This is a genomic window from Cellulomonas endometrii (assembly GCF_949769265.1).
GTDB classification, from domain to species: domain Bacteria; phylum Actinomycetota; class Actinomycetes; order Actinomycetales; family Cellulomonadaceae; genus Cellulomonas; species Cellulomonas endometrii.
This window is the reverse complement of the sequence record NZ_CATKPC010000002.1, coordinates 56,702-454,876: the sequence shown is the minus strand read 5'-3', so window position 1 is coordinate 454,876 and position 398,175 is coordinate 56,702. Positions and strand designations below refer to the sequence as shown.

General features: G+C 73.8%; 349 protein-coding genes, 4 tRNA genes, 4 pseudogenes and 1 riboswitch (1 of these 358 running past the window's edge). Of the genes and pseudogenes, 162 read left to right on the top strand and 195 right to left on the bottom strand.

Annotation, left to right across the window (positions count from 1 at the left end):
• The 3 genes from QNH85_RS04510 to QNH85_RS04500 all read right to left on the bottom strand — a co-directional run.
• On the bottom strand, window positions 1-939 hold a 939-nt coding region (locus QNH85_RS04510; protein WP_282944941.1), incomplete at its 3' end, for an alpha/beta fold hydrolase.
• 285 nt (window positions 940-1,224) lie between these two features.
• The gene (locus QNH85_RS04505; RefSeq protein WP_282944939.1) at window positions 1,225-2,511 is read right to left on the bottom strand and encodes an adenylosuccinate synthase; all 1,287 of its coding nucleotides are present in this window, start codon (window positions 2,509-2,511) and stop codon (window positions 1,225-1,227) included.
• A 154-nt stretch (window positions 2,512-2,665) separates the two neighbouring features.
• Complete coding sequence (locus QNH85_RS04500; RefSeq protein WP_282944937.1) at window positions 2,666-3,088, bottom strand: DUF3151 domain-containing protein; 423 nt, start codon at window positions 3,086-3,088, stop codon at window positions 2,666-2,668.
• A 139-nt stretch (window positions 3,089-3,227) separates the two neighbouring features.
• Between QNH85_RS04500 and QNH85_RS04495 the strand changes: the two genes are divergently transcribed.
• Window positions 3,228-3,584, top strand: coding sequence for an STAS domain-containing protein (locus QNH85_RS04495; RefSeq protein ID WP_213283493.1), 357 nt, complete (start codon window positions 3,228-3,230; stop codon window positions 3,582-3,584).
• Between the two features lie 30 nt (window positions 3,585-3,614).
• On the opposite strand, the gene QNH85_RS04490 is transcribed toward QNH85_RS04495, so the two are convergent.
• The gene (locus QNH85_RS04490; RefSeq protein ID WP_282944936.1) at window positions 3,615-5,813 is read right to left on the bottom strand and encodes a SpoIIE family protein phosphatase; all 2,199 of its coding nucleotides are present in this window, start codon (window positions 5,811-5,813) and stop codon (window positions 3,615-3,617) included.
• Window positions 5,814-5,935: 122 nt separating this feature from the next.
• Between QNH85_RS04490 and QNH85_RS04485 the strand changes: the two genes are divergently transcribed.
• Window positions 5,936-6,355, top strand: a complete 420-nt coding sequence (locus tag QNH85_RS04485; RefSeq protein WP_282944935.1) for an STAS domain-containing protein — start codon at window positions 5,936-5,938, stop codon at window positions 6,353-6,355.
• Between the two features lie 86 nt (window positions 6,356-6,441).
• Here the strand turns inward: QNH85_RS04485 and fbaA are convergent, their stop codons facing one another.
• A complete protein-coding gene (gene fbaA / locus QNH85_RS04480) occupies window positions 6,442-7,464 on the bottom strand; it encodes a class II fructose-bisphosphate aldolase (RefSeq protein WP_213283495.1) in 1,023 nt (340 codons plus the stop codon).
• 148 nt (window positions 7,465-7,612) lie between these two features.
• Here fbaA and QNH85_RS04475 point away from each other — a divergent pair, with 148 nt between their 5' ends.
• Window positions 7,613-9,085, top strand: coding sequence for a M20/M25/M40 family metallo-hydrolase (locus tag QNH85_RS04475; protein WP_282944934.1), 1,473 nt, complete (start codon window positions 7,613-7,615; stop codon window positions 9,083-9,085).
• 3 nt (window positions 9,086-9,088) lie between these two features.
• On the opposite strand, the gene QNH85_RS04470 is transcribed toward QNH85_RS04475, so the two are convergent.
• A complete protein-coding gene (locus tag QNH85_RS04470) occupies window positions 9,089-9,781 on the bottom strand; it encodes a TrmH family RNA methyltransferase (protein ID WP_428830351.1) in 693 nt (230 codons plus the stop codon).
• A gap of 84 nt (window positions 9,782-9,865) precedes the next feature.
• Between QNH85_RS04470 and QNH85_RS04465 the strand changes: the two genes are divergently transcribed.
• From QNH85_RS04465 to QNH85_RS04455, 3 genes are read left to right on the top strand one after another with little or no spacing between them, the layout of a single operon-like run.
• A complete protein-coding gene (locus QNH85_RS04465) occupies window positions 9,866-10,648 on the top strand; it encodes a PIN domain-containing protein (RefSeq protein WP_282944930.1) in 783 nt (260 codons plus the stop codon).
• Between the two features lie 25 nt (window positions 10,649-10,673).
• Window positions 10,674-11,423, top strand: coding sequence for a VTT domain-containing protein (locus QNH85_RS04460; protein ID WP_282944929.1), 750 nt, complete (start codon window positions 10,674-10,676; stop codon window positions 11,421-11,423).
• 32 nt (window positions 11,424-11,455) lie between these two features.
• A complete protein-coding gene (locus QNH85_RS04455; RefSeq protein ID WP_282944981.1) occupies window positions 11,456-12,220 on the top strand; it encodes an HAD-IIA family hydrolase in 765 nt (254 codons plus the stop codon).
• An 18-nt stretch (window positions 12,221-12,238) separates the two neighbouring features.
• Here the strand turns inward: QNH85_RS04455 and pyrE are convergent, their stop codons facing one another.
• Complete coding sequence (gene pyrE, locus QNH85_RS04450; RefSeq protein WP_282944979.1) at window positions 12,239-12,814, bottom strand: orotate phosphoribosyltransferase; 576 nt, start codon at window positions 12,812-12,814, stop codon at window positions 12,239-12,241.
• A gap of 64 nt (window positions 12,815-12,878) precedes the next feature.
• Window positions 12,879-13,640 (bottom strand): SDR family NAD(P)-dependent oxidoreductase, encoded by a 762-nt coding sequence (locus QNH85_RS04445; protein WP_282944927.1) that lies wholly within the window; start codon window positions 13,638-13,640, stop codon window positions 12,879-12,881.
• Between the two features lie 88 nt (window positions 13,641-13,728).
• Between QNH85_RS04445 and QNH85_RS04440 the strand changes: the two genes are divergently transcribed.
• The 3 genes from QNH85_RS04440 to QNH85_RS04430 all read left to right on the top strand — a co-directional run bounded on the left by QNH85_RS04440 (window position 13,729) and on the right by QNH85_RS04430 (window position 16,139).
• Window positions 13,729-14,526: an exodeoxyribonuclease III gene (locus QNH85_RS04440; RefSeq protein ID WP_282944925.1), complete on the top strand. Its 798-nt coding sequence runs from the start codon at window positions 13,729-13,731 to the stop codon at window positions 14,524-14,526.
• Between the two features lie 67 nt (window positions 14,527-14,593).
• Window positions 14,594-15,481: a DUF4190 domain-containing protein gene (locus tag QNH85_RS04435; protein ID WP_282944923.1), complete on the top strand. Its 888-nt coding sequence runs from the start codon at window positions 14,594-14,596 to the stop codon at window positions 15,479-15,481.
• Between the two features lie 76 nt (window positions 15,482-15,557).
• Entirely contained in the window at window positions 15,558-16,139 is a 582-nt protein-coding gene (locus QNH85_RS04430; protein ID WP_282944921.1) for a DUF4190 domain-containing protein, read from the top strand.
• Window positions 16,140-16,141: 2 nt separating this feature from the next.
• Here QNH85_RS04430 and QNH85_RS04425 read toward each other — a convergent pair whose 3' ends face one another.
• Window positions 16,142-16,741, bottom strand: a complete 600-nt coding sequence (locus tag QNH85_RS04425) for a TetR/AcrR family transcriptional regulator (RefSeq protein ID WP_282944919.1) — start codon at window positions 16,739-16,741, stop codon at window positions 16,142-16,144.
• A 156-nt stretch (window positions 16,742-16,897) separates the two neighbouring features.
• Here QNH85_RS04425 and QNH85_RS04420 point away from each other — a divergent pair, with 156 nt between their 5' ends.
• Both QNH85_RS04420 and QNH85_RS04415 read left to right on the top strand, forming a co-directional pair.
• The gene (locus QNH85_RS04420; RefSeq protein ID WP_282944918.1) at window positions 16,898-19,171 is read left to right on the top strand and encodes an aryl-beta-d-glycosidase; all 2,274 of its coding nucleotides are present in this window, start codon (window positions 16,898-16,900) and stop codon (window positions 19,169-19,171) included.
• A 173-nt stretch (window positions 19,172-19,344) separates the two neighbouring features.
• Window positions 19,345-20,436, top strand: coding sequence for an FAD-dependent oxidoreductase (locus QNH85_RS04415; protein ID WP_282944917.1), 1,092 nt, complete (start codon window positions 19,345-19,347; stop codon window positions 20,434-20,436).
• 43 nt (window positions 20,437-20,479) lie between these two features.
• Here QNH85_RS04415 and QNH85_RS04410 read toward each other — a convergent pair whose 3' ends face one another.
• The 3 genes from QNH85_RS04410 to clpB are packed head-to-tail and all read right to left on the bottom strand — an operon-like array spanning window position 20,480 to window position 24,466.
• Entirely contained in the window at window positions 20,480-21,136 is a 657-nt protein-coding gene (locus QNH85_RS04410; protein WP_282944915.1) for a UdgX family uracil-DNA binding protein, read from the bottom strand.
• Window positions 21,129-21,827: a DedA family protein gene (locus QNH85_RS04405; protein ID WP_282944913.1), complete on the bottom strand. Its 699-nt coding sequence runs from the start codon at window positions 21,825-21,827 to the stop codon at window positions 21,129-21,131. The genes QNH85_RS04410 and QNH85_RS04405 overlap by 8 nt, the downstream gene beginning before the upstream one ends.
• Window positions 21,828-21,859: 32 nt before the next feature.
• Window positions 21,860-24,466 carry an ATP-dependent chaperone ClpB gene (gene clpB, locus QNH85_RS04400; RefSeq protein ID WP_282944977.1) on the bottom strand — a complete coding sequence of 869 codons (2,607 nt, stop codon included), beginning with the start codon at window positions 24,464-24,466 and terminating at the stop codon, window positions 21,860-21,862.
• A gap of 680 nt (window positions 24,467-25,146) precedes the next feature.
• On the opposite strand from clpB, the gene QNH85_RS04395 reads away from it, so the two are divergent.
• From QNH85_RS04395 to trmB, 5 genes and pseudogenes are all read left to right on the top strand, one after another.
• Window positions 25,147-26,799: a glycosyltransferase family 2 protein gene (locus QNH85_RS04395; RefSeq protein ID WP_282944911.1), complete on the top strand. Its 1,653-nt coding sequence runs from the start codon at window positions 25,147-25,149 to the stop codon at window positions 26,797-26,799.
• Window positions 26,792-27,988 (top strand): annotated as a pseudogene (locus tag QNH85_RS19920) (glycoside hydrolase family 26 protein); the annotation flags it as partial. The gene QNH85_RS04395 and the pseudogene QNH85_RS19920, both read left to right, overlap by 8 nt.
• Before the next feature lie 603 nt (window positions 27,989-28,591).
• Entirely contained in the window at window positions 28,592-29,974 is a 1,383-nt protein-coding gene (locus QNH85_RS04385; protein WP_428830354.1) for a UDP-glucose dehydrogenase family protein, read from the top strand.
• 166 nt (window positions 29,975-30,140) lie between these two features.
• Entirely contained in the window at window positions 30,141-30,923 is a 783-nt protein-coding gene (locus tag QNH85_RS04380; protein ID WP_282944909.1) for a VOC family protein, read from the top strand.
• 41 nt (window positions 30,924-30,964) lie between these two features.
• Window positions 30,965-31,732: a tRNA (guanosine(46)-N7)-methyltransferase TrmB gene (gene trmB, locus QNH85_RS04375; RefSeq protein ID WP_282944908.1), complete on the top strand. Its 768-nt coding sequence runs from the start codon at window positions 30,965-30,967 to the stop codon at window positions 31,730-31,732.
• Window positions 31,733-31,825: 93 nt separating this feature from the next.
• On the opposite strand, the gene cydC is transcribed toward trmB, so the two are convergent.
• The 9 genes from cydC to QNH85_RS04330 all read right to left on the bottom strand — a co-directional run bounded on the left by cydC (window position 31,826) and on the right by QNH85_RS04330 (window position 43,792).
• On the bottom strand, window positions 31,826-33,604 hold the full coding sequence (gene cydC, locus QNH85_RS04370; RefSeq protein ID WP_282944906.1) for a thiol reductant ABC exporter subunit CydC: 1,779 nt from the start codon (window positions 33,602-33,604) through the stop codon (window positions 31,826-31,828).
• Window positions 33,601-35,535 (bottom strand): ABC transporter ATP-binding protein/permease, encoded by a 1,935-nt coding sequence (locus tag QNH85_RS04365; RefSeq protein WP_282944904.1) that lies wholly within the window; start codon window positions 35,533-35,535, stop codon window positions 33,601-33,603. Before QNH85_RS04365 ends, cydC begins: the two co-directional genes overlap by 4 nt.
• Entirely contained in the window at window positions 35,532-36,680 is a 1,149-nt protein-coding gene (locus QNH85_RS04360; protein WP_282944903.1) for a WxL protein peptidoglycan domain-containing protein, read from the bottom strand. Before QNH85_RS04360 ends, QNH85_RS04365 begins: the two co-directional genes overlap by 4 nt.
• A 7-nt stretch (window positions 36,681-36,687) precedes the next feature.
• Window positions 36,688-38,094, bottom strand: a complete 1,407-nt coding sequence (locus tag QNH85_RS04355) for a hypothetical protein (protein ID WP_282944902.1) — start codon at window positions 38,092-38,094, stop codon at window positions 36,688-36,690.
• 101 nt (window positions 38,095-38,195) lie between these two features.
• Window positions 38,196-39,455 carry a hypothetical protein gene (locus QNH85_RS04350; protein WP_282944900.1) on the bottom strand — a complete coding sequence of 420 codons (1,260 nt, stop codon included), beginning with the start codon at window positions 39,453-39,455 and terminating at the stop codon, window positions 38,196-38,198.
• Window positions 39,452-40,678, bottom strand: coding sequence for a hypothetical protein (locus QNH85_RS04345; protein WP_282944899.1), 1,227 nt, complete (start codon window positions 40,676-40,678; stop codon window positions 39,452-39,454). The genes QNH85_RS04350 and QNH85_RS04345 overlap by 4 nt, the downstream gene beginning before the upstream one ends.
• Entirely contained in the window at window positions 40,675-41,553 is an 879-nt protein-coding gene (locus QNH85_RS04340) for a heme ABC transporter ATP-binding protein (RefSeq protein WP_428830353.1), read from the bottom strand. The genes QNH85_RS04345 and QNH85_RS04340 overlap by 4 nt, the downstream gene beginning before the upstream one ends.
• A complete protein-coding gene (locus QNH85_RS04335; RefSeq protein WP_282944973.1) occupies window positions 41,553-42,599 on the bottom strand; it encodes a FecCD family ABC transporter permease in 1,047 nt (348 codons plus the stop codon). Before QNH85_RS04335 ends, QNH85_RS04340 begins: the two co-directional genes overlap by 1 nt.
• 56 nt (window positions 42,600-42,655) lie before the next feature.
• Window positions 42,656-43,792 carry a heme/hemin ABC transporter substrate-binding protein gene (locus tag QNH85_RS04330; RefSeq protein ID WP_282944898.1) on the bottom strand — a complete coding sequence of 379 codons (1,137 nt, stop codon included), beginning with the start codon at window positions 43,790-43,792 and terminating at the stop codon, window positions 42,656-42,658.
• A gap of 110 nt (window positions 43,793-43,902) precedes the next feature.
• On the opposite strand from QNH85_RS04330, the gene QNH85_RS04325 reads away from it, so the two are divergent.
• Entirely contained in the window at window positions 43,903-44,415 is a 513-nt protein-coding gene (locus QNH85_RS04325) for a hypothetical protein (protein WP_282944897.1), read from the top strand.
• Between the two features lie 40 nt (window positions 44,416-44,455).
• Here the strand turns inward: QNH85_RS04325 and QNH85_RS04320 are convergent, their stop codons facing one another.
• Window positions 44,456-44,848, bottom strand: coding sequence for a DUF5997 family protein (locus tag QNH85_RS04320; RefSeq protein ID WP_282944971.1), 393 nt, complete (start codon window positions 44,846-44,848; stop codon window positions 44,456-44,458).
• Window positions 44,849-45,053: 205 nt separating this feature from the next.
• Between QNH85_RS04320 and QNH85_RS04315 the strand changes: the two genes are divergently transcribed.
• The 6 genes from QNH85_RS04315 to QNH85_RS04290 all read left to right on the top strand — a co-directional run bounded on the left by QNH85_RS04315 (window position 45,054) and on the right by QNH85_RS04290 (window position 51,874).
• On the top strand, window positions 45,054-45,878 hold the full coding sequence (locus tag QNH85_RS04315) for a LysR family substrate-binding domain-containing protein (RefSeq protein WP_282944896.1): 825 nt from the start codon (window positions 45,054-45,056) through the stop codon (window positions 45,876-45,878).
• Between the two features lie 9 nt (window positions 45,879-45,887).
• Window positions 45,888-46,622 (top strand): SIR2 family NAD-dependent protein deacylase, encoded by a 735-nt coding sequence (locus tag QNH85_RS04310; RefSeq protein ID WP_282944894.1) that lies wholly within the window; start codon window positions 45,888-45,890, stop codon window positions 46,620-46,622.
• A 107-nt stretch (window positions 46,623-46,729) separates the two neighbouring features.
• Window positions 46,730-47,299, top strand: coding sequence for a PadR family transcriptional regulator (locus tag QNH85_RS04305; protein ID WP_282944891.1), 570 nt, complete (start codon window positions 46,730-46,732; stop codon window positions 47,297-47,299).
• Between the two features lie 67 nt (window positions 47,300-47,366).
• Window positions 47,367-48,872 carry a DHA2 family efflux MFS transporter permease subunit gene (locus tag QNH85_RS04300; RefSeq protein WP_282944890.1) on the top strand — a complete coding sequence of 502 codons (1,506 nt, stop codon included), beginning with the start codon at window positions 47,367-47,369 and terminating at the stop codon, window positions 48,870-48,872.
• 54 nt (window positions 48,873-48,926) lie between these two features.
• Window positions 48,927-49,991: a LacI family DNA-binding transcriptional regulator gene (locus QNH85_RS04295; protein WP_282944888.1), complete on the top strand. Its 1,065-nt coding sequence runs from the start codon at window positions 48,927-48,929 to the stop codon at window positions 49,989-49,991.
• Window positions 49,992-50,068: 77 nt separating this feature from the next.
• Entirely contained in the window at window positions 50,069-51,874 is a 1,806-nt protein-coding gene (locus tag QNH85_RS04290; protein WP_282944887.1) for a glycoside hydrolase family 2 protein, read from the top strand.
• An 82-nt stretch (window positions 51,875-51,956) separates the two neighbouring features.
• Here the strand turns inward: QNH85_RS04290 and QNH85_RS04285 are convergent, their stop codons facing one another.
• On the bottom strand, window positions 51,957-52,259 hold the full coding sequence (locus QNH85_RS04285) for a DUF2249 domain-containing protein (protein ID WP_282944885.1): 303 nt from the start codon (window positions 52,257-52,259) through the stop codon (window positions 51,957-51,959).
• 94 nt (window positions 52,260-52,353) lie between these two features.
• Window positions 52,354-53,064, bottom strand: a complete 711-nt coding sequence (locus QNH85_RS04280) for a helix-turn-helix transcriptional regulator (protein WP_282944883.1) — start codon at window positions 53,062-53,064, stop codon at window positions 52,354-52,356.
• A gap of 79 nt (window positions 53,065-53,143) precedes the next feature.
• On the opposite strand from QNH85_RS04280, the gene QNH85_RS04275 reads away from it, so the two are divergent.
• Window positions 53,144-54,337 carry a hypothetical protein gene (locus QNH85_RS04275; RefSeq protein ID WP_282944881.1) on the top strand — a complete coding sequence of 398 codons (1,194 nt, stop codon included), beginning with the start codon at window positions 53,144-53,146 and terminating at the stop codon, window positions 54,335-54,337.
• Entirely contained in the window at window positions 54,334-56,943 is a 2,610-nt protein-coding gene (locus tag QNH85_RS04270; protein WP_282944880.1) for a multicopper oxidase domain-containing protein, read from the top strand. The genes QNH85_RS04275 and QNH85_RS04270 overlap by 4 nt, the downstream gene beginning before the upstream one ends.
• Here QNH85_RS04270 and QNH85_RS04265 read toward each other — a convergent pair.
• A complete protein-coding gene (locus tag QNH85_RS04265; protein ID WP_282944879.1) occupies window positions 56,888-57,532 on the bottom strand; it encodes a hypothetical protein in 645 nt (214 codons plus the stop codon). The two genes, QNH85_RS04270 and QNH85_RS04265, sit on opposite strands and share 56 nt — an antisense overlap.
• A gap of 118 nt (window positions 57,533-57,650) precedes the next feature.
• Between QNH85_RS04265 and QNH85_RS04260 the strand changes: the two genes are divergently transcribed.
• The 4 genes from QNH85_RS04260 (at window position 57,651) to QNH85_RS04245 (ending at window position 62,843) form a co-directional block, all read left to right on the top strand.
• Window positions 57,651-58,895 carry a sensor histidine kinase gene (locus QNH85_RS04260; RefSeq protein ID WP_282944877.1) on the top strand — a complete coding sequence of 415 codons (1,245 nt, stop codon included), beginning with the start codon at window positions 57,651-57,653 and terminating at the stop codon, window positions 58,893-58,895.
• Window positions 58,892-59,566 (top strand): response regulator, encoded by a 675-nt coding sequence (locus QNH85_RS04255; protein WP_282944876.1) that lies wholly within the window; start codon window positions 58,892-58,894, stop codon window positions 59,564-59,566. Before QNH85_RS04260 ends, QNH85_RS04255 begins: the two co-directional genes overlap by 4 nt.
• A 71-nt stretch (window positions 59,567-59,637) precedes the next feature.
• Window positions 59,638-60,285 (top strand): TetR/AcrR family transcriptional regulator, encoded by a 648-nt coding sequence (locus tag QNH85_RS04250; RefSeq protein ID WP_282944875.1) that lies wholly within the window; start codon window positions 59,638-59,640, stop codon window positions 60,283-60,285.
• A gap of 41 nt (window positions 60,286-60,326) precedes the next feature.
• Window positions 60,327-62,843: an MMPL family transporter gene (locus QNH85_RS04245; RefSeq protein ID WP_282944873.1), complete on the top strand. Its 2,517-nt coding sequence runs from the start codon at window positions 60,327-60,329 to the stop codon at window positions 62,841-62,843.
• A 74-nt stretch (window positions 62,844-62,917) separates the two neighbouring features.
• On the opposite strand, the gene QNH85_RS04240 is transcribed toward QNH85_RS04245, so the two are convergent.
• The 5 genes from QNH85_RS04240 to QNH85_RS04220 all read right to left on the bottom strand — a co-directional run bounded on the left by QNH85_RS04240 (window position 62,918) and on the right by QNH85_RS04220 (window position 69,318).
• Window positions 62,918-64,180, bottom strand: a complete 1,263-nt coding sequence (locus QNH85_RS04240) for a chloride channel protein (RefSeq protein WP_282944871.1) — start codon at window positions 64,178-64,180, stop codon at window positions 62,918-62,920.
• Window positions 64,181-64,288: 108 nt separating this feature from the next.
• The gene (locus tag QNH85_RS04235; RefSeq protein WP_282944869.1) at window positions 64,289-66,205 is read right to left on the bottom strand and encodes a glycoside hydrolase family 127 protein; all 1,917 of its coding nucleotides are present in this window, start codon (window positions 66,203-66,205) and stop codon (window positions 64,289-64,291) included.
• Window positions 66,202-67,026, bottom strand: a complete 825-nt coding sequence (locus QNH85_RS04230; RefSeq protein ID WP_282944868.1) for a carbohydrate ABC transporter permease — start codon at window positions 67,024-67,026, stop codon at window positions 66,202-66,204. Before QNH85_RS04230 ends, QNH85_RS04235 begins: the two co-directional genes overlap by 4 nt.
• A gap of 7 nt (window positions 67,027-67,033) precedes the next feature.
• Window positions 67,034-67,999 carry a carbohydrate ABC transporter permease gene (locus QNH85_RS04225; protein WP_282944866.1) on the bottom strand — a complete coding sequence of 322 codons (966 nt, stop codon included), beginning with the start codon at window positions 67,997-67,999 and terminating at the stop codon, window positions 67,034-67,036.
• A complete protein-coding gene (locus QNH85_RS04220; RefSeq protein ID WP_282944864.1) occupies window positions 67,996-69,318 on the bottom strand; it encodes an ABC transporter substrate-binding protein in 1,323 nt (440 codons plus the stop codon). The genes QNH85_RS04225 and QNH85_RS04220 overlap by 4 nt, the downstream gene beginning before the upstream one ends.
• Window positions 69,319-69,521: 203 nt before the next feature.
• Here QNH85_RS04220 and QNH85_RS04215 point away from each other — a divergent pair, with 203 nt between their 5' ends.
• Window positions 69,522-70,544, top strand: a complete 1,023-nt coding sequence (locus QNH85_RS04215) for a LacI family DNA-binding transcriptional regulator (RefSeq protein ID WP_282944862.1) — start codon at window positions 69,522-69,524, stop codon at window positions 70,542-70,544.
• A 61-nt stretch (window positions 70,545-70,605) separates the two neighbouring features.
• Complete coding sequence (locus QNH85_RS04210; protein WP_282944860.1) at window positions 70,606-71,064, top strand: GAF domain-containing protein; 459 nt, start codon at window positions 70,606-70,608, stop codon at window positions 71,062-71,064.
• A gap of 12 nt (window positions 71,065-71,076) precedes the next feature.
• Here the strand turns inward: QNH85_RS04210 and QNH85_RS04205 are convergent, their stop codons facing one another.
• Window positions 71,077-71,733: a ZIP family metal transporter gene (locus QNH85_RS04205; protein ID WP_428830350.1), complete on the bottom strand. Its 657-nt coding sequence runs from the start codon at window positions 71,731-71,733 to the stop codon at window positions 71,077-71,079.
• Between the two features lie 181 nt (window positions 71,734-71,914).
• Between QNH85_RS04205 and ulaA the strand changes: the two genes are divergently transcribed.
• The 5 genes from ulaA to QNH85_RS04180 all read left to right on the top strand — a co-directional run bounded on the left by ulaA (window position 71,915) and on the right by QNH85_RS04180 (window position 75,647).
• Window positions 71,915-73,345, top strand: a complete 1,431-nt coding sequence (ulaA, locus tag QNH85_RS04200; protein WP_282944858.1) for a PTS ascorbate transporter subunit IIC — start codon at window positions 71,915-71,917, stop codon at window positions 73,343-73,345.
• A 48-nt stretch (window positions 73,346-73,393) separates the two neighbouring features.
• The gene (locus tag QNH85_RS04195) at window positions 73,394-73,696 is read left to right on the top strand and encodes a PTS sugar transporter subunit IIB (RefSeq protein WP_282944856.1); all 303 of its coding nucleotides are present in this window, start codon (window positions 73,394-73,396) and stop codon (window positions 73,694-73,696) included.
• The gene (locus QNH85_RS04190) at window positions 73,693-74,136 is read left to right on the top strand and encodes a PTS sugar transporter subunit IIA (protein WP_282944854.1); all 444 of its coding nucleotides are present in this window, start codon (window positions 73,693-73,695) and stop codon (window positions 74,134-74,136) included. The genes QNH85_RS04195 and QNH85_RS04190 overlap by 4 nt, the downstream gene beginning before the upstream one ends.
• Window positions 74,129-74,845 carry a sugar isomerase domain-containing protein gene (locus QNH85_RS04185; protein ID WP_282944853.1) on the top strand — a complete coding sequence of 239 codons (717 nt, stop codon included), beginning with the start codon at window positions 74,129-74,131 and terminating at the stop codon, window positions 74,843-74,845. Before QNH85_RS04190 ends, QNH85_RS04185 begins: the two co-directional genes overlap by 8 nt.
• Window positions 74,846-74,915: 70 nt before the next feature.
• Window positions 74,916-75,647 carry a GntR family transcriptional regulator gene (locus QNH85_RS04180; RefSeq protein ID WP_282944852.1) on the top strand — a complete coding sequence of 244 codons (732 nt, stop codon included), beginning with the start codon at window positions 74,916-74,918 and terminating at the stop codon, window positions 75,645-75,647.
• Between the two features lie 13 nt (window positions 75,648-75,660).
• Here QNH85_RS04180 and QNH85_RS04175 read toward each other — a convergent pair whose 3' ends face one another.
• On the bottom strand, window positions 75,661-75,891 hold the full coding sequence (locus tag QNH85_RS04175; protein ID WP_282944850.1) for a hypothetical protein: 231 nt from the start codon (window positions 75,889-75,891) through the stop codon (window positions 75,661-75,663).
• Window positions 75,892-75,994: 103 nt separating this feature from the next.
• On the opposite strand from QNH85_RS04175, the gene QNH85_RS04170 reads away from it, so the two are divergent.
• Both QNH85_RS04170 and QNH85_RS04165 read left to right on the top strand, forming a co-directional pair.
• Window positions 75,995-76,225, top strand: coding sequence for a DUF6480 family protein (locus QNH85_RS04170; protein WP_213283393.1), 231 nt, complete (start codon window positions 75,995-75,997; stop codon window positions 76,223-76,225).
• A 109-nt stretch (window positions 76,226-76,334) separates the two neighbouring features.
• A complete protein-coding gene (locus QNH85_RS04165; protein ID WP_213283394.1) occupies window positions 76,335-76,478 on the top strand; it encodes an Rv0909 family putative TA system antitoxin in 144 nt (47 codons plus the stop codon).
• 70 nt (window positions 76,479-76,548) lie between these two features.
• On the opposite strand, the gene QNH85_RS04160 is transcribed toward QNH85_RS04165, so the two are convergent.
• On the bottom strand, window positions 76,549-76,839 hold the full coding sequence (locus QNH85_RS04160) for a hypothetical protein (RefSeq protein WP_282944844.1): 291 nt from the start codon (window positions 76,837-76,839) through the stop codon (window positions 76,549-76,551).
• A 622-nt stretch (window positions 76,840-77,461) separates the two neighbouring features.
• Here QNH85_RS04160 and QNH85_RS04155 point away from each other — a divergent pair.
• From QNH85_RS04155 to QNH85_RS04130, 6 genes are all read left to right on the top strand, one after another.
• Window positions 77,462-77,788: a histone-like nucleoid-structuring protein Lsr2 gene (locus QNH85_RS04155; RefSeq protein WP_282944843.1), complete on the top strand. Its 327-nt coding sequence runs from the start codon at window positions 77,462-77,464 to the stop codon at window positions 77,786-77,788.
• 106 nt (window positions 77,789-77,894) lie between these two features.
• The gene (glsA, locus tag QNH85_RS04150) at window positions 77,895-78,908 is read left to right on the top strand and encodes a glutaminase A (RefSeq protein WP_282944842.1); all 1,014 of its coding nucleotides are present in this window, start codon (window positions 77,895-77,897) and stop codon (window positions 78,906-78,908) included.
• A complete protein-coding gene (locus tag QNH85_RS04145) occupies window positions 78,905-80,545 on the top strand; it encodes an MFS transporter (RefSeq protein WP_282944840.1) in 1,641 nt (546 codons plus the stop codon). The genes glsA and QNH85_RS04145 overlap by 4 nt, the downstream gene beginning before the upstream one ends.
• 123 nt (window positions 80,546-80,668) lie before the next feature.
• Window positions 80,669-82,435: a threonine/serine exporter family protein gene (locus QNH85_RS04140; protein ID WP_282944839.1), complete on the top strand. Its 1,767-nt coding sequence runs from the start codon at window positions 80,669-80,671 to the stop codon at window positions 82,433-82,435.
• A gap of 151 nt (window positions 82,436-82,586) precedes the next feature.
• Window positions 82,587-82,760 (top strand): hypothetical protein, encoded by a 174-nt coding sequence (locus QNH85_RS04135; RefSeq protein ID WP_282944838.1) that lies wholly within the window; start codon window positions 82,587-82,589, stop codon window positions 82,758-82,760.
• Window positions 82,761-82,840: 80 nt separating this feature from the next.
• Window positions 82,841-84,064: a saccharopine dehydrogenase family protein gene (locus QNH85_RS04130; RefSeq protein WP_282944836.1), complete on the top strand. Its 1,224-nt coding sequence runs from the start codon at window positions 82,841-82,843 to the stop codon at window positions 84,062-84,064.
• A gap of 10 nt (window positions 84,065-84,074) precedes the next feature.
• Here QNH85_RS04130 and QNH85_RS04125 read toward each other — a convergent pair whose 3' ends face one another.
• Window positions 84,075-85,082 (bottom strand): LacI family DNA-binding transcriptional regulator, encoded by a 1,008-nt coding sequence (locus tag QNH85_RS04125; protein WP_282944834.1) that lies wholly within the window; start codon window positions 85,080-85,082, stop codon window positions 84,075-84,077.
• A 31-nt stretch (window positions 85,083-85,113) separates the two neighbouring features.
• Here QNH85_RS04125 and QNH85_RS04120 point away from each other — a divergent pair, with 31 nt between their 5' ends.
• Entirely contained in the window at window positions 85,114-86,319 is a 1,206-nt protein-coding gene (locus tag QNH85_RS04120) for an MFS transporter (RefSeq protein WP_282944833.1), read from the top strand.
• On the opposite strand, the gene QNH85_RS04115 is transcribed toward QNH85_RS04120, so the two are convergent.
• Window positions 86,253-86,555 carry a hypothetical protein gene (locus QNH85_RS04115; protein WP_282944832.1) on the bottom strand — a complete coding sequence of 101 codons (303 nt, stop codon included), beginning with the start codon at window positions 86,553-86,555 and terminating at the stop codon, window positions 86,253-86,255. The genes QNH85_RS04120 and QNH85_RS04115 overlap by 67 nt on opposite strands.
• 163 nt (window positions 86,556-86,718) lie before the next feature.
• Here QNH85_RS04115 and QNH85_RS04110 point away from each other — a divergent pair, with 163 nt between their 5' ends.
• The 4 genes from QNH85_RS04110 (at window position 86,719) to QNH85_RS04095 (ending at window position 89,559) form a co-directional block, all read left to right on the top strand.
• A complete protein-coding gene (locus QNH85_RS04110) occupies window positions 86,719-87,555 on the top strand; it encodes an HAD hydrolase family protein (RefSeq protein WP_282944831.1) in 837 nt (278 codons plus the stop codon).
• A gap of 47 nt (window positions 87,556-87,602) precedes the next feature.
• Window positions 87,603-88,592 (top strand): SDR family oxidoreductase, encoded by a 990-nt coding sequence (locus tag QNH85_RS04105; protein WP_282944830.1) that lies wholly within the window; start codon window positions 87,603-87,605, stop codon window positions 88,590-88,592.
• Window positions 88,593-88,702: 110 nt separating this feature from the next.
• The gene (locus QNH85_RS04100) at window positions 88,703-89,311 is read left to right on the top strand and encodes a hypothetical protein (RefSeq protein WP_282944829.1); all 609 of its coding nucleotides are present in this window, start codon (window positions 88,703-88,705) and stop codon (window positions 89,309-89,311) included.
• A complete protein-coding gene (locus QNH85_RS04095) occupies window positions 89,311-89,559 on the top strand; it encodes a helix-turn-helix domain-containing protein (RefSeq protein ID WP_282944828.1) in 249 nt (82 codons plus the stop codon). Before QNH85_RS04100 ends, QNH85_RS04095 begins: the two co-directional genes overlap by 1 nt.
• On the opposite strand, the gene gdhA is transcribed toward QNH85_RS04095, so the two are convergent.
• From gdhA to QNH85_RS04075, 4 genes are all read right to left on the bottom strand, one after another.
• Window positions 89,556-90,896 (bottom strand): NADP-specific glutamate dehydrogenase, encoded by a 1,341-nt coding sequence (gene gdhA / locus QNH85_RS04090; RefSeq protein WP_282944826.1) that lies wholly within the window; start codon window positions 90,894-90,896, stop codon window positions 89,556-89,558. The two genes, QNH85_RS04095 and gdhA, sit on opposite strands and share 4 nt — an antisense overlap.
• 106 nt (window positions 90,897-91,002) lie before the next feature.
• Window positions 91,003-91,797, bottom strand: coding sequence for an amino acid ABC transporter ATP-binding protein (locus tag QNH85_RS04085; RefSeq protein ID WP_282944824.1), 795 nt, complete (start codon window positions 91,795-91,797; stop codon window positions 91,003-91,005).
• Window positions 91,794-92,462 (bottom strand): amino acid ABC transporter permease, encoded by a 669-nt coding sequence (locus tag QNH85_RS04080; RefSeq protein WP_282944823.1) that lies wholly within the window; start codon window positions 92,460-92,462, stop codon window positions 91,794-91,796. The genes QNH85_RS04085 and QNH85_RS04080 overlap by 4 nt, the downstream gene beginning before the upstream one ends.
• A gap of 61 nt (window positions 92,463-92,523) precedes the next feature.
• A complete protein-coding gene (locus QNH85_RS04075; RefSeq protein ID WP_282944822.1) occupies window positions 92,524-93,375 on the bottom strand; it encodes an amino acid ABC transporter substrate-binding protein in 852 nt (283 codons plus the stop codon).
• A gap of 385 nt (window positions 93,376-93,760) precedes the next feature.
• Here QNH85_RS04075 and QNH85_RS04070 point away from each other — a divergent pair, with 385 nt between their 5' ends.
• Entirely contained in the window at window positions 93,761-94,270 is a 510-nt protein-coding gene (locus QNH85_RS04070; RefSeq protein WP_282944821.1) for a GNAT family N-acetyltransferase, read from the top strand.
• A 3-nt stretch (window positions 94,271-94,273) separates the two neighbouring features.
• Here the strand turns inward: QNH85_RS04070 and QNH85_RS04065 are convergent, their stop codons facing one another.
• Both QNH85_RS04065 and QNH85_RS04060 read right to left on the bottom strand, forming a co-directional pair.
• On the bottom strand, window positions 94,274-95,065 hold the full coding sequence (locus QNH85_RS04065; protein WP_282944820.1) for a phosphatase PAP2 family protein: 792 nt from the start codon (window positions 95,063-95,065) through the stop codon (window positions 94,274-94,276).
• Window positions 95,066-95,141: 76 nt separating this feature from the next.
• On the bottom strand, window positions 95,142-95,771 hold the full coding sequence (locus QNH85_RS04060; RefSeq protein WP_282944819.1) for a TetR/AcrR family transcriptional regulator: 630 nt from the start codon (window positions 95,769-95,771) through the stop codon (window positions 95,142-95,144).
• A gap of 45 nt (window positions 95,772-95,816) precedes the next feature.
• Between QNH85_RS04060 and QNH85_RS04055 the strand changes: the two genes are divergently transcribed.
• The 3 genes from QNH85_RS04055 (at window position 95,817) to QNH85_RS04045 (ending at window position 99,113) form a co-directional block, all read left to right on the top strand.
• Window positions 95,817-96,221, top strand: coding sequence for a DUF952 domain-containing protein (locus QNH85_RS04055; RefSeq protein WP_282944818.1), 405 nt, complete (start codon window positions 95,817-95,819; stop codon window positions 96,219-96,221).
• A 225-nt stretch (window positions 96,222-96,446) separates the two neighbouring features.
• Complete coding sequence (locus QNH85_RS04050) at window positions 96,447-97,328, top strand: aminoglycoside phosphotransferase family protein (protein ID WP_282944817.1); 882 nt, start codon at window positions 96,447-96,449, stop codon at window positions 97,326-97,328.
• Window positions 97,329-97,862: 534 nt separating this feature from the next.
• Window positions 97,863-99,113, top strand: coding sequence for an MFS transporter (locus QNH85_RS04045; RefSeq protein ID WP_282944816.1), 1,251 nt, complete (start codon window positions 97,863-97,865; stop codon window positions 99,111-99,113).
• A gap of 523 nt (window positions 99,114-99,636) precedes the next feature.
• Here the strand turns inward: QNH85_RS04045 and QNH85_RS04040 are convergent.
• Window positions 99,637-100,083 (bottom strand): hypothetical protein, encoded by a 447-nt coding sequence (locus QNH85_RS04040; protein WP_282944815.1) that lies wholly within the window; start codon window positions 100,081-100,083, stop codon window positions 99,637-99,639.
• 77 nt (window positions 100,084-100,160) lie between these two features.
• Window positions 100,161-102,365 (bottom strand): hypothetical protein, encoded by a 2,205-nt coding sequence (locus QNH85_RS04035; RefSeq protein ID WP_282944813.1) that lies wholly within the window; start codon window positions 102,363-102,365, stop codon window positions 100,161-100,163.
• Window positions 102,366-103,065: 700 nt separating this feature from the next.
• Here QNH85_RS04035 and QNH85_RS19995 point away from each other — a divergent pair.
• Window positions 103,066-103,395 carry a helix-turn-helix transcriptional regulator gene (locus QNH85_RS19995; protein WP_428830352.1) on the top strand — a complete coding sequence of 110 codons (330 nt, stop codon included), beginning with the start codon at window positions 103,066-103,068 and terminating at the stop codon, window positions 103,393-103,395.
• Here the strand turns inward: QNH85_RS19995 and QNH85_RS04030 are convergent.
• The 7 genes from QNH85_RS04030 to QNH85_RS04000 all read right to left on the bottom strand — a co-directional run bounded on the left by QNH85_RS04030 (window position 103,354) and on the right by QNH85_RS04000 (window position 110,607).
• Window positions 103,354-103,426: transfer RNA gene (locus QNH85_RS04030), tRNA-Arg, on the bottom strand. The genes QNH85_RS19995 and QNH85_RS04030 overlap by 42 nt on opposite strands.
• A 102-nt stretch (window positions 103,427-103,528) precedes the next feature.
• On the bottom strand, window positions 103,529-105,634 hold the full coding sequence (locus QNH85_RS04025; RefSeq protein ID WP_282944812.1) for a serine hydrolase domain-containing protein: 2,106 nt from the start codon (window positions 105,632-105,634) through the stop codon (window positions 103,529-103,531).
• Between the two features lie 177 nt (window positions 105,635-105,811).
• A complete protein-coding gene (locus QNH85_RS04020) occupies window positions 105,812-106,576 on the bottom strand; it encodes an anti-sigma factor (RefSeq protein WP_282944810.1) in 765 nt (254 codons plus the stop codon).
• On the bottom strand, window positions 106,557-107,201 hold the full coding sequence (locus tag QNH85_RS04015; protein WP_282944808.1) for an RNA polymerase sigma factor: 645 nt from the start codon (window positions 107,199-107,201) through the stop codon (window positions 106,557-106,559). Before QNH85_RS04015 ends, QNH85_RS04020 begins: the two co-directional genes overlap by 20 nt.
• Window positions 107,198-107,731 carry a class F sortase gene (locus tag QNH85_RS04010; RefSeq protein WP_282944806.1) on the bottom strand — a complete coding sequence of 178 codons (534 nt, stop codon included), beginning with the start codon at window positions 107,729-107,731 and terminating at the stop codon, window positions 107,198-107,200. Before QNH85_RS04010 ends, QNH85_RS04015 begins: the two co-directional genes overlap by 4 nt.
• Window positions 107,732-108,009: 278 nt before the next feature.
• A complete protein-coding gene (locus tag QNH85_RS04005) occupies window positions 108,010-108,834 on the bottom strand; it encodes a DUF4397 domain-containing protein (protein ID WP_282944805.1) in 825 nt (274 codons plus the stop codon).
• Between the two features lie 93 nt (window positions 108,835-108,927).
• Window positions 108,928-110,607, bottom strand: coding sequence for an FAD-binding dehydrogenase (locus tag QNH85_RS04000; protein WP_282944804.1), 1,680 nt, complete (start codon window positions 110,605-110,607; stop codon window positions 108,928-108,930).
• Between the two features lie 160 nt (window positions 110,608-110,767).
• On the opposite strand from QNH85_RS04000, the gene QNH85_RS03995 reads away from it, so the two are divergent.
• From QNH85_RS03995 to QNH85_RS03975, 5 genes are all read left to right on the top strand, one after another.
• Window positions 110,768-111,943, top strand: a complete 1,176-nt coding sequence (locus QNH85_RS03995) for an ROK family transcriptional regulator (RefSeq protein ID WP_282944803.1) — start codon at window positions 110,768-110,770, stop codon at window positions 111,941-111,943.
• A gap of 28 nt (window positions 111,944-111,971) precedes the next feature.
• A complete protein-coding gene (locus QNH85_RS03990) occupies window positions 111,972-112,757 on the top strand; it encodes an ATP-binding cassette domain-containing protein (protein WP_282944967.1) in 786 nt (261 codons plus the stop codon).
• Window positions 112,758-113,010: 253 nt separating this feature from the next.
• Window positions 113,011-114,558, top strand: a complete 1,548-nt coding sequence (gene mmsA, locus QNH85_RS03985) for a multiple monosaccharide ABC transporter ATP-binding protein (RefSeq protein WP_282944802.1) — start codon at window positions 113,011-113,013, stop codon at window positions 114,556-114,558.
• A gap of 22 nt (window positions 114,559-114,580) precedes the next feature.
• The gene (gene mmsB, locus QNH85_RS03980) at window positions 114,581-115,867 is read left to right on the top strand and encodes a multiple monosaccharide ABC transporter permease (RefSeq protein WP_282944801.1); all 1,287 of its coding nucleotides are present in this window, start codon (window positions 114,581-114,583) and stop codon (window positions 115,865-115,867) included.
• 82 nt (window positions 115,868-115,949) lie between these two features.
• On the top strand, window positions 115,950-117,059 hold the full coding sequence (locus QNH85_RS03975) for a substrate-binding domain-containing protein (RefSeq protein ID WP_282944800.1): 1,110 nt from the start codon (window positions 115,950-115,952) through the stop codon (window positions 117,057-117,059).
• Between the two features lie 55 nt (window positions 117,060-117,114).
• Here the strand turns inward: QNH85_RS03975 and QNH85_RS03970 are convergent, their stop codons facing one another.
• From QNH85_RS03970 to QNH85_RS03945, 6 genes are all read right to left on the bottom strand, one after another.
• Window positions 117,115-117,717: a hypothetical protein gene (locus QNH85_RS03970; RefSeq protein ID WP_282944799.1), complete on the bottom strand. Its 603-nt coding sequence runs from the start codon at window positions 117,715-117,717 to the stop codon at window positions 117,115-117,117.
• The gene (locus QNH85_RS03965) at window positions 117,710-118,264 is read right to left on the bottom strand and encodes a hypothetical protein (protein WP_282944798.1); all 555 of its coding nucleotides are present in this window, start codon (window positions 118,262-118,264) and stop codon (window positions 117,710-117,712) included. The genes QNH85_RS03970 and QNH85_RS03965 overlap by 8 nt, the downstream gene beginning before the upstream one ends.
• 5 nt (window positions 118,265-118,269) lie before the next feature.
• The gene (locus QNH85_RS03960; protein WP_282944797.1) at window positions 118,270-120,627 is read right to left on the bottom strand and encodes a hypothetical protein; all 2,358 of its coding nucleotides are present in this window, start codon (window positions 120,625-120,627) and stop codon (window positions 118,270-118,272) included.
• On the bottom strand, window positions 120,627-120,923 hold the full coding sequence (locus QNH85_RS03955; protein ID WP_282944795.1) for a hypothetical protein: 297 nt from the start codon (window positions 120,921-120,923) through the stop codon (window positions 120,627-120,629). The genes QNH85_RS03960 and QNH85_RS03955 overlap by 1 nt, the downstream gene beginning before the upstream one ends.
• A gap of 167 nt (window positions 120,924-121,090) precedes the next feature.
• Window positions 121,091-121,179, bottom strand: a tRNA-Ser gene (locus QNH85_RS03950).
• Window positions 121,180-121,230: 51 nt separating this feature from the next.
• Window positions 121,231-122,499, bottom strand: coding sequence for a threonine/serine exporter family protein (locus QNH85_RS03945; protein ID WP_282944794.1), 1,269 nt, complete (start codon window positions 122,497-122,499; stop codon window positions 121,231-121,233).
• 65 nt (window positions 122,500-122,564) lie between these two features.
• On the opposite strand from QNH85_RS03945, the gene QNH85_RS03940 reads away from it, so the two are divergent.
• On the top strand, window positions 122,565-122,957 hold the full coding sequence (locus QNH85_RS03940; RefSeq protein WP_282944792.1) for a YchJ family protein: 393 nt from the start codon (window positions 122,565-122,567) through the stop codon (window positions 122,955-122,957).
• 59 nt (window positions 122,958-123,016) lie between these two features.
• Entirely contained in the window at window positions 123,017-124,558 is a 1,542-nt protein-coding gene (locus QNH85_RS03935) for a SulP family inorganic anion transporter (RefSeq protein ID WP_282944790.1), read from the top strand.
• Between the two features lie 22 nt (window positions 124,559-124,580).
• Here QNH85_RS03935 and QNH85_RS03930 read toward each other — a convergent pair whose 3' ends face one another.
• The gene (locus tag QNH85_RS03930) at window positions 124,581-125,477 is read right to left on the bottom strand and encodes a LysR family transcriptional regulator (RefSeq protein ID WP_282944789.1); all 897 of its coding nucleotides are present in this window, start codon (window positions 125,475-125,477) and stop codon (window positions 124,581-124,583) included.
• Window positions 125,478-125,505: 28 nt separating this feature from the next.
• Between QNH85_RS03930 and QNH85_RS03925 the strand changes: the two genes are divergently transcribed.
• The 3 genes from QNH85_RS03925 to QNH85_RS03915 all read left to right on the top strand — a co-directional run bounded on the left by QNH85_RS03925 (window position 125,506) and on the right by QNH85_RS03915 (window position 128,756).
• The gene (locus tag QNH85_RS03925) at window positions 125,506-126,300 is read left to right on the top strand and encodes a type 1 glutamine amidotransferase domain-containing protein (RefSeq protein WP_282944788.1); all 795 of its coding nucleotides are present in this window, start codon (window positions 125,506-125,508) and stop codon (window positions 126,298-126,300) included.
• Window positions 126,301-126,366: 66 nt separating this feature from the next.
• Window positions 126,367-126,789, top strand: a complete 423-nt coding sequence (locus QNH85_RS03920; protein ID WP_213284457.1) for a PPOX class F420-dependent oxidoreductase — start codon at window positions 126,367-126,369, stop codon at window positions 126,787-126,789.
• Window positions 126,790-126,887: 98 nt separating this feature from the next.
• On the top strand, window positions 126,888-128,756 hold the full coding sequence (locus QNH85_RS03915; RefSeq protein ID WP_282944785.1) for a glycoside hydrolase family 6 protein: 1,869 nt from the start codon (window positions 126,888-126,890) through the stop codon (window positions 128,754-128,756).
• An 18-nt stretch (window positions 128,757-128,774) separates the two neighbouring features.
• On the opposite strand, the gene QNH85_RS03910 is transcribed toward QNH85_RS03915, so the two are convergent.
• The 9 genes from QNH85_RS03910 to QNH85_RS03870 form a co-directional block, all read right to left on the bottom strand.
• Window positions 128,775-129,977 carry an RNA polymerase sigma factor gene (locus QNH85_RS03910; protein ID WP_282944783.1) on the bottom strand — a complete coding sequence of 401 codons (1,203 nt, stop codon included), beginning with the start codon at window positions 129,975-129,977 and terminating at the stop codon, window positions 128,775-128,777.
• Between the two features lies 1 nt (window position 129,978).
• Window positions 129,979-130,389: a YciI family protein gene (locus tag QNH85_RS03905; protein ID WP_282944782.1), complete on the bottom strand. Its 411-nt coding sequence runs from the start codon at window positions 130,387-130,389 to the stop codon at window positions 129,979-129,981.
• A 172-nt stretch (window positions 130,390-130,561) separates the two neighbouring features.
• Window positions 130,562-130,912 carry a hypothetical protein gene (locus QNH85_RS03900; RefSeq protein ID WP_282944780.1) on the bottom strand — a complete coding sequence of 117 codons (351 nt, stop codon included), beginning with the start codon at window positions 130,910-130,912 and terminating at the stop codon, window positions 130,562-130,564.
• A 66-nt stretch (window positions 130,913-130,978) separates the two neighbouring features.
• Window positions 130,979-131,073 (bottom strand) — tRNA-Ser (locus QNH85_RS03895).
• A 65-nt stretch (window positions 131,074-131,138) separates the two neighbouring features.
• Window positions 131,139-131,555: a PIN domain-containing protein gene (locus QNH85_RS03890; protein ID WP_249669011.1), complete on the bottom strand. Its 417-nt coding sequence runs from the start codon at window positions 131,553-131,555 to the stop codon at window positions 131,139-131,141.
• Window positions 131,556-131,592: 37 nt separating this feature from the next.
• On the bottom strand, window positions 131,593-132,237 hold the full coding sequence (locus QNH85_RS03885) for a GTP-binding protein (protein ID WP_213281017.1): 645 nt from the start codon (window positions 132,235-132,237) through the stop codon (window positions 131,593-131,595).
• Window positions 132,218-132,592 (bottom strand): DUF742 domain-containing protein, encoded by a 375-nt coding sequence (locus QNH85_RS03880; protein ID WP_282944777.1) that lies wholly within the window; start codon window positions 132,590-132,592, stop codon window positions 132,218-132,220. The genes QNH85_RS03885 and QNH85_RS03880 overlap by 20 nt, the downstream gene beginning before the upstream one ends.
• A gap of 7 nt (window positions 132,593-132,599) precedes the next feature.
• Window positions 132,600-133,049, bottom strand: a complete 450-nt coding sequence (locus QNH85_RS03875; protein WP_213281015.1) for a roadblock/LC7 domain-containing protein — start codon at window positions 133,047-133,049, stop codon at window positions 132,600-132,602.
• Window positions 133,050-133,098: 49 nt separating this feature from the next.
• Window positions 133,099-137,649: a sensor histidine kinase gene (locus tag QNH85_RS03870; RefSeq protein ID WP_282944774.1), complete on the bottom strand. Its 4,551-nt coding sequence runs from the start codon at window positions 137,647-137,649 to the stop codon at window positions 133,099-133,101.
• Between the two features lie 178 nt (window positions 137,650-137,827).
• Here QNH85_RS03870 and QNH85_RS03865 point away from each other — a divergent pair, with 178 nt between their 5' ends.
• Window positions 137,828-138,811, top strand: a complete 984-nt coding sequence (locus tag QNH85_RS03865) for an NAD(P)H-quinone oxidoreductase (RefSeq protein WP_282944773.1) — start codon at window positions 137,828-137,830, stop codon at window positions 138,809-138,811.
• A gap of 49 nt (window positions 138,812-138,860) precedes the next feature.
• Entirely contained in the window at window positions 138,861-139,430 is a 570-nt protein-coding gene (locus QNH85_RS03860) for a bacterial proteasome activator family protein (protein WP_282944771.1), read from the top strand.
• Window positions 139,431-139,463: 33 nt separating this feature from the next.
• Here QNH85_RS03860 and QNH85_RS03855 read toward each other — a convergent pair whose 3' ends face one another.
• Together QNH85_RS03855 and QNH85_RS03850 are read right to left on the bottom strand one after the other, a co-directional pair.
• A complete protein-coding gene (locus tag QNH85_RS03855) occupies window positions 139,464-140,405 on the bottom strand; it encodes an EamA family transporter (RefSeq protein WP_282944965.1) in 942 nt (313 codons plus the stop codon).
• Between the two features lie 80 nt (window positions 140,406-140,485).
• Window positions 140,486-140,965, bottom strand: a complete 480-nt coding sequence (locus QNH85_RS03850; protein WP_282944769.1) for a MerR family transcriptional regulator — start codon at window positions 140,963-140,965, stop codon at window positions 140,486-140,488.
• A gap of 52 nt (window positions 140,966-141,017) precedes the next feature.
• On the opposite strand from QNH85_RS03850, the gene QNH85_RS03845 reads away from it, so the two are divergent.
• Window positions 141,018-142,265, top strand: a complete 1,248-nt coding sequence (locus QNH85_RS03845; RefSeq protein ID WP_282944768.1) for an MFS transporter — start codon at window positions 141,018-141,020, stop codon at window positions 142,263-142,265.
• Between the two features lie 102 nt (window positions 142,266-142,367).
• Here QNH85_RS03845 and QNH85_RS03840 read toward each other — a convergent pair whose 3' ends face one another.
• From QNH85_RS03840 to serS, 6 genes are all read right to left on the bottom strand, one after another.
• Window positions 142,368-143,330 (bottom strand): carbohydrate ABC transporter permease, encoded by a 963-nt coding sequence (locus QNH85_RS03840; RefSeq protein ID WP_428830349.1) that lies wholly within the window; start codon window positions 143,328-143,330, stop codon window positions 142,368-142,370.
• Window positions 143,327-144,316, bottom strand: a complete 990-nt coding sequence (locus QNH85_RS03835; protein WP_282944766.1) for a carbohydrate ABC transporter permease — start codon at window positions 144,314-144,316, stop codon at window positions 143,327-143,329. Before QNH85_RS03835 ends, QNH85_RS03840 begins: the two co-directional genes overlap by 4 nt.
• A 104-nt stretch (window positions 144,317-144,420) precedes the next feature.
• Window positions 144,421-145,815: an ABC transporter substrate-binding protein gene (locus tag QNH85_RS03830; RefSeq protein ID WP_282944765.1), complete on the bottom strand. Its 1,395-nt coding sequence runs from the start codon at window positions 145,813-145,815 to the stop codon at window positions 144,421-144,423.
• A 102-nt stretch (window positions 145,816-145,917) separates the two neighbouring features.
• A complete protein-coding gene (locus tag QNH85_RS03825; protein WP_282944764.1) occupies window positions 145,918-146,940 on the bottom strand; it encodes a LacI family DNA-binding transcriptional regulator in 1,023 nt (340 codons plus the stop codon).
• Between the two features lie 87 nt (window positions 146,941-147,027).
• A complete protein-coding gene (locus tag QNH85_RS03820) occupies window positions 147,028-147,849 on the bottom strand; it encodes an HAD family hydrolase (RefSeq protein ID WP_282944762.1) in 822 nt (273 codons plus the stop codon).
• Window positions 147,846-149,150, bottom strand: coding sequence for a serine--tRNA ligase (serS, locus tag QNH85_RS03815; RefSeq protein WP_282944760.1), 1,305 nt, complete (start codon window positions 149,148-149,150; stop codon window positions 147,846-147,848). Before serS ends, QNH85_RS03820 begins: the two co-directional genes overlap by 4 nt.
• A gap of 83 nt (window positions 149,151-149,233) precedes the next feature.
• On the opposite strand from serS, the gene QNH85_RS03810 reads away from it, so the two are divergent.
• On the top strand, window positions 149,234-150,409 hold the full coding sequence (locus QNH85_RS03810; RefSeq protein ID WP_282944759.1) for a diacylglycerol/lipid kinase family protein: 1,176 nt from the start codon (window positions 149,234-149,236) through the stop codon (window positions 150,407-150,409).
• A 39-nt stretch (window positions 150,410-150,448) separates the two neighbouring features.
• On the opposite strand, the gene pheA is transcribed toward QNH85_RS03810, so the two are convergent.
• Window positions 150,449-151,405, bottom strand: coding sequence for a prephenate dehydratase (gene pheA / locus QNH85_RS03805; RefSeq protein ID WP_282944757.1), 957 nt, complete (start codon window positions 151,403-151,405; stop codon window positions 150,449-150,451).
• A gap of 162 nt (window positions 151,406-151,567) precedes the next feature.
• On the opposite strand from pheA, the gene QNH85_RS03800 reads away from it, so the two are divergent.
• Window positions 151,568-154,081: a hypothetical protein gene (locus tag QNH85_RS03800; RefSeq protein ID WP_282944756.1), complete on the top strand. Its 2,514-nt coding sequence runs from the start codon at window positions 151,568-151,570 to the stop codon at window positions 154,079-154,081.
• Here the strand turns inward: QNH85_RS03800 and QNH85_RS03795 are convergent.
• A complete protein-coding gene (locus tag QNH85_RS03795) occupies window positions 153,973-156,804 on the bottom strand; it encodes a bifunctional diguanylate cyclase/phosphodiesterase (protein ID WP_282944754.1) in 2,832 nt (943 codons plus the stop codon). The genes QNH85_RS03800 and QNH85_RS03795 overlap by 109 nt on opposite strands.
• Before the next feature lie 181 nt (window positions 156,805-156,985).
• Between QNH85_RS03795 and QNH85_RS03790 the strand changes: the two genes are divergently transcribed.
• Window positions 156,986-157,294, top strand: a complete 309-nt coding sequence (locus tag QNH85_RS03790; RefSeq protein ID WP_147794834.1) for a type II toxin-antitoxin system VapB family antitoxin — start codon at window positions 156,986-156,988, stop codon at window positions 157,292-157,294.
• Window positions 157,284-157,946 (top strand): LytR C-terminal domain-containing protein, encoded by a 663-nt coding sequence (locus QNH85_RS03785; protein WP_282944750.1) that lies wholly within the window; start codon window positions 157,284-157,286, stop codon window positions 157,944-157,946. The genes QNH85_RS03790 and QNH85_RS03785 overlap by 11 nt, the downstream gene beginning before the upstream one ends.
• A gap of 21 nt (window positions 157,947-157,967) precedes the next feature.
• On the opposite strand, the gene QNH85_RS03780 is transcribed toward QNH85_RS03785, so the two are convergent.
• A complete protein-coding gene (locus QNH85_RS03780; RefSeq protein ID WP_282944749.1) occupies window positions 157,968-159,305 on the bottom strand; it encodes a uracil-xanthine permease family protein in 1,338 nt (445 codons plus the stop codon).
• 179 nt (window positions 159,306-159,484) lie between these two features.
• Between QNH85_RS03780 and QNH85_RS03775 the strand changes: the two genes are divergently transcribed.
• Window positions 159,485-160,756, top strand: a complete 1,272-nt coding sequence (locus QNH85_RS03775) for a glycosyltransferase 87 family protein (RefSeq protein ID WP_282944748.1) — start codon at window positions 159,485-159,487, stop codon at window positions 160,754-160,756.
• Here the strand turns inward: QNH85_RS03775 and QNH85_RS03770 are convergent.
• Window positions 160,737-161,681 (bottom strand): LLM class F420-dependent oxidoreductase, encoded by a 945-nt coding sequence (locus QNH85_RS03770; protein WP_282944747.1) that lies wholly within the window; start codon window positions 161,679-161,681, stop codon window positions 160,737-160,739. The two genes, QNH85_RS03775 and QNH85_RS03770, sit on opposite strands and share 20 nt — an antisense overlap.
• A 59-nt stretch (window positions 161,682-161,740) precedes the next feature.
• Here QNH85_RS03770 and QNH85_RS03765 point away from each other — a divergent pair, with 59 nt between their 5' ends.
• From QNH85_RS03765 to QNH85_RS03755, 3 genes are read left to right on the top strand one after another with little or no spacing between them, the layout of a single operon-like run.
• Complete coding sequence (locus QNH85_RS03765; RefSeq protein ID WP_282944746.1) at window positions 161,741-161,992, top strand: hypothetical protein; 252 nt, start codon at window positions 161,741-161,743, stop codon at window positions 161,990-161,992.
• Window positions 161,993-161,996: 4 nt separating this feature from the next.
• On the top strand, window positions 161,997-162,656 hold the full coding sequence (locus tag QNH85_RS03760) for a DUF1684 domain-containing protein (RefSeq protein WP_282944744.1): 660 nt from the start codon (window positions 161,997-161,999) through the stop codon (window positions 162,654-162,656).
• Between the two features lie 57 nt (window positions 162,657-162,713).
• Window positions 162,714-163,160, top strand: a complete 447-nt coding sequence (locus QNH85_RS03755; RefSeq protein WP_282944743.1) for a GNAT family N-acetyltransferase — start codon at window positions 162,714-162,716, stop codon at window positions 163,158-163,160.
• A 58-nt stretch (window positions 163,161-163,218) separates the two neighbouring features.
• Here QNH85_RS03755 and QNH85_RS03750 read toward each other — a convergent pair whose 3' ends face one another.
• Window positions 163,219-164,256, bottom strand: coding sequence for an Fpg/Nei family DNA glycosylase (locus tag QNH85_RS03750; RefSeq protein WP_282944742.1), 1,038 nt, complete (start codon window positions 164,254-164,256; stop codon window positions 163,219-163,221).
• Between the two features lie 107 nt (window positions 164,257-164,363).
• On the opposite strand from QNH85_RS03750, the gene QNH85_RS03745 reads away from it, so the two are divergent.
• The 3 genes from QNH85_RS03745 to QNH85_RS03735 are packed head-to-tail and all read left to right on the top strand — an operon-like array spanning window position 164,364 to window position 166,509.
• Window positions 164,364-165,650, top strand: coding sequence for a WXG100 family type VII secretion target (locus tag QNH85_RS03745; protein WP_282944740.1), 1,287 nt, complete (start codon window positions 164,364-164,366; stop codon window positions 165,648-165,650).
• The gene (locus QNH85_RS03740; protein ID WP_282944739.1) at window positions 165,647-166,060 is read left to right on the top strand and encodes a hypothetical protein; all 414 of its coding nucleotides are present in this window, start codon (window positions 165,647-165,649) and stop codon (window positions 166,058-166,060) included. The genes QNH85_RS03745 and QNH85_RS03740 overlap by 4 nt, the downstream gene beginning before the upstream one ends.
• Window positions 166,057-166,509 carry a hypothetical protein gene (locus QNH85_RS03735; protein ID WP_282944738.1) on the top strand — a complete coding sequence of 151 codons (453 nt, stop codon included), beginning with the start codon at window positions 166,057-166,059 and terminating at the stop codon, window positions 166,507-166,509. The genes QNH85_RS03740 and QNH85_RS03735 overlap by 4 nt, the downstream gene beginning before the upstream one ends.
• Before the next feature lie 6 nt (window positions 166,510-166,515).
• Here QNH85_RS03735 and QNH85_RS03730 read toward each other — a convergent pair whose 3' ends face one another.
• Window positions 166,516-166,716: a hypothetical protein gene (locus QNH85_RS03730; RefSeq protein WP_282944736.1), complete on the bottom strand. Its 201-nt coding sequence runs from the start codon at window positions 166,714-166,716 to the stop codon at window positions 166,516-166,518.
• A 201-nt stretch (window positions 166,717-166,917) separates the two neighbouring features.
• Between QNH85_RS03730 and QNH85_RS03725 the strand changes: the two genes are divergently transcribed.
• A complete protein-coding gene (locus QNH85_RS03725) occupies window positions 166,918-167,631 on the top strand; it encodes a hypothetical protein (protein WP_282944735.1) in 714 nt (237 codons plus the stop codon).
• Window positions 167,632-167,641: 10 nt separating this feature from the next.
• On the opposite strand, the gene QNH85_RS03720 is transcribed toward QNH85_RS03725, so the two are convergent.
• A complete protein-coding gene (locus tag QNH85_RS03720; RefSeq protein WP_282944733.1) occupies window positions 167,642-168,211 on the bottom strand; it encodes a dihydrofolate reductase family protein in 570 nt (189 codons plus the stop codon).
• Between the two features lie 130 nt (window positions 168,212-168,341).
• Here QNH85_RS03720 and QNH85_RS03715 point away from each other — a divergent pair, with 130 nt between their 5' ends.
• Window positions 168,342-171,392 (top strand): DEAD/DEAH box helicase, encoded by a 3,051-nt coding sequence (locus QNH85_RS03715; protein WP_282944731.1) that lies wholly within the window; start codon window positions 168,342-168,344, stop codon window positions 171,390-171,392.
• 47 nt (window positions 171,393-171,439) lie between these two features.
• Here QNH85_RS03715 and QNH85_RS03710 read toward each other — a convergent pair whose 3' ends face one another.
• Window positions 171,440-172,051 carry a TetR/AcrR family transcriptional regulator gene (locus tag QNH85_RS03710; RefSeq protein WP_282944729.1) on the bottom strand — a complete coding sequence of 204 codons (612 nt, stop codon included), beginning with the start codon at window positions 172,049-172,051 and terminating at the stop codon, window positions 171,440-171,442.
• Between the two features lie 141 nt (window positions 172,052-172,192).
• Here QNH85_RS03710 and QNH85_RS03705 point away from each other — a divergent pair, with 141 nt between their 5' ends.
• Window positions 172,193-172,906: an SDR family oxidoreductase gene (locus QNH85_RS03705; RefSeq protein WP_282944709.1), complete on the top strand. Its 714-nt coding sequence runs from the start codon at window positions 172,193-172,195 to the stop codon at window positions 172,904-172,906.
• A gap of 80 nt (window positions 172,907-172,986) precedes the next feature.
• On the opposite strand, the gene QNH85_RS03700 is transcribed toward QNH85_RS03705, so the two are convergent.
• The gene (locus QNH85_RS03700; RefSeq protein ID WP_282944707.1) at window positions 172,987-173,976 is read right to left on the bottom strand and encodes an NADP-dependent oxidoreductase; all 990 of its coding nucleotides are present in this window, start codon (window positions 173,974-173,976) and stop codon (window positions 172,987-172,989) included.
• Window positions 173,977-174,161: 185 nt separating this feature from the next.
• Between QNH85_RS03700 and QNH85_RS03695 the strand changes: the two genes are divergently transcribed.
• Window positions 174,162-175,415, top strand: coding sequence for an alanine racemase (locus tag QNH85_RS03695; RefSeq protein ID WP_282944705.1), 1,254 nt, complete (start codon window positions 174,162-174,164; stop codon window positions 175,413-175,415).
• A 48-nt stretch (window positions 175,416-175,463) separates the two neighbouring features.
• Here QNH85_RS03695 and QNH85_RS03690 read toward each other — a convergent pair whose 3' ends face one another.
• The 8 genes from QNH85_RS03690 to QNH85_RS03655 form a co-directional block, all read right to left on the bottom strand.
• Complete coding sequence (locus QNH85_RS03690) at window positions 175,464-175,841, bottom strand: RidA family protein (RefSeq protein WP_282944703.1); 378 nt, start codon at window positions 175,839-175,841, stop codon at window positions 175,464-175,466.
• Window positions 175,842-175,963: 122 nt separating this feature from the next.
• Window positions 175,964-177,583: an N-acyl-D-amino-acid deacylase family protein gene (locus QNH85_RS03685; RefSeq protein WP_282944702.1), complete on the bottom strand. Its 1,620-nt coding sequence runs from the start codon at window positions 177,581-177,583 to the stop codon at window positions 175,964-175,966.
• Window positions 177,580-179,262 carry a beta-N-acetylhexosaminidase gene (locus QNH85_RS03680; RefSeq protein WP_282944700.1) on the bottom strand — a complete coding sequence of 561 codons (1,683 nt, stop codon included), beginning with the start codon at window positions 179,260-179,262 and terminating at the stop codon, window positions 177,580-177,582. Before QNH85_RS03680 ends, QNH85_RS03685 begins: the two co-directional genes overlap by 4 nt.
• Window position 179,263: 1 nt before the next feature.
• Window positions 179,264-180,067, bottom strand: a complete 804-nt coding sequence (locus QNH85_RS03675; RefSeq protein ID WP_213282012.1) for an IclR family transcriptional regulator — start codon at window positions 180,065-180,067, stop codon at window positions 179,264-179,266.
• A gap of 2 nt (window positions 180,068-180,069) precedes the next feature.
• The gene (locus QNH85_RS03670) at window positions 180,070-180,942 is read right to left on the bottom strand and encodes a carbohydrate ABC transporter permease (protein WP_282944699.1); all 873 of its coding nucleotides are present in this window, start codon (window positions 180,940-180,942) and stop codon (window positions 180,070-180,072) included.
• The gene (locus tag QNH85_RS03665; RefSeq protein ID WP_282944697.1) at window positions 180,939-181,943 is read right to left on the bottom strand and encodes a carbohydrate ABC transporter permease; all 1,005 of its coding nucleotides are present in this window, start codon (window positions 181,941-181,943) and stop codon (window positions 180,939-180,941) included. Before QNH85_RS03665 ends, QNH85_RS03670 begins: the two co-directional genes overlap by 4 nt.
• Window positions 181,940-183,238 carry an extracellular solute-binding protein gene (locus QNH85_RS03660; protein ID WP_282944696.1) on the bottom strand — a complete coding sequence of 433 codons (1,299 nt, stop codon included), beginning with the start codon at window positions 183,236-183,238 and terminating at the stop codon, window positions 181,940-181,942. The genes QNH85_RS03665 and QNH85_RS03660 overlap by 4 nt, the downstream gene beginning before the upstream one ends.
• A 262-nt stretch (window positions 183,239-183,500) precedes the next feature.
• Window positions 183,501-184,316: an AraC family transcriptional regulator gene (locus QNH85_RS03655; protein ID WP_282944695.1), complete on the bottom strand. Its 816-nt coding sequence runs from the start codon at window positions 184,314-184,316 to the stop codon at window positions 183,501-183,503.
• Window positions 184,317-184,429: 113 nt separating this feature from the next.
• On the opposite strand from QNH85_RS03655, the gene QNH85_RS03650 reads away from it, so the two are divergent.
• On the top strand, window positions 184,430-184,870 hold the full coding sequence (locus QNH85_RS03650) for a universal stress protein (RefSeq protein ID WP_282944693.1): 441 nt from the start codon (window positions 184,430-184,432) through the stop codon (window positions 184,868-184,870).
• Between the two features lie 101 nt (window positions 184,871-184,971).
• On the opposite strand, the gene QNH85_RS03645 is transcribed toward QNH85_RS03650, so the two are convergent.
• The 6 genes from QNH85_RS03645 to QNH85_RS03620 form a co-directional block, all read right to left on the bottom strand.
• Window positions 184,972-189,435: a discoidin domain-containing protein gene (locus tag QNH85_RS03645; RefSeq protein WP_282944692.1), complete on the bottom strand. Its 4,464-nt coding sequence runs from the start codon at window positions 189,433-189,435 to the stop codon at window positions 184,972-184,974.
• Window positions 189,436-189,525: 90 nt separating this feature from the next.
• A complete protein-coding gene (gene manA / locus QNH85_RS03640; RefSeq protein ID WP_282944691.1) occupies window positions 189,526-190,701 on the bottom strand; it encodes a mannose-6-phosphate isomerase, class I in 1,176 nt (391 codons plus the stop codon).
• Between the two features lie 13 nt (window positions 190,702-190,714).
• Complete coding sequence (locus tag QNH85_RS03635) at window positions 190,715-191,803, bottom strand: glycoside hydrolase family 130 protein (protein WP_282944690.1); 1,089 nt, start codon at window positions 191,801-191,803, stop codon at window positions 190,715-190,717.
• Between the two features lie 91 nt (window positions 191,804-191,894).
• The gene (locus QNH85_RS03630) at window positions 191,895-192,806 is read right to left on the bottom strand and encodes a carbohydrate ABC transporter permease (protein ID WP_282944689.1); all 912 of its coding nucleotides are present in this window, start codon (window positions 192,804-192,806) and stop codon (window positions 191,895-191,897) included.
• The gene (locus QNH85_RS03625; protein ID WP_282944688.1) at window positions 192,806-193,774 is read right to left on the bottom strand and encodes a carbohydrate ABC transporter permease; all 969 of its coding nucleotides are present in this window, start codon (window positions 193,772-193,774) and stop codon (window positions 192,806-192,808) included. Before QNH85_RS03625 ends, QNH85_RS03630 begins: the two co-directional genes overlap by 1 nt.
• Window positions 193,775-193,802: 28 nt before the next feature.
• Window positions 193,803-195,095: an ABC transporter substrate-binding protein gene (locus QNH85_RS03620; protein ID WP_282944687.1), complete on the bottom strand. Its 1,293-nt coding sequence runs from the start codon at window positions 195,093-195,095 to the stop codon at window positions 193,803-193,805.
• Window positions 195,096-195,331: 236 nt separating this feature from the next.
• Between QNH85_RS03620 and QNH85_RS03615 the strand changes: the two genes are divergently transcribed.
• Entirely contained in the window at window positions 195,332-196,435 is a 1,104-nt protein-coding gene (locus QNH85_RS03615) for a LacI family DNA-binding transcriptional regulator (RefSeq protein WP_282944685.1), read from the top strand.
• Window positions 196,436-196,502: 67 nt separating this feature from the next.
• Here the strand turns inward: QNH85_RS03615 and QNH85_RS03610 are convergent, their stop codons facing one another.
• On the bottom strand, window positions 196,503-197,912 hold the full coding sequence (locus QNH85_RS03610; protein ID WP_282944682.1) for an MFS transporter: 1,410 nt from the start codon (window positions 197,910-197,912) through the stop codon (window positions 196,503-196,505).
• A gap of 75 nt (window positions 197,913-197,987) precedes the next feature.
• On the opposite strand from QNH85_RS03610, the gene QNH85_RS03605 reads away from it, so the two are divergent.
• From QNH85_RS03605 to QNH85_RS03595, 3 genes are all read left to right on the top strand, one after another.
• Window positions 197,988-198,668: a TetR/AcrR family transcriptional regulator gene (locus QNH85_RS03605; protein ID WP_282944680.1), complete on the top strand. Its 681-nt coding sequence runs from the start codon at window positions 197,988-197,990 to the stop codon at window positions 198,666-198,668.
• A 76-nt stretch (window positions 198,669-198,744) separates the two neighbouring features.
• A complete protein-coding gene (locus tag QNH85_RS03600) occupies window positions 198,745-199,095 on the top strand; it encodes an ArsR/SmtB family transcription factor (protein ID WP_282944678.1) in 351 nt (116 codons plus the stop codon).
• Complete coding sequence (locus QNH85_RS03595) at window positions 199,092-200,732, top strand: SulP family inorganic anion transporter (protein ID WP_282944676.1); 1,641 nt, start codon at window positions 199,092-199,094, stop codon at window positions 200,730-200,732. The genes QNH85_RS03600 and QNH85_RS03595 overlap by 4 nt, the downstream gene beginning before the upstream one ends.
• Window positions 200,733-200,977: 245 nt before the next feature.
• Here the strand turns inward: QNH85_RS03595 and QNH85_RS03590 are convergent.
• Window positions 200,978-201,064: transfer RNA gene (locus QNH85_RS03590), tRNA-Ser, on the bottom strand.
• Between the two features lie 64 nt (window positions 201,065-201,128).
• Here QNH85_RS03590 and QNH85_RS03585 point away from each other — a divergent pair.
• From QNH85_RS03585 to QNH85_RS03575, 3 genes are all read left to right on the top strand, one after another.
• Window positions 201,129-202,025, top strand: a complete 897-nt coding sequence (locus QNH85_RS03585; RefSeq protein ID WP_428830348.1) for a Sir2 family NAD-dependent protein deacetylase — start codon at window positions 201,129-201,131, stop codon at window positions 202,023-202,025.
• A 276-nt stretch (window positions 202,026-202,301) separates the two neighbouring features.
• The gene (locus QNH85_RS03580; protein ID WP_282944675.1) at window positions 202,302-203,276 is read left to right on the top strand and encodes a carbohydrate ABC transporter permease; all 975 of its coding nucleotides are present in this window, start codon (window positions 202,302-202,304) and stop codon (window positions 203,274-203,276) included.
• On the top strand, window positions 203,276-204,250 hold the full coding sequence (locus QNH85_RS03575) for a carbohydrate ABC transporter permease (RefSeq protein WP_282944674.1): 975 nt from the start codon (window positions 203,276-203,278) through the stop codon (window positions 204,248-204,250). Before QNH85_RS03580 ends, QNH85_RS03575 begins: the two co-directional genes overlap by 1 nt.
• A 68-nt stretch (window positions 204,251-204,318) precedes the next feature.
• On the opposite strand, the gene QNH85_RS03570 is transcribed toward QNH85_RS03575, so the two are convergent.
• The 5 genes from QNH85_RS03570 to QNH85_RS03550 form a co-directional block, all read right to left on the bottom strand.
• Window positions 204,319-206,340, bottom strand: coding sequence for a YyaL domain-containing protein (locus tag QNH85_RS03570; protein ID WP_282944672.1), 2,022 nt, complete (start codon window positions 206,338-206,340; stop codon window positions 204,319-204,321).
• Window positions 206,341-206,413: 73 nt separating this feature from the next.
• Window positions 206,414-206,998, bottom strand: coding sequence for a D-sedoheptulose-7-phosphate isomerase (locus QNH85_RS03565; protein ID WP_282944670.1), 585 nt, complete (start codon window positions 206,996-206,998; stop codon window positions 206,414-206,416).
• Window positions 206,991-208,109 (bottom strand): ROK family protein, encoded by a 1,119-nt coding sequence (locus tag QNH85_RS03560; RefSeq protein WP_282944668.1) that lies wholly within the window; start codon window positions 208,107-208,109, stop codon window positions 206,991-206,993. The genes QNH85_RS03565 and QNH85_RS03560 overlap by 8 nt, the downstream gene beginning before the upstream one ends.
• 356 nt (window positions 208,110-208,465) lie before the next feature.
• Complete coding sequence (locus tag QNH85_RS03555; RefSeq protein ID WP_282944666.1) at window positions 208,466-209,518, bottom strand: LacI family DNA-binding transcriptional regulator; 1,053 nt, start codon at window positions 209,516-209,518, stop codon at window positions 208,466-208,468.
• Window positions 209,519-209,531: 13 nt separating this feature from the next.
• On the bottom strand, window positions 209,532-211,385 hold the full coding sequence (locus QNH85_RS03550) for an MBL fold metallo-hydrolase (RefSeq protein WP_282944664.1): 1,854 nt from the start codon (window positions 211,383-211,385) through the stop codon (window positions 209,532-209,534).
• 460 nt (window positions 211,386-211,845) lie between these two features.
• Here QNH85_RS03550 and QNH85_RS03545 point away from each other — a divergent pair, with 460 nt between their 5' ends.
• Window positions 211,846-212,832 carry an MFS transporter gene (locus QNH85_RS03545; protein ID WP_282944663.1) on the top strand — a complete coding sequence of 329 codons (987 nt, stop codon included), beginning with the start codon at window positions 211,846-211,848 and terminating at the stop codon, window positions 212,830-212,832.
• Window positions 212,829-215,516, top strand: coding sequence for a helix-turn-helix transcriptional regulator (locus tag QNH85_RS03540; RefSeq protein ID WP_282944662.1), 2,688 nt, complete (start codon window positions 212,829-212,831; stop codon window positions 215,514-215,516). Before QNH85_RS03545 ends, QNH85_RS03540 begins: the two co-directional genes overlap by 4 nt.
• Before the next feature lie 7 nt (window positions 215,517-215,523).
• On the opposite strand, the gene QNH85_RS03535 is transcribed toward QNH85_RS03540, so the two are convergent.
• From QNH85_RS03535 to QNH85_RS03500, 8 genes and pseudogenes are all read right to left on the bottom strand, one after another.
• Complete coding sequence (locus QNH85_RS03535; protein ID WP_282944661.1) at window positions 215,524-217,059, bottom strand: FAD-dependent oxidoreductase; 1,536 nt, start codon at window positions 217,057-217,059, stop codon at window positions 215,524-215,526.
• Window positions 217,056-218,993: a hypothetical protein gene (locus QNH85_RS03530; protein ID WP_282944983.1), complete on the bottom strand. Its 1,938-nt coding sequence runs from the start codon at window positions 218,991-218,993 to the stop codon at window positions 217,056-217,058. Before QNH85_RS03530 ends, QNH85_RS03535 begins: the two co-directional genes overlap by 4 nt.
• Window positions 218,994-219,037: 44 nt before the next feature.
• Window positions 219,038-220,429, bottom strand: a complete 1,392-nt coding sequence (locus tag QNH85_RS03525; RefSeq protein WP_282944959.1) for a GH1 family beta-glucosidase — start codon at window positions 220,427-220,429, stop codon at window positions 219,038-219,040.
• A 1,759-nt stretch (window positions 220,430-222,188) separates the two neighbouring features.
• Window positions 222,189-223,103, bottom strand: a pseudogene (locus QNH85_RS19990) (glycosyl hydrolase 2 galactose-binding domain-containing protein); the annotation flags it as partial.
• A gap of 67 nt (window positions 223,104-223,170) precedes the next feature.
• The gene (locus tag QNH85_RS03515) at window positions 223,171-224,703 is read right to left on the bottom strand and encodes an alpha-amylase family glycosyl hydrolase (protein WP_282944659.1); all 1,533 of its coding nucleotides are present in this window, start codon (window positions 224,701-224,703) and stop codon (window positions 223,171-223,173) included.
• 10 nt (window positions 224,704-224,713) lie between these two features.
• A complete protein-coding gene (locus QNH85_RS03510) occupies window positions 224,714-225,472 on the bottom strand; it encodes an aspartate/glutamate racemase family protein (RefSeq protein WP_282944657.1) in 759 nt (252 codons plus the stop codon).
• Window positions 225,469-226,365, bottom strand: a complete 897-nt coding sequence (locus QNH85_RS03505) for a hypothetical protein (protein WP_282944655.1) — start codon at window positions 226,363-226,365, stop codon at window positions 225,469-225,471. The genes QNH85_RS03510 and QNH85_RS03505 overlap by 4 nt, the downstream gene beginning before the upstream one ends.
• A complete protein-coding gene (locus tag QNH85_RS03500; protein WP_282944654.1) occupies window positions 226,362-227,960 on the bottom strand; it encodes an FGGY-family carbohydrate kinase in 1,599 nt (532 codons plus the stop codon). Before QNH85_RS03500 ends, QNH85_RS03505 begins: the two co-directional genes overlap by 4 nt.
• Window positions 227,961-228,045: 85 nt before the next feature.
• Here QNH85_RS03500 and QNH85_RS03495 point away from each other — a divergent pair, with 85 nt between their 5' ends.
• The 3 genes from QNH85_RS03495 to QNH85_RS03485 are packed head-to-tail and all read left to right on the top strand — an operon-like array spanning window position 228,046 to window position 230,854.
• The gene (locus QNH85_RS03495; RefSeq protein WP_282944653.1) at window positions 228,046-228,864 is read left to right on the top strand and encodes a DeoR/GlpR family DNA-binding transcription regulator; all 819 of its coding nucleotides are present in this window, start codon (window positions 228,046-228,048) and stop codon (window positions 228,862-228,864) included.
• Window positions 228,861-230,159, top strand: coding sequence for a 3-oxo-tetronate kinase (otnK, locus tag QNH85_RS03490; protein WP_282944652.1), 1,299 nt, complete (start codon window positions 228,861-228,863; stop codon window positions 230,157-230,159). The genes QNH85_RS03495 and otnK overlap by 4 nt, the downstream gene beginning before the upstream one ends.
• A complete protein-coding gene (locus tag QNH85_RS03485; protein ID WP_282944651.1) occupies window positions 230,156-230,854 on the top strand; it encodes a class II aldolase/adducin family protein in 699 nt (232 codons plus the stop codon). Before otnK ends, QNH85_RS03485 begins: the two co-directional genes overlap by 4 nt.
• 64 nt (window positions 230,855-230,918) lie before the next feature.
• Here the strand turns inward: QNH85_RS03485 and QNH85_RS03480 are convergent, their stop codons facing one another.
• Window positions 230,919-231,173, bottom strand: coding sequence for an STAS domain-containing protein (locus QNH85_RS03480; RefSeq protein WP_282944650.1), 255 nt, complete (start codon window positions 231,171-231,173; stop codon window positions 230,919-230,921).
• A 227-nt stretch (window positions 231,174-231,400) separates the two neighbouring features.
• Here QNH85_RS03480 and QNH85_RS03475 point away from each other — a divergent pair, with 227 nt between their 5' ends.
• Window positions 231,401-234,442 (top strand): alpha-mannosidase, encoded by a 3,042-nt coding sequence (locus tag QNH85_RS03475; RefSeq protein WP_282944648.1) that lies wholly within the window; start codon window positions 231,401-231,403, stop codon window positions 234,440-234,442.
• An 18-nt stretch (window positions 234,443-234,460) separates the two neighbouring features.
• On the opposite strand, the gene QNH85_RS03470 is transcribed toward QNH85_RS03475, so the two are convergent.
• Window positions 234,461-236,410 carry a beta-N-acetylglucosaminidase domain-containing protein gene (locus QNH85_RS03470; protein ID WP_282944647.1) on the bottom strand — a complete coding sequence of 650 codons (1,950 nt, stop codon included), beginning with the start codon at window positions 236,408-236,410 and terminating at the stop codon, window positions 234,461-234,463.
• Between the two features lie 238 nt (window positions 236,411-236,648).
• On the opposite strand from QNH85_RS03470, the gene QNH85_RS03465 reads away from it, so the two are divergent.
• A complete protein-coding gene (locus QNH85_RS03465) occupies window positions 236,649-239,441 on the top strand; it encodes an alpha-mannosidase (RefSeq protein ID WP_282944645.1) in 2,793 nt (930 codons plus the stop codon).
• Between the two features lie 73 nt (window positions 239,442-239,514).
• Here QNH85_RS03465 and QNH85_RS03460 read toward each other — a convergent pair whose 3' ends face one another.
• Window positions 239,515-242,016 carry a glycoside hydrolase family 38 N-terminal domain-containing protein gene (locus QNH85_RS03460; protein ID WP_282944643.1) on the bottom strand — a complete coding sequence of 834 codons (2,502 nt, stop codon included), beginning with the start codon at window positions 242,014-242,016 and terminating at the stop codon, window positions 239,515-239,517.
• Between the two features lie 246 nt (window positions 242,017-242,262).
• On the opposite strand from QNH85_RS03460, the gene QNH85_RS03455 reads away from it, so the two are divergent.
• The gene (locus QNH85_RS03455) at window positions 242,263-243,630 is read left to right on the top strand and encodes an ABC transporter substrate-binding protein (RefSeq protein ID WP_282944642.1); all 1,368 of its coding nucleotides are present in this window, start codon (window positions 242,263-242,265) and stop codon (window positions 243,628-243,630) included.
• 98 nt (window positions 243,631-243,728) lie between these two features.
• On the opposite strand, the gene QNH85_RS03450 is transcribed toward QNH85_RS03455, so the two are convergent.
• Entirely contained in the window at window positions 243,729-244,196 is a 468-nt protein-coding gene (locus QNH85_RS03450) for a nucleoside deaminase (RefSeq protein WP_428830347.1), read from the bottom strand.
• A 217-nt stretch (window positions 244,197-244,413) separates the two neighbouring features.
• On the opposite strand from QNH85_RS03450, the gene upp reads away from it, so the two are divergent.
• The 3 genes from upp to QNH85_RS03435 all read left to right on the top strand — a co-directional run bounded on the left by upp (window position 244,414) and on the right by QNH85_RS03435 (window position 246,467).
• Entirely contained in the window at window positions 244,414-245,049 is a 636-nt protein-coding gene (upp, locus tag QNH85_RS03445) for a uracil phosphoribosyltransferase (protein WP_213282633.1), read from the top strand.
• A gap of 268 nt (window positions 245,050-245,317) precedes the next feature.
• Window positions 245,318-245,704, top strand: a complete 387-nt coding sequence (locus QNH85_RS03440; protein WP_282944641.1) for a hypothetical protein — start codon at window positions 245,318-245,320, stop codon at window positions 245,702-245,704.
• A gap of 97 nt (window positions 245,705-245,801) precedes the next feature.
• Window positions 245,802-246,467: an SDR family oxidoreductase gene (locus tag QNH85_RS03435; protein WP_282944639.1), complete on the top strand. Its 666-nt coding sequence runs from the start codon at window positions 245,802-245,804 to the stop codon at window positions 246,465-246,467.
• Window positions 246,468-246,604: 137 nt separating this feature from the next.
• Here QNH85_RS03435 and QNH85_RS03430 read toward each other — a convergent pair whose 3' ends face one another.
• Both QNH85_RS03430 and QNH85_RS03425 read right to left on the bottom strand, forming a co-directional pair.
• Window positions 246,605-246,901, bottom strand: coding sequence for a DUF1540 domain-containing protein (locus QNH85_RS03430; protein WP_282944638.1), 297 nt, complete (start codon window positions 246,899-246,901; stop codon window positions 246,605-246,607).
• 241 nt (window positions 246,902-247,142) lie between these two features.
• Window positions 247,143-247,691, bottom strand: coding sequence for a TM2 domain-containing protein (locus QNH85_RS03425; protein ID WP_282944637.1), 549 nt, complete (start codon window positions 247,689-247,691; stop codon window positions 247,143-247,145).
• Window positions 247,692-247,876: 185 nt separating this feature from the next.
• Here QNH85_RS03425 and QNH85_RS03420 point away from each other — a divergent pair, with 185 nt between their 5' ends.
• From QNH85_RS03420 to QNH85_RS03400, 5 genes are all read left to right on the top strand, one after another.
• Window positions 247,877-248,506, top strand: a complete 630-nt coding sequence (locus QNH85_RS03420) for a DedA family protein (RefSeq protein ID WP_282944636.1) — start codon at window positions 247,877-247,879, stop codon at window positions 248,504-248,506.
• Between the two features lie 127 nt (window positions 248,507-248,633).
• The gene (locus QNH85_RS03415; protein WP_282944635.1) at window positions 248,634-249,380 is read left to right on the top strand and encodes an SRPBCC family protein; all 747 of its coding nucleotides are present in this window, start codon (window positions 248,634-248,636) and stop codon (window positions 249,378-249,380) included.
• Between the two features lie 106 nt (window positions 249,381-249,486).
• Complete coding sequence (locus QNH85_RS03410) at window positions 249,487-251,073, top strand: Na+/H+ antiporter (RefSeq protein ID WP_282944634.1); 1,587 nt, start codon at window positions 249,487-249,489, stop codon at window positions 251,071-251,073.
• Window positions 251,074-251,231: 158 nt separating this feature from the next.
• On the top strand, window positions 251,232-251,657 hold the full coding sequence (locus tag QNH85_RS03405) for a (R)-mandelonitrile lyase (protein WP_282944632.1): 426 nt from the start codon (window positions 251,232-251,234) through the stop codon (window positions 251,655-251,657).
• The gene (locus QNH85_RS03400) at window positions 251,654-252,031 is read left to right on the top strand and encodes a DUF2255 family protein (RefSeq protein ID WP_282944630.1); all 378 of its coding nucleotides are present in this window, start codon (window positions 251,654-251,656) and stop codon (window positions 252,029-252,031) included. The genes QNH85_RS03405 and QNH85_RS03400 overlap by 4 nt, the downstream gene beginning before the upstream one ends.
• 69 nt (window positions 252,032-252,100) lie before the next feature.
• Here QNH85_RS03400 and QNH85_RS03395 read toward each other — a convergent pair whose 3' ends face one another.
• From QNH85_RS03395 to QNH85_RS03385, 3 genes are all read right to left on the bottom strand, one after another.
• On the bottom strand, window positions 252,101-253,117 hold the full coding sequence (locus QNH85_RS03395; RefSeq protein ID WP_282944956.1) for an aldo/keto reductase: 1,017 nt from the start codon (window positions 253,115-253,117) through the stop codon (window positions 252,101-252,103).
• A gap of 2 nt (window positions 253,118-253,119) precedes the next feature.
• Window positions 253,120-254,004, bottom strand: a complete 885-nt coding sequence (locus tag QNH85_RS03390; protein ID WP_282944628.1) for an aldo/keto reductase — start codon at window positions 254,002-254,004, stop codon at window positions 253,120-253,122.
• Window positions 254,005-254,124: 120 nt separating this feature from the next.
• Window positions 254,125-254,988 (bottom strand): SDR family oxidoreductase, encoded by an 864-nt coding sequence (locus tag QNH85_RS03385; RefSeq protein ID WP_282944626.1) that lies wholly within the window; start codon window positions 254,986-254,988, stop codon window positions 254,125-254,127.
• 260 nt (window positions 254,989-255,248) lie between these two features.
• Here QNH85_RS03385 and QNH85_RS03380 point away from each other — a divergent pair, with 260 nt between their 5' ends.
• Window positions 255,249-256,148: a helix-turn-helix transcriptional regulator gene (locus QNH85_RS03380; protein ID WP_282944625.1), complete on the top strand. Its 900-nt coding sequence runs from the start codon at window positions 255,249-255,251 to the stop codon at window positions 256,146-256,148.
• Between the two features lie 16 nt (window positions 256,149-256,164).
• Here the strand turns inward: QNH85_RS03380 and QNH85_RS03375 are convergent, their stop codons facing one another.
• The gene (locus tag QNH85_RS03375) at window positions 256,165-256,794 is read right to left on the bottom strand and encodes a Type 1 glutamine amidotransferase-like domain-containing protein (protein WP_282944624.1); all 630 of its coding nucleotides are present in this window, start codon (window positions 256,792-256,794) and stop codon (window positions 256,165-256,167) included.
• Window positions 256,795-256,957: 163 nt separating this feature from the next.
• Between QNH85_RS03375 and QNH85_RS03370 the strand changes: the two genes are divergently transcribed.
• Complete coding sequence (locus tag QNH85_RS03370) at window positions 256,958-257,686, top strand: YoaK family protein (RefSeq protein ID WP_282944623.1); 729 nt, start codon at window positions 256,958-256,960, stop codon at window positions 257,684-257,686.
• An 81-nt stretch (window positions 257,687-257,767) separates the two neighbouring features.
• Here QNH85_RS03370 and nrdF read toward each other — a convergent pair whose 3' ends face one another.
• The 4 genes from nrdF to nrdH form a co-directional block, all read right to left on the bottom strand.
• A complete protein-coding gene (gene nrdF / locus QNH85_RS03365) occupies window positions 257,768-258,742 on the bottom strand; it encodes a class 1b ribonucleoside-diphosphate reductase subunit beta (protein WP_213282651.1) in 975 nt (324 codons plus the stop codon).
• Between the two features lie 132 nt (window positions 258,743-258,874).
• A complete protein-coding gene (nrdE, locus tag QNH85_RS03360) occupies window positions 258,875-260,980 on the bottom strand; it encodes a class 1b ribonucleoside-diphosphate reductase subunit alpha (protein ID WP_282944954.1) in 2,106 nt (701 codons plus the stop codon).
• A 35-nt stretch (window positions 260,981-261,015) separates the two neighbouring features.
• Window positions 261,016-261,432: a class Ib ribonucleoside-diphosphate reductase assembly flavoprotein NrdI gene (gene nrdI, locus QNH85_RS03355; protein ID WP_213282652.1), complete on the bottom strand. Its 417-nt coding sequence runs from the start codon at window positions 261,430-261,432 to the stop codon at window positions 261,016-261,018.
• 80 nt (window positions 261,433-261,512) lie between these two features.
• The gene (gene nrdH, locus QNH85_RS03350; RefSeq protein WP_213282653.1) at window positions 261,513-261,758 is read right to left on the bottom strand and encodes a glutaredoxin-like protein NrdH; all 246 of its coding nucleotides are present in this window, start codon (window positions 261,756-261,758) and stop codon (window positions 261,513-261,515) included.
• A 615-nt stretch (window positions 261,759-262,373) separates the two neighbouring features.
• Here nrdH and QNH85_RS03345 point away from each other — a divergent pair.
• The 10 genes from QNH85_RS03345 to QNH85_RS03300 all read left to right on the top strand — a co-directional run bounded on the left by QNH85_RS03345 (window position 262,374) and on the right by QNH85_RS03300 (window position 274,887).
• Window positions 262,374-263,102, top strand: a complete 729-nt coding sequence (locus QNH85_RS03345) for a GntR family transcriptional regulator (protein ID WP_282944622.1) — start codon at window positions 262,374-262,376, stop codon at window positions 263,100-263,102.
• Window positions 263,099-264,880, top strand: a complete 1,782-nt coding sequence (gene atzF / locus QNH85_RS03340; protein ID WP_282944621.1) for an allophanate hydrolase — start codon at window positions 263,099-263,101, stop codon at window positions 264,878-264,880. Before QNH85_RS03345 ends, atzF begins: the two co-directional genes overlap by 4 nt.
• A gap of 41 nt (window positions 264,881-264,921) precedes the next feature.
• The gene (locus QNH85_RS03335; RefSeq protein WP_282944620.1) at window positions 264,922-265,905 is read left to right on the top strand and encodes an ABC transporter substrate-binding protein; all 984 of its coding nucleotides are present in this window, start codon (window positions 264,922-264,924) and stop codon (window positions 265,903-265,905) included.
• A gap of 71 nt (window positions 265,906-265,976) precedes the next feature.
• Window positions 265,977-266,879 carry an ABC transporter permease gene (locus QNH85_RS03330; RefSeq protein ID WP_282944619.1) on the top strand — a complete coding sequence of 301 codons (903 nt, stop codon included), beginning with the start codon at window positions 265,977-265,979 and terminating at the stop codon, window positions 266,877-266,879.
• 12 nt (window positions 266,880-266,891) lie between these two features.
• Window positions 266,892-267,707, top strand: a complete 816-nt coding sequence (locus QNH85_RS03325) for an ABC transporter ATP-binding protein (protein ID WP_282944617.1) — start codon at window positions 266,892-266,894, stop codon at window positions 267,705-267,707.
• A gap of 167 nt (window positions 267,708-267,874) precedes the next feature.
• Complete coding sequence (locus QNH85_RS03320; protein WP_282944616.1) at window positions 267,875-268,954, top strand: hypothetical protein; 1,080 nt, start codon at window positions 267,875-267,877, stop codon at window positions 268,952-268,954.
• Window position 268,955: 1 nt separating this feature from the next.
• On the top strand, window positions 268,956-270,674 hold the full coding sequence (locus QNH85_RS03315) for a permuted SH3 domain-containing protein (RefSeq protein ID WP_282944615.1): 1,719 nt from the start codon (window positions 268,956-268,958) through the stop codon (window positions 270,672-270,674).
• Window positions 270,671-271,399, top strand: coding sequence for an ABC transporter ATP-binding protein (locus QNH85_RS03310; RefSeq protein WP_282944614.1), 729 nt, complete (start codon window positions 270,671-270,673; stop codon window positions 271,397-271,399). Before QNH85_RS03315 ends, QNH85_RS03310 begins: the two co-directional genes overlap by 4 nt.
• The gene (locus QNH85_RS03305) at window positions 271,396-272,655 is read left to right on the top strand and encodes an ABC transporter permease (protein WP_282944612.1); all 1,260 of its coding nucleotides are present in this window, start codon (window positions 271,396-271,398) and stop codon (window positions 272,653-272,655) included. Before QNH85_RS03310 ends, QNH85_RS03305 begins: the two co-directional genes overlap by 4 nt.
• A gap of 228 nt (window positions 272,656-272,883) precedes the next feature.
• The gene (locus tag QNH85_RS03300; protein ID WP_282944610.1) at window positions 272,884-274,887 is read left to right on the top strand and encodes a PKD domain-containing protein; all 2,004 of its coding nucleotides are present in this window, start codon (window positions 272,884-272,886) and stop codon (window positions 274,885-274,887) included.
• 60 nt (window positions 274,888-274,947) lie between these two features.
• Here the strand turns inward: QNH85_RS03300 and QNH85_RS03295 are convergent, their stop codons facing one another.
• From QNH85_RS03295 to QNH85_RS03270, 6 genes are all read right to left on the bottom strand, one after another.
• Window positions 274,948-275,379, bottom strand: coding sequence for a heat shock protein transcriptional repressor HspR (locus QNH85_RS03295; protein ID WP_213282290.1), 432 nt, complete (start codon window positions 275,377-275,379; stop codon window positions 274,948-274,950).
• A 46-nt stretch (window positions 275,380-275,425) separates the two neighbouring features.
• On the bottom strand, window positions 275,426-276,430 hold the full coding sequence (locus QNH85_RS03290) for a DnaJ C-terminal domain-containing protein (RefSeq protein WP_282944607.1): 1,005 nt from the start codon (window positions 276,428-276,430) through the stop codon (window positions 275,426-275,428).
• Between the two features lie 145 nt (window positions 276,431-276,575).
• Complete coding sequence (locus tag QNH85_RS03285; protein WP_282944605.1) at window positions 276,576-277,211, bottom strand: nucleotide exchange factor GrpE; 636 nt, start codon at window positions 277,209-277,211, stop codon at window positions 276,576-276,578.
• Entirely contained in the window at window positions 277,208-279,070 is a 1,863-nt protein-coding gene (gene dnaK / locus QNH85_RS03280) for a molecular chaperone DnaK (protein WP_282944603.1), read from the bottom strand. Before dnaK ends, QNH85_RS03285 begins: the two co-directional genes overlap by 4 nt.
• Before the next feature lie 187 nt (window positions 279,071-279,257).
• Window positions 279,258-280,529, bottom strand: coding sequence for a DUF418 domain-containing protein (locus QNH85_RS03275; RefSeq protein ID WP_282944601.1), 1,272 nt, complete (start codon window positions 280,527-280,529; stop codon window positions 279,258-279,260).
• Window positions 280,530-280,638: 109 nt separating this feature from the next.
• A complete protein-coding gene (locus QNH85_RS03270; protein WP_282944599.1) occupies window positions 280,639-281,121 on the bottom strand; it encodes a MarR family winged helix-turn-helix transcriptional regulator in 483 nt (160 codons plus the stop codon).
• A gap of 89 nt (window positions 281,122-281,210) precedes the next feature.
• On the opposite strand from QNH85_RS03270, the gene QNH85_RS03265 reads away from it, so the two are divergent.
• On the top strand, window positions 281,211-282,089 hold the full coding sequence (locus QNH85_RS03265) for an alpha/beta fold hydrolase (protein ID WP_282944597.1): 879 nt from the start codon (window positions 281,211-281,213) through the stop codon (window positions 282,087-282,089).
• Window positions 282,090-282,119: 30 nt separating this feature from the next.
• On the opposite strand, the gene QNH85_RS03260 is transcribed toward QNH85_RS03265, so the two are convergent.
• Both QNH85_RS03260 and QNH85_RS03255 read right to left on the bottom strand, forming a co-directional pair.
• The gene (locus tag QNH85_RS03260; RefSeq protein ID WP_282944595.1) at window positions 282,120-283,049 is read right to left on the bottom strand and encodes a GyrI-like domain-containing protein; all 930 of its coding nucleotides are present in this window, start codon (window positions 283,047-283,049) and stop codon (window positions 282,120-282,122) included.
• Between the two features lie 99 nt (window positions 283,050-283,148).
• Window positions 283,149-283,562, bottom strand: a complete 414-nt coding sequence (locus QNH85_RS03255; protein ID WP_282944593.1) for a hypothetical protein — start codon at window positions 283,560-283,562, stop codon at window positions 283,149-283,151.
• Window positions 283,563-283,708: 146 nt separating this feature from the next.
• On the opposite strand from QNH85_RS03255, the gene QNH85_RS03250 reads away from it, so the two are divergent.
• Window positions 283,709-284,290 carry a dihydrofolate reductase family protein gene (locus QNH85_RS03250; protein ID WP_282944592.1) on the top strand — a complete coding sequence of 194 codons (582 nt, stop codon included), beginning with the start codon at window positions 283,709-283,711 and terminating at the stop codon, window positions 284,288-284,290.
• Window positions 284,291-284,307: 17 nt separating this feature from the next.
• Here QNH85_RS03250 and QNH85_RS03245 read toward each other — a convergent pair whose 3' ends face one another.
• Window positions 284,308-285,030 (bottom strand): dienelactone hydrolase family protein, encoded by a 723-nt coding sequence (locus QNH85_RS03245; protein ID WP_282944591.1) that lies wholly within the window; start codon window positions 285,028-285,030, stop codon window positions 284,308-284,310.
• Between the two features lie 194 nt (window positions 285,031-285,224).
• On the bottom strand, window positions 285,225-286,169 hold the full coding sequence (locus QNH85_RS03240) for a cold-shock protein (RefSeq protein ID WP_282944589.1): 945 nt from the start codon (window positions 286,167-286,169) through the stop codon (window positions 285,225-285,227).
• 118 nt (window positions 286,170-286,287) lie between these two features.
• Here QNH85_RS03240 and QNH85_RS03235 point away from each other — a divergent pair, with 118 nt between their 5' ends.
• Window positions 286,288-286,677 (top strand): HNH endonuclease, encoded by a 390-nt coding sequence (locus QNH85_RS03235; protein ID WP_282944587.1) that lies wholly within the window; start codon window positions 286,288-286,290, stop codon window positions 286,675-286,677.
• A gap of 115 nt (window positions 286,678-286,792) precedes the next feature.
• Window positions 286,793-288,355, top strand: coding sequence for an SDR family NAD(P)-dependent oxidoreductase (locus tag QNH85_RS03230; RefSeq protein ID WP_282944586.1), 1,563 nt, complete (start codon window positions 286,793-286,795; stop codon window positions 288,353-288,355).
• Between the two features lie 19 nt (window positions 288,356-288,374).
• Here the strand turns inward: QNH85_RS03230 and QNH85_RS03225 are convergent, their stop codons facing one another.
• From QNH85_RS03225 to QNH85_RS03210, 4 genes are all read right to left on the bottom strand, one after another.
• The gene (locus tag QNH85_RS03225) at window positions 288,375-289,214 is read right to left on the bottom strand and encodes a class II glutamine amidotransferase (protein WP_282944585.1); all 840 of its coding nucleotides are present in this window, start codon (window positions 289,212-289,214) and stop codon (window positions 288,375-288,377) included.
• Between the two features lie 74 nt (window positions 289,215-289,288).
• Window positions 289,289-289,954 (bottom strand): TetR/AcrR family transcriptional regulator, encoded by a 666-nt coding sequence (locus tag QNH85_RS03220; RefSeq protein ID WP_282944584.1) that lies wholly within the window; start codon window positions 289,952-289,954, stop codon window positions 289,289-289,291.
• Between the two features lie 166 nt (window positions 289,955-290,120).
• Entirely contained in the window at window positions 290,121-291,359 is a 1,239-nt protein-coding gene (locus QNH85_RS03215) for an Nramp family divalent metal transporter (protein WP_282944582.1), read from the bottom strand.
• A gap of 77 nt (window positions 291,360-291,436) precedes the next feature.
• Window positions 291,437-292,114: a hypothetical protein gene (locus QNH85_RS03210; RefSeq protein WP_282944580.1), complete on the bottom strand. Its 678-nt coding sequence runs from the start codon at window positions 292,112-292,114 to the stop codon at window positions 291,437-291,439.
• Window positions 292,115-292,239: 125 nt separating this feature from the next.
• Between QNH85_RS03210 and QNH85_RS03205 the strand changes: the two genes are divergently transcribed.
• Window positions 292,240-293,394, top strand: coding sequence for a GNAT family N-acetyltransferase (locus QNH85_RS03205; RefSeq protein ID WP_282944579.1), 1,155 nt, complete (start codon window positions 292,240-292,242; stop codon window positions 293,392-293,394).
• Window positions 293,395-293,399: 5 nt separating this feature from the next.
• Here the strand turns inward: QNH85_RS03205 and QNH85_RS03200 are convergent, their stop codons facing one another.
• The 3 genes from QNH85_RS03200 to QNH85_RS03190 are packed head-to-tail and all read right to left on the bottom strand — an operon-like array spanning window position 293,400 to window position 297,311.
• Window positions 293,400-294,440, bottom strand: coding sequence for an ABC transporter ATP-binding protein (locus QNH85_RS03200; protein WP_428830346.1), 1,041 nt, complete (start codon window positions 294,438-294,440; stop codon window positions 293,400-293,402).
• Window positions 294,437-296,191 carry an ABC transporter permease gene (locus QNH85_RS03195; RefSeq protein ID WP_282944577.1) on the bottom strand — a complete coding sequence of 585 codons (1,755 nt, stop codon included), beginning with the start codon at window positions 296,189-296,191 and terminating at the stop codon, window positions 294,437-294,439. The genes QNH85_RS03200 and QNH85_RS03195 overlap by 4 nt, the downstream gene beginning before the upstream one ends.
• Window positions 296,192-296,204: 13 nt before the next feature.
• A complete protein-coding gene (locus QNH85_RS03190) occupies window positions 296,205-297,311 on the bottom strand; it encodes a thiamine ABC transporter substrate-binding protein (protein ID WP_282944575.1) in 1,107 nt (368 codons plus the stop codon).
• A gap of 72 nt (window positions 297,312-297,383) precedes the next feature.
• Window positions 297,384-297,516: riboswitch (TPP riboswitch) on the bottom strand.
• A 155-nt stretch (window positions 297,517-297,671) separates the two neighbouring features.
• Here QNH85_RS03190 and QNH85_RS03185 point away from each other — a divergent pair.
• Entirely contained in the window at window positions 297,672-297,959 is a 288-nt protein-coding gene (locus QNH85_RS03185) for a DUF4235 domain-containing protein (protein WP_282944573.1), read from the top strand.
• A 36-nt stretch (window positions 297,960-297,995) separates the two neighbouring features.
• Here QNH85_RS03185 and mnhG read toward each other — a convergent pair whose 3' ends face one another.
• From mnhG to QNH85_RS03155, 6 genes are read right to left on the bottom strand one after another with little or no spacing between them, the layout of a single operon-like run.
• A complete protein-coding gene (mnhG, locus tag QNH85_RS03180) occupies window positions 297,996-298,403 on the bottom strand; it encodes a monovalent cation/H(+) antiporter subunit G (protein WP_282944571.1) in 408 nt (135 codons plus the stop codon).
• The gene (locus QNH85_RS03175) at window positions 298,400-299,023 is read right to left on the bottom strand and encodes an MrpF/PhaF family protein (RefSeq protein WP_282944569.1); all 624 of its coding nucleotides are present in this window, start codon (window positions 299,021-299,023) and stop codon (window positions 298,400-298,402) included. Before QNH85_RS03175 ends, mnhG begins: the two co-directional genes overlap by 4 nt.
• Entirely contained in the window at window positions 299,020-299,616 is a 597-nt protein-coding gene (locus QNH85_RS03170) for a Na+/H+ antiporter subunit E (RefSeq protein ID WP_282944568.1), read from the bottom strand. Before QNH85_RS03170 ends, QNH85_RS03175 begins: the two co-directional genes overlap by 4 nt.
• On the bottom strand, window positions 299,613-301,244 hold the full coding sequence (locus QNH85_RS03165) for a Na+/H+ antiporter subunit D (RefSeq protein WP_282944566.1): 1,632 nt from the start codon (window positions 301,242-301,244) through the stop codon (window positions 299,613-299,615). The genes QNH85_RS03170 and QNH85_RS03165 overlap by 4 nt, the downstream gene beginning before the upstream one ends.
• Window positions 301,241-301,756, bottom strand: a complete 516-nt coding sequence (locus QNH85_RS03160; RefSeq protein WP_249669217.1) for a Na(+)/H(+) antiporter subunit C — start codon at window positions 301,754-301,756, stop codon at window positions 301,241-301,243. Before QNH85_RS03160 ends, QNH85_RS03165 begins: the two co-directional genes overlap by 4 nt.
• On the bottom strand, window positions 301,753-304,890 hold the full coding sequence (locus tag QNH85_RS03155; RefSeq protein ID WP_282944564.1) for a Na+/H+ antiporter subunit A: 3,138 nt from the start codon (window positions 304,888-304,890) through the stop codon (window positions 301,753-301,755). Before QNH85_RS03155 ends, QNH85_RS03160 begins: the two co-directional genes overlap by 4 nt.
• 328 nt (window positions 304,891-305,218) lie before the next feature.
• Here QNH85_RS03155 and QNH85_RS03150 point away from each other — a divergent pair, with 328 nt between their 5' ends.
• Complete coding sequence (locus tag QNH85_RS03150; RefSeq protein WP_282944563.1) at window positions 305,219-307,480, top strand: (Fe-S)-binding protein; 2,262 nt, start codon at window positions 305,219-305,221, stop codon at window positions 307,478-307,480.
• A 547-nt stretch (window positions 307,481-308,027) separates the two neighbouring features.
• On the opposite strand, the gene QNH85_RS03145 is transcribed toward QNH85_RS03150, so the two are convergent.
• A complete protein-coding gene (locus QNH85_RS03145; protein WP_282944562.1) occupies window positions 308,028-309,584 on the bottom strand; it encodes an MFS transporter in 1,557 nt (518 codons plus the stop codon).
• Between the two features lie 84 nt (window positions 309,585-309,668).
• Between QNH85_RS03145 and QNH85_RS03140 the strand changes: the two genes are divergently transcribed.
• On the top strand, window positions 309,669-310,184 hold the full coding sequence (locus QNH85_RS03140; RefSeq protein WP_282944560.1) for a TetR/AcrR family transcriptional regulator: 516 nt from the start codon (window positions 309,669-309,671) through the stop codon (window positions 310,182-310,184).
• Between the two features lie 323 nt (window positions 310,185-310,507).
• Here QNH85_RS03140 and QNH85_RS03135 read toward each other — a convergent pair whose 3' ends face one another.
• On the bottom strand, window positions 310,508-310,963 hold the full coding sequence (locus tag QNH85_RS03135) for a MarR family winged helix-turn-helix transcriptional regulator (protein WP_282944558.1): 456 nt from the start codon (window positions 310,961-310,963) through the stop codon (window positions 310,508-310,510).
• A 131-nt stretch (window positions 310,964-311,094) separates the two neighbouring features.
• Between QNH85_RS03135 and QNH85_RS03130 the strand changes: the two genes are divergently transcribed.
• From QNH85_RS03130 to QNH85_RS03120, 3 genes and pseudogenes are all read left to right on the top strand, one after another.
• Window positions 311,095-312,300, top strand: coding sequence for an MFS transporter (locus QNH85_RS03130; protein WP_282944556.1), 1,206 nt, complete (start codon window positions 311,095-311,097; stop codon window positions 312,298-312,300).
• Between the two features lie 152 nt (window positions 312,301-312,452).
• Window positions 312,453-315,182, top strand: a pseudogene (locus tag QNH85_RS03125) (cation-translocating P-type ATPase); the annotation flags it as partial.
• A 51-nt stretch (window positions 315,183-315,233) separates the two neighbouring features.
• Window positions 315,234-315,791, top strand: a pseudogene (locus QNH85_RS03120) (type II toxin-antitoxin system Phd/YefM family antitoxin); the annotation flags it as partial.
• A 7-nt stretch (window positions 315,792-315,798) separates the two neighbouring features.
• Here the strand turns inward: QNH85_RS03120 and QNH85_RS03115 are convergent.
• The 4 genes from QNH85_RS03115 to QNH85_RS03100 form a co-directional block, all read right to left on the bottom strand.
• On the bottom strand, window positions 315,799-316,131 hold the full coding sequence (locus QNH85_RS03115; RefSeq protein WP_346016288.1) for a hypothetical protein: 333 nt from the start codon (window positions 316,129-316,131) through the stop codon (window positions 315,799-315,801).
• 202 nt (window positions 316,132-316,333) lie between these two features.
• Window positions 316,334-318,076 (bottom strand): hypothetical protein, encoded by a 1,743-nt coding sequence (locus QNH85_RS03110; protein ID WP_282944555.1) that lies wholly within the window; start codon window positions 318,074-318,076, stop codon window positions 316,334-316,336.
• Window positions 318,076-319,143 (bottom strand): hypothetical protein, encoded by a 1,068-nt coding sequence (locus QNH85_RS03105; protein ID WP_282944553.1) that lies wholly within the window; start codon window positions 319,141-319,143, stop codon window positions 318,076-318,078. Before QNH85_RS03105 ends, QNH85_RS03110 begins: the two co-directional genes overlap by 1 nt.
• Before the next feature lie 109 nt (window positions 319,144-319,252).
• On the bottom strand, window positions 319,253-319,702 hold the full coding sequence (locus QNH85_RS03100; protein ID WP_282944551.1) for a hypothetical protein: 450 nt from the start codon (window positions 319,700-319,702) through the stop codon (window positions 319,253-319,255).
• A 679-nt stretch (window positions 319,703-320,381) separates the two neighbouring features.
• Here QNH85_RS03100 and QNH85_RS03095 point away from each other — a divergent pair.
• The 4 genes from QNH85_RS03095 to QNH85_RS03080 all read left to right on the top strand — a co-directional run bounded on the left by QNH85_RS03095 (window position 320,382) and on the right by QNH85_RS03080 (window position 325,008).
• Window positions 320,382-320,807, top strand: coding sequence for a hypothetical protein (locus tag QNH85_RS03095; RefSeq protein ID WP_282944549.1), 426 nt, complete (start codon window positions 320,382-320,384; stop codon window positions 320,805-320,807).
• A 135-nt stretch (window positions 320,808-320,942) separates the two neighbouring features.
• Window positions 320,943-322,355: a HEPN domain-containing protein gene (locus QNH85_RS03090; RefSeq protein ID WP_282944547.1), complete on the top strand. Its 1,413-nt coding sequence runs from the start codon at window positions 320,943-320,945 to the stop codon at window positions 322,353-322,355.
• Window positions 322,356-322,604: 249 nt separating this feature from the next.
• Window positions 322,605-323,009: a hypothetical protein gene (locus QNH85_RS03085; protein ID WP_282944545.1), complete on the top strand. Its 405-nt coding sequence runs from the start codon at window positions 322,605-322,607 to the stop codon at window positions 323,007-323,009.
• Window positions 323,010-323,757: 748 nt separating this feature from the next.
• Window positions 323,758-325,008, top strand: a complete 1,251-nt coding sequence (locus tag QNH85_RS03080; RefSeq protein ID WP_282944544.1) for a hypothetical protein — start codon at window positions 323,758-323,760, stop codon at window positions 325,006-325,008.
• Window positions 325,009-325,337: 329 nt separating this feature from the next.
• On the opposite strand, the gene QNH85_RS03075 is transcribed toward QNH85_RS03080, so the two are convergent.
• Genes QNH85_RS03075 through QNH85_RS03050 form a run of 6 tightly spaced genes read right to left on the bottom strand, consistent with a single transcriptional unit; the run spans window position 325,338 to window position 329,352 of the window.
• The gene (locus QNH85_RS03075; protein ID WP_282944542.1) at window positions 325,338-326,465 is read right to left on the bottom strand and encodes a hypothetical protein; all 1,128 of its coding nucleotides are present in this window, start codon (window positions 326,463-326,465) and stop codon (window positions 325,338-325,340) included.
• Window positions 326,462-327,040, bottom strand: coding sequence for an ABC transporter ATP-binding protein (locus QNH85_RS03070; protein ID WP_282944540.1), 579 nt, complete (start codon window positions 327,038-327,040; stop codon window positions 326,462-326,464). The genes QNH85_RS03075 and QNH85_RS03070 overlap by 4 nt, the downstream gene beginning before the upstream one ends.
• Before the next feature lie 38 nt (window positions 327,041-327,078).
• Complete coding sequence (locus QNH85_RS03065) at window positions 327,079-328,110, bottom strand: peptidoglycan-binding domain-containing protein (protein WP_282944539.1); 1,032 nt, start codon at window positions 328,108-328,110, stop codon at window positions 327,079-327,081.
• Window positions 328,110-328,418 (bottom strand): hypothetical protein, encoded by a 309-nt coding sequence (locus QNH85_RS03060; protein WP_282944537.1) that lies wholly within the window; start codon window positions 328,416-328,418, stop codon window positions 328,110-328,112. The genes QNH85_RS03065 and QNH85_RS03060 overlap by 1 nt, the downstream gene beginning before the upstream one ends.
• Window positions 328,419-328,432: 14 nt before the next feature.
• Window positions 328,433-329,050: a hypothetical protein gene (locus QNH85_RS03055; RefSeq protein ID WP_282944535.1), complete on the bottom strand. Its 618-nt coding sequence runs from the start codon at window positions 329,048-329,050 to the stop codon at window positions 328,433-328,435.
• Window positions 329,047-329,352, bottom strand: a complete 306-nt coding sequence (locus tag QNH85_RS03050) for a hypothetical protein (RefSeq protein ID WP_282944534.1) — start codon at window positions 329,350-329,352, stop codon at window positions 329,047-329,049. Before QNH85_RS03050 ends, QNH85_RS03055 begins: the two co-directional genes overlap by 4 nt.
• 460 nt (window positions 329,353-329,812) lie before the next feature.
• Between QNH85_RS03050 and QNH85_RS03045 the strand changes: the two genes are divergently transcribed.
• The gene (locus QNH85_RS03045; RefSeq protein WP_282944533.1) at window positions 329,813-330,187 is read left to right on the top strand and encodes a hypothetical protein; all 375 of its coding nucleotides are present in this window, start codon (window positions 329,813-329,815) and stop codon (window positions 330,185-330,187) included.
• A 79-nt stretch (window positions 330,188-330,266) separates the two neighbouring features.
• On the top strand, window positions 330,267-331,988 hold the full coding sequence (locus tag QNH85_RS03040) for a restriction endonuclease (RefSeq protein WP_282944531.1): 1,722 nt from the start codon (window positions 330,267-330,269) through the stop codon (window positions 331,986-331,988).
• A 218-nt stretch (window positions 331,989-332,206) separates the two neighbouring features.
• Here the strand turns inward: QNH85_RS03040 and QNH85_RS03035 are convergent, their stop codons facing one another.
• Window positions 332,207-332,539, bottom strand: a complete 333-nt coding sequence (locus tag QNH85_RS03035) for a histone-like nucleoid-structuring protein Lsr2 (protein ID WP_282944529.1) — start codon at window positions 332,537-332,539, stop codon at window positions 332,207-332,209.
• Between the two features lie 217 nt (window positions 332,540-332,756).
• Window positions 332,757-333,434, bottom strand: coding sequence for a restriction endonuclease (locus tag QNH85_RS03030; RefSeq protein WP_282944527.1), 678 nt, complete (start codon window positions 333,432-333,434; stop codon window positions 332,757-332,759).
• A gap of 139 nt (window positions 333,435-333,573) precedes the next feature.
• Here QNH85_RS03030 and QNH85_RS03025 point away from each other — a divergent pair, with 139 nt between their 5' ends.
• Complete coding sequence (locus tag QNH85_RS03025) at window positions 333,574-333,951, top strand: hypothetical protein (protein WP_282944525.1); 378 nt, start codon at window positions 333,574-333,576, stop codon at window positions 333,949-333,951.
• Between the two features lie 59 nt (window positions 333,952-334,010).
• Here the strand turns inward: QNH85_RS03025 and QNH85_RS03020 are convergent, their stop codons facing one another.
• Together QNH85_RS03020 and QNH85_RS03015 are read right to left on the bottom strand one after the other, a co-directional pair.
• Window positions 334,011-334,295 carry a hypothetical protein gene (locus tag QNH85_RS03020; protein WP_282944523.1) on the bottom strand — a complete coding sequence of 95 codons (285 nt, stop codon included), beginning with the start codon at window positions 334,293-334,295 and terminating at the stop codon, window positions 334,011-334,013.
• A gap of 86 nt (window positions 334,296-334,381) precedes the next feature.
• Window positions 334,382-335,416, bottom strand: coding sequence for a hypothetical protein (locus QNH85_RS03015; RefSeq protein ID WP_282944521.1), 1,035 nt, complete (start codon window positions 335,414-335,416; stop codon window positions 334,382-334,384).
• 114 nt (window positions 335,417-335,530) lie between these two features.
• Here QNH85_RS03015 and QNH85_RS03010 point away from each other — a divergent pair, with 114 nt between their 5' ends.
• The 4 genes from QNH85_RS03010 (at window position 335,531) to QNH85_RS02995 (ending at window position 340,470) form a co-directional block, all read left to right on the top strand.
• Entirely contained in the window at window positions 335,531-336,463 is a 933-nt protein-coding gene (locus tag QNH85_RS03010) for a hypothetical protein (protein ID WP_282944520.1), read from the top strand.
• Between the two features lie 422 nt (window positions 336,464-336,885).
• Entirely contained in the window at window positions 336,886-337,809 is a 924-nt protein-coding gene (locus QNH85_RS03005) for a UPF0158 family protein (RefSeq protein ID WP_282944518.1), read from the top strand.
• Window positions 337,799-338,971: a hypothetical protein gene (locus QNH85_RS03000; protein WP_282944517.1), complete on the top strand. Its 1,173-nt coding sequence runs from the start codon at window positions 337,799-337,801 to the stop codon at window positions 338,969-338,971. Before QNH85_RS03005 ends, QNH85_RS03000 begins: the two co-directional genes overlap by 11 nt.
• 425 nt (window positions 338,972-339,396) lie before the next feature.
• Window positions 339,397-340,470, top strand: a complete 1,074-nt coding sequence (locus QNH85_RS02995) for a TerC family protein (protein WP_282944515.1) — start codon at window positions 339,397-339,399, stop codon at window positions 340,468-340,470.
• Window positions 340,471-341,044: 574 nt separating this feature from the next.
• Here the strand turns inward: QNH85_RS02995 and QNH85_RS02990 are convergent.
• Window positions 341,045-342,610 (bottom strand): methyl-accepting chemotaxis protein, encoded by a 1,566-nt coding sequence (locus tag QNH85_RS02990; protein WP_282944513.1) that lies wholly within the window; start codon window positions 342,608-342,610, stop codon window positions 341,045-341,047.
• A gap of 275 nt (window positions 342,611-342,885) precedes the next feature.
• Here QNH85_RS02990 and QNH85_RS02985 point away from each other — a divergent pair, with 275 nt between their 5' ends.
• Both QNH85_RS02985 and QNH85_RS02980 read left to right on the top strand, forming a co-directional pair.
• The gene (locus QNH85_RS02985) at window positions 342,886-343,833 is read left to right on the top strand and encodes an exonuclease domain-containing protein (RefSeq protein WP_282944511.1); all 948 of its coding nucleotides are present in this window, start codon (window positions 342,886-342,888) and stop codon (window positions 343,831-343,833) included.
• An 833-nt stretch (window positions 343,834-344,666) separates the two neighbouring features.
• Window positions 344,667-345,893: an ATP-binding protein gene (locus QNH85_RS02980; protein WP_282944509.1), complete on the top strand. Its 1,227-nt coding sequence runs from the start codon at window positions 344,667-344,669 to the stop codon at window positions 345,891-345,893.
• Window positions 345,894-346,144: 251 nt separating this feature from the next.
• Here QNH85_RS02980 and QNH85_RS02975 read toward each other — a convergent pair whose 3' ends face one another.
• The 9 genes from QNH85_RS02975 to QNH85_RS02935 all read right to left on the bottom strand — a co-directional run bounded on the left by QNH85_RS02975 (window position 346,145) and on the right by QNH85_RS02935 (window position 352,789).
• Entirely contained in the window at window positions 346,145-347,329 is a 1,185-nt protein-coding gene (locus tag QNH85_RS02975) for a helix-turn-helix domain-containing protein (RefSeq protein WP_282944508.1), read from the bottom strand.
• A gap of 80 nt (window positions 347,330-347,409) precedes the next feature.
• A complete protein-coding gene (locus QNH85_RS02970) occupies window positions 347,410-348,144 on the bottom strand; it encodes a hypothetical protein (protein ID WP_282944507.1) in 735 nt (244 codons plus the stop codon).
• 29 nt (window positions 348,145-348,173) lie between these two features.
• A complete protein-coding gene (locus QNH85_RS02965; protein ID WP_282944506.1) occupies window positions 348,174-348,911 on the bottom strand; it encodes a hypothetical protein in 738 nt (245 codons plus the stop codon).
• 782 nt (window positions 348,912-349,693) lie between these two features.
• Window positions 349,694-350,230: a hypothetical protein gene (locus QNH85_RS02960; RefSeq protein ID WP_282944504.1), complete on the bottom strand. Its 537-nt coding sequence runs from the start codon at window positions 350,228-350,230 to the stop codon at window positions 349,694-349,696.
• A gap of 408 nt (window positions 350,231-350,638) precedes the next feature.
• Entirely contained in the window at window positions 350,639-350,995 is a 357-nt protein-coding gene (locus QNH85_RS02955) for a hypothetical protein (RefSeq protein ID WP_282944503.1), read from the bottom strand.
• Window positions 350,979-351,353: a hypothetical protein gene (locus tag QNH85_RS02950; protein WP_282944501.1), complete on the bottom strand. Its 375-nt coding sequence runs from the start codon at window positions 351,351-351,353 to the stop codon at window positions 350,979-350,981. Before QNH85_RS02950 ends, QNH85_RS02955 begins: the two co-directional genes overlap by 17 nt.
• A complete protein-coding gene (locus tag QNH85_RS02945) occupies window positions 351,328-352,044 on the bottom strand; it encodes a hypothetical protein (RefSeq protein ID WP_282944500.1) in 717 nt (238 codons plus the stop codon). The genes QNH85_RS02950 and QNH85_RS02945 overlap by 26 nt, the downstream gene beginning before the upstream one ends.
• Window positions 352,041-352,391 carry a hypothetical protein gene (locus QNH85_RS02940; protein ID WP_282944498.1) on the bottom strand — a complete coding sequence of 117 codons (351 nt, stop codon included), beginning with the start codon at window positions 352,389-352,391 and terminating at the stop codon, window positions 352,041-352,043. The genes QNH85_RS02945 and QNH85_RS02940 overlap by 4 nt, the downstream gene beginning before the upstream one ends.
• Window positions 352,392-352,402: 11 nt before the next feature.
• A complete protein-coding gene (locus tag QNH85_RS02935; RefSeq protein ID WP_282944496.1) occupies window positions 352,403-352,789 on the bottom strand; it encodes a hypothetical protein in 387 nt (128 codons plus the stop codon).
• A 632-nt stretch (window positions 352,790-353,421) separates the two neighbouring features.
• On the opposite strand from QNH85_RS02935, the gene QNH85_RS02930 reads away from it, so the two are divergent.
• Both QNH85_RS02930 and QNH85_RS02925 read left to right on the top strand, forming a co-directional pair.
• On the top strand, window positions 353,422-355,377 hold the full coding sequence (locus QNH85_RS02930; protein WP_282944495.1) for a putative bifunctional diguanylate cyclase/phosphodiesterase: 1,956 nt from the start codon (window positions 353,422-353,424) through the stop codon (window positions 355,375-355,377).
• 107 nt (window positions 355,378-355,484) lie between these two features.
• Entirely contained in the window at window positions 355,485-356,108 is a 624-nt protein-coding gene (locus QNH85_RS02925) for a response regulator transcription factor (RefSeq protein WP_282944949.1), read from the top strand.
• Window positions 356,109-356,145: 37 nt separating this feature from the next.
• On the opposite strand, the gene QNH85_RS02920 is transcribed toward QNH85_RS02925, so the two are convergent.
• The 3 genes from QNH85_RS02920 to QNH85_RS02910 form a co-directional block, all read right to left on the bottom strand.
• The gene (locus QNH85_RS02920) at window positions 356,146-356,742 is read right to left on the bottom strand and encodes a hypothetical protein (protein ID WP_282944494.1); all 597 of its coding nucleotides are present in this window, start codon (window positions 356,740-356,742) and stop codon (window positions 356,146-356,148) included.
• Between the two features lie 181 nt (window positions 356,743-356,923).
• Window positions 356,924-357,130, bottom strand: coding sequence for a hypothetical protein (locus tag QNH85_RS02915; protein WP_282944492.1), 207 nt, complete (start codon window positions 357,128-357,130; stop codon window positions 356,924-356,926).
• A 702-nt stretch (window positions 357,131-357,832) separates the two neighbouring features.
• Window positions 357,833-357,985, bottom strand: a complete 153-nt coding sequence (locus tag QNH85_RS02910) for a hypothetical protein (RefSeq protein ID WP_282944490.1) — start codon at window positions 357,983-357,985, stop codon at window positions 357,833-357,835.
• A 61-nt stretch (window positions 357,986-358,046) separates the two neighbouring features.
• Here QNH85_RS02910 and QNH85_RS02905 point away from each other — a divergent pair, with 61 nt between their 5' ends.
• On the top strand, window positions 358,047-358,706 hold the full coding sequence (locus tag QNH85_RS02905) for a Type 1 glutamine amidotransferase-like domain-containing protein (RefSeq protein ID WP_282944489.1): 660 nt from the start codon (window positions 358,047-358,049) through the stop codon (window positions 358,704-358,706).
• A gap of 440 nt (window positions 358,707-359,146) precedes the next feature.
• On the opposite strand, the gene QNH85_RS02900 is transcribed toward QNH85_RS02905, so the two are convergent.
• Window positions 359,147-359,446, bottom strand: coding sequence for an ANTAR domain-containing protein (locus QNH85_RS02900; protein ID WP_282944487.1), 300 nt, complete (start codon window positions 359,444-359,446; stop codon window positions 359,147-359,149).
• A gap of 347 nt (window positions 359,447-359,793) precedes the next feature.
• The gene (locus tag QNH85_RS02895) at window positions 359,794-360,546 is read right to left on the bottom strand and encodes a YsnF/AvaK domain-containing protein (RefSeq protein WP_282944486.1); all 753 of its coding nucleotides are present in this window, start codon (window positions 360,544-360,546) and stop codon (window positions 359,794-359,796) included.
• A 271-nt stretch (window positions 360,547-360,817) separates the two neighbouring features.
• Here QNH85_RS02895 and QNH85_RS02890 point away from each other — a divergent pair, with 271 nt between their 5' ends.
• The gene (locus tag QNH85_RS02890; RefSeq protein WP_282944484.1) at window positions 360,818-361,087 is read left to right on the top strand and encodes a response regulator transcription factor; all 270 of its coding nucleotides are present in this window, start codon (window positions 360,818-360,820) and stop codon (window positions 361,085-361,087) included.
• A 339-nt stretch (window positions 361,088-361,426) separates the two neighbouring features.
• Here QNH85_RS02890 and QNH85_RS02885 read toward each other — a convergent pair whose 3' ends face one another.
• Window positions 361,427-362,512 carry a GGDEF domain-containing protein gene (locus tag QNH85_RS02885; RefSeq protein ID WP_282944483.1) on the bottom strand — a complete coding sequence of 362 codons (1,086 nt, stop codon included), beginning with the start codon at window positions 362,510-362,512 and terminating at the stop codon, window positions 361,427-361,429.
• A 97-nt stretch (window positions 362,513-362,609) separates the two neighbouring features.
• Window positions 362,610-363,446, bottom strand: a complete 837-nt coding sequence (locus tag QNH85_RS02880) for a TetR/AcrR family transcriptional regulator (RefSeq protein ID WP_282944482.1) — start codon at window positions 363,444-363,446, stop codon at window positions 362,610-362,612.
• 46 nt (window positions 363,447-363,492) lie between these two features.
• On the opposite strand from QNH85_RS02880, the gene QNH85_RS02875 reads away from it, so the two are divergent.
• Both QNH85_RS02875 and QNH85_RS02870 read left to right on the top strand, forming a co-directional pair.
• A complete protein-coding gene (locus QNH85_RS02875; RefSeq protein ID WP_282944481.1) occupies window positions 363,493-363,960 on the top strand; it encodes a hypothetical protein in 468 nt (155 codons plus the stop codon).
• Window positions 363,961-363,967: 7 nt separating this feature from the next.
• On the top strand, window positions 363,968-364,435 hold the full coding sequence (locus QNH85_RS02870) for a flavodoxin family protein (protein ID WP_282944479.1): 468 nt from the start codon (window positions 363,968-363,970) through the stop codon (window positions 364,433-364,435).
• Window positions 364,436-364,952: 517 nt separating this feature from the next.
• On the opposite strand, the gene QNH85_RS02865 is transcribed toward QNH85_RS02870, so the two are convergent.
• Window positions 364,953-365,483, bottom strand: a complete 531-nt coding sequence (locus QNH85_RS02865) for a hypothetical protein (protein WP_282944478.1) — start codon at window positions 365,481-365,483, stop codon at window positions 364,953-364,955.
• A gap of 184 nt (window positions 365,484-365,667) precedes the next feature.
• Window positions 365,668-366,723 carry a PIG-L family deacetylase gene (locus tag QNH85_RS02860; RefSeq protein ID WP_282944476.1) on the bottom strand — a complete coding sequence of 352 codons (1,056 nt, stop codon included), beginning with the start codon at window positions 366,721-366,723 and terminating at the stop codon, window positions 365,668-365,670.
• 234 nt (window positions 366,724-366,957) lie between these two features.
• Here QNH85_RS02860 and QNH85_RS02855 point away from each other — a divergent pair, with 234 nt between their 5' ends.
• From QNH85_RS02855 to QNH85_RS02845, 3 genes are all read left to right on the top strand, one after another.
• The gene (locus QNH85_RS02855) at window positions 366,958-367,464 is read left to right on the top strand and encodes a MarR family winged helix-turn-helix transcriptional regulator (protein WP_282944474.1); all 507 of its coding nucleotides are present in this window, start codon (window positions 366,958-366,960) and stop codon (window positions 367,462-367,464) included.
• A 435-nt stretch (window positions 367,465-367,899) separates the two neighbouring features.
• Window positions 367,900-368,217: a hypothetical protein gene (locus QNH85_RS02850; protein ID WP_282944473.1), complete on the top strand. Its 318-nt coding sequence runs from the start codon at window positions 367,900-367,902 to the stop codon at window positions 368,215-368,217.
• Window positions 368,218-368,289: 72 nt separating this feature from the next.
• A complete protein-coding gene (locus tag QNH85_RS02845; protein WP_282944472.1) occupies window positions 368,290-370,833 on the top strand; it encodes a SpoIIE family protein phosphatase in 2,544 nt (847 codons plus the stop codon).
• A gap of 79 nt (window positions 370,834-370,912) precedes the next feature.
• Here the strand turns inward: QNH85_RS02845 and QNH85_RS02840 are convergent, their stop codons facing one another.
• Both QNH85_RS02840 and QNH85_RS02835 read right to left on the bottom strand, forming a co-directional pair.
• Window positions 370,913-379,396: an SdrD B-like domain-containing protein gene (locus QNH85_RS02840; protein WP_282944470.1), complete on the bottom strand. Its 8,484-nt coding sequence runs from the start codon at window positions 379,394-379,396 to the stop codon at window positions 370,913-370,915.
• 253 nt (window positions 379,397-379,649) lie between these two features.
• Complete coding sequence (locus tag QNH85_RS02835; protein WP_282944469.1) at window positions 379,650-379,853, bottom strand: hypothetical protein; 204 nt, start codon at window positions 379,851-379,853, stop codon at window positions 379,650-379,652.
• A 172-nt stretch (window positions 379,854-380,025) separates the two neighbouring features.
• Between QNH85_RS02835 and QNH85_RS02830 the strand changes: the two genes are divergently transcribed.
• Genes QNH85_RS02830 through QNH85_RS02820 form a run of 3 tightly spaced genes read left to right on the top strand, consistent with a single transcriptional unit; the run spans window position 380,026 to window position 382,000 of the window.
• Window positions 380,026-380,526, top strand: coding sequence for a nitroreductase/quinone reductase family protein (locus QNH85_RS02830; protein WP_282944467.1), 501 nt, complete (start codon window positions 380,026-380,028; stop codon window positions 380,524-380,526).
• A complete protein-coding gene (locus QNH85_RS02825; protein WP_282944465.1) occupies window positions 380,523-381,389 on the top strand; it encodes an NmrA family NAD(P)-binding protein in 867 nt (288 codons plus the stop codon). The genes QNH85_RS02830 and QNH85_RS02825 overlap by 4 nt, the downstream gene beginning before the upstream one ends.
• Window positions 381,386-382,000 (top strand): TetR/AcrR family transcriptional regulator, encoded by a 615-nt coding sequence (locus QNH85_RS02820; RefSeq protein WP_282944463.1) that lies wholly within the window; start codon window positions 381,386-381,388, stop codon window positions 381,998-382,000. The genes QNH85_RS02825 and QNH85_RS02820 overlap by 4 nt, the downstream gene beginning before the upstream one ends.
• Window positions 382,001-382,080: 80 nt before the next feature.
• Here QNH85_RS02820 and QNH85_RS02815 read toward each other — a convergent pair whose 3' ends face one another.
• Both QNH85_RS02815 and QNH85_RS02810 read right to left on the bottom strand, forming a co-directional pair.
• Window positions 382,081-382,740 (bottom strand): ANTAR domain-containing protein, encoded by a 660-nt coding sequence (locus tag QNH85_RS02815; protein WP_282944461.1) that lies wholly within the window; start codon window positions 382,738-382,740, stop codon window positions 382,081-382,083.
• A gap of 155 nt (window positions 382,741-382,895) precedes the next feature.
• Window positions 382,896-383,318, bottom strand: coding sequence for a response regulator (locus QNH85_RS02810; RefSeq protein WP_282944459.1), 423 nt, complete (start codon window positions 383,316-383,318; stop codon window positions 382,896-382,898).
• Window positions 383,319-383,556: 238 nt separating this feature from the next.
• On the opposite strand from QNH85_RS02810, the gene QNH85_RS02805 reads away from it, so the two are divergent.
• Both QNH85_RS02805 and QNH85_RS02800 read left to right on the top strand, forming a co-directional pair.
• Window positions 383,557-384,948: a DUF1254 domain-containing protein gene (locus QNH85_RS02805; RefSeq protein ID WP_282944458.1), complete on the top strand. Its 1,392-nt coding sequence runs from the start codon at window positions 383,557-383,559 to the stop codon at window positions 384,946-384,948.
• A gap of 73 nt (window positions 384,949-385,021) precedes the next feature.
• Entirely contained in the window at window positions 385,022-385,723 is a 702-nt protein-coding gene (locus QNH85_RS02800; protein ID WP_282944456.1) for a GAF and ANTAR domain-containing protein, read from the top strand.
• Window positions 385,724-385,869: 146 nt separating this feature from the next.
• On the opposite strand, the gene QNH85_RS02795 is transcribed toward QNH85_RS02800, so the two are convergent.
• Both QNH85_RS02795 and QNH85_RS02790 read right to left on the bottom strand, forming a co-directional pair.
• Entirely contained in the window at window positions 385,870-387,009 is a 1,140-nt protein-coding gene (locus tag QNH85_RS02795; protein WP_282944454.1) for a family 1 glycosylhydrolase, read from the bottom strand.
• 138 nt (window positions 387,010-387,147) lie between these two features.
• Window positions 387,148-388,470 (bottom strand): MFS transporter, encoded by a 1,323-nt coding sequence (locus QNH85_RS02790; RefSeq protein ID WP_282944452.1) that lies wholly within the window; start codon window positions 388,468-388,470, stop codon window positions 387,148-387,150.
• A gap of 214 nt (window positions 388,471-388,684) precedes the next feature.
• Here QNH85_RS02790 and QNH85_RS02785 point away from each other — a divergent pair, with 214 nt between their 5' ends.
• A complete protein-coding gene (locus QNH85_RS02785) occupies window positions 388,685-389,446 on the top strand; it encodes an IclR family transcriptional regulator (RefSeq protein WP_282944450.1) in 762 nt (253 codons plus the stop codon).
• Between the two features lie 116 nt (window positions 389,447-389,562).
• On the opposite strand, the gene QNH85_RS02780 is transcribed toward QNH85_RS02785, so the two are convergent.
• Complete coding sequence (locus QNH85_RS02780; protein ID WP_282944449.1) at window positions 389,563-389,802, bottom strand: DUF2188 domain-containing protein; 240 nt, start codon at window positions 389,800-389,802, stop codon at window positions 389,563-389,565.
• Window positions 389,803-390,110: 308 nt separating this feature from the next.
• A complete protein-coding gene (locus tag QNH85_RS02775) occupies window positions 390,111-390,641 on the bottom strand; it encodes a flavodoxin family protein (RefSeq protein ID WP_282944447.1) in 531 nt (176 codons plus the stop codon).
• Between the two features lie 336 nt (window positions 390,642-390,977).
• Here QNH85_RS02775 and QNH85_RS02770 point away from each other — a divergent pair, with 336 nt between their 5' ends.
• A complete protein-coding gene (locus tag QNH85_RS02770; RefSeq protein WP_282944445.1) occupies window positions 390,978-391,460 on the top strand; it encodes an ImmA/IrrE family metallo-endopeptidase in 483 nt (160 codons plus the stop codon).
• A complete protein-coding gene (locus QNH85_RS02765) occupies window positions 391,457-391,825 on the top strand; it encodes a hypothetical protein (RefSeq protein WP_282944443.1) in 369 nt (122 codons plus the stop codon). Before QNH85_RS02770 ends, QNH85_RS02765 begins: the two co-directional genes overlap by 4 nt.
• Window positions 391,826-391,879: 54 nt before the next feature.
• Here QNH85_RS02765 and QNH85_RS02760 read toward each other — a convergent pair whose 3' ends face one another.
• Both QNH85_RS02760 and QNH85_RS02755 read right to left on the bottom strand, forming a co-directional pair.
• A complete protein-coding gene (locus QNH85_RS02760; protein WP_282944441.1) occupies window positions 391,880-392,224 on the bottom strand; it encodes an STAS domain-containing protein in 345 nt (114 codons plus the stop codon).
• Between the two features lie 120 nt (window positions 392,225-392,344).
• On the bottom strand, window positions 392,345-392,734 hold the full coding sequence (locus QNH85_RS02755) for an ATP-binding protein (RefSeq protein WP_282944440.1): 390 nt from the start codon (window positions 392,732-392,734) through the stop codon (window positions 392,345-392,347).
• A 447-nt stretch (window positions 392,735-393,181) separates the two neighbouring features.
• Here QNH85_RS02755 and QNH85_RS02750 point away from each other — a divergent pair, with 447 nt between their 5' ends.
• From QNH85_RS02750 to QNH85_RS02740, 3 genes are all read left to right on the top strand, one after another.
• On the top strand, window positions 393,182-393,460 hold the full coding sequence (locus tag QNH85_RS02750) for a helix-turn-helix domain-containing protein (RefSeq protein WP_282944439.1): 279 nt from the start codon (window positions 393,182-393,184) through the stop codon (window positions 393,458-393,460).
• A 186-nt stretch (window positions 393,461-393,646) separates the two neighbouring features.
• Window positions 393,647-394,636 carry a DUF2971 domain-containing protein gene (locus tag QNH85_RS02745; protein WP_282944437.1) on the top strand — a complete coding sequence of 330 codons (990 nt, stop codon included), beginning with the start codon at window positions 393,647-393,649 and terminating at the stop codon, window positions 394,634-394,636.
• Between the two features lie 759 nt (window positions 394,637-395,395).
• On the top strand, window positions 395,396-397,327 hold the full coding sequence (locus tag QNH85_RS02740) for an oxidoreductase (protein WP_282944435.1): 1,932 nt from the start codon (window positions 395,396-395,398) through the stop codon (window positions 397,325-397,327).
• 67 nt (window positions 397,328-397,394) lie between these two features.
• Here QNH85_RS02740 and QNH85_RS02735 read toward each other — a convergent pair whose 3' ends face one another.
• A protein-coding gene (locus QNH85_RS02735) for an Ltp family lipoprotein (RefSeq protein ID WP_282944433.1) crosses the window boundary here: on the bottom strand, window positions 397,395-398,175 show its 3' portion. Its footprint extends 20 nt past the window's final position; only the last 781 of its 801 coding nucleotides appear in the window; the start codon falls outside the window, past its right edge; the stop codon is at window positions 397,395-397,397.

Genomic DNA, 398,175 nt, shown 5'->3' with positions numbered 1-398,175 from the left:
GCCCCGCACCTCCCCCACCACGCCGAGCACCTCCGTGACGACGACGTCCGGCCGGTCCCGCGGGACGAGGTGCCCGCTGCCCTCGGCGACGACGAGCCGCGCCCGCGTGGACAGGGCCAGCATCCCGCGCTGCCCCTCCTGCCAGATGCGCTCCAGCTCGGCCCCGCCGGCCTCGGAGATCCCGGCGGCGGCGTAGTCCTGCGGCTCGCCGCGGGCGATCACGCGGACGGGGAGGTCGCCGAGGTCCTGCCCGCGGACGGCGTCCTCCGTGGAGCCGATGAGGTCGGCCTCCTGCTGCCGTGCGGCGAAGAACGCGGGGGTGGCGACGACGTCGAGGAACCGGTCGCGCTCGGCGGGCTCGACCACGCCGTTGAGCAGCTGGTCGCCGAGCAGCCGGAGCGCACCGGTCCGCTGCAGGGTGCTGAGCAGCCACGGCGGCGGGTCGGCGGGCCGCCCCTCGCCGGCGAGCACGGCGGCGGTCCGGTCGGCGTCGTCCTCCGGGCGCGCGTCGACGAGCACCAACCCGGCGACGTCCTCCGGGTGCCGCTCGGCGAGCAGCCGGGCGAACAGGCCGCCCATCGAGTGCCCGACGAGGACGTACGGGCCGTCGAGCCCGACGGCGTGGAGCGCGGCGCGCAGGTCCCGCACGACGGCGTCGCCGGTCCGGGGCTCGTCCGACGGCTCGCTCCACGCGTAGCCGGCGCGGTCGTACGACACGACGGTGACGTGCGGGGCGAGGGCGTCGGCGACGGCCCGCCACCCGAGGGACGTCTCGCCGCTGCCGGCCTCCAGCACGACGACCGGCGAGCCGGATCCCCGGACGTCCAGGTGCAGGGCGTGTCCGCCGACGTCGACGAGCCGCCCGGGGGGCGGGTACCGGGTGCCGGCGTCGCGGGACGCCCAGGCCTCGTAGCCCGCCCCGGCGAGCGGTGCGAGCACGAGCAGCAGCAGGCCCGTCAGCGCGACCCGCAGCAGCGGGCGGCGGCGCCGGGGCCGTGGCCGGCGTCGCGGCGGGGCGGGGCGGGCGGGGGGCGGGGGTCAGAAGGAGTCGCTGGTGAACGCACCCCCGCACGCTCCCGCCCGCCGGCGCCCCGCCGCGTCGTCAGGACGACGGAACCGCGGGCGGGGGCCTCCTCCGTCCGGCGGACCCGGCCGGCGCCCGTCCGCCGGACCCGGCAGGGGCCCGTCCGGCGGACCGGGCCCCGGCCGCCGGCCGGACCGCCCTCAGCCCAGCAGGTCGTGGATCGCGACGGTCGCCTCACGCCCGGGGCCGACGCCGACGGCCGAGATCCGGCAGCCGGAGATCTCCTCGAGGTGGGCGAGGTACTTCTGCGCGTTCGCCGGCAGGTCGGACAGCTCCCGGGCCCCGCTGATGTCCTCGGTCCAGCCGTCGAGGTACTCGTAGACCGGCGTGGCGTGGTGGTAGTCGCTCTGGTCGTCGGGCATCTCGTCGAAGCGCCACCCGTCGACGTCGTACGCGACGGCCACGGGGATCTTGTCGCGACCGGTCAGCACGTCGAGCTTGGTGACGACGAGGTCGGTCAGCCCGTTGATGCGCGAGGAGTACCGCGCGACGACGGCGTCGTACCACCCGGTGCGGCGGGGCCGCCCGGTGGTGGTGCCGAACTCGCCGCCGGTCTGGCGCAGCCACTCGCCGTCCTCGTCGAACAGCTCGGTCGGGTACGGCCCCTCGCCGACGCGGGTGGTGTACGCCTTGGCGACGCCGACGACGCGGTCGATGCGGGTGGGGCCGATGCCGGAGCCGGTGCACGCGCCGCCCGCGGTGGCCGACGACGACGTGACGAACGGGTAGGTGCCGTGGTCGATGTCGAGCATCGTGGCCTGCCCGGCCTCGAAGACCAGGGTCTTGCCGGCGTCGAGCGCCTGGTTCAGCACGAGCGGGGTGTCGGCGACGTAGGGCCGCAGGCGCTCGGCGTACCGGAGCAGGTCCTCGACGGTCTCGTCGACGGTGATCGCGCGCCGGTTGTAGACCTTCACCAGCAGGTGGTTCTTCTGGTCGAGGGCGCCCTCGACCTTCTGCCGCAGGATGTTCTCGTCGAAGAGGTCCTGGATGCGGATGCCGACGCGGTTGATCTTGTCGGCGTACGCGGGGCCGATGCCGCGGCCGGTGGTGCCGATCTTCCGCTTGCCCAGGAACCGCTCGGTGACCTTGTCGACCGTCCGGTGGTACGGGGCGATGACGTGGGCGGCGGACGACACGAGCAGCCGCTCGGCGGAGACGCCGCGGGCCTCGAGCGCGTCGATCTCCTCGAACAGCACCTCGATGTCGATGACGACGCCGTTGCCGATCACCGGGACGACGCCGGGCGACAGGATGCCGGACGGCAGCAGGTGCAGGGCGTACTTCTCGCCGCCCACGACGACGGTGTGCCCGGCGTTGTTGCCGCCGTTGAACTTCACGACGTAGTCGATGCGCGACCCGAGCTGGTCGGTCGCCTTGCCCTTGCCCTCGTCGCCCCACTGGGTCCCGAGCACCACGACGGCCGGCATGTGATCACCACTCCCACCCTGCCCGGCGGCGGCTCCCACCGCGCGGGTCCGAGCGCCGAGGCGCTGTCGCGGGGGTGCCGGGCACCGGACGGCAGGCGTCCCCGGTACCTCCGAAAGGCTACCGGAGCCGCGCGATCACCGTCCGGAGGCCCGGTCAGCGCAGCGCGGAGACCTCTTCCGGCGACGTGCCGGAGTCGACGAGGAACTGGGCGCAGCGCGCGGCCTCGTCGTCCTCCTCGATGGCCTCGGCGGCCTCGGACAGCGCGAGGAGCGCGCGCAGGAAGCCCTGGTTCGGCTCGTGGTCGGCGGGGATCGGGCCGCGGCCGCGCCAGCCGGCCCGGCGCAGCGCGTCCAGCCCGCGGTGGTAGCCGGTGCGGGCGTAGGCGTAGGCGGCGACGGGGTCGCCCTCGTCGCGCAGCGCGCGCTCGGCCAGCAGCGCCCAGGCGAGGGACGACGCGGGCACCTCGCGGGCGGCGTCGCGGGGGTCCCCGCCGCCCAGCAGGACGGCGCGGGCGTCGGCGTCGGCGCCGTCGGGCCGCCGGGTGGGCTCGGGCTCCAGCAGGTTCGGTCCGGTCATGCGCCCCAGTCTCGCAGGCCACGCTCCCGGCGGGCCCGGGCGCGTGGCGCGGGCGCGGGTGGTGCGCTCGGCATGCGCCGCCCGGAGGGACGTGGTTACAGTCGTGCAGCGTCTGCCCGCCCCCACGGAGGAAACCCCCATGATCGAGATCGCCACCTCGGCCGCGACGACCACGCTCGTCATCGCCGGCGACCTCGACCTGGCGGAGCGGGACCAGTTCCCCGAGATCGCCGCCCGCGTGGTCGGGCTGCGGCGCCAGCTGCTCGTCATCGACATGTGCGACGTGACGTTCATGGACTCGACGGGTGCGGCGTTCCTCATCTCCCTGGCCGACGCCAGCCGCAAGCGCGGCGGGGCGACGGTGCTGCGCGGGGCGGACCCGCGGGACCTGTTCGTCCTGGAGATCTGCGGGGCGCTCGAGCTGTTCCGCATCGACGCGGACCACAAGTGCGCGCACGAGGGAGCCGGCACCGTGCCGCAGGACGCCCCGGCCTGACCACGCACCCGACGGCGGGCGCGACCGCCGTCAGCGGATGGACGCCTCCGTGGGGCGCACGCGCGCCCACACGACCTTGCCGCCGCGCGAGGGACGCCAGCCCCAGTCGGCCAGCCGCTCGACGATCCGCATCCCGAACCCGCCGATCCGCCCCGGGTGGCCCTCGGTGGCGACGGGCGGGGTCGGGTTGGAGTCCTCGACCTCGATCCGCAGGCCCTCGCCGGTGTCGTGCAGCCGCAGCGTGACGCGGCCCCAGCCGTGCAGCACGGCGTTCGCGACGAGCTCGGAGACGACGAGCTCGGCGTTCGCGGCGTCGCCGAGGTCCCACGCGTGCGAGGTCCGGACGACGGCGTGCCGGGCCCGGGCGATGGACGCGGGCTCGCTGGGCAGCTGCCACCGCCGGCTGCGGACGTTGCCGCCGTGCCCGGAGGTGTCGGTGAGGTCGGGGATGCGGACGACGACCACGGCGATGTCGTCCTCGGGGCTGTCGGCCAGGCGGGACAGCAGCTCCTCGCCGATGCCCGCCGCGTCGACGGCCGACGCGCCGGCGGCCACCTCGCGCAGGGCGTTCAGCCCGTCCAGCAGCGCCCGGTCACGGCGCTCGATGAGCCCGTCGGTGTAGAAGACCAGCACGTCGCCGGGGCGCAGGTCGTGCCGCGCTGTGCGCCGGGCCCCCTCGCCGAACCCGATGAGGGCGCCGCCGGCCTCGTCGAGCAGCACGACCTCGCCGCCCCGCACCAGGAGCGGGGGCAGGTGCCCGGCCCGGGAGTACTCGAGGTGCCACGTCGGGCAGCCGTCGGCGTCCTGGGGCGGCCGCCGGGTGAGCGTCGTCAGCACCAGGCCCGCCGATCGGGGGATGCGCATGCCGCCGACGAGCTGGTCCACGCGCTCCAGGACGGGCCCGGGCTCCGTGACCTCGAACGCGTAGGCGCGGACGACGGACCGCAGCTGACCCATGGCGGCGGCGGCCTCGACGTCGTGGCCGACGACGTCGCCGATCACGACGCCCACGACGTCGGAGGCGACCTGGACGACGTCGTACCAGTCACCGCCGACCTGCGCGTAGACGACGTTCGGCGCGTAGTACGACCACACGTCGAGCCCCTCGACCTCCGCCTGCTCGGGCAGCATCGCGCGCTGCAGCGTCTCGGCGACCCGGTGCTCGCGGGCGTACAGCCGCACGTTCTCCATCGCGAGGCCGACGCGGCGCGCGGTCAGGGACAGGATGGTGCGGGTCCGCTCGTCGAGCCCCGCGCGCGCCGGTGCGGGCCCCGCGTCGTCGGGGCGCACCCCGGGCCGGGCGACGACCGCGAGCAGGCCGAGGACCCGGTGCCGCCCGGGCAGCGGCAGCACCGCGACGTGGCCGGCCTCGGCGCCGCCGGGCACGCGGCCGCGCAGGTCGGCGGCCAGCCAGGCGGAGGCGGACCCCGTCTCGTGCTCGGCGCCGAGGTCCAGGTCGAAGGGGACGGACGCGCCCTCGCCCTCGCCGTCGAGCAGGCGCTGGACGGCGTCCGGACCGCTCGGGCCCGCGGGGCGCCCGCCGCGGCGCGGCACGAAGGCGAGCGCGCCGCCGTTCCCGCCGGCGCGCCGGCCGGAGGACCGGGACGCCCGGCTGGTGTCGACGCCCTCGGCGGCCTGGAGGCCGTCGTCGTCCACGTAGAACTGGGCCCAGGCGACGACGTTGCGGGACAGCAGCTCGGCGATCGCGCGCAGCCCGAACGGGTCGTCGAGGTCCATGACGAGGTCCGACACGGCGCCGATCAGGGCGAGGTCCTCGCTCTCGCGCCGCACGACCTCGACCTCCGCGGCGACGGCGGCGTCCCGGTCGACCTCGGCGGTGACGTCCACCAGCGCGGCCACCCAGTGCGTCGGGGTGGTGCCGCCGGCCCCCGCGACGGGGGTGACGACGGTGCGCGCCCAGAACCAGTCCCCGCCGGACCGGCGCAGCCGCAGCAGCGCGGACGTCGCACGGTCGGCGCGCACGGCGTCCTGGAGGTGGCGCAGGCCGGACCCGTCCTCCGCCGCGAGCGCGATGAGGTCCGCCGCGGGCCCGCGCACGTCCGCGAGCGTGAGCCCGGTCGCCTCGGTGAAGGCGTGGTTGACCCACACCACCGGCCAGCCCTCCTCGGCGGCGGCGACCAGGACGGGCATGCCGACGACCTGTCCGACCGCGCGGCCGATGGAGTCGAGGGTCTCCTCGGCGCCGCCATCGGGCGTGGAGTTGACCACCACCGCCTCCGATCGTCTAGCGTTCCCACAAGTTCCGGCGAAGCCACCCACCGGGACGAGCCGACTACCCGGGGGCGGCTGCGGACGCAGGACCCGCCACCATCCGGACCGAAGGGAGCATCGTGCGCGACGGTAACAGCACACCGCCGGGCGGGCTCGCCGGGGACCAGAGCGCGGAAGGCGCCTCCGCGGCGACCGTGCCGGCACCCCGGGACGCTGCCGGAGAGCCCGGGTCGGTGCACGTCATCCTCTCGCCGGACCGCACCACGATCGTCCTGTCCGGCGAGGTCGACGCGGATCTCGGTCCGGACCTGACGCAGGCGACGACCGACGCCGAGCAGGCGGGCGTGCCGATCGAGGTCGACGCCCACCACGTCACGTTCATGGACTCGTCGGGCGTGGCGTTCCTCGCCCGCCTCGCGATGCGCACCCCGCACCGCGTGCGGCTGCTGCACGTCCCGCCGACGGTGCAGTTCCTGCTGGAGGTCACGCGCATCGGCGAGCTGCTGGACGTCGTCGAGGACGTCCCGCCCGCCGGCTGACCCGCTGCACGACGGACGAGGGCCCGGTCACCACGTGGTGACCGGGCCCTCGTGCCGTCAGACGCGGTGCGTCAGGCGTGGTGCGCTCAGGCGAGCTTGTTGCCCGCCGACCGCAGCTGCTGCGCGGCCTCGACGATGCGCTGGGCCATGCCGGCCTCGGCGAGCTTGCCCCAGGCGCGCGGGTCGTACGCCTTCTTGTTGCCGACCTCGCCGTCGATCTTCAGGACGCCGTCGTAGTTGCTGAACATGTGGCCGACCACGGGGCGCGTGAACGCGTACTGGGTGTCGGTGTCGATGTTCATCTTGATGACGCCGTTGTCGACCGCCTCGGCGATCTCCTCGGCCGTGGAGCCCGAGCCGCCGTGGAACACGAGGTCGAACGGGTTCTCCTTGCCGATCTCGGCGCCGACGGCCTTCTGGATGTCGGCGAGGATCGACGGGCGCAGCTTGACGGCACCGGGCTTGTACACGCCGTGCACGTTGCCGAAGGTCAGGGCCGTCAGATAGCGGCCCTTCTCGCCGGCGCCGAGGGCGCGGACGGTCGCGAGGCCGTCCTCGGCCGTCGTGTACAGCTTGTCGTTGATGGCGGCCTCGTGGCCGTCCTCCTCGCCGCCGACGACGCCGACCTCGATCTCGAGGATGGTGCGCGCGGCCTGCGACAGCTCCAGCAGCTCCGCCGCGATGACGAGGTTCTCGTCCAGCGGGATGTCCGAGCCGTCGAACATGTGCGACTGGAAGGTCGGGTTCTTGCCGGCCTTCACCTCCTCGGCCTCGAGGGCCAGGAGCGGGCGGACCCAGGAGTCGAGGTTCTTCTTGACGCAGTGGTCGGTGTGCAGCGCGACGGTGATGCCGTAGCCCTTGGCGACCTCGGTCGCGTAGGCGGCGAGCGCCCGGGTGCCCGAGACGCGGTCCTTGATCGTCGAGCCCGACGCGTACTCGGCGCCACCGACGGACACCTGCAGGATGCCGTCCGACTCCGCCTCGGCGAAGCCCTGCAGCGCAGCGGTGATGGTCTGGGAGGAGGTGATGTTCACGGCCGGGTAGGCGAACTTGCCCGCCTTCGCCCGGTCGATCATCTCGGCGTACACCTCGGGGGTGGCGATGGGCATCGCAGCGGCTCCAAAGAGAGTGGGGTTTTCGCTATCGCACCAAGTCTGGCACGTCCACGGCGCAGCCCGTCCGGGACGTCCTGCCCACGGACGCCCGCCGGCCGCCGGGTGCGCGCCCGGCCGCCGGGTGCGAGCCTGGGGCGGACGGTTGCAGCAGCGGCGATCTCACGGCAGCGGCCACCGCCGCGCGCACGGCTGGAGCACCGCCATCACCACGCACTCCCCCGAGGACGTCGACCGGATCCACGCGTACGCCGCGGAGCACCTCGACGAGCTCGTCCGGCAGCTGGCGGACTGGGTCCGCATCCCGGGCGTCGCGGGCGTCGCCGGCAACCAGATGACCCTGCAGCGCTCCGCGAACTGGCTGGCGAGCGTGCTGCGGCAGACCGGGTTCCCGCGCGTCGAGCTGTGGGAGGTCGAGGGCGGCGCCCCGGCCGTCTACGCGGAGTGGCTCGCCGCCCCGGGGGCACCCACCGTGCTGGTCTACAGCCACCACGACGTCCGCAGCGTGAAGCCGGAGAACTGGGGCCAGGTCGACCCGTTCGAGCCGGCGGTCCGCGACGGGCGTCTCTACGGCCGTGGGACGTCGGACGCCAAGGGCCAGGTGCTGTGCCACGTCTGGGGGCTGCGCGCGCACCTCGCGGCGACCGGCCGGAGCGCGCCGGCCGTGAACGTCAAGCTGCTCGTCGAGGGCGAGGAGGAGGCGCTGTCCGAGCACCTCGCGCAGCTCCTGGAGGACCACCCGGAGGCGACGGAGGCCGACGTCGTCGTGCTGAGCGACACCGTCATGTGGCGCGCGGACGCCCCCGCGGTCTGCGTGGGGCTGCGCGGCTCGCTCAACGCCTCGCTCGAGGTGGTCGGCCCCGGCCGCGACGTGCACAGCGGCGCGGTCTCCGGCCCGGCCCCTAACCCCGTGGTGCCGCTGGCGCAGCTGGTCGCCGACCTGTTCGACGAGGACGGCCGGGTCACGCTCCCCGGCTTCTACGACGACGTCCTGCCGGTGAGCGACGAGGAGCGGGCCGCGATCGCCGCGCTGCCGTACACCGACGAGGACTGGCTGGAGCGCTCCGAGACGCACGCGATCGTCGGCGAGCGCGGCTGGTCCACCCTCGAGCGGCTCTGGCTGCGGCCGGCCGTCGAGGTGCTCAGCGTCGTCGCGGGCGACGTCGAGGCGCCCACCCGCGGCGCCGTGCCGTCGGTCGCCCACCTCGACCTCAGCATCCGGACGGTGCCCGGCCAGACCATCCCGCGCGTGGCCGACCAGCTCCGGTCGTGGGTCAAGGAGCGGATGCCGGACCACGTCGACTGGGAGCTCACCATCCCGATGGAGCCGACGCAGGAGCCGTACCGCACGCCCGACGACCTCCCCGCGCTGCAGGTGCTGCGCGACGCGATGGCCGACGGGTGGCGCGTGGAGTCCGTGGGGCAGATGCGCAACGCGGGCGGCTCCCCCGCCTCCCTGCTGCACGACGCCACGGACGCGCCCGTCTTGTTCTTCGGGACCGGGCTGCCCGAGGACCACTGGCACGACAGCGACGAGAGCGTGCTGATCGACATGCTCCGGATGGGCACCGCGACGCTCGGCTCGTTCTGGGGCCGGCTCGCGGCGTCGGCCGGCTAGCCCCTACGACTCCGGCGGCGGGCCCGCGTGCCGGACGGCCCACGCGTGCATCGCGATCGCGGCGGCGGCGCCCGCGTTGATCGACCGGGTCGACCCGTACTGGTCGATGTGCAGCACCGCCTCCGCCCCGTCCCGGGCGGCGTCCGACAGGCCCGCGGACTCCTGCCCGAACAGCAGCACGCACTCCCGCGGCAGGTCGTACCCGTCGAGCGGCACGGACCCCGGCACGTTGTCGACCCCCAGCACGGGGAGCGCGACACCCCCGGGGCCGGCCGTCGCCGCCCACGCGAGCAGGTCCTCGACGGCGGCGTGGTGGTGCACGTGCAGGTACCGGTCGGTGACCATCGCACCGCGGCGGTTCCACCGGCGCCGGCCGACCACGTGGACGCCGGCGGCGTTGAACGCGTTCGCGGTCCGGACCACCGAGCCGATGTTCAGGTCGTGCGCCCAGTTCTCGATCGCGACGTGGAACGGGTGCCGCCGCGTGTCCAGGTCGGCGACGACCGCCTCCACCGTCCAGTACCGGTACCGGTCGGCGACGTTGCGCCGGTCGCCGTGCGCGAGCAGCTCCGGGTCGTAGCGGGGGTCGTCGGGCCACGCGTCCGGCCCGCCGGGCCAGGGTCCGACGCCGACCTCGGCGGGGTCGCGGTCGGCTGCGGGGCGGTCGTCGGGGTCGGGGCCGGTCACGCGCGCCATCCTCGCGCACCGGCAGGGCCGGGACGCGACCGTGCGGGGCGAAGGGCCCGCAGATCCGCGCGGAGCCGCCGATAGCGTCGGCCGATGCGGGTGGGCATCTACGTCGACGGATTCAACCTCTACTACGGCGCTCGGGGCCTGTGCGGCCGCGGCACCCCGGGCTGGCGGTGGCTGGACCTGCGCGCGCTCGGCCGGCGCCTCGTGGAGGCACGGTCCGGGTGGCAGGCAGCCCGCGTCACGCGCGTGGTCCACTGCACGGCCCGTATCAGCGGGGCGGACAACCCCGGTGGGCAGCGCGACCAGGACGTCTACCTGCGCGCGCTGCGGGCGAGCGGATCCGTCGACGAGCTGTCGATGGGCACCTACGTCACGCGCGTGGCCACGGCACCGCTCGCGGTGGAGGGCCGCCGCGGGCGGCCGGAGCTCACCCGTCCGCAGTGGCCGCTGATGGTGCGGGACGGCACCGGCACCCCTGTGCCGGACGCGGTCTTCATGGCTTCGATCGCGCGCCGGGAGGAGAAGGGCTCCGACGTCAACGTCGCCTCGCACCTGCTGATCGACGTCCTCAGCGGGGCAGTCGACGCCGCCGTCGTCGTGAGCAACGACTCGGCGCGGGTTCCCACTGGTGGTACCAGCTGGCTCCGGAGGACCTGTTCGCCACCCAGCTCCCGGGCACCATCGGGCGGATCTCGCGGCCGGCCTCGTGGTGACGTGCGCGGTGGCCGCTGCGCGGCTTGTGCGCACGGAGTGCCGGCTGACAGACTGACGGCATACCGCCCGCCCCCTCTGGGGGCGGGTTTTCTCGTCCCAGGCGTCACGTCGTCCACCCCCGCACAGGAACTGCACACGGGGGCCCAGAGGTCCTGACACCCGCGCCCGTACCCTGGTGCCCATGTCTGCCTCGACCGCGCTCGCGGCCATGCTCCCCGCCGTCGGCCCCCAGCCCGCGCTCCTGCCCGACTGGCTCGACGCGGAGCACCTGATCTCGTCGTTCGGCACCTACGCCCTCATCGGCATCGTGCTCGTCGTCTTCATCGAGACCGGCCTGCTGTTCCCGCTGCTGCCCGGCGACTCGCTGCTGTTCACGGCGGGCGCGCTGGTGGCGCAGGACGCGCTCGACTTCCCGCTGTGGCTGCTGTGCGCGCTGCTGTTCCTGGCGGCGTTCGCCGGGGACCAGGTGGCGTACCTCATCGGGCACAAGGCCGGGCCGCGGCTGTTCCGGCGCCCGGACTCGAGGATCTTCAAGCAGCAGTACATCGACCAGACGTACGCGTACTTCGACAAGTACGGCGGCCGGACGGTGATCCTGGCCCGGTTCGTCCCGATCGTGCGCACGTACGCCCCGGTCGCCGCGGGCGTCGGCCGGATGCGCTACCGGACGTTCGTGTCGTACAACGTGGTCGGCGCGCTGCTGTGGGGCGTCGGGGTGACGGTGCTCGGGTACCTGCTCGGCACGATCACGTTCGTCCGCGAGAACATCGAGGCGCTGGCGGTCCTCATCGTGCTGATCTCGGTGATCCCCGTGGCCTTCGAGGTGTGGCGGGGCCGCCGGGCGGCGAAGCGGGCGGACGGCGGGCGCGACGAGCGCTACGACGAGCCGGCCGAGCGCGCCGAGGTCGAGCGCAAGGCGTTCGAGCAGTGACCGCCCGTCCCGTCACCTCCTGGCTGTCGGACATGGACGGCGTCCTCGTGCACGAGGGCGTGGCGCTCCCGGGGGCGCCCGAGTTCGTCCGGGCGCTGCGCGACGGCGGGCACCCGTTCCTCGTGCTGACCAACAACTCGATCTTCACGCCGCGCGACCTGCGCGCCCGGCTGGTCGCCTCCGGCATCGACGTCGCCGAGGAGTCGCTGTGGACGTCGGCGCTGGCGACGGCGCAGTTCCTCACCGACCAGGAGCCGTCGGGCTCGGCGTACGTGATCGGCGAGGCGGGGCTGACGACGGCCCTGTACGAGGCCGGGTACACGCTGACGGCCGCCGACCCGGACTTCGTGGTGCTCGGCGAGACGCGCACGTACTCGTTCGAGGCGATCACCCGGGCGATCCGGCTGATCCAGGGCGGCGCGCGGTTCATCGCGACCAACCCGGACGTCACCGGCCCCAGCCGGGAGGGCGACCTCCCCGCGACGGGCGCGGTCGCCGCGATGATCACCGCGGCGACCGGCCGCAAGCCGTACTTCGTCGGCAAGCCGAACCCGATGATGATCCGCTCGGCCCTCAACCGGATCGACGCGCACTCGGAGACCACCGCGATGGTCGGCGACCGGATGGACACCGACGTCGTCGCGGGCATCGAGGCCGGGCTGCGCACGTTCCTGGTGCTGACGGGGTCGACGCGGGCCGAGGACGTCGCGCGCTACCCGTTCCGCCCGACGCGGGTGCTCGACTCGGTCGCCGACCTGGTCGAGCGGGTCCCGGAGTGGGCGACGTCGGCCCCCTGAGCACCCGGGCCGGCCTGCTCAGGCCAGGCCGAGGTCCGACAGGTCGTACAGGTAGTGGTAGGGGACGCCGAGCGCCTCGATCTTCTCCCGCGCGCCGGTCGCCCGGTCGACGATGACGGCCACGCCGCGGACGTCGGCGCCGGCCTCGCGGGCGGCCTCGACCGCGGCGATCGGGGACGCGCCGGTGGTGGAGGTGTCCTCCAGCACGACGACGGGCCGCCCGGCGATGTCCGGTCCCTCGATCCGGCGCTGCATCCCGTGGGCCTTGGCCTCCTTGCGGACCACGAACGCGTCGAGGTCCTGGCCGCGCGACGCCGCGGCGTGCAGCAGCGACGTGGCGACGGGGTCGGCGCCGAGCGTCAGCCCGCCCACGGCCTCGACCTCCGCGGTGCCCAGCCCGACCTCCTCGAGCCGGTCGAGCAGCACGTGCCCGACGAGCGGCGCGGCGCGGTGGTGCAGCGTGATGCGGCGCAGGTCGACGTAGTAGTCGGCCTCGCGGCCGGAGGACAGGGTGACCCTGCCGCGCACCACGGCGAGCTCGACGATCAGGTCGCGCAGCTGCTCGCGGGGAGTCGGGGACATCGGGGAGCTCATCACGCCCGCCAGCGTAGCGACGCGTCGCCCGAGGGACCGACCCGGCGGGCGCGGCCCACGCCCGTCAGTCGACCCGGAGCTCGCCGATCCGCCGCACCGCGGTGCGGGGCAGGGCCCGCAGCACCCCGGACGCGACGCGGTAGCGCAGGCTCGGCGTCGAGATGACGGCGCCCCGGCGGACGTCCGCGAGCGCGGTGGCCACGACGCGGTCGGCGCCCAGCCACGCCAGCTCGGGGTAGCTGTCGGAGCCGCGCAGCCCGGCGCGCTCGTGGAACTCGGTGTGCGTGAGGCCGGGGCACAGCGCGGTCGCCGTGACGCCCGTCCCCGCGAGCTCGACCGCGAGGCCCTCCGTGAACGTGCGCACCCACGCCTTGTGCGCCGAGTAGGTGCCGGACGCCATGAGGGCGGCCACGCTCGCGACGTTGAGGACCGCCCCGCGCCCGCGCTCGGTCATCGCCCCCGCGGCGGCGTGCGACAGCACCAGGACGGCCTTGACCATGAGGTCGAGCGCCGACTCCTCGCGGGCCAGGTCGCCGCCGACGAAGCGCTGCCCGAGCCCGAGACCCGCGTTGTTCACGAGCAGGCCGACCGGGCGCTCCGTGGCCCGCAGCCGGTCCGCCACCCGCTCGAGGTCCGCGCGGTCGGTGAGGTCGGCCGTCAGCACCTCGGCGTGGATGCCCGCGGCGGCCCGGAGCTGGGCGGCGAGCCGCTCGAGGCGCTCGGTGTCCCGGGCGACCAGGACGACGTCGTGCCGGGCGGTGGCGAGCTGCCAGGCGAACTCGAGCCCGAGGCCGGCGCTGGCACCGGTGATGAGTGCGGTTCCCATGGCGCCACCCTACGGAGCGTCGCGAGCGGTTGTCGCCGCGACGCGAGGTGCGTCGCCGGTGTCGGGGGCGGCCGGTAGCGTGCGGCTCATGCGCCTCGCCACCTGGAACGTGAACTCCGTCCGCACCCGCGTCGACCGCGTCATCGCCTTCCTGGAGCGCAGCGGCACCGACGTGCTGGCCATGCAGGAGACGAAGTGCAAGGACGAGCAGTTCCCGCGCGAGGCGTTCGAGGCCGCGGGGTACGAGGTCGTCACGAGCGGGTTCAGCCAGTGGAACGGCGTCGCGATCGCCTCCCGGGTCGGGATCACCGACGTGGAGCACGCCTTCGCGGGCCAGCCGGGGTGGGGCGAGGACCCGGTGACCGAGGCCCGCGCGCTCGGCGCGAGCTGCGGCGGCGTGCGCGTCTGGAGCCTCTACGTCCCGAACGGCCGCGAGGTCGGGGACCCGCACTTCGACTACAAGCTCCGCTGGCTGGAGGCCCTGCAGAAGGAGGCCGGCCGGTGGATCGAGGAGAACCCGGCGCTGCCGGTCGCCCTGGTCGGCGACTGGAACGTCGCCCCGCTCGACACCGACGTGTGGGACATCGCGAAGTTCGCGGGGAGCACCCACGTGACCCCGGCGGAGCGCGAGGCGTTCGCCGCGATCGGCGCCGCCGGGTACACCGAGGTGTCGCGCGAGCACATCCCGGCCGAGCACACCTACACGTACTGGGACTACCAGCAGCTGCGGTTCCCCCGGAACGAGGGCATGCGGATCGACTTCACGTGGGCGTCGCCCGCGCTGGCCGTCCGGGTGACCGGCGCGGCCATCGAGCGGAACGAGCGCAAGGGCAAGGCGCCGTCCGACCACGTCCCGGTGGTGCTGGACATCGCCGACGCCGCCTGACGCGCCCGTCCGGGGGAACCGTGCCGGGCGGCGGCGGGCGGGCCGCGCGCTCCGCTAGGTTCTGCGCATGACAGCGGACGGCGGCCCCGGACCTGACGGCGCGGGCGAGCCCTACGGTGCGGTCGTCCCCCACGGCGCGAGCACCCCCTACGGTCCGGGCACCCCCTACGGCGCGGGCACGCCCTACGGCGCGGGCACCGCCTACGGCGCAGCCCCCTCCTGGGCACCGCCCCCGCCCGCGTCGACGGACTCCCTCGCGATCGCCTCGCTCGTCGTGAGCTGCGTGGGGCTGTTCGTCGGCTTCCTCACCGGCCCCGTGGGCGTCGGGCTCGGTGTCGCCTCCCTCCGCCGGATCCGCCGCACGGGCGCGCAGGGGCGCGGGCTGGCGATCGCGGGCATCGTGGTCGGCGGCGTCATGACGGCGCTGCTGCTGGCGGGCGTGGTGCTCCTGGTGGTGCTCGTCGCGACCGTGAGCTCGAGCGGCAGCGACGAGTCGTGGAGCGCGACCGCCGACGACGCGTCCGGCACGATGCCGCCCTTCGAGCTGACGGTGCTCCTGCAGGCCGGCGACTGCCTGGACGTCGCGCCGCAGACCTACGACATGTCCGACGCCGCGGTGGTCGGCTGCGACGAGGCCCACGCGGCGGAGGTGCTGAGCGTCCTGCCCGTGGCCGCGCCGCTGCAGGAGAACCTGACGGCGGACGACCCGGTGTGGGCCGACCTGATCGACTGGTGCTCCGCGGACGCCGCCACGGTGCTCGACGGCGTGCCGCCGGTGCCGTCGCTCAGCACCGACGTCTACTACCCGCACCCCGACCAGTGGGACCAGCCGGACGTCATCGGCCGCTCGGCGTACTGCGTGCTCGTGGTGGAGGAGCCCGTCACCGGGTCGGCGGTCGCCGGCACGCTCGCCGGCCCGGCGGACCCGGCCCGGCTCAGCGGCTCGGAGGTGTGACCTGACCGGCTCGTCCGCCTACCCGGACCCGTACTACACCCCCGGCTGGGGCGCGCCGCGGCCGCGCACGGACCGCGTGAGCGTCGCGGCCCTGGTCACGGGCGTCCTCGGGCTCGGGCCGGTGGCGGTGGTGCTCGGCCTGGTCGGGGTGCGCCGCACGCGGGCCGGTGCGCTGCGCGGCCGGGGCCTCGCGGTCGCCGGGCTGGTGCTCGGCGGGCTCGGCACGCTCGCGTGGGCGGCGCTCGCGGCAGCCGGCATCGGGACCGCGCTCGCGTCCCGCCCGCTGCCGCCGGACGTCGCCGCACCCGTCGACGCGCGGGCGGTCCAGCTCGTCACGGGGAACTGCCTGGCGGAGCTCCCCGAGGACGGGCCGGTCGACCGGCTGCGCGTGGTGCCCTGCGCCGACGAGCACGCCGCGCAGGTCGTCAGCGCGTACGAGTTCGGCGCGGACGCCGCCTGGCCGGGCGCGGCGGAGGCGGCCGCGCGAGTGGCCGCGGGGTGCGACCTCACCGCCGCGGAGCAGGAGCGGGGCCTGACGATGGTCGCGTGGTCGCCGACGGAGCGGTCCTGGGCCGCGGGCGACCGCACGGGCCTCTGCGTCGCGGTGACGGCGGAGCCGGGCACGGGCTCGCTGCTGGGCGGGACCGCCGGCCCCTGACGTCAGAGCCGGGCGGTCAGCTGGTCCTGCACGACGGCCCGCACGACGCCGGCCATGTCGGTCGCCCCGTCGTCGAGCAGCCACTGCACCTGCAGGCCGTCCATCAGGGCGATGAGCTGCCTGCCGGCGGCCTCCGGGTCGATGCCCTCACGCAGCAGGCCCGCCTCCCGGGCGCGCGCGTACGCCGTCACGCCGGTGTCCACCGCGCGGCGGTAGCGCTGCTGGAAGTACGCGTGCGCCGGGTGGTCGGCGGACGTCGCCTCGGCGGACAGCACCGCGTAGAGCTCGACGATGCCGCGCCGGGTGGTGTTCAGCGCGGTGAGCTCCACCAGGTGCCGCAGCGTCGTGACGCCGTCGGCGCTGTCGGTCTCCAGCCACTCGATGTCGGCCTCGTCCCGGTGGTCGAGGACGGCCAGCAGCAGCGACTCCTTGGTCGGGAAGTGGTGCAGCAGCCCCGGGTGCGAGATGCCGCACCGCGCGGCGATCTCGCGCAGGGAGGCGCCGCGGTAGCCGACCTCCCCGAACATCGCCATCGCCTGGTCGATGATCTCGCGCCGTTTCGCGCGGCCCTTCGCGTACCCCCGCTGCACCTCGACCGTCATCGTCGCGCTCCCCCTGCACCGTGCCCGCGGGCACCGACCGGCGCCCGGGCGACAGCGTCTCACAGCCCTCCGTCACGACGCCGCGAAAACCTGACCGCACGGTAGGGATCAGGCTAGAGTGGGCCGCCTCAGACCCACCGCACGAGGAGGTGCCGCATGACCGACGCACTCGACGTCGAGCGTGTCCTGGCCGCGCTGACCCTGGAGGAGAAGGCCGCCCTGACGTCCGGCTCCGACTTCTGGCACACCGAGGGCGTCGAGCGCCTCGGCGTCCCGGAGGTGATGGTCACGGACGGCCCGCACGGGCTGCGCAAGCAGGCCGAGAGCGCCGACCACCTGGGCATCGGGAGCTCCGTGCCCGCGACGTGCTTCCCGCCCGCCGCCGCGCTGGCCTCGACGTGGGACCCGGAGCTGCTGACGCGCGTCGGCCGCGCGCTGGGCCGCGAGACCCGCGCGAACGAGGTCGCGGTGCTGCTCGGCCCCGGCGTGAACATGAAGCGGTCGCCGCTGTGCGGGCGCAACTTCGAGTACTTCTCCGAGGACCCCGCGCTGGCGGGCGACCTCGGCGCCGCGCTCGTCACCGGCATCCAGGCCGAGGGCGTCGGCACGTCGCTCAAGCACTTCGCCGCGAACAACCAGGAGACCGACCGCATGCGCGTCTCCGCGGACGTCGACGAGCGCACCCTGCGGGAGATCTACCTCCCGGCGTTCGAGCGCGTCGTCACGCGGGCGCAGCCGTGGACGGTCATGTGCTCGTACAACCGGGTCAACGGCACCTACGCGTCGCAGGACCACTGGCTGCTCACCGAGGTGCTGCGCGACGAGTGGGGCTTCGAGGGCCTGGTCGTCTCCGACTGGGGCGCCGTGGTCGACCGCGTCGCCGCCGTCGCCGCGGGGCTGGACCTGGAGATGCCCGCCACCGGCGGCCGCACCGACGCGCTCGTGGTCGAGGCGGTGCGCAGCGGCGCCCTGGACGAGGGCGTGCTCGACGTGGCCGTGCGCCGCGTCCTGACCCTCATCGCGAAGGCGCAGCCGGCGCTCGCCGAGCCCGGGACGATCGACGTCGACGCGCACCACGCCCTGGCCCGCGAGGCCGCCGCGGACGGGTCGGTGCTGCTGAAGAACGACGTGGTCGACGGCGCGCCCGTGCTGCCGCTGACGCCCGAGGCCGCCGCGTCCGCCGTGGTCATCGGGGAGTTCGCCCGGACGCCGCGCTACCAGGGCGCCGGCTCCTCGCAGGTCAACCCGACCCGCCTGGACGACGCCCTCACCGCGCTGCGCGAGGCCACCGGGACGCCGCTGCCGTTCGCGGCCGGGTTCTCCGTGGCCGGGGTCGAGGGGTCGCAGGACGCGGACGACGCCGCGCTGCTCGCCGAGGCGGTCGACGCGGCCCGGGGCGCCGGCACGGTGCTGCTGTTCCTGGGCCTGCCCGCACCCGACGAGTCCGAGGGCTACGACCGCACGCACCTGGGGCTGCCCGCGAACCAGCTCGCCGTGCTGCGCGCCGTCGCCGAGGTCAGCCCCCGGGTCGTCGTGGTCCTCGCGAACGGCTCCGCCGTCACCGTGGAGTGGCAGGACGACGCCGCCGCGGTGCTCGAGACCTGGCTCGGCGGCCAGGCCGGCGGCTCGGCCGTGGCGGACCTGCTGCTCGGCGTCCGGAACCCGTCCGGCAGGCTCGCGGAGACCATCCCGCACCGCGTCGAGGACACCCCGGCGTTCGGGAACTTCCCCGGGGACAACGGGCACGTCCGGTACGGCGAGGGCGTGCTGATCGGCTACCGCTGGTACGACACCCGGCTGGTCGACGTCGCGTACCCCTTCGGCCACGGCCTGTCGTACACGACGTTCGACCACACCGACGTCACGGCCACCGTGTCCGGCGAGGGCGCGGCGTCGTCCGTCGAGGTCGGCGTCACGGTCACGAACACCGGTGCCGTGGCCGGCGCCGAGACCGTCCAGGTCTACGTGGGCGACCCGGAGGCCGCCGTGCTCCGGCCCACCCGCGAGCTCAAGGCGTTCGGCAAGGTCACGCTCGAGCCCGGCGAGTCCCGGACGCTGACCTTCACGCTCGGCGCCCGCGACCTGTCCTACTGGCACCCTGCGCTGCGCCGGTGGGTCGTGGGCGGCGGCCGCACCGTCGTCGAGGTCGGGGCGTCGTCCCGCGACATCCGCGGCACCGTGGAGGTCGCCGTCACCGGTGAGCCCCTGTGGGGCGAGCTGTCCGCGGACTCGACGGTCCACGAGTGGCTCGCGCACCCGCGGGGCCGCGAGGTGCTGGGCACGGGCTTCAGCGACGCGACGGCGCAGCTCGACCCCACGATGCTCGCGATGATGGGCGACATGCCGATGCGCGTCGTCGCCGGCTTCGGCATGGCGGGCTTCGACCTCACGACGCTCGACGACCTCGTGGCGCAGACCCGCACGGCCTGACGCCCACCCGGCAGCACCCCGCAGGCCCGTCGCGCACCCCGCGCGGCGGGCCTGCGGGGTGCCGGGCGTCACCCCCGGCGCGGGCCCGACGTCCCACGGGGGTGGACGCGCGCGGTGACACCCTGGTCACGGGCGCGCGGCAGGCGGGCCCGCACGGGCGAGAGGGGTTCGACATGGCAGCGGCACGGGTGGTCGTGGTCGGGGGCGGGTACGGCGGGACGCGGGTGGCGGCGCTGCTCGACGACGTCGCGGACGTGGTGCTGGTCGAGCCGAAGGACGCCTTCGTGCACGCCTCGGCCGCGCTGCGGGCCGCGGTGGACCCGGAGTGGGAGGAGCGGGTGTTCTTCCCGTACGGGAACCTGCTGGAGCGGGGCAGCATCGTGCCGCAGCGCGTGGAGCGGGCGACGTCGAGCGGTGTGCGGCTCGCGGACGGCACCGCCCTGGACGCGGACTTCCTCGTGCTGGCGACGGGCACCTCGTACCCGTTCCCGTCCAAGTTCATCGAGTCGGAGACGGCGGTCGCCCGCGCGCGGCTCGCGCGGATGCGCGACGGCCTGGACCGGGCGCAGCGGGTGCTCGTCGTCGGGGCCGGCGCGGTGGGGCTCGAGCTCGTGGGCGAGCTGCTCGACCGGTACCCGCACCTCGCGATCACCGTGGTGGACCAGGCCCGGGACGCGCTGACCACCGGGGACTACCTGCCGGAGCTGCGCGCGGCGGTGCACGAGCAGCTCGACGGGCGGGTGGACTTCGTCCTGGGCTCCCGGCTCGGCTACCTGCCCCCGTCGGACGTCGGCACGTTCGAGCCGTTCGCCGTGGAGACCGAGGCCGGCGTGCGCGTCGAGGCGCAGATGTGGTTCCGCTGCTACGGGAACCTCCCCGCGAGCGACTACCTGGCCGGCGACCTGGCCGGGGCGCGGAACGGGCTCGGGGAGGTCCGGGTCGACGCGACGCTCGCGCTCGCCGGGCACCCCACGGTGTTCGCCGTCGGGGACATCACGGACGTGCCGGAGTCGAAGCGGGCGTCCGCCGCGCGGGCGCACGCCGAGGTCGTCGCGGCGAACATCCGGGCCCTCGTGGCCGGGGACGAGCCGGCGGCGACCTACGCCCCGGCGCCGGAGCGGATCGTGCTGCCGCTCGGCCGGACGGGCGGGGCGTCGCAGGTGGTCGGCGAGGACGGCGTGCGGCGGGTCCTCGGCGCGGAGGAGACGAGCCGGATCAAGGGCGCGGACCTGTACGCGGGCGCGGTCGCGGAGATGTTCGCCTGACCCGCGACCCCGCGCCGCCCCCGCGACCCGCGGGACGTCCCGGTCACCCCGCCGCGGCGGCCGCGGTCCGCAGGTCCGCGACGAGCGCCGCGTAGGCCTCGTCCCAGCCGTCCCGCCCGCGCAGCCGCAGCAGGGCGGACGGGTGCGCGATCACCAGCACGGCGGCGTCCGGGGCGTCCGCCGGGTGCTCGTCGAGCACCCGGCCCCGGACCTCGCCGATCGTGACGTCCCGGTCGAGGACCGACCGGGCGGCCGTCGCGCCGAGGCAGACCACCACCCGCGGGCGGACGGCGGCGAGCTCGGCCGACAGCCACGGGTGGCAGGCGCGGATGTGCGCGACCGCGGGGCTCTTGTGCAGCCGCTTCGTGCCGCGCTCCGTGAACCGGAAGTGCTTGACCGCGTTGGTGACGTAGACGGCGTCCGGGTCGATCCCGGCGTCGTGCAGCGCGTCGTGCAGCACCCGACCGGCGGGGCCGACGAACGGCTCGCCCTCCCGGTCCTCGCGGTCGCCCGGCTGCTCGCCGACCAGGACGAGCGCGGCACGCGAGGGCCCGGCGGAGAACACGACCTGCGTGGCCGGCCCCCACAGCTCGCAGCCCCGGCACGCGGGCGCGGCGGCCGCGAGCGCATCGACGTCGGCGTCCGGCGGCACCCACTCCTGGGCCCCCGGGCGCTCCGGCGCCGCGCCGCGGTCAGGCACCGCCCACGACCCCGCGACGGCGCAGGCGCGTCACCACGAACCGGACCACGACGAACGCGATCGCCGCGTACACGGCGTAGTTGATCCAGTCGGAGTACCGGCCGACGTCCTCCCACTGGGAGCCCAGCGCGTACCCCGCGACGACGAGCCCGGTGTTCCAGACGGCGCTGCCGATCGCCGTGTACAGCAGGAACCTCGGCACCGGCATCCGCTCCAGGCCCGCGGGGATCGACACCAGCGACCGCACCACCGGCACGCACCGGCCGATCAGGACCGCGGCGCCGCCGTGCCGGTCGAACCAGGACTCGGCGCGGTCCAGGTCCTCGACCTCCATCAGCGGGATCCGCTCCAGCCACCGCCTCAGCCGGTCGCGGCCGAGCCAGACGCCCAGCCCGTAGAGCAGCAGGGCGCCCGCGACGGCGCCCGCCGTCGCCCCGACGAGGGCCCACAGGAGCGACATCCGCCCCTGGCTGGCGACGTACCCGGCGACGGGCAGCACCACCTCGGACGGGATGGGCGGGAACACGTTCTCGAGCGCGACGAGCAGGCCCACTCCCGCGGGACCGAGCGCGTCGACGACGCTCACCACCCAGCCGGCGAGGCCGGTGAGCTCGGTGGGGTCGGAGGTCTGGGCGGGCACGCGGCCGCCGGCCAGGGCGAGCATCCGGATCATCCCGGTCGATGCTGCCACGGCCGGCGGTCGGTGGCCTGCTCAGGCACCCGTCAGGCCCGGGCGAGCTCCAGCCCCGCGGCGTCGTCCGCGGTCCGGGTGACCCGCACGGTGTCCCCGTCCTTGACCTCGCCGGCGAGCAGGAGCCGCGCGAGGCGGTCGCCGATCTCGCGCTGGACCAGCCGGCGCAGCGGCCGGGCGCCGTACGCCGGGTCGAACCCCTCGATCGCCAGCCACTCCCGGGCGGCCGGGTCGACCTCGAGGGTCAGCCGCCGGTCGCGGAGCCGCGCCGCCAGGGACTCGACCTGGAGGTCGACGATCCGGGTGAGCTCGTCCAGCGACAGCGCGTCGAACAGGACGATGTCGTCGAGCCGGTTGAGGAACTCCGGCTTGAACGCCTCCCGCACCGCCCCCATCACGGCGTCCCGGCGCGACGCGGGGTCGAGCACCGGGTCGACCAGGAACTGCGAGCCGAGGTTCGACGTCAGCACGAGGATCACGTTCCGGAAGTCGACCGTGCGGCCCTGGCCGTCGGTGAGCCGGCCGTCGTCGAGCACCTGCAGCAGGATGTCGAACACCTCGGGGTGCGCCTTCTCGACCTCGTCGAGCAGCAGCACCGAGTACGGGCGGCGCCGGACGGCCTCGGTGAGCTGGCCGCCCTCCTCGTAGCCGACGTACCCGGGGGGCGCCCCGATGAGGCGCGCGACGGAGTGCCGCTCGGCGTACTCCGACATGTCGATCCGCACCATGGCGCGCTCGTCGTCGAACAGGAAGTCAGCGAGCGCCTTGGCGAGCTCGGTCTTGCCGACGCCGGTGGGCCCGAGGAACAGGAACGAGCCGGTGGGCCGGTCGGGGTCGGAGATGCCGGCGCGGGAGCGCCGGACGGCGTCGGACACGGCGGCGACCGCGGCCTTCTGCCCGATCAGGCGCGCGCCGATGACCTCCTCCATGCGCAGCAGCTTCGCGGTCTCCCCCTCCAGCAGGCGCCCGGCGGGGATGCCGGTCCACATGGCGACGACCTCGGCGATCTCGTCGGGGCCGACCTTGTCCGCGATCATCGGCGCCTGGTCCGACGGGACGGCGCCGGAGCCGGCGCGCTCGCGCTCCTCGGCGGCGGCGATCTCCTGCTCGACGGCCGGGATCTCGCCGTACTGGATGCGCGCGGCCGCGGCGAGGTCGCCCTCGCGGAGCAGCCGGTCCGCGGTCGACCGCAGGTCGTCCAGCCGGGCCTTGAGGTCGCCCACCAGGTTGTGGCCGGCCTTCTCCTTCTCCCAGCGCGCGGTGAGCCCGGCGAGCTCCTCGCGGCGGTCCGCCAGGTCGGCGCGCAGCTTCTCGAGCCGCTCGCGGGAGGCGGGGTCGTCGGCCTCGGACAGCACGACCTCCTCCATCTCGAGGCGGGTCACGGCGCGCTGCAGCTCGTCGATCTCGACCGGCGAGGAGTCGAGCTCCATGCGCAGCCGGGACGCGGCCTCGTCGACCAGGTCGATCGCCTTGTCGGGGAGCTGCCGCCCGGTGATGTACCGGTCGGAGAGCGTCGCGGCGGCGACGAGGGCGGCGTCGGCGATCGTCACCTTGTGGTGCGCCTCGTACCGCTCCTTGAGGCCGCGCAGGATCGCGACGGTGTCCTCGACGGAGGGCTCGCCCACGAACACCTGCTGGAACCGGCGCTCCAGGGCGGGGTCCTTCTCGATGCGCTCGCGGTACTCGTCCAGGGTGGTGGCGCCGACCAGGCGCAGCTCGCCGCGGGCCAGCATCGGCTTGAGCATGTTGCCGGCGTCCATCGCACCCTCGCCCCCGGCGCCCGCGCCGACGACCGTGTGCAGCTCGTCGATGAAGGTGACGACCTCGCCCTCGGAGGACGTGATCTCCTCCAGGACGGCCTTGAGGCGCTCCTCGAACTCGCCGCGGTACTTGGCGCCCGCGACCATCGCCGCGAGGTCCAGGGACACGAGGCGCTTGCCGCGCAGGGACTCCGGGACGTCGCCGGCGACGATGCGCTGCGCGAGCCCCTCGACGACGGCGGTCTTGCCGACGCCGGGCTCGCCGATCAGCACGGGGTTGTTCTTGGTCCGGCGGGACAGGACCTGGATGACGCGGCGGATCTCGGAGTCGCGCCCGATGACCGGGTCGAGCTTCCCGTCGCGCGCCCGCTGCGTCAGGTCGACGCCGTACTGCTCGAGCGCCTTGTAGGTGCCCTCCGGGTTGGGGCTGGTCACGCGCGCGGACCCGCGCACGGACGGCAGGGCGGCGGCGAGCGCGTCGCGGGAGGCGCCCTGGGCACGCAGGGCGTCGGCGACGCCGCTCTGACCCGCGGCCAGGCCGAGCAGCAGGTGCTCGGTGGACACGTAGTCGTCCCCGAGCGTGCGCGCCTCCGCGGAGGCGGCGTCGATCGCCGTGGCGGTGGCCCGCGAGGCCGTCGGCTGGGCGACGCTCGACCCGCTCGCGGCGGGCAGGTTCACCAGGATGGCGCGCACGGCGCGGCCCAGCGCCCCGCGGTCCGCCCCGACGGCGTCGAGCAGGCCGTTCGCCACGCCGCCCTCCTGGGCGAGCAGCGCGTTCAGCAGGTGCGCCGGCTCCAGCTGCGGGTTCCCGGCGGCCGACGCCTGCTGGATGGCATCGCCGATCGCCTCCTGCGACTTGGTGGTGAGCTTCGCGTCCAACATCCCCTCCGTGCATCGGTCCGGGCCGGCGGGTGACCGCACGGCGCGCTGAGTCTCGCGTGTCCCGTGGCACGGGACACCCGGTGCAACTGCTGCGAAGTTGAGCCTATTCCGCTCAACTCTGCGCGTCGACCGCAGGTCAGTGCGGAGCGCCGTCGACGCCCGAGCCGATGACGCCGTGTCATGTCCAGTCCTGACTCTGACGTCTCGTCATCACAGGTTGTGACCATGTTCACGGAGCCGCCCCACGCCGCGCGGGACGCCCGAGGGGCTGGTAGGGGCGCTGAGCAGGGGCGCGACCCCCGTGCCGGGAACGTCCCACGATGTCGGACTTGCACGACTGTGATCTGCGCAAATGCGGACATTACGGACGATGTCTGAGTGATCAATCTCACAATGAGCGACGTATTCACCTGGAGGGAGTTGCGTCGCCGTACCCCGCCCCAACACTCTTGGACCACTCGACCCGAGGGCATGACCGCTCCACCCGACCGACCCCAGACGCCACGTCGCCGCCCGTCCCAACGGGTGACAGCACCGCCCCCCGTCCACCGTCTCAGTCACAGCGATCGCGCCGCCCGGCCGCCGGGCACGGCCCCGGCCCACCCGCGATCCCCCCGTCCTTGCCGCGTCACCGTCGCCGCTGGCTCCACCCGTTCCATCCAGCGCCGAGGTGAGCGATGTTCATCTTCATCCTGCAGATCCGGCACATGTTCGACGACAACGCCGAGCTGTACCTGTTCACGATCTTCTCCGGGCTCGTCTGGGCCCTCTGGCTCCTCAAGGTCGGCCTGTCCCGCCGGTACCGGCCGTGGACCGCCGAGCACCACGAGACCACCAGCGTGGTCGTCCCCGTCGTCGACGAGCCCCTGGACCTGTTCCGGGACGTCCTCACGCGGGTGACCGAGCAGCGACCCGACGAGGTCATCGTCGTCATCAACGGCGCGCGCAACCCCGGCCTGGAGGCGGTCTGCGAGGAGTTCGCCCCCCTGGTGCGGTGGGTGCACACCCCGATCCCCGGCAAGCGCAACGCCGTGAAGATCGGCACGGAGATGTCGAAGTACGACATCACGGTGCTGCTCGACTCCGACACGGTCTGGACCCCCGGCACGCTCCCCGAGCTCATCAAGCCGTTCAAGGACGCGAACGTCGGCGGCGTCACCACCCGCCAGCGCATCCTCGAGCCGTCGCGCTCCTGGATCACCCGCTGGGCGGACTGGCTGGAGAACTCGCGGTCCCTGTACTCGATGCCCGCCCAGTCGGTGCTCGGCCAGGTCGGCTGCCTCCCGGGGCGCACCATCGCGTTCCGCCGGCACATCCTCATCAAGGTCATGGACGACTTCATGAACCAGCGGTTCATGGGCGTGTTCCTCGAGGTCTCCGACGACCGCACCCTGACGAACCTCACCCTCAAGCAGGGCTACCGGACCGTCTACCAGCACACGAGCCTGGTCTACACCGACGCCCCGCTGCAGGTGAAGAAGCTGTTCAAGCAGCAGCTGCGCTGGGCCCGCGGGAGCCAGTACAACACCCTGCGGATGCTGCCCTGGATGCTCGGGCACGCGCCGATCCTGTCGATCTTCTTCCTGACCGACATCCTGCTGCCGTTCCTGCTGTTCGGGACGATCGCCGGCTGGGTCTACCGCTCCGTGAGCGGCACGGGCGTCAACCTCTACGAGGCGATGCTCGAGACCTACGGCGCGCAGGCCGGCTGGTTCTGGGTGATCGCGCTCATGGTCGTCTCCTCCGTGCTGTCCATGGCGATCCGCCAGATCCGGCACCTGCAGGAGGTCCCCGGCGACTTCTTCCGGCTCCCGGTGTTCATCATCGTCTCGACGTTCTTCCTCATGCCGATCCGGCTGCTCGGCTTCCTGCGGATGGCCCACGCGTCCGGCTGGGGCACCCGCGCCGGCGCCTACGCCGGTGGCGACCCGGGCCAGTCGGCGGACACGGACCAGGAGCAGGACGCCCGCTCGCTGGAGGCCGAGCTGGACCTCATGTCCCGCGCCGCGCCGGTCGACGTGGTCGACCGCGGCACCTCCCCCGTGAACCCGTTCCCGTCGCAGCGCGACCACGGCGGCGAGCCGGGCACCCCGGTCCCGCTCGTCACCGGCCACACCGTGCTGGCCGCGGACGGCACCGAGGCCGCGGGCTCCCAGGTGCTCACCGAGACCGCGCCGGCCCCGGCCGCCACGACCCTCGCGGACATCTCGCGGCGGCAGAACCGCACCGCCGCCCCCGCCCCGACCCGCCGACGGCTCAACCCGCTCGCGGCCATCCCCTACGGGATCGCCGTGGTCCTGTTCGCCCTGGAGGCCCTGCTCTATGTCTGAGACCCCGACCACGCACACCGGCAAGCACTGGTGGGCCCCGACCATGGGGCGGATGAGCGCGCGAGCCCGCATCGGCACCGCGGCCGTCATCGTGGCCCTGCTGGCCGTGACCCTCGTCGTGTGGAACACGCCCGCCGTGTCCTCCATCGTCAACGCCGAGGCGGACGAGCCCACCGCGGCGGAGCTCGCGCTCCAGCGGCGCAACGACGAGCTCGAGGGCCAGCTGCAGGCCAGCCGGTCCCAGGCCGAGGCCCTGCGCGACGTCCTGGCCGACGAGCAGGCGGCCCGCAAGAAGGGCGAGGCGGACGGCGCCGCGGCCCAGGCGCAGCGCGAGGCCGAGGCCGCCGCTGCGGCCGCCGCCGAGGCGGAGGAGGACGCGAAGGGCTCCTCCTCCGGCTCCAAGAAGTCGTCCTCGTCCTCCTCGCGGCGGACCACGAACGCCTCGACCGGCGGCGGCAGGCCGAACAACCCCGGCAAGCCGGTCGTGTCGAACCCCTCGACCCCGCCGTCCAGCCCGGCCAAGCCGTCCGCGCCGTCCAAGGCGTCGCTCGTCGACCCGGCCTCCCGGTACTTCGGGATGTACACGGAGCAGGCGCCGTTCAGCTGGTCGACGTTCGACGCGGCCGCGACCGACGTCGGCCGCAGCCAGAGCATGGTCGGCTACTTCGGCGGCTGGGACGAGAGCTTCCGCGCCAACGCCGTCACCCGGGCCTGGGAGCGCGGCATGCTGCCGATGCTCACGTGGGAGTCCCGCCCGATCGCCTCGAAGAACGACGTGGTCGACGAGCCGGCGTACAGCCTGCCGAAGATCATCGCCGGCGACTTCGACGCCTACCTGACCCAGTACGCCCAGGACGTCGCCGCGACCGGCCTGCCGCTCGCGATCCGCCTGGACCACGAGATGAACTCCACCTGGTACCCGTGGTCGGAGCAGACGTCGTCCGGCGCGCCGATCAACGGCAACAACGTCGGCGACTACGTGAAGATGTGGCAGCACGTCCACGACATCTTCGAGGCCAACGGCGCCAACCAGTACGTCATCTGGGTCTGGTCGCCGAACATCGTCAACAACCTGCCGGCCGCGTTCCAGGACCCGGCGTTCCTCCAGGCCCTCTACCCCGGCGACGCGTACGTCGACTGGGTGGGCGTCTCCGGCTACCAGCGCCCGCCGTACAAGGCCGACAACACCTCGACCTTCGACTACACCTACGGCCGCACGCTGGACCAGCTCCGGGCGATCACGGACAAGAAGATCCTGCTGGCCGAGGTCGGCGCCTCCGAGATCGGCGGCACCAAGCCGGCCTGGGTGACGTCCTTCTTCCAGGGCTTCGACCCCGGCGCGAACGACGACGTGATCGGCTTCGCGTGGTTCAACCTCGCGGTGACCACGTACGTCGACGGCCAGCTCGCCACCAACGACTGGCGGGTCGACTCGCGGGCGAACACCCTCGAGGCGTTCCGCGCCGGCATCGCCGACCCCGCGCGCCGGTTCGGCGGCACGGTCCTGGCCTCCGCGGCCGGCCCGACGCCGCCGCCGTCGCCCGAGGGCGCGGTCGACGCCCAGGCACCCGCCGCCACGCCGGAGCCGGCCGTCGCACCGCAGACGGCGACCGCCCCGGCACCCACCCCGGCCCCGGCGCCCACCGGCGAGCTCACCGACAGGTACGCGGCCACCCGCCGCGCCGCCCGGCCCACCACCCGGGGGCCACGCACTCCCCGCCACCCGCGCCCCACCGTGAGGAGCACTCCCATGAACGACGCGTCACTCTCCGCCGCCGCCCTCTCGTCCGAGCTGGCCGCCGCCGAGCAGGCTGCCGAGCAGCCCGCCGCGCAGCCCAGCACCGCCGCCGCCCCGCTGCGGATCAGCGTCTTCGGCACCGGCTACCTCGGCGCCACCCACGCGGTCGCGATGGCCGAGCTCGGCTTCGAGGTCATGGGCGCCGACACCGACCAGGGCAAGGTCGACGCCCTGGCCGCCGGCAAGGTGCCGTTCTTCGAGCCCGGGCTGGACCCGCTGCTCGAGAAGCACCTGGACACCGGCCGCCTGACGTTCACCACCGACCTGGCCGCCGCGGCGGCGTGGGGCGACGTGCACTTCATCTGCGTCGGCACCCCGCAGATGAAGACCAGCCACGCGGCGAACCTGGCCTACGTGGAGTCGGCGGCGACCACCATCGCGCAGCACATCACCAAGGACGCGCTCATCGTCGGCAAGTCCACGGTCCCGGTCGGCACCGCCGCGCGGCTCCGCGAGCTCGTGGCCGAGCACACCCCCGCCGGCCTCGAGGTCGAGCTCGTGTGGAACCCCGAGTTCCTCCGCGAGGGCAAGGCCGTCGAGGACACGCTGCACCCCGACCGCATCGTCATGGGCGGCACCAGCGCCCGCGCCGAGGCCACCCTGCGCGAGGTCTACGCCGGCCCGATCGCCGAGGGCACCCCGGTGGTCGTCACCGACCTGCCGACCGCCGAGCTGGTCAAGGTCAGCGCCAACGCGTTCCTCGCCACGAAGATCTCGTTCATCAACGCGATCTCCACGGTCTGCGACGCCGCCGGCGCCGACGTCACGGTGCTCGCCGACGCCCTCGGGCACGACGTCCGCATCGGCCGGCAGTTCCTCAACGCCGGCCTCGGCTTCGGCGGCGGCTGCCTGCCCAAGGACATCCGCGCCCTCATGCACCGCGCGAACGAGCTCGGTGCCTACCGGGCGTCCGCGCTGCTGCAGCAGGTCGACGAGATCAACATGGGCCAGCGCGAGCGCGTGCTGGACATGGCGGTCGAGGCCTGCGGCGGCTCCGTCCTCAACCGCCGGATCGGCGTGCTCGGCGCGGCCTTCAAGCCCGACACCGACGACGTCCGCGACTCGCCGGCGCTGAACGTCGCGGCGGCCCTGCACCTGCGCGGCGCCCAGGTCACGGTGTTCGACCCGGAGGCCGGCGACACCGCCCGCCGCTCCTTCCCGACGCTGTCGTACGCCACGTCGATGGAGGAGGCCGTCGAGGGCACCGACGTCGTCCTGGTCCTCACCGAGTGGGACCAGTTCGCGACCGCCGACGCCGACAAGCTGGCCGGCCTCGCCGCGACCCCGCGGGTCGTCGACGCGCGCGGCAAGCTGGACCCGACGCGCTGGCGTGCGGCCGGCTGGCAGTTCGCCGGCCTGGGGCGCACCGCCGCCTGAGGCGCAGCACCGACGACGAGGGGCGTCCCGGCGGGACGGCGTGCGCAGGCACGCCGGACCGCGGGGGCGCCCCTCTCGCGTGCGGTCTGGCGCGCTGTCGGAGGCGGGTGGTCGGATGGGTCCGCACCGCTCGCCGGCCGGCGGGCCCGCGTCGAGGAGGACGAGCATGAGCGTGCACGACAAGCCCTGGCCCGACGGCACCCCCTGCTGGGCGGAACTCGCCGTCCCCGACCTCGAGGCCGGCCGGCGGTTCTACGGCGACCTGCTGGGGTGGGAGTTCGAGGTCGGCCCGGAGGAGACCGGGTTCTACAGCGAGGCCCTGGTCGGCGGGCGGCGGGCGGCGGCGCTGAGCGGCGTCATGCCGGGCGGCGGCGCGGACGGTCCGGCGGCGTGGCTGACGTTCCTCGCCGCCTCCGACGTCCGGGCGGCGGTCGAGCGGGCCGTGGCCGCCGGGGCGGAGGTGCTCGCCGGGCCCGTGGACGTCATGGACTTCGGTGCGATGGCGGTGCTCCGCGACCCCACCGGGGCGACGTTCGCGCTGTGGCAGGCCGGGATCTCCGTGGGGGCGCAGGTCGTGAACGAGCCCGGCGCGATGATCTGGAACGAGCACCTGTCCCCGCGCTTCGAGGACGCGAAGGAGTTCTACCGCGCCGCGTTCGGGTACGCGCTCGACGACATCAGCGCGCCCGGGTTCGACTACGTGACGCTGCTGGTCGAGGGACGCGCGGTCGGGGGCGTCGGCGGTGGCGGGGAGCCGCCCGAGTGGGCCGTGTACGTCGCGGTCCCCGACACCGACGCGACGGCGGCCGCCGCGGTGCGGCTCGGCGGCGCGGTGTTCGCGCAGCCGGAGGACACGCCCTACGGGCGGCTCGCCGGGATCACCGGGCCGTTCGGGGAGCGGTTCTGGCTGATGTCGACGGACGAGCCGAGCGGCCCGCCCGCCGGGTGACGCACGGGGTGCGGCGGCCGGCGACGACTACCCTCGACGCCGTGCCCGCTCCCGACGCCCCCGACGACGCCCGGCCCGGCGACGCCTTCCGGCACGCCAAGAAGACCGCCGGCGAGCCGGTCCGGACCTACCACCCCCGGCGGGCCGGGCTCGGCGAGCGCCGCGCCGAGGCGCTGGAGCGGCTGTGGCCGCGGCTCGGGTTCTCCGTGCACGACGAGACGCTGGGCCTCGCGCCGTCCCTGCCCGACGGCACGCTCGACACGCTGCGGCTGTTCGGGCGCACGGCCCCGGTCGTGCTCGAGATCGGCTCCGGCATGGGCGAGGCGACCGCGGCGATGGCGGAGGCCGACCCCGCCCGCGACTACCTCGCCGTCGAGGCGCACCTGCCGGGCATCGCGAACCTGCTGGTGCTGCTCGACCGGCGCGGCCTGACGAACGTGCGGGTCGCGCACGGCGACGCGCTGGACCTCGTGCGCCGGGTCGTCGCCCCGGGCTCCCTCGACGCCGTGCACGTGTTCTTCCCGGACCCGTGGCCGAAGGCGCGGCACCACAAGCGGCGGATCATCGCGCCGGAGCACGTCGCGCTGCTCCGCAGCCGTCTGGCCGTGGGCGGCACCCTGCACTGCGCGACGGACTGGGAGCCGTACGCCGAGCAGATGCTCGAGGTCGTCGACGCGGACCCGGGCCTGACCAACCCGTACCGCGGGTTCGCGCCGCGCCCGGCGCACCGCCCGGAGACCCGCTTCGAGCGCCGCGGCCTGGACGCGGGCCGCGCGTCCCGGGACGTGATCGCGACCCGGACGGCCTGAGCCGACGGGGCGGACGGGCACCGACGGGCACCGACGGGCCCGACGGCCCGACGGGTCCGGTGGCTCCCACGCGCCCGGTCGGGCGGACGTCGCCTACCCGCGGCTCAGGTCGTCGATGCGCAGGACGCGGTCGGCCGTGCGGACGGCGCCGGGGCGGTGCGCGATGACCAGCACCGTGCGGCCCCGGCACACCTCGACCAGGGCGTCCTGGATCTCGGCCTCCGTGGCGACGTCGAGCTGGCTGGTCGCCTCGTCCAGGACCAGCACCGGCGCGTCCAGCAGGAGCGCCCGGGCGATCGCGACCCGCTGCCGCTGCCCGCCCGACAGCCGCTCCCCCATCTCCCCGACCCGGGTGTCGTACCCGTCGGGCATGGCGAGGACCGCGTCGTGCAGCGCCGCCCGGCGGCAGGCCTCGACGAGCTGCTCGTCGGTCGCGTCCGGCGCGGCGAGGCGCAGGTTCGCGGCGAGGGTGTCGTTGAACAGGTAGGTGCTCTGGCCGACGACCGCGACGTGCCGCCGCAGGTCCTCCAGGGCGACGTCGCGGACGTCCACCCCGCCCAGCAGCACCCGCCCGGTGTCCGGGTCCCAGGCGCGGGTCAGCAGGTTCACCAGCGTCGACTTGCCCGAGCCCGACGAGCCGACGACCGCCGTGGTGCTGCTCGCGGGCACGTGCAGGTCGAGGCCGTCCAGGACGGGACGGCGGTCGCGGGGCGGGGCCGCCGACGCGGGGTCGTCCGGGTCGACCTCCGGCGCCGGGTAGGTGAACGACACGCCCTCGAACCGGAGGTCGAGCGGCCCGGCGGGCACGGGGACGGGGTGCGCGGGCGACGTGGTGGCGGGCGCGGCGTCGGTGATCCGCCAGAGCCGGCGCGCGGCGGCGAACGCCTGCTCCAGGTCCGGGGCGACGTCCTCGACGGCGAGCACCGGCGTGAACACCGCGAGCGCGAGCACCACCGCCACGGCGTACGTGGGCCAGCCGAGCGCGCCGGACGACACGCGCGCGGCGCCGACCAGCGCGACGGTCACGACCGCGCCGACCATGAGCACCGAGTTGGCGGCCCGGCGGCGGGCGGTCCAGGTGGCGAGCGTGCCGAGCCCGGCGTGCACCTCGGCGGCGACGGCGCGGGCCTCGGCGCGGCGGCGGCCCGCGGCCCCGAACGCGAGCACCTCCCGGACGCCCTGCAGCGACTCGGTGACGAGCTGCGCGAGGCGGCCCCGCGCGGCCCGGACCTGCGTGGCGGCGGCGGCGCTCGGCGTCCGGCCCCAGCCGGGGACGACCGCCCCGACGAGCACGAGGAACGGCAGCAGCACCAGCGCCAGCACCGGGTCGTACCCGGCGGCGAGCACGACCAGCACGACAGCGGGCACCACGACGGCGCTGACGGCCGGCACCAGCGTATGGGCGAAGAACACCTCGACCCGGTCGACGTCCTTGGTCGCGCGGTTCACCAGGTCGCCGGTGCGCCGGGACAGCACCCCGGCGGGCGACTGCGGCGCGAGCCGGTCGTAGAAGTCGACGCGCAGCATCGCCAGGGCCTTGAACGCGACGGCGTGGCCGGTGAACTGCTCCAGGTACCGCAGCACGCCCTTGACCAGCGACAGCACGACGAGCGTCCACACCACCGGGGCGACCGGCGCGGCCGGGTCCTGCGCGACCCGGGCCACGCCCCAGGCCGACACGCCCAGCAGCGCGATCCCGAGCAGCTGACCCGCCACCCGGCAGACCAGCGAGGCGGCGAGCGGCGCGAGCACGGGCCGGCCGAACCGGACCAGGCGGCGCGACACGGCGGCGCGGGACAGGGGCGCCGGCGGGGTCCCGGGTGCGGCCTGGGCGGCGGGAGCGAGGGGTGCGGCGGGTGCGGCGGCGCTCACGGGGTGGCCTCCTGCGCGGCGAGCGGTCCGCCGGCGACGCCGGACAGGTCGAGGGCGCGGGCGTAGTACGAGTCGATGCTGCCGAGCCGGTCGGGCGGGCCCTGCTCGACGATGCGGCCCTCCGCGAGGACCAGCACCTCGTCGGCGCCGCGGACCGTGCTGAGCCGGTGCGCGACGAGGACGACGGTCCGCCCCTCGCCGGCCCGGTCCAGCGCCTCGACCAGGGCGGTCTCCGAGGCCGCGTCGACCTGGCTGGTCGGCTCGTCGAGCAGCAGCACGGGCGCGTCCTTCAGCAGCGCCCGCGCCACGGCGAGCCGCTGGGCCTGGCCGCCGGACAGGGACAGCCCGCGCTCGCCGACGCGGGTGGCGAGCCGGTCCGGGAAGGACCGGACGTCGTCCGCGAGGTTCGCCTGCGCGAGGGCGTCCCACAGGCGCTCGTCGTCGGCCTCGGGGGCGGCGAGCCGCAGGTTGTCGGCGAGCGTGCCGGTGAACAGGTACGTGCTCTGCGCGACGACCGCGGTCTGGGCGCGGACCCAGTCGACCGGCACCGTGGTCGCGTCGTGCCCGCCGACCCGCACCTGTCCGGCGGCCGGGCGCAGGTGCGCCTGGAGCAGCGCGGCGACGGTGCTCTTGCCGGACCCCGACGGGCCGATGAGCGCGACGCGGCCCCCGCGCGGGACGGTGAAGGACACGTCGTCGAGGACCGGCCGGCCGCCCGGGTAGGCGAAGGAGACGTGGTCGAGCGCGACCGCCTCGGGCGCGGGGGCGCCGGAGCGGTCCGGGGCACCGGCGGCGTCGGGCACCAGCAGCGTCGTCGTGGCCGGTGCGCGCACCCCCGGTGCGTCGGCGGCGACGGCGCGCTGCGCGAGCACCGTGTCGATCTCCCGCACCGCGGCCCGTCCGCCCATGCCGACGTAGAAGAACTGGCCCACCCGGTCGAGCGGCTCCAGCAGCACGGTCGAGACGAGGACCACGGCGACCGCCTGGCCCGGGGTGATCGCCCCGTCCCGCAGCCGCACCATCGCCAGCCCGGCCGCCGCGGTGACCATCGCGAGCGAGAAGGACGAGTCGATGACCAGGAGCACCAGCTGGTTGCGCGCGAGCAGGCTCATGACCATCCGCCGGAGCTGCTCCGCGCCGCGCGCCAGCTCGGCGCCCTTGGCGGCCGCCCGGTTGAACGCCGTGGCGGTGGGCAGGCCCTGGATCGCGTCGAGGAACTGCGCCGCGAACCGCCGCGCGGTCATCCGGTACTGCACGGACACGCCGCGGAAGGCCCGCTGGAAGCCGCCGACGAGCAGCGGGATCGCGGGCAGCGCGAGGGCGAGCCAGCCGGCCACCACCCAGTCCACGGCCGCACCCAGCGCCACGAGGGCGATCACGGGGACGGTCATCGAGGCGATGATCGGGAACCGGAACGTCGCCTCGTAGGACGCGGCGCGCTCGACCCCGTCGGTGGCGGTCGAGACGAAGCGGCCCGAGCGCTCCTGCGTCCGGAACGCCACGCCCAGGCGGAACACCTGGTCCAGCAGGACGTCACGCCGCTCGGTCTCCCGCGGGCCGACGGCGCCGAGGCTCAGCCGGGGACCGGCGAACGCGGCGGCGGCCATGACGACCACGCCCAGGACGATCGCCACGAGCGCCCCGCCGGGGACGCCGGCGCCCGTGCGCGCGCCGTCGAGCACCGAGCCGAGCGCGAGGTACACGGCGGTGGTGCCCGCGGCGACCACCCAGGTCAGCACGGCGGGGACGACGCCCACGCGCCGGGGCAGCGGCGGGGTCGGGACGACGGGCGGGCCGACGGGCCCCGCGCCGGGCCGCCCGGGGTGACCGCCGCCCGTGCGCCCGGGGTGACCGCCGCCGGCGCGCCCGGGGTGCCCGCCGCCCGGGCGAGCGGGGTGACCACCGGGGCTCACGGCGTGCGGGGCGGTCATGCGGGCTGTCCTCCGTCGTGCGGGCGCGGGCTGTCGGGAAGCACCCTGCCACCTGCCCCCGACGTCCCGCTCTCCGGGGAGCCCGGTGCGACGGGACTCACACCGGCGCGTGTCCGGCGCCGCCGGAGCAGCAGCGCGACGCCCGCGGCGACGACCAGCACCAGGAGCGCGACGAGCGCCCACGGGACCGCGACGACCGAGGCCTCGGCCGCGGCGCGCGCCGTCGCCCCGCCGCCCAGCCCGACGGCGGTCGCGACGGCCTGCACCTGCACGTCGACGGGCCCGAGGCTCCGCACGCCGTCCAGGACGACCTCCCGCTCCAGGCTCGACCCCGGCAGGACCTCGAGCGGCTCGGCGTCGGCGGCGGCGGACGGCACGGTGCGCCGGGTGCCCGCGAGGCCGGCGACGGTGACCGCCTCCGTGGGCAGGACCCGGGCGTTGCCGGTGTTCGTGACCCGGTACCGGACGACGACGGTCCCGGCGGCGAGCGGGTTCGCCGTGCCGCGGTGCTCGACCGCGAGGCCCTCGACGGCGACCGCGGGGGCGACCGCGCCGTCGACGCGCAGGTGCATCCGCAGGGCGAGCCGGCGGTCCAGGCGCACCGTGGAGCCGTCGTCGGCGCTCACGGCCGCGGTGACGACGCCGCCGCTGTGGTCGCCGGGCGTCGCGTCGGCGGGGACGCGCACGGTGAACGGCACCTCGACGGACGCACCGGGGGCGAGGGAGACCGCGGGCAGGTCGAGCTGCACCCACGTGCCGACGCCGGTGGACGGCTCGTCGGCGGGGAGCAGGTCGAGCTGGCCGCTGGTGGTGGTGCGGGCGTCGGCCGCGTAGACGTCGAGGTCGAGCGCGGTCTGCCCGTGGTTGGTGACGACGACGGCGTCCCGGACCTCCTGGCCCGGCCGGACGTCGTAGGCGAAGTTCGCGCGGCCGGCGCCCTGGTCGTTCTCCGCTGGCACCACGCCCCACGACAGGGCGGTCGGGTCGGCCGCGGCCGGGCCGACCACCGCGCCGGCGCCCGCCGGGGCGAGCAGCAGCGCGGCCGCCACGAGGACCCCGGCGACGGACGCCCGCAGGCGCGCGGGCGTCCGGGTGGTCGTGCGGGAGGTGGCGCGGTGGGGGGTGGGGACGGGGGCGTCGGTCACGGCGTGCTCAGCCGACCACGGTCAGGGTGAGGACCCCGGAGTAGTCGCCCGCGGGGGTGTCGAGCGGCAGGCGCAGCGCGAGCGCCGCGTCGACCGCCACGGCGCCGGCCGCGTGCCCGGCGGGGGCGGAGACCAGCGTGGAGGCGGCGGACAGGCCGCTGCCGGCGCCCGCGGCAACGGGCGCACCGGCGACCGCGCCGACGGTGTTGCTGCTCAGTGCGGGCGTCCAGCCGAGGGCGGAGCCGTCGAACGACCCGGCCGTGCCGGTGAAGTCCGACACCGCGCCGTTGACCGTCCAGGCGCTCCCGGACGTGCGGGTGTCGGAGACCGTCACCTGCTTGAGCTGCCCCGCCGCGGTGAACGCGCTGGCGTCCGCCTGCGCCGTGCCGAGGCTGACCGCGCCGGCGCCGCCGCCGACCGACCACGTGAGCTCACCGGTCGGCTCGGGTGCCGCGGGGACGGTCACCTCGAGGTCCACGTCCTCCTCGCCGCCCGTGCCCGGGTCGGTGCCGGGGTCGGTGCCCGGGTCGGTCGCGTCGACGGTCCAGCCCACGCTGAGCGGCTGCGTGACCTTCTTCGGGTCGGCCGAGCCGCCCGAGGAGTACCAGTACGAGGTCTGGCCCGTCTTGCCCTGGAACGTCACGAACGACTGCGGGAACGAGCCCCACGACGCGCCGGTCCGGGTCTGGGTCCCGGTGCCCGGGGTGACCTCGACGCCCAGGTAGTCCGGGGTGACGGTGAAGCCGTCCTCGTCGACGCTCACGCCGGTCAGGTCGGCGAGCACGATCTGCTCGGGGGCGACCTCGACCCACTGCGACTGGTCCTCCATGGACGTGCCGTAGCCGGACGCGGTGCCCGTGAGCTGCCCGGTGCCGTCCGCGGCGACCGTGAGGACCGGGTCGCTGAACGTCCAGTACGTCATGCCGCCGTAGAACGCCACGGTGACGTCGCCGTCCCAGGACACCGACGCCGTGCCGGCCGCGACGTCCACGGTGCCGGTGCCGCCGGAGAACACGGCCTGGTTCAGCGTGCTGCTGCCCGGGGCCGGCGACACCGCCGACCCGTTCGGGCCCACGCACCTCGTCGCCCAGGTCGGCTGCTCGAAGCCGCCCGCGGCGGTCGGCTTCTGGATCGTGACGGCGCCGGCGGACGACGCGTAGAAGCCGTCGGCCTCCGTCCACACCCGCGACGACCCGGTGCTGCCGGCCTTGCCGGCGCTGAGGAAGTTGCAGCCGCCGAAGTACGCGCCGCCGCCCGTCTCCTGGTTGAGGGTCCAGCGCAGCTGCACGTCGTCGACGCTCGCGGGCGCCGCGGCGGCCGGCAGCGCGGTCACCAGAGCGGCGGCGGCCCCGAGGGCCAGCACCCCCAGGCCGGCGACGGCGCGCCGCGCTCGGTGACGGTTCGCATCCACCATCGTGAGTTCCTCTCGGTCGGTGCCGGTCGGGGGACCGGCGGGGGTCCGCGCACCGTGCGGCGCGCGGGGGTCCGGGCGGCGCGCTCGCGCCCGCCCGGGTCTCATCGCCACGGCAGCACGAGCCAGCCGCGGCGGAATCCGATGACGGTGCCGGAGCCCGCGAGCAGCAGACCGGTCATGCCCCACGCCGCGCGCTCCCCCGCGGCGCCCGCGGTCGCGGCGGCGGGCACCAGGCCGGGGGCGGCGCGGCCGACGGTCAGCGCGGTCACCCCGGGGACGGCGGGCAGCGCGGGCGCGGCGAGGACGTCCCCGGCGGAGGCGGCCGCCGTGCCACGCCCGCCGCCGCTGCCGCCGCTCCTGCCGAGCAGGGACGACCCGGACGCCGGTGCCGCGGTCGCCGCGGGCCGCTCGTCGACCGGGGTCAGCGGCCGGTCCGCGTCGTAGGACACGTACATCGCGGTCGCGGGCTTGCGGGCGTCCGCCTGCCCGCCCGAGGAGTACCAGTACGCCGCCTGGCCGGTGCGCTGCTGGAAGTCGACGAAGCTCTGCGGGAACGCGCCCCAGTCGGCGCCCTCGCGCAGCTGCGGCGTCGCCCCGGCCGGCACCTCGACCGCCACGCCCCGGTACGCAGGGACCGCCCGGAAGCCCTGGAGGTCGCCGCCGACGTCGACCCCCGACAGGTCCGCCAGCACGACGGTCGTGGCCGGCAGCGCCTCCCACCGCGACTGGTCGTCCATCGCGGTGCCGAAGCCCCCGGCGGTCGCGGTCAGCTGCGCGCGGCCGTCGGCCGCCACGGTCAGCACCGGGTCGCTCGCCCACCAGTACGTCAGGCCGCCGTAGAGCACGACGGTGAACGTGCCGGTCCAGCGGACCTGCGCGGTGCCGGTGGCCGGGTCGACCGTGCCGCGGCCGCCCTCGAGGACGACCTGGGTCTCGGTGGTCAGGCCGTTGGCGGTGGTGACGGTGCTCCCGTCGCGGGCCGTGCAGCGCGTGTCCCAGGACGCCGGCGCGTAGGCGCCGTCGGGCCCCGGCTTCTCGACCCGGACGTCGTCGGCCACGGCCCGGTAGAACCCGTCCGTCGCGGTCCAGACCCTGCCGCCGTGGGTGTCGCCGTCCGCGCCGGGGACGCCCGCCATGAGGAAGTGGCAGCCCCCGAAGTACGCGCCCGACCCGGCCTCCGTGCTGAGCGACCAGCGCAGCTGCGCGTCGGAGACGGTGAAGGCCTGCGCGCCGCGGTCGGGCACGGTGACCGTGACGGCGATCCGGCCCGGGTCGTCCCCGGCCGGGTCGGCGAGGGCGGCCGGCGCCGTCCCGAGCAGCAGCGCGACCCCGAGGCCGGCGGCGGCCAGCAGGCGCCTCATCGGGTCGCCCCCGCGGTCGTGGCGGTCGTCGCGGCGACCGGTGGGCGCGCGGGCGGCGGCGTGGCGGGCGTGCCACGAGGACCCGCCGCCCGGCGCGCGGCCCGGCGGCGGCGCTGCGCGGTCACGAACGACGCCAGCACCACGAGCAGCAGCAGGGCGCCGGCCGCGGCGACCGCCGTCTCCGCCGCGTCGAGCCCGAGCAGCACCGCGTCGTCGTCGGGCGTCGCGGCCGCCACCAGGTCCGCGGCGGTCGCCTCGGCCGGGTCGCGGGTGACGGTGACCTCGACCTGCGGCACCTGGCCGGACTGCGCGCCGGTGAGCGTGAGCACGTGCGTGCCGACCCGCAGGTCCGCGGGCAGCTGGAGGATGCCGGCGACCTCGCCGTGCGCCCCGGCGGTGAGCGGGCCGACGGACACCACGCCGGAGTCCAGGGTGGCGACGACCTGCTCCCCCGGCTCGAAGCCCTGAGCCGCGAAGGTCATCGCCCGGCCCTGCACCGCGGTCGCCTGGTCGACGCCGAGCGTCGCGGGCGCGCGCTCGGTCACCGCCGCCTCGGGCGTCCCGGCCGCGGCCCCCGCGGTGCCGGCCGCCGCCGGCGCGCCGGCCCCCGCGCCCGGACCCGCGCCGAAGGACACGGGCGTGAACGTCTCGTTCGTCGCGTTCTTCACCCCGTGCGCGCCGATGGTGATGACGCCGCACTGCACCTGCGTGCAGTCGACCTGCGTCGTGGCGCCGGAGCGGTCCTGCGCCGTGAACCGCGGCCCGGGGATCGACAGCTCGGTGGCCCACGTCCCGTCGGCGGCCAGCACCCCGCCGTTGGCCGCGCCCTCGGTGTCGGACCCCGGGAACGCGACGAACTTCTGGTGCCCCTCGTTCGACGCCGACTCGCTGTCCGGGACGTACCGGTAGTCCTCGCCGGTCAGCCCGCCGCTGCTCGGCCGCCACGAGCCGCCCGCCGGGTCGTCGACCCAGCCGAACATGACGTAGATCCCGCCGAGCCCGCCCGGCACCGACTGGAACCCGGACCCGCTCACCCGCAGGGTCGACGGCCCGTCGGCGGGCGTCGAGGCCCCGCCGGAGGGGCCGGTGACCGTGACGGACGCCGCGGCGGACGCGGCCGGGGCCACGGTCACGAGGCCCGCGAGCGCCAGCGCGGCGACGAGGACGCCGGTCGCGAGGACGCGCAGCGGCGGGCGCGCAGCGGCGGGGGTCGGGGCGGTCATCGGGCGGCCTCCGTGGGGGGGGCGGTGGGGTGCGCGGCGGGCGCGGCAGGCAGCGGCACCGGAGCGCCGGCGGCCCGGTCGGGCAGGACCAGCAGGGCGCCGGTGCGCGGGTGCGGCACGACCTCCACCGGGTACCGGTAGACGTCCGTGAGCAGCGACGCGGTGAGCACGTCCTCGGGGGCCCCGAGCGCGCGCAGCCGGCCCCCCGCGAGCACCGCGACGCGGTCGGCGTGCGCGGCGGCGAGCGTGAGGTCGTGCAGGACGGCCACGACGGCGTCCCCGGCGTGGGCGCGGTCGCCGGCGCGGTCGAGCAGCAGCTCCTGGTGCCGGACGTCGAGCGCGGCGGTCGGCTCGTCGAGCAGCAGCACCGGCGTCGCCTGCGCCCGGACCCGCGCGAAGGCGACGCGCGCCTTCTCGCCGCCGGACAGCGACGGGAACCGGCGCTCGGCCAGGTGCCCGACCTCGGCCTCGGCCAGCGCCCCGGCGACCGCCCGCTCGTCGTCGTCCTCCTGGGCGGTCCCCCGCCAGGGCGCCCGGCCCATCCGCACCACGTCGGCGACGGCGAACGGGAAGCTCAGCCGGTGCTCCTGCAGCAGCACCGCCCGGCGGCGCGCGAGGTCCCCGGCGCGCAGCCGGCGGACGTCCGCGTCGTCGTACCGGACCTCGCCGCGCGTGGGCTCGAGGTCGCCTGCGAGCACGCCGAGCAGCGTCGACTTGCCCGCGCCGTTCGGCCCGACGACCGCGAGCACCTCCCCGGCGCGCACGTCGAGGTCGACGCCGTCCAGCAGCACCGCCCCGTCGACGGCGTACGCCACGTCGCGCGCCACGACCGGCACGGCGGCGGGCGCGGCCGCCGGCACACGCGCCCCGGCGATCACGCCCAGCCCCCCGCCTGGCGCCGGGTGCGCCGGATGAGCCAGAAGAAGAACGGCCCGCCCACGAGCGCGGTCAGCATCCCGATCGGCAGGTCCGCGTAGGCCACGGCGGTCCGCGCGACCAGGTCCGCGGCCAGCAGCAGCACCCCGCCGCCGAGCGCGCTCAGCGGCACGAGCACCCGGTGCCCCGGCCCGACCGCCATCCGCACCAGGTGCGGGACCACGAGCCCGACGAACGAGACGATCCCGCAGAACGCGACCGCCGCGGCGGTGAGCAGCGCGACCGCGACGATGCTGACGAGCCGCAGGCGCTCGACGTCGACGCCCACGTGCCGGGCGGCGCGCTCCCCGAGGGACAGCAGGTCCAGCCGGCGCGCGACCAGCACCGCGACGATGAGCCCGACCGCGACGAACGGCGCCACGACGGCGACGTACTCCCACCGGGTGCCGTTGAGGCTGCCGAGCTGCCAGAACACGATCTGCTCCCGGGCCTGCGTGTCGCCCAGGAAGGTGAGGAAGGCGATGCCCGCCCCGCAGACCGCGTTCACCGCGACCCCGGTCAGCACGAGCGTCACGACCTCGGTCCGGCCGCCGGAGCGCGCCAGCAGGTACACCGCGAGCGTCGTCACGAGCCCGCCGCCGAACGCCAGCGCCGCCGAGGTGAACGGCCCGAGGAAGCCCAGCCCGAAGACGATGCCCGTGCACGCCGCGAGCGCCGCGCCGGAGGACACCCCGACCACGCCGGGCTCGGCGAGCGGGTTGCCGAACACGCCCTGCATGACGGCGCCGGCGGTGGCGAGCGCGGCGCCCACCAGGACGGCCATCACGACGCGCGGGAACCGGATCGTCCACAGGGCGGCGTCGCCGTTCGGGTGCGCCGGCAGCGGACCCGCGTCGATGCCGAGCCGGTGCAGCACCGAGCCCAGGACCTCCGCGGGCGGCACCCGCAGCTGCCCGCTCCCGGCGGACACGACCGCCAGCACGAGCAGCCCGAGGGCGAGCGCGACGGCGAGCGGCACGACCCGGCGGGACCGCGCACGCGGCACCGGCGGCGGTGCGGGAGCGGCGGGGGCCTCGGCGACCACCTCCGGGCGCAGCGCGGTCACGACGCGTCGGGCGCGTAGAACGCGCGCGCCAGGGCGTCGAGCGTCTGCGCGGACGTCGGCCCGAACGACAGGATCTGGCTGTCGGCCATGTCCACCACCCGGCGGTGCTCGCCCGCCGGTGTCTGCGCGACGGCCGGCAGCTGCTCGAGGAGCCCGTCGACGCCGCCGACCGACTCCAGGCCCTTCGTCATCACCAGGACCAGGTCGGGCTGGGCGGCGACCAGCCCCTCGTCGGTGATCGGGCGCATGCCCTCCCAGCCGATCTCGGTCGCGACGTCCACCCCGCCGAGCGCGCTGATCAGGGAGTCGGCGCCGGACCCCGCGCCGAACATGTAGTAGACGCCGGACTGCCCGCGCAGGTAGAGGAACACCACCCGCAGGCGGTCGGCGGGGTCGTGCGGGGCGAGCGCGGCGATGTCGGTGGTGACCGCGTCGATCTCCGCCTGGGTGCGGGCGGCCAGGGCCGCGCCCGCCTCCGGGAGGCCGACCGCGGTGGCGACCGCCGTGACGAGGTCGCCGACCGTGTCGAGGCTGCGGTGCGCGTCCACGACGACCACCGGGATCCCGGCGTCCCGCATCTGCAGCACGGTGTCCCACGGCCCGAGCGAGGTGTCCGTGATGATGAGCGTCGGGGCGAGCTCGAGGATCGCCTCGCCGCTCAGCTCGTGGCCGTTCGTCGTCACCAGCGGCTCGTCCGCGATCTCCGGGAAGTCCGAGGACACGTCGCGCCCGACCACGTTGTCCCCGAGCCCCAGCTCGTGGACCACCCGCGAGGTGGAGCCGTACAGGTCGAGCGCGAGGATCCGGCTCACGTCGGTCACCGTCACGGACGTCCCCTGCGCGTCGGTCACCGTCACGGGGAGCGCCGGCTCGGGGTCCTCGGCGACCGGCTCGACGGGGGTCACGGCGGACAGCGCGGTGGACTCCCCGACCCACGCCCGCGGGTCGTCGAGCGGCGTCAGCTCGCTCAGCGGCGGCCGGTCCCCCGCCGCCGCGGCGGTCCCGCCGACCGTGCCCGCGGCGGCGGTGCAGCCGGCGAGCAGGGCGGCGATCAGCGCCGCGACCAGCACCGGGACCGTCCGGCGGGTGGTGCGACGGCGCGCGGCCGGTCCGGACGGGTGGTGCTGGGACATGACGCACGGCTCCTGTGTTCTTAGGTGAGCCGACCCTAAGTTAGGACAACCTCAGAAGACAAGCACCTCTCCTCCGTCGCCCGCCCGTCCCGGTTCCGTAGCCTGGGGTGATGGACACGGCGGCGCGCGAGCAACCCACCCCGCAGGAGCGCGCCGAGCGGCTCAAGGAGCGGGTCTACGTGACGTTCGCGGCGCTCGCCGTCGTGCTCACGCTGCGCTCCCACGGGGAGGACGTCTCCGCGCGCGTGGCGGCGACGACGCTGCTCATCACCGTCGGCGGCACGCTGCTGGCCGTGCTGCTCGCGGACGTCGTGTCGCACCTCGCCGTGCACGGCGCCGTCCCCACCCCGGCGGAGGCGCGGCACATGGTGGCGGTGTGCACCGGCGCGCTGGGCGTCCTGGTGCTGCCGATGGTGTTCCTGGGGGTGGCCGGCGCCGGCGGGTGGCAGGTCGACGCGGCGCTGCGGGCGTCGACGATCGCCCTCCTGGCCAGCCTCGGGGTCGTCGGCTGGATCGCGGTGCGCCGCATCCCCCTGCCGGGGTGGCAGCGCCTCGCGGTGCTCGTCGGCGTGGTCGCGGTGGGGACGGCCGTCGTCGGGCTCGAGCTCCTCGCCCACGGCTGACCGGCGCCGGCACGGGGGCCGGCCCGCCGGACCGGGGGCGTCAGGCGCGCGGGCGGTCGCCCTGCTGCCCGGAACGCTCGGCGGCCCGGGCGGCGTCGCGCTCGCGCAGCCGCTGCTCCTCGCGCTTCACCTCGGCGTGGGTGGCGCGCTCCCGGTGCAGCCACTCGGGGCTCTCGTCGATGATCGCGTCGATCTGCTCGGTGGTCAGCGGGTCCGTGAGGCCGGCGCGGGCGAGGCCGGAGGTCGAGATCCGCAGCCGCGCGGCGACGACCGCGCGGGGGTGCGGCCCGGTGCGGCGCAGGTCCACCAGCCACTGCGGGGGCGTGCGCTGCAGGGCGTCGAGCTCCTCGCGGGACACGGGGCCCGCCTGGAACTCCTCCGGCGTCGCGGGCAGGTACACGCCGAGCTTCGCCGCCGCGGTGGCGGGCTTCATCGTCTGCGGCGTGCGGGCGCGGCGCGCGGGGGCCGCCGGGGCGTCGGCCGGGGCGCTGTCGCTGCCGGCCGGGGCGTCCGGGGTCACCGGGGAGTCGGAGGTCACCGCACCAGGATACGGACGCCGGGCCGCCGGGGGCCCGGGGGGGGCCCGGGGGGGGCCCCGGGGGCGCCCGGGGGGGGGCCGCGCGCCTCCGCTGGCCGCGATGCCCGAGCCCCCGGTGCCCCCCGGCCCCGCCGCCCCCGCCGACGACCTCGTCGCTCCGGGCGCACCCGCCGACGGCCCGCGGTTCCGCCTGCTGCTGGTGCCCGGCGTCGTCCCGGCGTCCTGGGTGCGGACGTGGCGCGAGCGGGTCACCGACGTCCCGCTGGAGCTGGTGCACGCCACCGCCGCCGACGCCGGGCGGGTCCTGGCCGACGGGGGCGCGGACGCCGCGCTGCTCCGGCTGCCGGTGGACCGCGACGTGCTGTCCGCGATCCCGCTGTACGTCGAGCAGACCGTGGTCCTCCTGCCGAAGGACCACCTGCTCACCGCGCTCGACGAGGTGACCCCGGCCGACCTGGCCGAGGAGACGCTGCTGACCCCCGCGGACGACGTCGTGCGCTGGGCGGACCCGCCCGGGGAACCGTCCGCGCTGCCCACCCCCGAGACCACCGAGGACGCGGTCGCCCTGGTCGCGTCCGGGGTCGGGCTGCTGGTGCTGCCGCAGTCGCTCGCACGACTGCACCACCGCAAGGACCTCACCTACCGCCCCCTGGCGGACGCGCCCGCGTCGCAGACCGCGCTCGCGTGGCCGGCCGCCCGAGACGGCGACCCGCTGATCGAGGAGCTCATCGGCATCGTCCGGGGACGCACGGTGAACAGCTCCCGCGGGCGCGGCTCGACCCCGCCGGCGCCCGTGCAGCCCGCCGCGAAGGAGCAGCGGCCGCAGCGCGGAGCAGCGCGCGGCCGCGGCCCGCGGACGTCCGACCGCGGCCGGGGCGGACGTCCGTCCGGCAAGGCGAGCGGGCGCGGCCGGCGGGGGCGGTAGGCCGTGCACATGCCCGCCCCCGGGCTCCGCGTGACCGTGCTCACGGGCGCGGGGATCTCCACCGCGTCGGGCATCCCGGACTTCCGCGGCCCGGAGGGGGCGTGGACGCGGCACCCCGAGCAGGTGGACCTGCTCGAGATCGGCCGCTACGTCGCGGACCCCGAGGCGCGCCGCACCGGCTGGCGGTGGTGGCGCGCGAACCCGGCGTGGGGCGCGCTGCCGTCCGCCGGGCACCGGGCGATCACCGACCTGGAGCGCGCCGGACGGCTGCAGGCGGTGCTCACCCAGAACTTCGACGGGCTGCACCAGGCGGCGGGCTCCGAACCGGGGCAGGTGGTCGAGCTGCACGGGACCATGCGGACCACGTCGTGCCTGGCGTGCGGCGCGCGGCAGCCCACCGCGGACGTGCTGGCCCGGCTCGACGCCGAGCCCGACCCGCCGTGCACCGTGTGCGGGGGGATCCTCAAGCCGGACGTCGTCTACTTCGGCGAGATGCTGCCCGACCGGGCGCTGGAGCGCGCGATCGCGGCGGCCCAGGACGGCGACGTGTTCCTCGCAGTCGGCACGACCCTGAGCGTGCAGCCGGTCGCGAGCCTCACCGGGCTGGCGGCCGACAGCGGCGCCGAGGTGGTCATCGTCAACGCGGAGCCCACCCCCTACGACCTGGTGGCGGACCGCGTGGTCCGCGAGCCGATCGAGGACGCCCTGCCCGCGCTGGTCGCGGAGCTGCTCGCGCGCGACTGACCGGCGCGGCACGAGCGGGCGCCGAGCGGCGCACGTCACTCCCCGCCCACTTCCGTGCATGGCACAGGAGTCGTATGCTCCACGTGGAGTATTCGGAGAGGAGCATCGTGCCCGGCACCCCCAGCAGCGCGCTCACCCCGCTCGCGGTCGCGATCCTCGCGCTGCTGGCGGAGCGCGAGATGCACCCCTACGAGATCCACCAGGTGCTGCTCCAGCGGGCGACGGACCGGCTCGTGAAGGTCCGCCCCGGCTCGCTCTACCACGCGGTCGACCGGCTGCACCGCGACGGGCTGGTGCAGGCCGTCGGCACCGAGCGCGCCGGGAACCGGCCGGAGCGCACCACGTACGCCCTCACCCCGGCGGGGAGCGAGGCCCTCGCCGAGCAGCTCGCCGCCATGCTCTCCGCCCCCGTCAACGAGTACCCGCGACTGCCGCTGGCGCTCGCCGAGGCGCACCACCTGCCCCGGGACACCGTCCTCGCCCTGCTGCGGGACCGCGTGTCGCGCCTGTCCGAGGAGCTCGACCAGCTGCGCGACGGGGTCGCCCGCGTCACCGCGAAGCAGCTGCCGGCCCGCTACTGGGTCGACCTGACCTACCAGATCGCCGTGTTCGAGACCGAGTCGCGCTGGATCGCGACGTTCATCGACGACATCGAGTCCGGCGACATCCCCTGGTGACCCCCGCCGCGCGTCCCCCGGCGCGCGGACCTGCCCTGACTCCTCCGCACCCCTGAACGAGGCACGCATGTCCACCACCGTCCGACCCTGGCCCGCCCTCTGGGCGCTGGTCGTGGGCTTCTTCATGATCCTGGTCGACACCACGATCGTCTCGGTCGCGAACCCCGCCATCATGGCCGGGCTCGGGACCGACATCGACGCGGTGATCTGGGTGACCAGCGCCTACCTGCTGACCTACGCCGCGCCGCTGCTCGTCACCGGGCGGCTCGGCGACAGGTTCGGGCCCAAGCCCGTGTACCTGGTCGGCCTGACCGTGTTCACGCTGGCGTCCGCCGCCTGCGGCCTCGCCGGCTCGATCAGCGCGCTGATCGTCGCCCGCGCGTTCCAGGGCCTCGGCGCCGCGCTGATGACGCCGCAGACGATGGCCGTCATCACCCGGCTGTTCCCGCCGGACAGCCGCGGCAAGGCCATGAGCCTGTGGGGCGCCGTCGCCGGCGTCGCCACCCTCGTCGGGCCGATCCTCGGCGGCGTGCTCGTCGACGGCCTCGGCTGGGAGTGGATCTTCTTCGTCAACGTGCCCGTCGGCGTCGTGGCGTTCGTGCTCGCCTGGCGGCTGGTGCCGCGCCTCGACACGCACCCGCACCGGTTCGACGTCGTGGGCGTGCTGCTCAGCGCGCTCGGCATGTTCCTGCTGGTGTTCGGCATCCAGGAGGGCCAGTCCTACGACTGGGGCCTGATCGGCGGCTGGCTGCCGGTGTGGGGCGTCGTCGGCGCCGGGGTGCTGGTCCTCGCCGCGTTCGTGGTGCACCAGGCCCGCACGACGGTCGAGCCGCTGCTGCCGCTCGGCCTGTTCAAGGACCGCAACTTCGCGCTCGCGAACGGCGCGATCAGCGCGCTGGGCTTCACGGTGACCGCGATGTCGCTCCCGCTGGTCTTCTACTACCAGCTGGTCCTCGGGTTCTCCCCCACCCGGTCCGCGCTCATGCTCGCGCCGATGGCCGTCATGACCCTGGTGCTGTCCCCGGTGATCGGACCCCGCGTCGACACCACGAACCCGCGCACGATCGCGCTCACCGGCATGGTGCTGCAGGCGATCGCCCTCGTGTGGTTCACGCTCTGGCTGACCCCGGACCCCGACCAGTGGGCGCGCCTGCTGCTCCCGAGCGCGCTGCTCGGCATCGCCAACGCCTGCCTCTGGTCGCCGATCTCCTCCACCGCGACCCGCAACCTGCCGCGCGCGCAGGCCGGCGCCGGGTCGGGCGTGTTCAACACGACCCGGCAGATCGGCTCCGTGCTCGGCTCGGCGGCCATCGCGGCGCTGATCCAGGCGCGGCTGGTCGCCGAGCTCGGCCCCGGTGCCGGCGAGTCGACCGGTGCCGCCGAGGCCGCGGGCGCGCTGCCCGACGCCCTCGCCGGCGGGTTCTCCGACGCGATGGCCCAGTCCCTGCTCCTCCCCGCGGGCATCGCGGTCGTCGGCGCGGTCATCGTGGCGTTCTTCGTCCCGCCGCGCCGCGACGCGGTCCCGCCCGTCACCGCCCCGGCCGCCGCGGAGTCCGCCGCACCGCAGCGCTGACCCGTCGGGGGCGGGCCCGACCCGGCCCGCCCCCGACCGGCTAGGGTGCCGCGCATGGCACGCAGGGCCGCGGTGACGCTCGCCGAGGTCGCGCGCGCCGCCGGCGTGTCGCCCCGCACCGTGTCGAACGTCGTGAACGGGTACCGGCACGTCGCCCCGCACACCCGGGACCGGGTGCAGGCGGTCGTCGACGCCCTCGGCTACCGCACCAACGCCGCGGCGCGGTCCCTGCGCACGGGCCGGACGGGGCTGCTGGGGCTCGTCGTCCCCGCGCTCGACCAGCCCTACTTCGCGGAGCTCGCGCGCGCCGTCGTCCGCGAGGCCACCGCGGCCGGGTTCACGGTGGTCGTCGACCAGACCGACGGCGACCCGGCCCGCGAGCGGGAGCTGCTGCTCCGGGGCCCCCGGGGGGCGATGTTCGACGGCCTGGTGCTCAGCCCCCTCGCGCTGACCGCCGACGACCTGCGGGGCGTCGACCCCGACCGCCCGGTGGTGCTGCTCGGCGAGCGGACCGTCGACACGTCGCTCGACCACGTGCACATCGACGACGTCGCGGCGGCCCGCGAGGGCACGGCACACCTGATCGGGCTGGGGCGCCGGCGGATCGCGGCGATCGGGCTCGAGGACGACCCCCTCCTGCAGACCGGCCACCAGCGGGCCGACGGGTTCCTGCGCGCGCTCGCCGACGCCGGGCTGCCCGCCGACCCCGCGCGCCTGCGGCACGTCCGGTCCTACGACCGGGCGGAGGGCTTCGCCGCGATGACGGCGCTGCTCGACGCCCCGGAGCCGCCGGACGCGGTGCTCTGCTTCAACGACATGCTCGCGGTCGGTGCGCTGCGCGCGTGCCTCACCCGCGGCGTGCGGGTGCCCGAGGACGTCGCTCTGCTGGGCTTCGACGACGTCGAGGAGGTCCGGTACCTGACGCCGTCGCTCAGCTCGGTGCGCCCGGACCGCGACGCCATCGCGCGGGTGGCGGTGGGCCTGCTGGTCGCGCGGCTCGACCCGGCGGAGGACGACGGCCGGGACGACACCCCGCGCGCACCCCGGACCGCCCAGGACGTGACCGTCGCGCACACCGTCGTCGGGCGCGAGTCCACCGGGGGCGCCCGGTCCGCGTGACGCGGACGTTTGCCACGTGGCAACATGATCTCGGCCTGCCGAAGACGCCCGCCCACCGCGACGAACGAAGGACCGCCATGACGACGACGTCTGCACCCGACCGGGGCCTGCACCCGCGCCCCCAGCTCATCCGCCCCGACCGCTGGTGGTCCCTCGACGGCCCCTGGCAGTTCACGTTCGACGACGCGGACGCCGGGCTGCGCGAGCGCTGGTACGCCCCGGGCACCGGACCCTTCGACCGCGAGATCGTCGTCCCGTTTCCGCCGGAGTCCACCGCGTCCGGCATCGCCGACCACGGGGACCACGCGGCGCTCTGGTACCGCCGCACGGTCACCGTCCCGGCCGGGCTCGGCGCGGACCGGCTGCTGCTGCACCTCGGCGCGGTCGACCACGAGGCCGACGTGTGGGTCGACGGGCAGCACGCCGTCCGGCACGAGGGCGGGCAGACGACCTTCAGCGTCGACGTCACCGACCTGCTGGACCCGGCCGTGGCCGCGGACGCGCACGTCGTCGTGGTCCGGGCGACCGACTCCCGCACCGACGTCGAGCAGCCGCGCGGCAAGCAGGACTGGCAGCCCGACCAGCACGCCATCTGGTACCACCGGACCTCCGGGATCTGGCGCACCGTGTGGCTGGAGCAGGTCCCGGCCGTAGCGGTCGACACGCTGTCGTGGCGGCCGGACGTCCCGGGCGGCCGCATGGAGGTGCGCGTCCGGCTGCACGCCGCCGCCCCGGCGGGCACCCGCGTCCGCGTGCGGCTCACGCACGACGGCACCCCGGTGGGCGCCGCGGAGGTGCCGGTCGACGGCGAGACCGCCCTGGTCCCCGTGCCCATCCCCGGCCAGGAGAACGGCCAGGCCTACGAGGGCCTGCTGTGGTCCCCGGAGCGCCCCACGCTGCTGGACGCCGACGTGACGCTGCTGGGCGGGGACGACGCGGTGCTCGACCGGGTCGACGCCTACTGCGGCCTGCGGTCGGTGCAGGCCGACGGCGACGCCCTGCTGCTCAACGACCGGCCCTTCTACGTCCGCGCGGTGCTCGAGCAGGGCTACTGGCCGGAGTCGCACCTGACCCCGCCGAGCCCCGAGGCCCTGCGCGCGGAGGTCGAGCTGGCGCTGGCTCTCGGCTTCAACACGGTCCGGATCCACCAGAAGATCGAGGACCCCCGCTACCTGTACTGGTGCGACGTGCTGGGCCTGTGCGTCTGGTCCGAGACGGCGGGGGCGTACCGGTTCAGCGACGAGGCGGTCGCGCAGCTGACGCGGGAGTGGCTGGACATCGTGCGCCGCGACGTCTCGCACCCCTGCATCATCGCGTGGGTGCCGTTCAACGAGTCGTGGGGCGTGCAGCACCTCGCGCACGACCCGGCGCAGCGGGCCTACAGCCGTGCGCTGACGGACCTGACCCGGGCCCTGGATCCGACCCGGCCCGTCATCTCGAACGACGGCTGGGAGCACACGTCGTCCGACCTGCTGACGGTGCACGACTACGCCGACACGGGCGCCGTCCTGCGGGAGCGGTACGGCAGCGCCGCCGGGCTGGCGGAGACGCTCGCCGGGGTCGGGCCGGCCGGCCGGCGGATGTGGGTCGGCGGGCCGGCACCCGCGGCCGGGACCATCCCGGTGCTGCTGTCGGAGTTCGGAGGGGTGGCGTACGCCCCCGGTGCGCCCGAGGGCTCGTGGGGCTACTCGGAGGCCCGCTCCCCGGAGGACCTGGAGGCACGGCTCACCGACCTGCTCGACGCCGTCCGGGCGTCGACCCTGCTGCGAGGGTTCTGCTACACCCAGATCACCGACACCGGCCTCGAGACCAACGGCCTGTGCGACGAGCACCGGAACCCGAAGCTCCCGCTGGAGACGTTCCGCCGCATCTTCGCGGGCTGACACGCCCCCGGGACCGTGACCACCGCGTGCACCGCGGTCACGGTCCCGGGAACCGGCCGGCCCGGTGCGCGTCAGGCCGGGGTCAGGACGCGCGCCGCGTGAGGCGGACGTGCCAGGCCTCGGGACCGTCGACGAGCACCTCGGCGTCCACCGGTGCGCGCTCGGCGAGCTGCGCCAGCAGCGGCGTGGGCAGGTGCGGGGCCACGATCACGAGCGACCCGCCCTCCGGGATCGCGTCGAACGCCCCGAAGACGGTCGCGTGCCGGATGGCGTGCGGGATCGCCCGCACGTCGAGCACCGGGTCGGCCTCGTCGTGCCCGCCGCAGCCGCACGTGCGCGCCTCCGGCTCGGGGGCGTGGCGCAGGATCTCGACGGGCTCGGTCATGGTGTCTCCTTCGGGCGTCCCGCGCCGGCGGCGCGGGTGGTCGGGTGCTGGTCGGGTGGTGGTCGGTGGTCGGGTGGTCGACGGTGGTCGACGGTCAGGACGCCGTCGCGAGGTGCAGCTCGCAGTGGCGCGGCCCGGCGAACGGCACGAGCCGGTCCGCGCGCAACGGCCCGCCGACCCGGTCGAGCACGCCCTGCGCGAGCCCGAGGTGCACCGCGCACACGACCTCCGGGCGGGCGCGGGCCAGGTCGAGGAACGGGCAGCGCCAGAGGCCGACCGTGCGCGTGCCCGGTGCGGGCTCCCCGGGGACGGGGTCGAACCCGAGCCGGTCCAGGTGCTCCGCGAGGGCGGACAGCTGGTCCCGCTCGGTCGGGTCCGGCGCGGCGGCGGGCGGGCCGGGCAGCGTGCCGAGCATCCGCTCCCCCGCCGCGCGTGCCGCCGAGGTCACGTCGGCGGCGGGTGCGCCGTAGCCGTCGAGCAGCAGCCGGGTCAGCGCCGCCCGCGCGGTGGCCTCGTCGAGCCGGCGGGCGCGGTCCGGGTCCGACGACGCGGTGCCGTCGCCGGCGGGCCGGTAGACCAGCCGGGGGCGGCCGCGGACCGTCCGCACCTCGGGCTCCCGCACGGCGAGCCCGGTCGCGACCAGGCGCTCGAGGTGCGCCCGCACGGTGTTCTCGTGCAGCCCGGTGCGGGCGGCGACGGTGCCGACGGTCGCGGAGCCCTCCGCCTCCAGGAGGTGCAGCACGTCCAGCCGGCTGCTCCCGGTGCGCGTCCGCGCGGTCGGGGGGCGCCGCGGCACCGTGGTCATCGCTCGCTCCGTCCTGCTCAGGGCGCCGGCGGGACCGAGGTCCCTGCCGGCCGACCTCCCGATTAAATACCGTTCGAACGTGGAAAAGCCCGGGACCCCCGTCCCACGTCACGTCGTCCTGCTGGTCCCCGGCGGTCTCGCGCTGCTGGCCGGCCTGGACGCCGCGCTGCTGCGGCTGGGCCTGGGCGCCCCGGTGGCCAGCGAGCGCTGGGCGGACGTCCACGGGCCGCTGATGGTGCTCGGCTTCGTGGGGACGCTCGTCGCGCTGGAGCGGGCGGTCGCGGTGCGCCGGCGCACGCTGCTGGCCGCCCCGGCGCTGCTCGGCCTCGGCGGCCTGGCGCTGCTCACCCCGCTGCCGCTGGTGGTGGGCCGCGTCGCCCTCACGGCGGGCTGCGCGCTGCTGCTCGCGATCTACGCCGTGGTCTGGCGGCGGCAGCCCGCGCCGGCCGTGGCGGTGCAGGCGCTCGGCGCGGCGCACGGGCTCGCGGCGACGCTGCTGTGGCTCGCGGGGGTGCCGGTCCCGCACCTGGTCCCGACGCTCGCGGGGTTCCTGGTGCTGACCGTGGTGGGCGAGCGGCTGGAGCTCATGCGGGTCGGGGCGCCGTCCGCACGGGCGGAGGACGCGGTGTGGGCGCTCGCGCTCGGCTGGGCGGTCGCGAGCACGGTGGCGCTGCTCCGGCCGGACGCCGGCTGGACCGCGCTGGGCGCCGTGCTGCTCGGGCTGGTCGGGGTGCTCGCGCGGCACGACGTGGCCCGCCGGACCGTCCGCGGCACCGGCCTGCCGCGGTACATGGCGTCCGCGATGCTCGGCGGCTACGCGTGGCTGGGCGTCGCGGGTGCGGTGTGGCTCGTGCGCGGCCCGGTGCTCTCCGGCCCGGCGTACGACGCCGTGCTGCACTGCGTGTTCCTGGGCTTCGTGCTGTCGATGGTCATGGCGCACGCGCCCGTGATCCTGCCGGCGGTGCTGCGGCGGCCGCTGCCGTACCAGCCGGTGATGTACGCGCCGCTGGTGCTGCTGCACGCCACGCTCCTGCTGCGGGTGCTCGTCGGGGACGCGCGGGGCGTCGGCGCGGCCGTGCAGGTCGGGGGCGTCGGGAACGTGGTCGCCCTGCTCGCGTTCGTCGTCGTCGCCGTCGGGTCCGCGGTGCGCGGGCCGGTGGGCGTGCAGGCGCGCGGCCCGGCGCACGGCCCGGTGCCCGGCCCGGTGCCCGGCTCGGTGCCCGGCGCAGCGCAGAGCCCGGCCCCCGCCGCCGCCGCCGGGGGTGTCGCGTGAGGCGCGCCGACCGGCACCTGCGGGCGAACCTGCTCGTCGTCGCGTGGCTGGCGTCCGCGGCGGTCGTCGCCGCGGCGCACCGGTTCGTCCCGGACTCCGGGTGGCTCATGGTGCACCTGCTGCTGCTCGGCGGCGTCAGCACCGCGATCCTGGTCTGGAGCCAGCACTTCGCGGACACCCTGGTCCGCCGCCCGGGCAGCCCGCGGGCGCTCACGGCGCGGCTGGTCGTGCACACCGCGGGCACGCTCGCCGTGGTGGTGGGCGTGCCGGCCGGCAGCGGCGCCGCGGTCGCGACCGGTGCCGCCGCGGTCGCGGGGGTCGCCGTCGCGCAGACCGCCGGCATCGCGCGCCAGCGCCGGGGTGCCCTGCCCGCCCGGTTCGCCCACCTCGTGCGGTACTACCTCGTGGCCGGGACCCTGCTGGTGCCCGGCGTGGCGTGCGGCGTGGCGATGGCCCGGCTCGAGCCCGGCCCGGAGGCGTACGCCCGGTGGTACGTCGCGCACGTGGCGCTGACGCTGCTCGGCTGGGTCGCCGTCACGGTCGCCGGGACCCTCGCGGTCCTGTGGCCCACCGTGCTGCGGACGCGGATCGACGCCGCCGCCGAGCGGGACGCTCGCCACGCCCTGCCGCTGCTCGCCGCGGGACCGGTCGTCGTGGCGGCCGCGGCGGCGCTCGACCTGCGCCCGCTCGTCGGTCTCGGCGCCCTCGTCACGCTCGGCGGGACCGCCCTCGTCGCCCGGGTGCTGCTCCGGCAGGCCCGCGCGGCCGCGCCCCGCACCTTCGCAGCCTGGAGCCTCGCGGCGGCGGTCGCGTGGTGGGCAGGCGCCACGGTCGCGCTCGGAGTGGCCGTGGTCAGCGCCGGGTCCTGGGCGGCCGCCGTGCCGCGCCTGACCGGGCTCGTGCCCGCGCTCGTCGTCGGGTTCGCGGCGCAGGTGCTCGCCGGTGCGCTCGCCGCGCTGCTGCCCGTGGTGCTCGGCGGCGGCCCGGCCGTCTCGCGCCGCACCACGGCCGAGCTGGACCGCGCCGGCGTGCTGCGGTGCGTGCTGCTGAACGGCGCGCTCCTGCTGTTCCTCTCCGGCGCCCCCAGCCTCGTGCGGGTCGTGACGTCCGTCGTCGGCCTCGCGGTCGCCGTGTGGTTCCTCGTGCTGGCGCTGCGCGCCGTGCGGGCCAGCCGCGCGCCCGGGGGCTCCGGACCCGCCGACGCTCCCGCCCCGGCCGAGCCCGCCGGCGTCTTGCGGGCGCGGCGGCGGGGGGCGGCGACGGCGGCGGTCGGCGCGCTGCTGCTGGTGGTCGCGGTGGGCGTGGCAGCCGACCCGACCGCCGCCGGGCTGACCGGGGCCGTGGCCGGCCGCGGGGCCGCGGACGTGGCGGCGACCGGCCGGACGACGACCGTGGCGGTCGAGGCGCAGGACATGCGGTTCGTCCCGTCCCGCATCGAGGTCCCCGCGGGCGACCGCCTGGTGCTCGAGGTGACGAACGCCGACAGCACCGTGCACGACCTCGTCCTGGACGGCGGGGCGACCACCGGCCGCCTGGCACCGGGCGCGAGCGCCACCGTGGACGTCGGCGTGGCGGGCTCGGACCTGGCGGGGTGGTGCTCGGTCGCGGGGCACCGCCTGATGGGCATGACGCTGGACGTCGTCGTCACCGGCGGGCCCTCCGAACAGGCGGCGCAGGCGGGGCACACCGCGCACGCCGGGCCCGACGACCCGGGGCAGGCGGCCGCGGTCGACCCGCACGCGACCGCTGCCGCCGGCTTCGAGGCGCGCGACGCCACGCTGCCCCCGGTCGGTCCCGGCACGACGCACCACGTCACCCTCACCGTGACGGAGACGGAGCAGGAGGTCGCCCCCGGCGTGACCCGCACCGCGTGGACGTTCGGCGGCACGGCACCGGGTCCCGTGCTGCACGGCAGGGTCGGCGACACGTTCGTCGTCACGCTGGTCAACGACGGCAGCATCGGGCACTCCGTGGACTTCCACGCGGGGGCGCTGGCCCCGGACGAGGTCATGCGGACGATCCCGCCCGGCGAGACGCTCACGTACACGTTCACCGCGGAGCGGTCCGGGATCTGGATGTACCACTGCTCCACGATGCCGATGAGCCTGCACATCGCGAACGGCATGGCCGGCGCCGTCGTGATCGACCCGCCCGGGCTGCCCGCGGTCGACCGGGAGTACGTCCTGGTCCAGTCGGAGCTGTACCTGGGCGAGCAGGGCGGCGCCGCGGACGAGGCGGCCGTCGCCGCGCAGTCCCCGGACCTGCTGGTGTTCAACGGCTACGCGGCGCAGTACCGGGACCGGCCGCTGGCCGCCCGGGCGGGCGAGCGGGTGCGGGTCTGGGTGCTCGACGCCGGGCCGAACCGGCCGTCCGCGTTCCACGTGGTGGGCGCGCAGTTCGACACGGTGTTCCGGGAGGGCGACTGGGTGCTGCGCGACGGCGGCTCGACCGGCACCGGCGGGTCCCAGGTGCTCGCGCTGCAGCCCGCGGAGGGCGGGTTCGTGGAGCTGACGTTCCCGGAGGCCGGGACCTACCCGTTCGTCACGCACGTCATGGGCGACGCCGAGCGGGGGGCGCAGGGGCGGTTCCTCGTGACGGCGCCGTGAGGACGTCGTCCGCGGCCCCCGACCGGTCCGCCGGCGTGAGCATCTCCCACACCGGCCCGAACACCAGCCACCCGACCAGCACCACCGACGCCCGCGCGCCCCAGCCGAGCAGCACCTCTCGCTGCTGCGCCGCCGCCTCCCCGGCGCCCTGCGCGAGGAGCAGCAGCACGCCGAGGACCGCGCACGCCACCACCCAGGCGAGCAGCGCCCGCAGCCACAGCGCCCACTCGTAGCGGACCCGCACCGGGCCGTGCTTCGGCGGCTTGACCGGCGCCGGGCCGCCGAAGAACCGGTGCGCGACCCAGGCGTCCACCGCGTGCACGGTGCGCCGGCCGAACGCGACGGTGAACCCGAGGTACAGCGCAGCGAGCCCGTGGGTCCAGGTGGCCTCGCTGCCGCGGAGCAGGTCCCCGACGGTCGCGACCAGCAGCACCACCTCGAGCAGGGGCTCGCACAGCAGCAGCACCGTGGAGGTCCGGCGCATCCGCAGCGCGTAGCGGGCGACGACGGCGGCGGCGAGGAACACCCAGAAGCCGACCTCGCAGGCGACGACGAGCGCGGCGACCGGGTTCTCACGGATGGCGTCCATGCGCGGCAGCCTCGCCGCAGCGGGCACGGTGCGGCGTCGGCCGTCCGCACGATCCTGCGCGGGCGGGTCCTCCGTCCGGAGGACCCGCCCGTCTACGGGTCGTGCTGGGATGGGCGGCATGCCGCGCGTCCGACCACCCCGGCGCCTGCCGCACCTCGACGACCGCGGCGTCGCGCTCGCCTACCTGGCCGCCGGCCTGCTGCTGCTCGGCGCCGGCGTGACCGGGACCAGCGCGCCCGGGCTGACGGCGTCCGCCGGGTGGCTGCACGCCGGGCTGCTGGTCGTGGCGTGCGGGGCGCTCGTCGTGAAGCACCGGCACCCCGTCGCCGTGCTGGTCGTCGCGGCGGCGGCGGCGCTCGCGTCCGTGCCGCTGGGCGGCAGCATCGGGATCCTGCTGGTGCTCGTCGACGCGCTGTACACCGCCGCGGTGCACCTCTCCGCGCGCGGCCGGCGGGCGCTGGTGGGCTGCGTGGTGGTGGTCAGCGCCGCCGCACCGGTCGCCGCGTGGGCACTCGGCGGCGGGCTGCGGGACGCCCTGGCGGCCCTGCTGCAGGCCGTGGCGCTGCTGGTCACGCCCCTGTGGTGGGGCTCCGACGTGCGGAGCCGGACCGAGCTGGCCGCGTCGGAGGCCCGGCGCGCGGAGCTCGAGCGGGAGCAGGCCGACCTGGCCCGCGCGCACGCCGCCGACGCCGCGCGGATCGCCGACCTGGACCGCGACGCCGCCGTGCGGGACGAGCGCAACGCGATGGCCCGCGACCTGCACGACGTGGTGGCGAGCCGGTTGTCGGCCATCGCGATCCACGCCGAGGCGGCGCTGTCCGGTGCCCCCGACGAGGCCCGGGACCGGGCGGCGCTGACCGCCGTGCGGGCGGAGTCCGTCGCGTCGCTCGCGGAGATGCGGTCGATGATCCTCGTGCTGCGCGGCGCCGGCGGCGACCCGGCGTCGACGGCGGCGGCCGGGCTGGAGCGCCTCGACGACCTGGTCGCGACGGCCCGCGGCCGCGGGCTCGACGTGCGTACGGACATCGGGGCGGCGGGCGCCCTGCCCGCCGTCGTCGACCACGCCGCCTACCGGATCGCGCGCGAGGCCCTCACCAACGCCGCGGCGCACGGCCCGGCGGGCGGGCGGGTCGACGTGCGGGTGGCCCCCGGCCCGGGCGGGCTGGAGGTCGAGGTGCTCAGCCTCCTGCCGCCCGCGGACCAGCCCGCCGCCGCGCACCCGCCGTCGCTGGGGTCGGCGACGGGGCTCGTGACCATGGCCGAGCGCGCCCGCTCCCTCGGCGGTGACCTCTCCGCCGGGCCGCAGGACGGCCGCTGGCGCGTGCACGCCGTCCTGCCGCTCGACCCGGAGGCCGCCCGATGACCGACCCGACGGATCCGGTCCGGGTGCTGCTCGCCGACGACCACGGGGCGATCCGCGCCGGCCTGCGGCTCATGCTCGAGCAGGCGCCCGGCGTCACGGTGGTGGGCGAGGCCGCGGACGGAGCGGCCGCGGTCGCGAACGCGCGGGCGCTGCGGCCGGACGTGGTGCTCATGGACATCCGGATGCCCGGCACCGACGGCATCGAGGCGACCCGGCGGATCACGGCGGAGGGGCTCGCGCAGGTGGTCGCCCTGACGACGTTCGACCTGGACGAGTACCTGTTCGGCGTCCTGCGCGCCGGGGCTGTCGGGTTCCTGCTGAAGTCCGTCGGCGCCGCCGAGCTGGTCGACGCGGTGCGGCGGGTCGCGGCCGGCGACGGCATCCTCGCCCCGGAGGTGACCCGCCGGGTCCTGGCGAGCGTCGCGGCGCCGCCGCCGGACCCCGGCAGCGGGAGCGCCGCGGCACCGCCCGGGCTCGAGCAGCTGACGGCCCGCGAGCGCGAGGTCCTCGTCCTGCTCGGCGAGGGCCGGTCCAACGCGCAGGTCGCCGCGGCGCTGACCGTGTCGGAGACGACGGCCAAGACCCACGTCAGCCGGGTGCTCGCCAAGCTGGGCTGCCGGACGCGGCTGGAGGCCGCGGCCGTCGCGCACCGGGCCGGACTGATGCCGTAGGAGGACCGCTCCGCGAGATGCACCCCGTGCACGGTTGCACTGAGTGCACGCATCTGCCTACCGTCCTCCCCGTGACGGTCGAGGCGGGGGTCCCGGACCGGCGGGCGACGCTCAAGGCGCGCTACCGCCGGGCCATCCTCGACGCCGCGAACGCCCTCATCGCCGAGCGCGGCGGCCCGCAGTTCAGCGTCGACGAGCTCGCGGAGCGCGCCGACGTCTCGCGCCGCACCGTGTTCAACCACTTCGCGTCGATCAACGACGTGGTCGTCACGGCCGCGACGGAGACGCTCGAGACGGTCATCGACGGGTTCTACGCGGCCACGGCCGCGACCCCGGTGGGCGGCGGCACGCGCGCCGAGATGTTCGACGAGATCGCCCAGATGCTGCGCGCCGCCGACCTGTCCACCGCCGTCGCCGTGCTCTGCCGCGCGCTCGGCGGCATGGACGACGGCACCGACCCGCGGCAGAAGCAGTTCGTCGTCGAGGCGTTCTCGCGGGCCGCCGACCACCTCGCGGGCGAGCTCTCCCGCCGCAACCCCGAGGCGGACCGGCTCGACATCGAGCTGCTGGTCACCTCCCTGGTGCACGGCGTCGGCGTCATCGCGCAGCACTGGATCACCACCACCGACATGACCGGCCCGGCGGCGCTCGCCGCCTGGGACGGCCTCCTCGACCGGCTCATCACCAGCGTGCGAGCCGGGTACATGCCGGAGCACTGACGCCCCGCACTCCCACACCACCACCGCGAGAGACAGGGATCATGGCAGGACTCCTCTACCGACTCGGGCGCTTCGCCGCCCGCCGGGCCTGGGCCGTCGTCACGGCATGGGTCGTCGTGCTCGCCCTCGCCGTCGGGGCCTACCTCGCGTTCGGCGGGACGCTCACCTCCGCCGTCACCATCCCCGGGACCGCCACCGAGAAGGTGACGGAGCACCTCCAGGAGGAGTTCCCGTCCGCCAGCGGCGGCAGCGGCACCGTGGTGTTCCACACCGACGACGACAGCGCCTTCACCGACGAGCAGTCCGCCGCGATCAGCGCCGCGCTCGCCGACGCCGCCGAGCTCGAGGGCGTCGCGGGCGTCACCGACCCGTTCCAGACCACCGCCCAGCTCGAGGAGTCGCAGGCGCAGGTCGAGTCCGGCCGCGAGCAGCTCGCGGCCGGGCAGGCGCAGCTCGACGCCGGCCAGGCGCAGCTCGACGCCGCGCGGCAGCAGGCCGAGCAGGCGGGCGCCCCGGCGGCCGTCCTCGCGGAGCTCGACGCGCAGCAGCAGGCCGCCGACGAGGGGCGCGCGCAGCTCGAGGCGCAGAGCGAGCAGCTCGAGCAGGGCGCCGCGCTGCTCGACCTGTCCCGCGAGATCCGGTTCGTGTCCTCCGACGAGTCCGCCGCGGTCGCGTCGATCTCCTTCGACGACGCGCAGTTCGAGGTGACGCCGGAGACCAAGGAGTCGGTCGTCGACGCGCTCACCGGCGCCGACGTCGAGGGCGTCTCCGTCGAGGTCTCCAGCGACATGACGCAGGGCGTGCCGAGCGTGCTGGGCGCGGGCGAGATCATCGGCGTGGTCGTCGCGGGCGTCGTGCTGCTCATCATGCTGGGCTCGGTCGTCGCCGCGGGGCTGCCGATCCTGTCCGCCCTGGTGGGCGTCGGCATCGGCGCGATCTCGGCCCTGGCCCTGTCCGGGTCGGTCGACATGCTGTCCGTGACCCCGGTGCTGGGCATCATGCTCGGGCTGGCCGTGGGCATCGACTACTCGCTGTTCATCCTCAACCGGCACCGCCGGCAGCTGCGCGAGGGGGTCGAGCTGCACGAGTCCATCGGGCTGGCGAACGGCACCGCGGGCAACGCCGTGGTGTTCGCCGGCGCGACGGTCCTGGTCGCGCTGCTGGCCCTCAACGTCACGGGGATCCCGTTCCTGGGCCTCATGGGCAGCGTCGGCGCGGCGTGCATCGCGATCGCCGTGGCGCTGGCCATCACCCTGACGCCCGCCCTGCTGTCGCGCATCGGCCTGAAGGTCCTGCCGAAGAAGCAGCGGGCGACCCTGGGCCACGAGGAGCCCGAGGCCGTCCCGACCACCCCTATGGGGACGTGGCGCGCGGTGCTCACCGTCGTGGCGGGCGTCGCGGCGCTGCTCGTCGTCGCGATCCCCGCCCTGTCGATGCGGCTGGGCCTGCCGGGCGGCGCCTCCGAGGAGCCGACGTCCACCCAGTACCAGGCGTACACGATCACCGCGGAGAAGTTCGGCGCCGGCGTCAACGGCCCGCTGCTCGTGGTCGCGGACCTCCCCGAGGCGGTCGCCGAGGAGGACCTGGTCGCCGAGCAGGTGCGGATCGGGCAGGAGCTCGCCTCGCACGACGACGTCGCCGCGGTCGCGCCGATCGGCGCGAACGAGGACAGCACGGTGCTGGCGTTCCAGGTGGTCCCGAAGAGCGGGCCGGACAGCGAGGACACCGAGCAGCTCGTGCGCGACCTGCGCGACTCCTCGCCGATCGCCGGCACCGGCGGGGACGTCGAGCTCGGCGTCGCCGGCACGACCAGCGCGAACATCGACGTCTCCGAGAAGCTCGCGAACGTGCTGCCGGGCTACCTGGCGATCGTCGTGGGCCTGTCGCTGATCATCCTCATCATCGTGTTCCGGTCGATCTTCGTGCCGGTCACCGCGACCCTCGGCTTCGTCATGTCGCTGTTCGCGGCGTTCGGCGGCGTGGTCGCGATCTACCAGTGGGGCTGGCTCGGCGAGGTCTTCGGCGTGCACGACCCGGGCCCGGTGCTGAGCTTCCTGCCGATCATCGTGACCGGCGTGCTGTTCGGCCTGGCCATGGACTACCAGCTGTTCCTGGTGTCCGGCATGCGCGAGGCGTACGCGCACGGGGTGGACGCCCGGGTGGCGGTCCGCCGCGGCCTGCACGCCGGGCGGGTGGTCGTCACCGCGGCGGCGATCATCATGGCGTCGGTGTTCTCCGGCTTCGTGTTCTCGGAGTCGTCGATCATCCGGCCGCTCGGGTTCGGCCTCGCGTTCGGCGTGCTGCTCGACGCGTTCGTCGTGCGGATGCTGCTGATCCCGGCCGTCATGCACCTGGCGGGCCGGGCGGCGTGGTGGATCCCGAAGTGGCTCGACCGGATCCTGCCGGACGTCGACGTGGAGGGCGCCTCGCTCGAGCGCACCCACCCGCACCCGACGTCGTACGACGGGCAGCCGACGCACCCGTCGCACCGGGCGGACGCCCCGGTCGACGCGACGGACGCGGGCGAGACCCCGCACGAGGCGACCCACCGGGCCTGACGCCCGCCACCCCGCTGGGTGGACGGTTCGGACGGACACGCCGACGGCGAGTCCGTCCGAACCGTCCAGGGTCGTCAGCGGCGCGGGTCCAGCGCGCGGGACGTCAGCCACGCGGCCACCGCGGCGAGCACCGCCGCCGGCGCGGCGTCGAACCCGGCGGGCCCCACCAGCAGCCCCGCGAACAGCACCGCCGACACCAGCAGCCGGCTGGTCGAGGCCATCGCCGCGGCCGTCCCCGCGGCGACGGCGAGCGTGGGCGACACGTCCAGCACCGTGACGGCGAGGCCTGCGAGCGCCACGCCCAGGAAGATCGCCGGGAAGATCGGGCCGCCGCGGAACCCGCCGCCCATGCTCACCGCGTAGGCGAGCGCCTTGGCGACGAGCAGCACCAGCAGCACCCCGACCGGTGCCCCGCCCACGAGCACCGGCACCGACGCCTGCCCGGAGAACAGGACGTCCTGCGGGTCGGCCCCGAGCGCCCCGGCCAGCAGCGCGAGCCCCCCGACGGCCAGGCCGGAGCCGAGCAGCAGCGGCAGCCTCCCGACGCGCGGCTCGGTGGCGGCCAGCAGCGCCGCGAGCCGCCGCACCCCGGCCATGACGACCGCCGCGAGCACCCCGACGACGACCGCGAGCACCAGGTCGCCCGGCCGGATGCCGTCGTAGGCGGGCAGGCCGGGGACGCTCAGGCCGCCGACGGGCACCCCCGTCCACGCGCCGAACCCGGTGACCAGGACGTACGCGACGGCGGCGGCGGTCAGCGGCGGGAGCAGCGTGGCGGCCCCGAGGGCGCCGGCCCCGGCCTCCACCAGCATGATCCCCGCGACCAGCGGGCCGCCGAACAGCGTCGAGATCGCGCCGGCCGACCCGGACACGCCCAGCAGCTCCCGCGCCTTCCCGGTGACCCCGGTCCGTCGGGTGACCTCGACGGCGACGACCGACCCCAGGGCCATCAGCGGCGCCTCCGGCCCGAGCACGATGCCGGTCGCCAGGCCGGCCAGCGCCGCGAGCGCGATGCCGGGGCCGTGCGCGACGGGCACCGGGCCCGCGTGGATCCCGCCGGCGGGCGGGTGCCCGCCGTCGCCGGGCAGCCGGCGGGCGGCCGCCACGAGCGCGGCGCCCGCCACCGGCAGCGCGAGGACGAGGTACCAGGGCGGGCTCGTGGCGCCCAGCGCGTCGGGCAGCCGGTCCCAGAACAGCTGCTGCAGCACGTGCACCGCGCCGACGAACGCGAAGGCCACGACCCCCGCCGGCAGGCCCACCAGCGCGCCCAGCAGCGTCAGCCGGGCCAGGTCCCTCGTCGGCACGGCGGCGGTCGTCGTCGACCCCGGTGCGGGCACGCCGCCACGCTATCGGCGCGACCGGCCCGCGCACAGCCCCGGACAGGAGGACACCGCTCCCCGCCCGTCGGCAGCGGGCGGGGAACGGTGTCCGGCTCGGTGGGCGGGTCAGGCGGTGGGCAGCCAGACCCGCATGGTGCTCGGGCCGCGGTTCGCCCAGGAGTGGTACGGGACCAGCCGCACGTCGACCGGCTCCCCGTCGGCGTCACCGGCGTCCGTGCCCCCGTACGGCCAGCCCTCGCCCGCCGCCCGCACGACCCGGCCCCGCACCCGGGCGCCGTCGCCGTCGGCGACCAGCGTCCCGGCGACGTCCACCCGCACCGCGCCGGCGTCCGCCCGTCCGGGCAGGTCCACCGACTCGGCGCAGAGCACCACCGGACCGCGCTCGACCGCCACGCACCCGCGCACGGCGTCGATCCGGCCGTCCGGCGCGGTGACCCGCGGCTCGACCGGCAGCACCAGCCGCACCTCGTCCCCGGCGGCGAACGCGCGCCGCACGCGGACCTCGCCGCCGGACACCTCCGCGGGCGCCCCGTCCAGGGTCGCCGCACCGGACGCCCACGCGGGCACCCGCAGCGCCAGCGTCCACTCGCCCGCCGGCGCGTCGGTCACGCGCACGACGACCTCGCCGTCGACGGGGTACCCGGTGGCGACCTCCAGGCCGACCGCCCGCCCGTCGCCGAGGCGCGTCGCGATCCGGGCCGGCGCGTACTGCTGCAGGTGCAGCGCGTCGTCGGACACGGCGGCCACGTACCCGCCGAGCGCGGCGAGCGTGCGCGCGACGTTCGTCGGGCAGCACGACACCTCGAACCAGGGCGCCCGCAGCCGGGACAGCGCGCGGGCGCTGACCTCGTCGTCCGCGGCGGCCTCCCCCGGCACCCGCTTCTGCAGCGGGTTGGTGTAGAAGAACGCCCGGCCGTCCTCGGCGGGCGAGGTCGCGACCACGTTGAACAGGGTGCGCTCGACGACGTCCCCCCACGCGGCGTCCCCGGTGGCGAGCAGCAGCCGCCAGGCGACCATGACGGACGCGACGCCCGCGCAGGTCTCGCAGTACGCGCGGTCCGGCGGCAGCTCGAAGTCGTCGCCGAACGCCTCGTCCTGGTGGTGCGACCCCATCCCGCCGGTCAGGTACGTGCGCCGGGCGAGCGTGCGCTCGTAGGCCTCGCGGGCGGCGCCGAGCAGCTCGTCGTCCGCGGTGTCGACGGCGACGTCCACGGCGGCGGCGGTCAGGTACAGCGCGCGGACCGCGTGCCCGCGCAGCACGTCGGCCTTCCGGACCGGCACGTCGTCCTGGTAGTACTCCCGGCCGAACTCGATGTCGGGCAGCAGGCCGCGGCCCCGGCGCTCGACGAACAGCGCCGCCTGGTCGAGGTACCGCCGCTCCCCGGTGGCCCGGCCGAGCTCGGCGAGCGCGACCTCGATCTCGGGGTGCCCGCACACGGCGTCGCGGCCGTCCGGCCCGAACTCCGCGCACACGTGGTCGGCGGCGCGGCGGGCGATCGCGACGAGCTCGTCGTCGTGCCCGGTCCGCAGCCGGGCGACCGCGGCCTGGATCAGGTGCCCGAAGCAGTACAGCTCGTGCCCCCACGCCAGGTCGGAGTACCGCGGCTGCTGCCCGGGACGCCCGAACTTCGTGTTCAGGTACCCGTCCGGCTCCTGCACGGCGCCGATCTGCGCCGTGAGCTCGGCGATCCGGGCCTCGAGCGCCGGGTCGCCGGTGCGGCCGACCTCCCAGGCCATCGCCTCGATCATCTTGTAGACGTCGGAGTCGGAGAACTCGCGCCCGGTGCGGTGCTCCGCGACAGTGCCGTCGACGGCCCGCGCGAAGTTGCCGATCCAGCCGACCCGGGTCTCCCAGGTGTCGCAGTGCGGGATGGTGGCGGCGCCGTTGACCCGTTGCCGGTCCGCCCAGAAGCCGCCCGTCAGGGTCACCTCGTCGAGGCCGAGCGGGCGCAGCGTGCCGCGGGACGGCACGACGGGGGCGACGGGTGGTGCGGTGGTGAGTGCGTGCACGGGGGTGGTCATCCCTTCAGGGCTCCGGACATGAACCCGTTGACGTAGTGCCGCTGCAGGATCAGGAACAGCAGGACGCACGGGACGGTGAGCACGACGACGCCGGCCTGCGTGGCGCCGTAGTCGATGACCCCCATGACCTGCTGGCGCATGTTGACCAGCGCGAGCGGGAGCGGCTGGTTGTCGCCCCCCACCAGGTACAGGGGGACCATGAAGTCGTTCCACGCGGCGAGGAACGCGAACAGCCCGATCGTGATGAGGCCGGGCTTCACGGCGGGCAGCATGACCCGGCGCAGCGCCCCGAACGAGCCGCAGCCGTCGACGAGCGCCGCCTCCTCCAGCTCGCGCGGCACGGCCTCGAACGAGATCCGCATCATGAACATCGCGAACGGCAGCTGGAACACGGCGAGCACCAGACCGACCCCGACGAGGGTGTTGGACAGCCCGATGTCCTTGAGCCAGATCACCAGCGGGATGAGCAGCGTGGCGTACGGGACCATGAGGATCGACAGCACCAGCAGGAACAGGGCGTCCTTGCCGGGGAACCGGAACCGCGCGAACGCGTAGCCGCCGAGCGTCGCGACGACCAGCGTCACGAGGACCGCCGTGGCGGTGATGCCGAGCGAGTTGCCCAGGTAGGTGGCGACGCCGGCCTGGTACGACGCGAGGGTCGCGTAGTTGCCGAACCCGAACCCGTCGACCTGCGCGGACCCGGGCTGCGGGGACACCGACGACACGGTGGTCCAGATCATCGGGTAGAGGAACAGGATCGCGAGGCCGCCGGTGAGGACGTAGAACGGGGTGCGTCCCAGGACGCGGGAGAAGCCGGTCATCGGAGCCTCACTCCTCGGGCGAGCGCCGCAGCGCCTTGAGCTGGACGACGTTGACGACCACCAGGGCGAGCAGCACGATCACCGACAGCGCGGCGGCCATGCCGAGGTCCCGCTTGGACTCGAACGCCAGGTTGTAGATGAGCTGGACGACGGTCGTCGTCGACGAGTCCGGCCCGCCCTTGGTGAGGATGTAGAACTGGTCGAACGCCAGGATCGACCCGGTGACGCACATGATCGTGGACAGGGCGAGCGACGGCTTGAGCAGCGGCAGCGTGATCCGGCGGAACACCTGCCACGTCCGCGCGCCGTCCAGCCGGGCGGCCTCGTACACGTCGTGCGGGATGCCCTGGAGGCCGACGAGCAGCAGCAGCATGTAGAAGCCCGCGAACCGCCAGACGATCAGCAGCACCGTGCCCCACAGCGCCCCGTCGGCCGACCCGAGCACGTTCACCTGCCCGCTGCCGAGCCCCAGCCGCTCCATCCACCCGGAGACCGGGCCGACCTGCGGGGAGTACAGCGCGTAGAACAGCAGCGACGCCGAGGCCAGGCCGAGCGCCGTCGGCAGCAGGAACGCCGTGCGCAGGAAGCCGCGCCACCGGCTGCTCTCCTGCACGAGCAGCGCGAGGCCGAGGCCGAGCAGGATGAGCAGCACCGTCGCGATCACCGTGTACTTCACGGTGAACCACACCGACGGCCAGAACAGCCGGTGCGCGACGACCTCGGAGAAGTTCTCCGGGAAGTTCGTGCCCTGGTTGCCGCCCAGCAGCGACCAGTCCGAGCCCGACATGACGAGGACCAGCACGAGCGGCACCACGAAGAGCACCAGCACCAGCGCCGCCGTCGGGCTCGCGTACAGCCAGCCCTGCAGGGCGCCGCGGGAGCGTGTGCGGGTCCGGCCCCGGGTCGCGCCCGCGCGGGCGGGTGCCTGCCGGGCCGGCACCCGCCTCGCGCGGCCGTGGGTCGCGACGGTCACTGCGACAGCACCTCGGTGATCGCGTCGTTGTCCTCGTCGACGGTGTCCGTGCCCTCGAACGTGGCGTTGCGCATCAGCGTCACCCACGGGCTGCCGGACGCGTTGAACGCCTCCGAGAAGAACTCCGCGACCGGCGTGCGCCCGGACTCGGCGATCTTGTTCATCGTCAGGGCGACCGGGTTCTCCTGCGCGTACTCGTTGTCGAGCAGGGAGTTGCGGCCGGGGACCTCGCCGTTCTTCGCGATGACCTCGAGCTGCGTCTCCTCCGACATCATCCAGGCGAGGAAGTTCCAGGCCTGCGCGACGTTCTCGGAGTCCTTGGAGATGCCCAGGGCGTCGCCCCCGAGGAACGTCGACTGCCCGCCGTCGACCCCGGGGATCGCGGTGACGCCGACGTCGATGCCGGCCTCCTGCGCCGCGTACACCGCGGTGTTCGGGTACTGCTGCACCCCGACCTGGCCGTTGGAGAACGGGGCGGTCCAGGTGGCGCCGGTCTCCTCCTTCGAGCCCGCGCCGACCGCTCCGGCCTGGTTGAGCTCGTAGTACATCCGGTAGAGCGCCTTGGCCGAGTCGGAGCTCACCTGCGCGGTCGTGCCGTCCTCCGACAGCACCTCGTCGCCGGACGCCCACATGGTCGGGAACCACGTGAACACCCCGCAGCCGCCGCAGTTGCCGCCGTAGTACGTGCCGGAGACGCCGGGCTTGCCGAGCGCCTGCACGGCCATGGCCTGCTCCTGGAGCTCCGCCAGGTTCGTGGGGCCCTTCTCGGGGTCGAGCCCGGCCTCGCGGTAGAGGTCCTTGTTCCAGACCAGCACCGAGATGTCCTCGACGAACGGCAGCGTGTGCAGCGCGCCGTCGGGGTCCGTGCCGGCGTCCAGGTGGCCGCCCGTGATGTCGTCCTTGAAGTCCAGGGCGTCGATCTGGTCCGTCAGGTCGGTGAACAGCCCGTTCGCGACCCAGTAGGGCAGCCGGACGACGTCGCCCGCCAGCAGGTCGGGCAGCTCGTCGTTCGTCGCCGCGCCACCGACCTTCCCCTCCATGTCGTCGTTCGGGATGATCTCGAGCTCGACCTGGTTCTCGTGCGACGCGTTGTACGCCTCCACGAGGGTGGTGGCCTGCCGCTCCAGCGGCGCGCGGGTCCACATCGTCAGCGTCGTGCCGTCGTCCACGCCGTCGGGGCCGGCGGACTCGAGGGCCTCCCCGGCGTCGCCGCCGTCGGACCCGGAGCCGCAGGCGGCCAGCCCGGTCAGCGCGAGGCCGGCGACGGCCAGCGTCGCCACGGGACGCAGCCCGCGCGATCGGAACATGCGGTTGCTCATCGTGCTCTCCTCGGAACTTCGCCGTCGAAGTTGTGCGGGGCACCCGGATGGACACCGCGCGGAGGTTCTGCCGAAACCCTTTTCGGGGAACGTAGACCCGCGCTGAAGCGCTGGTCAAGGGGTTACGCGAAAACGTGATGTGTGTACGATCTCGGCCATGAGGGCGCCGCTCCGGCGCCGCTGGCAGGGGCGCAGGAGGCGGCATGACGACCACGTCGGGCACCCCGCGCCGGCCCACGCTGTCCGACGTCGCGCGGCTGGCCGGGGTCTCGGTCGCGACCGCCTCGAAGTCGCTGAACGGCCGGCAGCAGGTGCGCGCCGAGACCCGCGAGCGGGTCCTGTCCGCGGCCGAGCAGCTGAGCTTCTCGCCCAACGTGCTCGCCCGGAACCTGCTGAGCGGGCGCTCCGGCACGATCGGTCTCGTCACGCACGACCTCGAGGGCCGGTTCTCCATCCCGACGCTCATGGGCGCGGAGGACGCCGCCGGCACCGGCAAGACGTCCGTGCTGCTGTGCGACGCCCGCGGCGACGCGCTGCGGGAGCAGTACCACGTGCAGGCGCTGCTCGGCCGGCGCGTGGACGGGCTGATGGTCGTCGGCGCCCGGCCCGACCCGCGCCACTCGCTCGGCGCGCTGCCCGTCCCGGTCGTCTACGCCTACGCGCCGTCGCAGGACCCGGACGACATGTCGGTCGTCTCCGACAACGTGCTCGGCGGGCGGCTGGTAGCCGAGCACCTGCTGGCCTGCGGCCGCCGCCGCATCGCGGTCGTCACGGGCGACGCCACCTACGGGGCCGCGCACGACCGCGTCGCCGGCGTCCGCGAGGTGCTGGACGCCGCCGGCCTCGCCATGACGGGCGAGCCGCTGTACGGGGCCTGGACCGAGGAGTGGGGCCGGACGGCGGCGGCCGTCGTCCTCGCGCAGCACCCCGACGTCGACGCCATCGTCGCGGGGAGCGACCACATCGCGCGGGGAGTCCTGGACACCCTCCGCGAGGCGGGCCGCGCGGTCCCGGACGACGTCGCCGTCACCGGCCACGACAACTGGGAGATCCTCGCGCTCAACGCCCGCCCGCACCTCACCTCGGTCGACATGAACCTCGAGGAGGTGGGCCGCCGGGCGGCCGCGCTGCTGTTCGACGCCATCGAGGGCAGGCCGTCGTCGGGCACCGAGGTCGTGCCGTGCCGGCTGGTGCCGCGCGGGTCCACGGCGCCGCCGCACGCGTGATTCCCCCAGTCCGGGGTGGTCATGAGACAGTTCCTCTCCCCGGACCGGAGAGGTGCACGCCGTGACGCAGCAGACGACCGAGCGCGACGACATGTACGCGTTCCTCGACGCCTACGCCCAGGAGGCCGCCGACCGCATCGGCGCGCCGACCGAGTGCAGCATCATCCTGCGTCGGCACCACGTGCTGCAGTACGTCGCGAGCAGCGCGCCCCGGTCGGCGTACTGCGACCAGGTCGAGGTCGCGACGGGCGAGGGTCCGTGCGTCGTCGCGATCCAGCAGCTGCGCGGCGAGGTCGTGCCGGACGTCCTCGCCGAGACGCTGTGGCCCGACTGGCGCGCGGCGGCCACCGAGCAGGGCTTCCGGTCGGCGGCGGCCCTGCCCGGGATCGTCGACGCGGACACCACCGTGGCGCTCAACCTGTACTCCACCGAGGTCGACCCGTGGGACCCGGACACGCTCGTCGGCATGGACCGCCTGGTCCAGGAGGTCGCGGAGACGATCCGCACCCGCGGCATCTGACCGTGGCCGCCCTCAGCCGCCCGCGCGGCTGAGCGAGAACGCGACGATGAACCCCGCCGTCGTGATGAGGCCGGTGAACAGGTGCGCGCGCTCGAACGCCTCGGGGATCATCGTGTCCGCCACCATCGTGAGGATCGCGCCCGCCGCGACGGCCGTGATGACCGCGACCAGCTCCGGCGAGGCGCCGCCCAGCAGCGTGTAGCCGCCCGCCGCCGCGAGCGCGACCGTCACGGCGACCGCGCCCCACAGCCCGAACACGAACCGCGCGGACCGCCCCGCGCGCTTCATCCCGGCCGCGCTCGACAGCCCCTCCGGCACGTTCGAGATCACGACCGCGGCCGCCACCGAGGCGCTGACGCCGTTCCCCCCGAGCAGGCTGAGCCCGAGCACGACCGACTCGGGGATGCCGTCGAGCAGCGACCCCACCGCGATGGCGGTCCCGCTGCCGGCCTGGTCGGCCTCCGACGGCTGCAGTCCGCCGGACCGCTTGCGGTGCCGGGCGCCGCGCCGGGCCAGCAGCACGTTCGCCGCGACGTACAGCACGGCGCCGATGGCCAGGCCCGCCACCGCGGGCCCGAGCCCGCCGGTGTCCGCGGCCTCGTCCGCGAGGTCGAACGCCAGCGCCGAGATCAGCACCCCGGAGCCGAAGGCCATCACCCCGGCGGTCACGCGCGGCGGGACCCGCACCCACCACGCCACGGCGGCGCCCGGCGCGCCGTCCGGAGCCAGGCTCCCCCAGCACCGCCGCGCGCGCACGACGGGGACCGACCTCTTGCCACGCTCCGGTACGGATCGGTATGGTCCGGTCTATACCACCTCCTACCGCCCTCCCCGGGAAGGATCACGTGCGATGGTGCAGGACATCCTCCAAGGCATTGCCGACAACCTGCTGAGCCAGGTCCCCATCCTCATCGGCCTGATCGCGCTGCTCGGCCTGCTGCTGCAGCGCAAGCCGGTCTCCGACGTGATCGGCGGGACGTTCCGCGCCGCGATCGGCGTCGTCATCCTCACCATCGGCATCGACGTGTTCGTCGGCGGGCTCGCGAGCTTCCAGGCGATCGTGTCCAGCGCGGTGGGCGTCGAGCCCCCGACCGCGACCACGACGCTCGACGACTTCCTCGCCGGGCCCGGCGCCGCCGCCCCGCTGATCATCGCCGGGGGGTTCGCCCTGCACCTCGTCATGGTCCGGGTGTTCCGGTCCGCGCGGTACGTCTACCTCACCGGGCACCTCATGCTCTGGATGAGCATCGTCGTCGCGGCCGCGCTGGTCGAGGCGTTCGGCGAGGTCGAGCGCTGGACCCTCGTCGGGGCGGGCTCCGTGATCCTCGCCTGCTACTTCACGCTGCAGCCGATGTGGATCGCGCCGCTGATGCGCCGCGTCATGGGCCACGACCAGTTCGGGCTGGCGCACACCACCTCGTCGCTGGCGCTGGCCACCGGCTACGGCGCGAAGGCGCTGCGCCTGGGCGACCCGGTCAAGCACGACACCGAGAAGCTCACGCTGCCCCGCAGCATCGCGTTCCTCAAGGACATGAACGTCGCCACCGCGCTGATCGTCGGCGTCATCATGATGATCGCGCTCGCGTTCGCCGACCCGGAGACCGTCCGGGCCGTCGCCGGCGAGGACCTGGCGCCGTTCGCCTGGGGCCTGATGCAGGCGCTCCGGTTCGCCGGCGGCATCGCCATCCTGCTGTTCGGCGTGCGGATGTTCCTGGCCGAGATCGTCCCGTCGTTCAAGGGCATCTCCGACAAGCTGCTCCCGGGCTCGAAGCCCGCGCTCGACATCCCGGTCATCTTCCCCAAGGGCACGACCGCCGTGATGGTCGGGTTCCTCGCCTCGACCGCGACCTTCCTGGTCCTGCTGGCCGTGTTCGCCGGCGCCGGGTGGTTCGTGCTCGTGCCCCCGATGATCATGCTGTTCTTCGGCGGTGGCGCCGGCGGCGTGTTCGGGAACGCGGTGGCCGGCTGGCGGGGCGCGGTGTTCGGCGGCGTGCTCAACGGCGTCGTCCTCGCGTTCGGGCAGTGGATCTTCTGGGGCGTGTTCTCCGGCACCGCCCCCGAGCTCGCGACCCTCGCCGACCCGGACTGGTACGTCGTCGCCGGCGTGCTCACCTCCGTGGGGTCGGTGCTGGAGCCGCTCGGCGCGGCCGGCGTCTGGGTCGTGGCGGGCGCCGTGCTCGCCGTCTCCGTGGTGGCCCTCGTCGTCCTCGGGCGCCGCGCCGCGCGGGCCGACCGGACGGCCGCCGCCGTGGCAGAGCGCAGCGACGTCGCCGTCCCCTGACACCGTGGGTCCCCTGAACCCCCCGCACGTCCCCGAAGGAGCACCGACATGAGCCAGCGTCCCGAACCGCTCACCGTCCTGGCCGTCTGCGGCCTCGGCATGGGCACCAGCCTCATCCTGCGCATGACCTGCGAGACGGTCTTCAGCCGGCTGGGCATCGACGCCCACGTCGACAACACCGACCTGTCCGCCGCCAAGAGCATGTCCCCCGACGTCCTGGTCGGCCAGGGCATGCACATGGGCGACCTGGAGGGGCTCGCCCCCGTCAACGTGGTGGTCGACGACTTCGTCGACGACGCCGCGCTCGAGGCGAAGCTCCGCCCGGCGCTGGAGGAGGCGGGGTGGCTGTGAGCACCGTCCCCACCCGCGCGGTGCACGTCGACGCGGTCGACGACTGGGCGGCGGGCGTCCGGACCGCGGGCGGCCTGCTGGTCGACCTGGGGGTCGCGACCGACGAGTACGTCACCGCGTGCGTCGACTCCGTCCAGGAGCGCGGCCCGTACATCGTGCTGGCGCCCGGGCTGGCCCTGGCCCACGCGCGGCCGGAGCAGGGCGCGACCGGCGTGGGGGTGTCCGTGGTGCGCCTCGGCGCGCCGGTCGCGTTCGGGCACCCCGCGAACGACCCGGTCGACCTGGTGTTCGCGTTCGCGACCGTGGGCCCCGGCGCGCACCTCGACATGCTGCGGTCGCTGGCCGGCGCGCTGGGCGGCGGCCTCGCGGCGCGGCTCCGCGAGGCGGGGTCGGTCGACCGGCTGGGCGAGCTGCTCACCGAGGCGGTGGCCGGTGTCTGACGCGATCGCGAGCCACGGCGCCGACGTCGCGCGCCACGTCCGCACGGTCGTCGACGCGAACGTGGAGGCCGCGCGGCAGGCCGCCGACGTCGTCGTGGGCGTCGCCCGCGCGGGCCGGGTGCTGCACGGCGCCGGCGCGGGGCACTCGCTGGCCGGCGTGCTGGAGATGTTCTTCCGCGCCGGGGGCCTGCCCTTCGTCAACCCGCTGTGGCACCCCGACGTCCTGCCGCTCAACGGCGCCGCCCGGTCCACCGCCGCGGAGCGCCGGCCGGGGCTCGGCGCGCAGGTCGCCCGGGACTCGGGGATGCAGGCCGGCGACGCGGTGGTCGTGTTCTCCACCTCCGGCGTCAACTTCTACCCGGTCGAGATCGCCGCGCACGCGCGGTCGGTGGGCGCCCGCGTCATCGCGGTGACCTCGCGCCCCGCGTCGGCGGCCGCGCCGCTGCGCGAGGGCCGGCGGCTCGCCGACCTGGCCGACGTCGTGCTCGACACCTGCGTGCCGCCGGGGGACGTGACGTGGCCGGAGGACGGCCCCCGCACCGCCCCCCTGTCGTCCTTGGCGAACACGCTGTGCTGGAACCTCGTGCTCGTCGCGGCGCTCGACGCCGCACCGGACCTGCCGACGTGGCGCAGCGCGAACACCACCGGGCCGGAGGACCACAACGCGCGGCTGCAGGAGCTCTACCGGGCCCTCGTGCCCGTCATCTGAGCCCCACCGGGCCTGCACAATGGCCGGACCGGCGGACGCGCGTCCGCCGGGCGCACCTGGAAGGACAGCCGTGACCGCTCTGACCCGCGACCTCGTGGGCTCGCCGCCGCCGTCGGTGGCGAAGTACGCGTGGCTCAAGGCCGTCCTGGTCGACCACATCGACCGGCTCTCCCCCGGGGACCCGGTGCCGTCGGAGCGCGAGTTGGCCGACGGGCTCGACGTGTCCCGGATGACGGCCCGCCGCGCGCTCGGCGAGCTGGTCGTCGAGGGCCGGATCAAGCGGGTGCCCGGGCGCGGCTCGTTCGTCAACGAGCCGACCATCCGCCTGCCCATCCAGCTGACGTCCTTCACGAACGACATGCAGCAGCGCGGGTACACCTCGGGCGCGCGGACGCTCGACGGCGGGGTGGTCCCCGCCGACGACTGGCTCAGCAGCAACCTGGACGTCCCGCGCGGGCACCAGGTCCTGCAGATCGTGCGGCTGCGCACCGCCGACGACCAGCCCGTCGCGATCGAGCGCGTCCACCTCAACGCCGACGTCGTGCCGGGCCTGGTCGACGTCGACCTGACGAACCGGTCGCTCTACTCGGTGCTGTCCGACCGGTACGGGGTCGTGTTCGACGGCGGGCGCCAGACGATCACCGCCCGGCTGGTCGACCCCGGCGACGCCGGGCACCTCGACCTGCCCGCCGGCGCCGCCGTGCTGCACCTCGTGCGCACGTCGACGTGGCGCGGGCGGCTCGTGGAGTACACGGTGTCGGTCTACCGCGGGGACCGGTACGAGCTGAGCAGCGCCCTGTAGCCGGCGCTGCGGCTCACCCCTGCAGGCGGCGGGCCAGCATCGCCTTCGACTGCTCCGCCCCCTTGCGGCTCTCCGCCTGCGCCCGGCGGAAGAAGTCCGCGAGCTCGGAGTCGCCCGCCCGGTCCGCGTCCTGCACGTACTGCTCCAGGCGCAGGACGTTGCTCAGGCACGCCTCCGCGAACCAGATCAGGTTGTAGTCCTTGTCCGCCGTCCCGGTGACCGCACCGGTCTCGCTGTCCGACATGATGACCCCCTCGTCACGACGCGGTTGCGTGCTCCCACCGTAGGCCCGGTCGGCGCGGTGCGCACCGGTCGCCGCCCCGGGCCCGCGTGCCTACCGTGTCCGCATGACCACCTCCCCGGACCCGGACCCCTCGAACACCCCCGGCCTCGAGCCCGGCGGCGGCGTCGCCCCCGGTGACACCCCGCCCGGCGAGTCGAGCACGTCCGGCGCCGCCTTCCAGGAGCCCGACCTGCCGAGCCGCCGCACCAACTGGCTGGTGTACGCCCTGCTCGGCGCGGTGGTCGTCGTCGTGCTGCTGCTGTTCGTCGGGTACATCGTCGGCCTGCTCGACTGAGCCCGCCGGCGGCGCCGCCCGCCCCGGTCGCACGTCCGCCGGTCGGCGCCGACACTGGGGAGCGGGGCAGGGTCGCCTGTCCCGGACCCGCGCGACGAGGAGGACCGACATGGGCCTGGACGACATGAAGGAGAAGGCCAGCGACGCCGGCATCGAGAAGGCCGGCGACGCCGCCGACTCCAAGACGGGCGGCAAGGGCGGCGACAAGATCGACAAGGCCGAGAAGACCGCCGACGACAAGATCGGCGGCTGACCGCACCTCCCCAGCCGCGCCCGCGCCCGGAGCTGCGACTGCCCGGGCGCGGGCCGACGGCTGCGGGTGCTCAGACGTCCGCCGCACCGCCCGCCGCACCATCCGGCACCCCGCGCGCCGCCTCGCGGGACGAGGCCCGTCGCGCCCCGCGCCACCGGAGCACCCGGTCCAGCGCCACCCCCAGCACGGCGCCGACGACCACCCCCGCCGCCACGCGCAGCACCGGGTGCTGCCCCGCGAGCAGCCGGCCGGCTCCCACCCCGAGCAGCACGGCGCACACCGCCCACGCCACGGCGCCGACCGCCGCGAGGCCCGCGAACCGGACCCGGGGGCACCCGACGGCACCGGCGGTGACGTTCACCGCCACCGGACCCCGGGCAGGAACCGCGCCCCGAGCACCACCGCCGCGCCGCGCTCGGCCAGCGCACCCTCCGCCCAGCAGACCGCCCGCCCCACCCCCGCCACCGCAGGGCCTGCAGCCGCCCGGCCGGGACCTGGCGGCCCAGGGCGTAGGCGACCAGGTCGCCGGTGAGCGCGCCGGCCGCGGCGACCGCCCCGACGAGCCAGAGGTCGGGTCCGCCGCCGGACGCCCCGAGCGCCGCGAGCGCGATGACGGCGCCCTCGCTCGGCACCGGCGGGAGGACGCCGTCCACGGCCGCCAGCGCGTACAGCGCGAGCAGGCCCCACGGGGCGCCACCGAGCAGCACCTCCCACTCCCCGACGCCCGGCATGCTCACTCCATCGATGGTCGATGGTCATCTATCGAAAGTCAATAGTTGATCCGCGGGCTCACCGAAGGCGCAGCCGCACGCACCACTCAACCGGGTCGCTGGGTACCCACCGCTCCGGGCATCTCCGCCGGTCCCCGCTGCGTAGGTGGTTGCGGGGCCCGGGTGAGTGGTGCCGACCGCCCTAGCGTCGTGGTCGCACGAGCAGGTCGGCGGGGCGTCGCCCTGCTACGACGACGGACGGGGGGCCCGGGCATGGCACGCAGCACGAGCATCGCGCTCGTCGACGACCTCGACGGCACGCCCGCGGTCGTCACGCACGTGCTGGCCCTCGACGACCGGGCCGTCGTGGTGGACCTCTCCGCCGAGAACGCGCGCCGGCTGCGCGAGGCGGTCGAGCCGTTCCTGGCCGTCGGACGCACGCCCACGCGCCGGCGGAACCCGGACCTCTCGCGGCCGCACTCCGCCATCCGGGCGTGGGCACTCGAGAACGGCATGCAGGTCAGCGAGCGCGGCCGGATCCCGGCCGACGTGCTGCGGGCCTACGCCGACGCCCGCGGCGCGGCGCCCACGAGCGACTGACCACGGGCCACCGACAGCGCAGGTGACGGCCCCGCACCCCTCCCCATGATCCGCGGGCCGCGCTAGCGTGGCGGCGAGGTTCACCGGCTCCGGGGGGAGGGCGCGCATGGACCCGTACCCGGACGCGGTGGCGCAGGCGGTCTCCACCGGGTCGCTGCCCGGCTGGGCGCGGGTGGACGAGCTCGTGCTGGAGGCGCACACGCGCGGCCTCGCCGACGCGGACGGGACCGTCGCGGACTACATCCCGGCGCTCGCGGCGGCCGACCCCGAGCTGTTCGGCGTCTGCGTGGCGGAGGTCGACGGCGGCCTGCACACGGCGGGCGACGCGGAGGTCGAGTTCTCGATCCAGTCGATCTCGAAGGCCTTCGTGTACGCCCTGGTCTGCGAGCGCCTCGGGCACGTCGCCGTCCGGGAGCGGGTGGGCGTGAACAACACCGGCCTGTCGTTCAACTCGGTCATCGCGGTCGAGCTGAACGCCGGCCACCCCATGAACCCCATGGTGAACGCCGGCGCGCTCGCCACGACCGCGCTGGTCGACGGCGGCACGCCCGCGGCGCAGTGGGCGGCGGTCCACGACGGGCTCTCCCGGTTCGCCGGCCGGACGCTGGAGCTCGACGACGAGGTGTACGCGTCGGAGTCCCGCACCAACGGCCGCAACCGCGCGCTGGCGCAGCTGCTCGAGAGCTACGGCCGGATCGAGGTGGACCCCCTCGCCGTCGTCGACATCTACACGCGCCAGTGCAGCCTGCGCGTCACGGCGCGCGACCTGGCGGTCATGGGCGCCACGCTCGCCGACGGCGGCGTCAACCCGGTGACCGGGGAGCGCGTCGTCTCGGCCCAGGTGTGCCGGGACACCCTCGCGGTGCTCGCCGCCACCGGCCTGTACGAGCGCTCGGGTGAGTGGCTCTTCGAGATCGGCCTGCCCGGCAAGTCCGGGGTCGCCGGCGGCATCGTCACCGTCGCGCCGGGCAAGGCGGGCATCGGGACGTACGCGCCGCGCCTCGACCGCGCCGGCAACAGCGTCCGGGGACAGCGCGCGACCGCCCACCTGTCCCGGGTGCTCGGCCTGAACGTCTTCGCCTCAGCGGTCCACCCCCGAGCAGGAGGCACGCCCCGATGACCACCACCGCGCAGCACCCCGCCGGACCGCAGGCCGGGGCGGCGAAGGCGTCCTGGGTCCCGATGGTCGGGCTGTTCCTGGCCCAGGTCCTCATGTCGTTCAACGTGGCGGCGCTGCCCGTCTCGCTGGGCGGCATGGTCGAGGACTTCGGCGTCCCGCCCACCGCCGTCAGCACCGCGATCGTCATGTACGGCCTCGCGGTGGCCGCGCTGGTCATGGTGGGCGCCAAGATCGGCCAGCGCGTCGGCTGGATCACGGCGTTCCGCGTCGTCGTCGCGCTGTTCGCGGTGTCGGCGCTGCTGATGATCACCGCGCAGTCGGTGACCTGGGTGATCGTCGCCCAGGCGCTCGCCGGGGCGTGCGCCGCGATCATCGTGCCGTCGCTCGTCGCGCTCATCGCCGAGAACTACCACGGCCCCCAGCAGGCCACCGCGATCGGGTCGCTCGGGTCGGCGCGCGCCGTCTCCGGCATGAGCGCGTTCTTCATCGGCGGGGCGCTCGGCACCCTCGTCGGCTGGCGGCCCGTGTTCGCGATCGTGCTGGGCCTGGCCGTGGTGGTCTTCGCGCTGAGCTTCCGGCTCCGGTCCGACCGCGGCGACCGGCAGGTCACCATCGACGTCGTCGGGGCGGTGCTCATCGGCACGGCGGTGGTCCTGCTGACCCTCGGGTTCAACAACCTGAACTCCTGGGGCGTGGTGCTCGCCGGGGCGGGGGCGCCGTTCGACGTGCTGGGGCTGTCGCCCGCGCCCGTGCTCGTGCTGCTGGGGATCGTGCTGGGGCAGGGGTTCTTCGTGTGGACCCGCCGCCGGACCCGGGCGGGCGGCGTCCCGCTGGTGAGCCTCTCCGTGCTGGGCTCGTCCCGGGAGCGGGCCGCGGTCTACGCCATGTTCGTCGTGGTGGCTCTGGAGGCCGCGCTGAACTTCACCGTGCCGCTGTACATCCAGATCGTGCAGGGCCGCTCGCCGTTCGACACCTCGCTCGCGATGATGCCGTTCAACCTCACGGTGTTCGTCACCGCGACACTGGTCGTGCGGTTCTACCGGCGGTTCCCGCCCCGCACGATCGGCGTGTTCTCGTTCGTCCTCACCACCGTCGCCCTGATGTGGCTGGCGTTCGTCGTCACGAACGACTGGGAGACGCTGCCGACGATCGCGGGGCTCATCGTGTTCGGCATCGGGCAGGGGGCGCTCGTCACGCTGGTGTTCAACGTGCTGGTCACCGCGGCGCCCAAGGAGCTCGCCGGCGACGTCGGCTCGGTCCGCGGGACCACCCAGAACCTCGCGTCGGCCGTCGGGACCGCGTTCGCCGGCGCGCTGCTCGTGACGATCCTCGGCCTCAACGTCGGCCAGGCCGTCGCGCGCAGCGTCGAGCTCCCCGCGGAGGTCGTCGCGCAGGTGGACCTGGACGAGGTGAACTTCGTCAGCAACGACCGGCTCCGCGAGGTCCTCGAGGACACCGACGCCACGCCCGAGCAGGTCGACGCGGCCGTGCAGATCAACGTCGACGCCCGCCTGAGCAGCCTGAAGCTCGGCCTGCTGGTCCTCGCCGGGCTGAGCGCGCTGGCGATCCTGCCGGCCTCCCGGCTGCCCGCGTACCGCCCGCACGAGATCCCGGACCCCTCGCCCGCGGACGACTGAGCGGCACTGAGCGGCACCGGGCGGCACCGGGCGGCACCGACGACGCTGCTGCACCCCGCTACCGTGGAGGCGGTCGCGCCCCTCCACCCGGGCGCGGGACGACCACCTCGGGGAGCCGGACGCATGCGACGACACGGGCCTGCGGCGGCCCTCGTCACCCTGCTGATCGGGATGACCGGGGTGCTCGGGACGCTCGGGGCCGCGGCCGGCACCGCCCCGGTCGGCCCGGGCGCGGCCGCCGTTCCCGCGCCCTCGGCGTCCCCGAGCCCCGCGCGACCCGGCGCCACGCCGACCCCCGCTCCGAGCGCGTCGCCCGAGCAGCCGGTCCCGACCGCCACGGCCCCCGCGCCCGTGCCCGCGCCCAGCGCCGAGCCGTCGACGACCGCCACGACGCGGCCGAGCCCGCCCTCCCCCAGCCCGACGAGCGTGACGCCCGCCCCGGACGACCCGGTGGACGACGACCCGGCCACGACCCGCCGCCCACCCACCGCGCCCGCCCTGGCGACCAGCTCCACGCCCTGGGGCCAGCTGCTCGCCGCGCTCGGCGTCGTGGTCGCGGGGGCGGTCGGCGTCGCGCTCCTGAGCGCGCGCCGGGCCCGCGCCACCGCCGCCGTCACCGTGCCGGCCGAGGCCCGGGCCGCCGACGACGGCCCGCCGGACGCCGCCCCCGAGGACGTGCTCCGCCTCATGGTCACCGCCGGCGAGGCGATGATCGACGCCGGCCACACCGTGTCGTCCGCCGAGGACACCCTCGCGCAGGTCGCCGCCGCCCACGGAGTGCGCGGCGCGGAGACGGTCGTGCTGCCGACCGCGCTGATCGTGTCCGTGCCGCACGCCGAGACCGTGCAGACCGCGGTGACCGGGACCGGGCGCCGGCCGCTGCTCCTGCACCAGCTGGACGCGCTGGCGGACCTGCTCGACGAGGCGACGACGCCCGACGCCGACCCCCGCGGGGTCACCGGGCGGATCGCCCTGCTGCGCGCGGTCACCCCGCCGTTCGGGACGCTCGCCCGGCTGGGCGGGTACCTGCTGCTGTCCGTCGGCATCGCCGCCCTGCTCGGGGCCTCGTGGGTCGACCTGCTGGTCGTCGCGGCCCTGGGTCTCGCGGTCGGCTCCGCGCAGCTGGCGTCGCCGGCGGTCTCCACCACGGTCGAGGTCGTCCTCACGGTCGCCGCGTCGTTCGCCGTCTCGACCGTCGTCCTGCTGCTCGCGCGCGCGGTGCCGGACCTCGGGGTGCTGCCGGCGATCGTCGCCCCGCTCGTGCTGTTCCTGCCGGGCGGGCTGCTGACCACCGGCGTGATCGAGCTCGCCACCGGGCAGATGCTGTCCGGCGCGGGGCGGGTCGCCGCCGGGACCATGCAGCTGGTCCTGCTCGCCGGCGGGATCGTGGCGGGCGCGGCGCTCGTGGGCGTGCCCGTGCTCGACCTCACCGCCTCGGGGCAGCCGCTGGGGCCGCTCGCTCCGTGGGCGGGCGTCGTGCTGTTCGGGGTCGGGACCGTCGTGTTCCGGTGCGGCCGCCCGCGGACGATCGGCTGGGTGGTGCTCGTCCTGGCCGTCGCGTACGGCGCGCAGGTGGTCGGCGACGCCCTGCTCGGCGGGGTGCTGTCCGCGTTCGTCGGGGCGCTCGCGATGACGCCGGTCGCCCTGGCCGTCGCGCGGTTCCCGTCCGGCCCGTCGCCGCTCGTCTCGTTCCTGCCGGCGTTCTGGATGCTGGTGCCCGGTGCGCTCGGGCTGGTCGGGGTCACGTCCCTGCTCGACGGCGACTCCGGCGGGGTGCCGACGCTCGTGACGACCGCCGCGACGATGGTGGCGATCGCCCTGGGGGTGCTGGTCGGGCTCGCGGGGGCGCGCGCCCTCCCGGGCGTCGGGCGCGACCGCACGCTGGTCTGAGCACGGGCGCCGACGCGCGCGCGGGGTTCGGGCCCGGAGTGGCCCGACACCGCGCCGGACACCAACGGCGCCTATTGACAAACGATAGATGGCGCGCGACAGTCGATAGCGGTCGGCCGCGCCCGCGGACGGCCCGACAGGAGGGACCGCCGTGCCGTACGTGCTCGCCGTGCTCGCGCTCGCCACCGGGGCGGCTGCCGTCGTCGCCGGCGAGGCCGACGACTCGCCCGGCCTGCAGCTCGTCGGCGTCCTGCTCGGCGCCGCAGCCGTCGCGCTGGTCGTCCGCGCGGTGCGCCGCCGACGGACCCGCCGGTCCGCGCCCTGACGCCCGCGGACCGGCCCGCGAGCCGGCCCGGGTGGGCCGCCCGCCGGGCAGGAGCGCCCGCGCGTGCCTACCGTGCCCGCATGACCGACCGCGAGCACGACCTGGTCCTGCTGGGCGCCACGAGCTTCGTCGGGGCGCTGACCGCGGCGCACCTCGCGGCGTCGGCGCCCCCGGGGGCCCGCATCGCCCTGGCGGGGCGGGACCGCGAGCGCCTCGCCGCGGTGCGGGCGGGCCTGCCGGAGCGCGCGGCCGGGTGGCCGCTGCTGGTGGTCGACGTCGAGGACCGCCCGGCGCTCGACCGGGTGGTCGCCGCCACCAGGGCGCTGGCGACGACGGTCGGCCCGTACGCGCGGCACGGCCTGCCGGTGGTCGAGGCGTGCGCGGCCGCCGGGACGCACTACGCCGACCTCACGGGCGAGCTCGGCTTCGTGCGGGCGGCGATCGACGCCGCCGACGCGCGCGGCCGCGCGACCGGTGCCCGCCTCGTGCACGCCTGCGGGTACGACTCCGTGCCGTCCGACCTGGGCGTGCACCTGCTGCACCGCGCCGCGACGGCCGACGACGCCGGCGGCCTCGTGGACGTGCACGCGCTGGCCGTCGCCCGCGGCGGGGTGTCCGGCGGGACGATCGCCTCGCTGCTCGGGGAGGTCGACGCGGCCCGCACCGACCCGCGGGTGCGGCGGTTGCACGCCGACCCCTACGCGCTGTCCCCCGACCGGGACGCCGAACCCGCCGGCGCGCAGCCGTCGCCGTTCGCGCCGCCGCGCCGCCTCCGCGGGCGCTGGGTCGCGCCGTTCGTCATGGCGCCGTTCAACACGAAGGTCGTCCGCCGGTCGAACGCCCTGACCGGCTGGGCGTACGGGCGGGAGCTGCGGTACGCGGAGCACGTGGACGCCGGGCGCGGGCCCGCGGGGCTGGCCACGGCGCTGGCCGTCACCGCGGCGACCGCGCTGGGTGGCGCCGCCCTCGCGCTGCCCCCGACGCGGGCGCTGGCCGGGCGGCTGCTGCCGGCGGCCGGCGACGGGCCCGGCGAGCACACCCGGCGCGCCGGGTGGTTCCGGCACCGGTTCCTCGCCACGACGACGAGCGGGCGGACCTACGCCGCGCGGGTGCAGGCGTCCGGCGACCCGGGGTACGCGGCGACGTCCGTGATGCTCGGCCAGGCCGCGCTGGCGCTGGCCCTCGACGGCGACGCCCTCCCGGACCGCGCGGGCTCGCTGACGCCGGCGACGGCGCTCGGGGACGTGCTCGCCGACCGGCTGCGGGCGCACGGGTTCCGGCTGGACGCCGTGGCGACGTCCTGATCCGGCCCGCTCAGTCCCCCGGCCCGCGCAGCGCCAGCCCCCAGGCCGCCGGCCCGACCTCGGCGTCGAGCCCGGCCGCGACCCGCGCGCACGCCACGCCCTGGTCGAACAGCGACTGCCGCACGCTCGGGAACCCGAGCGCGGCCGCGAGGTCGCTGTCGTCCCACCCGCTCACCCGGACCGACGCACCGAGCGCGTCGAGCGCCCCCGCCGCGAGCTGGTCGCTCATCGCGATCACCACGTCCGGCCGCACCTCGTCGCGCGCCGCCGCCACGGCCACGCGCCCGTCCTCGCGCGAGTGCCGCGCCACGACGGCGACCGGGACGCCGGCCCAGTCCCGGCCGGACTCCTCCACCGCCTCTCGGTAGCCGGTGAGCCGGGCGCGGGTGACCGGGAACGGCACGTCCGTCGCGGGCCCGCGCAGCAGGCCCGACCAGCGGTCCCGGTCCAGCGGCTGCGAGAGCACGAGCGGGGACCGCGCGCCGGCCAACATGTGCCGCGCCATCGCCCGCGCGGCCGCCCGGTCGTCGGCGGTCACCACCTGGACGCCCGGCGACGGCGGCCCGCCCTGGATCGCGGCCGGCCGGCCGGTCGCGGCGACGGCGTCGAGGACCGGGTCGTCGTCGGCCGTGGTCCACAGCACGAACCCGTCGACGGCCGCCTCGCGCACCCGGTCGACGTCGTCGGGTTCGCCGGTGCTCGGGATCAGCACCAGCCCGAGCCGGTGCTCGACGCACACCTTCGACACCCCGGCGAGGAACCGGGCGGCCTGCGGGTCCTCGAACGCGTAGGTGAGGTGCTCCCCGAGCACGACGCCGAGGTTCCCGGTCGAGCCGCTGCGCAGCGACCGCGCCACCGGGTCGGGCCCGCGGTAGCCGAGGCGCTCGGCGGCCTCGAGCACGCGGGCCCGGGTCGGCGCGGCGACGCGCTGCGGGCGCGTGTAGGTGTAGCTGACGGTCATCACCGCGACGCCGGCCTCCGCGGCCACCTGCCGCATCGTCACGCGTCCGGGCTTCACGCGAGCAGCCTACCTGTGTACCGTTACACAGATGCGCACGACGACCGCCTCGCACACCGCCTTCGCCGCCTTCGGCCTGTTCTGGGGGACGTGGGGCGCCGCCCTCCCGGGGCTGCGGGACGCCGCCGGGGTCGACGACGCCGCGCTGGGCACCGCGCTGCTGTTCGTCGGCCTGGGTGCGCTGCCCGCGATGCTGCTGACCGGCCGGGCGGTCGACCGGTTCGGCGCCCGCACCGCCGGGCCGCTGCTGTGCGCCCTCGCGGTCGCGGGCGTGCTCACCGCCTGGTGCGCGCGGGACCTGCCGACCCTGGCGATCGGGATGGCGCTCGTCGGCGCGGCCTCCGGGGCCGCGGACGTCGCGGGGAACGCGCTCGCGGGCCTCGCAGAGCAGCGCTCAGGCGGCCGGGTCATCACGCTCTCGCACGCCGTGTTCTCGTCCTTCGTCGTGATCGGCAGCCTCGGCACCGGCGCGCTGCGGGCCGCGGGGGCGGGCGTCGTGCCGGTGTTCGCCGCGGCCGGCGCGCTCATGGTCGTCGCGGGCGCCGTCGTGCTCGCCACCGGGGACGGCCCGCACGCGCCGTCGGCGCCGCCGGGAGGACGCCGCCGCGACGGCGCCCGGCTCCTGCTCCCCTTCGTGGTGATCGGCCTCGTCGGCGCGCTGGGGTTCGCCGCCGAGAACGCGCACCAGAGCTGGAGCGCGATCTTCCTGGCGGACGAGCTCGGCGCCGCGCCGGGGCTGACGGCGATCGCGCCGGCGACGTTCGCCGTCTTCGCGGCGCTGACCCGGTTCGCGGCCGGGGCGTTCACCCGCGTGCCGACCGGGGCGCTGCTGGTCGGCGGCGCCGTGGTCGCCGCGGCCGGGACGCTCGTGGTCGCCGCCGCCCGGGACCTGCCCGTGGCCCTCGGCGGGCTCGCCCTCGCGGCCGTCGGCACGTCGGTGCTGTTCCCGACGCTGCTCAGCCGGGCCACCCGCGACGTGCCGGCGGACCGCCGCGGGCGGGCGACGTCCGCCGTCGCGACCACCGCCTACCTGGGGTTCGTGCTCGGGCCGGTGTACGTCGGCGCCCTCGCGGACGTCGTGGGGCTGCGCGGCGCGATGGTCGGCGTCGCGGCGCTCGCCGGTGCGTTCGCGGTGCTGGCGCCCGCCGTCACCCGGCGGCACGAGCGCGCTCAGCGGGTCGCGCGGGGCAGCGGCCGGGCCGACGCCTCCGAGAACTCCAGCGTGATGCGCAGGTAGCGGAGCTCGCGCGAGTCGAGGATCCGCCCGGCACCCGTGTAGTGGATCGCCTCGCCGTCGATCAGCTCCAGCTGGGCCATCGGGGCGTCGACCAGCAGCGAGTCGGTGGTGGCGTCCTCGACGCGCAGGCTCGCCGCCGTCCCCTCGATCCGGACGGTGTGGCCACGCAGGTCGACGGCCCGCAGCAGGGCGCGGGACTCGCCGTCGCGCAGCAGGATCCGGGTCGGTCGGAGCACAGGTGTCCCTCTCGGAGCAGGTCGGGCGTCTCGGGGAAGCGCATGCCACCCGGTCCTCCGATCGGCAGCCGGCGGCGTGTCTGATGGGACTTCGGTCCTCGGACTGCGCGCACTGCGCGACGCGATGAGGTGCCCGGGGCCCGCGTCGGGGAGGATCGTGGCCGTGGACACGGCGCACGCACCGCAGGGCAGGGTCATCTTCCTCGACGTGGACGGCACCTACGCCGACCACGGCATCGTCCCGGAGGCGCACGTCGCGGTCGTCCGGGCCGCCCGGGCCGCCGGGAACCGGGTGCTGCTGTGCACCGGCCGCCCCCGGGCGATGCTCCCCCCGCGGATCCTGGAGGCCGGGTTCGACGGGATCGTCGCCTCGGCCGGCGGCTACGTCGAGCTCGACGGCCGGGTGCTCGCCGACGTCCGGTTCCCGGCCGACCTCGCCGCACGGGTGGTGGAGGTGCTGGACCGGCACGACGCGGCGTACCTGCTCGAGGCCCCGGAGGCCCTGTACGGCCGCCGCGGGGTCGACGTCCGCCTGCACGAGCTGCTCGCGCCGCACCTGCGCGACCCGCACGAGCGCGGCCCGCTGGACATCCTGCAGGCGCTCACCATGTCCGACGACCCGGCCGCCGACTCGTTCGCCAAGGTCACCTACTTCGACGCCCGCGTGCCGACGACGGTGATCGCCGCGGAGATCGGGGACGCCATCACGATCCTGCCCAGCTCGATCTCCGCGATGGGCGACGTCGCCGGGGAGATCCAGCTCGCCGAGGTGCACAAGGCCGTCGGCATCGAGGTCGTCACCGCGCACCTGGGGCTGACGCGCGACGACGTCGTGGCGTTCGGGGACGGGCTCAACGACCTGGAGATGCTGGAGCACGCCGGCACCGCCGTGGCCATCGAGGGCGCCGACCCGCGGCTGCTCGCCGTCGCCGACCACGTGGCCGCCGGCCCCGGGGCGCACGGGCTGGTCCCGGCGTTCGCGCAGCTCGGGCTCGTCTGACCGGCGGTGTCCGCGCGGGGGCCGGCCCCGCGGGCTAGCGTGCGGGGATGAGCCTTCGCGTCCTGTTCATCGGCGGCACCGGCGTCATCAGCTCCGCCTCGACCCGGCTGGCCGTCGAGCGCGGCCTCGACGTCACCGTGCTGAACCGCGGGTCGAGCAGCACGCGACCGCTCCCCGACGGCGCGGAGCTCGTGCAGGCCGACGTGCGCGACCCGGACTCCGTCCGCGCGGCGCTCGGCGACCGGGAGTTCGACGCCGTCGTGGACTGGGTGGCGTTCACGCCCGAGCACGTCGCGACCGACGTCGACCTGTTCGCCGGCCGCACGGGGCAGTACGTGTTCATCAGCTCGGCCTCGGCGTACCAGACCCCGCCGGAGCGGCTGCCCGTCACCGAGTCGACGCCGCTGCGCAACCCGCACTGGCGGTACTCGCGGGACAAGATCGCCTGCGAGGACCTGCTGGTCCGCGCGTACCGCGACACCGGCTTCCCGGCGACCGTCGTGCGCCCGTCCCACACCTACGACCGCACGCTCACCCCCCTCGACGGCGGCTGGACCGCGGTCGAGCGGATGCGCCGCGGCACGGAGGTCGTCGTGCACGGCGACGGGACCTCGCTGTGGACGCTCACCCACCACGAGGACTTCGCGCGCGGCTTCGTCCCGCTGCTCGGCCACCCCCGCACGCTCGGCGAGGCCTTCCACATCACGTCGGACGACGTCCTCACGTGGGACCAGATCGTCCGGGCGCTGGCGACCGCCGCCGGCGTCGAGCCCCGCATCGTGCACGTCCCGTCGGACGCCATCGCCGCCGCCGACCCCGAGTGGGGCGCCGGGCTGCTCGGCGACAAGGCGCACTCGATGGTCTTCGACACCACGAAGCTGCGCCGCGTCGTCCCGGGCTTCGAGGCGACGATCCCGTTCGAGCAGGGCGCCCGGGAGATCGTCGCGTGGCACGACGCCGACCCCGCGCGCCGGCAGGTCGACGCCCGGCTGGACGGCGTGATGGACGCGCTCGTGGAGCGGTTCCGCGTGCGCTGACCGGTCACCAGGCGTCCTGACGCGGCCGACGTCCCGCGGCGCTCGACAGCCGTCACCCGCTCGGCATATCGTCAGTCGATAGCATCGACCGTCGATATGATCGGAGCATCATGCAGACCACGCCGCCGCGGTTCGCGACCACCACGGACCTCTGGTCCGTCCTGCTGGTCGGCGCCGGCGTCATCGTGTGGAACCTCGTGACGCTGGTGACGGACGTCGTCCGGCTGCTGCCGAACCGGGACGTGCCCGTCGACGTCCGCCTCACGGGCGCGACGCTGGCCCTGCCGATCGGGCCGGGCGGCGGCCCCGTCCCGGCGACCGTCGACGTCGCGTCCGTCGCGGTGTCCGACATGCCGGTGGCGACGTACGCCTCGGCCCTCGGGGCGGCCGTCGTCCCGCCGCTGGCCACGATCGCGGTCACCGCCTGCGTGCTGCTGCTCTGCCGCCACATCCTGGCCGGCCGGTTCTTCTCCCCCACGACGACGCGACTGATCACGGCGATCTCGCTGCTGATCGCGGTCGGCTGGCTCGCGTGGTTCGGCTTCTCGGTGATGGCGTCGAACGGGACGCTCGCGCTGGTCGCGGACCCGGCCGTGCTCGACGCGACCCGTGTCACGTTCTCGTGGACCCCGATCCTCGCGTCCATGGCGGTCGGCGCGCTGGCCGCGGTGTTCCGGGCGGGCGAGCGGATGCAGCGCGACACCGAGGGCCTCGTCTAGTGCCGCCCGAGGAGGACGCGGGACGGATCCACTGCCGGCTGGACGAGCTGCTGGCGGAGCGCGGCATGACGCTCACGCGGCTGGCCGAGCTCGTCGGCGTGACCGTGGTGAACCTGTCCGTGCTGAAGAACGACCGGGCGCGGGCCATCCGGTTCTCCACCCTGACCGCCGTGTGCGACGTGCTCGGGTGCGAGGTCGGCGACCTGCTCGTCGTGACCCCGCGCCCGGGCGGACCGCGCGCCCGCTAGATGACGCCCAGCGCCAGCATCGCGTCGGCGACCTTGAGGAACCCGGCGATGTTCGCGCCGACCACGTAGTCGCCCGGCGACCCGTACTCGTCCGCGGTGGCGGCGCACCGGTCGTGGATGTCCCGCATGATCGTGGCGAGCCGGTCCTCGGTGTAGTCGAACGACCAGGAGTCGCGGCTCGCGTTCTGCTGCATCTCCAGCGCGGACGTCGCGACCCCGCCGGCGTTCGCGGCCTTGCCGGGGCCGAACAGCACGCCCGCCTCCTGCAGCAGGGTCACGGCCCCGGGGGTCGTCGGCATGTTCGCGCCCTCGGCCACCGCGACCAGGCCGGAGGCGATCAGGGAGCGGGCGTCGTCGGCGTCGAGCTCGTTCTGCGTCGCGCAGGGCAGCGCGACGGTGCCGCCGACCTCCCACACCCGCCGGCCGGGCACGTAGCGGGCGCCGCCCCCGCGCCGCTCGGCGTAGGCGGCGAGCGAGCCGCGCTCCACCGTCTTCACCTGCTGCACCAGCGCGAGGTCGAGGCCCTGCTCGTCGACCACGTAGCCCCGCGAGTCCGAGCACGCCACGACGTGCGCGCCGAGCTGCTGCGCCTTCTCGATCGCGTAGAGCGCGACGTTGCCCGATCCCGAGACGACGACGCGCTGCCCGTCGAACGACCGGCCGGCGGTCCGCAGCATCTCCTGCGCGAACAGCACCGCGCCGTACCCGGTCGCCTCCGTGCGGACCAGGGACCCGCCCCACGTGACGCCCTTGCCGGTGAGCACGCCCGACTCGTACCGGCCCGTCATGCGCTTGTACTGCCCGAACAGGTAGCCGATCTCCCGGCCGCCGACGCCGATGTCACCGGCGGGCACGTCCACGTACTCGCCGATCTGCCGGGCGAGCTCGGTCATGAACGACTGGCAGAACCGCATCACCTCGGCGTCGGACCGGCCCCGCGGGTCGAAGTCCGAGCCGCCCTTGCCGCCGCCGATCGGCATGCCCGTCAGCGAGTTCTTGAAGATCTGCTCGAACCCGAGGAACTTCACGATGCCGAGGTTCACCGACGGGTGGAACCTCAGCCCGCCCTTCGACGGCCCCAGCGTGGTGCTGAACTGCACGCGGAAGCCGCGGTTGATGCGGACCCGGCCGGCGTCGTCGACCCACGGGACCCGGAACACGATCTGCCGCTCGGGCTCGCACAGCCGCTCCAGCACGGCGGCGTCCACGTACTGCGGGTGGCGGCGCAGCACCGGCCCGAGGCTGCCGAACACCTCGCGCACCGCCTGGTGGAACTCCGGCTCCCCGGGGTTGCGCGCCAGCACCTGGTCGAGCACCGCGTCGAGCTGTCCCTGCACCGTTGCACCGCCACTTCGTCTCGCGTCGTCGAACCCCGCCAACCTAGAGGGTCGTGCGGGGCCCGGTCGGCGGTGTCCAGGACGTGGGTGCGGCCTGAGTGGGGGCCTAGATCGGGTCCAGGATCCGGCGGAGGAACTGCTGCGTGCGCTCGTGCGACGGCCGGCCGAGCACGTCCGCCGGCGGGCCCTCCTCGACGACCACGCCGTTGTCGATGAACACGACGTGGTCGGCGACCTGCTGCGCGAACCGGATCTCGTGGGTGACGACGATCATCGTCCAGCCCTCGGCGGCCAGGTCCCGCATGACGGTCAGCACCTCGCCGACGGTCTCCGGGTCCAGCGCGGAGGTCGGCTCGTCGAACAGGATCAGCTGCGGCCGCAGCGCGAGCGCCCGGGCGATGCCGACGCGCTGCTGCTGACCGCCGGAGAGCTCGTGCGGGTACGCGTCGGCCTTGGACGCCAGCCCGACCTTCTCCAGGAGCGCGGTGGCCTCCGCCGTGGCCTCGGCGACGGGCCGGCGCTGCGCGTGCACGGGGCCCTCGACGAGGTTCTCGAGCGCCGTGCGGTGCGGGAACAGCGCGTGCGACTGGAACACCATGCCCGACTGCGCCCGCAGCCGGCGGCGCTCCGCCTGCGAGTGCCGCGCCGCGAAGTCCAGGGTGACGCCGGCGACCTCGACGGTGCCCGCGTCGGGGATCTCCAGGGCGTTGAGGCAGCGCAGCAGGGTGGTCTTGCCGGACCCGGACGGGCCGATGATCACGGTGACGCTGCCCTGCGCGACCTCGAGGTCGATGTCGCGCAGCACGTGGTTGTCCCCGAAGGACTTCGCCAGCGCGCGCACCCGCACCAGCGCCGGGGCCGGGCCGCGGGGGTGGGTGTCGGTCACGTCGTCCTCCGTCATGTCGCCACGTACCGGTCGAGGCGCCGTTCGAGGCGGCTCTGCAGGGCGGACAGCACCAGGCAGATCAGCCAGTAGATCACCGCGGCGAGCGAGTACAGGGTCATGAACTCGTACGTCGGCGCCGCGATCTCCTGCGCCTTGCGGAGCAGCTCGGTGACCATGATCGTCGAGGCCAGCGAGGTGTCCTTCACCAGCGAGATGAAGGTGTTCGACAGGGGCGGCACCGAGACCCGCAGCGCCTGCGGCAGCACCACGCGGCGCAGCGTGAGCGTGGGGCCGAGGCCGATCGTCGACGCCGCCTCCCACTGCGCCCGCGGCACGGAGAGGATCGCCGCCCGGATCGTCTCGGCCGCGTACCCGCCGACGTTCAGCGAGAACGCGATGATCGCCGACGGGAACGGGTCGATGACGACGCCCATCGACGGCAGCGCGTAGAAGATCAGGAACAGCTGCACCAGCAGCGGCGTCCCGCGGATCACCGAGATGTACGCGCGCGCCAGCCACGACACGACCGGCACCCGCGACAGGCGCGCGAGGGCGACCAGCAGCGCGATCACCAGCCCGATGGCGAACGAGATGATCGTCAGCGGGATGGTGCCGCGGATCGCGCCCTCGAGCAGCGGGCCGATCGACGTGCGCACCAGCTCCCACGTCGTGTCGTTCACCGGCCCCCCTCACCGCGCCCGGGGCCGCCGGGCACCGAGCCGCCGCGCACCGACGCCGACGTCACTGGGAGACGTCCTGCCCGAACCACGTCGTCGAGATCTCCGCGAGCGTGCCGTCGGCCCGCAGCGCCTCCAGGGCGTCGTCGATGGCCGGCGCCAGGTCCGAGCCCTTGAGCACGGGGAAGCCCTGCTCGACGACGTCGTCGGTCTCGAACGCGATCTTCACGTCCTCGTCGCCCGTCGACTTCAGGTAGTCCAGGACGGCCAGGTTGTCGTTGAACGTCAGGTCGATCCGGCCCTGCTTCAGCAGGGCGATGGCCTGCGTGAAGCCCTCGACCGACTCGACGGTCGCGCCGGCCTCCGTCGCGACCTTCGACCAGTTCGACGTCGCGGACTGCGCGGTCGTCTTCCCGGCGACGTCGTCGAGCGAGGTGATCTCGGTGTCGTCCGCCGGGACCACGACCACGCCGGTCGACACCGTGTACGGCTCGCTGAAGTCGTACTTCGCGGTGCGCTCGTCGGTGATGCTCACCTGGTTCGCGATCACGTCGTACCGGCCGGCCTCGAGGCCCGCGAAGATCGAGTCCCACGTGGTCTCCGAGAACTCGGGCTCGACGCCCAGCTGCTCCGCGACCGCGGTGATCACGTCGACGTCGTAGCCCGTCAGCTCGTCGGTGGACGAGTCGTGGAAGCTGAACGGCGCGTACGTCCCCTCGGTCCCGACCCGCAGCACGCCGGCCTCCTGGACCGCCGCGAGCGCGGAATCCGAGCCCCCCGTCGCGGGACCGCCGGAGCCGTCGTCCGACCCGGAGCCCGAGCCGCACGCGGCGAGGCCGAGCGCGGTGACGGCGGCGGCGACAGCGGCGAGGGCACCGGTACGGGCGCGGCGCTGGACGGTGAGGCGAGCAGGCATGAGTGGGTTCTCCGGTCGACGAGGTGAGGAAAAGTCTGCGCGGTGCGGCGCACGACGGCACGCGGGAGCCGTGGGTGGTGCGGCGGGGAGCGCTGCTCGGCGCGAGGCCGACGGCTCCGGGGGCGCCTCAGGCGCGGGGGGACGCGGTCAGCGTCGCGGGCGACAACACCACGACCCGGGCGCGACGGGGCTCCGTCGGGCGGGGGCGGGCGTCGAGGTCACGGGCGTCAGGCTAGCAGCGGCGCGCGGCGCGCGCCGCGGGTCGCCGCCGTGATCGCGGGGCCCCCCCCGCGCAGCCCCCCCCGCGCAGCCGCTCCCGCGCCGTCGCCGACCGCGTGCGGACATCGCTCGGTCTCCGAGGCAGCCCCCGGTAGGGTCGCTGGCCGTGACGACCACGACCCTCGCCGGCGGTGCGGTGCTCCGTCCGGCCCGGCCCGGTGACGAGCCCGGCATCCTCGCGTGCATCCGGGAGCTGGCCGCGTACGAGCGGGAGCCCGACGCCGTCGAGACGACGGAGCCGGACCTGGCGACGGCCCTCTTCGGGGCGTCGCCGGCCGTGTTCGCGCACGTGGTCGAGCGCGAGGGCGCCGTCGTCGGCATCGCCGTGTGGTTCCTCAGCTACTCCACGTGGACCGGGCGCCACGGCATCTACCTCGAGGACCTGTACGTCCGGGCCGACCACCGGGGGCACGGCTACGGCGGGGCGCTGCTGCGCACCCTCGCGGCGGTCGCCGTCGAGAGGGGCTACGCCCGCGTGGACTGGGCGGTGCTCGACTGGAACGCCCCCTCCATCGCGTTCTACCGGTCGCTCGGTGCGGTCGCGATGGACGACTGGACGGGCTACCGCCTCACGGGCGACGCGCTGGTCGACGCGGCCGGGACACCCGCGCGCTGACCGTCAGCCGGCGGGCGTGGCGCCGGCGTCGTCGCCCCTGGCTCCCGCCGTCATCCGCGCGGCGCGCACGGCACGGCGCCGGTCCACGACGACCACGACGCCGAGCACCGCGACGGCCAGCGCGAACCCCGCCGTCACGTCCGTGAGGAAGTGGTAGCCCAGGTACAGGCGGCTGCCGGCGACCAGCGCGATGCCCGCGCCGGTGGCCAGCGCCCACAGCACGAGCGAGCGCACGTGCGGGTTCCGGATCCAGATCAGGTACCCGACGGTCAGCAGGAACGTCGCGGTCCCGACGGTGTGCCCCGACGGGAACGAGTACGTCGTCTCGGAGCCGGGGACCGACATCGTGGACAGCGGCGGCCGCGGACGGGCCACGACGGACTTGATCGTCACGGAGACGAGGGTCGAGAGCACCATCGCACCGGCCAGCAGCGCGGGCTGCCACCAGGAGTGCGTCCTCAGCCCCCACAGGACGCAGGCGGCGACGACGATCACGGGCAGGACGCTCGGTCCCGTCACCGCCGAGACGACGGTGAGGAACGTCGTCAGCGCCGGCCCCCGCGCCGCGACCAGCCAGTCCAGCACGGGGAGGTCGGCCTCGGCCAGGTCGTCCCCCTCGTCGACCGCGTCGTGCACGACGAGCAGGGTCACCGTCCCCAGCACGACGAGCAGGATCCCGAGGACGACCGCGGCCCTCGACGTCGGGTCGCGCAGCTCGCCGCGGCGGGCCCAGAGCGTCTGCAGCGTCCGCGTGGCGCTGTCGACGGGCTGCCGGTACCAGGGCGCGCGGGGCATCGGGCGATCCTCGCAGGAGTGGCGGGCGGTCGCCCGGCGAAGGCTCCTGCCGGCGGTGCCGGAGCCCGCCCGCGCGTCACCCCGCGCCGAGCACCGTGCGGATGGCGCGCCGGGCGTGGTCGCGCGCCTGGGCCGGTGTCGGCGCGGGGGTCAGGCCGAGCAGGCGCTGCCGGTGCGCCTCTCCCAGCAGCAGCGTGTACAGCGCCTCCGCATGATCCGCGTCGTGACCGGGTCGTGTCGCGAGGCGGTCGGCCAGCACCCGGATCGAGGCGGCCGGACCACGGCGGTAGAACGCGGCAGCGAGCTCCGGGAGGCGCGCCGCCTCGGCGATGACCAGCCGGTGCAGCGTCACGGCGTCGTCGCCGTGCAGGGTGAGGACGATCCGCGCCGCCACCGTGAGCAGGTCCGCGCCCGGCACGTCGTCCGCGTGCTCGTGCTCGTGCAGCCGGTCGACGGCCGCGACGAACAGGCCGGTCTTGTCCGTGAAGTAGGCGTAGACGGTGCGCTTGGTGACCCCCGCCTCGGCGGCCACCGCCTCGATCGTCGTGGCGGCGAACCCGCGCGTCCGGAACAGCCGGACCGCCGCGTCGAGGACGGCGGTCCGTCGCGCCTCGCGCTCGCCACGCGCGGGGCGTCCGAGCCGGCGCGCGGGTGCGGCGGGTTCCGCGGGTGCCGCGGGTCCGGGCGGCGGGTCTGACGGGCGCATGCCGTAATGATACGTTGCCGTTTCATTGTCGACGAGGAGGGTCCGATGGGCGGGATGCGGGTGCTGCACGTGGCGTTCCACGACGACTGGGAGGGCTGCGAGCGGTTCGGCGAGTACGACGTCGCGACGCGCCGCACCCTGTACGAGACGGAGGGCTTCATCCACGCCACGACGTCGACCGGGGTCGCCGCCGTGCTCCGCGACGTCTACGGCGACGTCTCCGAACCCCTGCTGCTCGCGGTCCTGGACGAGGACGCGCTCGCCGAGGCCGGTGCCGCCGTCGACTGGGAGCCGCGGCCCGGCGGAGCCGTCCCGCGGATCCGCGGCGCCGTGCCGATGGACCGGCGGACCGTCGTGGCGACGCTTCCGCTCGAGAGGGACGCCGGGCGCTGGGCCGTCCCGGACCTGAGCGGCCTGGCGGTCCGGGAGTCCGCACCGGACGCGCGATAGCGGCCGGACGTCGTGCCGGCCGTCGCCTGGATGGTCGGCCTCGCGCCCGCGGACCATCCGACGGATCGCGCGGAGGGTGGTGCCAGACCGGGGTCTACTTCCTGACCTTCTCGGGCCCCAGCCCGAAGGAGGAACCCGACCCGTGTCTGACCTTGCCGTCAGGTCGGCCACCACCGCGAGCCTACGGCCGGGCCCGCGGGCTGTCCGCCGGGTTAGCGTCGTCCGGTGACCTCCGACGGCGTCGACGCGGTGCAGGTCGACGAGGACCTCGTCCGCGCCCTGCTGCGCGAGCAGCACCCGCAGTGGCAGGACCTGCCGATCCGCCCCGTCCTGGACGGCGGGAACGACCACCGCATCTTCCGGCTCGGCGACGACCTGAGCGTGCGCCTCCCGAGCGCGTCCGGGTACGTGCCGCAGGTCAGGAAGGAGCAGGAGTGGCTGCCCCGGCTGGCCCCCGTGGTGCCGCTCCCGGTCCCGGAGGTGCGCGGCGTCGGCACGCCGTCCGCCCTGTTCCCGGCGCCGTGGTCCGTGTACGGGTGGCTCGACGGCGTGCCCGCGACGGTCGATCCCCCGCAGGACCCCGTCCGGTTCGCCGCCGACCTCGCGGCGTTCCTGGTGGCGCTGCGGTCGGCCGGGACGGCGGGCGCTCCCCCGCCGGGACCGCACAGCGCCTTCCGCGGCGGCCCGGTCGCGCACTGGGACGCCGAGGTGCACGACCTGCTGGCCCGCGTGCACGGCCGGGAGCGCGACCTCGCGGCGGGCATCTGGCGTGACGCGCTCGCCGCCGAGCACTCCGGTCCGCCTGTGTGGTTCCACGGCGACGTCTCCACGAACAACCTGCTGGTCCGCGACGGCGCGCTCGCCGCGGTCATCGACTTCGGCTGCTCGGGCGCCGGGGACCCGGCGTGCGACACCGTCATCGTGTGGACGCGGCTGTCGGGCCCGGCGCGCGAGGTGTTCCGCCGCGACCTGGACGTGGACGACGCCACCTGGGCCCGGGGCCGCGGGTGGGCGCTCTGGAAGGGGCTGATCATGCTGACGAACAAGCCGCCGGGGCAGGCAGAGCTGGCGCGGCACGTGCTGGACGAGCTGTTCGCGGGGGTCTGACCGCCGCGGTGTCCCCGGATCGCGGCCGGTATGCGGGGTCGGGGCGCGGGCTCGCCGGCGTGAGGCGGGCACCGCCACGGGACCCATGTCCCCCGACCGAGCACCCGCCGCCCGGCATCGTGGGAGGTTCCGCACCCTGGAGGACCCACCATGACCCTCACCCAGCTCGTCGGGCCCTCGCTCCTGCTGGCAGCAACCGCCACGACCGTGGCGGTCGCCGCCGCACGCCTGGCCGAACGACACGACCCCGGGCACACCACCGCCTGAGCGGCTTCGGCCGCCGGAGCACGCGCCGGGAGGCTTGCGGCGGCTCCCTGCCGTCGAGGGCGGATGAAGAGCTCGTCCGGACCACGGTGCACCTGCTGCTCGCCCGGCTCGACGGGACGGCCGGCCGGGCACCCACCTCGTCCGGTTCGCCCTGGAGTGAGGGAGTCGAACACGTCACGCCACCGGCGTGTGTACGCTCGTACACACGCGGCGCGTCGTCGCACGCGAACCCCGCGCCCAAGCCCCGGAAAGGCAGCGCACCAGGCCGTGTACTCGCTCCTCCTGACGATCATCTACGTCGCCTTCATCAGCCTCGGGCTCCCCGACTCCCTCGTCGGGGCCGGGTGGCCGGTCATGCACGAGGATCTCGGTGTCCCGCTCGCCTTCGCGGGGATCATCACGATGATCATCGCCGGCGGCACGATCGTGTCCAGCCTCGCGTCCGACCGCCTCACCCGCCGGTTCGGCGCGGGCGTCGTCACGGCCGCCAGCGTGGGACTGACCGCGGCCGCGCTCGTGGGCTTCTCGTTCTCGGGCTCGTTCTGGCTGCTGTGCGTGTGGGCGGTCCCGTACGGCCTGGGTGCCGGGGCGGTCGACGCGGCCCTGAACAACTACGTGGCACTGCACTACGCCGCGCGACACATGAACTGGCTGCACAGCTTCTGGGGCCTGGGCGCCTCGATCAGCCCGTTCATCATGAGCCACGCCCTCGGGACCCGGATGGGCTGGTCGGGCGCCTACGGGACCGTCGGTGCCATCCAGATCGCCCTCACCGTCGTGCTGGTCGCCAGCCTGCCACTGTGGGGCCGGGTCAACCCGGTCCGCCCGGCCGGGGCCGTCCCCGACGACGACGAGGACGCGGTGGGGCCGTCGGGGAAGGGCGGCGCGCACGTCCCGCTCGCGCAGGCGCTGCGCATCCCGGGCGTCCTGCTGATCCTCACGGCGTTCTTCGCCTACTGCGGCCTCGAGAGCACGGCCATGCTCTGGGCGTCGACGTACCTCGTCACCGAGCGCGGGGTCGGCGTCGCGACCGCGGCGGCGTTCGCCTCGCTGTTCCTGCTCGGCATCACGGGCGGGCGGTTCCTCGCCGGGTTCTTCGCCGACCGGGTCGGCGACAAGCAGCTGATCCGCTGGGGCTTCGCGGCGGCAGCGCTCGGCGTCGGGCTCGTCGCCGTCCCGCTGGAGACCGACGTGCCCGCGCTGGCGGGGCTCGTGGTCGCCGGGCTCGGCTGCGCACCGATCTACCCGGCGATCATCCACTCCACGCCCGTCAACTTCGGCCGCCGCAGCTCCCAGGCGATCATCGGCATCCAGATGGCTGCGGCCTACACGGGCTCGACGCTCGCGCCGCCGGCGTTCGGTGCCCTCTCGGCCTGGGCGGGGACCTGGATCTTCCCCCTGTTCATCGCCGTGCTCGTGGCCCTGGGCCTGCTCATGTCCGAGCGCCTGAACCGGCTCGTCGCCGGGCGCGAGCACGCCACGGAGCCACGGGCAGGCGTGCTCGGCTCAGCACCCTGACCGGCGGCGGACGGCACGAGAGCCCGTGGACTCGCGACGACGTGACAGGGGACTCGCGATGAAGACGCTCAGGTGCATGATCGCCCGCCACGACTGGTTAGCCGATCCGGACCAGCAGGAACTCGCGCGCGAGCTCGGCATCGGCAGGAACACCGTCGCGACCTGCAGCCGAGCCGCTGGGTTCCGGCGACGAGCAGTGGATCTGGCGGCGTGCCGTACGCGACGCCCGTCAGCCTCGACGAGCTGCAGGGGCCGACGTCGGGCGTGGTGCGCGTGCGCCCACACCTGAATACCAGTCAGGAACCGACCTACGACCTGGCGGACGCGCGCGAGGTCATCGAGCTGTACTTCGCGGTAGCGCGGGACGGCTCCGCCCACGACCAGCGCACCGTCCTGGACCGGGAGTCATGGCGGACACCTTCGCCATCCGACGCACGCGTCGAGCCTGAATCGGGATTCGGGCAGCATTCAAGTTCACGGGCGGTATGTCCCGTGACTCAAGTCGCCGTAGCGTGTGCTGCTGTCACCACCGACTCGAGGGACCGGGCGTCCAGACGGTGCCCGCGCGGATCGCCCTTCGGCGGTCCAGAGCGAACCCCCACGTCGCCAACCCCGTCGCGATCAGGACGACGACAGGGATGAGGAGGGCGAGGCCAAGCATGAGCTCTTCGGGTACGAACAACAAGAATGGCACCGTCACCGCGATGGTGAGCGATAGAAAATACACCACCACGCACCGCGCTAGAGCTGTGCCCGTGCTCTGACCCGTTCGGGCGAGCGGTGCGATCGCTGCCGTGAGTGCACCGCCCAAGGCGCCCGCTGTTGCACCTGAAATCGCAACGACGGGCACAGCGAAGAGCAGGTATCCGACGCTCGTGGGGTTGAAGATCAGGCCTATAGCGGAGATTCCCAAGAACGGAGCGGTGAACAGACCGAATCCCCATAGCGCGCCCCAGCCGATCAATCGCATCTCTCGCCCTTCGCAGGTCGACTCCCGCCGCCGGAGCGTGTGCTCCGGCGGCGGGACCCTAGGTCTAGTTGTGGGTGTTAAAGGCGCACGTTCACGTTGACTGTGCAAGTCGGGAGGCGACCAGCGAGGCAGGCGGGCTCATAGGTAGTCGACCCGTAAGCGAAGTTCCACTCGTTCCACCCGTCGACGAGGAACCAGATCTCGTGGATCGGCATCCGGTCATGGCTTCCCACGATCGAGGTACCGCCCAGCGCGTACTTGAACTTGAGGCTCGCAGTGATCGCTGGCGCACTCGGGAAGAGCGGGTTCGTTCCATCGTTCTTGAGGGTGAAGCCGCCACTGGTCGCGTTCGCGAGGGAGCTCGGCATGCTGAGCTCCGAGTCGGGGGCCTCGGTTCGTCCGGTCTCGATGCAGTTGATGGCAGTGGGGAGCTGGCACGCCCAGCGGATCGTCTCGCCCACGTCCTCAGAGTAGGAGATGCCGCGGCGAGATCCGAAGGTCACGCGCACGTCCTGGCGCGTCTTGAACGCCCCCTTCGGGTCGTGCCACCTGTTGTTGCCGTTGTAGAAGACCCAGGGCCGGGTGACGGTCCATCCAACCGGGCTGGGCGCGTAGATCTTCTTCGCCGGGATGAACGTCTGATACCGGAAGGTGATGGCCGGCCAGTCATCCCCGACAGCTTGCGGGGCGACCGAGGAGCGGGCTGCGTCACTGGTGGCAGACTCGCCGAACACCTGCTGGTCGAACAACGACATACTGGCGGCCAAGGTCACCGCTTCGGGGCCAGCGGACCGGAACTCGGGGTAGACCGTCGCGGGGAAGGTCAAACCGCTGATCTGGCGAATCGCGGCGTCGCCCGGTGTCCCGATGGCGCCGCAAGCCGCAGGGTCCTGGCTCAAGGTCAGGACTCGGTAGTCGTACTGGTAGGTGGGGTCTTGGGCGGTGTCGGTGAATGTGGGCGCGCAGGTGACCGTGACTCGGGAGGTGTCGTTGAGCGGGTCGGGTGCTTCACCGGTCACACTGATCCGTGTCCGCTCGATCAGCCGCGGCACGTTGGTTGCGCCGATGAACCGCAGATGGTTGGTCGACCCGCTCGTCGACCCCACCAGAGAACTACCGGCGGGAGCATCGGTCGTGACCTCGTTCATCTTGACCTGGAGCGTCGCGCGCGCGACGGTTCCCACGTAAGCGACGACGGCGACGGCACGAGCTTCCCCTGGCACGGTGAGCGTGGGGGTGGTGGATGTTGCAAGTTGAGCTCCGGCGGCGTCCAGTGCGGCGTAGCGGGTGGCCCCTGAGTACGCGGAGAACGAGATCGTGAAGTTCGTGGCCGTGGCTGTGCTTCCCGTGACGCGAAACGAGGGGTCCGCCGTGGGTGTTCGCTGCGCGCCGACGATCGCGGAAGAAGCTCCCGGGGTCGCGGAGGCGCCACCGACGACCACCGCATGGGTGAGCGACCCGGGCAGCAAGCTCGCGTATCGCTGCGCCGCAGCAGTGGTGGAAGCCACCGACCCCGAGTAGCGGGCGAGTTGGCCCGCGAGGCCAGCGGTTCCGGCGTCGGCGTCGCTCGCGGCGACGACCTGGCGTGAGTTCGCACCGCCACTGATCATGTCCAGCGCCATGTCGTCTAGCAGGGCGGCCGGGTTGTCCAGTTCGACTTCGCGCACCCGCGGCACGCTGGCGTCGCTGGTCGGGGCTGGTGCAATCAGAGATGACAACCCGAAGATGTCAGTTCCCGTGTTGGTCGGGTCTTCCAAGATCGTCGCGACCTCGGCGCTGGGGGCGGTGTCGTCGACGATCAGCAATGAGGCGCTGCTGGAGGTGGCCCACAGTGTGCCCAGTTCGACAGAACTTGGCACGGTTTGGCTCACGACAACCAAGCGGTCCCGGGCGGCCGGATCGGTTGCCGCGATCGACCACTGATATGGATTCGGAGCGACGAAGCGGTCGGTGACGGTGTAGCTCGCTTCAAGCGCGCTGACGAGTGCGGCGGGGAACCCCGTAGCCGGGCCGGTGAGCTCGACCCCGGTTACATCGAGAGCGCCGAGCTGTGCCAGGACCGAAGCGGAGTCCGTGCCTCGCGCGGCGAGGGCGACACCTCCGGTACGGACCGCGTTCGCGGATGCCTGTGCGAGGGCGAGGTCGTTTCCGGAGGCCGCTAGGTGAACGACGACCGGGTCGTTGGGAGCGATCAGTTGGGCGATGGAGTCGGACAGTTGCGACCGGGAGGGAGCTGATACCACTGCTCCCGCTAGCGGGACGGCGGACGGCACCAACGCCATCGGCGCGACGCTGGCTGCCGCCGCGTTGCTCCCCGTTGATTGCACAGCGCCTGCAGCAACAAGTGTTATCGCGGCGACTGCCGCGACCATTCTGAGACCCAATTTACCCGCCCCCCACTCTTGTGCACTCGCCTCGACGTGTCAACGCATGGTCGACAGGCAGGCGTGAGTGAGAGCCGGCACAGAATCCAAAAGAGCCGGCAATCAGGTAAGGCGCCCCCTGCGACAAAGCGCCGCAGGTCGGAGCTCTGACGAAGCGAGACGCTACGGGCAAGCAAGACCGCCGTCAATAGTCGGCGACGGCTCCAACCAATCGGCACGGGTCGTGGCGGCATCATCCGAGTAGGGGCAGGAGCAATGGCCCGCAGTAGGGACGGAACGAGTCACTCGGATGGAGGTTGCGGCGCGCGCTGCACGGGGGCATGATCCAGCGGCTCCTCCAAGGTCGCTCCGGATCTGGGACTTCGTCGAACGGCCCGAGGTTGCCAATCGTGAACTGTCGATCGGGGACTGAACGGGCGGCCGATCCGGCGGCTGCTTTCCGTCGCGGAAACCGATCAACACCGAACAACCCTCATCCAAGGCCCGACGAATTCGTGAGCCCTCGGCCTTCCAGCGCCGCGCCGCTCAGCCGTGACGGCGCACGTCTCAAGGGGTTCGACGAGGAAGCCGTGACCGTGCCTCCGGCCCGCAGTGTGCAGTGTGCAGTGTGCAGGCGAAGCCTGGCAGCCCATCGACCCGTGACGCAGTCGAACGGGCGTTCGATGCCTGGTGGGTTGTCGATCGCGTTCACCTGAGTCAGTCGGAGCTCGCAGACGGCGCAGGCGTCTCCCGCCGGACGATCAGCAAGCTCGAGAGCGATGAGGGCCTTCCTCGCCGGGCGTACGTCATCGCCTGGGCCTTCGCCACGGGCGTCCAGCTCCACTGGATCCAGACGGGGCTTGCAGAAACCCCCGCCCAGGGTGACCCGGACGGGGGTTGTGCGCTGTGCGCCCGGAGGGACTCGAACCCCCAACCTTCTGATCCGTAGTCAGATGCTCTATCCATTGAGCTACGGGCGCGTGGCCCGAGGGCCGCAGACGAGAATACAGGTCCACGGCCCCGCGCCCAAACCGGCGGTCCGTCGCCCGGGTCACACCACCTCCCCCGGGCGACGGCGCGGGTCAGTACGAGACGCTCGGGGCGAGCAGCCGGTACGTCACCGCGAACCACGCGACGACGGCCAGCGCCGCCACGACGAGCACCCCGGCGAGCACCCGGCGCCACCCGGCCTGGCGCCGGACGTCGCCGGCGACCCGGGCCACCGCGGGCACGAGGCCGAGCACGCCGACGGCCTGCAGACCCTGCAGCAGCCGGACCTGACCGACGGGCACGTCCTGCAGGGCCATGACCGTCGGCACGGTGAGCGCCCACCCGGTGAGCGCCAGCACCGCCGCGGTCGACGCGACGCGGGTGAGGACGCGTTCGGTGCGCCCGGCGCGGTCCGCGGGGCCGCGGTGCCGCACGCGGCGGACGACCGCGCCGACGGGCCAGGACAGGACTCCGACGAGCAGGACGACCGCGGAGACGGCCAGCGCGGGGAGCGCCACGTCGGTGGCCGCGGGGGCGGGCAGCAGCGCGAACGCGGAGTCGTAGCCGATCGCCTCCGCCTTGCCGTCCGTCACCCGGGCGGCGATGGTGCGCTGACCGCCGACCTCCCGGTAGACCCACGGCTCGACCTCCTCGTAGAGCACGGGCCGGTCGGCGAGCGGGCCGGGAGCGATGACGATGCGGCCGTCGTCCTGGGCGGTGACGTGCGTGGGGGCGAGCAGGTCCGTGACGGCGAGGAACGTGCTGCGCATCGCGCGGGAGCTGGTCCACGTGCCCTCCAGCTGCGCGGCGTGCTCCCGGGCGGTGGCCTCGTCGACGGCAGACGCGTCGGCAGCGTCGTCGGCAGTCGCCACCTCCCCGGATCCCGGGAAGTACCGGTCCGTGAACCCGTGCATCAGCTGCTCGCGGAGCTCAAGGGAGTCGAGCGCGCCCCTCCCGGAGCCGTTGACCGACACGAAGACGCCGGTGCGGTCGTCGGGGTAGAGCTGCAGGTGCGAGTGGAACACCTGCGTGTCGCCTCCGTGGCCGACGATCCGGTGGCCGTTGCGGTCCTCCTGGAAGAAGCCGAGCGTCATCCGCGGGCCGGCTGCGAGCGTGCCGAGGGTGTCGGCGTCGAGCGCGGGCCGCTGCATGAGCGCGCGGGTACCGGCGTCGAGCACCTGCTCACCGGTCACGGGCTCCCCGAGCTGCGCCAGCATGAACGCGGCCATGTCGGTGGCCGACGCGCTGAGGGCCCCGGCGGGCGGGGTGCCGACCACCTCGAACCCGGCCGAGGGGTCCGAGGACGTGGCGTAGCCCTCGGCGAGCCGGTCGCGCAGCGCCTCCGGCACGGGCTGCTCGAACGTCGCCGACGCCATGCCGGCCGGCTCGAGGACGTGGTCACGGACGTACTGCTCGAACGGCTCGCCGCTGACGCGCTCCACGACGTAGCCCGCGAGGGAGTTGCCGTAGTTCGAGTACGCGGGCACCGTTCCGGGGCGGAACACCTGCTCCGGCGGCTCCTCGGCCAGCGCGGCGCGGAGGTCCACCGGGGTGCCCTCGGCCCCGATGAGCCCGCCGACGCGCTCCTCGAACCCCGCGGTGTGGGTCAGCAGGTGCCGCAGGGTGATCGGCTCGTCGAACGCGCGCGGCAGGTCGAAGTCGAGGTACTCCGCGACGTCCGCGTCGAGGTCGACGTCCCCGGACTCGACGAGCTGCATGACGGCGGTCGCGGTGACCAGCTTCGACACGGAGCCGGGGCGGAACAGCGTGCGCTCCGGGTCGACGGGGACCGGGTCGCCGCCGTCCGCGCCCGTGTCGGCCCACCCGTACCCGCGGGCCGTGAGGACCGCGCCGTCGTGCACCACGGACACGGTCGCACCCGGGATGCCCGTGCGCTCCAGCGCCGCGGGGAGGAAGCCGTCGAGCCAGGCGTCGACGTCGGACCGGGTCAGCGCCGGGGTGGCAGTACCCGCCTCGGGGGCAGCGGCGTCGTGCGCGGCGGCCGGTGCGGCGGGCGCCACGACCTCGGGCGCGGCGGCAGCGGGGGCAGCGGCGCCGGCGCACGCCGCGACCGGCGCGACCAGCAGCGCGGCGGCGGCGAGGCCCGCGAGACCCCGGACCGCCCGGCGCGGTGCGCGGGGCCGGGAGCGGGGACGGGTGCCATGCGGCGGGACGAGAGCGGGATCGGAGGTCGGCACGGGTGCTCCTCGTGGCCGGGTGGTGTCCGGGCGGTCCCCGTGCGGCGTCACCCCTGGCCTGCACCTCAGCCTCGTGAGCACGCGCCGGCGGCACATCGGGCGCGAGACCGGTCCTGCGCCTGCATCCTTCGTCGCAAGCCTCCGCCCCGCGGACCACCGCGGCCGCAGGGCAGCCGCTCACGCCGGGGTGGAGAGCTCCCCGCGCAGGATGCTGTCCCCGGAGTGCGCCGGGTCCCCGTCGAACGGCTCGGCGGACACGTCCACCACGGCGAAGTCGTCCAGGTCGAGCCCGACCGGGATGGTGAACCGGCCCTCGTCGCCGTCGAGCACGCCGAGCCCGACCAGGCGGGTCGCCTCGCGGTCGAGCAGCCACACCTCGCGGAACCCGTCCCCCTCCGCGCCGGCGAGCCGGACGACGAGGGTGCGGCGCCCGTCGGCGTCCTCCTCGACGACGGCGTCGCCGGTGGCGGACCAGCCGGGCAGCGCGTCGAGCTGCGCCTCGGCGAGGACCTGCTCGGAGTCGGCGCGCTGCAGTCCGGCGACGACGAGCCCGCCGCCGACGCCGCCGACCACCAGCCCCGCGGCGGCCGCGGCGAGCACCCACCGGGTGCGGCTGCGGCGCGGCTCGGGCGCAGGCACGGGCGTGGCGGCGGCCGGCTCGGCCGTGACGGGTACGGACACGTCCGGCACTCCCGGCACGAGCGGTACGCCCGGCAGCAGGCCCGGCGACAGCCCGAGCTCGCCCCGCACCCGCTCCCACACGGCGTCGGGCGGCGGTACGGGGTGCTCGTCGGTGGCGGCGCGCCCGACGGCGACCGTCGCGGCGAGGGACGCGACCTCCCGCGCGCAGTCCGCGCACGACGCGAGGTGCGCGCGGTCGTCCGCGTCGAGCGGCTCGCCGAGCGCGGCCAGCGCGACGGCGTCAGGGTCGATGTGCCGCACCGTCCACCTCCAACCGGTCGCGCAGCCGGAGCAGGCTACGTCTGATGTGGCTCTTCACGGTGCCGAGCGGCAGGTCGAGCCGCCGCGCGATCTCGCCGTGCGTCAGGTCGGCGTAGAACGCCAGGGCCAGGATGGTCCGCTGCGGCTCCCCCAGCCGGTCGAGCTCGTCGACCACGACGACGCGGTCGGTGACGAGCGCCACGTCGGGTTCCGGGTCGCGGGACGCCCGCGCCGCCACGGCCTGCACGTCCCGGACGTCGCGGGTGCGGCGGCCGAGGGCGTCGGCGACGGCGTTCCGGGTGATGCCGGTGAGCCAGGCCCGCAGGGGGCCGCGCGCCTGGTCGAACCCCGTGCGCCCGCGCCAGGCCGACACGAACACCTGCTGGGTGACGTCCTCGGCGTCGGCGGCCGACCCGAGCGAGCGCAGGGCGACCGTGTGCACGAACGCGGACCAGCGCCGGTACGCCTCCGCGAGCGCCTGCTCGTCGCCGGCCTGGAAGGCGCGCGCCAGCTCGGCGTCGTCCCACTCGGGTGGGGGGCGCAGGTGCGCGACGGGCGTGGACAGGGCGCGCCTCCTCGCGTGCCGGACGACCGCGCGGGGTGCGGGCGTCGCCGGGGTCATCATGCGCCGACCGGGGTCGCGATGACCAGCACGTTGTCGGTGTAGCGCCGGGTGCCGGTGTCGAACGCGCCGCCGCACGTGACCAGCGCCAGCCGCGCGGGGCCGTCGCGGGTGAAGACGTCGGGCCACCGGGCCTCGGACTTGGGGAACCGGGTGACGCTCTCGACCCGGTAGGACCGCGCGCTGCCGTCGGCCAGGCCGACCTCGACCTGCTCGCCGGGCGCGACGTCGCCCAGCCGCACGAACGGGCCGGTGCCGGCGGACGCCACGGAGTCGACGTGCGCGGCGACGACCGTGGTGCCCGTCGCGTCGCCCGGGTCCGCGCCGAACCGGTACCAGCCGCCGCGCTCGGCGAGCGGGGGGATCTCCATCTGCCCGTCGGCGGCGACCCCGACGGGGTCGACGGGGACGTCGATGTCGTGGGCAGGGACGACCACGCGGACGGGCGCCAGGGCATCGGCGGCACCGGCCGGTGGCGGGGTCGCGGGGGCCACCGGCACCGGCGGGAGGGAGCCCGGCGCGGGGTCGGCCACGGGCGAGGGCGATCCCGACGGCGTTCCCGACGGCGAGGGCGGGGGCGAGGTCAGGACCGTCACCCCGGCTCCTGCACGCCGACCACGGTCCCGAGCACGCCGGCGGTCCCCAGCCCGACGAGGCCGAGGGCGACGAGGAGCCCGGTCACGCGGCGGGGCTGCGGCGTGGCCGGGCGTCGGTGGGGGACACGGTGGGTGCTCCGGTGGGGGGTAGGAAGGGCGGGAGAAACGGACCGGGGCGCGGGCGGGCGGGACGGACGCACCCGCGCCCCGGCCCCTCAGCGACGCTGCGCGGCCGGCCGGCGGGCGGTCAGCAGCGCGGCGCCGAGCGCGGCGACGAGGGCAGCGCCGCCGAGCCAGACGATCGGGGAGGGCCCGTCGGCGGCGAGGCCGAGCTCACCGGACGGCGCGCCGCCCGGCGCGGAGTGCAGGCCGTCGATGGTCTGCACGGCGAGCTGGAGGTTCCCGGCGTCGAGCGAGCCCCAGGCGTAGACGATGGTGCTGACGCCCTCGGCGAGCGGGAGGTCGGTCGGACCGATCACCGGCTGCGTGGTCCCGGTCGCCGCGACGGCGGCGGACACGGTCCCGGCGGGGACGGTGAGCGACTGCTCGTCCGGGTTGGACAGGTTGGTGATCACCGGGCTGCCGCCCGCGAGCACGTCGACGGCCGGGGCCGCCGCGGTGTGCCGGACCGTCAGGCGCGCCTGACCGGCGGCCACGGGGGACGTGTCGTTGGTGAACAGCGTGGCCGTGGGCTGACCGGCGGCGTCGAGGTGGGCGACCGCGGTGTAGCTGGTGCCGGCGTCGAGCGTGAGGTCCACCGGCCCGATGGCGGGCGAGCTCGCGTCGGCGGCGTCGGCCGCGGTGATCGCGACGCTGTGGGCGCCGGCGGGCAGGTCCAGCGGTCCGGCGAGGCTGCCGGGGGTGAAGTCGTCGAGCGCGCGAGCGCCGTCGACCCAGACGTCGACGGTCAGGTCGGGCACGCCGTGCAGGACGGACAGCGACGCGGTGCCACCCGTCGCGGCGCCGGCGGGGATGCCCGCGGCGAGGGTGAGCGCGGCGGCGGCGACGCCGACCGTGGCGATGCGGGACGGACGATGCATGGGGTGCTCCTCGGTCCGTGCCCCCTCCATCGGGGGCGAGGTGTGCTGACACCTCCTCTACGGCGCGGACCCCGGCCGTGGATGCACCCGCCGCTACAGCGCGTCCGCGAGCGCCCGCCCGACGGTCCGCCCGGTGAAGAGGCAGCCGCCCAGGAACGTGCCCTCCAGCGCGTTGTACCCGTGCGCGCCGCCACCGCCGAACCCCGCGACCTCCCCCGCCGCGTACAGCCCCGGCACGGGCGCGCCGTCGGTGCCGAGCGCCCGGCCGTCGAGGTCCGTCTGGATGCCGCCGAGGGTCTTGCGGGTGATGACGCGCAGCCGGACGGCGATCAGCGGCCCGGCCGCGGGGTCGAGGATGCGGTGCGGGGTGGCGACGCGCAGCAGCCGGTCGCCGCGGTACCGCCGGGCGTTGCGGATGCTCAGCACCTGCGCGTCCTTGGCGTACGGGTTGGTGAGCTGGGCGTCGCGCTCGCGGATCTGCCGCTCGATCGCCCGGGCGTCGAGCGCGGGGGCGCCGCCGGTGAGCGCGGTCATCCCGTCGACCAGCTCCCCGAGGTGGTCCGCGACGACGAAGTCCGCGCCCTCGCGCTTGAACGCCTCGACCGGCCCGGGGGCGCCGCGGCCCAGCCGGGTCCGGAGCAGCAGCCGGTAGTCGCGGCCGGTGAGGTCGGGGTTCTGCTCCGACCCGGAGAGGGCGAACTCCTTCTCGATGATCTTCTGGGTCAGGACGAACCAGGAGTGGTCGTACGGCGCGAGGTCCGGGTCGGTGCGCAGCAGCCGAAGGGTGCCGAGGGTGTCGTGCCCCGGCAGCCCGGGCGCGGGGAGTCGCCGGCCCAGCGCGTCGAGCCACACCGACGACGGGCCGGGCAGGATCCGGATGCCGTGGCCCGGCCAGACGGGGTCCCAGTTCGCGATGCCCTCGGTGTAGTGCCACATGCGGTCCCGGTTCACGAGCCGCACGCCGTCGCGCTCCGCGATGTCGAGCACGCGGCCGTCGACGTGCGCGGGCACGCCGGTGAGCATCCGGGCGGGCGGGGTGCCGAGGCGGTCGGGCCACCAGCGGCGCACCAGCTCGTGGTTCCCGCCGATGCCGCCGCTGGCGAGGACGACCGCCTGCGCGGTGAGCGTGAACTCGCCCACCGCGGTCCGGTTGGTCGGTGCCCCGCGCGGCGCGTCGTCCGGCGCCAGGACGGTCCCGTGCACGCCTGTGACGGCGCCGTCGGTGCGGACCAGGCCGTCGACGCGGTGCCGGTGGTGGAACGTCAGCCGGCCGTCGGCCGCGGCGGCGCGCGCCCGGTCGGCGAACGGCTCGCTGATCCCGGTGCCCGTCCCCCACGGCACGTGGAACCGGGGCACCGAGTTGCCGTGCCCGCCGGGACGGCCGTCGCCGCGCTCCGCCCAGCCGACCACGGGGGTGAACCGCACGCCGTGCGACTGCAGCCACGGCAGCGCGTCGCCGGCGGCGAACTCGACGAACGCGCGACCCCAGCGCTGCGCCCACGCGTCCTCCGGCAGCGCGCCGTCGAGCCGGTCCCACGCGGCGCTGCCCTGCCAGTCCTGCCACGCGAGGTCGAGGGAGTCGCGGACGCCGAACCGGCGCTGCATCGGGGTGTCGACCAGGAAGATGCCGCCGAACGACCAGTACGCCTGGCCGCCGAGGTTCGCCGGGCCCTCCTGCTCCACGACCGCGACCCGGTACCCCGCGCCGACGAGCTGGCCCGCCGCGACCAGCCCGGCCAGGCCCGCCCCCACGATGATGACGTCCGCGTCCACCGGCTCCTCCGAGCGCTGTCGAGCACCGGGCGACCGCGTCGTCGTCACCTCGCGCTGCCGCGACTGTAGCGGCGGCGACGGGCCCCGGATACGGCCCGGCCGCGGGGGGTACCCTGCGACCGGCAGCGTCGGCGCGAGGACGGGACGGAGGCGGTCCGCCATGGCTGGCTCGCAGACCGCCCTCCGCGAGGCGAACCGGGCGACCGTCGTCGACACCATCCGGCGGTACGGCGGCCTGGCGCAGGTGGAGCTCGCCGCGGCGACCGGCCTGTCGGCCGCGACGGTGTCCAACATCGTGCGCGAGCTGCAGGGCGCGGGGGCCGTCGCCGTCCGGACGACCGTGCACAACGGCCGCCGGGCGCAGCTCGTCACGATGGTGCACCGCACCGGCGTCGCGGCGGGCGTGCACATCGGCACCCGGCACCTGGCGATCACCCTCGCGGACTCCGCCCACGAGGTGCTGGCCGAGCAGTCGCTCCCCCTGCCGCACGAGCACCGCGCCGACACCAGCCTGGACCGGGCCGCCCTGCTCGTCGTCGAGCTGCTGGAGCGCGTCGGGTCCTCCCTCGGCGAGCTGCTGGGCATCGGGATCGGCCTGCCCGCGCCCGTCGACCCGGCCACCGGGACCGTGTCGGTGCCCGGCATCCTGCGCGGGTGGGACGACGCGCCGGTCGCCCAGGTGATGTCCAAGCGGCTGGGCGTACCGGTGTTCGTCGACAACGACGCGAACCTCGGCGCCCTGGCCGAGAGCCGGCTCGGTGCGGCCCGCGCGTACCAGGACTCCGTCTACGTGCGCGTCTCGCACGGCACCGGCGCCGGCGTGGCCCTGGGCGGGCGGCTGCACCGGGGCTTCGCGGGCACGGCGGGCGAGATCGGGCACGTGCAGGTCGACGCCGGCGGGGTGGTGTGCCTGTGCGGCAGCCGCGGCTGCCTCAACACCGTCGTCGGCTCCCCCGCGCTGATCGAGGTGCTGCGCGCCAGCCGCGGGAACCTCACCCTGCGCGACATCATCACGCTCGCGTCGGAGGGGGACCCGGGCTGCCGGCAGGTGGTCGAGGACGCCGGGACCACGATCGGCGCGGTCGTCGCCGGGCTCGCGATCGCCGTCAACCCGCAGCTCGTGGTGGTCGGGGGCGAGCTCGCGGAGACCGGCGAGATCCTGCTCGGGCCGATGCGGGAGGCCATCCGCCGGCGCGTCCCCCTCAACCACCTGGCCCCGCTGGAGGTGGTGGCCGCCGAGCTCGGCGGCCGCGCCGAGGTGACCGGCGCCCTGCTCCTGGTCCACGAGAACACCCCGGCGGTCACGCCCGGGTTCGACCCGCAGAACGGAGGCTGAGCCCGTGGCACTCGACGTGGAGGCGACGATGGCAGGCACCGGTACCCGGGGGCAGCCGCCCCTGCTCGCGCTCCGGCAGGTCACCCGGCGGTTCGGCGCGGTGGAGGCGCTGGTCGGCGTCGACCTGGAGCTGCACGCGCACGAGGTCGTCGCGCTGGTCGGCGACAACGGTGCCGGCAAGTCCACCCTGGCGAAGATCGTCTCCGGGGTGGTGCAGCCGGACGCCGGGCTGGTGGAGATCGCCGGCGAGCAGGTGACGATCCCGAACCCCGCGGCCGCGCACGCGCTGGGCATCTCGACCGTGTTCCAGGACCTCGCGCTGTGCGAGAACCTGAGCGTGGCCGCCAACATCTTCCTCGGCCGCGAGCGGCGGGCGTCGCGGCACCGGCCGATGGACATCGACGGCATGGAGCTCGCGGCGGCGCAGATCCTGCGCGACCTGACCGTCCCCGTGCCGTCGGTGCGGGTGCCGGTGCGCGAGCTCTCCGGCGGGCAGCGGCAGGCCGTCGCCATCGCCCGGACGCTGACCACGCAGCCGCGGATCCTCGTGCTCGACGAGCCGACCGCGGCGCTGTCGGTCGTGCAGACCGCCGAGGTGCTCACGCTGATCGAGCGGCTGCGCTCGATGGGGCTCGGCGTGCTGATCATCAGCCACAACCTCGCGGACCTGCGCGCCGTGGCCGACCGGATCGAGGTCCTGCGGCACGGGCGGAACAACGGCTCCTTCGACGCCGGGACCTCCGCGCCGGAGGAGATCATCGGCGCGATCGCGGGCGCGACGCTCCCCTCCCGGCCGCGGTGGGACCATCGCTGACCGAGCGGTCTGTTTGCCTTCAGTAGTTGTCGGCAATCGTCCGCCTACGCCGGGGGAGTGTCGCGATCGTGGCGATCTGGGCCCCGTCGAGCACGGGCGCACGCCGCGCTTGCGTTGCGATCCGGTAACGGCGCGACGTTTTTGCCTTCATTAGTTGACGCGTAGGTCCCGCGCTCCCTAGTGTCCCGAACGGGCTCGACCCCGGGACCGGCGACGATGCCGGCCGTGCAGCGCAGCACAGGGAGCAGCAACGATGGCGGACACGCCCGTCGTCCTCGAGATGAGGTCGATCACGAAGGTCTTCCCGGGCGTCCGGGCGCTCGACGACGTCACGATGACCGTCCAGGCCGGCGAGATCCACGCGATCTGCGGCGAGAACGGCGCGGGCAAGTCCACGCTGATGAAGATCCTGTCGGGCGTCTACCCGCACGGCACCTACGACGGCCAGATCGTCTACCAGGGCGAGGAGGTCCGGTTCAAGGACATCAAGTCCAGCGAGCGGGCCGGCATCGTGATCATCCACCAGGAGCTCGCCCTCATCCCCGAGCTGTCGATCGCGGAGAACATCTTCCTCGGCAACGAGGCGACGGGGCCGTTCGGCATCGACTGGGACGCCACGCGCACGCGCGCCGCCGAGCTGCTGGCGCGGGTCGGGCTGCGCGTCTCCCCCGACGAGCAGATCAAGAACATCGGCGTCGGCCAGCAGCAGCTCGTGGAGATCGCCCGGGCGCTGTCGAAGGACGTCCGGCTGCTCATCCTCGACGAGCCGACGTCGGCGCTGAACGAGGAGGACTCCGAGCACCTGCTGGACCTGCTGCGCGGGCTGCGCGCCAAGGGCCTGACCAGCATCATGATCTCCCACAAGCTCAACGAGATCGCCGGCATCGCGGACTCCATCACGATCATCCGGGACGGGAGGACCGTCGAGACGCTGAGCGCCGCGGCGGGCGAGGTCGACGAGGACCGGATCATCCGCGGCATGGTCGGCCGGTCGCTGGACCACCGGTTCCCCGACCACACGCCGCAGATCGGCGAGACGTTCTTCGAGGTGTCCGGCTGGACCGTCGCGCACCCGACCGTGCCCGACCGGCTGGTGTGCAAGGGCTCGTCGTTCCACGTCCGGCACGGCGAGATCGTCGGCTTCGCGGGGATCATGGGCGCGGGCCGCACCGAGCTCGCCCGGTCCCTGTTCGGCCGGTCCTACGGGCGCCACCTCGGCGGGCAGATCACGATCCACGGCCGCCCGGTGCAGCTGACCACCGTGCAGCAGGCCATCGACCACGGGATCGCGTACGTGCCGGAGGACCGGAAGGTCCAGGGGCTCAACCTGCTCGACACGATCGCGGACACCATCGTGTCCTCCGACCTGCGCCGGGTCACGCGGCACCGGGTGCTCGACCCCGACGCCGCCGAGCTCGCGGCCGAGCGGTACCGCACCTCCCTGAACATCAAGACGCCGTCGGTGCGCGAGGGCGTCGTGAAGCTGTCCGGCGGCAACCAGCAGAAGGTGCTGCTCGGCAAGTGGATGTTCCCCGAGCCGGACCTGCTGATCCTCGACGAGCCCACGCGCGGCGTCGACGTCGGCGCGAAGTACGAGATCTACGGGCTCGTGCAGCGCCTGGCCGACGCCGGCAAGGGCGTGGTCGTCATCTCCTCCGAGCTGCCCGAGCTGCTCGGCCTGTGCGACCGCATCTACACGATCTTCGAGGGCCGGATCACCGGCGTCCTCGACCGGGACGAGGCCACGCAGGAAGGCCTCATGCGGCTCATGACCGGCACCAGCCCCGCCCTCACCTCCTGATCCAGCGAAGGACGACCCGACGATGACGTCACTCAAGCAGCTGTTCGGCGGCGGAGCCCGCCAGTTCGGCATGGTGTTCGCGCTGATCGCGCTCGTGGCCGTGTTCCAGATCGCGACCGGCGGCAAGGTGCTGACGCCGACGAACGCGCAGAACATCATCAACGGCAACTCGTACGTGCTGATCCTGGCGATCGGGATGGTGCTCGTCATCATCGCCGGGCACATCGACCTGTCGGTGGGGTCGGTGGCCGCGGTCGTCGGCATCATCGTCGCGCTGGCGATCCGCGACTGGGGCATCCCGTGGTGGCTCGGCATCGTGCTCGGGCTCGCGGTGGGCGCGGCGATCGGCGCCTGGCAGGGGTTCTGGGTGGCGTACGTGGGCATCCCCGGGTTCATCACCACGCTCGCCGGGATGATGTTCTTCCGCGGCGCGAACCAGTACATCGGCAAGTCCAACACCGTGCCCGTCCCGGAGGAGATCCAGTTCCTCGGCGCCGGCTACCTGCCGGAGTGGGGGCCGGACACCGGCCTGAACAACTGGACCCTGCTGCTCGGGATCCTCGCCCTCGCCGGCGGCGTCTACGGGGAGCTCCGGCGCCGCCGGTCCGCCCGCCGCCTCGGCGGGGCGGCCGTCCCCACGTGGGTGTCCGCGGTCCGGGTCGGCCTGCTCGCCGTGGTGATCGGGTACGCGACGTTCCTGTTCGGCAGCGGCCGCGTCGGCACGTCGTTCCCGGTGTCCGGCGTCATCCTCGCCGCGCTCGTCCTGATCTACGGGTTCGTGTCGAGCCGCACCATCACGGGCCGGCACGTCTACGCGGTCGGCGGCAACAAGGTCGCGGCGTCCCTGTCCGGCGTGAACATCCGCCGCACCAACTTCTTCGTGATGATGAACATGTCGGTGCTCGCCGCGCTCGCCGGGATCGTGTTCATCGGCCGCTCCACCGCGTCGGGCCCGTTCGACGGCACCAACTGGGAGCTCGACGCCATCGCCGCGGTGTTCATCGGCGGCGCCGCGGTCTCCGGCGGCGTCGGCACCGTCGTCGGGTCGCTCATCGGCGGGCTCGTCATGGCCGTGCTGAACAACGGCCTGCAGCTCATGGGCGTCGGCTCCGACAGCACCCAGATGATCAAGGGCCTCGTGCTGCTCGCCGCCGTCGCCTTCGACGTCTACAACAAGATCCAGGGCAGGCCCTCGATCGTCGGCCTCCTGATCCGCCCCCGCCGGCAGACCGAGATCCCCGGCGGCCCCGAGGCGCCCGGCGGCGGTCCCGTCGCCGAGTCCCGGGCGGACACCCTGGCCCAGCGCTGATCCTCCGGCCCGGCCGGGCTCCCGGCCGGGCACTCTCACCGCACCGACGACGGTGCCCAACAGAGGAAGAGTGACACCACCCATGAAGAAGCTGACTGCGGCGCTGGTCGCCGCCGGAGCCGCCGGAGCACTGCTGCTCACGGGCTGCTCCTCCGAGCGGGGCGGATCCACCGAGGAGACGGCCGGCGGCACGACCGAGGAGACGAGCGGCTTCGCGGCCGACGCGACCATCGGCGTGGCCCTGCCGCAGAAGACGTCCGAGAACTGGGTGCTCGCGGAGGAGCTGTTCAACGACGGGCTGGAGGAGGCCGGCTTCACGCCGATCGTCCAGTTCGCCAACAGCGGCGTCACCGAGCAGCAGAACCAGATCCAGGCGATGGTCGAGCAGGGCGCCAGCGTGATCGTCGTCGGCGCCATCGACGGCTCGCAGCTGGGCACCCAGCTCGAGTCCGCCGCCGACTCCGGCGCGAAGATCATCGCCTACGACCGGCTGGTGAAGAACACCGAGGCCGTCGACATGTACGTCGCCTTCGACAACTACCAGGTCGGCGTCCTGCAGGGCGAGGCGCTGCTCCAGGGGCTCGCCGAGCGCAAGGGGGCCGGCCCGTACAACATCGAGCTGATCGCCGGCTCCCCCGACGACGCCAACGCCACCCCGTTCTTCGAGGGCGCGATGAGCGTCCTGCAGCCGAAGATCGACGACGGCACGCTCGTGGTCGTGTCCGGCCAGACCAGCTTCGAGCAGATCGCCACGCAGGGCTGGAAGGCCGAGAACGCGCAGAAGCGGATGGACACGATCCTGTCCGGCTCCTACACGGACACCGAGCTGCACGGTGTGCTCTCGCCGAACGACACCCTCGGCCGCGCGGCGCTCACCTCGGTCGCCCAGGCCGGCAAGGACACGCCGGTCGTCACCGGCCAGGACTCCGAGGTCGAGTCGGTGAAGTCCATCGTGTCCGGCGAGCAGTACTCGACGATCTACAAGGACACCCGTGAGCTCGTCGCCCAGACGATCAAGGAGATCCAGATGCTCCAGAAGGGCGAGGACGCGGAGATCAACGACACCGAGTCCTACGACAACGGCGTCAAGGTCGTGCCGTCCTTCCTGCTGACCCCGCTGATCGTCACGCAGGAGAACGCGGCGGACGTCTACGCGAACGACGAGACGCTGTTCCCGCTGACGCAGGGCTGATCCGCACAGGAGGGGCGGGCCCGTCGGGGTCCGCCCCTCCTGCTGTGCCACCGGCTCAGCCGCGCTCGGGCGGGAACTGCTCGGCGCCCTCTCTCGCACGCTCGATCAGCTCGTCCATCTCGACCGGCGGCTCGTCCTCGGACGTCGAGAAGCCCACCGCCAGCAGGCGCCACTCGTCCAGCGGGATCAGCACGTACTCGCCCCACTCGCCGTCGCTCGTGCGGGTCGTCCACCCGACCTCGCCCTCGGCCAGGCCGGTGAGCGGCTCGATCGAGTACCCGCGGGTCGTCGGCTCCGACTCCGCGCAGGACGTCGCGCCCCGCTCGAGCAGCTCGAGGATGTACTCCGCCGGGGCGCCGTACGACGAGCGGTCGATGATCGTCGCCCCCGCGGCCCCCCGCTCACCGAAGCCGAGCGCCGACCCGGGTGACGCTCCCTTCGTGAACTGCTCGGACCCGATGCCGTCGCACCACGTCGGGCCCGGCGTCACGCCTATCCAGTCCCTGTGGCTCGTCGCCGTCACACCGGTGAAGTCCGACTCGTCCAGGAGCACCGGGTCGGCGCCGCAGCGCGACAGGACCAGCGCGGCACCCGCGACGAGGACCGCACCGCCGCCGACCCAGCGCCACCGCGTCGACCTGGTGCGCCGGTCAGCCACGGTCGGACGGGAACTGCTCCGCGCCCTGGCGAGCCAGCTCGACCAGGCGGTCCATCTCGACGGGCGGCTCGTCCTCGGACGTCGAGAAGCCCACCGCCAGCAGGCGCCACTCGTCGAGCGGGATCAGCACGTACTCGCCCCACTCGCCGTCGCTCGTGCGGGTGGTCCAGCCGACCTCGCCCTCGGCCAGGCCGCCGAGCGGCTCGATGGAGTACCCGCGGGTCGTGGCGTCCGAGCGCGCGCACGAGTCGGCCTGCGCCTCGTACTGCTCGAGCATGTAGTCGGCCGGCAGGTCGTCCGTCGAGCCGTCGATGATCGTGGCCGCGGCCCGCTCGCGGTCCCCGAACGTGAGCGACGAGCTGACCGCCCCGCCGTCGATGTAGAAGCTCGGCCGCAGGGCGTCGCACCACGTCCAGCCCGGTGCGTAGGCCTCCTCGTTCTGCTGCTCCGCCTGCACGCCGGTGAAGTCGGACTTCTCGAGGAGGACGGGCGACGACCCGCACGCGGCGAGCGTCAGCACGCCGAACGCCGCGACCAGGCCCCGCACCGCCCTCACTTCGGGTACCAGGCGGTGAACGGGTCCTTGTACATGGCCCTGAGCTCCGCCGCGCTGATGAGTCCTCCCAGCGCGTCGTCCGCCTCGGAGTGGAACGCCTGGAGGTCCTCCGGCTTGATGTTCTCGACGGAGATGATCTGGCCGCCCGGCGCCCACGTGTCCTGCATGTTCGCCGGGATCTCGACCACTCCGGCCTGGGCGAGCGAGAGGTACGTGTTGATCAGCATCTTCTGCCGGCCGAGCGCGGCCTCGCCCGTCTGCTCGTCGCGAGCGGCGTCCTCGTTGTTCCCGAACGTCTCGGTGACCCGCTCGGACGGGATCTCCTGGACCTGGCTCCAGGCCGACTCCCACACCTTCTTCCCGATCTCGCCCGCCGCGCCGCCGATCTCGTCGGCGAACGGGACGGGGAGCAGGCCGGCGGCCTCGGACACCAGACCGGTGAACACCGCCACCTGCTGGTCCTTCGACTTCGCGCCCTCGATGTCGATCTCGCCCACCGCGCGCTGCATGTGACCCTCCAGCTCCGCGCTGTTGTTGAGGATCTTCTGCAGCTCCAGGACGTTCGCGCGGGTGCCGTCCGCGCCCGGGTGCTGGTCCGCGAAGCTCGAGAGCTGCGCCTGCCGGAACCCGGCGACGCCCTCCGCGATCCGGGACATGCCGTCCTCGGTGCTCAGCGCGACCTTCAGCAGGCCGTCGAGGTCGACCTTGTCGAGCTCGGGGTAGTTCGAGAGCGACGGGAGGTACGGGTTCGTGTCGAAGTCGCGGACGCCCGGCGGGAAGTCCTCGGAGCTGTTGCTCAGCGTCGCCGCCTCCACCGAGGGCATGTAGTGCTTCAGCAGGTCCGCGACCGGCTCCGCCCCCGCCGCGGCGTGCTCCGCGTCGAACCGCGGGTTGTCGGGCAGCTGGTCGAAGAACCGGGACACGAACATCCCGGTCTTCTCGGGGTCGGCGGCGAGGTTGTCCGGGTCCGTGCCGATGGCCAGCGCGGCCTCGGAGATGCCGCCGAACCCGTCGCGGCTCCAGTCCCGCTTCCCGAAGTAGAAGTCCGACCGGTCCTCGCCCTTGCCGTCCGAGAAGAACTCCAGCCCCAGCCCGGGGTGCTTGCCGAGCTGCCCCATCACGCTCGCCATCGGGTCCGGCTCCCGGATCGTCAGCGAGTCGCCGGAGTCCAGGCCGTTCAGCGGCGAGGCGAAGGAGTTGTGGTGCATCCAGGTCTGGGCCCACTGCGGGTCGGCGCGCTCGAACTCGTCGAGCTCCCACGCCACGCCCCGGACGAAGCCCTCGCCGTACTCGCCCTCGCGCAGCAGGTAGTCGAGGACGGCCGCGCCCCCGCCGCTCGCGGAGGGGTACGCGTCCTGGAAGGCGTCGCGCTCGTCGTCGGTGATCCCGTAGGTGGCGTAGCGGACCAGGTCCTCGCCGAAGCCCTTGCCGTCGAAGCCCGGGGCGGTGGTCGCCGCCTGCAGGCCGGAGCGCAGCTCGCCGGCGAGGGCGCCGAGCTCCTCGACGTTCGAGCCGACGTACATCATCGACGACATGCCGTTGTAGGTCGCGAGCAGGCCGTCCGGGCCGAGGCGCTCGTACATCGGCGCCATGACCGCGGGGTCGTCGCCGAAGGCACCGAGCAGCCCGTTGAGGCGGGCCACCTGGTCCGCGTCGCCGAACGCGGTCGCATCCCGGGCGGCGTCGTCCAGCTCCCCCGCGATCTCCTGGCCCACCAGCGCCTTCACCTCGGGCGAGGTGTAGTCGTCCAGGAGGGCGTAGTCGCCGGGGTGGTCCAGCAGGTACTGCGCCTGGTCCGCGGGGCTGAGCTCCTGGAACTCCAGGACCTGCCGCTGCTGCTCCAGGCTGCCGACGGTGTTCACGTCGGTGGTCGCGGCGGTGCTGAGAGCGGCCGCCAGGGCGTCGTCCGCGGCCTGCGCGTCGGTGAGCGCGGTCGTGATCTGCTCGGCGATCTCGTTCATCACCGTCCGCGCGTACTCGAGGTCCTCGGGGTCGTCGTAGGTCTTCGTGCTGCTGACGGCGCCGGTCGTGGTGTCGACGTGCAGCCCGTGCGACCCGGCCCGGCGCATGGCGCCCTCGAGCAGGTTCTGCGCGCTCTGGATGGAGGTCGCCGCCGCGTCGAGGGCGGACACGACCCCGACGGTCTCCGAGACCTGCGTCGCGAGCGCCGCCGTGAGGCGGTCGTGCTCGGTCCGGGCGGAGTCGGCGTCGGCGAACGTCCAGGAGGCGGGCGGCCTGCCGGTGGCGAGGTCGTCGTCGAGCCGCGTCAGGGTCGTCCGGTGGGTCGCGACCTCGTCGGCGATCTCGCTCAGCCGCGCGGGGCGCCACGAGGCGAGCTGGGAGGGCGAGACCATCAGCGCACCGCCTGGCCCTGGCGGTCGAACCGGGACGCGACGCCCTGGTTCGTAGTCTCCCACGCGGCTGCCGCGTCGCGCATGCCCTGCGCGTGCGTCTCGGCGCTCGTCGCCCAGTCGCCGAGGGCGGTGCTCCAGGCGGTGGCGAGCGACGTGGCGGCCGCGCCGCTCGCGCTGCCGCTGAGCGCGGTGGCGACGTCGCCGACCTCGTCCGGCACGTTCTTGCGCGCGATCGCCGCGGCGTACTCGACGTAGCTCGCCGCGGTGCGGACGGCTCCCGGGTCGATCTCTCCCACAGCTACCCCCTGCTGGTCTCGTGGTCCCGCCCGAGACTAGGGGGTCAGCGGCGGCGCGTTCCACCGGTGACCTGCGGAGCAACCCGGGTGGGTGCATCCCCGGCACGACACGGGGCCGTCCCCCGGCACGACGAAGGCCCGGTCGCGACGACCGGGCCTTCGGGAAGCGGAGACGGTGGGATTTGAACCCACGGAAGGGTTGCCCCTTCACGACCTTAGCAGGGTCGCGCACTAGACCTGGCTATGCGACGTCTCCAGATGCGGACCCAGGGTACCCGGCGCGGACGGCAGCGCCAAAGCGCCGCTCTCAGTGCTCGAACGCCCACTCCCGGTCGGTGAGCATCCGCGCCACGGCCAGGCCCACCGCGAGCGCCACGACGACGAGGCCGGCCTGCACGCCGTAGGCGAGCGCCTGGGTGGTGTCGCCGTTGGACAGGTAGAACACCGACCGGTAGGCCGACACCCCCGGGACCATGATGACGACCGCCGGCACGGACACGGTGACGCGGGGGACACCGAGCCGCGGGGCGAGGACGGCGGCCAGCAGCCCGACGACGAGCGCGGCCCCGGCCGCGGCGGCCTGCGGGGCGAGGCCGGTGTCCGCGAGGTACAGCCGCCCGGTGTTCGCGAGCATGCCGACGCCGGCGGCGCCGAGCGCCATCCGCCAGGGGCTGTTGAACATGAGGGCGAAGCCGAGGACGCCGACGAAGCTCGCGAGCATCCGCAGCACGAGCAGCAGCCCCGGCGAGACGGGGAGGCCGGCCTCCGGGTCCGGGGTCAGCCCGACCGCGATCGACACCCCCCACACCGCGAGCGCCGCGGAGGTCAGGATCATCAGCGCGTAGGTGAGCCGCGCGACGCCGGCCGAGAAGTCGAGCTTCGCCAGGTCCAGCCCGCCGGTGACCAGCGGGAACCCGGGCACCAGGAACAGCACCGCGGACACGTACCCGGCGGCGTGCCGGACCTCGGTCGCGCCGAGCCCGTGCAGCACGGAGACCAGCCCCAGGTAGGCGAGGCAGGCGACCGTGGCGGCGACCATCGTGACGCCGAACTGGTTGAGCCCGCGGTGCAGCAGCAGCCGGCGGCAGAGCTGGCCGAGCCACGCGGCGGCGAACGCACCGGCCATCTCCACGAGGCCGCCGTGGTTGAGGAACGCGAACGCGGCGCACGCGACGGCGGCCCACAGCGCGTTCACCACGTCGGGGTAGAGCAGCGGCTTGCGCTCGATCCGGTCCAGCTCGGCGGACACCTCGTCGACCGTGGCGCGGCGGCCGGACCGCGCGAGCGACCCCGCCAGCCGCTCGAGCTCGGCGAGCCGGTCGGCGTTGATGCCGACGGTCCGGACCTCGGCGACCTCGGTGCGGAAGCTGGCGCCGCGGTGCGACGTCGTCGTGATCTCGGTGAGCGTGACGTGCGCCTCGTGCCTGTCGACGCCGATCGCGTGCGCGACGCGGGCCATCGAGGACTTCACGCGGTACGAGCCGGTCCCGGCGGACAGGCTGAGCCGGCCGGCGCGCAGGGCGACCCCGGACTGGCGGATGAGCTCGAGCTCGTCGTCGGTGGGCTGGGTGGGCACCGGACCATCATGACGGTGCGCGCACCCCGGCCGTGCAGGACGTCGGTCGCGCCCATACTGGCCGGGTGCCCGCGACGCCCACCCGCTGCCCGTGCCTGAGCGGCCTGCCGTACGCCGAGTGCTGCGGTCCCCTGCACCGCGGCGAGCGGACGGCGCCGACCGCCGAGGCGCTGATGCGGTCGCGGTACAGCGCCTTCGCCGTCGGTGACGCCGCGTACCTCCTGGCGACGTGGCATCCCTCCACCCGGCCGCGCGCGCTGGACCTGGACCCCGCGCAGCGCTGGGTCCGCCTCGACGTCGTGGGGACGCAGGGCGGCGGGCCGTTCGACACGGCCGGCACCGTGGAGTTCCGCGCCCACTACCGGCACCCGGACGGGAACGGCTGGCAGCACGAGGTGAGCCGGTTCGTCCGCGAGGACGGCGCCTGGTCGTACGTGGACGGCACGACCGGGGACTGAGGTCCCGCCGCCCGGCCGCCGCCGGGGACAACCCTCACGCGACGGTAGAGTCCCCCGCCGTGCCCACCACGTCCCCCGCCCTGCCCGCGGCAACCGACCGCCCCGCCGCCGTCCCGGAGGCGGACGCCGCACTCGGTGCTGGCGGCCCTGCGCTCGCCCCGCCGGCTGCGACGCGGGTCCTCGCCGGCCTCGTCGTCGCCCTCGCGCTGATCCCCGAGGCGATCTCCTTCTCGATCCTCGCCGGCGTGGACCCGCGGGTCGGGCTGTTCTCGTCGTTCGTGATGGCGGTCGCGATCGCGTTCCTCGGCGGCCGACCGGCGATGATCACCGCCGCGACGGGCGCCGTCGCGCTGGTGGTCGCGCCGCTGGTCCGCGAGCACGGGCTCGACCACCTGCTCGCGGCGGTGATCCTCGGCGGGCTGATCCAGGTGGCGCTCGGGCTGGCGGGCATCGCGCGGCTCATGCGGTTCGTGCCGCGCTCCGTGATGGTCGGCTTCGTCAACGCGCTGGCGATCCTCATCTTCACCGCCCAGCTGCCGCACCTCGTCGACGTGCCCTGGGTGGTGTACCCGATGGTCGCGGCGGGCATCGCGGTCATCGCGCTGCTGCCGCGGCTCACGACCGCGGTCCCGGCGCCGCTCGTCACCATCGTGCTGCTGACCGGTGCCGCCGCCGTGCTCGGCCTGCAGGTGCCGCGCGTGCGCGACCAGGGCGCGCTGCCCGACAGCCTGCCGAGCCTGCTCCTGCCGGACGTGCCGCTCACCGCGGAGACGCTCCGGGTCGTCGCGCCCTACGCCGTCGGGATCGCGCTGGTGGGCCTGCTCGAGTCGCTCATGACCGCCAAGCTCGTCGACGACGTCACCGACACCCACTCCGACAAGTCCCGGGAGGCGTGGGGCCAGGGCGCCGCGAACGTGCTGTCCGGCCTGTTCGGGGGCATGGGCGGCTGCGCGATGATCGGCCAGACGATGATCAACGTGAAGGTGTCCGGCGCGCGCACCCGCATCTCCACGTTCCTCGCGGGCGCGTTCCTGCTGGTGCTGGTCGTCGGCCTGGGCGACCTCGTGGGCAGCATCCCGATGGCCGCGCTGGTCGCCGTCATGGTCCTGGTGTCCGTCGCGACGTTCGACTGGCACTCCGTGCGCCCGCGGACCCTGCGCCGGATGCCGCTGAGCGAGACCGCCGTGATGGTCGTGACGGTCGCGGTCGTCGTGGCCACCCACAACCTCGCGTACGGCGTGGTGGCGGGCGTGCTCGTGGCGACGCTGCTGTTCGCCCGGCGGGTCGCGCACGTCACCCGCGTGACGCCCGTCGACGGCCCGGACGGGGTGCGCGTGTACGAGGTGCGGGGCGCGCTGTTCTTCGCCTCGTCGAACGACCTCGTCTACCAGTTCGACTACGACGGCGACCCGGAGCGCGTGGTGGTCGACCTGTCGGGCGCGCAGGTGTGGGACGCGTCGACGGCCGCCGCGCTCGACGCGGTGACCACCAAGTACGCCGCGAAGGGGAAGACGGCGGTGGTCCGCGGGCTCGACGCGGACAGCGCCCGCCGGCTGGGCCGGTACGCGTCGGCCCTGGGGACGGAGCAGGCCCCGGCCTGATGCGGCACGTGGTGACGCCGCCCTACCAGGCGGGCCCCGCGTCCAGGAGCGCGTCCGCCACGCGCGCCACGTCGGGGTTCGCCGCGGCCGCGGGGCGCTGCACGAGGAACACCGTGTTGCCCGGAGGCTCCGGGGGGTCGTGCAGCAGCACGAGGTCGCCGGCCGCGAGCTCGGCCCGGCACAGGTAGCGCGGCAGCACGCTCCAGCCCGCGCCGGCGACGACCGCCGCGACGACGCCCCGCAGGTCCGGCATGGTCAGCGCCGCCTCGGCGGTGAGCCGGCGGCCCAGCACGGCCCGCCAGTACCGCCGCACGATCGGCAGGTCCTCGGCGTAGGCGACCAGCGGGACGTCCCGGACCGCGGCCTCGGGGCCGTCCGCCCCGGTGGCGGCACCCGCCCACCGCCGGCCGGCGACCAGCACGTAGTCCTCCGCGGCGAGCTGCTGGGTGACGACGGACCGGCCCCGGGGCCGGTGGGTCGAGACGACGAGGTCGTGCTGCCCCGCGCGCAGACCCTCCAGGAGGTCGTCCGTGAGCCCGGTGACGACCCGGAGCCGGACGCCGTCGGCGACGAGCGGCGCCAGGACGGCGAGCGCGCGGGTGCTCAGGAGCTCCGCGGGCCCGGCGAGGTGCACCGGCGGGTGCGGGGCGGCGGCCCGGGTGTCCCAGGTCGCCGCGCCGGCCAGCTCGTCGAGCGGGCGCGCGACCCGGGCCGCGAGCTCGTGCGCGCGGGGCGTCGGCTCCACCCCGCGCGGGCGGCGGACGAAGAGGTCGTGCCCGGCCTGCTGCTCCAGCGTCCGCACCTGGGCGGTCACCGCCGGCTGCGACAGCCCGAGCTGGGCCGCGGCGGCAGTGATCGTCCCGGCGCGGTACACCGCGAGGAAGGTGCGCAGCAGGTGCAGGTCGCCGGAGGGGTCCACGCGCAGCAGCCTAGCCATCGTTCAGCTGATGACGGGCATCACCCGGGCTATTGGTCCGCCGATGGATCACGGGGCTAGCGTCGACGAGGCCGCCGACCGCGGCCCCGCCCCCACCGAGGAGACCACCGTGGCGCACATCCTGTTCCTCCTGACCGCCGCCGACCGCTGGACGCTCGCCGACGGCAGCACGCACCCCACCGGGTACTGGGCCGACGAGGTCGCGGTGCCGTACGAGGCGTTCACCGCCGCCGGGCACCGCATCACGGTCGCCACCCCGGGCGGCGCCGTCCCGCCGGTCGACGCCGGCAGCCTGTCCCCCGACGCCGCCGGCGGCGAGGAGGCCGCCGCGCACGTCCGCGCCGTCCTCGACGGGGCGCACGAGCTGGGCAGCCCCGTGGCCGTCGAGGCCGTGGACGTCGCGACCTTCGACGCGGTGTACGTGCCGGGCGGTCACGGACCGATGGAGGACCTGGCGGTCGACCCCGCCTCCGGGGCGCTGCTGGCCGCGGCCCTCCGCGCGGGCACCCCGCTCGGCGTCGTCTGCCACGGTGCCGCCGCGCTGCTCGCGGCGGTCGACCCGGAGGGGGTCAACGTGTTCGCCGGCTACCGCGTCACCGCGTTCACCGACGAGGAGGAGCACCTGGCCGGGCTCGCACCGCGGGCGCCGTGGCTCCTGCAGGACCGGCTCACGGCGGCCGGCATCGAGGTGGTCGCGGCCGAGCCGTTCGCCCCGCACCTCCAGACCGACCGCACCCTCGTCACCGGCCAGAACCCGGCGTCGTCGGGGATCGTCGCGGCCGAGCTGCTGCGCCGCCTGGGCTGAGCGGTCCGGGCCGGGACGTGGGCACACTGGGCACCTGAGCCGTACCGCCCCCGACCTGGAGGTCCTGTGTCCACGTCCCCGCTCCCGCCCGACGCCGTCGCCATGCTGCAGCGCCCGAACCCCGCCGTGATGGCGACCCTGCGCAAGGACGGCTCGCCCGTCAGCGCCGCCACCTGGTACCTGTGGGAGGACGGCCGCGTCCTGCTGAACCTCGACGGCACCCGGGTACGGCTGAAGCACCTGCGCCGCGACCCCCGCGTCACGCTCACCGTGCTCGACGCGGACAACTGGTACACCCACGTCACGCTGCTGGGCCGCGTGGTCGACCTGCGGCCCGACGAGGACCGCTCGGACATCGACCGCATCTCGCGGCACTACGGCGGGTCGGCGTACCCGGACCGCGTGAACCCGCGGTGGAGCGCCTGGATGGAGGTCGAGCGCTGGCACGGCTGGGGCGCCCACAAGGACACCGAGCAGCCCGGCGGGTGACGGCGGCGCGGTGATGCGGTTCACCCCGTCGTGCAGGTCAGATCGGCGGGGACCGGCCGATCGGGAGGGGAAGCCCTTCCCCCGACGAGGACCGGACCATGCCGCACCCCGCCCTGCCCGCACCCGCCGACGCCCCCGCCCTGCTGCGCCCGCACCCGCACCCCCGCGCGGCGCGGGCGCTGACCACGGCGATCGGGCTGGCCACGGCGGCGCTGCTCGCGCTCGTCGGGCTCGCGCCCGGACCGGCCGCCGCCACGGCGACCCCGGCGGCGCCGGTGGGTGACCGCCTCACGAGCGGTCAGGTGCTGCCCGCGGGCGGGTCGCTGGCGGCGGTCTCCAGCGCGCACGTGCTGAGCGTGGGCGCCGACGGCGACGTGACCGTCCGGCTGGGCACCGGCCCGGTGCTGTGGCACACCGGGACGACCGGGAACCCCGGCGCGCGGCTCGTGCAGCAGCCGGCCGGCGCGCTGGAGGTCCGGTCGGCGTCGGGCGCGCTGCTGTGGACCACGGGGGTGCAGTCGCCGGGCGCGCGGTCCGTCATCAAGCCCGACGGGGTGCTGTACACGATCGACACCGCGGGGCGGCTCGCGTGGAAGTCGACGACGGACGGGCCGGCCCTGCGGACGACCGGCACGGACCGGGTCGCGTCGGGCGGGCTGCTGCTCGCCGGGGAGTCGATCGCGACCGGTGACGTGCGGCTGACGATGGGCGCCGACGGCGACCTCACGCTGGCGCGCGCCGGCACGGTCGTGTGGCGCACGGGGACGACCACGCGCGGGGCGGTCGCCCGCATGACCGCCGAGGGCGACCTGCGGGTCGTCGCGGGCGGCGCCGTGCTGTGGTCCACCGGCACGCACGTGCCCGGCTCCCGCGTGGTGGTCAAGGACCACGCGCGGGTCTACGTCGTCGAGCCGTCGGGCACCAGCACCTGGTCCTCCCCCGCGCCCGTCGTCGAGCGGGTCCCCGCCGTGGTCTCGCTGCCGCTCCCGGCGGCGCTGCCCGTGGCGACCCGCCCCGGCGCGGGGCCGGGCAGCGTGACGACCGGCGGCGCCGAGGCGGGCGAGCGCGTGTACAGCACCGTCCTGTCCGGTGCCCCGCAGTACGCGGACCCGTCGTCCGAGCTCGCCCGCGCCGTCACGACCGCGCGGGCCCAGGGCCGCACCGAGGACGCCGCCCTGCTGGAGCAGGCGGCGACCGGCGGCGCGGCCCGCTGGCTCGGTCCCGCCGACGGCACCACGGCGGTGCGCTCCTACGCCGCCGCCGCGACCGCCGCGGGCCGGACCCCGGTGCTGGTCACCTACGCGATCCCCGACCGGGACTGCGGCAGCTACTCCGCCGGCGGGTTCACGAGCCACGCCGAGTACCGCGCGTGGGCGGACGCCGTCGCGGCGGGCCTGCGCGGCTCCCGCGCCGTCGTGGTCGTCGAGCCCGACGCCCTGCTGCACCTCGAGCGGTGCGGCGACCGCGACCAGCGCCTCGCGTCGCTGCGGTACTCCGTCGACGCGTACGTCGCCGCGGGCGCCGAGGTCTACATCGACGCCGCCAGCAGCAACAGCTACGGCTGGAGCGCGGAGCAGCTGCGGGAGATGGCCCTGCGGCTCCGCGCCGCCGGCGTGGACCGTGCGGCCGGGTTCTCGGTCAACGTGTCGAACTTCCAGCGCAGCGAGCACGAGGTCGCCTACGGCACCTACCTGTCGGCGCTGCTCGGCGGCGCGGCGTTCGTCGTCGACACCTCCCGCAACGGCAACGGGCCGCTGGCCGGGCCCGAGGGGACCGTGTGGTGCAACCCCGAGGGCCGCGCGCTCGGCGCCCGCCCGGCGGCCACCGGGAGCGGCCCGCACGTCGCGGACCTCTGGATCAAGACCGTCGGCCGCTCCGACGGCACGTGCAACGGCGGACCGGTCGCCGGCAGCTACTGGGAGGAGTACGTGCTGGGCCTCGCCGCCCGCGCCTCCTCCGCTGCGTAGGCGGGGTGGCGCCGGCGCTCACGGGCGCCCCGGCGCCTCCGCCCGGACCGCCCGCAGGCGCGCTGCCTGACGCACCAGGTGGTCGCGCTCGGCGACGTCCGTGGCGCGCGCGGCCGCGGCGGCGTAAGCGTCGGCCGCGGCGCCCGGGTCGCCGCCGAGCTCGTGCAGGTAGCCGCGCACGGCGTGCCAGCGGTGCCGCCCGCCCAGCACCTCGCGCAGCCGCTCGGTCTCCCGCAGCCCCGCGTCCGCGCCCCGCGCGTGGCCCACCGCGACCGCCCGTCCGAGCACCGCCGCGGGGTCGTCGCGCACCGGGTCGTCGGTCAGGGCCACCAGGTCGTCGTACCAGGCGAGGACCTGCGGCCAGTCGGTCTCCTCGGCGGTGGCCGCGTCGTCGTGCAGCGCCGCGATCGCCGCCTCCACCTGGTACCGGCCCGGCCGGCCGGCGGCCAGCGCCGACCGCAGGACGCGCACCCCCTCGGCGATCTCGCGGGTGTCCCACAGCGCGCGGTCCTGCCGGTCGAGGGTGACGAGGCGGCCGTCCGCGTCGGAGCGTGCCGCGCGGCGGGCGTGGTTGAGCAGCATCAGCGCGAGCAGGCCGCGGGCCTCGGGCTCCGCGGTGGCGAGCGTGAGCTGACGCGCGAGCCGGATCGCCTCGGCCGCCAGGTCGACCCGGCCGCCGTGGCCCGTGGTGTACATGACGTAGAGCACCCGCAGCACGACGACCAGGTCCCCCGGCTCGTCGAGCGGCCGGCCGCGCAGCGCGCGCTTCGCGCGGCTGATCCGCTGCGCCATCGTCGCCTCCGGCACGGCGAACGCGTCCGAGACCTCCCGGGTGGTGAGGCCGCCGACCGCGCGCAGGGTCAGCGCCACCTGGGACGCCGGCGCGAGGTCGGGGTGGCAGCAGCAGAACAGCAGCAGCAGCGTGTCGTCGCCCTGCTCGACGTCCCCGGCGGGCGGCTCGGCGTCGGTGGTCACCTCGCGTCGCCGCCGGGCCGCCTCGCTGCGCCGGGCGTCCACGAGCCGGCGAGCCGCGACGGTCGTGAGCCACGCGCGGGGGTCGCGCGGTGGGTGCTCCGGCCACACCCGCAGCGCCTCGAGCAGCGCCTCCTGCAGGGCGTCCTCGGCCGCGTCGAAGTCCTCGCCGCGCCGCACGAGCCCCGCCAGGACCCGGGGGACGAGGGCGCGCAGGGCACCCTCGTCCCCCGGCAGGTCCGCCGTCACGTCACCCGCCGGCGGGGGCGTCCGACATGACCTCCCGGACGTCGATCCACTCGTACAGCGGCGTCCCGCCCTGGCCCGGTTCGGACGACACGTACGCCGCGATCTCCAGCGCCCGCTCGTACGACTCGACGTCCACCATGTACCACCCCGCCACCAGGTCGCTCGTCTCGGGCAGCGGGCCCTCGGTGGTCACCGGAGCGGCGCCCGGGCCGCCGTAGCGCACCCACGTCCGCTGCGGGGTCAGCGCCTGGGCGTCGACGAGCTCGCCGCGCTCCTCCAGCATCTCCCCCACGTGCCGCAGGAACGCCATGTGCGCCTCCACGTCCTGCGGGCCCCACTGGTCCAGCGGCGGCGACGGGCGGTGCTGCTCGGGGCCGCCGCGGTAGTGCTTGAGGAGCAGGTACTTCGGCATGGTGCCTCCTGGTGCCGTGGGGCTGCGCCTGTCGCGGCCCTCCACCTGGGGAGCGGAGCCGGCCGGCGGTTCTCGACATCGAGGGCCCCGCCGGAGACGACGCCGTCCGCGCTGGACGCTAGGGCACGGGGGCGGGCGCTGTCAGCCCCCGGCGTGGGGTCCGGCTGGTCGTTCAGCCCTGCTCGCGGTCGACGGGCTCCACAGCGAATCCGTCGAGCGGGTCGCGCCAGGGAGAGGGCTGTGTGACCGAGGTCCCCGACGAGAGCGGCGCGGATCCCGTGCTGCTCGTTCGCCCGAGCAGATCGTCCTGCAGTGCGATGAGCTCCGGGGAGTCCGGGCGCAGGGTCCTCGCGACCCGGGTGCCGCGCCGCCGGGTCATGACGACGTTCACCGTCACGAGCACGACGACCGCCACGCCGATGACCAGGCCCTCGAGCGGCAGCAGGTGGCGCGCGTCCAGGGTGATCCAGCACTGCACCGCCAGCACGACGACGGCGAGCAGGCCGACGAGCCGACGCCTCACCTCTGCCCCCCGTGGTGGACCGGACCGCGACACCCCGATCATGGCACCGGTGCCGAGGGGAGCCGATGGCGGAGGGCGTGGGATTCGAACCCACGAGGACGGGGGTGTCCCGCCCCAACGGTTTTCAAGACCGTCGCTTTCGGCCGCTCAGCCAGCCCTCCCGTGACGCCGCGACCCTACCGTGCGGGCGCGGGGACGACGTCACCGGAGCGGCACGCGGGGCCGGTCAGGCCGGTGCGTCCCACCAGAGGTCCGGCAGGCCGGGAGACACGATCGCCAGCCCGTGGATCGCCCCGACCGCCGCCAGCCCCCGGTCGTAGGTCGCGACCGCTGTCACGCCCGGCTGGGCCACCGCCACCCCGAGGTGCAGCGCCGCGAACGGGGACAGCACCCCGCTGCTGAACGCCGCCGAGCGCAGGGCCTGGTCCGAGTACCGGACCACCTCCAGCCGGTCCGCCACGGCGTGCGCGAGTGCGCGGACGTCCGTCGGCGCCAGGGCGGCCGCGTGGCGCAGCTCGCTCAGGGACAGCGACGTGACCAGGAGTTCCGGTTCGTGACCGGCCGCCCACCTCTGCCAGTCCTCGGCGTGCTGCTGTCCCGGGAGGTAGCGGACGAGCGCCGAACCATCGGCGTAGACCCGCACGCCACGCACCCTATCGTCGGCGTGCGGGTCGACCGCCTCAGGCCTTGCGGAGCCGCTCCATCGCGAGCTGCACCAGGGAGATCAGCGTCTGCTTGGTCGCGGTGCGCGAGCGGGCGTCCGTGTACAGCACGGGCACGTGCGCCGGGATGGCCAGGGCCTCGCGGACGTCCTCCAGCCGGTGCTTCGCGACGCCGTCGAAGCAGTTGACCCCCACGACGAACGGGATGCCGCGCGACTCGAAGTAGTCCACGGCGGGGAAGCACTGGTCGAGCCGGTCGGTGTCGACCAGCACGACCGCGCCGATCGCGCCGCGCACCAGGTCGTCCCACATGAACAGGAACCGGTCCTGGCCCGGGGTGCCGAACAGGTACAGCCACAGCGAGCCCGGCAGCGCGATGCGGCCGAAGTCCATGGCGACCGTCGTCGACGTCTTGCGGTCGGTCTGGCCGCCCGCGTCGTCCACGCCGACCGAGTGCTCGGTCATCGCAGCCTCGGTGTTGAGCGGCTCGATGTCGGAGATCGAGCCGATGAACGTCGTCTTGCCGACGGCGAAGCCGCCCGCGACGACGATCTTCACGACGGTGGGCGCGGGAGCGCCGAGAGCGCCGGAGTCACCGGCCGGGCGCGCGGTGGGCACGGCGGTCGTCGCGCCGGCCACGGCGTCAGAGGGCGGAAATGCCATTGAGAACACTCTCCAGGACGCTCAGGGACAGGGCGGGCGACTGACCGGTGCGGACCTCGACCGGGTCGGAGGCGTGGACGCGGACGTAGCTCGCGTCCGCCAGGTCGGACACGACGATGCGCACCACGCCGAGCGGCAGGTGCAGCAGGGCCGACAGCTCCGCGATGGAGATGTAGCCGTGCGACGCGTGCTGCAGGATCGCCCGCTTCTCGGGCGTGAGCCCCTGGCCTGAGACGCCGCCCGGGAGCAGCTCGACCAGTGCCTCGAGGGGGTAGTCGGACCGCTCCGAGCGCACCCGGCCGCCGGTGAGGGCGTACGGGCGGACGGTCCTCGTCTCGAACTCGCTCTCGCTCATCGTCACCTCACATGGTGGGAGCGCGCGTGGCGCCGTCGACGGGGAGGCTGCCCCGCATCTCGCTGATGAGCTGCGGGGTCAGCGTGGCCTCGGTCCGCGAGACGAGCATCGCCATCTCGTAGCCGATGAGGCCGACGTCGCACGTGGCGTCGGCCACCACGGCGAGGACGGACCCGTTGGACACGCTCATGAGGAAGAGGAACAGGTTGTCCATCTCCACGATCGCCTGGCGGACGTCGCCGGCGCGCAGCTGGCGCGCCGCCCCGCGGGTCAGGCTCGACATGCCCGCGACGATCGCCGAGAGCTGGTCGCCGCTGGTCCGGTCGAGCTGCTCGGACATCGCCATGAGCAGACCGTCGGCCGACACCACCAGCGTGTGCCGGGTGCCGGGCACGGTCCGGACGAAGTTGTCCAGGAGCCAGCCGAAGTTGGCTGCCTCGGTGCTGAGGGTGGTCACACATCCTCCTGACGTGACGCAGACGCGGTGGGCGGCTGCGGGGACGGTGTCACCATGACGGCGACGGCGGGACGGGCTGGTGGTCGGACTCGGTGCGGGGCTCGGAGTCGGCCTGCCCCTGGTCGGGCTCGCCGAGGGCACGACGCCCCCGGCGGGTCCCGGACTGGAAGCTCGACAGCCGGTCGCGCAGGCCGTCGGCGTCACGCGCCGCCGCCTGGCCCGAGTCCGGGGTCGAGATCTCGGGAGCGGCGGGGATCGCCGTCGGCACCCGTCGGGTGAGCGAGCCGCCGGCGGGCCGGTCCACGACCTGCGGACGGTACGCGGACAGCTGGCTCAGCTCGCTCAAGGCCTGCTCCTGGATGTCGGCTCGCAGCGCGAGCATCGCGGCGGCCTCCGTGTCCATCCCGCCCGGGCGCCGGGCCGGTGCCTCCGCGGGCTGCGCGCCCGGGACGGCCGGCGACGGCTGCGCGGACCACGACGGGGCCCCCGACGGCTGGGGGACGGCACCGCCCTCGGGCGACCACGAGGACGCCCAGGCGCTGATGTCGCGGTGCGGGCGGCGCTCCGCCGCCGGGGCGACCTCGGCCGGCTCCGGGGCGGGCGGGGGGACGACCCCGCGGGTGCGGGTCGGCAGCGGGACCGCGGCGGCCGGGGCCTCGGGGCCCACGCCGGCTCGTCCGGCTGCTGCACGGCGAACGGCTCGGTCGGCGCCGACCAGGCGGCCGGCTGCTCCGGCTGCGCGGGCGCGCCGACGGCCGGCTGGCCGAACAGGGGCTGGTCGGGCGCGGGCTGACCGAGCTGCCCGAACACGGGCTGGTCGGGCACGGGCTGCTCCGGGACCGGCTGGCCCCAGGCCGGCGCGGGCTGCTGCTCGGGCCGGGGTGCCCCAGCCCGGGGCGGACAGCCACCCGGCCTCGGCGGCGGGCGCCGCGGACTCCGTGCGCTCCGGCTGCGGTGCGGACCAACCCGGCGCGGCGACCGGGGCGGGCTGCTCCTCGACCGGCGCCCAGGCAGCGGCGGGGAGCCACGACTGGTTGACCACGGGGGCGGGGAGCGAGGGGACGGCGGGCGCCGCCGACGCGGGCGGCACCGCGGGGGCAGCCGGTGCGGGCACCGCCGGGAGGACCGGCGGCTGCGTGGGCGTGGTGGCCGCGGCGGGGATGACCGGGGTCGCCCCGGACGTCGCGGGCCACGCGGGCGCGACGGACGGCGCAGGGGCCGACTCGGCGCGGGCCGGGGCCGGGTCGGCGGCCTTGCGGCGGAACGAGAAGAACGACCGGCGGGCGCGCTCTCGACGGGCCGGCTCGGCGACCGGCTCGTCGTCGCCGCGGACGAGGCTGGCGAAGTCCGGCAGGGCCGGGACGTCGGCCGGGGCCGCGGGGGCGACCGGGGCCGCCGGGACGGCCTGGGCCGCAGGGACCGCGGGCGGGACGGCAGCCGGCGCGGGCACGACCGGGGCGGGGGCGAGCTGCTCCGCCACCGCGACCGGCTCGGACGCCGGCGCGGGGTCCGCATGCGGGGCCACGGCGTCGGGCACGGGGGCGAACAGCTGCGTCTCATCTGCGCGGCCGATCGGCGCGTCGGGCGCCAGGGCCGCGGGCTGCTCGGCGATCGGGGCGACGTCGCCCGACCACGCCAGCGGCGAGTCCAGGGTCGGCGCGGCCGGGGCGTCGGCACCGGTCGGCTCGGACCACGCGGACCCGGTCCAGGCGGGCTCGGCCGGCGCCTCGGCGGGCTCGGCGGCGGGCGCGGGATCGGCCCACCCGCCCCAGGCACGGGCCTCGTCGAGCGGCTCGTCGGGCACGAGGCCCGGGACGACCAGCGCGGCGGGCTCAGGGGCGGCCTCGGGCTCCGGCTCGCGCGCGACCTCGGGCTCGGCGACGGCCTCGGGCTCGGGCTCGGGCGCGACCTCGGGCTCGGCGACGGCCTCGGGGTAGGCATCCAGCACCGGCGCCCGGTCGAACACGGACCCGGCGGTCAGCGGGGCCGACAGCGCGTCGAGGCGGGCGTGGTCGGCGGCGGACAGCTCGGGCTCGACCTCCGCCCGCGGCTCGACCTCGGACTGCTCGGGGGCCTGCGGGGCCGCGTCCTCGGCGGGCGCAGGGACCTCGGCGAGCCCGGCGACCTCGACGGACGCGGCGGCCTCGGCCGGCGCGGCGGCCTCGGCCGGCGCGGCGGCCTCCGCGGGCGTGGCGACCTCCGCGGGTGCCGCGGCCTCCGTGCCCTCGGCGGCCTCGCCGTCGCGCTGCCCGGCGGCGGCCTCGCGGCCACGGAACCCGGCGAACAGGCCGGTGCGCGGACCGGCGGGCGCGGCGGGGGTCTCGGCCGGGGTGTCTCCGGCAGCGGCCGCGGGCGTGCGCGACGGCAGGCCACCGCCGCGGGCCGGCAGCGAGCCGCGGGACGCCAGGGGTGCGGGCGCGTCGGGGGCCGGCGCGACCAGCGGGGTCCAGCCCGCGGCCTCGGCGGCGATCTCCGGCGCGAGGGTCGCCTCGGCGGGCGCCGGCAGGACCACGTCCTGCTCGGTGGGCAGGTCGCGGCGCGCGGCCGGGGCGTCCGGCGCGGACGGCGCGTCGGACGTGCGGCGGCGCGGCAGGCCGGTGGTCGTCGAGCCGTCGGTCAGGGCGGCCAGGTCGACCGGGACGGCGACGGGTGCGTCGACGACCGGCTGCGAGCCCGTGACGATGCGGTTCGGCCGCTCGCCCGCTGCGGAACCGGCGAGTGCGGGGTCGTTCGCGGTGAACAGGCCGACCGGGAACGTGACGACCGCGATCGTCCCGGACATCCCGGAGCCGCTCGCGCGCTCCAGGCGGACCTTGGCGCCGAGGCGCTGCGCGAGGCGCGCCACCACGAAGAGACCCAGGCGCTGAGCGCCGAGGGCCTCGGTGGGCGACGTGGAGGCGATCGTGGTGTTCGCCTCGGTGAGCTCGTCGGGCGACATGCCCAGGCCCTGGTCGGTGATCTGGACGACGACCTGGTCGCCGTCGACGCCGGTGGTGACGACGACGGGGGTGCCGGGCTCCGAGAACAGCGTGGCGTTCTCGAGGAGCTCGGCGAGCAGGTGGGCCGCGGCCAGGGCGTTGAAGCCGTGCATCAGCGGGTCGGCGTGCAGCTCCAGCTGGACGCGGTCGTACTGCTCGATCTCCGAGGACGCGGTGCGGACCACGTCGGACAGCGGCATGGCCTCGCGCAGGCGCCGGCCGGAGTCGATGCCGGCGAGCACCAGCAGCGACTCCGCGTTGCGGCGCATCCGGGTGGCCAGGTGGTCCAGGCGGAACAGGTTCGCCAGGGCCGCCGGGTCCTCCTCGGACCGCTCGAGCGAGTCGATGAACGACAGCTGGCGGCCGAGCAGCACCTGGTCGCGACGGGCGACGTTGACGAACATCTCCGCGATCGAGCCACGCAGGGCGGCCTGCTCGCGCGCCACCTGGAGGGTGGTGGCGTTCACGTCGTTGAACGCCTGGGCCAGCCGGCCGACCTCGTCCTGGGACTCGACGGGGATGTCGGCGAGCGTCAGGTCGGGGCTCTCGCCCGGGACCGCGACCTGCTCGACCAGGCGGGGCAGCTCCTGGCGGACGGTACCGGCGGCCGCGGTGAGGCGGCGCATCGGGACGACGATCCCGCGGGCGACGACGAAGGCGATGACGATGGACAGCGCCGCGGCCGCCAGGGTGACGCCCACCGTGAGGATCGTCTGGTCCCGCGCCTGGGTCGCCAGGGAGTCGGCGCGGTCGGTGGCGGAGTCGAGCAGGTCGGTCGCGACCGGTCGCAGGGTGGCGAGCTCGGCGTTGACCAGGGTGTTCCAGCGGGTCTGGTCGAGGACGGACACGGCGAGCTCGGTGCCGGACACCATCGCGAGCTGCATCGCCGTGAGGTCGGCGTCGCGGGACGGGAGCTGGATGCCGTCGAGCCGCAGGTTGTTCGTGACGTCGCGGGCCTCGGAGCGGTTCTCGTCCTGGACGGCGAACAGCCCGGCGAGCTCGCGCACCTGGGCGCCGTCGGTGCCGTCCTCGCGCAGGACGTCCTGGGCGACGGGCTGGGCGCGGAGCACCTGCTCGATCGTGTCGGCGATGGCGCCGTAGGCGGTCATCTGGCTGGCCAGGGACCGCTCGGACAGCGTCTCGGCCACCACGACCGGCACGTTGTTGTCGGCCCGGACGACCGAGGTGTAGTTGCTGTCGACGAGGGTCGGGGGGATCGACTCGGCGTCGACCCGGTCGCGGAGCTCGACGATCGACTCGTGCTGGTTGCTCGCGTTCTGGACGGCCTCCGCCACGCGGGCGTCCAGGCCGGACAGGTCGACCTCCCGCAGCGCGACGCCGAGCGCGGCGATCGCGTCGTCCGTGGCGGAGCGCGAGGCGCTGAGGTTGCCGCCGAGGGCGTCGTCGCCGGCCTTCTGCACCGAGAGCGTGCGCTCCTGCTGGAGCGCCTCGGCAGCGCGGGCGTAGGCCGGCAGGATGCCCACGACCTCGCTGACGGTGCCGGCCGTGCGGGCGTCACCGACCGACTGGACGGTGATGAAGCCGGCGGTGAGCAGCAGGACGAGCACGGGCAGCGCGAGGACCGCCAGCACCTTGGCGCGGATGCCGAGCCTGCGCAGCATGTCGACCTGCCTCCCGATCCCTCGTCCTCCACCCGCGCCGCCGCGAGCCGCGGCCGGGTGCGGGTGCCCGCCGAGGGCGCCCGTTCGAACTCCATCGGCGCTCTCCCGCCCCGACATGAGCGCAACGGGACGATTCATCCGCTGTGTCCAGCGACGACACGGTGCGTAGGCTCGCACGATGCAGGTGGTCGAGGTCAAGAGCCCGGGCGGTCCGGAACAGCTGCGGCTGGTCGACCGGCCCGATCCGGAGCCCGGTCCGGGCGAGGTGCTCGTGCGGGTCGCGGCCGCCGGCGTGAACCGCGCGGACCTGCTGCAGCGGCAGGGGAAGTACCCGCCGCCGCCGGGCGCCCCGGAGTGGCCGGGGCTCGAGGTGTCGGGCGTCGTCGCTGGTCACGGCCCTGGGACGGACGCGGTGCGGTGGCCGGTCGGGACGCGCGTCGCGGCGCTGCTGGCCGGTGGCGGGTACGCGTCGGCCGTCACGGTGCCGGCCGGTCTGCTGCTCCCCGTGCCGGACGAGGTGGACCTGGTGGACGCGGCCGGCCTGCCCGAGGCGGTGTGCACCGCGTGGACCAACCTGGTGGACGCCGGAGGACTCCGTCCGGGTGACGTGCTGCTGGTGCAGGGCGGTTCCGGGGGTGTCGGTTCGGTCGCCGTGCAGCTGGGCGCGGCCCTCGGGGCGCACGTCGTCGCGACCGCCGGCGGCGCGGAGCGGGCCGACCGGTGCCGGGAGCTCGGCGCCCGGACCGTCGTGGACCACCGCACGCAGGACGTGGTCGAGGCGGTGCGGGCCGCCACCGGCGGGCACGGCGCCGACGTGGTGCTCGACGTCCTCGGTGCGGGCGGCCTCGCGAGCAACCTCGCCGCGCTGGCGACCGGCGGGCGGCTCGTCGTCATCGGCACCCAGCGGGGTGCCCGCGGGGAGATCGACCTGGGGCTGCTGATGGCGCGACGGGCCAGCGTCATCGGCACCACGCTGCGGCCGCGCCCGCTCGCGGAGAAGGAGCGGGTGGTCGCCGACGTGCTCGCCCACGCCTGGCCGATGCTCACCGACGGGCGGCTCCGTCCGGTGGTGCACGCGCGCCTACCGCTCGGCCGCGCCGGTGACGCGCACGCGCTGCTCGACTCCGGCGCGGTGTTCGGCAAGGTGCTGCTGGTCCCGTGACGGCCGGACGGCCGTGCCATCGACGGCCCGGCGCGAGAGGATGGCGGGCATGAGCGACGCGAGCAGCACCGGGCCCCAGGCCCCTCGGATCGTCGTGGTGGACGGCGACGAGCCCGCCCCCTCCCCCGAGGGGCAGCCGACGACGGAGCCCGAGGACGACGACGGCCCCGCGGGCACGGTCGGGCAGCCGGCCAAGGTCATGCGGATCGGCACGATGATCAAGCAGCTGCTCGAGGAGGTCCGCAGCGCCCCGCTGGACGAGGCCGCCCGCGCCCGCCTGGCCGAGGTGCACGAGCGGTCGCTGCGCGAGCTGGAGGACGGCCTGTCCCCCGAGCTCATCGACGAGCTGCACCGCATCACGCTGCCGTTCGCGGACTCGCAGACGCCGAGCGACGCGGAGCTGCGGATCGCGCAGGCGCAGCTGGTCGGCTGGCTCGAGGGGCTGTTCCACGGCATCCAGACGGCGCTGGTCGCGCAGCAGATGGCCGCGCAGGCCCAGCTCACGCAGATGCGGCGGGCGCTGCCGGGCGGCCACCCGGCCCCGGGCGCGCCGGGGATGCCGGGCGCACCGGTGCCCGGCGCGTCGTCGTCGGAGCCCGGCCCCGGTCAGTACCTCTAGGCCGGAGCGCTGGGCGGGACCGCTGGGCCAGCCCTAGGCCGGCGCGCTGCGGGTGGCGGTCAGCACGATGGCCACCGAGACGCAGGCCAGGCCGACGACCTCCCAGCCGTGCGGCAGCTGCCGCAGCGCGACCGCCCCGACCACGGCGGCCGTCGCGGGCAGCATCGCCAGCAGCACGGCGAACGTCGCGGCGGTCACCCGGCGGAGCACCACCTGCTCGATGGCGTAGGGCACCACGGACGACAGCACCGCGATGCCGACCACCGCGAGCGCGAGGCCGGCGTCGTGCAGCACGGGCGCGGCGGGCGCGGCCAGGAACGGCGCGCCGGCCAGCGCGCCGGCGGTCATGCCCACGGCCAGCGACGTGATGCCGTCGGGGCGGGCGCGCCCGGCGGGCACCGTGCCCCGCGCCGCATCCCGCGCCGCGCCCTGCGCCGGGTCCTGCGCGGGGTGCCCGTCCGCTCCTGCCTCGGGCTCCCGGGCCCCCTGCGCGACCCGTCGGCCCAGCAGGATGTACCCGGCCCAGCACGCGGCGGCCACCCCGATGGCCACCAGCCCGCGGGTCGCGTCGTCGCCGCCGGCGCGCAGCTCCACCCCCGCGAGGGCGACGACCCCCGCCCCCGCGACGACGATCCCGAGCCGCTCCCGCCAGGTCCGCCCCGTGACGGCGGCGACGGCCACGGGTCCGAGGAACTCGATCGCCACCGCCGTGCCGAGCGGCAGGACGTCGATCGCCACGTAGAACGACACGTTCATCGCCGCGAGCACGACGCCGAACGTGGCGGCCGCGACCAGGTCGCCGCGCGTCCAGCGGGCGCGCCACGGCCGGCGCCACGCGAGCAGAACCAGGGCCGCCACCGCGATCCGCAGCCACGCGACGGTCGGCGACGCGATCACCGCGAACAGCGCGACCGCGAGCGCCGCGCCGCCGTACTGCGCGAGCCCGGAGACGAGGAAGAGCGCCGGGGCCGGCACGCGACCGAGGACGCCGCCGGGCCCGGGCGTGGCGCCCGGCGGTGCCGGCACCTCGGTCGACGCGGTCACCTGGTCGCCCGTCACCGCGCCGTCGCCCGGCCCGCGAGCGCGACCTGCCCGCCGACGCCGAGGTCGGGCACCTCGCCGACGGGACGGGCCGCGGCGCGGTCGCGACGCTCGTGCAGCAGCGCGGCGTGCTCCGTGCGCTCCAGGAAGTCCCGGATGGTGTCGCGGCTGCGCGTCAGGCACGCGATCCGCGCCTCGAGGTCGTGCAGCTCGGTGGCGAAGAGCTCCGCGACTCCCCGCGGGCACGCCTCGGCGACGGCCGCGGCCGACTGCGTCGCCTCCGCCCGCTCCAGGTCGAGCAGCGCGCGGATGAGCCGGGTGGGCACGCCGGAGCGGATGAGCAGCGCGATCCGCTGCACGACCGCGACGTCGGCCTCCGCGTAGGAGCGGTAGGCGTTGCCGGACCGCTCGGGGGCGATGAGGCCCTGCTCCTCGTAGTACCGCAGCAGCCGGGTCGACACCCCGGTCCGCTCCGCCAGCTCACCGATCCGCACGTCGCGACCCCCCCTTGACCTTCACACTGATGTCAAACTCTACGGTCGCGGCATGAGCGCAGCACACCCCCGCACCGGGGCCGTCGCGTCCGGCGAGCCCGCCGCGTCCGCCGCGTCCGCCGCCCTGCCGTGGCCGAGCCTGCTCACCCTCGGCGCGGTCACCTTCACCGTCGTGGCGGCCGAGATGCTGCCCACCGCCGTGCTCCCCGCCATGAGCGCCGACCTCGGCGTCCCCGCGTCCCGCACCGGCCTGCTCGTGTCCGCGTGGGCGCTCATGGTGGTCGTGGCCAGCTTCCCGCTCGTCCGGCTCACCCGCCGCGTCGACGGCCGGGGGGTGATCGCGGGCGCCGTGCTGGTGCTCGGCGCCTCGAGCGCCGTCACCGCCGCGGCGGGGTCGTTCGGCGTCGCCCTCGGGTCGCGGCTGGTCGGGGCCGCGGCGTGCGGGCTGCTGTGGGCGACCGTCAACGCGCACAGCGCGGCCATCGTGCCGCCGGACCGCCTGGCCCGCTCCGTGGCGGTCGTCCTCGGCGGCGCGACCCTGGGCACGGTGCTGGGGGTGCCGGCCGCGAGCGCCGCCGCGGACGTGTGGGGCTGGCGGACGGGCTTCGTCGGGGTGGCGGTCGTGTCGCTGCCCGCCGCGGCCGCGGTGCTCACGCTGGTCCGGCCGGCGCCCGGCGCCGTCGCTCCCGGCCCGGAGACCTCCCCCGCCGCCCCGTCGGGCGCCTCGGCACTGCGCCCCGTGCTGGTGACCGCGGCCCTCGGCGGGCTGCTGCTGGTCGGGCACTTCGCGGCCTACACGTTCGTCGCGCCGCTCCTGGCCGGCACGGCGGCGCGGACCCCCGGCGGGCTCAGCGGGCTGCTGCTCGGGTTCGGGGTGCTGTCGGCGGTCGGGACGGTGCTGGTCGGCCGGGTGGGCGACCGTCGGCCGGCCCTCGCGCTGGTCGCCACGGCGGCGGCCGTCACCGTCGTGCTCGCCCTGCTCGGGGTGCTCGGCCGCGCGCCGGCCGTCGACCTGGCGCTCGTCGCCGTGTGGGGCCTCGCCACCGGCGCGTTCCCGCCGCTGGCCCAGACGGCGATCATGCGGGCCGCCGGACCGCGGCTGCGGTCCCTCGCGGGGACGCTGATCCCCGTGACGTTCAACCTGGGCATCGCGGTCGGCGCGGCGGCGGGCAGCGCGGTGGTCGCGGCCCACGGGCTCGGCGCGCTCCCGCTCCCGGCGGCGGCGGTCGCGGCGGCGGCCACCCTGGCCCTCGCGGCCGTGGCTCTCCGCCCGCGCCCCGAGCGTCGCACCCGCGCGTGACCCCCCACGCAGCGGAGAGTCCTGCCCGACACACCTCGGCGTGTCCGGCAGGACTCTCCACTCTGCTGCGGGCCCGGGGGCCGGGGCCGCGGCGCCGACCGGTCAGCCCTTGACGGAGCCCGCCAGGAGGCCGCGGACGAAGTACCGCTGGAGCGAGATGAACACGATCAGCGGCACCACCATCGAGATGAACGCCCCGGCGGTCAGCACGTGCCAGTCGCCGCCGCGGCTGCCCGCCATCTCGGCGACCGCGACCGTCAGGGGCCGGGACCCCGGGCCGGCGAACGTGAGGCCGACGAGCAGGTCGTTCCACACCCAGAGGAATTGGAAGATGCCGAACGCCGCGATCGCCGGGACGAGCAGCGGCAGCAGCACCTGGAAGAAGATCTTGACGTGCCCCGCGCCGTCGACGCGGGCCGCCTCCACCAGGGAGGTCGGGATCTCCTTCATGAAGTTGTGCAGCAGGAAGATCGCCAGCGGCAGCCCGAAGATCGAGTGGGACAGCCAGACGGTCCAGAACGAGCCCGCGACGCCGGCGCTCACGTAGTCGCGCAGCAGCGGCACGAGCGCCACCTGCAGCGGGACGATCTGCAGCGCGAACACCGCGACGAACAGGATCTCCCGGCCGCGGAAGTCGATCCACGCGAACGCGTACGCCGCGAGCAGCGCGATGGTGATCGGGATGATCACCGCGGGGATCGTGATGACGAACGAGTTGACGAAGTACGTCGCGAGGTTCGCCCCGGAGCCGAACAGCGCCTGGTCGTAGTTGTCGAGCGTGAACTCGGCGTCGCCGGTGAACACCGTCCACCAGCCGGAGCGGCGGATGTCGAGCTCGGGCCGGAACGACGTGACGAGCAGCCCGACCGACGGGATCGTCCACAGGATGGCGATGACGATCGCGAGCAGCGAGGCCCAGGGCGACGAGAGCTTGCCCTTGGTCGCGATGGCCCGCTTCTCGACGCGGCTCAGCCGGCGGCCGCGTCCGCCCTGCCCACCGGCGTCCGCGGTCTCGTCGACGGCCTGCGGGATGGCCCCCGTGGGGGGCAGCGGAGTGGTAGTCACCGGATCTCCTCCGACTTGCGCAGCTGCCGCACGTTGTAGACGACGATCGGGATCACGAGGATGAACAGGATCACCGCGAGCGCCGAGCTGAGCCCCTGGTTGTTCTGCCGGAAGGCCTGCGTGTAGAACTCGTTCGCGATGACCTGCGTGTCGAACTGGCCGCCGGTCATGGTGCGCACGATGTCGAAGACCTTCAGCGTGCCGATGGCGATGGTGGTGAGGACGACCACGAGGGCCGGCCGGATGGACGGCACCGTGATGAAGCGGAACATCTTCATCCCGTGCAGGCCGTCGAGCCGCGCGGCCTCGATGATGTCGTCCGGGATCGCCTTGATCGCGGCGGACAGCACCGTCATCGCGAACCCGGTCTGGATCCAGACCATCACGACGATGAGGAACACCGTGTTCATCGGCGCGTTGATGAGGAACTGCTGCGGCTCCAGGCCGACCCACACCAGCACCTGGTTCAGCAGACCGGTCTGCTTGACCCCGGGCTGGTCGGGCTTGAACTCGTACACGAACTTCCAGATGATCGACGCGCCCACCATCGAGATGGCCATCGGCACGAAGACCAGCGCCTTCGCCAGCTTCTCGAACCGGGTCCGGTCGACCAGCACCGCGTACACGAGCCCGATCAGCGTCGCCGCGATGGGCACGAGGATGACCCAGATCGCCGTGTTCGCGAGGACGTTCTGGAACTGCCCCTCGGTCAGCGCGCGCTGGTAGTTGTCGACCCCGATGAACTCGTTCCCGCGCTTGTCGAAGAACGAGTACCAGACGGTCAGCAGCGCGGGCCGCACGAGGCCCCACGCCAGCAGGAGCAGGGCAGGCCCGGCGAACGCCGCGGCCACCACCCAGCGGGGGATCTTCTTCGGTCGGTCGACCAGAAGGAGGATCGCCCCCATCACGACGACGAACAGCAGGATCGCCACGCCCATGAGCGCGAACTTCTCCGCCACCGTGTCGGCATTCGTCAGCCAGTCCATGTGCCCCTCCGAGCCACGCCGGACCGCCCGGCCGGACGGGGAGGTCCCCGTCCGGCCGGGCAGGCCGTCCGTCGGTCAGTACCTGGTCGCAACCCTTCCCGGGGTCAGGACGCAGCCGGCCAGGAGGCCTCGATCTGGTCCGTGACCTCCTGGGTGGAGGACCCGGTGAGCCAGTTGACGATGCCGGTCCAGAACGTGCCGGCACCCACCTCGCCCGGCATCAGGTCGGACGCGTCGAACCGGATGACCGACTCGGGGTCGGAGAGGATCTCGGCCGACAGCTTGTCGAAGTCGGTGGCGAGGTTCTCCGGGTCGAGACCGTTGTTCGCGCTGACCCAGCCGCCCATCGGGGTGGTCTTGGCCTTGGTGTTCGCCCAGTCGGCGCTGGACAGGTAGGTCTGGAACGCCTGCACCTCGGGACGGTCGTCGAACGCCGCCACGAACTCGGCGCCACCCAGGACCGGCTTGATGTCGGTCTGGTTGGTCGGCAGGTAGAACGCGTAGACGTCGCCGTCCGGCCCGACCTCGGTGCCCTCCGGCCACTGCGTGGCGTAGAAGTTCGCCGCGCGGTGCATCCAGCAGGTGCCGTCGAGGATCGGGAAGCCCGCGTCCGTCCACGGCGTGGTCGCGATGGAGTCGACGCCGCCGAGGCCCGCGTTCACGAACTCGTCGTTCTTGAGGATCTCGCCCGCGGTGTCGAAGGCCTCGACGATCTGCGGGTCGTTGAACGGGATCTCGTGGCTGACCCACTGGTCGTACACGTCGGGGCCGGCGGTGCGGAGCACCACGTCCTCAATCCAGTCGGTGCCCGGCCAGCCGGTCGCGTCACCGGACTCGACCCCCGCGCACCACGGCATCGCGCCGTCGTCCACGATCTGCTGGGACAGGTCCATCATGTCGTCCCAGGTCTCGGGGACCTCGTAGCCGGCGTCCTCGAACATGGCCGGGGAGTACCAGACGAACGACTTCGCGTTCGCGCCGAGCGGGGCCGCGTAGAACGTCCCGTCGACCGAGCCGTACTCCTTCCAGCCCTCGGTGAAGAACTCGTCCACGTTCGCGGACGTGGCCTCGGGCGCGGGGACGATGGCGTCCGGGAAGTCCTGGACGATCGTCTTCAGCAGGCCGGGCTGCGGGAGGTAGGCGATGTCGGGGGCGTTGCCGGCCTGGATGCGGACGAGCAGCTGGGCCTCGAACTCGCGCGAGCCCTCGTACTCGACCGTGACGCCGGTGCACTCCTCGAACGGGTCGTAGGAGTCCTCCTGCGTCTGCTGCTCCGGCTCGACGATCGACGTGTAGATCGACACCGTCGTGCCCTCGAGGTCACCGAACTCCTCGTACGGCGCGCAGTCGATCTCGCTGCTCGCGCCCGTGTCGCCCCCGGTGTCGGTGCCCTCGTCACCGCTGTCGTCCCCACCGCCGGAACATGCGGTCAGCACGAGCGCCAGCCCGAGCCCGCCTGCGAGCGCGGCACCCGTGCCGCGTCGACGAATCCTGGTCATGCTGCCTCCACCTCGTCGTGGTGCTCTTCCTCCGAGGCGGGTACGCCTCGGTGCGTCGGTCCTATGCAAGCGTTTACATAGCCGCTGCACAACCGCTTTCGGCTAACGAGTTGTCACGATTTGGTCACGTGGTGCGGCCGTGGACCCCCGGTCGACCAGCACCGTCGGGAACACGACCTCCTGCGGCACGGGTGCGCCGGTGATCATCTCGAGCAGCATCGAGGCCGCCGTCACCCCCTGGTCGTGGGCGTTCTGGGCCATCGTCGTCAGGCCCAGGTGCTCCCCCATCTCGTGCCCGTCGACCCCGACGACGGACACGTCGAGCGGCGTGCGCAGGCCCCGGTCGCGCAGCGCGAGCATCGCGCCCATCGCCATCTCGTCCGACGCCGCGAACACCGCCGTGACGTCCGGGCGCCGGTCCAGCAGCGCGTGCATCGACGCCCGCCCGCCCGCGACGTCGAAGTGCCCGTGCACCTCCAGGCCGGTGTCGTCGAGCCCGCGGGCCCGCACCTCGGCGCGCCACCCCACCGCCCGCTGCACGGCCGGCGACCACGGGAGGGTGTCGTCCGGCTCGCCGCTCAGGTGCGCGATCACCCGGTGCCCGAGGTCCGCCAGGTGCGCGACCGCCCGCCGCGCGGTCGCGACGTCGTCGAGCCCGACGGTCACCCGCCCCGGTGCGCCGGCGCCCACGAACACCAGCGGGTAGTCCAGGTTCTCGAGCGCCTCGACCTCCTCGGCCTCCAGGGGCAGGCCCACCACGAGCACCCCGTCGACGCGGCGGCGCAGCACGTCGGGGTCCACGCGCATCCGCCGGTGGTCGCGGGACACCTCGAACGTGTAGAGCAGCGCGTCGAAGTCCTCCACCCGCAGGGCCCGCTCGGCGCCCTCGATCACGTTCGCGAAGAACCAGTGCGCCACCCACGGCGTGATGAGCCCGATCGTGCGCGTGCGCCCGGAGGCCAGCGACGCCGCGGACGGCGACGGGACGTAGCCGAGCTCGTCGGCGGCGCGGCGCACGCGCTCGCGCGTGGCCTCGGTGACGTTCGGCAGACCGCGCAGGGCGCGCGACACGGTCGCGGTGGACACCCCGGCCACCCGGGCCACGTCGACGATGCCGTGCGCCATGGCGGGGATTGTGCTCCGCGGGACGGGGCGCGGTCCACCCCCTCCGGTGAGCGCTGTCCCTGTGGGAGCGCTACCGCAACCCGCAGGTCAGGCCGTCTCGCGCCCGATGCTCCGCAGCACGGCGACGGCGCCGTCGTCGGCGATCGTGCCGGTGACCTCGTCGGCCGCCGCGCGCACCGGGTCCGCCGCGTGGCCCATCGCGACGCCGCGCGCCGCCCACTGGAGCATCTCGATGTCGTTCGCCCCGTCGCCGACGGCCACCGTCGCGAACGGCTCGACGTCGAGCTCCCGCCGCAGCTCCTCCAGGGCGCTGGCCTTGGACACGCCGCCCGGCGTCAGGTCCAGCCACGCGGACCAGCCGACGGCGTAGCTGACCTGCCGCAGGCCGACGCGCTCGACCAGCGCCTGGAACTCCTCGGGCGTGCTGCCCGGGTCGCGCACGACGACGCGGGTCGCGGGCTCCGCGACCAGCCGGTCGAACGGCACGACCTCCTGGTCACCGGTGAGCTCGCCGTCCGGGAACGGCCGTGACACCCGGAACCCCCGCCCGAGGTCCTCGACCGCGAACAGCGCGTCCGGGAGCTCGAGCTGCAGCACCCGCAGGGCCGGCTCGGGGTCGAAGGTCGTCATGCTCGTGACCTCGTAGCCCTCGCTGAACGACGGGTGCACCCGCGCCGTCACGGCTCCGTTGGAGCACACCGCCCAGCCGTCCTCGAGCCCGAGCTCCACCATGACGGGCACGGTGCTGCGGACCGCCCGGCCGGTGGCCAGCACGACGTGGGCGCCGGCGTCCCGCAGCGACGCGACGCACGCGCGCACGTCGTCGGAGATCACGCCGTCGTACGTCATGAGCGTGCCATCGACGTCGAGGGCGACGAGCGTGCCGGCCACGGTCCGCGGGTGGCTCATCGCGACGCGCCCCCCGCCGGCCGCTGCGGCTCCAGCACCTCGAGGCCGCCGAGGTACGGCCGCAGGCCCTCCGGGACCCGGACGGAGCCGTCGGCCTGCTGGTGGTTCTCCAGGATCGCGACGATCCACCGGGTCGTCGCCAGGGTGCCGTTCAGCGTCGCGACCGGCCGGACCTCGCCCTCGGCGGTGCGCTCCCGCACGCCGAGGCGGCGGGCCTGGAACGTCGTGCAGTTCGACGTCGACGTCAGCTCCAGGTACCGCTCCTGGCTCGGGAGCCACGCCTCGCAGTCGAACTTGCGCGCCGCGCTGGACCCGAGGTCGCCCGCCGCGGTGTCGATCACCCGGTACGGCAGCTCGGCCAGGGCCAGCATCTCCTCCTCCCAGGCGAGGATGCGGCGGTGCTCGTCCGCGGCGTCCTCGACCGTCGTGTAGGAGAACGCCTCGACCTTGTGGAACTGGTGCACGCGGATGATGCCGCGGGTGTCCTTGCCGTACGACCCGGCCTCGCGCCGGTAGCAGGCCGACCAGCCGGCGTACCGCTTCGGGCCGGCCGACAGGTCGAGGATCTCCCCCGAGTGGTACCCGGCGAGCGCGACCTCGCTGGTGCCGACCAGGTACAGGTCGTCGGCCTCCAGCCGGTAGACCTCGTCGGCGTGCGCGCCGAGGAACCCGGTGCCCGCCATCACCTCCGGCTTGACCAGCGTCGGCGTGATGACCGGCGTGAAGCCCGCGCGGAGCGCGAGGTCGACCGCCGCGTTCAGCAGCGCCAGCTCCAGGCGGGCGCCGACGCCCGTCAGGTAGTAGAACCGCGCGCCGGACACCTTCGCGCCGCGCTCGGTGTCGATCGCCTGCAGGCCCTCGCCGAGCTCCAGGTGGTCCCGGACGCGGAAGTCCGGGCCGAGCTCGGCGGCGAAGTCGCGGGGGGTGCCCTCGTGGCGCAGCACGACGTAGTCGTCCTCGCCGCCCGCCGGGACGCCGTCCTCGACGACGTTGCCGATCCGGCGCGCGAGCTCCGTGGCCAGCGCCTCCGCGGCGTCGGCGTCGGCCTGCAGCGCCTTCACCTGCTCCGCGAGCCGCTTGCCCTGCGCGAGCAGGTCCTGCTTCTCGTCGCCCTGGGCGGAGGCGACCTTCTTGCCCAGGGACTTCTGCTCCGCACGCAGCGTCTCGAAGTCCGTCAGGGCCGCACGCCGCCGGGCGTCCGCGTCGAGCACCTGGTCCACCAGGCCCGGGTCGTCGCCGCGCGCCACCTGGCTCGCTCGGACGACGTCGGGGTCCTGCCGCAGCAGCTTCAGATCGATCACACGGCGAGCCTACCGACCGCGCCGCGCGGCACGACCCGCCGGCCACCTGTGCCCGTGTCGGTGTTCACCCGTAGATTCCTCGCATGACCTGGGAGGGATGGCTCGCCGTCGTCGCGGCCGTGCTGTCGGTCGTCGCTCTCGTGGTCGCCGTCCAGGCGTGGCGCGGCCTGGCCGCCCAGCGGCGCGGGCTGCCCGCGCGGCGCGGGACGGACCCCGTGCCCGCCGCGTCGGCCGGCGAGAGCACCGGCACCGCGGGGCCGTCGCCGCGCGGCCCGCTGGTCGCGTTCGTCGCGAACCCCTCCAAGCCCGACGTGCCGGATCTCCGGGCGACCGTCCGGCGCGCCTGCGCGGAGCAGTACCTGCCCGAGCCGCTGTGGCTGGAGACGACGCTCGAGGACCCGGGCATCGGCCAGGCCCGTGAGGCGGTCGCCCGCGGGGCCGACGTCGTCGTGGCGCTCGGCGGCGACGGCACCGTGCGCGCCGTCGCCGAGGCGCTGGTCGGCACCGGCGTGCCGATGGGCCTCATCCCCGTCGGCACCGGCAACCTGCTCGCGCGCAACCTCGACATCCCGCTCGGCGACCCGCTCGCCGCGCTGCAGATCGCGCTCGACGGCACGGACCGCACCATCGACGTCGGCTGGATCAAGGTGCTGGCGTTCGAGTCCGACGTCCAGGACGACATCGCCGAGGCCGCCGACGACCTGCCCGCCGACACCGACGTGCCCCGCGACCACATCTTCCTGGTCATCGCGGGCATCGGCTTCGACGCGGCGATGGTGGCCGACGCCGACGACGACCTCAAGGCGCGCGTCGGGTGGGTCGCCTACTTCGTCGCCGGCATCAAGCACCTGCACGGCCGCCGCCTGCGCACCGTCGTCCGCCTGGACGACGCCCCCGAGGCGCCCGCGCGCGTCCGGAGCCTGCTCATCGGCAACTGCGGGCGGCTGCCCGGGGGCATCACGCTGCTGCCCGACGCCGTGCTCGACGACGGCTGGCTCGACGTCGCCGCGATCGACACCCGCGGCGGCGTCGCGGGGTGGGCGCAGCTGCTCGGCGAGGTCGTGCTGCAGGGCGTCGGCGTCCGCAGCCAGATGCCCGCGAAGATCGGCCGCATCGACCACGCCCGGGCCCGCGAGGTCCACGTCACGGTGGGCGGCGGCGAGTTCGTGCAGGTCGACGGGGACGTGCTGGGCAGGGCCACGGAGATCGCCGCGCGGGTGGACCCGGGCGCGCTGGTCGTCCGGGTCGCGCAGGCCTGAGCCGCCGCGGGGGCCCGAGCCGCCGCGCAGGCCCGAGCGTCAGACGCTGTCGCCGCTGCGCACCCCGCGCAGCCAGTCCCGGGCGGCGCGGAAGTCCGCGTCCGCGGTCCCGATGTGCACGTCCGCGGGCTGCCCGTCCGCGCGCGGGTAGGAGCCCAGGTACCGCACGTGGGGGCACACCCGGTGCAGGCCCATGAACGCCTCGCCCATCCGCTCCTCGGTGATGTGCCCCTCGGCGTCCATCGAGAACGAGTACCGGCCGAGCGAGTCGCCGATCGGACGGGACTCGATGCGGGACAGGTTCACCCCGCGGGCCGCGAACTGCTCGAGCATCGTGAGCAGCGCGCCGGCCTCGTTGCTCGGCAGGTGCACGACGAGCGTGGTCTTGTCCGCGCCGGTCGGGGCGGGGATGTCGCCGGGCCGGCCGATGACGACGAACCGGGTCACGGCGTGCGGGTTGTCCGCCACGCCCTCGGCGAGCACCCGGAGCCCGTAGTGCGCGACGGCGGCCGGGGGGACGAGCGCGGCGTCGAAGCCCAGCGCGTCCGAGCCGTCCGCCGCCGCCCGGGCGAGGAGGGCCGCGGGGGCGGTGTTCGACGTGGCCGGGACGTGCGCCGCGCCGGGCAGGTGGGCGGCGAGCCAGCGGCGGCACTGCACCCAGGCGTGCGGGTGGGCGGCCACGGCCCGCACGTCCGCGAGGGGCACCCCGGGTCGGCCGACCAGCGTGAACCCGACGGGCACGAGCACCTCGCGCTGCAGCACCAGGGGGCTGCCCACCGCGAGCGCGTCGAGGGTCGCGGTGACCCCGCCCTCCATCGTGCTCTCGATGGCCACGACCGCGTGGTCGGCCTCCCCGGTGCGGACGGCCTCGATCGCGGACACGACGTCCGCCTGCGGCAGGTAGTCCGCGTCCTCGGGGCTCGCGACCTGCCGCAGCGCGACCTCCGTGAAGGTGCCCGCGGGGCCGAGGTAGGCGTAGCGGGGGCGGCCGGGCATCGGACCTCCAGGGTCGTCGGGCGGTGGGACGGGGCTGCGCCGGCGCCGGCGCGTCGGTGCACGTGACGGCCGCGTGAGCGCCCTGTGCGGCGCGCGTGCACGTGCGCCGCAGAGCCGCTCCGCGCGACCCGTCCGAGAGTAGTGCGCCCGTACGCTGGCCCGGTGCCCTCGTCCACGCCCGCCGACCGCCCGCCCGTGACCGCCCGCGCGGTCGCCCGCCCGGCGGCCGGGTCGCGCCTCGTGGTCGCGGCAATCGCCGCGCTGCTGACGGTCGCGCTGGGGTGGGTCGCCGGGGCGTCGGGCGCCGCCGCGGCGGACCGGGCAGCCGCGGAGGACGCCGCCGGGCCGGCGCAGCCGGTGGTGCTGGTCGGCGTGACCGGCCTGCGCTGGGACGACCTCGGGTCGCTCACCACCCCGGAGCTGTGGGAGCTGTCTCGCGAGGCCGCGGTGGGCACGACGGTGGTCCGCAGCCGCTGGTCGTACACCTGCCCGAGCGCCGGCTGGCTGGCCGTGTCCGCGGGCGGCCGGTCGGACGACGTGCGGGTACCCGACGGGACGTGCCGCACGCTCCGCGACCCGCTGGCCAGCGGCACCGTCCCGGGGTGGCAGGACTACCTCGACGCGACGGCCGCCTCCCCGTACGACTCCCGGCTGGGCCTCCTCGGGGACACGGTCGCCGAGGCCGGCCTCCCGGTGACGGGGATCGGCCCGGGCGCGGCCATCGCGCTCGCGGACGCGGACGGCACCCCGGTCGGCACGCACGTCCGGTCGCCGGCGGACGAGCGGGCTCTGGAGTCCGCCGTCGCGACCGCCGTCGGGCAGTCGGCCCTCGTGGTCGTCGACGCCGGCACGGTCCGCGACCCGGGCTACCAGACGCGCGGCCGGTCGGACGCGGACGGCGCCGCCCCGGACTCGGGCGAGCAGGAGGTGCCCGACCTGTCCGGCACCGACGTCGTCATCGAGCCGACGCGCGCCGAGCAGGTGCAGGCGATCGACGCCCGGGTCGGCGCGGTGCTGGACGCGGTGCGGGAGGAGTCCCCCGACGCGACGGTGCTCGTGTTCTCCGTGGCCGACTCCAGCCGCCGGGCGCAGCTGCAGCTCGCGGCGGCGCTCGGCCCGACGGTGGACGGCGACACCTACGCGGGCGGGATGATCGGGTCGCCGTCGACCCGGCAGGACGGCTACCTGCAGGCGACCGACATCACGCCGACGGTGCTCGACGCCCTCGGCGTCCGCGACCTCGCGCCGGCGGGGGCGCTGGTCGGCTCGTCGGTCCGGTTCGCGCCGGACGACGCCATGGCGGGCGAGCGGGTGGCGTACCTCATCGACCAGAACCGGCACGCGCAGGCCGCCAAGCCGCTGGTCGGCGGGTTCTACGTGCTGTGGGTCGGGCTCAACCTCCTGCTGTACCTGGTCGTCATGGTCGGCCTGAACGGCCGGGTGCGGCTGTGGTGGCTGCGCGTGCTGGACCGCCTCCGGCCGGGGCGCCGCCGCGGCCCCGAGCACCCGCGCCGCGTGCTGCACGCCATCCGGGTGGCCGCCGTGGCCGTCGCCGCGGTGCCCGTGTCGACGTTCCTGGCGAACCTGCTGCCGTGGTGGCGCGCGGGCTCCCCGGCCTGGGCCCTGACCGGCGCGGTGGCGCTGTTCGTGACGCTGATCGGCGCCCTCACCCTGCTCGTCCCGTGGTGGCGCGACCGGCTGCTCGCCCCCCTCGGCGTCGTCGGCACCGTGACCGCCGTGGTGCTGGCGGTCGACGTGGCGACCGGTGCGCGGCTGGCGCTCGACTCGATGATGGGGCCCGGCTCGCTGGTCGCCGGCCGGTTCTACGGGTTCGGCAACCCCGCGTTCGCCCTGTTCGCCACCGCGATGATCCTCGCGGCCGTGGCGTTCGCCGACCCGCTGCTCCGTGCCGGGCGCCGCGGCCTCGCGGTCGCGGTGGTCGCCGGCATGGGGCTGGTCGCGACGGTGGTCGACGGCATGCCGGGCATCGGCGCGGACTTCGGCGGCCCGCCCGCCCTCGTGCCCGGCTTCGCCATCCTCGCCCTGCTCACGGCCGGCGTCCGGCTGAGCTGGCGGCGGGTGCTCGCGGTGCTCGCGGCGGGCGCGGTCACCGTGATCGGCATCGCGCTGCTCGACTGGATGCGGCCGCCGGACCAGCGCTCGCACCTCGGCCGGTTCATCGACACGGTGCTCGACGGCGGCCTGTGGACCGTCCTGCTCCGCAAGGGCGAGGCGAACCTGCGGATCCTGTTCGGCAGCGAGCAGACGCTGCTGGCCATCGGGGGTCTGCTGCTCGTCGTGCTGCTCGTCGGCCGCCCCGCGCGGTCGGCGGTCAGCGCCCCCGACGGCGGCCCGTACGCGTGGCTGTCCGCCGGGGCGCCGGTGCGCCGGCTCGCGACGGACGCCCCGATGCTGCTCAAGGGACTCATCGCGCTCGCGGTGACGCTGGGCATCGGGTTCGCCCTCAACGACTCGGGCGTGGTCGTGCCGGCGACGGGGATCGGCCTGGCGGTCCCGCTGCTCGCGGCGGCGTGCGCGACGTGGATGCTGCTGCTGCAGCCGGTGCCTCAGCCGAGCCCGGGCGGGCGCGCGCCGACCATCCCCGGCAGCGCCGCGCCCGGCACCTCCACCGGCCGGACGGCCTCGGCGAACGTGCAGGGCCGCCCGAACAGGTAGCCCTGCGCGAGGTCGCAGCCCAGGGAGCGCAGCGCGGTGTACCGCGGCTCGTCCTCCACGCCCTCGGCGATGACGTCGGCGCCCAGCGACCGCCCCAGCGCGACGACGGCCTCGACGACGCCCGCCGCGCGCGGCCCCGCCGGGCCGGAACCCCCGAGCTCGCGCACGAACGACTGGTCGATCTTCAGCAGGGTCACCGGGTAGTCGTGCAGCCGCGAGAGCGACGAGTAGCCGGTGCCGAAGTCGTCGATCGCGACCCCGACGCCGAGCTCCCGCAGCGCGCGGAGCATGGGGACGGCCCGGGCGTCGTCGGCCAGCGCGCTCTCGGTGACCTCGATGCCCAGCCAGCTCGGTGGCGCGTCGTGCGCGGCGAGGGTGTCCACCACCAGCGTCACCAGGTCGGGCCGGTCGTTGCTGCCCGCGAACTGCCGCGGGGACACGTTCACCCACACGCGCAGGTCGCTGCCGGTGCCGCGGTTGTGCCCCGCCACCTCGCGCAGCGCCCGGTCCAGCGCCCACGCGCCGAGGTCGCCGATCAGCCCGGTCTCCTCGGCCACGGGGATGAACTCGGCCGGCGACACCGGCCCGCGGGTCCGGCTGGTCCAGCGCATGAGGGCCTCGACGCCCTCGACCCGGCCGGTGACCAGGTCGACCTCGGCCTGGTAGACCAGCGAGAGCTCGCCCTCCCGGGTGGCGCGCCGCAGGTCCGCCGCCATGGTCAGGCGCTGGCGGGCGCGGTCCGCCCCGTGCTCCTCGTACCAGTGGTGGCAGCCGCCGCCCGCCGCCTTCGCCCGGTACATCGCGACGTCCGCGCACCGCAGCAGCTCGTCCCACGGCAGCGCGCCCGGCTCCGCGTGCACCACGCCGACGCTGCACCCGACGGCGAACTCCTCGTCGTGCAGCGCGAACGGCCGGTCGAACGCCGCGACCAGCCGCAGGGCCGCCGCCTCGGCGACCGCGGGGGTCGCGTCGGGCAGCAGCACCACGAACTCGTCGCCGCCCAGCCGCGCGGCCGTCGCCCGCTCGGGCAGGTCCGCCGCCACGCGCGTCGCCGCGCTCTGCAGCAGCTGGTCGCCGACGACGTGGCCGTAGGAGTCGTTGACCAGCTTGAACCGGTCGAGGTCGAGCAGCAGGAGCGCCGTCCCGACCCGCGAGGTCGTCAGCGCCGCCACCGCGCGCTCCCGGGCGACGTCGCGGTTCGCCAGCCCGGTGAGCGGGTCGTGCGTCGCGGCGTGCGTCAGCCGCTCCTTCGCCTCGCGGAACCGCGTGACGTCGCGCGCGACCACCAGCACGGAGTCGACCGAGCCGTCCGGCCCGGTCTCCGGGACCACGCGGACCTCGTACCAGTGCCCGCGCGACTCCACGGACATGCTGATGAGCGAGCGGGGGTCCCGCTCGGCGTCCACCCCGGGCTCGGTCGCGAACGCCAGGGTGTGGTGCGCGAGCGCCCGCGCGGCGTCCATCACGGGCGACCGGCCGGCGAGCTCCCCGACGGGCCGGCCGAGGTCGTCCTCCCCCAGGCCCGCCGCCTCGCGCATCGCCCGGTTCGCGAACCGGAGCCGGGCGTCGGCGTCCACCCGGGCCAGCGCGTCGGGGGTGTTCCGGGTGATCGACTCGAGGTCGCGGGTCCGCGCGGCCAGCGCGCGGGTGCGTTCGGCGGCCAGCGCCACGGCGCGCCCCTCCGCGGCGGCGCGGGAGGCGACCATCCCGACGACCAGGGCCGTCAGCACCGCGCCCGCGGCCAGCGGGAACCAGGACAGCGCCGCCGGGACGTCCTGCTGGGTGGCGACCAGGGTCCAGGTCCGGCCCGCCACCGGGACGTCGAGCTGCTGCGTCGTCCCGACCGGGCGCAGGACGTCGGCCACGGCGGCGGGCTCCCGTGACAGCACGCCCAGCGGGGTGCCGTCGTCGAGCACGAGCGTCGCGTCCCGCGGCCGGGTGGTGACGTGGTCCAGCATGGGGCCGACCCGGAGCGTGGTGAGCGTCCAGCCGAGCAGGCGGCGCTGCCGCTCCGCGGGGCTCGTCGGGGCGACCGGCCCGTCGTAGACCGGCACGGCGACGGCCGCCTCGGAACCGGCGGGGTCCCCGGCGCGCGCCGCCTTCCCCAGGTCGGAGGGGTCCATCGCGGCGGTCAGGTCGACCGGGTAGGGCGCGGACAGCGTGGGCTGGCCGGTGTCCCGGGCGCGGGTGAGCGCCGAGGCCACCGCGCGGATCGCGTCCACGTCCCCCCGGCCCGCCAGCAGGTCGTCGACCAGCGACGCGTCCCCGAACCGCACGACGCGCTCGACGCGGACGGCGCCGGTCGCCGCACCGGTCGCACCGGCGGCCGTGGGTGCGACGGTGACCACCCCGGCGCGGTCCGCCGGGGACGACGGCGCGGGCAGCCACGCGACCGCGCCGGTCGAGCCGGCCTCCGTCGCGGGACCGCCGAGCACGCGCAGGTGGGACTCCCAGGCCGCCGCCCCGTCGGCCCAGGACGTGGTCTCCGTGGGGGTGAGCATCGACGCGGACGTGCACGCCAGCCGGACCTGCACCTCCACGCGCGCCAGGAGGGCCTCCGCGGTGACGGCGAGCGCCCCGCGGGCGGACGCGTCGGCGCGCTCGCGCTGCTGGTGCGCGTCCAGGGCGGCCGCGGCGAAGGACAGCAGCAGGCCCGCGGGCACGACGACGCCCACGATGAGGCGCATCCGTGCCCGGGCACGACGACGTGCGTCGGCCGGCATCGCCCACCTCCCGTCGGTGCTGCTCGCTCGCACTCCCCCGTGCGCCCCCGTACCGGGTCTCATCGGCCACGAGACCCCCGGGCGCGACCCCCGCGGGCAGATTCACCCGGGTGGCACGGGCACGTCCCGTCCCGCGAGCCGGTGCACCCGGGGCGGGTCGCTCTCACCTACACTCGCGAGCGTGATCTTCAAGTCGGTGGGCGAGGGCAGGCCCTATCCCGACCACGGCCTCGTCACGCCCAAGCAGTGGGCGGACGTCCCGCCGCGCCAGGTGCGCCTGGACGAGCTGGTCACCACCAAGCGCACGCTGAACCTGGACAACCTCCTGTCGGAGGACTCCACGTTCTACGGCGACCTGTTCGCGCACGTCGTGCAGTGGCGCGGCGTCCTCTACCTGGAGGACGGCCTGCACCGGGCGGTGCGCGCGGCCCTGCAGCAGCGGCCCGTGCTGCACGCGCGCGTCCTGGTGATCGAGTCCGATGAGCGCTGACCGCACCCCCGACGCCGCCCGACAGCGACGCCGCCGGCACACCCGCGAGCGCCAGGCCGTCGTGTTCGGCGTCCTGCTCACCGGCCTGGCGGTCGCCGGGCTGGGCGCCGCCGCGGTGTACACCGGCAACGTGTCGCTGCCGCTGCTCGCGCGCGACTTCTCCTCGCCCGAGCCGACCGGGCTGGCCGCGGAGGACTCGCCGTGCCCGCCCGAGGGCGCGACGCCCGTGCCGTACGGGCAGGTGTCCGCCACCGTGCTCAACGCGACCAACCGGGTGGGGCTGGCCGGGGACACCGCCGACGCGCTCGCGGCCCGCGGCTTCACGATCGCCGGCCAGGCCAACGCGGCGGACCGCGGGTACCAGCCGTACAGCGGCACCGCCCTGATCCAGTTCGGCACGCAGGGCGTCGCGGCGGCCTACACGCTCGCCGCGCAGTTCGACACCCCGCAGCTGGTGCTCGACACCCGGGCCGACGCGACGGTCGACGTGGTCGTCGGCTCGTCGTACAGCGCGCTGGTGGCGGCCGCCGACGTCGTGCTCGTGGTCGACCAGCCGTTCGCCGTGCCGGAGGGCTGCATCGCCCTCGACCAGGTCACGGCCGTCCCGCAGCCCGTGCCGCCGCCGGCCACCGAGGCACCGGCCGAGGGCTGAGGCCCCCGGCCGGCGTCCTGCTCAGCGCTCCAGCTCGGCCCCGCCCGGGACGGACGCCGGGGACGCCGGCTCCTGGCTGGTCCCGCGCCACCGCGCCACCGCGCGCATCAGGTGGTAGACGCCGATCGCGGCGGCCGTGCCCAGCGCGATGCCGGTGAACGTGAGGTCGCCCGCCGTCCACGTGAAGTTGGCGATGCCGACCACGAGCGCCACGGCGGCGGTCGTGAGGTTCACCGGGTCGGAGAAGTCGACGCGGTTCTGCACCCAGATGCGGGCGCCGAGCACGCCGATCATCCCGTAGAGCACCGTCGTGGCACCGCCGAGCACGCCGGCCGGGATCGTGTTGATGAGCTCGCCGAACTTCGGCGACAGGCTGAGCACCAGCGCGGTGGCCGCGGCCACCCAGTACGCCGCCGTCGAGTAGACCTTGGTCGCCGCCATGACGCCGATGTTCTCCGCGTACGTAGTGGTGCCGGAGCCGCCGCCGAGGCCCGCGAACGTGGTGGCCAGGCCGTCAGCGAGCAGCGCGCGGCCGGTCAGGGGGTCCAGGTCGCGGCCCGTCATCGCGGCGACGGACTTCACGTGCCCGACGTTCTCGGCGATCAGCACGAACACCACGGGCAGGAACAGGCCGAGCAGCCGCGGCTCGAACGTCGGGGTGACGAGCTCGGGCAGCCCGAACCACGCCGCGTCGCCCACCGCCGAGAAGTCGACCTCCCCGCGCAGCGTCGCCACGACGTACCCGATCACGACGCCCACGAGGATCGACAGCCGCCCGAGGATGCCGCGGAACAGCACCGCCGCGAGCACGATGGCCCCCAGCGTCGCCAGCGCGGTCACCGGCGCGGCGCGGAACCCGCTGCACGCGCCCGTCTCGTCGCAGGTGCCCCAGGCCGTCGGCGCCAGGTTGAAGCCGATGAGCGCGACCACGGTGCCCGTGACCACCGGCGGCATCACCAGGTCGATCCACCGGGACCCGGCCAGGTGCACCACCAGGCCGATCGCCGCGAGCAGCAGGCCGGTGACGAGGATCCCGCCGACCGCCGCCGACTGCCCGCCCGACGCGGTCGCCGCGACGATCGGGCCGATGAACGCGAAGCTCGACCCCAGGTACGACGGCAGGCGGTTCCCCGTCACGAGCAGGAACGTCACCGTCCCGATGGCCGAGAACAGCAGCGTCGTCGCCGGGGAGAAGCCGGTCAGCAGCGGCACCAGGAACGTCGCGCCGAACATCGCCACGACGTGCTGCATCCCGATCCCGATGGTCCGGGGCCAGGACAGCCGCTCGTCCGGGGCGACGACCGCCCCCGGCGCCACGCGCCTGCCGTCGCCGTGCACCCGCCACCCGATCGCGCTCACGCGGTTCCTCTCCTCGCTCGCCCGGGGGGTCCGGGCACCGCTGGGCAGGCTACTGGGTCGCCCGCGTAGGGTGTGGCCGCCCGTCCACCCGCCCGTCCACCCGCGCGTGACGCCCCGGAGGTGCCGCCATCGACCGCCTGCTGCGCTCCCGCACCGCGCTGTGGACGGCGTTCCTGGTCGTGCACGGGTGGATCGCCTACGTCGGCGTCGTGCTGATCCCCGCGAAGGCGTTCTGGGACCTCGACCTGTACCGCTGGTGGATGTGGCAGGGCCTGCACGAGGGCGTGTGGCCGGTGCTGGACGGCGACTGGGTGTACCCCGCCGGCGCGGTGCTGCCCATGCTCGCGCCCGCCCTGGTGGACGCGGTCGGCACCCGCACGTACGCCCTCGGGTGGTCGGTGCTGGTCACCGTGCTGGACGCGGTCGCCGTCGGGGTGCTGCTGCGGTACGCACCCCGGTCGCCGGCGCGGGGTGCGGCGGCGGTGCGCGGGGTCGTCGACCCGCCCCGGCACGACCCCGCCCTCGGCGCCTGGTGGTGGATCGCGTTCGTCCTGATGCTCGGCCCGGTGGCCGTCGGCCGGCTGGACGCGGTGGTCGCGCCCGTCGTCGTGGTGGCGCTCGCCGTCGCGCTCCGGCACCCGGCCGTCGCCTCCGCGCTGCTGACCGCCGGCGCGTGGGTGAAGGTCGCGCCCGGGGCGCTGCTGCTGCCGCTCGTGCTCGTGCTGCGCCGTCCGTGGCGGGACCTGGTGCTGCCCGCGGCGGCCGTGTGCGTCGTGGTGGCCGGAGCCGTCGCGGCCGGCGGCGGGCTGGCGCACCTGACGAGCTTCCTCACCGAGCAGGGCGAGCGGGGGCTGCAGGTGGAGTCCGTCGCGGCGACCCCGTGGGTGCTCGCGGGACTCGGCAGCGCGTCGGTGCGGGTGGTGCTCAACCAGGAGATCACCACGTGGGAGATCGCCGGGCCCGGCACCGCGGCGGTGGCCGGTGCCCTGGGGCTGGTGCTGCCCCTGGCGCTGGCCGCCGTGACGGCCCTGCTCTGGTGGGTACGCCGGCGGGCGGGCGACGGGCTGGACACCGCGGGGTTCCTCGCGCGGGGCGCGCTGCTGGTCGCCGTGACGCTGATCCTCGCGAACAAGGTCGGGTCGCCGCAGTTCATCGGGTGGCTGGCCGGGCCGGTGGTCGTCGGCCTCGCCCGCCCCGGCGCACGCGGGCTGCGGTCCTGGCAGGCGCCCGCCGTGCTCGTGCTCGTGATCGCGGTGCTCACGCAGGTGGTGTTCCCGATCGCCTACGACGGGATCACCCTGCAGCAGCCCGTGCCGACCGTCGTGCTCGCGGTGCGGAACGTGCTGCTGGTCGTGCTGGCCGGGGTGGTGGCCCGCGACCTGGTCCGGACGGGTCGTCCGGCGTCGCGGGCCACCACCGAGGGCGCCGGGGTCAGCGCACCTGCGGCATGACCTCGGAGGCCACCAGTTCCAGGTGGTCCAGGTCCTGCAGGTCCAGCACCTGCAGGTAGACCCGGCTCACGCCGAGCTCGGCCAGCGAGCCCAGGCGGTCGACGATCGCGGTGGTGGTCCCGGCGATCCCGACCTCACGGAGCTCCACCGGGTCGCGGCCGATCGCGGCGGCGCGGCGGTCCACCTCGGCGTCGTCCCGGCCGGCCGCCAGCACCAGCGCGACCGACATCGTCAGCGACTCCGGGTCGCGGCCGATCGCCCGGCAGGCCTCCCGCACGGTCTCGAGCTTCTCGCCGACCTGGTCCAGGGGCGGGAAGGACAGGTTGAACTCCGACGCGAACCGCGCGGCCAGCGCCGGCGTCCGCTTCGGGCCCAGGCCGCCGACGATCACCGGCACGCCGGCCCGCGACGGGTCCAGCGGCGAGGTCTGGACGGGCTTCGGCAGCGCCGGGCTGTCGGTCAGCGTGTAGTGCTCGCCGGCGTAGGAGAACCGCTCCCCGACGGGCGTGCCCCACAGGCCGGTGATGATCTCCAGCTGCTCGGTCAGCGGGCCGAACCGCTTCTCCGGGAACGGGATGCCGTACGCGGCGTGCTCCTGCGCGAACCAGCCGGCGCCCAGGCCGAGCTCCACCCGGCCACCGGACATCTGGTCCACCTGCGCGACCTGGATGGCCAGCACGCCCGGGTGCCGGAACGTCGCCGACGTGACCAGCGTGCCGAGGCGCACGCGGCTGGTCTCGCGCGCCAGACCCGCGAGGGTCGTCCACGCGTCGGTGGGGCCGGGCAGGCCGTCCCCGCCCATCGTCAGGTAGTGGTCGGAGCGGAAGAAGGCGTCGAAGCCCAGGTCCTCGGTGGCGCGCGCGACGGCGAGGATGTCGTCGTACGTGGCGCCCTGCTGCGGTTCGGTGAAGATCCTCAGGTCCATGCGGCCGAGCCTTTCACGTCGGCCGCCCGGCCCGCGCGTCCGGCGGTACCGTCGGGACCGTGCTGCGCAGCGTCCGGTGGTCGAGCCTCGCCGTCGTGGTCGGCGCCCTCGCGCTGACCGTGGTGTGCGCGGTGATCGCCCTGCGCGGGCGGCCGTGGGCGCTCGTGGTCGGCGTGGTGTGCGCCGCGACGGCCGTGCGGGAGGTGCGCGCGCTGCGCCGGCTGGACCGCGGGCGTGGGGCGGACCGCGGGCGTGGGGCGGACCGCGGGCGTGGGGCGGACCGCGGGCGTGGTCGGGGCGTGAGACGGTGAGGGCATGGTGACGCAGCTCGGTCTCGCGCTCGACGCGCTGGCCGTCGCCGACTGGCGGCGCCGGACCGCCCAGACCTACGCCGACGTGCGCCGCATCGCCCAGGACGACCCCGCCGCCGCGCACGCCGAGTGGGTCGCCCGCCGCGACGAGCTGTTCGGCGACCACGCGGCCTCCCCGCTGCGGCCGGCGGCCAAGGCCGTGTTCACCGGGCTCGACGTCGCCCCGTACGACCCGGCGTTCCGGTTCGAGGTGCGGGTGCGCGCGACCTCCGCGCAGCGCCTCGAGGTCGCGACCGGGACCGACGGCGTGGTGCCGTTCGACCGGGTCGGCCGGGTGGAGCTGGACGAGCTCGGCGTGCTGTCGGTGTGGGCGCTGCGCACCTACGGCGGCGGCATCTTCGTCCCGGTGAAGGACCGCACGGCCGGCCGCGAGACCTACGGCGGCGGGCGGTACCTGCTCGACACGGTCAAGGGCGCGGATCTCGGCCGGGCGCCCGACGGCGGCCTCGTCCTCGACCTGAACTTCGCCTACAACCCGTCCTGCGCGTACGACCCCGCCTGGGCGTGCCCCCTGGCCACCCGCGGCAACGTGCTCGCCGCCGAGGTGCCGGTGGGCGAGCGGCGCCCGGACCCGAAGCTCGTGGCGGACTTCGACCTGGAGTGACCGGGCCCGGGGCGGCAGCCCGCACCCGGCAGCCGGGGCGGCACCTACGCTGACCCGGTGCCCGTGACGATCGAGACCCGCACCGCCGCCGACATATCCGCCGCCGAGCTGTACCCGCTGCTGCGGCTCCGCGTCGACGTGTTCGTGGTCGAGCAGGACTGCCCCTACCCGGACCTCGACGGGCAGGACCTGCTGCCGGACACGCTCCAGGTCTGGGCGCACGACGACGGCGAGCTGCTCGGCTGCATCCGGGTGCTCCGCGCCGACGGCGACGCACCCGCGATCGGGCGGGTGGCGACGGCCGAGGCCGCGCGCGGGCGCGGCGTGGCGGCCGCGCTGATCCGGCACGGCATCACGCTGTGCCGGCCGGACGCGACGATCCACCTGCACGCGCAGGCGCACCTGGAGCAGTGGTACGCGCGGTTCGGCTTCGAGCGCGCCGGGGAGACCTACGACGAGGACGGCATCCCGCACGTGCCGATGACGCGCCGCCCGGCCGCCTGACCTCGGGCCGCGCGGGCCGCCCGGGACTCGCGGCTCGCCCGCGCCGCCCCGGTCGGGGTCAGCGCTGGCAGGTCGGGCACCAGTAGAGCTTGCGCCCGGCCATCTCCTCGACCGCCACGAGGTTGCCGCACGTCCGGCAGGGCTCGCCGGCCCGCCCGTACACCCAGTGGCGCACCTCCGGGTCGCGCAGCGCCTCCGCCCGGCCGGCCTCGTCCAGGTCCTCCCGCGTGATCATCACCCCGGTGCGGATGCCGTCCGCCAGGAGCGCCGACCAGTCGTCCCAGAGGGCCCGGGCGGTCGTCGCCGGGACCTTCTTGCCGGGGACGTGCGGGTCGAGGCGGGCCCGGTAGAGCAGCTCCGCGCGGTAGATGTTCCCGATCCCGGCGACGACCGCCTGGTCCATCAGCAGCTGGCCGACCGGCGTGCCGCGGGCCGTCAGCCGCTGCACCATGACGTCCGCCGCGGTGCCGCCGCCCGGGGCCATGGCGTCGGCCACCGAGCCCCCGCCGGGTCCGCGACCACCGTCGAGCACCGCGCCGGTCGCCGCCGCCACCGCGTGCGGGTCGGCCATGCGCGCGCGCACGTCGTCCTCCACCGAGGGGTCCGGGCCGAGCTTCGCCAGCGCCGCCGCCGTCGCGGCGGGGTCGAGCACCTCGCACGCCGTGGGCCCCCGCAGGTCCGCGACGGTGGCCTCGGTGGCGAGCCGCACGCGCACCTGCCCGACCGGGGCGGGCGGGAAGTCCTCGACCTCGGCGCCCTCGTCGCCCTCGCGCTCCCCCTCGCCCATCCGCACCGAGCGGCGGACCCGGGGTGCCCCGAGGCTCGCGACCGCCCCCGTGCCGTCGACCAGCGGGGAGACGACGCCGAAGAAGTCCCACGCCCCGTACAGGCCGAGGTGCACCCGCAGCACGTGGCCGCCCTCGAAGCCGAGGAACAGCTGCTTGCCGACGGCCGCCGACGTGAGGAGCTCCCGGCCGTCGAGCAGCGCGGCGCCGGCGGCGAACCGGCCCTGCGGCGACGACACGGCGACGCGGTGCCCGACGAAGTCCCGGGCGAACTGGCGGGCGATGCGGTGGACGGTGTGACCCTCGGGCATCTGCCCAGGCTAGGCCGCACGGGTGACACGCGCGCCGGACGCCGTGGGCGGGTGTGCCGGCCGGCGCGCTCTGCTAGGTTCCCGCGCGTCGGCCGGGAGGAGAACGCGTGACCGTCGAGGTGTCCTACCCCACCCTCGTGCAGGCCCAGCAGGTGCTCGCGCGGCAGCAGGGCCACGCCGAGGCGATCGGCCGGTACCTGCGCGCCGAGGGCGGCATCCACGACGACACGGGCGTGCTGCTCGCGATGCTCGCCCCGCCGGCGCTGGCCGTGCTGGAGGCCGGGGCGCGGGCCGCGGAGCTCACCGGGCAGGTGACCGCGCACGCGGCCGTCACGGTCGGCCGGTGCGTCGAGGCCTACGTCGACGCCGACCGGAGCGCGTACGAGGAGCAGGCGCGGCTCGCCGCCCGGCTCGGCGCGACCATGGCCGCGTGGTCGAACCCCGCCGACGGCGTGCCGGACGTCGGACCGCCGGCAGGCGGCGCGCCGGACGGCTTCGGCGACCCGGCGCAGTGGTTCTCCGGGAAGGTCGCCGAGGACATGCTGCGCGCGGGGCTCTCCCCGTCGCCGCTGCGGCCGCTCGCCGTCGCCGCAGCCGCCGGCCGGGGCGTCGTGGACGCGGTGGGACCGGGCGCCGGGCAGCTGGTCGACGCCGGGAGGGGCCTCGTCGGGGACGTCGCGGGCTGGGCCGGGCCCGCCGGCCCGGTCCAGGAGACCGCCGACCCGCGCAGCTACCTGGTGACGCCGGACCTCGGGGTGAACGAGGTGCAGGAGCTGCGCTGGTCCGCGGGCGTCGTGCTGGGCGGCATCGACTGGGTCGCGGAGCAGCTCGTCGGCTTCTCGATCCTCGAGGAGGTCGTCTTCAAGCCGTTCGGCGGGGACTTCCAGGACATCAAGCGCGCGGCCGCCGCGTGGTCCGGCACGGGCCAGGCGTTCACCGCGATCGCGGAGAACCTCGCCGGGCTCACCAGCCCGACGACCAGCGGGTGGCAGGGGGACGCGGGCGACGCGTTCCGCGGCGCGATGGTCGCGGGCTCGGGGGCGTTCCTCGGTGCGAGCCACGCGGCCGTCGCGATCTCGGGCCTCGCGACGAACATCGCGTACGTCTCGCAGGCCGCCTGCATCGCGATCGGCATGCTCCTGAAGAAGGTCTCCGAGAAGCTCATCCGGCTCGCCGCCGAGGCCGCCGTGCCCGTGGTCGGGTGGGTCGCCGGCGCCGCGGAGGCGGTCATCCTGGTGCAGGACATCATCAGCTACGTGCGCCTGGCGTACTCGATCATCGAGGGCGTCGTGGACGCGATCGACGGCTTCATCGGCGGCCAGCAGCAGCTGTTCCAGACGCTCGGGGTCCTGGAGGACCTCGCGGAGTACGCGACCCGGGCGGCCCGCGCATGAGCGTCGACCCGATGGCCCGCATCCGGGCGGCGGTGGAGGAGATCGAGCGCCGCTCCCGCCGGGACGCGGACCGCGACGCCCGGCGCGGCGCGGAGCTCGCCGAGGCGGCGCGCCGCGGCGACCTCGGCCCGGACTGGCGCCGGGTGCAGCAGCGCGTCGACCGGGGCGAGACGACGCTCGCCGACGTGTTCGGGGGCCGGGACGCCTCCCCGGAGGCGGCCGCGCTGGTCCGGAGGTCCCGCGAGCAGCTCGCGACCTACGCCGGCGTCGCGCGGGAGTCCGCGGACGTCACCGAGGCGGCCGACGACCTCGCCGCCGCGCGGGCCCGGCTCGACGCCTGGGGCCCCGGCGCGCGTGCGGCCGAGCAAGCCCCGCTCCCGCAGCCGCGCGACGGGCGGGACCGGGCGTGAGCGCTCCCGTGCCGGGCGCCGGGCCGGTGCAGCCGTGGGGTGCGCTGTTCGGCCGCCCGGTCTGCACGCTCCGCGTCGCCGCCCCGGCCGCGGCGGTGCTGCCGGTCCTCGCCGAAGAGCTGCGCCGCAGCCGCCTGCGCGTCCGCAAGGACGGCCGGTCGCTCCGCGTGAAGAACCGCCTCGCGGTCGTCCTCAACGTGGCCCAGCTGCTGCAGCCGGCGGAGTTCTTCAGCTCGCCCGTCCTCACGGTGACCGTCCTGGAGGAGGGCCCCGCCGGGACCGCCCTGGAGATCGGGGTGCGCAGCGGCAGCAGCCGGCACTTCCGGTTCAGCGTGCCCGACGCGCTCAACCGGGCGGTCGGACGGCTGCAGCTCGGGGGCGCGGCGGTCGAGGTCGGGCCGTGGGAGCGCTGGGCGGGCGGGCGGCGGTACCCGGTCCAGCAGGCCTGACCCGCGTCAGTCGTCCCAGAACGCGGTCCACACGCCGACGGCCAGCGCCACGGCGGCCAGCGCGACCGCCGCCCACATGGCCGCGGACCACGACCAGCCGGCCGCGACGTCGGCGAGCACGTCGCGGCCCGGGACGACGGCGCGCGCGACGGCCGTGACGACGCGCAGCAGGAGCTCGACCACCACGTCGACCGTCCGGCTCAGCACGCGGGCCGCCGGGCGGGGACGTCGACGCAGGTCATGGGCACATCCTTCCACCCACAGGGGGCGTTCAGGAAGCACGCAGGGGCGGACGCGCTCGTGCCGGGCCGGGTCGGGTCCCGGGCCGGACCTCCCGCGGAGCCGCCCTCGCGCCTGCGACGATGGACCCCGCTGCCGCACCACCGACCGGATCGACAGGTTCCCGCCATGACCGCCACGCCGCCCGCCACCGCACCCGCCCCCGCACCGAGCACCGCCCGGAGCCGCCGCGTGATCGCCGCCGTGGTCGTCGTCGTCCTCGTCGCCCTCGGGGCGGCGGCCGCCCTCCTCCTCGGCCAGCAGCGCGAGGACCCGGCGGCGCTGGCCCGGCTCGACTCCGCGAGCGCGGCGCTGGAGCAGACCCAGGTCGAGCTCGGGCAGATCACCGACCTCTCCGGCGAGTGGCTGACGACCCGGGCGGACGACGCCGACCCCGAGCTGCTCGCCGCGCTCGCCGACGCGCACGACGCCGCCGTGTCCTTCGACGCCTCCACGCCCACCGAGGGATCGGCCGAGGAGCGCGCGGCGGAGACCGAGGAGCGCGCGGAGACCGGGTCCGGGCTCGTCACGGCGGTGAACGACGCCATCGGCGCCATCGCGACCGCCGACTACTACGCCGAGGTCGCCGAGTCGGTGACCACGTACGAGCAGGCACGGGCGGAGCTGGACGCGGCCGTGGCCGCCGGGCAGCAGGCCCTGGCCGCCGGCACGGGCAGCCCCGCGGCGCAGGACGCGCTGCGCGTGGCGCTCGACGCCGCGGCGGCGCTGCCCGCCGTCGACGTCACCACGGACGACATCGACGTCGTGCTCCGGGGGACCACTCCGGTGCAGGACGCCAAGGCGGCCGTGGACGCGGCGACCGCCGCGCTCGCCGCGTCCTGAGCGCGGCGGGTCAGGCCGGCAGCTCCGACGGCGCGTAGACCAGGCGGACGACGCCGGTCGGGTACACGTCCGAGCGCAGCAGCCGCAGGGGGTAGACCGGCTCCCCCTCGTCGAACAGCCGCTCACCGTGCCGCGCGGCCACCGGGTGCACGAGCAGCCGCAGCTCGTCCAGCAGGCCCGCGGCGAGCAGCTGCCGCACCACCGACAGCGACCCGGGGACGAGGACCTTGCCGACCCCGGGCTGCGCCTTGAGCGCCGTCACCGCGTCGACCAGGTCGCCCTCGAGCCGCTCGGCGTTCCGCCAGCCCAGGTCGTGCGACCCGCGGGTGACCACGACCTTGCGCGTGTCGCCGAGCTGCGCCGCGAACGTGGCGTCCTCGCCGCCCGCGGACTCCCGCTCCGGCCACGCGCCCGCGAAGCTGTCGTACGTGACGCGCCCGATCAGCAGCACGTCCGTGCCCTCGTAGTCCTCGCCGACCGCGGCGCCCATGTGCTCGTCGAAGTACGGGAAGTGCCAGGCGGGGTCGATCTCCGCGACGCCGTCGAGCGAGATGAACAGGGTCGAGACGATCGTCGCCATCGCGGGTCCTCCGGGATCGGGGCGGTGCGGCGGCGCTGCCGCACCCCACCCATCTCACCGCACCCCCGCGCCACGGGGCCAGACCCGCGGGCGGGGCGGGGGCGTCGGGGCCCTGTGCCAGGATCGCCGCGTGCCCCCCCCCGACCCCGCCGCGACGCCTGCCGGCGGGTCGGGCGACGCGTGGCGCGACGTCCTTGACGGCCTGCTGGCGTGGGGCGGCACCGCGCGCGAAGCACCCCGCTCCCGGCGGTCGGCCCTCCAGTTCGAGCTGCGGGAGCTGACGCCGCACACCCGCGACCGGTGGAACGGGCCGACGTCCCGCACGGTCGCGCCGCCGGGCGCGAAGGGCCGCGCGGACGGGCCCCCCGGCAACGGCGAGCACCGCCTCGGCGTCCGGCCGGTCGTGCGGTCCGACCGGGGCTGGACGCGCGGCAACGTCACGTGGTCGACGCTGCCGCACATGCAGGCGCGGCTCGACCTGGACCCCGAGCAGCACCGGTGGTTCTGCCAGGTCGGTGCGCTGCACCGCGCGGCCGGCCCGGCGCTGCCCGGCAGCGACCCCGCGTGGATCTACCTGGACGAGTTCGTGAACCCCGTGCTGTGGGAGCTGCTGGCGCAGGCGCGGTCGCTCGGCATCCCGTTCGTCGGGTCCGGTGCCGGGGCGAGCGTCCGGGTGGCCTCGCTGGCCCGGCTGAGCCTCGACGCCACCCGCGCCGGCGAGGGCATCCGGGTCAGTGCCCGGCTCACCGTGGACGACGAGCCCGTGCCGGTGCACGACGCGCACGCCATCGGGACCCACGGCGTCTACGTCGTCGACCTCGCGCACCCGCGGACCCTGGTGCTCGCCCCGACGGACACGCCGCTCGACCCCCGGCAGCTCGCCCTGCTCGGGGCGCCGGGCGGCCGCAGCGTCGCCGACGCGCTGCGGGACGGCGTGGTCGTGCCGGCGGACCGGTCGGAGGAGTTCCTCCGGGAGCACCTGCCGGCCCTGCGCGCGGGCCTGGAGGTCGGCAGCTCCGACGGCACCGTGACGCTGCCGCCGCCCGCGCCGCCGACGCTCGTGCTGACCGTCCGGTACGGGGCGCAGGACGTGGTGGACCTGAGCTGGAGCTGGGACGCCCACGCGCGGTCGGGGCCCGCCCCGGACCCGCGCAGGCTCCTGCCGCGGGGCGTCGTCCCGGCGGCGTGGTGGGCGGACGGCGAGGACCTGCCCGTGCCGGTGACCCTGCGGGACGTGGACGCGGCGGAGTTCGTCGCGACGGCCCTGCCCCGGATCGCCCGGCGCCGCGGCGTGCGGGTGGACGCCGTCGGGGACGCCCCGGACTACCGCGAGCTGCGCGGCGCTCCGGTGCTGACCATCACCACGCAGCCCACCGACCAGAACGACTGGTTCGACCTCGGCGTCACCGTGACCGTGGAGGGGCGGACCGTCCCGTTCGTGCCGCTGTTCTCCGCGCTGGCCAAGGGCCGCACCAAGCTGCTGCTGGTGGACGGGACGTACCTCTCGCTCGACCACCCGGCGCTCGAGCCGCTCGCCGCGCTCATCGCCGAGGCGCAGGACCTCGCCGAGTGGGAGACGGGCCTGCGGATCAGCCGGCACCAGACGACGCTGTGGCGGGAGCTCGAGGAGCTGGCCGACGAGGTCGAGACCGCCGAGCCGTGGCGCGCGCTGCTCGACGAGGCCGACGCCCCGCGCGCGACGCCGCTGCCCCGAGGCCTGCGGGCCGAGCTGCGGCCGTACCAGGTCGAGGGGTTCGCCTGGCTCGCGTTCCTGTGGCGGCACCGCCTCGGCGGCGTGCTGGCCGACGACATGGGGCTCGGCAAGACGGTGCAGTGCCTCGCGCTGGTGCAGCACGCCGTCGAGACCCGGCCGGCCGACGAGCCGCCGCGGCCGTTCCTCGTGGTCGCCCCCACCTCGGTCGTGCCGAACTGGGTCGCCGAGGCCGCACGGTTCACGCCCGGGCTCACCGTCCGCCGGATCGCCGCGACCGAGGCCGCGAGCGCCAGCACGGTCGCGGAGGTCGCCGCGGGGGCCGACGTCGTCGTCACCAGCTACGCGCTGCTGCGGCTCGACGCCGCGGCGTACCGGGACGTCGCCTGGGCGGGGCTGCTGCTCGACGAGGCCCAGCAGGTGAAGAACCCCGCCGCGCGGGTGCACGAGGCGGCGCGCGACCTGGCCGTGCCGTTCACCGTCGCGGTCACCGGCACCCCGGTCGAGAACTCCCTCACCGAGCTGCACGCGCTGCTGTCCCTCACCACCTCGGGGCTGCTGCCGTCCGCGCGCCGGTTCGGCGACCAGTACGTCCGGCCGATCGAGGGCGTGCACCAGGGGATCTCCGGCGGCGAGGGCGCCGGGGACGTGCCCGCCGACCTGGAGCGGATCCGCTCCCAGCGGCTGGACCGGCTCCGGCGGCGGATCCGGCCGTTCCTGCTGCGCCGCACGAAGGCCCTGGTCGCCGCGGACCTGCCCGAGAAGCAGGAGCAGGTGCTCACGGTGGAGCTCGGCCCGACGCACCGCGCGCTGTACGACCGCTACCTGCAGCTCGAGCGGCAGAAGGTCCTCGGGCTGGTCGACGACCTGGACCGGCAGCGGTTCATCGTCTACCGCTCGCTGACGCTGCTGCGCATGCTCGCGCTCGACGCCACGCTGATCGACCCGTCCGCCACGGGGGTCCCGTCAGCGAAGATCGACGCCCTGCTCGAGCAGCTCGAGGACGTGGTCGCCGAGGGCCACCGCGCGCTGGTGTTCAGCCAGTTCACGTCCTACCTGGCGCTCGTCGCAGACCGGCTGACGGCCGCCGGGATGGACTTCGCGTACCTCGACGGCTCGACCACCCGGCGGTCCGACGTGATCGACGGGTTCCGCACCGGCGACGCGCCGGTGTTCCTGCTCAGCCTCAAGGCCGGCGGCACCGGGCTGAACCTCACCGAGGCGGACTACGTCTTCCTGCTCGACCCGTGGTGGAACCCCGCCGCCGAGCAGCAGGCGATCGACCGGACGCACCGCATCGGCCAGCACAAGAACGTCATGGTCTACCGCCTGATCGCCGCGGGCACGATCGAGGAGAAGGTCGTCGCGCTCCAGGCCCGGAAGTCCGCGCTGGTGGACGCCGTGATCGACGACGGGGACCTGTTCGGGTCGGCGCTGACCCCGGACGAGGTGCGCGAGCTGCTCGCCTGAGGCGCCCGGGCGCGCCACACGCCGCGGGCTGCTCGCGAGCGCGCCGGTCAGCCGGACGACCGTCCCAGCAGCACGGCGACCTGGCGCCGGATGTCGCCCAGGATCTCCTCGACGGTCGCACCGGCGTCCGCTCGCGTGGCCATCGCCAGGAGCATCACCGCCGACACCACGTGCGCGAGGGTCGCGGCGTCCTCCTCCCCCGCGAGACCGTGGCGGGTGAGCACGTCGGCGACCGCGTGCTCGGTCCGCTCGACGATGGCGAGCGCCTCGCGGTGGTGCGGCTCCTCGGGGTCGCCGAACACCATCTCGCGCAGGTAGGTCCGGCCGTTCTCGACCTGGGTGCGGTTGCACTCCACGACGGGCCGGGCGATCGCGAGCACCCCGTCGAGGGCGTCGGCGCTGCTCGCGGCCGCCTGGACGCCGCGGGCGAGGGCGTCGGCGTAGGCGGCGTTCTGCACCAGGAGGAGCAGCTCGCCCTTGCTCCGGGCGTAGAGGAACAGCGTGCCGGCGCCGATGTCGGCCCGCTCGGCGATCTGCTGCGTCGTGACGTCGTCCACCCCGTGCACGGCGAACAGCTCGCGCGCGGCCGCGGTGATGCGCTCGAGCTTCTGCTGCTTGTTGCGCTCGCGCCGGCCGGTCGGCGTGGGGGCGACTGCCATGGGTGCTGCCTCCGGGAATAGAGGGTGAGTCGACTCAGTTTCGAGCGTAGTCACTGCTGGTCGGACTCAGGTGTGCCGCGGCTCATTGTTCCACGGGGCCCCTGGCCGCCCGGCTCGGTCCCTCGAAGAAGGAGCACCACCATGCCCGCTCTCGACGACGCAGTCGTCCTGGTCACCGGCGCGAACGGCGGCATCGGCACCCAGTTCGTCCACCAGGCGCTCGCGCGCGGCGCGACGAAGGTCTACGCCACCGCCCGCACCCCCCGCGCCTGGGACGACGAGCGCATCGTGCCCCTCGCGCTCGACGTCACGGACCCCGCGTCGATCCGGGCCGCGGTCGAGGCCGCGCCGGACGTGACCGTCCTCGTCAACAACGCGGGCGTCTCGGTCGCCACCGCCGGCATCCTCACCCACACCGACGAGGAGATCCGCGCCAGCGTGGAGACGAACTTCGTCGGCCCGCTGCTCATCGCGCGCGCGTTCGCCCCGCTGCTCGTGCAGGCGAGGAACGCCGCGGTCGTCGACATCCACTCCGCGCTGAGCTGGTACGCCGTCGCGGGGATCTACAGCGCCACGAAGGCCGCGCTGTGGTCGGCGACGAACTCCCTGCGCCTCGAGCTCGCACCGGCCGGTGTGCACGTCGTGGGCGTGCACGTCGGGTACGTCGACACCGCCATGGCCGCAGGGAGCGACGCCCCGAAGACCGACCCCGCCGACCTCGTCGCCGCCGTGCTCGACGCGGTCGAGACCGACCGGTACGAGGTGCTCGCCGACGCGACGTCCGTCCAGGCCAAGGCCGGGCTCAGCGCCCCGGTGGAGGTCGTCTACCCGCAGATCGCGGGCTCGCCGTCCTGAGCAGCCGGTCCACGCACGGCGCCGCGGGCGGGGGGACCCCCTGCCACCCGCGGCGTCGTCGTGCCCGGACGGCGGAGGCGTCAGGCGCGCGTGACGACGGCCTTGCCGCGGATGCGCCCCGCGGCGAGCCCCGCGAGCGCCTCGGCGGTCTGCTCCGCGGGGAAGGTCTCGACGGGCAGGGGACGCAGGGTGCCGTCCTCGATCAGCGCGCTGATCTGCCGCAGCTGCTCGCCCGAGGCGTGCATGAACAGGAACTCGTAGGTCACGTGCAGCCTCCGCGCCTGGCGGCGGACCTTGCTGCTCAGGGCGCCGACCGCCAGCCGCAGCACGGGGTTGAGGCCCGCCTGCCGGGCGAAGGCCGGCTCGGGGGGCCCGGCGATGCCGACGGCCTTGCCCCCCGGGCGCAGGACGCGCAGCGACTTCATCAGGTTCTCCCCGCCGAGGCTGTCGAGGACGAGGTCGTAGCCGGACAGCTCCGCCTCGAAGTCCTGGGATCGGTAGTCGACCACCACGTCCGCACCGAGCGCACGCGCCACGTCGACCCCGGCGCCGCTCGCGGTGGTGGCCACGACGGCGCCGAGGTGCTTCGCGAGCTGGATCGCGAGCGACCCCACCGCGCCGGCACCGGCGTGGACCAGCACCTTCTGCCCGGGCTGCAGGTGCCCGCGCTCGACGAGCGCCTGCCACGCGGTCAGGGCGACCAGGGGCAGGCCGCCGGCCTGGACGGTGCTGAGCGACGCGGGGACGTGCGCGAGCTCATCCACGGGGACGGCGATCCGCTCGGTGAACGTGCCGCCCGCCGCGGGTCGCCCGTAGACGCGGTCGCTCGGGGCGAAGCCGCGGACCTCGGAGCCGACCTCGAGCACGGTCCCGGCGGCGTCGTAGCCCAGGACCAGGGGCATCGCGGCGGGCAGGAGCGCCTTGAACTCACCCGCCCGCATCTTCTCGTCCAGGTGGTTCAGGCCCGCGGCCTGCACGTCGACCAGCACGTCGCGTGGACCGACGACCGGCTCCGGGACGTCGATCTGCGTCAGCGGCTGCTGGTAGCCGGTGATCCCGAAAGCCCGCATGAGGGTGGTGCTCCTTCGTGGTGGGAGCCGGCAGCACGCCGTCCCGCTCGGCGAATCCGAGCGTGCTCAATTCTGAGCGCGCTCAGGAAATCCGTCAAGCAGACCCCCACGCACGCCCCGTGCGGCCTGCACACACCTGTCCCCCGCCCCTCCGCGCCGGCCGCGCCCCGCCCTACGGTCGGCACGTGCATCTCCTCACCTCGGACACCGCGCACCGGCCCGCCGTCGTCGGCCCCTGGGTCAAGGGGCTGTGGCAGCCCGAGCCGGTCGCAGTGAGCGACTGGCTGGCCCGGCGGCCGCACCTGCTGGACGGCTCCCTCACCTGGCCGGCGCTCACGGTGGACGGGCCCGCGGTGGACCACAACGTCGCTGCCATGGCGGCGTTCGCCGCCGAGCACGGGCTCGACCTGGCCCCGCACGGGAAGACGTCCATGGCCCCCGCCCTGTTCGCGCGGCAGCTCGCGGCGGGCGCGTGGGGGATGACGGTCGCGACCGGGAACCAGGCGCTCGCCGCGCGCGCGGCCGGGGTGCGGCGCCTCCTGGTCGCGAACCAGGTGCTGGACGGCAGCGTGTTGCGCTGGGTGGCCCGCGAGGGTGCCGCGGACGGCGGTCAGGTCGTGCTGCAGGTCGACTCCCGCGCCGGGCTGGACGCGCTGGTGGCCGTCGCGGACGAGGACGCACCGGTGCCGGTGCTCGTCGAGCTCGGTCACGCGGGCGGGCGGACCGGCGTACGGGACGCCGCGGCGGCGCTGGACCTGGCCGGGGCCGTCCGGGCCGCGGCCGGGGTGCGGCTGCTCGGCGTCACCGCGTACGAGGGCGGGCTGCCCGGCGTCACGGAGGTGCGGTGCTTCCTGGAGCAGCTGCGGGGCGTGGCGGCGCTGCTCGCGGACGCCGGGCTCGTCGAGGCGGACGAGGTGACCGTCTCGGTCGGCGGGTCGGCGTACTTCGACGTGGTGGCCGAGGTCCTGGGCGGGCGGCCGGTGCTCGGCGGGCTGCCCGCGCGGGTGCTGCTGCGCAGCGGGTCGACGGTGACCCACGACCACGGCGTCTACGCCCGCCGCACGCCGTTCACGCGGGTGCCCGGGACGCTGCGCCCCGCCCTGCGCGTGTGGGCGCAGGTGACGTCCTGCCCGGAGCCGGGGCTCGTGATCGTCGGCGCGGGCAAGCGTGACGTCCCGGTCGACGAGGGCCTGCCCGTCCCGCTGCGGGTGCACCGCGCGGGTGCCGAGCCGGAGCCGGTGCGCGGGTGGGCGTTCACGCGGACCAACGACCAGCACGCCTACCTCGAGCCGGTGGACGACCGGGCGACGCCGCTCGAGGTCGGGGACCTGCTGGAGCTCGGGGTGTCGCACCCCTGCACGGCGTTCGACAAGTGGCGCGTCGTGCCCGTGCTCGACGAGGACCTGCGGGTGACCGACCTGCTGACGACTCTGTTCTGACGGCGGCGGACCGTGCCGGTGCGCGCCGGCACGGTCCGCCGCTCGCCGTCAGGAGGCGCGACCCGCCACGACGTCGATCTCGACCTTGATCCCCGCGAGCTGCGAGCCCACGGTGGTGCGCGCCGGCTCGGGCGCGGTGAAGAACTCCCCGTACGCGGCGTTGAACTCGGCGAAGTCGGCGAGGTCCGCCAGGTGCACGGTGGTCTTCACGACGTCGTCCATCGTGAAGCCCGCGGCCTCCAGGGTGGCGCGGACGTTGCGGAGCACCTGCCGGGTCTGCTCGGCGACGGAGTCGGCCACGGCGCCGGTGGCCGGGTCCTGCGGGCCGAACCCGGCGGTCCAGATGAGGTCGCCCAGGCGGACGGCCTGGGAGTACGCCCCGGCGGGGCGGGGTGCGGCGTCGGTGCTGACGGCGGTGCGGGTCATGGTGGTGCCTTCCTTGGTTCGTGCCGGCGGTCCCGGCGGTCGTGCCGGCGATCCCGGCGGGCGGAGCGGTGGCACCGGTGGTCGAGGCGGTGGTCCCGGTGGTCGGTGGGTGGTGGCGCCCCTCAGCGGACGCCGCGGCCCGGGAGGCGGTCGGTCCGGGCACCCTGCCACAGGACCGGGTCGCCGGCGACGAGCACGTCGCGCACGCCCCGGGCGACGGAGCGCGGCTCGGCGTAGGTGGCGGTGTCGGCCACGGTGCGCGGGTCGAGCACGACGACGTCCGCCCGCGTGCCGGGCCGCAGCACACCGCGGTCGGTGAGCCCGAACCGGGCGGCGGCGGTCCCCGCGAGGTGCCGGGCGGCGGTGCCCCAGTCCCAGTCGCCGAGCTCGCGCACGTGCGTCCCGAGGAACCGGGCGAACGTCCCCCAGCCGCGCGGGTGCGGGTGCCCGCCGACGTAGATGCCGTCGGAGCCGGCGCACTGCGCGCGGTGGCGCAGCAGCGCGCGCACGGAGGCCGCCGAGTTGGTGGGCGGCTGCTCGAACACGCACCCGACGCGCAGGCCGGTGGCGACGAGCAGCCGGAGGGCCGTGCGGTCGGGCGCCTCGCCGAGCTCGCGGGCGACCTCGACCAGCCGGCGCCCCTCCGCCCAGCGGTAGTCGGGGTGCGGGACGGACGCCAGGGTCACCCGCGGCCAGACGTCGGCCCGGGCCGGGAGGTCCTCGGCGAGCAGCCGCGCCCGCACCTCGGCGTCCTCCAGGAGGGCGACGGCCCGGTCGGGGTCGGCGAGCGGCAGCCAGGTGGGCAGGGCCACGAGGGCGAGCACGGAGGCGCCGCGCAAATAGGGGTAGCTGTCGAAGGTCAGGTCGAACCCGTCGGCCAGCGCGGCGTCCAGCAGCGGCACGACCACGTCGGCCGGGCCGTGCAGGTGCGACACGTGCGTCGCGACCCCGGTGCGGCGGGCCAGGTCGAGCAGCTCGGCCAGCGCCACGGGCACCCGGTCCTCGTAGCCCCGCATGTGCGAGACGTGCGGCAGGCCGCGGCTCGCGAGCACCGCGCACAGGGAGAGCAGCTCGTCGGGCTGCGCCCAGCACGCCGGTGCGTACTCCAGCCCCGTGGACATCCCGCGGGCACCGGCGTCCAGGCCCGCGGCCAGCAGGTCGGCCATCGCCCCGATCTCGTCGGGCCGGGCCGGGCGGGCGTCCGGGCCCATGACCGCGTACCGCAGGGTGCCGTGCGGCACGAGGTACGCCACGTCGGCGGTCGTCGCGCCGTCGTAGGTCGCGAGCAGGTCCTCGACCGACCCGGTGGTGAACGTCGGGTGGTCGCCGTCCACGGCGGCGAAGTACCGGCGCGCGAACGCCGCGGCGTCCGGGCCGTCGGCGCCCGGGCCGCCGCTCCCCGAGGCGTGCGACGGGGCGTACGACAGCCCGTCCTGCCCGACGACGACGGTGGTGACGCCCTGGTGCGCGAGCGCGTCCTGCACCTCGCGGTCGAGCGCGACGGCGTCGGCGTGCACGTGCGCGTCGACGAACCCCGGCATGACGACCATGCCGCTCACGTCGACGACCGTCGCCCCGGCCGGGCTCACGCCGGGCGCGACGCGGACCACGCGGCCCCCGGCCACGAGCACGTCGGCCGCCCGCTCGGGTGCCCCGCTGCCGTCGGCGACGGTCCCGCCGCGCAGCAGCAGGGCGTCGCCGGGACGCGGGACCCGGAGCGCGCCGGTGCCGGTCGCGCTCACCGGGCGCCGTCGACGGCGTGCACCAGCCGGCCGAGCTCGTCGAACCGCAGCGGCCAGCCGGGGACGGCGGGCCGGCGCTGCCACGGGTGCGGCCCGTCCAGCGGCCGGTACTCCACCCCGGCGGCGTCCAGGCGCGGGAGGTGCGCGTCCCGCAGCCGCCGCTCGAAGTCCTCCCAGTCGCGGCTCTCGCGCGGGGACCACACGACCTCCGCGAACGCCGTCAGCCGGGGGTAGGTGGCGTAGTCCACGCGGCGCGGGCTGTCGAGCTGCTCGGTCCAGATGTGCGCCTGCGCCCCGAGCACCGTCCCGGCACCGAGCTCGCCGGCCGCCTCCGCGACCTGGTCGGTGAGCGGCTCGAACCGGTAGACGTCCTCGACCGTGTGCACGGTGCCCACCGGCACCGGCTCGTCGAGGCCGGCCGCGGCGCGGTGGTCGAGGTAGACCTCGTGCTCCGGGCACACCACGACGTCGTGCCCGTCGCGCAGGGCGTCGATGCCGCCGCGGTAGCCGCGCCACGAGTTCACGACCACGTCCGTGGGGACGCGCGCGCCCCCGACCTCGTCCCAGACCGTGGTCCGCCGCCCGCGGGCGCGCAGGTGCTCGGCGAGCTGCGCCACGAACCACGGCACGAGCTCCTCGACGCTGTCCAGGCCCAGCTCGGTGGCCCGCGCCACCGTGTCGGGGTCGGTCGCCCACTCCTGGGTCGGCACCTCGTCGCCGCCGAGGCAGATCATCGGGGCGTCGAAGATCTCCATGACCTCGTCCAGGACGGTCCGGAAGAACGCGAGCACGTCGTCCGAGACGCCCAGCGCGTGCGGGTTGAGGCCCCACCGGGTCCACACCTGCTGCGGCGGGAGGTGCGGCGCGAGGTGCGGGTAGGCCGCCATCGCGGCCTGCGAGTGGCCGGGCACGTCGATCTCCGGCACGACGACGATGCCGCGCGTCCGCGCGTAGGCGACGATCTCGCGCAGGTCGTCCTGCGTGTAGTACCCGCCGTGCGGGGTGCCGTCCCGCAGCGGCGACCGCGACGACCCGACCTGCGACTCCGTGCGCCACGCGCCGACCTCCGTCAGCCGGGGGAACGCGCGGACCTCCATGCGCCACCCCTGGTCGTCGGTCAGGTGCAGGTGCAGCACGTTGAGCTTGTGGGCGGACGCGAGGTCGATGAACCGCAGCACGCCGTCCTTGGGCATGAAGTGCCGGGCGACGTCGAGCAGCACCGCGCGGTGGCCGAACCGCGGGCCGTCGTCGACGACCACCCCGGGCAGCAGCACGCCGCCCGGCTGCCCCGGCTGCCCCGGCCGCCCCGTCGGCACGGCACGGAACGCGGCCGGGCCCGCCAGCTGCTGCAGCGTGCGGACGGCGTGCCGGGCGCCCGCGGCGCCGCCGGCCTCGACCAGGACGACGGGCTCCCGGGTGCCGTCGACCGTCAGCCGGTAGTCCTCCTCGGGCATCCCCGGGCGGTGCACGAGCCGCACGGCGGCGGGCGCCGAGGGGTCCTCGACGACGCTCACCGCGCAGCCGAGGCGGACGGACAGGACGTCCAGGAGCACGGCGCGCGCGTCGGCGACCTCGGGGTCGAGGTGCACGGCGAACGCCGCGGGCAGGACGGCGTCGGCGCCGGTGAGCACGACGTCGCGCGGCGCGGGCACGAGGCCGAGCTGGGTGGGAGCAGTCACGTCAGACCTCTCGGAGGGGTTGCGGCGCGCGGGTCCAGCCCATCGCGCGAGACAGGGTGCGGGCGACCTCGGCGGTGGCCCGGGCGTGGGTGCGGATCGCGGCCGGCGGCATGCGGGTGTGGTCCGTCGACGTGCAGACGGCGGCGACCACCGAGCCCACGTGGTTGAGCACGGGCGAGGCGACCGCCCGGACGTGCTGGTCGTGCTCGCGGTCATTCAGGGCGAACCCGCGGCGGCGGGTGCGGTCGAGCTCCCCGCGCAGCTCGGTCGGGTCGGTGATCGTCCGGTCCGTGAAGCTCCGGAGCCCGGTCGCGATCGCCTGGTCGATCCAGGAGGCGGGCGCGACGGACAGCACCGCCTTGCCGAGCGCCGTGCAGTACGTCGGGAGCAGCGTCCCGAGGCCGGCGCCGACCGGGAGCCGTCCGCCGTCGCCCGCGCACGCCGCGATCCGGACGGCCCCGCCCGCGGGGAGGCCGAGGACCGACGTCGCGCCGGTGCGCGCGGCCAGGTCCCGCAGGTACGGGGCGGCCAGGCCGGCGACGTCGAGCTCGTCCACGTAGGACTGGCCGAGCCGCAGCGCGCCCGGGCCGAGGCGGTACCGGCCGGACCCGTCGCGGGCGAGCAGCTCCTCCTCGACCAGGGGCGCGAGCAGCCGGGCGGCGGTCGACCGGTGCACCCCGACCTGCTCGGCCAGGACGGCCACCGGCACCCCCCGCTCGGCCGTCGCCAGCTGGCGGACCTGCTCCAGCAGCTGCAGGCTGCGGCGCACCGACAGCGACTCGTTCCGGGTCTGGGACGCGTCCACGCTCACCCCTTCACGGCCCCGGCCAGCCCGGAGACCAGGTGCCGTTGCACGAACACGAAGAAGACCAGCACGGGCAGCGTCATGATGACCGAGCCCGCCATGATCGCGCCCCAGTCGTTCTGGTCCGGCTTGAAGAAGTTGAGGATCGCCAGCGGCAGGGTCTGGTTCTCCTGCGCGGAGATGATGAACGTGCGCGGGTACAGGAAGTCGTTCCACGTCGAGATGAACCCGAAGATGCTGACCGCGACGAGGCCGGGCGCGACCAGCGGGAACAGGATCGACCGCACGAACCGCAGCCCGGACGCGCCGTCCAGCCGCGCCGCCTCCTCGACCTCCTCCGGGACCGCGGCGACGAACCCGCGCAGCATCCAGATCGCGAACGGCGTCGAGAAGCAGATGTGCACGAGCATCAGCGAGCCCAGGTGGTTCAGGCCCAGCTCCGGGACGACCATCCCGAACGACCGGAACAGGAAGAACAGCGGGATGGTGAGGGCCTCGACGGGCACCATCTGGGCGACGAGCACCGTGACCAGCAGCGTCGTGCGCAGCCGGAAGCGGTAGCGGGTCAGCGCGACGGCCGCGAAGAAGGCGCAGAACATCGCGCCCGGCACCGCGACCGCAGCCACGAGCACCGAGTTGAGCAGGTACCGGCCCACGTTCTCGACCGACAGCACCCGCGTGAACGCGTCGAGCGTGGGGTGCAGCGTGTACGGCAGCGCGTCGCCGGACATCAGCTCCGTGGTGGGCTTCAGCGCGGAGAGCAGCATCCAGTACAGGGGGAACGCGACGACCGCGGCGACCACGACCGCCAGCACGTCGGCGCCGACCCGGGGCCGCCGCCGGCGGGCGACGCGGGTCGCGGCGGGGGCGCTCACAGCTCCTCCCCGGACCGGCGCAGGGCCCGCAGGTAGGCGAGGGTCACGACCATCAGCAGCATCGTGGTGATGACGCCGACCGCGGAGCCGAGTCCGTACTGGGAGGCCGCGAACGCCTGCTGGTACGAGTACACGTTGAGCACCAGGTTCTGGCCGGCGATGCCGCCGCCGCCCGTCATCACGTAGATCTGCGTGAACACCTTGAAGTCCCAGATGATCGACTGGATGGTGATGATCGCCAGCACGGGCCGCAGGATCGGCGCGACGACGCTGACGGCGACCCGCCACGTCGACGCGCCGTCCAGGCGGGCGGCCTCCTGGATCTCGGTCGGCACGCCGATGATCCCGGCGTACAGCGTCACCATCACGAACGGGAACGAGCACCAGACGATCTCCGCGCCCACGAGCGCGAACGCCGACCACTTGTCGTACGTCCACGAGTGCCCCGCGAACCCGTCCAGCCCGATCGCGGTGAGCGTCTGGTTGACGAAGCCGAGCGTCGGGTCGAACAGGAACAGCCACACCGCGGACCCGGTCATCGCCGGCGTGGCCCACGCGCCGAGCGACGCGAGGAACAGCACCGTGCGGGACCAGGGCCGCAGCCGCGTGGCGAGCAGGGCGAGCGCCCCGCCGACCGCGAGGGTCGCCGCGACGCACGCCGCCGCGAACACCACCGTGTTGCCGAGCACCGTCCAGAACGCGTCGTCGCCGAGCAGCCGGGCGTAGTTGTCGAGCCCGATGAACCGCAGCGGGGCGCTCCCGGACACGTTCGCCTGGCGGTAGTCGTAGAGCGACACGACGACGAGCTGGTAGAGCGGGTAGGCGAGCAGGCCGGCGAGGACGACGCCGGCCGGGATCAGGTAGAACCGCGGCTCCCACCGGCGCGCCCAGCTGGTCCCCCGGCCGCGCCGGGCGAGCGGCTGCCCGCCGCGGGGCGTGCCTCCCGGCACGGGCAGGGTGGACCCGCCCGTGCCGGGCAGCGGGGCGTGGGTCGCCGTCACTGCGCGCCGAACGCGGCGTCCAGGGCCGCGGTCGCCTCGGCGGTCGCCGTGTCGACGTCCGCGGCGCCGGTCGCGACGCTCTGCACCATCGTCGGCAGCACCGCCTGCGCGTCGACGGTGCTCCACGCGGGGGTCACCGGCACGAACTCGGTGCCCGCCGCGAGCGTCTCGACGAACGGCTCGATCGCGGGGACCTGCTCCGCGACGTCCGCCTGCACGTCGGTGAACACGGGGATGTTCCCCATGGCGTCGAACATCTGCTGCTGGTACTTCTTGCCCGCGAGCAGCTGCACGAACTCGGTCGCGAGCGTCCGGCGCTCCGTGGACGACAGGACGGCGAGGTGGTTGCCGCCCCCGAACGCCGGGGCGATGGAGCCCTCCTCGACGCCGGGCAGCGGGACGACGCCGTACAGGTCGCCGACCGCCGACTCGTCGACCGCGCGGCGGTTGAAGTCGCCGCCGATGGTCATCGCCGCGTTGCCGGCGACGAACTCCTGGACCGAGGCGTTGCCGCCCCACTCGGCGCACGTCTGCGCGGGGCAGATGTCGTCCTGCAGCAGGCGGGTGTACGCCGCGATGCCCTCGCGGGCCTCCGGGGAGTCCAGCGTGCCGGTCCAGGCGCCGTCGGCGTCCTGCTCGGCGATCTGCCCGCCGTGCGCCCAGATGTACGGGAGGAAGGCGAACTGGGCGGCGCCACCGGTCGCGATGCCCACGAGCTCCGGCCGGGCGGCGCGGACCGCGCGGGCCGTCTCCTCGAGCTCGGCCAGCGACGCCGGCGGCTGCAGCCCGAGCTCGGCGAACACGTCCGTGCGGTAGTACAGGGCGCGCACGCCGATGTACCACGGCACGGCGTACGAGGCGCCGTCGATCTCGGTGGTCTCCAGCACCGCCGGGTCGATGTCCGCGCCCTCGTCCCAGTCGGCGATCGCGTCGGTGACGTCCAGAAGGCCGCCCGCGTCGACGAAGCCCGCGAGGTCGGTGTTGCCGATCTCCGCGACGTCCGGGGCGGACGACGGGTCGTTGAACGCGCCGGTGAACCGCTCCGACCGGGCGTCCACAGGGATGTACTCGACCTCCACCTCGACGCCCTCGTGCGCGGACTCGAACTCGGCGACGGCCTCGTCGACCACGGCCTCCTTCGGGTCCTGCGTGACCTCCGAGAACAGCCAGACGCGCAGGGTGCCGGAGTCGGCGTCGTCCGTGGCGGCCGACCCTCCGGACTGGGCGGGGGCGCACGCGCCCACCGCGAGCGTCAGGGCGGCGGCACAGGCCAGGGCAGCAGTACGAGATCTCACGTCTTCCTCCAGGGGATGGCGGTGAGCGCTCACGCGAGCGGCCCGACCGTCGGCGGTTGACGCGTCCGGGGGGCCCGGACGGGATGCGCCGACGCTAGGAGCAGCCGGTGCCCGGCCGGGAGAGGTCCTCGCGGATCGCGCGGGGGCCGCGCGGGAAGGGCGGTGCTGGAGGGGTGGCGCGGCCATCGGACGGGCGTTGTGCGTGCAGTGCACACACGCCGCACCGGCCCGGCGGCTCGGGCCCGGTCACGAGCCGGTGACGTCAGTGCGCGCTGGCACTCCGGCAGTACCGCCCGGGGGTCATGCCGACGAGCGGGGTGAACTGCTCGATGAACTGACTCGTCGTCGCCCAGCCGCACGCGGCCGCGGTGTCGGTGACGCTCGAGCCGCCGGCGAGGAGCACGAGAGCGCGGTGCACGCGGAGCTGCAACCGCCACTGCCGGTACCCCATCCCGGTCTCTGCGCGGAAGAGCCGGCTCAGGGTCCGCGCCCCGACCCCGGCCATCGCGGCGACCTCCTGCAACGACACCGGCGTGGCGAGGTCGCGTTCCACGAGCCGGGCGACGGCCCGCAGTCGACGGTCCCGGGGTTCCGGCAGATGAAGAGGCTGCTCCGGGGCGTCGGTCGCCTCGTCGACCACGACACGCAGCAGGTGCCCGACCGCGGCCGCCGTCCGTGACCGCCCCGCCGTCGCCGCGAGGACGGCCTCACGGGCGACCGGAGACGCCACCAGGACCGCCGGCGCGGGCGGGAGCTCCCCCGCGAGGGCGTCGTCCAGGTACAGGACGCGCATGTCGGTGCGCCCGTGCGCACGATGGCGGTGGACGAAACCCGCGGGGACCCAGCCGAACCGGTTCGCCGGCGCGATCCACGTCCCGTGCTCCGTGATCAGGGACAGCACGCCCGAGGCGGCGTGCACGAGGTGCCCCCGCCGGTGAGCGTGGTCCGGGGACACCGCCGCGTGCTCGATGAGGAACGCCCCACCGGCCGAGACACCGGAGCGTTGGTCATCCGCGCCCCGGGCCTCGGACTCCAGCAGCTCCGTCCAGCCCGGCGGGGACTGGCGAGAAACAGACATCGTGCGCGACTTTACGTGTTCCCCGCCGCAGGAGGTCACCTGTGTACTCGGGCCATGACCACGATGAGCGCATCGATCCAGGCCGGGCCGCCCGCGCGGGACGGGGACGCCCGATGAGCCTGCGCCACATCCTCGTCGGCGTCGACGGACGCGAGAGGTCGTACCGCGCGCTGGCCTTCAGCGTGGGCCTCGCCGAGCGCGAGTCGGCCACGCTCAGCGTCTGCTACGTACGCCCGTTCGTGCACTGGACCTCGGTCGCGGTGTCCTCGATGTCGATGTTCAGCTGGGACGCACGTGCGCTCGCCGACGACGCGAGCAGCGACGTCGCGGCGGACGTCACCGCCGAGGTCGCCGACGTCCTCACCCGCACGCGGGTGCACGGCAGGCTGTTCCTCCCGACCGGCGACATCGTGGGCGAGCTCGCCGGGCTCGCGCGGACGCAGCGGGCCGACCTGGTGGTCATCGGGAGGTCGCGCCGGCTGGGAGGAGGCCGCTTCTCCGCCGCCCGGCGGCTCACCAACGGCTTCGAGCACGGGCTGCTCATCGCCTCGTAGCGGCCGCGCGGCTCCTGCCGGGATCCCGGTGGCCCCCGGGGCCGGATCGCCCCCGAGGTGCGGCGGTGCGGGCGTGGACCGCCCGCACCGCCGCCCGTGCGCTACGGCCGCCGCGGGCGCACCCGGAGCCTCAGCGCCGTCCCGGCAGCGAGCAGGGCGACCGCGATCGCGATCGCCACTCCGATCGTCGCGCCGGTGGCAGCCAGGCCACCGCCCTCGGCGGCGTCGACGACCACCGTGATCGAGGCCTCGGCCAGCACGCCGCCGTCGGCACCCCGCGCCTGCAGGTGGTGCGTCCCGGCCGCGACATCCGCCGGGATCGTCACGCTCACCCGGGCCGACCCGTCGACGACCGCGGTGCCGGCCAGGCGCCGGTAGGTCGACGCGATGCCGACCTCGACCTCGGCCCCTGGCATCCCGCTCAGCGTCACGGTCACCCGGTCGCCGGGCCGGACGGAGGACGACGACACGCCTATCGCGGGCCGGGTCCCGTCACCACCAGGAGGGACGGCCTCGACCTGGACGGACCCCACCGGCGAGACGTTCCCCGCTCCGTCGGTGGCGCGGAACTGCACGGTGGCCGCGTCGGACCCCGGGACGGTGACCGGCCCGGTGTACGTCGTCCAGCCGCCCGACCCGCCGACGCGGTACTCGACGGATGCGACACCCGAGCCGCCCTCGTCCCCCGCCACGACCGTCACGACCCGGCCGTCGACCGACGCGGACACCACCGGGGCCGTCTCGTCGGCCGGTGCCACCTGCACGAGCCCGTCGATCGCCGCGGACAGCGCCGCCGCGCTCTGATCGATGTCCGCTTGCGTCACCCCGCTCGACGCCAGCAGCGCCTTCGCGGTCTCCAGAGCGGGCAGCAGCGGTGCCCAGCTGCCCGCCGTGTAGCGCTCGCTCTCCAGGGTGTTCGCCCGGGACACGAGGTCCTCGAGGTGCTGCGTGGTGACCGCGATGCTCACCGGGCACCACACGATCTCGTCGCCCTTGGCGTGGCTGACGAGCACCGACGTGGACCCGGAGGACCCCGTCGCCAGGTCGACCTCGATGCGCCCGTCGGCGGCGAGCCGCGGTGCACCCGTGACGGCCGCGACCGCGGGGTCCAGGGAGGACGCGCTGACCGCGTCGTCGGCCTCGCCGGGGGAGATCGTCGCCGTCAGCACCCCCGATCCGTCGCGCGGGAGGGCGGTGCCGGTGGCCGTGCAGCCGAGCGTGTACCCGCCGTAGACCTCCAGCTCGAAGAGCGACATGCCGTACTTCGTCACCGGCATGCCGATCACCCGCACGTACCGGACCTCGGCCTGGGTGAAGTCCACGACGTTCCTCAGCTCGGCCGAGGTCTTCTGCACCCGGGCGAGCTCCTGCCAGGTCTGCCCGTCTGCGGACCCCTCGACGCGGAAGTCGTTCGAGGTCGCCGCCTCCCAGGTCAGCACGACCTGGTTGATCGTGCGCGCGCTCCCGAGGTCGACCTGGAGCCAGCGCTCCGTGGTGAACGGCGCGTCCTGACGCAGCGACGCCCACCGCGTGGTGAGGTTCCCGTCGACGGCGTTCCCCGGGGGGAGCGTCGCGTTGTACTGCGAGTCCGCGGCGACGTCCCGGCCCAGGGCGAGGTTCTCGCGGCCCGGCGGGACCGTCGGCGCCGACGTGATCGCGTCGTCACCGAACACCTCGAGCTCCCAGAGCGACACCCCGTACTGGGTGGCGCTGCGCTGGACGGTCTGCATCCGCACGTACCGGGCCTGCTCGTCGAGCGCCACGGCGTCGACGCCGCCGTCGCTCCCGGCGCCGGACGTGGCGTACGCGTCCCGCCAGGCGGAGCCGTCGTCCGAGACCTGGATCCGGTACTGGCGGGCGTACGACGCCTCCCACCAGAGCCGGACGGCCCCGACCGGCTTCACCGACCCCAGGTCCACCTGCGCCCAGGCGGTGTCGGACAGGTTCCCGCTCCAGCGGGTCGCCATGTTGCCGTCGGTGATGCTGCCGGCGGCCCCGCCGGACGTGCCCGAGACGGAGACCGCCCCGCCGAGTGCGACGTTCACGCTCGTGTCGACCTCGAGCTCCCGCACCGCGTAGCCGTCTCCGTCGCCGCCGAGCAGGAGCAGCCGGACGAAGCCGGCCGCCGTGGGCGCGACGTCGAGGCGGGTCGTCCCGCCGGTGCCGTCCTGCGTGAACCGCTGGTCGGTCCACGTGCGGCCGTCGGTGGAGGTCTGCAGCAGGTAGCGGGTGGCATGGTCGTCGCCCCACGACACCGTGACGCCGGTGACGAACGACCCGTGCTCGAGCTGCCGGGTCAGCCACGCGGTGCCCCCGCCGTCCGGCTGCCACGACGTGCCCGCGTCGCCGTCGCCGGCCAGTGCGGCGCCGTGCCCGTCCCGGGCACTGCTCGCCGTGTACGGGGACGGGTCGCCCACGCTCACGGCGAGCGCCGCGGTCACGGTCTTGCCGAGCGCCGCCCCTGACCCGAGGGCGAAGACGCCGTGCGCGGCGCCGTCCGGCCCGGTGAGGGACACGCGCACGACGATGCCCGGCTGGCCGGGGTTCGCCACGCTCACGACGGGTACCTCGCCCGACTCGTCGAGGATCACCAGGCTGGGTTGGTCGACCTCGAGAGCCCGCCCGTCGCCCAGGTCGAGCGTGCCGGCCCGGAAGAAGGTCGCCATCGTGCGGTGCGCGCCGGCGTGCCGCACCGCCTGCAGCGCCGGGTCGTTGCGGAGCACCTCGACCGCCGGGGCGTTCGCGTACGCCTCGACCTCGGCGGGCGTCGCGGCGGGCAGCACGACGTACTCGTACCCGGCGCCGTCCGGTCGCGTGCCGTGGTCGACGTGCAGGGTGAAGGCGTCGCGGGTCACCGGGGCCTCGCCGATCCAGCTGCCGGTCTGCGGCTTGCTCGACACGAGGACGCGCTCGCCGGCCGGGAACACGTACCCGACCTCGTCGTTGTACGCCCAGGCGGGACCGTCCACGACGGCGGCGTCCGTGCCGGGCGCCACCGGCCTGCCGTTCACCGTGGCGTTGGGCTTCGCTGCGACCTGGTTGACCGTGGTGTGCACGGCGGCGGCCGAGGTCGACCCGATGCCCGTGCCGAGCGCGACCATCTCGTCGTCGAAGGTGAAGTAGCTCTTCTGTGCCCGGGTCGCCGCCCGGTCCAGGGTGTAGACGCTTGCACCGTAGGTGCCGTCCGAGACGCCGCCGGTGAAGCTGCCGCCGTTGCCGGTGGACCCGCGCGTCTGCTCCTTCGTGTACGGCGCGGTCACGCCCGGGTAGTGGAACCAGTCGAAGGCCGGGCCGAGGTCCAGGTACTCCCGGTTGGTGACCTGGATCGCCGTCGACCCGGCGGAGTTCCACACGATCTCGTTGCCGATCTCGGGCCGGAACGTCGAGCGGTACTCGCTGCCGACGGTGCGGCTGGAGTTCAGGCGGGTGAAGATCCCGTAGTCCTCGCGCAGGTGCGAGGAGAGCTCGGACCGCCAGAAGTACCGGTTGCCCGTCGCCCCGTTGGTGCGGGTCTTCCCCTGGATGCCGTCGAGCAGCGCGCGGTACGCGGTGGCGTAGAGCGGGTCGGTCCGCACCATCCGGGTCAGTGGCTCGATGAACTCCGACGCGTGGCTGGTCACCCCGCCGATCGACTTCGGCTGCCGGTAGTTCAGGTACAGCATCCCGATCTCGCCGCGGATCATCCAGCGGGTGCCGGTGATGATGTAGAAGGCGATGGTGTCCAGGTGCTGGCGGCTGAAGGCCAGGCTGGTGCCGCGCGCGACGTCCGCCCAGAGCGCCACGTTCGTGAACAGCACCATGCCGTAGCCCTCGCTGTAGAGCTGGGCACCGTGGGCCCAGAAGCTGGCGTCCGGCTGCACGGCCTCCTGGACCGTCCCGGAGTCGTCCACGGCGACGGTCTGCACCATCGTGTCGAAGCCGGCACGGATCTTGTCGAGGTCGTGGGTGGCGATCGCCTCGAACAGGTAGTTGGTGGTGCGCCAGGCGCCGTTCGCGCCGACCGGGTCGAGCCTGCCGGTGTTGTGCCGCAGCGCGACGGCCATCGCGTCCTCGCTCAGCACGTCACCGAGGGAGATCGAGATCCGGCCCATCGCGATCGACTCGCCGATCTCGGTCTCCCACCAGTTGGTGTTGCCCGGGTCGGCGACGTCCCAGTGGGCGAGCGCCCGCTCGACCCCGGTCACGAGCGCCGGGTCCTGGAAGCCCTCGGCGTCGGGGTCCCGGTACGCGTGGGTCATGGCGAGCATCCGGTAGAGCGCGGTGTACGCGGACCAGACGGACCCGTTGGCCGAGCTGGTGCGGTCCGCGTAGTCCACGTCCGCCCAGGAGCCGTCGGCGCGCTGGGTGGCCGCGTACTCCAGGGCCTCCGACGTGCGCGCCAGGTAGATGCCGTTCGCGATGATGATCTGGTCCCCCTGCCCGAGGTAGTACTCCTCGAGGCGGGAGACGATCGTCGCCACGTCCCCGGCTGGGTCCGCCGCGGCCGCGCGCGGTGCCGCCGCCAGCCCACCGCCGCCCAGCACGAGGGCGACGGCGAGGGCGATCACTGCTCTGAGGTGTCTCACGTCCAGCTCCTTCGCTGATGTGGCTCGAGACGCACCGCTCTGGGGACCCGGTGCGGGTACTGCCGTGCTGCCGCGGCGCGGGCGTGCCGGTCAGGCGGAGGCGACCACCGCCGTTCCGTCGCCCGAGACCGTCAGAGGGCCGTCGATGTCCGGCACGAACACGGCCTCCCCGGGGCGGAGCGCCCGGACGTCGCCCGCCTCGACCCGCACCTCGCCCGCGGTGCACACGACCACGCGCGGCCCGTCGTCCGGCCCGGCGGCCACGGACCCCGCGCGGGGGGTGAGGACGCGCAGCGCGAAGTCCGGGACGGGCGGGACGAAGTCCACGGCACCGGGCCCGACCCGCACCGGCCGCAGGAACCCGGTGAGCCGGGGCGTGAAGTCCGTGACGGCGAGCAGCTCGTCGACGTCGACGTGCTTGGTGGTGAGGCCGGCGCGCAGCACGTTGTCCGACGCCGCCATCACCTCCACCGCCATGCCGCTGAGGTAGGCGTGCAGGGTGCCCGGGCCGGTGTAGAGCGCCTGCCCGGGCTCGAGGCGCGCGAAGTTGAGCAGCAGCGGGGCGACGAGCGCCGGGTCCCCGGGGAACTGCGCCGCGAGGTCGCGGACGACCCGGATCTCGGGCCGCGTGCCGGCGGCCTCCTCCCCGACGCGCGCCACGTCGTCCACCCAGGGGGCCGGTGCGGGGCCGCGCTGGTGGAGCAGCCACGTCAGCGCGGCGCGGTGCCCGGCCCTCGGGGTCTCGTCCCGGAGCATCGCGATCAGCGGTTCCAGGGCGGGCACGTCGAGCTCGGCGACCAGCTTGGCCGCCTGCTCCGGCTCGCGCAGACCGCTGAGCAGCTCGAACGGCGTGAGGGCGTACAGCACCTCGGGCTTGTGCGAGCGGTCCCGGTAGGTCCGCTCGGGGGCCTCCCGGCCGACGCCGCGGCGCTCCTCCGCCGCGAAGCCGGCCTCGGCCTGCGCGGCGGTCGGATGCACCTGGACGGACAGCGCGTGCGCGGCCGCCAGGATCTTCGCGAGGTAGGGCAGCCGCGGACCCGTCGCCGCGAGCGTCCGGCGCCCGAGCATCGCCTCGGGCTGCCCGGCGACGAGCACGTCGAGCGGCACCCGGCGCCCGGGGGCGTCCGCGACCGAGGGGTCGTCCGGGTGGGCGCCGATCCAGACCTCCGCGACCGGGCGTCCGTCCAGCGGGCGCCCGAGGAGCTGCTGGGCCAACGACGTCGAGCCCCACGGGTAGCGCCGCACGGGGTTGTCGAGCACGAACACGTCGGCGCCCCGGTCAGGCGTCGGCGCGGACGAGCTCCGCGACGCCGATGCGCGAGTCCGCCATGCCGTAGAACACGAACCGGCGCCCGCCGACCTGCTCGACCGCCGTGGGGAACACGACGTTGCCGAGGGTGCCCTCGAGCTCGTCGTCGGTCTCGGGGACCAGCAGCGGCTCGGCCGTGCGGGCCAGGACGCGCCGCGGGTCGGCCGGGTCCAGCAGCATCGCGCCGGCGGTGTACCGCGCGCCGTACGCGAGCTCGAACCCCTTGACGTCGGCGCCCGTGACGCCGTGGTGCAGCACCAGCCATCCCTCCGGCACCCGGATCGGCGCGGGACCACCGCCGATCTTCGACTCCTCGTACGGCATCTCCGGCGCCGCGATCATCGACGCGTGCGTGACCGACGTGAGCGCGGCGAGGTCCCGGCGGACCGCGTCGAGGTCGACGAAGCCGATCCACATCGACGGCCGGTCGTCCTCGACGCCGCGCGGGGCGGGCGCGCCCTCGCCCGGGCGCAGCCAGTCCAGGTCCCACATCGGCCGGTGCAGCAGCGCGAGCGCGGGACGGCCGTCCGGGCCGGGCACGGCCTCGGGGAAGAACACCACGTCCTTGTTCGCGAACAGGTTGAGGTCCGTGCCGAGCTCCGGCTGGTAGCCGAACCGCAGCGGGCCGAGCCGCCGCCACGTCACCGTGTCGTCGGAGACCGCCAGCGCGGGACGCGGCCCGAGCGGCCCGTACGCGACGTAGGTCATGACGTGCAGCCCGAGCGGCTCCACGAAGGTGATGCGCGGGTCCTCGACGCCCGCGTTCCGGGTGCCGTGCTCCCACTGCTCGTCCGGCGCCAGGACCACGCCCTGCCGCTCGACGCCGGCCGGCACGCCGTCGGTCACCACCACGCGGGCGCGGCCGATCCGGGAGACGTTGCCCTCCGCGACCATCCGGGGGAACAGGTACAGCTCGCCGTCCGGGCCCCAGGCGGTGCCGGGGTTGAGCACCCCCTCCGCCTCCAGCGGGTTGCCGGGCTCCGGCTCCATGATCGTGCCGACGCGGCGCAGCGCGTAGGGCACCGTGCGGACGGGTGCGGTCGGGTTCACCTGGGTCATGACCTTGCCTCGGGGTTGTGGGCGCACGCCGAGGACGGCGGTGTGCTCCGTGTGCGGGTGCGGGGGCGCGGCGCGCCGGCGTCGGGCGGGTTCAGCCCTTGACGGCCGAGCCGAGGTTCGCGGACGTGAAGTGCCGCTGGAACAGCAGGAAGAGGACGACGGCCGGCACGGCGAGCACGCAGGCCCCGGCGAGGACCGCTCCCATCGGGTTGTCCTGGAACGTGGAGTTCGCCTGCGAGAAGTTCGCGAGGCTGACGGCCAGCGGCTGCATCGACACGTCCTTCGTCACCAGGAACGGCCAGAGGAACTCGTTCCACGGTCCGATGAAGGTCACGAGCATCGCCGTGAGGATCGCGGGCCGGACCAGCGGGACCGCGACGGACAGCATGATCCGCAGCTCGCTCGCGCCGTCGATGCGCGCGGCGTCGAACACGTCCCGCGGGATCTGCAGGAAGTACTGCCGGAAGATCAGCACGGCCACCGAGTTGACGGCGAACGGCAGGATCATCCCGAGGTAGCTGTCCGCCAGGCCGAAGTAGCGGACGACCATCACGTACAGCGGCACCATGAGCAGCTGGAACGGGATCGCCTGCACCAGCAGCACGAGCGCGAACACGAGCCCCTGGCCGCGGAACGACAGCACCGACAGCGCGTACCCCACCAGCAGGCCGAGCACGAGGGTGCAGCCCACGACGCCGGCGGTCATGATCAGCGAGTTGAGCAGGGACTGCGCCAGGTCGATCGACCGGTTGACGCCCGCGACGTTGTCGAACGTCAGGTTGCCCGGCAGCGGCAGCATGCCGAGCAGGCTCGTGTCCCGCTCGTCCTGGAACGCGCCGATGACCATCGAGTAGAACGGGACGAGCGCGAGGAACGCCCCGACCAGCAGGACGGTGAACCGCCCGGCGGTCAGCAGCCGCCGCCGCGCGCGGCCCCGGGCGTCCCGGGTCGTGGCGGTCGTGGCGGTCGTGGTGGTCGTGGTGGCGGTCGTGGCGGTCGCCATCAGCCCTTCCTCTCCGTGAGCCGGCGGGAGACGAGCGACAGGAGCATCACGGCGACCACGAGGATCATGCCGATGGCCGCGGCGATGTCGGGCTGCCCCTGCTGGATGCCCTTCTGGTACATGAGCAGGGCGGGGGTCATCGAGGCCCCGTTCGGGCCGCCGCCGGTCAGCAGGTACGGCTCGGTGAAGATCTGCCCGGTCGTGATGATCGACAGCAGCACCACCAGCGAGGTCACCGGGCGGAGGCCGGGCAGCGTGACGGACCGGAACCGCCGCCACGCGCCGGCACCGTCCATCTCCGCCGCCTCGTGCAGCTCGCGCGGTACGTTCTGCAGCCCCGCGAGGTACAGCAGGACGTAGAACCCGAGGTTCTTCCAGGTCACGTAGACCGCGATGAGCGGCATGATCAGACCGGTGCTGGCCAGCCAGGTGGGGTCGGGCGCCAGGCTGCCGAGCAGCCGGTTGACCACCCCGTTGCCGCTGAACAGGAACAGCCAGGAGGCGAGCGTGGCGACCGAGGCCGTCACGTACGGGATGTAGTAGGCGACGCGGAAGAACCCCTTCCACCGGGTCGTCGCGTCGAGCCCGGTCGACAGGAGCAGACCGAGCCCCACCGTCAGCGGCACGTTGATGAGCAGGAAGACCAGCAGGTTGCCGAACGCCTGGCGCACCGCCGGGTCGGAGAGCACCTGCTGGAAGTTCTCCAGGCCGACGAACGGGTGCGGCACCTGGACCCCGGGCGCGGTGAAGAAGAAGTCGTGCACCGACATCCAGACGCCGAAGCCGAACGGCACCAGGAACACCAGGACGACGAACGCCGTGTACGGGGCGCTGAGCAGGGCGCCGAGGGGGTGCTCCCCGAGCCAGCGCTGCAGGCGCCGGCCCCGAGCCGGGCGGCCCCGGCCCGGGCCACGGTGGTCCGTGGTCCGGGCCGGCGACCGTACGGCCCCGTCGCGGAGGGTGGTCATGTCGGATCCGCCTCGTCGGTCGTGGGGGTCAGCCGGACAGGCCGTCGACGGTCGTCGCCGCCTCGCCGAACACGCCGGACAGGTCGCCGGAGCCGGACTGGACCGCCTTGCCCCAGGCGTCGCGGAACACCTGCATCTTCTCGGCGAGGCCGTCCACGGTGGGCACGTCCACGGCGAGCGGCACGGCGGCCGCGAAGGGCTGGAAGAACGGCTTCTCGACAAGGAAGTCCGCGGCGAGCTCCGGCACGTCCGTGCGCGTCGGGAACTGGCCCGTGGTCTCGAGCAGCGCGAGGTCGTTCTCGTCGTCCGTCGCGAACTTCAGGAACTCCCACGCGGTCTGCTGGTTCTCGCACGAGGAGTACAGGCCGACGTTCTTGGAGTCGGCGAAGGTCGACGTCTGGTCCGCCGGCGTACCGCTGGCCGTCGGGATCGGCACCGTGCCGTACTCGACCTTGCCGTCGAACTGCCCGGCGCCCCAGGGGCCGGCGACGCCCATCGCCGCGACGCCGTCGGCGAACGGACCGGCCCACATGTCGCCGCTGTACGCCTCGGCGGACGCGTAGCCCTCGGCGTACAGCGTCTGCCAGAGCTCGAGCGTCTCCAGGCCCTCGCCGGTCGCGAACGCCGCCTCGCCGCCCTCGATCAGCTGCGTGCCGCCCGAGTTGGCCAGGAAGAACGGGTAGAAGTCGAAGTTGACGTTGGTGTAGTCCGCGGTGGCCGGCGGGTAGATCGCGTAGTCCGCGGCGCCCGAGTCCTTGATCGCCTTCGCGGCCGCGAGCAGGTCGTCGTACGTCGACAGCTGCGGGTTCTCGGGGTCCAGGCCGGCCGCCTCGAACACCGTCTTGTTGTAGTAGAGCATGAACGGGTTCGTCTTCCAGGGGAGCTGGTAGAGGTCCCCGTCCGCGCTGCGGAAGCCGTCGGCGGCCGCGCCGGACCGGCCGGTGATGTAGTCCTCGGCGTCCTCGAACGTCGACGACAGGTCGACCAGGCCGCCCTGCTTCTGGAACGCCGGCACGGCTGCGGGCGCCGTGTTGAACACCAGGCACGGCGTGTTGCCGGCGGTGATGGACGCGGAGATGACGTCCTCCGACGAGCTGCCCGCCGGGATCGCCTGGGCGGTCACCTGCTCGTCGGGGTGGTCGGTGTTCCACGCCTCGACGACCTGGTCGCCCCAGGCGACCTCCTGCTCGTTGGTCGAGTACCAGATGTCGATCGGGCCCGTGCCCAGGCCTTCGCCCGCCCCCGGCTCGCCGCCGCCTCCCGAGCCGCACCCCGCGAGCGGGAGCACCGCCGTCGCCGCGACCGCCGTCAGGACTGCCATTCGTGCGCCACGCTTCATCGCGCCGCTCCTCGCTTCCCGGGACGCTGCGTCCCCCGTCCTCCGCGCGCCACCGGCGCTGGAGCACCGGTCGACCGTGACCGGCGTCGCCGATTAAACCGGTTTGTGTTCCGAAGGTCAACCATCGTGCGACGGTGGTGGGATCCCGCGCTCCGAGGCCTGCGAAGCGGGCGCCGGTTTACTAAACCGGTGTGCGCCGCGTGCGCTACGCTGATTCCGTGGACGCAGCACCCGCACCCGACGCCGTATCCCCCGTCGCGCACGGCCCGAAGCCCGAGACGAGGGCGCGTCGGGCGACGATCGGCGACGTCGCCGAGCGCGCACAGGTCTCCAAGAGCGCCGTCTCCTTCGTGTTCAACGGTCGCTCCGGGGTCAGCGCGGCCGCGCGCGCCAGGATCCTCGAGGCCGCGCGCGACCTCGACTGGCGGCCCGACTCACGGGCGCGGGCGCTGTCCCGCAGCCGCGCCCAGGCGCTCGGGCTCGTCATCCGGCGCGAGCCCGAGCTGCTGAGCACCGACCCGTTCTTCCCGCAGTTCGTCGCCGGAGTCGAGAGCGGGCTGTCCGGGCTCGGGTACGCGCTCGTCCTGCAGGTCGTCGACGGGGAGCAGTCCGAGCACGCGGCCTACCACCAGTTCGCCCGCGAGTCGCGTGTCGACGGCGTCTTCCTCACCGACCTGCGGACCGACGACGAGCGTCCGCACCAGCTGGACGCGCTCGGCGTCCCCTACGTGCTGGTCGGGCCGGTCGCCCCGGTCGACGGCCAGCCCCAGCCCATCGGCGTCGACGACCGATCCGGCGTCCGGCGCGCGGTCCGGCACCTGTACGCCCTGGGTCACCGGAGCATCGCGCACGTCGCGGGAGCCCCGGGCTACGTGCACTCGGAGCTGCGCCGGCGCGCCTGGGTGGAGGAGATGGTGGAGCTCGGGCTCGAGCCCGACCTCGTCGTCGTCGCAGACTTCTCCGGCGCCTCGGGCGCGCGAGCCACCCACGAGCTGCTGGACCTCCCGCACCCGCCGACCGCGATCGTCTACGGCAACGACCTCATGGCGATCGCGGGGATCTCCGTGGCGACCGACCGCGGGATCCGGGTGCCGCACGACCTCTCCGTCGTCGGGTTCGACGACGTGCCCCTGGCGGAGTTCGTCGTCCCCCCCCTGACCACCGTGCGGCAGGAGGTCATCGAATGGGGCCGGGCGTGCGCACGCACCCTCGTCGCTCGCGTCGAGGGCCGCGAGCCCGAGGAGGTCCGGCTCCCGCCCGTCGAGTTCGTCGTTCGAGGAAGCACCGCGGCACCGCGGCGACGGCCGGAGGACGACCGCTGAGCCATGGGGTCGGGCGGGAGCTCCTCGGTGGGATCGGGCTGGATGCCCTGAGGCCTGTCCGGGCGGTTCAGTGCTCGAGGTCGGCGACGGCGGTGGTGGGCAGCAACGGGACGGCCAGCAGGCAGAGCCCGATGAGTGCGAGCACGCCGATCAAGGTCACGGTGACCGCCGTGATGTCTCCACTGGGCAGCATCGCGAGGAAGATGCTCGTCACGAGAGCGGAGCCGATGCCGTTGGCCACCTGCTGGACGGCGCTCAGCGAGCCGCTGGCGGACCCGGCCTCCTCGGGATCCACGTCACCGAGGGCGGTGTTGAAGATCGAGCTGAAGCAGATGCCCGCGCCGAGCCCCATGAGCAGCGTCGCGATGGCGGTCTGCCACCATCCCGCGCCGAGCCCGGCGGTCTGGACGACGAGGAGCATCGTGCCGACGCCGGCGAGGATGGCGGCCAGCCCCAGGACGACGAGCCGGCGGGCGAGCGTGGCGATCAGGCCCGCGGCGATCCCCGACCCGCCCATGATGCCCAGGGTGAGCGGGATGAGGTTGATCGAGGTCTGGGTGGGCGTGTAGCCGAGACCGAGCTGGAAGTACAGCGAGATGACGTACATCAGGCCGCTGAAGCCGGCGAAGACGAGCAGACCCACGACGAGGCCCGCGGTGAACCCGCGGTTCGCCAGGAGGGTGCGCGGCAGCAACGGCTCCGCGGTGCGTGCCTGTCGGCGTACGAAGGCGGCGAACGTGATCACGCCGAGGGCGATGGCGCTGAGCGCGGTCCCGTTCCACCCGGCGCTGGAGCCCTCGATGAGGCCGAAGAGGGTGCCGAAGAGCGATATCGCGAGCAGCGCGCTGCCCGTGATGTCGATGCGCGTGGCGGGGTGGGCCGGCACGTCCGGCAGGTACTTCACCGCGAGCACCAGGGCGAGTCCACCCAACGCCACGTTGATGAGGAAGATCGGGCGCCACGCGAGACCGAACAGGTTCGCGTCGATGAGCACGCCACCGAGAATGGGCCCGGCGACCGCGAACACGCCGAGCATGGGGGCGAAGACGCTGAACGCCTTCTGCAGCATCTGCTTGGGGAACGTGGCGGTCATGATCGCCATCCCCTGCGGGATGAGCAGTGCCCCGAAGACGCCCTGGAGGGCCCGGGAGCTGATCAGCATCGCGGGCGACACCGCCAGCCCCGCCGTGGCCGACGCCACCACGAACCCGCTCATGCCGATCAGGAAGGTGCGCCGCTGCCCGAACTTGTCCCCGAGCCTGCCGCCGAGCACGAGCAACGAGCCGAGCGCCAGCGCGTACGCGGCGCCGAGCCACTTGATGAGGCTCTCGTCCGCTCCGAGGTCGGTGACGATCGAGGGTGCCGCGATGTTCGTGATCGTGGAGTCGATGAGGTCCATCGCGTCCGCGAGGAGCACGACGACGAGGATCAGCCACACGCTCCGCACCGAGATGGTCGGAGTCCGGGTCGTGGTCATGGGACGCCCCTTTCAAGAGACGAACGCCATCGTAGCGAACATGTTCGTCACGAGCAACGATGGTTAGATAGGCCCATGAGGCGCCCTGAACCGGTCAGCAGACGAGACCGCCCCGCGAAGCCTCCGCTGTCCCGCGCGGCGATCATCGACGCCGCGATGGAGCTCGTGCGGCGCGAGGGGGCGGACAAGCTGACGATGCGCCGCCTCGCTGCCGAGCTCGACACCGGACCGGCGTCGCTCTACGTCTACGTGCGGAACACGACCGACCTCAACGCGCTGCTCATCGACCGGCACCTCGCCGACCTGGACCTGCGGTGGGACGCCGCCGAGCCCGCCCGGGAACGCCTCTACCGGGTGCTGAGCGACTACACGCACCTCCTGTCGCGCCAGCCCGGTCTGGCACAGGCAGCACTCGTCACCTGGCCCGAAGGACCCCACTACCTCGACCTGCTGGAGCTCTTGCTCCGGCTGCTGCACGACCTCGGGCTCGGCACCCCGGTGGCCGCACGGGCCGTGGATCTCCTGCTCCAGCACGCCACGGCCTCCGCCGCCGAGTGGGCCGGGCACGCGTCCGACGACTCCCAGGAGCTGAGCGACCTCGAGTCGACCCTCGCCGCCGCGGACCCGGTCCGCCATCCCACCCTCACCGCGGCCGGCCCGTCGGTCTTCACCGCGGGCAGCCCGGACGAGCGCACCGCCTGGGCGGTCACGGTCCTGGTCGACGGCATCCTCAGCACGGCGCGACCCGGCGCCTGACCGCTCACGCCGACCCCGGGGCGGTCCCCCGCGCTCGCTGTATGATGGATCCATCAACTCGTCAACGAAGGTCGCGATGGACTCCCGCCCGCTGTACGAGATCAAGGCGAACCTGTTCAAGGGCCTCGCCCACCCGGTGCGGATCCGCGTTCTCGAGATCCTCGCCGCGACGGACGAGGTGCCGGTCGCCACGCTGATCGCGGAGACCGGCCTGGAGGCGTCGCACCTCTCGCAGCACCTCGGCGTGCTGCGGCGCTACCAGCTCGTGCGCTCGGAGCGCCGGGCCAGCACCGTGGTCTACAGCCTCGCGTCGCCCCACGTCGCTGACCTGCTGCGCGTCGCCCGCGCCCTGCTGACCGAGATCCTGCGGACCACGCAGGAGCAGCTCGCGGAGCACGAGGCCGGCGTCGGCCCGGGCCCGCGGTGAGCGGCCACCTGCGCGCGCTGCTGCCCTCGCCCCGGGACTACGCGGGCCTGCGCACGTCCTGGCGCGGGGACCTGGTCGCGGGGCTCACGGTCGGCGTGGTGGCGCTGCCGCTCGCGCTCGCCTTCGGTGTGAGCTCCGGGGCGGGCGCCGAGGCCGGGCTGGTGACCGCCGTGGTCGCGGGCCTGGTCGCGGCCGTGTTCGGCGGGTCGAACGTGCAGGTGTCCGGGCCGACCGGCGCGATGGTGGTGGTCCTGGGACCGATCGTCGCGGGGCGCGGCGTCGGGGCGCTCGGGGTGGTGTGCCTGCTCGCGGGGGTCCTCGTCGTGCTCGCAGGGGTGCTACGGCTGGGCCGCACGGTGGGGCTGATCCCGTGGCCGGTGATCGAGGGCTTCACCGTGGGCATCGCCGTGATCATCTTCCTGCAGCAGGTCCCCGCCGCCCTGGGGGTCGCCGCCGCCGGCCACGACGCCAACGCGGCGGTCGCGGCGGGGCAGGTCCTCGGGGAGGTCCGGTGGCCGGACGCCGCGTGGTCGCTCGCGACCGCCGCGGTGGCTGCAGTCATGCTGCTCGCGCCGCGCGTGCACCGGGCACTGCCCGGGTCGATCGTCGCGATCGTCGTGGTGACGGTGGTCGCGGTGGTCGCCGACCTGCCGCTCGCCGCCATCGGCGAGCTCCCCGCCGGGCTACCCGCCCCGGAGCTCCCGGGGCTCGACCTCGCGTCGGTGCGGGAGCTCGCGGTGCCCGCGGTGACCGTGGCGGCGCTGGCGGCGATCGAGTCGCTGCTGTCCGCGCGGGTGGCGGCCGCGCACTCCGACACCGGGCCCTACGACGGGGACCGCGAGCTGGTCGGGCAGGGGCTCGCGACGATCGCCGCGGGCGTTCTCGGAGGCATGCCCGCGACGGGCGCGATCGCGCGGACGGCGGTCAACGTCCGGTCCGGCGCGCGCACACGGCTGGCCGCCATCGTGCACGCGGTGTTCCTGCTTCTCGTGGTGGTCGCCGCCGGGGGCGTGGTCGGCCGGATCCCCCTGGCCGCGCTCGCGGGGGTGCTCATGGTCACGGCCGCGCGCATGGTCTCGCCCCGCGTGGTGCGGTCCGTGGTCACCGCCACCCGCGCCGCCGCGGTGCTGTTCGCCCTGACCGCCGTCATCACCGTCAGCGTCGACCTGATCTACGCGGTGGGCATCGGCATCGCGGCGGCGGCCGTCATCAGCCTGCGCAGCCTCGCCCGGGCCGCCGGGGTGCACCGCGAGGAGCTGCCCGGCCCGGCGCAGGCCGGCGACACGCACATCGCGCTGTTCCGCATCGAGGGCTCGCTGTTCTTCGCCGCCGCGGAGCGGGTGCTCGAGCGCGTCGCGGTCATCCAGGACGTCGACGTGGTGGTCCTGCGGCTGTCCCACGTGCAGGTGCTCGACGCGATGGGCGCCCAGGTGCTGCAGGAGCTCGTCACCGGGCTGGAGCGCCGCGGGGTGACGGTCCTGGTGAAGGGCATCCGGCACGAGCACCTGGCCCTGGCCCGGCGCATCGGCGTGATCGACGCGCTCCGCGACGAGGCGCACCTGGTCGACGACCTCCCGTCTGCGGTCGCCCGCGCCCGCGCGATCGTCCGGGAGGGCGGCGGCATCCCCGTTCGGTGACTCCGACGGTGGAGCTGCTCGGCGTCCCGGTGGGCGAAGAGTGCCAGGCCGGCCGGCGTCGGCGACGACCTGCCCGCGCACCCCGGACATGGACCCATCGCCGCGACGGTCAGGGCAGACCCGATCAGCGACTGCTCCGGGCGAACGAGACGCCCCTGGGTGGATCTCAACCCCACCTGCCGGAGATGGAGAAGCGCCCCCGACCTGCGTTTGACGCTGGTCAGGGGCGCTTCTGCGTTACCACGCGGTAGCGGTGGGATTTGAACCCACGGTGGACTTTCACCCACACACGCTTTCGAGGCGTGCTCCTTAGGCCGCTCGGACACGCTACCTCGGCGCAGAGAGACTACCGGATGCCGGGCGGAACTCTCGCATCGGCGGACGTACCGTGGTCCGGTGACGTCCCCCCGCCTGCCCGTGCCCGACCACTTCGCCGTCCGCCCGCACCCGGGGACGGTCGCCGACGCCGCGGCGCTGCTGCGGGGCAGCCGCCTGACGGTGCTCACCGGCGCGGGGCTGTCGACGGACTCGGGGATCCCGGACTACCGGAGCCCGGACTCCCCGCCGCGGAACCCGATGACGTACCAGCAGTTCGTCGGGGACGAGGCGTTCCGCCGGCACTACTGGGCGCGGAACCACGTGGGCTGGCGGTACGTGCACCGGACGTTCCCGAACGCCGGGCACCGCGCGCTGGCGTCGATGGAGGCGCACGGCGTCGTGGTCGGGCTCATCACGCAGAACGTGGACCTGCTGCACGAGCAGGCGGGGTCGCGCCGGGTGATCGACCTGCACGGGCGGTACGACCGGGTGGTGTGCCTGCGCTGCCACCGCGTGGTGACGCGTGCGGAGCTCGCGGACCGGCTGGAGGCCCTGAACCCGGGGTTCGCGGAGCGGGTCGGGGCGGTCGGGGACGTGGAGATCGCCCCGGACGCGGACGCCGTCATCGAGCAGACCGCGGACTTCCGGGTGGCGGACTGCTGGCAGCCGGACCCGGACGGCGGCGACGGCCCGTGCGGCGGGATGCTGAAGCCGGACATCGTGTACTTCGGGGAGACGGTGCCGGCCGAGCGGGTCGCGGCGGCGTACGCGCTGGTGGACGAGGCGGACGCGCTGCTGGTGGCGGGCTCCTCTTTGACCGTGCAGTCGGGGCTGCGGTTCGTCCGGCACGCCGCGTCGAACGGCAAGCCGGTGGTGATCCTCAACCGCGGGGCGACCCGCGGGGACCCGCTCGCGACGCTCACGGTGGACGCCGGGACGTCCGAGGCGCTGACGGAGCTCGCCGCGCTGCTCTGACCCGGCCTGCGACGCGCGCGGGTCCCGGCGTGACCTGCGGGGACGGCCCGCCGCTCGCGTGACCGGGACCACGCCGTCTCGGGTCGTGGACCGTGGGCGTTCGTGCCACAGTGCGCAGGTAAGCAGCCCGTGGAGCAGACCGCGGGCACCGCCCGGTCCTTGCGGCGGTCGGGTCCGGCACCTATAGTCGCCGCATGTGGCATCGTTGCCACATGCCGAGCGGCAGGGCCGGGGCAGGCCACACCGACCGGCGTCCTCGGTCGACTGGAGGCCTCGATGACGCAGCTGAGAGCCGACGCCGCTCCGGCCGTCGCTCGCCAGACCCGCTCACCGCGCAAGCGGCGCGCCAAGGTGCCCTACAACAAGCGCGAGGCGCTCGCGGGGTACCTGTTCATCTCGCCCTGGATCATCGGGTTCCTGGTCTTCACGGCCGGCGCGATGATCTACAGCCTGGTGATCTCCTTCAGCCACTACAACCTGGCCACCAACACGGCCCGGCCGGCGGGGGTGGAGAACTACGCGCAGTTGTTCAGCGACCCCCGGGTCGCCACGGCGCTCGGGAACACGCTGTTCTACGCCGTGCTCGCCGTGCCGCTCGAGATCATCGTCGCCCTGGGGCTCGCGTCCCTGCTGAACCAGGCCGGACGTGGCGCGGGGTTCTTCCGCACCATCTACTACCTGCCGAAGATGACGCCGGCCGTCGCGACCGCCGCGGTGTTCTTCCTGCTGCTCAACGGCAACACCGGCGCGATCAACCAGTTCCTCCGCATCTTCGGCATCGAGGGCCCGCAGTGGCTCGTCGACCCGAGCTGGATCAAGCCGTCGATCGTCCTGATGACCCTGTGGGGCGTCAGCGGCACGATGGTGATCTTCCTCGCGGCGCTGAAGAACGTGCCGCGCGAGCTCTACGAGGTCGCCGAGCTGGACGGCGCCGGCGTCTGGCAGCGGTTCCGCAACATCACGCTGCCGATGATCTCCAGCGCGATCTTCTTCAACGTGATCGTGCTGTCGATCGCGGCGTTCCAGGTGTTCGACCAGGCGTACCTGCTGTTCTGGCGCGACCAGTCGAACGCGTCCCCCGAGGCGTCGCTGTTCTACGCGATCTACCTCTTCCAGCAGGCCTTCCGGCAGTTCAACTTCGGGTTCGCCGCCGCCATGGCCTGGCTGCTGTTCCTCATCATCATGGCGATCACCGCCATCCAGATGAAGTTCGGCAACCGGTTCGTCTACTACGAGGGAGGGCGGGACTGATGGCCACGACCGGCACCACCACCACGTCCGTCCGGCAGGTCCCGGGGCTCCCCGAGGACGTCACGGGCCAGGGCGACCGCCCGATCGACCCGAACCGGCCCCCGGTCGAGGACGCCGCCGCCGGCGGTCGTACGGGGCGCCGCGTCCGCCGCGGCGTCGTCATCGGGCTGCTCGTCCTGATGACGTTCGTGTTCCTCTACCCGTTCGCGTGGCTGCTCGCGGCGAGCCTCAAGGGCCGCGGCCAGGTCTTCGACAACTCGCTGTGGCCGGAGACGTTCCACTGGGAGAACTACGTCCAGGTCTGGGACGAGCTGCCGCTCGGGAGCTGGATGATCAACAGCATCGGCATCGCGATCCTCGCGGCGGTCACCGTCGCGGTGTCCAGCTCGCTGGTCGCGTGGGGCTTCGCGCACTTCCGGTTCCCCGGGCGCGGACTGCTGTTCGGCCTCGTGCTCGCGACCATGATGCTGCCGGGCGCGGTCACGATGATCCCGATCTACCTGATCTGGAAGGAGCTCGGGTTCCTCGGCACCTGGGTCCCGCTGTTCGGCGCGAACCTGTTCGGGTCGGCGTTCTACATCTTCCTGCAGCGGCAGTTCTACCTGGGCCTGCCGCGGGAGCTGTTCGAGGCCGCGCGCATCGACGGCGCGAACTACTGGCGGATGTACTGGCGGATCGTGTTCCCGCTGTCCCTGCCGTCGTTCATCATCGTGCTGCTGTTCGAGTTCCAGGCCTCCTGGAACAACCTGCAGGCCGCGCTGATCTACCTGAACGCGGGCAGCCCCGACGAGTTCACCGCCCCGCTCGGCATCGCCTACGCGATGACCAAGTACAGCCCGACGGCCGGCGGGCAGGGCGACTACCAGTTCGTCATGGTGGCCTCGCTGCTCGTGACGCTGCCGATGCTGGCGCTGTTCGCCTTCGGGCAGCGGTACTTCATCGAGGGCGTCGCCACCCAGGGCCGCAAGGGCTGACGCCCCCAGCACGAGACGGGGCCGGGTCGTCACCGCGACCCGGCCCCTTCGTCGTCCCCCGCGGCCCGTCAGACCGGGTCGGCCAGGAGGCTCGGCCAGCCGAGCGCCTGCTCGCAGCCGAGCAGCAGCACCCCGACGGTCCAGGCGTGCGACAGCGTCAGCAGCATGCCCTTCGGCTGGAAGCACGCGGTCTGGTAGTACCGCTCGCTGGCCATCCCCCGGTAGGCGTTGAAGTCGCCGTCGAACCGGGCGATGAACTGCCGGAAGCACGCCAGGGTCTCGGCGGCGCGCTCCGCGTAGTAGGGGTCGCCCGTGGCGGCGGACAGCTCCGCGAGCTCCTGGGTGCACACGAGGCCGTAGGCGTGCAGGTGCTGGTTCGACGGCGAGGCGTTGTCGGCGCCCCGGGTGGCGAACCGGTACAGGTCGAGCACGGTGCCCGCGGGGAACCGCGTGTTGTACGCGTACCGGAACGTCAGCATCCAGTCCGCGGCGCGGCGCGCGAGGTCCAGCCAGCGCGGGTCGCCGGTGCGGCGGTGCAGCGCGACGTAGGACATGACGGCGACGTAGCCGTCCTCGGACGTGGGCGCCAGGTCGACGTCCTCCGGGGCGCCGTGGATGAACTCCCGGTCGACGAACTGCGCGTAGTGCTCCCCCGCCCGCACGGCGGCCGCGAGGTAGGCGCCGTCCGCGCCGTCGGGCCCGTCCCAGCGTCCCGCCTCCGCGAGGGCGGCCACCCACGCCAGGCCCGCGGCGCCGTCCCAGGACAGCACCTCCCCGGAGCGCGCGTGGTGCCCCGAGCCGAGGTTGCCGTCCGCGCGCTGCCGGCGGACGACGGCGTCCAGGTTCGAGCGCAGCGCCGTGGCCCAGCCGGGGTGCGCCGCGCGCACGTCGGCGCCGAGCTCCAGGGACCGCGCGAGGAACAGGGCGGCCTCGCCGAGGGTCCGGGAGTGCAGCAGGTCGGGGGTGTGCGACCAGCTCTGCGACCAGCCGTGCTCCCGGTACCAGACGCCCCAGAACGTCCCCGACGGCGACAGGTGGTCGCAGATGAAGTCGATGACGTCCGCGGCGGCAGCCCCGGCGGCGGGCTTCCCGCGGCGGCGGGCGTGCGCGAGCAGGGCGTACGCCCACGGGACGCCGCTGACCCAGCCGACGTGCATCGCCTGCCGGTCGACGGACAGGCCGTCGCGGCCGCTGACCTCGCGGTCGAAGCCGACCGTCTCGAGCAGCACGCCGGGCTCGGTGTAGTGCCAGCGGTGCAGGCCCTCGGCGGCGAGGTTCGCCGCCTCCGCGATGCCGACCCAGGGGGTCAGCGGGGAGCCGGCCCGGATCCGCTCGTGCTCCTCCCGCAGGATCGGGGCGTAGGCGTGCCGGTCCGGGCCCATCGCGTACACGGCGAACCGCAGCGACACCCGCTCCCCCGGGCGCCACCGGTGGGTGGTCGTCTCCGGCGGGACGGGGGTCTCCGACCCCATGTACGACACCGGGCCCTCGCGGAACGGGAACGTGAGGTGCACGCTGCCGACCCCGGTCGCCGCGTCGTGCGCCAGGCCGAGGCCGGTCATGCCGACGGGGGTCGTCTCCGGGCCGACCAGCGCGACGCCGCCCGGCCCGGCCCACGCCAGGACCGCCGGGGTCGCGGCGCGGTCGGCCCGGAGCTCCCAGTGGTCACTCACCATGCCGGCCGGGTCGTCCGCGCCCACCTCGAACCGCGGGAACACCCGGTCGCAGCCGACGGGGCGGTTCTCGCCGTAGAAGGCGCCGGGCACCAGCCACCACGGCGCCTCCGCGGCGGCGGGCAGCAGGGCGCGCACCCGGATCGAGGCCTCGGTGGGCTCCTCGCCGCGGTGCTCCACGTCCAGGCGCACGTCGATGCGGCCGGTCGTCGTGGGCGGGGCCCAGGTCGCGACCGTGCGGAACGGGCCCGCGTCCCCGGTGAACGCGCGCGGCCCGGCCGGCGACGGCGTCGCGACCTCCACCGTGCCGTCCGGGCGGACCACCTCGATCAGGTGCGGGACGGTGCCCACCACGGGTCCGTCACCGCCGCCCGGCCACAGCGAGCCCGTCGGTCGCAGCAGGACGCCGTCGTCCACCCTGGTCAGCCTCTCGGTCGTGCGGTCGGTGCGGGTCGGGCGCGGGTCGGTGCGGCGTCGCCCCCGCGGCCCGTCAGGCGGTCGGCACCTCGTCGGCCGCCCAGGCGTCCACCATCTCGCTGATCACGTGCAGCACCAGCGTGTGCATCTCCTGGATCCGCGGCGTGGCGGCCGACGGCACCAGCAGCAGGTGGTCGGCGTGGTGGCGGGCGGGACCGCCGTCGCCGCCGGCCAGCAGCAGGGTCGTCGCGCCGTTCTTCCGCGCGATCTGCAGGGCGCTCACCACGTTCGGCGAGCGGCCGCTGGTGGTGAACGCGACCACCAGGTCGCCGGGGCGCGCGAGGGCCTCGACCTGCCGCGCGAACACGTCGTCGTAGGAGTAGTCGTTGGCGATGCACGTCATCGACGTCGGGTCGGTGCTCAGGGTGACCGCGGGCAGGGGCCGGCGGTCCCGCTTGTAGTGGCCGACCAGCTCGCCGGTGAGGTGCTGCGCGTCCGCGGCGCTGCCGCCGTTGCCGAACGTGTAGAGCGTGCCCCCGGCCGCGAACGTGTCGCGGACGAGGGTGCCCGCGGCGCGGATCTGCTCCTCGAGGCCGACCATCGCCTCCGCGACGGCGGAGTGGGCGGCCAGGTGCGCGTGCAGCCAGTCGTCAGACACGGGCGGCCTCCGTCGGGGTGGGCTGGGCGGCCGGCACGGACAGCGGCGCGGCTGCGGGGTCGGCGTGGTGTGTCTCGTGCCCGGCCCCGCGGCGAGCGGCGGGGAGGACGTCGAGCGCGATGGCCCCCGCGCCGACGACGCAGACCACGTCGCCGAGCGCCGCGAGCCGGATGGTGGCGGCGCGCGCGGCCGGGGGCATCGCCTCCCGGGCGACGAGGTCGCGCACCGGGTCGAGCAGCAGGGCGCCGGACCGGGTCACGCCGCCCCCCAGCACGACGAGCTCCGGCTCCAGCACGTTGACCAGGTCGGCGACAGCGGAGCCCAGCAGGTCGGTCGTCTCGTCCCACACCCGGACGGCGAGCGGGTCGCCGGCGGCCGCGGCGGCGCTCACGTCGGCGGCCGTCACGGCGGGCAGCGCGGCCAGGGTGGAGCGGGGGTCCTCCGCGAGGGCCTCGGCGGCGCGCTCGGCGATGGACGTCCCTGACGCGTACGCCTCGATGCAGCCGCGCCGCCCGCAGGAGCACAGGCGTCCGCCGCGGCGGACTGTGACGTGGCCGAGCTCGCCGCCGTTCCCCGCGGCCCCCCGGTGCAGGCGGCCGTCGAGGATGACGCCGCCCCCGACGCCGGTGGAGACGGTCAGGTAGACGAGGTTCTGCAGCCCGCGGCCCGCGCCGTACCGGTGCTCGGCGACGGCGGCGGCGGTGGCGTCGTTCTCCAGGGCGAACGGGACGCCGAACTCCGCGGCGGCGAGCGGGCCGATCGGGATGTCGACCCAGCCGGGCAGGTGCGGCGGCGACTGCAGCAGGCCGGACGGGGCGTCGAGCGGGCCGCCGCAGGCGATCCCCACCGCGCCGACCGGACCGAGCCCGGCCTCGGCGACCGCCTCGTGGCCCATGGCGAACAGCCGGCGGATCACCGCGTCGGGCCCCTCGTCGCGGCGGGTCGGCCGGATGCGCAGGCCGTGCACGGCGCCGTCGGCGGTGACCACGGCGACGGCCAGCTTGGTGCCGCCGATGTCGAGCGCCAGGACCGGGGTCCCGCCGGCGCCGGTCACCTCCGTGGCGGCGTGGGACGCGCCGCCACGCTCGACGCCCGATGCGTCCGTCGTCATGCACGTCCTCCCGACCCCTGACGACGCGCGCCGGGGTGCGCGTCGCGGATCCCGGGCGCGTGGCGGGCGGCGTCGGTGCCGCCTGGGCGCCTGGGATCGATTCCAGAACGAGCATACGAGTCGGCCGGATCGAGCGTCAAGCGCAGCGACAGGTCCCCTGTGCACCCGGGACGTCCCCGCGGTGAGGGCGGGCGTCAGGGCGCACGGCCCGGGCCGGGGGCACGTGGGATCGAGTCCAGGTCGACGGCCGCGCCGACGAGGGCGCGTCAAGTGGAGCGTTCGGCCCGACACGCGCGGCGCGTCCCGTCCGAACGCTCCACTTCACGGGAGGGCGAAGGGGGCGGGACGCCGGGGGATCAGGCCGTGGCGGGGGGTGCCGTCGAGCCGCGCTGGGCGACCGCGGCGGAGAGCATGACCGTCCGCACCGGGGAGTCCGGGTTCTGGATCCGCTCGAACATCTGCGCGACGGCGGCCTCGCCGAGCGCGACGGCGTCCTGCGCCACGGCCGTGACGCCGGGGCGGACCATCGTCATCCAGGGCGCGTCGTCGAACGACACGAGGCTGAGGTCCTCGGGCACGCGCAGGCCGAGCGCCTGGGCGGCGCGCCACACGCCCTCCGCGAGGACGTTGTTCGCCGCGAACACCGCGGTCGGCCGGTCCGGCGACCCGAGCAGCTCCCGCGCGACGCCGAGGGCGGCGCCGACGTCCCAGCCGCCGCGCACCACCAGGGCGTCGTCGAGGGGCACGCCGGCGGCGTGGAACGCGGCCCGGTAGCCGGCCAGGCGGTCCCGCCCGGTCGTCCAGTCCATCTCGTCGATGAGCAGCGAGATCCGCCGGTGGCCGGCCGCGAGCAGCGAGCCCGTGACCCGCTCGGCGGCGGTCTTGTTGTCGACGACCACCGCGTCGTGCGTGCCCTCGGCGAACTGGCGGTCGACCTCGATCACGGGGATGCGGTGCCGGCCCAGGTACTCGGTGACGTCGGTGGACAGCGGCGTGAGGATGACGCCCGCCACCCGCAGGGCGACGAAGGTCTCGGCGGCCTCGAGCTCGGCCTCGACGGAGCCGTTGTCGTCGGCGAGCATCATCGCGTAGCCGCGGCGGCGCGACTGCTGGCTGATGCCGCTCGCGAGGTCCGCGTAGAAGGAGTTGCGCAGGTCCGACACGAGGACGCCGATGGACCGGCTCACCTGCTGGCGCAGGTTCCGCGCCATCGCGTCGGGCACGTAGCCGAGCGTCTGGGCGGCCCGGCGGACCCGCTCCCGGACGGCCGGCGCGACGTACCCGCGGCCGGTCAGCGCGCGCGACGCCGTCGACCGGGACACGTCCGCCGCCTCGGCGACGTCCTTGATGGTGGCCCGGCGCCCCGCGGTGGTCATCACGGCACGCGTCCCCGGCGCGACGGCCTCCATGCGTGCTCCCTGACTAGACCTCGACGACGTCCACGAGCGCCTCGGCGTGCTGCCCGAGATGCAGGTCGCCGATGCTGACGTCGACCGCCAGCCGCCTGCGACGCGCCCCCGGGCCCGTGGGCACCACCTCGAGGTCCAGCTCCGCCTGCCCGGAGGGCGGGAGCGCGACGACGACCTCGTCGGGGTGCGCGCGCCAGCCTAGCGGCAGCACCGCCCGGACCGTCGCCTTGCGGTCCTCGCGGGTCGGGTTGCGGACCGTCACCGTGAAGCGCGCGGGCTCGTCGGCGGGGAGCCGGGACAGGTACGGCGTGATCCGCGCCATCTGGCTGTCGGCGCCGAGGTCCAGCTCGTCCAGCGGCAGCAGGTCGTGGTGGATCTCGACGAGCTCCTCGCCCTCCTGGGTGAGCAGGTCCAGGTAGGCGTCGTCGACCCACCGGGGCTCCCAGTGCCCCGTCACCATGACGCCCGGCGCGACCCGGCGGTACAGCGCCGCGCTGTCCCGGTAGTCGGTGATCCGGAACAGGTTCCGGTACTGGTAGTTGAGGACCTCGCGCCGGTTGCCGGGGATGCCCATGCCGTCCTGCTGGTCACCGGTGACGAGCACCCGCACGCCGTCGACCTCGACCTCGAACGCCGCGGCGTACAGGGTGTGGCCGGGCAGCGGGTGCACGGTGATCTCGTACTCGTGCCACGCGAACGACTCGCCGAGCGGCAGCACGCGGTCCACCGGGATCGGGTCGTACCACTGGCACGGCAGGTCGTGGCGGAGCGGGTCGGCGAGGATCGGCGCGACGTTCTCCGGCGCCCAGATCTGCGTGCCCTCGACGTCGCGCAGCAGGTTCATGCCGGCCACGTGGTCGTCGTGGTAGTGCGTCGGCAGCACGACCTCGACGTCCGTGACGCCGTGCTCCCGGCGCAGCGCCGGCAGGGACGCCAGCCACGGGCGCCGGGACGCGCGGTCGCCCCCGGACGCGAGGCCCGTCGTCATGTCGTAGCCGTAGTCGATGAGCAGCGCGGCGCCGTCCCGGGAGACCAGGACGTACGAGCAGGCGTTGCTCGACAGGTTGAGCAGGAAGTGCTCGGTGATCCGCTGGAACGGCTCGACGAGGCGCGTGCGCAGGTCCCACGGCTGGGGGCGGCGGGAGTCGACGTAGCCGCGCATCCGCTGCGCGAGCAGGCCCAGGGCGTGCTGCGGGTCCTCCATCGGCGCGCCGTGCGACGGCAGCAGCAGGTCCAGGTGCTCGTCCATCAGCAGGTAGCACGACAGGACCGTCATCGCCGGCCCCTCGTTCTCGGTGTACGACCACTGGGTCGCGGCGAGCGACCACACCTTCCCGGGCGCGTAGACCAGGTCCCCGGTGAACGCGACGCGCCGGCCGCCGGCCTCGACCACGTACGACACCGAGCCGGTGGTGTGCCCGGGGGTGGGCACGACCTGGACGTCGACCCCGCCGTAGGTGCGGGTCCGGTACTCCGGCACGACGTCGGCGACGGGCACCGGCTCCAGCAGGGAGAACCGGTCCTGGCGGAGGTTGTAGTCGTTGACGACCTGGCGGGTGCGCCACATCTCGTCGACCCGGTCGAACAGGTCCCGCTCGACCGGCGGGACGTGGATCGCGATGCCCGCCGCCACCGCCCGGGGCAGCCCCTGGCCCTGGTCGCGGTGGTGGTGCGTCATGAGGACGTCCGTGATCCGGTCGACGCCCATCTCGTCCAGGTGGTCGAGCACGGCGCCGGAGCCGAAGTCGATGGCCACGGCGGTGCGCGTGCCGTCGGCCGCGGGCTGCGGTGCCCGCACGACGTAGACGTGGCAGGTGTCGACGACGCGGAACACCCCGGACGCGACCTCGCTGACGGTGGGGGGCATGGTCTTATGGTAACGATTCCAGACGCGTCCCGACAAGAGAAGCGCTGCTCACGGGCGGTTTCTGGCGGTATGCCCCGTTCCGGCAGGTCACGTCGACGGAGGGTGCGGATATCCTCGTGCGTGTGCCGCTGAGCCAGGACGGCCCGACGCCGGGCGCCGCGACACGGGAGGACACTGCGCCGGGCGGCTCCGCCGCCCCGGGCACGCCGGCCCGTGACGACCGCCTCCCCCTCCTCCCCGCCTCCCCGCTCGCGCGGGCCGGCCTGCTCGCGCTCCTCGCCGTCGTCGTCGCGCAGGCGGCCACGGCCGCGGTGATCCCGGCGGCCTCCCGGTCCCTCGGCCTGCCCGACTGGCAGGCGGGAGCGGTGACGTCCGCCTCGGCGGCGGTCGTCGTGCTCACCAGCCCGGCGTGGGGCCGGCGCGCCGGCGCGCGCGGGTCCCGGGTCGTCGTCCGGCGGGCGTGCTCTGGGTACTGCTCGCCTCGCCTGTCGTCGCGTCGGTGCTGCCGGCCGCCCCCGTGCTCGCCCCCGGGCCCGCCTGGGTGGCCCTGCTGCTGGCGCGCGGGGTGGTCTTCGGCACGGCCGTCGCCGCGGTCGGTCCCGCGGTCCAGGTGCAGCTGGTCGCGGTGTCCCGCTCCGAGGGCGACCGGGTGGCGTGGATCGCGCGGGCCGGTGCCGTGCGCAGCGTGGCCACGATGGCCGGTGCCGGGCTCGCCGCGGCGCTGGGCGCCGTCGCGGCCGGGCTGCCCGTGCTCGCCGCGGCCGCGGTCCTGGCCGTCGCGGGCGTCGTGGCGGTGACCGCGGGGCGCCGGGACGCCCGCCCGGCGGGGGCCGCCGGCGCACCGGACGTCGAGGGGCCGCCGGACCCCGCGCCCGTCCTGCCCGCGTTCGCCACCCTGCGCCGGCCGGGCGTCCGCGCCGCGGTCCTGGCGTCCGCCGGCGTGTTCCTCGCGATGGCCCTCGTCCAGGGCAGCGTCGGGTTCCTCGCGCAGGACCGGTACGACCTGGCCGCCGGACCCGCCACCGCGCTCACCGGCGCGCTGCTGCTCGCCGCCGGGCTGGGCTCGCTGGTCGCGCAGGGGGTGCTGGTGCCCCGGCTGCGCTGGCGTCCGTGGCGGCTGGTCCGGTGGGGCGGCGCCGTCGTGGTCGCGGCGGTGGCGGTGTACGCGGTCCCGGTCCCCCGGCCCGTGCTGCTGGCCGTCGCGCTGGTGTTCGGCGTCGGCGTCGGGGCGGCGGCCGCCGGGTGCACCGCCGCCGCCTCCACAGCCGTCGGCGCGGCGGAGCAGGGGGAGGTCGCCGGGCTGGTCAACGCGGTCAACGCGCTCACCTTCGTCGTCGGGCCGGCGCTCGCGGCCGCGTCGTACGGCTGGCACCCCGTGGTGCCGGCGGCGCTCGCGCTCGCCGCGGGCTCGGCCGCCGTGCTGCTCCGCCCGGGACGGCCCTCGTGACGGGGCCCACCACGACCGTGGCCGACGCCGGCACCGGGGCCACGCCGCCCTCCCGTCCCGGTGTGCCGCGGGTGCCGTCCTGGTACGTGCCGCGGACGGCGGCGGCCGCCCGGCTGGACGCCGACGCCCCGCTCCAGGTGGTCCACGGCACCGCGGGCTCCGGCAAGTCCCTGCTGCTGGCGTCGTGGGCGCGCGAGGCGCTGCCGGCCGACCGCGCGGTCGTCTGGCTCGACGCCCGCGTCGCGCCCTCCGGCGACGGGCTGTGGCCGCGGGTCCTCGAGGCGCTGGCCGACGCCGGCCTGCTCACCGGCGCCCGCGCGGACGAGGCGCGGGCGGGAGCGGGCCGGGGCGGGCGGGCGGCGCGCGCGGCCGGCGTGGACGCGCTGCTGACGCTGGGCGCACCGGTGCACGTGGTCGTCGACGGCTACGAGGCGGTGTCGTCGGCGGCCACCGACGAGGAGCTGGTGCACGTCCTGACGCGCGTCGACCGGCTGCGTGTCGCCGTCGCCACGCGGCGGGACCCGGACCGGCTGCTCGCGGCCGCGGGCCTGGGCCTCGACGTCGCGGAGGTGCGGCCGGCCGACCTCCGCCTGGACCACGACGAGGTCGCGGCGGTGCTCGCGCGCGCCGGCCAGGACGGCGCCGCCGCGGCCCCGGTGCGCGCCGCGACCGACGGGATGGCCCTCGCGGTCCGCGCGCTGGCCATCGCGGGGACCCGGGGGACGCTCGACCTGGCGACCGCACCGCGCGACCGGCTGGTGGCGGTGGCCGCCCAGGGCGTCGTCCGCGGCCTCGGCGCCCCGGACGAGGACGACGGCTACCTCGCGGCCGCCCGCCGCGTCGCGGTCACCGAGTCGGTCACCCCCGCGCTGGCCGCCGTGCTCACCGGCGCCCCCGCGGGGGACCTGCTCGCCCGCCTGGAGGCGGACGGGCTCGCGACGTGGCAGGACCGGGACGACGGCGCCGAGCCGGTGCTCACCCTCACCCCGGTGGTGCGGGCGGCCCTGCGCGCGGACCTGGAGCGGGCGGAGCCGGACGCGGTCCCCGGGCTGCTCCGGGCCGTCGTGGCCTGGGGGCTGGGCGCCCGGCGGTTCTACCCGGCCCTGCACGCGGCGGCGGCGACGGGCGACCTGGACCTCGTGACGGCGACCGTCATGCGCATCTGGGGCTCCGGTCAGGCGCGCGACGCCGCCGAGACCATCCGCGTGCTGGAGTCCCTGCCCCGCGCTGCGGTCGCCCGGCGCCCGCAGCTCGCGCTGCTGCTGGCGCTGCTGCACAACACCCGCGCGGAGCACCGCGTGCGGGCGCTGGAGTGGTTCGCGGTCGCCGCGGCCGCCGCCGTCTACCACCTGCCCCGCGCCACCACCGCCGAGCGCGTGGTGCTCCGCGGGGGCGAGAGCGTCGCGATGCGCCTGCTCGGGCGCGGCGCACGGGCCCGGACCGCCGCGCTCGCGGCCCTCGACCACCTCGCGGCCGTGCCACCCGGCGCCGACCCGGTCGTCGACGGCCTGCGGGGGCTGCTGCACCGCCAGCTCGGCGTGGCGCTCGTCGCGGCGGGCGACGTCGAGCGGGGGCTGGAGGTCGTCGAGGGCGCGCTCGCGCACGAGGAGTCCGGGGCCCTGGGGGTCTTCAGCACCCACAGCCTGCAGGCGGGGTTCCTCGCGGCGCAGGGCGACCTCGCCGCCGCCCGCGACGTCGCCGCGGTGGCCGAGCGCCTGGAGCCGCCGCCGACGCACGAGACGGCGTACCGGCGCTCGACCCTGGACCTCGCGCGCGTGCACCTGGCGGTCGAGGACGGCCGGCTCGAGGACGCGCGGGAGGTGCTGGACGGGCTGGCCGGCGAGCTCCGGACGAACGAGTTCTGGCCCGCCTTCGCCGAGGCCCAGGCCGCGCTGGACCTGCTCTCCGGTCGCCCCGTGGCCGGCGAGGAGGTGCTGGTGCAGGCCCTGCGGCGCGGCCGCCGGGCGCCGGTGACCGCCGCGTGGCGTGCCCGGCTCGCCGCCGCGCGGGCCGTGCTCGCGCTGAGCGGCGGGCAGGCCGAACGCGGGCTGGCGCTCGCCGAGTCGGTGCCCGTCACGCACCCCGCCGCCCGGGTGGCCCGGGGACGGCTCCTGCTGTCGACGGGGCGCCGCGACGAGGCGCGGGCCCTGCTCGCGGGACCGGACCTGCCCGACGAGGGGCCGCGCCTGCGGGCCGCGCGGCGGTTCCTGCTCGCGGCCGCCTCGGTGCCCGCGCCCGCCCCGGTGCCCACCCCGGTGCCCGCCGACGACCGGGACGGGGGGCGCACGGGCGCGGGCGGCGCCGTCGCCGCGCGGGCGCTGCACGAGGCCGCCGCGATCGTCGGCGGCGGCGGCTCCCGCACCGGGTGGGCCCTGGTCAACCCGGCCGAGCGCGCCGCGCTCGCCCGGCTCGCGGCCGGGGACCCGGTGCTCGGCCCGTTCCTCGACGGGCTCGCGGACCTGCCGGCCCCCGTGCCCGACGACCCGGGCGGAGCGGGCCTCAGCGAGCGGGAGCTCGTGGTGCTCCGGCACCTGGCCGACGGCACGGAGCTCGCCGAGGTCGCGGCGCGGCTCCAGGTCTCACACAACACGGTGAAGACGCAGGTGCGGACCGCCTACCGCAAGCTGGGGGTGCGCCGGCGCGCGGACGCGGTCGCCCGCGCGCGGGAGCTCGGGCTGCTCTGAGCCGGGCTCAGACGGCCAGGACCTGCCCCTGGGCGCGGAGCGCGTCCTGCAGCGCCGCGACGTCCACCGCCTGCACGTCCCGCCCCGACGCGACGGCGTGCGCCGCCGCGAGCCCCGCCGCGTGCCCGAGCATCTGGTACTGCGGCTCCATCCGGACGGACGAGAACGCCACGTGCGACGCCGACACGCACACGGGCACCAGCAGGTTGCGGCAGTCCTCCCACCGCGGGACCAGCGCCCGGTACGGGACCGGGTACGGCGGCACCGGCACCGAGAGGTAGCCCTCCGTCACGACCATCCCGACGGGCCGCGGGTGCTCGTGCACCCAGCGCCACGTCCGCTGCACCTCCCGCACGTCCAGGTGGTACGAGCCCATCGCCACCACGTCGTGCCACCGCGCGGGGCGCCGCAGGTCGTGCTCGGTCAGCACGACCTCCCCCACCATGCGGCGGGCCTCGCGGACGTAGAGCTGGTGCGGCAGGTGGTCGGTGTCGGCGAACTCGTCGGCGGGCAGCCCCCAGCGGGCGAGCTCCCGGCGCACCGGTGCCGGGACCGCGGGGTCGTGGGTGAGGAACCAGAGGAAGTCCTGCGCGTGGTGCAGGTGGTGCAGCCGGATCTCCTCGCGCCGGTCCGGGCCCGCGGTGGGGTACTCCCACGCGGAGCCGTCCAGCACGCTCAGCGAGAACGGCCCCAGGGAGTTCCCGTCGGCCTTGCCGCCCGGCAGGTTCGGCTCCAGCCCGAGCAGCCGCCCCGCCTCCGGCACCCGCCCCTCCCGCTCCCAGTGGCGGAACAGGCGCCGCCCCAGCTCCCAGTACGCCTCGTCGTACCCGGCGCGCCGCTCCACCGGGACCCGGTCCGGCGCGGTGGTCAGGCACAGGCGGTAGCCGTAGGACATGACGCCGCCGTCCCCGGAGCCGACCGGGGCGAGCGGCCGGTCCCGGACCTGCGGGAGCACGGCGCCCGCGACCTCCCCCGCCGGGTCGTCCACGAACGGCGACACCCAGCCGGGGAACGCGTGGCGGCCCGGGACCGGCTCCCGGCGACCGGCCAGCGTCTCGCCGTGCAGCGACCGGTCCTCCCGCCCGACCGCGAACGGGACGCCCGCGAGCGCCAGCAGGTCGCCCTCGTAGGTCGCGTCGACGAACGCCCCGCCGGACCAGCGCCGGCCGTCGGCGGTCGTGACCGACCGGATCGCACCGTCCACGACCTCGGCGGACCGGACCGCGGCGCCGTGCTCCACCCGGACCCGCGGGTGGTCGAGCCAGCGGCGGAAGACGCCCTCCGCGACGTGCGGCTCCGGGCCCGCCCAGGTCCCGACCGCGACGCCGTAGTGCGCGGCGACGTCCTCGCGGAACCGGGCCGCCATACCGCCGAGGACGCGCACGTCGCCGACGTCCGTGTAGCCGAGCCCGCCCGACGTCATGCCGCCGACGTGCTGCCCGGGCTCGAGCAGCACGACCGACGCCCCGGCCTCCGCCGCCGCGACGGCCGCGCAGACGCCCGCGGAGGTCGCGCCGACGACGACGACCTCGGCGTCGGTCACCGCCCGGCCCCCGGAGCCGCGGCAGCGGCACGGCCGGCGGCGGCGCCGTCCGCGAGCGCCGCCCGGTACGCCCGCCACCCGTCCGCCACCAGCGCGAGGTCGGCGGGCGTCAGCGGCTCCCCGGAACGGTCGACGCGCTCGGCGTAGTACAGCGCCGGCACCCCGCCCTCGGCCTGCGCGGCGACGTAGTCCCGCCACTGCGCGACGTCCAGCATCGGCCACTGGTCGGTGTCGACCAGGTGGCCGGGCAGCGCGGCGCGGGCGATCGACCGGCGGACCCGCATCTGGTCGGCGAGCGGGACGACGGCCGCGTCGGTGTCCCGCTCGAGCACGTCGTTCAGCCGGACCATGTCGCACACGTCCGCGAACGCCGGGTGCGGGGTGTGGGTCACCACCAGCGCGTCCGGCTTGGCGGCCTTCGCGGCCCGGTACAGGTCGTGCAGCAGCGCGTGCAGGGCCGCGGCGCCCCACGGCCCGTCCGGGCGGGGGACCCCCGGCTCGGTCCCCGCCGCCGCTGCGTGCCGGTGGACCGCGTGCCCGGCGGGCGACCGCTGCGTGAAGTCCACCTTGAACCCGTCCGCGTCGATGCCGTCCGGCCCCAGCAGGTGCGCGACCGTGCGGCGCACCCGCTCGCGGTACGCCGGGCTCGCGGGGTCGACCGCCACCGGGCGCCCGCCCGCGTCGACCAGGCACTCGTCGGCGGGCAGCCCCTCCGGGTCCCAGGCCTTCCACCACAGCAGCACGCGCTGCCCCGCCGCGTGCCGGGCGGCGACCCACGCGCGCAGGTCCGGCCACCGCCCGGTGTCGACCTCGCCCGTGCCGTACGCCGCCTGCCACTTGTCGTCGATCACGACCGTCCCGGGCACGACGTCGTGGGCGGCGAGGTGGTCGAGCAGCTCGTCGTACACGTCCTGCCGGGCGAGGTCCGGGGCGATCGGCAGGCCGGGCGGCACGACGGCGGGCCCGAGGTCCTCCAGGTAGTACGGGTGGGCGGCGGGCTCCCCGGGCAGCGGCGCGCGGGCGCACTGGGCGCCCCAGCCGCAGAAGACGGGCTCGGACCACCAGGCCGCCCGGGGTTCGGCCGGGCCCTCCGGCGCCCCCGCGGCGACCAGGTCGGCCCGGTGGTCCGCGAGCGCCCGCCACGGGTCGGCGGCGGGACGCAGCACCACCGCGGGGCTGCGCCACGCGCCGGCGACCGTGGTGTGGGCGTCGTGGTCGAGCTCCAGCAGGAACCCGCCGTCCAGCGGCTGGTACCGCAGCTCGGTGAGCCGCAGGTCCGTCACGGGGGCGACGAGCCCGAGGCCGAGCCAGCCGCCGCCGGGGACGTCCAGCGCCGACGCGGACCGCTCGCGGCCGAGCACCAGGCACAGCGGCGGGGGCGAGAACACCGCGTGCAGCCGCCCCGGCGACGCGTCGCCGAGGACGCCGAGGGTCGCCGGGGACGCCGCGGGCCGGACCAGGTGCACCGGCTCGGTCGGCGTCGGCACGAACACCGACGCGAACTCCGTCGACGACCGGAACGTCCCGCCGGCGCCGTTGTCCAGCACCGCCCGGCCCCCGAGCAGCCGCACGTCGGTCAGCACGCCGTCGCCCTCGACGTCGACCACCAGCTCCAGCCGGTCCGGCAGGCACCGCAGCGTGACGCGGCGGCGGCGCCAGGCGGTGCTCGTCACGTCCAGCCGCACCTCCGCCGCGTCGACCTCCGCCGGCTCCGACCCGACCGCGGTGCCGTCCGGCCGGTGCACCGTCGGGACGCCGACGTCGAGCGACTCGTCGGCCACACCGACGCGGTCCACCGACGCGAGCAGGCTGAGGTGCGACCAGATCCGCCCGTCGGGGTCCGCGAGCACCGCGCGCGGCGGGTTCGCCCGGACCTGCAGCACGTAGGTGTCGGCGACGAGGGTGTGGGTGCCGGGTCCGGCGGTGATGCGCATGGTTCCTCGGGGGTCGTGGGGGCTGGTGTGGTGGGGGCCGGCGCTCAGCCGAACGGGGCGATGCCGGGCAGCGCGTCGGGCAGCGTCCCGGTGCGGGCGATCGACGCGTACACGCGCCCGGAGTCCTTCACGGTGCGCCGCCCCGTCGCGTAGTCGACGTGCACCAGCCCGAACCGCGGCCGGTAGCCCAGCGACCACTCGAAGTTGTCGAGCAGCGACCAGTGCATGTACCCCACCACGGGCGCGCCGCCCTCGATCGCCTCGTGCACGGCGCGCAGGTGGCCGAGCAGCAGCTCGGTGCGCCGGACGTCGTGCACCCGGCCGTCGTGGGTGGGCGCGTCGCCGAACACGCCGCCGTTCTCGGTGATCATCAGCGGCGTGCCGGGGTGGTCGCGGTGCAGCCGCAGCAGCAGGTCGCGCAGGGCGTCCGGGACGATCTCCCAGCCCTCGTCGGTGCGCGGGACGTCGCGGCCCGGGCCGACCACCTGCCACGGGAACGGCCGGTCCGGGCCCGCGGGCGCCGCCGCCATGACCCGGCGCGTGTAGTAGTTGATGCCCAGGAAGTCCTGCCGGCCGCCGATCCGGTCCTCGTCGCCGTCCCGGACGACGTCGTCCAGCGAGGTCCCGAGCGCCCGCTCGTAGTGCGCCCGCATGTCGGCCGGGTACCCGCGGCCCGCGAGCGGGTCCAGGTACCAGCGGTTCACGTACCCGTCGGAGCCCCACGCGGCGGCCGCGTCCTCGTCCGAGTCCGTCGCGGGGTCGCACGGGAACAGGCTGAGCGCGCAGCCGGTGCGGGCGCCGGGCACCCGGGCGTGGATCGCGTCCGCGGCGGCCCCGTGGCCGAGCAGCACGTGGTGCCCCGCCCGGACGGACGCCGCGAGGTCCGCGACCCCCGGGGCGTGCAGGCCGAGCTGGTAGCCGAGCAGCTGGACGATCCACGGCTCGTTCTGCGTGATCCACCACTGCACCCGGTCGCCCAGGCGCTCCGCCACCGCGTCGGCGTACTCGGCGAACGCGTCGACGCTGCCGCGCCCGGCCCACCCGCCGTCGGCCATGAGCGCCTGGGGCATGTCCCAGTGGTTCAGGGTCAGCACCGGCTCGACGCCGCGGTCCAGGAGGGCGTCGACGAACCGCTCGTAGTGGTCCAGGCCGCGGGTCTCGACGCGTCCCCGGCCCTCGGGCACCACCCGCGACCACGCCACGGAGAACCGGTAGGCCCGCAGCCCGAGCTCCTCGACCAGGTCGACGTCCTCGCGCCACCGCCGGTAGGAATCGCACGCGCGCGAACCGTCGCCGCCGCCCTCCACCGCCCCGGGTCGCGCGGCGAACTCCTCCCACACCGACCGGCCGCGGCCGTCGGCGTCGAGGCTGCCCTCGATCTGGTAGGCGGACGTGGCGGCGCCCCACAGGAAGTCGGGCGGGAACGTGACGGTCACGGGTGCAGCTCCTCGGTGCGTGCGGGGGTGGGGGTGCGTGCGCGGGTGGGGTCGGGTCGAGCAGGACCGGCGGGAGGTTCCACGCCTCGACGGTGAGCGGGCGGGGGCCGTCCTGGTGCTCCCGCCAGCGGACGCGCAGCGTGCGGGCGGCGCCGGGCAGCAGCGGGCGCGGGTCGCCGTCGAGCACCGCCCAGCCGGGGGCGCCGGCCGGGCGCGCGTCCCGCAGCTCCAGGCCGACGACCGCCCGGCCGCCCCGGTGCGTCACGGTCACGGCCGCGGCGTCCGCCCCGTCCGGCCGCACGGTGACGTCGACCGCGGCCGGCGCGAGGTCGAGCAGCGGCGCCAGGTCGGCGGCGGTGGTCGCGGTGACGACCTCGTGGTCCAGCGGCGCGCCGTCCGGCCCGGTCCACAGCACGTCCCAGAGCAGCACGGCGCCCGGGGGCAGTGAGGCGGCCGGCACCCGCAGCTCGCCGACGGGCCGCGGGTGCCGGACGCGACCCTCGACGCCCCAGCCCTGCTCCGCGAGGACGTCGCCGTCCGCCGTGCGCAGGCGCGCCACCACCCGGGACCCGGACGCCACGCCGCGGTCGGACCACAGCCAGACCTCGGCGGCGGCGTGCGCGCGGCCGCCCCACGCGGTGGTGGCGGTCCGGAGCGTCGCGCGGTCCGGAGCGAAGGCCCGGGTCACGGCGTGGAACGCCGGCTTCACGTCGCCGAGGTGGTCGACCACGGCGGTGCACCACGTGGTGGGGTACGACTCGGCGAGCTGCCACGGCAGGACCAGGGAGCAGCGGGGCCAGCGCCGCCGGTCCGCCTCCACCGCGTACGCGAGGCCGGTCGCCTGCAGGTGCTGGCTGGCCCGGCGGTAGCCCTCGACGTCGGTGAGCCGGCCGCCGAAGCAGTCCTGCACCAGGGGGGCGTTGTCCCACCACTCGCCGAGGTGCCGGTGCACCGGGTTGGACCGGTCCAGCGGCCACACCTCGTCGGCCGGCACCACGTGGTCGAGCAGCCGGCGGTTCGCCATGCCCTCGACGCCGAACTCGCTGTGCGCCAGGCACGTCCCCGCGTCCGCGAGCGCGTGCTGGCCGGTCAGGCCCTGGTGCTCCCACGGGCCGTGCACGTCGTGCTGGTCCTCCGGGGCCGCCGCGATGACGTCCGCGCGGTGGTGGAACGCCGGCCCGGTCGGGGAGGTCGGCAGCCACGCGCGGCCCGGGTCCAGCCGGGCGACCTCGTCCCGCAGCGCGGCGAGCGCCGGGGACCGGTCCTCGTCCAGGGGCACGCCATCGAGGTCGAGCTCGTTCCCGCCGCCCCACAGCAGCAGGCTCGGGTGGTGCGTGCGCGCCGGGACGACCGCGGCGGCCTCCGCGCGCAGCATGGCGACGAACGCGTCGTCGGTCGCCGGGGCGCTCTGCATGCCGGACGACGACTGCGAGAGCTCCTGCCAGACCAGCAGCCCGGCGCGGTCGCACGCGTCGTAGAAGTCCTCGGTCTCGACCAGCCCGCCGCCCCACACACGCAGCAGCACGGCGCCGGAGTCCGCGGCCAGCCCGATCAGGTGCCGCAGGCGCTCGGGCCGCACCGCGCCGTACTGGGCGTCGGCGGGCGCCCAGTTCCAGCCGAGCAGCGGCACCCGCACCCCGTTGACCTCCGCCGTGTACGCGAGCGCCCCGGCCGGTGCGCCCTCGTTCGGCACCAGGCGCGCCGTGCGGAACCCGGCGGTCCCCCGCCACGCCTCCCGGCCGGCCGGCGTCCGGACGTGCACCGTGTAGACGACCGGCGCCCCCAGCCGCCGCGGCCACCAGAGCGCCGGCCGCGGCACCCGGACCTCCCCCGCGACCGGCCGCCGGGCGCCGCCGGCGGGCAGGGCCAGCCGGCCGGTCGCCACGACGGCGCCGGCGGCGTCCCGGACCTCGACCTCCAGGGCAGCGTCCTCGGACGCCGGGCCCGCGCCCGCCACCTCGGCCGTGCCCGACAGCCGGACGACGCCGTCCTCCCCCTCGAGGTCGGCGCGGACGGCCAGGTCCGCCAGGTGCACCCGGTCGACCACCACGCGCGCCGACCGCCACAGCCCCTGGTGCGGGAACCGGGGGCAGAAGTCCCAGCCCTCGTTCATCCGCGGCCGGTGCACCCGCACCCGTTCGGTCCGGCCGACCTGCGGCTCGTTGGGCGGGACGGGGTCGACCACGACGGCCACCCGGTGCGGTCCCGGGGACGCCGCCACGGCGGGCACCTCGGCCCGCAGCCGGTGGTAGAGGCCGTCGACCCGCCCGATCGGCGCACCGTCCCAGAACAGCGTCCCGGACGGGTCCACGCCGTCCAGCTCGGCGACGACCCGCTGCCCCGGGCCGCGCTCCGGGAGGTCCACGGTGCGGCGGAGCACCCAGGAGCGGGCGCCGGTCCACTCGGCGGCGCGGCTGCTGCGGCCCCGGTACGGGTCGGGCAGCTCGCCCGCGCGCGCCAGGTCGGTCACGACGGAGCCCGGGACGGTCGCGGGCCACCAGCCCGGCGTCGCGGCGGCCGCGCGGGCGGCGTCCGCGGCGTTGTTCAGCCCCTGGGCCCCGCTGTCGACGTGCCACTGCCAGGTGTCGCCCAGCGCCTCCCGCAGCAGCCACCCGGGACCGTCGAGCTCCACGACCCGCGCGGGCGCGTCGTCCGAGGTCAGGGGATCTGGCATCGATGCCATATGAGAACGAAACCACACCGGCGGGGTGCGGGGCAACGCCGCCGCGGATCCCCGCCGGTCAGGCGCGGGAGGCGTCCGCGTGCTGGTCCGCGAGCGCCGCCAGGTCCGCCACCGACGCGTACCGCTGGTCGCCCTCGACGCCGCCCGTCACCTCGATCGCGAACCCCTGCGCACCGGGCGTGAGGTCCACGGTCAGCACCGCCGCCGCACCGGCCGCGTCGTGCCACGCGAGCTGGAGCCGCCCCGCGGCGGGCTCGGTCGCGGTGAAGTCGCCCCGGAAGGCCGGGTGCTCGGTGCGCAGCCCCACGAGCCCGAGCTGCGCCCGCGTCACCTCCCCGGCCAGGGCGGTCGCGAGCTCCTCCGCCGTGTAGTGGTGCCGGTTGACGTCCCGTCCCTGCCCGGAGCGGGCGAACCGGGCCATGTCGTTCGTCCCGGCGAGCAGGCCGACGTAGTAGATCTGCGGCCGGCCGGGCACGAAGAGCTGCACGCACCGGGCGAGCAGGTACGCCGTCGGGTCCTCGCCGAGCACGGAGAAGAACGTCGCGTTGATCTGGTGCGGGAGCGCCGCCCAGGCGACCTTCGCCGACGCCAGCGCCGACTCCCCGCCGGTGCGGCGCTCGGCCTCGGCGAACACGGCGGCCATGTCCTCGGAGGACAGCAGGCCGGGCCGGTCGCCCGACGGTCCCGCGTCGATCACGCCGATGCCGTCGTGGGTGTCCAGGACCGTGATCGCGTTCGCCGGCCGGATGTCCAGCCAGTGCCGCAGCCGCGCCGACTCGCCCGTCGCCAGCCCGTGCAGCAGCAGGGGCGGCAGGGCGAAGTCGTAGACCAGGTCGACCAGCGGGGCGATCGCGGCCTGCTGCGAGTGGTGCGCGTGCACCTCGACCAGCACCCGCAGGCCCTCCTCGTGGGCGAGCGCGGTGATCCGCTCGACGAACTCCAGGGTGTGCGGGGTCATGAACGAGTCGGTGCCGGGGGTCTTGACGGCGTAGCCGACCGCGTCGAGCCGGACCGTCGACACCCCGCCCTCCCGGAGCGTGCGCAGCGTCCGGCGCAGGTACGCGACGGCGGCGGGGTGGTGCACGTCGAGGTCGACCTGCGTCGGCATGAAGGTGGTCCACACCAGCCGCCGCGTCCCGTCGGCCTGCTGGTACGGCGTGAACGGCAGTCCGGTGCGCGGCCGGTAGAACGCGGTGATGTCCGCCTCGCGCCCGCCGTCCGGGAACACCGTGTCGAAGGTGAGGAACATGCCGTCGGACGGGGACGCGGCGCCGCGCGCGAGCCAGTCCGCGAACTCCGCCGACGACGCCGAGACGTGGTTGACGATGAGGTCCGCGGTGACGTGGACGCCGTCGGCGGCGAGCGACCGGACGTCGTCCCAGCTCCCGAGCCGGGGGTCGACGGTGCCGTGGTCGACCGGGTCGAAGCCCGCGTCGTCGCCGTCGAACGGCACGAAGAACGGCAGCAGGTGCACGCCGCTGAAGGCGGAGAGCGGCCCCTCCCGGAGCAGCGCCCGCACGCCGGCGAGGTCGCCGCCGAGCCGCTCGGTGTAGGCGAGCAGGTGCACGCCGTGGTCGTCGTGGTCGGTCACGCTCGTCCTCTCATCGCGCACCGGCGGCACCGCCGGCGGTCGTCCCCAGGGCCTGCACCAGCGCCGCGACCCCGCCCGCGGGCGAGGTGAGCACCGGCACGTCCACCTCCGCCAGGGCGGCTGCCCCGGCCATCGACGCCTGCGCCAGCACCACGACGTCCGCGTCCGCGGCGGCCTCCGCGACCGCCGCCGCCACCAGCCGGTCCGCGCGCTCCCCGTCGCCGGCGTCCCGCGCCGCCGCGGCGCCCTCGACCACGCGGGCGACGACCTCGACGGCCTCCGCGGCGTCCGCGTCCGCGGCGGCCCGCTCGACGAGCCGCCCGGTCGGACCGAGCGTCGAGCCGAGCGTCGCGAGCACCGCGACGCGCCCGTGCGCGCCGGGCAGCGCCGCCCGGGTCACCGCCTCGCGCGCCATCGCCGCGTCGACGCGCAGCACCGGCACGTCCACCGCGGCGGCGGCCCGCTCGGCCGCCTCGCCGATCGAGGAGCACGTCACCAGCACGGCGGAGGCCCCCGCGTCCGCGAGGTGCCGCACGTGCGCGAGGACGGCGGCCTCGACCTCCGGGGTGACGCCCGAGGCGATCGCCGTGGCCAGCAGCCAGCCGTCCACGACGTGCACGCGCCGGAGCCCGGGGGCGGCCGCGTCGACGTCGGCGTCGAACCGCGCCGCGAGGGCGGGGACGGTGTGCAGCAGCCCGACGGTCCCGGCGGCGCCCGGGACGGCGCCCGGCGCGGCGGCGGCACCCGGCGCCGCAGCAGGGCCGGTCACGCCGCGGTCCACGGCCGGGCCTCGGCGTCCACGAGGTCCACGAGCCGCTGCAGCCGCGGCACGGACACCTCCGCGAGGGCGGCCGGCACGTCCGGGCGGCCGACGACGTCGCTCCACAGCGCCCGCCCGGCCAGGAACCCGCTGGCCCCGCCGCGGCAGGCGGCCCGCACCGCGCCGGCGAAGTCGTCCCGGTCGACGCCCTGGGACAGCACGACCCACGGCCCGGTGATCGACTCCCCGAGGGTCGCGCACGCCCGCTCGAGCTCCGCGGCGGCCGCCCTCCCGCCGAGGGGCACCTGCACCTTGTAGAGGCTGGGCCCGAGCGGCGACAGCTCGCGCGCCGCCTCGGCGATGGCGGCCTCGGTGTCCCAGGTGCCCGCGGCGACCTCCTCGGGCGTCGCCCGGACGACCGGCTCCAGCACGGACAGCACCCCGCGCTGCGCGGCGACCTCGACGAACCGCCGCGCGAGCTCCACCCGCTGCTCGCGGCGGGCGTCCCGCCGCCAGATGACCAGCAGCTTGATGGCGACGGCCCCGTGCAGGTCCGCGTCGGGGGCGATGACGACCTCGTCGAGCCCCGTCTCCTCGACCGGCCCGCCCGCCTCCTGCTCCAGGGCGTCCGCGGCGAGGATCAGGCCGCACGAGGGGGGCAGCAGCGGGGCCGCCTGCTCGACCCCGTACTCGCGGTCGATGAGGAACCCGGACGCCAGCGGGCCGAGCGCGCGGGCGACGTCGAGCTTGAAGGCGACCATCGTGGCGTCGTCCACCCGCCCGGCGCCGGCCTGGTCGAACATCGTCCGCAGGCTCTCGCGCTGGTCCATCGCGACCATCGCGAGGGCGCCGGACGGTCGGGCGATCGCGTCGAGCGTCGGCGTGCTGGTCTGCTGGGTCACGGCTGGGCCTCCTGGCGGTCGGGGTCGGGGTCGGGGGTGGCACCGGCGAGCGCGGCGCGCACGAACCGGTCGAGCGCCGCGTCGGCGTCGGGTCGGGTCTCGGGGAACGGGCTGCCGTCCGGCAGGCCGGGCAGCGCGGGGAGCACGGGCGGCTCGCCCGGGCCGACCGACCCAGGACCGAGCAGCCCCGCCCCGAGCAGCCCCGCGCGGTGCAGCCCCAGCAGCGCGGCGCCCGCGGCCACCGGCTCGGCGCAGTCGACGAGCCGCAGCGGCACGGGGCTGACCGCGGCCTTGGCCCGCATCCACGGGGTGTTGCGGGAGGCGGGGCCGCCGAGCACGACGAGGTGCCGGGGCCGCAGGTGGCCGCGGGCGAGCCGGAGCTGGGCGTCGAGCATCCAGCGGGCGTGCAGCGCGAGGCCGTCGACCATCGCGGCGGCGAGCTCGGCCGGGCCGTGCCCGTCCCGGTGCAGCACGGCGACGCGGGCGGCGGGGTCGGGGTCCGGGGTCTGCCGCCCGGAGACGTACGGCAGCACCACCACGTCCCGCGGGTGGGCGTCCGGCGGCAGGGCGGCGACCGCGTCGAACAGGTCCTCCGCCGTGCGGCCCGGGGCCTCGTGCTCCAGCCACCACCGGACCATCGCGCCCGCGCTGGAGGACCCGGCGAGCAGGGCCGGCCGCCCGGTGACGGTGCGGACCAGGCTCATCCCGGCGCCCGCGACGTCCGCGCGGACCGGGTCGCCCGCGAGCACGGTGTACAGCGCCTCGGCCGTGCCGATCGAGTCGGCCACGTCGCCGGGCGCCCGGACCCCGGCGGCCCAGGCCCCGACGGCGTGGTCGTGCCCCGCGACCGTCACGGGGGTGCCGAGCCGCACCCCGGCGGCGGCCCACGCGGCGTGCCGCACCGCGCCCGCCGGGGCGTCGGGCGCGGCCACGCGGGGCAGGTGCCCGGGGGTCAGGCCGACCTCGGCCAGCAGGCGCGCGTCGAAGGCCCCCGGCAGGGGCTCGCCCGCGGCGGGCAGGGGGTACGCCATCGTCCGGCCGGCGAGCGTGTGGTCCGTGACCAGGGCCCCGGTCATGCCGAGGCACACCAGGTCCGCGACGCCCGACCAGCGGGTCATCGCCGAGCGGACGCCCGGCTCGTGCGCGGCGAGCCACGCGAGGGTGGCGAGCGGGACCTTCGCGCTCGGCCGCACGCCGGTCGCCTCGAACAGGGCGCGGGCGCCCAGCCGGTCCGCGAGCGCCGCCGCCTCGGACGCCGCCCGGTGCCCGTCCCAGCGGAGCCACCGACCCAGCGCGCGCCCGTCGCGATCGAGCGGCACGCCGGTCTCGGCCATCGACGCGATGCCGACGGCGTCGGGGGCGCGCCGGGGGCGACCGCGGGTGGGGCCGAGGCGCCGGGTCCCCTGCGCGAGCGCCCGGACGGTGAGCTCCCGGAGGGTGCGGTCCAGCGCCGCGGGCTCCGGCGTGGGCGCGGCGGCCACGGCGAGGAGGTCGACGGCCGGCCCCTCGCCGGGGTCCGCGGGCACCGCGACGAGCGCGACCTTGGTGTTGGTGGTCCCGACGTCGATGCCGAGTCCCAGCCGTGGGGCACTCACGGCGCCAGTGTGTGCGAGATCGAACAGATCGGTCAACCGTGTCCGTCGATTGACAACCCCGGTGCGCCGCCGTTGGATGACCCCCGTGCGCTACTCCGCCGCTCCCCGCCGACGCGACGAGCTGCTGCGCCGCCTGGAGGAGTCCGGCTACGTCTCCTCCAGCACCGCGGCCGCCGAGCTCGGCGTGTCCGAGATGACCATCCGGCGGGACCTCGGGCAGCTCGCCGCGGAGGGGCGCGTCCGCCGCGTCGTCGGGGGCGCCAGCCTGCTGGACGGCAGCGCGGCGCCGCCGTTCGAGCTCCGGCGCACCGAGGCCACCCGGGAGAAGGACGCCATCGCGCGCGCCGCCCTGCCGCTGCTCGCCGACGCCGGCGTGGTCGCGCTCGACGCCGGCACGACCGTCGCCGCCCTCGCCCGCCGGCTGCCCGAGGGGCTGACCGTCGTCACCCACTCCGTGCCCGTCATCACCACGTGCACCGGCCGCGACGACCTGGAGGTGGTCGCGCTCGGCGGCACCTACCACCGCGCCACCCGCTCGTTCGCCGGGCCCAGCACCCGGGCGGGCCTCGCGGACCTGGCCGTCGACGTCGCCGTGCTGTCGGCCACAGCCGCCGGGGCCGCCGGGGTGTTCTCCGCCGACCAGTGGGACGCCGACACCAAGCGCGCGATGGCGGCCATCGCCGACCGCGTGGTCCTGCTGCTCGACCACCGCAAGCTCGACGCCCGCGCCCCGATGCGGGTGCTCGGGCTGGAGCAGGCGCACGCCGTCGTCGTCGACGACCAGGTCACCGACGCGCAGCTCGCCGTGCTGCGCGAGCGGTGCGAGCGGGTGGTGGTCGCCGACACCGGCGCCGCGCCCGCGCAGGTCCGGCCGGCCGAGGCCCTGGCGGGCCGGACCACGTGACCGGGCCGCGACTGGGCGTCGTCGCCGACGACGTGACGGGCGCGTGCGACCTCGCCGACGCGGTCCGGGACGCGGGCGGGTCCGCCGTGGTGGTGCTGGGCGTCCCCGGCCCGGACCTGGACCTGCCGCCGTGCGACGGCGCGGTGGTCGCCCTGCGCACCCGCACCGCGCCGCCCGCTCAGGCCGTCGCCGAGTCCGTCGCCGCGGCCCGCTGGCTGCTCGACCACGGCGCGCAGTCGATCTACCAGAAGTACTGCTCGACCTTCGACTCCACCGACGAGGGCACCATCGGCCCCGTCGCGGACGCCCTGCGCGGGCTGCTCGGGCCGGGCACGGTGTCCGTCGGCACCCCCGCCACGCCGCGGGCCGGGCGGACGCAGTACCAGGGCCACCTGTTCGTCGGCGACCGCCTGCTGTCCGAGTCGCCGCTGCGGGACCACCCGCTGACCCCGATGCACGACCCCGACCTCGTGCGGGTCCTCGGCCGCCAGACCCCCGGCCGCGTCGGCCTGCTGCCGTGGGCCGCGCTGCGGTCCGGCGACCCCGCGGAGGCGCTGGCGCGGCTCGTGGCGGACGGGACGGAGCACGTCCTGGCGGACGCCCTGACCGACGAGGACCTGGACGTGCTGGCCGGCGCCGCCCTGGCCCTCGGCTCGGGAGCGCCCGGCGGCCGGGTGCTGCTGGGCGGGGCGGCCGGGCTCGCGGCGGCCGTCGCCCGCGCGGGGGGACGCGCGACCACGGGACCGACCGATGCTGGCCCGGACGCGCCCCGCCCCGACGGCGGGCGCGCGCTGATCGTCTCCGGGAGCTGCTCCGCGCGGACGCTGGAGCAGGTGGCAGCCTTCGACGGCCCCCGCGTCGTGCTCGACGCCGTCGCCCTCGACGCCGACCCCGCCGCGGCCCTGGACGCCGTGCTCCGCGAGGTCGCCGCCGCGTTCGGCAGTGGCGACGGACCCGTCCTCGTCTCCTCCACGGCCGACCCCGCCGCGGTGCGCGCCACGCAGGACAGGCTGGGGGTCCGGCACGCCGCCGCCCTCCTGGAGCAGGCCGCCGGCGAGGTCGCCGCCCGCGCGGTCCGCGACCTGGGCGTGCGGCGGCTGCTGGTCGCGGGCGGCGAGACCTCCGGGGCGGTCGCCGGGGCGCTGGGCCTGCGGGTGCTGCACGTCGGCCCCGCCGCCGCGCCCGGGGTGCCGTGGATGGTGCCCGCCACGGGGCCGCGCGTCGCCGTGCTGCTCAAGTCCGGGAACTTCGGGGCGCCCGACCTGTTCCGCACCGCCTGGGAGGTCTGCCCGTGACCACGCACCCGCCGGACGGCGGCGACCCGACCGTGGACCGGCAGGTGGTGGACGCGGCGCGCGACGCGGTCGTGGCGGCGTGCCGGCACCTGGCGTCCCGCGGCCTGTCGCCGGGCGGCTCGGGCAACGTCAGCGTCCGGTACGGCGGCTGGCTGCTCATCACCCCCACGGGGTCGAGCCTGAGCCGGGTCTCCGCCCGGGAGCTCGCGGCCGTGCCCGTGGACCCGGGCGCACCGCTGCGGGACGACCCCTCGGACCCCGGGCCGTCGAAGGAGCTCCCGCTGCACCGCGCGGTCTACGCGGCGCGGCCCGACGCCGTCGCCGTGGTGCACCTGCACTCGCCCGCCGCCGTTGCCGCGTCCTGCCTGGAGCCGGCGGCGCTCCCGCGGGAGACGGCCACCGGGCCGCTGCCGGCGACCACCCCGTACCAGGTGATGCGGCTCGGGGACCTGCCGGTGGCGCCGTTCGCCCTGCCGGGGACGGCGGAGCTCGCGGACGGGGTGGCGGCGCTGGCCGGCTCCGCGCCCGCGCTGCTCCTGGCGAACCACGGGTCGGTCGTCGCCGGGGCGCACCTCCACGCCGCCGTCGACCTCGCGGAGGAGCTGGAGGCCGCCGCGCAGGTCGTGCTGCTGCTGCAGGGTGTGCCGCACCGGCGGCTCACGGCCGCGCAGGTCGCGGCGCTCCGGGCGCGCTGAGGCGCTGCAGCCGCTGAGGGCTGCAGCCGCTGAACCGCTCAGCCGTCCTCGGGCCGAGCCGCCCTCAGGACGCGGACGTGTCGGCGGGGAGCCGCAGCTGACCGCCGTACTCCCGGCAGTGCCGCGCCACGCCCTCGAGGGTCGCGCGGCCGGCGTCGTCGAGCACCTGGACGTCGCTCGCGTCGACGAGCAGCTCGTCCCCGGTGGCCTGCAGCAGGCAGTGCAGCGCCTCGCGCAGCGCCGACGCGCTGTGCACGTCGAGGTCGCCCCGCACCGCGATCACCGAGGGCGCCGCCGGCCGTCCCAGATCGATGGTCACGTCCACGACGCACCTCCCTGACGTCGGTCGCGCGCCGCACTGCCACAGCCCGCCGCCCCGAGCGTAGAAGCGGTTCTCGCGGACCGCGCGTCGAAGTGGTTCTCCCCCCGTTCGTCCCAGATTTCCGAGGCCCTGGTGTGCGAAGTCGCACATCCCGTAGTGTGGCAACGTTCCTACATCCGTCCGGCGTCGTACGGGGACGTGCGCGCGCCCGACCGAGGAGAGCCGTGCACCGCAGCCTCGCCGACCTGACCGCCCGCATCGACCGCACGCTGAAGGAGCGCGTCCTGCCGTGGGTCCACACCCAGCGGACGCCCCTGGAGGTGACCGTCGCCCACCTGCCGGGCGAGCCGCTCCCCTTCGCCGAGGCGGTGCGGCTGCCGTTCGAGCGGACCGCCGTCGGCGAGCCGTGGGGCCGCGCCTGGTCCACCAGCTGGTTCCGGCTGCGCGGCGTCGTCCCGCCCGGCATGGCGGGGCGGCGCGTCGAGGTGCTCGTCGACCTCGGGTTCCGCACCGGCGGGCCCGGCTTCGAGGCCGAGGGCCTCGTGTACACGCCGGACGGGGTGCCGGTGAAGGGCATCGAGCCGCGCAACCTCTACGTCCCCGTCAGCCCGTCCGCCCGGGGCGGCGAGGTCGTCGACCTCTACGTCGAGGCCGCCGCGAACCCGTCGATCGGCGGACAGCCCACCACCGACCTGGGCGACCTCGCGACCGTGCCGGACACGCTGCTGTACCGGCTCGCCCGCGCGGAGGTCGCCGTCTTGGAGGAGGAGGTCCAGGCCCTGGCCCTCGACGTCCAGGTGCTGCACGAGCTGGCGCTCCAGCTGCCCGTGAACGACCCGCGCCGCGAGCAGGTCCGCGCCGGGCTGGAGCGCCTGGTCGACGAGCTCGACGTCCGCGACGTCCCGGGCAGCGCCGCGCGCGCCCGCGCCCAGGTGGCGGACCTCCTGGCGCGGCCCGCCGCCCCGAGCGCGCACCGGGTGTCCGCGGTCGGGCACGCCCACATCGACTCGGCGTGGATGTGGCCGGTCCGCGAGACCATCCGCAAGTGCGCCCGCACGTTCTCCAACGTCGTCGCGCTGGCCGACGCGTACCCGGACCTGCGGTTCGCGTGCTCCTCCGCGCAGCAGTACGCGTGGACGAAGGAGCACCACCCGCACGTCTTCGACCGGATCCGGGAGAAGGTCGCGTCCGGCCAGTTCGTCCCGGTCGGCGGCATGTGGGTCGAGTCCGACACCAACATGCCCGGCGGCGAGGCCCTGGTCCGGCAGTTCGTGCAGGGCAAGCGGTTCTTCGACCGCGAGCTCGGCGTCGAGCCACGCGAGGTCTGGCTCCCGGACTCCTTCGGCTACACCGGCGCGCTCCCCCAGCTCGCGCGGCTGGCCGGGTTCCGGTGGTTCCTCTCCCAGAAGATGTCGTGGAACACCACCAACCGGTTCCCGCACCACACGTTCTGGTGGGAGGGCATCGACGGAAGCCGCGTCTTCACGCACTTCCCGCCCGCGGACACCTACGGCGCGAAGCTCTCCGGGGAGCAGCTGGCCTACGGGGTCGCCAACTTCGCCGACGCGGGGCCGGCGAACCGGAGCCTGCTCCCGTTCGGCTACGGCGACGGCGGCGGCGGCCCGACCCGCGAGATGATGGAGACCGCGCACCGCGTCGCGGACCTCGAGGGCTCCCCCCGCGTGGTCGTCGAGACGCCGGCGGAGTTCTTCGCCGGGGCGGAGGCCGAGTACCCGCAGGCGCCGGTGTGGGCCGGCGAGATGTACCTGGAGTTCCACCGCGGCACCTACACCAGCCAGCTGAAGATGAAGCAGGGCAACCGCCGCACCGAGCACCTGCTGCGCGAGGCCGAGCTGTGGGCGGCGACCGCCGCGGTGCGCGCCGGCGCGGACTACCCGCACGAGCACCTGGACCGGCTCTGGCAGGACATGCTGCTGCTGCAGTTCCACGACATCCTTCCCGGCAGCAGCATCGCCTGGGTGCACCGGGAGGCGCGCGAGACCTACGAGCGACTGGCACGCGAGCTCGAGGCCCTGGTCGCGGACGCGCTCGCGGCGGCGGCCGGCCCCGGGGACGTCGAGGTGGTCGCGAACGCCGCCCCGCACGCCCGCGACGGCGTCCCCGCGCTCGGCGCCGGGCCCGCTGCCGGCACGACCGGCGGCGCCGGAACCGTCGAGGTCCGGTCCGACGACGGCGCGACGGTGCTCGACAACGGCCTCGTGCGGGTGCGCGTCGACGCCGACGGCACGATCGGCTCCGTGCGGGACCTGGTCGAGGCCCGGGAGGTCCTCGCGCCCGGGGCGGCGGCCAACGTGCTGCAGCTGCACCCGGACCAGCCCGTGCGGTTCGACGCCTGGGACGTCGACGAGTTCTACCGGCACCGCGTCCGGGAGCTCCGCGAGGTCACCGACCTGACCGTCGACACCACGGACCCGGCGTGCCCGGTCGTCCGGGTGACGCGGCAGGACGGCGCATCCACCTACGTGCAGACGATCGCGCTGGCGGCCGGGGAGCGCCGGGTCGACCTCGCGCTCGACGTCGACTGGCACGAGCGCGAGACGCTCTGCAAGGCGGCGTTCCCGCTGGCCGTGCACGCCGACCGGTCCGCGAGCGAGATCCAGTTCGGCCACGTGCAGCGCGCCACCCACACCAACACGTCGTGGGACGCCGCCCGGTTCGAGATCTGCGCCCACCGCTGGGTGCACGTCGCGGAGCCCGGCTACGGCGTCGCGCTGGTCAACGACTCGACGTACGGGCACGACGTCACCCGGCCGGGCCCCGGCGACGCGCGGGGTGCGGGCGCCACGACCGTCCGGCTGTCGCTGGTCCGGGCGCCGCTCTACCCGGACCCCGAGACCGACCAGGGCCGGCACACCATGCGGTACGCCCTGGTGGTCGGGGCCGGTGTCGACGACGCCGTCCGCGAGGGCTACCGGATCAACCTGCCCGCCCGCCGGGTGCGCGGCGCGGGCGAGATCCCGCCGCTGGTCACCGTCGAGGGCGGCGGCGCGGTCGTGGAGGCGGTCAAGCTCGCCGACGACCGGTCCGGCGACGTCGTGGTGCGGCTGTACGAGTCCCGCGGCGGGCACGGGCGCGCGACGGTCCGGCCGGGGTTCGAGGCCGCGGGGGTGGACGTGCGGGACCTGCTGGAGCGCGAGGAGCCGGAGGTCGCCGCGCTGGCGCCGCTCGAGCCGCTGCCCGGCGGCGGCGTCGCCCTGGACCTGAACCCGTTCCAGGTGGTGACGCTGCGCTTCCGCCGCGCGTGACCCCGGCCCGGGTCCCCGTCAGAGGGCGGGGACCCGGGAGGCGGCGTCGACCCGCGAGGGGGCGAGGAGGCGGTCGAGCGCCGCGTCGAGGACCGCCCAGCCCGCGTCGGTGAGCAGCCAGCGCGCGGCCCCGTCGCCGGTCAGGAACACGACCGTGCGGGGCGCGGGCGCGGGCCGGCCGGTGGTCAGGGGCGTCCCGGCGGCGACCTCGACCAGCACCGGCCGGTCCTCGGGCTCCGGCGCCCGGGCGAGCACGCGCGCGCCGGCGACGGGCTCGCACCACGTCAGCCGGCCCGCCCCGCGGTGCACCCGCACGGGCGCGGCGCCGTCCGGCACCAGCCGGTCCCGGTCGAGCAGCACCCCGGACTCCCGCGCGACCCCGAGCGTGACGAGCCGCCCCCACGCGAGGACCGGCACGGCGGCGTCGGCCAGGGAACCCGCGGCGGCCGCGGGGGCGTCGGGGGTCAGCACCGCCAGGTCGACCTCGGCGTGGTCGGCCGGCGGCCAGGTCGAGGCCACGCGGACGTCGAGCCCGCGCAGCCGCAGCCAGCCGGCGGTCGCCCGGTCCCCCGGCGTCGGCTCGGGCCCGGTGACCAGCACGGCCCGGTGCGCGTCACCCCGGACGCCCGCGACCCCGTCGACGGCGGCACCGACCGCCGCGAGGGCGCCGCGGACGAACCGGGCGACGTCGGACCGCAGCACGTCCGGGAACTCGGTCTCCACCAGGTCGAGCGCCGCCCGCGCCGTCGCGGCGTCGCCGTCGCCCCGCAGCAGCGCGCACGCCGCGAGCCCCGCGGCCCCGGTGCGTGCCGCGGCCGTCAGCCACGGGCGCAGGCCCTCGACCAGGGGGTCGCCGTCGTCCGCCGCCGAGGGCGCCGCCTCCGCGAGCTCCCGCATCCGGCCGGCGACGACCTCGCGGGCGCCGGCGTCGCCCCGGACGGCCGCGTCCATCGCGGCGGCCAGCCCGGCGTCCCGCGGGGCGTCGGGCGGCCAGGTCCCGCACGCCCGCACGAGCGGACCGACGAGCGGCGCGCGGTCACCGGCGACGGCCGCGAGCGCCGCCGCACCGGCGGCCTCCGCGTCGTAGCTCGCGGGGTCGCGGGCCCAGGTGCCCACCGTGGCCAGGGGTAGCCGGGACGGCACCGCCTCGATCATGGCGTTGGCGACGATGCCGTCGAGCGGCAGGTCCTCGACGTCGCCGGGCCGCCCGGTGAGCGGCCCGAGGAACAGCCGGGTGCGGTCGAAGTCGTTGACCGGGAAGTTGTCCCACAGCACGAGCCGGCGCCGGAACGCCGCGGCCGCATCCGCCACGTCCTGCCGGGTGACCGTCCCGACCACGATGTCCGCCCCGGTCCACAGCACGCGGGCGTCGTCGGGCAGCGTCTCGGCGAGCCCGTCGCGGTAGTCCGAGGGGCCGCAGCCGGCGTAGTCGGTGGGGCAGACGGTCATCGGGTGGGTGAGGCCCGCCGGCTCGAGGAACGCGTCCCGGAACCGCCGCGCCGCCTCGCCGTGCGCCCGGCCGCTGCCGCCCCGGCCGGGCCCGTAGGCGGCCTCGTCGGCGGGGTGCGGCAGCCCGTACGGCACGTCGTCGAACAGCAGCCACACGTCGTGCACGCCCGCCGACCGGACCTGCTCCGCCTTCGCCACCAGGGCGTCGTGGTCGGCCTCGTCGGTGTACCGCATCGACAGGCCCGGGGCGACGGACCACACGAACGTCACCCCGGCGTCCGCGGCCCGCTCGGCGAGCTCGCCCAGGCGGCCGAGCTCCGCGGCGGGGTAGGGCTCGCGCCACCGCTCCCGGTGCCAGGGGTCGTCCTTCGGCGCGTACAGGTACGTGTCGAGCCCGAGCGCCGGCGCCGCGGACAGCAGGGCCAGCCGCTCGTCGTGCGGCCAGGGCGGGCCGTAGAACCCCTCGACCACCCCCGCGGACAGGCGGGCGGGCAGGGACGGTCCTCCGCGACGCGACATGCCGACCATGCAAGCGGGCCTGCGCCCGGGATGTCAATCGCCGAACAGATGTGCTCGCCCGAACACGAGCACGGGTCGGCGAGCCCTTCTTGACAGCACGGGGCCGCTCGGTATGGGATCGATTGCAGGGTACGATCGACGCGCCGGAGCGGCCCCGAGGGGGCGGACCGCCCTGCCATCGCACGACCGATCACCGGATCACCACGACGAACCCGCGCGACGACGCACGAGGAGCGAGATGAGCAGGCCACGCACGACGACGGGCGCCCCCCTGTCGAACGCCCCCGCCGGCACCCAGCCCCGGGACCTGCCGCCCACCCAGCGGCCGCACGCCACGCCGGACCGGACCATCCACATGATCGGCAACTCGCACATCGACCCCGTGTGGCTGTGGCCGTGGCAGGAGGGCTACCAGGAGGCGCGGGCGACGTTCTGGTCCGCGATCCACCGGATGGACGAGTACCCGGACTTCGTGTTCACGTGCGACCAGATGGTGCTGCTGTCCTGGGTCGAGGAGTCCGACCCCGAGCTGTTCGCGCGCATCACCGAGCGCGTCGCCGAGGGCCGCTGGGTCAACGTCGGCGGCTGGTGGGTGGAGCCCGACTGCAACATGCCGATGGGCGAGTCGTTCGCCCGCCAGGGCCTGTACGGGCAGCGCTACCTGATCTCCCGCTTCGGCAAGCCCGCCACGGTCGGCATGAACGTCGACCCGTTCGGCCACAGCGCGTCCCTGCCGACGGTGCTGCGCGGCCACGGGCTGGACTCCTACCTGTTCCTGCGCCCCGGCCCGCACGAGAGCGACCTGGCCGACACCCTGTTCCGCTGGCGCGCGCCGGACGGCAGCACCGTCCTGGCGTACCGGATCCCGTTCGAGTACTGCTCCCCCGCCGGGTCCGTCGACGGCCAGGTCGACAAGGCGCTCGGCACGCTGGACCGCTCGCTCGGCGACGTCATGGTGCTGTACGGGGTCGGCAACCACGGCGGCGGCCCGACCATCGCGAACATCGAGTCGATCCACCGGTACGACCGGATGGGCTCGTTCGGCCGCCTGACCATGTCCTCCCCGCGCGACTACCTCGACTCCGTGCAGGCGCGCGGGCCCGAGTTCCTGGACGGCCTGGCGGAGTGGTCGGACGACCTGCAGCACCACGCGCCCGGCTGCTACTCCGCGCACTCCGGGATCAAGGCGTGGCAGCGCCGCGCGCAGTTCGCGCTGCTGTCGGCGGAGCGCTGGGCCGCGGTGGCGGCGGCGCACGACGGCACGCCGTACCCCCGCGAGGACCTGGAGCGGGCCTGGAAGCAGGTGCTGTTCAACCAGTTCCACGACGTGCTGCCCGGGTCCGCGATCGAGCACGCCTACGACGACGCGCGCGACCAGCTCGGCGAGGCCGTCGCCATCGCGAAGCGGGTGATCGTGCGGGCGCACAACACGATCGCCCGGCAGGTCGACGTGCCGATGGAGGAGGCCAGCCAGCCGGTCCTGGTGTTCAACCCGCACCCGTGGCCCGTGTCGACGGACGTCGAGCTGCACTACGGCTCCACGCCCGGGCCCGTGCACGTCGTGGACGACGAGGGCCGCACCGTCGTCTCGCAGCCGACCCAGTCGAAGGCCACCACCAACCAGACGGGGCGCGGGGCCCTGGTGTTCCGGGCCGAGGTGCCGGCGCTCGGCTACCGGCTGTACCGGGTGCGGATGGCCGCGGAGCCCGCCCGCCCGGAGTGGAGCGCCGGCTCCCCGGGCCGCCTGTCGGCGTCCGAGACGGTGCTCGAGAACGACCTGGTCCGCATCGAGCTCGACCCCGCGACGGGCTGGATCCGTTCCTACCGGGACAAGCGCACCGGGCTGGACGTGATGCGCGGCGTCGACGGTGCCCAGCACACCCAGGTCTGCGCCGACCCGACCGACACCTGGGGCCACCGCGTCGTGTCCTACGCCTGGGCGGGCGACCCGATGAAGCTCGCGCGGATCGTCGTGCGGGAGTCCGGGCCGCTGCGGGCCCGGGTCCGCGTCGAGCGGGAGTGGGGCGCGTCGACGATGACGGAGGAGCTGCTGCTCGACCACGACTCGGCCGTCCTGCGCGTCGACGTCACGCTGGACTGGCGGGAGCACGCGCACCTGCTCAAGCTGCGGTTCCCCACGGCGCTGTCCGACCCGCGGGCGACGTACCAGATCCCGTACGCCGCGCTCGAGCGGCCGGTCGACGGGGCCGAGGAGCCCGGCCAGGGCTGGGTGGACCTCACCGGCACGGTCGACGGCCGCCCGGCGGGCCTCACGCTCGTCACCACGAACAAGCACGGGTACGACGTGTCCCCCGGCGACGAGCCGAGCATCGGCGTCACCGCGGTGCGCAGCCCCGTCTACGCGTGGCACGACCCGCGGCTGCTCGACGGCGAGGACATCTACTCCTACCAGGACCAGGGCGTGCAGCGGTTCTCCTACGAGCTGGTCGCGCACGACGGCGACCGCCGCACCGCCGACCCGGGCCGCCGCGCCGCGGTGCTCGGATCCCCGGTGCGGGCGATGCTCGAGTCGTTCCACGCCGGGTCGCTGCCCCGCACGGGGTCGTTCGCGTCGGACCACGCCGGAGCCGTGATGGTGACCGCGCTCAAGGGCACCGAGGACGTCACCGACGGCCCCGGCGGCGCGGACCTGGTCGTCCGCGCCGTCGAGACGCGCGGCGAGCCGGGCACCGCCCGCATCGACCTCCCGCTGGTCGGCCGCACGCTGGAGGCCGACTTCGGGCCGTACCAGCTGCGGACGTTCCGGGTGCCGGCCGACCCCGCCGCGCCGGTGGTGGAGCTCGACCTGGTGGAGCGCCCGCTCGACGGCGCGGGGGCCGACGGCGCGACGCCCGAGGGCGCGGGCGCAGTGCGGTCCGGGGAGATCGACGCCGACGTCCCGGCCGCCGGCCCCGCCCCCGAGGGCGCCGGTGAGGGCACCACGGTGCTCACGGCCACGCAGGTGTCCTCCCCGGACGCGACGGGCCGTCCCCGCGCGGCGGACGCGCCCTCGGCGGACGACCCCGCCTGAGCCCCGGGCTCACGGGGAGCGCACGACGAAGGGGGGTCCCGGTCCGGGACCCCCCTTCGTCGTCCTGCCCGGCCTACCGCCCGGCGCGGCGCAGCTCCACGTCGGCCACCCCGAAGGCGTCGAGCGCGACCCGCCGGCCCCCAGCCACGCCGTCGCCGTCCCACGCGACCTCGGCCTCGACGGGGGCCGCGCCCACGTTCCGCACCCGCACGCGTACCGCGCCGTCGTCCGTCGGCCGCACCTCGGCGAGCACGGCGTCCGCCGGCTCGACCCGCAGGCCCGTCCGGCCGTCGACGGTCACGGGACCCTCGTACGCGCGCGCCTGCAGCGGCTCGGCGACGTCCCTGCCGAGCACCCGGACCTGCTCCCGGGTGACCGCCTCGGCGGCGGCGAACCGGTACCGGTAGGTGCGGGTGCCCTCCTGCCGGGCCTGGAAGTTCGTGAAGTGCAGGTTGTTCATCAGCCACGACGACACGTACCCGCGCTCGGCGCGCAGCGTGCGCGCCCACTCGCCGGTGTGCAGCCCGCCGAGCTGGACGAGCGGCGCGTCGACCGTCCCCCACAGCACCCCGGGCCCGCCGCCGGCGGGGTGCACCCCGACCGCGTGCTGCACGGAGTACCAGTCCTTGCTGGTGTCGGGCAGCTGCTCCGTCTCGGCGGCGTACACCGCGCCGGCGGTCTCGAGCAGGAACTCCGGGGCGGCCACGGCGAACGGGAACGCGACGTGGATGCTCTCGGGCCCGAACGCCTCCGGCTTCACGAGCGCGACCTCCAGGTCCACCACGTCGAGGTCGCGGTACAGCGTGAGGGTCGTGGTCGCCGCGGGCAGCCCGGGCGGGGTCGTCCGCCACGAGATGCGCGACCAGCCGTCGCCGTCGGTGACCAGCGGCTCCTCGTCCCCGGTGGCGTGCCGCCGGTCGAAGTCCGGCCCGGGGAAGTCGGGGTGGAAGTCCTTGGGGTCGCGCACGACCATCGGGTGCGTGCTGCCGGGGACGACGGTCTCGGTGACGACGGCCCCGAGCCCGTGCGGGACGGCGGCGTCGACGAGCTCGCGCCCGGACGGCACGTGCACGAGGGACACGACGCCGCCGCGGCCCGGGTCGACCACCGCCCGGTACGGCCCGCACGCGAGCTCCCGGCCGGGGCGCGCGGCGCCGGGTGCGGCGGGCAGCGGCACGGTGGCGACCCCGAACGGCGGGACCGTCGCGACGGTGCGGGCCCGGTGGCGCCCGGCGACCTCGACGTCGACGGGCTCGGTGCGGGTGCGCTCCGTGGGGTTCACGACCACGATCCGGGTCCCGGCCGGGGCGGGCGGCCGCGCGCCGCCGGCGGGACCGCTCGCCACGAGCCGGAACAGCCCCTCCACCGCGAGGTCCCGCGCGACGTCGAACGCCCCGTACGCGAAGGCGGCCTTGGCGTTCCAGTGCGAGTGGCTGAACGTCGAGTACGGCTTGGAGTACGTCTCCCAGGAGCCCCAGGTGTGCTCGGCGAACAGCAGCAGGTCCGCGTCGACGCGGGCCAGGTCGCGGGCGACCTCGGCGTCGGACCGCAGCCGCACCGGGCCGCGCCGGTAGCCGATGACGTCCGCGAGCGCCGGCTCCCCGTCCCCGCGCAGGCGGGTGAGCCCCAGCGTCGTCTGGGCGGCGCGGGCGAAGGAGCGGGCCTCCCGGTAGACCGCCACCTCCCGGGCGGTCGACCCGTGGCCGTGCGCCCACCAGTCCGACCACTCCCCGCGGGCGACCGGCGCGCCGGCGGCCTGCGGCTGCAGCACGTCCAGGGCCTCGTCGATCGTGGCGGTCCGCATCGGCACGTCCGGGTGCCGGGCGTTCCAGTGCCGCACCACGTCGAGGAACAGGGCTGTCGGCCAGCGGTTGTCGTTCGCGGCGTGCACCACGGCGGTGTCGTAGGGGTAGTCGTCGCGCTTCTCGAGCCGGTCGACGAAGTCCGCGATGTGCGCCTCGGCCGCCTCGACGTCCCCGTCGACGATGCCCCACTCCTCGCCGATCCCGTAGTGGGTCGACAACCACACGAACACCCGGCTGCCCGACGGCCCCTCCCACCAGAACCCGGTGGGCTGCGGGTACGGGGGGCGGCCGTGGTCGGGGTTCAGGGCCATGACCAGCCGGTCGACGCCGGCGCGGCGCATGCCGTCGACCGTGCCCCACGCGGTGCCGTTCACGTCCCCGTGCTGCTCGGTGCGGACGTGGACACCGACGGCGCGGAGCCGGTCGAGCGCGTCGTAGGCGGTCCCGAGCTCGGCGTCGGACAGCAGCTGCGTCATGTTGAGGTAGCCGCCGGTCACCGCGACCCGCCCCTCGGCGACGCGACGCCGCAGCCGCTCGACGTCGGCCGCGTCGGCGTCCTCGAGGAACCTGAGCACCGGCCTGACCACCTCGAACGTCCACCGGAAGGCGTCCGGGCCGTCGCCGCCGCTCGTGTCGCAGAGGTCGAGCACCCGCCGTACGGTCTCGGCGTGCAAGTCGTCGACCAGGCGCGGGCTGTTCGTGTACCCGACGTCGTGGTGCGTGTGGCCGACGAGCAGGATCCGACGGACGGACTGATCACGCGGAGGCATACCGGAATCCTCGTCTTTGTGGCATCGTTGCCACATGAGCCTAGTCACACTGGCGGCGCTCAGTCCATGGTCAGCAGCGGTTCGACAGGCGTAATCACTCCGTGATCCCTACGCTCTTGTCCCGGCCGAGGCGCCTGAACTAGCGTCCGATGTGGGAAGGTTTTCAGACCCTCGGCAGTGCTGCTGAGGGCTCTCCCGTGGGCCTGCGAGGACGCCGGCCCGCCGGCCGAGGAAGGGAAGACGTTCATGACCAAGAGTCGCCGCGCAGCGATCGCCCTGCTGCCGATCACCGCGCTCGCGCTGGCCGCGTGCAGCTCCGGCGGAGGTGAGGAGGGTGCCGCCGAGTCGACCGACTTCTCCACCGAGGCGTCGGGCACGCTCAACGCCTGGGGCTTCGAGAACGCCGACGACGTGGGCACCTCGCGCCTCGACTACGCCGCGGAGCAGCTGTCGGACGTGGACGTCGAGCTCGACGCCACGGCGTTCGACTCCCAGAAGTTCACCACCCGCATCGCCGGCGGCGACGTCCCGGACGTCGTGCAGATGGACCGCCGCTACGTCACCACCTACGCGGCGCAGGACCTGATCCTGCCGCTGGACGCCTGCTACGAGGCGCACGACGTCGACCCCGACGAGCAGTACTACCCGTCCGTCGTGGACGACGTCCGCTACGAGGACAAGGTCTGGGCCGTCCCGCAGTTCTTCCAGCCGCCGGCCATCATCGTGAACAAGCGGGTCATGGACGCGGCCGGGGTCACGCCCGACCAGATCGACACCTCGCAGCCCGACGTGCTCGTCGACGCGATCACGACGATGTACAAGGAGAGCGACGGCGTCCCGACGACGCTCGGCTTCGACCCGCAGGCCACCGGGCAGGGCGGCCTGTGGATCCTCGGGCAGGGCGGCCAGCTCACCGACGAGGAGGGCGTCCCCACCCTCGACGACCCGTCGAACGTCGCCGGCATCGAGCTGCTCAAGCAGATCACCGACGCGCAGGGCGGCTTCGCCAAGGTCAAGAGCTTCACCGACTCGTTCGACACCTTCGGCGACAACAACCAGTACGTCGCGGACCAGGTCGGCGCGCAGGTCAACGCCCAGTGGTACCCGAACGTCCTCGGCGCCTACGTCGGCCAGCTCCAGATCGAGGCGGTCCCGTTCCGCGACCAGGAGGGCAACCCGTTCTCCGTCGCCTCCGGCACGGCGTTCGTCATCCCGGCCGGCGCGCAGAACAAGGACGCCGCGTGCGCCTGGATGCTCAACCTCACCTCGTACGACGCCTGGATGGCGGCGGGCGAGGCGCGCGCGAACACCATCGCCGAGGACGGCGGCCTCAACACCGGCCTCTTCACCGGCTCGCCGGAGGCCGACCAGGCGATCCGCGAGCAGTACGTCACGGAGACCGGTGACGCCGGCTTCGACCAGGTCATCTCGACCTTCTACGACGTCGTGGACTACGGGCAGACCTTCGGGTCCTCCCCCGCCGGCCAGGACATCCAGAACGAGCTGAACAACGCCATCACCGCGGCGCTGCTCGGCGACAAGACGCCCGAGGAGGCCCTGGCCGACGCCCAGACCGCGGCCATGCGGGCGTACGACAACATCACGGGCGGCTGACCGTCGCGCACGCCGCGACCGAGGGGCCCCGCCGGCGACGGCGGGGCCCCTCGGTGCGTCCGGGGGTGCCGGCCGGTGCCGGCGCGAGGGGCGTGGCGTCAGGCGCCGCGGTGCGTCGCGAAGAACTCGCGCAGCACCCGGGCGCACTCCTCCTCGCGCACGCCGCCGACCACCTCGACGCGGTGGTTCAGCCGCGAGTCCCGCACGACGTCCCACTGGGAGCCGCACGCCCCGGCCTTCGCGTCCCACGCCCCCAGCACCAGCCGCGGCACCCGCGCCAGCACCGTCGCGCCCGCGCACATGAGGCACGGCTCCAGGGTCACCACGAGCGTGCAGTCGTCCAGCCGCCACCGCCCGAGCGCGTCCGACGCCGCCCGCAGGGCCAGCACCTCGGCGTGCGCGGTCGGGTCGGCGTCCGCCTCCCGCCGGTTCCGGCCGGCTCCGACCACCGCGCCGTCGGGGCCCAGCACCACGGCGCCGACCGGGACGTCCTGCGTCGCGGCGCAGCCGGCCGCCTCGGTGAGGGCGAGGCCCATGGCGGTGAGGTCGTCGGGGCGCGCGAACATGGCGCCATCCTCGCGCACGGCACGCGCCGCCGGCGGGGGTGGGGGTGGAGGCACAGCGGCCACGCGAGTCAGGGGAACCGGCGCGACCGCCGTGCGGGTCTCATCGTGGTGGGCGCAGACCGCCCCCGCCCGGGACGTTCGGCCCGGCCCGGGTTCGCCGCGCCCGCGCCCTCGGGGCGTGCCACCCGGGCCACGACGGGCACGGTAGGTTGGGCCCATGCGCCTGCACGTTGCCGACCACCCGCTCGTCGCCCACAAGCTGTCGGTGCTCCGCAACAAGGAGACGTCCTCCCCGACGTTCCGCAAGCTCGTCGACGAGCTCGTGACCCTCCTGGCCTACGAGGCCACGCGTGACGTGCGCACCGAGCCGGTGGACATCGAGACCCCCGTCGCCAGCACCACCGGCGTGAAGATCGCCGAGCCGCTGCCGCTCGTCGTCCCGATCCTGCGCGCCGGCCTCGGGATGCTCGACGGCATGACCCGCCTGATGCCGACCGCCGAGGTCGGGTTCCTCGGCATGCAGCGCGACGAGACGACGCTCGAGGCGATCACCTACGCGAACCGCCTCCCGGAGGACCTCACCGGCCGGCAGTGCTTCCTCATCGACCCGATGCTCGCCACCGGTGGCACGCTCGTCGCGGCCATCGACTACCTGTTCGCCCGCGGCGCCCGCGACGTGACGGCCGTGTGCCTGCTCGCCGCGCCGGAGGGCCTGAAGGTGGTCGAGGAGGCCGTCGGCGACCGCATGGACGTCACCGTCGTGGTGGCCGCGGTCGACGAGCGCCTGGACGAGCGCGCGTACATCATCCCGGGGCTCGGGGACGCGGGCGACCGCCTCTACGGCGTCGTCTGACCGAGCTCCGGCCAGCCGGGCCGCGGCGCCCCGCAGGGCGCCCTGGTCTCGGCCGCTGAGACCGCCGCGCAAAGCCCTTGGACGCCGCGGCGGCCCCTGCGACGATCGTCGCGTGATCACCCGCCCGTACCCCGTCGACGCCGCCCCGGCGTCCGCCGGCGTACGCCCGGGGACGCATCGCACGCGCTGTCGGTCCTGACGCCCCGCCGTCCTCCCGACCTCTGCCCGACCGCCTCGTCGCGGTCCCCGCGCACCCCCGGAGCATCCCGTGGCACGAACCCGCAGCACCGCACGTCCGGCACCGGCCGGCCGCGCCGCACCGCCCGCCCCCGCCGCCGCCGGCGGCGCACCCGCGCCCGGACCGGCCCAGCCCGCCCGCGCCGGCTTCGTCCTGTACGTCGGGCTGCAGGGCGACTCCCCCGACCTCGACGCGGCGCACGCCGCGGACCTGGCCGAGGTCGCCGAGGCGCTGCGGGACCTCGCCCGGGACCTGCTGCCCACCGCGGAGACGTACACCGCGCTGTCCGTCGTCCCGGGCACCGCCGCCGCGCAGGACGAGGTGCAGAGCCTGCGGTCGCGGCTCGGCGCCCTGCGCCCGTTGGAGACCGGGCGCGCGGACGCGGCGGACGACTCGCCCGTCGCGGAGAGCGCGTAGCGGTCCGGCCGGCCCCGACCGCGTCCCCCGCGCGGGCGTGCACCCGCGGGCCGGCGACCCGGGTGCGCCCGCCGCCCCGCGCTCCTACGGTGGGGAGATGCGCATCGCCATCGCCGGAGGCCACGGACAGATCGCCCGACGTCTGAGCAGGCTGCTCGCGGAGCGCGGTGACACGCCCCTCGCGATCGTGCGGAACCCCGCCCACGTCGCCGACGTCGAGGCCGACGGCGCGACCGCCGTGCTGCTCGACCTGGAGGACACGGACGCCGACACGCTCGCGGCGCAGCTCGCCGGCGCGGACGCCGTGGTGTTCGCCGCCGGGGCCGGGCCCGGCAGCGGCGCCGACCGCAAGGACACCGTCGACCGCGGGGCGGCGGCGCTCCTGGCGGACGCCGCGGAGCGCGCCGGGGTCCGCCGGTACGTGCTCGTGTCGTCCGTCGGCGCCGGCGCAGAGCCCCCCGCCGGGACCGACGAGGTGTTCGCCGCGTACCTCCGCGCGAAGACCGCCGCCGAGGAGGACCTGCGCGGCCGCGACCTCGGCTGGACGATCCTGCGACCGGGCGGGCTCACCGACGACGCCGGCACCGGCCACGTCCGCCTGGGCCCGGAGATCCCCCGCGGGACGGTGCCCCGCGACGACGTCGCCGCGGTCCTGCTCGCCCTGCTCGACGAGCCCCGCACCGCCGGCCTGACCCTGGAGCTGTCCGAGGGCGCCGTCCCCGTGCCCGCGGCCATCGCCGCGGCGCTCGAGCCGGAGGACTGACCGGCCCGGTCGCCCGGCTCACGGAGCGGGCACGACGCGGCCCCCGCACCCGGCGAGGGGGCGGGGGCCGGCGCACGTCCTGGCCTGCGCGTCGCGGTGGCAGGAGCTGGGGGGCTCCCCGCGGCGCGGCGGGCGACTCAGGCGGGCGCGTACGTCAGGCAGTCGGCCAGGTCGTGGCCCGCACCGATCCGCACGGCGTCGGCGCCGCAGGTCAGGTGCTCGTTGTGCGTGCAGTCGGTCCGCTGACAGGCGCCGACGTGCGACACCACCCGGTCCAGGCCGCCCTTGACGCTCAGCGGGATGAAGGTGAAGCACTGCGCGTCACCGGTGCCGCCGATCGTGATGGCGGCGGCGCTGCACGCGTGCTCGTGGTTGTACGAGCAGCCGTCGACCGAACACTCGGAGACGGGCGGCTGCTCCATGAGGGTGCTCATCGTGGACCTCCGGGATGGTGGGGGGCGTGCGTCCAGAACCTTGTCGTCGACGGTAGGAGGCATTCCGTCGGACGTCTAGAAAGGAAGGCCTGGCTCACTCGCGTCTGCCCAGGTCAGCGCGTTGACAGGTCGACAGTTCAGTCACCCCGGAAGGCTGGTGACGCCTTTCACGAGAGCGGCCGGGAATTAGGTCAGGCGCACTGCGCGCAATTCGACGCGACGCTCGCCGGCGACAGCCCGGCTACCGCAGCGGCCGGCCGTACTGGTCCCGGCCGCCCGCGCTCAGCAGGACGATCCCGTCGATGACGGCCCAGAGCCACACCGCCGGCGCGATGACGAACCCCACGAGCGCGACGGTGAGGATGCCGCCGAAGAAGAACCCCAGCAGCTGCGCCAGGCCGATCCCGATCTGCCCGGCGTAGAGCCGCCCGACGCCGCAGACGCCCACGAACGGCAGGAGGAGCTGCAGCAGCCCGGCGGTGGCCCTGGTCTTGTGCGACCACGGCGCCCCGGTCACGGGGTCGACGCCGTAGGGCGCGGGACCGGCCACCGGGGAGAACGCCATCGGTGCGTACCCCTGGGCGAGCGGCGCCTGGCCCGGGGTCCCGTACGGGTGCGCGTACGGCTGCCGGCCGTCGGGGCCGTAGGGCTGCGAGGCGTAGGGCTGCGAGGCGTAGGGCTGCGAGGCGTAGGGCTGCGAGGCGTAGGGCTCCAGCGCGGACGACTGCGCCGGGGTGGGCTGCGGTGCGGCGCTGCCCTCCGGCATGCTCGGGGGCTGCTGCTCGGTCATGCGCCGGACAGTAGCGCGACCGGTCCCCGGATCGGACGGCGATGATCGGCGCGACCCGGTACGTCACCCGTCCGCGCGTCGCGGACGTGGCCGGCCTGCCCCCCGGGCTCGACGAGCCGGTCGCCCCGGCCGAGCCGGTCGGTGCCGTGCAGGGTCGCGCACGCCCCCGGGCGGATACTCGGGGCGTGAACCTCCTCGACCCCGGCCACCTCCTGTCCGCGTTCGGCGTGACCGGGATCTTCGTCGTGCTCCTCGCGGAGACCGGCCTTCTGATCGGCTTCCTGCTCCCCGGCGACACGCTGCTGCTCGCCGCCGGTGTGCTGAGCGCCGGGCCCGGCCACCGCCTCCCGCTGGCGGGCGTCCTGGTGGCCGCCGCGTCCGGTGCCGTGCTCGGGGCGCAGGCCGGGTACCTGATCGGTCGCGCGGGGGACCGGTGGGCCGCACGATCCGCCCCGGACGGGCGCGTACGCACCGCGCTCGACCGGTCGGGCGTGCTGCTCCAGCGGTACGGGGCGGCACGGACGATCGTCCTCGCCCGGTTCATCCCGGTGGTCCGCACGGTCATCAACCCGCTCGCCGGCATGACGCGCATCCCGGTGCGCACCTTCACCGTGTGGCAGGTCGCGGGAGGCGTCGTCTGGGCGACCGCCATCCCCCTCGCCGGGTACGCGCTGGGCACCCGGGTGCCCGGGCTCGAGCGCTACGTCACGGGCCTGGTCGTCGTGGCGGTCGGGCTCACCGTCGTCGTCAGCGGGGCGCAGTGGCTGCGCTCGCGCCGGTCCGGCACGCCGGGGGCTCCCGCGTCGGATGGCTGAGCCCCTCGGTCGCCCCCCGGCGAGGCGGCGCCCGTGCTCCCCGGGCGCCCCCGACCGTCGGCGCGCATGCTGGGAGACGTGGCGGGGAGCAGCTCCCGCCGGCCCGGACTCCACACGAGGAGAAGCCATGACGACGACGGTCGAGAAGTCCCTGCTGGTGAACGTGCCCGTGAGCGTGGCGTACAACCAGTGGACCCAGTTCGAGGACTTCCCGCGGTTCATGGGCGGCGTGAAGAAGGTGACGCAGCTCGGCGACGACCGGCTGCAGTGGGTCGCCGAGATCGCCGGCGTCAAGCGTGAGTGGGAGGCGCGGATCCTGGAGCAGGTCCCCGACCAGAAGGTCGCGTGGGCCGCCACACAGGGCGCGACGAACGCGGGAGCCGTGACGTTCGAGGACGTCGGCGGCGGCCAGACCTCGGTGCGCCTCCACCTGGAGTACGAGCCCGAGGGACTCGTCGAGAAGGTCGGCGACAAGCTGAACGTCGTCGAGAACCAGGCGGAGAAGGACCTCGAGCGGTTCAAGGCCTTCATCGAGGACGAGGGGTACGCCACCGGCGCGTGGCGCGGGACCGTGGGCGAGGGCGCGGGTGTCGGCACGCCCGGCGTCGAGCACGCCGCGGCGTCCCAGGGCGACAAGGGCAAGGCCGGGGTCTCGGCCAAGGCGGTCGCTGCGGGCGTCGGGCTGGCGGCCGCGGGCGCGGCTGCGGCCGCTGCCACGCGCAAGGACGACACCGTCGAGGTCGGCACGATCCCCGAGGTCGACCCCGTGGTGCCGGTGGTCGTCGAGGAGGAGACGGTCGTCGTCGACGACGTGCTCCCGGGCGGCACCGGCCTCGGCACGGACGACGGGACGGATCCCTCCGCGCGCATCTGAGCACCACGCCACGAGGGCGTGACGACGAGCCGGGCCGCACGTCGAGGCAGGCGTGCGGCCCGGCTGCGCGCCGGAGATCGTGGACCCCGTCGTGGAGGTGAGAGCCGTGGAGGCACTGCAGCTGGTCGTCGTGCTGGCCGCCACGATCGTGCTCGGGGGCGCGCTCGCGCAGCGCCTGCGCGTCGCGACCCCGGTGCTCCTGCTCCTGCTCGGCGTGCTCCTCGGGTTCGCCCCCGCCCTGCGCCAGGTGCACCTGCCGCCCGAGCTGATGCTGCTCGTCTTCCTGCCGGCGCTGCTGTTCTGGGAGGCGCTGACCAGCTCGCTCAGGGAGATCCGGTTCAACCTGCGCGGTGTCGTGCTCACCAGCACCGTGCTGGTCGCGCTCACGGCGGGCACCGTCGCGGCGGTCGCCCACGCCTTCGGGGTCGCCTGGGGGCCCGCGTGGGTGCTCGGGGCGGCCCTCGCGCCCACCGACGCGACCGCCGTCGCCGCCCTGTCCCGCGCGCTGCCGCGCCGGACGGTCGCGGTCCTGCGCTCCGAGAGCCTGGTCAACGACGGCACCGCGCTCGTCCTGTACGGCGTCGCGGTCGGGGTGACGGTCGGCGAGGAGTCGCTCACCGCCGGGCACCTCACGTGGCTGCTCGTGCTGTCCTACGGCGGCGGGGTGCTCGCCGGCGTCCTGGTCGCGTGGCTCGCCACCCTGCTCCGCGCGCGGCTCGCGGACGTGCTGCTCGCGAACGTCGTCACTCTGCTGACCCCGTTCGCCGCGTTCCTCCTCGCCGAGACGGTCGAGGCCTCCGGCGTGCTGGCCGTGGTGGTCAGCGGGCTCATGCTCAGCCGGGTCGGCCCGCGGCTCGTGCCCGCCGCGACGCGCCGGCTCGCGGAGTCGTTCTGGTCGTTCGGCACCTACCTGCTCAACGCGGCGCTGTTCGTCCTCGTCGGCCTGGAGGTGCAGTCGGTGCTCCGCAGCGTCCCCGGCAGCGAGGTCGGGCCCGCCGTGGTGCTCGCCGTCCTGGTGTGGGTCACCGTGCTCGCGGTGCGCCTGGTGTTCCTGTTCGCGTCCGCCTACACGATCCGCGTGCTCGACCGCCGGCCCTCCCAGCGGCTGCGGCGCGTGAGCGACCGGTCCCGCGTGGTCAGCACCGTCGCCGGGTTCCGCGGCGCCGTGTCGCTGGCCGCGGCGCTCGCCGTCCCCACCACCATCGCGTCGGGGCAGCCCTTCCCCTCGCGGGACCTGGTCGTGTTCGTCACCGCGGTCGTCGTGACGCTGTCCCTGGTCGTCCAGGGGGTCCTGCTCCCGCGGGTGGTGCGCTGGGCCGCGTTCGCCCCCGACCCCGCCCCGGAGGACGAGCGGCGCCTCGCCGAGCAGGTGTCCACGCGCGAGGCCCTGGAGTCGATCGGCGAGGTGGCCACACGCCTGGGGACGGACGAGGCCGTGGTCCAGCGGACCGTGGCGGAGTACGAGGAGCACCTGCGGGTGGTCGACGCGCAGGGCACGGCGGACGAGGACGACGCGGTGCGCGCCGGGAGCCAGTACGCCGAGCTGCGGCTGGCGCTGATCGCCCGCAAGCGCGAGGCGGTCGTACGGCTGCGGGACGAGCGGGCGATCGACGACTCCGTGCTCCGGGCCGTGCAGGCGCGCCTCGACGTCGAGGAGCTGCGGCTCAGCCGGGCGGACGTCGTCGAGGAGTGAGGGGTAACGCCAGTACCGGGCTGCACAGGGACTCCCGCGCGCGGCCCGCATGCCGTTGGGTCGTCCATGGACGTGCTGCCCGCCGGGACGCCCGCGAGGCCCTCGAGGTCATGCTCCGTCCCTGAACACCACCGCCGCCCACGGAAGGTCCCAGCCCCATGCAGATCCAGCCCACCTCCCCCGAGCAGCCGACGGTGCACGCCCCCGCCGACTGGTTCACCGGCGACGTCTGGTTCGACGTCGTCGCCGCCCCGCCCGCCCCGTCCCGGCTGCGGGTCAACACCGTCCGGTTCGCCCCGGGCGCCCGCACGCACTGGCACGTCCACTCCGAGGGCCAGACCCTGCACGTGACCCAGGGCGCCGCCCGGGTCGGCACCCGCGACGGCCGTGTGCTCGAGCTGCGGCCGGGCCGGACCGTGTGGTGCCCGCCCGGCGAGTGGCACTGGCACGGCGCCGGGCCCGACGCCTTCATGGAGCACCTGGCCATGTGGGAGACCACCGAGGCCCGCGACGGCTCCGAGACCACGTGGGGCGAGCCCGTCACCGACGAGCAGTACTCGGCCCCGGCGGAGGTGCGCTCGTGACCGCGTGGACCGCCCAGGAGCTCGACGCGATCGGGCGCGCCGACGAGCTCGAGGTCGCCTCGTACCGCCCCGACGGCACCCTGCGGCCTGCCGTGACGATCTGGACCGTCCGCTCCGGCGACGACGTCTACATCCGCTCCGCGTACGGCCCGGAGAACGGCTGGTTCCGCCGCGCGAAGGCGTCGGGCACCGGGCGGGTGCGCGCGGGCGGCGTCGAGAAGGACGTCCGGTTCGAGGAGCCGGCCCCCGACGTCCACGCCCAGCTCGACGCGGCGTACCACGCCGAGTACGACCGCTACGGGGCGCGCATCGTCGGCTCGGTCGTCGGGCCGGCGCTGGTCGGCGCGACGCTGCGGGTCGCCCCCCGGGACTGACGGAGCAGGTCGCGAGCCCCCTCCCGCTCGTGGCGGGAGGGGGCTCGTGCGCGCTGCGTCCGGGACCGCTCAGCGCCGGCGGGCCGCCGGGGCGAGCTCGGCCGCGCCGTAGCTGGTGTCGTCCGGGTTGATGGTCACGCCCGGCGCCACGATCTCGTCGATCCGGTCGAGCACGTCCGTCGACAGCCTGATGTCGGCGGCCGGCAGGTAGGACTCCAGCTGCTCCATGGTGCGCGGGCCGACGATCGCCGAGGTGACCCCCGGGTGGTGCAGGACGAACGCGATCGCGAGCTCGATCAGCGACATCCCGGCCTGGTCGGCCAGCTGTGCCAGCTCCTCGACGGCGTCGAGCTTGCGCTGGTTCGCCGGGCTGCTCATGTCGAACCGCGCCGACGGTCTGGCCGACGACGTCGGTGACGCCCCGGCGCCCTTGCGCCAGCGTCCCGACAGCCAGCCGCCGGACAGCGGGCTGTACGTCAGCGTGCCCATGCCGTACCGCTGCGTGGTCGGCAGGACGTCCTGCTCGATGCCGCGCACCAGGATCGAGTACGGCGGCTGTTCGGTGACGAACCGCTCCAGGTGCCGCGCCCGGGACGCCCACTGCGCCTCGACGATCTGGCTGCCGGAGTAGGACGAGGAGCCGATGTACCGGACCTTGCCCTGCCGGACCAGGTCCGTCAGCGCCCCGAGGGTCTCCTCGACGTCGGTGTCCGGGCTCGGCCGGTGCACCTGGTAGAGGTCGATGTGGTCGGTGTTGAGCCGGCGCAGCGACGCCTCGACCTCGCGCATGATCCAGCGCCGCGAGCCGCCGCGCTGGTTCGGGTCGTCGCCCATCGGCATGAAGAACTTCGTGGCCAGCACGACGTCGTCCCGCCGGCCCCGGATCGCCTCGCCGACGATCTCCTCCGAGATGCCGCCCGAGTACACGTCGGCGGTGTCCACGAAGGTGATCCCGGCATCCAGGGCCCGGTGTATGATCCGGGTCGCGTCGGCGCGGTCGTCGTTGCCCCAGGGGCCGAACATCATCGCCCCGAGGCACAGGGGGCTCACCGACACCCCCGTGCGCCCGAGCAGCCGCTGCTCCATCGTCACGCCTCCGGGATCTCGCGGCCGAAGGTGTCGAGGGTGATCTGCTCCGGCTCCGGGCCGCCGCGCACGCCGGTGTCCAGGGCGTCGATGCGCGCCAGCTCCTCGGCGGACAGCTCGAAGTCGAGCACGTCGAGGTTCTCCGCGATGCGCGCCGGCTTCGTGGACTTCGGGATCGCCTGCCGTCCCTGCTGCAGGTGCCAGCGGAGCATCACCTGCGCGGGGGACTTCCCGTGCGCCCGGGCGATGTCGACGATCGTCGGGTCCTCGAGCGTGCTGCCGTGGGCGCCGTCGCGGTAGAACGTGATGCCGCCGATGGGCGACCACGCCTGCGACAGGATGCCGAGCGCGGCGTCCTTAGCCAGGAGCTCGCGCTGCTGGAAGTACGGGTGCACCTCGATCTGGTTGATCGCGGGCACGACCGACGTCTCAGCCAGGAGCCGGTCCAGGTGCTCGGGCATGAAGTTCGAGACGCCGATCGCGCGCACCCGGCCGTCGGCGAGCAGCCGCTCCAGGGCGCGGTAGGCGTCGATCGTCAGGTCGAACCGGCTCGGCAGGGCCTGGTGCAGGATCAGCAGGTCGATCTGCTCGACGCCGAGCTTGCCGGCGCTCTTGTCGAACGCGTGCAGCGTGGCGTCGTAGCCGTAGTCGCTGATCCAGATCTTGGTCTCGACGAACACCTCGGAGCGGTCGACGTCGGAGGCGGCGATCGCCTGGCCGACCTCGCGCTCGTTGCCGTACGCGGCGGCGGTGTCGATGTGGCGGTACCCGACGCGCAGGGCCTCGGTCACCGCGGCGACCGTCTCCTCGGCCGGCGTCTGGAACACGCCGAAGCCGAGGGCGGGCAGGGTGACGCCGTTGTTCAGGGTCAGGGTGGTCTCGGTCATCCTTCGACGCTAAGCCCGCTCTCGCCGGCGCGCCGCCCCCGGAAGGGGCCCTGTCGTTACCTGGAACGGCGGTGCCTGGCTCCCCGTCCGGCAGGCCCGTCACGGCGCCTCTCGGCGCGGTCAGCTCAGGCGGACCTGGAACCGCCCGGTGACGATCGAGGCGATGACGCCCCCGTCGATGAGCAGGTCGGTGCCGGTGACGAACGCGCCGTCGGGGCCGAGCAGGAACGCGGCCGCTCCGGCGACCTCGTCGGGCGACCCCACGCGGCCGGCCGCCGACGCGCGGATCATCTCCTGGTACGTCTCGCCCGCGGGGCTGTTGAGCTCGTCGAGTGCCAGCGGCGTCATGATGATGCCGGGGCTGAGGGAGTTGAGGCGGGCGCCGCGGTCGCCCCACTCGACGCTGGCAGCCTGGACCCGCAGCACGTTGGCGCGCTTGGCGAGCGCGTAGGCGAAGCCGGACCCGGGCACCGCGTCCGCCTGGAGCATCGGCAGGTCGGTGAGCCGGCTCGCCGGCGTTCGGGACAGCGCCTCGTTCTGCTCGGCCGGCAGCGGCGGGATCATGTGCCCGGCCTGGCTGGCGATGACGACGCCGGAGCCGCCGGGGGCGACGACGCGCCCGAACGCCTCCAGGACGTGGGCGGTGCCGACCAGGTCCACGGCGATGATCGCCTGCGGGCTGGCCTGGGCCGGTGAGAGGCCGGCGGTGTGGATGACGCGGGTGACGGCGCCGAGTCCGGTGGCCTGCTCGGCGAGCGCCGCGACCGAGGCGCCGTCGGAGACGTCGACGTGGCCGGTGGTCACCCGGTAGCCGGCGCCCTCCAGGGTGCGTGCCGCGGCGGCGGCGTTGTCGTCGTCGATGTCGGCCACCAGGACGGTGCGGCCGGCGGCGACCCGGCGGACGATCGCCTGGCCGATCGCGCCGGCGCCGATGACGACGACGACCTCGGTGGCGGGGGTGGTGGACGGGGTGGGTGCGGACATGACGTGCTCCTCGGTGTGGGTGCCCCGCGCGGTGCGGTACCGGGATCAGTACGTGGTGGCGGCGGAGCGGACGATCGTCCAGCCGCCGCTGCGGCGGGCGTGTGGGTGGCGGCCTCCCGGGCGACGGCACGGCTGCTCTGGGCGGACGTCGGTGGGGACGTCACCCAGCCAAGCGACCCCGCACGGGGTGAGGTAGTGACGGGGTGTCCGTGTAACGCCAGTACCTGCCTGCGCGCGGTGGCCGGTCGTAGCGTGGCGGCATGGCGATCCGCGACGAGGTGCACGACTTCCTCCGCAGCCGGCGTGCCCGCCTGACCCCCGAGATGGTCGGCCTGCCCGCCGGCGGCGGACGGCGCCGCGTCCCCGGGCTGCGGCGCGAGGAGATCGCCCTGCTCGCGGGCATGAGCGTCGACTACTACAACCGCTTCGAGCGCGGGAACATCGCCGGCGCCTCCGAGCCCGTCCTGGACGCGCTCGCCCGGGCGCTGCGCCTCGACCCCGCCGAGCGCCAGCACCTGTTCGACCTCGCCCGCGCCGCCTCGGCCGGCGCGAACCCCCGCCGGCGCCGGGCTCCCGCGAAGCTGCCGCAGGGCGTGCAGCACCTGCTCGACGGCATGACCGGGGTCCCCGCCTTCGTCCGCAACGGCCGGCTCGACGTCCTCGCGATGAACGACCTGGCCCGCGAGCTCTACCACCCCGACGGGGCGCCGGCGCCCGCCGCCGAGAACTTCGCCCGGTACCTGTTCCTCGACCCCGCGGCCCGGACCGCCCTCGAGAAGTGGGAGGACATGGCCGAGGACACCGTGGCGATCCTCCGCCAGGAGGCGGGCCGCGCCCCGCACAGCCGGGAGCTGTCCGACCTCATCGGCGAGCTGTCCGTCAGCAGCGAGGACTTCCGCCGCATGTGGGCCGTGCACGACGTGCGGTTCCACCGCACCGGGGTCAAGCAGTTCCACCACCCCGGCGTCGGAGACCTCGAGCTGTCCTTCCAGGCGCTCGAGCTCCCCGGATATGACGGTCTCACGCTCATCGCGTACTACGCCGAGCCGGGCTCCCCCGCGCACGACGCGCTCGCGCTGCTCGCCACGATCAGCGCGACCCGCCGGCGCGAAGGGGCGAGCGCGACCGGACGTCCCGGGTTCCAGGTGCCGGGCCGCTGACGCGCGCCGGTGCCGCTCAGGCCGAGGCCACGACCTTCCACCCGGGCCCTGTGATCAGCAGCGCCTCGTCGTCGCGCAGCGGCACCAGCTCGTGGTCGGACCCGTACCGGTCGAGCGTCCGCCCGATCAGCTCCAGCGGGTACGGCGGCAGCTTCCCGTCGGCGTGCGGCACGACCACCGCGTCGGTCAGCCCGAGCCCGCGCAGGTCGGTCAGGCCGGGGGCGTCGGCGGGGTCGTCCATCAGCGACGCGGGCTCGACGCTCGGTCCGGCGACGATCGACCCCGCGCTCAGCCCGATGTACGGCAGGCCGCCTCGGACCCGCTCCACGACCACCTCGTCGGCGCCGGAGGTCCGCAGGGCGTCGAGCAGGGCGAAGGTGCTCCCGCCCGCGACGTAGAGCACGTCGACGCCGTCGAGGGCCGCGGCCACCGTCCGGGCGTCCGCCCCGGTGAGGCGGATGTCGACGACCGCGTGGCCGAGCGCGGCGACGCGCTCGCGCTCCGCGACCGCCCACGGGGCCTCCGGGTCCGTGCGGGCGGCGTCGGGGACGTAGCCGATCGTCAGGGGCCGGCCGGCCGGGGCGTGGGCGGCGAGGAACGGAGGCACGGCGCCGAGGCCGAGCGAGAGCAGCAGCACGGAGGTCACCGTCGCGACGGTACGCGCCCCCACCTCGCCGCTCACGCCGGTGCGGCGCCGGCCCGGGACCAGGGCCCCGGCACGCCTCCCCGGACGGGGACGACACTGGTGGGGTGAACGCAGCCTCGTGGTCGGCCGCCGCGCGCACGTCCCGGTGGGGACGGTGCGCACCGTGAGGGTCCGCACCCGTCCCGAGCACCCCGTCACGGGGGCGGCGCTCGCCGTGGTCGGCGGGTTCCTCGACGCCTACACGTACGTCGCGCACGACGGGGTGTTCGCGAACGCGCAGACCGGCAACGTGGTGTTCGTCGCGATCGACGCCGCGCAGGGGCACTGGGCGGCGGCCGCGGGCTACCTGCCGATCATCGGCGCGTTCCTCGCCGGGCTCGTCGTGGCGGAGTGGCTGGCCGCGCACCGGCACCTGCGGGTCCTCGACGACCCGACCCGCGGCGTGCTGCTGGCCGAGATCGCGACCCTCGTCGCCGTCGCCGCCCTCCCCCGGTCCGCGCCGACGGCCGCGAGCACGATGGCGGTGGCGTTCGTCGCCGCCCTCCAGGTCGCGACGTTCCGGCTGGTGCGCGACACCAGCTACAGCACGACGATGACCACCGGGAACCTGCGCACGCTCGTCAGCGCGTCCTACGAGTGGCTGAGCGGCTACGACCGGACGCAGCGGTTCGTGGCGCGGCGGGTCGGCGCGATCGTGCTGTCGTTCGCCGCGGGTGCGGGGATCGGCGCGCTGGCCAGCGGGCCGGACGCGCTCGGCACCCGCGCCGCGCTGCTCCCGGCGGTCGTGCTGGCGGTCGTGCTCGCCGCGATCGAGACGCACACCCGCCGGACCGCCGGGTCCACCCGGCCCGCGGCGTCGGCGGTCGCGGCGGGCGACGAGGTCGGTGACTGACCCGGTCGTCCCGCCTCGTCCGCACAGCGCGACGCCCCGCCGAGCGGCATGCTCGACGGGGCGTCCGTGCAGGTCAGCGACTCAGAAGTCCCAGTCCTCGTCCTCGGTGTTCACGGCCTTGCCGATGACGTACGAGGAGCCGGAGCCCGAGAAGAAGTCGTGGTTCTCGTCGGCGTTCGGGGACAGCGCCGCGAGGATCGCGGGGTTGACGTCCGTCTCGTCGCGCGGGAACAGCGCCTCGTAGCCCAGGTTCATCAGCGCCTTGTTGGCGTTGTACCGGAGGAACTTCTTGACGTCCTCGGTGAGGCCCAGGGGGTCGTAGAGGTCCTGGGTGTACTCCACCTCGTTGTCGTACAGCTCGAAGAGCAGCTCGAACGTGTAGTCCTTGAGCTCCTGGCGCTCGGCGTCGGTGAGCTTCTCCAGGCCCTTCTGGAACTTGTAGCCGATGTAGTACCCGTGCACCGCCTCGTCGCGGATGATCAGGCGGATCAGGTCGGCCGTGTTGGTGAGCTTGGCGCGGCTAGACCAGTACATCGGCGCGTAGAAGCCGGAGTAGAACAGGAACGACTCGAGCATGGTCGAGGCGACCTTGCGCTTGAGCGGCTCGTCGCCCCGGTAGTAGTCGAGGACGATCTCGGCCTTGCGCTGCAGGTTCGGGTTCTCCTCCGACCAGCGGAACGCCTCGTCGATCTCGCGGGTGGACACGAGCGTCGAGAAGATGGAGGAGTAGCTCTTGGCGTGCACCGACTCCATGAACGCGATGTTCGTGTAGACGGCCTCCTCGTGCGGGGTGATCGCGTCGGGGATGAGCGACACGGCGCCGACGGTGCCCTGGATGGTGTCGAGCAGCGTCAGGCCGGTGAACACCCGGCTGGTCATCTGCTTCTCGGCGTCCGTCAGCGTGGCCCAGGACTGGATGTCGTTCGACACCGGCACCTTCTCGGGCAGCCAGAAGTTGCCCGTCAGCCGGTCCCAGACCTCGACGTCCTTCTCGTCCTCGACCCGGTTCCAGTTGATCGCCTGCACGCGGTCGACCAACTTCAGCTTCTCGGCCATCACTGCTCCATGTCGTGTCTTCTCGGGCCGCGATCACCGCGGCGGCGGGCGGGCCCGCGAGGTACTGCGTCCATCGTGCACCCTGACGCGGGTGCGCCGGCCGGGCCTGAGGGCCCGGCCGGCGTCATCGGCTCAGAGCATGCAGGAGACGCAGCCCTCGACCTCGGTGCCCTCGAGCGCCATCTGCCGCAGGCGGATGTAGTAGATCGTCTTGATCCCCTTGCGCCAGGCGTAGATCTGCGCCTTGTTGATGTCGCGCGTGGTGGCGGTGTCCTTGAAGAACAGCGTCAGCGACAGGCCCTGGTCCACGTGCTGGGTGGCCTCGGCGTACGTGTCGATGATCTTCTCGTAGCCGATCTCGTACGCGTCCTGGTAGTACTCCAGGTTGTCGTTCGTCATGAACGGCGCCGGGTAGTACACGCGGCCGAGCTTGCCCTCCTTGCGGATCTCGATCTTCGACGCGATCGGGTGGATCGACGACGTCGAGTTGTTGATGTACGAGATCGAGCCCGTCGGCGGGACGGCCTGGAGGTTCTGGTTGTAGATGCCGTGCTCGCGCACGGACTCCGCCAGCGCCCGCCAGTCGTCCTGCGTGGGGATGTGCACGCCGGCGGTCGCGAACAGCTCGGCCACCCGCGCAGTCTTCGGCACCCACGTCCGCTCGATGTACTTCTGGAAGTACTCCCCGGTCGCGTACTTCGAGTCCTCGAAGCCGGCGAAGGCCTGACCGCGCTCCTTGGCGAGTAGGTTCGACGCCCGGATCGCGTGGTACGCCACCGTGTAGAAGTAGATGTTCGTGAAGTCCAGGCCCTCGTCGGACCCGTAGGAGATCCGCTCCCGCGCCAGGTACCCGTGCAGGTTCATCTGCCCGAGGCCGATGGCGTGGCCGCCGCGGTTCGCCCGCTTCACCGACGGGACCGACTCGATGTCGGTCTGGTCGGACACGGCCGTCAGCGCGCGGATCGCGGTCTCGACCGACTGGCCGAAGTCCGGCGAGTCCATCGCCAGGGCGATGTTCATCGAGCCGAGGTTGCAGGAGATGTCGCGGCCGACGTGGTCGTAGGACAGGTCCTCGTTGAACGTCGACGGCGTCGAGACCTGCAGGATCTCGGAGCACAGGTTCGAGTGGGTGATCTTGCCCTTGATCGGGTTCGCCTTGTTGGCCGTGTCCTCGAACAGGATGTACGGGTAGCCCGACTCGAACTGCAGCTCGGCCAGCGTCTGGAAGAAGTCGCGGGCCTTGATCTTCTGCTTGCGGATCTGGCCGTTGTCGACCATCTCGCGGTACTTCTCGGAGACGTTGACGTCCGCGAAGGGCTTGCCGTAGACGCGCTCGACGTCGTACGGCGAGAACAGGTACATGTCCTCGTTGTTCTTCGCGAGCTCGAACGTGATGTCCGGGATGACGACGCCCAGCGACAGGGTCTTGATGCGGATCTTCTCGTCCGCGTTCTCCCGCTTGGTGTCAAGGAACCGCATGATGTCCGGGTGGTGCGCGTGCAGGTACACCGCACCCGCGCCCTGGCGGGCACCCAGCTGGTTCGCGTACGAGAAGGAGTCCTCGAGCAGCTTCATCACGGGGATGACGCCGGAGCTCTGGTTCTCGATGTGCTTGATGGGCGCGCCGTGCTCGCGGATGTTGCTGAGCAGCAGGGCGACGCCGCCGCCGCGCTTCGACAGCTGCAGGGCGGAGTTGATGCCGCGGGCGATCGACTCCATGTTGTCCTCGATGCGCAGCAGGAAGCAGGACACGGGCTCGCCGCGCTGCGCCTTGCCGAGGTTGAGGAACGTCGGGGTCGCGGGCTGGAACCGGCCGGAGATGATCTCGTCGACCAGGTGCAGGGCGAACGTCTCGTCGCCCTCGGCCAGCGCGAGCGACACCATCGCGACGCGGTCCTCGAACCGCTCGAGGTAGCGCTTGCCGTCGAACGTCTTCAGCGTGTACGAGGTGTAGTACTTGAACGCGCCGAGGAAGGTCTGGAACCGGAACTTCTTCGAGTAGGCGTGCTGGTAGAGCCGCTTGATGAACGCGCGGTCGTACTGCGCCAGGACCTCGGGCTCGTAGTACTTGTGCTCGACCAGGTAGTCGAGCTTCTCGTCCAGGTCGTGGAAGAAGACCGTGTTCTGGTTGACGTGCTGCAGGAAGTACTGCCGCGCCGCCTCCCGGTCCTTGTCGAACTGGATCTCGCCGTCGCGCCCGTACAGGTTCAGCATCGCGTTGAGCGAGTGGTAGTCCATGTCCGGGGTGATGGAGATGACCTCGGTCGCGTCCGTCACGCCGGCATCTGTGAGTGTCGCTGCCAAAATCGTCCCCATCCCTCTCGGACGCGCGTGACGTCCTCGGTCGTTCCCATGAGCTCGAAGGCGTACAGGTACGGGACCTGGCACTTCGCCGCGATGATGTCTCCGGCGATGCAGTACGCAGCACCGAAGTTGGTGTTCCCCGCCGCGATGACGCCGCGGATCAGGGAACGGTTGGCCTTGTCGTTGAGGAACTTCACGACCTGACGCGGGACCGCGCCGCCCTCGTTGCCGCCGCCGTACGTGGGGACCACCAGCACATAGGGGTCCCGCACGTGCAGGAACGGCTCCGAGGGACGGAGCGGGATCCGCGTCGCGTCGATGTCCAGCTTGTCGACGAACCGGCGGGTGTTCTCCGAGACGCTGGAGAAGTAGACCAGGGAGCTCACGGCTCGATCCCCCCTCGCCCCGGCTGGATCGTGGACCTGTGCGACCGGGCCGCCCGGGTCAGCGGGCGGCGACGGCCGTGTCAGGCGACGGTGACCGCAGCGCGGTCCGCGATCGCCTTGATCTGGTCGGGGCGGTAGCCGGACCAGTGGTGGCCGTCTGCCACGACGACCGGGGCCTGCAGGTGACCGAGCGACATGACGTAGTCACGCGCGTCGGCGTCCTCGGTGATGTCGACGACCTCGTACTGCAGGCCGGCCTTGTCCAGCGCCCGGTAGGTCGCGTTGCACTGGACGCACGACGGCTTGCTGTAGACGGTGATGGTCATCGTGTCTCCCCGGTCTGAAGGACTCGCTGGTACGTGCGCCCCGCGCCCGCCCCGCACTGCTGCTGATGCTGTTCTCGGGCCGTCCGAGCGGGTCGTCCGGTGGTCCGGGCCCCGCGTCGAGCGGCGAGTCAGAACACTACACCTAGTGGTGGGTCCGGCAAGAGACCACAAGGGCTGGTGTTACACGCGTGTCGTTCTCCACAGGCTGTGCACAACGCTCCGATGTCCGACTTCATCCACAGGCTACGGGCGGCCACTGACACACAGCCCGCGTGCGCAGGGCCCGCGGGCCTGCGCAGTCGTCCACAGGCGTCCCCAGATCCGCGCACATGTGGGTGCACATGTGGACGGCGGTTCACCCGCCCGGCGGGGGTGACGGAGGTCCCACCGGGCGCCCTCCGGAAGCGGCGGCGTGTCGTGCCGCGTCGGCGTGTCGCGGCGCCCGCGGCGACCCGGCGACGACCCGGCGGCAACCCCCGGGACGCCCCTCGCCCGCACGTGCGGGCCTCGCGCGCGCGAGCGCGGAGAGCAGCTGTCGGGCCACCCAGAACCTGTCACGCACTCGCAACACAGGGCGTGACGTGCCGAAACACGTACCCGGTTCTGTATACATCCATGAGCACAGAAGTCGTCCCCGGGGCGGTCCCGCCGCCCGGGCCGGTCGTCTCCCGCCGCGAGCGGGTCTACCTGACCATCCGCGCCGAGCTGATGAGCGGGCGGGTGTCGCCGTTCGAGCGGCTCACCGAGGAGCGCCTGGCCGAGCGGCACGGCGTGTCCCGCACCCCCGTCCGCGAGGCGCTGGCCCGGCTGCAGGCCGACGGCATCGTCGTGAAGCGGGACAGCGGCCTGCACCTGTACGTCCCGAGCTTCCGCGAGCTGACGGACCTGTACGAGCTGCGCATCACCCTCGAGCTGCGCGGGCTCACCCGGGCCCTGGAGGACCCGACGGTGCACCACGACCGGGCGCGGCTCGAGGCCGAGCTGGACCGCTGGCACACGTTCCGCGACGACCGCCCCGCCCCCGACGCCGGGTTCGTCGCCCAGGACGAGCGGTTCCACGCCACGCTGCTGGACGCCTCCGGCAACCCGGCGCTGACCCACGCGCTGGACCAGGTCAACCGCCGGATCCGGTCCGTGCGGATGTACGACTACCTCACCGAGGACCGGATGGCGGCGACGATCGCGGAGCACATCGGCATCGCCGAGCTGGTCGTCCGCGACCGGCTGCCCCAGGCCCTCGAGGCCCTGCGCGCCCACGTCGGCGCGTCCCGCGAGGTCGTCATGGAGCGCGCGGCGGCCGCCCTGGCCACGACCCGGATGATGGCGAGCGAGGAGCAGCGATGACCGCCGTGACGAGCACCCCGCCCACGGGCACCGGCCGCTCCGGCGGCTCCGGCGCCACCGCCACGGCGCGCGTCGACCGCGCGTTCGCCGCCCTGGACGCGGCCGCCCGGCCGGACGTGTGGACCCTGGTCCGCCCCCGGGCGGACGTCGAGGCGGACGCCCGGGCGGTCGACGCCCGGGTCGCCGCGGGCGAGGACCTGCCGCTCGCGGGCCTCGTGCTGGCCGTCAAGGACAACATCGACGTGGCCGGCCTGCCGACCACCGCCGCGCACCCGGCCCGCCAGGTCGTGCCGGCGCGGTCGGCGACCGTCGTCGAGCTGCTGCGCGACGCCGGGGCGGTGCTGCTCGGCAAGACGAACCTCGACCAGCTCGCCACGGGGCTGACCGGCAGCCGCAGCCCGTACGGCGCGGTGGCCAGCGCGGTGGCCCCGGACCGGGTGTCCGGCGGGTCGTCGTCGGGCTCGGCAGTCGCCGTCGCGCTGGGCGTCGCCGACATCGCGCTCGGCACCGACACCGCGGGGTCCGGCCGGGTGCCCGCCGCGTTCAACCGGGTGGTGGGCATCAAGCCGACGCTCGGCCTGGTGCCCAAGGACGGCGTCGTGCCGGCGTGCCCGTCCTACGACTGCGTCACCGTGCTCGCCGGCGACCTGGACCTGGCGCGGCGGACCCTCGCCGTGATGACCGCGTCGAGCGCCCTCGACCCGGCCTCGCGGACGTGGCCGGCCGACGTCCGGCTCGCGGCGCCGCCGTCCCCCGTCGTGGCGGTCCCCCGGCGGGCCGACCTCGACGTCGTCGACCCGGAGGTCCTGGACCGGTTCGACGCCGCCGTGGCGCGCCTCGAGCGGGCGGGCGTCCGGGTCCGGACCGTCGACCTCACGCCGTTCCTGCGGGCGGCGCAGCTGCTCTACGGCGGCGGCCTCGTGGCGGAGCGCTACGCCTCGTACGGTGCGTTCCTGGCCGACCACCCGGAGGGCGCGGACCCGTCCGTGGCGGCCATCGCGGCCGCGGCCGGCCGGGTCACCGCCGCGGAGTACATCGTGGCGCGGGACGAGGTCGCGCACCTGCGCCTCGCCGCCCTGGCGCAGCTCGACGGCTGCGACGCGCTGCTCGTGCCCACCGCGCCGGAGCACCCGACGCTCGCCGAGGTGGCCGCCGACCCGCTGACCACGAACGCGCGGCTCGGGGTGTTCACCAACTTCGTCAACCTGTTCGACATGGCCGGGGTGGCGGTGCCGCTCGGCGCGACGCCGCACGGCGAGGCGGGCGTCACGGTGCTCACCCGCGCGTTCGACGACCAGGTCGCGATCGACCTGGCCGCGCTGCTCCTGGGCGACGTCGACCGCGACGCCCCGGCGCCCGAGCCGTACGCGGCCGGCGGCGTCCCGGTCGTGGTGTTCGGCGCCCACCTGCGCGGGCAGCCGCTGCACCACGAGCTCGTCGCGCTCGGCGCGCGGTGGGTCGGCCCGGTCCGCACGGCGCCGGACTACCGGATGCTCGCGCTGCCGACCGTCCCCGCCAAGCCCCTCGTGCACGCGGTCCGCCCCGGCACCGGCGGCGCGCTCGCTGGCGAGGAGTGGCTGCTGACCCCGCACGCGCTGGGCCGGCTGCTGCTGACCATCGGCGCACCGCTCGGCCTCGGCCGGCTGCGGACCGAGGACGGGCGCGACGTCGTCGGGTTCCTCGGCCAGCCCGGCGCGGTGGCCGACGGCGTCGACGTCACCCACCTCGGCGGCTGGCGGGCGGCGCTCGACGCCGGCCTCGTCCCCGCTCCCGCCTGACCTCCCTGAGCTCCCCGCACCCCCGAAGAGAAGAGATCCCCGTGCGCCTCTCCCGTCGCCTCGCGACCGCCTCCTCCGTCCTGCTGGTCGCCGGCCTCGCCGCGTGCAGCCCCGACTCCGCCGGCGCCACCACGGCCGCCGAGGACGGCGCGACGGTCGTCACCGTCGGCACCCTCAAGGGCCAGCCGCACCTCTACCACCCGTTCCTCTACCAGGACCTCGCGCCGGAGGGCGTCGAGTTCGAGGTCGTCCAGTTCGACACCTCGCCGGACATCAAGAACGCCGTGGTGAGCGGCAACATCGACTTCGGCGTCGCGGGCGTGCCGTCGGCGGTGTCCGGCGCGGCCGCCGGGCAGGACGTCGTCGTGGTCGCCGCGGCGGCCGACGGGGGCTCCGGCATCATCGGCCGGGAGGGCCTGGAGGGCATCGAGCAGCTCGCCGGACAGACGGTCGGCTACCCGCAGGGCTCGTCGCAGGAGATCCTGCTGCGCCTCACGCTCGAGGCCGCCGGGATGGACGCGGACAGCGACCTGGAGCTGGTGAACCTGCCGTTCTCCGACATGGCCGGCGCCCTGGCTGCCGGCCGGATCGACGCGTTCGCGAGCGCCGAGCTCGGCCCGTCGACCGCGCTGCAGGCGGGCGCGGTCGAGGTCGCCTCGCCGTACGACACCCCGGTCGGCCGCGTGAACATCGGGCTGTACACGACCGGCGCGCTGATCGAGGAGGACCCGGAGCTGGTGCAGCAGGTGGTCGACACCCACGTGCGCGCCACCGAGCAGATGGCCGCGGACCCGCAGGCGTGGGCCGACGGCGTGGTCGCCGAGTTCGGCATCGACCAGGCGGTCGTCGACACCGCCGTGCAGAACATCTGGCCGCGCTGGGAGATCGACGCCGAGTACGAGAGCCAGGTCGCGGCGCTCGTCGAGCAGATGGCGGCCCTGCAGCAGATCGACGGCGACGTCGACGTCTCCGCGCTGCTGGACACCACCTTCGTCGAGGCCACCGAGGCCGGCGCGGCCTCGTGACCACGGTGCCGGCCCCGCCACCGGCGGGGCCGGCACCCACCGGCACCACCCCACTTCCCCGAGGGAGAGACATGAGCAGCACCGTGGCCGCGGCCACGGGGTCGCCCGTCCCCGCACCCCCGCCGCGCCGACCGTCCCGGCGTCCGCCGCCCCCGGGCGCGCACCCCCGACGCCGGCCCCGCGTCGGCCCGCTCCTGCTGGCGTTGCCCGTGCCCGCCCTGGTCCTCGTGCTCTGGACGCTCGGCGTGCAGCAGGCGTGGGAGCTGCCGTTCGGGATCAGGATGGGCTTCCTGCCCACGCCGCTCGAGGTCGGGCGGCGCCTGGTCGACCTGGCCGTCGGCGGCGTGGTCGACGACGCGTTCAGCGGCACGCTGCTCGCGCACCTGTGGGCCTCGACGCAGCGCGTGCTGTCCGGGTTCGCCCTCGCCGTGGCGCTCGCCGTGCCGCTCGGCGTCGTGATGGGCCGGTTCTCCCTGGCGTTCCGGATGCTCGAGCCGACGGTCAACCTGGCGCGGCCGATCCCGGTCACCGCGTGGGCGCCGCTGACCCTGCTGATCATCGGCTACGGCGACGGCTCGGCGATCTTCCTGGTGTTCCTCGCGGCGTTCTTCCCCGTGCTGCTCAACACGATCGCCGGCGTGCGCCAGGTGCCCGTGCGGCTGCTCGAGGCGGCCGCGATGCTCGGCACCCGGCCCGCGCAGGTGCTCTACAAGGTGGTCCTGCCGGCCTCGATGCGGTCGATCGCCAGCGGCCTGCGGGTCGCCCTGGGCCTGGCCTGGGTGATCCTCGTGGTCGGCGAGACCGTCGGCATCAGCACCGGGCTCGGCGCGATGATCACGCAGGCCCGCGACCAGTCGAAGACCGACCTCATCGTCGCCGGCATGGTCGTCATCGGCCTGTGCGGCTTCGTGGCCGACCGGCTCCTGACCGCCCTCCTCACGCTCGTCACCCGCGGGCGCCCCACCCTGACCTGAGAGGAGGAGCACATGCCTCGCATCGGCTCCGTCCGTCCCCGCCAGCCCGCCGACGTCCGCGTCGCGGGGCTCGGCAAGCAGTACACCACCCGCACCGGCGGCACCGTGGTGGCGATGGCCGACGTCGACCTGGACGTCCCGGCCGGCGAGTTCGTCTGCGTCGTCGGCGCCTCCGGGTGCGGCAAGAGCACGCTCCTGCGGATCCTCGCCGGCTTCGAGGACGCCTCGCTCGGCGAGGTCGCGGTCGGCGGCGCGCCCGTCACCGGCCCCGACCCCGAGCGCGGCGTCGTGTTCCAGGACTACGGCCTGTTCCCGTGGCTGTCGGTCCGGGAGAACATCGCCTACGGCCCGCGGCAGGCCCGGCTGCAGCGCCCCGTCGTCGCGGAGCGCACCGACCGGTTCCTCGAGGCGGTCGGGCTGACCCGGTTCGCGGACAGGTACCCGAACGAGCTGTCCGGCGGCATGCAGCAGCGCGTCGCGATCGCCCGGGTGCTGGCCAACGACCCGTCGCTGCTGCTGATGGACGAGCCGTTCGGGGCGCTCGACGCGCTCACGCGGTCGACGCTGCAGGCCGAGCTGTCCCGGATCCACCGCGAGACCGGCACGACGGTCCTGTTCGTCACGCACTCGATCGAGGAGGCGGTGTTCCTCGCCGACCGCGTGGTCGTCATGGCCGGCGGCGCCTCGCACGGCGTGCCGGGCCACGTGCGGGAGATCGTCCGGGTCGACCTCGGCGCGGAGCGGGACGTCACGTCGGCGGAGTTCAACGCGCTCAAGCGCCGGATCGCGGCCCTCGTGCACGAGGAGGTCGCCGCCCCCGCGGCCTGAGCCCCGGGGCTTCCGGTTGCGGGCCGCACCGATCCGTGCCCGAAACGCCCCCGGAGGGGGTGCCCCGGCACCTAGGGTGGCCGTGCGTGCAGGTCAGCCCTGCCCTGCACGCGCGCGCAGGGGGCCTGTGCGTCCGTCCGTGATGAGCACCCGCTCGGAGGCTGTCGATGACCCGCTCCACCGTCCGCACCGTCGCCGTCGTGGCCTCGTGCTCCGCGCTGCTGCTCGTGTCCGCCTGCTCCGGCCCCGACGGGGAGGGCGAGCAGAAGAAGGGGGACACGGCCGGGACGGAGTGGGTCCCCGGGCCGCTCGACGAGTACACGGCGCGCATCTACGGCTACTCGCTCGACGAGGACGAGCAGAGCCAGGAGGAGGCGCAGGCCCAGTCCGACGCGCAGAACCGCGAGGTCGAGGAGCTCGTCGCCACCTGCATGCAGGAGCAGGGCTTCGACTACACGCCGAACACCGCCAACAGCACGACGGTCGGGACGTCGCCGGAGCTGGACGTCGAGTGGGGCACCCGCGAGTTCGCCGAGAAGTACGGCTACGGCATCAGCACGGACCCGTACGGCACGGCCGACGGCCCGGTGGACGACGGCAGCGAGTACGTCGACCCGAACCAGGAGTACGTCGAGTCGATGTCCGAGAGCGAGGCCACCGCGTACAACGAGGCCCTGTGGGGGCCCTCCGTCGAGTACGTGGAGGGCGAGGAGACCGAGTACGACTGGACCCAGGGCGGCTGCTACGGCGCCGCGCAGCACGAGATCTTCGAGGGCGGCGCGGTGGCCGACGAGTTCAGCGCCCTGTCGGACGAGGTCAACGCGCTGTGGGAGACGATCGAGGCCGACCCGCGGATGGCCGAGCTCAAGGCGACGTGGGCCTCCTGCATGGCGGACGCCGGCTTCGACGGCATGACCGACATGAACACCGCCCAGGAGCCGCTGTACGACGAGTGGAACGCGCTGCAGGGCTGGGAGGACCCGGAGTACCAGGCGCAGATGGAGACCTGGGACTGGGAGGCCGAGCCCGAGGGCCCGCCCGCCCCGGAGCCCGACCCGGCCGCCCTCGCCGCGTTCACCGACAAGGAGATCGCGATGGCGACGGCCGACTTCACCTGCCAGGAGGAGATCGACTACGTGAAGGCCGCCACGGCGGTGAACCGCGAGGTGCAGCAGGAGTTCGTCGACACCCACCGCGACGAGCTCGAGGCGTGGGCCGAGGCCGCCACCGCCGCGCGGGACGCCTGACGTGCGGACGGCGCAGGACACCGGCACCGAGGACCTGAGCGAGGCGGACGCCGGCCGTCGCGGCGCGCTCGGCACGTGGTGGCGCAGCGGCAACCGCACCCTGCCCCTGCTGGGCGCCGTCGCGGTCGTCAGCCTGGTGGCGGGGCTGGGGCTGAGCCGGCTCGTGATCAACCCGGCCGACGCCGCGGCCCGGACCGCGCCGCCGGCCGCCGGCCCCATCACCGTCCCGGTCGAGAGCCGGGAGCTCAGCAACGACGTGACCATCCGCGGCGACGTGGTGTTCGACGGCGCCGCCGAGGTGCGGGTCGAGACGGCCGACCTGGGCGAGCGCGCGGTCGTCACCGGCCAGGTCCCGGAGGTCGGCGCGACGTTCGACCCCGGTTCCGTCGCCCTGGAGATCGCCGGGCGGCCCGTCATCGTGCTGCCCGGGGCACTGCCGACCTACCGGACGCTCCGCGTCGGCGTCTCCGGGCCGGACGTGCTGCAGCTCAAGGCCGCCCTCGGGGCGCTGGGCATCGGCGCGGGCGACCCGGCCTCCGACGACTACGACGCGGCGACGGCCGCCGGCGTGGCGGCCCTGTACCAGCGGGTCGGCTACCCCGTGGCGCCGGCCTCGGACGAGGAGACGGAGGCGGTCGACGCCGCCGAGCAGGCCGTGCGCTCCGCCCAGGCGGAGGTCGCCGCGAGCGAGGGCGCGCTGAGCGGCGCCGGCCGCGGGGGGACGACGAACGCCCAGGTCGCCGAGGCGGACGCCGCGGTTCGCGCGGCGCAGCGTGCCCGCGAGGTCGCCGAGGCCGCGCTCGCCGACCTCCAGGCGGGGTGCGGCACGGGAGTGGTCACGGAGTGCGGGTCCGCCGCGTTCGCCGCCGCACGCAACGCCGTCGCGGACGCCGCCGACCAGGTCGGCGTCGCCGCCGCGGCCCGGGCCCAGCTCGACGCCGCGCCCGACACCTCCGCCGAGCGCGCGGCCGTGACCGCGGCGCGCCAGGCGCTCGCCGACGCCCGGACGACCCTGACCGAGGCCCAGCAGCAGACCCTGACGACCCTGCCCGCGAGCGAGGTCGTGTACCTGGAGACGCTGCCCCGGCGCGTGGACTCCGTGGACGTCCGCCGCGGCGGCACCGTCGACGGCCCGGTGATGAGCGTCTCGGGCGCCACCCTGCAGGTGGAGGCGAGCGCCGCTCGCGCCGACGCCGCCCTGCTCACGGTCGGCGCCACCGGCACGGTCGTCGCCGGGGACCTGGAGGTGCCCGTCACCGTCACGGAGATCCGCGCGGCGGGCGACGCCGCAGGCTCCGGCGGCTCGGGCGACTCCGGTGAGGGGGACGGCGAGGGCGACGGAGCGTCCGGCGACGGCGAGTCGTCCGCCGGCCGCTCCACGATCGTCCTCGTCCCCGGCGAGCTCCCGCCCGAGCAGGTCGCGGCCCTCCAGGGCAGCAACGTCCGGGTGACCATCCCGGTCTCGTCCACGGGCGGCGCGGTGCTCGCCGTCCCGCTCGCCGCCCTCACGGCCGGCCCCGGCGGCGAGTCCCGCGTGGAGGTCATGGACGACGACGGCACCACCGCCCTGGTCGAGGTGACCACCGGCCTGGCCGCCGACGGGTACGTCGAGGTCACGGGCGTCGAGCGGGGCCTGTCCGAGGGCGAGCTCGTCGTCATCGGCGAGGTCGGCTCCGGCGACGAGGCGACCGCCGCCCCGACGTCCGGGGCGGACGGGTGACGGAGCTCGAGGCCCGGCTCGACCCCGTCGAGCCGGGCGAGCTCGCGCCGCCGCCGCCCGTCGTGGAGCTGCGGCAGGTCACCCGCGTGTTCCCGGGCGACCCGCCGGTGCACGCCCTGCACGCCAGCGACCTGCGCGTGGACTCCGGCGACTACCTCTCCGTCGTCGGGCCCTCCGGTTCCGGCAAGTCGACGCTGCTCAACCTGCTGGGGCTGCTGGACCGGCCGAGCTCGGGCGAGTACCTGCTGGACGGCGTCCCGACCGGCACGTCCTCCGAGGCGGTGCGCTCGGCCCTGCGCGGCGGCCGCATCGGCTTCGTGTTCCAGTCGTTCCACCTGCTCCCCCACCGCACGGTGCTCGACAACGTCCTGCTGGCCACCCTGTACAGCGGCGTGCCGCGCGCCGAGCGCCGGGAGCGGGCCCTGGCGGCGCTCGACCGGGTGCACCTGTCGCACCGGCTCGGGTTCCGGCCGACCGTCCTGTCCGGCGGCGAGCGGCAGCGGGTGGCCGTCGCCCGGGCCGTCGTCACGTCCCCGCAGGTGCTGCTGGCGGACGAGCCCACCGGCAACCTCGACACGCACAACTCCGCCGACGTCCTCGACCTGTTCGACGAGCTGCACGCCGACGGCCTCACCCTCGTCGTCATCACCCACGACGCCGCCGTGTCCGCCCGGGCGCAGCGGCGGGTGCGCATCGCCGACGGCCGCCTGAGCGAGATCGCATGAGGGGCGCCGTGCTGACCGCGCCGCCCCGGCCGCCCCGCGCGGACCGGTTCGGGCTGCGCGACCTGGTCGGGGAGGCCGCCGCCGGCGTCGACGCGCGGCCCGGGCGGCTGTTCCTCACCATCCTCGGCACGGTGCTCGGCATCGCGTCCGTCGTGGTGACCGTGGGTCTCGCGCAGACCGCGGCCGGGCAGATCGCCCGCCAGTTCGACGCCGTCGCCGCCACGCAGGCCATGGCCACCGCGAGCACCACCCGCACGGCCGACGGCTCCCAGCGGGCGAACGCCCCCCTGCCGTGGGACGCCGACGAGCGCGCCGGGCGCCTCGCCGGGGTGGAGGCCGCCGGCCTGGTCGCGGCCGTCGACACCGGGGACGCCACCGTCACCGCCGTGCCCGTGAACGACCCGTCCCAGCCGGAGCCGGTGTCCCCGCCGGTCCTCGCCGGCAGCGGCGGGCTGCTCGACGCCGTCCGCGGGACCGTCGTCACGGGCCGGTTCTTCGACGCGGGTCACGACGTGCGCGCGGACCGGGTGGTCGTGCTCGGCGCGCGCGCGGCGGACCGGCTCGGCGTGGCCCGCGTGGACCGCCAGCCGTCGGTGTTCATCGGCGACCGCTCCTACACGGTCATCGGGGTCGTGGACGACGTGCGGCGGCGCAGCGACCTGCTCGACGCCGTGATCCTGCCGCTGGGCACCGCCCGGGCGGACTTCGGGCTCGCCGCCCCCGAGGAGCTGCACCTGCGCATCGCGGTCGGCGCCGGGCCGGTCGTCGGCGACCAGGTGCCCGTCGCGCTGAGCCCGAACGCCCCCGAGACCGTCACCATGCAGGTCCCCGCGAGCGGCTCCCGCGTGCAGGAGTCGGTCCAGGCGGACGTCAACACGATCTTCCTCGCGCTCGGCGGCGTCGCCCTGCTCATCGGCGGGCTCGGCATCGCGAACGTCACGCTGCTGTCCGTGATGGAACGCGTCGGGGAGATCGGTCTGCGGCGCGCCCTCGGTGCGCGGCGGCGGGACATCGGCGCGCAGTTCATGCTCGAGTCCGTCGCCGTCGGCCTGCTCGGCGGGCTCATCGGGGCGGCGCTCGGCGTCGCGACGGTCGTGATCGTGTCGGCCGCGCAGTCCTGGACGCCGATCCTCGACACGGCGGTCGTGCTCGCGTCCGCCGCCGGCGGCGGGGTCATCGGCCTGCTGGCGGGGATCTACCCGGCGCTCAAGGCGGCCTCGGTCGAGCCGATCACCGCGCTGCGCGGCGGCGTCTAGGCGCCTTTCCCGAGAACGATCACCTCTCCTCCACACGAAGCACCTTCCCGGCACCCGCTGACCTCGCGTTCGCCGACGCCGGAGACGCCGCTGGCCTGCACCTTCGCGCACCGTCCCGCAGTGCGTGGGCCCTTGGGCCCGGGGCGCGCGAGGCGGGGATGTGATCCTGGATATCGCCCCCTCATTCGTCGCCCCGTGAAGGGACGTGAACAATTGATGCGATTTCCGGTGCATTCCGGACACACCCGGCGCGCGACCAGGCGGGTCGTCGCCGCGGTGCTCACGACGGTCCTCGTCACGGTCGGCCTGACCGTGGGGGCGACCGGGGCGAGCGCCGCGCCGGACGACGCGCAGACCGTGTTCCTGGCGGACAGCCAGCGCGACCGGTCCGGACTCCTGCCGGCCGGTGCCTCGACCTGGAGCCAGCAGGACCTGCCCTCGCCGGTGACGGGCGTCGTGCTGGACCCGACCGGGGCGACCGCCTACTACGCGTCGTACGCGCCCCCGCGCCTCTACCGCGTCGACACCGCGTCCGGCGCCCTCACCGGCACGCTGGACATCGGGCCGCACCAGCCGTGGATCTCGGGCAACCCGATGGCGCTGTCCCCGGACGGGTCCACGCTGTACCTCGCCGGCTACGGCGGCACGGTGGGGGTGGTGGACGTCGCCTCGTTCACCCTCCGGGAGGCGTTCACGTTCGACGGCGCGGCCACGGCCCGGCAGATCCGCGGGGTGGCGGTCAGCCCGGACGGCAGCCGGCTCTACGCCGCGGACCGGCGCGGCAACCGCGTGCTCGTGGTCGACGCGGCCACCGGGACGGTCACCCGCACGGCGTCGCTGTTCAACGCCGCGGCGATCGCCGTCGCGCCCGACGGGGTGGTCGCGGTGAGCAGCGACACGCCCGGCGCCTCCAGCCGTCCCGCCCTGCTGCTCCTCGAGCCCGACGGGGCCGTCCGCGCCAGCACGCCGCAGGCGACCCTCGGGGACAACGCGACGAACGGCCTGTCGGACGTGGCCTTCTCCCCGGACGGCTCTGTCCTGTACGGCGTCACCCGGGTCCGGGGCGAGGTCGTCGAGGTCGATCCCGCGACCGGCGCGCTCCTCACGTCCCCCGCCCCGAGCGGCACCACCGACCTCTACGGCGTCGGCAACCACCTCGCGCTCAGCTCCGACGGTGAACGCCTCTACCTGCAGCACGCGACAGGGGCGCTGCGCTACGACACCGCCGCGCACGCGTTCACGTCCGACCTCGGTGCGACGGGCACGCAGAACGTCGAGATCGCCCTGGCGCCCGACCAGGCACCGACCGCCGCGTTCACGGTCGACCCCGCGCCTGCCGGTGGGGCGACGACGTTCGACGGCTCGGCGTCGACGGCCGTCACGGGTTCCGTCGCCACCTACGCCTGGGACTTCGGCGACGGCAGGACGGAGACGACGACCACGCCCGAGGTCTCCCACGTGTACGACGAGGCGGGGACGTACACCGCGACGTTGACGGTCACCTCGTCGGGCGGCACCTCGACGAGCGTCCTGTTCACCGGGCAGGCGGTCGCGCGCAACGGCGGTCCCTCCGCCGTCACCCGGCGCTCCGTGCCGATCGGGTCCGCGCGCACGCCGGTCACGCCCGCTCCCCCGGTCGAGACACCGGCCTCGTGCGAGGGCGACCCCACCACCACCGTTCTCGTGCCCGATCAGCCCGGGGTGACCTACCTGGCCGGCGGCGTCCCGGCCGGCGGGGGCGACCGGTTCACGATCACCGCGGACGACCCCGTCCTGACCCTCACGGCGGTGGCGGGTCCCGGTGCCGAGCTCGCCCCGGGCGCCGTCGCCAGCTGGACCTTCACCTACGTCGACCCGGGCTGCGACGCCGCCACCACCGAGGTCACGGCCGCCGCGCCCGTCGAGACGCCCGCCACCTGCACCGCAGACCCTGGTGCGGCCACCATCAGGATCCCCGCGGCAGCCGGCGTGGACTACTTCCGCGACGGCGCACCGGTCTCGGGAACGGTCACGCTCACGGCGGCCGACCCGGAGCTGACGGTCACCGCGGCCGCCCGGCCGGGGCACGTGCTGACCTCGGAGGCCCGCTGGCACTACCGGTACCTGGAGCCCGACTGCCCGCCCCTCGCCGTCACCGGCTGGGACGGTGGGACGCTGCTGCGCCACGCCGCGGTGCTCCTCACCGTGGGCGCGGGCCTGGCGGTCCTGTCCCGCCACCGCGGCCGCGCCTGACGGCGGGGCACGACGGCACCGGGACGCGCGGTCCTCGCGACCGGGCGTCCCGGTGAGGCGTCAGCGACCGCCCGGCCGCCAGAGCACGATGGCCCCAGCCTGCCGCTCGGCGTCGCCGGCGGGTTCCCGCGCGGCGCGCCGCTGCCCGCGGCCCATCGCCACCACGTCCCCGGAGGGGTGCGCGGTGAACACCCGTCGCCCGGGCTCGGCGAACGCCCGCAGGTACTCGACCTGCCGGCGCAGCCGCTCCACCTCGTTCTCCAGCTCGAGGATCCGCTTGATCCCCGCGAGGTTCACGCCCTCCTCCTGGGAGAGGCGCTGCACCTCGCGGAGCGTGGCGATGTCCCGCAGGGAGTACCGGCGGCCGCGCCCGCGGGTGCGGCCGGGCTGCACGAGCCCCAGCCGGTCGTACTGCCGCAGGGTCTGCGGGTGCATCCCCGCGAGCTCGGCGGCCACGGAGATCACGTAGACCTGGGCCTCGTCGGACACCATCACGACCACCTCCCCGGGATCCGTCGGGCGACCGGCGCCGCCCGCCTCACTCCTTGGCGCGCGCGAGCAGCTCGGCCCGCGGGTCCTCGCCGGACGTCGCGATGCCGAACGCCTGCACGGCCTCCTTCGCCGCCGCGCTGAGCCGCTGCGGCACGACCACCTGGACCGTGACGAGCAGGTCCCCGGTGCCGGCGGGCGTCTTCACGCCGCGGCCCTTGACGCGCAGGGTGCGCCCGGACGGCGTGCCCGCGGGGATCTTCAGCCGCACGGAGCCGCCGTCGAGCGTCGGCACGGCCACCTCGGCGCCCAGCGCCGCCTCGTCGAACGCGACCGGCAGCGTCACCCGCAGGTTGGACCCGTCGAGCGCGAACACCGGGTGCGGGGTCACGCGGACGGTCACCTCGAGGTCGCCGGCGGGTGCGCCGTTCTCCCCGGGCCGGCCCTTGCCGCGCAGCCGGATCTTCTGCCCGTCGCGCACGCCGGCCGGGATGCGGGCCTTCACGGTCCGCCCCTCGACGCCGAGAGCCACGGTCGAGCCCTCGACCGCCTGCCGGAACGGCAGGGTCGTCACGGCGGACAGGTCGGCGCCGCGTCGCCCGCCGCGGGGCTGGCCGAAGCCGCCACCGCCGCCGCCGAAGAGCCCGCCCAGCAGGTCCTCGAACCCGCCGTTGCCGCCGCCGCCGGTGCTCGCGCCCTGCGGGAACCGCACGCGGCTGCCGCCGCCGGCACCGCCGAACACGCCGCCGAACAGGTCCTCGAAGCCGCCGGCCTGCGCGCCCCCGGGGCCGCCGGCACCGGCGCGGAACCGCGCCCCGCCGGCCATCGCGCGCAGCTGGTCGTACTGCTGGCGCTGCTCGGGGTCGGACAGCACGGCGTACGCCTCACCGACCTCCTTGAACTTCGACTCCGCGACGGCGTCCCCCGGGTTGTGGTCGGGGTGCATCGTCCGCGCGAGCTTGCGGTACGCCTTCTTGATCGTCGCGGCGTCGGCGTCCTTGGAGACGCCGAGCACGGCGTAGAAGTCCTTCTCCAGCCAGTCCTGCCCGCTCATCACGCCTCCTTCCTCGTCGTCGTCCCGCTCATCCTGGCCTGTGCCGGCGCCTGCGCGGGCCGTTCCGCGGTCAGGGGCGGGGTGAACCCGGCGGGCACGGCCGCGTCGCTGCGCGGCCGTGCCCGGCGGGTCCTGCTGCTGGTCGTCACGCCTCCGGGTCGACCACGGCCACCCGGGCGGCCCGCACGATGCGGTCGCCCATCCGGTAACCGGGCTGGAGGACCTGCTGCACGGTGGGCTCCGTGACGTCGGCCGAGTGGCCGTGCATCAGGGCCTCGTGCACCGTCGGGTCGAACGCCTCACCGGCGGAGCCGTACCGCTCGATGCCGAACCGGCCGAGCGTCGCCTCCAGCTTCTCGGCGATCGACGCGAACGGTCCGACCAGGTCGCCGTGCTGGCGGGCCAGCTCGATGTCGTCGAGGACGCTGATCAGCGCCTCGGCGACCGCGGCGACGCCCTGGTCCCGGGCGGAGGCCGCCTCGGTCTTGGACCGCTTCACGTACGCCGAGTACTGCTGCTCGAGGTTGAAGTAGTCGGCGTTGCGCCGCTGCAGCTCGTCCAGCCGCTCGGCGGCCAGCTTCTGCGCCTCCACCAGGCCCTCCAGCACCACGGCCTCCTCGGCGGCGTTCGCCGCCTCCTCGGCCTCGGCGAGGACCTGCTCCTCGGGCGTCGGCTCGCGCAGCTGCCCCGTCTCCGGGTCGATGCGGCGCTTGTCGGTCACGCGGGGGCCCTCCTCGGGGTCGGGCTGACCCGACCCCGAGGCGGTGAACTCGTCGCTCACTTCTTCTCACCCTCGTCGTCGACGATCTCGGCGTCCACCACGTCGTCGTCCTGCGACGCACCGGCGTCCGCCGCGCCCTCGGCCGGCTGCTCACCGGCGGGGGCCTGCTGGTTCGCGGAGTACAGCGCCTCGCCGATCTTCTGGCTGGCGGTGACCAGGGCGGTCTGCTTGGCGGTGACCTCGGCGAGGTCGGTGCCCTCCAGCGCCTTCTTCAGGTCGTCCACCGCGGAGCGGACCTCGGACTTCACGTCGTCGGACAGCTTGTCGTCGTTGTCGGTCAGCAGCTTCTCCGTGGAGTACACGAGCTGCTCGGCGGAGTTGCGGGTCTCCGCCTCCTCGCGACGCTGCTTGTCCTCGGCGGCGTGCGCCTCGGCCTCCTTGACCATGCGGTCGATCTCGTCCTTCGGCAGGCCGGAGCCGCCGGAGATCGTCATCGACTGCTCCTTGCCCGTGCCGCGGTCCTTGGCGGACACGTGCACGATGCCGTTCGCGTCGATGTCGAAGGTGACCTCGACCTGCGGGACGCCGCGCGGGGCCGGCGCGATGCCGGTCAGCTCGAACGTGCCCAGCGGCTTGTTGTCCCGCGCGAACTCGCGCTCGCCCTGGAACACCTGGATCAGCACCGACGGCTGGTTGTCCTCGGCCGTCGAGAAGATCTCGCTGCGCTTGGTCGGGATGGCGGTGTTGCGCTCGATGAGCTTGGTCATCACGCCGCCCTTGGTCTCGATGCCGAGGCTCAGCGGGGTGACGTCGATCAGCAGGACGTCCTTGCGGTCGCCCTTGATGACACCGGCCTGCAGGGCGGCGCCGACGGCCACGACCTCGTCCGGGTTGACGCCCTTGTTGGGCTCCTGGCCACCGGTGAGCTCGCGCACGACGTCGGCGACCGCCGGCATGCGGGTCGAGCCGCCGACGAGGACGACGTGGTCGATGTCCGCGACCTTGATGCCGGCGTCGCGGATGACCGCGTGGAACGGCGCCTTGGTGCGCTCGAGCAGGTCGGCCGTCATCTGCTGGAACTGCGCCCGGGTGAGCTTCTCGTCCAGGTGGATGGGGCCGTTCTCGCTCATGGACAGGTACTGCAGGCTGATGCTGGTGCTGGTCGCGGACGACAGCTCCTTCTTGGCCTGCTCCGCCGCCTCGCGCAGCCGCTGCACGGCGATCTTGTCCTTCGACAGGTCGACGCCGGTGGAGTTCTTCACCTGGCCGACCAGCCAGTCGACGATCCGGTTGTCCCAGTCGTCGCCGCCGAGGCGGTTGTCGCCGGAGGTCGCGCGGACCTCGATGGTGGAGAAGTCGTCGTCCTTGCCCACCTCGAGCAGGGAGACGTCGAACGTGCCGCCGCCGAGGTCGAAGACGAGGATGAGCTCGTCCTCCTTGCCCTTCTCGAGGCCGTAGGCCAGGGCCGCCGCGGTGGGCTCGTTGACGATGCGCAGGACGTTGAGGCCCGCGATCTGGCCGGCGTCCTTGGTCGCCTGGCGCTCGGCGTCGTTGAAGTACGCCGGGACGGTGATGACCGCGTCGGTGACGGGCTCGCCCAGGTACTCCTCGGCGTCGCGCTTCAGCTTGCCGAGGACGCGGGCGGAGATCTCCGGCGCGGAGTACTTCTTGTCGTCGATCTCGACGGTCCAGTCCGTGCCCATGTGGCGCTTGACGGACGAGATGGTCCGGTCGACGTTGGTGACGGCCTGGCGCTTGGCGACCTCGCCGACCAGCACCTCGCCGGTCTTGGAGAACGCGACGACCGACGGGGTCGTGCGGGCGCCCTCGGCGTTGGCGATGACGGTGGGCTCGCCACCCTCGAGGACGGCGACCACCGAGTTCGTGGTGCCCAGGTCGATACCGACTGCTCGTGCCATGTGAGTGCCTCTTCCTTCGTCGTGCTGCGTCGCCCGGCGCTCGCGTCGCGCACGGGACGCGGCGCTCCGGACTGCCTTGAGCCTGCTGCACTCAAGTCTGCGACGCGGTCGCGCTCCTGGCAACTTCGCGCCGGCAAACTTGAGTCCACCCCGCTCAACATGGCGACCGGCGCGGGCATTCCCGGGGTCATGACGCGGACGGCAGGGCCGACGTGGCGGCCGGCCGCACCTCCGCCCGCGGCCGGCCGTAGGCGACTCGCCGGAGGGCCACCTCGAACGGCCCCCTGCTCCCGGCCCGGCGCAGCGCGACGGCGACCGCCACCGTGACCAGCCACACCCCGACGGCGAGCAGGGCGGCCTGCGCGGTGGACATGCGTCCGCCCAGGCCCAGCCCCCAGTCGCTCAGGAGCGGCGCGAAGATCACCGACTGCAGCAGGTAGCAGGTCAGGGACCGCTCACCCACGGCCGTGACCGCGGACACGACGCCCCGGCCGGTCCGCCCGCCCCACACCGCGGCGACCCAGCCGAACAGGCACACGTAGCCCAGGCCCATCACGTCCCCGGCGACGTGGTGGACCAGCTCGGCGAGCGCGAGCGGCGTGTGCCCCGGACGCCACACCTGCGCGACGGCCAGCGCGTACGGGAGGCTGCCGACGAGGCTGAGCGCGGCCGCCCCCGCGGCGACCTGCCCGAGCCGACGTCGGTGCTCGGCCGGCCGCGTGAGCCAGCCGGCCCGCGCCAGGAGGATCCCGACCACGAGGTGCGGGACGAACATCAGCGTCAGCGTGTACAGGGTCGTCACGGTCGCCGTCGCGCCGACGCGCTCCAGCGCCGAGGACAGGTACGTCGTCGTCGCCTCCGCCCCGGCGACGTCGCCGGCCCCGGGGTCCGAGGGCAGGAGCAGGACGATCCCGCCGACGGTCATCGAGACGGCGTACGCGACCCCCGCCCACCACAGCAGGGCCGTGCGGGAGCGGTGCAGGAAGAGCAGCGCCACCAGACCGGCGGCGCCGTACGGGGCCAGGATGTCGCCGCCGTAGAGCAGGGCCGCGTGCAGCAGCCCGAGGACGACGAGCCCCACGCCGCGGCGCACGAGGACCCCGCGCGTCGCCCTCCGGTCGGCACCCCGCGCGGCGAGCCGCCCCGCGATCGTCGCCAGCCCGAAGCCGTAGAGGATCGCGAACATCGGCCTGCTGTGGCTGTCGGCGACGAGCGTGACGACGCCGTCGACGAGGTGGTCCAGCGCCGAGCCGCCGGCCGGGCGCCCACCGGCCTCGTTCCGGCCGTCGTCCGACCAGAGGTAGCCCCACACGTTCGCCGACGCGATGAGCAGCAGCAGCATGCCGCGGGCCAGGTCCGGCGCGAGCGAGCGCGGCGGAGGTGGCGGCGCAGGAGCCGCGGACCTCCGCGCCGGGACGCCTCCCGGCATCAGCGCCGTCGCGGTCTCGTCGTGGCTCATGACCCTGAACGCTAGGGACGCGGACGAAGCCGCCCCATGGGGCAGACCCCCGGATCCGCAGGGAGGCAGGCCCGCGGGTGGCGCCCGACGGCACCCGCCTCGCGGCCGGCTACTCCTCGATCGCGGCCGGGTCCCGGCCGACCCAGCCGGGTGCGCCCGGGTTCACCGTCGCGTCGCCGACGAGCGTCGCCAGGCTCGCCTCGAGGTGCGCGAGCTCGGCCGTGCCCAGCCGCTCCTCCCACCGGGCGCGGAGGTCCTGGAAGACCGCTTCACCCTCCCGCAGGACGTCGAACCCGCGGGCGGTCACCTGGAGCCGCTTGCGTCGGGCGTCGGCGGGGTCCGGGTCGCTCGACACGTACCCGCGGTCGACGAGCACCGCGACGGTCTTCGCGGCCGCCTGCTTCGACACGGAGAGGCGCCGGCCGACGTCGGACGTGCTGTCGGCGCCCGCGATGATCGCGCGCATCGCGAACTCGTGGGTCGGGCGGAAGTCGTCGTAGCCGCGCGCGGCCAGCTCGGCCATCGCGCCGTCCACGAGCGCGCGGAAGCCGCCGAGCAGCAGCAGCGCGAGGTCGGCGCCGGATCGCGACATGCGCAGCAGCCTAGGGCGACCGGTGGACGTGGACAACCACGTTGTCTACAGTGATCGACAACCCGGTTGTCCACTAGGAGGAGCTCACCATGACCACGCACGCGACCATCCCCGCCGTCACGCACCACACGGCACCGATCAACGGGGCGCAGATCCACTACGTGACCGCCGGCGCCGCCGGGTCGCCGATCCTGCTCGTGCACGGGTTCCCGGAGACGTGGTGGGCCTTCCACCGGCTCATCCCGCTGCTCGCCGAGACGCACCGGGTCGCCGCCGTGGACCTGCGCGGCTTCGGCGACTCCAGCACCGCCGGCGACGACCACGACAGCGCGACCGCCGCGGAGGACCTGCACGGGCTGATCGAGCACCTCGGCTGGGGCCCGGTGCACCTCACCGGGCAGGACATCAGCGGCGGGGCCGTGTTCCGGCTCGCCGCCGCGCACCCGGAGGACGTCCTCAGCCTCACGGCGATCGAGATGGGCCTGGCCGGGTTCGGCCTGGAGGGCCTGGCGGACGTCACGCACGGCGGCTCCTGGCACATCGGCGTGCTGGCGGCCGGCGGTATCCCGGAGCTGCTGCTCGCGGGCCGCGAGCGCGAGCTCCTCGGGCAGTGGGCCTTCCCCAGCATGACCGCCGTCGCCGGGTCCGTCACCGACGCCGACGTGGACGAGCTCGCCCGCACCTACGCCCGCCCCGGCGGCTGGCGCGGCGCCGTCGGCCTCTACCGCTCGATGCTGGCCGAGGGCGACGACCTCAGGGCCCTGGCCGGGTCCAGCCCCCTGACGGCGCCCGTGCTGGCCGTCGGCGCCGGTGGTGGACCGTTCACCTCCGCGACGCTCGAGCAGGTCACGGCCGGCGAGGTCACCGCGGTCCAGCTCGACGGCGTCGGCCACTACGCGGCCCTGGAGGCCCCGGACGCGCTGGCGGCGGCGATCCTCGACTTCACCGGGTCCGTCGAGTCGGCGTGACCACGGGGCGCCGCCGCCGGCACGTCCGCCTCAGCCGGCCTCCACCGGCAGCCACAGCTCGACCGTCGCGGTGCTGAAGTCCTCTGCGCGGTCGAGCACCGCGACGACCTCGGGGCCGGCTCGCAGGCGCCACGGGTTCGACGGGAACCACTCGGTCGCCGTCGCCGCCCACAGGTCCTGGAGCGCCGCGGGGTAGGGGCCGGCAGCACGGAAGACCGCCCACGACCCGGCCGCCACGGCGAGCACGTCGAGGTCGCCGGGGACGTCCACCGCGTCCGTGACGGCCACGCCGTGCAGATAGGTCAGGTCGGTGCCCTCGCGGCGGTCGGGGTCGAGGTCGGCGCTCACGGCGAGCAGGCCGCGGGGCTCGGTGTCGCCGAGGGCCTTCAGCCGCAGGTGCTCTTGCGGGTCCAGCGAGGCGACGTGCCGCTGGACGGCGGGGTTGACCCCCTCGTGCACGAGGGGGACGCGGGTGGCGTGCCCCGCAAGGCGGAAGTCGGGGCGGGACACGATGCGGACGTCCATGGGAGATGCTCCTTCGACGGTCAGGCGGAACCTCAGGCGAGGCTGGGCGCGGAAGGGGCCACCGTCACGTCGTGCCCTGCCCGGGCTGATCCCGTGCACGGCCTGGAACGCGCGGCCGAACGCCTCGGCCGACCCGTAGCCGTAGCGCACGGCGATGCCCAGCAGGTCCTCGGACCGGCCGACGACGTCCGCCGCGGCCACCGTCATCCGCCGGCGGCGCACGTACTCCGACAGCGGCATCCCGGCCAGCGACGAGAACATGCGCCGCAGGTGGTACTCGGTGGTCCCGACGGCGGTGGCCAGGCGGGCGACGTCGAGCTCCTCGGTGCGGTCGGCCTCGGCGAGGTCGGCCTCGGCGAGGTCGGCCTCGACGAGGTCGGCCTCGACGAGGTCGGCCTCGACGAGGTCCACGAGCCGGTTGAGCGAGGTGATCACGGTGCTCCCTTCCGCCCACGACTCTGCCGCGCGCGGACGCCGCAGGACCCGATCATCGCGGTCCGGTGCGATCAGGCGCCCGGCACTCGGCGCGACGGGTCAGTCGACGTCGAGCGACAGCAGCAGGATCTCCCGGTCCACCGCGGCGGGCGGCCCCCACACCGTCAGTCCCTCGTCGGTCCGCAGCCAGGCGACCGTCCCGTCGCCGCCCCAGTTCGAGGCCCCCCACTCCTCGCCGGGCCGGTCCGTGCTGCTGGCCGACCCGTTCGCCACGCCCACCTCGAACGTCTGCCCGTCGGGGAACATCAGCCTCCAGCCGCGCAGGTCGCACTTCGTGTGCTCGGCGAGCTCCTCGACGGGGAGCACCCGCACGTGCCGGCACAGCGGCAGCGTGCCGCGGACGTCCACGCCGGTCGGGGCGCAGCCGGCGACCACGAGCACCGACAGCGCGAGCGTCACCAGGACCGGACCCGCGCCGTCCCCGCGCATCGCCCTGACCAGCGCCGTCCTCACCGCGACCCACCCACGGCGCGATCGTACGGCTCGCCCCGCTGACGCCGAGGCGGAACCGAGGATCTGCCCCTGGCCGCGACCCGCACCGCGCGAGTAGCGTTCCGCGCCTGGGTCCGGAGCAGCACCCACGGCGAGGAGCGCGGCACATGACGGCGACCTACACCTTCGACGTGTTCATGAGCCTCGACGGCTACGGCTCCTACGGGCCGCCCGGGGACTGGGGCGGGTACTGGGGCAAGCAGGGCCCGGAGCTGCTCGACCGCCGCAGCGCGCTGTACGACGGCGAGCAGCGCACGGTGTTCGGGGCCACCACGTTCCGCCAGTTCGTGACGATGCTGGCCGAGAGCGCCGCGGAGTCGGGGGTGCGCGACACCTGGGTCGACCGGATGCGGCGCCTGCCGGCGACGGTGGTGTCGTCGACCCTCCGGGAGCCGCTCGACTGGCCGGACGCGACGGTGGCGCACGGCGACGCGGTCGAGGTCGTGACGCGGCTGAAGGCGGAGTCCGACGTGCCGCTGCGGTCGCACGGGAGCCTGTCGCTGAACCGGGCGCTGCTCGCCGCCGGCCTGGTCGACCGCCTGCACGTCACGGTGTTCCCCGTGGTGACGGGGCGGAGCGGGACGAGCCCCGTGCTCGCGGGCGCCCCGGACCTGGACCTCGAGCTGCTGGAGAGCCGGCTGCTCGACGGGCGCACGCAGGAGCTGGTCTACCGGCCCGCCGTGCGCTGACGGCGGGCCGGCAGCCGTCACCTCAGGTGGCGGTCGAGGAACCGGGCGCCGTCCTCCAGCTCGAACCGCGGCGTGCCGAGGTGCCCGCCCGGGTTGGCGTGCAGCGTCTTCTCGGCGCTGCCGAACGCGTCGAACAGGTCGAGGGCCCGGTCGCGCGGGTTGCCCTCGTCGTCCCACTGCAGCAGGAGCAGCAGCGGAACCGTCAACCGAGGGGCCAGCTCCCGCACGGCGCGCGGCACGTAGCCCCCGGCGAACAGGCAGGCGGCCGCGAGGCGCGGCTCGGCGGCGGCCAGGCGGATGCCGAGCGCCGCCCAGCCGGAGTACCCGACCGGGCCCGTGATCCCGGGCAGCGAGAGCAGGGCGTCCAGGGTCGCCCGCCACTCCGGCACCGCGGCCTCGACCAGCGGGCCGACGAGGGACTCGAGGATCTCGTCGACCGGCTCACCGGCCTGCAGGGCCCGGCGCAGGTCGGCCCGGGCCTGCTCGGCGGCGGCCGGCACGGGCCGGTCGCCGGAGCCCGCCGCGTCGATGGAGGCCACCGCGTAGCCGTGCTCCGCCGCGTGGAACCGGGCGCGCGCCACGAGCCGGGCGTCCGACCGGGGCAGCCCGTTGTTGTGCGCCATGAGGACCAGCGGAGCCGCGGCGGGCCCGCGGGTCCAGAGGGTGCCGGGGATGTCGCCGAGCGCGAAGTCGCGCTCGAGGACGCCGCCGTCGAGGGGTCGTGCGGAGGTGAAGTCCATGGTCGTGCCTCTCAGGAGCGTGGACGGCGCTCCCGGACGACCTACCGCCCGACCGTGACCCCGCAGGGGAGCACCCATGTCGTCGCTGCATCCACGGGTACCACCTCCTCGGTCTCTCGCACGGCTCCGGCAGGCTAGCCGCGGGGCGGGGCGCCGGGACAGCACATTTCCCGGCCGCGCCGCCCCGCAGGGGGTCAGACCAGGTCGACGCGGTCGGCCTGCGGCCCGCGGTCGCTCTGCCGCACCTGGTACCGGACCCGGTCGCCCTCGTAGAGCGCCTCGGTGTTCTGCAGGACCGACACGTGCACGAACAGGTCGGGCCCGCCGTCGTCGGGCGTGATGAAGCCGAAGCCGCGGTCCGCGTCGTAGCGCGCGACCACGCCCGCGCCACCGCGCGCCGAGCCGCGGGACGCCGTGGGGCGACCCGGCGCTCCACGGCCCGGTGCGCCGCGCCCGCCGCGGGACGCCGACCCGCCCACGAGCCGCACGTCCTGGGCCTGCGTGCCCTTCTCGCCGACGGTGACGCGGTAGGTCACGCGGTCGCCCTCGGCCAGCTCGGTGGCACCCCCGGCCAGCGACCGGGCGTGCACGAAGACGTCGTCGCCGCCGGTGTCGGGCGTGACGAAGCCGAAGCCCTTGCCCGCGTCGTACCAGGTCACCGTGCCGTCGGCGCCGTCGGACGGCACGCCCTGCCGGCGGGCGTCGGCACCGAGCGGCAGCAGGTGGTCGGCCTGCGGGCCCTTCTCGCCCTCGACGACGAGGAACGCGACGCGCTGCCCCTCCTCGACGACCCCGCCGCCCACGATGGCGGAGCTGTGCACGAAGATCTGGTCGCCGCCGCCGTCGGGCGTGAGGAAGCCGTAGCCCTTCGCCGGCTCGTACCAGGCGACGGTGCCGAGCCGGCCGAGGGCGGCGTCGACGGCGCTCCCGCCCGTGACCCGGACCTGCCGGGCCTGCGGGCCGCGGTCACCCTCGCCGACCTCGAACTCGACGGTCTGCCCCTCGCGGAGGGACGACGTCCCGTCGTCGTTGCCGACGATCTCGGACGCGTGCACGAACAGGTCCTCGGCGTCGTCCTCGAGGGCGAGGAAGCCGAACCCCCGCTCGGCGTCGAACCAGCGGACGGTTCCCTGGGGCACGGTGGTACTCCTCGTGGTGATGGCGGTTGCTGCCACCCAGTGTCCCCCGTGGGGCTCGCGGACGCGTCACCGGCGCCGCACGGACCGCCGCGGGGTCCGGGGGCGGTACCGTCGCCGCGTGGTCCGACGCCGCAAGCTCTCCTCCGCCACGGCCTCGCCGTCGACCCGCGCGCGCTACGCGAGGCGCCGTCGCCGCCGGGTCGCCCTCGCGGACAACGACCTGAGCGCGGCGGAGTGGGACGACCTCGTCGCGGCCTGGGGCGGGTGCGCCTACTGCGGGGCGCGGACCACCGCGCTGCAACGGGACTGCGTGCTGCCGATCTCGCGCGGCGGTCGCTACACGCTCGGCAACGTCGTCCCGGCGTGCGCCTCCTGCAACGCGAGCAAGCACAACGACGAGGTCACCGGGTGGCTCCGGCGCAAGAAGCTCGACGAGCGGGCCTTCCTGGTCCGGCACGCCACGATCGTGCGCGCCCTGCTCCCGGCCGAGCCGGCCGAGCCCGCCTGAGCCGTCCTGAACCCGGTGTGACCAGACGCACCGTCGGTTCCGGGACCCCTCCGCGTACGATCTTCGGGGCCCCGCGCGACCGCGGCGCCCTCTCCCCTCCCAGGACGGACGGCGCATGAGCGCGCAGACGACCACGCCCGGGCAGCACCCCGGCGAGGCCCCCGACGGCACGACCGAGGCGACGGCTCCCGAGCTGCCCGGTGTCGACGTGCCCGGTGTCGAGCTGCCCGGCGTCGACCCCGCGGACTTCGCGACGTTCCTGCGGGTCGCCGACCAGGTCGCCGCGCTCGACCAGACGCACCCGCAGCACGCCGCCGCCCGTCGCGCGGCCTCCGGCATGTTCAAGGCCGCCAAGAAGCACCGCCGGACCGAGAAGCGCCGCGCGATCTCGGACGCCGACGCCGCGGTCGTCGCCGCGACCGCGACCGGCAGCCCGGGCCGGATCGACGACGAGACCAACGGCCTGGGGCTGAGGTCCGCGGCGACCGGCGCCACCGCCGGCGTCCTGCTGCGCCCGCGGGCCTGCTACGTGTGCAAGCAGGACTACACCGTCGTCGACGCGTTCTACCACCAGCTCTGCCCGGACTGCGCGGCCCTGCACCACGCCAAGCGGGACGCCCGCACCGACCTGACCGGGCGCCGCGCGCTGCTCACCGGCGGGCGCGCCAAGATCGGCATGTACATCGCGCTGCGGCTGCTGCGCGACGGCGCGGACCTGACGATCACGACGCGGTTCCCCCGTGACGCGGTCCGCCGGTTCAGCGCGATGGAGGACGCGGGCGACTGGCTGCACCGGCTGCACGTCGTCGGGATCGACCTGCGCGACCCGGCGCAGGTCGTGTCGCTGGCGGACCACGTCGCCGCGCAGGGGCCCCTGGACATCCTCATCAACAACGCCGCGCAGACCGTCCGCCGGTCGCCCGGGGCGTACGCGCGGATCGCCGAGGCCGAGCTCGCGCCGCTCGCCGACGACGCCGCGCGGATGATCACGACGTTCGGGCGGACGAGCGACGCCCACCCGCGCGCGCTCGCCGGGTCCGTCAGCGACCTCACCAGCCCGGCGCTGGCGATCGAGCGGGCGGCCCGGGACGCGGACGAGCTCGTCGCGCAGTCGCTGACCGCGCAGGCCGCGAGCCTGGAGCGGCTCGTCGCGGGCACCTCGATCGACGCCGGCGGGCTGGTGCCCGACGTCGCCGAGTCGAACAGCTGGGTCGCGACGGTGGACGAGGTCGACCCGATGGAGCTGCTCGAGGTGCAGCTCTGCAACCAGACCGCGCCGTTCATCCTGGTCAGCCGCCTGCGGCCGGCCCTCGCCGCCTCGCCCGCCCGCCGGACCTACATCGTCAACGTCTCCGCCATGGAGGGCGTGTTCTCCCGCGGCTACAAGGGCCCCGGGCACCCGCACACCAACATGAGCAAGGCCGCGCTCAACATGCTGACCCGCACGAGCGCGGGCGAGATGCTGGCCGACGGCATCCTCATGACGGCCGTCGACACCGGGTGGATCACCGACGAGCGGCCGCACCCCACGAAGGTGCGGCTCGCGGAGGAGGGCTTCCACGCCCCGCTCGACCTGGTCGACGGCGCCGCGCGGGTCTACGACCCGATCGTCCGCGGCGAGGCGGGCGAGGACCTGTACGGCTGCTTCCTCAAGGACTACGCGCGCTCGCAGTGGTGACCGGCGGCCGGCAGCGGGCTCACGCCACCGACATCGCCGGCGCGAACGGCAGCAGCTCCTCCTGCCCGTCCTCGACCACGAGGCAGGTGCTCTCCGGCACCTCGAGCCACGCACCGCGCAGGTCGCCGAGCGGCTCCGAGACCACCACCCGCGTGTCGTCGGACAGCCCGTGCAGCACCGGGTTGTCCGGGTACTGGGCGCGCAGCACGGAGACGTCGCGGTTCCGGAACAGCGACCGCGACCGCCCCTCGGAGGAGTAGCGGCAGGCCCACAGCCGCTGCCCGTCGGTGACGGTGACCGTCCCCTGCATCGGGAACGCGATCCCGTGCTTGTGCCCGACGTCCTCGACCAGCCCCACGGCCGCCGCGAGCGCCGCGGGCGGGTCGTCCGTCAGGCCCATCGACAGCGCGAGGAAGAACAGCGTCTCGGAGTCCGTGGACCCCTCGATCAGCGGGAACAGGCTCGGGTCGACGGCCATCTGCAGGTCCCGCTTGAGCGTGCTGAACCCGGTGATGCCCCCGTTGTGCATCCCCAGCCACTGGCCGTACCGGAACGGGTGGCAGTTGGTCCGCTGCACCGGGGTGCCCGTCGTCGCCCGCACGTGCGCGAACACCACGCCCGACCGGATGTGCAGCGAGAGCTCGCGGAGGTTCTGGTCGCTCCAGGCCGGCTCGACGCTGCGGAACAGCCCGGGGATCGGCGAGTGCTCGTCGTACCAGCCGACGCCGAAGCCGTCGCCGTTGATCGGCTCGACCCCCAGGTGGCTCTCACGGCTCTGCATCACGAGCGAGTTGGCGGGCTTGTAGAGCAGCTCGTCGAGCGTGACGGGCGAACCCATGTAGGCGATCCAGCGACACATGTCGGCCTCCTGGCGTGGGGCCCGCGACGGTGCGGGCCGGTGCGCCTCACTGTGCACCGCCCCCTCGCAGCGGCTCAGGCCTCCGGGTCGAACCGCGACGGGACGAGGTCGGCCAGCAGCGCGCGGTGCGCCCACCTCGCCCACGCCAGGCTGCTCCACCCGGCCCGCCGGACGAGGGCGTTCCAGGTCTCGGGGCCGAGCACGAGCGTGACCAGGTCCGTCGCCTGCTCCGCCGACAGGCCGGCGCGCAGCACCCCGTCCCGCTCGCAGGCCGCGACGAGGACGCGGTGCACCTCCCGGCGCCGCGCCTCGTCCCGGGCCCACGCGTCGGCGAGCACCGGCTCCCCCGCGGCGCCGAGCCGGACGAGGTCCAGCACCGGGCCCGCACGGCCCATGAGCTCCGCCGAGCCGCGGACGTGCAGGAACAGGCGGCGCACCGCGTCGGGCTCGTCCGCCACGGCCCGCACCCACGGCTGGTCGGCGAGGTCCCGGGAGGCGTCGCGCCGGTCCGCCCCGTCGACGGCGTGGTCGAGGCAGCCGACCAGGATGTCGGCCTTGGTCGGGTAGGAGTAGTAGACGGTCTGCACGCCGACCCCCGCCTCCCGGGCGACGGCGGTGATCGCGGTGCCGCCGTACCCGTCGGCGAGGAACAGCCGGGTCGCGGCGGCGGCGACGCGCGCGCGGGTGGCGACGGCCCGCCGGGTGCGGCCGTCGACCGGGGCGGTGTCGCTGCTGCTCACCGGGCAAACGGTAGCAGCACTACGGAATCCATTCCGTAGCGTCGCTCCAGGAACATCGAGAGGGCACGTCTCGCCTGCATCGGCAGGGGCTCGCAGAGGCGGGTTCCGCCATCTCGGTGCAGGTCAGGGCACGCGCGCGGTTTTCATAGCAGCGCTATGAAAACCGCTACGCACCCGTCGCCAGGAGGACCAGCAGCGCGACGTTGAGCACCACCACCAGAGTGACCACCACGACCAGCGCCGCCTGCAGCCTCGGGCCGTTCGCGTGCGCGCCCATGAGGGACCGGTCACGGTTCAGCCGCACCAGGGGGATCGCCGCGAACGGGATGCCGAAGCTCAGCACCACCTGGCTGACCACGAGCGTCCACGTCGGGTCGGCGCCCACCCCCAGCAGCACCAGCGCCGGGACCAGCGTGATCGCGCGCCGCAGCAGCAGCGGGATCCGCCGGTGGATCAGGCCCTCCATCACCGCCGCGCCGGCGTAGCAGCCGACCGACGTCGAGGCCAGGCCGGAGGCCAGCAGCCCGAGGGCGAACACCACGCCGATGCCGCCGCCCAGCGCCCCGGAGATGGCGGCGTGCGCGCCCTCGATGGTGTCCGTGCCCTCGACGCCGCGCAGGTTCGCCGCGGCGAGCAGCAGCAGGCCGATGTTCACGGTCCCGGCCACCGTCAGGGCCGACCCGACGTCCCACCGCGTCGCGCGCAGCAGCCGGTCCCGGGTGCCGGCGTCGGGGACGCGGCCGAACCGGTCCCGGCTGAGCGCCGAGTGCACGTAGATGGCGTGCGGCATCACGGTCGCGCCCAGCATCGACGCCGCGAGCAGCACGGAGTCCGTCCCCGCGAACCGCGGGACCAGGCCCCCGAGCATGCCGGCGGGGTCGGGCGGGCCGACCAGCAGGCCGCAGAGGAACCCCACGACGATGACCAGCAGCAGCCCGGCGATCACCGCCTCGAACCGCCGCTGCCCGTACCGGTTCTGCGTGGCGAGCAGCAGCATCGAGACCACCCCGACGATGACGCCGCCGAGCACGAGGGGCAGCCCGAACAGCAGGTGCAGCGCGATCGCCCCGCCCACGACCTCCGCGATGTCGGTCGCCGCCGCCACCACCTCGGCCTGCGCCCAGTACGCGAGCCGCGGCCCCCGGCCCAGCCGCCGGCCCAGGACGCCGGGCAGGGACTCCCCCGTGACGATGCCGAGCTTGGCGGACTGGTACTGCACGAGGACCGCCATGGCGTTCGCGGCGACGAGGACCCACAGCAGCAGGTACCCGTAGCGGGCGCCGGCCGTGAGGTTCGCCGCCACGTTGCCGGGGTCGACGTAGGCGATCGCCGCGACGAACGCGGGCCCGAGCAGCGGCAGCAGCCGCCCCCGCGAGGCCGCGCGCCGGTCAGCAGTGGTGGTCACCGCACCTCCAAGTTCGGACGTCCGAACTCAGTCTACGGTCGCGCGTCCCCCGGCCGCACCGCCGGCGCCGCGGCGCGTCAGGCCGCGGCCGGCTCCAGCTCGCGCCGCCACCGGCCGTCGACGCGCCGGAAGCCCACCCGCTCGAGGTACGCGCCGGTGTCGCGGGCGTCGTCCGCGACGACCAGCGCGCGCAGCCCCGTCCCGGCGAACACCCCGCTGCGCCGGTACACGAACTCGCCCGGCGTGAAATCGCGGAACCGCGGCGTGACGTAGTCGAGCTCCACCTCGCCGACCTCGCCGCCGGCGTCGCGGACCACGACGACGCCGACGGTCTCGTCGCCCCGGAGCACCAGGTACGCCCACCGCCGCCCGGCCGCATCGGCGGCGGGGGCCTCGGCACCGCCCGCCTCGCCACCGGGGGCCGGCACCGCGAACGACGGGTAGAACGCGGCGATGTCGGCGGCGTGCACGCCCAGCACGTGCCGCAGGTAGTGGTCGCCGGCCCCGACGGGCACGACCTCGTACACCTCGGCGTCGTGCCGCTCGCGGGTCAGGCGCCACAGCCAGTACGCGTCGATGACGGCGATCACGGCGTTCATCACCGCGAACGGCCAGATCCCGACGACGGCGTTGTAGGCCGCGGCGATCACCGACCCGGCGAAGTTCATCCAGCGGAACCGCAGGACACGCGCCTGCATCAGCGACACGACGACGAGGGCGGAACCGACCCACCCGATGATCTCCAGCAGCGGCATGGCGCGACCGTACCGGTTCGCGGCACCGCGGCACCCGGGACCTGAATGGGTAGCGACGCTACGAGAACCCGCGGCGGCCCGAATTGCCCTCGACCGTGCCCTCGCGGCGGGCCGACGATGGCCGCATGGCCACCGACGCCCTCCCCTCCGCCGCCACCGCCCGGACGAGCCCGGCCGCGCACCTCGTGCCGCTCCCCGTCCCCGCCGCGCTGGACGCCCCGGACGCCTGGCTGCTGCACGGCATGGTCGAGGCGGCCAACGCGGCGCTGCTCGCGAGCTTCGGGAACCTCGACGAGGCCCGCCTGCCCGGCGAGACCCTGGCGAGCCTCCAGCACCAGGAGTACGAGCAGAAGCTCCGGTTCGTCGCGCTCGACGCGCCGGTGGCCGACGGGCCGCCCGACCCCGCCCGCGTGCTGGGCTACGTCGCGCTGAACCTGCCCCGGCAGGACAACACGCACACGGCGTACGTGCAGGTCGACGTCCGCCCCGAGCACCGGGGCCGGGGCGTGGGGTCCGCGCTGCACGACCTCGCGCTCGCCACCGCCCGGGAGCACGGCCGCACGACGGTCACCGCCGCGACCGACCAGGCGTCCGAGCCGGAGGCGGGGCCGGGCACGGTCGTCCCCGGCACCGGCACCGGGCGGGTGCGCGCCACCGACCCGGGCGTCGCGTTCCTCCTGCACCGCGGGTGGCAGCTCGAGCAGGTGGAGCGGCGCTCGATGCTGGACGTCCCCGTGCCGCCGATCGCCCTCGCCACGCACGCGGACGCCGCCGCCCGCGCGGCCGGCCCCGACTACCGCGTGGTGACGTGGGAGCGGCGCTGCCCCGACGAGTGGGTCGACCACTTCGCCCACCTGCAGACCCGGATGAGCACCGACGTGCCGCTGGGCGGGCTGGACCTGCGGGAGGACGCGTGGGACGCGGCGCGGGTGCGGGCCGCCGAGGAGCAGTACGCGGCGCGCGGGATGACGTACCGGGTGGCCGCGGCGGTGCACGAGCCCACCGGCGCCCTCGTCGCGTACACCGCGCTGGTCAGCCGGCCGGACACCGACGCGTACGTCTACCAGGACGACACCCTGGTGCTGCGGGAGCACCGCGGCCACCGCCTCGGCATGCTGGTGAAGACGGCCAACCTCGCCAGGCTGGCGGAGGTGCAGCCCGGCGCGCGGCGGGTCGGCACGTGGAACGCCGAGGAGAACGCGCACATGCTGGCGATCAACGTCGCCCTGGGCTTCCGGCCGGCCGGCGGGTCCGGGGAGTGGCAGCGGCGCCTGGACTGAGCGCGTCAGCCCCCGACGACCGCCACCGCACCCTCGTCCGCGACCAGGCGCACCGTCGCCCCCGCGTCGGGGACCGCGCCGCCGGCCGGCAGCCCGGCGGTCACCCGCACGTCCTCGGGGTCGAGCACGGCGACGACCTCGACCCGTCCGCGCCGGGTGCGCCGGTCCGCGACGACCGCCGACCGCAGCGGCGCCCCTTGCGGTGCGGGCTCGTCCGCACCGAGCACGCGCCACCCACCGGGGGCGACGGCCAGGGTGCCGGGCACCAGGTCGCCCTCCAGCGCGGCGGCCGACCCCCACCCGGCGGCCGCGAGGAACGTCCGGTACCCCAGGAACTCCGCGACCTCGCGGTCGGCCGGGCGCCGCCACAGCGCCTCGGGGGCGTCGACCTGCAGCAGCCGGCCCGCGGCCATCACGGCCACCCGGTCGGCGACCGTGAACGCCTCGTCCTGGTCGTGCGTGACGAACAGCGCCGTGGTGCCGGTGGCGACGAGGACGCGGCGCAGGTCGTCGGCCAGCCGCTCGCGCAGGGACCGGTCGAGCGCCGACAGCGGCTCGTCGAGCAGGAGCAGCCGCGGGCGGGGCGCGAGCGACCGGGCCAGGGCGACGCGCTGCCGCTCGCCCCCGGACAGCGTCGCGACCGGGCGGTCGCCGTAGCCGGGCAGGCCCACCAGGTCGAGCAGCTCGGCGACCCGGGCGGCGCGGGCCGCGCGGTCGACCCCGGGCAGCCCGTAGGCGACGTTGCCGGCGACGTCGCGGTGCGGGAACAGCTGGCCGTCCTGGAACACCAGCCCGAACCCCCGCCGGTGCACGGGCACGGGCGCCAGGTCCTCCCCCGCCCAGCGCAGGGTCCCGGCGGCGGGCGGCTCGAGGCCGGCGACCGCGCGGAGCAGCGAGGACTTGCCGCAGCCGGACGGCCCGAGCAGCGCGAGCACCTCCCCCGCGGGCACGTCGAGGCTGACCCCGTCGACGGCGACGACGTCGGGCGCCCCGCGGTGCGGCCCGGGGTACCGGACCACGACGTCGCGCACGTGCAGTCCGGTCACAGCTCTCCTCCCACCGGCCCGCGCAACCGCTCCGCGAGCGCCATCACGCCCGCGGTCAGCCCGGCGAGCACCACGCCGGCCGCGAGCGCCATCCCGTAGTTGTCGGCGCCCGGCTGCCCGATCAGCCGGAAGATCACGACCGGCAGCGTCGGCCGGTCCGGGCGGGCCAGGAACGCCGTCGCCCCGAACTCCCCGAGCGACACGGCGAACGCGAACCCGATCGCGAGCCCGACCGACCGGGCCACCAGCGCGCCGTCGACGGTCGCGAGCACCCGGGCGGGCCCGGCGCCGAGCGTCCCGGCCGCCTCGCGCAACCGAGGGTCGATCGCGCGGAGCACCGGCAGCACGGTCCGCACGACCAACGGCACGGCGACGACGGCCTGCACGACCGGGACGAGCACGCCGCTGGTCCGCAGGTCGGTGGCGATGCCGAACGGGTGGCCCAGCGTCAGCAGCGCGCCGAACCCGACGGTCACGGCCGACACCCCGAGCGGCAGCATGAACACCCCGTCGAGCACCCCCACGGCACGGCGGGCCGCCGGCCGGCGGGGGCGTCGGGACACGACCAGCGCGACCAGGCAGCCCACGACCAGGGCGATCAGGGCGGCGTCGACGGCCGCGCGCAGCGAGTTCGCCAGCGCCTCCCACACCGTCACGGTGAGCGCGTTGCGCCCGCCGGTCGTCCCGAGCGCCCGGTAGTGGTCGAGGCCCCAGCCGTCCGGGGTGCGCAACGACCCGGCGACCAGGTTCCCGAGCGGCAGGGCCAGCAGCACGAGCACGACGGCGGTGACGGCGCCGGGCAGCGGGTGCGGGCGCCCACCGGCGGCGGCCGCGGTCTCCACCAGGGACAGCGCGCGCTCGCGCCGGGCCCGGGCGCGTCCGGCGAGGGCCAGCGCCCCCGCCACGACGACCACCTGCACCACGGACAGCACCGCGGCGGCGCGCAGGTCGAGGAACTGCGTCGTCTGGATCCAGATCTCCGTCTCCACCGTCCCGAACCGCATGCCGCCCAGCACCAGCACGGTGCCGAACGCCGTGGCGCAGAACAGGAACACCAGCGAGGCGGCCGAGGCGATCGCCGGGGCCAGCGCGGGCAGCGTCACGGTGCAGAACGCCCGCGCGGGCGACGCGCCCAGCGACCGGGCCGCCTGCTCCGGGCGCCGGTCCAGCCGCTCCCACATGCCGCCGACCGTGCGGACGACGACCGCGTAGTTGAAGAACACCAGGGCGGCGACGATGGCGGCGAACGTCCCGTCCAGGTGCAGGAACCCGAGCGGGCCGTTCTCCCGCAGCAGGGCGCGGAACGCGACGCCCACCACGACGGTGGGCAGCACGAACGGCACGGTGACGAACGCCCGCAGCACCCCGCGGCCCGGGAACCGGCACCGGTAGAGCACGTAGGCCCCCGGGACGCCGAGCAGCACGGACAGCACCGTGCCGATCGCGCCCTGGGCGAGGGTCAGGCCGACGATGCGCCAGGTGCGGGGCCGGGCGAACACCTCCGCGAAACCGGACAGGTCGAGCGACCCGTCGACCACGAAGCCCCGCGCGACCAGCGTCACCACCGGCCACGCGAAGAACACCCCGAGGAACACGAGCGGCACCGCTCCGGCGAGCGTCCACAGCACCGTGCGGCCGACGACCCAGCCCCGGGCCGGGGGGCGGAGCGGCGGGAGGTCCGGGACCCGCGGGCGCGCGGACGTCCCCGGCCGGCCGGAGCCGGTCGGGGACGGTCGCGTCGTCGTGCTCATCCGCCGGGTCCGGTCAGCCGGTGACCAGGTCGGTCCACTCGCGGACCCAGGCGTCCCGGTTCGCGGCGATCTCGGCCGGCGCCACCTCGTGCGGCGCGTCGGACAGGGGCGCCCACTGCTCCCACTCCTGCGGCAGCTCGACCGCGGAGCTGACCGGGTACATGTACATGGAGCCGGGGATGTCCGCCTGGACCTCGTCCGAGAGCAGCCAGTCGATCAGCCGCTGCGCGCCCTCGGGGTTCTGCGCCCCGGCGAGGACGCCCGCGTACTCGACCTGGCGGAAGCACGTGTCGAGGAGCGCGCCCGTGGTCGGCTCGCCGCCGCCCTCCGGGATCGTCTCGGGCGGGGAGGAGGCGTAGGACAGCGCGATGGGCCGCGGGCCGCCGCCCCCGCCGCCGGAGAAGTCCGTGTAGTACGCGTCGGACCAGCCCTCGGCGACCTTCAGCCCGTTGGCCGTCAGGTCCGTCCAGTACTGCTGCCACCCGTCCTCGCCGAACGCGCCGACGGTCGCCAGCAGGAAGGCCAGGCCCGGGCTGCTCGTCGCGGCGTTGGTGACCACCGTGAGGTCCCGGTACCGCGGGTCCGTCAGGTCCTCGAGCGTCGTCGGCTCGGGGATCCCCTGGGCGGTGAACCAGGCGTGGTCCACGTTGAGGCACACGTCGCCCTTGTCGATCGCGGTCAGCGAGCCGGAGTCGTCGGGCGCGAGCGCCGCGGCGTCCTCGGCCGCGGGGACCTGCGACGTGTACGGCTCCAGGACGCCCTCCTCGATCGCCCGCGACGCGAAGGTGGTGTCGATGCCGTACACGGCGTCGCCCAGCGGGGCGTCCTTGGTGAGGATCAGCTGGTTGACCAGCGCCCCGCCGTCACCGGGCGCGACCTGCTGCACGGTGAGGCCGGACTCCTGCTCGAACTGCTCCAGCAGGCCGTCGCTCACGTGGAACGAGTCGTGCGTGACGAGCGTGACGGTCCCGGCGCCCTCGGACGCGTCGCCCGAGGCCTCCGGGTCCGACCCGCCGCCCGTGACGGAGCACGCGGTCAGCGCGAGGGCCGTCGCCGCGAGGGCGGCCGAGGCCGCGGTGGTGCGCCGGGACGTCCGGCGGTGTGCGCGCGTGCGCGCCATGGTGTCCTCCTCGAGAAGCAGGAGGGGGTCGCCGCGCGACATCGCGCCACGGTCGTGGCACGACGGCACGAGGCGACTGAGATCCCGACTCCCTACGCCGGTGCGAACCGGATCAGGTGCGAGGGTCTGCGGTCCGTCCGCACTCTCAGCGTCGGTCGGGCGCCACCTCGCGGTGGCGGTCCGGGACGCTCCCCTGTCGTTCGCAGGCGAGAGTACACCGCCCGCGCGCACCCGGTCCGGGGCGACCGCCGGGCGGCCCTGACCTGCGGCGCGGCAGCCGCGGCGCTAGCGTGGGGCGAGCACCCGCCGGACGGCAGCCGCCGTCCGCGCGTCCGCGCACAGCCCGACGCAGGAGGTCCCGTGGCCGACGAAGAGACCCAGTCCACCCTCGCGAAGGTCACCGGCCTGATCGTGGCCGGCGCCGTGGCCTGGATCGCCAGCAAGGCGGTCGACACCGCCTGGAAGGCCGCGGTCGGGCACAAGCCGCCGAAGCCCGAGGACGACGCCCCGGACATCCGGATCGGCGAGGTCGTGGCCGCGTCCGCGATCACCGCCGCTGCCGTGACCATCGCGCGGGTGTTCGCCACCCGCGGGACCAAGAAGTTCGTCCAGCGCGTCGACAAGAACCGCCGCCTGCCCCAGCACTGACCGGCCGCGCCGGCACCCAGCCCGCGCGGCCCGAGGTCAGCGGCCGTCGGCGTCCCGGCGGTGGTCCGACTCGCCGTCGCTGTCCCCCGTGTGCGACCCGGCGCGTTCCTGCGCCGCGGTCAGCTCGTCCACGACCAGCAGGTCCCGGCGGACCTTGCCCGTCCGGAACCCGGCGCGTCCGACGAGGTGCGCCGCGACGGGCGCCGTCAGCATCTGGAACAGCGCGACGAGGACGAGCGCCCACACGGCGCTGCCGGAGCGCAGCCGCAGCGAGAGCCCGATCAGCACGAGCACCAGCCCCAGCACCTGCGGCTTGGTGCCCGCGTGCATCCGCGACAGCAGGTCGGGGAACCGCAGCACGCCCACGCCGGCGGCGAACGCGAGCAGCGCCCCGCCGATGAGGCACACGGCGGCGGCCACGTCGGCGACGGCGTCCCAGCTCATCGGGTCCCTCCCTGGTCGCGGTGGTGGCGGTCGCCCCGCACCTGGTCGTCCTCGGCCCCGTGCATCCCGGCGTCCCGCGCGGCGGCGTCGTCCCGGTCGTCCTCGCGGGCGACGGCCTCGCCGGCGTCGTCCTTGCGGGCGACCGACCGCTCCTCGTCGTCGCGCCCGCCGTCCTCGCCGACGGCGTCGTGCTCCGCCCGGGCCTCGTGGGCCTCGCGGGCGGGCGGCGGCGCCTCCACGGGCGACGCGTCGGCCTCCCGGGCGCGGCGGGCGCGGCGCTGGGCCTGGGCCTCCTCCTCGGCGCGGATCCGCTCGGCCTCCTCCTGGGCGATCTCCTCACGGGAGCGGACCCGGCCCTCGCCGGCGGGCTCGACGGACGCGAAGCGGGAGATCGTCACCGACCCGACGAAGCCGACCAGGGACAGCACCACGAGGATCGGGACCACGTCCGTGCGCCGCTCGACCGACGCGTACAGCGCCAGCGCCCCGACCACGACGGTGACGAGGATGTCCAGCGCGACGGTCCGGTCCAGCATCGACGGCCCGCGCTCGGCGCGGACGAGCGCGAGCGCCCCGGCCGCGGTGAGCAGCACCGCGCAGATCACGACGACGGCGGTCACGCGCGCACCTCCGTGCGGTCGGGGCCGGCGGGGCCGGTCCGGCGCCGGTGCGGCTCGAGGCCCGCGGCGCGCATCTCGGCGTCCGAGGCGAACGCGCGCAGCACCCGCTCCTCCTGGTCGAGCACCGACTGCCGGGCCGCCTCGACCCCGCCCGACTGCTCGACGTCCAGCACGTGCAGGTAGAGCATCCCCGTCAGGCGGTGCGCCTCGACGACGAGCGACCCCGGCACCAGCGAGCACAGCTCGGCGGTCATCGTCAGGTACAGGTCCGAGTGGCTGCGCAGCTGCACGCCGATCACCGCGCCGTGCGGGGTGTGCCGGGGGCGCAGCGCGACCCACGAGACCTCGGCGGACGCGCGCACGAGGTCCCACGCGAATCGCGCGACCAGCACGACGACGCCCCACGGGTGCACCCGGCCGTGGAAGTCGATCGGGGTCATCCGCAGCAGGCCGGTCACCAGCACCGCGACCACGGCGCCCGCGAGCACGTTGCCCACCGTGAAGTCGCCCCACAGCAGCACCCAGACCACGACGAGCCAGATCATCGTGGGCCACTGGGTGGCGAGCCGCCGGCGGCGGGGGTGCAGGCTCACGGGCGGCCCCCCTCGGCGTCGGCGGGCACGGCGTCGGCGGGCGCCGAGTCGTCAGCCACGGCCTGGTCGGGCGCGCCGTCCTCGTGCGCCGCCGCCTCGGCGACGTCCGCGGACTCGCCCTCGCCGCGCCCGCCCTCCGGCAGCACGGCCTCGACGTACCGGGACCGGTCGGACAGCGCCTCGGAGGCGCGCTCCGCGTACCCGTACAGCGGGCCGGCGCCGATCGTCAGCGCGAGCCCGAGCCCCACCAGGGCGGCGGCGGGGCCGACCATCCCGACGGGCAGGTGCGTGTCGGGCAGCGGCTCGGGCGGGGTCTGCCAGAACGCCTTGTTCCAGGCCTTGATGAGCGCGTACAGGGTCAGCAGCGAGGTCAGCACCCCGCCGACGACCAGCGTCAGCGCGAGCGGCGTGCCGTCCTGGACACCCGCCTGCAGCAGGCCGACCTTGCCGAGGAACCCGGACAGCGGCGGGATGCCGCCGAGGTTCATCGCCGGGATGAAGAACAGGATCGCCAGCACCGGCGCGATCTTCGCGAGCCCGCCCAGGGACTCCAGCGACGTCGACCCGCCCCGTCGCTCGATCAGCCCCGCGACCAGGAACAGGCCGGTCTGCACGATGATGTGGTGCGCCACGTAGTAGATGGCCGCGGCCCAGCCGGACTGCGACGCGAGCGCGATGCCGAAGATCATGTAGCCGATGTGGCTGACCAGCGTGAACGAGAGCAGCCGCTTGAGGTCGTCCTGCGCGACGGCGCCGAGGATGCCGACCACCATCGTCGCGAGCGCCGCCCACATCAGCACGTCGTCCACCCGCCCCTCGGGGAACAGCAGGGACTGCGTGCGGATGATCGCGTACACGCCGACCTTGGTGAGCAGGCCGGCGAACACGGCCGTGACCGGCGCGGGCGCGGTCGGGTACGAGTCGGGCAGCCACGCCGACAGCGGGAAGATCGCCGCCTTGATCCCGAACGCCAGCAGCAGCATCACCTGCAGCACCAGGCGCACGCCGGGGTCGATCTCGGGCAGCCGCTCGGCGAGCTGCGCCAGGTTCACCGTGCCGGTCGCGGCGTAGATCATCGCGATCGCCACCAGGAACAGCAGTGACGAGAGCAGCGCGACGACCACGTAGATGCTGCCCGCGCGGATCCGCTCCCCCGTGCCGCCGAGCGTGAGCAGCACGTAGGACGCCGCGAGCAGGATCTCGAAGCCGACGTAGATGTTGAACAGGTCGCCGGACAGGAACGCGTTCGCGACGCCCGCCGCCAGGATCAGGTACGTGGGGTGGTAGATCGATACGGGCGCGGCCTCGTCGCCGTCGGCCTCGCCCTGCGCCAGCGAGTACAGCTGGACGCACAGCGTGACCGCCGCCGAGACGGTCAGCATCAGCGCCGACAGCCGGTCCGCGACCAGGTCGATGCCGACGGGCGCCGCCCACCCGCCGATGTCGACGACGAGCGGCCCGTCGTCGGCGAGCACGAGCAGGCTCGCCGCGACCACCAGCACGATGCTGAGCGCGGCGACGCTGATGATCCGCTGCAGCCGGGGCCGGCGGTACAGCGCGAGCGCGAGCCCCGCGCCGAACAGCGGCACGACGACGGGCAGCGGCACCAGCCAGGTGAACTCGCTCATCGGCCCGCCTGCCCCTGCTCGCCGGCGCCCGCGGGCACCGGGCCGCCGTCGTCGTCGGTCTCGTCGCGGGTCTCCGCGGCCTCCTCGTCGAGGGTGGTCGTGGTGTCCTCGGTGTCGGCGTCCTCGAACGCGCGCTCGTCGCGGGCCGCGAGGCGGGCGATGCGGCGGTCCTCGACGTCGTCCTGCACCTCGTCGTGCCGGTGCAGCTGCCAGGACCGGTAGGCCATCGCCAGCAGGAACGCCGTCATGCCGAGCGTGATGACGATCGCGGTCAGCACCATGGCCTGCGGGAGGGGGTCGCTCATCCGGCCCTCCTGCTCCAGGCCGACGATGGGCGGCCGGCCGGCGGCGCCGCCCGCGACGAGGAACAGCAGGTTCGCGCCGTTGCCGATGAGGATGACGCCCAGCAGGACGCGGGACAGGCTCCGCTCGAGCAGCAGGTACACCCCGGCGGTCACGAGGACGACGATGACGCCGACCAGCACCAGGTTCGGGCTCATGTCGATGCTCATGCCGGGCTCCCGTCGCCGTGCCGTGCCCCGGTGGTGCCGGTGGTGCCGGGCGCGTCGGAGGGCGCGCCGCCGTCCCCCACCAGGCCGGCCGCCGCGGCGTCCACCGTCACCTGCTCGCCCGGGTCCGCGTCGCCGCCCACGGCGGAGTCGACGTCCCCCTCGCCGTCCGCCTCGGCCTGCCGGTCGATCTCGGCCCCGAGGCTGCGCAGGATGTCGAGGACCAGCCCGACGACCACCAGGTAGACGCCGACGTCGAAGAACAGGGACGTGACGAGGTGCAGGTCGCCGATCAGCGGCAGGTGGATGTCGATGATCCAGGACTGCAGCACCGTGCCGCCGAAGATCAGCGCGCCCAGGCCCACGCCGGCCGAGAGGAACAGGCCGCTGCCGAGCAGCAGACCGGGCTGCACGGGCGCCGCCTCGCCGAGCTCGTACCGGCCGCCCGCGAGGTAGCGGACGATCAGCGCGATGCCCGTGACCAGGCCCGCGGCGAACCCGCCGCCGGGGGCGTTGTGCCCGGAGAACAGCAGGAACAGCGAGTACACGATCATCGTGTGGAACAGCAGGCGGACGACCACCTCGAAGACGACGGACCGCCGCCGGGGCGCCAGGGTCCGCCCGGCCCGCAGCCACTCGCCCGAGCGGTACGAGGGACGCTCCTGCGCCGGGCGGCGCACCGCGGCCATCGGGTCCTCGCCGCCGCCCCACACCTGGCGCTGCTCCGGGGCGTCGCCGGCGCGGAAGATCGCCCCGCCGCGGCGCCGGAGGAACACCAGCGAGGCCACGCCCGTCGCCGCCACCAGCAGCACCGAGATCTCGCCCATCGTGTCCCACGCGCGGATGTCGACGAGGGTCACGTTGACGATGTTCTTGCCGCCGCCGAACGCGTACGCCTCCTCGGCGAAGTCGACCGACACGGGCTCGTGCACGCGGGCGCCGGGCACGACGAGCGCCAGCGCGCCGACGGTCAGCCCCACGGCGAGCCCGATCCCGAGCCGCACCCAGCGGGAGCCGACCAGCGGGCGGTCGGAGAAGTACGGCGGCAGGCGGCGCATCACCAGCACGAACACCACCAGCGTGACGGTCTCCACCAGCACCTGGGTGAGCGCCAGGTCCGGGGCGCCGTGCAGCAGGAACAGGGCGGCGACGCCGTACCCGGAGACGCCCAGCAGGATGACGGCCTTGAGCCGGCGCCGGGCGCGCGCGACCAGCACCGCGGCGACGGCGACGAACAGCCCGACGACGAGCTGCGCGGGGCCGTCCCAGGGGCGGGTCTGCGCGGGCAGCCGTGTGGAGGCGACCAGCGGCACCGCGACCGCCACGACGAACACCACGAGGATCCCGCCCAGGTAGAACGGCAGCGAGCCGCGCTGGGTGAAGGCGGTGACGTCGGCGGCGACGTCGTCCAGGCGGCGCATGAGCCGGCGGTACACCCGGTCGGCCTCCGGCACGTGCGGCACCGCGGCCTGGGCGATCTCGACCGGGCGGCGCGCGAGGAACAGCAGCACGCCGGTGACCAGCACCGCCACGGTGATCCCGAGCGCCGGGGTGACGCCGGCCCAGAGCACCAGGTGCCCGGGCTCGCCGGTCGGGTACGCGTCGGCCTGCGGGGCGAGCAGCTCCTCGCCGAGGCCCGGCAGCAGCGCCACCGCGAGCCCGAGGACGGCGAGCAGCAGGGCGGGCCACACGAGCAGCAGGGAGGGGCGGCCGACCGGGGCGGGCTCGGCGCGGTCGTCGTCCGGGTGGGCGGAGTGGTCGACCGGCTCCTTCGCGTCCTTCCCGTCCTTGCCCGCGTCGCGCGCGGCGGACAGGGCGCGGACGGCGGCCGGGGACAGCACCGGCTTGGTCGCGAACGCGCCCCACCACAGCCGCAGGCCGTACGCGACGGTGAGGGCGGAGCCGACCGCGACGGCGGCCAGGACCACGAGGCTGAGGGTGTCGCCGCCGTGCAGGAACGCCTCGAGCGCCGCCTCCTTCGCCACGTACCCGGCGAACGGCGGCGCGCCGATCATCGAGAGCGTCGCCAGCCCGCCGGCCAGCGCGGTGACGGGCAGCGCGCGGCCCACCCCGGACAGGCGGCGCAGGTCGCGCGTGCCGGTCGCCGCGTCGACCACGCCGACCACGAGGAACAGCGCGGCCTTGAACATCGCGTGCGCGCCGACGAGCGCCAGGCCCGCCAGTGCGGTCGCGCGGGTGCCGAACCCGATGAGCAGCACGATCAGCCCGAGCTGGCTGACCGTCCCGAACGCGAGGATCAGCTTGAGGTCGTGCTGCCGCAGCGCGCGGTACCCCCCGAGCAGCAGCGTCCCGCAGCCGAGCACCACGACGATCCAGCGCCAGGCGGGCAGGTCCGAGTAGGCGGGGGCGAACCGCGCGACCAGGTAGACGCCCGCCTTCACCATCGCCGCGGCGTGCAGGTAGGCGCTCACCGGCGTCGGCGCGGCCATCGCCGCGGGCAGCCAGAAGTGCAGCGGGATCAGCGCCGACTTGCTGATCGCCCCCACCAGCACGCAGACCACGCCGGCCGTCACCAGGCCGCCGTGCGGCGGATCGGCGATCAGCGCGGACAGCCGGTACGTCCCGGCGGCCTCGCCGAGCATGACGAGGCCCAGCAGCATCGTCAGGCCACCGGCCGTCGTGACGACGATCGCCTGCATGGCCGCCCGGCGGCTCGCCTTGCGGTCGTGGTAGTGCCCGATGAGCAGGTAGGAGAAGACCGTCGTCAGCTCCCAGAACACGAACAGCAGCAGGGTGTCGTCGGCGGTGACGAGCCCGAGCATCGCCCCGGCGAACGCGACCAGCACCCCGCTGAACCGGCCCAGGCCGCTGGCGTGCTCCTTGAAGTACGCGGAGCAGTACACGAGGACCACCGCGCCGACGCCCCCGACCAGCAGCGTCATGAGCCAGGACAGCGTGTCGAGCCGGAACGCGAGGTCGAGGCCCAGGCCCGGGATCCACTGGACGACCTGCGTGGGTCCGTCGCCGTCCATCACCGCGCCGGTGAGCGACAGCGCCCACACCGCGGCGGACAGCGGCGCCAGCGCGAGCACCCAGAACGCCTTCCGGCCGATCCACGCGACGAGCGCGGGCGCGACGAGGGCTGCGACGAGGTGCACCGCGAGGAGCTGCAGCACGTCCGCTCCGTCCTGTCGTGGGCGGGTGGTCGGTCGGTCAGGCCCACCGGCCCGGGCCCGCGCCGCGGGGGCGGCGGACGCACCGGCGGCCGGCGGTGGTGTGGTGTTGTCAGCGGGCGTCGAGAGGCAGGTACAGCGACGCACGGCGACGCGCTGCGCGCAAGCGAGCAGGTGCCGACCGTGGTCGAGGGATTACCTGCACTCTATCAACTGATGGCCCGGCGGCCCGGGTGAGGTGCGCCACCGGGGCGCGGCGGGCGGTCCCGCGGGGACACCGACCAGGACCTCCGGGCACCGGGGCCCACGGGCGGGCGGTTAGCGTGGGCGGGTGGACGCGCTCCGGATCACCTGCCTCGCCGTGGTCGTGGCCGCCACCGTCGTCGGGGTCGCGGTGTTCGCCCGAGGGGCGCTCCGCCTGACCCGCACCATCCGGATGGGCCGCCCCGCTCCGGGCCGCCTCGCACCCGTCGGCCGGCGGACCCGGCAGGTGGTGCGCGAGATGCTCGGGCACGGCCGGTTCCAGCACACCCCGGTCGTGAAGGTCGCCCACTGGACCGTCATGGTGTCCTTCCCGGTGCTGTTCTTCACCCTCGTCACCGGGTACGCGCAGGTGGTCGGGCCCCGGGCAACGCTGCCGCTGCTCGGGCACCTGGCACCGTGGGAGTGGCTGACCGAGGGCATCGCGTGGCTGTCGCTCGCCGGCATCCTCGCGCTGATCGCGGTCCGCGTCCGTACGACCCCCCGGGGCCTCCCGCCCACCCCGGCCCGCGCGATCGCCGCCGGGGGCGCCGGGCGGGGCGACGGCACCGGACCGGCCGCCACGGAGCCCGCGCGACGCTCCCGGTTCTTCGGGTCGCACACCGGCCAGGCCGTGGTCGTCGAGGCGACCGTCCTGCTGGTCGTGCTGGCCGTGCTCCTGCTGCGCGGCCTCGAGCACGAGCTCGCGGTGCGCGACGGCTCCGCGCTGGCGAGCGCCTGGCACTTCCCGACCACCGCGTGGATCGGCGGGCTCTGGTCGGGCGCCACCACCTCCGCGGTCGAGGCGGCGGTCGTCGTGTGCGCGACCGTGAAGATCGTCGTCTCGATGACCTGGTTCGTCGTCGTGGGCCTGCAGCCGACGATGGGCGTCGCGTGGCACCGGTTCCTCGCGGTGCTCAACGTCTACGCGCGCCGCACCCCGGACGGCGCCCCCGCGCTCGGCCCGCTGCCGCCCGTGCGGGTCGGTGACCGCGACCTGGACGTCGCGGCCCTCGAGGACCTGCCCGACGACGCGCGGCTCGGCGTGCGCGCGGTCGAGGACCTCACCTGGAAGGGCCTGCTGGACGTCACCACGTGCACCGAGTGCGGCCGCTGCCAGGACCAGTGCCCGGCGTGGGCGACCGGCAAGCCGCTGTCCCCCAAGCTCGTCACGCTCGCACTGCGCGACCACGCCGCGGCGACCGCCCCCTACCTGCGCGCCGCCCGCGCGGGGCAGGACGTCGAGCCCGGGCACGTCGACGTCGACCTCGTGGCCTCCGGGATCATCGACGCCGACGCGCTGTGGGCGTGCACCACGTGCGGCGCGTGCGTCCAGCAGTGCCCCGTCGACATCGAGCACGTCGACACCATCGTCGACATCCGCCGCTACCAGACCCTCATGGAGTCGGCGTTCCCCGCCGAGCTCGGGGGGACGTTCACGAAGCTCGAGCGGCGCGGCAACCCATGGGGGCTCCCCGCCCGCCAGCGGCTGGACTGGGCCAAGGACCTGGACTTCGACGTGCCCGTCGTCGGGGCGGACGTCGGGTCGGCGGCCGAGGTCGACTACCTGTTCTGGGTCGGCTGCGCCGGCGCGTACGAGGAGAAGGCCCGCCGCACCACCCGCGCCGTCGCGGAGCTGCTGCACACGGCCGGCGTGTCCTTCGCGGTGCTCGGGGACGGCGAGGGCTGCACCGGCGACCCGGCCCGGCGCGCGGGCAACGAGGTGCTCTACCAGATGCTCGCGTCCGCGAACGTGGAGACCCTCGCCGCCGCGCAGGCCCGCGCCGTGGTCGTGACGTGCGCGCACTGCTTCAACACCCTGTCCCGGGAGTACCCGCAACTCGGCGGCCGGTACGACGTGGTGCACCACACCGAGCTGCTGAACCGGCTCGTCGCGGAGGGCCGGCTCACCCCCGTCGACCGTTCCCCGGGCACGGACGCCCAGCGGGTGACCTACCACGACCCCTGCTACCTCGGCCGGCACAACGAGGTGTACGAGCCGCCGCGCGAGCTGCTCGCCGCGATCCCCGGCGTCGAGGCCGTCGAGATGCCCCGCACGCGGGAGCGCTCCTTCTGCTGCGGCGCCGGCGGGGCGCGGATGTGGATGGAGGAGTCGATCGGCACGCGCATCGGCACGGCGCGCGCCGCCGAGGCCGTGGCGACCGGGGCGGACGTGGTGGCGACGGCGTGCCCCTACTGCACGGTGATGCTGACGGACGGGGTGGCCGCCGCGGCGTCGGCCCCGGACGCCTCGCGCGCGACCGGGGACGGCGTGGACCGCGCCGGGGTCGGCGTCCCGGAGGTCACCGACATCGCGCTGCTGCTGCTCGACCGGGTGCGCGCGGCGGGCTGACGGACCGGACCCGCGCCCGGCGGGCTCACTGACCCACCCGCGCCCAGTACGGGATGGTGGCGGGCGGCAGCGGTTCGCGTGTCGCGCCGGGGCCACGGGTGTGCCGGCTGCTGTCGCCGGGCGACTCCAGCAGGTCGGCGGCCACCCACCCGCCCGCGCCGCAGGCCACCACGTAGAGCACGCCGGCGACGCCGACGCGCCACCGCCGCTGGGTGCGTCAGTCGGGCCCGCGGTGGGCGGGGTCACGGTGGCTCGAGGGGGCATCGGCGCTCCGGCGCGTGCGGCGGGGACGGGGGCGGGGACGGGGCGGCCCGCCCCGGGAAGGGTGTGTCCCGGGGCGGGCCCGTGGCGGGCGGGGCCACCTCGGTGTGGGGCACGCACCCGCCGCCATCGTGGCGCGGGGTCCGCGGCGCCGGTGCGGCTGCGGGCGGCCTGCGTAGGAGGGCGCGCGCTCGAAGGCGCGCTCCGGGCGCGCACGTTGAGTGCTGGGCGTCGGTGCGCTGGGTAGGTGCTGGACGCGGGCCCGCGCAGCCGGGCCCCGCGGCCCTCAGCTCGCGGTCGCCCGCCGCAGGGTCACGAACGACACGACCGCCGCGGCCACCGCCACGACCGCGCCGACGGCCGCCGCGTGCTGCGTCCCCGCGTCGAACGCCAGCCGAGCCGACTCGAGCAGCGCGTCCCCGGTGGTCGCGTCCAGCCCGTCGGCGACGGACACCGCGCCGCCGAGCGTCTCCCCGGCGGCCTCCGCCTGCTCCGCGGTGAGCGTGCCCGGCAGGCCGACCCGCGCCCGGTAGGTGGCGTTCAGCACCGACCCGAGCAGCGCCACGCCGAGCGTCGTCCCCAGCTCGTAGGCGGTCTCGGAGATCGCCGACGCCGCACCGGCCTTCTCCGGCGGGACGGCGGTGGTGATCTGGTCGTTGGTCAGCGTCTCCGCCAGGCCCACGCCGACCCCCATGACGACGAACGTCACGGCGACGGTGACGGGCGTGGGGACGTCCCCGACGAGCGTGAGGACGCCGTAGCCGACCGCGGCGAGCAGGAAGCTCGACCCGATCAGCGTCCCCGGGCGCACGTACCGCACCAGCCGCACGGCCAGCAGGCCCGCGAGCACCGACGCCGCCAGCCCGGGCACCAGCACGAGCCCGGCGTCCATCGGGCTGAGGCCCGCGGCCAGCTGCAGGAACTGCGAGACGACGACCAGCAGCCCGGAGAACCCGAGCACCGACAGCAGGTTCGCCGCGACCGCGCCCGAGAACGTCGGCCGGGCGAACAGCGTGACGTCGAGCATGGGCGACGCGAGCCGGCGCTGCCGGCGCACGAACGCCCAGCCCGCCGCGAGGCCCACCAGCACCCCGGCGACGGTCGAACCGGTCACGCCGTGCTCGCCCACCGCGATCACCGCGTGCACCAGGGGCAGCATCGTCGCGAGCGACAGCACGATGCTCCACGGGTCCAGCGGGCCGGGTGCCGGGTCCTTCGACTCCGGCACCAGCAGCAGCGCGAGGGGCAGCAGCACCAGGAGCACCGGCACGTTCAGCAGGAACACCGACCCCCACCAGAAGTGGGTCAGCAGCGCGCCGCCGACGACCGGCCCCAGCGCGGCGCCTCCCGCGAAGGCGGACGCCCAGATCGCGATGGCCAGCCGGCGCTGCCCGCGCTCGAGGAACACGTTCCGGATGAGCGACAGGGTGGACGGCATGAGGGTCGCGCCGAACACGCCGAGCAGGGCGCGGGACGCGATGAGCATCGCGGGGCTCGCGGACCACGCCGCGAGGAGCGACACCAGCGCGAAGCCGGTGGCCCCGACCAGCAGCAGCCGGCGCCGGCCGACCCGGTCGCCGAGGCTGCCCATCGGCACCAGCAGGCCCGCGAGCATCAGGGGGTACGCGTCGACGATCCACAACAGCTCGGAGCCCGACGCCCCGAGGGCGGCCGTGATCGAGGGCAGCGCGAAGCTGAGGACGGTGTTGTCGACCGAGATGAGCAGCACGGGCAGCATCAGCACGACGAGCACCGCCCAGGGGCGGACGGGGCGCCCGCGGTGCGTCAGCGGGGCGGGCGTGCTGGTGCGGGCGGAGGGGCCGGTGGTGGCCGGGGCGGACATGGTGGTGACCTCGTTCGTCGGGGCGGGACGACGGTTACTGTACCGTCTGGACGGTATAGCGTCACGGCCGGTACGGTCATTCCCATGTCCGCGACCCGCGACCGCCTGCTCGACGCGTTCGAGGGCCTGCTGATCGCCCACGGACCGCGCGCCGCCACGCTGGACGCGGTCGCCGCAGCGGCCCAGGTGTCGAAGGGCGGCCTGCTCTACCACTTCCCCAGCAAGGCGGCCCTGGTGCAGGGGCAGCGCGAGCGCCTCGCGCTACTGGGCGAGGCCGACGTCGCCGCGATGCGCACGGCACCCGAGGGCGCGGCGGAGTACTACCTGCGCGGGTCGACGGAGTCCGGCGGCCCGCTGGACCGCGCGCTGATCGCGGCCGTCCGGCTCGCCGAGGAGTCCGACGACGACGCCACGGCGGTGCTCGACGAGCTCCGCGGCCGCTGGTACGAGGCGCTGCTCGCGGAGCTCGAGGACCCCGCGGTGGCCCACGTCGTCCAGCTCGTCGGGGACGGGATGTACTACAACGCGGTCACCGGGGTCCGGGACGACACGGCGCTGGCCGACGCCCGCGCGGTGCTCGCCCGCCTGCGCGACCGCTGAGGCCCACGGGCGCGGCACGAGCCCTGCGGCAGCACGACGAGAGCCCCGCGGCAGGTGCCGCGGGGCTCTCGGAGGTCATGGCGCCCGGCGCGTCAGATGCGCACGCGCCGGGGGTTGCTCACCGACGTCCAGGCGATCTCCTCGCGCTGCGCGTCCGCCGCCTGCTGGTCCTTGGTCGTGTGCTCCATGACTCGCCCCCCTCGATCCGGATCCGTTCACCCATCCTGCTGGGCGAATTGCCCGGTTGCACCCCCTGCGGGTGAACAGCACGTAAAACATGGCGAGGATCACTCGCCCGGGGCCCGGCCCGCCGGGCGGACGCGTCAGACGGCGGCGGCCACCGGCAGCGCGTGCAGCGCACCGACGAGCGGCGCCAGCTCGGGCGCGGCCTCCGCCTGCGCGAGGGCGTCCGCGAGCGCCGCGTCGTGCGTCGGCCGGGCGGCGCGGAGCAGGGCCTCGCCGGCCGGGGTCAGCTCGGTGTAGATGCCGCGCCGGTCGTCCTGGCACAGGATGCGGGTCAGCAGCCCGCGGTCCTCCAGCCGCGTCACCAGCCTGGTCGTGGCGCTGGCACTGAGCGCGGCGGCCCGGGCGAGCTGCTGCATCCGCATGTGCCAGCCGTCCTGGCGCGAGAGCGCGTCGAGCACGGTGAACTCCACGACGGACAGCTCGTGACCGGACTGCAGCGCGCGCTCGAGCGCCCCGTCGATCAGCCCGTGCAGCGCCGCGAGCGTGCGCCAGCCCTGCGCGCGCACCTGCACGGCGTCGTCGGCGATCCCCATGAGTGCCTCCTCGTCCGGGAACCATCGTAGCGCGCTTGCGCCGATAGGACGCGCGTGCAAGCATCTTCGTTGCGTCCGCAACTAGTGCAGACGCGGGATGTTGCACCAGCTGCACCAGCACGGAGGATCGGATGCCACTCGCCCTGCTCGCCCTCGCCGTCGGCGGCTTCGGGATCGGGCTCACGGAGTTCGTCATCATGGGCCTGCTGCCCGAGGTGGCGGCGGACTTCGGGGTCACGGAGCCGGTCGCCGGCTACCTCATCTCCGGCTACGCGATCGCCGTGGCCGTCGGCGCGGTCGGCCTGACCGCCGCGGTCACCCGGTTCGACCGCAAGCGGGTGCTCGTCGGGCTCATGGTCCTGTTCATCGCGGGGAACCTGCTGTCCGCACTGGCCCCCACCTACGGCGTCATGATGGGCGGCCGCATCCTGGCCGCCCTGTGCCACGGCGCGTTCTTCGGGATCGGCGCGGTCGTCGCGGCGGGCCTGGTCGCGCCGGAGCGGCGCGCGGGTGCCGTCGCCACCATGTTCGCGGGCCTGACGACCGCGAACGTGCTGGGCGTGCCGTTCGGCACGCTGCTCGGCCAGGAGCTCGGGTGGCGGTCGACGTTCTGGGCGATCACGGCGATCGGCGTCGTGGCGCTCGTCGGCATCCTCGTGCTGGTCCCGGCCGCCTCCGCCCAGGAGGGCGCCCCCGCGACGAGCGTGCGCGACGAGCTCGCGGCGTTCCGGGAGCCGCAGGTCTGGTGGTCCGTGGTCATCACCGTGCTCGGCTACGGCGGCATGTTCGGCGGGTTCACGTACATCGCGTTCACGCTGACCGACGTCTCCGGCTCCGCCTCCTCCACCGTCCCGTGGCTGCTGGTCGTGTTCGGCGTCGGCATGTTCGCCGGCAACCTCCTCGGCGGACGCGGCGCCGACCGGGCGCTCACCCCGACCCTGGTCGGCGTGCTCGCCGCGCTCACGCTCGTGCTGGTCGGGTTCGCCCTCACGGCGGGCAGCCGGCCCCTCACCGTCGTCTGGCTCGTGCTGATGGGGGCGTTCGGCTTCGCCACCGTCCCGGGTCTGCAGATGCGGATCATGCGGCACGCCGCCGGTGCGCCCACCCTCGCGTCCGGCGCCAACATCGCCGCGTTCAACGTCGGCAACGCGCTCGGCGCCTGGATCGGCGGCCTGACGATCGGGGCCGGCCTGGGCTACACCTCACCGCTCTGGGCCGGCGCGGTCATCACCGTGCTCGGCGTCGTGGCGCTGCTCGTGGCGTCCGGGTTCGAGCGTCGCGCCGCCGCGTCGCCCGCCGTCCCGTCCACCCCCGAGCCGGCCGTCGCCGCCTCCTGACCGCCGGGACCACCGTCCCGCACGGGGGTGCCGCGGGGCGTGGCATCCCGCGCGCGACGCCCCGCCCGTCGTCCCCAGGGACACCGCGGGGCTCGATCCCGACGGACGGGGCGTGCCACGATGGCCGGGCAGCCGACCCGTCAGGTGGTGACATGACGACGACCTCCGTGCCCGCGACAGCCTCGTCCGCGAGCCCCGCAGCACCCGCCCCCACCCCGTACGCCGAGCCGCCCGCCGCCGTCCTGGCGCAGCTGCGCTCGGACCCGAGCGGCCTCAGTGCCGCCGACGCGGAGCGCCGGCTCGCCGACGTGGGGCCCAACCGGCTGCCCGCGCCGTCCCGGCCGAGCGCCCTGCGCCGGCTCCTCGGGCACTTCGACGACATCCTCATCTACATCCTGCTGGCGTCGGCGGTGCTCAAGGCGATCCTCGGCGACTGGATCGACTTCACCGTGATCCTCGCGGTGGCCGTGATCAACGCGGCCGTGGGGTTCCTCCAGGAGGGCCAGGCCGAGCGCGCGCTCGACGGCATCCGCACGATGCTCTCGCTCGACGCCCAGGTGCGGCGCGACGGGGAGTGGCGGGTCGTCGACGCCGAGACCCTGGTGCCGGGAGACGTCGTCCGGGTCCGCTCGGGCGACCGCGTCCCCGCCGACCTCCGCCTGATCGAGGCGACGAACCTCCAGGTCGAGGAGGCCGCGCTCACCGGCGAGTCGGTCCCCGCGGCCAAGCACGTCGACGCGGTCGGCACCGACGCCGGGCTGGGCGACCGGGCCTCGATGCTCTACTCGAGCACGATCGTCGCGGTGGGCACCGGCGTGGGCGTGGTCACCGCGACCGGCTCCGGCACGGAGATCGGGCGCATCCAGTCGATGATCGCCGAGGTCGACCACCTCGACACCCCGCTGTCCCGGCAGCTCGCGCGGTTCGGCCGGACGCTGTCCCTCGGCATCCTCGCGATGGCGGCGTTCATGCTGGTGGTCGGCCGGGTCATCCACCAGTGGGACATCCCCGACCTCGTCTCGGCCGCCATCGGGTTCGCGGTGGCGGCGGTCCCCGAGGGCCTGCCCGCCCTGGTGACCGTCACGCTCGCGCTCGGGGTGCAGCAGATGGCCCGGCGCAACGCGATCACGCGCAAGCTCACCGCGGTCGAGGCCCTCGGCTCGGTGACGACGATCTGCTCCGACAAGACGGGCACGCTCACCAAGAACGAGATGACCACCCGGACCGTGGTGACCGCCGCCGCGACGTACCAGGTGGAGGGCCTCGGCTACGCGCCGGAGGGCCGCATCACGCTCGACGGCGCCGCCGCCCCGCTCGACGCGCACCCTGACCTCCGGGCACTCGTCACGGCCGCGGCCGCCGCGAACGACGCGCGGATCGTGCAGGAGAACGGGCAGTGGAAGGTCGTCGGGCAGCCCACGGAGGGGGCGATCGCCACCCTCGCGCTCAAGGCCGGCGCGGACGTCTCCGGGGTGGAGCGGCTGGCCGAGCTGCCGTTCGAGTCCGCGACGAAGTTCATGGCGACGCTCGACCGCGTGCCCGGCTCGGGCACGCGGGTCCGCACGGTCGGCGCGCCCGACCGGCTCCTGGACCGGTGCAGCCACCAGCGGGGAGCGGACGGCCGTGCCGAACCCCTGGACCGCGCCCGCTGGGAGGGCGTCATCGACCTGCTCGGCGGCCAGGGCCTGCGCACGCTCGCGGCAGCGGAGCGGCCCGCCGCCGACGACGCCACGTCGCTCGACGCGGCGGACGTCGAGGAGGGCCTCGTCTTCCTGGGCGTCTTCGGCATCGTCGACCCCCCGCGGCCGGAGGCCGTGCAGGCCATCGCGGACTGCCACCGCGCGGGCATCCGCGTGAAGATGATCACCGGCGACCACGCCGGCACCGCGACGGCCATCGCCCGCGAGCTCGGCATCGTCGCGGCGGACGGCGACGTGCACGCCCTCACCGGGGCCGAGCTGGAGGCGATGACCCAGGAGCAGCTGCGCACGCGCGTCCGGGACGTCGACGTCTACGCGCGCACCAGCCCCGAGCACAAGATCCGCATCGTCCGCGCCCTGCAGTCGCACGGCGAGGTCGTGGCGATGACCGGGGACGGCGTGAACGACGCACCCGCGCTCACCCGCGCGGACGTCGGCATCGCCATGGGCATCAAGGGCACCGAGGCGACCAAGGAGTCCGCCGAGATCGTCCTGGCCGACGACAACTTCGCGACCATCGAGCGGGCCGTGGAGGAGGGGCGGCGGATCTACGACAACATCCGCAAGTCCGTCGTGTTCCTGCTGCCCACCAACGGGGCCCAGTCTCTGGTCATCCTGGTGGCGGTGCTGTTCGGGCTCACGCTGCCGCTGGCGCCCGTCCAGATCCTGTGGGTCAACCTCGTCACCGCCGTGACGCTGTCGCTCGCGCTGGCGTACGAGCCGGCCGAGCCCGGCGTCATGTCGCGTCCGCCGCGCAAGCCGGGGGGCTCGGTGCTCTCGCGCGAGTCGCTCGAGCACGTCGTCGTCGCGTCGCTGCTCATCGGCGGCGCGACGCTCGGGGTGTTCGCGATCGAGCGGGCGCGCGGCACCGCCACGGACGTCGCCCAGACCACGGCGGTCACGATGCTCGCCCTCGGGCAGCTCGCCTACCTGTTCAACTGCCGGTTCCTCGGCGAGTCGAGCCTCACGCCGCGGGTCTTCCGCGGGAACCGCGTCGTGTGGATCGCGTCCGGCGCGCTCGTCGTGCTGCAGCTCGTGTTCACGTACGTGCCGTTCATGCACTCCTGGTTCGACTCGGCGCCCATCGGGCCGCGCGAGTGGGCGCTGACGCTCGGGTTCGCGATCATCGTGTTCCTGCTGATGGAGGCGATGAAGGCGGTCACCCGCGCGCAGGACGCCCGTCGGCTCTCGCGCGACGCCGCCGCCGCAGGCCCCGGCGCGGTCGCCGTCGAGGAGGCCGGTGCGCGCCTGCCGGAGCTGGTCCGGTCCGTGGAGCACGGCGACGAGGTCACGCTGACCCGCGACGGCAAGCCGGTCGCGCGGATCGTGCCGGCGCGGGCCGCCCCGGCGCGGCGCACCAGCGGCCGCCGCGGCCCGGCGGTCGCGCCCTCCGCGACCACCACCGCGATCCAGCTCACGCCGCCGCCGGCGGACGCGACCGCGGACGCCGCCCCGGCGCACCGTCTGGCGGGGGACGCCCCCGGGGCCGCGGCCGCCGCGGCGGAGGCCCCCGCTGCCGACGTCGTGCCCGAGGCCCCCGCGGCCGAGGCCCCCGCGGCCGACGTCTCCACGCCCGACGCCGCTCCCGCGCAGCCGGAGGTCACCGGTGCGCGCGCAGCGGGCGGACGACCGACGGGGTCCACCGACGCGACGATCGTCCTGGAACCCGTCGACCCGGACGGCACCCCCGCGCCCGGCACGCCGACCCGGCGACGCGAGCGCCGGAGCGCGACGGCGGCGACGGAGCAGCTCGGCCAGGTGGACCCGGACGGGCGGACGACGGACGGCTGACCGCGGCTCAGCCGCCCGCCGCGTCCTCCCGCAGGGCGGGCGCGAGCGTGAGCGCCGCCTGGACCAGCGCCAGGTGGCTCAGCGCCTGCGGCAGGTTGCCGAGGAAGTCTCCCGTCCTGGCGTCCACCATCTCCGGCCACACGCCCACGTCGTTCGCGAGACCCAGGAGCTCGTCCATCCACTCCCGCGCCTCGTCGGTGCGGCCGACCAGCGCGAGCGCGGACACCCCCCAGAACGCGCACGCGACGAACGCCCCCTCCTCGTCCTGCATGCCGGAGTACCGGTGCAGCAGCGGCCCGTCACCGAGCTCGGCCCGCAGCGCGTCGACCGTCCGGCTCATGAGTGCTTCGTAGAGCCTGGTGGGGGCGGGCGTCGGGTCGGCGCTCCCACGAGTCTGCGTCAGATCTCCAATGGTGTTCGCTGCGGTCTCACGGACAGCAGGCAATGTGCACCTTGACCTGCCGCTTCTTCGCCATGGGATCGGCCGGGTGGCCCGCGAGGGTTTGCGGGCACGCGAGGTGACGGTGTCAAAACTCCAGCGGTCAGGGGTTGCGGAGGCGTTCGGCCGCGATGATCGCGTCGCGGCGGCGAGCGGCAGCGACGCGAGGAGAATGCGGGAGCAGGTCGACGCTGCCCGGGTTCTCGGCGATCTTCTCCATCTCCGCGATGGACACGAGCGCGCAGACCAGCGCGAACGCGACCGAGACGCGGGCGCGGCCCATCATCAAGATGGAGTCGCGCTTGAAGCCGCCGATGTCGCGGCGTTTCACCGAAGCGTTCGGGCGTTCGTTCGCGGATCGGTTGACCATCATGTGCTCGGCGTGCTCGAACGAGCCGCGCAGAAACTGGTCGATGTTCTTCATGTACGTGGTAGGCACGACGACGCGTGAGTACGTCGTCCGGCACACGACGGGGAGCTCGTCGTGCGGGGTGTCGACCGGTGGGGCGTCGTACGCGAACGGGCGTCGGCCGGTCGGGTCGGCGGAATCGGGGACCAACGGGCAGTCGCACGTCTTCGCCGCGCCGGGACAGATGACCGGGTAGGCGACCTTCCCTTCGAGTTCGTGACCCGGAGGGTAGATGTAGGGGACGCCGTTCGTCGGCATGATGAACGGGGTGATCTCGTCGACCACGTCCTGGCGGTGGCGAAGCTCTTCGGGAGTGGCGTTGTCGATGTCGATCGGTTCGAGGAACCGGTGGGGTAGGTGCCTGCGGGCGGCCGCGCAGCACAGCTTCCCGCCGATGAGGAAGGCACCCTCGGGGAGTGCGTAGCCACGCTTCGGGGGCTTCTGCTTGTTCGGGGCGACGCACAGATACCTGAGCGACAGCATCGCCGGGGCGAACTTGACCTTCGTGGAGTAGCCCATGTCGGTGTAGATGCGAGCGGGACGGTTGTTCTGCGGGCCGAATCCGTTGGCGATGTGCATCTTGATCGCGGCGACGGCGGCTTCCACGTCGGTCTCGCCGCGCGCCTCGCGGGCTCTGAACCCGGTGATGACGTTCGGGACGCGCCTCTCATGGGGCATTGACGCCATCTGGGTCATCACGAACATGTGCACCCACAGAGAGAAGTGGTTGCTCTTGTCGAATCGCCATGCCGAGTCCGGGTCCGCCGAACCCATCTTGTCCATGCGGGTGCCGGTGCCGGTCGTGATAGCCCACGCGTCCTGCCAGGTTTCGTCGAGCTGGACATGCCCGCGGTAGTGCTTCGGGCGGGCGCCCTCGCAGCCGGCAGCGATGATCAGCGTGTGAGCGTGGACCAGGCTCTCCTCACGGGCGGCGAGCTCGGCCTTGCGGTCCGCGGACAGGCCCGCGAGGCGGCGCATCCGGACGGCGTTCTTCTCGTGGACCATCCGGGGGTGCGGCGACGAGTCAATGGGAATGAACATCTCGTCGTAACGCCGGGAGATCCGGTCGTACTCGTTGGACCGGAACCCCAGGTTCGACATGCGGGCGCGGGCGGTGTCGCTGAGCTGGCCGGTCATGCCCACGTCGTCGAGCTGTTCGGGGGTCATGTGCCAGATGACGTGCAGGATGTTCGTCAGGGTGACCTGGCGGTCCTCGACGAGGCACATGATCTCGGCGGCGAGCATCGCCCTGATCGTGTACGTGCGGACCGGGCGACGTCCCGGCCCGGGTTCCCCTGGACGGCGCTTGGGGTGCAGAAGCGCGACCCGCTCGTCGAGGTACAGGTCCAACTTCGAGCGGTTCAGGACGATCAGGGCGAGGCGGAAGGCGTTCTCGTGCCAAGACTCGGAGATCCAGTCCGCGAGGCGTTTGGGCATCAGGGCGTCCCTTCGGAACCGGGCACCGGCCTGTTGCGGGCGAGGATGTGGATCTGCTCGTCCAGCCCGGGACGGGTTGCGTGCCTGGCGAGGTCGGTGAGGGCGGTGGAACCGGGAGACATCTGCCAGGACTCCACGAACGCCATCACGTCAGTGGACTCCAGGCCGCGGATGAACCAGTTGTCGGCGGCCCGCTGGATCCGGAACCGGCCGAGGGACGGATCGGCCTGGAACAGCTCAGTGACGAGGTCCTCCCAGGGGGCTTCACCGTTGCGGGTCGGGCACACGAGTCGATGGTCCGGCCCGACGCTCTGCGCTCTCTGCAGGAGCCGGTCCGCGGTGTCACCCGTCACGGGACGGTCGACGGACGGCAGACGGCTGTTTGCGCCGACGAAGTGGATGACGGCACCCTCGACTGTGGGCGTCACGTCACGGCCGAAGGTGTGACGAACCTGGTTGGCGCGGGCGCCGGCACCGTAGGTCAGGTCGAGCAGGGCGAGCGCGTTCGTGCGTGCAGGCTCAGGCAGGCCGCGAGCGGTGACGTACTGGCGGGCCGCTTCGGAGTCGGTGTGCGGCTCGCCCCTCGGTGGCTTCTTGAACCTCGTCGTCTTCGCCCATCCCGGGACCCCCGCGGCGTGAGCGAGGTGCCGGACCGCGGAGGAGATCCGGCTGAGGGTGCGCTCGGAGTACGTGATGTCGTGCGTCACGACGAAGTGGTTCACGGCGCGCGGGTCGAACAGCTCCCGCGGACGCAACGGCAGGCTCAGTCGCAGCGGTCGGGCGAGGTACGACAGCAAGAACGACAGGATCCGCTTCACGGAGTCCGCTGACATCGACGTGCGCAGGAACAACGGCAGGAGCAGCTGGCGGAACTGGTCGAGCTGTTCCGCTGTCACCCTGGTCGACTGGAAGTGCATCACGACGAACACGACCTGCTTGTCGCGGGTGTCGGCTTCGGCCCACTCCTGCACTTTCGCCTCCGCGCGGACATGCGCGTCCTCGTGTGCGTGGTCTCGGTGCCGGTCGTACGGCGCGCTGTGGCTGCGCGATTTCCCCCGGGCCATCACGCACCACCTGACGCGTGCTGACCCGCAGCCAAGGCGACCGGGGCTGCGGTTGCGGGGCGCTTCTCGCTTCGCGCGGACGTAGCGTCCACGCTCAGGATGGGGCGCACAGTCAGCTCACCGCGTCGATGTCAGGGGTCGTCAGCCAGCCTCGGCCGGAGACGCGGACGAGCTCGCGCACGAGGTTGTTCATGTGGACGAGCTCGGCGCTCGGGCAGTCCCGCACGACGTCGGCCCGCTCGTCGTTGATGTGGCCCGTCATGGACACGAACGTGAGCTCGGCCGGGCTCAGCCCCCACAGCATCGCCAGGACACCGCTGCTGGTCAGCCGGAGCCGGAAGCCGCCCCAGCGCATCCCCGGGTGGCAGGCCGCGAGGTTGTGCATGTGGACCGCGACGATCAGCGCGCCCACGGTGTACGGGTTGGTCCGCAGCAGGAACGACGCGGTCAGGTCGTTGCGGATCGCCCTGGTCAGCGCGCGGGTGGTCGCCACGACCTTGGGCGACAAGATCGCGTCGGTGAACAGGGCCTGGTGGTTGTCGGTGAACGAGACGTTCGACATGGTGTTCTCCTTGACGGTGGCCGATCCCGGTGCCCGAGGTCGACGTGTGTCGAGGAGTGCTGCTGGGCCGTAGTGGCCGACCGTTCCGGCCTAGCGCGAGCCCTTCCCCGCCTGGTGCGGCGGTCGCGGTGGTGGGCGCCGGCTCACGAGCGGGCCGGACGTCGCATCGGCGAGGAAGGGCGGGTGCGTGCAGCGCCGCCGCCCACGCCGGATGTTCCCGGCGCAGGAGTGTGCCTGTCGGTGGGGTGCTGCAAGATGGCCCATGCGTCACTCCGTGGCCTTCTAGGTGGCTCTGTGACGTGGCGAGGCCGTCTGAGACGGTTCGCCGCCGGTCTCGCCGTGCCCCGGCGAGACCGGCCCTCACCACGTTTCTTCGGCTAGCAGCATGCCCATGATGCTCCCTGGCCCCCACTGGGGCAAGCATGCTCCCGTTCCCCGCGCGTCGGACGACGTGGTGCGTTGTCGATCAACTACTACATCGTGTCTATACATGGGATCGATGACACGACAGGGAAAGCGACCGCGCAGTCTGCCTCGATCGAGGCTCGGCCCCGATTGGGGCCACTCGCGCGAGTCGCCCCCGTAGCCCGAACCCCGATCGGGGCACGCCCTTGCGCGGACGGCACCCGCCCCGTCGAGGTCACGACATCCGTGCTGGTCCGCTGCTATACAGGGCGTCATGAGCAGCACGAGCCGGGACCCCGAGGATCCACCGCTGCTGCGCCCGCGCGACTACTTCGCGCACGGTGACTGGCCTGACGGCGAACGACTTCCGGGCAGTCCCATCGGCGCCCGGTACGCCGCGGACGCCGCAATCCGCATCCGCGCGTGGGCGACCGAGCACGGGACCCTGTCCAACGGCATCGGGCTGCTGGCCGTCAAGACGGGCGTCCCCCGCGGGACCCTGCGCCACGTCGTCGCCGGGGACCGTTGGCCCGGGCTGAACACGATCGCGACCATCGAGTGGACGCTGGGGTACCCAATCACCGGCCTGCTCGTGGCCTACGGGCGCGAGAAGACCTCAGAAGAGAACAGGAACCTCCGCCATCCCCTGCAACGTCGTCCAAGAAGCCCGGTGTCCGACGAGGACCCCGCCGGCGACTGACCCGGCGCACCGCTGGTGCGGGCGCGCTGATGCAACGAACGTCTCGTGGACGCGCCCCCTGGCGCGCGCCGAGCGACGCTGGGAGCTCTAGCCGCGGCGCCGATGGTGCCGCTCGTCGACGCGGAAGGGACATGCATGACCGACGACAAGCTCTGGGGACGGTTCTGGCTGCCCGAGGGGCAGGACCAGTCGGTCGGCGGGTGGCTCGACCTGTCGGGGAGGTGGCCGCGGTTGGAGCTCGCCGATCCGCTCACCGGCGACCGGCTCACTCCGACCGGCGATGGTGGATGGAAGCGGGACGTCACCGCCGGGTCCGATCGTATCCCCGTCGTACACGGCATGCTGCGCGCCGCACCGAACCGGATCACGCTCATCGACGCACACACCGTGAGCCGGCAGCGCAACTGGGGCAGCGGGGTCCCGGACCCGGGCACTCAGGCACTCAGAGCCGACCATGCGGTCCGGGGACTGTGGTCGGGCGGCGCCGAGCAGACGTTCACGATCGTCGAGATCCGACTGAACCACCTCGACGAATGGGCTGAGTTGCCAGGTCTGAGCCTTGAGATCGAGGACAAGCCGAACGGCCGGGTGTCGATCGCCCACGAGCCGCAGGACGTGACACCTGTCGCTGTCCGCGACCCCGCAGGGACGCTCACGTTGACGTCGCGGAACCCGCTGCCGAACTTGACCTTCCGCGGAGCGCGTCTGGACCGCGGAGCGTACGTGCGCTGGGAGGCCGATTCCGGCGACCCCGGCCTGACTGTCGACCAGATCCTTGCTCGCCTGGTGGGCCCGATGGTCCATGCCGTCTCGACCGCGATGGATGCACGCTGCCTTCCCGAGTCGGTGCGCGTAGCACGCGCGGACACTCCGCTGGCTGATCTGCACTTCGCCACGCGGGTCGATCCGGAGCCGGAACGAGCACGTGTCGCCATCGGGTCTGATCTGCTCACCCGCACGCACTTTGGTCTGACGCACCTGGCCACCTGGTTGGAGCGGGCACCGGTCCTCAACCCGATCCCGGCGGTCCTTCTGCAGTCGTTCAGCGATCCGGACCGTCCGATCGAGAGCCAGGTGCTGGATCTGGCGACCGCCGCCGAGGGTCTGCATCGCCGCCTGCACCCCTCGGACCGGCGCATGTCGCGCCGCCAGGCCGACCGCGCCCGCAAGCTCGCGCGCGACGCTGTCGACGCCGATCTTCGCGACCTGGTCAACGAGGCGCTCACGCACCTGGGCGATTGGTCGTTCCGTGACCGGCTGCAGAGCCTGGTGTCGACCGCGCGGGCCGTGCCCGTCGACGTCGTCGGCAACGCCGACGAGTGGGTGGATGAGGTCGCCAAGGCCAGGAACGGGTTCGCGCACCAGCTGACGGCATCCAGCACCCGTCCGATCGAGGACGAGATCCGTCACTACGCCCGGCTGCGGGATTCGCTGCGCTGGTTGCTGTCGCTCGTCTTGCTCCTGGACGCCGGTGTCGTGCCGGCTGTGCTTGGCGAGCGGCTCGCACAGCACGAGCGTTTCCGCCGCCTTCGTCGCCGCGCCAGCTGATCGAAGCGCCGCGGCTAGCGCGTGCCGTTTCGGATCGCCCGCCGCCCCCGCGCTCGGCCGATCCGGATCATTCTCCGTCGCGTCTTGGTGACGTCCCGTACATCTGCGATCCTCGGTCCGACGCCTGGACCAACCAAGAGCAGGAGCTGCACGGTGCCTCTATATCGGACCGTGACGGCACCGTTAGCGAACTCTCCGGTCGTCACGAACATGGCCGGAGAGCCAGACCTGTGGACGATCCTTACGTCCGTGGCACCCTTTGTCGTCTCACTCGTGGCCCTCACTGGTGTTGTGTGGTCCTCGATGCACTCGGCCCGGACAACACTGAGAGCGGAGGACAAGCGAGCCGCAGCGAGCATCGTCGCCGAGGACCGGCGCGCTGCTGCTGCGCTCGACGCCGAAGATCGCCGGCACCGCAACGCGATCGACGTGGAGGTGCGACGCAGCACTCTGGCGTCTCGGCACACCTTCTACACCGAGACCGAGCGGGCGAGGAAGGCACTGTCCGGCGAGGTGTTCGAGTTCTCCGATCTGGTCGAAATCGACGAGTTCTGGTTCGAGCGCGCGCAGCAGCGCCTGGACGTCCTGGACGAGGCCGTCGACGAGCTGTCGCGCGTCCGCGACCGGCATCGCTGTACGGCTCGAAGGCGATGAGCAACGCCTGCTCGGACGTGTGGTGCCAATCCGTCCTGGTAGCGCATGCGGCGTCCTCGCCGCGAGCGCGCCGAGCGCTCGGTTCTCGCGGCGCATCGGCATCGCCGGCACAGTTCCGTGCCGGGGACGACGCAGTTCCACACCCGGATGGTCCGACGGTGGCATCCTGCAAGGATGCGCGGATTTAGGTTGGGGCTTGTGGTGGCGGCGGCCATCGTTGGCGTCGTTTCCGCGGTAGGGCGGAACTGGTGGACAGTGACCGGCATGGCGTGCGTGATCATCGCGCAGGTTCTCACCGAGCGCGACGTCCGCCGCAGGGCTGCCAACGGCGAGGTGGGGCCGCCGGAGTAGACGGCACCGAGGTCGACAGCAACCGTCGGGTCGCGTGGACCGACCCAGCGTGCCGGACCGGCGAAAGCCTCACGACTGATGCCCCGTGCGTCGGCACAGGGCCCTGAGATGCGTAGCGACCGCCATCAGTGTCAGCGCGCAGCGCTGACATCACTGATACCCGGCTGGCCCGCCCGTCCTGGCGATCGTCGCGACGGTCGCGGTGGTCACGACCGGTCGAGGTCAGCGATCACCCGGGCCACCACCCGGCCGTCCGGGCGCCGGGTAAGGTCGGCTCGAATAGTGAGGCATGCGTGGTCGCTCCGCCCTCGCCGTACGCAACGGAGCGGGAGAATCCCTTGCGTCGCGCCCCGGCGCCGTGGACAGTGGACGCCTCGGATCCGGGAGGTGACGGGCCATGGTCTCCACGAGCGACCAGTCAGGCTCGCGCATCCTCGTGCGCGGAACGTCATCCCTCGCGACCGAGTTGCGACACCTGCCCGTCCCCGCCCGCCGCGCGCTCGGCGTCAGCCCCGAGATGCTGGTTGTGCTCGACGCGGTGGTTGCGGTCGCTCGCCTGCTCACCGACGACGACGACTCTCGGTCCTGGTTCGAGAAGCTGGACAGCCTCGGTGATGAGATCGGCGAGGCGTTCGAGCATCTCGACACCGTCACGGTCGACATTCAACGCCTCGTCGACGACATGCAGAAGATCGCGAAGAGGTTCTCCGGGAACTCACCCCAGCTCTTGGGCTTTGTCGAGCGGCTGGTCGGGAGCGGCGCCTACCGGCGGTTGAAGGCGGCGCTCGGAGAGGACGGTGCTGTGCTGGCGATTGGTGCGCGGCGCGCTGTCCGGGCTGTGATGCCGTTCGCGCTCGCGCTCGACGACGCAGTCGCGTTTCTGTCCCCGGGTCAGGTCGCCGCGATCGTTGGGGACTCTGGACTGGGGCAGTCGACGCTTCGGCTCGCGGTAACGCTCGACAGTGCCATCGACCAACTCACGCACATCGGCGTGCCGTTGGCGTCCGCGACGACCCGCGCCGAGGAGACGCAGGCCCTCGTGGCCGATATCGCGGCGGGGCTCGACGACGTGGTCGAGAAGCTTCATCAGGTTCTCGACGGGCGATCCACCGAGGTCTTGGAGGAGTTCAGTCGACACCTGCAGCGCAAGATCCGCGGCGCCCGCGACGCGGTCGCGCTGTCCGCGGACGGCGCGTCCCAGGCCGCGAACTCGCTCATTGAGTTCATCGACCGGCTCCTACGTGACGCCTTCACCAGCGAGGAAGTGCTCGACTGGTTGCAACGCAACGAATTGCTCGACGACACCACAACCTATGAGAAGAATGGCGTCGTGTACGCGTCCAAGCGCGGGCACGCGCTGTGCTTCGCGCGCGGCGGACGCGACTTCCAGGACAAGGAGCTGCTGTCTCAGCTTGCGGCCAGCGGCCTCGTCGCCGTCCGCACCCAGATGCAGCGGATCAAGCACAGCGACGAGGGCACCCCCGAGGAGCTCGCCGCAGTGCAGGAGGCACTGCGGGCAGTGGAAGGGTTCATGGTGTTCTCGGTGCGGGTGGGGTGGGTGTCGCTGGACAGGGACCAGCTGGACGCCTTGCGGAAGCGCCTCGGCGACGTCCCCCGCGACGCGGTGGAAGTTCAGCGCACGGCCTGACGGCATCACTGCGGGGCACTCCTCTCGCCTCGGCCCGCTCGATTATCTGCCTGGGCATCACGGCTAGCCGAGGGACACCCCACGCGTCTAGCGTGGTGACGACGTCACGACGAGGTGAACGGGGGCAGTCATGAAGGCACTCAGGTGTGTGTTCGGTCATCACGCGTGGCGCGCGCAGCGCAACCCCGACCAAGGCGGACCGGAAGCGATCACCGAGGTCTGCATCCGGTGCGGCAAGGACCGCGCGGTGTACGAACCTGCGTCCGGGACGGGGATCTCGACGGCGCTCATGCGCGGGCCCAGCTAGCTCCCCTCCGCCGACGGGCGACCTAGCGGTCCTTGAGGTCGGCGAGCGTGTCGCGTCGCGGTATCGCGAGCCAAGCGGTGCTGACGACGATGCTCGACGCTGCTGCCACTGCGAGCCCTGATGCGGCCGCGCGGAGCGCCACCTCAGTGACGTGGTCAGTGGCCGCCAGGGCGAGAAGGACGCCACTCCACGCAGTCAGTGCTCCAAGTGCCAAGATTGCGAGCCACTCTGCGCCGCGCATCGCCAGCCGGTCGGTGGACGTCGCCCCTAGCGTCTTGTATAGCCCGTCCTCACCGCGCCGGAACCAGCTCACGATCAGCCAGGCGAGCGCCGCCGCGACACCACCGAGATATGGCAGCGTCTGAGTCGTGCGGTTCTCGTACTCACGGGAATAGTCCCGGCTGAATTGGCCGCCCACGAGACGCTCGGACACCACGACGGGCCTGTCCCCGACGACAGCCAGTACCGCGGGCAGCGACGACCGCACGGGGTCCACACTGCCTGGCGCGGCACGGACGTAGCATCGGTCGACCTCGCCCGAAGACGGGCGCGGGACCAAGACGACGTAGGCGTACTCATCTCCCAGGATGCCGGTCGGCACTTCGTCGCTCACCGAGACCGTCCCCACCGGCGACGGATCGCTCGCCTCGCCAGTCGCCGCGGCTTGCTCGTCGCTGCCTGACGAGATGACCTCAGGCGGCAAGAGCGTCATGACGGGCCCGACGCCGATGTCCGCACGTACACGGGGGGACACAACGGCTCCACCCGGTGTTGCCCTTAAGAACGCGTACACCCCCGAGGTGACGGAGGCGACAGCCAACCGCGCCCCAGGTGCGGCTGCCGTTCCTGCGCCTCCGGCGTGCCGTGTGACACCGAACGCTGCCTCAACGCCAGGCATCGCGGACAAGCTGTCGCAGCTGTGAGCGTCGAGAGACGCTCCCTCCGCGCTAGCGATGAGTACCGTGCCGCCTGAGGCGACCCACTCGGCTTCGTCCTTGACGATCGCCGACACAGCGACAGCGTCGAGCATCGCTGGCACACCAAGCCCCGCGGCCACGACGGTGACCAGTGCGACTCCGACGACGCCGCTGGCCGTCAGCGATCGCAAGCCCTCGCGCGCGGCCTCCCTGCGCCTCCACCCCGTGATCACAGCTCAAGGCGTCCGTCATTGAGTCGCAGCGATCGATCACAGAGTGACGCGACCTCCTCGTCGTGGGTCACGATCACCAATCCACGATCACGAGTCGAGGCGAGCATGGTCTCGACCACGTCCAACGTCGTCGACCGATCGAGTTGTCCAGTCGGCTCGTCCGCCAAGACGAACGGGTACACCCCCACGAGCGCGCGAGCCAAGACGACTCGTTGGAGTTCGCCTCCCGACAACGACCGTGCTGCCCGACCCTCAAGGTGCCCGAGCCCGACCTGCAGGAGCTGCTCGCGCGCCAGCCGAAGCGCCGTTTCCCACGGAACGCCGTCATGCAGCGCGCCCAAAGCGACGTTCTCAAGTGCTGATCTGCGGGGCAGTGCGTTGACAGTCTGAAGCACGAACGCGACGTGACCAGTCGGAGGGACGCGACCTCCGACGTCATCGACCACCCCAGCGAACCCGGTCGAGGGCGTCACTAGTCCTCCGAGCATCGCCAGCAATGTCGTCTTTCCCGACCCCGAAGGCCCCGTCACAGCCACGGACTCACCCCTACGGATGCTCAGGTCCACGTCGTCCACGACGCGTCGTTGCCCGTACGTGCGGCCGAGGCGCTCAGCTACGAGCTGCACGTCAAGTCTCCGCGGGTCTGTGCCGGGTTCACCAAGACCTGGGTGACGGGAGCGTCGGGCGGCAGGTAGATCGAGCCAGCTGCGCTGCCGACCGGTTGGATAACGACAGCCGGCGCTGTGGCATCGGGATACACGCAGGTGCGCCCGCTGCTGTCGGTGACGACTGCGCTTGCCGGGACGACGGTGACCTCCGCGGGTTCCGCGCTGGTCAGCTCGCCGGCGCCTTCGTCGGAGCCGAGCGCCCGAATGAGGGCAGCGGCTGCTTCCGGGTCCGTGACCACACCGGCGCCCGCAGTGTAGGGAACGGACACCTCGCCCACCCGGATGACGTAACTTCCGGGTTCGAGGGCGGTGCTCGGCTCGTCTACGGCGACTCCCTCGAGCAGCGCCGGACCAAGCGCAATCGCCTGACCAGGGGTGACGACGTCTCCTACTTTCACCGCGACACTCGCTACTTCGAAGCGATCCGCGCCGATCCAGACGACTGCGGCCGGGTCGAAGGTGTCACCGCGTCGACCGTGCGCCACGTTCCACGCCTTGACCGCGCGTGCGGTGGACGCGCCGTACTTGCCGTCCGCCGGCGCACGCAGGTACCCGGTGTTCGCCAGGAACGTCTGGAGGCGCGTCACGTCTTCACCTTCGGCGCCTGGCGCCAAAGCACGGTGCGGCGGCGCAGCGCCTGACATCGCAACGATGGGCAGGTCATCGACTGTGGCGAGCACAGCACCCGGCTCAAGCACAGAGCCAGGTGTGATTGGTAGGGACGTAACGGTGCCGGAGACTGCGAAGACGGCCTGTGGTCCGTCGACGCGACGCGCAGCGAGCCCCACAACCGCGGACTCGGTGCGTGTCTGGACGGCCACCTGAGCCACCACGGCTTCGACCGGGGCATCGGAGGCCAGTGGACTGCTGGAGTTGCGGAGCACGACGACCGTCGCCGCGGCAGCTGCGATCAGGGTGCATGTCAGCGCCCAGACCACGATCCAGCTGCCGTAGCGACGGTCGCGTGCTCGCGCCATCAGGAGCCTTCGACCGTGTGGTAGACGACCACGGGGTTGTTCGCAGTGGTGTAGGACGACCCGGTCCCACCGACCCAGTTGGTCCAGTAGTTGGTGCCGCTCCAGACCGGGTCGTAGTAGTGCCGGATCCTGAGGTAGCTGCACGTGGTGCCCACCTCGTCGACCCGAGCGGAGTAGTCACTGATCGTGCGGCTCAGCCAGTCGCAGCTGGCGGCGCTTGCTGTGCCGGCAGGCACGGCGAGCGCCATGAGCAGCCCTGCTGCCGCGCTCGCTCCCGCGATCGTGAGCTTGCTCTTCCTCGTTCTCATGTCTTCTCAACCTCTCATCCGTTGAAGCCTGAGTCGGCGACGCAGTGAGGTCCGCCTCTCTGGAGGACCGCGCCGGTGTGCAGCTCCAGGACGGCTCGCGGTGCCTCGTCGTCGACGTCCTCACCGTTGTCCCTGAGGCAGGCCACGACGGCCTCCCGGAACGGCTCGAACCGCTCGTCGATGACCTCCTGCACCACCGGGGTAGCCCGGTACAGCCCTTCTATGAACTGCGAGTGCGCGCTGATGCACGCCTGGGAGATCGCGTCCGTCTCGTCATCGGTCCGACCTTCCGAGGAAGCGGCGTACGAGTAGTTGATCTCCGGATAGCCGCTCGACTCGGTGACTCTGTCGCCGATGACGTCGATTCCCGCCGCGCGCAAGCACTCGACCGTCCGTCCGACCGCCGCCTCGTACTGCTGGAACGTGACGTCCCCGCTCTCGAGAACCGCGAGCTGGTCGTCGGAGGCGCCCTGCTCGCGAGCGACATCAACGGTGTCGTCGACGACCTCTTCCCAGGTGGGCACGGTCATCCCGGTCGAGCCACCGTCGGAGGAGTCGTTCGAGCACGCTGCAGCGAGCAACGCGACGGCGACGATTCCGATTGTGAACCCGGCTCGCCGCCGACCGCTCATGACGCCTGGGTCGAGTGCTTGATGTAGACCGGGGTGTCCGGCGTGTAGTACGGGACGAGCATGGACGTTCCACCGGACCAGGAGGTCCAGTAGTTGTTCGTGCTCCACACCGGGTCGTAGTAGTGCCGAACAGCTACAGCCTGGCAGTCGCCGAGCCCTTGCACCCACGCGGCGTCGCCGGCGGTCTTCCCGCTGCGGACGTTGCAGGCGACAGCGGACGCCGAGGACACCCCGACGAGTCCGACGCCGGCTGCCAACGCGAGCGTCGCAGCAACCGAGGCGAACTTCCTCTTCTTGCTCATCTTTGAACCCCCTGGTCACGGGCATCCCCGTTGATGCCCAAGGCACACGTTAGCGACGCGGACAGCTGGTGTCCGGCGTTTCGATCACCAGTCACAGACGACTTCGTCAGGTGAGCCTCGGGTGGTCCCCGGGGGCGTGCATCTCGCAGACACGTTCCGGCGTTGCGGTGTGCGACGAACATGGTGAGCGCCACGACCGATCACGACCCGGTCCTCTGTGGTGCTGCCGCCGTCCGTAGGTCGCTAGGCCAACAGCTGAGAAGCACCCAGACCCATGCCCGCAACCTCCGCCTGACGAGTTGTGCCCCGCCATCGTGACCGACACCGTGCGCCCGCGCCTGCCGTTTCGGTGATCGAACCCGTGCGGGCGTCGAAGCAGATCGAGGACTCGGGGTCACGCGCTCGTGTGAGCTCGGCGAGATCGACCTTGGAGGACAACGCGCGGCCCTAGGGTGCACACATGTATGGACGGAGCGACGCCGAGTGGGAGCAGCTGGTCGCAGCGGGCACCGAGTTCCTGGACGAGTGTGTCCGATCGGGTCGCACCACCTCGTACACGGAACTGACCAACAAGCTCGTCGAGCGCACGGGCACGCGCGCCTTCGACTTCTCCTTGGAGAAGGACCGACGCGCGGTGGGGTACCTCCTCGGGCAGATCGTCACGCGTGACTTCCCGACGAGGCGCTTCATGCTCTCCGCCGTCGTGAGGTACTCCGACAGCAACGACGCGGGCCCGGGGTTCTACAAGCTCGCTCAGCAGATGGGCCTGCTCAAGCCGAACACCGACCGCCTGGCTTTCTGGACCGAGCAGCTGCGTGGTCTCGGCGTGCGCTGACGATCTGACACATCACGTACAGCCCCATTCGAGACTGCCTCGTTAGTCGCGCCCTCTCGTGCCCCGTGTGGGTGCGGCCGTGGAAGATGAGTTCGTGATCCCCTGGGAGCAGATGAGCGGTGACGAGGTTGAGCGGCTCATCGCGGCGCTGATTTCGGTCGGCCACCCAAGAGCGAACCGAATCACCCCGTCTCGCGGTGACCGCGGCATGGACGTCGTGGACTGGTGCGACGACGGCTCGCTGGTCGTGTACCAAGTGAAGCGGTATACAGGGCCGCTGCGGCCCGGACAGGTACGGGACATCGAGTCCTCCCTGCACACCATGCTCGACAAGGTCGCAGCCGAGCGGCCGGTGAGTCGGTGGCACCTGGTCATGCCGTGGAGTCCTACACCAGAGCGGGTCGATTGGCTCGACGGGTTGCGGCGCGAGCTGGACCCGATCGACCTGCGCTGGGACGACCGAGCGCGTCTGGACGCCTGGGCCGCGAGCCAGCCCCAGATCCTGGACTTCTTCGTAGCCGGCCGCGGCTCGCCGCGAGACGACCTGCTCGTCGAGGCACTGCGCTCGAAGCTCCCCGACCCAGACGCGCTCGAGGGAAGCAGCCTGCTCGGCGTCGCGGAGGCGCACCTTCGGTACCTGAATCGCGTACTGGACCGGATCGACCCGTTCTACCGGTACGACATTCGACACTTCTTCGGGCCCGACGCGCAGACCGACGCGCGACACGTCGCGACGGCAGGGGCGTCCGATGCCGTCGCTACGCGTTTCGTCACCCTCGAGGACGGCACAGTGCGTTCTGTGTCGATCCGACCGAAGACTGCTCTCGCTCAGGAGGTGTCTCCCCTGACGATCGAAGCCGAGATCCGGCTGGCGCCTGAGAACCGCGATGCTGTCCAGGCGTTCCACGACTTTGGAACCCCCGTCGAGCGCGTGCCCGCGAGAATCGTCTCGGCCGGCCCTCCCGGCTTCGCGGTCGAAGCCGTCGAGGGCTTCATCACGCTGACCCCGACTGTGGAGGTTGCTGACCTGCCCGACACGGAGATCGCCCTCGTGGGAGAGGACGGCGCCGACGTCGTCGCAGTCGAGCTCGGACGCTTGGAACGCACAAGAAGCCCGGACGGGCGTGGTGCACGCATGGTGGCGCGGTCGCGCGATGAAGCGTTTCTCTTCACGGTGACGGTCCGTGACCGTGGGCCCCAGGCGGAGATCAACGTCACTTGGTCTCTCACCCCGGCACAGCTCGTCGGTCTGGCCCCGCACGTCGCGCTCCGCGCTGCGCGTGCAGCAGTCGCGTTCAACGGGCGGGGCACCTTCACCTGGCGGCAAGCCGCAGGCGGGTCGTCCATCGCATCCGTGCCTAACGAGGTGGCAGACCAGACGCGAGGTCACGTCAATCTCGTCGAGTACCTCGAAGCGCTCCTGGACGTGCAGCGGGTAGTCAGCGACCGTCTGGTTGTGCCCGACCTGACGACCGAACCGGATGAAGCCCGGGATAGCGTGTTGAGCGCCGCGCGGCTGTTGCGGGGCGAGACGCTTTTCACGTCGCTGTCTCCTCCCGTTGAAGTGCTTGAGGCGGAGTGGACGGCGACCCCCGGTGCGGGAGTGCGATCCGACATGGACTTCTCCTGCCACGTAGGCGGACGGCGCGTGATCCTGCCCGGTAAGGTCGAGTTCGAAACGGCGACCACGCGGCTTTCCGGCGCGGCTGCGGCCCCGGGTTCCGTGACACTGGAACCGGAGGTCGGGTACTACGCGCTGCGGCTGGCAGGGCCACCCTCTGGCCTAGGCGACCGGGACTGACCCTTTCCAGACCGCGCATATCCGCCGGACGTCAGTGCTTACTCGTTCGCCGACCTTGGTCGACTAGGTCGTAACCTGCGGTCAGGACGGTCAGAGTGTGATCGCCAAGATGATCGTCTCAGGGTGGCTCGTCCATGCGGGCTCCTCAGTCGTCTAGCGGGCACGGGCCCGAATACGGTTCGAAGGAGTGGCAGTCGACCACCAGTTCCGAGCTCCACTCAGCGCGCTGCGCGGTACTGATCGAGCACAGCACCCGGGATGCGACCGCGCGCGGGAAGGTCGATACTCCGCGAGGCCGCCCACTCTCGTACCGCCGCAGGCTCGTAGTCCCGCCCGTTTCCACGCGTACGGTTCCCAGCGCGGCTCGGGGCTCGACCGCCGACCTTGCGGGCGTGCCCGACGAACCGAGCGGCGGCGTCTCGGAGCTCGCGGGCGTGCTCAGCATTGAGGTCGATCTCGTAGTTGACGCCGTCCAGACCAAACACGACGGTCTCGTCGGCGGAGGAGCCGTCAACGTCGTCGATGAGCGTGATCTGCGTCTTTTGAGCCATGTGCGTGAGTCCAATGCGCGTCGGCGGTAGAAGCGACCACATCTTGCCATCGCGTCGTCCACTGGGTGCGCTGGATCTTGGCGACACTCCGCGTCTACCTTGAAGTACGCGGTGCGGCCGGAGCGGCCCGTGTCGTCGCCGATCGATCAGCAGGCGAAATCCGGGCACTCTTACCGCCCCGCCAACACGTGAGCGCACGGGTGGGGCCGGCCGAGGGTTACAGGTCCGACTTCGGAGGAAGGTGAAGGATGTTGCGAGGGCTCAACCGTTCCTGTTTGCGTCGCCACTGACGCCGCCACACAAGAGTTCCGATCACAGCGAGCCCGAGCGCCAGGGGCGGGTTGCCCCATCCCGGGTCGTCTTCCCCGGCCACGGTGGCTTGGATCGCTTGGACGGACAGGGGGATCACGCTTGCCCAGCAGAAGACCGTCGCGGCCTTCCACCAGTTCCTCTTCCACCAGAGCTTCGCTGGTGACGGGCCGACAGGAGTGGCCGGCGAGGGCCGCTGCCCCGCCTGGAGGTGATGAACCGCGGCCGGGCTGTGGGGCGTCAGAGCGCCCGTGGGGTCGTACGTGAACAGCGCCACGTCCATCTCAGCGGCGTACTCGAGCGCACGGTTCGAATAGCTCGACGCGGTGAAGAAGAACAGCGCCAGGTGCTGATCGCGCCCGCGCGCGCCGACGAGCCGCTGGAGGTCAGACCGTCCGGTCTGCGCACCACGGAACTTGACCTGCGCGATCGCCCGCTGTGAGCGAACGTCGATTCCACCGTCCGGACCGACCGGTGTTTCTCTGGCGTCAGGGAAGCCCATGGCGCGCAGCGCGGCGGCGGCCATCTGCTCAGCCTCACGGTCGGACGCTACGTACTGCCCTGGGCTCCACGGCTTCGCCTGCACGAACGAACGGTCTCACGAGACGGTGACACGCCGGAGCAGAAGGGCAGGTCGTCGTTCGTGGGCTTGGTCTAGGCACGATGTGACAGTGTGAGTTCGTCCGTGAACCCCCCGGCGAAAGCCCGACAAGGGAGAAGAGCGAGTGGCACTGAGCACCGACCTGCTGAAGTCCGAGGCGGACCTGCGCGCTGCGGTCGAGGAGTACTTGAAGACCAACGAGAGCGTGACCGCGTCCTTCACGGCGACGCGACCCGACCGGCTAGAGACGTACGAGGACCAGGACGTCGAGGTGACGGTCGAGGACCTCGAGCTCGACATCGAGGAAGACGATGAGGACGCGACCGTGTCCTACACCGCCGAGCTCCAGGTCCGCCGGACGCTCGCCGGACAGGACCACCGCGGAGATTCCGTCGAGTACGAGGCGGAGACGATCACCGGACGCGTCTCTGGCACCGTGATCGTCCAGGTCAGCCCGGTGTCGATTGACCGCATCGACGCCCCGTTCTACGAGACGTCTTAGCGGCAGCGAGCCCTCTTCGGGGGCGCAGCTGCCGAAGATGAGCGGTTCAGACTCGCGCGTCAGTCAGGCGCGACTTGCTCGTCGTAGATGACGCCACCCGGAAGTAGGTCACCACGCCGGAGGTGGGCGGCGACCTCAGCGATGCCGCGCGTGTAGCCGTTGCCCCACTCGCCGGGGGCAACTGCCGTGTGCTCGTAGTCCTCTCGCCAGCGGTCGATCCACTTCGCGATCAGCAGGTGGCTGCGGTACTGGTCACCGTGCTCCTTGAGCAGCGCGGCAAAGTTGACCTCCTCCGCGTCGGAGATGCGGGAGCGGTCGAAGGCCAGGAGTTCGTCGTCGTCCATGCTGTTACTCCTTCCTCGTACTGTGCACCGGTTCCCGTCTCGGGGCGCCAGCACTTCTCAGTTCACTGTGGTGCGCGGGTCGCGCATCAGGATGCGTACAGGGAACCCAGCAGGGCGACGATCACGACCGCGATCGCCGTAGCTGAGAAGTAGTGCGCTTGGAACTTCTCCCCGTCACGGCGTCCCGCGAGCACCGTCTGAGTCGAGTAGCCGAGGTACCCCGCGGTGACGACCGCGACGGTCGCGACCGTTCGCGCGACACCGGACTCGTACAACGAGAACCACAGGATCACTCCCACGAGCGCTGCGGGTGTGCCCGTCAGGAACGTCAGGTAGACGGCGCTGCTGCCTTTCGCCCCGAACGATCCGCACGCGAGAAGGAACGCCAGCATCATCGTCGCCGCTAGGACGACCGCCCAAGACATCGAGAGCGGATCGCCCGCGGTGCTGCGAGCGATCGCGTAGTCCAGCAGGTAGAAGACCATCGTCAACGTGACGAACGTGGCCAACGTCAAGAAGACGACGTTCGTGAGCTGGTGCGCGTGCCGCAGCGAGTACCCGGTGAGCGCCTCCTCCACCGAGCCGCCGGTCGCAGGGAGCCCATCGCTCGTAGCGCCGGCCACGACGGTCGACTGCTGCCAGGAGATGAACGCCCGCACGACCAGCCAGGCAAGCGGGAGAGCGATCGTAGACACGTACGCAGGCCGCGGCTCCTCCAGGTAGCCGCTGAGTCCAGGTGTCGACAACGCGGCCCAGACCGTCGCGCCGACGGCTGCAGCGCCGACCACGTTCGTCGTCAGATGCCCACGAAACCGGCTTGGGACGCCCGGTTGCCTACCCGTAGAGAAGATCCGTTGGCCGTCCGGAACTCGTCGTGACTCCCACAACCCCAGCAGTGGCGACAGCACAGCCAAGAACAGGATCGGCAAGACCAACCAGATCACCGGGATGTCGCGAGGAAGAACCGGAAAGTCGAACCCCGAGGCGGTCAACGCTCCCAACGCGACGACCACCGTAAGGACAGTGCCGACCTGCTTGGGGTGGATCGCCGGGGCGAGCGCGATGTCGTAGATCACGAGTAGCGCCGAGATGATGAAGACGACGATTCTGGCGAGCTCCACCGTGATCTCCCGTCGGGCGTTGAAGCGCCGGATGGCGTGCTGTGTCGCAGCGTAGGGGCCACCTTCCGCCCGTGGGGCCCGTTCGCGAGGCGGATCCGCCCGTAGACTCCGCAGATGCACACGGGCCGGGATGGCAAGCGTTCCCCGGTGCGTCGTCGGACCCTTCAGGTTGTCGTGGTCGTTCTTGTCGCGATCACGTCGCTGCTGCTCGCCGACGTCGTCAGCGGGCTTGTCTACCGAACGTCAACGGCCGCGTCCGCCGTCGTGACCCAGGCCCGCTCCGGCCGCGCCGACGAACTTCTCGTGGTCTTCGGTGGGTACGCGTCGGACTGCCTCTCGATCAGTCGCGCCTTCGAGCCAGAGCTCGACGACCGCAACGCGATGGTCGTGCTGTGCTACGCCGAGCGCGGGGTCGACGACGACGACGTGTTCCGGACCGTAATGCAGCATGTCGAGGATCTGCAGCCCGAGAGCATCAGGGTTCTCGGTGGTTCGCTCGGAGGACTCGTCGCTGTTCGCTTCCTCGAGCGCTACCGCGACAGCCCCCAAGCGGCAGATCTTGGACCCGTCGTCCTAGTGCTTGACACGGCACCCAGCAGTTCACAGACGGTTCGTCGGCCTCAGTGGCTGTTCGCGGTTGCCCGCTGGTACCGCGGAGGCGTCATCTCATCGGCCGTCTGGCACCTGCTCAGCGGGCTCGGTGAGCGCCCGGACGCGGAGCCCGACGCTGCGACAGACGTCATACGGCGCGGCGAGCAGGCGAACGCATCGGTCGGCATGCCCGCGCTGACAAGTCAGGCGGCGTACCTGGCGTCCTTCTCCTCATCAGAGCTCGCCGACGTCGGCGATGTGGTCACCAGCGTCACCTACCTGCGGGCGGAACACGCGCACCGAGACCCCCTGATCGACGTTCACGACGCCACTGACGAGTGGTCGCACGCTCTCCCAGGAACGAAGGTCGTCGACCTTCCCGAACGTAACGGCGCCTGGCACGTCCCCTGGACGTACCGACCGCACGAAACGCTCGAAGCCGTGCTGGCCGCCTAAGACCAGGCCGGTGCACCGCCTTCACGGGCTCGCCGAGACGGGTACCGTTGGAGCGAGCCCCCCCGTCAAGGTCTCCCCGCTGCTCAGGCAGCGGCTCGGCGCCCCCTCCGGCGAGTCACCCGTGGTCGTTGGCGTCCACGCTTCACCCCGATGCCAGGCCCGACGGGCTGATGCAAGCAAGGTGCGGTGGTAGTGTGGGCCGCGAGTTACTGAACCGATGACGGCTCTCTGCGAAGCAGGGCACGTCCGACATCAGGTTGAGAGAGTTCGTCCGTCAAGGGAAAGTCCGGCCGCCCCAGCTCGCGGGGTCACCGGGAGGCCCCGACCCGTTGAGGTCTATTTCGGATGAGTTCGAGAGCCGGTTACTCCTCGTACGGTCATCCTTCACTGGTTGACCCCTGCCCGGAAGCCGAGGAGACGACGTGGCTGAGACGACGGACACGAACCCCGAGGACGCGCGAGCGTCAGCGTTCGAGTTGCTCGAACGAGCGCTCGGGGAACTGGCGTCCAGGAACAGGCTGAGCACCGCTGCAGCCGTCCGGTCGGAGATGAACCACCTCAGTGCAGACGGTTTCTCTCTCAGCCCGCTGCACTTCGATCGCTTTCGTGACTTCCTAGACGCGGCAGAGGCTGCCGGCCGGGTGAATCTCGCCCGACCGGCGGCCGGCCTCGGCTCGGACACGATGGTCTCGCTTCCCGGACGTCCGATCGTGGCACCGACGACGCCGACGACCAAGGGCGAGCCGCTGCCGAAGGTTCTGTGGCAAGCGTTCGTACGCTGGGACGCGCGCCTCCGCCGGGTCGCGGACGCACAGACGGGCGAAGTCTCCATCTTCCCGACGGAGCCCGTTCCGTTCGAGCCGGAGCACGTCACGTCACTGCGGGCTGCTGCGGACGCGGACCCGGTTCGCTACGTCGCGATCGAGCCGGCGGACATCGGCCAGCAGCTGGAGTGGGCGAAGTCCTTCGTCGCCGAGGTCGACCTGTCGGACGAAGATCGCGCGGTCCTGGAGCAGACGTTCAGCAGCAGCTTGCCCCTCAAGTCTTTCACGACCGCGATCCGCGGACTTGAGTCGCAGAATCAGAAGTGGCATGCGTACCGTTTGGCGAAGGTGCGTGGGTACGTCGATGCTTGGTCGAAGAGGACGGGGATCTCGCCGTCATCGGCTTCAACTCCGGTTGCCGCCTCTTCTGCCTCCGCTCACGCCAGTTACGCCGGCGCGCCGACGAGTCCAGTTCAGGACGCATCCGTTCGGGCCCGGCTGCTTCGTGCGATCGGGTCAATGACCCTCGAGGAGCTCCTCGAACTGCGCCTTCCGGCTCGTCTCCTCCTCGATGAACGGTGATGACTTCGATGTCCGACGCATCGTGCGCGGGCTCCGTCGAATCACCCCAGTAAGCGGGAGCAGCGACGACCCCTTCGGGCTCGGCAAGAAGTTGAAGACTCCTTCCCTTGCCGTAAAGCCGGCGTACTACTTCCCTCGGGGCATCGCCGCAAACGCCGGCCTAGTTCGATCGGCCCAGCATCCGGTCATGGGACTCCACGAGGACTTCCGGATCGCAGCGTACGGCGCACTGTTCGCGCGACCTCATCTCATGTGTCGGATGCCCGACCCGGGACAGAACGCCTTCGAAGAGATCGATGATCGATACGACTCTGCTCTAAAGTACGAACAACTTGCAGTAGCGGTCGTGGTCCAGCCCGAGGACCCGCGAAACATCGAAGCCCCGGACGTGTCGGCCGCTCCTCAGGCCGGTAGCGGGAAGATCACGGTTGTCAGCGACGGCATACAGCCCGTACGCACGTTCGCCGACGTCACCTGGGTCGACACGACCGATGCCTTTGCTGAGCACCTCGCACGCCTATGGCGCGAGTGCGGGGCACCGCCGCGTACCGGCGTCCAGCGTCTCGTTGTCGTGTCTGAGACACCGGCCGCGTTTACCCGCGACGAAGGCGCTCGAATGACCGACGAAGCCCGCGTCTACGGGTTCGACTTGGAGGTCATCGCGTCGTCTCGAGTCGGCGAATACCGCCGACGACTTCGAAGCAATCCTCCCGGGCATTTGCTCCTCGACAAGCGGAGCATGCACGCGACCGAGGGGCTCTCTGCCGACTTTCGCAAGACCGCAAGCCCCGATCGTGAGCTCATGTTCGAGGTGGGCACAGACGAGGTCGCTGCGGTGCTTCGAGCGATCCGATGCGCCGCGGCACTGGGCCCCGGCCTTGTCTCCACGCACACGCGCCCGAACCCGCGCAGAGCCCCGGAACTCCACCGCAACGGCCGCGCATGGCTACATCCCCGGTTCGGGAAGTTCGTTGAGGAGGCGCCGGGCGTCGTCCTCACGAGAGACCTCGACAAGCATGCCGAATCAACGTTCAAGCAGTACAGCATTGACACGGACGGACTGAACTGGGTCGCCGACCTCGACGAGAACCGAGAAGTGATAAACAAGCACAAGAGCCCGGTCGGCAAATTCGTTCCTTGGGATCAGCTCGGCAGCCTCTGAGCAGGTCACGATCGAGATCCTGCGAAGGCGCAGCTGCGAGACTGAACGGCATCCCCCACGGCTCGAGCAGCGCGCCCACGATCCCTTGACCTAGCGCCTGTCGTCACGGCAACCGGTCAGCCCGGCGCTGTCTGAGTCGCGCGACCCAGTGAGCACTCCAGGCCGGCAGTTTCGGCCCGCGGTTGCATCCGATCGTGTTCCGGGACCGAGGACGGCGGGTCTGGCTCCGCCCCTCTCGGTGCTGGCAGTTCAGACTCCCAGCGGTCGCTCGGGTTGCGAGAATCGCTGTGTTCGGCTTCGATTGCCCGACACGTGAAGGGGAGTATCCCCGATCGCGCCGTCGTCATCACGGCTCTCCGGCGAGAGCTCGGCGGCCGGGCCTTCGGGTCGGGAGAGACCTTCGGTATCTGAACCGGAGGTGTCTCATGCACGTGCCCATCTGGGTATGGCTCGCCGTCCTTGGCGTGATCCTCGCGATGCTGTCCGTGGACTTGTTCGCCCATCGGCGTGCGCACGTCATCGGCGTGCGCGAGGCGGCGGCATGGTCGACGGTGTGGGTCGCACTGGGCGTGGCGTTCGGGGCCGTTGTGTGGGCCTTGTACGGCGCCGAGCACGGCCAGCAGTACTTCGCCGGCTACCTCATTGAGAAGTCGCTCGCTGTCGACAACGTGTTCGTCTGGGCGATCATCTTCACCTACTTCGCCGTGCCCCGAGAGCTGCAGCACCGGGTTCTGTTCCTCGGGGTACTGGGAGCCTTGGTGCTCCGCGGAGTGTTCATCGCGGCGGGCTCGGTCCTCATCGCGAGCTTCTCATGGGTGCTGTACCTGTTCGCGGTCCTACTGCTGTACACCGGATACCGGATGCTGCGTCAGCGCGACCAGCACATCGACCCCCAGCAGTCGCGGGTCCTGCGGGCGTTCCGCCGCCGCGTACCCATGACCGACGCATTCCACGGCCAGCGCCTGTGGGTCCGTAAGGACGGCGTGCTCCTCGCGACCCCGTTGCTGGCGGTGCTTGTGCTGATCGAGGTGACAGACGTGGTGTTCGCAGTCGACTCGATCCCCGCGATCTTCGCCGTGACTGAGGAGCCCTTCCTGGTCTTCACCGCCAACGCGTTCGCGATTCTCGGTCTGCGGGCGATGTACTTCCTGCTAGCTGACCTGGTGCACCGCTTCGTCTATCTAAAGACCGGGCTCGCGCTGGTGCTGATCTGGGTGGGCGTCAAGATGACCCTCAAGGTGGACCTGTACTACATCCCCACCACGATCTCCTTGGCCGTCATCATCACGATCCTCGCCGTCTCGGTCGTAGCCAGCTTGCGTGCGACACGTGGCAGGGAGCGGCACACGTTCGGCGGCGCCGTCGTGGCGCCCTTCCGGATCGCGTCTCCGGATGAAATCGCAGCACTCGACCCGAGGTGGCGGCGTGGACGACGACGCCGGGGCACCGCGTCCGAGCAGGACGACCACGGGCGTGCCGCAGGTCGGGGGTCCCGATGAGCATTGAGATCCAGTGGCTTGTCGAGGACCACACCCAGCCCGGGCCGGCGGCAGTCGCGTTCGCACCAGGTTTGACGGAGACCACCTTGCTGGAAGCTGCCGTGAACGTCGCGGACGTGCTGGCCCGTCCGCTGCTGGTGGTAGTGCTCCTCCCGCGCCTAGGTTTCACGACCGACCCTGTCGTCGTGCGAGCGCACCGGCGCAGACATGTTGAGTTCACCGAAGCAGCGCTGGAAGCAGCGTTGTGGGCCATCGCTCTCCCCGTACGCCCTCGTGTGTCGCTCGACGTAGTCGCCTCGCCCTGGAAAGGCCGACGTCACGCCAACCGGTTCCGTGGTCTTCGAACTCCGCGGGAGACGTGCGGTCGGGTCCGGAAGGCGGTGCACAGCGCCGATGCGGTCCTTCTTGTGGGAGCCGTCGGCCGTGGCGAGCTACCGAACGGAGGAGGCCCTGTCCCGGCGGCGCTCCTGGGTTGAGCTAGCGGGCGAGCTGACGCACGTCCGCATCCGCCCGCGTGCGGTCGGCAGCTAGCGCGTGTGCGCTCCCCCGTGCTCCCGAAACCAGCCCGGACGACCTACACGTGGAACCGCCCGACGAGCGTCTTCAGGTCCGCAGACATCTGGGCCAGCGACGCGACCGCTTGCTGGGTCTCGGCCACGCCTTGTGTCGTGCTCACGGCGGCGTCCGCGACGCCCGCGATGTTCGCGGCGATGTCCCCGGAACCGGTGGCAGCGTCGGTGACGCTTCGGTTCATCTCCCCGGTGGTCGAGGTCTGCTCTTCGACGGCGCTGGAGATGGTCATCTGGAAGTCGTTGATCTGCGTGATGATCCGGCTGATTTCGTCGATGGCGTCGACCGCGCCGCTGGAGTCGCTCTGAATGGACTCCACTCGGCGTGCGATGTCCTCGGTGGCCTTGGCGGTCTCCTGCGCCAGTTCCTTGACCTCGCCGGCGACGACCGCGAAGCCCTTGCCGGCCTCGCCCGCCCGGGCGGCCTCGATCGTCGCGTTCAGCGCCAGCAGGTTGGTCTGCTCCGCGATGGACGTGATGAGCTTGACGACGTTGCCGATCTCCTTGGAGGAGTCCCCCAACCGCGACATGGTCGCGGTCGTCGCCTGGACCGACGTGACGGCCTTGTCGGCGACGTCGGCGGCACGGGACGCGTTCTGCGCGATCTCCTGGATCGAGGCGCCCATCTGCTCGGAGCCGGCCGCTACGGTCTGGACGTTGCGGGACACCTGCTCGGCAGCAGCCGCCACGACTCCGGCTTGTGCGGCCGTCTCCTCCGACGCGGCGGCGATCTGACTACTGCTGGCCGTCATCTGCTCCGCAGCCGATGCCAACGCGCCAGAGGACGCGTCGATCGTGGAGATCACTTCGTGTAGGTCTGCGACCGCCGCATCCAGGGCCTGACCCATACGCCCCACTTCGTCCCGCGACTCAAGATTGGAACGCACCGTCAAGTTGCCGCGCTCGATCGCTTCGGCGACCGCTCGGACCTTCGTCAGCCCCTGCACGATATGCCGGGCAACCACGATCCCAACACCCACGGCCACAGCGGTACCGACGACAAGCAGCAGGAGCACCTGGGTGCGGTTGCTGGTGTATCGGCTGCGAGCCGTCGCTGCGGCCTCCGACGCTGCGGCCTCTTCACCGTCGACCAGTGCCACGACGCTCTCGTTCATCGCGTCGATGAACGCCTGGCCCTCGCCGTCCCGCACCGCGATGTACGTCGAGGTGTCACCGCCATGACTGGCGGGAAGAAGCTTCGTGTCCCGGACCTTCGCATAGCCGTCCAACGCGGCCGCAAAGCTCTCGAGCGACGCGCGCTGGGTCGCGTCGAGCGGGAGCGCGGCATACGAAGCCACCGCATCTCGTGCCTCGGTCTCGCTCACAGCGATCTTCTCTTCGGCCTCGTCCTTCGCCGCCTCGTCAACGGCGATCATGTGGTTCGCGAGGTTGAACCGCATCTCGACGGTCGCCCGGCGAATCGTCGCCGCGTACTCCAGGCCCTTGAAGTTGTCGGTGTACATCGCGGTAGTCGCGGTGTTCGTTTCTGCCAGTGCGTTGATGCCGAGGATGCCCACGAACGCGCCAACCGCGGACGACACGAGAACAGCCGACACGATGCGGGTGCTCACCCCTCGGTCTCTGATCCACGACATCGGTGAGCGACGTGCTGGTCGTGCGGAGCTCATCTGAGGGCCTTTCTGACGTTGCGTGGGCAGGCCCTTTCCCTGCCCCGCCGTGCCCATCGCCGCCGATGCGTGCGTTTCAATGGGTCCTACGTCCCGCGGAGTGCGGTCGCCCCACGAGGCCCCACTCCACGCCTGGCGCACGGTTGTGGCGCCCGTCGCCCGATACATCAGCCGATTGGCGCACGCGAGACTGGGTCGATGGCTGCCAGCGTGCTCCCATGGGACTCAATTTCACGGCGATCGACTTCGAGACCGCGAACAGCTACCGCTCGTCGGCGTGCTCGGTCGCCATGGTCAAGGTTCGCGACAGCGCCGTCATCGACACGTTCACCCGGCTCATTCAGCCCGCGCAAGGCGTCGACTCGTTCACGAACACCTGGGTGCATGGCATCGGCCCCGACGAGGTACTCGGCGCACCGATGTGGCGGGACGTCCTGCCGGAGGTCGTCGAGTTCGCCGGCACGGACGTGCTAGTGGCGCACAACGCCTCGTTCGACAGCTCGGTCTTCATGCGGTCGACGGAGGCGTTCGGGTACTCCGTCAGCGGTCTGGAATTCGTATGCACGTTGCGGCTGGCGCGCACAATGCTCGCTCTCGGCTCGTATTCGCTGCCTTTCGTCGTCGACGAGCTCGGGCTTCCCCCGTTCACGCACCATGACGCGGCCGCGGACGCGCGGGCCGCGGCTCTCGTGGCGGTCGCCCTCGCAGAGCGCGCGGGCGTCCACGACCTGCTGTCACTGGCGTCCCTCGTCGCTGTAAACGCCCGTTCCCGAGGGGCGTCCGGTGCTGCGATTGCGTCTGCCGCTGACTGGCAGGCGGTCGCCGCGGACGGGTCCCTCAGCGCGGAGTCGGTGTGCTTCACAGGCAATCTGCGGACGATGCCGCGGGCGACCGCACATCGGCTCGTCGAGTCACTGGGTGGGATGGCTCAGGACTCGGTGACGAAGGCGACGACCATTCTGGTCTCGGGAGACCTCGACCCGCGCGTGTTCGCACCGGGGGCGACGATGACCGGCAAGCTGACGAAGGCATTCGCTTCGGCAGCGAAGGGCCGCCCGATCCGGGTCATGACCGAGGCCGAGTTCCTCGAGCTTGTTGACATCACCCCCGACGAGGTTGCTTCCGTCAAGAGCAACGCCGTGTCCGCGCTCGCACAGAGCCGGTGACGCTGGCGGCCAGCTCAGCGGCGAACGACATCGATCGAGCGGCACGTGGCCGGTTTCGCCGGACGTCGCCGAACTGGATGTCACCGGTAGGACGCCGGGCTCGCCTAGCCGCTCTGGTCCGCCTTGGGCGTCTTGGCGCTCGGGCCTGCGTCCGTTCTCCGACGGTTCGTCCTGCGCGCAGAGGCAGCGTCCGTAACCATCCCTGAGGTCCTGACCGCTGTCGAGTTCGCGCCGGCGCTCTTAGTGATGATGGCCTCGCTACGGACCCTTCGATTGTTCGCCGGCACAGTGCTGAGCGTCTCGGGCACCCTTCTCACACTCGACCCCGGGATCGGTCAAGGACGCTACCGGCAGGACGTGTTGAAGGCGATCGAGCAGAACCGACAGTCAGGCACCGCGCTCTGCCAGCGCGTCTACTTACGTCGCCGTCGTTTCTCTGCTCGACGGCTCTTGCATGCATCACCGTGGCGTTGAGACGCAGTCGTGGCCGCGCCCGCGTCAGGCACTGAACCGCGAGGCGGGCTCAAGGCACGGCGCGCCAGCGAGCGATCTCGAGAAGCCCGGGAGGGGCCACGGGAGTTCTCCCGCCTGTGCGCCCACCCTTCATCACTCCGCCAGGCTCGGTCAACGGGGTCCTGACCGGCACCTTCACCACTCCCAAGGTGGTGTCGTGCACCTAGACGATCTTATCGCCTGGCTGTAAGTTCCGGTAAGAGCGTTACAGAGGGGTGGACCTACGCCGTCCTGCACGGCGAGGTGTACCCATCTGACGACGTCTTATGGAGATTCCATAAGGGCCTGTAAGACCGACTAACTCGTGTACGCTCGCGAACGTGGACCCGCGCAACAACCCGTACACGCCCGGAGCGGGCACGACGCCGCCCGCTCTCGAAGGGCGTGCCGAGCAGCTCGAGCGATTCGAGATCCTGCTGGACCGACTCGCGGCAGGTCGCCAAGAACGCTCCCAGCTCGTCACTGGGCTGCGAGGCGTCGGCAAGACCGTCCTCCTCAATCGCTTCGAAGCGATCGCCAAGGACCGCGCCTGGGTGACCCTCGAGCACGAGGTCGACACCAGGACGAGCCTCGCCCCGCTGATGGGTCGCCTGTGTCGGCGCGCCTTGTACACCATCGACCGCCCCGCTCGCTGGGGTGAGCGCGCTCGACGGGCCGCGCAGGTCCTCAAGGCGTTCACGCTCACGTTCGACCCCGACGGCAACGTCACGCTCGGGTCATCGGACCTGGAGCCCGCGGAAGGCTACGGCGACTCCGGGGCCCTCGCAGAAGACCTCACTGACGTGATTGTCACCCTCGGCGAGGCTGCAAGAGAGCGCCGCACAGGTGTGGTGTTCCTTCTCGATGAGGTCCAGTACCTCACGAAGCCCGACTTCGAAGCGGTAATCCTCGCGCTCCACAAGGCTCAACAGAAGAACCTGCCGGTCACGATGGTCGGAGCAGGACTGCCTCAAATGCCGAAACTCGCCGGTGAAGCGAAGTCCTACGCGGAGCGACTGTTCAACTTCCCGAGGATCGGTGCGCTGGACCGGGACGCTGCGAGCGAGGCGCTGATCCGGCCCGCCAGCGAGCTCAGCGTGGAGTTTACATCCGGCGCCGAAGAACTCGCGTGGGAGTTCACCGAAGGCTACCCCTACTTTATCCAGGAGGTGGGGCGCGCCGCATGGGACGAAGCCGAGGGCGATTCGGTAATCTCAGCCGACGACATGACTCGAGCACTGCCGCTCGTCGAAGCGCAACTCGATGAGAGCTTTTTCCGTGTACGCGTCGAACGGACAACAGAACTCGAACTCGCGTACCTGAGAGCCATGGCGGAACTGGGACCTGGGCCTCAGCGGTCAGGAGAAGTTGCAACGACGCTCGGATACGAGAAGTCCGAGGAACTTGGTCCCACGCGGTCGAACCTGATCGCGAAGGGCCTGATCTACACCCCGTCCCACGGCGTGGCCGAGTTCACCGTTCCCCAGTTCGACAAGTACCTGAGGCGCCGGATGCCGCTTGAGAAGCGGAGCCCAAAGCGCCGGACACCGGCGAAGCGCCGAGCGTGACTGCCTAGGCGCGCGCAATAGCAACGGGATGGCGTAGGTGGCGTAGAACGCGGCGGCGCGGCCAAGAAGCGCAGCGCCGCACGAAGCAGGACACTGGTATCGCTTGAGAGCCTAGCCACGCCCAAGCCGCTCGAGCGGCGTTCGTCCACCGACACCGGCGTCGACACCCGGTTCGTCACCTCAGGAGCCGCGTGCATGTTCGTCGGCGGTACCGCCCGCTCGGATTCGTCAGGCGTGCATGGGCGCCAAGCTCACGCCCTCAGAATGGCGTCGCTCACCCAGCCGGCTTCCGACAGCTGACGCTGCAGGGCACTGGCGTCCTCGGTGCGGAACACGCGTGCCAGGTCGTACACGCTCACTCGTCCACGGGCGTACGCGCTCAGCGCCCCACTGAGATAGATGGGCGGCGGAAGCACCTCACCCGTTGCGCTGCCCTCGTTCGGATCCTGCCATTCCCCGACGAGGTCCACCGCACGCCCGCGCGACATGCGAGCCAAACTCGGGCGAACTACGTCGCTGAGAAGGTCGCAAACTCGGTTGCGGGCTGCCTCCCAGCTGATGCCGAAGGTCCGGGCGACGTCCACCGCAAGCCCCGCGTCGGCCTCTAGGCCGGTGTGCTCGCGCTCGCCTGCCATGCGCCGTACGGCTCGTTCGGGCGCCAACAGCTCGGCCGCGAAGCAGCTGCACCGCAGTTCCATCCACCGCTGGTTACCGACTGGCGCCTCGGCGGACTCAAACCGCATCAGTCCGTCGTCGGTGTCGCCAAACAAGTAGTGGCCGAGCTCGTGCGCCATCGTAAACCGCTGCGCTGCAGGCGGCTGACCAGTGGTGTTCACGAGCGTGAACCCTCGCACCGGCGCGTCTTTGGACTCATCGCATTCCGCGTCACCGACGCGGACCAGAAGGCCACGGATGTGGGCCGGCAACGGCTCAAGAGCGACCGACAGCCCGAAGTCCCTTTCGCACAGCAGCTGGACGTCCTCGATCGGCTCATCACCCAGGTCAAGTGAGTCGCGCACGGAGCGGGCGAGCGCGTAGCCCTTGTCCTTCTCAAGACCGGAGCGCGGCACGGACCACCATCGACGCACCTGGTGCGAGGGCGTGATGTCCGCCCAGCGTGCGCTGAGGTCCAGGAGCTCGGCCGCCCGGGACGTCGCCATCGAGTGCTCGACCGGCAGGTCCTTGTTCAGCAGGCGCGCAGCAGCGACAGAGACGACCGGCTCAGCGCGCTTCACGCCGAGCAGCTCGTCGACGCTGAGAGCAAGGGCGCGGCACAGAGCACCGATCTCCGCAGTCGAGAGCTTCTTCCGCTCACCGGTCTCGATCCGGTGCACCTGCAACTTGTGCAGGCCCGTTCGATAGGCCAGGTCCTGCTGCGTCCAGCCGCGTTCCTCACGGGAGCGGCGGACGACGTCACCGACGTGGTGCTCGCTCATCCTCACCTTCCACCGTTTCGGATTCTGAAATCCTATCGTACCGGTGGAGCGTGACCTTGAGGTGTGGCGACCGAGGAACTTCAGCGAGTCGTCATGCGCCAGGAGGCGTCCGCGGGGAACGGACCCGCGATGCCCGAGACCTTGTCCATCTGGTTGATCAGGTCCCAGGCGCTGCGCGGGTCGATCTCCCCGGACTGGACGAGGACCTCCATGATCTGCGCGGCGTTCAGCCAGGCGACGCCGCACTCGCTGGCAGCACGCTGAGCTCCCCCGTCGTTTGTCAGGACGATCGCAACAGGACGCTGCGACCGCGCCCACACGATCGATGCGGCCTCACCGGCGTGGTGTCCGTCATTGCCCTCGGCGTCAGCCGAGCCGCTGTCGCTGTACTTGCGCACGAGCTCCTGCACCTCGAGGACCTCGTCGATGAAGTCCCCGGAGAGCTCGCGCACCGTCATCGTGCCATCGGTGATCTCCTTGCGGAGCCGTCGGCAAGCCTGCCGGACCTCGGCGTGGATGTGCGCATGCCCGGCCGCGAGCACCTTGTCCGCGTTCCGGTTGATCTCGAAGACGACGTCCCGAAGCACCAGCAGGTCACGGGGCGCGATGTACGCCGAGAGTAGGTCGAACCGGTCGACCGACTTGAACGCGATCCCGACTCCGGTGTCGACGCAGTTGTCGCGCCCGAACGGCGCGACACCGGTGAGCGTCGGGGCGCGCTTCGCGCGACGCGCCTCGATCTCCGCGGGCGTAGGGACGCGCGGGAGCCCCTTCACCGGCTCGTAGGCCGGCTTTCGAGACGGCGGCTCCGCCACGGTGCCCCCTCCTGGTCGTTGATCGCGGGTTAGGCGTCAGCTTCGGTGTTCGCCTGCGGGTGCTCGTTGGCGTAGTCATCGAGAAGATCGACCACTTGGTAGAAGAACGCGCGTTCTTCGCCCCGCAGCGTGAGTGGATCGACGCTCACGGTGAGCGTCATCGTGCCGCCGGTCGCGAGGGTGACGGTCTTCTCCGAGCGGCTCGACATCGCGACCGGGCCGATCGCCTCTACCACGACGGGGACCTTCGGGCGCTTGCGCGTCGGGGATCGGCGTGCGCGCGGTGCGCCGGACGAACCGGGGCCCCCGCGCGTCTGCGGGAAGTGGCTGCTCAGTTCGACACCGGCGGTGCGAGCCGCGTGGAGGAAGAACGCGATCGCCTTCCGCATCGTGTCTGAGGAGGTGATCTGGAACTCGTCGCGGAACACGTCACGGAGCTGGGCCTCGGTACCGCTGACCTCCGAGACCTTCAGTGGCTCGGAGTAGAAGCGCCGGACCAGGTCAGCCAGGGCAAGCCTGCGCAGTTCGATGTCGGACTCGGTGAGCAGGGCCAGATCCCGCGTGACGGCTCCCCGCTCGTCGGTCAGCCCGAACGCCTTCAAGGCTCCGACGAGGTTCGCCTGGTCGGTGCCCGACTTCGAGCTCATCAGGGAGCGATCGATCTGCGGCGGCAGCGGCTTCTCGGAGAGGTCCCCCAGGAAGTTCCAGAACGTCTGAAACGGCATATAGGGCGGCTTGAACGTGGTGCTCGGGTCGGACTCGCTCACGAGTGCCTCCAACGGCCTGCGTCCGGATCCAGCTTCGTCGACCTGAACAGCATGCCACAGTGTCTTGCCATAGTGGTATCTCCGATGGAGTTCGTGTCAGGCACGAACTGGCAACGACGGAGTTCACGGTCGGCACGAACCAGACCCCTGACGGTGATCACACTGAGGCCCCGATACAGGCCGCCGCCCGCCTTGCGGATGGCCGGGAGCTCTGGTGCGCGAGCCTCTACACCTGCGCGACGGTCCGAACTGCCGCGGTGACGCTGCATTTCGGGGCGGGTCTCCCGGGGAGCGCGCGCAGGCGCGACGCCCAAGCGCCGCAGCGGCTGCCTCCCGTTCGGCGTGACGGTGCATCGCCGAGGGGCTCCCGCAAGACCAGCGTCTGCCGGTACGAACGCGACCGCCTGCCGCAAGGCGCGCCATGCGCGTCGAATCAGATTCCGCCTGACGGCAGCGAGTCGTACGCCCATACTGCCCAGCGGTGGCCGTACGTGCCCGAGGACGGGTGCGTCGGCTGTCGACTGCTATCCACAGAGGCGCGGTCGCGCTACCAACGCGAGCGGAAGCGCGGACTACGAGTCGTGCTGGGATCCTGACCGTCCCACGAGCGGCATGGTTCAAGCGCTGAACGCCGTGGGGGCCTCGGCGATCCGCCCCGTGCGCACATCCACTCGGCGAACCGCGAACTCGGCTAGAGCTGCGCCGGCCGCGGGACGCCGTTCTGTGCCCCGTCGCTTCGTGCATGTCCACGGCCTGCGTCGGTGACTTCCGTCCGGACACGCTCAGATGATCGACTGCTCACCGAGGGCCTTGCTCGACGTCGAGCGGGTGGCAACCTTCTTAGATCGCAGAACGGAACGCGGCCGCAGCCACATGACCTCGATGGCCGGCTTCCAGTCGTCGGGCTTCCCGTCCGCGAGCTTCTTCAGGTGCGGGAGCCCGACGACCCACGTCACGCAGTGGCCCGGCTCGATGACCACGGGCAGTCGGGCGTTGTCGCCATAGTCAGGATCGGCGGTCATCTCCGGAGGCATCCGGGTTGTGCCCGGTAGCGGAACCTGCTGACCCGCGGGGTTGTCGATCACCACGGCGGTGATCGTCACGGCTGAGCCTCCGACGTTCACAACCGAAACGGACAGCCCTCGCGACCGCCACTCTCCGGCCTGTCTTTGATGGGCGACGACCGCCTCGATGTGGACGCGGGGACGCCGGCGAAGGGGTTCGATCACCGCCACGGCGACTGCGAGTAGGAACCCGAGCACGCCAAGCAGGTCGGGGACGCTCAAAGCCAAGTCAGGAAGGTCAAGGTTCACGTCCACGAACTCAGCGTCTCAGACCGTCACGCCGCCCCGAAGCCGGGGCCAACCCTCGCAGCCCTGCGCGCCTGCGCCGCCTGTGTCGGCACGGTGGAGGGTGCGCTGCTGAGCTTGGACTGTGCTGCAGCACCTCCGCGGCTGCGGAGCCGCCGCTGATGCTGTGGCAGGTCGGCTGCGCCCAGGGATGCTCGGGGTACTCGTAGCGTTCCTCGCCGGCGGCATCCAGTGAGTTGCCCGGTACCCGCGAACCCAGGGGTTGAGCCACCATGGGGTGTCCGTTGCACCGATGGGCAGGCCGGCCAAACGCCTGGCACCTGAGTCCTTGGTCGGGGCACTGAAGCAGCTAGGGCCGGTGATCGTGCTCATCCGGTCGCCACGAGGACAGAGATCCGCCAGATCACCGTCGCGGCGTCACGCATCGTCGGGGATATCTAGGGAACGCACCTCGACCACCGGGGTCGTGCGTCGGACGGTGGCGTGAGCGCGGGGGTCGAGCGGCTCCAGGGCGAGGTACATGTCCTCGCCAACGACGATTCCGTCGGTCATGGTGGAGCCGTCCAGGTGCAACACGCCGCCCAGCCGCAGGGCATGGTCGTCGCGGCGCAGCGCCCCGAGCGGGAACCCCGCCGTGCTTGGGTCAGTGGTCTTGGTCAGCCGGCTTACGGTGACGTCGTGGAGGTCGCGCGAGTCGATCAGGTGTCGCGCGCCCGAGCTGGTGGTGACGACCCATCGCCTGGGGATGCGCATCGGGTCAATCGGCGTCGGCATCGTCGTCGGCTTCGTAGTCGGTTGCCGCGCTCGGGTGGACGGTGGGGTGCATCGGGGGTCGCAGGCCGCAGAGGACGTCTTGGGCGAACCCGGCGGAGTCGAACTGCCCGGTGCGCCAGTGCGCCCAGCAGGAGGCGGCCGCCGACACGTACCGTTCGTGCTGGGTCGCCCACCAGTTCCACGCCACGATCACCGCGACCCTCGCGTCAGCATCGGTGAGGACCACGGGCCTCCAGACCGTCAGGTCGCGCGCTATCAACGCGTACTGGGTCAGGACTCGGTCGGCGGGCAGGACGTGCTCGTCGGACTCCCACCCCAGGATGCGGGTGGGGTCAGGGTTCAGGCTCATCGCGGTCACCCTCCTCGGTGTCGTCATCGGGTGCGGTGTCGGGTCGGTGGAGGACCGTGATGATGTCGGTGGCGTACCCGGCGACGTCGAACACCCCGGTTCGCCACGCGGTCCAAAACGCGACGGAGGCGGCAGCGAGCTTCTCGCGCAGTGCGACGTACGAGGACCACGTCGTCAGGACCGCGACCCGCACCCCCTGGTCGACCAGCACAACTCGTGCACCGCGTGCGATCTCGTCCAGCAGGTCGGGCATCCGGTCGCCGGCCTGGTCGACGGGGACCTGGATCTCCTGCGCGCCCACCGGCTCCCCGTCGTCCGGCTCGTACGGCTCCGGATCGTCGCTGACGTCGTCTTCGGCGATGTCAGGTCGCGGGTGCCGGTCGAGGTACTCGCGGGCCGCGGCATCGACTGCTACGTCCAGGCCACGGGCCAGGACCTCGAGGCCGACTTCCCGGCCGAGGTCCACTGCCCCAACGAGGAATCGCGCGTCCCCGGTGAGCGTGACCGCCACCGGCGCACCCGGGTCCTGCTCGATCGTCCGCGGTGGCTGCATCAAGCCGATCTCGAACATCCTGTCGATCTGAGCCTGGTAGACCTCGTTCAAGTCCTCGCCGGCGGCTCGAAACTGGATGACCGCGCCAGCGGCGAGCTCGACCCGGGTCGGCAGGGCCCACAGCCACGGACGGCGGGCGCCGGTCACGGCCGGTCGTCCTGCGGGAAGGCCGGCAGCCCGGCGAGCTCCTCGGCTTCGACGTAGTCGATCGACGTCACAAGTCGCTGGACCCAGAACCCGTAATCGGCCCCACCGGGGTCCCAGTCGAACAGGTACTGGTGGCGGTCGCCCACCCTGATGACACCGAAGTCCCCGCGGAACAGTGACGTGACCTGGATCAGCGGTACCCACCGGTTATCACCGGGTCCCGGCGACGAGTGCGGTCCGGTGCACCTCAGCAGCAGGGAGCTGTCCGCATCGACGTAGTACACGGTCCGGCTCGTCGAGCGCGCGGCCCACACTCCCGTCGCGTCGGTGAGGACGAGCTCGTCCACGTGCGGGCACATCACGAGACGCTCCGCGACCGGAGCGGGGGGACGTGCACATCCCACGGTTCAGGGGTGGGGTCACCGTGCAACACTGCGCGGGCCTCGATCTCGGGCGTCTTGCCCGTGGAGTACTCGAGCATCGCCCGGACGGCATCCTCGTACCCCTGCCGCCATCCGCGACGGAACTCCAGTCGCGCCCGTTCGGCGGTGGTGGCGGCGACGATGACGACCGCGAGGAGGCTCAGCGTCACACCGATGGGTTCACCCGTCAGTACCGCGCTGAGCGCACCAGCAAGCGCTGCGGCGATCACGACCACGGTAGGCGTCCACCACCACGCCTGGGCGCGGGCGTCGCGCAGACGGCTACGTCGGGCGTGTCGCGTGGTGTCCATGAGATGCGCCACCCGTGGTAGGGGATCGCTGACTTCGCCGATCAATAGACGATGAGACTCACAGTACGCTCACAGCGGACGAAGTCAACACGGTTCGGTAGCCGCTACGGCTCGGTCCGACGCGTTCTCGCACCGCCAGCGTCAAGGCGCACACGCGGCGTGCATCGCTCAGGTGACGCGCCTCATAGTCATCTCAGGTAGCCTCATGAAGGCTCACACTGCTGCTCGTGCGTGGCGCCACGACAGGGACAGCGCCGGTGTCCTCGGTGGCGTTGGGACCGCGTGACGGGAGGCCGCGCGCGTTTGCACTCGGACCGCACCGTTCTCACCCGCTGAGGAACTTGAGCACACCGGGCTCGCGCCGATGAGAGGGATCGTGATCTCTCCCCCGGGCGTCCGGGCGCGTCCCGCTGCGGTGACGCTCGCGGTAGCACTCGTTCTCGCGGGCCTGGCTACGACGCTTCCTCCCGCGCGCGACGCCGTGTCCATCGTGACATCTGTGACCGCGGCGGCGCTCGTCCTCCTTGCGGTCAAGTGGCATCGCCCCCAGAAGCAAGACCTGGCTCGCTGTGGCGCTGATGTTGGCACTGTGGGCGGGCGGCAACGTCGCACAGCATCACGGCCTATGGGGCCAAGCAGCGTGCGTGATCCTGGTGAGTGCCGGGCAAGCCGTCGCAGTGGCCATCGTGATCGCCCTCATCCGTTCGGGTTCACGCTCGTCGGTACGAGACCGAGAAGCATGGCTGGACTTCGTGATCATCGGCACCGTCCTGGTGATCTTGGCCGCACAGCTCGTCGCTGCTGCGGGGGCCGAACGGCGCACGCTATCCGCGTTGATCATTCCGTCGGTCGACGTCGCGGTTCTCGGGATGTTGCTGCGGTGGATGTTGACGCGCCGCGGCCTTCCAAGCAGCGCCTACCTCCTCCTCGCCGCGACCGGTCTCACGCTGGTCTATGACCTCTTGGCGGCGGTGGACGGGCGGCGGCTAGCCGCGGCGGGTGACCCGGCCCAGGCGCTAGGAACGCTGGCAACGATGTTGTTCGCCGTCGCGGCTCTTGAACCGTCCATGGTCGCAGCGTTCGACCCGCGCACCTATGTACACCGGCGTCCCGCTTCCGTGTCGCTTCTCGGCATGATGCCGTTGGTCGGTGCCCCGGTCGTCCTGTGGTGGATCGCTTCAAGCAACGGCTCGCCCGGTCTTCCGACTTGGGTGCTGCTCGCTTCGGGTTCGACGGTCGCGGGGCTGTGCCTGCTCCGGGCTGTGCGCGCGCTGCACGGCAGCGAGTACCTCGCCGACCATGACCCCTTGACCGGGCTAGCGAACCGACGCGCGCTGGCACGGATGTACGGGACCACCACGTGCGAACGCGACTGCAGTTTGCTCCTGGTGGACATCGACGAGTTCAAGCAGATCAACGACACCCACGGTCACCGTGTCGGTGACGAGCTACTTCTCGCGATCCGCGACCGGCTTTCTCAACCACGAGGAGGCGTCCGCTTAGTCGCGCGCATGGGCGGCGACGAGTTCGTCGTCCTCGCGGACTCGGAACACGCCGACAACCTCGCTTCCGAGATCGTCCGGGCCGTACGTGAACCTGTGGTCATCGAAGGTCTTGAACTGCAGGTGAGCGCGAGCATCGGCATCACCGACGCGCCCGTGGGCAGTGACCTCGATGAGGGACTGACGCGCGCCGACGTCGCCATGTACGCAGCGAAAGCTCAAGGCCGGGACACCACAGCACGCTTCCACCCGTACATGCGCGCCCAGGTCGCACATCGCTTCACCCTCACCTCACAGCTACGAGCCCTGCTCGGGGTGGACGCCCAAGACGTCGGCCACCTCGTCCTGCACTACCAACCCGTCGTGAATCTGCGAACCGGGGAGGTTGTGTCCGCGGAGGCGCTCGTGCGCTGGAGCCATCCCGAGCTCGGACTTCTCGCGCCGGCCAAGTTCCTCAACATCGTTCACGACAACGGGCTGGACCGGCATCTCGACGCCGCGGTACTACGGCACGTCGTCGACCAGCTCGAGTCTTGGCAACACCGTGGCGTTGACCTCGTCCCCGTCAGCGTCAACCTGACCAGCGCCAGCCTGGCCGACCCAGAGCTCGCGCCCACCATCCTGAGCTTGCTGCACGATGCCGACATCGACCCGGGTCACCTTCGTCTGGAGATCACCGAACACGAAGAGCTTCCAAGCGACGGTCCCGCCGCATCAACGCTCGCGGCGCTGCACGAAGCGGGCATCGACCTGCTGTTGGACGACTACGGCGTCGGGTACACCTCGTTGGACTACCTTCACCGGTTCCCCATCCAGGTCCTAAAGCTGGATCGATCCGTCACCAGCAACGAGGACACCCCGCGTGCTCTCATCGCAGGCATCACCGCATTGGCTCGCACCCTGAACCTCATCGTGTTGGCCGAGGGGATCGAAACGCTCGAGCAGCGGGACATGATGGTCGCGCAAGGCGTCAGCTACGGACAGGGCTACCTGTTCGCCAGACCTCTTCCGCCCCATGACTTCGCTGGCTTGCTGCGCACCAGGGACCGCGTCATGCCGCTCGTCGAGTCGCCGGCTGCGCTCACCGAGAACGCGTAGCCGGGCCGGCACTTTCCCGAACAGCCGTTCCGGCGCGCCCTGTCTACGATGCGAACGTGCCGACGAACGACGTACCCGAGCCGGAACGCGCCAGCGACATCGCAGTCATGATCATCGACGACCACGAGGTCGTCCGCCGGGGCATCGTCGAGGTCGTCGAGCGCGCCGACGGCATGCGCGTCGTCGCCGAAGCGGGATCGGTCACCGATGGGTTTCGTCGCTCCGGACTCGTCCACCCCGATGTGCTGCTCGTCGACCTGCAGCTTCCCGACGGCACTGGCATCGACCTGATCAAGCAGCTCAAGACGAGCCTGCCCGATGCGCGGTGCATCATCCTGACGTCGTTCGACGACGATGACGCCCTCGCCGCAGCTCTGGAGGCCGGCGCCGCCGCGTACCTACTCAAGAACGTCCGCGGTGCGGAGATCGCCGACGTCATCCGGGCCGTCGCAGCCGGGCGAACGCTGCTGGATGAAAGGACCATCACCCGTCGGCGCGCGGCGCACGAGGACCCGACGGAAGGGCTGACCCCGAGCGAGGCGAAAGTGCTCGACCTCATCGCCGACGGCCTGTCCAACCGGGAGATCGGGGACCATCTCGGCATCGCCGAGAAGACGGTCAAGAACCACATCACTTCGATCCTCGGCAAGATGGGCCTGCAGCGGCGTACCCAGGTTGCCGCCTGGGTGGCCGCTCGCCGTGCGAGCGGTTGGCGAGCGTCCACCTCGTAACGCTCAACACGCGGCTCCGATGCAGTGTCTCGAACCCTCAGTCTCGCTCGATGATCACGTCCAGACCGGTGTCCGGGTGATAGCGCCACGACGCAGTGAGCCCGTCCCAGGAGTCGGTCTGCCTGCCGTCAAGCGCCGTCGTGGTGTCCATCAACGTCACCGTCGCAGTAGGAGTTTCAAGCGCACCAAGGACGCACGCGACATCCGCGGCGTCGAGCAGTCCGCTGGCCGGAGTCTCGCCGGCCATGTCCAGCGTCAGCGTTCGACCACCGTCGCTGACCGAGCCGGCCGAGCACGCGTCACGCGCGTCCTGAAGACGGGTGTCTCGGAAGATCGCGTTTCCTGCTTCGACAACTGCGACGACAACGACCACCGCGGCGAAGATCGCCAACGCGAGCTTCCAGCCCCGTAGCTTCGGGCGTGCACGCACGGCTGCGACCGTGGCGGCAGTCCCTGGTACGGGATGCCACTGACCGGTTTCCTGGTCGTACCGCTGCGTGCCGTCGGGGCTCACAATCACGGGCTGCACCTCGTCGCCGTGGGCGGGATTCGCCGGCTGCGTCGCCGGCCGCTCCTGTGGCGAAGACCCGGACGCGTTCGGTTCCGGCCTGTCAGGGTCGCCAGGGAAGATCATGCCCAGTCCTCGTGCGCTCTCGTCGATACAAGAGCAGGTCTGCCCTCTTCACCAGCATCGACAGGTGCAGGCACTGACATGAGCATCACTGGAGCCCTCACCCGATCTGCCTAGCCATGCCACGGCGAGCCGAAGCTGCCGCGGAAAGTCGAAGTGGCCCGCAGCCGCCACACGCGGCCGGTCAGCGGCTTCGCCAGTAGCGCACACCCTCGGCGGCACCCAGCCACGCCGCCACGCCCATGGCAACCACCCCAGCACCGAGCGCCGCCTTGCTGTCGTACGCCACCCCAACGACGAGGACCGTGACTCCAAGGAGTTCCAGCACCACGAACGCGAGCATGCCAGCGCCGAACTCACGCCGTCCGCGCCTCTCGTTGAGGGTGGCCACCTCGGCAGCGTCGCACACGCAGGGACGTGACGCCAGGTCCGGCCGTGCGTTGCGCTGCGGTCACTCTGATCAGCAAGTCCTGCCGTGTGGTGCGCTCTAGAGGTGGTCCTTCCCCGGCGCCCACCACAGCTGTAGCTCCCTGTGGCTTCGGACCGTGTATGACCCAAAGGCGAGACAGTCCAGGACGTGAAGGGCCCTCGGTGACAACCTCACGGTCACCGAGGGCTCTTCGGTCGGACCGCTGCGTCACCCGCTCACGGCCTCATTCGAATGGTGGCGGGGGGACCATCGCGCTACCTCCTCCCGGGCAGCAGCGCGTGAGTAGGCTGACCCCGAACGCGCCCACGTTCACTCGGAGCCCGTCACCCAGCTCGTCTGGTTGACGGGCTTCGTGCTGTCCTGATGCAAGGCTGACACGGGCAACTAACATCGCGGTAGTTCACCGTCCACATGGCCTGTGGAAGACGCTGTGGAAGGCTGTGGACGCACGCCTCTTCGCGCACACAGGATGGCTTGGCTGTGGACAGGGTTGTCCACACGCGGGTCTTCGAGCCTCTCAGCAGGCCCTGCCCTGTCGGCCGCTGTGGAGAGACGAAGTTAGGCCCCGTTTCACGCCTCGGACACCCGTCCCTGCGGACTTTGGGCATCGGAAAACGCCCGCGGAGAGGAACGGCACCTTGCCATGGCTTCCCGCGCGCCGCATCACAGCGCGCGCCTCAACAGCGCCGGACGGGTCCGCTGGACGGTCCGGACGAAGACCTCGAACCGGGTGGTCAGCCAGCGCGCGCTGCGGCAGGGGGGAGCCACGGCACGCAGCTCCTCGACGAGGGCGTACAGGCGGTCCGTCCGGTTCACCGCGCGATCATGCCCGCTCCGCGCCACGTCCTGCCCTCGACGTCTGGCTACGCTCGGGCTCGTGAAGCTGCTGCTGACGTCCTCGGGCCTGGCCGACCAGCTCTCGTGCGACGCCCTCGCCGCGCTGTCGGGGCGCCCGCTCGTGGACCAGCGGGTCGCCGTGGTCCCCACGGCGGCGAACGTGGTCGAGGGCGACAAGGGCTGGCTGCTCGCGAACTACGTCGACGTGCAGCGGGCCGGGTTCGCGGCGCTCGACATCGTCGACGTGTCCGCGCTGGAACCGGCGGTGTGGCGTCCACGGCTGTGGTCCGCGGACGTGCTCGTCGTGACGGGCGGGGACACCACGCACCTGCTGCGGTGGCTCCGGCGCAGCGGCCTGGCCGATGACCTCCCCGCCCTCCTGCGGGACCGGGTGTACGTCGGCATCAGCGCGGGCAGCATGGTGACGGGCCCACACGTGCGCCTGTCGCAGTCGATCCAGGTGGAGCCCGACGACAGCCGCGGCCTCGGCCTGGTCGACTTCCTCATCGTGCCGCACCTCGACTCGCCCTGGTTCCCGGCCCCGGCCGACGGTGCCGTGCGGGCGGCCGTCGCCGGGCTCGCGCAGCGGACGTTCGCGCTCGCCGACGGTGCAGCGGTCGTGGTCAGCGGCGCCGACGTGCGCGTCGTGGGGACGGGACGCCACCTCGACCTGATGGGCGGGCGGGTCGGCGGGCGCTAGCCGGGCGACGCACACCCGCTAGCGGCCGACTCGCTCGGCGATCAGCTGCTCCGTGATCGCCTGCGGGTGCCGGCGCGTCCCGGGTCGTTCGCGGGCTGAGCAGGCTTGGCCTTCCTGCGACCGGGCGCGTACGAACCGGCAGGTAGCGGCGCCGTAGCGCGCCTCGGTCGGGAGGTTGAGATCAGCCCCGACCCAGAGCGCGGATCTGCGACGCGCAGCCCCCTCGAGGTCGCCTCCAGCGCGCCGGTAAACCACAGCTGCCGTCCCCAGAAGGCGCGGAAAGGGCCGGCTCGACCGTCCGGACAGGAACCCCGAACCGCGTGCCAGCCAGCGCGCGCTCCGGTGACGCGGAACCACCCTCCTCGATGAGGCCGTATACGAGGTCTGCCCGGTTCGCCGCGCAATCGTGCCCGCCACGCCGGACTGGCTTGGGGATGGGCTCAGCTCGCTCGCGGCGAGAACCGCGGGGGGTCAACCACGCGCCCTCCTACCCGCTCGATAATCTCCCCTGCCAACTCGTCGGCCTTCTTGTTGCGCCGCTGAGACGCCGAACGCAGCATCGCCAAGGCGGTATCCGAATCGCACCCGATCTCCGCCATGAAGATGCCCAGGGCCTGCCCGATGATGCACCACGACCGGGCCGCTGCTTCCAGGTCGCTCAACTGCTGCCGCAGCGCCGCGTTCTCAGCAGCGAGCGCCGCGAGTTGCGACTCGATGTCGCGGGATCCCGTGTCGTTCACCTACGTACCCCGTCTATCGGCCCCGCGTCGAGTCACCGATCCGTCGTCCCACTCGATCACAGCCTCGGACCATCGGCTGGTCCTGTGGGGCCAACGAGTGTCGCTTGCTTCCGCCGGCCCCGGTGACCGTCGAGCGACGGGCAGAGCCGTCGGGAACCAGTCCTCGATTCACCGTCGTTGCTCCTCGGGTCGGTGCCCCCGCGTCGACCACGAGGCCCCGGTGCCGCAACGCCGTCGACCGCCGGTCACGGAGTCGTGAATCAAGACGCGCCAGCCGCGAGCGAGCAGATCGGCGCGGCCCCCGTGCCGGGAGGAGGACGAGGGCCGCGCCGTCGCGGCGGAACCGATCACTTCCGACCGGCGCCGCCGTCTGTGCCCTCGGTGTCTACCTCCTCGTGGCGGACCTCCTCGGTGACCTGAGTCTGGTCGGTGACGGTGTCCTTGGCGAGCCGGACACGCTCGACCGGAACGGTCTCCTTCGCGACGACCGGCCGCTCCTCGGTCAACACGACCTCATGCTCAGACTCGGTCAGGTCTGGCCCAGCGAGGGCGTCGTCCCGATTGGCGTCGGTGATGGGCTCGCGCTCCAGGCGAACCTCCTCGCGGGTGACCGGCACAGTGACCGTTTCCTGCTCGGTGACGATGTACTTCCGCAGCCGCGCACGTCCCGCCTCGCGCCGCTCCGTGCCCACGTGCAGACGCTCCTCGGACACCGTCATAGCGTCGTCGCCCGTGTCCACGTCCGCACCGGCGTCGTTCGTCGTTCCGGCCGTGGTGGTGTCGACGCCGGACGACAGGCCGTAGTGCCGGTACAGCTCTCCTTCTTCCTGCTCCGACAGGTGGCCATCCGCGTCCACGCGAGGAGCGTCCTTGACCTGCGCCTTGGTGTAGGCCACTCGCAACGTCTTGCCGTCGGCAGTCGCGCCCTGAAGCGGCACGAACGACTCTGAGGTGCCGAACAGGCCGGTGTTCACGGTGACCCAGTCCGGTTCACCCGTCACGTCGTCCAGGTACACCTGGCCGGCCTTGCCGATCTTGTCGCCGTTGCTGTCGACGACCGTCCCGCCGCTGATCGTCTGGATCTGTTCCTGAGTCAGCATCGCGTGCTCCGCTCCGCGGACGGTCGTCGATGACCCGATGCTTGGGCGCGTGATCGCCGTCCTGCATACCCATTGAAAGTGTGCCTTGTACATACTGCAACCCGATCGAGCGCCTGAGTGACCACCCCGTCGCTAGCGGGACGCGGCCTCGGCGCGCGAGCACCTCGTCCGCGACGTCATGACGCATGCCTTATGCATACAAGGGTGCAGCCGATGAGGTGCACGACGCCTCATCCTCGGGCGCGTACGGCTCATGACGATGGAGACCCCGATGACGACCCTCGAAGCGGAGTGCACCACCCGCGTCGGCGCCACGAGCGAGCCGCTGAGCGCACGCGAGAAGGTCGTTCTGACTGAGCTCGGCGTCCACGCGACCCTCGAAGAAGTCGCACGTTGCCTGTTCGTCACGAGGAACACCGTCAAGACACAGGTCCGCGCGATCTACCGCAAGCTCGGTGTCTCCACCCGCGCCGAGCTGCGCGCCTGGATGGAAGCCCACCCTTGGTTCGAGAACACCGCTTCTCACCATGTGCACCGGTGAAACGTCGCCCCTTGACGGTGGGCTGCTGATGCGTGGTGCAGGCAACCGTGCAGGGCCGAACGTCGATCGGAGCGTCTCGTAGCTCCCGCGGGCGGGGCGAGACCGTCAATCCTCTCCGCGGCTGACCGCGCTTGCCCGCCCTCACGGGACGGGGCGTAGCAGCGACCGTACGAGCACACCGTGCGCTCGTTGCCACGAGCCGGCGGCAGGGGACCTGTCGCCGGCTCGGGGAATCGAAGCGTACGGCGGCCTCGCGCTCGGCGCTCGTCAGCGAACGTCGCCGTGACGATCGGCTCCTCGGGCACGCGATCACCGGTCGCGGGGTTGAGGCCACGCACGTCACTCGGGTGAGCGTCGCCGGGCGGTGTCCGTGGTTCCCTCCGGGGCGACGTAGAACCTGTCGCGACCGGCCTGCTTCGCGCGGTACAACGCTATGTCGGCGGCCGCCAACGCACTCCCCGGGGGTGTGTGCTCCGTAATGGAAGCGACGCCCGCGGAAAACGTCACTCCGGTGCGTTCTTCGGTCCACTCCGTTCTCAGAGCTCGCAGCATAGTCATCGCTTGCGACGAGTCCGTGCGCGGCAGGATCAGCACAAACTCTTCCCCTCCGTACCGCGCGGCGTAGTCACGACGCCGCAGCTGCTGTTCGAGAAGATGAGCGAAGCGCTCAAGTACGACATCGCCAGCGGCATGGCCTTCGGTATCGTTCACGCACTTGAAGTGGTCCAGGTCGGTGATTACCAGGCAGTCCCCGGCGCCCGTTCGAGCGAGCCGCTCATCCAGGCCACGCCGGTTGCCCAACGACGTGAGCGGGTCGGTTCGAGCGTCATAGCGAAGGCGACGTTGCAGGTCGCGCTGATACGTCATGGTCAGCGCGAGGATCTGCGCGATCGAGTACCAGGTGATTCCGTAGATGGACAGGCGAACCGCTGCGTTGCTGTCCAGCATCGGGAACATGGCGATGTAGGCAGCCCATGCTGCGGGGAGGACGACAAGAGCCGCTCGCCCGGTGTGGAACAGGCCGATGTACACGAAACACAGCGGGATCAGCCCCACGAACGCGACGGTGATGCCGCGGGTGGTGAGGCCAAGAGTCGCGAGCGCGCCTAGGGCGAGGACGGGGAAGACCAACGTCGCGGCGGGCGCCCGGTGCCACGGGATCTTGAAGCTCGCGACGACGAGGAAGAGCATCACCAGCGACGTGCCGCCTAGTGCGCGCACCTCGTGAGCGTCGGCGTCAAGGACGAGGGAGCCGACGACTGCGACGGTGCCGCAGAAGCCAAGAAGGAGACGTCCGACCGTCGCGGCGTTTCCGCCCGCCCGGATCCATGCCGGGACGCGTGTCGTCAGGCGCACCACAGCCGGCGGGACGCTCAGGTCATCACCCCGCGAGGGCAACCGGTCGCGATCGGAAACAAGGGTCACGTCGTAACCATCGGCTAGAGAGGTCAGTGGCGAAACCTCAAACCCGCCGTCTGTCCGAGAGTTCGCCCACACCGGCGCTCAGCTCGCCGTACGTCGCCTAGGACGAGCGCAGGTCGCGCGCTTCCCGTTCAAGGTCGTACGAACCGGTGATCGCGGCATCGACGCGACGCGCATCCCACGTGATCGCCGGGTCCGGCTCCAGGTAGGACAGGATCGTGGCGACCAGAGCGTAGGACTCGCTCGACCACGCCGATCGCACGGACGACCCGAACGCCTGCATCATGACGGCGGGACGGGGATTGATGATTGCGGCGCGCGCGACCAGCCCCGTCATCAAGGCACCCGTCGCTTCAGCCATGAGCTCGAACCCCGGCTCGGGGTCCAGCCACGGCACGAGTCGGTACCCCATGAGCTGGGGCAGTCGCGAGTAGACACGCGCGCGACGTTCAGTGAACGCCCGTTCGGACGCCGCGAGCTCGCTCGCCACGAGCGCGCGCAAGTCGGCGTCGGGGAGACCCGCGCATGTCGCGCGCAGGGCCAGGTGGTCACGCCACGCCGTGGACGTCACGAGTCTTCGAAAGTCGCTCTCGGTGGAGACTCGCAGACTCTCCACGACCAGTGTCCGCCAACCCGTCGAGGTCGCGAGCTCGTCGTGGTGGTCGCTGACCATGCCACGGATCGCGGCGATGTCCTCGTCGGTCTCCGGCTCAAGCCGGACGCCGCGCACGATGCGCACCAGTACCTGCTTGATGAACTCGCTCTTGTTCGGCCATCGCCGGTACGCGGTGGCCCGGGACACCCGCGACTCCACGATCGCTTCCTCGAGGGAGATCCCTTCCAGGCCGACGGCTAGCCCGCGTGTGTGGATCAGGCGGACCGCGGCGTCGACGACACGCTCGGCCGCGTCGGCGGGACGTTGACGGGGCGGAACCATCCCCCTAGTCTGCATGAGACATCATGTCTCACAAGGGGGTTCAGGCATGCCGGCTCACGCGATCCTCGGCAGCGTCACGCTGCTGCTTTCCGTACTGTCCGCCTGCACTGCGATCGCCTACGTGGCCGTGGTCCCCGCTCGCCGAGCGCTCCGCTGGCCGCTCATCGTCCTGGCAGTGGCGAGCATGGCGCTCGTCGTAGCCACGGGCGAGGCGGGCGAAGCCCTGCTCGACGCGGTCGAAGCGGTCGGCAGCCCTAGCGAGGTCGACATGGCCACCGTCCATGCCCACCGCAGCGGCACAGTCGCGACCGCGATGTTCTTCCTCCTTGCGACCGTCCTGGCGACCGTCTGGGGGCCGCTGCATCCCACGAAACGACGGTGGAGCCTCGGGATGCGTGTCGCTGGCACCCTCACCGCCATCGTCGCCGTAGCAGTCCTCGTCAGCGCCGCAGTCGTACTCGTCGACGCGCTGCAGTCCGTGGGTGCCGGCAATCCCGCATGGAAGGTCCAGTGAGATGCACGTGCTTCTTGTGGTCGAGTCCCATTTCGGAAACACCGCCGCCATCGCGGAGACGCTCGCGTTCGCGCTGCGGAACCAGGGCGCGGACGTGGACTACGTGCCAGCTGACACGGCGCCCGCCATCACCAGTGCTGACCTCGTCTTGGTCGGTGCTCCGACCCACAGCCTGGGCCTGCCGACGCCGGCCACCCGCGCTCAAGCCGCCCAGAAGGGCGCGGTGCCGGCGCCGACTGGCGTTCGCGAGTGGATCGCAACGACGCAAGGTCTATCACCCCCGGTAGTCACTTTTGCCACCAAGACGCGCGGAGCGTTCACCGGTTCGGCAAGCAAGGCGGCCGCCAAGCTGCTCCGTCGACGAGGTGCCAGCGCGACACAGGGACCGGACTTCTTCGTTCTCGGCGTCAGCGGTCCACTGGCCGACGGAGAGGTCGAACGAGCCGCCGAGTGGGGAGTTGGGCTTCTCCGGTGACCTAACCGAGAGAGTGCGGTCCAGCGGTCGAACCGCGGCTGATGCGCACGATCGACCGCGCCTCTGCGTACCACGACAACTTCCTCGGCGGGGCACGGGCTTCCTCGGGCGGGTTTCGGGTCGCTGCGTGTCGGGGGTCCGACGCTCGTCGAGGCTGACGACAGTGTCCTCGTCTACAGGCGCTGGGGTTCGCGGAATCGGTTCGCGTGCCTCCCCCGCTGGGTTGCGGTCTCGCTTTCGATCGCACCTTGCGCGTCGGCACGGTCCAGTCCCTCGCCGGTAGTTGCTGCGCGTCCGAGCTCAGCACCGTTCCCCCACGCAGCCGCGCGCGCTGGGTGATGCGGTGGGCGGCACGCAAGCTGCACGTGCGCTAGTTGCGCGCAACCAGCAACGTCACCCGACTCGCCTCGGAGCCACGCAGATTGACGCGTCGGGCAGCGACCAGTGTCTCCGGAATGACTGGCGCCCGACGGTCGAGCCAGTCCGTCGGGACGATCGGTTCGCGATCGTCCACTGGTCACCCCGAGGTCACGGTCGTGCGGTACTCGTGCGATGTGGACGGCACATCGGTCTCCTGCACGCGCCGCCAGGTGTCGTGCAGGCGTGCGGACGCCCACGGACCCCCGTCGAGCTCCTTGATGAGAGTCCCTAGCATCGCGATCCACCAGTTGGCTTGCGAGTTCCATACGGCACGCGGCTCGTCAGACACGGAGCCGTGAACAACGGGTACCCCAGGACCCAGCCTGTGAGTCCAGTTGTCTACCTCGACGCCACACGCGTCGATCACGACCATCCCCGCGTCGATGTGCGCTGGCGCTTCGAGCAGGTCGAAGACGCACCGTTTGTGGCCACCGAGCGCCCAGTTTGCGGCATCTGACCCAACCCAGCCGTGTCCGGAGATGACGAGCAAGTCGCTGGGCCCAGCGGCCAACGCATCAGCTTTGGCACGGGTGGTGGCGAGCTTGAACTCCAAACCTTCAACGCCCTCCACGAGACGGGTCACCCGTTCGATCAGTGCCTTCGTCGTCGGACCACGGCCCGCGATCATCGACACCCTTAGGACGGCGCTCCGGTGAACGGCTTTAGTGGGTTGCACGCTCCGAGCATGCCTATCCGACTCATGGGCCGGACATCTCGTCACCCATACGGCCGTGCCGGCGCTCCGTGATGGCGTCGGACAGGGGTGCGGCCACTCAGCCAGCACGTTCTTCGGTTCGCCAGGGGACGTGGGCTCACGGACCGTTCGGTGTCGTCCGGCGTTCAGTGGATGCGTGCAGCGCGCCGGAGCCGATCCCCCCGGTGTCCCGCACGATCTCCAGGGGCTCGACGGCGTCGCCGGTGCCGTGCCGCGACCAGTACCGCGCCGTCGCGCGCACCATCTCCGGGTCCAGGTAGTCCCGGACGGCGGTCTGGGACGCGAAGCACGCCAGCATCGCGAGCTTGGTCTCGAGCTGCGCGTCGATGGTGACGAACCGGTTGGGCCGGAAGTCGACCGTCGCGGACGGGCTCTCGAAGCACGCGACGGTGCCGATGCCGCGGGTGGCGACCATCACCGCCTGGTGCACGGCGCGGTGGTCCTGGTGCCGGTCGTGCACGGTGTGCGTGTAGACCACCGTCGGCCGCACCTCGGCGACCACCCGCTCGACGATGCCGACGGTCGGCTCCGCCATCGGGATCTCCGTGTCGGTCAGGTCCTCCAGGAACAGCCGGGCGCCGATCAGCTCCGCCGACGCGAGCGCCTCACCCTGGCGGTGCTCGACGTCGCCGCCGCGCGCGCCGCGGGACAGGGTCAGCACGACCACCGTGTCCCCGGCCGCCCGGTGCTTCGCGAGCGTCCCGCCGACGCCGATCTCGACGTCGTCGGGATGCGCACCGACCGCCAGGACGACCGGCCGCGCCGCCTGCACCGCGCGGCGCCGCTCCCCGAGCCGGCGCACGACCTCCACGAGCTGCCCCGCGGGCACCGGCTTGGTGAGCAGCTCGTCCGCCCGCTGCCGCAGCGCGCCCACGGCGTAGTCGACCGACACGTGCGCGGTCATGACGACGACGCCGACGTCCGGCGCCTGCTCGCGCAGCACCCCCGCCAGCTCGAGCCCCGACATCCCGGGCATCTCGATGTCGGTGACGACGACGTCGGGGTCGAACCGCGCGAGCGTCCCGGCGATGTCCGAGGCGTCGTGCAGGACGACCACCTCGCACCCCGCCCGGCGCTCGAGGACGGTCCCGGTGTAGGTGGCGACGTCGGGGTCGTCGTCCAGCACGACGACCCGCAGCGCGGGCGTGGTCACGTGACCCCTCTCGTTGACGGCTCGAAGGTCGAGCATGCGACCGGGCTGATCATCGTGAAGCACCGAGAGCACAATGGCGAGGTGACCCGGTCGGTATCGGGCACCCAGCTCGCGGAAGGGTGACGACCTCCAGCCGGGGCTCCTCGGTGCGCGCGGAGCCCGACCGCTCGCCTTCGCCTGCAACGGCCAGAGGACCCGCAACCCCAGGACGTGCTCGCCCCGTAAAGTGACGCCGTGGTCAGCGACCGAGCACGACTTCCCGCCCTCGCGGAACTGGACCAGGCGCTGCTTCGGCTGCGCCGCTTCATCGACCGTGTCCCGCCCCGCGTGCCGGATCGTATGGCAGCCGACGGTGCGGTCCGGATCTCCACGGCGCAGACCCAAGAAGCGCCCCCGCCGGGTGCCCAGCAGATCGACCTGTCGACCGTTCTCCTCGTCGACCTCCTCGCGTCCCGGGAGACACCGGCTTCGGTGCGCGAAGTTGCCAACACGCTCCTCGTCGCGCACTCGACGGCCAGTCGCTTCGTTGAGCGCGCGGTTCGTTCTGGCGCTGTTCGCCGCGAGGGGCAGTCCGTCGACGGCCGCCTGCAGATGGCGGCACTCACCCCCGCCGGTCGCGAGCTCGCGGAGAAGGCGCGCGAGTTCCGATTCGCCCGGCTCCGAGACATCATGGATGGCTGGGACGAAGAGGACGTCGAGACGTTGGCTCGCCTGCTGGCGAAGTTCGCTTCGAACACCTGAAGCGAGTCTTACTCGACGAGCCGCACGAAAGGGTTCAGTCCAGCGGCGTGAAGAGCGCGCAACGCGTCACCCGCGGCACCCTCGACTCTCAGCTTCTCCGGGCGCACTCTGGGAATCAGCATCACCAGGAGCGCCAAACCCGCAGGGCCCAGGGACGGCGCGTGTCGTATGTCGACCACTCGCACCCCGTGGCTGGCGAGAACCTCGGCCGCATCTGTGACACTCACGCGCAGCTCGCCCGCGAAGTTGGACACCGCGACCCAGTCCACGTGGCCCTGCAGGACCTGACGCGTGGGGTCGGCAGGGTCGACATGGGACGCTGCTCGGCAACGCGCCGCGGCCCGCTCCCTCTGGCGCCATCCACCTAGTATGTAGCCTGTGCATACATCGGCGCGGCGAGCACCTGAAGGTGGCTCTCGTGCGCCGAGAGGACGGGTGTTCCTCGACTTCCAATCGACCATCGTCATGGTTGGTGCCGTCACCGACGCCGCCGTGCGGACGTTCGCCGAGGACCTGCGACTCCCGTCGGAGGCCACCGCACGGGCCATCGCACGCGAACTTCCCCGGGCGCACCGCATCGACGCGACCCAGGCGACCGCGCTCCGCCGGTCCGCGCTCGACCTGATCGCCGCGCTGAGCGTCGTGCACGTCAGCCGTGGGCATCGGCTCATCGTGAAGGCCCGGCACGAAGACGCACTCCGGGAACTCGAGGACGCCGGTCTCGCGGCGGTCGTTGACGTCCAGGTCGATTAGCGAAGTGACGGGTCACGGCAAGGACAACACGGTTCCCCCTATGCTGCGCCGAGTGGCCCGAAGGATGAAGTGATGAGCGAGCCGACCGACGTCGACACCGGCGCGCAGTCCCAGATCGATGAGCGTTCACGCGCCGTGCGCCGACTCATGACTTCGGTCGGCAACCCGGCGCTGGAGCGGCTCGCTCAGCTCGCCTCCCGTCTGCTCGCCGCACCGGCTTCGCAGGTCTCATTGCTGGGCGAGGACTTTCAGACCGTGGGCGCGGCCGGAGGCATCATCACCGGCGCTACCGGGCAGCGCACACAGATCGCGGACTCGGTCTGCCGCATCACAGCCGGGCTGGGCACGCCGCTCGTCGTGCCGGATGCGACCGTCGATCAGCGGCTTCGCGAGATCACCGCGGTGAACGACGGGCTCGTTCGTGCGTACCTCGGGGTGCCGCTGGTCGGCAAGGACGGGCGGGTCGTCGGAGCGATGTGCGTGTACGACGCGCAGGTACGTGCGTGGTCCCGTGACGACGTGCTGCTCCTTTCGGATCTCGCTGCCGCAGCCGTCTCCGAGCTCGAACTGTCCGCACTCGCCGTCGACTACGAGACCGACCGGATGCGCTGGCGCATGGCGGTCACCGCCGCTGGCGTCGGGAGCTTCGACTGGGACCTGTCGTCGGGACGTCTCAACTGGGACGAGCAGCTCCTCGAGCTGTTCGGGGTCGGGTCGCAGGACTTCGGTGGCACGATCGATGCGTTCAACTCGCTCTTGCACCCCGACGACGTCGAGCGAGTGGGAGAAGCTCTCGCCGAGGCGATCGCGACGTGCTCGTCATTCGCGGTCGAGTACCGCGTGCAGCGTCCCGACGGCGCGCTGCGGTGGGTAAGCGGCCGCGGTACGGCGCTGATCGGCCCGCACGGCGAGGCGGTCCGGGTTCTAGGTGTCGCGTACGACACGACAGCTGAGCGGCTCATCGACACTCGGATCAGCCGGGTTCTCGAGACCATGACCAATGCGTTCTACCTGATCGATCACGACTGGCGGTTCGCGTACGTCAACGCAGAAGCCGAACGCCTGCTCGGGCGCCACCGCTCCGAGCTTCTCGGCGGAGTGATCTGGGACCTGTTCCCCGCTGCGAACGACTCTGTGTTCGAGGAGAACTACCGCGAAGCGGTCCGCAGTGGCGTTCCCCGGTCGTTCGAGGCGTACTACCCGCCACCTTTGGACGGCTGGTACGAGCTACGGGCGTGGCCCGGGCCCGACGGGCTGTCGGTCTACTTCCATGACATCACCGCCCGCCGGCGAGCCGAACAGCAAGCACGTGCCACCTCGCGTCGACTCGCCGTGCTGGCGGAAGTCAGCGACGACCTTGCCACCCTGGTCACCGACGACGCGATCAGACGCCTGACGACCCATCTCGTGCCTGCGTTCGGTACATGGTGCCTGCTCACGCTCTGGACTGAACAGCGACAACTGCGTGACATCGCCAGCACCCACGCAGAGGCGTCGTTCGAGGCGCTGGTGGCGCGCTACGCCGACTTGCGCCTGGAAGCCCTCGAGCCCACCTCGTACCTGCATGAAGCACTCAACACCGGTCGCCTGGTGACGGCCCGTGATGCGACCAACGCCATCAGTGGCGTCCTGTCCGGCGAAGCCAGGAGCGTTCTACGTTCTCTTGCGCCCGAGACCGCGTACGCGATCCCGATGCGAGCGCGCGGCAAGACCATCGGCGCGATCACGCTGTTCCTCGACAAGGGCCGACCGGAGCTCGACGATGAAGACCTGACCTTGCTCACCCAGATCGCCGACCGCGCAGGAGTGGCACTCGAGAACGCCCGCTTGTACGAGGGGCAACGCGGCATGGCCGCAAGCCTGCAGCACGCTCTTCTGACGCAGCCAGTTGAACCCGACGACCTCGACGTGGTCGTTCGGTACGTGCCGGCTGCTGCGGCAGCGGAGGTAGGCGGCGACTGGTACGACGCGTTCATGCAACGCGACGGGTCGACCAACCTCGTCATCGGTGACGTCATCGGGCACGACACCCGCGCGGCGGCAGCCATGAGCCAGTTCCGCACGTTGCTGCGCGGGATCGCCTACACCACCGGCGCCAGCCCGGCGAAAGTCCTTGAAGACCTCGACGAAGCGGTGAACGCCCTCGACGTCGGTTCCATGGCCACCGCTGTCGTGCTGCGGCTCGAGCAATCGCCTGAGGAACGTCGACGCGGCGTCACGCGACTGCGCTGGTCCAACGCCGGGCACCCGCCTCCCGTGCTGATCTACCCGAACGGGACGGTGCACGAGCTCGCTGCGGGCAACCCCGACCTCCTGCTCGGCCTGCGCGCGCAGTCGCACCGTTCGGACACCGTGCGGACGGTCGCCCGAGGGGCGACGGTCCTGCTGTTCACCGATGGTCTGGTCGAGCGGCGCGGGGAGCACCTGCGCTTGGGGTACGCCCGGTTGTACCAGCACGTCGAACGTCTCGTGCCCGCAGCACAGGCCCGCGCCGCCGTTCACGGACGGTTCGACACAGCGTTTCTGGTCGACGAGCTCCTCACGGCGATGACCGAAGAGCGAGCGCCCGAGGACGACGTCGCCATGCTGGCCGTGCACCTCAGCCCACAGGACTAGCGCCTCGTGTACTGCCCTCGGGAGGTGTGGGGTGCGCACGACGGTGGGGCCGCGTTGATCGCCGGCCCCACCGTCCGTGCTACCGCTGCGGACGTGGACGAACCACGACGACCAGACTTGCTCCGAGGATGAGCAGCAGCGCCGCAATTCCGATCGGCACGCCGACCGAACTACCAGTGCGCGCCAGGGGGTCGTCCACCGGCGTCACCGCCTCCGGAGCGTCGCTCCACGCCTTCGACGAGCTCGACAGCACCTCGAACCGGTAGCCCCGTCCCTCGACGTCCACCATGGCGGTGTTGGTGACATCGGACCCGGCGGCGGCCACACCGGTCACGATCTGCACGGTCGCGGACTCCCCTGCGGCCAGAGCCTCGTCGTGGTCACACCTCACGACCTGGTCCTCGGCGTTGCAGCTGAACCCGGCACCGGACGCCGACTTGAAGGACAGGGCGCCGGGAAGGGCGTCGACGACCGCGAAACCGGCGTACGCGTCCTGCGTACCGGTCGAGGCGACCGTCACCTCCCACGTGATCGTGCTGGCGTCACGCGCGACAGCTGTCTTGCGCAGCGCGAGCTGTACGTCGTCGGCCAACACCAGACCGAAGTCCAAGGTGGCGTCCACGTCACCACCCACGAGGGCGCGTGATGTCGCCGTCCACGTCGAGGAGTCGACCGAGTCGTCGTTGCCGGCGCTGTCGAGCGTGGGCGCGAAGCCCCGCAGTGCCGTCGCGGACGCGATCCGGTCGATCGCGACGACGTACTGGCCCGGCAGCAGGTTCGTGAACGCGTACCGGCCGGCCGTGTCGGTCGTCTCCTGGCCCACGGGGTTGCCGTCGACGTCCTCGACCGTGTGGCCGTCCGGGGCGGTCAAACTGAGCACGACCCCGGCGATACCGCTCTCGGTGGTGTCCTGGATCCCGTCGCGGTCGACGTCGTACCAGACGACGTGACCGACGCTCACCGGCCGTTCGACGATACCGGCGTCCCACGTCGGGTCGATCAGCGGGGCAGTGACCGCGTCCGCAGTGACCGACGCACGCTCCCCGGACTGGCTGGCGCCGATGGTGATCTCGGCCGACGTGGCGGTGCCGCCCGCGCCGCCTGCGTCAACGATCACGTCGGAGTCGGCGTCAGCGCGCGACGCGGCTCCCACCTTCGTGAACGTGTACCGGGCGGCATCGACAGCGGCAAGCTCCACCTGGACCCGGTAGCCGCCCGGGTGGAGCAGATCGAACCGGTACCCGCCAGCGGCGTCCGTCACGGTCGTGGCGAGCACGTTCGTGCCCGTGGCGTCCAGAAGTCGGACGATGGCGTCCGGGACGCCGGGTTCGCCGACGTCCTGCACACCGTCGCGGTCGTCGTCACGCCACACGGTGTCACCGATGGCGCGCAAGGGCTCGTACCCGAAGTCGAGCGTCGTGTCCGACTCGCCACCGACCAGAACCCGCGAGTTGGTCGAGCCGTCCGAGGAGTCCGTTGCGGGGTCCCCGGTAGCACCCGCCGGAGCCGGGATGTACCCGGCGAGCGCGGGACCGGACGCAGCCGGGTCGACCGAGACGGTGTACGCACCGGGAAGCAACCCGTTGAACGAGTACGCCCCGTCGGCGCCGGTGATGACCGGCTGCACAGCGTTCCCGGCGACGTCGGTCACCGGTGCCCCGCTGGCGGTCAGGTTGACGGTCACGCCAGCCAGACCCGGCTCGTCGACGTCCTGGATACCGTCACCGTCGACATCGACCCACACGCGGTCTCCCACGGAGACGGGCCGCTCAGCCAGGCCCGCGTCGAGGCTCGGGTCAGCGAACGCCGCGTCGACGTCCGACCAGATCTGCCCGGAGAGGTCCCCTACGGGCAGCATCCGACCACCGGCACCGGGCGTGAGAGTGAACGGGGCCGTTCGGGCCACGCCGTTGGTGGCGGGGACCACGGTGTCAGAGTCGCCGAGTGAGTCCCCGACACCGGTCGTGGTGAACGTCCACCGCCCGGACAGATCATCGGGAAGGGACACCCGCACGATGTAGGTCCCGGGCTCCAACCGGTCGAACCGGTAGGCCCCCACCGCGTCCGTGGTCGTCGTGGACAGCACGGCGTCCGTCGCTGCGGAGATCAGCTCGACGGTCACGTCCTCCGCCCGGGCCTCCCCGGGGTCCTGACGCCCGTCGCGGTTTGCGTCGAACCACACGGTGTCGCCCACGGACAGCCAGCGCCACTGAACTCCCACGTCGCGGGTGGTATCGACGTAGGCAGCGGTGAGGTCCGGGTGTGCGGTGAGCCAGTCAGTCGGCATGTCGTCGACCGACACCGAGGTCGCGGATGCCGCTGCGGTCAGCGCGACGTCGGCGATGAGGACGCCGGTCGCGTCTGTCGTGGCGTCGGAGTCAACACCGTCCGCGCCCGTGTCCGTGGTCGTGAGAGTCGTGGCGTTGGCGACGCCGCCCGGGAAGGTGAACCGCAGCTGGTACGTGCCTGCGGGCAGCCCGTCGACGAGGTAGTAGCCGTCGGCGTCCGTCACAGTGCTCGCGACCCACGTCGCTGCGGCACCGGAACCGGCGAACACGTCGACGTACGCGCCGCCGACACCGTCCTCACCGCTGTCCTGGACCCCGTTGCGGTTCGCGTCGACCCACACGCGGTCACCGACCGCGACGAGCGGGTCGGCGACGTCCGGCAGATGGAAGCGGGCCCCGGCTTTCAGCGGAACGGAGGTGACGTCCACGGGCCGTCCGGCGGTGGCGTTCGCCGGCACGCGGAAGGCGAAAGAGTTCCACGCGTCAGCGCCGTCCGTGACCCCGGACAGCGGGGTGGTCATGGACCACTGCAGCCGGACCGTCTCACCGGAGCTGAACAGGTCCGTGGTGGCGAACTTCACGACGAACTTCAGTCCGGTGACCTTCGCCGCCTGAACCGCAGGGACCGTGTCACCCGGGCTCAGGGGCGTGGAGCTCCACGTCCCCGGGACCGGATCGAACGCACCGTTCGCGGGCAGTGCACCGCTGCGGTAGTCCGCAGTGGTGGTGTACACCTCGACACTCGCGCCGGCAGGAACGGTGCCGGAGAAGGTGGGAACGACCCCGTCCCACACCGGACGCCACTGGCTGCCGCGGGGAGCACCTGACGCGTCCATCGCTGCGTAGTCACCCGCCTGCGAGAGCATGTCGATCAGCTCGACGCGGTCGGTCGCGACGGTGGCGCGGCTGGTGACCTGCACCTGCCAGTTCGTGGTGCCTCCGGCCTCCGTGAGCACCGCGCACGGGTAGCGGTACCACGCCACGTCGGACGCCCCCGTGCCCCGCGGGGTGCACGCGGTCGAACCACCGGTGGTCCGGACAGCGGAACTCGCGCCCGCGGCCCGCACCCACTTCTGGGACACGTACACGTTCGCTCCGCCGATGGTCAGGCCGGTCGCGGCGACCCGGCACTCACCGGAGGTGGAGTCGTACGTGCCGGTCTGGCACGCGGTGCCGCCGTCGGTTCCGGTCGGGGCTGGCACCGGCGGGCGGGACGTGGATGTCACGCGCGCGACGTTGACCACCGAGGTGGTCGACAGGTCGGGGGCCACCCGCAACCAGATGAGGACGACGACCTGCTGACCTGCGGCGAGGCGGGTGTCGTCACCCCAGGTGAACCGCACGAGCCCGGAACTGGCGGTGACGGTCGGGGCGCCGATCGGGCTGGCGCTGCCGTCGGCGGCCTGCACCGTCCACGGGTCCTGCCCCGCAGGAGCGGTGCCGTACAGCAGGGACCCGTCCTCGGGCAGCACATCGGTCAGGACCAGACCGGTCACGTCTGCGGCAGTTGATGCCGACGCGGTGTTCGACACCGTCATCCGGTACTGCACATAGTCTCCGGGCACCCGGGACTGGGCGGCGACCTCAGCCTTCTGCACGCGCAGGGTGGCGGCGCCGGCGTGAACCGTGAACGTCACGTCCTGCGTGCTGTTCTCTCCGGGGCTGATCCCGTCACGAATCGCCGCCGCGGTGACGACGTTGCTGATGACCCCTCGGGCCGTCTCGCCGGGGTTCGCGTCGAGCTCTTCAGCGCCGTCGTACGACCAACCGGCCGCGCCCACCGCGCTGGGAAGGCCACCGGTGCGCAGCTCCTCACGGACTCGGCCAACGAACGTCACCTCGCCGAAGCCCTGCCCGGGCGCTGTGATGCGTCCACCGACGACGTTGCGGAACCGCACGCGCACACCGATGACCTGCTCGGCGCTCGCACCGTGCGACGCGGCAAGCGCCGCGATGTCCCACGTGGCACCCACGGTGTTGCGGGTGGCCCACGTCTGCCACGTCTGAGTTCCGGTGTACGCGCCCGAAGCGCCGATGTCGAGGTCCTCGTCAGCGAGCAAGACTTCCAGAACGGCCTCTTCTGCTCCGCTAGGCAGCCGCTGCAGGGTGATGGTTCGCGCCTGGACGGCGTTGAAGAACCGCGGGTCGGCGTCCGTCACGAGGAGCTCGTCGGCGTCGCTCAGACCGAAGTTCTGCGCGGACAACGTCGCGGTGACGGTCGGGTCCGTGGCGTCGCGCTGAACATCAGCCGGGTTCACCTCGAGCGCCGGGAACGCCTCGACGTCTGGTGCGTGCACCGTCACCGACGCGACCGAGCTGTCCCGGTCGACCGGGGCGGTGCCCGTGCAGCTGTCGAGGGGCACCGTGGGGTCGCCGGTCTCTCCAGCGCAGACCCGCGCGTCCTCGACGGTCACTCTGGCGGTGTCGTCGACCTGCAGGCCGTCACCGGCCACGAGGTCCTGCGGCGTGCTGCCGTCGACGCGGTTCGCCGCGAGCAGCTGGGTCGCGAGCGTCAATGTCGCGGTCCCCGAGGTCGAGATGCGCCCGGTGTACCGCACCTGCACGCCCACCACGTCGGTGAGCTGGGCCGCGGTGTACGCCTCAGCGGTGGCGCGACCGACCGCAGGGTCGGCGGTGATCTGGGATCCGTTCCACCGGAACAGCACCACGTTGGTCGCGGTGCTTCCGGCGGCGCTCAGGTCCGCGATCGTGATGTCGGTGATCGCGAACCGCGCGAAGGGGTCATCGGCGTCGAGCTGGGCGCCAGCCGTGATTCCGGCGGGCTCGGTCAGGGTGAGGGAGTCCACGCGCGTGCTGCTGGTGCTGTGCGCGGCGATGTTCACGGTTGCGGTCGGCCATTCGGCATCGGGCGCATCGGGGTTCACGGGCAGGGCGAGCTCACTCAGCTCGCTACCGGTCAGGGGCTCGCCGTTCGCCTCACGCTGCCAGGTCTTGGTGACCTGCGCGCCGAGCGATGCAGGCGTGACCCGGAACGTGGCCCATCCGGCGCCGTTCACGGGACCGCCGAGATCGGTTCGGGCGCCGGTGGCGTCGGTCCCGGACCACCCGGTGACGCGGGCGCTGTTGACGGTGCGTCCCGCTTCGTTCGTCGTGTACTGGAACGCGTCGTTCACGGGGGCGCTCGTGGTTCGTGACGTGTCGCGCAGGGCGACCTCAAGCTGCACCTCACGCACCAGGGTGTCGCTCGGGGCGACCGCACCCGGAGGAACGGCCGGCAGGGCGGCACGCCAGTCACCGGCGACAGTCGCCGCTGCTGCGGCGCGGGCCGTCTCGTCCAGAGCGGCGTACACCAGCCGGACGCCGCCGACGCGCGGTCGCAAGCTCGTACCGATCGACGCACCGGGGAACGACCCCACGTACGGGAACGCGCCGGCAGAGTTGGTGCCACCGAAGGTCACGTCGCTGCGGTTTCCTGACCGCGTGCTCCACGCCCCGGATGTGAACTCGTGGGTCGCCAGGGAATGCCATTGGCCGTCGACGACGTCGAACACCTGCACGTCGGTGACCTGATCGAAGATCAGGTAGGGGTCATACGCCTTGGAGGTCTCCCGGGTGGCGTCCGAGGTGATAGCCCGGATGCGAACCAGGTCGAACGTGTCCCAGAACGAGTTCGTTCGGCTGACCCCAGGGGTGTCGTTCGAGTCGGTGAGAGCGTTCGCGTCCGTGACGGTCATCGAACCGAACTGCTGGCCCCGGGTGCCCCAGCTGAGCGTGGCCACGCTGGCGGCGGCGGTGCCTTCGATGCCGGAGCGGTTCGACAGCTGCTTGAGCAGCGCCGCGGTTCCCGGCCCGACTCCGGTGGCGAACCCGACCGTCGTGTCGGACACGTTGACCGGGGTGCTGGTGACCAAGTTCCCTTCAACGGTCGCGGCGGAAGTCACCGTGGCGACGTTGCGCAGTGTCGCGCCGTCGGTCCACGTGGCGCCGGCACGGACCGCGAACGTGACGCGGGCGCGCAGCGTCGTTCCGTCCGGGAAGGTGCTGGAGTCGGAGTTCTTGAAGCTCAGGCGGAAACCGCGCCAGGTGTCCGCACCGTTGAGAGCGGTCAGGTCACCGGTGTAGGGCTGCCACGAGGGTGCCCCCGTGGTGTTCGTGTAGAACTCGACCGTGGTCGTCACACCGGACGGCGCGCTGATCGTCGTGGGCGCCAGGGCGTTCCACCATGCGGAGCCGTTCGTGGCGCCGGCGGTCGCGCGGGCGCTGTCCTCGACGGTCAGGGTGTCAGGCAGGTGCATAGACGCACCGGCTCGCGACGTCACCGACAAGACGGCGGTCGAGGTCGAACCCGCGGCCGTGGTCACGTACGGCTCGACGAGCTCCTTGGCGCCGTCGACTGCGACCGTCGGGACTGCGACAGCGACGGTTGCTGCGGTGACGGGCCGGTTCCCGGAACGCGCGGTGCGAGGCACGACCGCCGAGGTGTCCGCGCCGAGGCGGGTGGAGGCGACGGTGTGGTCGGCGTAGGTCTGCGCAGCCGCGACGGTCGCGGCGTGCAGCAGGTAAGGGATGGTGACCGATCCGCCCATCGGGACCACGGCGTCGTCGCTGTGGACGAGGACGGAGAAGCCGGACACCTGGGACCAGGACGACAGGCCGAACACGGCGGGGTCGGTCGGCAGGGTCGGCTGCTGGGTCGAGGAGTCCAGGTCCACCGACCGTGCGGTGCCATCGGCGACGACGGTCAGGGTGACGGTCGCGCCTGTGCCGGCGATGCCGCCGCCGAGCAGGGCGCCGCTGCCGTCAGCGGAAGCGCCGGTGCCACTGGCGGTGCGAGTGGCGCCGAACCCCGCGAACTCCAGGCCAGGACCGAACACGCGACTATCGATGGCGGGCAGGTCGGGGTTCAGCAGCGCATTCGTGGTGTCGACCGCGGGCTGGTCCGGCCGCACGCGCACGTTCAGGTCCTGCACAGCGCGCCGAGACCAGTTCGTGCCGCTGGCTGTTGCCAGCACGTAGCCGCCGCCGTACACCGTGCCGCCGTTGAGGGCCTGCAGGGTGGTGGCCGACCCGGCGTATGCGCGCGGGTCGTACACCCGGAAGGAGCGCGAGTCGCTGCTGGTCGCCGACGTCTGGGTGCCGCGGACCGCAGACGTGCTGGCGGCACCGGTGACGGTGAGGGTGTTCAGGTCCGAGGACGCGTCGAACGCCGCTGCCGGGGCATCGGTCACGTAGTCCACGGTCCCGGTTCGGGGAACGGGCGTGGACTGGCTGCTGCCGTGCTCACGGATTTCGAGGGTCACGACGCTCGTAGCGCCCGTCATGATCGTGGCGCCGCTGGCGGCGGTGTACACCAGGCGCAGACCGGTGAGCTGGGAGCGGGTTGCCGTGTCTACTGCAGCCAAGAGGTCACCTGTCGATGTGGCGCCCCCGGTGGGTGCAGCGACAGTCCCGAGGTCCACCGCGACCGGTGTCCCGGCGCCGCTCCACCGCCATCCGGTGACCTTCACCTGAGCGGCGCCGACCGGCCAGGCGGAGATCGCGGCGGCCGTCAGGTCGTTGAGCATCCCGACCGTGCCCGCCACCGGCACTGCCGACGGCGACGCCGGCCAGCTCACGGTGAGCGTGTCAGCGGGGTCCCCGCTCAGCGTGCTGGTGATGGTGGCGGTGTTCGTCGGAGAGTCGGTTCCGTCGTCCACCCCGGACAGGTACCCGGCCTTCGCCCACACCAGCGACGTCGTGGTCGCCAAGCTCACCGGGAACTCGGTGGACACCTGAACTCGCGCCGGTTCGACACCGGGCGTGGAAGGTGTGGTCGTGACCACGGCGGATCCGCTCTGCGGTCCTCCACCGGTGGGCTGCACCACGACGACGTGCGACTCCAACGTCCCGGTGATGCCCGCACCCAGGCCGACACCGCCACCGTCCAGCACGGACTGGAACGCCACGGAGAAGGCGGCCGCGTTCGCCCAGTCGGTCGTCACTGTGCTCGCGGCGGCATCGCTGTAGTAGGTGATGACAGGCGAAACGTCCAGGCCGCCGACCACGACACCCGACGCGAGTCGCAGATCGTCCAGCACGAACTGAGCGACCGCGTCCGGGCAGTCGAGCGTGTCGCTCGCGCACCGATACGACGCGGTCAGGTCCACCGTGCCGGTCGGGGTAGCCGCGGTGTACGCGCGGTCCTGGGCGTAGGCCGGGTCAGCCTCGGGCTGCGGGTTGGTCAGCGCTGCGCCGCCGCTCGCCTCGAAGCTCTCGATCACCAGTGGTGCCGACGTCGGGTCCGCCGCTGCGATGCCGGCGCTCGACGCGGTCATCAAGGGAACCGCGAGAACGAGCGTGAGCAAGCTCGCGACAGAGCGTGCGACGGAGCGCAGTGCGTTGCTCGGGCGAGCGGACATCGAAAGAGTGCGGCGCGGCACGGGCTAGCTCATTTCGCGTACAGGCGGACGGTCGCCGACATCATCGGCGGTGTATGCCCGGTACATGAGTCCGATTCGCCCCGATCCCGTCTGACTGAGGTGCTGGCACCTAGACGAACTGGGCGTTCACCCGTAGGAGTGATGGACGTCACGCGCCTTGTCTGCGGTTGCGGTCGCGGCTCGCATCCGCGACAGAGCTGCCCGTGCCGCACATCTCGACATCACCGCGAGCTCGCCTTTCATCCGATTCGACGGTGCAGAGCACGAGCCACAGCGCGAGGACGCCGAACGCGAGCACGGTGACCGCAACCCACCACGAGCCCGGCTGTCCGGGTCCACTGTCATCACGCATGGTGTATGTCTAGTGCACATACTTCGGTGGCACTCCAGCGTGCCAGCTGCCGGGCAGAGTCCCGCGACCTTCGACCACTCAACCCCGCCGGGCCCGTGTCGATCTGCCCGGGGCCACCGCCCATTCCCGCCGGACGCACTTACGCTACGGGCGCGTAGCGTAAGATGCCGTCGTGGACCTCGAGCCCCGAGCAGTGCAGCGTGTCCTACCTCCGCGTGCCCCATTCGATGTCGTCAACGCCTTCATGCGCTGGGCGCTGTCGTCACCAACCCGGTCGCGTACGTTGGGCGGGAACCTGCTCCTGCTCCATGTCACAGGCAGGACCAGCGGTCGCCTCATCACCGTCCCGGTGGCCTACCGCACGCTGCAGGATGGGCGGTTGCTCGTGCTGACGAACGCGAAGTGGCGGGTGAACCTGCGTGACCGAGATGAAGTCGAGGTCACGTTGCGGGGTGTACGGCAGGCGGCGGCCGCGGAGCTCGTCGAGGACGCCGACGAGGTCGCGATGGTCTACGCCGCCCTGATCCGGGAGGTCGGTCGCAAGCGTGCGGCTCGCCGTCTGGGGATCCGAATCAACGTGGAGCGCGAACCAAGCCACGAGGAACTCAGCGACGCAGCGCGCCGGGACGGTCTGTCCTTGGTCTACCTAGGGGCGACGGGAGGCTTGCGGTGAGCGGACCTGTTCTCGTCGTCGGTGCAGGGGGCAATCTGGGCGGTGCGGTCGTCAGGTCGTTGTCACGCCGCGGCATCCCGGTGCGGGCCGCCGGCACATCACCGCAACGGATCGCTGCCCGCCACCCGGACGCCACGCCGGTCCACCTTGACCTGCATGACCCGCGCACGTTCAGTGCCGCGGTCGCAGGTGCTGGCGCGCTGTTCCTCGTCCGGCCGCCCGCGATCGCCCGGGTCGGTCCCACTCTGAACGCGTTGCTGGATGTCGCCGCCAAGGAACGCGTCGGGCACGTCGTGTTCTCGTCCGTGACCGGAGCAGACACCAACCGTGTCGTGCCGCACCACCGTGTCGAGCAGCATTTGCAGCGGTCGGAGATGTCGTGGACGATCCTGCGGCCCGGGTTCTTCGCCCAGAACCTCGCGGACGCCTACCAGGACGACATCGCGACCGACGACCGGATCTTTCTGCCGGCCGGCACGGGGCGGGCGGCGTTCGTCGACGTACGCGACATCGGGGACGTCGCAGCGGGCATCCTGGCGGACCCGGACGCGCACCACGGCGTCGGGTACACGCTCACAGGCCCGCAGGCAATCAACTTCGACGAGGTCGCCGCGATCCTGACGCTCGAACTCGGGCGAGCCATCCGGTACGAGCCGACGTCGGCGGTGCGCTACCTGCGGCACGTGCACGATCAGGGCCGCCCGTGGGTCCAGGCCGTCGTTCAGACGCTCCTGCACACGGGTCTGAGACGGGGCGACGCCGCGACGGTCGACCCGACCATCGAACGTCTGCTCGGCCGACCCGCCCGCACGATGAGCCAGTACGTGCACGACCACCGCGGGACCTGGAACCGATCCTTGTGAGTCACAACCCCAGTAAGCGCCAGGACCCTCGGGTCGAGCGTTCACGTGCGGCAGTCCTACGGGCCTGCGTCGACCTGCTGGCGGAGCGCGGAGTTGCCGGCACCACGATGGAGGCGGTGGCGTCGCGATCCGGCGTTGCCAAGACGACCATCTACCGCCATTGGCCCGACCAAGCGTCACTGCTGCTGGCGGCGTTCTCCAGCACGTTGGTCGAGCCACCCATTCCGGACACCGGAACTTTGCACGGGGACCTGCTGCAGCTCGTCGCCGGTTTGACCGCTGCGGTGACGTCCGGGCCCGCGTCGTCCCTGATGCCTGCGCTCATCGACGCGGCTGAGCGCGACCCGGCGATCGCCGCGCTCCACCGCCGGGAAGCGGATATTCGGCACCGAGCGATCGTCTATGTGATCGAGCGTTGGGTAGGGCGGGGCGAGCTTCCACCCGACACAGACTCTGGCTTGGTCCTGGAACTACTCGCCGGCCCTGTGTTCTACCGGCGATGGGTGACCGGTGACCCGCTGGACATGGCGTACGCGACTGCGGTGGTTACCAGCGTCCTGCGTGCCTCAGCAGTCCGGGGCGACGTGCGCTTCGAGCAGGCTGCTGAGTGAACCGGGACACCGATCGCCGTGTTTCTTTCTCAGGGCGAGGGTGCTCGACGCAGCGACGGAGGTGTCGTCGTCGACGCGCTCTAGGCCGCGTTCGTGTCGGCCGATCCGATGACGGCTTCGGCCGCGTGCCGCAGTCGTACGCCGGTCCTGAAGGCATAGGCGCGCAACACCGCGAGAGCGGTGGCGGCATCCGTCTTGTACCGGGCCATCAAAATCCCGATCGCTTGATTCGTCGAGCACACGCTCGCAAAGCTGGGTTCGAGCCAGGCCGCGGACGGACGCGTCCGCAGGGCGAGCGCGAGGCAACCGACCACATCCTTGACCCGTTCGGCCGCCTCGACCGGTTCAGGACAGGGAGCGTGGATGAGGACGGTTCCGAACGGCGTGTCGTGGCCTACGAGCGGTTCCGCTCGCACCCAGGGCAGGTCCCGGATGTGCGCGAACTCGAGCGCGGCGCTCGACCAAGGGGGTGTCGCCGTGGCGGGCGTGACGAGCACGCGCCGACCGGTCGAAGCGACATGCCCTGGGCCACAGCCGAGCAGAGCCTCCGCGTCCTCGAGCGCCGCGGCAACGGCGTCCGTTGTGGCGACGACGGGTCGAGGGCGGTCGGCTGGCGCGACCAGCGACAGCGAAAGTCCCCCGGCGCCGAGTACCCGGCGAGCCGCTTCACAAAGCTGCCAGGCCGGCCCGTTGCCGAGCGGGGTGGCCGCAGACACGGACAGCAACTCCAGCAAGGTCATGTTCGAAGGCGACATGGGTGTGCCCACTCCAGGAGGCCCGGGACCGCCGGCAGCTCGACGGACCGAACCCATGTTGCCTGACCGCCGGTGCCCACGCCTCTGGGCCAAGTCGAGCCCCGCTGACACTCACGAGGAGGCGGAGACGCGCGCAATCGTCAGGCGCTGTCTCGATGGGGCAAGCGGGCGACGTCAAGGTAGAACTCCCCGACGCGACGCACGGCGGTGCTCAATTCCTCCCAGTTGAGCGGCTTGGTCACATACGCGCTGGCCTGCGAGGCATAGGCGCGGATCACGTCCTCCTCTGCCGCGGACGTCGTCAGCACAATCACAGGTATCGGTGTCAGCTCCGGATCGCTCTTGATCTGCTCCAGCACTTCTCTTCCGTTCACCTTGGGCAGGTTCAAGTCCAGGAGGATGAGATCCGGCCGGGCAGCGGTGACGTAGTCACCGCGGCGGTGCAGGAAGTCGAGCGCCAGGGAACCGTCCTCAACTGACGTGAGATTCCCGGAGACACCGTTCTCGTCGAACACCTCTTCCACCAGCAGCCGGTCGCCCGGGTCGTCCTCTACGAGGAGCACTCGCGCATTGTGAGATGTGAGCACGCCAGAGTGTGGCACGCAGGCAGCGAAATTCGACGCACGGGGGTTGTCCACTGCGTGCGCCTCACGCGAGGTCGAACGCCGGTTTGGCCACGTAGTTCATCCCCTGCGGGCGAGGACTTCCACCGCGCCCTGGGACAGGGTCGTTCCAAGCGAGGTTCTCGCAGGGGCGCACGCTTCTTCGATCGTCCGCCCGCTGCCGACGACGGAGGTGCCCATGGACCGGTACGACCTGCCCGGACGGCTGGGCGACGTACGTCGCGACGGCGAGCTGCCCGCACGGGACGACCTCGACACGGTGTTCGACGAGCTGGACTACCACGTGGCGACCGTGGCCTACCTGTGGGCGTTGCCGATCGTGTCGTACGCGCAGTGGTCGGCGCAGCACCGGGACGTGTTCGGCGCGACCGACACCGACCTCGTGGTCTACCGGTCCTACCGGGACAAGCTCGGGCTCATCACGGCGAACGCGACGACGCCGTACGTCCTGAACTTCTTCGACCTGTCCCGGACCGGCCCGCTCGTGATCGAGCTGCCCCCGGGACCGACGGCCGGCGGGGTGTCCGACTTCTGGCAGCGCGAGATCGCGGTGATGGGCGAGATGGGCCCCGATGCCGGGGCCGGAGGGCGGGCGCTCGTCCTCGCACCCGGGACCGAACCGCCGGCCGGCACCGAGGAGTACCGGGTCCTGCGATCGACCGGCGTGCACATCATGTTCGGCTTCCGCACGCTCGACCCCGACCCGGACCGGTCCCGCGCACTCGTGGAGGCGGTCCGCGTGTTCCCGTACGCGCGGCGGGACGACCCGCGGCCGACGCGGCTCGTCGCACCCGAGGGCCGTCCGTGGACCGGCGACCATCCCCGGGGCCTGGCCTACTGGCGCACCCTGCACGCGGTCTACCAGGACGAGGTCGTCGACGAGCGTGACCGCTTCTTCCTCGCCATGCTCCGGCAGTTCGGCATCGAGCGGGGCAAGCCATTCGCACCGGACGACCGCACGCGCGCGCTGCTCAAGCAGGGAGCCGTCGCCGGCGAGCTCATGGCCCAGGCCAACACCTTCGCCAAGCGGTTCCTCGGGTCCCGTCACTGGCCGGACCGTCTCTGGGACACCACCGTCGCCCTGTCGAGCTCCGCGCAACGCGGCGACGGGTACGACGAGCTGTTCGAGCGCGCGTCCTGGTTCTACGAGGCGGTGAGCTTCTCCGAGGCGATGAAGAGCCGGACGCCCGGGATGGGCCAGGCGTACCTCAGCACGTACACCGGGTCCGACGGCGAGTGGCTGTCCGGTGCGCGCACCTACACGCTGCACGTGCCGGCCGACGTCCCCGCGAAGCTCTTCTGGTCGTGCACGGTCTACGACGCCACCACCCGGTGCCTCGTCGACACGCCGTACGAGCGCGGGGACCGCGGGTCACGCGACGCGCTCGAGACGAACGACGACGGCTCGGTGGAACTCATCTTCGCGCCGGAGCCGCCCGAGGGCCGTGAGTCCAACTGGGTCCCCACGGTCCCCGGCCGGCACTGGTTCGCCTACTTCCGCTTCTACGGACCGCTGCAGCCGTACTTCGACCGCACCTGGGTGCTGGGCGACATCACGCCGCTGTTGTAGCGCGCGGCGAGTGCTGCGCTGGGTCGTGGCAGGATCGAGGTCTAGCGACCTTCGGGTCGGAGAGGCGGCCGGCATGGACCGCAACCCCCAGGACCCGGGGAACCAGATCATGATCCGCCTCGTCGACCAGCAGCTCACCGACTTCGCCATGCACGCCGCTGCGACCTTGGGATGGGAGTCGTCCTGCTCCATCACGATGGAGCTGGAGGGGCGTCCCCGCCGCACGGCGAGCAGTGACGCGTTATCCGCGGCGTGCGATGACATCGAGGTGTCGTCAGGTCTCGGCCCATGCTTGGACGCGATGCTGTCCCGTCAGGTCGTGTCCGTGGACGACATCCGGTTCGAGGAGCGATGGCCGGCGTGGACCCGCACCACGAAGGCAGCCGGGTTCCTGTCCGCGGGCGCGTTCCCCGGGCACACCCAGCACGGCGGCGCCGTCGCCGTCAACGTCTACCGCACAGACATCGGGCCCTGGCACCGCGACGACGTGGTGCGCGCCGACATGTACGCCCAGCAAGTCGCCCGCGTGCTCGACCTGTGCCAAAGCCTCGGAGACGCTCAGAGCCAGCGCGCGGAGCTGGAGAGCGCGATGCGGGCGCAGCGGTCTATCGATCATGCGATTGGCGTTGTGATGGCAACCAGCCGGTGTGATGCGGCCACCGCGCTCGAACTCCTGCGCAGCGGCGCCGCCAGCCGCAGCGTGGCCTTGTCGGACGTCGCGGCGACGGTCCTGCAGTCGCTCGTACCCCGCACCCCGGAGCCCACTGCCGGTTGACAGCCCATCGACACGACGGCGTAGTTGCGCTGTCAGATGGTGGATCGTTCTGTGCCAGGGCGGCACCTCCGGTCGGCGACACACTGAGGCACCGACCGGAGGATGTACCGGTTACACAGGACCGTTCGTGGGGTCGACGCCCGGGTCTAACCGACGGGGACAGTGGCTCGTCGCCGGGCGACCGCCTCCGCGAGAACGCCCGCACTCGGCTTCGCGTGACGTTCGCCTGTCGCACGGTCGACCGTGTGGAGGCCCAGCTGGTAGCGGTACCCGAAGATCCACTCGAAGTTGTCGAGCAGGGTCCAGTGGTAGTACCCGAGAACGGGGACACCGTCCGCCACCGCGGCGTCCAGGCTCTCGAGCGCCGCGGGCAGGAACGCAGCGCGCACGGCGTCGTCCTGGGTGGCGATGCCGTGCTCGGTGACCGCCACGGGGAGGCCGGTCGCCGCGTGCACGTACCGCACCGCCCCGCCGAGCGAGTCCGGGACCACGGGGGTGCCCATCTGGTTCACCACGCCCGACTCCGCTGCGTGGACCACCCCGGTGCGGTCGTACGCCATCTGCTCGTAGTTCTGCACGCCGATCAGGTCGTCGTCCTGCACGACGTCGAACCACCGCTCGTAGCAGTCCGCGCGCTTGCGGTCCCGCAGGGCGGCGCCCTCGTCGTCCAGCGCGACGTCGTCGATCACCGCGAGCGACAGCCCGACGGGGACGCCGGGCGCCGCGGCGCGGACGGCGTCCCGGGCGGCGGCGTGCCCCCGGGCCAGGCCGTCCTCGATCGCCCGGCGCTCCTCCGGGACCACGACGTTCGCCGCCCGGAACCGCGGGACGCCCGCGGCACGGGAGGCGGCGGCGAGGGTCTCCCGCTGGAGGTCGACCACGAACTCCGGCAGACCGCCCCACTCCAGGGTGGCGGGGAGGTTGGGCTCGTTCAGCGTGACGGCGAACGCCACGCGGTCCCCGATGCGGTGCATCACCCGGGCGCACTGGTCGGCGAACCGCGCCGGTGCGTCGGGGTGCAGCCAGCCGCCCGTGCGCGCGAACCAGTGCGGCGAGGTGAAGTGGTTCAGCGTGACGGCGGGCGCCAGCCCGCGGGCCAGGCAGCCGTCGACCATCGCGTCGTAGTGGGCAAGCCCTGCGGCGTCGACCACGCCGTCCTCCGGCTCGACGCGGGCCCACTCGACGGAGAAGCGGTACGAGGTCAGGCCCATCGCCGCGACCAGGTCAAGGTCCCGGGGCCACAGCTCCCAGCTGCGGCACGCGGCACCGCTGGGCTCGGCGAACACGGTCGGCTCGACCCGCTCGAGGAACGACGTGTCGCTCGCGTCGTCGTGCCCGTCGACCTGGTGGCCGGCTGGCAGCGCCCCAGAGGAACGTCGCGGGATAGGTGGGGCATGGTTTGCTCCTCGGGGAGGGGGACGGGGTCAGCGGGCGCCGCGGATCGGCAGGATGGCGAGCGCGCCGAGCACGGCCGCGATCGCACCGAACCCGAACAGCGCGGTGAAGTTCTGCTCGCCGGCCCCCGCGCCGATCGCGAGCAGGGCGGGTGCGACCGCGGGGACGATCGACGACGGCAGGGTGTTCGCGAGGTTCATCAGCCCGAGGTCCTTGGCTGGGTTCTCCGGGTCGGGCAGCACCTGGGTGACCAGTGCGAAGTCCACGGCGAGGTAGACGCCCTGGCCGACGCCCATCACGGTGACGGCGACGAGGAACGCGGCGAAGGACCCGGCCGTGGTCACCAGTGCGAGGCCCGCCGCGAAGACGACGGCGGCGGCCAGCACGAACGGCTTGCGTCGCCCGGTGCGGTCCGAGATCCGGGCCGCGAGCGGTGCGACCGCGAGCGAGGCACCGGTCAGCAGCAGCGTCGCAAGGAAGATGCGGCCCGCGACCTCGGCCGGGTCGATGTGCTGGACCATGATCAGGTAGAACGCCTGGTAGGCGTTGACCGCGGACACGCCGAGAAAGATGAGGATCCGGCTCGTCCACGCCCAGGCGAACGCCGGTGCACGCAGCGGGTTCACCCAGTACGTGCCGACCAGGTCGCGCGCCGCGAAGGCGGGGCGCTTCTCGGGCGCGAGCGGTGCGTCCTGCACGCCCAGGGCCAGTGCCAGGCTGCCCAGCACGCCAAGGCCCGCCGGCAGCAGGATCATCGCGGTCAGGTTCGGCTGCACGAGCTGGGCGATGAACAGGCCGAGCAGTGCGCCGATCGGCGTGCTCAGCCCGACGATGGTCGAGGACGGACCGCGCCGCTCAGCAGGGACCTGGTCGGGCACCAGGGCGGACGCCGCGACCAGCGACGTGACATAGCCCGTGCTGAGCAGCGCATGAGCTGCCACGAGCACCGGCGTCGACGCGGCCTGCACCATGAGCCCAGCGCCCGCGGCGATCAGGACCGCACCGCCCACGAGGTACGGCCGTCGCCGTCCGAACCGGCCGGTGGTCCGGTCGCTCAGCCGGCCGACCAGCGGGTAGCCGACGATCGTGAACACCGCGCCGACGGTGGCGGTGACGGACAGGATCGTCGTCGCCCTGGCGGGGTCGATCGCGGCAGCCTTGAGCGAGAGCGTCAGGATCGTGGCCGTCAGCAGAGCGGCGTTCACCGAGAACGCGCCGACCGCCAGCAACGTGTGGAACAGCGCACCCGTCCGGCCCGGGGCGGCGGGTGCCGTAGCAGCAGGCGCGGAGACGGCAGGCCCGGTGGGGACGGGAAGCGGCGCAGCCGTGGGCTGCGCTTCGAGATCGTGCACGGCGACTCCTTCGTCGACTGACAGCGCGACGGTCGGCCGCCGCGGCCGGGAGAGGCTCCCGATGACGAGGGTGCGCGGGTGGACAGACCCGGCGCTGCGCCGGTTCCATTGAGCGGAAGAAGTCCCAGCCGCGCCCAGGAGGTGGCACGTGGGAGAGCCCGAAACTGTGCACGCCGACGCGCCGCGCGGGCGGCGCCCACCTCACGGTGAGGCCGTGCTGCGGCGCGCCGTGCGCCTGCTTGAGGCGTTCGACGCCGAACACCGGCACCTGACGCTCGGGCAGATGGCGTCCCGGGCCGACCTTCCGCTGAGCACCGCGAGCCGTCTCGCGGGACAGCTGGTCGAGCTCGGACTGCTGGTCCGTGAGGGCAACGGCGCGTTCGGCGTGGGGTTGCGCCTTTGGGAACTTGCCTCTCTCGCCGAGCCGACGGTGTCACTGCGCGGAGCGATCGCGCCGCTACTCGACGACCTGGTCTCCGTGACCCGGCAGCACGTGCAGCTCGTGGTCCGTGACGGCGAAGAGGCCCTCGTCCTCGACCGCCGCGACGGTCGCGAGCCGCTGCCCATCTACTACCACCTTGGTGGGCACATCCCCTTGGTGCCGACGGCAGCCGGCATGGTGCTTCTCGCCGCGGCAGGCGCCAGCCTCATGGAGTCGATGCTTGAGCGCGGCACCTATCGCTGGCCGCTCTACGAGTGCCCGCGGCCGTCCGCAGCGGACGTGCGAGCCCAGGTCGCGGAGGTGCGGAGGACGGACATCGCAGTAGTTCGACGGCCGACGTCTCCTGTGGTGTCCGTTGGCGTGCCCGTTCGGGACCGGGACAGGCGAGTCGTAGCAGCAATCGGCATGCTCTTACCCGCGGACGGCTTGCCCGTCACTCGCGTCGAGCCGCTGCTGCGCGCGAGTGCGCTTGCCGCCGCCCGCGGCCTCTCGGCCGGCGAGCGCGACAGGCCGCCGGACTGGTCGGGAGAGTAGTCAGAGATCAGCGATAGCCGGCGGTCCAGGAGCGACCACTCTCGAGCATAGGAACGCTCGACTAAGCGGACGCCTGATGCACGCGAACCGGCAATCAGTCCCGGCTCGGACGAAGATCAGCCCTTCGAGCTCTTCGGGTCGTTGCCCGGAGCGATCGTGTCCTGCTTGCGGATGGTGCCGTCCCGCCCGCGCACCTGAAGCTCACCACCGCGGTCGTTACCAAGGATGGTGCGAGCGCGGTCGATGCCGTCCGCCTGAGTGGACGTCACGGCTGACGCACGCTTCGCTCCGGGAGCCCTAACCTCCCAGTCGCCGTCGTCCCGACGCTGCACGACCCGCTTGTTCGGCTGACCCATCGCTCACACTCCGACGCTGGTTCTGACTGTGCACGTCAAGCGTGCCATGTCCGCGTCCGGCTAGCACGGCGCAGCTTCGACTAGGGCGGCCCAGAACGGTCACCGAGATCTGCGTCCTGTGCGACGGGAACCGCACGGTGTACAAACTCGCTTCCGGATCAGGGACCGGACGGCCCTCGCACCCGGGCCGAGATCAAGCACCTCGCCAGCGCCCTTTGCTATCCCGATCTCGAATCGCAGCGACCGGTCGCCACGCTAGTACGCGCTGTTTCCATGCACGCGCAAACTGGGCTAACGACTTGTGGCGATCAGTCTCGGGTCATCACCGCCTCCGCGAGCGTGCGGCCCCATTCCCGCGCCTCGCCAAGTTGGCCCTCGACCAGCCCGCCAGACATGCCCTGCACCATGAATGACCGTGCCGGGACGGCGGAACTAGATCCGTACCGCTCGAGTAGGTGCTGAGCCGCGCGCGCTGCGGACCCTGTCATGCCCGGCCGGTCGATCCTCGTGTCGAACGCCGCCACGAGTGGTGGGCGCGCGGGCATACGCAACCCGTCGAGCCACTCCCGGATCCCGATCTGTGAGGAGACGAGGCGCGCTCGGGACTCTCTCGTAGCTGATGCGCGAGTTGCTGACGTGCTCATGCCGAACGCGTGTGTTGGTCCTCCGACGACGAGCAGTCGAACGTCAGGGTCTACGGACATGCCACCAGTCTCGGAAGCCAGCTCCCCTACTTCCACGGTGCGAACCAGCAGCGTCTCGCGCAGCCCTGCGGCGATGGCTTCAGCAACCGCCATAGTGCTGCCGAACATCGACTCGTACACAACGAGCGCCGTCATGGCTTCCACCTTTGGTACGCCAGAAGGCCCACAGTAACTTGTGGCGCTCGTACGGGCGCGACGCGGGGCCTTGCTTGGCGCCCGCTCCACCCTGTGCCGATAGCTGGCGGCCGAGGGTGCTCGGCCGGTAGCTCCGAGGTTCGATGTTCGAGTGACACGACCAGGGCGTGACACGGTCGGACCCCGCAAGACGGGAGGAACTCCTTAAGCCTGTCGGAAGGTCGTGACTCCCTGGGCGCCGTGAGGCGCGTACTGTGCCGCCGGGACGTGTCACACCCATGTAGTTCGCTACGCTGTAGGAGTCTGTGTAGACGTGACGCCTGGGAGGTGGTAGCCGTGCTCGTCAAGGACAAGGCCAAGCTCGACGCCACCGAGGTCCTGCAACTGCACGGCACTGGACGCTTCCCGGTCGACCCAGCGCGGATCGCGCGACAGATGGGCCTGTCGGTCGCCAAGACGATGCTTGCGCCGAACATCTCCGGGATGCTGCAGGTAGAGCCCGGCGCGACACCTCAAATCTACGTCGACCACGCCGACGTCATCCACAGGCAGCGGTTCACCATCGCGCACGAGCTGGGACACTTCTACGAGCGCGTTCGCCGTGGTGACACCGACTTCAACTTCATCGACCGGCGCGGCGGCCAGTACGACGTTCACGAGTTCTACGCCGATGAGTTCGCCGGCAACCTACTCATGCCCGAGGACGAGGTCCGCCGACTCTGGTCTCAGAATGACGGCCTGGCCACGATGGCAGACCACTTCGGCGTGTCACTACCCGCGATGAAGACGCGACTCAAGCGTCTGGGCATGGGGCGATGAGCGAAGACCGCTCCGACGACGAGCTCGAGGCTTTCGACGCCGCGTCTGCGGACGCCCTCGACACCGAGGTCGTCAAGGGTGCAGCGTCGGACGAGGACGTCGCCGCGGGTCTCGCTCGCGAGCGGCTGACTCGTGCCCAGCAAGAGAACACTCACCGCAGCTGGTTCGTCCGCTGGGTCATCGGTGTTGTCACCGGCACGCTGGTCGCGGGCATCGGAATCATGGTGGCGTACATCTGCTCGGAATGGTCAGAGACGGACCCGTCCGTACTGATCGCCTGGTTCTCGGCTTCGGTCGTTCAGACGATCGGGTTGGCATACGTCATCGCGAACTACCTGTTCCCGAAGGAGCGGACGGAGTCGTAGCTTCTACTCTCCGTGGAGCGAGACGCCGAGGCAGCCTCCGCTTGGGCGTGAGGTTCAGATCAGATCCACAACGTCTGCGACTCCCAGGATGTTCAGGGTCGACAGTGGAGAGCCGTTAGCGCCCACGACCTTGAGCTTGTCCGGATGGATCGCGCCGGCGAGCCCGACGAGCACCGCCACCACGGACGAGTCGATGAAGGTCGCGCGAGACATGTCGACCTCGCGCACCTTGAGCCCGGCGAGCACGCCACCGAGCTCTTCTCGGGACACGCCGAAGGTCTTGCGCAGGTCGGTGACAGTCCCCACGTCAGCTTCGCCGGCGACGGTCAAGACGCTGCCCGTGATCGAGAGTCGCCCTTGAGTTGCGTCGAAGGGCTCCGGGACGGACGTAGACGTCATCCGCTCAGTATCTGCTAGAGCCGGCACCCGCGCACTGCCGATCAGCCGACGCCCGTCGAGCGACGAGAGACGGGCACGAAGGGGTCCGGTGCCGCGGTCTAGCGTCGTGGCGAGCACGTGTCACCAGCTGATGGTGAACCAGACCGCTTTCCCTTTGGGTTGCCGGTGCCATCCCCACCTCGAGCTCAACGCCTCGACGATGTGCATGCCCTGTCCGCCGGGAAGTCCCGCCCGCCCTTGCCGAGGCACGGGCGGGCGGGTGTCCTCATCGAGGACGGTGACCGTCAGGTCCGTGCCGTCCAACCGCGCTCGGATAATGACCGAAGTTGTCGCGGACGCGTGCACGATGGCGTTGGTCACGACTTCGCTGGTGACGAGCAAAGACGAGCTCACCGCGTCGTCGGTGGCTCCCCCGCTACGAGCACAGTTCGCAACCCAGCGCCGGGCCTCCGCCACCGAGGCCGGATCCGCGGGGACAACGGTCTCAGCCGCTGACGCTGTGCCGTTCACGCTTTCACGATATGCCCGGGGCACGTCGGTCGCCGTGTCGGCACAACCCAGCGTGGGTGAAAACACGACGCAGGCTATGGCATCCGTGCTGCTCGTAGGCCAGAGGGCCCAGGACTCAGATGCGTCCGGTTCCTCAAACCGAACCCGTGCCCGAGCGGGGGCTGACCTGGGTGGGCCTGCCCTTCACGGCTGGCGTCTCACCTTCGGCGCCGTGCGCGCGTGCCACGATCGCTGGCGGGTTACTACCGTCGTCTCAAGGCGCGCCCGTCGCGATGGCCGAGGTGACGCAAAGTCTGCATGAGTGCGCCTCCACCGTGATCTGGGTGTGCGCCCGCTGTCCCTAGATCACCAGGCAAAGCCCGCGTTCTCGTCTATACAGTGGGTAGTGTGACGTGGCCGACCCACAGTCCGTCGACTCAGGCACCACGCGCTCGTAGCGTCGATCGGGTGCCCGATCTCGACCGCCCCTACGCGCAGCGTGTGGCGTTCGGCGCGAGCCTGCGTTTGATCAGGGTCAACGCTGGGTACACACAGGAACAACTTGCGCACGCGGCCGGCCTGGACCGCACGTACATCGGGAGCGTCGAGAACGGGCGCCGGAACCTCTCATTGCAAGCAATCTGGCAACTTGCGGACGCACTCCACGTGTCTCCGCGCGCTTTCTTCCCTGTCAAGGAACCGCCCGAGGTAGATTCCAGCAGTGCGTGGACGAACGAGCCCTCCTGATGTGCCGGGCTGCGCTTAGTCGATCATGCCTGTCCGGCAACCCGCGCGACCAATATGCCGACAGATCGGCAGCTTGACCACGGCGCTCACGACCCCCTCGGCACCGACCACGAGCTGCATGAACGCAGTCGGCGACTGCGTCCCGGTCCAGGTCACAGCTAGTCGCGGGAGCTCTAGGGTCTACGCATGACCCGAACCACCAGCGCATGGACCCCGCCACCGGCACCGTTCGGGGTCCCGGTCTATCACTACACAGACGCTGCGGGGCTCATCGGGATCATGACGAACCGTGAGCTCTGGGCGACGGAGGCGACCGGGCTGAACGACCTTTCTGAGTTCCAAGAAGGGCTCCGATACCTCCGCAAGTGGATGCGCCGAACCGGCGGGAAGATGACCGAGCGGATCTTGTCGATGCTCGAGGACGACGATGGCTTCTGGGCTCCGAGCAAACCCTCGGAGGTCTTCGTCCTGTCCGCGAGTCTCGACCGGGACGACGCCGCACAGTGGCGCCTGTACGGCGGCGGGCGTGCAGGCTACTCGATCGAGCTCGACCCGAGTGTTCCGCTCGGCGTCATCTCGGGCGACTCATCCCCGTCCTCTGACGATCCGGTGCTCACGTTCTTCAACATTGGTGGGGTGGCGACCGTCGCTCCATGGTGCCGCGTTGCCTACACCAAGAGCGAGAAGGAGGAGATGCTCCAGTCGTTGCTGACCTGGGCCCGGGCCGATGACGAGGCCACCGACGAGCGGATCGTTCAGATGCAGTCACACGGCGCCGCAGATCACTTCATCGAGGACGAGTCGTACGAAGCAGACGACCGGCTCCGAACCGCCATGGGCACGGCCGCGGCCCTCATTAAACCCAAGGGTTTCCGCAGTGAGCGAGAGGTTCGGGCCGTCGCGACTGCGCCGCTGCTGAGCCTCCACACCCGGTTTCGTCCAACCGAGCACGGCATCGTGCGTTACTTGCGTCTTGCGGCCTCGGACGGCACTACCGCGCTGATCAAGGACCGGACCACGGGTCGCCACCCCGATCGCACGCTGCCGGCGCGTGGCGTCACCGTGGGTCCAACGCCGTACTTCGAGTACGGCAGGGACACCGTCACCGCTCTGTGCAAGCAAGCCGGGATCGACGCGCCGCGTGTGCGCGCCTCGAAGGTGCCTCTTCGGGTGTGACCTCCGGGGGGTCACGGCGGCAGACATCGCGGTCCCGCGCAACCACATGAACCGCGTCAGTGTGCGGCGACTGCGCCGCAAGCGGCTGTGCCGACGGTCCCTGCTCATGAACCGCAACCCCGGCCCTGCCGCACACCGACCAACAGACAAGCGATCCGACACCTGCCCGACCCGCCAGCCTCGCAGCCGTCGTGTCGTCAAAGCGCTCCTAACCGCGGTGATGGTCCTCGACGCCTCCATGAGCATCGCTGCGTCTGTGTTCCCAGTCACCGCGCCCTCGACCCCTGCGACAGTCGATCTCGGCCCGGTAGTCGCGGTCGTCGTCGAGCGGTGCACACCGCTGCCGGACGCCACGCCGCGACACTGAATGCCCCGACAGCGGAACGGCGAAGTCAGATATCAGTGTCGGCAGCATCTTGTTGCGGACGCTGATATCAAGTGGCAGCGCCTTCCCGATGTGCTCATCGGCCAACGTGATGAACCTCGGAGCGCTGAAGCGCAGCTTGGCCGAACTCGTGCCGCTGACGCGCTCCGTCGTCGTCAAGGCGGACTACCCCTGCGGCGGGGCACGGCACCGTGGTGGTCACCCAGCGAGCGGAGTGCTCTCGCCACCCTGGGGGCGTGCGCAGAAGTGCCGCGGTCAGGACGAAGGGCCCCACCGACCGCGTGGTCGGTATTGGACGATCGAGGAGCACCCTGACCTGTCAGGGAGCCGGCGCTCCCCCAGCCGCGCCGCACCCGCCTTCGGAGGAACTCGCCATGACCGTCACCTTCGCGCACGTCCTGCAACCTGGCCGCATCGGCCCGCTCGAACTGGCCAACCGCGTCGCCCTCGCCCCGATGGGCACCGAGATGGGCACGCATGAAGGTCTGATCACCGAGCGGGAGATCGCGTACTACACCGAGCGCGCCCGGGGTGGCACCGGCCTGGTGATGACCGGCATCTCCGCGGTGTCGCAGGACTACGAGGTGATCAACCCCGGCCTGTGCCGCGTCGACACCGACGCCGCGCTGCCGGGCCTCACCGCGCTGGCGGAGTCGATCCACGCCGTCGGCGGGAAGATCTCGCTCCAGCTGACGGCGGGCCTGGGCCGCAACATCAACAATGTGGACCCGGATCGGCTGCCCATCTCGGCGTCCGACAACCCGCACTACGCGCACCCCGAGGTGCTGTGCCGGCCGCTCGAGGTCGAGGAGATCCAGGTCATCGTGCGTCGGCACGCCGAGGCCGCCGCCCGCGCCGTGCGAGCCGGGATGGACGCTCTCGACATCCACGGCCACACCGGCTACCTGGTCGACCAGTTCATGAGCCCGGTGTGGAACCGTCGCACCGACGAGTACGGCGGTTCCACTGAGAACCGCTGCCGGTTCGCCGTCGAGATCATCCAGGCCGTGAAGGCCGCCGCACCCGGACTCCCGGTGTCCTTCCGGCTGTCCGTCGACCACCGGTTCCCGGGCGGCCGCACGGTCGAGGAGTCGAAGAAGATCGCCCTGGTGCTCGAGGCAGCGGGACTGGACCTGCTGATCGCCGACGACGGCTCGTACGAGGCGATGGACTACGTGTTCCCGCCGTACTACCTCGGCGACGCGTGCATGGCCCCGGCCGCGAAGGCGATGAAGGAGGTGCTGTCCATCCCCGTGATGGCGGTGGGCAACCTGACCCCGGAGAACGCCGAGGCCGTCATCGCCGCGGGCGAAGCGGACTTCGCCGGCATCGGCCGGGGCCTGATCGCCGACCCCGAGTGGGCGAACAAGCTCCGCGAGGGCCGCCGCAGCGACGTGCGCCCCTGCATCCGGTGCAACGCCATGTGCGTCGGCCATGCGTTCTTCGCCGAGGCCCTGGGCTGCGCCGTCAACCCGCAGGTCGGCTTCGAGCGCGAACGCGTTCTGACCATCGCGCCGCGGCCGAAGCACGTCGTCGTCGTCGGCGGCGGCCCCGGCGGCCTCGAGGCGGCCCGGGTCGCGGCCCTGCGCGGCCACCGCGTCGACCTGTACGAGAAGGGCAGCAACCTCGGCGGTGTGCTGTGGCCCGCCGCGACGCCGGAGTTCAAGAAGGAGCTCCGCGGCATGGTGGGCTGGTGGGAGCGGCAGTTCGTCGGCCTGCCCGTCACGGTGCACCTCGGTACCGAGATCACCGCCGCCTCCCCCGAGCTCGACGGCGCGGACCAGATCATCGTGGCGACCGGATCGCTACCGATCGTGCCGCAGTCGATCCCGGGCATCGACGCACCCGACGTCGTCGAGGTCCTCGACTTCCACCTCGGCGCCCCGGTCGGGCAGCGGGTCGTCGTCGCCGGCGGCGGCCTGTCCGGCGCAGACTCCGCGCTGGAGCTCGCGCAGGCGGGCCACGAGGTGACCATCGTCGAGATGGCGCCCGAGATCGCGCAGGACATGATCATCATCAACCGGATCACGCTGCTCCGGCAGCTCGCGCAGGCCGGCGTGCGCATCCTGACCGGTCACACCGTCACCGCGATCGACGAGAAGGGCCTGTCCGCCACCGGCCCCGACGGCCAGCAGGTGCACGTGGACGCGGACACCGTGCTGTCGGCATTCGGTGTCCGCCCGAACACCACGCTCCCTGAGGCGCTCGCAGGGCGCGCGAACGTGGTCGCGGTCGGCGACTGCGTCAAGCCGGCCAAGGTCGGCGAAGCCATCAACGCCGGCTTCCTGGCGGCGTACGCGATCTGACGTCTCATCACGCCGACGCGCGAGGCGGTGGCCCCGTCCGGGACCACCGCCTCTCGCGCGTCACGAGCTAGAGCCCGGTGGTGCTAACCCCGTACTCCGCCTGCTCAGGCGTGAACTGCTCGCCATACTCGCTCGTCAACTGCTCAAGAAGGCCCTGCCGAGAGAACGAGCTGAACTCGAGGTAGGACTGCGCCGATTCGGCCGCTTCAGCGTTCCAGTCCACTCCACCCTCGGCTTCCAGCCGCGCGACCGCGAACTCCGCGTCCTCGGGCGGAAACCCTTCGCCGTACTCGCTGGTCAGCTGGCCGATCAGGCCAGCGCGCGAGAACGCCGAGAAGCTGAGGTACGACACCGCGGACCCGTACGCGTTCTGCTGGGACACGCTGCCAATCCTCGCCGCCTCAGCGGCCGCAGCCTGAGCCGCAGCAGCTTCGGCCGCGGCCTCCTCTGCCTTGCGCTGTTCCTCGGCGACGCGCTCTTCCTCGGCCTTGCGCGCTTCCTCAGCGGCTGCAGCTTCCTCTGCTTCGCGGTCGGCCTTCTCCTCGGCGGCAACCTGCTCCGCGGTCTTCGCGTCTGCCTTCTCCGTGGTCGCTGCGACCGGAGTTGCCGGCTCCTCTGCACCTCCGCCAGCGATCCCCGCGACCACCAGCAGAAGCACCACCGCACCCGGGATGATGAACCGCTTCTTCTTGAACCAGGGCCGCGGCGGCTTCTTGCCGGCCGGGTCGGCCGGCGCTCCCATGGAACTCGAAGCGGGCGCAGTGCCGTACACCGGGTAGGGCGGCGGCGCCCCCTGAGGGTGAGCGGACGCAGGTTGATGCTGCTGCGGCCCTGGCTGGGGCGGCTGG

Coding starts and splice junctions, on each gene's coding strand:
- QNH85_RS04505 (WP_282944939.1), bottom strand. CDS start 2,511: ATGCCGGCCGTCGTGGTGCTCGGGACCCAGTGGGGCGACGAGGGCAAG.
- QNH85_RS04500 (WP_282944937.1), bottom strand. CDS start 3,088: ATGACCGGACCGAACCTGCTGGAGCCCGAGCCCACCCGGCGGCCCGAC.
- QNH85_RS04495 (WP_213283493.1), top strand. CDS start 3,228: ATGATCGAGATCGCCACCTCGGCCGCGACGACCACGCTCGTCATCGCC.
- fbaA (WP_213283495.1), bottom strand. CDS start 7,464: ATGCCCATCGCCACCCCCGAGGTGTACGCCGAGATGATCGACCGGGCG.
- QNH85_RS04470 (WP_428830351.1), bottom strand. CDS start 9,781: ATGGCGCGCGTGACCGGCCCCGACCCCGACGACCGCCCCGCAGCCGAC.
- QNH85_RS04465 (WP_282944930.1), top strand. CDS start 9,866: ATGCGGGTGGGCATCTACGTCGACGGATTCAACCTCTACTACGGCGCT.
- QNH85_RS04460 (WP_282944929.1), top strand. CDS start 10,674: ATGTCTGCCTCGACCGCGCTCGCGGCCATGCTCCCCGCCGTCGGCCCC.
- QNH85_RS04455 (WP_282944981.1), top strand. CDS start 11,456: ATGGACGGCGTCCTCGTGCACGAGGGCGTGGCGCTCCCGGGGGCGCCC.
- pyrE (WP_282944979.1), bottom strand. CDS start 12,814: ATGAGCTCCCCGATGTCCCCGACTCCCCGCGAGCAGCTGCGCGACCTG.
- QNH85_RS04445 (WP_282944927.1), bottom strand. CDS start 13,640: ATGGGAACCGCACTCATCACCGGTGCCAGCGCCGGCCTCGGGCTCGAG.
- QNH85_RS04440 (WP_282944925.1), top strand. CDS start 13,729: ATGCGCCTCGCCACCTGGAACGTGAACTCCGTCCGCACCCGCGTCGAC.
- QNH85_RS04435 (WP_282944923.1), top strand. CDS start 14,594: ATGACAGCGGACGGCGGCCCCGGACCTGACGGCGCGGGCGAGCCCTAC.
- QNH85_RS04425 (WP_282944919.1), bottom strand. CDS start 16,741: ATGACGGTCGAGGTGCAGCGGGGGTACGCGAAGGGCCGCGCGAAACGG.
- QNH85_RS04420 (WP_282944918.1), top strand. CDS start 16,898: ATGACCGACGCACTCGACGTCGAGCGTGTCCTGGCCGCGCTGACCCTG.
- QNH85_RS04415 (WP_282944917.1), top strand. CDS start 19,345: ATGGCAGCGGCACGGGTGGTCGTGGTCGGGGGCGGGTACGGCGGGACG.
- QNH85_RS04395 (WP_282944911.1), top strand. CDS start 25,147: ATGTTCATCTTCATCCTGCAGATCCGGCACATGTTCGACGACAACGCC.
- QNH85_RS04380 (WP_282944909.1), top strand. CDS start 30,141: ATGAGCGTGCACGACAAGCCCTGGCCCGACGGCACCCCCTGCTGGGCG.
- QNH85_RS04365 (WP_282944904.1), bottom strand. CDS start 35,535: ATGACCGCCCCGCACGCCGTGAGCCCCGGTGGTCACCCCGCTCGCCCG.
- QNH85_RS04355 (WP_282944902.1), bottom strand. CDS start 38,094: ATGGTGGATGCGAACCGTCACCGAGCGCGGCGCGCCGTCGCCGGCCTG.
- QNH85_RS04350 (WP_282944900.1), bottom strand. CDS start 39,455: ATGAGGCGCCTGCTGGCCGCCGCCGGCCTCGGGGTCGCGCTGCTGCTC.
- QNH85_RS04345 (WP_282944899.1), bottom strand. CDS start 40,678: ATGACCGCCCCGACCCCCGCCGCTGCGCGCCCGCCGCTGCGCGTCCTC.
- QNH85_RS04330 (WP_282944898.1), bottom strand. CDS start 43,792: ATGTCCCAGCACCACCCGTCCGGACCGGCCGCGCGCCGTCGCACCACC.
- QNH85_RS04325 (WP_282944897.1), top strand. CDS start 43,903: ATGGACACGGCGGCGCGCGAGCAACCCACCCCGCAGGAGCGCGCCGAG.
- QNH85_RS04320 (WP_282944971.1), bottom strand. CDS start 44,848: ATGAAGCCCGCCACCGCGGCGGCGAAGCTCGGCGTGTACCTGCCCGCG.
- QNH85_RS04315 (WP_282944896.1), top strand. CDS start 45,054: ATGCCCGAGCCCCCGGTGCCCCCCGGCCCCGCCGCCCCCGCCGACGAC.
- QNH85_RS04310 (WP_282944894.1), top strand. CDS start 45,888: ATGCCCGCCCCCGGGCTCCGCGTGACCGTGCTCACGGGCGCGGGGATC.
- QNH85_RS04300 (WP_282944890.1), top strand. CDS start 47,367: ATGTCCACCACCGTCCGACCCTGGCCCGCCCTCTGGGCGCTGGTCGTG.
- QNH85_RS04295 (WP_282944888.1), top strand. CDS start 48,927: ATGGCACGCAGGGCCGCGGTGACGCTCGCCGAGGTCGCGCGCGCCGCC.
- QNH85_RS04290 (WP_282944887.1), top strand. CDS start 50,069: ATGACGACGACGTCTGCACCCGACCGGGGCCTGCACCCGCGCCCCCAG.
- QNH85_RS04285 (WP_282944885.1), bottom strand. CDS start 52,259: ATGACCGAGCCCGTCGAGATCCTGCGCCACGCCCCCGAGCCGGAGGCG.
- QNH85_RS04280 (WP_282944883.1), bottom strand. CDS start 53,064: ATGACCACGGTGCCGCGGCGCCCCCCGACCGCGCGGACGCGCACCGGG.
- QNH85_RS04265 (WP_282944879.1), bottom strand. CDS start 57,532: ATGGACGCCATCCGTGAGAACCCGGTCGCCGCGCTCGTCGTCGCCTGC.
- QNH85_RS04260 (WP_282944877.1), top strand. CDS start 57,651: ATGCCGCGCGTCCGACCACCCCGGCGCCTGCCGCACCTCGACGACCGC.
- QNH85_RS04255 (WP_282944876.1), top strand. CDS start 58,892: ATGACCGACCCGACGGATCCGGTCCGGGTGCTGCTCGCCGACGACCAC.
- QNH85_RS04245 (WP_282944873.1), top strand. CDS start 60,327: ATGGCAGGACTCCTCTACCGACTCGGGCGCTTCGCCGCCCGCCGGGCC.
- QNH85_RS04235 (WP_282944869.1), bottom strand. CDS start 66,205: ATGACCACCCCCGTGCACGCACTCACCACCGCACCACCCGTCGCCCCC.
- QNH85_RS04230 (WP_282944868.1), bottom strand. CDS start 67,026: ATGACCGGCTTCTCCCGCGTCCTGGGACGCACCCCGTTCTACGTCCTC.
- QNH85_RS04220 (WP_282944864.1), bottom strand. CDS start 69,318: ATGAGCAACCGCATGTTCCGATCGCGCGGGCTGCGTCCCGTGGCGACG.
- QNH85_RS04215 (WP_282944862.1), top strand. CDS start 69,522: ATGACGACCACGTCGGGCACCCCGCGCCGGCCCACGCTGTCCGACGTC.
- ulaA (WP_282944858.1), top strand. CDS start 71,915: ATGGTGCAGGACATCCTCCAAGGCATTGCCGACAACCTGCTGAGCCAG.
- QNH85_RS04195 (WP_282944856.1), top strand. CDS start 73,394: ATGAGCCAGCGTCCCGAACCGCTCACCGTCCTGGCCGTCTGCGGCCTC.
- QNH85_RS04175 (WP_282944850.1), bottom strand. CDS start 75,891: ATGTCGGACAGCGAGACCGGTGCGGTCACCGGGACGGCGGACAAGGAC.
- QNH85_RS04170 (WP_213283393.1), top strand. CDS start 75,995: ATGACCACCTCCCCGGACCCGGACCCCTCGAACACCCCCGGCCTCGAG.
- QNH85_RS04165 (WP_213283394.1), top strand. CDS start 76,335: ATGGGCCTGGACGACATGAAGGAGAAGGCCAGCGACGCCGGCATCGAG.
- QNH85_RS04155 (WP_282944843.1), top strand. CDS start 77,462: ATGGCACGCAGCACGAGCATCGCGCTCGTCGACGACCTCGACGGCACG.
- glsA (WP_282944842.1), top strand. CDS start 77,895: ATGGACCCGTACCCGGACGCGGTGGCGCAGGCGGTCTCCACCGGGTCG.
- QNH85_RS04145 (WP_282944840.1), top strand. CDS start 78,905: ATGACCACCACCGCGCAGCACCCCGCCGGACCGCAGGCCGGGGCGGCG.
- QNH85_RS04140 (WP_282944839.1), top strand. CDS start 80,669: ATGCGACGACACGGGCCTGCGGCGGCCCTCGTCACCCTGCTGATCGGG.
- QNH85_RS04130 (WP_282944836.1), top strand. CDS start 82,841: ATGACCGACCGCGAGCACGACCTGGTCCTGCTGGGCGCCACGAGCTTC.
- QNH85_RS04120 (WP_282944833.1), top strand. CDS start 85,114: ATGCGCACGACGACCGCCTCGCACACCGCCTTCGCCGCCTTCGGCCTG.
- QNH85_RS04105 (WP_282944830.1), top strand. CDS start 87,603: ATGAGCCTTCGCGTCCTGTTCATCGGCGGCACCGGCGTCATCAGCTCC.
- QNH85_RS04100 (WP_282944829.1), top strand. CDS start 88,703: ATGCAGACCACGCCGCCGCGGTTCGCGACCACCACGGACCTCTGGTCC.
- QNH85_RS04085 (WP_282944824.1), bottom strand. CDS start 91,797: ATGACGGAGGACGACGTGACCGACACCCACCCCCGCGGCCCGGCCCCG.
- QNH85_RS04075 (WP_282944822.1), bottom strand. CDS start 93,375: ATGCCTGCTCGCCTCACCGTCCAGCGCCGCGCCCGTACCGGTGCCCTC.
- QNH85_RS04065 (WP_282944820.1), bottom strand. CDS start 95,065: ATGCCCCGCGCGCCCTGGTACCGGCAGCCCGTCGACAGCGCCACGCGG.
- QNH85_RS04060 (WP_282944819.1), bottom strand. CDS start 95,771: ATGCGCCCGTCAGACCCGCCGCCCGGACCCGCGGCACCCGCGGAACCC.
- QNH85_RS04055 (WP_282944818.1), top strand. CDS start 95,817: ATGGGCGGGATGCGGGTGCTGCACGTGGCGTTCCACGACGACTGGGAG.
- QNH85_RS04040 (WP_282944815.1), bottom strand. CDS start 100,083: ATGCGATTGATCGGCTGGGGCGCGCTATGGGGATTCGGTCTGTTCACC.
- QNH85_RS04035 (WP_282944813.1), bottom strand. CDS start 102,365: ATGGCGTTGGTGCCGTCCGCCGTCCCGCTAGCGGGAGCAGTGGTATCA.
- QNH85_RS04015 (WP_282944808.1), bottom strand. CDS start 107,201: ATGATGACCCCGGCGACGCCCGCACCCCGCGCGGTCGTCCGGCACGCG.
- QNH85_RS04005 (WP_282944805.1), bottom strand. CDS start 108,834: ATGCATCGTCCGTCCCGCATCGCCACGGTCGGCGTCGCCGCCGCCGCG.
- QNH85_RS03995 (WP_282944803.1), top strand. CDS start 110,768: ATGGCTGGCTCGCAGACCGCCCTCCGCGAGGCGAACCGGGCGACCGTC.
- QNH85_RS03990 (WP_282944967.1), top strand. CDS start 111,972: ATGGCAGGCACCGGTACCCGGGGGCAGCCGCCCCTGCTCGCGCTCCGG.
- mmsA (WP_282944802.1), top strand. CDS start 113,011: ATGGCGGACACGCCCGTCGTCCTCGAGATGAGGTCGATCACGAAGGTC.
- mmsB (WP_282944801.1), top strand. CDS start 114,581: ATGACGTCACTCAAGCAGCTGTTCGGCGGCGGAGCCCGCCAGTTCGGC.
- QNH85_RS03975 (WP_282944800.1), top strand. CDS start 115,950: ATGAAGAAGCTGACTGCGGCGCTGGTCGCCGCCGGAGCCGCCGGAGCA.
- QNH85_RS03960 (WP_282944797.1), bottom strand. CDS start 120,627: ATGGTCTCGCCCTCCCAGCTCGCCTCGTGGCGCCCCGCGCGGCTGAGC.
- QNH85_RS03925 (WP_282944788.1), top strand. CDS start 125,506: ATGACGGGCATCACCCGGGCTATTGGTCCGCCGATGGATCACGGGGCT.
- QNH85_RS03915 (WP_282944785.1), top strand. CDS start 126,888: ATGCCGCACCCCGCCCTGCCCGCACCCGCCGACGCCCCCGCCCTGCTG.
- QNH85_RS03905 (WP_282944782.1), bottom strand. CDS start 130,389: ATGCCGAAGTACCTGCTCCTCAAGCACTACCGCGGCGGCCCCGAGCAG.
- QNH85_RS03885 (WP_213281017.1), bottom strand. CDS start 132,237: ATGGCATTTCCGCCCTCTGACGCCGTGGCCGGCGCGACGACCGCCGTG.
- QNH85_RS03880 (WP_282944777.1), bottom strand. CDS start 132,592: ATGAGCGAGAGCGAGTTCGAGACGAGGACCGTCCGCCCGTACGCCCTC.
- QNH85_RS03870 (WP_282944774.1), bottom strand. CDS start 137,649: ATGCTGCGCAGGCTCGGCATCCGCGCCAAGGTGCTGGCGGTCCTCGCG.
- QNH85_RS03865 (WP_282944773.1), top strand. CDS start 137,828: ATGCAGGTGGTCGAGGTCAAGAGCCCGGGCGGTCCGGAACAGCTGCGG.
- QNH85_RS03860 (WP_282944771.1), top strand. CDS start 138,861: ATGAGCGACGCGAGCAGCACCGGGCCCCAGGCCCCTCGGATCGTCGTG.
- QNH85_RS03845 (WP_282944768.1), top strand. CDS start 141,018: ATGAGCGCAGCACACCCCCGCACCGGGGCCGTCGCGTCCGGCGAGCCC.
- QNH85_RS03835 (WP_282944766.1), bottom strand. CDS start 144,316: ATGGACTGGCTGACGAATGCCGACACGGTGGCGGAGAAGTTCGCGCTC.
- QNH85_RS03830 (WP_282944765.1), bottom strand. CDS start 145,815: ATGACCAGGATTCGTCGACGCGGCACGGGTGCCGCGCTCGCAGGCGGG.
- QNH85_RS03825 (WP_282944764.1), bottom strand. CDS start 146,940: ATGGCGCACGGCATCGTCGACGTGGCCCGGGTGGCCGGGGTGTCCACC.
- QNH85_RS03820 (WP_282944762.1), bottom strand. CDS start 147,849: ATGAGCCACCCGCGGACCGTGGCCGGCACGCTCGTCGCCCTCGACGTC.
- QNH85_RS03810 (WP_282944759.1), top strand. CDS start 149,234: ATGACCTGGGAGGGATGGCTCGCCGTCGTCGCGGCCGTGCTGTCGGTC.
- pheA (WP_282944757.1), bottom strand. CDS start 151,405: ATGCCCGGCCGCCCCCGCTACGCCTACCTCGGCCCCGCGGGCACCTTC.
- QNH85_RS03795 (WP_282944754.1), bottom strand. CDS start 156,804: ATGCCGGCCGACGCACGTCGTCGTGCCCGGGCACGGATGCGCCTCATC.
- QNH85_RS03785 (WP_282944750.1), top strand. CDS start 157,284: ATGAGCGCTGACCGCACCCCCGACGCCGCCCGACAGCGACGCCGCCGG.
- QNH85_RS03770 (WP_282944747.1), bottom strand. CDS start 161,681: ATGGACCTGAGGATCTTCACCGAACCGCAGCAGGGCGCCACGTACGAC.
- QNH85_RS03760 (WP_282944744.1), top strand. CDS start 161,997: ATGGTGACGCAGCTCGGTCTCGCGCTCGACGCGCTGGCCGTCGCCGAC.
- QNH85_RS03750 (WP_282944742.1), bottom strand. CDS start 164,256: ATGCCCGAGGGTCACACCGTCCACCGCATCGCCCGCCAGTTCGCCCGG.
- QNH85_RS03740 (WP_282944739.1), top strand. CDS start 165,647: ATGAGCGTCGACCCGATGGCCCGCATCCGGGCGGCGGTGGAGGAGATC.
- QNH85_RS03725 (WP_282944735.1), top strand. CDS start 166,918: ATGACCGCCACGCCGCCCGCCACCGCACCCGCCCCCGCACCGAGCACC.
- QNH85_RS03720 (WP_282944733.1), bottom strand. CDS start 168,211: ATGGCGACGATCGTCTCGACCCTGTTCATCTCGCTCGACGGCGTCGCG.
- QNH85_RS03710 (WP_282944729.1), bottom strand. CDS start 172,051: ATGGCAGTCGCCCCCACGCCGACCGGCCGGCGCGAGCGCAACAAGCAG.
- QNH85_RS03705 (WP_282944709.1), top strand. CDS start 172,193: ATGCCCGCTCTCGACGACGCAGTCGTCCTGGTCACCGGCGCGAACGGC.
- QNH85_RS03700 (WP_282944707.1), bottom strand. CDS start 173,976: ATGCGGGCTTTCGGGATCACCGGCTACCAGCAGCCGCTGACGCAGATC.
- QNH85_RS03690 (WP_282944703.1), bottom strand. CDS start 175,841: ATGACCCGCACCGCCGTCAGCACCGACGCCGCACCCCGCCCCGCCGGG.
- QNH85_RS03655 (WP_282944695.1), bottom strand. CDS start 184,316: ATGTCTGTTTCTCGCCAGTCCCCGCCGGGCTGGACGGAGCTGCTGGAG.
- QNH85_RS03650 (WP_282944693.1), top strand. CDS start 184,430: ATGAGCCTGCGCCACATCCTCGTCGGCGTCGACGGACGCGAGAGGTCG.
- QNH85_RS03635 (WP_282944690.1), bottom strand. CDS start 191,803: ATGACCCAGGTGAACCCGACCGCACCCGTCCGCACGGTGCCCTACGCG.
- QNH85_RS03630 (WP_282944689.1), bottom strand. CDS start 192,806: ATGGCGACCGCCACGACCGCCACCACGACCACCACGACCGCCACGACC.
- QNH85_RS03625 (WP_282944688.1), bottom strand. CDS start 193,774: ATGACCACCCTCCGCGACGGGGCCGTACGGTCGCCGGCCCGGACCACG.
- QNH85_RS03620 (WP_282944687.1), bottom strand. CDS start 195,095: ATGGCAGTCCTGACGGCGGTCGCGGCGACGGCGGTGCTCCCGCTCGCG.
- QNH85_RS03610 (WP_282944682.1), bottom strand. CDS start 197,912: ATGACCACGACCCGGACTCCGACCATCTCGGTGCGGAGCGTGTGGCTG.
- QNH85_RS03605 (WP_282944680.1), top strand. CDS start 197,988: ATGAGGCGCCCTGAACCGGTCAGCAGACGAGACCGCCCCGCGAAGCCT.
- QNH85_RS03600 (WP_282944678.1), top strand. CDS start 198,745: ATGGACTCCCGCCCGCTGTACGAGATCAAGGCGAACCTGTTCAAGGGC.
- QNH85_RS03580 (WP_282944675.1), top strand. CDS start 202,302: ATGACGCAGCTGAGAGCCGACGCCGCTCCGGCCGTCGCTCGCCAGACC.
- QNH85_RS03575 (WP_282944674.1), top strand. CDS start 203,276: ATGGCCACGACCGGCACCACCACCACGTCCGTCCGGCAGGTCCCGGGG.
- QNH85_RS03560 (WP_282944668.1), bottom strand. CDS start 208,109: ATGACGACGGACGCATCGGGCGTCGAGCGTGGCGGCGCGTCCCACGCC.
- QNH85_RS03555 (WP_282944666.1), bottom strand. CDS start 209,518: ATGGAGGCCGTCGCGCCGGGGACGCGTGCCGTGATGACCACCGCGGGG.
- QNH85_RS03550 (WP_282944664.1), bottom strand. CDS start 211,385: ATGCCCCCCACCGTCAGCGAGGTCGCGTCCGGGGTGTTCCGCGTCGTC.
- QNH85_RS03530 (WP_282944983.1), bottom strand. CDS start 218,993: ATGCGCATCACCGCCGGACCCGGCACCCACACCCTCGTCGCCGACACC.
- QNH85_RS03470 (WP_282944647.1), bottom strand. CDS start 236,410: ATGTCGCGTCGCGGAGGACCGTCCCTGCCCGCCCGCCTGTCCGCGGGG.
- QNH85_RS03465 (WP_282944645.1), top strand. CDS start 236,649: ATGAGCAGGCCACGCACGACGACGGGCGCCCCCCTGTCGAACGCCCCC.
- QNH85_RS03460 (WP_282944643.1), bottom strand. CDS start 242,016: ATGCCTCCGCGTGATCAGTCCGTCCGTCGGATCCTGCTCGTCGGCCAC.
- QNH85_RS03455 (WP_282944642.1), top strand. CDS start 242,263: ATGACCAAGAGTCGCCGCGCAGCGATCGCCCTGCTGCCGATCACCGCG.
- QNH85_RS03450 (WP_428830347.1), bottom strand. CDS start 244,196: ATGTTCGCGCGCCCCGACGACCTCACCGCCATGGGCCTCGCCCTCACC.
- upp (WP_213282633.1), top strand. CDS start 244,414: ATGCGCCTGCACGTTGCCGACCACCCGCTCGTCGCCCACAAGCTGTCG.
- QNH85_RS03435 (WP_282944639.1), top strand. CDS start 245,802: ATGCGCATCGCCATCGCCGGAGGCCACGGACAGATCGCCCGACGTCTG.
- QNH85_RS03430 (WP_282944638.1), bottom strand. CDS start 246,901: ATGAGCACCCTCATGGAGCAGCCGCCCGTCTCCGAGTGTTCGGTCGAC.
- QNH85_RS03425 (WP_282944637.1), bottom strand. CDS start 247,691: ATGACCGAGCAGCAGCCCCCGAGCATGCCGGAGGGCAGCGCCGCACCG.
- QNH85_RS03415 (WP_282944635.1), top strand. CDS start 248,634: ATGACGACGACGGTCGAGAAGTCCCTGCTGGTGAACGTGCCCGTGAGC.
- QNH85_RS03405 (WP_282944632.1), top strand. CDS start 251,232: ATGCAGATCCAGCCCACCTCCCCCGAGCAGCCGACGGTGCACGCCCCC.
- QNH85_RS03395 (WP_282944956.1), bottom strand. CDS start 253,117: ATGGAGCAGCGGCTGCTCGGGCGCACGGGGGTGTCGGTGAGCCCCCTG.
- QNH85_RS03390 (WP_282944628.1), bottom strand. CDS start 254,004: ATGACCGAGACCACCCTGACCCTGAACAACGGCGTCACCCTGCCCGCC.
- QNH85_RS03385 (WP_282944626.1), bottom strand. CDS start 254,988: ATGTCCGCACCCACCCCGTCCACCACCCCCGCCACCGAGGTCGTCGTC.
- QNH85_RS03380 (WP_282944625.1), top strand. CDS start 255,249: ATGGCGATCCGCGACGAGGTGCACGACTTCCTCCGCAGCCGGCGTGCC.
- nrdF (WP_213282651.1), bottom strand. CDS start 258,742: ATGGCCGAGAAGCTGAAGTTGGTCGACCGCGTGCAGGCGATCAACTGG.
- nrdE (WP_282944954.1), bottom strand. CDS start 260,980: ATGGACTACCACTCGCTCAACGCGATGCTGAACCTGTACGGGCGCGAC.
- nrdH (WP_213282653.1), bottom strand. CDS start 261,758: ATGACCATCACCGTCTACAGCAAGCCGTCGTGCGTCCAGTGCAACGCG.
- QNH85_RS03345 (WP_282944622.1), top strand. CDS start 262,374: ATGAGCACAGAAGTCGTCCCCGGGGCGGTCCCGCCGCCCGGGCCGGTC.
- atzF (WP_282944621.1), top strand. CDS start 263,099: ATGACCGCCGTGACGAGCACCCCGCCCACGGGCACCGGCCGCTCCGGC.
- QNH85_RS03330 (WP_282944619.1), top strand. CDS start 265,977: ATGAGCAGCACCGTGGCCGCGGCCACGGGGTCGCCCGTCCCCGCACCC.
- QNH85_RS03325 (WP_282944617.1), top strand. CDS start 266,892: ATGCCTCGCATCGGCTCCGTCCGTCCCCGCCAGCCCGCCGACGTCCGC.
- QNH85_RS03320 (WP_282944616.1), top strand. CDS start 267,875: ATGACCCGCTCCACCGTCCGCACCGTCGCCGTCGTGGCCTCGTGCTCC.
- QNH85_RS03305 (WP_282944612.1), top strand. CDS start 271,396: ATGAGGGGCGCCGTGCTGACCGCGCCGCCCCGGCCGCCCCGCGCGGAC.
- QNH85_RS03295 (WP_213282290.1), bottom strand. CDS start 275,379: ATGGTGTCCGACGAGGCCCAGGTCTACGTGATCTCCGTGGCCGCCGAG.
- QNH85_RS03290 (WP_282944607.1), bottom strand. CDS start 276,430: ATGAGCGGGCAGGACTGGCTGGAGAAGGACTTCTACGCCGTGCTCGGC.
- dnaK (WP_282944603.1), bottom strand. CDS start 279,070: ATGGCACGAGCAGTCGGTATCGACCTGGGCACCACGAACTCGGTGGTC.
- QNH85_RS03275 (WP_282944601.1), bottom strand. CDS start 280,529: ATGAGCCACGACGAGACCGCGACGGCGCTGATGCCGGGAGGCGTCCCG.
- QNH85_RS03270 (WP_282944599.1), bottom strand. CDS start 281,121: ATGTCGCGATCCGGCGCCGACCTCGCGCTGCTGCTGCTCGGCGGCTTC.
- QNH85_RS03265 (WP_282944597.1), top strand. CDS start 281,211: ATGACCACGCACGCGACCATCCCCGCCGTCACGCACCACACGGCACCG.
- QNH85_RS03250 (WP_282944592.1), top strand. CDS start 283,709: ATGACGGCGACCTACACCTTCGACGTGTTCATGAGCCTCGACGGCTAC.
- QNH85_RS03245 (WP_282944591.1), bottom strand. CDS start 285,030: ATGGACTTCACCTCCGCACGACCCCTCGACGGCGGCGTCCTCGAGCGC.
- QNH85_RS03230 (WP_282944586.1), top strand. CDS start 286,793: ATGAGCGCGCAGACGACCACGCCCGGGCAGCACCCCGGCGAGGCCCCC.
- QNH85_RS03225 (WP_282944585.1), bottom strand. CDS start 289,214: ATGTGTCGCTGGATCGCCTACATGGGTTCGCCCGTCACGCTCGACGAG.
- QNH85_RS03210 (WP_282944580.1), bottom strand. CDS start 292,114: ATGCCGCTGCTGGAGATCATCGGGTGGGTCGGTTCCGCCCTCGTCGTC.
- QNH85_RS03205 (WP_282944579.1), top strand. CDS start 292,240: ATGGCCACCGACGCCCTCCCCTCCGCCGCCACCGCCCGGACGAGCCCG.
- QNH85_RS03195 (WP_282944577.1), bottom strand. CDS start 296,191: ATGAGCACGACGACGCGACCGTCCCCGACCGGCTCCGGCCGGCCGGGG.
- QNH85_RS03190 (WP_282944575.1), bottom strand. CDS start 297,311: ATGGCGCGCACGCGCGCACACCGCCGGACGTCCCGGCGCACCACCGCG.
- mnhG (WP_282944571.1), bottom strand. CDS start 298,403: ATGAGCTGGGACGCCGTCGCCGACGTGGCCGCCGCCGTGTGCCTCATC.
- QNH85_RS03165 (WP_282944566.1), bottom strand. CDS start 301,244: ATGAGCGAGTTCACCTGGCTGGTGCCGCTGCCCGTCGTCGTGCCGCTG.
- QNH85_RS03160 (WP_249669217.1), bottom strand. CDS start 301,756: ATGAGCATCGACATGAGCCCGAACCTGGTGCTGGTCGGCGTCATCGTC.
- QNH85_RS03145 (WP_282944562.1), bottom strand. CDS start 309,584: ATGTCCGCCCCGGCCACCACCGGCCCCTCCGCCCGCACCAGCACGCCC.
- QNH85_RS03140 (WP_282944560.1), top strand. CDS start 309,669: ATGTCCGCGACCCGCGACCGCCTGCTCGACGCGTTCGAGGGCCTGCTG.
- QNH85_RS03135 (WP_282944558.1), bottom strand. CDS start 310,963: ATGGGGATCGCCGACGACGCCGTGCAGGTGCGCGCGCAGGGCTGGCGC.
- QNH85_RS03130 (WP_282944556.1), top strand. CDS start 311,095: ATGCCACTCGCCCTGCTCGCCCTCGCCGTCGGCGGCTTCGGGATCGGG.
- QNH85_RS03115 (WP_346016288.1), bottom strand. CDS start 316,131: ATGAGCCGGACGGTCGACGCGCTGCGGGCCGAGCTCGGTGACGGGCCG.
- QNH85_RS03110 (WP_282944555.1), bottom strand. CDS start 318,076: ATGCCCAAACGCCTCGCGGACTGGATCTCCGAGTCTTGGCACGAGAAC.
- QNH85_RS03100 (WP_282944551.1), bottom strand. CDS start 319,702: ATGTCGAACGTCTCGTTCACCGACAACCACCAGGCCCTGTTCACCGAC.
- QNH85_RS03095 (WP_282944549.1), top strand. CDS start 320,382: ATGAGCAGCACGAGCCGGGACCCCGAGGATCCACCGCTGCTGCGCCCG.
- QNH85_RS03090 (WP_282944547.1), top strand. CDS start 320,943: ATGACCGACGACAAGCTCTGGGGACGGTTCTGGCTGCCCGAGGGGCAG.
- QNH85_RS03080 (WP_282944544.1), top strand. CDS start 323,758: ATGGTCTCCACGAGCGACCAGTCAGGCTCGCGCATCCTCGTGCGCGGA.
- QNH85_RS03065 (WP_282944539.1), bottom strand. CDS start 328,110: ATGGCGCGAGCACGCGACCGTCGCTACGGCAGCTGGATCGTGGTCTGG.
- QNH85_RS03060 (WP_282944537.1), bottom strand. CDS start 328,418: ATGAGAACGAGGAAGAGCAAGCTCACGATCGCGGGAGCGAGCGCGGCA.
- QNH85_RS03055 (WP_282944535.1), bottom strand. CDS start 329,050: ATGAGCGGTCGGCGGCGAGCCGGGTTCACAATCGGAATCGTCGCCGTC.
- QNH85_RS03050 (WP_282944534.1), bottom strand. CDS start 329,352: ATGAGCAAGAAGAGGAAGTTCGCCTCGGTTGCTGCGACGCTCGCGTTG.
- QNH85_RS03045 (WP_282944533.1), top strand. CDS start 329,813: ATGTATGGACGGAGCGACGCCGAGTGGGAGCAGCTGGTCGCAGCGGGC.
- QNH85_RS03035 (WP_282944529.1), bottom strand. CDS start 332,539: ATGGCTCAAAAGACGCAGATCACGCTCATCGACGACGTTGACGGCTCC.
- QNH85_RS03020 (WP_282944523.1), bottom strand. CDS start 334,295: ATGGACGACGACGAACTCCTGGCCTTCGACCGCTCCCGCATCTCCGAC.
- QNH85_RS03010 (WP_282944520.1), top strand. CDS start 335,531: ATGCACACGGGCCGGGATGGCAAGCGTTCCCCGGTGCGTCGTCGGACC.
- QNH85_RS03000 (WP_282944517.1), top strand. CDS start 337,799: ATGAACGGTGATGACTTCGATGTCCGACGCATCGTGCGCGGGCTCCGT.
- QNH85_RS02995 (WP_282944515.1), top strand. CDS start 339,397: ATGCACGTGCCCATCTGGGTATGGCTCGCCGTCCTTGGCGTGATCCTC.
- QNH85_RS02985 (WP_282944511.1), top strand. CDS start 342,886: ATGGGACTCAATTTCACGGCGATCGACTTCGAGACCGCGAACAGCTAC.
- QNH85_RS02975 (WP_282944508.1), bottom strand. CDS start 347,329: ATGAGCGAGCACCACGTCGGTGACGTCGTCCGCCGCTCCCGTGAGGAA.
- QNH85_RS02955 (WP_282944503.1), bottom strand. CDS start 350,995: ATGCCGACGCCGATTGACCCGATGCGCATCCCCAGGCGATGGGTCGTC.
- QNH85_RS02925 (WP_282944949.1), top strand. CDS start 355,485: ATGATCATCGACGACCACGAGGTCGTCCGCCGGGGCATCGTCGAGGTC.
- QNH85_RS02920 (WP_282944494.1), bottom strand. CDS start 356,742: ATGATCTTCCCTGGCGACCCTGACAGGCCGGAACCGAACGCGTCCGGG.
- QNH85_RS02895 (WP_282944486.1), bottom strand. CDS start 360,546: ATGCTGACTCAGGAACAGATCCAGACGATCAGCGGCGGGACGGTCGTC.
- QNH85_RS02890 (WP_282944484.1), top strand. CDS start 360,818: ATGACGACCCTCGAAGCGGAGTGCACCACCCGCGTCGGCGCCACGAGC.
- QNH85_RS02880 (WP_282944482.1), bottom strand. CDS start 363,446: ATGGTTCCGCCCCGTCAACGTCCCGCCGACGCGGCCGAGCGTGTCGTC.
- QNH85_RS02875 (WP_282944481.1), top strand. CDS start 363,493: ATGCCGGCTCACGCGATCCTCGGCAGCGTCACGCTGCTGCTTTCCGTA.
- QNH85_RS02865 (WP_282944478.1), bottom strand. CDS start 365,483: ATGATCGCGGGCCGTGGTCCGACGACGAAGGCACTGATCGAACGGGTG.
- QNH85_RS02845 (WP_282944472.1), top strand. CDS start 368,290: ATGAGCGAGCCGACCGACGTCGACACCGGCGCGCAGTCCCAGATCGAT.
- QNH85_RS02840 (WP_282944470.1), bottom strand. CDS start 379,396: ATGACCGCGTCGAGCGCCGGCATCGCAGCGGCGGACCCGACGTCGGCA.
- QNH85_RS02835 (WP_282944469.1), bottom strand. CDS start 379,853: ATGCGTGATGACAGTGGACCCGGACAGCCGGGCTCGTGGTGGGTTGCG.
- QNH85_RS02815 (WP_282944461.1), bottom strand. CDS start 382,740: ATGACCTTGCTGGAGTTGCTGTCCGTGTCTGCGGCCACCCCGCTCGGC.
- QNH85_RS02805 (WP_282944458.1), top strand. CDS start 383,557: ATGGACCGGTACGACCTGCCCGGACGGCTGGGCGACGTACGTCGCGAC.
- QNH85_RS02800 (WP_282944456.1), top strand. CDS start 385,022: ATGGACCGCAACCCCCAGGACCCGGGGAACCAGATCATGATCCGCCTC.
- QNH85_RS02780 (WP_282944449.1), bottom strand. CDS start 389,802: ATGGGTCAGCCGAACAAGCGGGTCGTGCAGCGTCGGGACGACGGCGAC.
- QNH85_RS02775 (WP_282944447.1), bottom strand. CDS start 390,641: ATGACGGCGCTCGTTGTGTACGAGTCGATGTTCGGCAGCACTATGGCG.
- QNH85_RS02765 (WP_282944443.1), top strand. CDS start 391,457: ATGAGCGAAGACCGCTCCGACGACGAGCTCGAGGCTTTCGACGCCGCG.
- QNH85_RS02760 (WP_282944441.1), bottom strand. CDS start 392,224: ATGACGTCTACGTCCGTCCCGGAGCCCTTCGACGCAACTCAAGGGCGA.
- QNH85_RS02745 (WP_282944437.1), top strand. CDS start 393,647: ATGACCCGAACCACCAGCGCATGGACCCCGCCACCGGCACCGTTCGGG.
- QNH85_RS02740 (WP_282944435.1), top strand. CDS start 395,396: ATGACCGTCACCTTCGCGCACGTCCTGCAACCTGGCCGCATCGGCCCG.